Raw genomic sequence first — 422,729 nt, 5'->3', positions numbered from 1 at the left:
CACGCATGGCCCCTATTCCTCGCCCCCCGGGCGGTCGCGGGTTCCCCCTCCCCCCCCCCCCCCCCGGGGGGCCGGCCGCGGGCGGGGGGGGGGGCCCCGCGGGCCCCAGGCTGGGGGTGGGTCAGCCGCGCGAACGGCTGCGGGAACGGCTGCGCGAGCGCGACCGGCTACGGGACCGTCCGCCGTGGTGCAGGACCGGCTTGATCCGCGGGTTGTCGTGGCGAGTCATGGTGTTCACCTCCTTCCGCTGAGCGCGTGGTCGAGCGTGACGACCCGGTCGGCGATCGCCGCCAGGTCGCGATCGTGGGTGACCACGAGCACCGTGCGCTGCGCGGTGGTGGTCCGGATGGCTTCGATGACCGCGGCCGCCGAAACCGGGTCGAGTGAGGCGGTCGGCTCGTCGAGCAGCACCATCGGTGCCGACGACACCGCGGCCCGGGCCAGCGCGACCCGGCGCCGCTGACCACCGGACAGCCGTACGCCGCCTTCGCCAAGCGGGGTGTCGTAGCCGAACGGCAGACGGTCGGCGAACTCGTCGACCAGAGCGGCCCGGCCGGCCGCGACGACGCCCGCGCGGGTCGCGTTCTCGTTGCCGAACGCGATGTTCTCGGCAACGGTCGCGTCCAGCAGCCACGGGTCCTGCGGGACGAAGGCGAACCGGTCACGGAGGCTGCGCTGGTCGCAGTCCCGGAGGTCCACGCCGTCGATCAGGATGCGGCCGGCGTCGACGTCGTACAGGCGGAGCAGGAGGTGCAGCGCCGTACTCTTGCCGATGCCGCTCGGGCCGAGCAGACAGACGGTCTCACCGGCAGCGATATCGAGGTCGAAGTGGTCGAGGACCGGGCGGCCGGGCTCGTAACCGAAGGAGACGCGCTCGAAGCGGATCCCCGTGCGGAGATGCGGTGCTGGGCGGGCGTCTGTCCGGTCCTGGACTGCTTCGTCGCAGGCGAGCACGTCGCGGACGCGGACCGCGCTGGCACCGGCCTTGGCGAGTACGACGGACAGGCGGGTGAGGCCGCGGACGGGGGAGTAGAGGTCTCGGAGATAGGCCAGCACGACCAGGAGCCCGCCGACGCTCAGCGCTCCGGTGAGCACGTGCCGGCCGCCGACGACCAGGACGAGGGCGGCACCGATTGCCAGGACTACGTCGGCCATGGGGGTCCAGCGGGCGTCGACTTCGATGGCGCGGAGTTCGACGTCGAGGACGGCGCGGTTGCGGGTGCCGAAGATCGCGGCGGCACGGTCGAAGCGGCCGAACGCCTGGACGGCCCGGACGTTGCGGAGCAGATCGGTGGTTGCTCCCGCCAACCGCCCGGACTCGGTGCGGGCGTCTTGTTGCGCGGCGCGGATCAGGCGGCGCTGGCGGACCGCGAGGGCAGCGAGCACCGGAGCGACGGTGAGGCCGATCAGCGCCAGCTGCGGGTCGAAGGCAACGAGCAGGGCGATGACGCCGGCGAGCATGACTGCGTCGGGGAGGAAGGACGTGGTGACCGCGACTACTGCGTCGAGGAGGCGGCCGACGTCGGTGGTGAGTCTGGAGACGAGCTCGCCGCTGCGCATGCGGTCGTGCCAGCGCAGGGACCGGGTCATCGTGCGCTGGAACATCGTGGCGCGCAGGCCGGCGCCGATCCGCTCGGCGGCACCTTCGACCGAGCGCAGGACGGCCATGTCGAGCAGACCGACGATCGCCGAGAGCAGCACACTCGCAGCCGCCGCCAGAGCAAGCACAACCAGCGGATCCGCCACCCATCCGTGCCCGCCGGCCGACACCGCGGTGGCCGGGGCGGTGGCGGGGACCGCGGTGGAGGCGGCAGTGGGACCGGCAGCGGGGGACACGGTCAGGGCGGTGCTCTGGGCGGCCGGGCGGAGGGCGTGGTCTACGGCCAGGGCGAGGGGCCAGGGGCGGAGGAGGACCGCGCCGACTCGCAGGACGACGAGGCCGGCTGCGGCGGCGAGAGCGGGGAGCTCTGCTCGTGCGGCGGGCCCGGCGACGGCGAGTGACAGCGGAAGTCTCATGCCGACAACGCTCGCCGCCGGCTGGTCGGCTCCGGTAGTGCACGTTGGTACTACGACCGTTGTCGGGCTGCCGCCGGACGGCGCGCGCACCCTACGATCCCAGCCATGGGGAGACTTCGACGCGCCGACCGTGGCCCGATCTCGACGGTCGGGCTCCTGGTCCGCTTCACCGCGGCCGGCCTGATCGTGCTGCTCTCGCTCGCGGCCCTGATCGCGTTCGTCGCGCGCCAGGCGGGCGTCGAGCAGGCCACCGAGTCCGCGCGGCAGGTGACGTACGTGACCGCGCGCGGGGTGGTCGAGCCGCGTCTGGACGCCGCCGTCGTCGCAGGGCAGCCGGCCGCGCTGCGCTCGTTCGACGAGGCGATGCGCAGGTATGTGCTGCAGGGTTCGCTGGTCCGCGTCAAGGTGTGGAACGCCGACGGGACGATCGTGTACTCGGACGAGCCGCGACTGGTCGGCCGCCAGTTCCCGCTCGGCGCCGAGGAGCAGGCGGCCTTGCAGCGGCAGGGCAGCAGCGCGTCCGAGGTCAGCGACCTGAGCCGGCCCGAGAACCAGTTCGAGATCCCGTACCAGAAGCTGCTCGAGGTGTACGTCGGTGTTCGCGCGACCAACGGTCAGCCGATGCTGTTCGAGGCGTACTTCGAGTATCGGGCGGTCACCGAAGCGGGACAGGCGGCGTGGCAGCGGTTCGCGCCGCCGTCGCTCGGCGCGCTGTTGGTGCTGGAGCTGGTGCAGATCCCGTTCGCGTGGTCGCTGGCCCGACGGGTGCAGCGCCAGCAGCGGGATCGCGAGCGGTTGCTGCAGCACGCCGTGGACGCGTCGGACGCCGAACGCCGGCGGATCGCGGGCGAGTTGCACGACGGCGTCGTACAGGAGCTGACCGGGCTGAACTACGCGCTGGACGCGATGCGGCTGGGGAGTCCTTCCGAGGGGCAACGGGCGGAGCTGATCGCCGATGGCGCTTCGCGGTTGCGGGGCAGCATCGGGTCGCTGCGCTCGTTGCTGGTGGACATCTATCCGCCGAACCTGGCCGAGGAAGGGCTGGCGTCGGCGTTGGCCGAGCTGGCGGCCGGACTCGAGCGGACCGGCGTCGAGGTCCGGCTGGAGACCGACGGAGCGGAGTCGTTGCCGACCGCGGCGGCAGCCTTGCTGTTCCGGACGGCGCAGGAGGTCGTCCGGAATGTCGCCGCGCACAGCGGGGCACGGGAGGTGCTGATCAAGGCGGGCCGTGCGGACGGGCGTGGGGTGCTGGTGGTGGACGACGACGGTCGCGGGTTCGACGAGTCACGGCTCGGCGAACGGAGCAGCGACGGGCACCTCGGGCTACGCTCGATCGGCGACCTGCTCGCCGAGTCGGGTGGCACACTGACCGTCCGGGCCGCGCCCGGCCAGGGAACACGGGTGGAAGCCGAGGTGCCGGTGTGAGCCGGGTGATCAGGGTGCTGATTGTGGACGACCATGCGATCGTCCGCACCGGCCTGTCCCAGCTGCTCGGTACGGCGGACGACATCGAGCTCGTCGGCGCGGCCGGTGACGGTGCCGAGGCGGCCACGATGGCGGCCGACCTGAAGCCGGACGTCGTACTGATGGACCTGTCGATGCCCGGCACAGACGGGATCACGGCGACCGAGCGGATCGTCGCGGCGGATCCGGACGCGCACGTGCTCGTGCTGACCTCGTTCAGCGATCAGACGCGGATCCTGGACGCGTTGCAGGCCGGTGCCGAGGGATATCTGCTGAAGCACAGCGAGCCCGAGGTGATCCTGACCGGGATCCGCGAGATCGTGTCGGGCGGTTCGCCGCTGGATCCGAAGGCGGCGCGGGTGCTGCTGACCAACCGGCGGTCGCCCGGTCCGGACACGAAGCTGACCGACCGGGAGCAGCAGGTCCTCGACATGGTCGGGTCCGGGCTGCCGAACAAGACGATCGCCAGGCGGCTCGGGATCAGCGAGCGCACGGTGAAGGCGCATCTCACCAACATCTACCAGCGGCTCGGCGTCACCGACCGCACCCAGGCCGCGCTCTGGTCCCAGCGGCAGCGGCGGGACGAGTAGGTACTAGTACCAAGGTCCGATGGCCGCGGCCCCGCCGGTTCGGCGAGGATCGATCCATGGACGAGAACCCTGCAGACCCGCGCCGGCGCCCGGTCGTGCTGCGGTCGGCAGGCTCGGCCGACGAGCCGACACACCGATCGCGCCGCTACCTCGCGTGGGCCGGCACGGGCGTACTCGGTCTGGTTGCGGCCGCCGGCCTGGTTGCGGGCGGGACGGCTGTCTGGTCAGCCTTCGATCCCGGTACGCCGGGCAACTCGCCGGCACCGCTCTGGTTCCCACCACCTGAGACGATCACGCCGCAGAGCGAGAAAATCGCCCCGACTCCGACCCGCAGCACACCGGACGACCACGGCGGCGACCGCACGCGTACTCCGCGCGTGACCAGGACGTCCGAGCCGGGCGATGACAAGGGCGGCCATCGGACGACTGCACCGTCGACCACGAAGTCGACCTCGGGCAAGCACGGTACAGGCGGCGGGACGTCCGGGAAGTCCTCGGACGACGGGCCTAATCACCATTGACCGGCCGTACCGCCCGACCGAGGATGTGCGGGCTCGCCGGTGACGTCCGATCCGGTGGGAAGGCGAACCGATCCAGCTCCGCGATCTCGAACCCCGCCGCGGTGATCGCCCCCGCGGTGTCCCGATGGGTGTGACAGCCACCCACGAACCACGGCCACACGGTCGCATCCATCACCTTCTGCACCGTCGCCAGCCGAGTCCCGTCTTCAGCCGCGACGTGCTCGTAGAACCGCAGCTCACCACCCGGCCGGAGGACCCGCCTCGCCTCCGCCAGCGCGGCCGACTGGTCGGGGACCGAACAGAGGACGAGGGACGCCACCACGACGTCGGCTGACTCGTCAGCGACGGGCAAGCGGTCCGCCGTACCCTCGACGACTTCGACCGGGACCGGCGCGGTGGCGGCGGCGCGGTGGGCCGCGGTGCGGAGGAACGGCTCGGGCTCGACTGCGATCACCCGGGTGACCGCCGCGGGGTAGTGGGCGAAGTTGCCGCCGTCGCCCGCGCCGATCTCGACGACCTGCCCGGCGGTCCCGGCGAGCAGCCGCCGCCGGTGGCCGGCGGCACCGACCTCGTCCAGCGACGGGCGAACCCGTGCGTACATCCGGGCGAACACGGGTCGATTCATGCGCTCCAGTTTCCCAGACATGTCGGATCAGGGCGTCCGCCGATCGTCTCCACGGTGACAGCAGTTCGACCACCAAGGAGTGCGCACCGTGTCCACCACCGTGAAAGCCATCGACATCGTCGTGTCCGACCTCGGCGCAGCGATCGAGTTCTACCGCCGCCTCGGCCTGGAGTTCGTGCCGGACCCGTACATGCCGGACAACCACGCCGGCTGCGACCTGCCGAACGGCCTGCACCTGATGCTCGACACCGAGGACATGCGCCGCAAGACCACCGAGGGCTGGACGCCGCCGGCGCTCGGCCGGACGTTTCTCACCTTCGAGTACGACGGTCCCGCGGCGGTCGACGCGACGTACGCCGAGTTGGTGAGCGCCGGCGTACACGGTCTGCAGGAGCCGTTCGACGCGCCGTGGGGGATGCGGTACGCGACCGTCGCGGATCCGTCCGGGAACGGCGTCGATCTCTACGCCACCCAGCCCGCGTCCTGAGCCAGACTGAGCAAGACTGTCCGCAGGGAGGTATTCCGTGAAGTACGTGTTGATGTTCATCGAGACCGAGGAGTTCGCGGAGGAGTTCGCGGCGCTGGCGCCGGCCGAGAAGGAGACGGCGTACCGGCGGGTCTACCAGTGGTTCGAGGACCACAAGGACAAGATCACGAACCGCGGCAACAAGTTGCAGGGGCCGGAGACCGCGACGACGGTCCGGCTGGACGGCGGGGTGCTGGCCACCGACGGTCCGTTCATCGAGGGCAAGGAAGTGATCTCCGGGTTCACCGAGATCGACGTGGAGGATCTCGACGAGGCGCTCCGGATGGTGAAGACCTGGCCGGCCTGCCCGGTCGTCGAGATCCGGCCGGTCCAGGAGATGTGACGCGGGCGATGTGACGCAGGAGATGTGACCGCTGTGAGCACGCAGGACGAGCTGGCCCGGGTGGTGCGTGACCACGCGGGCCGGCTGGCCGGCGGCCTGGTCTCGCTGCTCGGCGACTTCTCCGCTGCCGAGGACCTCGTTCAGGACGCGGTCGAGGCCGCGCTCAGACGCTGGCCGGTCGAGGGCATCCCGGAGCGGCCGGACGCTTGGCTGTTCACGGTCGCCAAGCGCCGCGGTCTCGATGTACTGCGGCGGCAGCAGAACTACCGCGCCAAGCTGGCACTGCTCGAACCGCTGGAGCAGCCACCGGCAGACGACCGGCTTCGGCTGATCTTCACTTGCTGCCACCCGGCGCTCGCCCGCGAGGCCCAGGTCGCGCTCACCCTGCGGGTGGTCTGCGGACTGACGACCGCCCAGATCGCCGCGGCGTTCCTCGCGTCGGAGTCGGCGGTCGCGCAACGGATCACGCGGGCGAAGCGCAAGATCACCGACGCCGGCATCCCGTACCGGATCCCGCGCGACGACGAGCTGTCCGAGCGCCTCACCGAAGTACTGACGGTCATCTACCTGCTCTTCAACGAGGGCTACCTGTCCAGTACGGCGGACCGCGCGCACTCCCGCGACCTCGTCGACGACGCCGAATGGCTGACCGCGCTCCTGCACGGCCTGCTCCCGAACGAGCCCGAGGTCGCCGGCCTGCTCGCCCTGATCCGCCTGCACCGCGCCCGTACGGCGGCCCGCTTCACCCCGAACCTCGTGCTGCTCCAGGACCAGGACCGCACGTTGTGGGACCACGCCGCGATCGCCGACGCGACCGCACTGCTCACCCGGACGGCACATCGCTTCCGCGCGCCGGCGCCGTACCAGCTGCAGGCCGCGATCGCCGCCTGCCACAGCGAGGCGCCGACGTGGGACGACACCGACTGGCCGCAGATCCTCGTGCTCTACGACATGCTCCTGGCCGTGCAGCCGAGCTCGGTCACCTGTTTGCACCGGGCCGTCGCGCTGTCGTACGTACGAGGTTCGGCGACCGCGCTCGAGGAGCTCGACCGGTTGTCCGAAGAACTCCACGCCTACCCGCTGTTCCACGCCACCCGCGCACAGTTCCTCCGCGACCTCGGCCGCCACGCCGAAGCACGCGCCGCCGACGAGCGCGCCGCGGACCTCACCACCAACCCGGCCCAACTGCACCTGCTCCACGAACGCCTGGGCCAGAAAATCTAGGAGAACAACGACGGATCCGATCGTGACGAAGGTCCAGGTCGAGCGGACGGCGGACGAGGCGTTCGCCTGCTCACCGACCCGGACCACGCTCCTGGGCGGTCCGCGGCGGCACTGACTGCACCGCAACACCGACGGATAACCCCTCGTCTTGGGGGTTCTTCGCTCGCATACCAGCGGAGAACCCCCAAGGCGAGGGGAGGACCCTCACCATGAGAGTGAGCGCCGTGCGGGCAAACCCTCAGGTTGACGTTGAGGTGGTGTGCGGGCGTCGGGTGGCGAGCCGACGGCGCGGCGGGCTTGGCGCACTGCGATGCGGCGCCGCGTGTTCGTTGTCTCGGCCGGGACCTGGTGTGGTCAGACGCTGCGCAGGACCGAGACGACGATGCCGAGGACGGTGGCGTTGTCGCCGTCGATGATCTCGTACGCCGGGTTGCGTGGCTCGAGGTACACGTGGCCGTTGCGGCGGCGGTACACCTTCACGGTCGCCTCCTCGTCGATCATCGCGGCGACGATCTGACCCGAGTGCGCCTCGGACTGCTGCCGGACCACCACGATGTCGCCGTCGCAGATCGCCGCGTCGATCATCGACTCGCCGCGGACCCGCAGGCCGAAGACGTTGCCGCGACCGGTGAGACCGCGGGGGAGCTGCAGTACGTCGTCCACGTGCTCGACCGCGGAGATCGGCGTACCGGCCGCGATGTCGCCGACCACCGGGACCGGGACGTTCTCGTCGCTCGTGTCGCGGCTCGTCTCCTGCAGGAACATCCGGACGTCGATCGGGCGGGACACCGACGGGCTGCGGCGCAGAAAGCCCTTGTCCTCCAGGCTGGCCAGGTGCTTGGACACCGACGACGAGGAGCGCAGGCCGACCGCGTCGCCGATCTGCCGGCTGCTCGGCGGGTACCCGTGCCGGGTCACCCAGTCCCGGATCACCACCAGGATCCGCTGCTGCCGCTCCGGAAGAGCGGCGGTGTCGAGGTCGCCGAACAGGTCGAGATCAGTCACCGCGAAATCCTAGATCGCCACCTGCCGTTCGTCGTGCTCCGACCCGCCCGCGCCGACAGACCGTGGTTGGTCACGTAATGTCTCCGGCAGCCACAGCTCACCGGTGTCCGTGGGTTGTGGCTCGCGGCGTACGTGCTCGATGAGCGCGGCCAGATCCGGGCGCCTGTTCGACCGCAGCCAGATCAGCGACCACGGATAGACGGGTGTCGGATCGACGACCCGCAGCCGCCGCAGGTTGCGCGGCCATGGCCCGGCCTCGCGGGTCCGCTCGCCCCAGAACGTGATCAGCGACCGTGAGTCCGCGATCGTCGCGACCAGGTCCTCGAACCCGAAGTTCGGTCCCGTCGAGTCGATCGTCAGCCCGAACTCCGCGGAGAGCTCGCGGTAGAACGCACCCCACTCGCTACCGTCGACGATCCCCGGGATCCAGATCGTGTACGGGCGCAACTCGTCGATCGGAACCGTCGTACGGCCGGCGAGCGGATGCCGATCGCCGACGACGATCTCGTGCGGCTCGAGATACGCGACCATGCTCTCGATCCCCGGTGGCAACGGCTCGGGGGAGTACGCGAAGGTGGCGTCGATCTCGCCTGCTGTCAGCGCGGGCAGTGCCGTGCCGAGTCCGCGCAGGACCAGCGTCTTGAGCGCGATCTCGGGATGAGTCTGGTGGAAGTCGAGCATCAGCACCGCGGGCAGCGTTCGGCTGTTCAGGATGTCGACGCGTAGCGGCCGTACCTCGCTCTGCACGGACTCGACCGCATGCCGAGCCGCGATCAGTACGGCGTGCGCGTGCGGCAGGAAGGTCCGGCCCTGCGCGGTCAGCGTCGCGCCGGTCGGGACCCGGTCGAACAGCGTGACGCCGAGCGACGACTCCAGTGCCGCGACCCGTTTCGACACCGCCTGCTGACTCAGTCGCAACCGATCCGCGGCGTACCGGAACTGGCCTTCCTCGGCGACGGCCACGAACGCCCGCAGGCTGTCGAGATTCACGGGACCAGACAGTACAACCGCTGGTTGTCCAGGGCGGTCTCGGGTTGTTTGATCAGCCGGTGTGACCGGCTTTGGATGAGGGCTCCTGACAACTGATCGTTGTGGAGTTCGGGTGCCTTCGTTCACACATCTGCACGTCCATACGCAGTACTCGCTGCTCGACGGGGCCGCGCGGCTGAAGGATCTGTTCGCGGCCTGCAACGAGCAGGGGATGACACATCTGGCGATCTCCGACCACGGGAACCTGCACGGTGCCTACGACTTCTTCCACCAGGCGGGCAAGGCCGGCATCACGCCGATCATCGGCATCGAGGCGTACGTCGCGCCGGGATCCCGCCGGACCAAGGAGCGGGTCTTCTGGGGGCAGCCGCAGCAGAAGCGCGACGACGTCGCCGGGTCCGGTGGGTACACGCACAAGACGATCTGGGCGCGCGACGCGACCGGTCTGCACAACCTGTTCCGCCTCTCGTCCGACGCGTATCAGGTGGGCTGGCTGCAGAAGTGGCCGCGGATGGACAAGGAGAGCCTGGCGCAGTGGTCGGAGGGCTTGATCGCGTCCACCGGATGCCCGTCCGGCGAGGTGCAGACGCGGCTCCGGCTCGGTCAGTACGACGCGGCGGTCGAGGCAGCCGCGCAGTACCAGGACATCTTCGGCAAGGAGAACTACTTCCTGGAACTGATGGACCACGGCATCGACATCGAACGCCGGGTCCGCGACGGCTTGCTCGACGTCGCGCGCAAGCTGAAGATCCCGCCACTCGTCACGAACGACTCGCACTACACGTACGCCGCCGAAGCCGCGGCGCACGATGCGCTGCTGTGCATCCAGACCGGTAAGACGCTCACCGACGCGGAGCGCTTCCGGTTCGACGGGACCGGCTACCACCTGAAGCCGGCGGCCGAGATGTACGCGATCGACTCGTCCGACGCGTGGCAGGAGGGCTGCCGGAACACGCTGGTCGTTGCCGAGCGCATCGACACGGCCGGGATGTTCGAGAAGCGCGATCTGATGCCGCGCTTCGACGTACCCGAGGGATTCACGGAGGTGACGTGGTTCACCGACGAGGTACTGCGGGGGATGCGGCGGCGCTACCCGGACGGGTGGGACGAGCGGTATCAGAAGCAGGTCGAGTACGAGATCGACGTGATCGTCCAGATGGGGTTCCCCGGGTACTTCCTGGTGGTCGCCGACTTCATCATGTGGGCCAAGCGGAACGGCATCGCGGTCGGTCCGGGGCGTGGTTCGGCGGCCGGCTCGCTGGTCTCGTACGCGCTCGGCATCACCGACCTGGACCCGATCGAGCACGGCCTGATCTTCGAGCGGTTCCTGAACCCGGAGCGGGTCTCGATGCCGGACGTCGACATCGACTTCGACGAACGCCGCCGGGTCGAGGTGATCCGCTACGTCACCGAGAAGTACGGCGCCGACAAGGTCGCGATGATCGGCACCTACGGCACGATCAAGGCGAAGAACGCGATCAAGGACTCGGCCCGCGTGCTCGGCTTCCCGTACGCGACCGGCGACCGGATCACCAAGGCGATGCCGGCCGACGTCGGCGGTGCCGGGATCGACCTGACCGGCATCACCGACCCGGGCCACCCGCGGTACGACGAAGCGGCCGAGGTCCGGTCGATGTACGACAACGATGCCGACGTCCGGACCGTGATCGACACCGCGAAAGGTGTCGAGGGACTGGTCCGGCAGATGGGGGTGCACGCGGCCGGCGTGATCATGTCCAGCGAGTCGATCGTCGACCACGTGCCGGTCTGGGTCCGGCACAGCGACGGGGTCACGATCACGCAGTGGGACTACCCGAGCTGCGAGTCGCTCGGCCTGCTCAAGATGGACTTTCTCGGCCTGCGCAACCTGACGATCATCGACGACGCGGTGAAGATGGTGCACGCGACCAAGGGCCTGGAGATCGACCTGCTGCGGTTGCCGCTCGACGACGCCCGTACCTTCGAGCTGCTCGGCCGCGGCGACACCCTCGGCGTCTTCCAGTTCGACGGTACGGCGATGCGCGCGCTGCTCCGGCTGATGCGGCCGGACCAGTTCGAGGACATCACCGCCGTGACCGCGCTGTACCGGCCGGGGCCGATGGCGATGAACTCGCACACGAACTACGCGCTCCGGAAGAACGGGCAGCAGGAGATCACGCCGATCCACCCGGAGCTCGAGGAGCCGCTGCGGGAGGTTCTCGGGATCACGTACGGGCTCGTGGTCTATCAGGAGCAGGTGCAGAAGGCGGCACAGATCCTCGCCGGGTACAGCCTCGGGCAGGCGGATCTGTTGCGCCGGGCGATGGGCAAGAAGAAGAAGGAGGTACTCGACCAGGAGTTCGGGCCGTTCCGGGACGGTTGCCGCAAGCACGGGATCTCGGACGCCGCGACGCAGGCGGTGTGGGACGTGCTGGTGCCGTTCGCCGGGTACGCGTACAACAAGGCGCACGCTGCGGCGTACGCGCTGGTGTCGTACTGGACGGCGTACCTGAAGGCGAACCATCCGGCCGAGTACATGGCCGCTTTGCTGACCTCGGTGGAGGACGACAAGGACAAGTCCGCGGTGTACCTGAACGAGTGCCGGCGGATGGGGATCAAGGTGCTCCCGCCGGACGTCAACGAGTCGCTGGCGAACTTCGCGGCGCAGGGCGAGGACGTCGTACTCTTCGGGCTGTCCGCCGTCCGGAACGTCGGGTCCGGCGTGGTCGAGGCGATCATCCGGTCGCGGGAGGGTGGGCGGTACACGTCGTTCCCGGACTTCCTGGCGAAGGTCGAGGCCGTTGCCTGCAGCAAACGGGCGATCGAGTCGCTGATCCAGGCCGGCGCCTTCGACACCCTCGGGCACACCCGGAGGGGGCTGCTCGAGCGGCACGAGGAGCTGGTCGAGAACGCGGTCGCCGTGAAACGCAAGGAAGCCGAGGGCCAGTTCGATCTGTTCGGTACGGCGGACGCGCCGGTGTTCACGCCGGACGAGACCTTCGCGCCGGACGAGTGGGACAAGGCGACCCTGCTCGCTCGTGAGCGCGAGATGCTCGGGCTGTACGTGTCCGACCATCCGCTGTTCGGCCTCGAGAGCGTCCTCGCCGAGCGGGCCGGCCTCGGGATCTCGCAGCTCGCCGAGCGTCCCGACGGTGCGGTCGTGACGATCGGCGGGATCATCTCGGGACTGCAGCGCCGGGTGACGAAGAAGGGCGATCCGTGGGCCACGGCGACGGTCGAGGATCTCGCCGGGTCGGTGGAGTGTCTGTTCTTCCCGGCGACGTATCAGTTGGTGGGCGGGCGGCTGCGGCAGGATGCGGTCGTCTTCGTGACGGGGCGGTTGGACAAGCGGGACGACGTACCGCGGCTGATCGGGTCGGAGGTCGACGTTCCTGATCTGACGACGGTCGGGGTGGTCGAGTTGGAGATGACGCAGCACAACGTCGTACCTCGCACGGTGAACCTCTTGCGGGACGTGCTCGCGGCGCATCCGGGCCGGTCCGAGGTGCGGCTACGGGTGCGCGGTCCGGAGAAGACGACGGTCTATCGGCTGGCGTTTCGTGTCGACGCCGGACCAGAGTTCTGGTCGGACCTGAAGGCCGAGGTGGGCGCGGTTCGGGCGCGGCAGCCGGCCTGAGCCAGGATCTCCTCCGGATGAGAGAGTTGCAGCCATGGATGGTCCGCCGAGTCTGGTGCTGGAAGCGTTCGGGTTGAGGTCGGCTGCTGTGCGGTTGGAGGGTGGACAAGGGCAGACGTGGCGTTCTGGTGAGGTGGTCCTGAAGCGGGCCGACGGTGAGAGCGCGTGGCGTGCGGATGTGTTGAGCGTGCTGCCGGAGTCGACGGCGTTCAGAGTGCCGCGACCGGTGCGGGCACTCGATGGAGAGTGGGTCGCTCACGGGTGGGAAGCGAGTGAGTTGCTTGCCGGCGCGACGGACGTGCGGCGGCAGGACGACGTACTCACGGCTGCGGGCGCGTTTCACGAGGCGGTCGCCGGGCTGCCGCGGCCGGACTTCGTGGACGAACGGGACGATCCGTGGGCGGCCGGCGATCGGGTCTCCTGGCGGGAGCAGTCGATCGACGGGAGTACGGCGTACGTCGATCTGGTCCGGCCGCTGCTCGACGTGTGGCGACCGGTGGAACTCGCGGCGCAGGTCGTGCACGGCGACCTGCCGGGAAACGTGATGTTCGCCGACGGGTTGCCGCCGGCGATCATCGACTGGCCGGTCTACTGGCGCCCGCCGTCGTGGGCCGCGGCCGTCGCGGTAGCGGACGCCTTGTGCTGGTACGGCGCGGCGCCGGACCTCGCCGCGCGGTGGGCCCACCTCCCCGAGTGGGGCCAGATGCTGGTGCGGGCGCTGATCTACCGGATGACGACCGATGACCTCGCCGGTGGCGCCGAGACCTGGACCAGCGCCCGCCGAGCGGGCTACGCGCCGGTGATCGAGCTGGCGGTCTCGTACGCCGGCTGACCGGCCCGCGCCCGGGCCGCCGCGCGCAGGGCCGGCGGAATGGTGCCGAAGGCAAGGATCGCGAGACCGGCGCCGATCCAGCCGACCGAGGAGTACCCGGCCCCCGCGTCGAGGGCGAGACCACCCAGCCACGGACCGACCGTGATGCCGACGTTGAACGCCGAGATGTTGAACGCGGCGGCCAGCGTCGGCGCCGAACCCGCGACGCTGAACACCCGAGAGTTCACCGCCGGGTTGGTCGCGAAGCCGAACGTCCCGACACCGATGACCGCTGGTACTGCGAGCCACGCAGTGCCGGTCGCCAGCGCCAGCAACACCGCCGCGGCGACGACCCCGGTGAGGCTGAGAACGAGAGTGCGGAACGGCCGCCGGTCCGCGGTCCGTCCGCTGATCGTGATGCCGATCAGCGCGCCGACGCCGTACAGAGCCAGGATGACGGGCACCCACGCGTCGGACAGTCCGGTCGTTCCGGTGAGCAGGGGAGCGAGGTAGCTGAAGATCACCAGGATCGCGCCGGTCGACAGCGCTGTGGTCGCGTAGGCGAGCCAGAGTTGCGGGTTCGCCAGGTTCCGGAACTCCTGGCGCAACTGCGGGACGCTCGCACTGCGACCACGCGGGATCGTGGTGACGATGCCCGCGATCGAGATCACCGAGGCGATCGCGACCGCCCAGAACGCCGACCGCCAGCCGAGGTGCTGGCCGAGCAGCGTGCCCGCGGGCAGGCCGACGATGGTGGCGACCGTGAGACCGCCGGCGAGGACGCTCATCGCCTTCGCGCGCGCCTCGGGCCCGGCGAGCTCGATCGCGGTCACCGAGGCGACCGCCCAGAACCCGGCGTACACGAAGGCCCCCGCGACCCGCGTCGCGAGCAGGACGCCGTACGACGAGGTGAGCGCGGCGGCCACGTGGGTGAGCGCGAAGATCGTCAGGAACGCCAGCATCGCGGCCCGGCGGGACCAGCGCAGCGTGCTGACGGCGAGGACCGGGGCGCCCACGAGCATGCCGATCGCGAACGCGGAGATCAGCAGCCCGGCGGCCGGGATCGAGACGTTCAGGTCGGTGGAGATCTCGGGGAGCAGACCGGCGAGCATCAGCTCGGAGGTGCCCTGGGCGAAGATCGCCAGGCCGAGCAGATAGACGGCGCGAGGCATGAGGCCCTCTCATAGTGGATCGAGCGGTTCAAAATCTGGGCAGAACGAACCGCGGGTCGTGTGGAAGAGTTCAGAGACTGCGGAGGGTCGCTTCGACGACGGATCGCTGGGTGTCCGGATCCGCGCCGCGACGGGCAGCGACCCGCAGCCCGCCGAGAACGGTGAAGACGTACGTCGCGAGTCCGGCCGCATCCCGCTCCGGGTCGAGCTCACCGGTCGCCTGCGCCGCGCGGATCGCGGTGGTCAGCGCGACGCGCTTGAGCTCGTGGTCGCGGTCGAGGAGGTCGATGACCTCGGCGTCCTTCGGGCCGAGCTCGACGATCGTGTTGATCACGAAGCAGCCCGCCGGGTCGCCGGGGTCGGGCTCGACCGCGGTCCAGAGGATGCGGCGGATCCGCTCCTTGATCGGGACGGTGGCGTCCTGGATGACCTCGAGCTGGCCGGCGGTGGAGCTTTCGGTGTAGCGCCGCAGTGCGCGGTCGAACAGGTCGCGCTTACTCCTGAACGTGTTGTAGATGCTGCTCCGGCCGAGCCCGGTTGCGTCACAGAGATCCTGCGTCGAGGTCGCCTCGTAGCCGGAGGTCCAGAACACCCGCATCGCGGCGTCGATGGCGCGATCCTCGTCGAACGTCCGCGGTCTCGGCATGGCGCCGAGCGTAGCACGTTATGAACTGATCGATCCAAAATGGGGCGGCGGCCGGTCGGCCGCGGCCGCCGATAGCATCTGGGCATCGAGGCGAGTGCCGGAAGCTCTTCGACAGGGGCGCGGGCGCTCGCCTTCACTTGGGGGCACCGTCCAACGATGAACTGGGGAGCACTGTGAGGTTGTTCAGACCTGGGGGGCTCGCGCTCGCCCTCACGCTGGTAGCCGGCATCACCGCCGCCGGCCCAGCGGCCGCCGCCGAGACGAAGACCGTCTCGTACCGCGGGTACCAAGTAACCGTTCCGTCCGGCTGGCCGGTCGTCGACCTGGCGACGAACCCGAGCGCGTGCGTGCGCCTCGACCAGCCCGCGGTCTACCTGGGCCGCAGCACGACCCAGTCGAACTGCCCGGCCCACCTCGTCGGCCGCAGTTCCGGCCTGGTGCTCGAGCCGTTGACCACCGCCCAGCCGTCGACCGACGGCCTCCTGCGGCGCGCGATCACCGACGCCGGCGTACTCGCGACCGCGTACTACGCACCGGGCGGCGAGGCCGCGGCGAGTGACGTCCTCGCGACCGGTCGCGTGGTCACGAAAACCCCGTCCGCCCGTGTCGCCCAGCCGGCCGTGGCGGCCACCCCGACGGTAGTTGCGACCGGCAACTTCGCCGGCCAGGGGTTCGATGCCTGCGACGCGCCGCCGCAGTCGACGATGGATGCGTGGCGCCCCAAGTACCAGGGCATCGGCATCTACATCAGCGGCGGCGTGCGTACCTGTGCCACGCAACCCAACCTGACCGCGAACTGGGTGTCGGCGAACGCCGCGAAGGGATGGCAGTTCCTGCTGCTCGACGTCGGCCTGCAGGCGCCGTGCACGACCAGGTTCCCGGCTGCCAGCCGGATCTCGACCGTCGCATCGACCGCGGTGACGCAGGGCCGGAACGCCGCGATCAACGCCGTCGCCGCTGCCCAGGCGCTCGGTTTCGCACCGCGCAGCGCGATCTACAGCGACATCGAGGGCTACCCGTCGACGGCAGCGTGCAAGGTGTCGGTGCTCTCCTACCTGAGCGGCTGGACCCAGGAGCTGAACTCCCGTGGGTACCTCGGCGGCGCCTACGTCAGCGCCTCGTCGGGCGGCGCGGATCTGAACAGCGCCTACACCAGCACGGCGTACACGCGACCGGACAACATCTGGTTCGCGCAGTGGAGGTCCGGGTTGCCGCAGGGCACGAGCAACTACATCACCTCGACCTACTGGAACAACCACCAGCGCGTCCACCAGTACGACAACGTGACGGAGACCAACGGTGGGGTGACGCTGAACATCGACAAGAACTACCTGAACCTGACCGCTCCGCCGCCGCCTGTGACCAGCTTCAGTGTGACCGGTGGGCCGGGGGCCGCGACGTTGCGGTGGGGTAAGCCGGCGAACACGACGCTCGGGCAGATCATGGTGCGGAGTGCGGCCGGGTCGACGCCGCCGCCGCTGGTGACGTCCGGTACGGCGGTGTACGGGGGCACGGCCAGTCTGTTCACGCAGACCGGGCTGCCGAACTCGGCCAGCTACGCGTACCGCGTGTGGGTCAAGGACAGTAAGGGCAAGATCGGTCCCGGTGTCGACGCGCGCCTGGTCGGTACGAAGGCGACGATCGGCGCGAGCGCGGCATCGATCATGTACACGGGCGCGGTGACGCTCTCGACAGCCGTCTCCCGACTGGACGGTGCGGCGAAGATGGCCGGCGTACCGGCCGTGTTGTATTCGAAGGCCATCAACGCGAGCAAGTGGTCGACGGTCGGTTCGTTCACCACCGATGCGAACGGTGTGGCATCCACGTCGCAGAAGCCCGCGGTGTCGACGAACTACATGTGGGGCTACAACGGCGCGACCGGGCTGCTCGGGACGCGGAGCACGGCTGCGCTGGTCCAGGTGCACCCGGCGATGTCGGCGTACCTGACTCCGGGGGCGATCACGCTCGGCGCGTCGACGCTTCTCTACGGCTACCTGAACCCCGCGCACGCCGGTACGACGGCGTACCTGCAGCGCCGGTCCGGTACGTCGTGGGTCGCGGTGACGACCGGGAAATTGACCACCAACGGGAAGTACGCGTTCAGCATCAAGCCGACGGCGCGCGGGACGTACACGTACCGCGTGGTGTGGCTGGCCGACGCCGATCACCAGGGCACGCAGACGGCGTCGAAGGTGCTGACGGTCAGCTAACTGTTCTGTGCGGCGAGGTCGGCCGCCGCGTTTCGTGCGAGTTCGATCGTGTGCGTCGCGAGCGGTGAGTGGGTGCGGCCGGCCTCCCACAGCAGGAAGATCTCCCGCGGCGGGAGCCCAGGCGTGAGGTCGTGCAACGCCAGGCTCTCGTCGTCCCGGAGTACGGCGAGACGCGGCGCCAGTGCCGCACCGAGACCGGCGCGCACCATCGCCAGCAGCGCTTCGTTGCCCTCGGTGCGGAACACGAACTGCGGGCGGATGCCCCGGGCGCGCAGGAAGTCCTCGACGACCGCCTGATGACAGATCGGCGGATGGGCGACCAGCGGCAGACCGTCGAGCTTGTCGAGCGGGACCGGCCCGGCGGGGAAGGCGTCCGGTCGCGCGACGAGGACGTACGGATCGTCCAGCAGCTTGAGGTCCTCGATGCTGTCGCCGGTGCGGCCGTCGAAGAACATCAGGTCGAGCCCGGTGAGGTCGGGGTCGTCGGTCTCCTCCTCGAACAGCCGGATGTCGCAGCCCGGATGGGCGTCCCGGAGATCGCGGATCACACGCGGCAGCAACGTGTTCGAGACGGTCTGGAACGTGCCGATGTCGATCCGGCTGTCCCCGGCGCGGAACCGCTCGATCCCGTCGCTCATCTCGTCGGCCCGGCGCAGCAGGTCGCGGCCGTGCTGCAGGACGACCGCGCCGAGCGGTGTGATCCGGACCGGCCTCGGCCCGCCCGGCCGATCGAACAGCGGACCACCGGCGGTCTTCTCGAGAACGGCGATCTGCTGGCTCACGCTCGACTGTGTGTAGCCGAGCCGGTTCGCCGCCCGGCCGAACGATCCTTCGTCGGCCACGGCCGCCAGCGTCGCGAGATGACGCAACTCGTACATTCCCGCAGTCTATCGCCAGTGGCGATTGCTTTGATCAGAATCAATCGCTTTTCACGATCATCGACCGCTTCTACGGTCGAGACATGACCACCGAGAAGATCCACCCAGTCAACGGCATCGAGCTGTGCGCCCAGACCTACGGCGACCCCGCCGATCCTGCGATCCTGCTGATCCACGGCGCGACGGCGTCCATGCTCTGGTGGGACGCCGAGTTGTGCGCCGCTCTCGCCGCCCGCGGCCGCTACGTGATCCGCTACGACCAGCGCGACACCGGACGATCGACCTCGTTCCCGCTCGGCGCACCGGGGTACGCGATGAGCGACCTGGCCGCGGACGCCGCCGGCCTGCTCGATGCTCTCGGCGTCGAACGGGCGCACGTGGTGGCCCAGTCGATGTCCGGCGGTACGGCGCTGATCCTCGGCGTCGACCACCCGTCCCGCGTCGCCTCCCTGACCTTCGTGTCGAGCAGCACCGGCGACGACGGGCTCCCGCCGCCCTCGCCGGACTTCCCGCACTTGGGTACGCCGGACTTCAGCGATCCCGCCGGCGTCGAGGAGTACGTCGTACGCGCGATCGAGGCCGAGGCGGCGGGACGGTTCGACGAGGCGTCGGCGCGGGCGCTCGTCCAGCAGGACATGGCGCGGGCGCGGGACTACGAATCGGTGCTGACGAACCACTACGCGATGACGTTCGACGGGCCCCGGAACGGTGGGTTCCCGGGTCTCGCGGTGCCGGTGTTGGTGCTGCACGGCGATGCGGACCCGTTGCTTCCGTTGCCGCACGGCGAGGCGATTCGGGACGCGGTGCCTGGGGCCGAACTCGTCGTACTGCGCGGGATGGGGCACGGGTTGTCGGCGCCGTACTGGAGTGTGTTCGTGGACGAGCTGGTCAAACACACCGAGGAGCGCCGATGAAGTTCGCGATCTGGCTGCCGCTGTTCGACGAGTTGTCCGACCCGGTCGAGGTCGCGCGCCTGGCCGCGGCCGCCGAGGAGACCGGGTGGGACGGGTTCTTCGTGTGGGACCAGCTGTGGTGGCGGGCCCCGACCCGCGCGGTCTCGGATCCGTGGATCATGATGAGCGTCATGGCGGCGGCCACCGAACGCCTGCGGATCGGCCCGATGGTGACGCCGATCGCGCGCCGGCGGCCCACGAAACTGTTGCGTGAGACAACGACCTTGGACCGGCTCTCGAACGGCCGGCTGACGCTCGGCGTCGGGCTGGGGAGCGACCGGTTCGCGCAGGAGTACTCCAGGACCGGTGAGGAGCTGAACGACCGAGTCCGTGCGGAGCAGATGGACGAGACGCTGGACATCTTGCAAGCGGGCTGGACGGGGGAGCCGGTGCGTCATCATGGGCGGCACCACACGGTCGACGACGTGCGGTTCCTGCCACGCCCGGTGCACGGCCGCGTGCCGGTGTGGGTCGCGGGCTTCCCGGGCAACCCGAAGCCGTTGCGACGAGCAGCGAGGTACGACGGGTTCTTCCCGGTGAACCTGACGTCGGTGGATCAGATCGCCGAGGCCGCCGCCGTCCTCCGCGACCTGCGCGGCACCCTCGACGAGTACGACATCGTGGTGGAAGCGCTCCCGGCCGCCGATCCCCGCCCCTTCGCCGAGGCCGGTGCGACCTGGTGCCTCACCGACATCGCCCCGGCCACTGCCCGGCTCGCCGATGTGCGTGCCGTGATCGCGAGCGGTCCGCCGCGGTAGTGCGTGTGGTGGACCGCTCGTCGGGTACCGGCGGGGAGTCCCGACGCACGGAAGGAGAATCATGTCTGACCGCAAGATCGCATTCCTGGTCGCCGCCGAGGGGATCGAGCGGGTTGAGCTCACCGAGCCTTGGAAGGCTGTTTCGGAGGCCGGCTACCAGCCGGTACTGCTCAGTCCGAAACCCGGCGACGTGCAGACCTTCAACCATCTGACCGCCGCCGAGACGCTGCCGGTCGACCAGACGGTCGGCGAGGCCTCCGTCGACGACTTCGCCGCGCTGGTCCTGCCGGGCGGCGTCGCGAACCCGGACGCACTGCGAACGGACGCGGGTGCGGTCGCCTTCGTGAAGTCGTTCATGGAGTCCGGCAAGCCGGTGGCGGCGATCTGCCACGCGCCGTGGACGCTGATCGAGGCGGACGTCGTCCGTGGCCGCCGTCTGACCTCATGGCCCAGTCTGAAGACCGATCTGCGCAATGCCGGCGCCGAGTGGGTCGACGAGACCGTGACGACCGACGGCAACCTGATCACCAGCCGGAAGCCGGACGACCTGCCGGCCTTCAGCAAGACCCTGCTGGGTGCCCTGGGTTGACAGCCTGTTGCTGACGGGTGTTGCTGTCGCGGACCTAGGTGTCTAATCGAAGGGATGCGGTAGCAGGGGAGAGGTCGCATGGTCAGTGTTGGGCAAACTGGAGTAACCGAGCGCAGCGGCCCGGCTGCGGTTCGTCCGCGGCGACCGTTGGGCCGGCTGATCGGGCGGGTGCTCACCACGACCGATCACAAGATGATCGGGCACATGTACCTGATCACGTCGTTCGCGTTCTTCCTGATCGGCGGCGTGATGGCGCTCGTCATCCGCGCCGAGCTGGCGAAACCTGGTCTGCAGATCGTCGACGAAGAGGTGTACAACCAGCTCTTCACGATGCACGGCACGATCATGCTGCTGTTGTTCGCGACCCCCCTGTTCGTTGGCTTCGCCAATGTGATCATGCCGGTGCAGATCGGTGCTCCGGATGTGGCGTTCCCGCGGCTGAACATGTTCAGCTACTGGCTGTTCCTGTTCGGCGGACTGATCACGATCAGCGCGTTCCTGACTCCGGGTGGGGCGGCCGACTTCGGCTGGACGGCGTACTCGCCGTTGTCCAACGGTGAACGGTCACCCGGCGTCGGGGGAGACCTGTGGATCATGGGTCTGTGGATGGCCGGTCTGGGGACCATCCTCGGCGGCGTCAACTTCGTCACCACGATCATCACCCTGCGCGCCCCCGGGATGACGATGTTCCGGATGCCGATCTTCTGCTGGAACATCCTCGTCACCTCGATCCTGGTGCTGATCGCGTTCCCGATCCTCGCGGCGGCGCTGCTGGTCCTGGAGGCGGACCGAACACTCGGTGCACACGTCTTCGACGCGGCGAACGGTGGGCCGATCCTGTGGCAGCACCTGTTCTGGTTCTTCGGGCATCCCGAGGTCTACATCATCGCGCTGCCGTTCTTCGGCATCATCACCGAGATCCTGCCGGTCTTCAGCCGCAAACCGATCTTCGGGTACGTCGGTCTGGTGGCGGCAACGATGGGCATCGGGGCGCTGTCGATCGCGGTGTGGGCGCACCACATGTTCGTCACCGGCGCGGTGAACCTGCCGTTCTTCTCGTTCATGACGTTCCTGATCGCGGTGCCGACCGGGGTGAAGTTCTTCAACTGGATCGGCACGATGTGGGGCGGTCAGCTGTCCTTCGAGACGCCGATGCTCTGGTCGATCGGGTTCCTGGTGACGTTCCTGTTCGGTGGCCTGACCGGCGTCATCCTGGCCTCGCCGCCGCTGGACTTCCAACTGTCCGACACCTATTTCGTGGTCGCGCACTTCCACTACGTGGTGTTCGGCACGGTGGTGTTCGCGATGTTCGCGGGCTTCTATTTCTGGTGGCCGAAGATGACCGGGCGGATGCTGGACGAGCGGCTCGGCAAGCTGCATTTCTGGCTGCTCTTCATCGGGTTCCACACCACGTTCATGGTGCAGCACTGGCTGGGCGTCGAGGGGATGCCGCGGCGCTACGCCGACTACGCCCCGCACGACGGATTCACCACGCTGAACGAGGTGTCGAGTGTCGGCGCCTTCATCCTGGGCATTTCGATGCTGCCGTTCTTCTACAACGTCTACAAGTCACGCCGCGGCCCGCGCGTGAACGTGGACGATCCGTGGGGCTGGGGCCGCTCGCTGGAGTGGGCGACGAGTTGCCCGCCGCCACGCCACAACTTCAACAGCTTGCCGCGGATCCGTTCCGAGTCGCCGGCCTTCGACATGCATCACCCGGACCTTGCGATGGCGCACAACGGCGTGCGCGCTTCACGGAACAACCTCTTGGTGACAGACGAGGACGACCAGCGGGGCAACACCGAGTAGCAGTCAGCTCGGCAGGCGGTCGAGGAGACGGGTGAGTTCCTGCGCGGTCTGTTGGGGTGATGGGCTGGTGGACGCGAGCAGGTCCAGCGCCTGGGTGTAGGCCTCTACGTCGTCACGCTTGTCGAGATACAGCGCGCTGGTCAGATGCTCGAGGTAGACGACATCGGGCAGATCGCGTTGCGGGAAGCGGAGCAGGCTGAACGCGCCACCGGTGGCGGCGTGGCCTGGGCTCTCCAGCGGGATGATCTGGACGGTGACATTGGGCCGGGCGACGGCTTCGCGCAGCGCACCGAGCTGATCGCGCAGCACGGCCGGCCCGCCGATCGGACGATGCAGCACTGCCTCCTCGATCACGGCCCAGAGCTTCAGCGGCGGCTCCCGGTCGAGGACGCGTTGCCGGCGGGTCCGGAGCGCGACGATGCGGTCGACCTCGGCGGCGCTGCGCGCGCCGCTCTGGGTCAGCTGCGCGACCGCGCGGGCGTAGTCGGCGGTCTGCAGCAGGCCGGGCACGAACTGGATCTCGTACGTCCGGATCAGCTCGGCGGCCGCTTCGAGGCCGAGGTAGGCGTCGAACCAGTCCGGCGTGACATCGCCGTACCGATGCCACCAGCCTGGGTCGTTGGCTTCCCGGGCGAGTTGCAGAAGCCGGTCGCGCTCGCGGGCCTCGGTGACGCCGTACAGCGTGAGGAGGTCGGCGACGTCGCGCTCCTTGAAGCCGACGCGGCCGAGCTCGAGGCGGCTGATCTTCGACTCCGAGGACCGGATCGCCCAGCCGGCGTCCGTGCGGCTCACGCCGGCGCGCTCACGCAGCTCCCGCAGATGACCCCCCAGCATCATCCGCAAGGCCGTCGGCCCCACCACGTTTCGCCCCGACATACACCAAGCCTACATCATTATCGAACAAATGTTCCCATGCAATCTCACCTTCCAGCCCGAGCCCCGGCGAGACAGAGTGCGGGCGCTGCACACAGGTTGCGGGGTCTGAGCACAGGTAATTGCCTGTTCCCAGACCCCGTTGGGTGTGCCCATACCCGACAACAACCCAACCCGCGAGACGGCACGCAGCAGCCTCGGCAAACGACCTCGGCCGCAGCCTCCGGCGGCGCCGGCCGGATCCGCGGGCAGTTGCCAGAAACGCTCTAGTCGCGCAGGTACTCCGCGCGCCAGCGCAGGACGGAGGGGTCCGCGGGGCTGGGGGACTGGTCGAGCTGGATGAGGTGCAGGTCAGGGCCGGTGAATGACTGGATGGCGGCGCGGGTCAGCGGCCACGGCGGACCTTGGACCTGCTCGTCGGGTACGTCGTCGGCGCGGGCGGCGGCGATGACCAGGAGGGTCCCGCCGGGGGCGACGAGCTCGGTGACCTGCTTGATGGCCTGCGGCTGGAGCGCGATCGGCAGCGCCTGCACGGTGTAGATCTCGACGACCAGGTCGAACGCCCGGTGCCAATCGGCGGGTGGCGCGAAGAGATCGGCCACCAGATAGTGCGCCTTGGAGTCCGGGTGATTGCGGTGCGCGGTCTCGATGGCGCTCGGCGAGATGTCGAACCCGGTCGTGTCGTACCCGCGGTCGACGACCAGCTCGGCGTCCCAGCCGGTGCCGGCGCCGACGACGAGCGCGGTCTTCCCGGTCCCGTCGGGCTCCGCTTCGTTGATCCAGTCGGTCAGTAGCTGATGCGCCGTACCCCGGTCCCAGGGCACGACCGCGTCGCCGTCGGCGGCCGCGGCGTACAGGTTCTCGAACCAGCCGGTCGGGTCGTCGCGGTCGAGGGACTCGCGTGCGATCCGCCGGGACACGACATCCGGATCCTCAGTCATCGGGCAAACCTCTCACATCCGGGCCTTCGACATCAGGGCCGTCGTGGATCGCCCGCACCGCCTGCACGGTGTCGACGTCCGCGGGCGACTTGTCCTCGCGGTACCGGATCACGCGCGCGAACCGCAGCGCCATACCGGCCGGGTACCGCGGTGACGTCTGGACGCCGTCGAACGCGATCTCGACCACCACCTCCGGGCGGATGTGCACGACCCAGTCGTCCCGCTCGACGGCGAGTTCCTGGAAGCGCTCGGTCTGCCAGCGGAGCAGCTCGTCCGTCAGCCCCTTGAACGTCTTCCCGAGCATCACGAACTCGCCGGTCTCCTCGTCCCGCGCGCCCAGATGCAGGTTGGACAGCCAGCCCGTCCGGCGTCCGTGGCCCCACTCGGCCGCGAGCACCAGCAGGTCGAGCGTGTGGGTCTGTTTGACCTTCACCCACCCCGATCCACGCCGACCGGCCTCGTACGGCACGGTCAGCGCCTTCACCACGACGCCCTCGTGCCCGCGGCGCACCGCATCCGCGAAGAACTCCTGCCCGGCCTGGGCGTCGTCGGTCACCAAGCGCGGCACCCGCCGCTCCTCGGGCACGAGCTTCGCCAGCCGATCGTGCCGTGTGGCGCCGTCGAGCCCCAGCAGGTCCTCGCCGTCCTGGTGCAGGATGTCGAAGAAGTACGGCGTCAGCGGCACCGACTCGGGACCAGTCGCGGCCCGCGTGGCGGTTCGGGACCCGGTCACCTGGAACGGCTCGGGACGCCCGTCCGGGCGGAGCGCGATCAGCTCGCCGTCGAGCACCACCTGCTGCGCATCCAGCGCGAGCACGGCGCTCACGACCTCGGGAACCCGCGTCGTGATGTCGTCGAGCGTCCGCGTGTAGACGACGACCTTCTCGCCGTCGCGGTGCACCTGGATCCGGATCCCGTCGAGCTTCCACTCGAGCGCGGCCGGCGTACCCGTCTTCTCCAGCGCCTCCGCCACGGTCGTCGCCGACTGCGCCAGCATCGGCTGCACCCCGCGCCCGACCTCGAGCCCGAACCGCGCGAGCCCCGCCGCGCCCTCGGTCAGTACGGCGACCGCGACCGGCGCCGTCGCCCCGCGCAACATCGCCGCGGCCCGGATCTTCGCCAACGGAATGCCGGTCGCCCGCGCCACCGCGTCCGCCATCACGCCGTCGAGCGCACCTTGCCGCAGCTCACCGCCGACCAACTGGCGCAGGAACCGCTGCTCGTCCGCGGTCGCGCGGCCGAACAACGCATCCACCGCGGCCCGTCGCCGCGCCTGGACGCCGGTGCCCGACATCTCGGCCAGCTCCGCGAAGGCCTGATTCACCTCCGGCACCGTCAACGACGGCTCGGCAGCCGGCTCCGGGGCGTCCATCAGCGTCCGCCAGCCCACCCCGGTGCGCCGCTGGAGCAGCTCGCCGGACAGGTAGGTCACGACGATCTCGATCTCGGCGGTCTCGGTGGCCGTGGACAACAGATCCGCGATGAACTCGGCCTTCTTCAGCCGCGACCGGGTCCCGGCCAGCGCGGCCGACGTCTGGACCACCTCGGTGAGCAACATGCACCCAGTCTTGCTCATCCCACGGACAGAACTTTCGCCGTCGGAGCGGCATCGAGCTGTACGAGAGCTGTTAGTCCGTGGAACCACCCTGGGGGAGCGAAAATGCGACGTACGATCGTGGGTGCCGCCGGCCTCCTGCTGGCGCTGCCTGTCCTGACAACCATCAGCCCCGCCTCGGCTGCCCAGACGGCCCAGACGGCCCAGACGGCCCGGAATGCCAACGCCTGTTACGTCCAGGCCGGAGCACTGACGACCGGCAAGGACTCCGTCGACCGGTACGTGAACGCCACCTCGCCGATCTCGGTCAAGCCGGTCTCGACGATGGCCAAGGCGCCGATCGGCGACCGTGCGGTCTCGTTGAGCAGCGAGTGGACCTGGGACGACGACTTCGGTGACGAAATGTCGCTGAGCGGCAACATCGTCACCGGTGGCGCGCTGTACCAAGCCGGTCAGCTGGTCGAGAAGGGCACCGGAGGCAAGGTCGTCAGCAGCACGCTGAACCGCATCGGTGGCGGCTGGGGCGACTTCCGCACGCTGACCAGGTCCTGGTCTCTCGACCAGTCGACCTGGCGGACCTATGCGCTGCGCAACGATGGCGTCCTGCTGCGCTGGTCCGTCAGCCTGGACAAGACCGGCAAGGAGACCTGGCGCGCGAACGGGTCGTACGCCGGCTTTTCGGCGGTCAAGACCGTCGCGCTGATCAGCCGTACGTCGTCGTACGACACGCTGCTCGCGACGACGCAGGGCGGTGCGCTGTACACGATCCGGATCCCGCTGACCTCGCCGATGAAGCCGATCGTGAAGTCGGTGCGCAGCAGCACCTGGCAGGGGTTCGAGACGCTGCTGACCAGTCGTTGCGGCCAGTACGGCACGTTGCTGCTCGGCATCGACAAGGACACCGGCTCTGGCTACCTGTACGCCGTTGGGCACGCGAACGGGACCGCGACGGTGATCAACGGCCTCGGCAAGGTGCCCGCGACGTTCAGCGACCCGGTGAACTTCGGCTGGGCCAGTGTCGTGGACGCCCCGCTGTTCGGGGAGTAGATCTCAGGGCGCCGGCGGCAGGTCGTCCAGGAAGTCAGCGGTCGGCGTGAAGAACAGGCAGCCCGTGACCGCGGTCGAGAAGTCCAGCAGCCGGTCGTGGTTGCCTTCGGGTACGCCGATGAACATCCGCCGGAGCATCAGCTCGGTGACCGACGGTGTCTTGGCGTACCCGATGAAGTAAGTGCCGAACTCCTGCTCGCCGATGTTCCCGAACGGCATGTTGTCGCGCAGGATCTGCAGCTCGTTGCCGTCCTCGTCCTCGACGACGTTGAGCACGATGTGCGCGTTGGCCGGCTTCTTCGCGTCGTCGAGCTCGATGTCGTCGAGCTTGGTCCGGCCGACCGCGAGCTCCTGCTGCTCGACGCTCAGCGCGTTCCACGCCTTCAGGTTGTGCAGGTACTTCTGCACGATCACGTAGCTGCCGCCCTGGAAGTCCGGGTCCTCGTCACCGATCAGTACGGCGGCCTGCGCCTCGGAGCCGGTCGGGTTCTCGGTGCCGTCGACGAAACCGAGCAGGTCGCGCATCTCGAAGTACTTGAAGCCGTGCACCTCGTCGACGACCGTGGCGGCCCCGTCGAGGACCGTCATGATCTGGGTGGCCAGCTCGAAGCACTGGTCCTGGTGCGCGGCGCGGATGTGGAACAGCAGGTCGCCCGGTGTGGACGGCGCGTGGTGGGTCGCGCCCTGCAGCTCGACGAACGGGTGCAGCTCGGCGGGGCGAGGGCCGCTGAACAGCCGCTCCCAGACGTCCGAGCCGATGCTGGTGACGCAGGACAGGTTGCCGTCCGGGACGCGGAACCCTACCGAGCGGACGAGACCGCTCAGGCGCTCCAGCAGGTCGCGGGCCTGGGCCTCGCCGCCCTCCTCGATCCGCACGATCAGGAAGATCGCCGAACCGCTCAACGGCATCAGCACGGACTGTGGCAGCGCGCCCGTCGACCTGTCCGCCCCCGGCGCCGGTTCAGTACCCACCGTGTTCTCCCTCCGCTGTGTTGGCCCGATCTTCTAGAGTCCAGTCATGGACCCGCAACAGCCCGGGCCGTCTCCGCAACCGGGCCCATACTCCCAGCCGAGACAGCAGCCTCCGCCGCCGCCCCGCCCTGGCCCGTACCCACCGCCGGGTCCGTACCCGTATCCGCAGCAGCCGGGGCCTTATCCGCAGCCGTGGGGCGCGCCGTCGCCGTACCCCGCCCCGGACGCCTTCCGCGAGCCCCGCATCGTCCCGGCCCCACCGGGTACGCCGTTCCACCGCCTCGCGCGCACCCCGAAGAACACCTGGTGGCGCCCGCTGGCCGGCACGCTGCTGCTCGGCGCCTTCGTCTTCTTCCTGACCTCGGCCGTCGTGGTCGCCTGGGTGATCGCGCACCGGGTGCTGGCCGGCCCGTTCCCGACGCCCAAGGGAACGAACATCTTCCCGAGCGACACCGAGAACCTCGCGGTCACCCTGGTGATGCTCGGCATCCTCACACCGTGCGTCGGCCTGGCCGCGTGGCTCGTCCAGCGCAGGCCGTTCTGGAGCGTCGCGTCGGTGCTGAACCGCATTCGCTGGCGCTGGCTGTTGCTGTGCTGCGTACCGGCTCTCGGGTACCTCGCGCTCTCGTACGGGATGAGTGTGCTGGTCGACGCAGTGCTCCCAGCCGACGACGCCACCGGGTCGTCTGGTGGTTCGTGGGTCGGCTTCGGCGCGTTCGTCGTACCGGCGCTGGTGATTCTGTTGCTGGTGCCGTTCCAGTCCGCGGCGGAGGAGTTCCTGTTCCGCGGGTGGCTGATCCAGGCGGTCGGGGCCTACGGCCCGGACAGCCCGAACGGGCGGGCGCGGTGGCTGCGGGTGCTGTTCCGGTCGCCGTGGCCGGGGATCGTCGTGGGCGGCGCGGCGTTCGTGTCGGCGCACGGGTACACCGGCTGGGCGATGGCCGACATCTTCCTGTTCGCGGTGACGGTCGGCTGGCTGACCGTCAGGACCGGCGGACTGGAAGCCGGGATCGCGCTGCACGCGCTGAACAACCTGCTCGCGTTCATGTTGCCTGCGGCAACTGGTCAGCTGTCCGGCTGGGACCAGCAGGGTGGCGCCCCGTGGACATTGCTGGTGTCGGACATCCCGTGCCTGGCGTTCTACGCGTTCGCGATCACTTGGCTGGCGCGGCGGCGGCAGATCGCCCGCGTGAGCTAAAAACAGGCGAGAACTGTCGGCACGCTCTGGCAGTCTGTGCGGCGTGACGAACGCGAAGATCGAAGCCGTCCTCTTCGACTGGGGCGGCACCCTGGCCACCTGGCACGACATCTCCCTGCACGACACGTGGCGGGCGGTGACCACTGTGCTCCACACGGAGCAGCTCAACACCGAGCAGCTCAACACCGGGAACGCCCTTGACGTCGACGAGCTCGCGGCCCGGCTGGTCGCGGCCGAGGGATCGGTCTGGCGGCGGTCCCGGGACGAGCACCGGAGCAGCACGCTCGAGGAGGTGTGCGCGCTCGCCGGAGTCGTGCTGTCACCGGCGGCCCTCGCGGAGTACGAGCGCCAGTGGGACCCGCACACCGTGCTCGAGCCGGACGCGCTCGAGACGCTGGCCGCGCTGCGGTCCCGCGGACTGAAGGTCGGCGTACTGTCGAACACGATCTGGCCGCGCCGGCGCCACGAGGAGGTCTTCGCGCGAGACGGCGTACTGGAGCTGCTCGACGGCGCGGTGTACACCAGCGAGATCGCGCACACCAAGCCGCACCCGGAGGCGTTCCTGGCCGCGATGCGGGCGGTCGGGGTGGCGGAGCCGTCCCGGTGCCTGTTCGTCGGCGACCGGCTGTTCGACGACGTCTGGGGCGCTCAGAACGTCGGGATGCGCGCGGCGCACCTGCCGCACAGCGCCATCCCGACCGAGCAGATCGGCCACACGGAGGGTACGCCGGACGCGACCGTCCAGCGCCTCTCCGAGCTGATCGCCCTGGTCGACACCTGGAACGAGACAGCCGCCTAGCTGCACCTAGCTGCACCTGGCTGTACCTGGCGCGGCCACGCACGCCCCCCGCGACGTTTGAGGGGCCGACCCCCGAGCCGGTGGGGTGCGGACCCAGAGTTCGCCTCCGCACCCCACCGTTCGAGGGGCCGGCCCCTCAAACGGTCCGGGAGAGCAAACGGAAGGACCCCCGGGGCCAGATCGTGGCTCCAGGGGTCCTGAGGGGTTTCGGTCGGGGTGTTACGCGGCGAGGGTCGGGTCGGCCAGCAGGCGGAGGCGGCCCAGCGCCTCGCGCTCGATCTGGCGGACCCGCTCCGCCGAGATGCCGTGCACGGCGCCGATGTCGGCCAGCTTGGCCTGGCGGCCGTCGTGCAGGCCGTAGCGCCGCCGGATCACGTCCGCGGACCGCGGGTCGAGCTGGTCGACCAGGCTGAACAGGCCCGAGCGGTCCGACGCGTCCGCGACCAGCTGGTCCGGACCCGGCGCGGTCTCGGCCGCGATCAGGTCACCCAGCGAGGTCTCGCCCTCGTCGTCGACCGGACTGTTCAGGCTGATGTGGTCCCGGCCGATGCGGATCAGTTCGGTGACCCGCTCCTCGTCCAGGTTCAGCTCAGCTGCGATCTCGTCGATCTCCGGCTCCCGCCCGAGCTTGCGCTCCAGCGTGCGCCGCGCGGACCCGATCTGGTTCAGCTGCTCCACCACGTGGACCGGCAGCCGGACCACCCGGGCCTGCTGCGCGATACCGCGGGTGATGGCCTGCCGCACCCACCAGGTCGCGTACGTCGAGAACTTGAAACCCTTCCGGTAGTCGAATTTCTCCACCGCCCGGATCAGTCCCGTGTTGCCCTCCTGGACCAGGTCCAGCAGCGGCATCTGGGACCGCCCGTACCGGCGGGCGATCGACACCACGAGCCGGAGGTTGGCGGTCACGAACCGCTGCTGCGCGCGCCGGCCCTCTTCGGCCAGCCACTCCAGCTCCTCCTCCGTGGCATATTTGGGCGCTCCGCCCTTCTTGCGTCCAACCCGCCCCTCGGCCAGCAGTTGCTCCGCCAGGAGTCCTGCCTCGACCGTTTCAGCGAGCTCGACCTCTTCCTCTGCGGTCAGCAACGGCGTGCGCGCGATCTCTTCCAGGTAGAGACCTACACTGTCCTTGCCGTCGATACCGTCGTCCGTGCTGCGGATACGAGCCGTGCGAGCCACCGAAACTCCCTTCGTCGTTACATGGAGAGCAACGCTCGAGTAGGGTTCAAGATTCCAGGACGAGTGTGTAAACACCCTGAAGGTTCCCTGAGAGTTCCCGGCACGGTTTCCGCCGTGGAAAGCGATGTCCCGCGGCCTTGCTGCCAAATCCGGCGCAACACCCCGGCGACTACCTGAGAATCCGTCCAGAAATCAAACGTTCCGGTGTCCCCGGATGTGCTGCACAACACACATCCGGGGACAGAAATTCCGCTTTTCTAGCTCAGACCGAGAACGTCGAGCTCCCAGGCGAGCGTGAACGCGACCTCGCGCCAGGCGTCGTACCGCCCGCTGCGGCCGCCGTGGCCGGCTTCCATCTCGGTCTTCAGCAGGACGTCGGGATCGCCGGTCGCCGTCGCGCGGAGTTTCGCCACCCATTTCGCGGGTTCGACGAAGAACACCCGGGTGTCGTTCAGGCTGGTGATCGCCAGGATGCGCGGATAGTCCTGCGCGCTGACGTTCTCGTACGGCGAGTACGACTTCATGTACTCGTAGACCTTCTGGTCCGCGAGCGGATTGCCCCATTCCTCCCACTCGATCACGGTGAGCGGCAGTGACGGGTCCAGAATCGTGGTCAGCGCGTCCACGAACGGGACCTCCGCGACGATTCCGCCGAACGCCTGCGGGGCCAGGTTCGCGACCGCGCCCATCAGCAGGCCGCCGGCGCTGCCGCCCTGCGCGACGATCCGTTCCGGCCGTGTCCAGCCGGCCTCGACCAGGTGCTCGGCGGCCGCGACGAAGTCCGTGAAGGTGTTCCGCTTCGCGAGCATCTTGCCCTCGTCGTACCAGTGCCGGCCGAGCTCGCCGCCACCGCGGATGTGGGCGATCGCGAACACCACGCCGCGGTCGAGCAGCGACAGCCGCGGGATCGAGAACCATGGGTCCATCGAGCTCTCGTACGAGCCGTACCCGTAGAGCACGACCGGCGCGTTCCCGTCCTTCACGACGTCCTTGCGCGCGACCAGCGAGATCGGCACCTGGGTCCCGTCCGGAGCGGTCGCCCACTCGCGGTACTGCGTGTAGGCGGTCAGGTCGACGCCGCCGAGCACCGGCTGCTGCTTGAGCAGTCGCCGCTCGCCGGTCGCGACGTCCACGTCGTACGTCGACCCCGGCGTGACCAGGGAGGTGTAGCCGAAGCGGTACCGCGTCTCGTGCCACTCGTCGTTGCGGCCCGGGGAGACCGTGTGGATCGGTTCGTCGAACTCCAGCGTCTCGGGAACGCCGAAGCCGTCCGCCGTACGGCGCATGATCGCCAGCTCGGTGAGGGCGTTGCGGCGCCGGTACAGGATCACGTGGCCGGCGAACGCGTCCGTGCCGAGCAGCCGGCTGCTCTTGTCGCCCTCGATCAGCGAGGTCCACTCGCCAGGAGCGTCGAGCGGCGCGGTCGCCAGCGAGAAGTTGGCGGCGTCCGCGTTGTGGGTGATCAGTAGTTGGTCGCCGGCGTGCTCGACGTCGTACTCGACACCTTCACGCCGCGGAGCGACCACGACCGGCTCGCCGGCCGGGTCCTGGGCGTCGAGCAGCCAGACCTCGCTGGTGAGTTTGCTGCCGAGCGCGATCATGATCGCCTGCTGGTTGCGGGTCAGGTCCACGCCGACCCAGAACCGCTCGTCGGGCTCCTCCATCACCAGGACGTCGTCGCCGGCGCCGAGGGTGTGCCGCCAGACCTGGTACGGGCGCCAGGCGTCGTCGACCTTGGTGTAGAAGATCGTCGAGCCGTCCGCGGACCAGGCCGAGCCGTAGTGCACCTCGGGCAGCTCGTCCGGCAGCAGTTCGCCGGTGGCGAGGTCCTTGATCCGGAGGGTGAACCGCTCGTCGCCCTTGAGATCGACGGAGTACGCGAGCAGGCTGCCGTCGGGGGAGACGTCGACGGTGCCGAGCGAGAAGAACTCGGAGTCCCCGGCCACCTCGTTGCCGTCGAGCATCACCTCCTCGCCCGCGATCTCGCCGTCGGTGGCCGGCGGCTCGTCGCCGTCCACCTTCACCCGGCAGTGCAGCGAGTACTGGCGGCCCTCGATCGTCCGCGAGTAGTACCAGTAGTCGCCGCGCCGGGCCGGGACGCTCAGGTCGGTCTGCAGGGTCCGGTCGGAGATCTCCTTGAAGATTGCCTCCCGCAACGATTCCAGATGTGCGGTGCGCGCCTCGGTGTAGCTGTTCTCGGCCCGCAGGTACCCGAGCACCTCTTCGTCGGTCTTGTCCCGCAACCACTCGTAGTCGTCGACGAAGGTGTCCCCGTGATGGGTCCGCTCGACCGGCTTCCGCGCGGCAACCGGCGGCGTAAGAGAAGAAGACTCAGACATGCCCGCGAGACTACCCGGCGAGCCTCAGATCGCGTACGTCGCGACGACCGGTGCGTGGTCGCTCCAGCGTTCGGCGTACGTCGGCGCTCGGTGGACGACGCACGTGCTGGCTGCAGTGGCCAGCTCGGGGGAGGCGATCTGGTAGTCGATGCGCCAGCCGGCGTCGTTGTCGAAGGCCTTGCCGCGCCAGGACCACCACGAGTACGGACCCGGGCCCGCACCGCCGAAGTGGCGGCCGAGGTCGACCCAGCCGGACTCGAACAGGCGGTCCATCCAGGCGCGTTCCTCGGGCAGGAACCCGCTCTTCTTACGGTTCGCCTTCCACGCCTTCAGGTCCTCTTCGCGGTGCGCGATGTTCAGGTCGCCGCACATCAGCACATGCCGCCCGTCGGCGCGCAGCTCGGCCAGCCGCGCCGTGATCGCGTCGAGGAACGCGTACTTCTCCTCCTGGCGCGGCGGTGTCTCGAACTCGCCGGTGAACACGTACGTGCTCACCGCGGTCAGCGTCGCACCGTCGTCGAGAATCACATCGGCCTCGACCCAGCGCCCGGAGCCTTCGAAGCGCGCCGGCCCGATCGCCGCGCGCTCGTCCTTGATCGGCCGCCTGCTGGCCACCGCGACACCCGCGCGGCCCTTGTGCCCGTCGATCGTCGGCTCGGCGTGTGCGATGTTCCAGTCCGGTCCGAGAAGGTCCCGTAGTACGTCGTCCGACGCGCGCACTTCCTGCATCAGCAACAAGTCCGGATCCGTGCTCTCCAACCACGGCGCCATCCCTCGCCGGAAGGCGGCCCTGATCCCGTTCACATTCACCGTGGCAACCGTCAGCACGCCGGAACCCTACCCGTTGTGGTGCCCTGGCTTGACCACCATCAGCACCAGCACGACGAGCCAGAGCAGCGAGAAGATCCCGGTCGTCATCGACAGCATCTTCGCCCTGGACACCACCGCGGCACGCGCCTCCGCATCCCCGCCGGCGACCGCGAGCACACCGGACTGCGCCGGTACGACGAGGAACGCGAGCACCAGCGCCGCGGCCAGCGTCAGCACGATCGAGACGATCACCCAGGCCTCGCCCGTCACCTGCATGCCACCCGCGACCGCGAACCCGAACACCGGTACGGCGAGGCTCGCCCACGCGTACACCCGGGTGATCCGGTGCAGTATCTCCAGGCCGCCCGCGTCGGGCGTTTCCGCCGTCAGCATCCGGCGCGCGATCGGCGGGAACATGCCGGCCGCGATGGTGACCGGGCCGACGCAGAGGATGGCCGCGAGGATGTGGATCGTCAGGAAGAACTTGTTCATCAACGCTCACTCGGAGGTAGTCGTGAGGATCGCGTCCAGCGACTGCTCGCAGAGGTGTTCGAGAGCTTCCGGCGAAACGGTCGGGTTGTCGATCCACAGCAGGAGGGTCTGCTCGACGTAACCCTGCCAGCCGCGGCAGGCGAGCTCGACGACGGGGGTGACCTCGAGGCCACTGTCCGCGACCGCGTTGATCACCCACTGGCTGAAAACCTGCCGCAGATCCGAGTGCAGCGCCCGGATGCCGGGATCGCCGGCCGCGGACATCAGCAGCGTCGCGCGATACAGCTGCGGAGCCTCGAGGACGGCGCGGACGAAGGCGCGGATGCCGGCCCGGAGCTGCTCGTCCGGAGGCAGCGAGGGGTCCGGTGCGGTCCGCAGCATGACCTCGGCGGCGGCCTCCTCGATGACGGCGTACTGGAACTTCTTCTTGGAGCCGAAGTAGTGGAAGAGCAGTGCGGGGGAGACGCCGGCCTCGGCGGCGACCAGCTCGACCGTCAGCTCGCGGTGCGGGTCCGCGAGCAGCACCCGGCGGGCGGCCTCGAGGATCTGCGCCCGTCGCTGATCGGGCCGCAGCCGCGTACCGGGGGAGATCTGGCTCATGACGCCAGTCTATTGAGTATTCGGTCAACAAGCACTTACTGTTGAGTATCCACTCAACAAGCTGGAGGTCCAGATGCGTCCGTTGGCCGGTCAAGTCGTCCTCGTCACCGGAGCTTCCCGGGGGATCGGCGCCGCGGTGGCGCGGAAGCTGGCCCAGGACGGCGCGAAGCTCGCGCTGGTCGGGCTCGAGCCCGGCGAGTTGAAGAAGGTCGCCGAGGACTGCGGCCCGGACGCCGGCTGGTGGGAGGCCGACGTCACCGACACCGACTCGCTGCGCGTCGCGGTCGAGGGGATCGCCGAGCGCTACGGACGGATCGACGTGGTGATGGCGAACGCCGGGATCGCCGCGCCGGGCTTCAGCCGGAGCATGGACCCGAAGGCCTGGGAGCGCGTCATCGACGTCGACCTGCTCGGTGTCTGGCGGACCGTGCACCTGACGTTGCCGTACCTGCTGGAGAGCAAGGGCTACCTGCTGCTCGTCTCGTCCCTCGCCGCGATCGTGCACCTCCCGGGGCTGGCGTCGTACAACGTGGCCAAGGCCGGTGTCGAGGCGATGGGGGACACGCTGCGGCCGGAGCTCAAGCACCTCGGTGTCCGGGTCGGCGTCGCGCACATGACGTTCGTCGACACCGACATGGTGCGCGGCGTCGACGGGCACCCGGTGTTCGGCAAGGTGCGGACCGGGATCCCGCTGGCGAGCAAGACCTACCCGCTCGAGTTCGCCGTGGACAAGTTCGTCGAGGGCATCAAGAAGCGCTCCCGGACCGTGCACGTGCCGGGCTGGATCGGTGCGCTGAAGGTGATCCGCTGGGTGCTCCCGCACGTCATCGAGCTGGGCTCGCGGTTCAGCGTCCCGAAGTCCGACGCGGCCGCGCTCGCCGACATCCGGGCCCGCGGCGCCGAGGCGTCGTCGCGACCGAGCGGCGCCGGCGGCCTGGCCGACGCCGAGAAGGCAGCGCACAGGTGAGCCGCGCGTACGACGTCGTACTGCTCGGCGCGAGTGGTTTCACCGGCGCGCTGACCGCGGAATACCTGGAGAAGAACGCTCCGGAGGGGCTTCGCTGGGCCGTTGCCGGGCGCAACAAGGCCAAGCTGGAGCGGTTCGGCAAGGAGATCCTGCACGCCGACGTGACCGACCCGAAGTCCATGCGGGCGCTGGCCGAGTCGACCAAGGTGGTCGCCACCACGGTCGGCCCGTACATCCAGTACGGCGAACCGCTCGTCGCCGCCTGCGCCGAGGCCGGGACGGGGTACCTCGATCTCACCGGCGAGCCGGAGTTCGTGGACCGGATGTACGTGCGGTACCACGAGCGCGCGCGGCAGACCGGGGCGCGCATCATCCACGCGTGCGGCTTCGACTCGATCCCGTACGACCTCGGGGTGCAGTTCACCGTCGAGCAGTTGCCGGAGAATGTGCCGATCCAGGTCGACGGTCTGCTCCGGGCCGGCGGCCGTCCTTCGGGCGGCACGTTCCACACCGCGATCACCGCGTTCTCGCGGCCCAGGCAGAACCTCGACGCACACCGTGGCCGGCGGGCTGCCGAGCCGCGTCCGGCGGGGCGGCGAGCCCGGGCGGTTGCCGGCAGCATCCATCGCCAGGAAGGTTTCTGGGCGGTGCCGCTGCCGACGGTCGATCCACAGATCGTCGGGTACTCGTCGCGTCTGCTGGACCGCTACGGACCGGACTTCCGCTACTCGCACTACGCCGCGGTCAAGCGTTTGCCCACCGTCGCGGCCGGCGTCGGGGGAGTCGGCCTGCTGATCGCGGCGGCGCAGATCCCGCCGGCCCGCAAGGCGCTGCTGAACCGCCTGCAACCCGGTGACGGACCGAGCGCGGAGCAGCGGGCGAAGTCCTGGTTCAACGTCCGCTTCGTCGGCCGTGGCGGCGGCAAGCAGGTGATCACCGAGGTCGCGGGCCGCGACCCGGGGTACGACGAGACCGCCAAGATGCTCGGCGAGAGCGCACTGTGCCTGGCGCTCGACGACCTGCCGGAGACCGCCGGCCAGACCACGACGGCCGCTGCGATGGGACCCGCGCTGCGGGAGCGACTGGTGAAAGCGGGGATGACCTTTGCCACCCTCGGCGTCGACCACTACTAGCCCGGACGGCACTCGCGTCGCCGTCTACGACTACGGCAACTCCGGCGCACCCGTGCTGATCTGCGTCCACGGTTATCCCGACAACGCATCACTCTGGGAGCCGGTCGCCGAGCGTCTCGCCGAGGACTTCCACGTGATCACGTACGACGTTCGTGGCGCCGGCTCCTCGGATCAGCCGAGCGACACGGCGTCGTACCACCTCGATCGGTTGCAGGACGACTTCCGTGCGGTCATCGACTCGGTGTCGCCCGACCAGCCGGTCCATGTGCTGGCGCACGACTGGGGCTCGATCCAGTCCTGGCACTTCGTCACCGACCCGGCGTTGCAGCACCGGATCGCGTCGTTCGTGTCGATCTCCGGGCCGTCGCTGGATCACGCGGGGCACTTCCTGCGGCGGAGTGGTCGCGCCGCGCTCCGGCAGTTGGTGCACTCCTGGTACATCTTCTACTTCCACCTGCCGTGGCTGCCCGAGCTCGGCTGGCGGAAGGGCTGGGCGCACCGCGTCTTCAGCCGGCTGGAGCAGCAAGACGCTCAGGACAAACGATTGATGGGCGACTACCTGAACGGTCTGAAGCTGTACCGCGCAAACGTTCTGCCTCGGCTGATCCGGCCGGGTCAGCGGCGGACCGGCGTACCTGTGCTGGCGGTGTCGCCGGACGGTGACCCGTTCGTCACGACGCCGCTGCAGGTCGACGTGGCGCGATGGGCACCCAACCTCACGGTGGAGGTGGTCAGGGGTGGCCACTGGATGCCCCGGAACGATCCCGGACTTGTCGCCGAGCTGGTGCGGAAACACGCCGGTCAGGTGGCAGGCTGGGAGGTATGAGGACGCTTCTGAACCTGATCTGGCTGGTGCTGGCCGGCTTCTGGCTGGCGATCGGGTATGCCGTCGCCGGGATCATCTGCTGCATCTTGATCATCACGATCCCGTTCGGCATCGCGTCGTTCCGGATCGCCGGGTACACCCTGTGGCCGTTCGGGCGCACCATCGTCGACAAGCCGGGCTCCGGCGCGGGCGCGCTGCTCGGCAACCTGATCTGGATCATCTTCGCCGGCTGGTGGCTGGCGCTCGGCCACCTGACCACCGGGATCGCGTTGTGCCTGACGATCATCGGCATCCCGCTCGGCGTCGCGAACTTCAAGCTGATCCCGATCTCGCTGGTGCCGCTCGGCAAGGAGATCGTGCCGAGCGACCGGCCGTTCGCCGCCCGGTGAGGTCGCTGACCGTCCTCGGTTCCTGTGGGGCCTGGCCCGAGGCGGGCCGCGCGTGCGCCGGTTTCCTGGTCGAGTACGACGGTTTCCGGGTCGTGCTCGACCTCGGGTACGCCGCGCTGCCCCGCTTGCTCGCCCACTGCCCGAAGGGTGACGTCGACGCGGTCGTGGTGACGCACCAGCACCCGGACCACTGCGTCGACGTGAGTGGCCTGGCACGGGTCCGGTACTACGAGGCGCCGGACGCGCCGCCGGTCGCGCTGCACTGCGCTCCGGGCGTTCTCGACGTACTGCGGGCGCTCGAGCCGCACCCGGATCCGGCCGAGGTCTTCGACGTCCACGATCTGGCGTCGACGACTCGGATCGGGCCGTTCGAGGTGCTGACCGTGGAACTGCCGCACTACAAGACGAACCTCGGGGTCCGGCTCCGAGCGCCCGGGGTGTCGATCGCGTACACCGGTGACAGCGGGCCGTCGCCCGAGCTCGCGCGGCTGGCGGAGGGGACGGACCTGTTCATCTCGGACGCGACCTATCAGGGCTCGTCCCACGACAGCTACCTGATGACCGCGGCGGAGGCGGCCCGCGGCGCGCGCGGTGCGAAGCGGCTCCTCCTGACGCACTTCTGGCCTGGCTCCGACCGCACAGTGTCCGTGGCGGAGGCGCGCCGCGAGTTCGCCGGCGAAGTCGTCGCCGCCGACGAGGGCCTCCGGCTGGCCCTCTGAGCAAGATGCCCCAGGCAACTTAACTCTGCTCGGCCTCGACCACCTTGCGGACGTTCGCGATGTCACCGCAGCCGGAGCTGATCAGGCGGGCACGCTCCTTCGCGAACGCGTCGCCGAGGTCGTGGCGGACCGCCTCGGTGATGTCGGTGCGGGCCGGGTTGAGGACGTCGCGCTCCTCCTCGTCGAGGTGGTGGGTGAGCGCCTCGGACAGCTCGTGCAGCTTCTCGCTGAACTCCTCGCCGGCGGTGTCCTCGACCTCCATCAACGCGAGCAGCGCCTCGTTGCCCTCGGCATGCTCGTGCTCGGAGTGCTCCACCTCGTCGGCGTCGATCGCGTCCTTGCGGCGCAGCGTCGGGTAGACCTTCGATTCCTCCGCCTCGGCGTGCGCGATCAGGACGGTCGCCAGATCGGCGAGCACAGCCTCCCGATCGCTCCGGACGTCGCGCAGTTCACGCAGCGCCTCCTCGAACCACCGGTGGTCGGCCAGAATGATCTCGACCACGTCGCCGCCGGCCGGCGGCAAGATCTTCGGCATCCGTCAGCTCCTCTCTCTCGGGCCCTGCCGGTACCCGGATAATCTCCGGTCATGCCGTCTGCAGCGCTCGTCCGTCGCCCGAGTCCGCGTCTCGCCGAAGGTCTGGTCACCCACATCGAACGCCATCCGGTCGATCTCGAGCTCGCGAGCCGCCAGTGGCAGCAGTACGTCGATGCGCTGCACGAGACCGGCTGGGCCACGGTCGAGGTGCCGCCGATCGACGAGTGCCCGGACAGCGTGTTCGTCGAGGACACGATGGTCGTGTACGGCGACCTCGCCGTGATCGCCCGGGCCGGCGCGAACGAGCGCCGTGCGGAGGCCGCCGCGGCCGCGGAGACCGTCGCGGCCCAGGGCTACCGGGTCGAGCACATCACCGCACCGGGCACGCTGGACGGCGGCGACGTACTGAAGATCGACGACATGATCTATGTCGGTCAGGGTGGACGGACGAACGCGGCGGGCATCGAGCAGTTGCGGGCCGCGTTCACCCCGCTGGGTGCGGATGTCCGGGCGGTGCCGGTGCGGAAGGTGCTGCATCTCAAGTCGGCCGTTACCGCGCTGCCCGACGGGACGGTGATCGGGTACGAGCCGCTCGTCGACGACCCGGCCGCGTTCGACCGCTTCCTGTCCGTGCCGGAGGAGGCGGGCGCGCACGTCGTACTGCTGGGGAAGGACCGGCTGTTGATGGCCGCGTCCGCGCCGAGGTCGGCCGAGCTGTTCCACGGGCTGGGCTACGCGCCAGTGGTCGTCGACATCAGCGAGTTCGAGAAGCTAGAGGGTTGTGTCACGTGCTTGTCGGTGCGCCTGCGCCGCTGAGCATGCGGCGCGCGGCCCCGGCGAGGTGCTCCTCACGCTTCTTGCCGCGTCCCTCGGCGACCTCGCACGCCTCCACCAGTGCCGCGCGATAGACCGCCGAGTCCGGGTGGCGCGGTGGCGCGTGCCGGATGACTTCGCTGAGTGTCTCGAGGGCGGGCGCGATGTCGCCGCAGGCAAGCAACGCCTGTCCGAGCGCCGACCGGTCGCGGAGCAGTTGCGGGTCGTCGGCCGCGGCATCGGCCTCGTCCGCAGCCACGATGTCCGCCAGTAGGTCGGCCTCGGCGCGCGGGCCTCCGACCATCAACCGCGCCCCGGTCACCGCCTCGGCCGCCGTGTGGGTCAGCTCGTGGTGCGGCCCGAACACCTCGACCAGCTGTGGTGTCAGCAGCTCGAACCACGCGATCGCCCGCCCGTAGTTCGCCGTCGCCAGCAACCCCTGCGCCACGCGCAACCTGACCCGCAGCGTCGCCGGGTCGTCCGCGGGAAGATTCTGCTCCCGGGCGACCAGCGCCGACTGGTAGAACGGCAGCGCGCGACCCGGCTCGTTCTCGTCCCAGTACGCCTCGGCCTGCTGGTACTCCGGAGCGCCGTCGAGCTCTGGATGCGCCGCGATCGCCGACACCGGCTCCCGGCGTACGTCGGCGCGCACCGGCTGCTCGATCAGGCGCCGGCCGACGTAGCTGCGGCCGCCGGTCGGGATGACCCGGTACTGGCCGTGCTTCGACACCGGGACCCACAGCACGGTGGAGTACAGCGTCCGGATCGAGGACCCGCAGTTCTCGCAGACGTCACGGTGGCCGTAGAACCGGCTACCCATCGGGCCGGCGGTCTCGGCGGCACGCCAGGCCTCCGATGCCGCCGTACAGGGCGCACAGAACGGGTATACCCCACGCCGCTCCTCATTCATTCGGCCCATTGTGGTGAGTGACAGGTTCGCTGTCCTCATCCGTTGCGGTGATTCGTACCTTGGTCAGTGCCGGATCGTCCACGGCGAACGTCTTCACCGGCCCCGGCGGGGTGTCGGCGGTCTCGAACCGCACGGTCACCCGCCCGCGGCCCGAACCCCAGACCCAGCCGCGCCCGTGATCCGGATGCGCCACGTCCTGACCGGGGTGGAACCCGAGCTGGTCCCGCGGACGGGCCGGCAGCTCGACCACCTCGATCGGGTTGCCGGCGTGTTCCTCCTCGGTGAAGAGGTCGTCCTGGATCCAGTCGGCCAGTGACGAGACGCCTACGCCGAGCAACCGGATCCCGCCGCCGATCTCGCTCTCCTCGAGCAGCCGGCGCGCGACCCGCGCGATCACCCGGGCGTCGTCGGTCGGCCCCGCCAGCGTCGACGACCGGGTGTGCGTGGTGAAGTCGTGCATCCGCGTCTTCACCGTGACCGTGCGGCCGGACAGCTGCGCCTTCTGCAACCGCTCCGACACCCGCAGCGCCATCCGGTCGCTGATCGCCGACAGCAGTGCGCGGTCGATGATGTCGGTCTCGAACGTGTCCTCGACGCTGACCGACTTGGTCTCCCGGTCGCTGACCACCGGCCGGTCGTCGGCGGCGACCGCGAGGCGGTGCAGGCTGGTGCCGTGGGCGGAGCCGATCTGCCGGACCAGTTCGTCCTCGTCGAGCTGCTGCAGGTCGGCGACGGTCCGGACGCCGGCCATGCTCAGCCGCTGCGCCGTCGCCGGACCGACCCCGGGAATCACCGTGACCTGCATCGGCGCCAGGAAGTCCGCCTCGGTCCCGGCCGGTACGACGACCACGCCGTCGGGCTTGTCGAGATCACTGGCGATCTTCGCGATCAGCTTCGACGTCCCGGCGCCGACCGAGGCGGTGAGGCCGCCGCTGACCTTCCGGATCGCCTCCTTCAGGTCGTTGGCGATCGCCTCGACGTCGTCGACGGTCAGCCCGGACAGCCCGCTCGCGGCCAGGTCGATGAACGCCTCGTCCAGCGACAGCGGCTCGACCAGCGGCGACAGCGCTCGCATCTCCGCCATCACTGCCTGGCTGCTCTGCCGGTAGACCTCGAAGCGAGGACTCAGGTACGCCGCGTGTGGGCAGCGGGACCGTGCCTCCGCGGTCGACATCGCCGAGCGGACGCCGTACTTGCGCGCTTCGTACGACGCGGTGGACACGACTCCGCGCACGCCGATCCCGCCGACGACCACGGGTTTGCCCCGCAGCGACGGCTTGTCGCGCTGCTCGACGGCCGCGAAGAACGCGTCCAGGTCGACATGCAGCACCGAGGGATCGTCACGCACCTGTCCAGTGTCCCTGCCGGCGCCGACAATTGGGGTATGAGCTTCCCCGACCGCTGGGACGACGGCACCGACCCGGCCAGCGCCGCACACCAGGTCCACTGGTACGACGACCGTACGGCGATCGTCCGCCAGGCGCTGCGCACGAACTTCGAAGGCCCCTTCCTGTACCTCTTGCTCGGCACCGGGCGCGCCCTGTTGCTCGACACCGGGACCGGCCACGTCCCGCTCCGGCCGCTGATCGAGGAGCTGGTGGGGGAGCGCGAGCTGATCGTCGCGCACACCCACAGCCACGGTGACCACGTCGGCGGCGACGCGGAGTTCGGCAACGTGGTCGGCCCGGCGGCCGCGGACGTCGCGGCGTACTTCGGGCTGACCGACTGGCCGAACGGAGTGGCCGAGCTCGACCTCGGTGAGCGGGTGCTCGACATCCTGCCGATCCCGGGACACCACGCGTCGCACATCGCCGTCTACGACCGGGACACCCGGCTGCTGTTCAGCGGCGACTCGCTCTACCCGGGGCGGCTGTACGTCTTCGACTGGCCCGAGTTCCGGGCGAGCGTCGCGCGCCTGGGCGAGTTCGTTGCCGCGGGCAAGCCGGTGGAGTGGGTGCTGGGGGCACACATCGAGATGACGACCGAGCCGGCGCGGGACTACCCGATGGGCGCCGACCGGCATCCCGGCGAGCACGAGTTGCCGTTGCGTCCCGGCGTACTGACCGAGCTGGTGGACGTGATGGCGGCGGCCGGCCAGGAGCCGGTCCGGATCGAGACGGACCACTTCATCGTGTTCCCGGTGGCGCCACCACGCGAATGATCGGCCCACAGGTGGGCACCCTTCAGGCACACTGAGCGAAGGAGCCACCAGGGGAGGCGCAGATGGGTGAGGAAGTCGACCGGGTCGAGTTCACCCGGGCGGACCGGACCGCGTTCCGCGCTCAGGTCCATCGCAACCTGGACGCCTTCGCGCGGATGCTGCGCGAGGCCCGGTTCGCGCCGGACAAGCCGATGACCGGCATCGAGATCGAGCTGAACCTGGTCGACGAGCGGTGCGACCCGGCGATGAAGAACTCCGAGGTGCTGAGCGCGATCGAGGACGACGCGTTCCAGACCGAGCTCGGGCAGTTCAACATCGAGATCAACGTGCCGCCCGGGCAGATCGACGGTCTCGGCCTGGACACCATGGAGTCGAACATCCGCGACAGCCTGAACGCGGCCGAGGACAAGGCGGCCCGGACCGGCTCGTCGATGGTGACCATCGGGATCCTGCCGACGCTGCTGACCGAGCACATCCGCCGCGACGCGCTCAGCACGAACCCGCGGTACGCGCTGCTGAACGACCAGATCTTCGCCGCCCGCGGCGAGGACGTGGAGATCTCGATCGACGGCGTGGAGCGGCTGCAGGTGACCGCGGACAGCATCCTCCCCGAGGCCGCCTGCACGTCGACGCAGTTCCACCTCCAGGTCACGCCGGAGGCCTTCCCGCGGTACTGGAACGCGGCGCAGGCGATCTCCGGCGTCCAGCTCGCGGTCGGGGCGAACTCGCCGTTCCTGTTCGGCAAGGAGTTGTTGCGCGAGACCCGGATCGCGTTGTTCGAGCAGGCCGCCGACACCCGCACGCACGAGCTGAAGGCGCAGGGCGTCCGGCCGCGGGTGTGGTTCGGCGAGCGATGGATCACCTCGATCTTCGACCTCTTCGAGGAGAACGCGCGGTACTACCCGGCGCTGCTCCCGGTCACCTCCGACGAGGACCCGATCGCGGTGCTGGACCGCGGCGACACCCCGGCCCTTTCGGAATTACGCCTGCACAACGGGACGATCTATCGCTGGAACCGCCCGGTGTACGACGTTGTCCGGGAGAAGCCGCATCTTCGCGTCGAGAATCGTGTCCTGCCGGCCGGTCCGACGGTCGTCGACACGATTGCCAACGGCGCCTTCTATTTCGGACTGGTGCGTGCGCTGGCCGACGACGAACGGCCGATCTGGTCGCAGATGTCGTTCAGCGCGGCCGAGGAGAACTTCCACACCGCCGCCCGCAACGGCATCGACGCCGAGGTCTTCTGGCCCGGGGTCGGTACGGCGCGTGCGACCGAGCTCGTGCTCAGACGCCTGCTGCCGTTGGCGGTTCGCGGCCTGGACGCCTGGGGCGTGGACGTCGCGGTCCGCGACCGGCTGCTCGGGATCATCGAGCAACGATGCCTGACCGGCCGCAACGGCGCGTCGTGGCAGGCGGACGAGTTCCACCGCCTGTATACAAAGGGGTCACACGGTCGCCGGGACGCGTTGCGTGGAATGCTCCGCGGGTACCGCGACCACATGCACGCGAACACTCCCGTGCACGCGTGGCCGGTGGACTGAACCGGTTAGCTCCCTGCGACAACGTAGGACAATCAGAGGCGTTGCGTGCGGAACTCCGGTCCTTCTGACGGAACCGGTCGACCTTGCCCAGGGCAACGGCGTGAGTGGGTTCCGGTACGAGTTCGATAACGACCCGGACTACAGGGGTGGCGCTTTCGGTGACAGCCCTGCAAAGGTGTGCGCACCGGAAGGTTAGCGGGGCCCACCGGGGGTAGTAGTCGGGCACCGGCCGCCCTCCGTCACCGTTGCGACACAACAGGTGCAAATGCAGCGGATGCCGACCGCGGTCGGGAGCAGTATCGTTCGAGACGGGTCGACACACACCCGGAGGTGAGGCAGGGCGATGACGACCATCGTCGTGGGTTATGTGCCGAAGGCGGAAGGCCGTGCGGCCCTTCGGCGAGCAGCGGAGGAAGCGACGCTGCGAGACGCCAAGCTGGTGGTGGTGAACTCGCATCGGGGCGGGCGCGGCTTCGACAGCGACGAGGCGGCGGCCAGTGACGCCGCGCTGACGGAAGTACGGGAGCAGCTCGACTCGACCGGTGTGCCCTACGAGGTACGCCAGCTGGTGCGTGGCCTGGACCCGGCGGAGGACCTGGTGGCCGTCGCCGAGCAGGTGCATGCGGAGTTCATCGTGATCGGCCTGCGACGCCGGTCACCGGTCGGCAAGCTCATCCTCGGCAGCAACGCGCAGCGGGTGCTGCTCGATGCTCCGTGTCCGGTGCTGGCCGTGAAGGCCGAGCCTGAGTTGTCAGATGGGGAGGAGGACTGAGTTGACTTCGACACGCAGCAGGAAGCTGTGCCTCGCGCAGCAGCCGGACGCCGACGAGATGCTGAGCAGAGATCCGTTCGCCCTGCTGGTCGGGATGTTGCTCGACCAGCAGATCCCGATGGAGCGCGCGTTCGCGGGCCCGGTCGCGATCGCGCAGCGGATGATCGGTCCCTTCGACCCCGCCACCGTCGCGCACTACGACCCGGACGCCTTCGTCGAGGTGGTGGCCGGCCCGCCCGCGGTGCACCGGTTCCCGACCGCGATGGCCGCCCGGATCCAGACCCTGGCCAAACATCTGGACGAGCACTACTCCGGTAACGCCTCGGGCCTGTGGTCCGATGTGAAGTCCGGGGACGACCTGCTGGCCAGGCTGTCGGCCCTGCCGGGTTTCGGCGCGCAGAAGGCGAAGATCTTCGTCGCGCTGCTCGGCAAGCAGCTGAAGGTGCGGCCGCGTGGCTGGCGCGAGGCCTCCGAGCCGTACGGCGAGGACGGTGCGTACAAGTCCGTCGCGGACGTGATCGACGTTGCCTCCCTGGTCAAGGTGCGGCAGTTCAAGCAGGAGCAGCAACTGGTCCGCCAGCGGGTCGTGGCGCGGCCGTTGCGGAGGACCCGCAACGGGTGACGGCGACCGGTGACGAAGGCCCCCGAAACGCGCTGTCCGGGGGGTCGTGCGACGCCTGAGCTTGGTTCGCGGATTACAATGGACTGTTGCCGCCGCCTGACCAGCGAGCAGCCGCACACCGTAGTACCCAAAGACTCAGCAACACAACGTCGTACCGTCGTACAAACCCTGCGTCAGACGAGAGGTAATTCGTGTCGTCCAGCTCGTCCGAGAACCTTCCCGCCGAGCCGGCCCGGGCCGTGGCCGCCACCGCCCGCAGTACGGCTCAAAGGACCAGCGCCCGAGTCACCGAACCCGCTGCCAAGAAGGCCGCGGCGAAGAAGGCGGCGGTGAAGACCGCCGGCACCAAGGAGGACGGTATCCCCGCGAAGAAGGCCGCTGCCAAGAAGGCTACGGCGAAGAAGGCAGTGTCCGAAGCGGGTCTCGCGATCGACCCGAAGACCGGCAAGCCGCGCGCGCTCGACGACGTGGACGAGTCCGACTTCAGCCCGGAAGCGGTGAAGCCGCTGGAGAAGGAGCTCACCGAGGACCAGGGCTTCATCGTCTCCGAGGCCGACGAGACCGACGAGCCCGAGCAGCAGGTGATGGTCGCCGGCGCCACCGCGGACCCGGTCAAGGACTACCTGAAGCAGATCGGCAAGGTCCCGCTGCTGAACGCCGAGCAGGAGGTCGAGCTCGCGAAGCGGATCGAGGCCGGCCTGTTCGCCGAGGAGCAGATCGCCGACGAGGCGGCCAAGCTCAAGGAGAAGGTCCGCGACGAGTACGAGTGGATCTCCGAGGACGGCCGCCGCGCCAAGAACCACCTGCTCGAGGCCAACCTGCGCCTGGTGGTGTCGTTGGCCAAGCGCTACACCGGCCGCGGCATGCTGTTCCTCGACCTGATCCAGGAGGGCAACCTCGGTCTGATCCGCGCGGTCGAGAAGTTCGACTACACCAAGGGCTACAAGTTCTCGACGTACGCCACCTGGTGGATCCGGCAGGCGATCACCCGCGCGATGGCTGACCAGGCCCGCACCATCCGGATCCCGGTGCACATGGTCGAGGTCATCAACAAGCTGGCCCGGGTGCAGCGGCAGATGCTGCAGGACCTCGGCCGGGAGCCCACTCCGGAGGAGCTCGCCAAGGAGCTCGACATGACTCCGGAGAAGGTCATCGAGGTGCAGAAGTACGGCCGCGAGCCGATCTCGCTGCACACGCCGCTCGGTGAGGACGGCGATTCCGAGTTCGGAGACCTGATCGAGGACTCCGAGGCGATCGTGCCGGCCGAGGCGGTCTCGTTCACGCTGCTCCAGGAGCAGCTGCACGCGGTCCTGGACACGCTGTCCGAGCGCGAGGCCGGCGTTGTCTCGATGCGCTTCGGTCTGACCGACGGCCAGCCGAAGACCCTGGACGAGATCGGCAAGGTGTACGGCGTGACCCGCGAGCGGATCCGCCAGATCGAGTCCAAGACGATGTCAAAGCTCCGCCACCCCTCGCGTTCGCAGGTGCTTCGGGACTACCTGGACTGATGACATGACGCAGTGGATCGCTAGTGCGCTTGCGCTGGTGATTCCTGTCGTCGATACGGCTTCACTGGCCGCCGCCGTGCTCACGGCGGCGGCCTTGCTGTTGGCGCTGGTCGTCGTCGCGCGGTCGTCCGCGCCGACAGCCACGCCGCTGCTCGCCCGGGCCTCCTCGGTCCGGCGCCGCGCCGAGCAGACCGTCTTCCTCCGGCTGCGTGATCCCGACGCCGCCGGCCGGCCACGCCCACGAGCACCGGGACGGTAGCGCTCCACCTCGCTACCTGTTCCTACTCACTCGTGGAGTTCTGCTGTGCCTTCCTTCCTGGAGGCACCGGTCGCCGGTGCCTATCACGTGCTCACGTCCCTCGTGGACATCCTTCAACCGCTGACCGGCGCGTATGCCGCCGTGATCGCGATCGTCCTGTGCACCCTCGTCGTACGACTGTGTCTGGTTCCGCTGAGCGTGCGGGCGCAGCGTGGGCTCAAGGCCCGCGCGGCGTTGATGCCGCAGCTCAAGCAGCTGTCCGAGAAGCATCGCGGCGATCCCGAGCGCTTGCAGCGTGAGGTCGCGAAGCTGCAGGCCGAGTCCGGTACGTCGCTGTTCGCCGGGTTCCTGCCGATGCTCGCGCAACTGCCGTTCTTCTGGCTGATGTACACGCTGTTCTCCCGCACAGTGGTGGCGGGGGAGCCGAACCAGCTGATCAGCGGGAGCCTGCTCGGTGCGCCGCTCGGAGTGCACTGGCCGGTCGCCACCGGTACGCCGGCGTTCCTCGTGGTCGCCGTACTGCTGGCGGTGGTGGCGTGGTTCTCGGCGCGGCTGCAGGTGCGCCAGCTCGAGACGTCGGCGACGACGGGGGCGCCGGTGTCCACCTGGTCGCGGCGGATCGCTCAACTGCTGCCGTTCGGGACGCTGCTGACGGCTGCCTTCGTGCCCCTGGCCGCCGGCCTGTACCTGTTAACGACGACCACCTGGACAGTCGTCGAGCGCACGATCCTGCAGCGCTAGCCCCACCACCCTCCCGCACCCCCAGGCTCGCCGAGTCGTGAGAACCGGTTGCCGTTTCGTGGCCGATCGTCACGACTCGGCGCCGCGGGTTGTCGCCGATTGACACGACTCGGCGAATCGGGCGGCCTTGGGCGGATCCATTGCGGGCACGAATCGGGTTCTGTTACCGTCTTTAATAAAGCCGGTTCCTTAATAGGGCGGGGTCGATGGAGACTGCACGTGGCGCGGCGCAGGTGGAGCGCGCGGCCAACCAGGCCGCCTGCCTGCGGTTCCTCGCCGACGCCGACGAGCCGCGGACCGTCGGCGTGATCAGCGAGGGCACCGGTCTGTCGCGCCCCACCGTGCACGCGGTCCTCGACGACCTACTGGACGTCGGGCTGGTCGAACCCGCTAGCCCGGCAACGGCAGGGCCGGGCCGTCCTGCCCGCGCCTTCCGCTTCGCCCGCGAGTCCGGCATGGTGGCCGGCGTCGACCTGGGACCACGCGGCGCTCGCGCAATCATCTGCGACCTCTCGGGCCGCCGGGTCGCCTACGCCGAAGTACCGGCAAACGGCAAGGCGGACCTCGCTCTCATCTCCCGCGCCCTTGACGCGGCCGCCACGCAGCCGGCCACCCGCGGGGACGGCGCCACCGTCGACCTGGGGCGGTTGCGGGCGGTTGGGGTTGGAGTGCCTGGGGTCGTCGAGGGGGACGGGCGGTTGCGGGCGAGTCTTGCGATGCCTGATCTGGTGGGGCTGCCGGTCGGCGAGTTGCTGGTCAAGGAATTCGGACAGCCGGTCGTGGTGGACAACGACATCAAACTGGCCGCGCTCGCGGAGCAGCGCGGTGGTGCGGGACGCGGGTTCTCCGATGTCGTCTACCTGCAGATCGGCCACCGCCTCTCGATGTCGATCGTCCTGAACGGCGTGATCCGCCAAGGACGCCATCGCCTCGCAGGTGAACTCGGCGCCCAACGTGGCATGCGCTGGACGCGTAATGCCCAGCGCGGACAGCTCGTCTGGTCCGCGCGACCGACCGGCGCCCAAGTACTCACGGCGGCCGCCGCGGGTGACGCCGGCGCACAGGCAGAACTCGAGGACTTCTGCGCCCAGATCGCCCCGCGGATCGCGACAGTGCTACTCGTCGTCGACCCCGAGGTCGTCGTCGTCCGCGGTGGACCGACGGAGGACAGCGTCGCAATCCTGCGTCCGCTCGCCGCCGCGGTGGAGAACGAATTGGTCTTCCCCGAACGCCCACCCTTCGTCGCCGCCGCACTAGGCCGCGAGGCGGTGGTCCTCGGGGCGGTCGGCAACGCGTTCGACCGGTACAGCTCGGCGATTTACGGCATCCAGGACGTCTCGAGTCCCTGGAGCTACATCACTCACGAAGTGGAGAGGACCACGAAGTGAAGCTAGGAGTCAGCTCATACTGCTTCCGCCAGCTGATGGTGAGCGGCGAGATGGACCTGATCTCGGTTCTGGACTGGGTCGCGGCCTCGTCGGCCGGGCACATCGAGGTCGCCGCCATGGACGGGGAGTACTACCTGGACAACCCGGACGTCGTGAGTGCCGCCGCGAAGCACTCCGACGAGATCGGCGTACCGATCGTGAACTACCTGGTCAGCGGCGACCTGCGGACGGCCGACACGCACGAGATCGACCGGCTGCGCCGGCAGCTCGACATCGCGCAGGCGTTCGGCGCCGGGATCTTCCGGCACGACGTGGCGCCGTGGGCATGGCGTGAGGAGAACCCGGGAGAGTTCGAGTCGACGTTCGCGAAGGTCGTGGAGGGCTGCCGTGCGGTCGCCGACCACGCCGCCGGGCTCGGCATCGTGTCGACGATCGAGAACCACGGCTTCTTCATGAACGGCAGCGAGCGGCTGGCCCGTCTCGTGTACGAGGTCGACCGCCCGAACTTCCGGGTCACGCTCGACCTCGGCAACGGTCTGTGCGTCGGTGAGGTGCCGGGCAAGACCGCGGCCGGTCTGATCGACGTCGCGGCGTCGATCGGCGTGAAGGACTTCCACATCCGCCGCTCGGCCGGCGACGGCTGGCTGAAGACGCTGGCCGGCGACTATCTGCTGGGTACGGTCACGGGCCACGGTGACGTGGACGTGGCCGGTCTGCTCGCACTGGTCGCGACGAAGCCCGACGTACCGGTGAGCCTGGAGTTCGAGGGCATGGAGTCGCCACTGCCTGCCATCGAGCGCTCGCTCGCGAACATCCTCCGACTGACGGAAGGCAAGGCCTGACATGACGACGCGGATTGCGGTGATCGGGCTGGGCACGATCGCCGTCGAACACCTGAGCGCGTACCAGAGCAACCCGGGGGCCGAGCTGGTCGCCGTCTGTGACGTCGACCTGGAGCGTGCGAAGGCGCGCGGCGAGCAGTTCGGCGTCGAGCGGGTCACCGGCGACGTCGAGGAGATCTTCTCGGATCCGTCCATCGACGCGGTGAGCGTGTGTGTGCCGAACACCCTGCACGCGCCGATCGCCGAGGCGGCGCTGCGGGCCGGCAAGAACGTCCTGGTCGAGAAGCCGATGACCGTGACGGTGCCGGAGGCCGAGGCGCTGGTGAAGGCGGTCGAGGAGACCGGCAAGGCGCTGCAGATCGGGTACGTACGGCGGTACGCGCCGAACGCCCTCGTGACGAAGCGGTTCCTGGACGCCGGCGAGTTCGGCGACATCTACGCGGCGCGCGCCACGCTGCTGCGGACGGCCGGGAACCCAGGCGGCTGGTTCGGTGACGTGGAGCTGTCCGGCGGCGGTCCGCTGATCGACCTCGGGGTCCACATCATCGACCTGTGCTGGTACCTGATGGGGATGCCGAAGCCGGTGTCCGCCTCCGGCGCGACGTTCGCCCCGCTGGGCGCGCGCGACAACATCCAGAACCTGACCCGGTACAAGGCTGCGTCGGCGGCGCGGCCGAACACTGTCGAGGACTACGCGACCGCGCAGATCCGGTTCGAGGGCGGGGCGGTCCTCGACGTGGACACGTCGTACTCCTTGCACGCCCGGAACGAGATCAGTGTCCGGATCCACGGTGAGAAGGGCGGCGCGGAGATCGAGCCCGAGTTGCTGATGGTCACCGAGCGGCATGACACGCTGCTGCACATGCAGCCGCAGATCGACTCGCTCGGCTTCGACTTCCGGGTCGGCTTCGCGAACCAGATCGAGCACTTCCTGCAGATCTGCCGCGGCGAGATCCCCGCCGACGCGACGGCCGAGCAGGGCCTGCAGATGGCCCGGATGCTGACCGCGATCTACGAGTCGGCCAAGTCCGGCGCCGAGGTTCGCATCGAGCACTGATCGGCGGCAGCGGGTTGTAGAGCGGCTGGCGGGTTGCAGCGCGTTATCGGCGCAACAACCCGCCAGCCGTCCTGCTAGCTGGGCTCGATCTGGTGCAGGCGTGCCTCGAGGCCGTCCAAGGTCCGGGCTAGTCCGTAGCTGAAGTTGTCCTCGCTGCCTGCTTCCAGGTCGGCTCCGCTGTTGGCGGCGTACAAGGCCCGGAGGTGCGGGAACGGCTCGGCGGCGCGGACCGCGGCCGGCCAGACCTCGGCCTGCCAGGCGGCCATGTCCTTCCCGGTGCGCTTGAGCTTGCTGACGGTCGCGGCCTCCACCGAGGCCACGCCGATCACGAACCCGAGCACGGTGTTCGACGCCTGGTCGGCCTCCGCCAGCTCGAAGCCGGCCGCCAGATAGACCCCGAGCATGTCGTCGGAGACCCGCATCAGGTTCGGGCCGAGGTAGTTCATCCCGACGTCCGCGAGCGTCGGCGCGACCCACGGGTGCCGGACGATCATCGCGCGCACGCTCCGCGCCGCCGACTCGGCCGCCGCACGCCACTGTGCCGGATCCACAGCAGTCGGTACGTCGATCTCGCCGTACACCTCGTCGACGACGAGTTCGAGCAGTTCGTCCTTGTTCGCGACATGCCAGTAGACGGCGGTCGCGACCGCGCCGAGGGCCGCGCCGAGCTTGCGCATCGTCAGCGCCTCGAGCCCGTCGGCGTCCAAGAGCTTGATCGCCTCCGCGACGATCTGGTGCTGGGTCAGTGCGGGTTGCTCGCGACGCCGGCCGCGCTTGGGCCGGGTCCAGACGGACGTGTACTCCTCGGGCGCCATCGTCGTACCTCCTCGTCGGCTCTCACCCTAGCCGATTCCTGAACACCGTGCAGGACTTGACCATCGTTCAAGTCGAATTGCACACTGTTCAAATAGATGAACGGCGTTCAATTCAAGGAGGTGCGGGATGACCACGAGGCATCCGCGCAGGTGGCTGATCCTGATCGTGCTCTGCCTGAGCACGATGGTGCTCGTGCTGGACAACGGCGTCCTGAACGTCGCGATCCCGGTGCTGACCGAGGACCTCGGTGCGAGCGCGCAGGAGATCCAGTGGATCGTCGCCAGCTACATCCTGGTTTTCGCCGGCCTCCTGTTGACAGCGGGCAGCATGTCCGACCGGTACGGGCGCAAGAAGGTGATGATCGTCGGCCTGGCGATCTTCGGGGCGGCGTCCCTGGTGGCGACGTACGCCGGAACTCCGGAGATGCTGATCGCCGGACGGGTGCTGATGGGGATCGGCGGCGCGATCGTGATGCCGAGCACGCTGTCGGTCGTGATCACGGTCTTCGACGACGAGGAACGCCGCAAGGCGATGTCGATCTGGAGCTCGGTGCTGATGGTCGGGCTGATCGGCGGGCCGGTGCTCGGTGGGGCGTTGATCGCGAAGTTCTGGTGGGGATCGGTGTTCCTGATCAACGTGCCGGTGGTCGTGCTGGCGATCGTTGCCGCGGTGATCCTGATGCCGGAATCGAAGGGCCCATGGCGTAAGCCCGATCCGATCGGTGCGCTGCTGTCGATGGTCGGTCTGGTGGCGCTGGTGTGGGTGATCATCGAGCTGCCGGAGCACGGGGTCTCGTGGCCGATGCTGGCGCTCGCGGTGGTCGGGCTGTCGTTGTTCGTGATCTGGGAGCTGCGTACGCCGGTGCCGATGGTGCCGCTGCAGCTGTTCCGGGACCGGAACTTCAGCGGCGGGAGCCTGTCGCTCGTACTGCTGCAGATCGCGAACGGCGGATTGATCCTGGCGCTGACGCAATACCTGCAGTTCGTGCTCGGCTTCTCGCCTACGAAGGCCGGTCTGGCGATGGCTCCGATGGCGCTCGCGGTGATCCTGGTGAACGGTGTCGGCGCGACGCTCGGCCAGAAGATCGGGAACCGGCCGCTGACCGTCGTCGGTCTGGTGGTCCTGGCTGGTGGCTTCTGGGTGATGTCGACGCTGTCCGCGGATGACGGCTTCGGGATGGTCGCGGTAGCGCTAGGCGTGTTCGGCGTCGGCGCCGGCCTGGCGCAGCCGGCGGCGACGGCGGCCCTGATGAGTGCGGTGCCGCATGAGCACGCGGGTGTCGGTTCCGCCTTGAACGACACCGTCCAGCAGGCCGGCGCGGCACTCGGGATCGCGATCCTCGGCTCCACGCTGGCGAACAACTTCACCGCGAAGATGCCCGAGACGGCGCCCGCGGAAGCGCGCCGGTCGATCGGCGAGGCGCTCGTGGTGGCCGCGACGTCCGGGGACAACGCGCTGGCGCAGGTTGCCCGGACGGTGTTCGCTCAGGCGATGTCGGGGACGTTCGTCGTCAGCGCGGTCGCAGTGCTCGGATCCGCGGTCATCGCCCTCGCGCTCTTGCGCGACAAGAAGACCCCGGACCGGCAAGAGGTCGGCGTCAGCTGAAGAGTGCGCTGCGGAGGGTGTCGGCGTTGGCTTGCAGCCAGGTCTGGCGGGCGCGGATCTTGTCGCCGACGCCTTCGCTCCACATCCGGGCCCAGCCGCCGCCGAGGGTGTCCGCGCGGTACTTCATCGTGTGCCAGGCGCGCTCGTTCAGCGCGATGCACAGCCCGAGCACTCGGCCACGGTCCGCGGTCGACAGACCGTACTCGTCCGCCAGCAGTCGGCACCGGCGCGGCCGATCGAGGCCGCGGAACTCGGGGTCGAGGTCGGCGTCGGCACCGAGCGGGGCCCACCACAACATCAGGTTCACGAACTCACGAGCCCGGCTCACCGGCCGCGCCAGGTCGAAGTCGATCAGGGCGTACGCGCGGCCCTCGCGGAACACCACGTTCTCCGGCGTGACGTCCTGGTGCCCGACGAGCTCGGGCGGATCGTCGAGGTCCGGCAGCCCGGGCGGTTCGATCGGGGCCGGCAGGTTCACCGGAATCCCGAATCCCTCGACCGCGTCGTCGTACCCGCGCAGCAGCCGCGCGACCGACAGCATCCGGTCCTCGTCCGCGATCCACGACGGACGGGGCCGGCCCGCCACCTCTCCCTCGACGTACGTCAGCGCCTGACGACCGGCCGAGTCCACACCGAGGTACCGCGGAGCTCCCTCGAAACCCACCTTCTCGAGATGCAGCAGAACGTCTCGCACGAGTTCGGCGCGCTCGCCGGGTGGTCGCCGTACCGTGTCGCCGACCCGGACCAGCCCCTCGGTCACATCGCCGCCGAGCAGCGGGATCTCCTCGCCGTCCTCGATCACCAAAGCCCTCATTCCACTGGATGAAACGTTTGTCTGCACATGTGGCGACATACCGGTAAGTTGCGACGATCCGTCCCCAACGGAAGGCACAGAGTGACCGCCACCACTGTGAAAGCACCACCCGGAGCGAGCCGGACGAGGTACCTGATCCTAGGGCTGGCCTTCGTCGGACTCTCACTGAATTACCTGGACCGCGCGAATCTGAGCGTCGCGCTGCCCTTCATCCAGGACGACCTGCACCTGGAGCTGAGCAATGCCGAGAAGGGTCTGATCCTCGGCGCCTTCTTCTGGGCGTACGACGGGGCGATGCTGGCCGCCGGCTGGTTCGCGGACAAGGTCGGCTCGCGCAAGGCGTTCACGTTCGCCGCGGTGTGGTGGAGTGTGGTGACCGCGTTGACCCCGCTCGCCCGCGGGTTCTGGTCGCTGTTCGCGTTCCGGTTCGCGCTCGGCGCGGGCGAGGCACCGGCGTACCCGAGTGCTACCAAGGCGGCGTCGCGGTGGTTCCCGGCCCACGAGCGGGCGTTCGCGAGTGCGGTGATCGACTCGGGGTCGCGGGTCGGGACCGTGTTGTCGCTGCCGGTCGTCACCGGGCTGATCGCGCTGGTGAGCTGGCACTTCTCGTTCGTCGTACTCGGTGTGCTCGGGATCATGCTGGCGGCGGTTTGGTACTGGTACTACCGCGATCCGATGGAACACAAGCACGCGAACGCGGAGGAGCGCGAGTACATCGCGTCGAACGGCGCGCGCCTCGAGGACAACGACACCGAGGCGGCCGCGCAGGTGCGTTGGCGGGACCTGTTCCGGTACCGGACGGTGCGCGGGATGATGTTGGGCTTCTTCTGCCTGAACTTCGTCATCTACTTCTTCCTCACCTGGTTCCCGTCGTACCTGAAGGACGCCCGCGGTCTTGACCTGGCCGAGCTCGGGACGCTCGGCACACTGCCGGGCATCACCGCGATCGCCGGCGGCTGGATCGCGGGCATCGTCGCCGACCGCCGGATCCGGGCGGGGGCTGACGTGACGCGGGTCCGCAAGACGGTGATGGTCGGCGGCCTGCTCGGCGGCGCGGCGATCGTGTTCGCGGCGCCGGCCAAGTCGGTGTACGTCGCGCTGCTGTTCCTGGCGATCTCGTACGCGAGCCTGGCGATCGCGGCCACGGGAATCTGGTCCCTGCCGGGCGACGTGGCGCCCTCGTCCCGGCACGTCGCCTCGATCGGCGGAATCCAGAACTTCGCGTCGAACATCGCGGGCATCATCAGCCCGTACGTCTTCGGCCTCCTGCTCGACATGTACCACGGGTCGTACCTACCGTCGTTCGCGGTCGCCGGCGCGGTGGCGGTGGTCGGTGCGCTGACGTACGCGTTCGTCGTCGGGAAGGCAGAGCCGTTGCCTGTGCGAGATCGGTGATTTGCCGGACCAGCAAGGTTTCTTGCCCGATCGTCAACGATCGGCACATCATCGGGGCATGACGACAGAGCAGCTCTCCGAGGACTGGTGGAACTCCTTCTATGCCGAACACGACCAGATCTGGAGCGGCCGGCCGAACGTGGTCCTCGTGGACGAGGTGTCGGACCTGACCCCCGGCCGCGCACTCGACCTCGGCTGCGGCGAAGGCGCGGACGCGATCTGGCTCGCGCAGCAGGGCTGGACGGTGACAGCGGTCGACATCTCGTCGGTCGCGCTGGGCCGGGCGGCGCAGCACGCCAAAGACGCCGGGGTCGAGGATCGGATCGACTGGCAGCAGCACGAGCTCGGGCAGTCGTTCCCGGAGGGCTCGTTCGATCTGGTGTCGGTGCAGTTCCTGCACTCGAAGACGGAGCTGCCGCGGGACGCCATTCTGCGTCAGGCGGCCGACGTCGTGGCGCAGGACGGCGTACTGCTGATCGAAGGCCACATGGGGTTTCCGCCGGGGGAGCACAACCCGCACCCCGACGTCCACTTCCCGACGCCGGACGAGGTGATCGAGAGCCTCGCGCCGGCCGCCGGCGAGTGGGAAACTTTGGTCAGTCGCGTACACGACCGCGCGCAGGTGATGCGCGACGGTGAGTTGATCAACCGGCGCGACTGCACAGTCAAGCTCCGCCGGCGCTGACCTGTTCACCTCGACGTCACCATGGGAGCTGAGTCTTGGGCCTATGAACACCCCAGATCTGGTCCAGGAGCTCGGCTTCCGCGTGCTGGACGAAGAGGACGACGACCCGGTGCTGTTGCAGGCCGACGGTACGCCGGTCGACACCTGGCGTGAGGGCTATCCGTACGCCGAACGCCTGCCGCGCGAGATCTACGACCGGGAGAAGCGCCTGCTGCAGATCGAACTGCTGAAGCTGCAGTACTGGGTGAAGCGCTCGAAGCAACGCCTCGTGATCGTGTTCGAGGGCCGCGACGCGGCAGGTAAGGGCGGCACGATCAAGCGGTTCATGGAGCACCTGAACCCGCGCGGCGCGAGCATCGTCGCCCTCGAGAAGCCGACCGAGCGTGAGCAGACCCAGTGGTACTTCCAGCGGTACGTCGCCCACTTGCCGGCCGCCGGCGAGATGACGCTGTTCGACCGCTCCTGGTACAACCGGGCCTGCGTCGAGCACGTGATGGGGTACTGCACCCAGGACCAGTACGAGGAGTTCATGCGGCAGGCGCCCGACTTCGAGCGGATGCTGGTCCGCTCCGGGATCCTGCTGGTGAAGCTGTGGTTCTCGGTGTCCCAGGCCGAGCAGCAGACCCGCTTCACGATCCGTCAGATCGACCCGGTCCGGCAGTGGAAACTCTCACCGACCGACCTCGCCTCACTCGACAAGTGGCAGGCCTACACGGAGGCCAAGGAGGCGATGTTCCACTACACCGACACGTCGTACGCCCCCTGGACCGTGGTCAAGAGCAACGACAAGAAGCGCGCCCGTCTCGAGGCGATGCGCCATGTGCTCAGCCTCTACGACTACACCGACAAGGACGTGGAACTGGTCGGCCGGCCCGACCCCAAGATCCTCGGGCCGGCCGCCGAAGTCCTGGAACACGGCGAATCGGCGACCCGCTCGTTCCCCGAGTTCTAGTGTCTTGAGTCGGAAGTTCGACGGCGCTTTCGGCGCCCAGGCACGCACCTCACGGCACGTGCCCAGCGCCCACGATGCTCCGCATCGAGGCCACTGACCACGCACCGCGATGCACGCACCTGACCACCGAAATCTCTCGCCCAACTTCCGACTCAAGACACTAGCCGCCGTTATTCGGTCGCCGCGGCGCCGGGTGGCTGTTTCACTTGCGTCGTGGAGGACATCACCCGTCAGAACGGCGACTACTGGGAAGCCATGGCCGCACATCGTCGCGGCGTGACGGTCGAGTACCTGCAGTCGGGCGGCGAGGTCGTCAGTCCCGAGGAACTCGCGGTCATCGGTCCGGTGGACGGGCGAAGGTTTCTCCATGTCGCAGCGTCGGTGGGCGACGCCGCGCTGAGCCTGGCGCTGCAGGGAGCGAGGGCGGTCGCGGTCGACATCGCCCCCAGCCACGTCGAAACCGGCCGGGCGAAGGCCGCGGAACTCGGCATCGACGTCGAGTTCCAGGTGGGGGACATGACGGCTCTGCGCGCCGACCTGACCGGGTTCGACACGATCTACATCTCGTGGGGCGGGCTGTGTTGGGTGCCGGACCTGCGGGCGTGGGTCGCGGACATGGCGACCCGGCTCACTCCGGGAGGCCGCCTGGTCATCGCCGAGCACCATCCTGTATGGGAGGTGCTGTCGGTCACCGGACCCGACCAGCTGACGCTGTCCGCGAGCTATTTCGAGCAGGAGTGGATTGGCCCACGCGACCTCGCCAAGGAGCCACAGGTCGTCAAAGAACTCGGTCTGGAATGGCGCCCGCACAAAGCCTTCGTCTGGAACCTCGGCGACGTCATCTCCGCATTCCTCGAGGCAGGTCTCGTCGTGGTCGCTCTCCGGGAGTCCCAGGTTCCCCAGATGTACGCCGGGTTCACGCACGCCGGCCATCTACCCGCGACGTACGTCGCCGCCGCCGAACGCCCCTCCGGACACTAGTGCCGCACAAGTAACGTTCGGATCGTAACCGGCGCTGTCAGAACAGGACTTTCCGGGGCGAGCGTTTGAGTGGTTCACCCTCGGGGTGGCCCGTTGACATGCTGCATGCAGGTGGCAAACGGACCACCTTAGGGGTGAACCACTCAAACGATGACAACCTCGACGTTGGTTGACGCGGCACTAGCTCACAGGAACGGCCGCACTTCGATCTTCCGATCGCAGACCTTGGACGCCTCGGTCGCAAGCCGGACCGCCGTCTCCATATCCGGCGCCTCCCACACCCAGACGCCCGCAAGGTACTCCTTCGACTCCACGAACGGCCCGTCACTGAACAACGCCTGGTCACCCCGGTTGTCGACCACCGTGGCGGCGTCGGTATCGGCGAGCCCGCCCGCGAAAACCCAGTACCCGTCCGCGATCAGCCGCTCATTGAACTCACTGATCACCGGCTGCCGATCCATGCTCCCCGGATCGGCCTTGTCATCAATAACAGAAACCAAGAACCGCATCCGCACATCATCTCCCAGGGAATCCTGATCCAGGGAGGCGTGGGGAGGATCGTGTGCCCGATCGGGCAGGAAATCCTCCCCGGCTCTGCAGCGGGCGAGCGGGGAGCTAGGTGCTGAGGGGTAGGTGGACGGTGAACGTCGCACCGTGGGGTTCGGTGTCGCTGGTGGTTACACGGCCTTTGTGGGCGGCTACGAGGGCGGCGACGATGGACAGGCCGAGGCCGGAGCCGCCGGTGGAGCGGGTTCGGGCGGTGTCTACTCGGTAGAAGCGTTCGAAGACGCGGGCCTTCTGCTCGTCCGACAATCCCGGCCCGGTGTCGCTGACCTCGAGGATCGCCTCGGAGCCGCGCGTCCCCACCGACACCGTGATCGGCGCATCGACAGGCGTGTAGTGGAGCGCGTTGCTCACAAGATTCCCCAGCACCTGCCGCAGCCGCGCCTCGTCACCCGAAACGACCGGTGCCTGCGAGTCGGGCAGGATCGTCAGCGAGATATGACGCTCAGGCTGCACAGCCTGTGCATTGTGCAGAGCATCAGCCGCTATCGGCAGCAGGTCGACGGACTCCATCCGCAACGGACGCTGCTGGTCCAACCGCGCCAGCAGCAGCAGGTCGTCAACGAGCAGCCCCATCCGCTTCGCCTCGTCCTCGATCCGACGCATCGTGTCGGTGTCCGTGACGTCTCCGCGCTGACGAGCGAGCTCCGCAAACCCCCGGATCGACGTCAGCGGCGTCCGCAGTTCATGCGACGCGTCCGCCACGAAGCGCCGCATCCGGTCCTCGGACTGCAACGCCGCCTCCTCGGATCGCCGCGCCGCGTCCTCCGATCGACGCGCCGCGAACTCGGACGCGGTCCGCTGTTCGAAGGCGTTCTCGATCTGACCGAGCATCTGGTTCAGCGCCAGCGACAACCGCCCGACCTCGGTCCGTGGGTCGCGCTGCGGCACCCGCCGGCTCAGGTCCCCGCCGGCGATCGCGACGGCCGTGTGCTCGACGTCCTCGAGTCCGCGCAGACTTCGCCGTACGACGTAAGTCCCGACGCCGGCCAGTAGTACCAGCAGGATCACGCCGGCCGCGGCCTGGACACCGACCAGCCGTTGAATGGTGTGGTCAATGTCCTTGAGACTCTGCGCGACCATCACCGACCCGGCTTCGTCCTCGGTGGGCACCGCAAGCACCCGCCACGTCGCGCCGCCGGACTGCGCGTCGACGTTGAACGGCTGCCCGTTGAGCGCCCGCACCTGGTTGAGGTTCAGCGTCGGCAGCTTCGGGAGCGGCTCGGCCTCGGCGAGGCGTGACCCGACCGGACCGTTGTCGCTGGCTCCTTCGGAGTTGCTGAACTGCACCACGAACTCACTCGGCAGCTGCCGACGACCCGGCGGGCCGGAGTCGGGCGGCAGCGGGCGCCGGTCGGCGCGGATGTGGGTCAGCTGCATCGCGGCCTGCTGGAGTTGCTGGTCGACCCGGTCGATCAGATAGCCACGCATGATCGTGGTCGCGAGTACGCCGGACGCGGCCAGCGCGAGCGCGACGAGCGCCAGCAGGACCACGACGATCGTGACACGCAGCGGGTACCGGTCGGCGAACCGCCGGTGGCTCAGTTGCATCAGTTGGGCCCTCGCGGGGTGCGCAGGACGTAGCCGACCCCGCGGACGGTGTGGAGCAGCTTCTGGTCGCCGGTGTCGACCTTACGGCGCAGGTACGACATGTACGACTCCACCACGCCCGCGTCGCCGGCGAAGTCGTAGTTCCAGACGGCGGAGAGGATCTGCCCCTTCGACATCACCCGCTCCGCGTTCTCCAGCAGGCACCGCAGCAGCTTGAACTCGGTCAGCGACAGCTGCACCGCCTGACCGCCCTTGAACACCTCGTAGCTGTCCTCGTTGAGCTCCAGGTCCGCATAGCGCAGTACGGCGGCCTCGGTCTCGGCCTGCTCGCGGTGACCCGACCGGCGAAGCAGGGCGCGGACACGGGCCACCAACTCGTCCAGACTGAACGGCTTGGTGACGTAGTCGTCCCCACCGGTCTGCAGCCCGAGCACCTTGTCCTCGACCGCGTCCCGGGCGGTGAGGAACAGCACCGGCACATGCCGATCCTCACCGCGCAGCCGGCGTACCACCTCGAAACCGTCCAGTCCGGGCATCATCACGTCGAGGACCACCAGATCGGGCTCCACGTCCCGGGCCTTGCGCAGCGCCTCGGCGCCGTGGGTCGCCGTGGACACGTCGTACCCGGCGAAACGCAGACTCGCGGACAGCAGCTCGACGATGTTCGGCTCGTCGTCGACAACCAGCAGATGCGGACTCATGGTGACAGTGTGCCGAAGGATCCCCAGGGAACCCTGGAAGGTTCCTGGCAATCACCTGTGAGCCGGCCGCACCCCGGCTGGGTCAACCCGGGCTCAGCGCGGCCCGTGCTTGAAGCCCCACTTCTGGCCGGCCGCATCCCGGGCGGAGCCGTCGTTGATCGTCGTCGCGGTCGCCGTGTTGTCCGCCACCACCGCGCTGACCCTGACGGTACTGCCGTTCTTGATCGACGAGATGCCGTCGCGGGCCGAGTTCACCAGGGTCTCCGCCACGACCTTGTACGTCCGGCTGTACCCGTCGTCGCTCTGCACCGTGATCGAGTTCTTGCTGACCGCGGTCACCTTGCCACGCTGCGTCGCGACTGTCTGGTACCCACCGCCGTCCTTCGGTACGACGAACTCGCCGTGCAGCGCCCCGCCGAATCCGAACTCGCCCCGCGGCCCGAAGCCACCCCGGCCCGGCCCGTCCGGCTTCTGCTGCCCGGGCGTCGACGGGCTGGACGGCGAGGCCGACGGTGACGGCGTCGGGTCCGCGTTGGTCGCCGCCCACGCGACGCCGCCGGCGGTGGTCGTCGCCGCGACCGCGGCCAGCGTGCCGATCAGCCGCCAGCGCTTCTGTGAGAGCTTCATCCTGCTGCGCCTTCCGTACTGCGTGCCGGGAGGTGCCCCTGCACTCGGTGTTCCCACAGTGCCGTATGCAGCTGGCACGAAGCTTCGGTCCAGATAAGAACAAGCTGGCAATCACCTAAGAACGCGCACGCCACCGCAGGTGCGCGGAAATCGCCGGCAATCAGACGACGAACAGCACCGCACCCAGCCAGACGCCGGCGGCCAGTGACGTGCCGATCAGCTCGATCAGGATCGACACGCCGGTCTCGCGCAGCGCGTGCTTGGTCGACCTCCACGCGTCCGCGTGGGTCCGCAGCCGCTGCGCCTCGGACAGGTAGACACCGATCGGGAACCCGATGAACATGCCCACCACCGGGATCAGGAAGAACCCGGCGATCCCGAGCACGACCCCGGCGAACATCGACCGCCGGGGTACGCCGGCATCGCGCAGCCGCCGCTCCGGTACGACGTACTTCACCACCTGACTCGCACCGATCAGCACTCCGCAGATCGCGAACACGATCCAGCCGGACGCACTGTGCACCGCGATCGCCCAGACCAGGATCGCGGCGAGGCTGAGGATCGCCCCGGGCAGGATCGGCACGACGATCCCGATGATGCCGACGAAGATCGCCACGCCGGCGAGTACGGTCACTCCAGTCTCCACACCGACACTCTCTCGCACACCGGGACCTTTTAGGGTGGGGCTATGCCGCAATTGCACGAACTAGTCACTGCTCTCGCCGCCCCGTGGGTCGCTCTGTCGCCGCGCTCCGGTCAGCTCACCGGCTCCGGCGCCGAGGGGGTGTACGCGCGGGACCGCCGGATCCTGTCCCGGCTCGTCGTCACGGTCGACGGCCGCGAACCGGCCCCGGTCCACGTCGACGAGCGCGACGCGGCCACCCACCAGTACGTCGCGACGGTGGAGGGACTGGGCGACACCCGGCACGACCCGACCGTGATGCTGTACCGGACGCGCACGGTCGCCTCCGACGGCCTTACCGAGCAGATCACGCTGGTGAACCGGTCCCGGTCGGCGATCGAGTGCCGGCTGGAAGTTGCCCTGGGCACCGACCTCGCGGGGACCGCGGCGGTCCGCAGCGGCGCGGCGGCCGGCCTGCCGCAACTCGCGCCGCTCCCGGACGGTCCCGGCCGTACCCGGTGGGAGAGCGCCGGCACGCGGGTCGTGGTCACGGCGAACCCGGGCGTGTCGGCATCACCGCGGCTCGAGCCGGGGGAGGAGTTCACGCTGACGCTGCACGTGTCGGCTGAGTTCCCGGCGTCGACGACCGGCTTCGCGATCGAGCCGCCCGCCGAGCGCACGCCGTACGACGTCAGCGTGTCGTGCGACGACAAGCGGGTCGAGCGCTGGTTCGACCGTTCGCTCCAGGACGTTCTCGCTCTGCAACTCGCGGCCGGCGATGACCGGTACCTCGGCGCCGGACCGCCGTGGTACCTGACGCTCTTCGGCCGCGACTCGCTGATCTCGTCGGGCATGCTGATCCCGGTCGATCCGGGCCTGGCCGCGGGCACGCTGCGCGCGCTGGCCGCGTGGCAGGGCACGAAGGTCGACGGCGAGTCGGCCGAGCAGCCGGGCAAGATCCCGCACGAGTTGCGCGCCGAGGTCGCCGACCACGGTGGCGGTCTGGTCCTCCCGGCCGCGTACTACGGAACGCACGACGCGACCCAGCTCTGGATCACCACGTTGCACAAGGCCTGGCGCTGGGGCATGCCGGCCGACGAGGTGCGTGCGCTCCTCCCGAACCTGCAGCGCGCCCTGTCCTGGATGAAGGAGTACGCCGACCCGGACGGCGACGGCTTCCTCGAGTACGTCGACGAGTCGGGCCACGGCCTCGCCAACCAGGGCTGGAAGGACTCCAACGACGCCGTGCAATGGCCCGACGGCACGCTCGCGACGGCACCGATCGCGCTCTGCGAGGTGCAGGGCTACGCCTACGCGGCCGCCGTGCAGGGCGCCGAGTTGCTCGAGGCGCACGGTGAGTCCGGTGACGAGTGGCGGGAGTGGGCGGCCGCGCTGCAGGAGCGGTTCCGGAAGACGTTCTGGGTCGACGGCTACCCGGCGATCGCGCTGGACGGTGCGAAGAACCCGGTCGCCGGCCGCGCCTCGAACATGGGCCACCTGCTCGGCACCGGGTTGCTCGACGCCGACGAGGAGGAGACGGTCGCCGAGGTGCTGGCCGGCGCCGACCTGAACAGCGGCTTCGGCCTCCGAACGTTGTCCACGGCAATGACCCGCTTCAACCCGCTCGGCTACCACACCGGCAGCGTCTGGCCGCACGACACCGCGATGACGGTGCAGGGTCTGTTCGCGACCGGCGAGTCCGAGGTCGCCTCGTCGTACGTCGAGGGTCTGATCCGGGCCGCGGAGGCGTTCGGCTACCGGCTGCCCGAGCTGTACGGCGGTCGTGGGACGGGCGCGGAGAGTACGCCGACGCCGTACCCGCTGTCGTGCCGGCCGCAGGCGTGGGCCGCGGCGTCCGCTGTGGCGGTGCTGGTCGCGGCGCTCGGGATCGAGCCCGACGTACCCGGTGGGACGCTGGTGCTGAACCCGGCGGCGTCGGTGCCGTGGAAGATGCTCGAGATCCGCGGCCTGCAGGTTGGCGGCGAGACGCTGTCCGTGCGGCTGCAGGACGGCGAGCTGACCGTCCTGGAAGCGCCTCAGAGCGCGGTGACCAAGGCGAACGCGGACAACGCCAAGTAGATCGCCGCGACCACGACGGTGCGCCGGCGGTTCGTGGTCCGGAAGGAGCGGAAGCGGCGCCCGATCGCGTCGGCGCCGACGGCATAACAGAGGTCGAGAGTGAGGCCGATCAGCAGGGTGCCGGCGCCGAGGAGCAGCATCTCGGTACGGAGCTGGACCGGGCCGGCGCCGCGCGTGGTGAACTGCGGAAGGAAGGCCAGGAAGAACAGCGCGGCCTTCGGATTGAGCAGGTTCACCACGACGCCGTCGCGGAACACCCGGCCGAGGGGCGCGGCCTGGATCCCGTCGGACTGCTCGGCGGCCGGCGCCTTGAGGAGCTTGAGGCCGAGGTACAGGGCGCCTGCGACCGTGATGGCGGTGAACAGCGTCGGGGAGGTCTGGACGAGCGCTGCCAGACCGAGCGCGGTCACGACGATGTAGACGAGCGTGCCGGTCTCGACTGCCAGCGCGGACACCACGCCCGCGCGACGGCCCTGCGTGAGGCTGCGGAGCGAGATGTAGAGGTTGTTCGGCCCCGGCATCCCGACCAGCACCACCGTCGCGCCGGTGAACCCCAGTACCTGACCGATCCCCATACAGCACTCGCTTCTTCTCGAACTGGACTGCCTGCCGGTACTAGCCTGGCGGCGGCAGCAGCAGTCCACCCGAGCCAATAAGAGGAGAAGTGGACCGTTTTACGGACGCCGCGGGCCTGGCCGACCTGATCGGTCATCGGTTGAGCGGCCGCGGCGGCGGGCTGTACCGGCGCCTGGCCGACGAGATCGCCGCGCTGATCGGCTCCGCCGAGCTCCCGGTCGGCGCCCGGCTCCCGTCCGAGCGGCGGCTGGCCGAATCGCTGGCGATCAGTCGTTCCACGGTCGTCGCGGCGTACGACGAACTTCGCGCCCGCGGCCTGGTCGAGAGCCGCCGAGGCAGTGGTACGACGGTCGCGCGCGCCGCGGGCCGTGGACGTTCACGAGCGGACAAGCGCATGCCGGCCGGGTACGGCGAATCGCTGTTCCACCGCATCACGGTCGGCCCGGGCGAGGTCATCTCCCTCACGTACGCCGTCGATCCCGGCCTGCCCGAGCTCTCGGAGGAGCTGATCGGTCTCGCGACGAGCGATCTGCCGACCTTGCTCGGCGATGTCGGTTACCACCCGCGTGGTCTGCCGGTGCTGCGGGAGCGGATCGCCGAGCACTTCACCGAGTCCGGTCTGCCGACGTCCGCGGAGGAGATCGTGGTCACGACCGGTGCGCATCAGGCGATCGCGTTGGTGACACAGATGTACCTGCGCAACGGCGCGGCGGTCGCGATCGAGCAGCCGAGCTGGCCGGGGTGTTTCGATCTGTTCGGGGCGGCCGGCGGGCGAGTGGTCGGCGTACCGCTGGACGATGCCGGGATCCGGCCGGAGCTGCTGGAGGCCGCGTTCGCCGCGCATCAGCCGGCGATGTTGTTCGTGATGCCGACATTCCACAATCCGACCGGTCGGCTGATGTCGGCGAACCGGCGGCGGCAGGTCGCGGAGCTGGCGGCGCGGCACGGGGTTGTGGTGGTGGAGGACAACGCGTACTCGGCGTGGGATCCGTCCGGGCCGGAGATTCCGCCACCGCTGGCGGCGTACGCGCCGGACGATACTGAGGTCCTGACGATCGGATCCGTTTCCAAGGCAGTCTGGGGCGGACTGCGGATCGGCTGGATCCGGGCCTCGCGGCCGTTGGCGGAGCGGCTGGCGCGGCACAAGGCGCTGGCCGATCTCGGCAGTCCGGTGATCGATCAGGCACTGACCGCCCGGCTGCTGCCGCGGCTCGGCGAGCTGACGGCGGCGCGAGCCCGTTCCGCGACCACGCGCAAGGCGCTGATGGGGGAGTTGCTGTCGCAACGGCTGCCGGAGTGGGAGTGGTCGCCGCCGGTCGGCGGGTCCGCGCTGTGGATCCGGCTGCCGGACACGGACGCGCGGGTGTTCGCCCAGGTGGCGTTGCGGCACGGCGTCGAGGTGGTGGCGGGTCAGGCGATGGATCCGACCGGCGAGCACGACGACTACCTACGGGTGCCGTTCGCTTACTCGGAGCAAGTTCTTGACGATGCGGTCACCCGCTTGGCGCGGGCGTGGCGGGAGCTCCGCCGGCACGGTCCCGGGCCTGATGTACCTGTTGTGTAAGGAATCGGAGGCACGAAGGGACGGCGGTCCACTCTCCCGAGTGAACCGCCGTCGAAGCCTGCGATGACTTTGGCGCCGCCGTTGGCGCGTTTGGAACAGCCTGATGCTTTACCGCTCGTCTTCCGCGATCGTGGGGGTGGCTTCGAGCCGACCCGTCTCGTCGTGGATCGTGATCGCGATGTCGCGCAGCTTCTCCGAGTGCTCCCGGCCGTGGTGGGCGCAGAAGAGCAGCTCCCCACCGCTGGTCAGGGTGACCCGGACGTAGGCCTGCGCACCGCAGCGGTCACAACGATCCGCGGCCGACAGGGCCGAACTCGGGGCGAGTGCTGTAGTCATTGAGGCCTCATCTCATCTAGTTCCGTACTCACCAGATTGCAACATCCTGACATGCGGATCGCTTCCCGGTGGGGACAACGTGTCCGTATGTGAGACGAACCACCTGCATTGCTATGACGCTTGCTGACGCGGAATCGTTTCGTCGACGGGCGATTTTCTGGTGAGCCACGGAGGCGGGGTGCTTCTTCTCTCACTGTGCGCCATGGAACCGTCACCGTGTGCTCGGACCCGGAGTGTCGTACACCACTGCGAATCGAGTCCGGATCGATACCTGACGCGACACGTGTCTCCGGTACCCGCCCGGATGCGGCCGCCGGGCCTGCCTGCGGCGTTTTGGGGGTGCGGCCGCATACTCTGTCCGTAGTAAGTGCGTGAACCAGTGAAGGAGCCAAGTGGCCGCCCCGACGCCTCGCAGTACCGAGCTCGACCCGACGTACAACGCCCGCAACCTGCTCGTCCTCGAAGGTCTGGAGGCGGTCCGGAAGCGCCCCGGCATGTACATCGGGTCCACCGACAGCCGCGGCCTGATGCACTGCCTGTGGGAGATCATCGACAACGCCGTCGACGAGGCCCTGGCCGGCCACGGCGAGCGGATCGACGTCGTGCTCTACAAGGACGGCTCGGTCGAGGTGAAGGACCGCGCCCGCGGCATCCCGGTGGACATCGAGCCGAAGACGAAGCTCAGCGGTGTCGAGGTCGTCTTCACCAAGCTGCACGCCGGCGGCAAGTTCGGCGGCGGCTCCTACAACGCGTCCGGTGGTCTGCACGGCGTCGGCGCCTCGGTGGTGAACGCGCTGTCCGCGCGGCTGGACGTCGAGGTCGACCGTGGCGGCACGGTCTGGACCACTTCGTTCCGGCGTGGCGTGGCGGGCGAGTTCGACGGCGACGGCGCGAACGCGTCCTTCACGCCGTCGAAGGGGCTGCGCAAGGCCGGCCGGGCGAAGAAGGGTGTCACCGGCACCCGGATCCGCTACTGGGCCGACCGGCAGATCTTCACCAAGGACGCGACCTTCAACTACGACGAGCTGGTCACCCGGGCGCGGCAGACGTCGTTCCTGGTGCCGGGCCTCGAGCTGGTGATCCGCGACGAGCGCGGCGACGAGGTCACCGAGGAGACCTTCAAGCACGACGGCGGGATCAGCGAGTTCACCGAGTTCCTCGCCACCGACCAGAAGGTCACCGACGTCATCCGCCTGGCGGGCACCGGTCACTTCACCGAGACCGTTCCGATGCTCGACGACGCCGGCCACATGACGCCGACCGACGTCGAGCGCGACCTCGACGTCGACATCGCGGTCCGCTGGGGCGATGGGTACGAGACCGAGCTGCGTTCGTTCGTGAACATCGTGGCCACACCGAAGGGCGGCACGCATGTGGCCGGCTTCGAGCGCGCGCTGTCGAAGAGCTTCACCAACGCCCTCGACGGCACCCGGCTGCTGAAGAACGGCGAGGAGATCATCAAGGACGACGTCCTCGAGGGGATGACCGCGGTCGTCACGGTGCGGCTCGCGGAGCCGCAGTTCGACGGGCAGACCAAGGAGGTCCTCGGGACGCCGGCGGCCTCGCGAATCGTCGCGAAGGTCGTGCAGACCGAGCTTGAGTCGTTCCTGACCTCGACCAAGCGCGAGTTCAAGGCGCAGGCGCGGGCCGTGCTGGAGAAGGTGGTGGCCGCGTCCCGGACGCGGGTCGCCGCTCGTCAGCACCGCGAGCTGCAGCGCCGGAAGACCGCCCTGGAGTCATCGGCGCTGCCGTCCAAGCTGGCCGACTGCCGCAGCAACGACGTCGACCGCTCCGAACTGTTCATCGTCGAGGGTGATTCGGCTCTCGGTACGGCGAAGCTCGCGCGCAGCTCGGAGTTCCAGGCGCTGCTGCCGATCCGGGGCAAGATCCTGAACGTGCAGAAGGCGTCGGTCGGCGACATGCTGAAGAACGCCGAGTGCGCCTCGATCATCCAGGTGGTCGGCGCCGGCTCGGGCCGGACGTTCGACCTCGAGCAGGCGCGGTACGGCAAGATCATCTTCATGGCGGACGCCGACTCCGACGGCGCCCACATCCGCTGCCTGCTCGCCACGCTGTTCTTCCGGTACATGCGGCCGCTGGTGGAAGCGGGGCGGGTCTACACCGCCGTACCGCCGCTGCACCGGTTCGAGCTGACGAACCCGAAGAAGGGGCAGGACAAGTACCTGTACACCTACAGCGACGCGGAGTACCAGCGGAAGACGGCCGAGCTGATGAAGAAGGGCGTCCGCTGGAAGGAGCCCCCGCAGCGTTACAAGGGTCTCGGTGAGATGGACGCCGACCAGCTGGCCGAAACCACCATGGACCCGCGGCACCGGACGCTGCGCCGGATCACGGTCGACGACGGCGAGGCCGCGGCCCAGGTCTTCGACCTGCTGATGGGCAACGACGTCGCCCCGCGCAAGGAGTTCCTGGTCCAGGGCGCCTACGAACTGGACGAGAACCGCATCGACGTCTGACCTCCGTTGGCCCGGGCCTCGTGGCCCGGGCTACCGCAGGATGTTCCACAACACGATGTTGTGCGCGTGAACAGCCTTCTCGACCCCAAGAAACTGCACCTTGTAGCTCGCGGTCGTGGGCTTGTGTGAGGGTTGGGGACGTGACTGATCTTCCGCGGCTGGCGTGCTTCGATCTCGACAACACGTTGATCGATCGGGACGGGGCGTTTCTGAAGTGGGCTCGGTGGTGGGCGGACCTGAACGGGCTGGGGGAGCCCGGGGTCGAGTGGTTGGTTGCTCATGACAACGGTGGGTACCGGCCGCGGGCGGAGCTGTTCGAGCTGGCCCGGGAGCGGTTCGGGATCGCGACGCCGGCGGACGAGCTGGTGGCGTCGTACAACGAGGAACATCCGTTGTTCACCTGGGTCGAGCCGGACGTGATGGACGGGATCGCGTCGTTGCGTTCGGCTGGGTGGCGGGTCGCGGTCGTGACCAACGGGGACACCGTGCAGCAGGATCTGAAGCTCGAGTACACGCAGATCGGTGCGGCCGTGGACTACGCCTGCGTGTCAGGAACGGTCGGCGTCCGGAAGCCGGACCGGCGGATCTTCGAGGTGGCGGCGGCACGGACCGGGGCGACCCTCGACGGCGGGTGGATGGTGGGCGATCATCCGGCGTACGACATCGCGGGCGGGATCGCCGCCGGGTTGCGGACGATCCAGATCGGCCGGCACCTCGCGGCCGACTCGCCGGTCGCGGACCATTACGTCGACTCGGTCGTCGACGCGTTCCCGGTCGTCTTGGCGGGATGACCTGACCCGCCGGTACGACGTGGGTCGTACCGCCAGCGGCGGTCGCGATCCCCGGGGTGATCGGGACGTTGACTACCAGAGTGATCACCACCAACTACGGTGATCAGTAATGTGTTCATGGAGGTCCGGTCGAACTGCGACGGCATCATGGGCGGAGCTTCATGTCGAAGAGTCGACATTTACCCGTCCCCATCAACGCGTCGAGGGCGCTGGTCACCGGCCTCGCCGCGAACCGTTCCTTCGAGACCGGACTGCCGGCTGAGACCGTGGACGTGCTCAACCGCTGAAAGCGTTCAGAAAACTGATCATGACGCTGATCAGCTTTCTGATCAGTTGAGTGCGCTTCGGAGGATCGCGTGGGCGCCCGCGACGATCGCCTCGCGATTCGCCTCGTAGGTCGGGTCGGTGATCGCGGTCTTGTTGGTCAGGTCGAAGGACAGGACCGGAACGTGCAGGTGGCCGGCCGGCATCGACGGGTCGAGCAGGTCGCGCTGGAGAGTGTTGCGGTAGGCAACTTCATTGGAGAGGTAGCCGCCGCCGGTGCCTTCGGCGGCGATCGAGCCGGGCGTCGGGCCGTCAGGCTGCCGGACAGGGAGCGTCTGGCCGGCCGGGATCTCCAGGACGGAGGTGTTCACGCGCGTCCGGAACGGTGCCACGTCGGCCTGGGCCATGCGGGCCAGCGGAAGACTCGAAGTCAGCCACTCGGGCCCGGACGGCATGCTGGGAGAGACAACCGGAGCGCTGATCGTGCCGCCGCCCCACAGGTTGTTGTTGTCACCGATCGAACTGACCGAGCGGCGGCGTCCGTTGAAGACCTCGAGGTCGAAGATGCCGACGCGGCCCTGGCTGGCCGTCATCACGAGGTCCGCGTGCTGCGGGCCGGGGCGGTAGTGCGGGGCGAGCGCGTTCTCGACCATGTTCTCGTCGAAGTCGGTGTACCGGACCGGAAACACCACGGTCTGGATCTCGTACGTTGTTCCGTTCGCGGTCCACCGTTGGCCGTCCAGGGTGAGGGCGTTGGCGCCCGAGGGGTTGCCGATGCGGATGTCGGCGTCGAGCGTGAACGGGTCGAAGCCCGTCACCAGGACCTTCCGGACGCCCGGTGTGAAGCGGGTGCTGGTGATCCCGCGGGAGGCGTATTCGAACGAACGGATCAGCGTGGCGCGTTCCGTCGTACCGAGGCTGAAGGCCGGTTGCCATTGGCGGATGGTGAGGGCCATCGAGAGTCGAGCCCAGTACAAGCCGCGGTCGTCGGTGGAGGGCAGTGCGTCGGCGCCGCGCGGCGGGTGCTGGGCGCGGTGGGTCGCCGTACGCCAGAGGGCTTCGCCTTGGGTGCTCACCAGGGCGGCTGCGGCTTGGCGGTTCGGGACGCGGCACAGGAGCTGCCTGAAGAGCTCTACCTGGCGGTCGAACCCGGACCGGCGGAGGATCTCCGCCGGCACTGACGGTCCGCCCGCGATACCTCGGGACAGGCGTTGTTCCTCGACGGTGCCGATGACCGCCTGGTCCAGGCAGCCGGTGACCGGTCCACCGCGGAACGCCGGTGCGGTGTCAGGCGCTGCGTGGGCGATCGGAGCACCGGACAGTACTGCGGTCAGCGCCAGCGCGCCGGCGACCAGGGAACGGTGAAATGAGCTGGGGCGGAGTCTCATACACGGGTGTTTATCAGAAGTTCCTCGCCTTTGCAGGCTAGGGCGTGCGGCGGAGGTGCCGGGGTACGGCGGTCATGACGCGGCCGAGGTCGTCGGTGATGGCGGCGACGCGTTCGTTGCGGCCGTCGTCGTCGATGTAGATCATGACGGTGCGGACGTCGGCGTGGATAGTGAGTTCCTGGATGTCCTCGGCGGCCAGGCCGCGGCGTTTCTGGTCGGTGACGGCGGACGCGCGCAGGGAGTGTGGGGTGACCTTCTCCGGCCGGGGGATGCCGGCGGCGCGAGCCAGGCGGCGCAGCATGCGGGTGACGTCGTGGCGGTCCAACCGGTTGCCGGCGGCGTCAGCGATGAGCGGTGCCGGTCCGGAGCCGGTCCAGGGTGGGCGAACGGCGACGTACAGGTCGAGGAGCTCGGCGACCATCGTGTGCAGCGGGACGAGCTTCGTGCTGCCGCCTTTCACAGTGACCTCGAGCCAGGTACGGCGGCCTTGGTCGCGACGGTCGCCGTCGTTGGCCGCGCAGATGCCGGAAACCCGGAGTGCGTCGGTGAACAGCAGCCCGACGACCAGGGCGTCGCGGACGTCGTGCGCGGCGGCGAGCATGGTCGCGATCTGGTCGGCGTCGAGGACGCGGGCGGAGGTGGCCCGGCGGCCGCGTTCGATCTTGGGCCGGTGGTCGTCGACGGAGATGGGGGAGACCGCCGGCAGTCCCCAGCTGGCGGCGTAGCGGTAGAGGCTGGACAGGGTCGAGAGCCTGCGGGAGATCGACGTGTCCGCCGCGCCGGCGTCCTGCTGGCGGGTGAGCCACATGGTGACTTCGGCACGGTGCAGATCGAGCCCGAAGCGTTCCCTGCCGAGATCGTGGCGCGCCCAGTCGGCCCAGAGCAGCAGGTCGTCGGCATAGGCGATCCGGGTGTCACGGCTGCCGCGCCGGGTGCCGCCGAGCCACAACACGACCAGCGCTGTGAGCTCCGGGGTGAGCGCGGCGGCGAGCAGATCGAGCCGGTCGACGAGCGGCGCGGGCCCGTCCGTTGTCTCGCTCCCGAGCGGCCGTCGCTGTCCGAGCGTCCGGCGTACCGCGGCCTCCACTGCCGCATCCGGCCGGGGCAGCTCGACAGCGGCCTCGACCGGCCGGAAAACCAGCGGTCCCGCAGCAGGATTCGTCATCCATACAAACTAGCGCATAACCGGGATTATGCGCTACTTCAGTATGGTTGTGTTGGGTCAAGAATGACGAAACCAAATTGACGCAACGCAAAACTTTATAGACAGAAATCCGTTAGGATGCGGGAATGACGACGACCGAGACTGACCTGGGATCGACGACCCGGCCGGGGATGTGCGAGTTCCCAGGCGTGACCTGCCCGAACCCGAAGCAGGTCGACCCCGGTACGCCGGGCCGCCCAGCGAAGTACTGCGGCCTCGAGGAGGCGGGCGCCGATGGGAGGCCCGTCGTACACAACAAGGCGAACGCCTGGACCGCGAAGAACGCGGCGGCGAAGCGGTCCACCAGTGGCACCCAGCGGCTGAGAGGCAGCGCGGCGCCGGAAGCACCGAGTACGGCGGGGCCGGTCACCGCCGCACGGGTCACGCTGGAGCAGCTGATCAAGACGGACCTTCCGCGGCTGGTGGAAGGCCTCGAAGGGCAGCTCGCGCAGGTCGCGGTGGCGCTCGGCACGTACGGCGACGCGCAGGCAGTGGCCGCTGAGGTGGAACAGGTCCAGGCTGCGTCGCGGGCGCAACTCGCCGACGCCGAACAGCAGTTGGCGGAGGAACAGCATCGCCGGCGTCAGGCCGAGCAAGCCGCAGCCGAGGCCGAAGACGCCCGGGAGGAGGCCGAGGCCGCCGCTCAGCAGGCCGTCAGCGAATTGGTGACGGCCCGCGCCGAACTGCAGGCCGCTCTCGAGCACGCAGAAGACGCCCAGCGCGACCTGATCACGGCTCGGGAGGAGGCGGCCGAGCAGGTCAGCGTGGCGCGGAACGACGCCGAGCAGCAGATCCGTGAGATCCGGGCCGGTGCCGAGCAGCGGGTTCGCGAGATCCAGGCCGAAGCCGAGCAGCAGGTTCGCGAGGTTCAGGCTGACGCCGACCGGCAGATTCCCCAGGCCCGCGCCGAGGCCGAGGCCGCGCAAGCCGCCCAGGTCGCCGCCGAAGCCGACCGGCGCAGCGCACAACAGACCGCTGAGCAACTGCGTGCCGAGCTACGCCAGGACCGCGACCAGCATCGCGCGGAGCTCGACAATCTCCGCGCCGAACACCGCGCCGACCGCGAACAACTCCGTACCGATCACCAGGCCCAGCTCGCCGACCTCAAACAGTCGGCCGACCAGCGGGTCGCCGCGGTCACCACCGCACACCGCGCGGCCCAGCAACTCGTCGACGACCTCCGACGGCAACTCGCCGACCAGACCGCCACAAGGCCGGAGCCGCCGGCGGAACCCGAGCACCGCGTCGGCCGATCCGCCGGAAGTGGATCTCCGGCCTGACCTCAGGTCCCCGGGTTGATTCCTCCTGTGGTTGCGGAGGTGTAGAGGTTCTGGACCTGGCCCGCGGTGAGGGCGCCGGCGAAGATTGATACCTCGTCGACCGAGCCGGTCGTCGAGTCCTTCGGGGGGAAGCTGCCGATGGCGGCGCGTCCGAGGGGTGTGGAGGTGTTCATGGTGCCCACGACGGACCCGTTCGCATACACGGTGATGCGGCTGCCGTCGTCGACGTACGTCAGGTAGGTCCACGTCGACTTGGGTACGACGTAGTTGACCGTGTAGTCGGCGACGTTGCGGCGGGTCACTCCCACTTTGCCCGAGCTCGAGTTGATCTTGACGATCGATGTGTCGCTGTTGAGCAGCGCCATACTGCTCGAGCCACCGGTGATGTTGACCCACGCCCCGACGGACCAGGGGGCGGGAAGGTCGGGAGCCGCCGTGGTGACCGTTCCGGTGCCGCCGGTGAAGCGCAGGGCGCCGCCGACCTTGCCGGGTGCCACGGTGGCGTCGCCCAGCACGGTGCCGTTGTAGCCACCGCGGGCCGCATCCGTGACAGTCCCGTCGGTGTCCATCAGCCAGTGGTCGACGAGCGTCAGCCCGATCACGAACCGGACGGTTGTGGTGTAGGAGGACTCCTTCACGACGATGTCGTGCAGGCCGTCGGGCAGCGTGGCCGGCGAACACGACCACGTGTGGTCCGGCCGGACGGTGGCCGAGCACACGCTCGCGGCGTTCTCGGTGACGGTGACCGCACCGCCGGGGACGCCGAGACCCTCGATGACTCCTGGAGAGGTGGGCAGCCATCCGTTCGGACCGGGGTTCGTGACCACGAGCGGCGAGAGGGACAGCGCATCCGCGATCGCTGTGGCGGCGCTGACCGTGTCACCGGCCGGCGCGGTCGCGAACGTCGGCGCGGACGTGACGAAGGTGCTTGCGCGCGCGATCCAGTCGATGGGCGCCGGGGCCGTCCCGTCGCGCAGCGCCCTGGTCAGCGTGTCGAAGTACGCCTGCCAGTTCGGCTTGTAGTAGCCGCTGAGGAGGCCGCTGTACGTGTGATTGGCGTAGTTGTTCAGCGAGCCTGCCTTGTACCCGTCAGCGGGATCCACCCAGCTGGTCCACAGGTAGAGCAGTGACGTGGCGAGCTGGGATCGAGCAGTCGGGTCCGAGCCCGCAGCCGAGGTTGCGCTCGCGACGTAGCTGCCCATCATGAACCACGGCACCGTCGCCATCACGTCGTCGGTGAGGTCCATCAGCTCCAGCCATCGAGCGGTCAGGGCCTGGAACGCCGCGCTGTCCTTGGTCAGGTACGCCGTATTGATCTTCGGCAGCAGCGTCCTCGTCGTGTTCCCGGTGATGTTGGCCGCGACGTCGGCTAGGTCGAAGTCGTACGCGCCCTTCTGGACGACCGTCGGCGCGGCGAGAAGCAGCTGCGGCAACGCCGTGGCGAATCGTGCAGTGTCGTAGGGCTGCTGCTTCGGTGAGGCCGGGTCCGCGTTCATCGCAGTCAGGTTCGGCTGCGCGACGAACAGGGTCTCGGCAGGCTCCGCGTGCGTACCTGATGACGGACGCGGCAGGGTGTACGCCGTCGCTCCGATGATCTCCCACGCCTTGGCGGCCGCGGTCGTCCCGTACCGTCCGTACGCGAAGTCCTGCATCCACTCCGACAGGCTGAATGCCTCCGCGTGCCAAGGCAGTTCGCTGAGCAACTCGAACGCCGCCGGGTCCTCGAACCCCTCCGGCATCACGGCGATCCCGGTCATGTTGTTGCCCGCGGCATTCAACTGGCCGTAGTACCGGTCGATCCAGAGTTGTCCGGTCGCGCCCATGACGGTGTGTCCGCCGTACGCGTAGATGGATCCGAACAGGTACTTCGTGTTCGGCCAGGCGGCCTCCCGGCCCCACGAGGGCGAGGCGTCGGACAAGCCGTCACTCACGACGAACCGGCTCTTGTCGCTGATGCCGGCCAGTTGCGCGGTCGTGGGGTTGCCTTGCCAGCCGAGCTGCATCCAGGTGGCGCCGGCTTCGTTGTCCTGCAGCGCGGACATGATGCTCGCGGTGATGTCCTGCTGGGCGATGCCGCCGGACGAGCCGCCTTCCTGCAGCGGATTCATCCGGTAGATCGAGGTCTTGCCGAGGAGGTCGTCGGCGTGCCGGTAGTACGACGCGGCGACCTGAGCGAAGAACGGGTCGGTCGGAGCCAGCCAAGCGGGCCTGGGCTGGCCCGACCAGGTTCCCTGCGCGATCACCTTCGTGCCCACGGGAGCGTGGGCGGCGAAGTCGGTAGGCACGGTTCCGATGAACCCGGGCAGCACGGGGACCATCCCCAGTTCCCGGGCGCGATCGGCGATCCGGCGTCCCAGGGACGCTCGCTGATCGAGCAGTTCCTGCGAGATCGGTGCACCGTAGTTGGACACGTTCTGCATCGCCCACCACGGCTGCGTGGTCGGGAGCGGGATCCACGCGCGGGTCTGCTCCGCGGTGTAGCCGAAGTCCTGCAGCACTCGCTGATAGACCGCGTCGGTCCCCGGGAGAACGTAGACCTGGTTGATGCCGTGCAGGGCGTAGATGTCCAGCATCGACTGCCACTGGTCCCAGCCCATGTACGGATCGGTGTAGCCGTCGTGGGTGTCGTTGCCGAGATACCGGTTCGCCGCGTTGGCCGTCTGGGTGATCGGCTCCGACGGCGCCGGCATCGGTGTGGGTACGACGGGATGCGGGTTGCCCAGGTTCGCGGCCGCATGGACGACGTACTTGAGGTACCAGCCGGCGCCTTGGTTCGCCGCCGAGGCCGTGGTCGCGCTGATCGTGACATGGCCGGTCCGGCCCGAGATGGTGAACCGTTCGGCGCCGTCGGTGCTGGGCTTGATCTCGAAGCACACCTGGTGGGACGCCACCGTGCCGGCCACCCGGGAGAGCAGGGCCTGTTGTGCTTGGGTGGACCGCGCCGAGGCCCGGCAGTCAGGCGTGCCCGCGCCGGGTGGCGCGGGCACGGCGACCGCCCCCGTGGCCGGCACCATCAGCAGGCTGACGAGGGCACTGCAGAGAAGGACGAAGGATGCACGGGCGGATCGACGCATGACCTCACCTCACGACCACACAGGGGGACGACGCACTGTCCACCAGAGAATATTAATGAAGTGTGGCTATGTAAAGAGTGAGGTCAAACGCCGGAACGGGGTCCGTCCGGGTCAGTCGATCTGGGTGATCTTGCCGGTGTCGACGTCGTACATGAAGCCGCCGACCACGATGTCGTCGCCGATCAGCGGGTGTTCGCGGACCGCCTTGACGTCGTGGCGCAGGGCCTCGTGCTGGTCGGGGATCACCGAGATCGGCAGGTAACCGGCCGGCTTCCCGGCGGCCAGCTCGACCTTCGCACGCAGGTCGTCCTCGGACATCGAGGCCATCGCGCAGCGCGTGTGCGGGATGATCATGATCCGCTTGACGCCGAGCAACTGGACGCCGAGCACCAGCCCGGTCATCGTGACCTCGGTGACCCGGCCACCCGCCGAACGCAGCACCTTCGCGTCACCCGGCTTCAGGCCGAGCATCTCCAGCGGCGGGATCCGGGAGTCCATACAGGTCACCACACCGATGCCGGCGTGGGCGATCCCGTCGAAGCCGCCGTAGTGGAAGTCGGCGGCGTACTCCGCGTTGGCGGCGAGGATGTCGTCGAATCCGCCGCTCATCGGAGCGCACCTGACAGGGGGGTACCGGCTTGCAGGATCGACATCGCGAACGGCTCCTTTCCACACGAATCAGGACGGGGAGGCTCAGCAGTCACGCTGCTGACCGGGACGAACCACGAGCGACCGTCGACGTGCTGCACCGTCACGGTCTCCGGCCCTTCGGCCACGACCCGCAACGCGTCCAGCCCGAGCTCGCCGATGAGCTCACGGACGGCGACTTCCGCCACCTGACCGCGCTTGGTCCAGGTGGACCGACCGCGCAGCCCGGTCAGGATCGTCTCCCCTTGATCGGCCGCGGCGAGTACTTCCACCGCGGTCTCGACAGTCAGATGGCCGTGCATGGTGCCAGCCGGCAGGTACGTCGCGGTCGGCGCGAACCGATGCCCCCCGAGATGGTTCGCCTCCCACACGCGGCCCGGTGCTCGCTCGGCGAGCCCGGCCACCAACGGCCGGCCGAGCACCGCGCAGCACCCGTCACGCTTGCCGTTCGTGCACACGAGCACGATCGGCTCGTCGACCGGGAGCAGCGCGGGCAGCGACTCGAGCACCGCGGCGCGGTCGCCCCTGGCGACGGCGGCCAGATCGAGCTCGGCGAGCTCGGCAGGATCCGCGACCCGGCCACCGAGCAGCCAGGTCTGACCCGGCCTCGTTGACGCGACGAACACCTGGTGCGATCGCTCGACCTCATCGGCGTGCCGGCCGGGGGAGCGGATCAGACCGAAACGTACGTCGACCTTCTTGCACTCGTCGTCGAACGCCCCACCGAACTCCGGGTCCAGATGACTCTGCGTCGGTGCCTTCGCACCCCACGGCCCAGGCTGCTCCACGACGACCCACGCGGTCGCCACGACCGCGGTCCCCGGCAGCGGCTCACGCAGTACCCGACAGAATGTCGAGCACAGGCCGGGCCGGCCGGAAGGGTCGGGTGCAGGGGTCACACCCTCACGGTACGCGAGCCGAGACGGCTGTCCCTCATGATGATCATCATGTGTGCACAACGCCACGTCGGCCGAGGAGTACGACGGCTAGGACAGCGGCCAGGAAAGCGCTGACGGCCGCACCGGCGAAGATCGCGTGAACTTGTGAAACGGCGGCGTCGCGAAGTGCGTCCAGGAACGGGCGGCAGTTGCCGGGGGAGGACGGGCAGAGCTCGTTGGGAGATTTGATGCCGTCGGCAATGGCGTAGTACCGCCGAAGGCCGATGGCGGTCAGTGCGGAGACGCCGACGAGCATGCCGACCATGCGGGCGACGACCACGAGCGCGCTGACCAGGCCGTGGCTGTCCGCGGGCGTTGCGCCGAGGATGGCGGTGTTGAGCGGTGCCAGCGCGACGCCGAAGCCGAAACCGCAGACCAGCAGTACGACGGTCGCGGTCCAGTGATCGAGCGCCGTACGGCTCCAGAACGCCATCACCACGAACATCGCACCGGACAGCGCGAGACCGCCGCCCGCGATCAGCCCGAGCCCGTAGCGCCGCGTGAGCCACCCGCCGGCGACCGCACCGATCGGCAAGGCGATCAGGAATCGCACGAGGACCAGCGCCGCTTCGAGCTGACCACCGCCTTGGGTGGTGCGAGCGAACACCGGTACGTCGACCAGCGCCGCGATCAGTGCGCAGCCGATCAGAAAACTCACCAGCAACGAGCCCCAGGCCGGTCGCCCGCCGAGGAGTCCACGCGGGACGATCGCGGCCGCCGTACGACGCTGCCACAGTGCGAACGCCACGGCGAACACCGCGGCCGCAACGAGCAACCACGGGCCGGCGGGCGACATCAGCTCGCGCTCCGGATCCGCGGTCGCGAACGCGAGGACGACACCGGCCAGCGCGAGCGCGAGCAGGAACGCACCGACGAGATCGACCCGGGACAGTACGTCGGCCAAGCGGCCGCGGCTGCGCCACAGAACCAGCGCCAGCCAGACGATCGCGAGAACCAGCGTGCCGACACCGATCGGCGTGAGCAGTCGCGACGTACCGGTGAAGGGGACGAACGGCAGGCCGAGGGTCACGCCGGACGCCAGCCGGTCGGGTGCGGTCAGAGTGAGGCCGAGCGCTATACATGCGAGGACGCCGACGATCCCTGAGACTGATGGCCGTCTGCGTCCGCGGAGGAGCAGCGCCAGGACGACGGCGACGACGAGATTGAGCCAGAAGATGTACCGCCAGTCGGCGACGGCGAGCACCGCCGCGCCGAGCAGCGGGCCGAGGACCGAGCCCAGCTCCTGCACCGCGCCGACGATGCCCAGCGGCAGGCCGCGTCGGTCCGCCGGCCAGAGGTCGGCGACCAGTGCCAGCGTCGCGGGCACGAGCCCACCACCGCCGACGCCCTGAAGAAACCGACCGGTTACCACCAGGGGGAGGTCGTAGGCACCGGCCGTGATCAGCGAACCGACCGCGAACAGCAACAGCGCCCCGACGAGCACCGGCGTACGTCCGACGACGTCGGCGATCCGCCCGATCAGTGGCAGCACCGCGATGTACCCGAGCAGGAACCCGGAGATGATCGGCGCGGCCCGCTGCAGCTCGTCTGCCGACAACCCGACCCCGGCCATCATGTTCGGCAACGCCAGCACCACGACGTACGTGTCCGCCGCGGCGAACGCCACCGCAACCGAAGCCAGCGTCAACTGAGCCCGCGACCGCATGCCTACCTCCCCAGAGCCCGGCAGGTCACGGCTTGGTGATCTCGACCTTCTCGCCGTACTTGTCCAGGGTGATGTCGTAGCTGCTGGTGGCGCCGGCATAGAACGGGCCGGTGATGGTGGCGGACACGAGCTGCTTGGAGTCCTTGTCGATCTTGAAGGTGCTCGGGAAGTCCTGGTCGGCCGGCGCCTTCGGGAAGATGCCCTGCAGGCTCTTGCCCGGGATGGAGCCGGTGACCTCGGTGAGAACCTTCGCACCCTCGCGGGTCTCGCCCTTGATCTTCGGGTCCTTCAGCGCCGGCAGCACCGAGGTCAGGCCCTTGGACGGATCGAGCAGCACCGCCGGGTCGGGGGCGCCGAGACCGGCCAGCTGGGACGGCGGGAGCTCGATGTAGCTCGGCGTGAACGACAGCTTCGCGTACACCTTGCTTCCGATCGACACGACCTCCGCGTCGATCGGCGACCCGCCGGACTTCACCGTCAGCTTGCCCTTGAACGCCGGCGCGTGAGTCGCGACGCCGTCACCGCTGGCGAGCGTCTGCCCACTGTCGGGCAGATCGCGCCCGGTCAGCACGATGTGCACGCTCTCCGCGGTGTCGATCGTCTTCTTGGCGTCCGTCAGCAGCGAGACCGCGTCGCCACCGGACTGACCTCCACCGCCGGAGTCCTTCTTGTCGCTGCAGCCCGCCACTGCGAGAACCACGACCGCGCAGAGCGCGAGCATCCTCTTCACAACGTTCAGCCTGCCAGATCGGAAGCGCACGCAGCGATCGGCTGCGCAACCGGTACGCCGGACCCGTCCCGCCGCATGTCCACAGGAGGCAGGTCCACCGGTGCACCGCTACTCGCGCTGGCCTTCACCGGCGCCGTACCGATGAAGCCGAGCAGCAGCCCGTCCTCACCCTTCAGCAGCCGCTGGCAGCGCACGCCGCCCGTCCCGCGGCCCTTGCCCGGGTACTCGCTGAACGGCGTCACCTTCACCGCGCCGACCTCGGTCCCCGGCAGCGCCGACTGCGAGCCCGCGATCGTCACGACCTGCGACTCGCGGTTGCCGTCGACGGCACCGAAGAACACCACCTTGGCCTTGGCGGCGAGCCGCACACCGGCCATACCGCCCGCGGTCCGGCCCTGCGGCCGTACGGCCGACGCCGGGAAGTGCAGCAGTTGCGCGTCCGAGGTGATGAAGCACAGCTCCTCCTCACCCGTCGCGAGCTCGACCGCGCCAATCACCTCGTCGCCGTCCTTCAGGCTGATGATCTCCCACGAGTCCCGGTTGCTCAGGTGGTCCGGTACGACGCGCTTCACCACGCCACCCGTCGTCCCGAGGGCGACGCCGACGGACTCGGGGTCCATCGTCGTCAGCGCCAGCGCCTTCTCACCCGGCTCCAGCGACACGAACTCCGCGACCGGCGCGCCACCCTGCAGGTTCGGCGCGTTCGCGGTCGTCGGTACGGCGGGAAGGTCGAGCGACTCGAGCCGGATCAGGCGGCCGGCACTCGTCACCAGCCCGTACTGCCCGCGGGCCGTGCTCTGCACCGCGGACACGATCGCGTCGTGCTTGGCCCGCGACTCGGTGGCGCCGAACGGCTCGACCCCGTTGGTGCGCGCGAGCAGCCCGGTCGAGCTCATCAGGATCCAGCACGGGTCGTCGCTGACCTCGAGCGGTACGGCGGCCGTCTTGGTGGCACCGGACGACTCCAGCAGCACCGTGCGCCGCGGCGTCCCGTACGTCTTGGCGACCTCGGCGAGCTCGTCGGAGACCGTCTTCCGGAGCAGCTTCGGGTCCTCGATGATCGCGGTCAGCGCCTCGATCTCGCGCTCCAGCTCACCCTTCTCGGTCTCCAGCTCGAGCTTGGAGTACTTCGTCAGGCGGCGCAGCGGCATGTCCAGGATGTAGTTCGCCTGGATCTCGGACAGGTCGTAGATCTCGATCAGCCGGATTCGCGCCTCGGCGGAGTCCTCGCTGCTGCGGATCACCTGGATGACCTCGTCGATGTCCAGGATCGCGACCAGCAGACCCTCGACGATGTGCAGCCGGTCCTGCGCCTTCTTCCGGCGGAACTCGCTGCGCCGGCGCGTCACGTCGTACCGGTGCTCGAGGTAGACCTCGAGGAGCTGCTTCAGGCCGAGTGTGCGCGGCTGGCCCTCGACCAGGCAGACGTTGTTGACGTGGAACGCGTCCTCGAGCGGGGTCAGCTTGTAGAGCTGCTCGAGCAGTGCCTCCGGGACGAAGCCGTTCTTGACCTCGATCACCAGCTGGGTGCCGTGGGTGCGGTCGGTGAGGTCCTTGACGTCCGCGATGCCCTGCAGCTTCTTGCTCTGCACCAGGGTCTTGATCTTCTCGATCACCTTCTCCGGACCGACGGAGTACGGCAGTTCGGTGACCACGATGCCCTTGCGCCGCGGGGTGACGTTCTCGATCCGGGCGGTGGCGCGCATCTTGAAACTGCCGCGGCCGGTGGCGTAGGCGTCCTTGATGCCCTCCAGCCCGACGATCTTGCCGCCGGTCGGCAGGTCGGGGCCGGGGACGAACCGCATCAGGTCGTCGAGGTCCGCGCCCGGCGTCTTGATCAGGTGCCGGAGGGCCTGGATGACCTCGACCAGGTTGTGCGGCGCCATGTTGGTCGCCATCCCGACCGCGATCCCGGCGGCGCCGTTGACCAGCAGGTTCGGGAAGGCGGCCGGCAGGACGGCCGGCTCCTCCTCCTGACCGTCGTAGTTCGGCCGGAAGTCGACGACGTTCTCGTCCAGGCCGTTCGTCATCGCCATCGCCGACGGCGCCATCCGGCACTCGGTGTTGTGGTTGACGAACCCACCGGCGAGGAACGAGTGGTCGTCGCTGTCCACCCGGATCGAGTACACGGCCTCGGGCTCGCAGTCCTCGATCTCGGCGACCTCGACGAAGCGGTACCCGGAGTCCATGATCGGCGCGACCACGCCGAGGATCTCAGGGTCCTTGAACTTGCTGACCAGCAGGCTGCGATCGGTCTGCCACCGCTCGAAGCGGTCGAAGTTGTGGTTGAGCAGCCAGCTCTTGCCAGTACCCCGCCCGGCACCGAGCGACTCGCGCACGAAGTCCGCGACGTACGGAGCACGATCCTGGGTCAGCCGATGCGTGTACCGCGGGGCTCTGTGCAGCAGCTCCTGGAGCTTGTGCCGTTTGGCGGCCAGGAAACCGACCCGCTCGCTGAACGCGTGAATGTTGTGTTGGCCGGAAATCACCAACCGGTACTCGCCGCGCGAGTAGTGAGTCAGGTTGCTGTGCACGCCGAACTCGAGCAGGAGCTCCTGTAGTTCGCCCGCCAAGGTCGGGCTGTACGTCGAGTACTGGATCGTGACCGAGGCGTCGTTTGCTCGGCGGACTCCACCGTCACCTTCGTACAGTGCCATCAGGAACGCGCGCTTGAGGCCGACCGTGCCGTTCCAGACTGCTTCTGGGACGTGCTTCTCAGCGGCCTTGAATCCGATCAATTTCGCAAGCGGGCTCTCCCGGAACGCCGTCAGGTTCTGGATGTCGAGCTCGTGAATGGTGCGCTCCGACCGGCGTGTCTTCCGCGAGTACACGTACCGCGGGCCGCCGACGATGGCGTCGTACGCGGCGAGAACGTACTCGAAGTACTCGTGGTCGGTGTTGTTGAACCCAGCCCGTTCGGCGGAGGCGAAACCTTCCGACACCCAGGCCCCGAACAGTGTCCCGAGCATCATCTCGTGAGCCATCGGGACGTCCGTCGTCCACGCGTTGCGCGCGAGACAGACCACCGTGCCGGGCTTCACCTCGTCCAGCCGCAGCCACTGGAACATGGGCACGCCCAGGACCGGCACCAGGCACAGCACCGGGTGGTTGTGACTCCCGCGCAGGGCATGGCCGCTCGCCGTCACCAGTTTCTTCACCGGATGTACGCCGGAATTGAACAGCTTGGTGGCGCGGACCGGCTTGCCGTCCTTGTCGAGCACCTCGAGATCCACAAAGGCCTCGGAGTTGTCCGGCAGGTTCATCAGGTCGGCGATCCTGGGGGAGCTACCGTCCGCCATTCGAACCCGGGTATCACCGGTCAGGCAGTACCGCATGGCCGCCGGGCCGTCGTCGAGCGAGCCGAAGTTGCCGTGGCCGTCGATCAGGGGGACGCGCATCGACCACGGCTGCGCGGTCCGGACCAGGGCGTCGTAGATCGCGCCGTCACCGTGTGGGTGGTACTTACCCATCACCTCACCGACGACGCGCGCCGACTTCACGTGGCCGCGGTCGGGGCGGATGTTGTTCTCCGCCATCGAGAACAGGATCCGCCGCTGCACCGGCTTCAGCCCGTCCCGCGCGTCCGGCAGCGCCCGGGAGTAGATCACCGAGTACGCGTACTCCAGGTAGCTGGTGCGCATCTCGTCGGAGACGTCGACGTCGAGGATGTGCTCCTCGAAGTCCTCGGGTTCGGCAGTACTGGTACGGCGTGCCATGCGGTTCTACGAACTCCTCGATCAAGCGGTACGGCGCCTCGACGGTCCGGCGCCGCCCCTATTGTCCCTGGTCCAGGGCGTTTTGCCCGGTCACGACCCGCAGGATGTACGTCGTCGGGGCCAGAGCGGACCCTACCGCCAGCGTCAGACAAAGTCCGCAGATCCCCAGCAGTACGCCCCAGGGAACGGTCAGGGGTACGTCGGCCACGCCCGCGGTCATCGCGTGCCGGATCAGGATCCCGACCGTGACCGTGATTGCGGTACCGAGACTCAGCGCGACCGCCCCGACCAGCGACGACTCCCAGAGCACCATCCGCCGGATCTGCGCCGGCGTCGCTCCGAGTAGCCGTGAGGTGACGAACTCGTGTCTGCGCTGCAGGCTGCCCATGAGCAGCGTGTTGGCGATCGCGATGGCGCTGTAGAGCGCGGCAGGCCCGAGCAGCAGGATCAGCCCGAACTGGTTTCCCTTCCGTACGCCGTCCGCCTGGTCGGCCTCCCAGTCCGCAGCGAGCTGCGCGTTCGGCAAGCGGCGTACGAGGTCGGCCGGGTCGACGCCGTCGGCGGGGAGGACGAACTGGCGCTCGGGCTGCGCCCGCGGTGCGTGCTGACGGGCGAGGTCCAAGGGCAGGAGCAGCGACGGGGTCACGCCGAAGGCGTCCTTGACGACCGCGACAATCCGGAGCTTGGCCTGGACACGGTCGGTGAACGTCACCGGGATCTCGTCGCCGACCTCGTACCCCTCGAAGCCGGACAGTTCCTTGCTGACCGCGACTCCGTTCCCGGTGAGCTTCGTGAGGTCGCCCGACAGGGTGCTGAGGTCCCGGGTCCGGGAGGCGATCGCGGGATCGATTCCTTCGGCGTCCTCGAGTTCGGCGTCGTCGCGGTCGACGCGCACCAGTTTCACCGGCAGGCCGGCGTCGACGGTCGCGACGCCGGGATCGGACAGCTTGGCGGAACCCGTGACCACGACCGGCGCCCGGACGGCGTCGCGGATGGTCGCGGCCGCGCTGTCGGCGGCGAAGCTGAGACTCAGCACCATCGAGCCCGCGATCGCCGATATCGCCAGGATCGGCGCGGCCAGCGACGCACTCCGGCGCGGAGCGGCGACAACGTTGCTGCGGGCCAGCCGCCCGGACACCCGAGTCCACGCGACCAATGGGACGGCCCACAGCCGACCGAGGAGCGGAACGATCAGCGGTGCGAGCAGTGTCAGCGCGATGACCATCAGCATCGGCGTGAACATCGCCAGTGGTACGACGCCGTCGCCGCTCGAGGGCCGGATCAGCGCCAGCATCACGATCGACCCAGCCAGGAACAGCAGACCGGACACGATCCGCACCGGCCCGATCCGAGGCGGTTCGAGCGCCGCCTCCCGAAGTGCGTCGATCGGCGCGACCCGGCCGGCCCGGCGGGCGGCCGAGCGCGCACCGAGCAGCGCGACGACCAGCCCGACCACGACCGCGATCGACAACGGAATCCACGGCGCGGCCGGCTCCAGCTTCACCGGCGCGAGCTCCGTGTACGACGCCTTGCGCAGCAGCAGCGGGGTGGCCAGTTGAGCCAGCAACGCACCGGACAGTGCGGCCGCGATCGCGACGACGACTGCCTCGCCGAGGATCATCCGGCGGATCTGGCGTGGAGTCGCGCCGATCAGCCGGAGCAACCCGATGTCCCGCCGCCTGGACGCGACGGCGAACGCGAAGGTGCTGGCGATCACGAAGATCGTGATGAATCCGCAGATCGTGCCGACCATACTCAGCACCACCTGCAGACCGGACGGGTCCGCGTCCGTGATCGGCACCCGGACCTGCCGGGGCCCGTCGCCGTCACCGTTACTGCCGAGCGTGGTCACCACGATGCTCGCGAGCGCGGGACCGCGGTACGCGATCGTCGACGCGGTCGCGTTCGCCGCCAGTCCGAGCAGGAACACCCCGACGGCCAGTGCCACGAACGAACCGGCGTACAGCGATCGGTGGCTCCTGATGGTCTGACGGCTGAGGAAGAACATCAGCGCTCCAGGTCGCTCATCGCGGCGACGATCTGCGCCGGCGTGGCCCGGTCGAGGTGACCGCCGAGCAGGCCGTCGGACAGGAACAGGACGCGCTCGGCGTACGCCGCCGCGACCGGGTCGTGGGTGACCATCACGACGGTCTGGCCCGCGCGGTCGGTTGCCTCTCGCAACAGTCCGAGGACCTGCCGGCTGGTCCCGCTGTCCAGCGCGCCGGTCGGCTCGTCGGCGAAGAACACCGACGGCCGCGTGATCAGGGCCCGCGCGATCGCGACCCGCTGCTGCTGGCCGCCCGACAACTCGGCGGGCCGCCGCTTCGCCTTCCCGTCGAGTCCGACCTGGTCGAGCACCCGCAGAACGTTGCTCCGGCTCGGGCGGCGACCGGTCAGCCGCAGCGGCAGCGCGACATTGTCGTACACGGTCAGCGACGGCAGCAGGTTGTACGCCTGGAAGACGAACCCCATCTCGGACCGGCGCAGCTTGGTGAGCTCGACCTCGCTCAGCCCGCCCAGCGGTACGCCGTTGAGCACCACAGTGCCCTGGGACGGGTGGTCGAGCCCGGCCGCGCACTGCAGCAGCGTCGACTTGCCGGAGCCGGACGGGCCCATCACGGCGGTGAACGACCCGCGCGCGAAGCCGTACGTGACGCCGCGCAGCGCGTCCACCGATCCGGCCTTGGAGCGGTAGGTCTTGGTGATTCCGTCGAGCAGCAGCGCCGGCCCCTCGGTCGGCGCGACGGGCGGGTACGAAGGCGCGGTAGCGGTCATGGAACCAGCCAATCGCCCAGCACGCTCTCGGGCGCTGGCCCGGAGGAGACAGCTGGAGTAGCGCGCACGCTACCGCTCGACGAGCGATCCTCAACCTAGGGTTGAGCGTGTGGAGAGACCCAGCACGGTCTGGACGGCGCTCGCGTCGCCGCGGTACCTGATCTCGTCGTGGCCGTGGCGGAGCTATGCGTACCTCTTCACGTCGGTGCCGATGGGAGCCGCGTCGATCGTGGTGCTGGTGGGACTCGCGGCGCTGAGCGCGCTGCTGAGCCCGATTCTGATCGGGATCCTGATGCTGACCGCCTTCCCGCTGATCGGCGCGGGAATCGGGTGGGCGGAGCGGCGGCGCGCCGGGCTGATGCTGGTGGACGGCATCAGCAGCCCGCACGCGACGCTGCCGATCGCACTGCCGCTGCGGCAGCGCCTCGCGTTCCGCCGCCGCGAGCAGGCGTCGATGCGGGCGCTCGGGTACGGCTTCGTCCTCGGGGTGTTCGTCTGGCCGCTGAGTGCGTTGTTCGCAGGCATCAGCGCGACGGCCCTGCTGACGACGCTTGCGGCGCCGGTGATCGCCGACGGCGAGGAAATGGGGATGGGGCCGTGGACACTGAACACGGCGCGGGAGGGGTTCGTCTTCCTGATCCTGTTCGGGCCGGTGTTCTACGCGGTCAGTTCGTACCTGCTGGGCGTTCTCGCGGGCGCGGAGGCCTCGCTCGCGAAGGCGATGCTGGGACCGCGTCAGGAGGAACTGCAGCGCAACCTCGCGGACCTGCGACGGTCCCGCCTCGATCTGGTCGACGCGTTCGAGACGGAGCGGGCGCGGATCGAGCGGCACCTGCACGACGGCGTACAGCAGCGGCTGGTCGGGCTCACCATGACGCTCGGGCTGGCGGAGCTGGATCTGCCGGAGGGGGAGGGGCGGCGGATGGTGGTGAAGGCGCACGCCGAGGCCGAGGCGGCGCTGGCCGACCTACGGGCCGCGGTGCGCGGCATCCATCCACGTGTGCTGGTCGATCACGGGTTGGAGGCCGCCGTACGGGAGGTGGCTGACCGGATGCCGCTGCCGGTGACCGTGCAGCTGTCGGTTCCGGCGCGACTGCCGGCGCCGATCGAGGCGGCGGCGTACTTCGTGGTGAGTGAGGCGCTCGCGAACGTCGCGAAGCACGCGCAGGCGACACAGTGCGAGGTATCCGGGTGGGTCGATCGTGAACGGCTCGTCATCACGGTGCAGGACAACGGCGTCGGCGGCGCGAAACCCGGTGCCGGGACTGGTCTGACCGGGCTGGTGACGCGACTGGACGCGCTGGGAGGCACACTCGACGTCGACAGCCCACCCGGTGGGCCGACCCGACTGAGGATGGAGTGCCCGTGCCGACTCGGCGACTGAGCATCGTGCTCGCGGAGGACTCGCTGCTGCTGCGCGAGGGTCTGGCGAGCATCCTGGATCGCGCGGGGCACGACGTACGGGATTCCGTGGGAGACGCGGACACGCTGCTGGCGGTGGTCCGCAAGGAGCCGCCGGACGTGGTGATCACCGATGTCCGGATGCCGCCCGGGCACAGCGACGAGGGGCTCCGGGCCGCGGCCGCGATCCGCGCCGAGCTGCCGGCGATCGGGATCCTGGTGCTGTCCCAGTACGTCGCCGACGCCTACCTCTCGTCGTTGCTGGAGACAACGACCGGCGGGATCGGGTACCTGCTGAAGGACCGGGTCGGGCACGTGACCGAGTTCCTCGAGTCACTGGACCGGGTCGCCGACGGCGGCACGGTGGTCGACCCCGAGGTCGTGCGCCAGTTGCTGGCGCGGCGCCGGAACGACGGCCCGCTGGCGGGGCTCACGCCGCGCGAACTCGAGGTGCTCGCGCTGATGGCCGAGGGCCGGGTGAACGCGTCGATCGCGGAGCAGCTGGTGGTGAGCGAGGCGGCCGTCCGCAAGCACGTCGGCAACATCTTCGCGAAGCTGGAGCTGGACGACGGCCGGGACCGGCGCGTGTCCGCCGTACTGACGTATCTGAGAGGTTGATCATGGACGAGGCGATCCGGAAGATCCTGGCCGAGTGCGAGACGTGGGCCGTGGTCGGGTTGTCGAACAACTCCGACCGGGCGGCGTACGGCGTCGCGCGGTTCCTGCAGGGCCACGGGAAGCGGATCGTGCCGGTACACCCGTCGGCGGAGACCGTGCACGGCGAGCAGGGGTACGCCGCCCTCGCGGACATCCCGTTCGCGGTCGCCTGCGTGGACGTCTTCGTCCGCTCCGAACTGGCCGGCGACATCGCGGACCAGGCGGTGGGAATCAACGCGAAGGCGGTGTGGTTCCAGCTCGGTGTAGTGGATCAGGACGCCTACACGCGAACGACGGCCGCGGGTCTCACGATGGTGATGGACCACTGCCCGGCGATCGAGTGGAGCCGTCTCGGACCGACCTCCTGAGGACAGTGATGTTCAGCATCGACAGCTCGACCGGTTTCGGCCGGCGGATCGCCCGGCAACTCGACGACGAGACCGTGATCTGGCTGACCACGGTCGGTAGGTCCGGTACGCCGGCGCCGAATCCGGTCTGGTTCCTGTGGCACGACAACGAGATCCTGATCTGCAGCCAGCCGGACACGGCGAAGCTGCACAACATCGCGGCGCGCCCACGGGTCGCGCTCAACTTCAACGCGACCCACACCGGGGGAGACGTCGGCGTCTTCTCCGGTACGGCGGTCATCGACGGCACCCCGATCAGCGGCGCGGCGCTCGCGGCGTACAACACGAAGTACGCCGACGACATCGCCGGGCTCGGGATGACGACGGACGAGTTCCACGCGTCGTACTCCGTGCTTGTCCGGATCACTCCGGACAGGCTTCGCGGCTTCTAGTTCAGGTAGCCCTCGACCGTGTCGGCCGACCGGGGCTGCACGTCGTCCGGGTTCTCGCCGAACTCGCGCTTGGCACGGCGCTGCCGGAGCAGGTCCCAGCACTGGTCCAGCTCGACCTCGAGGGCCTTGAGCCGGGCCTGCTCGTCGGCGTCGTCGACCTGCCCCGCCGCGTGCTTGGTCCGGAGCTCGTGCTCCTCGGCAACCAGGTCGTCGATACGGCTGAAGATGCTCTTGTCGTCGCTCATGCGGTAACCGTACGCCCGTCCGGAAGCTTCGAGCGTGACAGGAGCTCGGTGAGGACCAGGATGGCGATCGCCTCCGCCGCGACCAGGCCGATCAGTACGACGAGTTGCAGCGCCGCCGCCTGGGTCGGGGAGGCGCCGCCGAGCACCATTCCGACGAACGCTCCGGGCAGCGTGACGAGCCCGACGGTGCGGGTCTGGTCGAGCGCGGGCAGCAGCGCGTCACCGGCGACCGGGCCGGCGACGAGCTTGAACGCGTCGGGCTGCAGCAGCCCGATCGACAGTCCGGCCTCGAACTCGCCGTACCGGGTCCGGTACTCGCTCAGCATCCGGCGGCCGGCCAGCGTGCAGGCGGTCATCGCGCCGCCGACGATGATGCCGCCCATCGGCAGGATGCTCGCCGGATTCCGCGGCACCACCCCGGGCAGGATCAGCAACAGCAGGACCGTGAACGCCCCGGTCCCGATCGCGGCTGCGCAGTACGCCCACTGTCCAGGGATCGCGGCGGTTTGCCGGATCCGTCGCGTGCTCGTCACGGTCGCGACCACGAACATCAGCAGGACGAAGGCGATCGCGCCCAGCGTGTACTGCAGCGCGATCCCGACGACGGCCCCGACAGCGGCCAGCTGTACGACGGCACGCAGCGCCGCGGTGACGATCCCCTTGTCGTGCTGGAGCCCGCCGTAACGCGAAGCCCCGACCCCGATCGCGATCAGCAACGGCAGGACGACGACAGCGGCCCAGCCGAGCCCGGTGTGGAACGACACTTACCTGAAGTCCGCCTCGTCGTACGTCAGCCCGCCGCCAGACCCGGTCTCCACCTTCGCGGCCTCGTCGGCGCGTAGCTCGACGCGGCGGATCTTCCCGGAGATCGTCTTCGGCAACTCGGCGAACTCGATCCGCCGGATCCGCTTGTACGGCGCCAGGTGCTCGCGGCAGAACGCCAGGATCTCCCCGGCGAGCTCCCGCGACGGCTCGTGACCGGCCGCGAGGACGACGTACGCCTTGGGTACGGCGAGCCGCACCGGGTCCGGCGACGGGACCACCGCTGCCTCGGCGACCGCCGGGTGCTCGATGAGGACCGACTCCAGTTCGAACGGGGAGATTCGGTAGTCGCTCGCCTTGAACACGTCGTCCGAGCGCCCGACGTACGTGATGTAGCCGTCCTTGTCACGGCTCGCGACGTCGCCCGTGTGGTAGTACCCGTTCCGCATCACCTCGTCGGTGAGCTCCTGGGCGTCGCGGTACCCGCGCATCAGCGGGACCGGCGGCGGGGCGAGCTCGATGCAGATCTCGCCGTCGTCGCCGATCTCGTCGGTCGACGGGTCGATCAGCGCGATGCTGTACCCGGGCAGCGGGCGGCCCATCGAGCCGAGCTTCACCGGCTGGCCCGGCGGGTTGCCGATCTGCGCGGTCGTCTCGGTCTGGCCGTACCCGTCGCGGATGGTGATGCCCCACGCGGTCCGGACCTGTTCGATCACCTCGGGGTTCAGCGGCTCGCCGGCCGAGATGCACTCGCGGATCCGCACCTCGACCGCGGACAGGTCGGCCTGGATCAGCATCCGCCACACCGTCGGCGGCGCGCAGAACGTGGTCACGCCGTACTCCTGGAGGACTCGGAGCATCTTCTCGGCGTTGAAGCGGGTGTAGTTGTACAGGAAGACGGTCGCGCCCGCGTTCCACGGCGCGAACACGTTGCTCCAGGAGTGCTTCGCCCAGCCGGGTGAGGACACGTTCAGGTGGACGTCGCCGGGCTGCAGGCCGATCCAGTACATCGTCGACAGGTGCCCCAGCGGGTAGCTGACCTGGGTGTGTTCGACGAGCTTCGGCTGACTGGTCGTCCCCGAGGTGAAGTAGAGCAGCAGCGAGTCGCCGGCGGCGGTGTCGACCTCCGGTACGGCGCCTTCGTACGACTCGGTGTCGGCGTAGTGCAGCCACCCCTCGGCCGGTTCGCCGACCGCGACGCGGATGCAGTCGTCCGCGATCCCGGCGTACCGGCCGGCGTCGGCGCCGCTGGTGATCACGGCGCGGACGTTGCCGCGGGTGATCCGGTCGGCGAGGTCGGCGTCGGTCAGCAGAGTGGTCGCCGGGATCATCACGGCGCCCGCCCGGATGCAGCCGAGCATCGTCTCCCACAGCTCGACCTGGTTGCCGAGCACGATCAGCACCCGGTCGCCCGGCTTCAGACCGGCCGTTGTGAGCCAGCCGGCCACCTTCCGGGACCGCTCGGCCATCTCGGCGTACGTCCGGGAGCTGACCTCACCGTCCTCCTCGACGATGGTCAGCGCGGCCACCTCGGGCTGCTCGACCGCGAGCGCGTCGAACCAGTCCCGCGCCCAGTTGAACCGCTCGAACGCGGGCCAACGGAAGTCCCGGTACGCCGTCTCGTAGTCGTCCCGGTGCGCGACCAGGAAGTCGCGCGCCGCCCGGAACTCCCGCGTGACGTCCGAGGTGCTCTGCTCCGTGCTGTCCGATGAGCTCATGCCCGCATCTTTGCCCAGCCACTACCCATCGGTAAACCGGCCACTCCGCGCACCTGGCCCGCACGCACTGTAAACACTGCCTATGACCGCTGTGCCACCCCAGCCGCCCGCACGCACGTTCGGCATCCGCCGCAGCAAACCCGCGATCGCGGCGCTGGGCTGCGTCGGCCTGGTCATCGTCGTCCTGGTCGGCGGGTCGATCGGCGTGCTGATCTGGGGACACCTCAAGACCGCCCGGGACATCCGGTACGAGGTGTCCGGCACCGTCGGTCACCCGACGATCTTCTACCAGGTCGACGGGGACGAGAAGAACGGTGAGCGGAGGGAACAGACCGCCGGAGCGACGCTGCCGTGGTCCATGCGTTTTCACACCAAGCTGATGATCAGCCGGGCCTTCGTGCAGGCGGTACGCCCGGCGACGAGTTCCACCGGGACCATGGCGTGCACGCTGTGGATCGACGGGAAGGTCGTGGCGCACGAGACGGCCGGTGCGGAGGATCCGATCGTCTCCTGCGCGGAGCCCGATCGTTGACCCCGAACCGTCACAGCTGGAGGGCGAGAACGGCGCCGGTGATGACCAGTGGGGTGAGGATCAGGCCTCGCCACAGGAAGGACCACCAGGAGATGTCGACGCGGGCGGCGTCGCAGCGGGCTCGCCAGAGGAGGGTGGCGAGCGAGCCCCAGAGCGTGAGCAGGCAGCCGCAGTTCACGCCGATCAGCAGGGCGAGCATGCGGTGCGGGGTGTTCTGGGCGACGGGCTCCATGGCGAGGTACGCCGGGAGGTTGTCGAACAGGTTCGCGCCGATCGCCGCGGTGAAGCTGAGCCGCAGGTCGGACGTCGTACCGGCGATCCGGCGGAGCAGGTCCTCCAGGCCGTGGGCGCTGAGGAACCCGACCACCGTGAACAACACGATGACAGTGATGACCAGCTTGTACGGGACCAGTGACCACCGCAGCGCGCTGCGGCGCCGGATCGCGAACAGGACGACGAGGACGATCGCGCCGATGCTCGCCGGAATCGCGACCTCGACACCCGACACGAAGGCCGGTCCGAGCAGCACGCAGACGCCCGCCGAGCCCCAGAACAGCACCTTGTCCTCGACCGCCGGCGTCGGCGGCACCTGATAGGTGCGGTTCAGGTCGCGCGCGAAGAGCGCCGCGAGAACGGCGACGGTGATCACGATCGCCGCGATCGCCGGTCGCCAGCTGACCGAGATGTAGCTGACGTCGAACTGGCGGAACGGGTGCTGGGCGAGCAGGTTCGTCAGGTTGGAGACCGGTAGCAGGAGCGACGCCGTACCGGCCAGCCACACCGTGGTGAACGCGAACAGCTTCGGCGGGATGTCCAGTTGCCGGGCCATCGACAGCACGACCGGAGTCAGCAGCACCGCACACGTGTCGAGGGAGAGCACGATCGTCAGGCCGGTGGCGAGCGCGACGACCAGGAGCCAGAGCCGCCACACCCGGCCGCGGGCGAGGTGCGCGGCCTCGCGGGCCGCGACGTCGAACACCTTCGCCTGGTCGGCCAGCTCGGCGATCACGGTGACTGCGATCAGGAACACCAGCACCGGGGCGATCCGCTCGAACATAATCACGACCTCCCGGGTGCCGATTTGAGTACGCTTGCCAGGTGCCGGACCAGTATGACCACGAGCTGCCGGAGACCTACCCGGCGGAGTACGAGGCGGACGTCGTCCTGCGGGACGGCGCGACCGCGCATCTGCGGCCGATCACACCGGCCGACGCCGACCTGCTGGTCGCGTTCTACGCCCGGGTGTCCGAACAATCGAAGTACTACCGCTTCTTCGCCCCGTACCCGCAATTGTCCGAGCGTGATGTGGCGAGGTTCACGCAGGTCGACTACCACGACCGCACCGCGCTGATCGTCACGGTCGGTGACGAGATGATCGGCGTCGGCCGCTACGAGCGCACCGGCCGCCGTACGGCGGAAGTCGCGTTCCTGATCGAGGACGCGCACCAGGGTCGTGGTCTGGGCCAGTTGCTGCTCGAGCACCTGGCGCAGGCGGCCCGGGAGAACGGCATCCACCGGTTCGTCGCCGAGGTGCTGCCGGACAACCGGAAGATGATCACGGTCTTCACCGAGGCCGGGTACAAGGTCGCCCGGGAGTTCGAGGACGGCGTGATCATGGTCGAGTTCGACATCGCGCCGACCGACACCTCGTTCGGTGTGATGCAGGCCCGCGAGCAGCGCTCCGAGGCGCTCTCGATCGCGCGGCTGCTGACCCCGGCGTCGGTCGCGGTGATCGGCGCCAGCCGCCGCCCGGGCACGATCGGCAACGCGCTGCTGCGCAACCTCCGCGACGGCGGGTTCCCGGGCCGGTTGTACGCCGTGAACACCGACACCAAGGCCATTCCCGGCACCGAGATCGAGGGCGTTGCGGCGTACCCGACGATCCGGGAGGTCGACGACACGGTCGACCTGGCCGTGGTCGCGGTGAAGGCGGACATGGTCGCGGACGTCGTCCTGGACTGTGCCGCGAAAGGCGTCCGCGGGCTGGTCGTGGTGTCCAGCGGGTTCGCCGAGATCGGCGACGAGGGCCGCAAACGGCAGCGGTACCTCGTGGGTCTCGCGCGTTCGTACGGGATGCGGGTGATCGGGCCGAACGCGCTCGGGGTGATCAACACCGCCCCCGGGGTCTCGCTGAACGCCACGCTGTCGCCGCTGATGCCGAGCAGAGGGCGGGTGGCGTTCTTCTGCCAGTCCGGCGCGCTCGGCGTACCGATCCTGGCGGACATGGTCGGTCGTGGCCTGGGCCTGTCGAGTTTCGTCTCGGCCGGCAACCGGGCGGACGTGTCCGGCAACGACCTGATGCAGTTCTGGTACTCCGACGAGGCCACCGAGGTCGTCCTGCTCTACCTGGAGTCGCTCGGCAACCCGCGGAAGTTCAGCCGGGTCTCCCGGCGGCTGGCCGGGCGCAAGCCGGTGATCGCGCTGAAGTCCGGGCGGGCCACCCAGGGTGTCCCGGTCGGGCAGCTGGTCCGGCGCAGCCAGTTGCCGCCCGCAACCATCGAGTCGATGTTCCGGCAGAGCGGCCTGATCGGGGTGGACACCACCGGCGAGCTGTTCGATGTCGCGCAGCTGCTGGCGCACCAGCCGCTGCCGAAGGGCCGCCGGGTGGCGATCGTCTCGAACTCGGACGCGCTGACGCTGCTCGCCCTGGACACGATGGCCGGCTGTGGTCTGGACGTGGCCGGCGAGCCGCGGAACCTGAGCGCGGACGCGAACGCGTCGGACTTCGGCCTCGCGCTGTCCGAGGTGTTCGCCGACGAGAAGGTGCACTCGGTCGTCGTGATCTACACACCGCCGGTCCAGTCCAGCGGCGGCGAGGTCGCCCAGGTGCTGGCCGCGGCGGCCGCCGGTTCGGACAAGCCGGTGGTCTCGACGTTCCTCGCCTCGCGCAGCGTCCCCGAGGAGCTGCGCGTCCCGGACGAGGACGGCGGCGCGGCCCGCGGTTCGATCCCGTCCTTCCTCAACCCGCAGTACGCCGTCGGCGCGCTCGCGAAGGCCACGCAGTACGCCGAATGGCGGCGCCGCTCGGACAGCCCGATCCCGGACCTCCCGAACGTCGACACCGCCGGGGGAGAGGACTTCGTCGCGGAGTTCCTGCAGCGGCACCCGGCCGGCGCGGACCTGGACGACGCGGACAAGCAGCGGCTGCTCAGCTTCTACGGCATCTCGGTGCTGCCGGCGTTCCCGGTGCTGAGCGCCGACGAGGCGGTGGACCGGGCCGCGGAGCTCGGGTTCGAGGTGATCCTCAAGGCGACCGCGGAGCAATGGCGGATGCGTCCGGACCTCGCCGACATCTGGCGGCACATCCACGACGAGGACGACATGCGGGCGGCCTGGGCGGAGATGACCCGGATGTTCGGCGTCGCGTCGGACCCGGGGCGCGCGCAGTTCGTCGTACAGAAGATGGCGCCGCCGGGAGTGCCGGTGGTGATCTCGACGATCGAGGACGTGTCGTTCGGGCCGGTGGTGACGTTCGGTCTGTCCGGCGTCGCGACGGACCTGCTGGGCGACCGGTCGTACCGGATGCCGCCGTTGACCACGCGGGACGCGGCCGAGATGGTGCGCGAGGTGAAGGCGGCGCCGCTGCTGTACGGCTACCGCGGGTCGGACCCGGTGGACATCTCCGCGATCGAGGACCTGCTGCACCGCGTCTCCCGGCTGACCCTCGACCTGGAGGAGGTCGTTCGTCTCGACCTCCGCTCGGTCCTGGTCGCCGCGGAGGGCGCGACCGTCCTCGACACCAGGGTGCGGATCGCCCCCAACGAGAAGCCCCGTCAGGACATGCCGGCCCGCCGTCTCACCTGACGCGCGTGTAGATGCTGTTCTCGCGCTGCAGCAGCCGGGCGTCGACCAACTCGCGGCGCAGGGCAGCGTGGTCCGCGTGCCAGCGGTTCAGGATCTCGTTGACCTCGGGCTCCGGATAGTCGCGGCCGACCTCGAAGCCCTGCACCAGGTACTCGAGCACGATCCGCAGCTTCTCCGGGAACGTCGGGAAGTGCGTCAGCCGGCCGTCCCGGATGAATCCCTTGAGTACGGCGTCCCGCGCCGGATCCGGATCGAGCGGCACCCACTCCGGCCGGCTCTCCCGTACGGCGTCCTTGAAGACGCCGTCGTCCGCGGTGAACCCGTCCCGGCTCGCCTCGATCAGTCCGCCCTTGGTGAGCCGCTGCAACGCTTTCACCACGACCGGCGCGGGCAGCCCGGTGCTCCCGGCAACCTGCTCGGGAGTGGTGGCGCCGAGGACGATCGCGGAGTACGTCCGCAACCTCGACGGTTCGGCCAGCAGACCACAGAGCTGATCGGCGTTCATGTGTTTCACGCTAACCCTCGCCGCAACCGGATTTCGGCGTGCAAGGATCGTCTCATGGAGCCTGGTCCGCACAACGCGATCACCGATGTCCCCGGAGTCCTGGTCGGTCAGGTCGAGCGCGTCGACCCGCCGTACCTGACCGGCACGACGGTGGTCCACGTGCCGGCGACCGCCGTCGCCGCGGTCGATGTCCGCGGTGGCGCGCCCGGGACGCGCGAGACCGATCTGCTCTCGCCGGTGAACTCCAACGGCGGGGTGAACGCGGTCGTCCTGACCGGCGGCAGCGCCTTCGGCCTCGACACCGCGGGCAGTGTGATGCGCTGGCTGGAGGAGCGTGGCGAGGGCGTCCGGGTCGGCCAGGGCGAGTACGACGTGGTGCCGATCGTCCCGACCGCGGTGATCTTCGACCTCGCCCGTGGCGGCGACTTCAAGGCCCGCCCGGAGCCGTCCTGGGGAGCCGAGGCGATCGCGGCCGCGGCCGACGGTCCGGTTGCCCAGGGCAACCATGGGGCCGGCGCCGGCGCCCGGGCCGGCACGCTGAAGGGCGGCGTCGGCACGGCCAGTGTCCGGCTCGACGACGGTACGACGGTCGGCGCGCTGGTGATAGTGAACGCGGCCGGCTCCACGGTCGACGCCGACGGCAATCTGTACGGCGCCCGTCTCGGCCTCGGCGACGAGTTCACCCATCTCCGGACGCCGACCGAGCCGCCGCCACCGGCCGCACCGGGCCGCAACCTCGTCCCGGGACCGTCGATGAACACAGTGATCGCCGTCATCGCCACCGACGTACCGCTGGACAAGGCGGCGACGAAGCGGATGGCGATGATCGCGCACGACGGGCTGGCACGGGCTATCGACCCGATCCACACGCTCGTCGACGGCGACAGCCTGTTCGCGCTCTCGACCCGGGTGCCTGACGACGACCGGCCCCGGTTGAGCGTCACGGATCCGACCGCGCTCGGCCGGCTGGAGACGGTGTACGCCGCCGGCGCCCGGACACTGACCCGCGCGATCGTGCACGCGATGCTGAACGCCGAGTCGGTCGAGACACCGAGCGGCACGATTCCGAGCTACCGCGACGCCTACCCGTCGGCCTTCCGGACCGACTGACGTACGACTCCAGTCGTACGCCGGATCGCCGAAGGGCGCCGGAAGACGACCTGAAGACCGGTCTGCGGGCCGACGCCCGCGGGCGCCGTCCGCGAAAGGCTCTGCGGTATGAACTTCCAGAGTCCCCAGTCGCAGATCGTGCTCAGCGGTCACGGTCTGGTCAAGAACTACGGCACCGTCGTCGGTCTCGCCGGGGTCGACGTCGCGGTGCGGTCCGGTGAGGCGCTCGCGGTGATGGGTCCGAGCGGCAACGGCAAGACGACGCTGCTGCACGTGCTGGCCGGCATCCTCACGCCCGACCAGGGTGAGGTCTGGCTGGGTGGTGAACGTGTCGACCAGCTGAACGACGCCGCCCGGACGGTACTGCGCCGGCGCCGCCTCGGTTTCGTCTTCCAGGACAACCAGTTGCTCGCCGAGCTGCCCGCGGACGAGAACGTGGCGCTGCCGCTGATGGTCGACGGTCTCAGCCGGCGCGACGCGATCGGCCGCGCCCGGACGACGCTCGCGCAGGTGGGGCTCGCGGCCGAGGCTGGTCGGCGTCCCGGCGAGCTGTCGGGTGGGCAGGCGCAGCGGGTCGCGATCGCACGGGCGCTGGTCGGCGAACCTCAGGTGGTGTTCGCCGACGAGCCGACCGGTGCACTCGACGCGGCGACCGGGTCCCAGGTGATCGACCTGCTGGTCGGCGCGGCGACGTACCGCGGGGCGGCAGTGGTAGTCGTGACTCACGACAACGCTGTCGCGGCCCGCTGCCACCGCGCCCTCCACATTGTCGACGGTCGGGTGAGCGATGCACCGGGCGCTGCACCGGGCGCCGTCCCGCTCGCCGGCGGTCAGCTCGGAAGCAGGGCTGTGCGATGAATCCGATGACAGACCTCGGGCTGCGGTTCGTCCGTCGGCCCGGACCCGGTGGTCGGGCCGCCAACCTTGCGGCGCTCGGTGCGACAGCCGTGGTCGCTTTGCTTGTGACATTTCTGATCGCGGGCTCGCTCGGTCTGTCGCACCGCTCGGAGCGGATCGGCTGGCGGAGTGCGGACAAGGCCGACCCGGCAACCGCGATCGGCGCGCTGCACCTGGACGACGACCAACGGGTCGACGGCCACCGGCTCACGGTCCTCGACCTCGCGACGCTCCGCCCGAACGAGCTCGCGCCGCCACCTGGACTCGACCGCTCCCCGAAGGCCGGTGAGGTCTTCGTGTCACCCGAGGTCGTCAAGCACTGGTCAAGCCTCAGCAAGCAGTACGGCGGCGCGCAGCCGACCGGCGTGATCAGTAACAAGGGCCTGTCGTCGCCGGAGGAGTTCATCATCATCCGGGGTGTCCGGACGATCCCGGCCGACGAGCACCCGCAGTACGTGAGTAGCTGGCACGAGAAGGTCTGGGACAGCCGCATGGTCGGTTTGCTGATCGCAGTGGCCTTCGGCATCACGCTGGTGCTGTTCCCGATCCTGAGTCTCGTCGGTCAGGCAGCAGGCGTCGCAGCGAAACGTCGCGAGCACAGACTCGCCGCGCTGCGACTTGCCGGTGCTACACGCACGCAGGTGCTCTGGCTGAGCGCTGTGGAGCAAGCTGTGCTCGGACTGATCGGTGCGGTAGTGGGTCTGGTCGGCTACACGCTTCTGAGTCCATTGATCGCACAGATCCCGCTGGGCGGAGGACGCTGGTACGTCAGCGACATCACCGTGCAGTGGTGGACTGTCCTGCTTGTACTGGTCGCCGTACCCGTTTTGTCCGTTGTCAGCGCACTGATCGGGCTCGGACGTGTCAGCATCACCCCGCTGGGCGTCGTACGCGGTCAGACGCGCAAGGGGGTCAGCGTCCTGCGTCTCGGGCTCTTGGTGATCGGTCCGGTGGTTCTGGCGTACTACGGGATGCAGGCTGCTGTCGTGCCGCTGATCATCGGGATCGGGTTCGCCGCGCTCGCCGTACGGATCATCGGGCCGTGGGCGGTCCAACTGGTCGGCAAGACGATGGCGAACCTGGCGAACGGGCCTGTTGCGTTGCTGGCCGGTCGACGGCTCGTGGACGACCCGAAGGGCGCGTTCCGTCCCGTTGCCGCGCTGGTGCTGTCCGGCTTCGTCACCGGGTTCATCTCGGTGTTCATGCCGCCAGGCGAGGACGACCCGACTTTCAGCGACATGCGGATCGGAGTGGCGCTGCTGCTGTCGCTCGTGTTCCTGACAGTCGCCGCGTCCACGGCCGCTGGAGCCGTCGGCACCGCACTGGATCAAGCGGCGCCGGCGAAGGCGTTGCGGCGGTCCGGCGTACCACTGCGGGTGATCGAGCGGTCCGCGCGGCTCGCAGCCGTCGTACCGGTGATCGGTGTCGGTCTGCCGGTCGTCGGGTTCGGCGCGCTGTGCGGGCTGGCGTTGAGTGGTGGAAAGGTGATCACGCAGGGGAGTTCCGGCGTACTGCTGCTCGTCGGGCAGGTCGTCGCCGGCCTGGTCCTCGTCGCGGTCGCCGGGGCGGCCGGAGCTCCGGTACTGCGGAAGGCCAGCGCCAACTGAGCGCGGTTGTCCACAAGGGTGAACCGTTCGGGCTCGCGGTCGTGCAAGGATGAGGGCATGCGTGACCTGAATACACCGGAGCTCGCGGACGCGTCGGCGGACCTGCGCGCGGCGATCGATCGGTGCGGCTACTACCCCGACGTGGTGACGGATTCGCTCGCGGTGGCGATCGCCGGCGAGCCGATCCGGGCCTACGTGCTGCAGCACGAGCCGACGTTCGACCGCGACGAGGTCCGGCGGCACATCACGATCCTGGCGCTCACCCCGAGCCGGCTGATCGTCGGCCACACCGACGAGCACGCGGCCGACGAGGTGATCCGGACGCCCTACGCGTCCACCTCCACCGAGGCGATCCCGCTGCACCGGGTGAACGCCGTGGTCGTGAACCGCGTCGTCCCGAACCCGGCCGGCTACGCCTCGGGCAAGGCCGACCCGGCGGTCGCGGGCGGCGGTGAGGTGGTGCTGACGATCGGCTGGGGCATGGTCAATCGGATCGACCTCGAGCCGGCCGTCTGCGCCGACCCGAACTGCGAGGCCGACCACGGGTACACCGGGTCGGTCGCGGCCGACGACATCTCACTGCGCATCAGTGCCGCGGCCGACGGCCCGGCGGGGATCCAGCAGGTGCTCGAGTTCGCCAAGGCGCTCTCGTTCGCGACCAGCAGGTAGCGCCGTGATCGTGCCGGTGTCGCCGCAGTACGGCGGCGGAGCGCTCGCCGACGTCCTGCCGTCGGTCGCCGGCGCGCTGTCGGTTCCGGGGGAGACCAACCTCCTCGGCCTCCCGACCGCACCGCGGTACGCCGTCCTGCTCCTCGACGGACTGGGGTGGAACCTGCTCCAGCGGTACGCCGACGCAGCGCCGTACCTGTCCTCGTTGATCCCGCAGAGCCGCCATCTGACAGCGGGCGTGCCGTCGACGACCGCAGTGAGCCTGACCAGCCTCGGGACCGGACTGCCGCCAGGCGCGCACGGGATCGTCGGCTACACGTCGATCGTTCCCGAGAGCGGCGCCCTGCTGAACGCGCTGGCCTGGGACGCGCCGGTCGATCCGCGCCGCTGGCAGCCGCACGGCACGGTCTTCGACCGGATGGCCGCCGCCGGTGTCGCCACGCGCAACGTGAGCAAGGCGCGGTTCGACTCGTCGGGGCTGACCATGGCGGCGTTCCGCGGCAGCAAGCACCGCGGCGCCGACACCGTCGAGGACCGCCTGGACGCGACCCGCTTCGCGAGCCGCGAGGGCCGCTCGTCGATGGTCTACGTGTACGACTCGCAACTCGACTACATCGGCCACCAGCAGGGCGCCGACTCGGCGCAGTGGCGCAAGGAGCTGTCGGCTGCCGACGCGTTCGCCCAACGCGTGCGGTCAGCTCTGCCGCGGGACGCCGTACTGCTCGTCGTCGCTGATCACGGCATGATCGACATCGCGCCCGAGCAGCGCGTCGACGTCGACGCCGAGCCGGCGCTGACCGACGGCGTGCGCGTCGTCGGTGGCGAGGCCCGCTTCCGGCACCTGTACTGCGTTCCGGGCGCGGAAGCCGACGTGATGGACGTCTACAGCGAACGCCTGGGGGACAAGGCGCTGGTGCTGTCCCGCGCGGAGGCGATCGCGCGCGGCTGGTTCGGTTCGGCCGTCGAGGATCGGGTGTCGCCGCGGCTCGGCGACGTCATCGTCGCGTCGCTCGGGCCGGTGGCCCTGATGGCAAGCCGCCGGCACCCGCAAGAGGCGACGCTGATCGGGCTGCACGGCTCACTGACTGCCGACGAGATGGAGATCCCCATGCTCGTCGACACCGGGAACTAGAAGCTCCAGACGTCCCAGTAGAAGCTTGTGGTCGCGGTCTTGGCCTCGCCGTCGCGTGCCGTGACGGTCACCTTGTAGCGCCCGGATCCGGGCGTCAGGACGCCGGTGATCCAGCCACGCTCGGTGTCGATCGTCAGACCCGGCGGCAGACCGGTCGCGGTGTAGCTGATGTCGCCGGTGCCCCCGGTGCCCTTGAGCAGCAGCGGGATCGCCGGCACACCGCCGACCCCGATCTGCTCCATCGGCTGGGTGACCGAGATGGCGCCCTGCGGCTGGGCGGATGCCGCGCCGACCGCCTCGGCCGCGTCGACGAGACCTTCGCCGTAGAACGAGTTGTTGGTCGCCGACCCGATGCACTGGCCGGAGGCGCCCGGGGGACAGGCGAGATCGTTGGCCTGCTGCGCGAGCTTCCCGCGAACCTGGGCGGCGGTCAGCTTCGGGTTGGCACTCCGGAGCAGGGCCGCGACACCGGCGACGTGCGGCGACGCCATCGACGTACCCTCGAGGACCTTGTAGCCACCGCCGGGGACGGTCGAGAAGACGGCCTCACCAGGAGCGGCCAGGTTGATCTTGTTCTCGCCGAAGTTGGAGAACTGCGACTTCGTGCTCGTCGGGTCGACCGAGGCGACGACCACCACGTTCGGCAGTTCGGTCGGCAGACTGATGCAGTCGTTGGTGACGGCACGCTCGGTCGCGGTCGAGTCGTCCGGGCTCGAGTTGTCGGAGGTCTTGTTCGCCAGGTCGTAGTCCTCGTTGCCGGCCGCGGCGACGTTCACCACACCCTTGCTGTCCGAGTACGCGACCGCCCGGCGGACGGCCTCGGCGATCGCGTCCTGGTCCTTGTCGCTCGGGCACAGGAACAGCCACGGGTCGACGTAGTAGCTGTTGTTGGTCACCGAGACGCCCTTGTCGGCCGCGAACATGAACGCGCAGACCGTGTTCTCCGGGAAGAACAGCTGGTTGCCGGGCTCGGCCACCCGGATCGACGACACCTTCACCCCGGGCGCCACGCCGATCATCCCGATGCCGTTCTTCGCGGCGGCGATCGTGCCGGCGACGTGCGTGCCGTGCTCGCCGACGGGCCGCCACGCGCCCGGCCGGGAGTCGACCTTGCCGTAGGCGCAGGACGCCGATCGGGTGGTGTCGAAGTTCGCCTTCAGGTCCGGGTGCTGGTCGTCGACGCCGGTGTCCAGGACGCCGACGGTGACGTTCTTCGCGCCCGGGTTCTTCTGCCAGGCGCGGTCGGCGCCGATCTGCGTCATGTCCGACCGGTCGGTCTCCGCCACGGTCGTCGCGGTCTCCGGCACCGCCGGCGGGATCGCCGGATTCGCGACGTCCGCGGGCAGGTCGGTGGTCCGCGTCGCGCCGGCCTTCTGGACGCCGTCCACACCGCGCATCTTGGTGACGAAGTCGGCGGCCGCCGAGTGCGCGACGATCACTCCGATCGCGTCGTACGTCGCGTAGACCGTCCCGCCGTTGCTCGTGATCGCGCCGGTGACCTTTCCGGTCTGGTTCGGTGCGGTGATCACGAAGTACGCACGCAACCCGGCCTCGGAACGGACCGGCGCCGCACTCGCCGGGAGGCCGGCCGGAAGGGTGGCGGTGAGGACCGTCAGACAGGCCGCGAGGGCGAGGAGCAGAGCTTTGCGCACGATCCATTCAAACCGTAGTGAGGCTCAGAACCCAAGCCACCCCCCACGACACACCCCGGCGTGCGGGACGGACCTCTGACTTGGCAGGATGTTCGCTCGTGGCGGAGCTCCTCTATTTCACCGGGACCATGGACTGCGGCAAGTCGACACTGGCCCTGCAGATGGATCACAACCACAAGGCCCGTGGCCGGCTGGGGCGGATCTTCACCAGTCACGACCGCGCCGGCGAGTCGGTGCTCTCGTCCCGGCTCGGGCTGTCCGCGGACGCCGTCGAGGTGCGCGGCGAGTTCGACTTCTGGGACTACGTGGTCGGTGAGCTCACGCACGGCGGACGGATCGACTACGTGGTGTGCGACGAGGCGCAGTTCTACAGCCCGTTGCAGATCGAGCAGCTCGCCCGGCTGGTCGACGAGCTGCAGATCGACGTGTTCTGCTTCGGGATCCTGACCGACTTCCGCGCGTCGCTGTTCCCGGGATCGGCGCGGTTGGTCGAGCTCGCGGACCGGATGGAACTGCTCCAGGTCGAGGCGTTGTGCTGGTGCGGTGAACGGGCCACGCACAACGCCCGTACGATCGGTGGGGAGATGGTGACCGAGGGCGAGCAGCTGGTGGTGGGTGACATCGAGACGCACGACCACGAGGTCGCGTACGAGGTCCTCTGCCGCCGCCATCACCGTCGCCGCCTCACCCAGGCCCGCGCCCGCGCCACCCTGTCACCCGAGGTCCTACCCTTCGGAGGAGCCGCTTCATGAACGAGCGCAGCGAGTTCGTCAAACGACACAGCGCGATTCGTGCCTCATTCGCGCCCGGAGCGAAGCGGGGACGTGGATGAGTGCGCTGATCACCGTCGCCGAGCTGCGCGCGCTGTCCGCCGTGCCGGTGCTGGCCGACGTCACCTGGAACCTCGCGGGACCGCCCGGCAAGGACGCGTACGACGCGGGCCACCTGCCCGGAGCGCACTTCGTCGACCTCGACACCGAACTCGCCGGTCCACCCGGCCCCGGCCGCCACCCGTTGCCCGACGCAACCACCGTCACCGCGACCTTCGCCCGCCTCGGCGTCACCTCCGCCGACACCCCGGTAGTCGTCTACGACGCCGCCAACTCGACGGCCGCTGCCCGGGCGTGGTGGGTCTTCCGCTACTTCGGTCTCACCAACGTAAAGGTCCTCAACGGCGGCCTAGCGGCTTGGAGAGCAGCCGGCGGAGAGCTCACCACGACTGCTCCCACAACGGGTAGCGTCGCTGACGGATTTGTCGCGACGCCCGGCCACCTGCCGGTGCTGGATGCGGAGGGTGCTGCCGCGGTGGCGGCGAAGGGGATTTTGCTCGACGCCCGCGCACCTGAGCGGTTCGCGGGGGAGGTGGAACCGATGGACCCGGTCGCCGGCCACATCCCCGGTGCCGTCAACGCCCCCACCACCGCGAACGTCGACGACACCGGCCACTTCCTGCCGCCCGCCGACCTCCGCACCCGCTTCGCCAACCTCGGCGCCACCGCCGACACCGAGGTAGCGGTCTACTGCGGCTCCGGCGTCACCGCCGCCCACGAAGCCCTCGCGCTCGAGTCAGCCGGCGTACCAGCCACCGTCTACATCGGCTCCTGGTCCGAGTGGATCACCGACCCAACCCGCCCGGTAGCCACCGGCTCAGACTGAGCCGAGTCGTGAGGTTCGGCTGTGGTCAAGGGGCCAGAACTCACGACTCGGCGTCCGGGGTCGCCACCAATTGCCACGACTCGGCGGGTTAGACCACCCTTGACTTCTTTGGCGTTTTTGCGGGACTCTGTGGCAGAAATCGATTTCCCATCAGTCCGCCCCTTGATGTCGGGAGTCACAGATGATGAAGCGATCCACGTTTTTGCGTGCGGCCGTTGGCGCTGGTGTGGTGGCCGCGGCGCCGGCTGGGCGCGCGTTCGCGAGCAGCCAGGCCGTAGCGACCAACAAGGTGGCCGATCTGACCGGCCCGGGACTGACCGACCGGTTCCGGATGGCTGCGACCGACCTCGGGATTCCCGCGCGTACGCCGGACGGGCGGTTGCTGTTCATGTTCGGCGACACGTTCGAGCAGCCGACCGTCGGTGGCGGCTGGTGGCGGTCGCCGGTCGCGTTGTGGTCGACGACCACGGATCTCAGCAGTGGCGTGAAGTGGTCCGGAGCCGTCGGTGGCGACGCGGCGCAGCAGCTGTGGGACTACCCGCACGACAACCCGACGTTCTCCACCGTGCTGCCGTCGGACGTGATCACGATCGGCGGGTCGATGTACCTGCACGCGATGGTCAACAAGGGTCTCGGAAACGTCGTCTGGACGGAGATCTGGCGGTCGGACAACTCGGGCGCGAGCTGGTACCACACCGGCGCGAAGTTCGACCCGAACATCGACGGGGGCCTGTTCCAGCTCCTGACCTGGGGTCTCGGGAACGACGGCTACGTGTACGTCTACTCGACCGGTTTCCAGCGTGACAAGCCGATCATCCTCAAGCGAGTCCGCCAGGAGCAGATCGCCAACCCAGGAGCCTACGAACCCTGGGGCTACCGCGACGGCGTGTGGGCGTGGGGCAATCCCGCGACCCCGATCCTCACGGGCAGCTTCGGCGAGATGAGCCTGCGTCCGCTCGGCGGCAAATGGGTGTTGACCTGGTTCAACGCGGGTGACTACCGCATCGACGGGATGATCATGGACACGCCGACGTCCAACCTCTACACGGCGTACCGGCAGACCCTCATCCACGGCGGCGCGTGGGGATCCGAGGACGACAACCACGTCGCCCAGCTGTACGGCGGTTATGTGATCCCCGGCTCGACGTTGTCCGACCTGCACCTGTCGGTCAGCCAGTGGAACACCGACAACGGCTGGCCGTACCGCGTCATGCAGTTCCGCGTCCGCGGCTTCGGTTAGACCTCACGCACCATCGTGTCGGACGTGCCGGCCACGCCGACCTTCGTGAACCCCAGCGATTCGTAGAGCGTCCGCGCCGGGTTGTCCGGATCCACGCTGAGCGAGATCCGCGCGTACGGCGTCCGCTCGATCAGCTCGGTCAGCAGGGCCCGTGCCACGCCGCGCCGGCGGAAGCCGGGGGAGACGCCAAGGGTCAGCTCGGGTACGTCGTCCGCGATGTACCCGTACCCAGGCCGGTCCTTGGTGAGCAGGCGGGCCCAGCTGGCGCCGGCGGGGGAGCCGTCGATCTCCGCGATCGCGCCGTAGTCGGTCTCGCGCTGCCATCCCTCGAGGTAGCGCCAGGCGTGATGGTCGGCACGCGCCTTCGCCTCGTCGTACCAGGGCGTCCCGTCCCAGTTGCAGGCCTCGAGCAGCATCGCGGTCAGGAACGGCAGGTCGGCGGCAACGGCCGGGCGCAGGTGCATGCCGCCATCCTCGCCCGCCGCGCCGGCCGGCTCCACCCGATTACCGCACGCCGGCGACCCCGATCAGGTTCCCCTCGGGATCGGTGAACTGCCCGACCACCAACTTCCCGGGGACGCCGTCGGGCCCGAACACGCGCGTCCCGCCGAGTTCCTCGGCCTGCACGAGAGCCGCCTCCACGTCGTCCACGCCGACGTAGAACAGCACCTTCGCCCGTAATGAGGGCCCGCCCCCGACACCTCCGTTCAGTCCGGCGACGACGACGCCGTACCGCCCTGGCTCCGACACCTGCGCGGAGACGGTGCCGCCGAGCTCGTAAGTCCACCCGAAGAGCTCCCGGTAGTAGTCCTGCAGCCGGGACGGATCGGTTCCGATGATCTCGAAGTGCACGACCGGATTGGTCATGGGTTCTCCTCTCGTCAGCCGGTACGTCGGACCGCCGGGCGGGAGATCGACATGTTGCGCAAGCGTTATCGCAGAAGTGGTGGTCGAGGTCTTGAGTAAGTAACACGCTTGGTTTAACTTACTCGGGACCTGGCCGGTGTGTGGCTCAGAGCACATCGGCGGCATCCGGAAACCTGAGGAGTTCCGATGACGAGAGTGAGCAGGTGGGGCCGGTTCAGCGCTGCCCTGGGGATCGCCGGGCTGGTGCTCGCGGCTGCCGGCTGCGCGAAGGGCACGACGCCGGGCGCGTCCGGCGGGTCGGGTGGAGGCGGTGGCGAGATCGACCAGAACGCCCCGGTCACCATCACGATCGGGGACCGCCCGACCCCCGACAAGCCGAACGACCTCAAGGCGTTCAACCAGAAGATCAAGGACTTCACCGCGAAGAACCCGAACATCACGGTGAAGTCGACCGAGACCAACTGGCAGGCGCAGACGTTCCAGGCGCAGGTGGCCGGCGGCACGCTGCCGACGGTGATGAGCATCAGCTTCACCGAGCCCGCCAACATGATCCCGAACAAGCAGCTGCCGGACATCACCGACGAGCTGAAGCTGGTCGACCTCACCAAGGACCTGAACCCGAACGTCCTGAAGATCGTCCAGGACGCGAACGGGCGGATCTACGGTGTCCCGATCGACGTGTTCTCCGTCGGCCTCGCGTACAACCGGAACCTGTTCAAGCAGGCCGGCCTGGACCCGGACAAGCCGCCGACGAGCTGGGACGAAGTGCGCCAGTACGCCAAGCAGATCTCCGAGAAGACCGGCAAGGCGGGGTACGCGCAGCTGACCACCAACAACACCGGTGGCTGGATGCTGACCACGATGACCTACAGCATGGGCGGCACGGTCGAGAGCGCGGACGGCAAGAAGAGCACGTTCAACGACGCGCCGACCAAGAAGGCGCTGCAGCTGCTCAAGGACATGCGCTGGACCGACAACTCGATGGGCAGCCGCTTCCTGTACAACCAGGAGGAGGTCCGCCAGGACTTCGCGGCCGGCAAGATCGGCATGGTCCTGCAGGCACCGGACGCCTACGACATGAGCGTCAAGCAGTTCGGCATGAAGCCCGCCGACTTCGGTGAGGCCGCGCTGCCGCAGGACGGCGGCCCGCACGGCACGCTGACCGGTGGCTCGCTGAAGATGATCAGCCCGAAGGCGACCAAGAACGAGATCGTCGCGGCGCTGAAGTGGATCAAGTTCGACCAGTTCGACAAGTACACGTCGCAGGACGTCGCGGTCCAGGACGCGAAGACCACGATCGCCGACAAGGGCTTCGTCGGCCGGCCGGGGATCAGCCCGCTGAGCCAGGAGACCTACGACCAGTACAACAAGTGGCGTGAGCCGTACGTGAACGTCCCGGTCAAGCAGTTCCAGAGCTACATCGACTCGACCACGTCGCTGAAGCTGCTGCCCGAGCCCTCGAACAAGGGCCAGGAGGTCTACTCGCTGCTCGACCCGGTGGTCCAGCAGGTGCTCACCAAGAAGGACGCGGACATCGACAAGCTGCTGAGCGATACCGCCTCGAAGATCGACGCACGCCTGGCGCGGTAGTCACATGTCCTTGCTACGCGCACCCAAGTCCGGCCGGAGCGTTGCCACCTGGTACCGCTCCGGCGGGCTGAGCGCCATCTTCTTCGCCCTGCCCCTGGTACTGATCTTCCTGTACTTCTCCTGGGGCCCGATCGTCCGCGGCCTGGTCCTCAGCTTCCAGAAGAACAACCTGGTCGCCCCGCCCGAGTGGGTCGGCTGGTCGAACTTCAGCTACGTCCTGACCGACCCGCAGCTCCCGCAGGCGGCACTGAACACGCTGTACTTCGCCTTCCTGGCCCTGATCTTCGGATTCCCGGTGCCGCTGTTCCTGGCCGTGTTCATCAGCGAACTGCGCAAGACCGGCTGGCTGTACAACGTGCTGTCCTACCTGCCGGCGGTCGTGCCGCCGGTGGCCGCGATCCTGTTGTGGACGTTCTTCTACGACCCGAGTGGTGCGGGCGTGTTCAACTCGATCCTCGGCTGGTTCGGGATCGGGCCGTTCGCCTGGCTGAACTCGCAGTCGCTGGCGATGCCCGCGATCGTGCTCGAGGCGACCTGGGCCGGCGCGGGCGCCACCTCGATCATCTACCTGGCGGCGCTGACCGGCGTACGCACGGAGTTGTACGAGGCGGCCGAACTCGACGGCGCGGGGATCTGGAGCCGGGTCTGGCACGTCACGCTGCCGCAGATCCGCGGAATCATCCTGATCATGATGCTGCTGCAGCTGATCGGGACCTTCCAGGTGTTCACCGAGCCGTTCCTGTTCACCGGTGGTGGCCCGAACAACGCCACGATGACGGTCCTGCTCCTGATCTACCGGTACGCGTTCGTCAACGGTGACTTCGGCGCGGCGACCGCGCTCAGCGTGCTGCTCGCCGCGGTCCTGTGCGCACTGTCGGTCGTCTACCACTTCGTCACTCGCCGCTGGAGCACCACATGAGCATGTCGGAACGCGGAATCATCTCCACAGCCGACCGGCAGCGCGGCGTGATCCGCTACGGCCTGCCGGCGATCCAGGTGCTGATCTTCATCGCCGTCGCGATCGCCGGTGTCGGCCCGCTGCTGTGGCTGCTCAAGTCCGGTGTCTCCACGAGCCAGGACATCCTCAGCGGCCCGATGCAGATGTGGCCGTCGGGCATCCAGCCGAAGAACATCCCCGACGCGTGGAACCGGGTGCAGATCGGTGCGTACCTGGGCAACACGGCGTTCATCGCGATCGGCTCGATGCTCTCGACCCTGTTCGTCTGTACGACGGGCGCGTTCGTGCTGAGCATCCTGCGCCCGAAGTGGGGCCCGATCGTCACCGGCGCGGTGCTGGCGACGCTGTTCCTGCCCGGCGTCATCTCGCTGGTCCCGCTCTACATGACCGTCCTGAAGATGCCGCTGCTCGGGATCAGCCTGCAGAACACGTTCTGGGCGGTCTGGCTGCCGTCGGCGGCCGGCGCGTTCAACGTGCTGGTGATGAAGCGGTACTTCGACGCGATCCCGCGCGAGCTGATCGAGGCGGCGCGGATCGACGGGGCGGGCAACCTGCGGCTGTTCACGGCGCTGATCCTGCCGCTGTCCAAGCCGATCGTCGGTGTGGTCGCGCTGCTCACGGTGATCGGGTCCTGGAAGGACTACCTCTGGCCGCTGCTGGTGCTGCCCGACCCGCGGCTGCAGCCGATCTCGGTCGCGCTGCCGCGCGTGCAGAAGACCACAGAGATCTCGCTGCAGATGAGCGCGCTCTTCCTCGCGGTTCTGATACCTGTGGTGCTGTTCTTGTTGTTCCAGAAACAGTTCCTGCGTGGTGTGGGGATGGCGGGGGGAATCAAAGAGTGAGGCGAGAGTGAGCGACCAGTGAGTGAACTGAACGGCCGACGGGTGCTGGTCACCGGGGCCGCGGGCCGGATCGGGCTGGTCACCGTCGAGCACCTGAACGCGCTCGGTGCCAAGGTGACCGCCCTGTCGAACGTCGAGCACCCGGACCTGAAGGCGGACCGGGTGCTGATCGGCGACACCCGGTCCGAGACCGACGTGGCCCGGGCGCTGGAAGGAGCGCAGTACGTCGTCCATCTGGCGGCGCTCGCGCACCCTTCGGCCGGTACGCCGTACGACGTCTACACGATCAACGTGGTGTCGACGTTCAACGTACTGGCGCAGGCCGGTGCCCTCGGCATCGATCGGGCGGTGATCGCGAGCAGCATCAACGCGACCGGTGTCCCGTTCAACCCGCACGAGATCCGCCCGGCGTACTTCCCGTGGGACGAGAAGGCGCCGAGCGACGTCGGCGACTGGTACTCGCTGTCGAAGCAGAACGACGAGAACACCGCCCGGATGGCGTGGCGCCGGTGGGGGATCGACGTGGCCGCGTTCCGGTTCCCGCACGTGAACTCGGCGGACGTCCTGGAGCAGATGGCCGAGAATGTCCGGGTGCAACCGGACAGCGGCATGCGGGAGGCGTGGAGCTACCTCGACACCCGCGACTCGGCGTACGCCGTGGAACTCGGGCTGACCGCTTCGATGTCCGGGGCGCAGACGTTCTTCGTCGCCGCGGGCAGCACGATCGCGCCGTACCGGACCGAGGACCTGCTGGACGCGTACATGCCCGAGGTGCCGCGGCTGCGGAGGTTCGTCGGCCGTGAGGTACCGCTGGACCTGACCGCGGTCCGGACCGTGCTGGGCTTCCAGGCCCGGCACGAACTCGACCTACCCACCCTTGACCTCCCGATCGACCTGGAGCACTGAATGCCCTCGAACTTCGACCAGCCGTGGCCCGCGCGGGACGACATCCGGATCCGCGAGGTGAAGGCGATCGTCACGGCACCGCAAGGCATCCCGTTGGTGGTCGTGAAGATCGACACCACCGAACCCGGTCTGTACGGGCTCGGGTGCGCAACGTTCACGCAGCGCTGGAAGGCGGTGCAGACGTTCGTCGACGAGCACGTGTCCCGGCTGCTCGTCGGCCGCTACCCGGGTGACATCGGCGACCTGACCCGGCTGTCCTCGTTCTCCGGCTACTGGCGCGGCGGACCGGTCACGAACAACGCGATCTCCGGCATCGACCAGGCGCTCTGGGACATCGCCGGCAAGCGCGCCGGGATGCCGGTGTACGAGCTGCTCGGCGGCAAGGTCCGGGCCGCGGCCGACACCTACATCCACGCGAGCGGCAAGACGATCGACGACACGATCGAGCACGCGAAGAAGCTGATCAGCCAGGGCTGGCGGCACATCCGGCTGCAGATGTCGACCCCGGGCGGCGGCGGGTACGGCGCTCCGCAGGTGCCGACGCTCTACCCGGACGCGCCGTACCGGAACGGCTGGTCGGCCCGCGACTACCTGCGGACCACGCCGGAGCTGTTCGCCGAGGCGCGGCACGCGCTGCCGGACAACATCGAGCTGCTGCACGACGTGCATTCGCGGCTGACGCCGAAGGAGGCCGTGATCCTGGCTCGGGCGCTCGAGCCGTACCGGCTGTTCTTCCTCGAGGACGTGCTGCCGCCGGAGCACTGGGACCGGCTGCCCGAGGTCCGGGCCGCCTCGCCGGTGCCGCTCGCGGTCGGCGAGCTGACCACGTCGATGACCGACGCGGTCCGGCTGATCCGCGAGCACGGCGTGGACTTCATCCGCTCGCACGTCTCGGACATCGGCGGTCTGACGGCCGGTCGCAAGCTGGCTGACCTCGCCGAGCTGTGCGGCGTCCGGACGGCCTGGCACGGTCCGGGTGACACCTCGCCGATCGGCGCCGCCGCGAACGTCGCGCTCGATGTCACTTCGGTTGCCTTTGGCATCCAAGAGGGCCACATCTACAACGACGCGACGTACGAGGTGTTCCCGGGCACGCTGCGGATCGAGGACGGCTGGCTGCGGCCGAACGACGCGCCGGGCTGGGGGATCGACGTCGATCTCGAGGCGGCCGCTCGTTATCCCGCGCAACTGTCCGGCCACGACGAGTGGGCGGCCGGCGTCCGGCGCCTCGACGGTGCGCTCGAGGCGCCGTGACCGGCGCTCACGCGCAGTACTATCGCGGCTAATCGGACGGCCAAAGGGACGGGGAGGTGGAGATGAGCGATTCGGCAGAGGGTTTGAAGGACCTGCGGCGCGCCGGTGCGAACCAGTACGACCTGGGCTCGTTCAACGAGGCCGTGATCATCGAGACGATCCGGCTGGCCGGCATCATCAGCCGGACCGAGATCTCCCGCCGGACCGGTCTCACCCAGCAGTCGGTGTCGCGGATCCTGCGCATCCTGCTCCAGCAAGGTCTGCTGGTGGAGGAGGCGCAGGAGCGCGCCGAACGGCTGGGCAAGCCGCGGACGCCCGTACGGCTGCGGTCGCGGGCGGCGCACGCAGTCGGCATCCACATCGACCCGGAGTTGCTGACCGTCGCCGTGGTCGACCTGGACGGCGCCATCGTGCGCCGGGAGACCGTGGATCTCGCCGAGGATCTGGAGGCGGGCAAGCTCGTCGATCTGACCGCGGCGACGGTGTCCGCGGCGCTGAGCATCAGCCAGGTCGATCCCGAGTCGATGCTCGGCGTCGGTGTCGCCGTACCGGGGCCGATCGATGCCGACGGGACACTGTTGGCGTTGCCGTTGCAGCCGGCCTGGCGCGGTCTGAAGATCCGTCAACTGCTGCAGCAGCGGCTGAACCACCCGGTGCTCGTGGAGAAGGACGGTACGGCGGCCGCGATCGGCGAACGCTGGATCGGGCGATCGGCACGGGCTCGCGACTTCGCCTATCTCTACCTCGGTACGGGCGTCGGCAGCGGCCTGATCCTGAACGGTTCGATCTACCGCGGCGGCTCGGCCAACGCGGGCGAGTTCGGGCAGATCGCCGCGCTGCGGATGGGGGAGTGGGACCCGGAGAACGGGCCTCGCCTGGTGCCGGAGTGCAACCCGACGGCATCGCTCCCGGTGATCGCGGCCGAGTACGGGTACGTCGAGACGGATGTGCACGCCACGGACGAGGCGCGACGCTACAAGGCGGTCTGCAAGGCGGCCGCCGCCGGTGACGAGGCCGCGGTGCAGGCCGTCCGCCAGGTCGCGCGGGTCATCGGTCAGGGTGCGGTCGGGCTGGTGGACCTGCTCGACATCGACCTGCTCGTACTCGGCGGGCCGGCGTTCTCGAAGGACATCTCGGAGATCTTCCTGGCCGAGATCGGGCGCGCGGTGAACGCCCATCCGCTGGCCCGCGAGACGCGTCCGGTGGCGGTCGAGGAGTCGATCCTGCAGACCGACGCGGCCGCGGTCGGGGCGGCGTCGACGATCTTCCACGACGCGTTCACGCCGCGGGTCTCGGGCTCCAGCCAGGCGCGTAGGCTGCCCAAGTGATCGAACCCCGCCCGCTGACGCCAGACGTTCAGCTCCGCATCGCCACCCTCGACGACGCTCCGGCGCTGGCCGACGCGCAGGTCCGCAGCCGCGAGCACCTGCGGCCGTGGGAGCCGGTCCGCGACGAGAAGTGGTTCACCACCGCCGGCCAGACCGAGCGGATGACCTATCAGCTCGAGCGCTACAAGAACGGTCTGGTTGTGCCGTGGGTGCTGGTCGAAGGTGATCGGATCGTCGGCGCGATCACGTTGAGCGACCTGGTTCCCGGCCCGTTCCGCAGCGCGGCCCTCGGGTACTGGCTGGCCGTCGACGTCGTCGGCCGCGGTCTCGCGACCCGCGCCGTGGAGACCGTGGCCGAGATCGCCGACACCGACCTGAAGCTGCACCGCATCGAGGCCAGCACGCTGACCGGGAACACCGCATCGCAGCGGGTCCTGGAGCGCACCGGGTTCAGCCAGATCGGCTTCGCTCCGACGTACCTGCACATCGACGGCTACTGGCAGGACTGCAACCTCTACCAGCGCATCCTCAACGATCGGGAGCCCGGCGCCTAACCGGGTGGCAGTCTGACACCACGCGACACGTCCACGTCGTCGTACCTGCCTTCCAGTACGTCGATGAACCTCACCGGGCGCTGCAACGTGGAAGCGATGTAGATCGCCCGGACCGTGGCGAGCGCGTCGATGGCGTCGTGGACGGTGATCGCCGGCGGGGTCCCGTTGGCGATCGCGGTCAGGATGTCGTCGTACTGCGCCCTGTGCCGGCCAGGCCCGCCGACGTCGACGGGAGCCTCGGCCTTCTCGCCGTCGAGATGCAGTCGGCGCAGGCGGTCGTTCTCCACCTCGGCGCCTCCTTCGGTGCCGTGGACCGAGACCCGGGTGCGACCGCCCGGGAACGCCGCGGTGGTCGCGTGCAGCGTGCCGACCGCGCCGCTCTCGAACGTGAGTGTCGCGACGACCGTGTCCTCGACCTCGATGGCGTGGTGGGCCGCGCGGAGCGCCTGCGCCTGGATGTGCACCGGGCGGCCCATGAACCACAGCATCAGGTCGACGGTGTGCACGCCCTGGTTCATCAGCGCGCCACCGCCGTCCTGTGCCCACGTCCCACGCCAGCCCGCGGAGGCGTAGTACTCGTCGCTCCGCCACCAGGCGACCGTCGCGACGGACGACGTCAGCTGACCGAACCGGCCGGCTTCGATCGCCTTCTTGACGGTCGCGCTGCCGGCGTCGAAGCGATGCTGGCTGATCACCGACGACAACACACCGTGGTTCGCGGCCCGGGTGGCCGCCGCGCCGAGGCGGCGGGCCCGGACCAGATCGACATCGAGCGGCTTCTCGATGACGACGTGCCGCTTGTCGCCGAGCGCCTGCTCGGCGAGGACCGCGTGCGAACCACTGGGCGTGCAGATCGCGACCAGGGACACGTCCCCGCGCAGCGCCGCGGTGAGGTCGTCGTACACCTTCGGCTCCGGCCGGCCGAGCTCGACGAGCTCTGCCCGCAGGGCCTCGCGCGCGGCGGCGTCACTGTCGACGAGCGCGGTGACGGTCGCGTCCGGCCGTTCCGCGACGGCCTGGGCGTGCGTGCGGCCGATGATGCCGCACCCGACGATCGCGACCTGGTGTTGTGTGTCAGCCATCTCGCTCCTACTTCGGGGTGAAGTTGGCGGTCAGAGCCTGGTCCGCGGTCACCGTGAAGGTGTACGACGGCGCTGTCGACACCACGGTCCCGTTCACGGTCCAGCTCTGGAAAACGCTATCCGACATCGGCGCCGCCGTCGCGGTGACCTGCGCGCCGACCTCGTACTTCCCCGGTTCGGATTCGTTGCCCACGAGTTTCACGATGCCGTTGCCGACGGCCTGGACGCTCACGCTGCGCTGCACGACGTTGATCACCATCACGTTGTGCAAGGTGGCCGGTCCGCTGAGCGTGGCGCCGTTGTAGCGAGCGAGGTTGGTGGCTTCGACCTCGCCGTTCACGACCTGCACGGTGTGCCCGTCGGTGCCGAGGTTGTCGGTGCCCAGGTTGAACGCGTCGACCTGGCCGGAGTTCACCACGAGCCCGTCGTGGAAGCCGTACGCGAACACGTTCAGCAGGGTGAGCCCGCGTGCACCGTCGACGGTGACGATCTTCGCGGTCTTGCGCATGTACTTGTCGATGACGAGCTCGAAGACGGTGCCCTCGTTCATCCAGTACGGCTGCTGGTACCCGACGCGGGTGACCGCGTTCCCGTTCGACAGCACACCCTCGACCCGCCCGTTGCGGCCGGCGCCGATCGCGATCGCGTGGTCGAAGAACGCGCCCGCGACCTTACGCACCACCACGTCGTCACCGCTCAGGTCGATCCCGTTCCAGGCGTTCGGGAAGCCGGCGTTGATCACGTAGTTCCCGCCGGCGGTCCCGCGGATCGCGTACGGGTACGGCACGACGCCGTTGGCGGGGTTGTTCTCCGGGTAGAACACCCGCAGCCCACGCACACCGGCGTTCTTGCCGAGGGTGATCAATGCCGTGTCCGTGTTCCGCTCGAAGGCCTGCAGAACGGTCCCGCCGCTCGCCCCACCCTGATCCCGGTTCGGTACGGCGGACGCACCCCGCAGCTCCACCTTCGCCGGAACATTCAGGTGCGTGCCGATCCGGTACCAACCCGCGGGCAGGTAGACGATCCCACCACCCTCACGCCCGGCGCGATCGAGCACCTTCTGTACGTCGCGCGTCGCATCCGCGGCCGGCAAGTACCCGACGCCGTGCGGCGCGTCCACGACGTACAGCTTCTGCACCGGCTTGGGCAGTGCCTTCTGCTCGTACGTCGGCGCGGTGCCGGACATGTGGTGGATGGTCCCGGACTGCGTGCCGACGACCTCCGTGCCGGTGATCTTCACGTAGCCGCGCGAGTTGTTCACGATGCCGCCGTCGATGTGACCGCCGGCGAGCGTCATGCCCCACCGGTCGTCCATCACGTCGACGAGGACGCCGGTACCGGTCCGGCGGACGTCGGGCTCGAGGAAGCTGCCGGTGAACTGAGCGCGCTGACCGGCGACGACCCGAATGCCCACGAGATAGTCCGCGAGCGAGACGCGGTAGAACTGGTCCCATTCGAGGTCGCCGAGGACGAGACCGGTGCCGTGCGCGCGGGTCCAGGTGTCGAGGGCCGCGCGGGCCGGCGGGTGGAAGGCGGCCGGGGCGGTCGACCAGTACGTGTTGCCGAAGTCGACGTTCTCCCAGGTGCCGACGTCGGCGCCGTTGTAGGCACGGGCACCTTCGAACAGCGCCGTACCGCGGATGTTGCGGATCGTCGTCGACTCGTGCACCTGGCCGGAGCTCGGGGCGTTGCCCTGGTCGTTCGGCATCGTGCTGACACCGATGCCGCGGTACGAGTTCAGCATCGTGACGTCGGAGACCGTCGCCATCATGTAGTTCTCGTTGCCGATCCAGGCGCCGCCGGGGATCTCGAACGTGTAGTTGTACGGCACCGGCCTGGTCGCGCTCTGGTTCGGGTAGTACGTCGTGACGCCGAGGACACCCGCACTGCCACCGATCCGGAACAGGCTCGGTCCGTCGTCACCGGAGGCCAGGTCGGCGATGATCACCGTGCCGGTGCCGAGCTTCTGACCGTGGTCGCCGCGGATCGTGCAGAACGCGCGGACCTCGATCGTGTCGGTGACCTTGTACTGACCGGCCGGCAGCCAGATCGTGCCGCCGCCCGCGTCCTGGCAGGCGTAGATCGCCTGCTGGATCGCCTTCGTCGAGTCACGTTTTCCGGTCCGGTCGGCGCCGTACTGCGTGGCGTCGAAGTCGGCGACGACGCCGTCCTCGGTCGGGTTGGTGGTCTGCACCAGCTGCGGCGCCGGCGTCACGACGGGCGCCGCGCGGAGCTGCAGTTCCTTGACGACGAACGAGTCGGCACCGGTCATCACGACGCGGACGTACCGCACTGTGGTGGTCGCGAACCGGGTCCGGCTGATCTGGTTGCCGCCGGGCGATCCGGTCCGGCCGACCGTCGTGAACCTGGCACCGTCGTTCGAGGTCTGGACGGTGTAGTCGGGGGAGTAGTTCTGCGCCCACTCGACCCGCACGTCGTTGACCGGCCGCGGCTTGCCGAGATCGATCTGCAGCCAGGAGTCCTTGCCGCCGGTCCAGGAGGTGTCGTGGTTGTTGTCGTTGACGTTCGCGGCACCGGCCCCGCCGCTCGCGGACGCCGTACCCTCGTCGGCGAAGTTGGTGTCGACGACCGACGCCGTCAACGCGTCGAGCTTGGCCTGCAGCGTCTTCAGCGCCTCCTTCACCTGTCCGTCGGTGACGCCCGGAGTGGACGCGATCGCCTGAGCGTTGTCGATCGCGTCCTGCAGGCCTGCCCGGCTCCCGGCCGGGTACTGCCCGTCCCGCGTCCCCTCGCGCGCGGCCTTCTCGACACGGGTCGCCTGACCGATGAGGTCGACGAGCCCTTCGGTGACGTCGAGTGTGGTCGCCACCTTGGCGACCCGGACCGCGGCGACCTTGAGGTCGACGGCACCGTCGCCGTTGTGGATCCGGAAGTCGCCGCCGTTCGAGCGGTTGGTCAGCACCGCGTCCGGCAGCGCGAACGTGTAGGTCTTCCAGGTCAAGGTGTCGCCGTAGCGCACCACCTCGGAGTTCTTGAACTTGTCCGGGATGGTCTCGCCGAGCGAGTCGTAGTGCAGCCCGAACTGCCCGTTGCCCTCGTCGAAGTAGTCGATGCTGACGAGCACCAGGCCGCGGTTGTCGTACAGATACGTGTCCGCGACGTTCATGTAGAAGAAGTTCGTGCCGGGTGACGGTGCCGTGTGGTCGGTCTGCCAGTACGGGCGTCCGTCCTGCACTCCCGTGACGAGATGCGAGGCGTCGTCGCCGGCCCGCGGGCTGATGCCGTTCTGGATCGGGGTCGCACCGAGCTGGACCGAGGCTCCCGCCGTACTGATCCGGAGACCGGCGATCGTGATGTCGGTGGAGTCACCGAAGACGCGGACGTCGGCGTCGCCGAGGCGGTTGGTGAACGCGATGCCGGACAGCGCGAAGACGCCCGTCTTCCACTGGCCGGTGCCGGTGAGCTGGACCGCGGTCGCTTCCTGCTGCGGGTCGGCCTTGGCGTCGTACTGCAGGTCGAGAGTGCCGGAACCGCTGTCGAGATAGGTCACCGTCACCAGGACGTCGTCGGTGCCGATCTCGTCGACGTAGTCGTGATCGACGTCGAACTCGAGGTAGCCGGTGCCGGCCGCTCGGTTCGTCTGCCAGTAGGTGCGGCCGTCTTGGGTGCCGGTGCGCAGCCCGGCCGGGTCGTCGCCGGCGGCGGGCTGCACGCCGAGGGTGGTTGGCGTCGGACCGAGATCGGCGCCGACACCACTGGGGTACATGGTCGCGGCGTGCGCCGGTACGGCGATCACGCTCGCGAGGAGGGCGGTCGTGAGGAACGTGGGGAGGACGCGCGAGAGCAGGCGTCTGGACATGCTGAAACCTCCAGGTGGCGGACCGGAAGTACACGCGACTGCAACTGCGCGGATAAGTTAAACCAAGCGTGTTACTTATTCAAGACCCTGATCCTCGGCCGGAAAAGCGCCGGTCGTCCGTCACTGGAAAGCCTGGATGTTCCGGCTGACCCAGTCGGCGAACGTCCGGGCCGGTCGACCGAGCACGTCGGTGATGTCGTTCTGGACTCGCTGCTCCTCGGCGGTGGGTGTGCCGAGTACGGCGAGGGTGGCCTCGACGACCGGCTCGGGCATGAAGTCGAGCATCCCGGCCCGCGCCTCGTCGCGGCTGAGTTCGACCAGGTGCACCGGTTCGCCGATCGCGGTCTCGATGGTCTGCGCCTGCTGGCGCGGTGAGATCGGCGCCGGTCCGGTCAGCGTGTAGATGGCGTTCGTGTGGCTCGGGTCGCGGAGCACCGCGGCTGCGACGTCGGCAATGTCTTGCGGGTCGACGGCGGGGAGGGAGACATCCACGAACGGCGCAGCCATCGTGCGCTGGGTACGGATCGACTCGGCCCACTGGTACGCGTTGCTGGCGAAGTTGCCGGGCCGGAGGATCGTCCAGTCGAGACCGGACTCCGTCACCGCGTCCTCGAGGTTCTTCGGGTGCCGGCCGGTGCCGACGCCTTGCGAGGAGAGCAGTACGACGCGCGGTACGCCGGCCGCGCGGACGACGTCGATCACGTCGGCGAGATTGCCGTTCGCGAGGAAGCCGGCGGCAGTGAGAAGGAAGACCGCCTTCGCGCCGTCGAGGGCGGGCTTGAGAGATTCGGGCCGGGAGAGGTCTGCCGGGTAGCTGTCGCTGGTGCGAGAGACAGCCCGGACCTCCTCGCCGGCGGCGGTCAGGGTCTGGACGAGCGGGCGGCCTACGTTGCCGGTTGCACCGGTGATCACGATCATGGCGATGACGCTACTTGTCGTGGGATAGTAGGTACCTAGAGGAAAGTATTGGCTGGAGGCCCTTTCGTGACCGAGACCACAGACCCCGTACAGGCCTGCCCGATCGCGCCTGTCGTCGATCTCGTGTTCAGCCGCTGGACGACCCCGATCCTGTGGACCCTGAACGAGTACGGACGTCAGCGGTTCATCGAACTGCAGCGGAAAATCGGGGTCATCACCCCGAAGGTCCTCACCCAGCGCCTGCGCCAGCTGGAACGCGACGGGCTGGTGCTCCGCACGTACCACGCCGAGGTCCCGCCCCGCGTCGAGTACGAGATCAGCGACCTCGGCCGCAGTCTCGCGCCGCTCTTCCACTCGCTCGCCGAATGGTCCCCCAACCTGGAGAAGGTCGAGGCAGCCCGCCACCACTTCGACACCACTGAACCCGCCCACCGCCGCCCTTAGCTCGGCGGATCGGGCCGGGGTAGGAAGGGGTACTCGAGACGGGAAACGGTGACTGGCGACAGGTAATACCAGGTCCCGGGGCCCCATTGCTTGTCTCAGCCCTCGATGGATGCTCGCCGGTACCGCGCCGGCGCCTGGTCAGGCGACGCCGACGAGGTCTCGGGTGCGGAGGGTTTCCAGCAGGGCGAAGAAGTGGTGCGTCGCGTCGGCGAGGCGGAGCAGGCCGGCCTCGTGGGCGTGCCAGCCGTAGTGGAGTTCGCCGTCGATGACGTGCTCTTCGAGCGGTACGGCGTACCCGCTCAGCGTCACGCGGGACGGGCCGGTCTGGGGATGGTGGTCGCCGCAGCCGCACTCGGCGGGGATGGTGACGGTGGTGAGCGCGTCGGGTGCGTAGCTGCGCAGCCGCAGCGTGGTCCCGCGGGCGGTGAACTGGACGATCGTGGCGTCAGGCAACTGGACGAGCAACTCGACCGGGACGGCGTACGAACCGGGGAGGAGCCGGAGACCACGAGACGCGAGCAGGTCGGCGAGAGCCGCGAGATTCATGCGATGTTCCTGTGAGTGCTGTGTCGGCGGGCGGGCCACGGAAAGGGTCAGGGCCTCGTGCGCCGGACTCGGCGCGCGTCAGCGACAACAGCAACAACACAGCATCTGCATGCCGACGATGATGGCAGCAGCCGGGGCGCACTGCCAAACACCGTCCGCGATGTGGGACGACTGTCCGTGATGCGTCAGCGAGTGCTGGACGCTCCGGTCGCCGGAGGGTCCAAGATGCTGACGTGCATCATTGTGAGACGACCGCGCTGGGCGTGCTGCTGCGGCACCAGGGGATCGAGCTGACCGAACCGATGATCTTCGGCCTCGGCTCCGGCCTCTCCTTCATCTACTGGGACAGCAAGCAGTTCGACTTCCCGTTCCTCGGCGGCCGAGTGAAGCCCTTCGAACTGACCCGGAACCTGGCCCGCGCCCTCGACCTGGAACTGACGGTCCAGGAGACCGCCTCACCAAGAAAGGCCTGGGAGAACGTGACGGCCGCGATCGATGCCGGTCACCCGATCGGCCTGCAGCTCGACAGCTACTACCTCGAGTACTTCACCTCGAAGGTCCACTTCGGCGGCCACGTCGTCGCCATGACCGGGTACGACGACCACAACGCACACCTGGTCGACACCGACCAGCAAGGCGGAGCGGTCACCACCAGCCTGACGAGTCTCGCCGAGGCACGCGCGGCGCGCGGCCCGATGACCGCCAAGCAGCGCTCCTTCACGCTGACCGCTCCCCAGGAACCGCCTCCGCTTCCGGAGCGGATCGTTCCGGCGATCACCACCTGCGCGGACGCGTTCCTCAACCCACCCATCGCCAACCTCGGCCACCGCGGTATCGCGAAGGCCGGCAAGCTCGTACGCACCTGGCTCCAGCGCACCGACGACCTGCCACAGGTCGCGCTCCTGATGGAGAAGGCAGGCACTGGCGGCGCACTGTTCCGCAACCTGTACCGCGACTTCCTCGGCGAATGCGCCAGACTGCTCGACAGCGACGATCTAAGCACCGGCCACAAGCTGTACGCCGAAGCCGCCACGCTCTGGACCGAAGTCGCATCCCTGATCGCGAGCGCCGGGAAGACAGGCGACCCGCAGGACCTGGAACAAGCAAGCGCCCACCTCAGCGACCTGGCCCGGATCGAGCGCGAAGCGATGCAAGCCCTCAGCCGGCTGAGCGCTTAAGCCCGCAGCTCAGCCATCCACGACTCGGCTTCCCGCAGGGCGGTAGGTCAGTCGGCCTTCTTGCCGAACATGATTTCGTCCCAGCTCGGGACGCTGGCGCGCTTGCCGCGGCGGGCCGGCTTCTTCTTCGGCTCGGCGGGTGTCTCTTCGGCGGCCGGTTGCTCGGCGCCTGCGGCTGCGGGTTCTTCCGCCGGTGCCTGCTCGCGGGCGGGCGCTGGGGTCGTGCTCGGGGCAGCGTCCGGCGAGCGCTGCTCGGCGGGCAGGCTCTCCGGGCGGGGTTGCGCCGGGCGCGGCTCGGTGGTGCGGGCCGGCTGGGTTTGCTGGGTGCGGGCCGTGGGTTGCTGACGGGGCTCGGGGGTGAGATCCCCGTCGTCGTCGGCGGGCGAGGCGAACGCCGGCGGATCGGCCGGGCGCTCGACTGCTCGAACGGCGGGGCGCGGCGCCGGTGGCTGGTCGACAGGTACGTCGATCAGCGTCGGCTCCTCGTCCGGGTCCGGCACCGAGTGCACCCGCCGCGGACCACGCTCCGCGGGCCGCCCGACCTCCCGCGGGAACTCGCGGTCCTGCCGAGCACCCTCCCGCGCCTCACGCGAGCCCTCGCCTGGGAACTCCCGCGAACCGTCACGCGAGAACTCTCGCGCACTCTCTCGCGGGAACTCGCGCGCTTCCCGCGAGCCCTCGCGGGAGAACTCACGCGCCTCGCGCGCACCTTCGTCGCGAACACCGTCGCGGGACTCCAGGCCGTACTCGCGCCCGTCTCGGGAAACTGGGTGGTTTCGCCGGCGGAGGCCGACCGTGTCCTCGAAGCCTGCTTCGTAGCTGTCGGCGCCATGGTCGGGGGCGATCAACGGGTCGATGTCGACGACCGCGGCCAGCCGCCGCTCACCAGGCTGCGGCTGGACCGGTGCCGGCATCACCTGCACCTGCTCGCCGACGAGCCACCGCGCCTCGTCGTCGTCCGGTACCGCGTACCGCCCGGGAGCGTCGTACGCGAACATGGCGATCTTCTCGTCCTTCGTCTCCGCCTCGTCCTCGGACTCGACGAAGTACGACACGCGCACCGCCCAGCGGCCGTCCTCGCGCCGCCACGCGTCCCAGTCGGCCGAGGCCGGGTCGACGTGGCGCAGGCGCAGGCGGTCGGTGACCCAGGCGCCCAGGTTCCGGGTCGGGGCGTCGCCGCCACCGCGACGGCGAACGGACGCACGCTGCGCGAGGCTGGCGATGTGGTCGCGCTCGGCCAGCACCGGGCCGGCGAAAGCCATCACGCGTTCCATCGGCATCTGGGCGACGGCTGCGACCGCCTCGGGACTTTCGCCGGCGCGAATACGAGCCTGGATGTCTCGTGGGCGCAGCGCGCTCTCCATTTGAATCTCCAGCTGGCCGAGTCGGGCACGGTCGCCGCGGAGGGCCGCACGCAACCGGTCGTCGACCGGAACGGCGAACTCCTCACCCGTCTCCGCCATCGCCAGGATGAGTTGCGTCCCATCCTGGCTCAGACCGACGAGCCTCGCCTCGCGCATTGACCTTGTTCTCCTGTGCGGTTCTCGACAGTCTCTCCCGGGACGTGCTGCCTGACCAAGACCGGCGCGCCGTGCCGCGCGGTCATTGTGGAGGTTACGTCACGAAAACACATCTTGCCTGGTCACCAGGGTCCTCCTGGTCACACCAGTCACATTAGTCACAACACGGTGTGACTGCTAACGACTTGCTCAGCCGGCGAAGGCGGAACGCACCGCAAGGGCTCGTTTCATGTCGTCGGCGAGGTCTCCGATCGATCGCCGGATGCCGGCCGCGACCGACTCGTCCGCGACCAGGTCGGCGGACCGGTCGACGACGCGCTGCTCGACGGCGTACCGCGGGTAGGCGAGCTTGGCGCTGGTCGCGACGACCCAGCCGGACCGGAACTTGCCGGTGCCCGCGATCTCGGCGAAGTACCGGTCGACGAACGGCGCCGTGAGCTCGACCTGGCTCGGGTGCCAGAAGCCCTCGGAGGCGGCGTACAGCTCGTAGTTCGCGATGTCGGCGTCGGTCATGATCCGCGCCCACGCCCGCTCCTTGGCCTCCGCCGTCGGCAGCGCCGACCGGCAGCGGGTGGCGTGCACGATGCCTTCGGACGAAGGGTCGCGCTCGAGTTCGGCGTCGATCTCTGCCTCCCCGGCACCACCGAACCGCACGGCACCCAGCAGCACGGTCCAGCGCAGATCGGCGTCCACGCTCAGCCCCTCGGGTACGTCGTCGCCCGCCAGCCACCGCGCCAGCGCCTGGCCGTCCTGGGTGAACCGCGCGTATGCCCGCGCCACCGCGAGCTGCAGGCTGCTGCCTGGCGGCGCGGTACGGAGTCGTTCCGCGAGCGCCTCGGCCAGACGGGTCCGGTAGGGCTCGTACGGCAGGCAGACGCCGAGCAGGCTGAGCGTCGCCCAGCCGCTCAGCGACGACACCGCGATGTCGCTGGTCTCCGTCGGCAGCATGGCGAGCAGCACCTCGAAGCCGAGCCTCGGGTCGAGCTCCGCGTCGGCGACGGCGTCGCGGATGCTGTTCAGTACGACGGCCCGCGTCACCCCGTCGTCGATCTTCGGCAGCACCTTCGCGAGGTTCGCGAGGCTCTGTTCGTCGAGCCGGATCTTCGCCCAGGTGTCGTCACCGGCGTCCGGGATCACCACGGCCACGGACGGGTCGAGGTCGACCGCGACCTCGTCGGCGTCGAGCAGTACGTCGACCGTCGTACCCCGCCCGTCGAGGTCGTACCCGGCGACGGTCAGCTTGTGCGGTCGTGAAGCCGGGACGGCGGCCGGTGCCTTGCGGTGCAGCGTGATCCCGGTGGCGGTCCGCGTCGCGCTGATCGTGTCGACGCCCGCGGTACGCAGCCAGTTCCGAGCCCAGTCGTCGATGCCGGCCGCGCCGGCCTCGGTCCACTTCGCGAGCAGGTCGGCGAACGTCGCGTTGCCGAACTGGTTCGCGGCGATGTGCGCGTTGACGCCGGCCAGGAAGACGTCGTCACCGAGGTACGCCGCCAGCTGTTTGAGGACCGCCGCGCCCTTCGCGTACGAGATCCCGTCGAAGTCGTCGAGCGAGGCGAGCGCGTCCTTGACCGCGTCGGCGGCAACCGGGTGCGTCGAGGACCGCTGGTCGGCCTGCAGGCCCCACCACTTGCGCACGTAGGCGAAGTCGATCCAGTTGTCGGTGTAGCGGGTCGCGTCGGTCGCCACCCGGTGCGCCATGTACTCGGCGAACGACTCGTTCAGCCAGAGGTCGTTCCACCACTTCATCGTCACCGTGTCGCCGAACCACTGGTGCGCCATCTCGTGCACGATGGTCCGCGCCCGCTGGCTGCGCTCGCCGTCGGTCGCCACCGACCGGAACACCATCTGGTCGCGGAAGGTCACGCAGCCCGGGTTCTCCATCGCGCCGGCGTTGAACTCGGGGACGAACGCCTGGTGGTACTCGCCGAACGGGTACCGGAAGCCGAACATCCGGTGGTACTCGTCGAAGGACTGCTTGGTCACCTCGAAGATGTCCGCGGCCTCACGGTCCAGCGCGTCCTTCAGCGACTGCCGCGACACCACGCTGAGGTTGATGCCGTCGTGCGCGTCGGTGACCTGGTGGTACGGCCCGGCGACCACCGTGACGAAGTACGTCGACAGCGGCTTGGTCTCGGCGAGCTCCCAGCGACCGGGGGAGACCTGCGTCGAGGCGCCGTTGCCGAGCACCAGCCAGTCCTCGGGTGCGGTGACCCGCATCCGGTACGGCGCCTTGAGATCGGGCTGGTCGAAACACGCGAAGATCCGCGGTCCGGCGTCCAGGAACGACATCGCGTAGGTGTAGGCCAGACCGTCGGCGGCGTCGACCGAGCGGTGCAGTCCCTCACCGTCGTGGGAGTACAGCATGGTCGCGACGACGACGAGTTCGTTGTCGGCCTGCAGGCCGGTGAGCTCGAGCCGGCCGTCGTTCAGGCCGGCCACGTCGACCGCCGTGCCGTTGAGCGTGACCGAGTGCAGTTCGTCGGGTTTCACGTCGAGCCAGGTCGACGGTTCGGAGGCGGTGAACCTGATCGTGGTGGTGGATCCGAACGTCCGCTCGCCTTGGGTGAGGTCGAGGTCGACGTCGTACGACTGGACGGAGAGGGCGGCGGCCCGAGTACGGGCGCCGTCGACGGTGAGACTCGGCATGAGGGCCACTGTATGCCGTGATTAGGCTGAGCACATGAGCGATATGGAGTACCGGCAGCTGGGTGACTCGGGCTTGACTGTGAGCGTCGTCGGGCTGGGGTGCAACAACTTCGGGCGGCGCCTGGACGCGGAGCGCACGGACGCGGTGGTGAACGCCGCGGTGGACGCCGGGATCACGCTGTTCGACACCGCGGACATCTACCGCGGCGAGCACGGGTTCAGCGAGGAGCTGCTCGGCAAGGCGCTCGGGTCGCGCCGCGACGACGTCGTGATCGCGACCAAGTTCGGCGGTGACATGGGCGGCGTGAACGGCCCCGACTGGGGGGTCCGCGGCTCCCGCCGGTACATCCGCAAGGCGGTCGAGTCGAGCCTGCGGCGGCTCGGCACCGACTGGATCGACCTCTACCAGCTGCACTTCCCGGACCCGGTGACCCCGATCGGCGAAACCCTGGCGGCGCTGTCCGAGCTCGTTGCCGAGGGCAAGGTGCGGTACGTCGGCAGCTCGCAGTTCGCGGCCTGGCAGCTCGTCGACGCCGACTGGACCGCGCGGACCGACGGCCTGGAGCGGTTCATCAGCGCGCAGAACCGGTACTCGCTGCTCGATCGCGAGGTCGAGGACGAACTGGTGCCCGCCTGCGAGCACCTCGGCCTCGGCATCCTGCCGTTCTTCCCGCTCTCGTCGGGTCTGCTCACCGGCAAGTACAAGCGTGGCGAGGCGGCCCCGGACGGCACCCGCCTGGCGGCCCGGCCGGAGGCGCTGGCGAACGCCGACTTCGACAAGATCGAGGCCCTCGACACGTTCGCGGCCGAGCGCGACCTGACCCTGATCGACGTGGCGATCGGCGGCCTCGCCGCGCAGCCCGCCGTCGCTTCGGTGATCGCAGGCGCGACCAGCCCCGAGCAGATCGCCCAGAACGTCGCCGCCGGCACCTGGCAACCCACCGCCGCCGACCTCGCCACGTTGGACGAACTCACGTGACGCTCATCCTGCTGCCGCCGTCCGAAGGCAAGACCGGACGGCAGCGGGGTCGTGCCGTCGACTTCTCGACGCTGTCGTTCCCGGAGCTGAACCCGGTTCGCGAGCAGGTGCTCGAGACGTTGGCGAAGGTCTCGGCGTCGGCTGACGCGTTCGGCGTACTGGATGTCGGGGCATCGCTGCGGCACGAGGTCGAGCGCAACACGCGCTGGCGCACCGAACCGTCCGTGCCGGTCTCCGAGCTGTACTCCGGTGTGCTGTACGACGCCCTCGGCTACTCGACGCTCTCCACGGGCAGCAAGCGCCGCGCCGCGAACCGGCTGCTGGTCATCTCCGCGGCCTGGGGCGCGCTCCGGCCGGCCGACCGCGTACCGCCGTACCGGCTCTCGATGGGTACGACGCTTCCGGGCCACGGACCGCTCGCCTCGGTATGGCGCGAACCGCTGGGCACCGCGCTGGCCGGCGTCGACGGCGTGATCGTTGACTGCCGTTCGTCGACGTACGTCGCGGCGTGGCGCCCGAGTGGCGCGCAGGCGGACAAGTGGGTGTCGGTGAACGTGGTGCGCGAGCGCGACGGAAAGCGATCGGTGGTCTCGCACAACGCCAAGCACACCCGCGGCCTGGTCGCGCGGCATCTGCTTGAGTCGGGCAAGGATCCCGGGACCGCGAAATCCCTGCACAAGCTGGTGAGTGAGCGGTGGAATGCCGAACTGGATCGCCCTGTGAACTCTTCGGCGGGCTGGACTCTCACCGTCGTGGAACACGACTGACGTTCATCCGACTGTAACTGGTGAGCGGTTTTCTACAGCGCGTGATCGGGGAAGGCTGAGGGGCAGCAACGTCAGGGGGGATTCCGCCCTACCTCGGAGGCCTGACCGATGCGACGTATTACTGCGTTCGCCACCACAGTGGCAGCGGCAGCGACTGCCTGGGCACTGAGCGCCGGACCGGTGCTCGCGACCCCGCCGACCCCGCCGTCGGCGAGCACCGCCGCCACCGAACTGGCGAGCCTGACCGTGAAGACGGAAGGCACGACCACCGGCTACAGCCGGGACAAGTTCCCGCACTGGATCAACCAGTCGGGTAGTTGTGACACCCGTGAAGAGGTGCTGAAGCGCGACGGCACCGGCGTGAAGGTCGACAGCAGTTGCCAGCCGACCAGCGGCAGCTGGACCAGCGTGTACGACGAGAAGACCTTCACCGACTCGTCCGACCTCGACATCGACCACATCGTGCCGCTGGCCGAGGCTTGGAAGTCCGGTGCGAACACCTGGACGCAGGCGAAGCGTCAGGAGTTCGCGAACAACCTGACGATCTCGCAGCTGATCGCGGTGTCGGCGTCCAGCAATCGCTCGAAGAGCGACAAGGACCCCTCGGAGTGGCAGCCGCCGAACGCCGCGGTGCACTGCCTCTACGCGCGGTACTGGATCTGGGTGAAGTACACCTACAAGCTGTCGCTGCAGTCGTCGGAGAAGACCGCGCTGCAGGACATGCTCGGCACCTGCTAGCTAGTCGGTCCCGTCCTCGAGCAGATGGCGGCGCTGGGCGTGGATACCGGCCTGGAACCGGGTCCGTGCCCCCAGCGTCTCCATCAGCTCGGCGACCCGGCGACCGACCGTCCGGCTGCTCAACGCCAACTGCCGGGCGATGGCGTCGTCCTTGAACCCCGCGGCCAGCAGCGTCATCAGCCGGGCATCCGTCGGATCGGTCTTCGCTGAAGGGACCACAGGCACGGCCTGGTCCCACAGCAGCCAGAACATCTCGATGAGCGCGTCGAGCAGCGCACACGGATGGACGACGAGCGCGCTGTCGACCAGCTGATCCACGGCCAGCGGCAGCAGCGCCATCTTCCGGTCGAACACGGCCAGCTTCATCGGCACCTGTGGGTGTACCCGCGAGGTCTCGCCGGCATCGGCCGCGCTGTACGCCTCGTCGACACCGCCCGGGATGTCCAGCGAGTCCGGCGAATAGATGCCGTGCACCACGACCCCCTCGCCGAGCAGGCCGCGCACCTTGCTGTCCGACTCGTCGGCCTGCGCCGCGTACGGCGGGCGGTCGAGCACCAGCAGCTGATGACTCGTCCCGTTCAGCAGCTGGGCGAACCGGGCGGCGATGGCTTCCTGACCGACGATCACCTCGACCAGGTTCTCCGGCCGGTGCTGCTCCTGGGCACGCAGCTCCGACAGCAGCACGCGGGCCTCCGCGCGCACCCGGTCGAGCTCGGCCCGGCGTACGGCGACCAGTGCGTCGACCGCGACGTCGGGACGGGTCGGGAGCAGTCGCACCGGGTCGTCGGAGGTGCTGGTCAGCAGACCGAGTTTCTCCAGCCGGCCGACCGTCGCGACGATGTCCTGCTCGTCCCGGCCGAGGTGCGTGGCGAGCTCGCGGATGTCGCAGCCGGGGATCGCGAGCAGCGCCCGGTACGCGTCCTCATCGGGCGGCTCGACCCCCACCGACTCCAGCATCCGATCAGGCTATCTCGTCCACCGGGACGGTTCGACCGGTTTGGCGACTTCACGCCATGTCCGGCATACGTCAGCGTTCAACCAGGTGCGGAGCGTGGTCCGGTGGGGTATGTCTGACGGTGCTGGGCGCGCGCGGACCGGACAGGGGACGCCCGGTCAAGCCTCAACGCGCGCGCCCGCCCTTCTCCGGACCCGCAGGTAGCTGCGCCAGATGAAGCGCTGCGCCATCAGGGTGAGCACTCCGGCCACGGTCATACCGGCCAGGTTGATCCCGAGTTGAGCCGCGGAGCCGCCGATCTGGTGTGGCGCCCAGAGCGCGAGCGACAGCGCCAGGTCACCAGCTGCCGGGACGGTCGTCACCGAGATGAACACCCCGACCAGCGCGTTGCCCCGTCCCGCTGTCTGCGAGAGCACCCCGGCACAGCCGGCGAGGACGGCGACCACCGCCGACCACTTGTCCGGTCGCCAGATGAACCCGGTCAGCGGCCGCGCGGCCGTCACGTCGCTCGCGTCGACCCACCCCGCCGCGCGAGCCAGCAACGCGGCGAGCGCGGTCAGCGCGATCGCGAGCAGGAAGCCCTTGACGAGCAGGGACAGCGACCGCCGCGTCAGACCCGCCTTGCGCAGGAACAGACCGACCGCCAGTGCGGCCACCACGCCGAACTCCGGTCCGACCACCATGGCGCCGACGACGAGGATCGCGGAGTCGGTGATGACCGCGATCGAGGCGATCATCGTCGCGAGCGTGAGGAACGCGTAGTACACCCAGGACCCGCCGGCCTCGTTGTAGGCCTGGTCGACCACGGCGTCCCAGATGACCGCGTCGTCGGGTGCGCCCGGAGCGGCCTTCTCCGCAGCCTGGGCGTTCCGCGACGGGGCGGCGTCGACGGTGGCGACCGCGACCGCGCCGTCGTCGTACAGGCCTTCGGACTTGAGCCAGCTGAGGATGTCCGAGGTCGCCTCGCGCGTCACGTCGCACTCGATCACGTCGCCGGCGGGCCGATGGGCCGCGCCGGGCAGGCGGACGATGCTGGTGACCCTGGGGTCGGCGACCAGGGTGTCCAGGACGTGCTCGCTGCCCACCGGCGGGACGATCAGACGGAGATGCATCACGGGCGACATGGTGCCAGTACCGCGGTCAGCCGGTGCGGTGCGACTCCCAACGCGCGTCAAACCTTCTCAGCCGGCTCTCAGATGCGACGATGGTGTGACGCACCGATGCCAGGGAGGCACGATGAGTGAGGCCGCTGCTGTCGCGCCGGGCACCGGCGAGCGCCCCGAACTGAAACGGGTGATGGGGCCCGGGCTGCTGCTGTTGTTCGTGGTCGGCGACATCCTCGGAACCGGCGTGTACGCGCTCACCGGGAAGGTCGCGGGGGAGGTCGGCGGCGCGGTGTGGCTGCCGTTCCTGTGTGCGTTCGTGGTCGCGATGCTGACCGCGACGAGTTACCTCGAACTGGTGACGAAGTACCCGAAGGCCGGTGGTGCGGCGGTCTACACGCACAAGGCGTTCGGGATCCACTTCCTCACGTTCCTGCTGACGTTCGCGGTGATGTGCTCCGGCCTGACCTCGGCATCCAGTGCGTCGAAGGCGTTCGCGGCGAACTTCTTCTCGGCCGTACACATCGACCCGGACCGTGGCGCGCTGCTGATGATCACCGCGCTCGGCTTCATGACCTTGATCGCGCTGGTGAACCTGCGCGGCGTCGGCGAGAGCGTGAAGGCGAACGTCGTCCTGACCTGCGTCGAGCTGAGCGGTCTGCTGATCGTGATCGGGATCGGTGCCTGGGCGCTGCTCAGCGGCGACGGCGACACCTCCCGGCTGACCGACTTCCATGTCCCGGAGGGCGAGTCGTCGTTCCATGCGGTGACGGCCGCGACCGCCCTGGCGTTCTTCGCGATGGTCGGGTTCGAGGACTCGGTGAACATGGCCGAGGAGACCAAGGACCCGGTGCGGATCTTCCCGCGGATGATGCTGATCGGCCTGAGCATCACCGGTGTCATCTACGTCGCGGTCGCGATCTCCGCGGTCGCGCTGGTCTCGCCCGACGACCTGAACGAGGGCGCCACGCCGTTGCTGAAGGTCGTGCAGGCCGGTGCGCCGGGGTTCCCGCTCGAGGTGTTCGCGTGGATCACGATGTTCGCGGTCGCCAACTCGGCGCTGATCAACATGCTGATGGCGAGCCGGCTGCTCTACGGGATGTCGCACGAGAAGGTGCTGCCCGGCCCGCTCGGCCGCGTGCTGCACAAGCGCAGGACGCCGTACGTCGCGATTCTGTTCACCACGCTGCTCGCCTTCTTCCTGATCGGGTACGCCGACCTCGCGGCCCTCGGTGGTACGACGGCGTTCCTGCTGCTGTGCGTCTTCGCGATCGTGAACGTCGCGGTGCTGGTGCTGCGCCGGGACCACGTCGAGCACAAGCACTTCCACGCCCCGACGGCGCTGCCGGTCCTCGGCATCGTGCTGTGCGTTTATCTGGCCAGCCCGTTGTCCGGGCGGGACTCGGCCGACTACAAGATCGCCGGGTGGCTGATGGTCGTCGGCGTCGTGCTCTGGGCGATCACGTGGCTGCTGAACAAGTACGTGTTCAAGCGGAAGGCCGACTTCGATCCGTCGCATCTCGATCCGCAGGGCCCGGTGAACTGACCGGCCAGAACGCCGCGAACAGGACGGTCGCGAGGGCCAGCGCTCCGATGACGACGGCGATCCAGCCGAGCGCCGGGTAGCCCGCGCCGGCGTCGATGGCCAGGCCACCGAGCCACGGACCGACCGTGATGCCGACGTTGAACGCCGAGAAGTTGGTCGCGGTGGCCAGCGTGGAGCGGTCGCCGGCCAGGCTGAACACGCGTGCGTTGAGCGCCGGGTTGGCCGCGAAACCGCAGCCGCCGAGCAGCACGATCACGCTGATCGCCACCACGGGGGTGGTCGCGGTCAGCGCCAGTACGGCCGAGAGCGCGATCAGGCCGGCGATGCTGACGAACAACGTGCGGAACGGCAGCGCATCGGCGTACCGGCCGCCGAGAGTGATCCCGATGAAGGACCCGAGTCCGTAGAGCGCGAGTACGCCGGGCACTGCGCCGACCGGCAGCTTCGTCGACTGGATCAGCAGCGGAGCGAGGTAACTGAACACCACCAGGATCGCCGCGGTCACCAGCGCCGTGGTGCCGAACGCGAGCCAGAGCCGGGCGTTGACCAGCGCCCGCAACTCACGGACGAGGTCGGGAGTGTTCTCCGGGCCCGGTCGCGCGCCAGGCACGGTCGCCAGTACGCCGACCATGGCGAGTAGGCACAGCCCGGCCACGGTCCAGAAGGCCGACTGCCATCCGAGGCGCTGCCCTAGCACGGTGCCGAGCGGGAGACCGACGATGGTCGCGATCGTCAGCCCGCCGGTGACGATGCTCATCGCCCGCGCGCGGCGGTCGGACCGGACCAGGGTCACGACCGTCACGGCCGCGACCGACCAGAACCCGGCGTACACGAAGGCGCCGACGATCCGGGTGGCCAGCAGTACGCCGTAGCTCGTGGTGAGGGCGCCCGCCACATGGGTCAGCGCGAAGATCGCGAGGAAGACGAGCAACGCCGTACGCCGGGACCAGGTGAGCGTGGCGACCGCGAGGACCGGTGCGCCGACGAGCATGCCTACCGCGAACGCCGAGATCAGCAGGCCGGCCTGGGGGATCGTGACATGCAGGTCCGCGGCCAGCTCGGGGAGCAGCCCGGCGAGCATCAGCTCGGAGGTGCCCTGGGCGAAGATACTCAGCCCCAGGACGTACACAGCGATCGGCATCGTTCCCCCTCACTCGACGAGTGCCACGCGCAGTATCTCAGAGATTACTTTCCGCTGCCGCCGCGCCCGTCACGGGCTGAGACTTGGGGGAGTGCGGCATGGTTGAGACATGAGCTCGGGGATGCCGGCGAAGCGGTCGGGGCGGAGTGTGGACACCGCCAAGATCAGCAGTGGGCTGAAGCTGCTCGTCGCGCTGGTCGGGCTGATGTGGCTGAGCGAGGTCATCGACACCGCGACGAACGGCGCGCTCGACCAGTACGGGATCATCTCGCGCGAGCCGCGCGGCCTGCTCGGCATCCTGACGGCGCCGTTCCTGCACCTCGGGTTCGGTCACCTGATCTCGAACACGTTGCCGCTGGTCACGCTCGGAGCGCTGATCGCCGTGAGCGGCGCGTCCCGCCTGTTCGCGGTGACCGCGATCGTCGTGGTGATCGGCGGCTTCGGGACCTGGCTGGTCTCACCACCGAACACCATCACGATCGGCGCCAGCGGCCTGGTCTTCGGGTACGCGTCGTACCTCGTCCTCCGCGGACTGTTCAACCGGCGACTCGGGCAGGTGCTGCTCGGGATCGTGGTGATCATGGTCTGGGGCAGTGCGCTGCTCGGCGGGCTGCTGCCGCAGGACGGGATCTCGTGGCAGGGTCACGTGTGCGGCGGCATCGCCGGCATCATCGCGGCCTGGGTGCTGGCCGACGACCGCCAGCAGCGCGTCAAACAGGCCGGCTAGGTCAGATGAGCGTGCTCGGGTCCGTGTTCGCCCCGCAGACGACCACGACGACCCGCTCACCGGCCGCCGGCCGATAGGCCCCCGAGAGCAACGCGGCGTACGCCGTCGCGCCACCGTGCTCGGCCGCGAGGTGATGATCGCGCCACAGCTCGGTGCGCGCGGCAACGATCGCCGGGTCGTCGACCAGCACACTCCGGACGCCGTACCGCTGAGCGGCCGCGAAGGCGAGCTCGCCGATCCGGCGGGCACCGAGCGAGTCGGCCGCCACGCCACTGACCGCGGCGTCGGTGGGTGCCCCGGTTTCGAGCGCGTGGTGCAGGGTCGGTGCGAGCGCCGGCTCGACGCTGACGACCTGGGCGTTGTCCCCGATCGCGGTCGCGATACCGGCGATCAGACCGCCACCACCGACCGCGACGAGCACGGTGTCGAACGTGCCGGCCTGCTCGAGCAGTTCGAGCCCGACAGTGCCCTGACCTGCGACGATCTCCGGCTGGTCGTAGGCGTGCACCAGCAGCGCGTCGGTCTCGTCCCGCGCCGCCAACGCTGCCTGGTACGCCTCGGCGTACTCGTTCCCGGCCTGGACGATGGTCGCGTCCAGCGTCCTCAGCTTGCCGAGCTTCGCGGCCGGCGTGGTGACCGGGACGAAGATCCGCGCCGGTACGCCGAGTTCGCGGGCAGCGTACGCCGCGGCGAGACCGTGATTGCCTCCGGACGCGGCGACGATGCCCTGTGCGGTCAGCTCGCCACGCTCCTTCGCGCCGAGCAGCCGGTTGAAGGCACCGCGTGGCTTGAACGAGCCCGTGTGCTGGAGCAGTTCCAGCTTGAACGTGAGCTCGGGCGCGACCTGGATGACCGGCGTACGCCGTACCCGGCCGGCGATCCGCTCCGCGGCGCGCTGCACGTCGTCGAGACTTACCGTCATGCCCCAACCCTGCCACGATGGGGGCAAGCGGACGGACGGGAGGCCTGACCATGGGCGCGTACGAGGACGGCTACCGGCGAAGCCTGGACGACCCGCACGGGTTCTGGCTCGAGGCGGCCGAGGCGATCTCCTGGAGCCGGCCGCCGGCACAGGCGCTGGACGCGACCGACGCCCCGATCTTCCACTGGTTCCCGGACGGGGTGCTGAACACGTCGTACAACGCCCTCGACCGGCACATCGAGGCGGGCGACGGCGACCGGGCCGCGCTGATCTACGACTCGCCGGTCACCGGAACGGGCCGGAGCTACACCTACGCGCAACTGCGCGACGAGGTGGCGACCTTCGCCGGGGCGCTCGCCTCACTGGGCGTCGGCAAGGGCGACCGCGTGATCGTCTACCTGCCGATGATCCCGGAAGCGGTTGTCGCGATGCTCGCCTGCGCGCGGCTCGGCGCGATCCACTCGGTCGTCTTCGGCGGCTTCGCGCCACGTGAGCTCGCGGCCCGGATCGACGACGCCGAGCCGAAGGTGATCGTGGCCGCGTCCTGCGGGATCGAGCCGACGCGGATCGTCGAGTACAAGCCGATCATCGACGAAGCGCTGACCATCGCACGTCATCAGCCCGAGCACACAGTCGTCCTGCAACGCGAACAGGCCGAGGCGCGGCTGGGTGAGCGCGACCTGGACTGGACCGCGCTGGTCGCCGACGCCGCGCCGGTCGAGCCGGTGCAGGTCGCCGCGACCGACCCGCTCTACATCCTCTACACCTCGGGTACGACGGGGAAGCCGAAGGGCGTCGTCCGCGACAACGGCGGTCACGCGGTCGCGCTGGCCTGGACCATGCGCAATGTGTACGACATCGGCCCGGGCGATGTGTGGTGGACGGCGTCGGACGTCGGCTGGGTCGTCGGCCACTCGTACATCGTCTACGCGCCGCTCCTGGTCGGTGCGACCACCGTGCTCTACGAAGGCAAGCCGGTCGGTACGCCGGACGCGGGCGCCTTCTGGCGGGTGATCTCGGAGCACGGTGTGAAGGCGTTGTTCACCGCGCCGACGGCGTTCCGGGCGATCAAGAAGGTCGATCCGGAGGCCGGCGAGCTGGCGAAGTACCCGATGGACACGTTCCGGACGTTGTTCCTGGCGGGGGAGCGGCTCGACCCGGAGACGTACCACTGGGCGCACGGGCATCTCGGCGTACCGGTGGTGGATCACTGGTGGCAGACCGAGACGGGCTGGCCGATCGCGGCGAACCCGCGCGGGCTGGAGCCGCTGCCGACCAAGCCGGGGTCGGCGACGGTACCGATGCCGGGGTGGGACGTGCAGATCCTGGACATGTACGGCAAGGAACTGCAGCCGCACGAGGAAGGTGCGATCACGATCAAGCTGCCGCTGCCGCCCGGCGCGCTGCCGACATTGTGGGGCGACGACCAGCGCTACATCGACAGCTACCTGAAGGAGTACGACGGCTACTACCTGACCGGGGACGGCGGGTTCATCGACGACGACGGCTACATCTTCGTGATGGGCCGCACCGACGACGTGATCAACGTGGCCGGGCACCGGTTGTCGACCGGTTCGATCGAGGCGGTCGTCGCGGCGAACCCGGCGGTCGCGGAGTGTGCGGTGATCGGCGTGCACGACCCGTTGAAGGGCCAGCTGCCGCGCGCGTTCGTCGTACTGAAGGCCGGCGCGACAGTCTCCGAGGAGACGCTCCAGGAGGAACTGGTGGCCGCGGTACGCCGGGAGATCGGTCCGGTCGCCGCCTTCCGGGACGTGTCGGTGGTGGACGCGTTGCCGAAGACCCGGTCGGGCAAGATCCTTCGCCGTACGATGCGCGGGATCGCCGACGGCCGCGACGAACCGGTGCCCTCGACCATCGAGGACGCCGGCGTGTTGGACGCCCTACGCCCGGTCCTGCGCGCCCAGGAAGGCTAGCGCCGCGGGGCTCGCCACCGACCGGAACTCGTGGAAGTAGGCGTGCCGGGCGCCCGCGATCACCTCGACCCGGGCTCCCGGGATCCGCTCGGCGAGCAACTGCGCGTTCGCGGCGGGGCTGAAGATGTCGTCGCCGCCGTGCAGGACGAGCGTCGGCGCCGTGATGCCTGGCAGTCCGTCCCACGCGTCGTGCCGGTTGCTCGCGACCAGATGCCGACCCTTCGCGTACGCCGGCATGCTCGCGTCACCGAGGACGTGGTACGGACCGGGGTTCCGGGCGAGCCAGTCGGGGGTGTACATCAGCTCGAGCAGCACCCGGTCGGTCTTGGCCGGGTCCGCCAGAGCCCTGCGGATCGCCTGGCTGCGTTCGTGCCCGTGCGCCGCGCCCGGTGAGGTGCAGCCCAGGATCAGCGCGCCGACCCGCTCGGGATGGTTGATCGCCAGCCATTGCGCGACCCGCCCGCCCATCGACGTGCCGTAGATGTGCGCCCGGTCCAGCCCGAGGTCGTCGAGGACGGCGACCACGTCGTCCGCGAAGCCGGCGGTCGTGTAGACCTCGTCCGGCTTGCCGCTGTCCCCGGTGCCGCGCCAGTCGAGCGTGATCGTGCGGTACGTCGCGGCGAAGTCTGCCCGGATCGGATCCCACCAGGTGTGGTTGTTCGACTGACCGGCGAGCAGCACGACTGGTTGCCCTTCGCCCCGAACCTGATAGGCGATTCTCGTTCCGTCGGATGCTGTCGCTTGGGGCATGGGGAAGAGTCTGCCTGCTGGCGTCCGGAGTTATGGTGCAGGTATGCGAGTCGTGATTGCTGGTGGACACGGAAAGATCGCGTTGCGGCTGACCAAGCTGCTGAGCGCCGACGGGCACGCAGTGGTCGGGCTGGTGCGCAACCCGGACCACGAGGCCGACATCGCGGCGGCTGGTGGCGAGGCGGCGGTGCTTGACCTGGAGAAGGCCGACGCCGCCGCGGTGGCCGCGGTACTCGCCGGCGCGGACGTCGCGATCTTCGCGGCCGGTGCCGGCCCGGGGAGCGGGAAGGCGCGCAAGGACACGGTCGATCGTGGCGCGGCCGTGCTGTTCGCCGACGCTGCCGAGCAGGCCGGCGTACGGCGGCACATCCAGGTCAGCTCGATGGGCGCGGACCGGGCCGACTCGCTCACCGACGACGAGACGTTCACGATCTACCTGAAGGCCAAGTGGGCCGCCGAGGAGGACCTGCGGGCTCGTGACCTGGACTGGACCGTCCTGCGGCCCGGCAGCCTGACCGACGACCCCGGGACCGGCAAGGTGTACCTCGCCGACAAGACCGGTAACGGCCGGATCAGCCGCGACGACGTCGCGCTGGTGCTGGCCGGCCTCTGCGACGCTCCGGCCGCGATCGGCCGGACCCTCGAACTCGTTGCCGGTGACACGCCGGTGGACGAGGCCATCGACAACCTCTGAAGTTGCCAAAAGCAACAGAATGTGACGGATAGCTGAACATGGCTGACACCCTCCGCCAGGTGACCTTCGAGCGCCTGGCCAACAGCAGCTACGAGGTACGGAACGCCCGTGGCGGCAGCATCCGGATCGGTTCCGGCGGCGCGGACACCGACTTCACCCCGGTCGAGCTGCTGCTGGCCGCGATCGGCACCTGCTCGGCGATCGACGTCGACATCGTCGTCAGCCGCCGCGCCGAGCCGTCCGAGTTCAGCGCCGTCGTGCGCGGCGACAAGGTCCGGGACGCCGAGGAGGGCAACCGGATGGAGAACCTGGCGGTCGAGTTCACCGTGCGGTTCCCCGAGGGCGAGGACGGCGACAAGGCCCGCGAGGCGCTGCCGCGAGCGGTCAAGATGTCCCACGACCGCCTCTGCACGGTCAGCCGCACCGTCGAGCTGGGCACCCCAGTCACGACGACCGTCAACGACGCCTGACTCCCTTCCCGCCATCGCGCTGACCGGGGAGTTCTGCCTGTCGATTCAGGGGCAGAAGCTTCCCCGGTCAGGGCTGGAGGAACTGGCTGGCGGGGCGAAGCCGGGTGGTCAGGACGGCCTGGGTTTCGCGGGTGTCGAGGCGGATGTCCGACGGCGTGCCCGGTGTGGAAGCAAGTCTGTCCGGGTCGAGGCCGTCGCGGATCGCGATCAGGCGGCCCAGCTCGAGGCGGCTGAGCGCTTCCGGGCCGGCGACGTGGGTGACACCGATGACGTCGGAGGCGAGGAGTTCGAGCAGCGCCGACGCCAGGTCCGTGACATGGATCGGGCAGCGGATGTTTGCGGTGTAGAACGCACCGGGTTCGCCGGCCGACAACCGGCGTACCCGCTGCTCTTCTTCCGAGCGGCCGTCGGAACCGATGATGAGTGACGTCCGCGCGATGACGGCGGCCGGCATGACAGCGCGGATGGCGGTCTCGGCCGCCGCCTTCGCCGCGCCGTACGGCGTGGTCGGACACGGTAGCTCGTGTTCGGTGTACGGCGTCTCGCGCGGACCGAAGACCGCGTCGGTCGACACGAACACCAGCCGCGCACCGTCGGCTTCCAGCGCGACGTTGACCGCACCCGAAGCGGTCGTCGCCCAATCGTCCTGCCGGTATGCCGTGTGGATGATGCCGTCCGGACGCACCGCGCGAATCAGGTCGCGCACCTGGTCTCGGCGCCGTACGTCGAGCCGTACGCCACCGGGGACCGCTTGCGAGTGGTACGCGGGCACGACGTCATGATCGGACAGGCGCAGGAGCTCGCGCCCCAGGAGTCCGGTGGCCCCAGTGACGAGCAACCTCACCCGACAACTTTATGGCGTTCGAGCCGCCACCCGGCAGTGCGCGTGGCGCGCTTCACCTCGGCGACCGTCCGCACCTTTCGCGGCGACTTCCACGACTGCGACGGCTTGTGGAACATCCACCCGCCTCCGATCGTCAACGCCGCATGCTCCACCTGACGCTCCAGGTTCCGCCAGACAAAGACAGTCCCCGGTACGTCGTCCCGCCCGCCGCGCCCGACCGGTTCAGTGTGGTCGGCGAGCCAGGCCTCGAACGGCTCCCGCACCATCCACACCGACTCGGCGCCCTCGACCCCGCACCCGGCCATCACCGTCCCGAAGCAGTTCGGCCCGCTCCCGTTCGCGAACGTGCCCGCGAGCTCCCGCACCCGCGGAAACCTGGCCGGCCACTCCAGCACCTCCGCGTGCCGACTCGGCCCCATGTCCACGCTCACGATCTGCGGAAGGATCAGCTCCGGCTGCTGGAGCAACGACTTCCACCACACGAACCGATGCCCGTCAGCCTGCTGCCGAATCTCCGACCCGACCACGCCGGACCACCGTCGCACCGTCGGCACCGATCCGCGCCCATGGTTCACCTGTGCCCGGACCAGCCCCGCCCGCGTCGCCCTGGGCAACTGCATGAAGTTGGCCTCGTTCAGCCAGACGGTCCGCGCGGCTTCGCTGTCGATCGCGTAGATCCAGTAGGTGTCGCGGTCCTCGCGCGTCGGCTCGCGCTCGTCGTCGGTCGGCAGGTCCCAGGTGGCGGCCTGCTTCTTCGTGACGAAGAACGGCTGCTCGTCCGGAGCCAGCCAATCCACCCAGCGGTCGAGTAGCTCGGGCCCGACGTCGATTCCCAGGACGGTCAGCATCGGGCCACGCTCTCATCCTCAGGCCCGATCGGTCACCGGCTTTTGCGGACCGCGGTACCGCTGCGTCTGTGAGTAGACCAGGTTGGTCGTCGTACTGCCGAAGTCGGTGAGCTCGTTGACGAGCTCCTCCAGGTGCGGCATCGACGCCGCGGCGACCTTCAGCGTGTAGCAGTCGTCGCCGGTCGTCCGGAGGCACTCGAGGATCTCGCGCCGTTCGGCGAGCAGCCGGTGCAGCGGCTCGTGCTTGTTGCCCGGGTACTTCAGCCGGACGACGGCCAGCACCGGGTAGCCGACCTTGGTCAGGTCGACCTCGGCGCGATACCCCGTGATCACGCCGATCGCCTCCAGCCGCCGGACCCGCTCGGTGGTCGCCGACGCGCTCAGGTTGACCCGCTTGCCGAGTTGCGTCAGCGACAGCCGGGCGTCGTCCTGGAGCTCGTTCAGGATGGCCCAGTCGGTCGAATCGAGAGTCTCGGTCATCTGGTCAATCTACCGGTGATTCCACGGCGCAGGGCGGCCTACGCCGGGAGGAATCTCTTCAACGGCCGGTGTTCGCCTGGATAGCCTGAGGCCATGGAACTTGGGGTGAACGTGCCGAACTTCGGCCCGGGGACGAATCCGGCGCGGCTGCGGGACTGGGCCCGCGTGGTCGAAGGACTCGGGTACGACCTGCTGATGGTCTCGGACCACGTGGTGATCACACCGGACGTCGCGGAGCAGTACCCGGCGCCGTTCTACGAGCCGTTCACGACGCTCAGCTGGCTGGCCGGCATCACCGAGCGGGTGCGGCTCGGAACGACGGTGCTGATCGCGCCGTACCGGCATCCGTTGCTGGTGGCACGGATGGCGGCGAACCTCGATCAGCTCAGCGGTGGCCGGCTGGTGCTCGGTGTCGCGGCCGGCTGGGCGCGGCGGGAGTTCGAGGCGCTCGGCCAGGATCATGCGCGACGCGGCCACCAGACGGACGAAGTACTCGCGGCGCTGCGAAACGCCTGGGCCGACACCGTGGACTACGGCGACGGGACGATCCCGATCTGGATCGGTGGGAGCAGCACGCCGGCGCTGCGCCGGACGGTCCGGTACGGCGACGCGTGGCATCCGCTGCGGCAGACTGTCACCCAGATGAGCGACGGTCTGGATCGGCTGCGGACGCTGGCGACCGAGCAGGGCCGGCCGGTGCCTGGGTTTGCGCCGCGGATCCTGCTGCGGCTGACCGATGACCCGCTGCCCGAGCAGGATCGCATCGCAGGGGAGGGGTCGGTCGAACAGGTGATCGCGGACCTCGACGTACTGCGGAAGCTCGGCGCGCAGAGCGTCGTACTCGATCCGTTCGCCGGCGACCCCGCCGAGACCGAACGGCCTGAAGTGGCCTGGCAGGCGCTGGCGACGATCGCCGCGCATCGAGGACTGGAGACGACGTGACACCTGAGGCAGAAGGATTCCTCCGCCGCGCGATCGCGCTGGCCGCGACCGCCCGGGCCGGCGGCAACCCGCCGTTCGGCTCCCTGCTGGTCGGGCCGGACGGGACCGTGCTGATCGAGGACCACAACACGACGCTGACCGAAGGCAACATCAGCTTCCACCCGGAGCTGAAGCTCGCCGTGTGGGCCGCCCAGCAGCTCTCCCCTGAGGTGGCGGCCGGCACGACCATGTACACCAGCTGCCAGCCGTGCGAGATGTGCACGGGCGCGCTGGCGAGGTCCGGCCTCGGGAAGGTCGTCTTCGCGCTGTCCGGCGAGCAGCTCGACGGGCTCAAGACCAGCGGCCACTTCGACGCCGTACCGCTGGAGGGACCGGCGCTGTACGACGAGGCGCGGGTGCCGGTGGACGGCTACTACAACTGATGTGCGGGGTCCCTCCGACGGGACCCCGCACTCGTCAGCGGACCGGGGTCAGGCAGAGCGTGTACTTCGTCGAACGGTGCTGATAGACGTACGAGGCCTCCGCGTCGTCACCGCACTGGCTGTCGTCGGTCGAGTCGTCGATCTTGTCGACGATCTTGTACTCGGCCTCCGACGACGTGCAGTCGACGACCTTCACGTCCGGGCTCGACGAGGTGCCCTTGTTCACGACACAGGCACCGATCTGGGCCTTGGACTCGGTCGAGTTCAGGTTGCCGATGACGAGCAGCGCGATGAACGCGATCGGCAGCAGCAGCATCAGGATCGCCGGGCGCTTGAACAGCGGCTTGCCCGGGTCCATCGGCCGGCCCGGACCCGGCTGCGGCTCGGGGAGGCTCTTGAACTTCTGCATCGGGCCGATGTTCATCAGCATCGTGATCGGGTTGATGATCGACGACCCGATACCCCACCAGCCCTGCCACAGGCTCTTCGACGTCATGTCCCGGACCGACGCCATGCCACAGGTACGGCAGAACGGACCCTGCAGCTTCAGGAAGCGCATCAGGATGATCAGCCCCTGGTGACCGCGGACCGTCGCCTCGACAGCCGGGTAGCCACCACAGAACCGGCAGACCATCTGGCCCTGCGGCGCGAAAGCCTGCTGACCGTGCGGCTGTCCCTGCGGGCCCTGGCCCGGGAACGTGGCGCCGTGCTGGTACTGGCCTTGAGCCTGCTGACCCGCGTACTGCGGAGCCTGCTGGTACTGGTCCTGGGGACGCTGCTGATACGACTGCTGACCGTACTGCTGACCGGGCTGCTCGGGCTGACCGTGCTGGCCGTGCTGACCGGGGTGCTGCTCACCGAACGGCTGCTGGTACGGCTGGCCGCCGTACTGCTGCTGACCGGGCTGACCCTGCTGGCTCGGCTGGTCCTGCTGGCCGGGCTGCTGGGTGTACTGCGGGAACGGCTGCTGCTGCGGGGGACCGTAGCCGGCCGGCTGACCGGAGTACGGGTTCTGCGGCGGCTGGGGAGGGGATGTGGTCACGAATATTTCCTGAGGCTTGATCGGGACTCGCTGAACCATCGCACCTTACTCACCCCGGTGGTCCATTCACGCGTAGCGGTCTGTCAATTCCCGGCCAAGACGCGCCAGCTCCGCCCGCACCGACGGCGGATCGACCACCTCGATCGAGCCACCCCATCCGGCCAGGTGCTGCGCGATCATCAACGGCGTCGGCGCGGTGACCTCGAGCCGGACCCGGTCGCCGTCGGTCCCGACGACCTCGCAGTTGCGGCCGAGCCGGTCCTGCATCACCCACACGAACCGCTCCTCCATCAGCACTGTTGCCGTCAGCCCCGATCGTCGCTGCTCCATCTCCGCGACGATCTCCGCCCACGCCGATGACAGATCGAAGCCGTCCGGTCGCTCGAAGGAATCACCGGTCCCGTCGGCCTCGACGACCCGGTCGATCCGGAACGTACGGCGGCCCTTCGTGGTCCAGGCCATCAGGTACCAGACCTCGTCCTTGTCCACGAGTCCGAGCGGATCGACGACGCGCTCCGAGGTCTCACGTCCCCGGCCCGAGTAGACCAATCGGACCCGTTCCCGGCGTACGACGGCGTCCTGAAGCCGACGTACCACCTCGGGGCGTTCCTGCACGTGCTCGCCCCAGCGGGCCGGGTCGATCACGACCGCCTCGGCCGCGGCCTCGGCGTCCTCGCGGAACGTGCCGGGCAGCGCGCGGACCAGCTTGCGGAGCGCGGCCTTCGCCTCGGGCGCGACCGCCGCGGCGGGTCCGACGAGCAGGAACAGCGCCTGCGCCTCGGTGGCCGTCAGACCGGTGAGATCGGTGCGGGCACCACCGACGAGCTGCCAGCCACCGTGGCGGCCGGGCTGTGGATAGACCGGGATACCGGCGGTCGACAACGCCTCGAGATCACGGCGCGCGGTGGCGACCGAGATCTCCAGCTCCGCCGCGACCTCGGCCGCGGTCACCCGGCCGCGGGCCTGCATCAGCAACAGCACCGCCACCAGTCGATCAGCCCGCATGCCTCGATCGTTCCAGACAAAGCGCTCACGGCGTGCGCACTTGGTTCTGCGCTACGCTCGGTTCCGGACGGGACCCTTCCGGAATGGTGAATCATGGCCTACGACGTGAGCCCGACCGCACGGACCCTGATGGTCCTGGAGCTGATCCAGAACAATCCCGGGATCACCGCGGACAAACTGGGCGGCAAACTCGGCGTCTCCGAACGCGCCGCCCGCCGGTACGTCGCGATCCTGCGCGAGGCCGACATCCCGATCGAGTCCGTGCGCGGACCGTACGGCGGTTACCGGGTCGGGCGTGGGCTGCGGTTGCCGCCGTTGATGTTCAGCACGACCGAGGCGCTCGGGCTCGTGATGGCCGTCCTCGAGGGGCCTCGGGGCGCGGCGGATCCGGTGGAGAACGCGCTCGGCAAGATCATCCGGGTGCTGCCGGAGCCGGTCGCCCGCTCGACGGACGCGATCCGGCGGGTCAGCGCGCGCGGTCCCGATCCGGGTGCGCGGACGCCGGACCCGGAGATCACCGCGGCACTCGTCTCGTACAGCACGGCCTGCCGGCGCGTGACGATCCACTACCGGCGGCACGCGGACGAGTGGCCGATGGACGTCGACCCGTGGGCGGTCGTCGTACGGCGCGGTCGCTGGTATCTGCTGTGTTGGTCGCACGGGAAGGACTCGCAGCGGGTGCTGCGGGTCGACAAGGTGACGAAGGTCGAACCGCAGGACGCCGAGTTCACCCCGCCCGCGGATCTCGAGCCGCTGGCTGCCGTCGAGGAGCACCTCGCGATGGGCTGGAAGTACCCGATCGAGGTCGAGATCGACGCACCCCGCGCGGACGCCGCCTGCTGGATCGCCCGCAGCATGGGCCGCCTCGAGTCAATCGACGACACCCACACGCGGCTGATCGCCAGCACCAGCGAGCCCGACTGGTACGCGGCCCAACTGACGGCCATCAGGGCCTCGTACCGAATCCTCGCCAGCCCCGAAGTCCAACAAGCCTCCCAGGCCCTGGGCCAACGCCTCCTGGCCGCCAGCAACCTCTCGTGATGCGGCGCTGGGACGTGCGCGATGCGCCGGCGTGGCAGCACGCTGCGCGGGCGCGGGGATGTGCGTGATGCTCGCATGGGGCAGTGGCGATCGGCTTGCCCTCCTCGTCCACGGCATGCTCGGCGCCGCCACGCAATACCACCAGGTCGGCCCAGCGCTCGCGGCCCGCGGTTATCGCGTGCTCGCCGTCGACCTCCCCGGCCACGGCGACGCTGACCCCTGCCCCAACGCAACCATGGACGACTTCGTCACCACCGTGCTCGGCCACGGCGACGTGCACCTCGCCATCGGCCACTCACTCGGCGCGATCGTGCTCCACGACGCCCTGCCCCGCCTCCAGCCACGCCGAGCCGTGTACGTCGACGTACCCCTCACCGCCGGCAGACCATCACCGCCAGCCGAGCAACTCCGCCGCCACTTCACCGCCGCCCGCGCCACCCGCACCGAGTCCCACCTGCGCGCGACCCGCACCACCTGGTCCCCGGAAGACTGCCGAGTCGAAGCCGACGCGGCAGCGCGGTTCGACGTCGAGACCGCAGTGGCTCTCGAACGCTCCTACGTCGGGAAGGACGCTGAGCCACCCACGCTGCCGTCCCTCGTCATCCGCGCCGACCCAAGTAGGTATGTCTCGGCCGAGCGTTCTCAGGAACTGGAGGAGATGGGATTCTGTGTGCGCTCGGTCGTGGGCGCTGGACACTGTGTTTGGTACGGCCGGGTCGACGAGTTCTTGGGGGTGCTGGACGAATGGCTGAGCTGAACGACATCGAGTTCGCCGGAGAGATCTGGTACTGGCGCGGGCCGGCGCCCTGGTACTTCATCACGGTGCCGGAGGACGAGTGCGGGTACTTCGAGGCGGAATCGAACTTCGTCACCTACGGCTGGGGGATGATCCCGGTGACCGCCGAGATCGGCGCCAGCGTCTGGGACACCTCGATGTTCCCGAAGGACGGCGGCTACGTGCTCCCGGTGAAGGCGTCCGTACGACGAGCCGAGGACCTGGACGACGGCGACGTACCGACCGTGCGGCTGCGGCTCCGCACGTGACGAAAACTGTCGGCGGTCGGGTCTAACGTTCGGCGTACCTGTTGGGGGACCGAAGGAGCTGAGATGTCCACGCTGTCCGATCGACCGAACGCGGCCCTGTTGGTGGTCGACGTCCAAACCGGTGTCGTCGCGGAGGCCCACGAGCGCGACCAGGTCGTCGCGAACATCGGCACTCTGGTCGGCAAGGCCCGCGCCGGGGGAGTGCCCGTCGTCTGGGTCCAGCACTCGTCCGAGAACCTCGTGAAGGACAGCGCCGAGTGGCAGCTCGTCCCGGAGCTCTCGCGAGACGACTCAGAGGCGCTCGTCCACAAGACATACCCCGACTCCTTCGAGGCTACCGACCTGGAAGACGTGCTGGCCGGAGCCGGCATCGGTCACCTGATCGTGAGCGGCGCCCAGACCGACGAATGCATCCGCTCCACGATCCACGGCGCCCTGGTCCGCGGGTACGACGTGACGCTGGTCGCCGACGCCCACACCACCGAAGACCTCAGCGAGTACGGGGCGCCCACCCCGGACAAGGTCATCGCGCACACCAACCTCTACTGGCAGTACCACCGAGCCCCCGGCCGCACCGCCACCGTCCAGACCACCGACGAGGTCACCTTCTGACCACGTCCAACACCTGAGTCAAAGCCTGGACCCGCAGTACGTCGACCCCGTCGTGCGCACCGCTGCGGTCTACCAGCACACCTTGGATGCCCACCGCCAACGCACCCCGCACGTCGTTCTCCAGCGAGTCGCCGACCATCACAACCTCGCCCGCCGCGAGGCCGAGCCGCTGAAGCGCATGCCGGAACGCGCGTGGATCCGGCTTGCCCATCGGGAGCGTGTCGCCGGTGATCAGATCGTCGATCTCGCCCGCCAGCCCCAAGCGGTCCAGCTTGAACCGCTGGTGATCTCCGTCCCCGTTCGTGAGCACGACCACGCCGAACCCGGCCGCCCGCGCGGCCCGCAGTCCCGGCGGCGCGTCTGCGAACACCGTCCAGCCTGCCTCGTAGCGCCGTACATAACCGGCGAACATCGTGTCAGCCTCGGCATCGCTCACGTCCACACCGAGAAACTCCCGCACCCGCAGCCGGCGCTGCTCGGGGAAGGTGAGCTCCCGGCGCTGATATCGCCGGTAGTGCTTGTCGGACACCACAGCCCAGTCCGTCGCGACAGTTGGTCCGACGACGCCGTACTCCGCGGCCCACTCGACGACCGCGGCGGCTGCTGCTGACTGCTGGTCGACGAGTGTCCCGTCGAGGTCGAACAGGATGGTGTTCAGCACGCCAGCCACGATTCGAGGGTCGGGAGGATCGCTCGCAGGTCGGGGCCGGTGTGGTTGACGTGGGCTTGCGCGCGGGCCTTCTCGGCGGCGTTGAAACCGACAGCCAGGCCGACCTCGGCGAACAGCGGAAGATCGGAGCGACTGTCACCCACCGCGGCGCAGCGGGACAACGGCAGCCCGCGCGCCGCCGCGAACTCCCGGGCGAAATCGCGCTTGCGGTACTCGTCGCTACCAGTGAGCGAGATCCCGGTGTACACACCGTCGCGTACTTCGAGCGTCGGCCCCGAAGCCTCCACGAACCCGAACCGGTCGCACAGGAACTCGCCAACCGGCCGCCACGCCAGCGTCGCGAGCGCCGGTACGACGTCATGCTCGGCGCACCACTCGACGACCTCCGCGATGCCGTCCACGAGCGGAAGGTCCTCGAGCCACTCGCGGATCTGCGTCTCAGTCGCCCCGGCCCACCCGCGCGCGTCGAGCTCCTCGACGTACCGCGCTGAAACCAAACCCGCGTCCCACGCCGCCTCCGCCTCGGCGACCACCTGCCGGCTGCCGAGATACCCAGCGAGGTGAACCGCCGACGAGGTCCCCGGCACCAACGTCCCGTCCACATCGAAGAACGCAACAGTCCGCACGCCCGCGATCCTAGGCGCCGGACGCCTCTCCCGACGGGCTCGTCGAACTGGTGTGGACGACAGCCCCGCCAAACGGCTGCCGCAGTGGCTCCCGCCGACGCCAACGGCCGCCTTCCCAGCGACGCGACCGCGTGGATCCGCTGACCTGACGCATCAGATGAGGACCTCGGACAAGCAATAGCTTGTCCAAGGTCCGCACACACTCAGCGCGGTGGGCGGGAGCGCCGCAGTGCGGTGGGCGGAAGCGCCGCAGTGCGCCGCTCCCGGGCGCCCGTCGCGTCAGTCGAGTAGTGCGTCGAGTGTGGCTAGGTCTTCGGGGGAGAGGACCAGCTCGCCTGCTCGCAGGTTTTCCTCGAGGTGCTGTCGGCTTGATGTGCCTGGGATGGCGAGGACATGGTCGCCGCGGCTCAGCGTCCATGCCAACCGGACCTGCGCCGACGTCGCGCCGAGCCGGTCCGCGATCTCCTGGACCACACCCGCCGCCGGCACCGCGGTCGGCACCCCGCCGGCCTCGCGTGACTCGGCGGTCAGCGCGAAGAACGGAATGAACGCGATCCCGAGCTCACCACACAACCGCAGGATCTCGTCGTTCGCCCGCCCGAACCCGACGCTGTACCGGTTCTGCACCGCGACCACCGGCGCGATCTCCCGCGCCTCCTGCAACAGCTCGACGCGCACGTTCGACACTCCCAACTGCCGAATCATCCCCTTCTCCTGGAGTTCGGCGAGCACACCGAAATGCTCCGCGATCGACGGCAGCCCCATCTGCCGCAAATAGACGAGATCGAGCGCGTCGACCCCGAGCGCGCGCAGATCGTCCTCCACCAGCCCTCGCAGCTCGTCCGGTCGCGCCATCCCGTGATCGGTCGGCCCGACCTTCGTCGCGATCAGAAGCTCGTCCGGGTACGGCGCCAGCGCGCGCCGGATCACCTCGTTCGCCCAGCCCAGACTCTCGAACCGCGTCTGCCCGGCCGCCCCGTGGCTCGGGTAGAACGCGGCCGTGTCGATGTGGTTCACCCCGAGCGCGACCACCTGGTGGAGCAGCTCGACGGCCCGGTCCCGGGAGCCGGCCCCGCCGTCACCGGACCCCGCGAGCCGCTTCGCGCCGAACCCGATCCGCCGGACCGAAACGTCTCCGAGTCGCCAGAATTCGCCGGACTTGCTTTCCGCAATTCCTGATGATAGGTTTAATGGTAGAGAGACATTTCCCTGTGAATTCTGCATTCGGCCAGGATAAATTATCCGGGGAAATTCGTCCAGCTTTCTCCATACATTTTGTGCGCTGGTCTTCGCGAGTGGGACGCACCCGACGTCAGCACTAGCTCCTCGATGCGTGGCTGCCGTCCGCCGAGGTCGTGAACGACCACAGCTGGGGTCTCGTCGGCACGCTCGTGCTGGAGCTCACGCACGACGGTCAGCGCTAGATCGCGAAGGCCGGCGACGATGCCGACCATCACCTCGTCCGCGAGCTCCGGGCCGACCGCGTCTGGCTACGGCCCTGGAGCACCAATCGACGCGCGCCCGAACTCGTGCACGCCGACGACGACGCGAAACTCCTTCTCGCCCGATTCCTGCCAGGCGAGCAGGTCGAAGGTACGCCGTACGAATGGACGCCGGAGACTTATCGCCAAGCCGGTGAGCTTCTAGTGCCGTGACAAGACGGCATTCGAGCGGTTCACCCCTGATGTTGTCCCTGTGCAGTTGGCATGCCGCGTGGGAACGGACCATTTCCGAGGTGAACCACCCAAACGGCGCCACGACGGCGCGTGCAGCGCCAACTGAGGTCATCAGCCGCGCCGAGCTGCGCCCGGCGTACACCGGCCTGGTCCGCCTCGCCGCACAGCAGTTCCGCGTTGGCCCCACACTCGAAACGGCGTTCGTCGACGGCTACGGCGGCGACCCGAGGGGGCCGGCTGCCTGGTACCGCGCCCGGGTTCGCGAGGCCGTGAACACCGCGGTCTGGGCGCATCACGTCGGCGACGAGGCGTTCGAGCAGCTCCCGGCCGCAGGTCTGTACGGAGTTGTCGCTTTGGCCCAGGCCTAGCAGGGCCACCGGATGATCGCGGAAGCGCTCGCCGAAAACCCGTTGTGGGCCGCCCCGCGCGCTGTCACCGTCGCACCATGTCCAACGAACTCCTGCGCGAAGCGCTCACTCTCGACCGGTATCCCCGCTCGAACACCTACGACCAGCAGTGGGTCGTCGACAACCTCATGGGCCCGCATCCACTCTGGAGCGCCGAAGGCCTGATGCAGGTGATGACGCTCGAGCCCGGAATGCGCGTCCTCGACCTCGGCTGCGGTACGGCGCTCACGTCGATCTTCCTCGCCCGCGAGTACGACGTCGAAGTCTGGGCCACCGATCTGTGGGTCGACCCGACCGAGAACTGGCGTCGCATCCAGGACGCCGGCGCCGCGGGACGTGTCCACCCGATCCAGTCGGACGCGCACAAGCTTCCGTTCGCGCACGGCTTCTTCGACGCTGTCGTCAGCATCGGCGCGTACAACTACTTCGGCACCGGGGTCGACTACCTGGCGTACCTGACCGAGTTCCTCCGCCCGAACGGTCTCCTCGGTGTCATCGCCCCGGGCATCCGCACCGCACCCGACTTCACACCACCGGCGTACCTCGCCGACCGGTGGGGACCGGACCTCTGCACCTGGCTACCGCCGGACTGGTGGCAGCGCCTGTGGGAACGCACCAACCTCGTCACCGTCGACACCGCCGACATGCTCCCGCACGGGTGGACCGACTGGCTCCACTGGCTACAGACCTGCGCCAAGGTCGACCGCGGCTACGAGCCCGACCAGCGCATGCTCGAAGCCGACGAGGGCAACCTCCTCGGTCTAACCCGCCTCGTCGCTCACCGCAACTAACCCCTTGAGCCTGTCGAGCAGCTCGACCGGATAGATCCCGAAGCTCTCCAGGTCCTCGGAGTCGGCCCACCGAACCTCGAAGTGATTCGTCGCGCTGTGCGCCGCCGCCTCGTCCCCGGACAACTCAGGTACGCCGTCCACGTCGCGCACCAGGAAGTAGTACGCCGGCCGCCCGTTATGCGACCCGGTCCACAGCAGCCGGTCGACGGCCCCGGTCAGCGTGGTCTCCTCCTGGAGCTCCCGCAGAGCGGCGCCCGCAGCCGACTCACCCGTCTCCACATGCCCACCGGGAAGCACGGCGTACCGATGCCCTTCACAGTCCGGCCCGGGCGCGTCGGCGTACTCGCACATGACGCACTCGGTCGCGCTCGCCTGGCGTAGGTACCGCTTGATCACCAGTACTCTGCCCGCGTCGACGACGACGGCCGCGCCACGAGGGATCTTCATGACTGTGAAGTGTGCCCGAGCCCACCGACAAATTCGGTCGCCGGAGTGGCCGCTTCGTGGTGTGGTCAGGGCTGACACAACCCCGCGGAAGGATCCATGTCATGCCGAGCGCGCAGATCGAAGTACGCCGTCAGTACTCCGAGGCGGACGAAATCGCCATCATCGATGCCGTGCACGACGCGCTCGTCGCGGCGTTCCGGATCCCGCCGCAGGACAAGGACGTCCGGCTCGTGGTCCACGCACCGCACCGTTTCGCCTGCTCACCGCGCCTCACGCAGCCCGAGTTCTTCACCCTGGTCACGATCGACTGCTTCGCCGGCCGCTCGATCGACGCCAAGCGCGCCCTCTACACGAACATCGTCACCAACCTGAAGCCCTTCGACATCCCCGCCGACCACGTCACCATCCTCGTCCGCGACGCCCCCACCGAGAACTGGGGCATCCGAGCCGGCCAAGCCGCCTGCGACGTCGACCTCGGCTTCACCGTCACCGTCTGAGCCCGATGCATTCGACGCGCCACCTTACGTCGGTCTTCCTCGTCCGAGAGGACAAGGTTCTGCTGCTCTACCGGCGAGGTTCCCGAGCAATCACCGACTCATGGGTTGGGATCGGCGGTCACATCGAGCCCGCGGAGATGACCGATCCGGCGGCTGCCGCGCTCAGGGAGCTGGAGGAGGAGGTCGGCATCACGGCGCATGACGTCAGCGACTTCGCCCTGCGGTACACGGCGATGCGCGACACCGGCGCGGAGATCCGCTTCACGTTCTACTTCACCGCGACCCTCAGGACGGACGCTCCCGTCCCCACGGAATGCACCGAAGGCGACCTTTGCTGGTTCGATCTGAGCGTGGATCCGGCAACGCTCGTGATGCCGCCGACCGCACGGGTCGCCTTCGCCCACTGGCTGGCGACGGGGCGGCACGACGAGAAGCTGCGTCTGATCACCATCGATGCCGACGGACGAACAACCGGACCCGGCCGATGATCACGCTGCAGTTTCAGCCTGATTGGCCTCATGGTGGGCGGATGGTGATCGAGTCGCTGGCGGCGGATGGAGTTTATCGGTCGCAGTTCTCGACCGGGATTTCCAATGGCGGGCTGACGGCGTTTCCGGGTGGGGATCGGTGGCGGTGGGAGAGCCGCCTCTTTGACGGCAGGTACGACGAGAAGTCCGCAGCGGATCGCCCCATGTACGGGGTGTGGAATCGCCGGCGTGATCCGTACGGCGGGGCGGTTCGCTTCGGGTCGTCGTACCTTCGGTTGAAGCCTGACGTGATCGACCGCGCGACCTTCTGCTTCCCGGACTCCGCGCTGAATCCGGAGCGGGTCGGCGACAAGACGACGCTCCCGCATTTCTGCCGGCTCGCCGACGAGTCAGGCGCCGACGACCTGGATGAGTACGTCGAGGCGCACGTCCACGGACCCGTGCGCCTCGCGACCGACGTCGACGCGGTGGTGCTGGATCCGTCGTTCGCCGGGACCGCGGTCGAAGCGGCAGCGCGACGGCTCGGGTGCGCCGTCGAGTACCACCCGGGTTTCCGCGCAGACCCGCGCGTCTTCGACCCGGAGTACCGCGGGGCGCAGATCGTGGAGCTGGCGTGCTCTCTCAGCGACGAGCTGACTCCGGAAGTGCTCGGTCACGCGGCCCGCTCCGGCGTTCACCCGGCGCAGTCAGTCAAGCGTGTCTGGCATTGCCTGGCCCGCTTCGGGAGAAGCTAGCGTCGCATCGCGCAAGGCGGTCAGCGCGTCGGTCCAATACGCCTCATAACGAGCGATCCACGGACCGAAAGCCGACTCGAGACCGTCACGATCGATGCGATACCGCTGATTCCGCCCCGCTTTCTCAGCGACCACCAACCCAGCGGCGCGCAGCGTCATCAAATGCTTCGAGATCCCCGAGGTCACCAACGAAGGAAACTCCCCGGCGAGTTCGCCGACCGTGAGACTGCCGCGGTCCATCAGCAGATCGAGAATGCGGCGCCGGGTCGGATCCGCGATTGCCCGGAACGGATCCGTCTCGTCAGCCAACGCCGGTCACCGCATCCGCGAGACACTGCAGCACCTGGTGCCGGTCGGAGCCACGCTCGTACGCATCCCGGGTCCGCTGCCACGTCGGCGTACCGATCCCGGCGAAGCCGTCGTGCGTGAGCGTCACCTCGGTGCCGTCGCTCGCTGCCTGCAGCGTGATCACCAGCCGCCCGGGGTGCTCCCAGCCGGCGTCCTCCTCCATCCACGACAGCACCAGCCGTCCCTCCGGAACGAGCTCCAGTACGACGCCGCTGATCCACGTCACGCCGTCGGCCCCGAGCATCCGGTACGGACCGCCTTCCCGCAGTTCGATCGTCAGCGTCGGCGCGATCCAGCGCCGTAGCGCGTCCTCCGAGACGAACTGCTGCCAGACGACGCTGGGCGTCCGGGGGATCGTGATCCGACGTGTCACCTGTGGCATGAACTCGCTCCTAACGCCTTACCATGTAGTAATGCATTACCTCATAGTAAGGCGTCCTGCGCAACCGTCAGCCGAGCTGATCGCGACGCCGGCTCAGATAGGCGACCTCAGCGGTGTTCTCCGCCAGCTCGATCGCCTTGTCGTACGCCGCACGCGACTGCTGACTCCGCCCGAGCCGCCGCAACAGCTCGGCCCGAGTCGCGTGGTACGGGTGGTACCCGGCCAACTTGTCCTCGAGACGATCGACCGCGGCCAGCGCGACATCGGGCCCGTCGAGCTCGGCGGCCGCGATCCAGCGGTTGAGCGCGACGATCGGCGAGGGGTCGATGCGAACCAGTTGGTCGTACAGCGCGACGACCTGCGACCAGTCCGTGTCGCGCACGTCCCGCGCCGACGTGTGCACGGCGTTGATCGCCGCCAGCACCTGGTACCGCCCCGGCGCCACCCCGGCCGCGAGCCGCTCGCGCACCAGTTGATGCCCCTCGGCGATCAGTACGACGTCCCACGCGCCGCGATCCTGATCGGTGAGCGTGACCAGTTCGCCGCTCGCCGAGACCCGCGCCGTACGGCGGGCCTCGGTCAGCAACATCAACGCCAGCAATCCCGCGACCTCGCCGTTCGCCGGCATCAGCGTCCGAATCAGTCGCGTCAGCCGAATGGCCTCGGCCGTCAGTTCGTGCCGCACCGGATCGGTGTCCGGACCGCTGGCGAGGTACCCCTCGTTGAACACCAGGAACAGCACCGCGAGTACGCCGGAGACGCGTCGCGGCAGATCCTCCGCGGCCGGTACCCGGTACGGGATCCGCGTCGCCTTGATCTTCGCCTTCGCCCGCGTGATCCGCTGACCGACCGTGGACTCCTGGACCAGGAACGCCCGGGCGATCTCGGGCACCGTCAGCCCACCGACCATCCGCAGCGTCAGCGCCACGCGGGCTTCCATGGCGAGCGCCGGGTGACAGCAGGTGAAGATCAGCCGGAGCCGCTCGTCGTCGATCACGCCGAGAGGCTCGGGCGGGCCGTCGTCGGACAAGATCCGAGCCTCCTTGTGCTTGTCGTCGCGCTTGGCCTCACGCCGGATCCGGTCGATGGCCTTGCGGTTCGCGGTCGTGGTCAGCCAGGCGCCGGGATTCGGCGGTACGCCGTCGTCGGGCCACCGCGTGACAGCGGTCGCGAAGGCCTCCGCGGCCGCCTCCTCCGCGATGTCCAGGTCACCGAAACGCTTGGTCAGGGACGCGACGATCCGCGCCCACTCCTCGTGGTGAGCACGGGTGATCGCCTCCTGGACAGCGCTGTCAGAACTCACAGGAACGGCCGCACCTCGAGCTTGCGGTTACAGGCCTTGGACGCCGCGGTGGCGAGCTTCAGCGCCACGTCGAGATCCGGCGCCTCGAAGATCCAGAAGCCGCCCAGGTACTCCTTGGACTCCAGGAACGGGCCGTCGCTGAAGTACGGCTCGGCACCCCGGCCGTCGATCACCGTGGAGGTCGCCGGCGCGTCGAGTCCGCCGGCGAACACCCAGTGCCCGTCGGTCTGCAGCTGCTCGTTGAAGGCGTCGACCGCGGTCAGCTCGTCCGGTGTCGCAGACCGCGTCTTGTCGTCGATCACCGAGATCAAGTACTGCATGCGTCATCTCCCGTGCTCCGTGCCGCCCGTCCTGGACGGCCACTTCACCCCTGCAACGAACACCGACAGCCCGATCCGACAACTGACCCGCCGCCAATTCTGCCTAGGCGACGTCCGGTCGCGTCATCAACGGCGCGCGCACATGCAACTCCAGGTTAGGACCAGTCAGGGGTACGACGTTCCACGTCGCCACCGCTGTGCCCGCAGCGGAGTCGAGCACGAGCCGGACCCGGTGTGGAGTGGTGATGACGAACAGGTCGGCGATGAAGGTGTCACCCTGCCAAGCGCCGGACGCGACGACCGGGCGGCCCAGTGGTGAGCTCTCCCGCCATTCTTGATGGCCGACCGCGACCTCGAGTGCGGCGCCGAGCCTGACGACCCAACTCCCTTCCGCCGGTTCGACCGCTACCGTGATTCCTGCAGGCAGTGCCGAGCCCTCAGGGGACGCGTCAAGGGTTGCCTTGACGGAACGCCCCGGGTCGGCCGAACCCGGCACGACGTCGAACGACAGCTGCCGCAGCCGCTCAGCGAGGATCTCGTCGTTCTGAGCGCTTGCCGGATCATTCAGGCCGGGCAACAGACACTCCCAGACAAGACCCGGCAGCGCGTCCGTCGGATCGACGGCACCCGTGATGGCCACCACGAGGTCGTGCTCCGGGACAACCACGCAGTACTGGCCGAAGGAACCGTGACCGTGGTAGCCGTGCCGCGACATCCAGAACTGGTAGCCGTACCCGCAGAGGAAGTCAGGGTTCTGCGACCAGCCCGGAAGCGGCACCGTGTCGACGTGCCGGCTGGTCGCGAGCTCGACCCACTCGCGCGGGACGAGCTGGCGGTGGCGCCAGACGCCTCCACGCAGCAGAAGCTCACCGAAGGCGGCAATGGCCTCAGTGGTCAGGTGCAGTCCGTGGAACCCGAACGCCACGCCGCTCGCCACCCGGTCCCACTCGGCGTGGTCGATGCCCATCGGCCCGAACAGCCGCTCGTCGAGGAACCCGGGGAGGTCACGACCGGTGACGCGCTCCACCATCCGCGCCAGGAGGAACGTGGTCGAGTTGTCGTAGGTATGCCGCGTCCCCTCCGGCTCGGCGAACGGAAGGCGCAGGAAGCCCTTCACCAGATCGCCAGGTTCCAGCTGCCAGGCCTGCTCGAGGCTGTCCACGCCGTGTCCGGCGGTCATCGACAGCAGATGATGAACGGTGACGCGGCGCCCCTGGTCCGAGACGTCGTCCGGCACATGGTCAGGCAGCACGTCCACCACCCGGTCGTCCAGGGACAGCAGCCCGTCGGAGATCGCGAGCCCGACGGCGATCGCGGTGAACGACTTCGTCAACGAGTACAGGAGGTGCGGGCGCTCGGCGGAGTACGGCGCCCACCAGCCTTCGGCGACGACCTGGCCGCGATACACGATCATCAGCGAGTGGCACTCGACGGATCGCGCCTCGAGCCGGTCCAGCAGCGCGGCGATCGCTGTGGAGGACACACCCGCGGCGGCCGGTGTCGAGCGGGGCAACAGTGGAGACGGCATTGGCGCACCATAAGTCGCACGGGATCCCGCGGCACGTGTTTTTCAGCAGGCGTGACTACCCGGGCCGATCTGTTTCGGCGTGCCAGGCCCGCCAGAGTTGCCCGTAGACGCGTCCCGCGCTGACGAGTTCGTTGTGGGTGCCGAGCTCGACGAGTTCGCCCGCTTCCATCACGGCGATGCGGTCCGCGTCATGCGCTGTCTGGAGTCGGTGGGCGATCGCGATCACCGTGCGACCCCGCAGTACCGCTGCCAGCGACTGTTCCGTTTGCCGGGCGGTCTTGGGGTCGAGCAGCGAGGTGGCCTCGTCGAGGATCAGCGTGTGGGGATCGGCGAGAACGACGCGGGCCAGCGAGAGTTGCTGGGCGCTGGCGTCGTCCAGTTTCGTGTCCAGCTCGGTGTCCAGCTCGCTTGGCAGGTCGTTCGACCAGCCGACGGCGGCGAGTGCGGCGTACAGCTCCTGATCGGTCGCGGTCGGCTTCGCGATCAGGAGGTTGTCGCGGAGGGTGTCGTGAAAGACGTGATGGTCCTGCGTGATCAGTACGACGTGTTCGCGGAGCTGGTCGGGCGGGAGGTCGGCGACCGGCGTACCACCGATGGTCACCGACCCGATGTGCGGGCGATCGAGACCTGCGAGCAGCCGTGCGAGGGTCGACTTCCCGGCTCCCGACGTACCGACGATCGCCAGGCGTTCGCCGGGCTGAACGAGCAGATCGATCCCGTGGAGTACGTCGCGAACGCCCGTGTAGCTGTAATGCGCATCGGTGACCCGGATCCGATCCCCGTCGACCCGCAGGGTACGGCGGGTCTCCGTCTGCGGGATGTCGGCGAGCCCCTCGACGCGCGCGTACGAGGCGCCGGCGCCTTGGAGCTGTTCGATCCAGAGCATCACGGTGTCGAGTGGGCCCACCAGCTGACGCAGATAGACCGTCGCGGTCACAACGACGCCGAGGCTGACGCGGTCGTTCGCGTACAGCGCGCCGCCGATCAGCAGTACGCCGACGACGGGCAGCGCCAGCGCGATCTCCGACCACGGGAACAGAACGGTCCGCAGCCACAACGCCTTCAGACGCGCGGACCGCGCCTGAGTGACGGCAGCCTCCGTGGCCTGCGTACGGCGATCTTCGAGCCCGAGCACCTCGATCGTACGGGCGCCTTTCGCAGTGCCCGCGACCACGTCGGCCAGTTCCGCGCCGGTCGCAGCCACTGCCAGGTACGCCGGCCGCGCGCGCCGTACGTACCAGCGAATGGCCGCGCCGACACCGATCAGGCTCAGCAACCCGCACAGGCCGAGGCGCACATCCAGGACCAGTACCGCGACGATGAGGAACAGCGCGTGGACGCCGGCGACCAGAACTTCGGGCACCGCGGACCGCAAGGTGGTGGCGACAAGTGACGAGTCGGTGCTGCCCCTGGCGATCAGATCGCCGGCCGGGAGATGATCGGCCACCCGCGGGGGCAGTGCCAAAGTCCGGAGGAGGAATCGCTCCCGAACGCGTGCGGCCGTTCGCTCGCCGAACCGGTAGCCGATCTTGAGCGCCCACCACGTGAGCACGGTCTGCACGACCGTGAACACGAGCGCGCCGAAGGCGAGCCGATCCACGGTGCCGAGCACATCGCCGGAGCCGGTCCGGATCGTGTCGATGATCCGGCCGAGCAGCCACGGCCCGATCAAACCTGCCGCGGACGCCAGCGCGTTCACCAGCACGAGCCCGATGACGGTACGGCGGTCCGCGCCGAGGTCACGGATCGCCGCAGCGCGGACTTCGGCAGGCCCCGCGATCGGCAACTGGTTAGTCATCGGCACCGTCCTGGGCGCGGGACACCAGTTCGCGATAGAAGGAGTCGCCGCGGAGTAGTTCCGTGTGCGTCCCGACCGCCGTCACCTTGCCGTCGGACAGCACGATGACCTCGTCGGCGCGGTCCAGCACGAGCGGCGACATGGTCGTGATCACCGTCGTCGTGTCGCGCCGCGCCTCACGGAGGCGGTCGATCATGGCGGACTCGGTGTTCGCGTCGACCGCCGAGGTCGGCTCGAGCGCCAGCAGGATGTCGGGCGCCGCGTACACCGCCCGAGCGAGCCGGATCCGCTGCCGTTGACCACCCGAGAGATCACTCCCACCGGCGGCGACGGTGGCGTCCAGGCCCCCGGGCAGCGCCTCGACGACGTCCTCGGCGACGGCTACCCGGAGCGCCGCCTGGATCAGGCTGTCGTCAGGCTCCAGCCGTCCCGCGACGATGTCGCGTACGGTGCCGGCGAACACCTCGGCATCGTTGTCGGCGACAACCAACCGGAGCCTGAACTCGTCTCGGGCGACATCGTCGACACGTACGCCCGCCCAGGTCACCGCAGCGTCCGTATCGGCGTCCAGCTGCCCAAGTCGCTCGATCACCGCGCGCGCCTCCGCCGGCCGCGGAGCGACCAGGGCCGTGAGTAGACCGGGACGAACGATCACGCCCGAGTCGGGGTCGGTCAACGGACCACAGCCGCGGGGGAGCGGCACCGGAGCGGGAACGTCGTGCCGAGCGACCGGCAGGTTGAGCAGGTCGATGATCCGTTGACCGGCCACCCGAGCACGGGCGATGTCACCACCGGCCTCGATGAAAGCCGCCACGGGTACGACGAGCACAGCGACGTACCCGTAGACGGCGACCACGTCGCCGATCGTGATGGCGCCGGTCGCAGCCATCCGGGCGGACAACCACACGACTGCGGCGAGGAAGAGTGCGGGCAGGCCGGTCGACATCGCGCCGACCCAACTCGCGGGCCCGGCGACGCGGTAGCCGTGTCCGACCAGGGTTTGCGACTGATCGGCGTACCGCTCCGCGACGAAGGTCTTGCCGCCGAGGCCGTTGAGGACGCGCAGGCCCGCCAGTACGTCGACCAGGCGGGTCGTCAACCTGCCTTGGTGCACGCGGTACTCGCCGCCGGTGCTTTCGATGCGCTGCAGGAACGGGCCGACGGCGATCCCGACGAGCGGGACCCCAGCGAGAACCACGGCGGCCAGCAGCGGTGAGATCGCGAACAGGAGGGCGGCGACCACGACGTACGCGACGACCGCACCGACGCCCGGACCGGCGACCGTGAGCGCCTGCGCGACCGTGTACACGTCGGCGATGCCGACCGTGACGACTTCGCCGGCACTCAGACGACGGCCCAATGACGCGCCCAGGCGGGACGTGTGCCACACGGTCGTCCGGACCGAGCGGAACGACGCGTCCATCCGGACCTTGGTCATCGTCCGGTGCCGTGCGATCGACAACAGCGCATTGAGCACGAAGGCCGCCAGCAGAACCAGCGACCAGCCGACGAGCGCGGAGGTGTCGCCGGCGACCAGTCCGTCGTCGACCGCGTGGGACAGCACCCACGGCGGCACTGCCAGTCCGACCGTCCAGCAGGTGCCCAGTACGGAACCCCAGGCGATCCGCCGCGCCTGCGATCGGGTCAGCCAGAAGAGGAAGCGGTACGGGTTCGCCAGATCCCGGGCTGCCGGCGGCGCCCACGTCTCGTTCGTCCTGTCCAGCCACTCACGAATCGGCACCATCGATCACATCGACTGCCGTGCGCAGTGGCTCGTCATGCGCAGATCGTAACCACTTGTGATTACGTTCACAAGATCGTTCTCGCCGTACCCGCGACGGTCTACTCGATCCATGCGCCGTCGTTCGCATCCCAGCCATCAGCCAGCGGCCGGGTCGCGTCATCGGTTCCTTCCCGCGCTGCGATCTGGAGTGAGCAGGTCGCGGTGTTCGAGAACCCAGACGATTTCCTCTCTGTCCCGGTCGAGGGCGCCGTCGAGGACCCAGGTGCGTTGCGGCTCTTGTCCGTCCTCCGCGAGTTGCCTCATCAGATCGGAAGTCGCCTGCATCCGAGCGGTGACCGCGTCGACAACATCGAAGACCGGGAGGTCGCCGTACGCTTCGAGGAACACGGCGATGCGATGACGACGGTCGGGGATCTGCGGGAAGTGATGCCAGTCGAGAGTGAACTCGTCGGAGCGCAACGGGACGAACCAATGGAGCGCGTACGCAATGTCGTCGACGCGCGGGCCGGGGTGGAGATAGTCCCAATCGATCAAGCCGACCGCGGTGTTGTCGTTCCAGACGAAGTTCCACGGACCGGGATCGCCGTGGCAGTAGACGATGTCGTCGCCGGGGACCTCGGGCGCACCCCAGACCGCGTCGGCCGGCGGCTGCCACGGCTTGCCGGCGTCGTGGATCCTTCGCAACAGCCGCGCGGCCGAGGCGAGCCCATCGTCTGTGTGCTGGTGGTACCAGCCGTCCCCGCCGCTCGCGCCAGGTAGGTATCGGAGGGACTCTGTGCCGCTTCCCAATTCCACGGGTTCGGGAACGCAATCGACGCCTTGGTCCCGGAGGAAGCGCAGGTAGTTCTGGATGGTCGCGGATGCTGTACTCGCGGGCCGCGTCACGAGGCCGTCGGCGATGTGGACCGGCCGCGTCTCGGCGTTGACTTCCGCGGCGCGAGCCGCCGCCTCGAATGCGTCGCTCATCCCGGCACCCTGCTCTGTCGTCGGGGGCTCCGCAACTCGATATCGCGTCGGGAGAGTTCGAAAACGGTGTGCGCTGTGGCGGACCGGTGGAGTTGAATCGGCTGCATGACGAGCTATCCGCTTCTTGACGTGCGGGTCACCACGCCGAGGCTGGAGTTGCGTGGGGCAACAGACGACCTGCTGGACGAGCTCGCCGATCTGGTCCGCGCTGGTAAGACGGCCGCCGAGCCTGCGCCGTACGACGACCCGATCTCGCTCTACGAGCCGGATCCCGACGAACGGGTAGCCAAATGGATGCGGGCGATCTGGCGTGGCCGGGGCCGGGTTGAGCCGGAGGCCTGGCGGCTGTACTTCGCGGTCGTTGTCGACGGTCGCGCCGTCGGGATGCAGGACCTCTGCGGCGTCAACTTCTCGACGCTCGGCACAGTCACCAGCTTCTCGTGGCTGGCCGACGACCAGCGCCGTCGCGGACTCGGCCGCGAGATGCGCGCGGCGATCCTGCACCTCGCGTTCGACGGGCTCGGTGCGAAGGAGGCGGGCAGCGACGCCTTCGTCGACAACCACGGCTCCAACTCGATCTCACGGGCTCTCGGGTACGAGCCGAACGGTTCGGACTGGGCCACCCGGCTGGGCGAACCAGGCCTGCTGAACCGGTGGCGGCTGACGCGAGACGTGTGGGAGCAACGACGCCGAGACGACATCGTGCTCCACAACGTCGAGGTTTGTCAGAAGTACTTGCCGCTCTCCTGATCGTCAGCCGGCGGGCCTGCCGAACCAGCGGGTCAGGTGATTGTCGAGGTCGTGCTGGTCGTCGCCGATCCAGGCGACATGACCGTCCGGGCGAAGGAGGAGGCACGGGACGTCCAGCGCCGCGGTGGGATCGGCGAGGTAGTCGACGCGCTCCGACCAGCCGCCGACGGTCAGTTGTCCGGTGCGGTCGAGCAGCAGGCCGCGGCCGCGGTGCAGCTGGTCGTAGAGGCTGCCTTGCTCGAGTTCGATATCGCGTTGGCGGCGGCCGAGCAGATCGGGGCCTTCGCCGAATTCGTAGCGGATGTCGATCGCGGTGATCTTCTTGATCAGGTAGCGGTTCACCTCGTCGAAGTCCATCAATTCGGTGAGCAGTCTGCGGACGGCCTTCGGGCCTGGCTCCGTGGATAGCAATTCCATTTGCGCGCGCGTGTTGTCCAGTACGTTCTCCGCAACTGGGTGACGTTCCGCGTGATAGGTGTCGAGCAATGGTTCCGGCGCCCAGCCGCAGAGCTGCGCCGCCAATTTCCAGCCCAGGTTGAATGCGTCCTGAATACCCAGATTCAGCCCTTGGCCGCCGGTCGGTGGGTGAATATGTGCTGCGTCGCCTGCCAGTATCACCCGGCCGACGCGATAACGTTCAGCCAGGCGGGTGGCATCGCCGAAACGCGACAACCAACGAGGGGAGTGCACTCCGAAGTCGGTGCCGGCGATGGCGCGCAATGCCTCCTGGAAGTCCTCAAGGGTCGGGCATCCCGAGCTTACTCCCGCAACCGGGATCACCACTCGGTAAACCCCGTCACCGAAGGGCCGCATACTGAACGTCTTGTGGTTCTCCTGGATTTCCGCCACTTTGGTGACGATCTCGTCCTGCGGTGCACCGACTTCCAGCTCGCCCATCAATGTTTCGTTCCGCGAGGGCACGCCGGGAAAGCCAACGCCGAGCACTTTCCGCACCGTACTGCGCGAGCCGTCACACCCGACGAGATAGCGACATCGCACTTCTTCCCCGTCAGACAATTCAACCGTGACACCGTCGTCGTCCTGCGCAAAATCGACTACTGCCGCGCCGCGTCGAACCTCCGCGCCGAGGCCGATCGCATGCTCTTCAAGCAAGCGAACAACAACCGGCTGCGGTATGCCCAGTAGATACGCCTGCGCAGACTCCAGATTGTTGGGCGCAGGCTTGTTGATAGCGGCAAAGAATCCGGCCACCGGACGCCGTCGACCGTTTTCGAGCAGACGATCCAGCAGCCCACGCATCGCCATCAACTCAAGGCTGCGAATATGCAGCCCAACGACACGTACAAACGAGGCGGGCTCGGTTTCTTTCTCGAGAACGAGTACTCCCACATCGTGCAACCGCAGTTCAGCAGCCAACATCGCGCCAACCGGTCCACAGCCCGCGACAATCACGTCGTACTCGCCGTGCAGCGATGAAGTATCCATAGGTATGACCTTCCAGGAGTGCCTTGATCATTTGGCGCTCCGGCGACACCTACGTCAATCGCCAACCGTGACAGACCGGGGGAGCGCCCACAGCAAATACCACCAACATGGGGCCCCACCTCCTCAACCAACGCCACGACCACCCGCAACCTACAACCCCCATCATCACCCCGTCGAACGCTTATCGCTGACCGCCGATTGGGTCTGGGGGAGATGCTCCTTCAGTACGCCGACTATGGTCTGTCTCGTGGCGATGTCAGACGACGTACAGGCAACTGGTTCGGACGGGCCGGGGGAGTCGAGCCGAGCGTGGCTGGAGCTTGCTCCGGACTACGAGCGGGCTCGCACCAAGGAAGACTCGCTGGATCGGCTCGTCGAGTGGCCGGCGCAGCGTGAACTGCTCGGCGACGTCACCGGACGGTCGGTGCTCGATCTCGGCTGCGGGAACGGCAGCAAGCTCGCCGAACTGGTCCGACACGGCGCGACCAATTCGGTCGGTATAGATGTCAGCGGCAACTTCCTCGAGGACCCGCCGTCCGGCCTGCAGCTCATCCGAGGCGATCTCTCCGAGCTGGATTCCCTGCCTGAGCTCGGCGGCGGCAAGTTCGACCGGATCCTGTTCCTGCAGTCCTTCGGTTACGCGAAAGATCCAGTCCGCGCCCTCAAGACAGCCCGCGCAATGCTCGCCGAGGACGGCTTCATCCTGCTCACCAGGACGCAACCCATCCGGTACGCCGTGGAGCGGGCCGAACAGAACGGAACGACATTGGGGGAGGAGTACTTCACCAGTGCGCCACACTCCTACGTCAGCGGCTGGAACGACCACATCACCCTGACCAAACGCCCGTACACGATGTCCGACCTGCTGAACACGTTCAGCGCCGCCGGCCTGTGGATCGAGACCACGCTAGAACCTCAGCTGTCCGAAGCGGCCCGAAGCCAGTACCCACACAAACAAGCCTGGATGAACAAGTACCTAGGCATCCTCATCTTCAAGCTCAGACCCCATTCCACGAGCTAAACCCAGCAGCCACCGGGATGACCAGCAAGGCCGGGTATTTTAACCACCATGATTCAGTTCTCTGGTGAGTACTAGGTGGTACGCCTCCTCGCGCTCGTCGCCGTCCTCACCCTGACTGCCTGCACCACGCAGCCCGACACGCCCGCACCCGTCCCAACCCTGACACCAACAGTCGTCCCACTGAGGGTCAACGAGGCGATGAAGGCGGCGCTCGTCGTGAGCGATTTGCCAAAGGGCTGGGACGGCGGGGTTGCGGTGGATCCCACGCCGACCCCCGGCGTTCGGGCTCAGTACGATCCGCCCGAGTGCCTGACGTTCCGGCATCCGACGGATATCTTGGGCAAGCCGGCGACGGCGGTCCGGGGCCAGTATTTCACCAGAGAACAACTGCAGTGGGTGACCGAATCGGTGTGGTCCTGGCCGACACAGTTGGACAAGTTCATATCCGATCTGACGAGCCAGTTCACGAAATGCTCGAAGTACACGATGGTGCCTCCGGGCCAGGAGACGTACTACTGGGTTGCAAAGCAGCTGCCTGTCCAAGGACTCACCAACGCATTCGCGGTCCGCTACGACACCTCGATATCCGAGGACGGGATCGACGCGATCAGCGACTACGTCGCCTTCGTCGTCCGAGGTGGCACCGTGGTCGAACTGGACGCCGAAGGTGACGAGATCACCGACACGGTCTTCATCCAACTCGTCCGAAAGGCCGCTGCGCGACTCGACGCGGCAGCCGGCTAGCAGAGCACCGGCAGAGACACATCCCGCACTGGAAAGTCGTCGGGTCGAGTCGTGGCCGCCCGATGGTGGAACCGTTGACCGGCGAGCAGGTCAACGGGGGGGTACTGGGGTGCTCACCCCAGGGCGCTACGCGACCGCGAGGGATCGGCGTGCTTTCGTGTACCTGCGCATCAGCACCGGGCGAAGCCAGCGCACGGGAGGCGGGAAGTTCGCCATCATGATGTCGTAGCCCTGGGCCTGGGACGGGTCGACCATCAGACCCAGAACCCACTCCGGGCCCGACTTCGGCGCGCCGGCGACGACTGCCTTGCGGAGGGCAACGATTTCTTCGGCAGAAAGGTCGGGAAACAGCCCCTTCAGCACCGGTTCCTCGGTATTCAGATGGCCGGCCAGTACATCGCGGACCTCGATCGCGGCTGGCAACAGCGCAACGGCACGGGCGGTGGTTTCGCCGGCCGCCGCATCGCGTAGCGAGGCGGCCTGGTCGAGAAGTCGCTCCAATGCCCTGTCGAGCTTGTCGTGATCGACCGACAGCGCGTCCAGTTGCGTCACGATGTCGGGGAAGCGGGTCCGCAGGACCGGCCAGAACAGCTCGTCCTCGCTCTCGTGGTGATGATGAATGAACGCTGATTGCCAGGTGATCAACCCGGTCAGCGTCGCGACCCGGGCCGGACGACCGTCGATCAGCGCCTGGAGCGCGTCGACCACCAGCGCGGTACTTCGTCGCATGATGGTGTGCACGGCGATCAGTTCGTCGTACAGCCGCAAACCCTCGGACTGGTCAAGCACAGGGGAACTCCAATTGAGGTGAAGGTGTTTCTAATGATTTCCTCAGCGTAGCCTAGGCCGCATGACACCTCGCTCGTACCACTCCCCGCGTCGGCGAGAAGAGGCCATCGATACCCGGCGCGACATCGTCGAGGCGGCTCGCCGCTTGTTTGCGGCGAAGGGGTACGCGCGGGTGCCGGTGACCGAGATCGCTGCGGCGGCCGGGGTTTCGGTGAAGACCGTCTATGCGAGCGTCGGGAGCAAGGCCACGATCTTGACGGAACTCATCAGCGTCAGCATCGTGCAATCCGACGCGGAGGCGGCACTCCAGCGGGTTCGGGAATGCCGGGATCTGGCTGGAGCGGTCGCCGAGGTGGCCGCCGGGACGAGGCGGGCGAACGAGGCGCTGCAGGACGTCGTCGACATTCTCTACTCCGCGCTCGGTGCGCACGAGGTCGCCGACAAAGCCTGGCAGGACAGTACGACGGACTACCGGGCTGCGCTGCAGGCTGCGGCCGATCACCTCGTCGCGCTCGCATTGGTCAGGGACGACGTGAGTGCATCGAAGGTTGGGGACGTACTGTGGCTGTCGTTCGGCTTCGCGGCATGGCGGACGCTGGTTCGCGACTGCGGGTGGTCGTGGGAGGCTGCGGAGGAGTGGTTGCGGGACCAGGCCGTCGTGGCGCTGAGCGTTGGAAATTCGAGTGGTCGGTGACCCGGCTCGCTCGAACATTTGGAGAAGCCGACCTGCATCTGCTCAGCGCGACTGAAGACCCACGGCTATATCGGCTCGCCGAGGCACGACGCCGGTCAGGTCGCCGGGGTGGTGTGTTCGACACGAACTTGTTGCCTTCATCAACGTCGCCTCGGGGGAGTGGCCACCAGGACGCGATGAGTTCTGGCTGTCCCTGCCTATCTGTCGTCGGAGAGGTGTGAGCGCATGTCCATGATCAGCAACTCAGAGGCGATCGCAGCATGGTCGGCGATGCCGGCTGACGCAATTGAGGCGTACGACGATCAGGGTGACTTTCCCAAGCGCCACTTGATGAATGGGAACCTGCTTCGAATGCTGGGGCCTGTCGATGGCCGGAGAGTCCTCGATGCAGGCAGCGGCGAAGGATATTTGAGCCGGCTGTTGGCCGCGGGCGGAGCTGAGGTCGTTGGTGTGGAGCCGGCCGCCGCGCTGCTGGCGCGCGCCCAGAAGCTCGAGCAGGAGCGGCGTCAGGGCATCAGGTTCGTGCAGGCTGATCTCTCGACGTTGCCTGAGGTTGGGCAGCCGTTCGATGCGGTGGTCTGCAGCATGGTGCTCCTCGCGATACCCGCCTGGCAGTCGGCGATGGCTGCGTGCGTCGGCGCGCTGAAGCCGGGCGGACGGTTCGTGTTCTCGATCACCCATCCGGCGTTCGAGAATCTCTACCCAACATGGCGGGACCACGGTCATTACCAGCTTGATCGATATCTGGACGAGTACGAGATGCCAGACGGCTACGCACCAGACTTCCACCGCCCGCTGTCGGCCTACATCAACGAACTCGTCGGTCTCGGGTGTCGCGTGACCGAACTCTGCGAACCGAGACTCGATCCACAGGTCGCACGGGACAGCGGAATCAGGGCGATCGAGTCCTACGTCGCACTACCGAACATCCTGATCGTCAGCGCCGACCGCGACAGATGAGCGCCAGACGGGGCAGTGGCTCCGCGGCTGGCCAGACGATTCATCTGAGGCACCACGCAGGCCACTAGTTGACATAATGTCCGTTATCGGCGCTCAACTTACGGGTGCAGAAGAGGCGCAGTAGCTGCCTTGAGGGTGAAGAAGAAAGGTCGGCGATCAGCGGGCCTGAACCACAGCCGGCGTCCAAGAATCCGGCGACGTCACCCAGCAGGCAAGCACCGTGGGCCGGGCGTATCAGCGGTTGAACAGGCCGTTCTCGTTGGCCCGCGCATACGCCTCGGCGAAGCTGTGGTCCGGCTTCTGCTCGGTGGGCTTGTGCCAGGCTCGATGCAGCTCAGGAGTCCGGTGTGGGCCAGTCCCCCCGATGCTGTTCATTGGACGGCTGGCGCGGCGGTTAGCGTGCCTGCTGTTGGGTTGATTGTTGCCAAGGTGCCGAGAGGGGTCGTGGCGGGTTGGGGGCCGTGGCCGATGGGTAGGCCGCCGAGGACGGGAACGTCGAGTTTCGCCAGCCGGTCGCGGAGTACGTCGAGGACGGTCCATCCGTTGCTGACGTCGTCCTCGAAGCCAGTGATCTGGCCTACGGCGACACCGCGCAGGCCGTCGAGCAGGCCTGATCGCAGCAGCTGGGTCAGTTGGCGGTCGACCATGCCGAGACCCGTGCCGTGGTTCACCTCGATGAGGAGGATGCCGCCGGCCAAGCTGGGCAGGTCTGCGCCGATGGCACAGCGAACGGTGTCGAGGTTGCCGCCCATCAGGAAGCCTGTTGCAGCTTCGCCTTCGGTCAGGGCGGCGCTCAGCTCGTTCGGATCCTGGTGTACGACGACCTCGGTGGTAGTCATCAATGCGCGGCGCAAGGCCTCAGCGCACTCCGGACCACAGTTCGGTTCGTACCAGCTCATGGAGGGTCCATGGATGCCGGCCAGGCCGACTTGGTTCCACAGCGCGAGGTGCAAGGCGGTGATGTCACTGAATCCGATCAGCGGCTTCGGATCGCGACGTACGGCGTCGAAGTCGAGACCGTCGGCGATGCGGTAGGCGCCTTTTCCGCCGCGGGTGGCGAAGATCGCCCGTACCCCGGGATCCCGAAAGGCGTCGTTGAGGTCAGCCAGTCTGTCGTCGTCCGCGCCGGCCAGATAACCGAAGCTGTCGAACACGTGCTCGCCAAGCTCAACCTGCAGCCCCCAGCCGGTCACAAGCTCCACGCCCTTCGCCACCAGCTCACGATCAGGCGTGCTGGCCGGCGAGACGAACCGAACTCGGTCCCCAGGGTTCAAGCGAGGCGAGACAAGCGCCGTACGAACGGCCGTGGACGTCATAGTGCGCAAGTGTGGCAGCAACCTCCGACAACTCCCCCGCACCCGCCCTTGGGCTACTCCCCCGGCGACACAAGCAAGCGTTCGGTGAACCATTCCGAGTAGCGTTCGACCGGTGACCGTGCCGCAGACCTACCAGATCGGAGTCTCCTACCATCAGTTCCACCTGACTCCGTTCGGTGTCAATCCCATCATCGACTCCAGCCTCCCTGCGGGCCCACTGCTGGCGTTCGACCCCCAGGTACCAGGCGCGCTCATCATCCTCACCGGCGGCACCGATGGCCCAGTCGACGTCACCGTCCATATCGGCCTCGAGCCGCTACCTGACCTCGCTGCCGCCGCAGACGGGTGGGACGTCGGACAGCAAGCCGCGATTCCGATCGAAGGCGACATGTATCTCGTGCCGTTGATGGGTTCCGGATCGACGCCGCTCGTCTACACACCCGCCGCGCCGGGCCTGCACCTCGTTCGTGTGCTTGCCCGAGGTCGCCGCGCGCACCACGAAGGCGTTGACGGCCCGAACGAGGACTATGACATCACCATCACACCCATCACCGCCGACCCCGGCAGGCAAGCCACAGCCGGCGACGGCCTCTACATCTACTGACGCGACCCGATGTACGGCGTCAGTAGCCGCGGGTGCCGTCCAGTTGTTCTCGGAGGATGTCGAGGTGGCCCAGGTGGCGGGCTGTTTCTTCGATCAGGTGCGTGAGGATCCAGCGCAGTGATACCGGGGTGAACTGCGGTGGGGTGAACTGCTGGATGGCGTCGAGGGTCAACTGGGCGACGATGCGCCTCGAGTGTGCGCACTCGGCCTCGTAGTCGCTCACGAGGTCGGCGATTGCGCGGCCGCCAGTTGGCCAGCCGCCGTCCTGGTCCCGCGCGAAGGTTGTGTCGGCGAATGACGGGAAGCTTCCGGCGAACCAGTCGTACTCGGTTTGCCGCAGGTGTGAGACGACGCCGGCGATCGTCATGCGTGGGGACGTGCTCAGGAGGGCGCGATCGGCCAGTTCGGGCGGCAGGCCGTCGACCTTTCGGCGTACGGTTGCTCGTTGCCAGTCGAGGAAACCGGTCAGCACCTCGCGCTCATCAGCGGCACCGGCAGGAAAGACACGCTCCACGTTCCTCAGCCTTGCACACTTGACCGAGTTGGCGGGCAGTTGCCGCGTAGCCTGGCGGGTGTGGAGGAGCTTCGTGGGCAACTGAAGGCCTGGGTGCAGAAATGGCGCTGGTACCAGCGGTATTCGTTGCCCTGGAATCGCGGGCGGATCCACTGGGAGCTGATGCGGCGCGGGGCGTTCGCGCGGTGGCCGTTGCACGGGAACGTGCTGGAGGCCTTGCAGGACGGGCGGCTCGAGGTCGGGGCCAACACGTTGTTCGAGCCCAACGTGTGGATCACCGTTGGCGACGAGGGGCGCGTGCGGATCGGGGACGGGACGTTCCTGAACATCGCGGTGATGGTCGCGGCGCTCGAGCTGGTCGAGATCGGCTCGCACTGCATGCTGGCGAACGGGTGCTTCGTGACGGATGCCAATCATCGGTTCGACGATCCGGATCGGCCGGTGCCGTGGCAGGGGTTCGACTCCAAGGGGCCGACGCGGATCGGCGACAACGTCTGGCTCGGCGCGAACGTGGTCGTCACGAGCGGCGTGACGATCGGCGAGAGGTGCGTGATCGGCGCCAACAGCGTGGTCACGCAGGACATCCCGCCGTACTCCGTGGCGGCCGGCGCACCGGCGAAGGTCCTACGCGCCGTCACCTACCCGAATGCTCAGCCCTGACAAAGTCAGTACTGCTACATCGTGGTGCAGGCGCTGGCTACGGTGTGGGCCCAGAGTTCGGGGTGGGTGAACCAGAAGTCGTGAGGGACTCCGGGGACTGTCGAGAACTTGCCTCGTGGGACGAGGGCGGCGAGCTGGGCGAGTGGCCAGGAAGGGCGGATGTCCTCGCCGGCCGCGATGAAGTGCATCGGTACGTCGCAGTCGGCCAGCCCTCGCCACAGATCCGGTTGGCGAATCCATTCGATGAACGATTCGCCGAGCGCGGCATGCACCTCCGGTACCCAGTCGATCGGCACAACAGGCTCCGTGTCCTTGCCTGCTTCGTAGGCTGCGGACCAGCTGCGATCGCGTTGTGGACCGCGGCCGGCGATACCGACGACACCTTCGACGGCTTCCGGATGCTGAAGCGCGTAGCGCACGCCCAGGTCACTCCCCCACGAGTGCCCCACCACGAGCCAGCTGCCGACACCGACAGCTGAGCGGATACCTTCGAGGTCAGCGATCGCTCGTTCCATGGTGTGCGGCTCGCCGCCCGAGCGGCCGACTCCCCGCGGTTCTGGATACCAGGCACGGTGATCGGGAGGTGAGATCTCGTCCCGTTCCAGATACTGCACGCAGCCCGGCCCACCGGTCAGCACGACCACATCGCGCCCCCGGCCCGTTACGCCGACATGCAATCCGACGCCATCCACCTCAACCATCCGCGAATCCATGACCCTGGACGCTAGCAACAGCGTCCGGCCAGAGAGGTTGAATTTCTTGGTGCGCTGTTTGTCGGATTCTGGGTGACTAGTTCGTGGAGAGGTCAAAGGAACCGAACAGCCACCACCCTCGAGGAGACCACGATGCCTGACCAGGCCCGGCGAGCACCCAGACCGTTCCGCTTCGGTGTGGTTGCGCCGATCACCGCTGATCTGCCGACGTGGCGGGATCGCGTACGCCGCATCGCCGACAATGGTTACTCAACGTTGCTGATGCCTGATGTTCCGACGTGGCAGCCGGCCCTTGGACCGACGCTGGCAACCGCGGCTGCGCTTGCTGACCTGAGGATCGGCTCCTGGGTGTACGCCGCGGCGCTGCACGAACCGTCGACCTTGGCCTGGGAAGCTCACTCACTCTCAGTACTCACCGAGGGCCGTTTCGAGATGGGCATCGGCGCCGGCCGACCGGGGATCGAGGTCGAGCTGGGGCGCGCTGCCGTCTCCCCCGCCGAGCGTCGCGCCAGGATGCGCGAGACCGTGGCCGCCCTCCGTACGTTCGACGGCCCGGATCTGCACACGCCGGTCGTCATGGCGGTGAGCGGACCGAAGTCGCAGGCGCTGGCGCTCGAGGTCGCTGACGCGGTCACGTTCGTACTCGCGGCGGACGACGAGCGGGTCGAGACCACGAAGCGGGTACGCGACTTCGCCGGCCGCCGCGACATCGAGCTCGCCCAACATGTCGCAGCCGTCGGCGACGGTCTCGCGCCGTTCATGGCGGCACCGGGCCTTGACACCGCGGCGCTGCGTGCGGCCGACTCGCTCGTCATCCTTCCGGGTGATCCCGGGGCGGCCGCCGAAGAAATCGAACGCCGGCGCGAGGAGATCGGCTTCTCATACTTCGTCATCGGCGCTGACTTCGCGGATACCTTCGCGCCGGTCGTCGCCAAGCTCGCCGGACAGTAGCCTTCGCGTTTCAACTCTCCCGTTCCTGCCTGTTCGCGGCTGGGAGTTGTGCGGGTCAGCCTGTCAGGGCCGACAGCAGGGTTCCGAGGAGCACGGCGGCGACGGCTATGCCGAGGGCGCAGAGTATTGGGAACGCGATCGGGTGCCGCCCGGCCCAGCTGACGGTGCCGGGGCGTTCGCGGGCGAGTTGCGCCGTAGTGATTGGGCCGCTCGGCCCACCGGTGGGCAGTCCGAGATGGGCGATCAGCCGGTCGAGATCTGCGCGCGCGTACAGGGCGCCGTTGATGCTCAAGAGCGCGTTTCCGCCGTTGTCGAGGACGACGATGGTCTCGGAGACAGCGCCGGGCTGCACCACCGTGGCCCGGATCACCGAGCCGGCGAGCGTGCGGTCGCGACGCCGGTGGAAGGTCAGGCCGCGCGCCGAGATGTCTGCCGGGGTGACGACGATGCGGGACCGCGACAGGTAGACGGCGATGGTGACGGCCAGCAGTACGACGAGGCCGAGGCAGGTGATCAGGGCGGGCATGCCGCCAGTCAGGACGCCGGCGACAACGAGGACCACGGCGACCACGGCGGCGATCGTGAGGACCTGGCGCCGCGGACCCGGAGCCGGCCGCAACACCAGTACGTCGGTTTCGGACACGACCCGAACCCTACGGCACCGGCGGCGCTGCGCTCGTGATTCGCGCGCACACGAGGCGCCGGTACGCCGTCTGGCGTCGCGACGTGCCGGCGTACACCGCGAGGGCGATGCGAGGGGCGGCGTACGCCGCGTGGGCGATGTCGGTGGGGGCGTTTAGAGTGCCGGGATGGTTGGTGGGATTCGTATTGCTGTTGCTGCGCTTGTGCGTGACGGCCTTGTGCTTCTGGTGCATCGGCATCCGTCGAGGCAGGCGTATCCCGACTGCTGGGATCTCGTCGGCGGGCATGTCGAGGCGGACGAGTTGCCTGAGCAGGCTGTTCGTCGGGAATGCCTCGAGGAGATCGGGGTCCAAGTCCACGACCCGGTGCCGATCGCGATGGCGGTCAGCGATCCGAATCTCGACGTACACGCGTTCCTCGTCACGCGGTGGGACGGAGAACCTGTGAACGCCGAACCGGACGAGCACGACGATCTTCGGTGGTTCCGGCCTGGGGATCTCGCTGAGTTGAAGTTGGCGCACTCGGGCAGCCTGTCGAGCATCCTGAACGCCGTCCAGGTCGCAACCAACTAGCGACTACGCCTGGATGAGTTGTTTGCGCATCAGGGTTATCTGGGTTTCATAGCGGACCGTGGATCCGTCCGCTGCTTCCTCGTCCCAGGAGCCGGACTCGCTGCCACTTACCACGTAGCCCAGGCGCTCGTACAAGGCACGTGGGCGGGACCGGTTGTCGTCCACGCCTAGCTCGACCCAGTCGAGGCCGCGGGCGCGGGCTCGTTGTTCCAGCGCGTCAATGAGGACTGAGCCGATCCCACAGGAGCGCAGCTCTTCCCGGACCGACAGTTGCCAGATCGTGGCCGCGCCGGGCGGTTTGCTGTAGTCGATCCCACCGACCGCAACTGGCATTCCGGAGGGCGGGCAGACGGCCAGGTAGTCGACCTCGCCACGCCGGACGCGGCAGATGGCGTCGGCTACGGCCCGGAGACCCGTCGCCGTTCCGTACCAACTGCAGGCGGGCAGGTCCGCTTCGGTGAGATCACGAACGGTCAGCGGGACTACGACCTCGGCCATATCCAGCACCCTGGCAGGCCCTCGACGACGAGTGCCAGTGAATTACTCCGAACGATGGCGGACGGAAACGGGTTCGTCGGGATCGGGATCGGGCGGTAGCCTCATGGTTATGTGCAACGTGCGGCGGATGATGAGCCCCTTCGAGGGGCTTGTGGTCTTGCGCTGAATTCAGCCGGTCGAGCCCTCGGTAGTGGGCTCGGTGCGTTGTGGGCTCCCTCCCGAGGCGACAGGGAAGGAACCCCATCGATGAACCCGTACTACATCACCACCGCGATCCCCTACGTGAACGCGGCGCCGCACCTCGGGCATGCGCTCGAGTTCGTGCAGGCTGACGTGCTCGCCCGCCACCGCAGGCTCCGCGGCCAACCGGTCCGGTTCCTGTCCGGCACCGACGATCACGCCCTGAAGAACGTCCTCGCCGCTCGCACCGCCGGCGAGCCGGTAGCCGACTTCGTCAACCACGCGGCCGACCGCTTCCAAGCGCTCCAGAGCGTTCTCGACCTGAGCTGCGACGACTACATCCGGACATCGTCCGACCCGCGCCATCGCCCCGGCGTCGACTACCTCTGGAAGCGCTGCGCCGACGCCGGCGACTTCTACCAGCACACCTATACAGGCCTGTACTGCGTCGGATGCGAGCAGTTCTACGAGCCCGACGCGTTGATCGACGGAGCCTGCCCCGAGCACGGTACGGCGCCGGAGCGGGTGACCGAGACCAACTGGTTCTTCCGCCTGACTCGTTATCGCGATCACATCAAGCACGCGATCACCACTGGCGCCCTCACGATCAACCCGCCTCAGAAGCGCAACGAAGTACTGGCGTTCCTCGACAAGGGTCTGCAGGACTTCAGCGTCTCTCGCCCGGCAGCTCGCGCGGGCGGATGGGGCATCCCGGTCCCCGGCGACCCCGACCAGGTGATCTACGTCTGGTGGGACGCGCTCACCAACTACATCACCGCGCTCGGCGTCGACCAGCCCGGCGAGGACTTCGAGTACTGGTGGGCCGGCGACGGCGAACGCGTCCACGTGATCGGCAAGGGCATCACTCGATTCCACGCCGTCTACTGGACAGGACTCCTGCTCTCGGCGGGCCAGCCGCTCCCGACCACCATCCACGTCCACGACTACGTCAACGTGGGTGGCGCCAAGCTGTCGAAGAGCACCGGCAACATCGTCGACCCCGTCGACCTCGCTGAGGCCTACGGTACGGACGCCCTTCGCTGGTGGATCACTCGCGAGGTACCGCTCCTCGGTGACACCGAGTTCACCACCGCACGCCTGATCCGGGCGTACAACACCGACCTCGCCAACGGACTCGGCAACCTCGCGAACCGCACCGTGACCTTGCTCCACAAGTACTACGACGGTCGGCTGCACAGTGACGACGTACCCGTGATCGGGCCGACGTGGGACAGCACCGCTCTGGACGCGGCCTGCGCCGCGCTTCCGGCAGACATCGACGCCGCCCTCAGGACCGCGGACTTCCGCTCGGCGACCGCACACTTGGTTGCCGCGGTCAACCTTGCCAATCAGCTCTTGAACGCGGCGGAACCGTGGAAGGCTCTGAAGAGCGCCACCGGCGATCTGCCCCTCGTTCACCGCCTCCTCAGCCGGGTCGCGCAGGCGTGCCGAACGCTCACCACCGAACTCGCGCCGTTCTGCCCAGGCGGAGCCGAGCGACTGTCTCGGCAACTAGGCGACGGTGAAGTGGTCGCGGCTCCCGAACCTGTGTTCGCCCGCGTGGTTTCGGAGGGTCGCTAGCAGGCCTCGAGGACGAAGAAGATGAAGCTGATGAACCGTGCGGGGTGCTCCATACCCTGCGGGCGGAGGTCGATCGGTGTGTCCTCGGCGATCGGCGGCTCGCTGATCACCGAGATGCGGAAACCTGCCTTCGTGAACGCGTCGCTCATTGCTTGGAGCGGCCGGTGCCAGATCGTGTACGTGACCGTGTGGCCGGCGTGCTCGGCGTCGAAGGAGAACTCTGCGACGTCGAAGTACTTCGCGTTGGGGTCGAGCGCCGTCTGGACGATCGGGTGGTTCAGCGACAGGATCAGCCGACCGCCGGGCTTCAGCACTCGGCGCAGCTCCGCGAGCGGATTGGTCCAGTCCTCCAGGTAGTGCAGGACGAGCGAGGCCATCACGTCATCGAAGGCGGCGTCGTCGTACGGGAGCGGCTTGGCCAAGTCGCCGACTCGGAGGTCTACGTCGTCGCCGAGCCTGCGGCGGGCCAGTTCGAGCATCGCCGCGCTCACGTCGAAGCCGGCGATGGTCGCGCCCCGGTCGCGGAGCGCCGCTGACAGCGGGCCGGAGCCGCAGCCGACGTCGAGAATGTGACGGCCGTCCACGTCACCCGCGAGATTTAGCATCGCCGGCCGTTCGTAGTGGCCGTTGAGCAGGTTGACCTCGTTGTCCGCGGAGTACGCCGCAGCGAACTCGTCGTAGTCGGTCTTCGGCACCAGCACTCCCTCTGTCGCATCCCAGCCCGCGAGCGCGAGCCTCGTCGGTACGACGGCACGCACGCCGATCTGGTTCGAAGCTAGACGCGCCCGTCCACGTGGACGACACGCAGCCGAGCCGGGTCGACGATCGCGACATCACAGTAGAAATCAGTACCGTCGTATGGCGCTTCGTCGGTCATGTCAGTCGCCTCTCGGCCAGGAGAACGTGGGACCGGGCCGGCGTTTAGGCGTCTGGTTGGTTTTGCAGGAGTTGGCGGGATGAGGTGAAGCCGAGGCGCTCGTAGACGGGGACGGCTTTGCGGCCGGAATGGACTGTGACTCGGTTGGCGCCCACGTGCAACGCGTGGTCGGATGCGGCTTGGACGAGTGCTGAGCCGATGCCTTTGCCTCGGTGTTCTGGTTCGACGAAGACGCTTTGGATGTCTGCCGAGCGGCGGTTGATCGCGTCGGGTCTCGGCGGGCGTGCGACGAGAGCTAGCCAGGCCATACCGATGAGGTCGTCGGTATCGGTTGAGCGGGCGACGAAGGCGAGGTGGGAGTCGGCGTGGGCGGACCACCAGGCGCCTAGGTCGGCCTCGAAGGACTCGATCGTCTGGTTGGCTCGCTGGTCCAGGGACGCGTTGAGCCAGAGCAGACGAGTCAGCTGGGGCAGGTCGGCTTGGTCTGCGAGGCGGATGTCCATGCGGTGAGTCTTTCGCAGACGCGATGGTCGAGCTATCGAGTTTCCACCTCTGCCGTTCCAGAGCTCGCGGCCCTGGGCCGACGCCGGCGCTCTGCAACATCCAGATCGGTGAGGCGGTGGGGAACAAAGATGCCACCCAGCGACCTTTTGTTTCCCAACCGGCCGCCGCGCCAGTCGTCGGCGATCAGGGCTGGTGGGCGGTGATCTCGTACTTGGTGAGGAGGGTGTGGAGGGTGGAGTGGCCTTCGGTGAAGGTCCATTGTTCGGCGGGGAGGCCGGCGGTGCGGGCGGCGTCGACGTTCTTCGCGGTGTCGTCGATGAACAGGATCGTGGACGGGTCGGCGCCGATGCGGTCGGCGGCGCGGGTGAAGAACGCCGGGTCGGGTTTCGCGACGCCGAGGTCGTACGAGTAGCAGCTGACGTCGAACAGGTCGTCGTACCCGAGCGCCGTGCGCATGTGCGCGCCGCGGTAGCTCTCCTGGTTCGTCCCGAGGTGTACGCCGTACCCGTTGCGCCGCAGCGCCCGGACCACCGCGAGGGACTCCTCGATCAGCACGATGTTCTTCCACACCGCGTCGTACACCTCGGCCACCGGTGCCGCCACGCCGTACTTGCGGAGCGTCGTGGCGAGCACCGGCAGATAGTCGCCCTGTCCGGCGAGCATCGGCAGCTCGTCCTTCCAGGTCTCGTGCAGAAAGTCCCGAGCCCGGTCACCGAGGTACGGCTCCATGGCCGCATACCAGCCACCAGGGATCTCCTGCAGTACGCCGTCCGCGTCGAACAGCACGTGCTGGACGGTGCTGTCCGGCCGGGGTACGCCGTACACGGCGGCGCGGATCTGCCTCGGGACATTGCACATGTGGCGGAACCCTTCTCAGGACGGGTCTTGGAGGATGCCGAGAACGTTGCCGTCGGGGTCGGTCAGCGTGGCGACCAGGCGGCCCCCGCCGACGTCCTTCGGCGCGTCCTTCAGGGCGCCGCCGGCCGCGGTGATGTCCTTGATCTTGGCTTCGATGTCGGTCACGTGCCAGTACGCGATCGGCGAGGTCATGTCGCTGTTCGGCACCAGGCCGATCTGCTGGCCCTCAGCGTCGTACCCGACGTAGTAGGGCGAGTCGGCCATCGGCTCGACACCGAGCAGCGCGGTGTAGACGGGCTTCGCCTTCTCGAGGTCGGTCACCGGGTGCAGGATCGTCTTGGCGCCTTGCGTGGTGGTCATTGCGTCACTCCAGGTTCGTGGGCCGCAGCCCCTGACGTTTACTGATTCCCACGCTATTTCGCGCCCCGCACCCGGTGCTTCTCGATTCCTGACCGGTTCCCGACTCAGGCCGTTGATTCAGGAGACGTACTCGGCGAGATGCTTCCCGGTCAGGGTCTTCGGCTTCTTGATCAGGTCGGCAGGTGTGCCCTCGAAGACGACCTTGCCGCCGTCGTGACCGGCGCCCGGGCCGAGGTCGATGATCCAGTCGGCGTGCGCCATCACGGCCTGGTGGTGCTCGATCACGATCACCGACTTGCCGGCGTCGACGAGCCGGTCCAGCAGCCCGAGCAGCTGCTCGACGTCGGCGAGGTGCAGACCGGTGGTGGGCTCGTCGAGGACGTAGATCCCGCCCTTCTCCCCCATGTGCGTGGCCAGCTTCAGCCGCTGCCGCTCACCGCCGGACAGGGTCGTCAGCGGTTGCCCGAGCGAGAGGTACCCGAGGCCGACGTCGGCGAGCCGCTCCAGGATCTTCTCCGCCGCGGGCGTCCGCGCGTCACCGTCGGCGAAGTACTCGAGCGCCTCGGACACCGGCATCGCGAGCACCTCGGCGATGTCCTTCCCGCCGAAGGTGTACTCGAGGACGGCGGCCTGGAACCGCTTGCCCTCGCACTCCTCGCACGGGGACTCGACGGTCGCCATCACACCGAGCTCGGTGTAGATCACGCCCGCGCCCTTGCACGCCGGGCACGCGCCTTCGGAGTTCGCGCTGAACAGCGCCGGCTTCACGCCGTTCGCCTTCGCGAACGCCTTCCGGATCGGGTCCAGCAGACCGGTGTACGTCGCCGGGTTGCTCCGCCGGGACCCACGGATCGCCCCTTGGTCGATCGCGACGACACCTTCCCGGTCGGCGATCGACCCGCGGATCAGCGAGCTCTTCCCGGACCCGGCGACTCCGGTCACCACGACCAGCACACCGAGCGGTACGTCGACATTCACGTTCTGCAGGTTGTTCGTCGAGGCCCCACGCACCTCCAGCGCACCCGTCGCGGACCGCACCGTGGGCTTCAGCGAGGCGCGGTCGTCCAGGTGCCGGCCGGTCAGTGTTCCACTGGACCGCAGCTTGTCGAGCGTGCCCTCGAACACCACCTGACCGCCACCGGATCCGGCGCCCGGACCGAGGTCGATGACGTGGTCGGCGATCGCGATCGTTTCCGGCTTGTGCTCCACGACCAGGACCGTGTTGCCCTTGTCGCGCAACTGCAGGAGCAGCTCGTTCATCCGCTGGATGTCGTGCGGGTGCAGACCGATCGTCGGCTCGTCGAACACGTAGGTCACGTCGGTCAGCGACGACCCGAGGTGGCGGATCATCTTGGTCCGCTGCGCCTCACCGCCGGACAGCGTGCCCGCGGGCCGGTCCAGCGAGAGGTACCCGAGGCCGATGTCGACGAACGAGTCGAGTGCCTCGCTCAGCGCCTTCAGCAGCGGTGCGACCGACGGCTCCTTCAGCGTGCGGATCCAGTCGGCCAGGTCGGTGATCTGCATCGCGGTCAGGTCGGCGATGTTCTTGCCGTTGATCTTCGACGACCGCGCTTCCGCGCCGAGCCGGGTGCCGCCGCAGTCCGGGCAGGTCGTGAACGTCACCGCCCGCTCGACGAAGGCGCGGATGTGCGGCTGCATCGCGTCCACGTCCTTGGACAGGAACGACCGCTGGATCGACGGGATCAGGCCGCTGTAGGTGAGGTTGATGCCCTCGACCTTGATCTTGGTCGGCTCCCGGTAGAGCAGGTCGTGCAGTTCCTTCTTGGTGTACTTCTTCAGCGGCTTGTCCGGGTTGAAGTATCCCGAGCCGCGGAAGATCCGCCCGTACCAGCCGTCCATGCTGTAGCCGGGGATCGTCAGCGCGCCCTCGTTCAGCGACTTCTCCGCGTCGTACAGCGCGGTCAGGTCGAAGTCGGTGACCGCGCCCATCCCCTCGCAGCGCGGGCACATGCCGCCGGCGTACACCTGTTCGCGGACGACCTTCTTCTCCCCCGCGCCCTTGTCGGCCGTCATCGAACCGGTCGCGGTCCGCTTCGGGACGTTGAACGAGTACGCCGTCGGCGGGCCGATGTGCGGCTTGGCGACCCGGCTGAACAGGATCCGGAGCATCGCGTTCGCGTCGGTCGCCGTACCGACGGTGGAGCGTGGGTTGGCGCCCATCCGCTCCTGGTCGACGATGATCGCGGTGGTCAGCCCGTCGAGTACGTCGACCTCGGGGCGGGCCAGGTTCGGCATGAAGCCCTGGACGAACGCGCTGTACGTCTCGTTGATGAGCCGCTGCGACTCGGCCGCGATGGTGCCGAACACCAGCGAGCTCTTCCCCGAACCGGACACCCCGGTGAACGCGGTCAGCCGGCGCTTCGGGATCTCGACGCTGACATCCTTCAGGTTGTTCACCCGGGCGCCGGTGACCCTGATCAGGTCGTGGCTGTCGGCAACATGGTCGTCACGGCTCATGTCTGTGTCTCTCTCCGAGGGTCGGTCAGATGGCCTGGTTGATCCGGACGTGGTTGCCGGCCGGGTCGCGGAACGCGCAGTCGCGCACGCCGTACGGCTGGTCCACCGGTTCCTGGATCACCTCGGCGTCGGTGGCCTGCAGGCGCTCGAACAGACCGTCCAGGTCGTCGGTCTGGAGCACGACGGTGGCGTAGGTTCCCTTGGCCATCATCTCGAGGATGGTCTTCCGCTCGTCGTCGGTCAGGCCGGGGTCGACGGCCGGCGGGGTGAGCACGATCGAGGTGTCCGGCTGCCCGGGCGGGCCGACCGTGATCCAGCGCATCCCCTCGTACCCGACGTCCATCCGGACCTCGAAGCCGAGCAGGTCGCGGTAGAACTTCAGAGACGCCTCGGGGTCGGTATGTGGCAGGAAACTGCTCAGGATCTTCAGGCTCATGGCGTCACGTTACGTGCCGGACGGCGTGGATGCTTCTCGATTCCTGATCGGTCGCGTGACCTGTTTCGCTACACACGACGGGATGCCGACCGTCGCGTCCGCGGCACGGTCCTTGTACTGGCTCGGCGGCATCCCGACCAGCTCGGTGAACCGGGTGCTGAACGTGCCGAGCGACTGGCAGCCGACCGCGAAGCAGACGTCGGTGACGCTCATCCCGCCGCGCCGCAGCAGCATCATCGCGCGCTCGATCCGGCGCGTCATCAGATACCCGTACGGCGACTCTCCGTAAGCGCGTTTGAACTCCCGGCTCAGGTGCCCGGCCGACATGTGCGCGCCGCGGGCGAGCGCCTCGACGTCGAGCGGCTGCGCGTACTCCCGGTCGATCCGGTCCTTCACACGCCGCAGCCGCGCCAGGTCCTCGAGGCGCTGCGCATCGGTCGTTCCACTACTCACGGTAGAAATCCTGCCATGCGACCGAACCGAAGTCATGCCTGCCGCGTCAGCTGCCGGTCGCCCGACCAAAAGTTTTCATCGGGCCGCCCAGTTGAGGTAGGCGACGTTGGCGAGGAGCCAGCCGAAGCCGATCGCCTGTTGGCCGTCGCGTTCCGGGGTTGGCTGGTACCGGTTGTAGAGGGCGAGGCAGTGGGCGTGCACCTGCGGGTCCCACGGGCTCGCCTGCATCCAGCGCGGGGCCTGGTGGGCGACCGAGGCCGCGCCGATCGCGCCGCCGGCGACAGTGGTGTGTACGGCGGGCAGTCCGTCGGCGTCCGTGGTGGCGACGTTCTGCGTGAACGTCCGCGCGATCCGTGCCATGTCGCGTCCGTCGAACGCGAGTCGCGCGCGGAACGCCCGGACGGCGAACTCGACGTCGATCGCCCCATGACTGATGTCCTCGAACTGCCGCGCCGGACCGCCGGAGGGCGTGAAGATCGACAGGTCCGTCGCCGGGTCGCCGGTCTTCGCGAACCCCTCGTAGATGTGCCCGCCCATCGGCCAGTAGTGCCACTGGTACGCGTCCCCGGCGTCGGCCACGAGCTGGCCGGCGAGCATCCGCCCCATCGCCGCGACCTTCTCCCGGTACCCGCGGTCCCCGGTGATCAGCGCGAGCTCGACCAAGGTCTGGCCAAGCCCCACCGACTGGTTGATCGGCTGCTCGCACCCGTCGTACGCGAGCGGCTGGCCCTTCGGCCAGATCAGGTAGCCGCCGTCGCGGTACTCCCAGTCGTGCACCGCGACAGCCTCGCGGCACGCGGTCAGGTACTCGGCCGCCTTGCTCTGATACCGGCGGCGCAGCGGCGGCGAGCCGAGGACGATCCGCACGAAGCTTGCGATCGGGTACGTGATCATGCCGGTGTGCACCGCAAAGATCACCGGCTCGCACTGCATGTCATACGCGCCGGGCCGCGGTACGTCGCCTGCGCGCGGAGCCGGCCGCCGGTCGGCGGCGGTGAGCTGGAGCGGCCCGGGAGCGGCCGTGTAGATCCGGGTCACCGCGTAATCCGGACTCGCTGGGTCGAGCGACAGATCGGTGAGCGTGACCGTCCGGTTGACGAAGGTGTTGACGAGCTTGAACGTGAAGGTGTCCGGACGGGTCCCGGCGGTGACGGTCACCGTGGTGTCCTCGGCGTACGAGAGCGCTTCGCGCAGGTCGAGCAGCGGCTGACCGTTGCTGTCGGCAAGGGTCGCGTAGCCGGTGGTGTACGGATGGTCGGCGCGCCAGGCCGGCTGCGACAGACCGCGGTAGTCCTTGACCCCACGGACGCTGTCGCGGACCGCGAGCACCTGGTCGATGTTGTCGACGAGGCGGTCCAGGTAGTACGTGTCGCGGTATCTCTCGTACATCCGGACCAGCCCGAGCAGTACATACGACTGGCTCCACGCGAGCATCCCGGAGCGGCCGTCGCGGTTGGTGTTGTCGTTCGGCTGGTCGGGTTGACCGGGACCGCCCTGCTGGAAGAGGCGGTCCCAGTCGTCGAAGGTCTGGCGAGCCGTGTAGTCGATGGCGTCGGCGTACGCCGGGAGCGCGGTCAGACCTCCCGCCGCCACGGCACCGGCGGCGGTGAGGCGGAGGACGTCACGGCGGGACGGGCGGAAGTCGGTCATGGCGGGGCGGCCTCCGGCTGAGAGTGGGCCCGAGAGTGGGCTAGGCCACCATTCTTCCGGAGGGAACCGATTTACGGCAGGTCGAGCGCCAGTGGCAAATCGCTGAGGAACTCGGCCGCGTCGAACATCGCGCCGGCCGACGCCACTCCGGACGACCGCGTCTGCCCGCCGAGGATCCGCCGTACGGCGCCGACGGCCAGCGGGGCCGAGATCGCGTAGATGTCCTGGCCCGCGGCGCTCGCCCGCAGGTCGCCGACGCGGACATCGACCACGAAGGTCTGGTCCGACCGCCCGTGCTCGTCGACGGCCGCCGGCGCCGGGGTGGACGCGTCCGCGAGATCACCGGCCGCCTCGAGCGTCATGTACGTGCGCACCTCGGGTACGGCGAGATGGCTCGGAATGGTCACGATGTCGGCCATGCTGAACTCGGCGATCACGCGACGCCGGCCGAGCGGCCCCGGGAACGTCCAGTCCTGCTGAACCGGCGGGTCGTCGTGATATCGCAGCCCACCCTCGGCGAACCGGACTCGCCGACCGCTGCGGCGGTCGTGTGAGACCTGCCCGGCTACGCGGGTCCCCGGTGTCGGGTGCCAGCTGCTGAGGCCGTAGGCGACGTGGACCGCGGGTGCGCTGGTCTCCTCCCCCAGGGCCGCCGTCGCCAGCAGGTCACCGAGTCCGCCGTAGAACGCCATCGCCGGGACGACCGGGGTCGTGCTGCTCCTCGCGAGCGTGGCGGCGTTCGCCTCGATCTCAGCCGCGACGTCGACGTATGGGATCCGCGCGCGGGCGGCCGCCTCGATGAGCGGTTCGGCGGTGAGCGCGAACGGCCCGGCGCAGTTGATCACGGCAGCGGCGTCCTTCAGCGCCTGGTCGAGGCCGCGTGGGTCATCGTCGGCGGCCGCCCGGATCTCGAGGTCGCTCCAGTGCTGTTCGAGGGTCGCGGCGTTCCGGCCGGACACGATGGTGGGGAGGTCCTGCCGGAGCAGCTCCTCGACGACGAACCGGCCGGTGTGACCGGTGGCTCCGTAGACCACGATGGCGTTCATAGGCTCGAGTCTGGGCCGCCGCGGGACGAGACCGTGAGAGTCCGGAACGACACCAGCCGTACACTTTCGGACATGCACACCGTCGCGCTGGCGACCGCCGGGCGCCTGCTGCACTTCGAGCTCGGGATCGCGTACGAGATCTTCGGCAACCCACCACTCGGGGTCGACGGGTGGTACGACGTACGACTGTGTGGACCGGGGCCGGTGCAGGTCGGGCCGTTCGTGGTGGAGCCGTCGGAGTCGCTGGCCTGGATCGCGGCCGCGGACACCGTGCTGGTGCCGGCTGTCGCGGATGTCGACGAGCCGCTGCCGGACGAACTGGTGGCGGCGGTGCGAGTCGCGGCCGACGCGGGCGCGCGGATCGCGTCGTTGTGTACCGGCGCGTTCGTGCTGGGCGCGGCCGGGTTGCTCGACGGGCGGCGGGCGACGACGCACTGGGCGCACACCGACGTACTGGCAGCTCGGTTTCCGGAGGCGGAGGTGGATCCGGACGTGCTGTACACCGACAACGGGAAGGTGCTGACAGCGGCCGGGAAGGCGGCGGCGGTCGATCTGTGTCTGCATCTGATCCATCTCGACCACGGGGCGACGGTCGCGAACACGGTCGCGCGGCGGCTCGTCGTACCGCCGCATCGGGCCGGCGGGCAGGCGCAGTTCGTGGCGACGCCGGTGCAGGTGAGTGGCGATCACGGACTCGCGCAGTTGCTCGCGTGGGCCGAGGAACGGTTGGACCAGCCGTTGACGGTGACGGATCTGGCGCGACGGGCGAACACGAGCCCGCGACACCTCGGGCGGCAGTTCCGTGCGGTGACCGGTCAGACGCCATTGCAGTGGTTGCTGACTCAGCGAGTGCGGCGAGCCCAGCAGTTGCTCGAAGCCACCGACGACGGGATCGAGGCAGTCGCCACGGCCGCGGGCCTGGGTACGGCGACCACGCTGCGGCGGCACTTCAAGCGCGTGGTCGGCGTACCTCCGGACACCTACCGGCGCTCGTTCCGCACCGCCTAGGGTGACGCTCATGGACAGTTACCCGCGACGGATGCACACAGCACTGGACACGACGGACGCGCGCGGGCTGGCCGAGTTCTACCGGGTGCTGTTGGGGCTGCGGTACCGGCCCGGAGACGAGCCACCGAGCGACGGTACGACGGATGACGCGGATTGGCTGGTGTTGGTCGACGACGACGGCCACCGGCAGCTCGCGATCCAGCGGGTCGACGTGCTCAAACGTTCCACCTGGCCATCGCCCGACGTACCGATGCAGCTGCACCTCGACTACGCCGTACCGTCCCTCGACGAACTCCGCCGCCATCGCGAACGCGCCGAGGAGCTCGGTGCGACCCTGTTGCTCGACCGGACCGGGGACGGGTCCGAACCGCTCTACGTCCTCGCCGACCCCGCAGGCCACCCGTTCTGCCTACTCGTGGAGCAGATCCCGCATGCCTAGACACGTCCGCGAGGCCGCCCCCGATGACCTCGCCGCGATCCGTCGCCTCTACGCACAACTGCACCCGAAGGATCCACAGCTCGCCGACACCGCGGCCGACGAGATCTTCGCGACGATCCTCAGCACACCCGGTCTCCAGCTGCACGTGCTCGAGGACGACGGTGAGGTGGTCGCGACGACCTACCTCAACCTCATCCCGAACCTCACCCGCGGCGGAGCGCCGTACGCCGTGATCGAGAACGTCGTGGTCGACGAGGGCCGTCGAGGATCTGGTCTTGGGAAGCAGCTGATGGCCGCGACGCTGGAGGCTGCGTGGGATGCCGGGTGCTACAAGGTGATGCTGATGACGGGCTCGCAGACTCCGGCGACGCATGCCTTCTATCGCCGTTGCGGATTCGATCCGGACGAGAAGCAGGCGTACGTGCAGCGACCGGCCTAGCCTGGGAGTTCTATGGACGAGTTGCGGGAGTTGATCGTGCGCGCCGCCGGACGTGAGGGGGTGATCGACGGGCTGCTGGTGTCGGTGGTGGATGCGCCGACGCCGCCGACGGCTGGGCTGGCTTCGCCGACGTTCGCGTTGGTGGCGCAGGGCCGGAAGCGGCTCGCGCTCGGCGAGCAGGTCTTCGAGTACGGCGCCGGCGACTACCTCGTGGTCTCGGTCGACCTCCCCGTGACAGGACATTTCGTCGAGGCCTCGCCGAGCACCCCGTGCCTCGGAGCCGGGCTCGAGCTACGGCCGGAGATGATCGCGTCACTGCTGCTCGATTCGGCGGAGAAACCTGGCGGTCCGGTCCGCGGCCTCGGCGTGAGCCGCGCCTCCGCCGAACTGATCGACGCAATGGTGCGTCTGCTCCGCCTCGTCGACACCCCGGACGACGCCGCCGTACTCGCGCCACTGGTCGAGCGGGAGATCCTCTGGCGCCTGCTCCGGAGCCCGCAAGGTGCCGCCGTCCGGGAGATCGGGCTCGCCGACAGCAGCCTCTCGCATGTCGCCCGGGTGATCCGCTGGATCCGCGACCACTACACCGAGCCGTTCCGCGTCGAGGACCTCGCGGCGATGGCCGGCATGAGTACGTCGGCCTTCCACCGGCATTTCCGCACGGTCACCGAGCTGACCCCGATCCAGTTCCAGAAGAAGATCCGGCTGCACGAGGCGCGGCTGCGCGTCGTCGGCCTGGGAGAGGACGTGACGAGCGCCGGGTACGCCGTCGGGTACGACAGCCCGTCGCAGTTCAGTCGCGAGTACCGGCGCGAGTTCGGCACCCCGCCGAGCCGCGATGTCGGCAGGATCGTGCAAGTCTGAGCGAGGATCGATCTACCACCTCGTCAACCTTCACACGTCTACTGGAGACGCACCCGTTACCCACCCAGTAGGAGTTGTGCACGATCATGCAAATCGCTGTGATCACCGGCGGAAGCTCCGGCATCGGCCAGAGCGCCGCCTTCGAGCTCGCCAAGCGCGGTACTGCCGTCGTCGTCACGTACCGCGGCGGCCGTGACCGCGCCCTCGAGACCGTCGAACGCATCGAGAAGGACGGCGGTACGGCGGTTGCGCTGCCGCTCGACGTCAGTCGCCCGGACACCTTCGGCGAGTTCCGCGCCGCGCTCACCGGCGTACTCGAGAACTGGGGCCGGACCTCGTTCGACTTCCTCGTCAGCAACGCCGGCGTCGGACAGCCGCCGGTGATGTTCGAGGACACGACCGAGGACCTGTTCGATCAGATGATCGCCGTCCACCTCAAAGGCCCGTACTTCCTCACCCAGACCCTCCTCCCCCTGCTCGCCGACAACGGCTCGATCGTCTACACCACCAGCACGTCCGCGCTGCCCACCGCGCGCCCGACCCCGGGGTACTCCGTCTACGCCAGCGTGAAGGGTGCGCAGATCGTGCTCACCCGCTACCTCGCGAAGGAGCTCAGCGCCCGCGGGATCCGCGTCAACGCGGTCGCACCCGGCGTCACCCGGACGCGGCTCGGCGACGACGCTTTCGCGCAGCACCCCGAGCTCATCCCACCGATCGCCGGCCGCACCGCCCTCGGCCGCATCGGCGAACCCGACGACCTCGGCACGGTGATCGCCTTCCTCGGCTCCCCCGACGCCGGCTGGATCACAGCCCAAACCGTCGAAGCCTCCGGCGGGTACGAACTCTGAGCGTCCATCCCGGCGAAACCGAGCGCTGAGCCGCGCGGCCTGATGCCTGTGGGGAATCAGCTTCGGAGTTGAGCGTTGAGGCGGGCGGCTTGTCTGGTGAGGTGGTCTCGTTCGGCGAGGTTGGGTGCTGCTTGAGCGGCCTCGGCGTACAACTGCGCCGCGCTGACGAGATCACCGTCCCGCTCATGCAGGTACGCCATGGCGGCAGCGCGGCGGGGCAGCGACGGATCCAGATCCGCCAGCGCGGCCAGGCCGGCCCGCGGACCATCCGCCTCGCCGACCGCGACAGCCCGGTTCAGCCGCGCGACCGGGCTGTCGGTGAGGCGCACCAACTCGTCGTACCACTCGACGATCTGCACCCAATCGGTCTCCTCAGCCGTTTGCGCGTCGTCGTGTAACGCGGCGATCGCGGCCTGCACCTGGAACTCGCCCAGCCGATCACGGGCGAGCGCCGTCTGCAGCACGTCGACGCCCTCGGCGATCAGCCGCGTGTCCCACAGACCGCGATCCTGTTCGACCAGCGGCACAAGCCTGCCGTCCGGCCCCGTCCGCGCGGGTCGCCGAGCATGGTGGAGCAGCATGAGCGCGAGCAGCCCCGCCACCTCTTCATGGCTGATCATCGCCGCCAGCTGACGAGTCAGCCGGATCGCCTCCGCGGCGAGGTCGACGTCACCGGAGTACCCCTCGTTGAAGACCAGATAGAGCACGCGCAGCACCGTCGCGACATCGCCCGGCTGATTGAACCGGACCTCCGCGACCGTCCGCTTCGCGCGACTGATCCGCTGCGCCATCGTCGACTCCGGGACGAGATAGGCCTGAGCGATCTGACGCGTGGTCAGACCGCCGACGGCGCGCAGCGTGAGCGCGACCGACGACGCCGGGGTCAACGACGGGTGCGCGCACAGGAAGTACAACTGCAACGTGTCGTCCGACGACTCGACCGGCCCAGGCCCGGGCTCGCTCTCGATGCGTTCCTCGCGGCGCCGCCTCGAGGTCTCGGAGCGGGTCGCGTCGACGAACTTGCGCCACGCCACGGTCACCAGCCAGCCCTTGGGATCCTGCGGCGGTTCGTCGCCCCACCCGCGGACGGCCTCGACCAACGCCTCCTGGACAGCGTCCTCGGCCGACGCGAAGTCTGCTCCGCGCCGGACGAGGACACCGATCACCGCGGGTACGAGGTCCCGCAGCAACGACTCGTTCACTCGGTGACCGTCGGCTGCTCGCTCCAGAACGGCCGGACCTCCAGCCACTCATGGAGCGGCTTGCCGCCAGGTCCGGGAGCTGCCGACAACTCCCCCGCCAGCTCGACCGCACGGTCCCATGACTCGACGTCGATGATGTACCACCCGGCGATCAGGTCCTTGGTCTCGACGAACGGCCCGTCGGTCACGGGCGGTCGCCCCTCGCCGTCGTACCGCACGAACGCGCCGTCCGGCATCAGCGCCTGCGCGTCCACGAACTCGCCGGACTTCTCCAGCCGAGCGCCGAAGTCACGCATGAACTGCAGGTGCGCCTCGACCTCCTCCGGCGTCCACTGGTCCATCGGCGCGCAGTTGACCGCGGGCGCCGGGCCACCGCGGTAGTGCTTGAGCAACAGATACTTCGCCATCAGATTCTCCCTGTCTGTCTCAGCTGAGCCGATCCAGGTCCAGACCGAGTTCGGTGAAGAACGCCACCGCGCCCTCCCTGTCCACCACGATGCCGACGTTGTCCATCCGTTGGATCGCCATTGCCGAGGTCCCCTTCGTTGTCGCGCGGCCCATTGTGCCGACTCGTACCCCTGGGACGGAGTCGCCGCGGCGTTCTCGACATCGCGCGCTGACATCTCGTTCCGGCCGCGCCGCCACACGAGAGCGGTTATCCCCCGGCGCAGGGGGTTCTTCCATCGTGTACCGACGAAGAACCCCTCGTGCGAGGGGATAACCGCTCGTAGTGGAAAGGTCAGGACGGTGGCGGCCAGGCGTCGCCCCAGGTGGTGTGGCGGGCGGCGCGGTAGGTTGCGGCTGACTTGGGGACGACGATCTGCTCCGCCGTACCGGCCGAGGTGCAGAGGTCGAGCACGATCCGGTTCTTCGGGTGGACAGGTCTACGGACCACGCGGGCCGGCGCCGGTCGTGCGGGGCAGCGCGTCGCGACCAGGTAGGCGAACTTCTCGTCCTCGAAGTTGCGGGTGCCGTTCTTCAATCCCCGATGGAGTTCGGTGCGCGGGAGTCGCGCGGCGAAGTGACACCAGTCGACCGGACACGGTCCCGCGTGCGGGCAGGGCGCCGCGATCCGGAAACCCTGCTCGATCAGGAGATCGCGAGCCGCGAGAGTACGACGGTGGCCGCACGGGGTTCCCGGTTCGACGAGGACGACCGTGGTGGCGGTGCGTGCCGCGGTCTGGATCAGGGCGCGGCGAGCGTCTTCGGTGAGCTCGTTCAGCACGTAGCCGATCGTGATCAGGTCGACCCGGTCGTGCGGGCTCCAGTCGCGAAGGTCTCCGGCTGTCCACTTGGCGCGTGGGCCGTCAATGGCCAACTGTCGGCCGAGGTGGATGGCGGCGCTTTGGCGTTCGATGATCTCGGTTCTGATGGCCGGCCAGAGAGCGGCCGCGGCCCAGGCGGCCGCGCCGGTGCCTCCACCGAGATCCAGATGCGTGGCGAAGGACGAGTCCACCCGGCGTTCAGCTTCCGTGAGGGCGGCGTGCAAGGCACGAAAGGTGGCGGGCATGCGAGTGACGGCGTACGCGAGGGCATCGAGTGGGTCGCTGATACCGGGCGTGGTGTCGGTGATCTGCTCGGTGCGATAGCGCTTCGAGAGTGCAGTGACGCGCCGGCGCAGTTCTTGGTGCGGTACGCCGCTCAGCGCCCGCGCGAGGGCAGCGTGCAGTTGGGTGTCCACGGAGGACATGGGGAATCTCCGGTTCGGTCGGCACGGAGTGCGCGCCTGAATCAGGGCGCACGTGATCCGCGGCCAGACGCCGCGACGCACCAACCGGTCCGGAAGAGAGAGCCGTCAGCCCGTCAGCGGGCAGCAGCAGAGGAGGGATTGGCGCGGAACCGGATAACCATGCAAGCCATCACGCACCTCCTCGGTCAGCACGACCGTAACAGAGCCCACCATCGATCGGCCTCTGCTTTATCGGCCCTCCGACGTGCAGAGACAGACCTTGTTGCCCTGCGGATCCGCGAGAACGATGAACGCCGGCGCCTCGTCGTCGTACACGACCGTCCCGCCCGCGGCGATCGCGGCCTTGATGCGCGACGGGACGATCTCGGGCGGGAGCCACAGATCGAGGTGGAAGCGCTGGCGTGGCGGCTCGTGCGGGTCGGTGCCCTGGAACCAGAGGTTGGCGACGCGGCCGGTCGGGTCGCAGACGTCGTTGCCCTGGAACGCGTCCGTGCTACCCGTGAGGACCGCCGCCCAGAACGGACCGATCGCTGCGCGATCAGGCGTGTCCAGCGCGATCTCCACCTGCGCAACGGCTCCCGGCTGTGCGATCAGGCCGTGCTCCACGGCGACGTCACTGACCTGCCGCGCCACCGCCTCGTCCGTGCTCCTCGCATCGACGTACGTCGGACCGAGCCGCAACTCGGGCACGACCGCGCTGGTCGCGAACGCCGCACCCACCGCCGCCACGAAACGCGCGCCCGCGGCGTACGAGTCGATCAGGAACCTCGCGTGCAGCGCCTGGGCCAGCTTGCGCCAGTCGGGCAACCCCGCATCCGTCACCATCTGTACCTCCTTGACCAGAGGCTACGATCCGGCACCGACAGTTCTCGCTTCGAGGCTGCGGACGAGGCGGTCCGCGCCGTGATAGATCTGCAGTCGGTGCGCCGCCCCGGACCATCACGTGCGCGCGTGCCGTCCGCCTACTCATCGAACGGAGCGGCATGTACCGCAGGCTCGTCCTCAAGCTCTCCGGCCAGGCGATCGCCGGGCCGAACGACTTCGGTTTCAGCAGCGACCGCCTCACCCATCTCGCGACCGAGGTGATCGCGCTGCGCGCCACCGGCGTACAGGTCGCGGTCGTGGTGGGCGGCGGGAACGTGTTCCGCGGGAACCGGTCCGCGGACTGGGGCATCGACCGGGTCGAGGCGGACAACATCGGGATGCTCGGCACGGTCATCAACGCGGTGCTGTTGCGCGGCCGGCTGGCGGCGCTCGGGGCGCACGGGGTGCGGCTGATGACGGCGATCCCGATCAACAACCTCGCCGAGCCGTATGTCCGTCTGCGCGCCCTGCGGCACCTCGAGAAGGGCGCGATCGTCTTACTTGCCTGCGGCAACGGACAACCCTTCACCACTACCGACTATCCGTCGGTCCAGCGCGCGGTCGAGCTCGGCGCGGATGCCTTGCTGGTGGCCAAGAACGGCACCGACGGCGTGTACGACGCCGACCCCAACCAGCACCCGGACGCCCGGCGCTTCGACCACCTCAGCTACGACGAGGTCATCGACCGCGGCCTCGGCGTGATGGACCAGTCCGCGTTCATCCTCGCCCGCGACCACCACCTCCCCCTCCACGTCTTCGACATCGACCGCCCCGGCGCCGCCGCATCCATCCTCAACGGCACCCAGCTCGGCACCGTCATCAGCTGAGGGCAGGAACCATCGTGTAGCCGTCGGCTAAATGGTTTGTCGGGTGTCGAAGGGAGTTGGTGTACTCGGGGTGTTCGGAACAGGTGTCACGTCAAAGGAGTTCGTCATGCGACCTCGCTTCAGGTCTGTCGCGGAAACCAATGGCACCTGTTCGAAGGACTTGAAGCTGCGTGGAAGTACTGAATCTTGGGATCCTGGCGCATGTCGACGCCGGTAAGACGAGCCTGACCGAGCGGCTGCTCTACGCCGCCGGCGTCATCGACGAGGTCGGGAGCGTCGACGACGGGAACACCCAGACCGACTCGCTGGCGCTGGAGCGGCGGCGCGGGATCACGATCAAGTCGGCGGTCGCGTCGTTCGCGCTCGCCGGTGACAACCCGGTCACCGTCAATCTGATCGACACCCCGGGGCACCCGGACTTCATCGCCGAGGTGGAGCGCGCGCTGAGCGTGCTCGACGGCGCGGTCCTGGTCGTCTCAGCGGTCGAGGGCGTCCAGGCGCAGACCCGCGTCCTGATGCGCACCCTCCAGCGCCTGCACATCCCCACCCTGATCTTCGTCAACAAGATCGACCGCCGCGGAGCGCAGTACGACGCCGTACTCCGCCAACTCGCCACCAAACTCACGCCGGCGATCATCCCGATGGGCGAGGCGACCCGCCTCGGCACCCCCGAGGCGACGTTCAAACCGATCGTCCAGGAGGACGCCCTCCTCGACACCCTCACCAGGAACGACGACCGCCTCCTCCAGCAGTACGTCGACAACGAGCCGCTGTCCCTCGACAACGCCCTCGTCGCGCAGACCCACCAGGCGATCGTCCACCCGGTGTACTTCGGATCCGCGATCACGGGCGCCGGCACCACGGACCTCGCTGACGGCATCCGCGACCTCCTCCCCCGCGCCCGCACGACCGACGCGCCGACCGAAGGCGCCGTCTTCAAGGTCGAACGCGGTCCGGCCGGCGAGAAGATCGCGTACGTACGGATGTTCGCCGGCGCCATCGCGGTCCGCGACCGGGTGCACTTCGGTACGAGCGACGCGAAGGTCACCGCGCTACAGGTGTTCGACGACCGTGGCCCCACCCCCGCACACGCCGCACACGCTGGTCAGATCGCGAAGGTCTGGGGTCTCAGCGACATCCAGATCGGCGACGCGGTAGGGACCAAAGACGCGGCGGGGAACAAAAGTGCCACCCAGCGACCACAAGTTTCCCAGCCGGCCGCGTTCGCCCCGCCGACACTGGAGACGGTGGTTTCCGCGCGGAAGCTGTCCGACAAAGGCAACCTCCGTGTCGCGCTCACCCAGCTCGCCGAGCAGGACCCGCTGATCAACCTGCGCCAGGACGACCTCCGCCAGGAAACCTACGTCTCCCTGTACGGCGAGGTGCAGAAGGAAGTCATCGAGGCCACGCTGGCGACCGACTTCGGGATCGCAGTCGACTTCCGCGAGACCACCACGATCCACATCGAGCGGATCGTCGGTACCGGCGCGGCCGTCGAGTTCAACAAGAAGGACGCGAACCCGTTCCTGGCCACCGTCGGCCTCCGCGTCGAGCCCGCGCCGGTCGACGCCGGGGTCAGCTTCCAGTTGGAGGTCGAGCTCGGTTCGATGCCGTACGCGTTCATCAAGGCCGTCGAAGAGACCGTCCGCGAGACGCTGCACGAGGGGCTGCACGGCTGGCAGATCCCCGACGCCCGGGTCTCCATGACGCACTCGGGGTACTCCGCCCGGCAGAGTCACGCGCACGCCGTCTTCGACAAGAGCATGTCGAGCACCGCCGGCGACTTCCGCAACCTCACCCCGCTGGTCCTGATGACCGCGCTCCAAGAGGCCGGTACGTCGGTGCACGAGCCGATGCACCGGTTCCGGCTGGCGATCCCGACCGACACGACCCGCGCCGTACTCGCGGCCCTCACGAAACTGCGGGCGATCCCGCAGGTCCCGGCCCTGGCCGCGGAAACCTCAACCCTGGAGGGTGAAATCCCCGCGGCCGCCGTCCACGACCTGGAGCAGCAACTGCCCGCACTCACCCGTGGCGAGGGCGTGCTGGAGTCGGCGTTCGAGCGCTACCACCCCGTGACCGGATCGATCCCGAACCGTCCGCGCACCGATCACGACCCGCTCAACCGCCGCGAGTACCTGCTGCACGTCCAGCGCCGGGTCTGATGCCGTGGACGACGGTGGCGCCGAGGTCGTCGTCCGTGACGATCTCGGCGTCCAACCCGCACTCGGTCATCACGGCGTGAGCGACGGGCGCCTGCCACTCACTCATCTCCACGAACAGGTGCCCACCCGGCGCCAGCCACTCAACAGCACCGGCCGCCACTCGCCGCAACGTCGCCAGTCCATCCGGGCCGCCGTCCAACGTCACATGCGGCTCGTACAACCGAGCTTCCGGCGGCAGCAACCGGATCTCGTCCGTCGGCACATAAGGAACGTTCGCCAGCAGTACGTCGACCGCGCCCCGCAACCGTGCCGGCAACGCCGCGAACAGATCGCCCCCGTACACGGTCCCGCCGTACGGCGCGAGATTCCGCCGCGCACACCGAACCGCGGCCGGCTCGATGTCGGCGGCGTACAACGACACCTCACGCTCGGCCGCGACCGCGGCTCCCAGCGCGCCCGATCCACACCCGAGGTCGACCACAACGTCCCGAGGCGCAGTCACCTTCACCGCCTCTGCCACCAGGAACTCGGTACGCCGTCGCGGAATGAACACCCCCGCATCGACGCCGATCCGCAACCCGCAGAACGACGCCCATCCGACGACGTACTCCAACGGCAGCCCGGCGACTCGTTGCTCGACCATCGCCGCGACCTCGGCCGCGTCCCGGGCGGTGCCGACGATCAACTCGGCCTCGTCCTCGGCGAACACGCACCCGGACGCGCGCAACCGCTCGACGAACACGCCGAGGTCAACAGCCGGAACAGGAGAAACAGACACAGAACCCCTTCGAACCACGAGGCTCCCGTGATCGAACGACGCCCAGCCTACCCGAACGCGTTCACCCCGGTGAGCTCCGCGGAAACCGTCCACAACCGGGCCGCCGACGCCGGATCGATCGCGTACGGCCGCACGCCCGGAGCGTCGTCGGTGGACACCTCCGTGACGTCGCAGTCCTCGCAGAACACGCCGCCCATGCCCTCCAACGAAGGCGACGTCGCGGCCCACACCGAAGTCGCCGCGCCCTGCTCCGGGCTCTTGAACGCACCGTGCGGAGTGCCGTCCTCGTCGATCCAGCCGTAGCCGACCATCTCCTCATGGGTCAGGTGCCGCTGCAGTGGCGTGAGGATCCCGCCCGGATGCAACGCGAACGCCCGTACCCCGGAGTCCTTGCCCAGGGCATCGAGCTGGACGGCGAACAGCACGTTGGCGGTCTTCGCCTGCCCGTACGCCGCCCACTTGTCGTACCCCTGCCGGAACTCCAGGTCGTCCCACCGGATGTCCGACCGCCGGTGCCCCGTCGACGACACCGACACCACCCGGGCGCCGCCGCCGGCGACGATCGCCGGCCACAGCCGGTTCACCAGCGCGAAGTGCCCCAGGTGGTTGGTCGCGAACTGTGCCTCCCACCCCGGCCCGACGCGCGTCTCGGGCGACGCCATGATCGCCGCGTTGCCGATCATGATGTCCACCGGCCGCCCGGACGCGAGGAACCGCTCGGCGAAGGCGCGAACGCTCTCCAGATCCCCCAGATCCAGCTCATCGACCTCCGCCACGTCGCCGAGCGCCTCGCGCGCGACCTCCGGGCGGCGCGCCGGTACGACGACGTGCGCGCCAGCCTTCGCCAGCGCCTTGGTGGTCTCCAGACCGAGACCGGAGTATCCACCGGTGACGATCGCCAGCTTGCCGGTCAGGTCGATCCCGGCGAGGACGTCGTCCGCGGTGCTGTCGTGCCCGAAACCCGAGCCGATCTTGTGTTGTGCGCTCATACCGTCGAGCGTACGAATGAGAGCTCGCTCTAGGTCAAGTGGCGAGATGCGGATCTTCCCGCAGCGACTCGGCCAGTCGCTGCAGCGCCGGGTTCGGGTTGTCGGGGCTCCAGCAGGCGTGCAGCGTCACCGAGTGTGCGTCGGCCGCATCCAGCTCGCGGTAGCGGACACCTTCGACCCGCATCGCCATGATCGAGCGCGGGATCAACGCGCAGCCCAGACCGGCCCGCACCAGGGCGAGCATCGTCGGCACCTGCGAGGCCAACTGGCTCACGGCGTACCGGTCCATCCCGATCATCGCCGCACAGATGTCGTGCAGGTACTGCGATCCCTCGGGGCTGTACCCGATGTAGTCGTCGGTCGCGTCGACCAGCGACACCGGCCCGTCGCCGTCAGCCAACGGATGCGCGGCCGGTACGGCGAGCACGAGATCCTCCGAATGCACGAGTAACGACTCGAACTGCGACGGGATCGGCGGTCGCACCAGGCCGAGGTCGATCTCGAGATTCGCCAGTGCCTCGAACTGCGCCGGACTGACCAGCTCGGTCAGCTCGGCGGTCACGCCCGGCGTCCGCTTCCCGACCATCGTGAGGAAGTCCGCGAGCACGGCGTACGCGCCGATCGCGGTGAAGGCGAGCCGCAGCGTCCCGGTGGTGCCGTCGGCGGCGCGGCGGGTCGCTTCGGGTGCGACGTCGAGCAGGGCGAGCACCCGGCGGGCGTGCTCGAGGAACACTCCGCCGGCCGCGGTCAGCCGGACGCCGCGGCCGGTGCGGTCGAAGAGGCGGACGTCGAGGGTTCGTTCGAGGCCCTGGATCTGCCGGGTCAGCGGCGGCTGGGTCAGGTTCAGGCGCTGCGCGGCCCGGCCGTAGTGCAGTTCCTCGGCGACAGCGACGAATCCACGCAGTTGCTGCAGCGACAGGTCCATGGCGGCAATACCACCACAGCATTGGTCGATACGAAAAGAGGCTTGGACCTGCATAACGGAAAGCGCCTACCGTCGGAGCACGCCGAACGACAAGGAGCCCACCCGGTGCCGAAACTCGCCGCCCTCATCTCCCCCGAACGCGCCGCCGACGTGGTCGACGCGGAGACCCGCCGACTGCTCGAGGACCGCTTCGACGTGGTGTGGGCAACCGCCGACCACTCCGCGGGCCCTGGCTCGCTCGCGAAACCTCCGGCACTCGACCCGGCCGCCGTACCGTCCCTGGCCGCCGGCGCCGACATCCTGCTGACCAGCTGGGGTACGCCGCGCCTCGGCAAGGAACTGTGGCCGGACGGCAACGGGCCGAAAGTCGTCGCGCACGCTGCAGGCACGGTCAAGAACCTCATCGACCCGGTGATCCTGGACCAGGGCGTCGGCGTCTTCTCGGCCGGCCCGCGGATCGCCTGGTCCGTCGGCGAGTACTGCCTCGCGTCGATGCTGACGCTGGCCCGGCGGCTGCCGCGCTTCGACGGTGCGATCCGTAGCGGCGGGTGGAAGCAGACGGAGTACCGCGGTCACGAGGTGGCCGGCGCGAAGGTCGGCATCATCGGCGCCAGCAGCACGGCCCGGGCGCTGATCACCCTGCTCAAGCCGTTCGGTTGCGACATCGCCGTCTACGACCCGTATCTGTCGGCCGAGCGCGCCGCGGAGCTGGGCGTCCGGACGACGACGCTCGAAGACGCCGCCGGCGCTCAGTTCCTCAGCATCCATGTCCCGAACGTTCCGGAGACCAAGGGCATGATCACCCGCGAGCTGATCGCGAACCTGCCCGACGGCGCGGTCGTGGTGAACTCGTCCCGGGGCCCGGCGATCGATCAGCAGGCGCTGCTCGACCACGCGCTCGACGGCCGGATCTACGCCGCTCTGGACGTCTACGACCCGGAGCCGCCGACGTTCGACGCCTCGACGCTGGCCTGCCCGAACCTGCTGCTCACCCCGCACGTCGCGGGCGACACCGCCGAGGGTCACCTCGCGCTGGCCGGTTACGTGCTCGAGGACGCGTTGCGGTGGCTCGAGGACGGGACCCGCGGACCGAGCTTCGTCGACCCGGCCGTCTGGTCGATCGCCGCCTGAAAGGACCGCCATGTCCCGCATCACACAGGTCGAGGTCTTCCCCGTCGCCGTCCCGTTCGCCCGCCGGTTCGTGCTGGGCAGCGGCGCGGTCGGCGCACCCGACGCAGCGCCCGACCAGGCCGGCGCGGTGATCTTCGTGAAGCTCACCACCGAGGACGGCGTCGTCGGATGGGGCGAGCAGCGCGCGCTGCCGAGCTGGAGCTACGAGACCGCCGAGACGATGGCGGTCGTCATCCGCCGGCACCTCGCACCGATCCTGCTCGAACTCACGCCGTTCGACGTCGAGCTGTTCCACCAGCGCGCCGCCAAGCGACTCAGCCCGGCGGTCTCGAACGGCTTCCCGTTCGCCCGTGCCGCGGTCGACGTCGCGATGCACGACGCGGCCGGCAAGCTCGCCGGCGTCCCGGTGCACGCACTGCTCGGCGGCAAGGTGTACGACGAGATTCCGCTCTGCTCCGCCATCGGGGTCGGCGACCCGGACGCCGTTCGTGAGCATGCGCTGCAGTCGTCGGACTATGCGGCGTACAAGGTCAAGATCGGCGGTGACCTGGACGCCGACACCACGGCGATCGAGACCGTCGCCGAAGTTGCCGGTGGCAAACCGCTGTGGCTCGACGCCAACCAGTCGTACCGCCCCGCGGCGCTCAAACAGCTCCGCGACCGTACGGCGCAGATCCGGACCGTGCATTGCATCGAGCAACCGGTGCCGAGCACCGACACGCTCGCCATGCAGCGGCTGCGCGAGCTGATCGACCTGCCGATCGCGATCGACGAGGGCAGCTTCTCGGCCCAGGACCTGGCCCGGGCGATCCGCCTCGACGCCGCCGACCTGGTCGTCGTCAAGATCTGCAAGTCCGGAGGCCTGCGCAACGCCCTGAAAACCGCCCAGACCGCGCTCGCCGGCGGTCTCGAGATCCTCGCCAGCGGCCTCACCGACTGCGGAGTCGCGTTCGCCGCCGCACTGCACGTGTTCAGTCAGCTCGAGCTCGCCCTGCCCGCCGAGCTCAACGGGCCGGAGCTGCTGACCGATCTGTACGTCGACGGGCTGAGCATCACCAAGGCCGTCGCGACGGTCCCCACCGCCCCTGGATTGGGCGTCGAGGTCGACGAGGAGCGGATCCGCGCCGAGTCGATCGACCTGCTCTACCGGTGAGGAGAACCATGCGCACCACCCTGCCCCGCCGCCGCTTCCTCGAGCTGACCGGACTGGCCGGTCTCGGGCTCGCCGCGGCCGGCTGTTCGTCCGGCCCGTCGTCGGGCACCGCCACCTGGTCCATGTGGTCGAGCAGCCCCGCCGAGAAGAAAGTCTGGGAAGACTTCGGCAAGTACGTCGAGCAGCAGCTCAAGGTCCGTTCGGTCTCCACGCTGACCCCGTCGAACGGCTACCCGACCAAACTCGACCTGCAACTCGTCAGCGGTACGGCGAGCCTGGTCACCGCACTCAACGGCACCCTGATCCCGACGTACGCCGCGCGCGGCGCCCACCGCCCGCTCGACGACCTGATCGCCGCGGACCCGGACTTCCGGCTCGACGACTTCTACGACACCAGCCGCCGGATCTCGACCTTCAACGGGAAGACCTACGCGGTCGGTTTCGACGTCGCACCGACTGTCATGTACTACAACAAGGACCTGCTGAAGAAGCAGGGCATCCCACTCCCGTCCAAGACCGAGCCGATGTCCTGGGCAACGTTCCGCGACCTCGCCAAGCAGCTCACCACGCCCGGTCAGTACGGCTTCACCTGCGCGCCCGCGATCGACGACCTGGTGTCGTGGATCTACTGCGCGGGCGGCAACGTGATGAGCGCGGACGCGAGCCGGAGCATCCTGGGCGAGCCCGAGGCGATGCAGGCGCTGCAATTCGTCATCGACCTGTTCGTGAAGGACAAGGTCACCCCGCCGATCAAGAACCTGGTCACCGAGAGCTCGCTGTCCAACTTCCTGCAGGGCAACGTCGCGTTCATGCAGAACGGGCCGTGGCAGGTGGTGAACGCGCGGAAGGCGAAGTTCGACTGGGACGTGATCCCGTTCCCGGCCGGCGCCGCCGGCAGCACGCCGCGGGTCTCGGGCTCCAGCTTCGCGATTCCATCGGGGGTGCGCGACGGTGCGCAGCTCGACCTCGCGTGGAAGCTGCTCAAGGCCCTGACCAGCACCGGCGCGCTGGACATCTACGCGAAGGCCGGTCGCAACAACCCGGCCCGGTTGAGTGCCGGGAGCGCGTTCCAGCCGCCGCCGGACAACCTCGGCATCGTCCAGCAGATCCTGGCCGGCAAGCTCGCCGGCGGGCACGCCTTCGACGTCACCACGAACTGGAACCAGGTCAAGCAACTACTCGGTCAGGATCTGCCGCGGACGTTCCTCGGCCAGGTCTCGGTGGCCGACGCGATCAACGGGCTCACCCCGCGTCTCGACGTACTGATGCGGCAGCACCAGGACACCATCCGCCAAGCCACCGCCAGGAAGGGGTGATCAGGTCATGGCTGTCGACACCGCATCCCCGGCGACCGCGCCAGTGGCCTCACGCGAGACTCGGACGCCGCGCCGGCGGAGCCGCGAGGCACTCACCGCATGGCTGTTCATCCTGCCGAGTCTGATCGGCTTCCTGATCTTCACCGCCGGACCGGTCATCGCCGCCGGCGTCATCTCGCTGCTGAACTGGAACCTGTTCAGCGCACCCACCTGGGCAGGTCTGCACAACTTCGCCCGGCTCGGTCCGGACCCGACGTTCTGGTCCGCGCTCGGCAACACGGCGTACTTCACGCTGCTGAGTGTGCCGCTGACGATCCTGGTCAGCCTGGCGCTGGCGTTGCTGCTCAATCAGGGACTCAGGCGGATCGCGGTCTTCCGGTCGCTGCTCCTGTTGCCGTACGCAACCATCACGGTGGCGGTGGCGTTCGTCTGGATCTGGCTCTACATCCCGCACGACGGCCTGGTGAACGCCGTGCTCGGGTGGTTCGGCATCGACGGTCCGGCCTGGCTGATCTCCGACAACTGGGCGATGCCGGCGCTGATCCTGATGAGCGTCTGGAAGAGCTTCGGCTTCGGCATGGTGGTCTTCCTCGCCGGCCTGCAGGCCATCCCGCAACAGCTCTACGAAGCCGGACGGGTGGACGGTACGTCGCCGTGGAACAGCTTCCGGCACATCACGCTCCCGATGCTCTCCCCCGCGCTGTTCTTCGTCATCGTCACCTCGGTGATCGGCTCGTTCCAGGTCTTCGACCAGGCGCTGATCATGACGAACGGCGGACCGGGCACCCGCACCACCACGCTGGTCATGTACATCTACCGCACCGGCTTCGAGAACTACGACCAGGGGTACGCCGCGGCGCAGTCGCTCGTGCTCTTCGCGTTCATCGTGATCATCACCGCGGCGCAGTTCCTCTTCCAGCGGAGGCTGGTGCACTATGACAACTGAGACAGCTGCAATCCGTCAGAAGCTGGTTGTCTTCACCTGCTTCCTGGTCACCGCGATCACCTTGGTCCCGGTCGTCATGATGGTGCTGGTCGCGTTCCAGTCCGACGCCGAATCGATGGCCGCGAAGCCGTCGTTCTGGCCGGGCAGCTGGCACCCCGAGAACCTGACCCGCGCGTTCGGCCTCGTCCCGCTCGGCAAGTACCTGCTGAACACCATCTACTTCGCCGCCGGTACTACGATCCTCGAGACGGTCACGGCGGCGCTGGCCGCGTACGCGTTCGCCCGGCTGAACTTCCCGGGTCGCACCTGGCTGTTCGGGATCTACCTCGCGACCTTGATGATTCCGTCCCAGGTGACGCTGATCCCGCAGTTCGTACTCGTCGCGAAGCTACACGGCATCGACACCTGGCCCGGGATGATCCTGCCGCACGCGTTCACCGCGATCGGGGTGTTCCTGCTCCGGCAGTTCTTCCTCGGCATCCCACGCGACTACGAAGAGGCCGCGCGACTCGACGGCGCGAACCGGTGGCAGGCGTTCGTCAGGGTGATCGTGCCGCTGGCCGTCCCGGCGATCGCGACGCTCGCGGTGTTCAAGTTCATCGGCCAGTGGAACAACCTGCTGTGGCCGCTGGTGATCTCCAACAGTGACGCGACCCGGACGGCGTCGGTCGGCCTGCAGGTGTTCCAGGACACCAACGGCACCCAGTGGAACCTGCTCCTGATGGCTGCCACCGTCACCACGATCCCGCTGATCGTCCTGTTCTTCCTCACGCAACGCTGGTTCGTCCGAGGTATCACCATGAGTGGGCTGGGAGGCCGCTGAACATGTCCTATCTGTGGTCCGTTTTCACCAAACCGTGGGCGGGACTCCCCGGCGCCGAACTCGGCCGGCTGATCGCCGGGATCGGGTTCGGCGGCGCCGAGGTGCCGGTCCGCGACACCGCCTACGTCACCCCGGTGAACGTCGAGGCCGAGCTGCCGAAGTTCACCGCACAGTTACGGGCCGAGGGCATCGAACCGATCAGCGTCGCGAGCGGCCTGTCCGAGCCGGTGTTCGCGGCGTGCGCGGAGTCCGGCGTACCGATGATCCGGATCATGGCAGAGCTCGGGCCCGACGGGTACGCCGGCTCGGTCCGGCGCAACCGCGAACTCCTCGAGCAGGCGGTCCCGCTGACCGAGCGGTACGACATACAGGTCGGTGTGCAGCCGCATCACGGGCGCTACGTGTCGTCGACGCTCGGCGTACTGCAACTCCTGGACGGTCTGCCGGAGCGTTTCAAGCTGGTGTGGGACGCGGCGCACGACGCGTTGGCCGGTGACCATCCCGCGGTGACGCTCGAACTCGGTGCGGAGCGGCTCGGCATCGTGAACCTGAAGAACGTGCACTACCTGCGCACCGAGAGGGGCTGGAAGACCAACTTCGTCGAGGCCGAGGACGGTCTGTCCGACTGGCCGGCCGTGTTCGCCACCCTGCAACAGTTGCAGTGGACCGGGCCGGTGTGCTTGACGGCGCAGTACTCCGATCTCGAAACACCCGTGGCGGAACGGCTCGGAAGAGATCTGCGATTCGCTGTCACATCGGCCGCGCAGCATCCGTCAAGGCAGTGAAGTCGACTGAAACCAAGACCTACCGACCTGATGGAGAAACTGCCATGCAAGCACGGATGACCAACCCCGCCGCGATTCTGCCGGACGCCACCAAGGGCATCCAGAACATCTACAAGGCGATCGGGCAGTCCGGCACGGACGGCAGGACGCTCGAGCTCGTGCACCTGCGGGCGAGCCAGATCAACGGCTGCTCGCCGTGCGTGTTCGGCGGAGTCAAGTCGGCGCTGAAGAACGGCGAGACCGACGAGCGCCTGCACCAGGTCGCCGCCTGGCGGGACTCCGACCTGTTCACCGACGCCGAGCGGGCCGCGCTCGCGATGACCGAGGCCGCGACCCGGCTGGCCGACAACCCGACCGCGGTCAGCGACGAGATCTGGGATGCCGCGGCCGACCACTTCGGCGAGAAGGAACTGTCGGCGATCATCTTGATGATCGGGCTCACCAACCTGTTCAACCGCCTCAACACCACGGTACGGGCGCCTGCGGGTGCCACCTGGTAGTCGATACCGTGAGCCCCTGACCGGGGCGGTGGGGTGGGGCCGATTTCGACACAGCTGTCGAGAAGATGTCCGGGGCTCCGACGTATCCGGGTGAATGGAGGCTGCCGATGAAGTACATGCTGCTGATCTACGGGAACGACGAGACCTGGGACACCTTGCACGCCGAAGGGATCGAGGGTGTCCTCGACCAGCACCGCGTCCTGTCCGACGAGCTGAAGGCCAACGGTGAGCTCGTCGACGGGATCGGACTGACCACCGCGAACGCGCGGGTGGTCACGGTCCACGACGGCGTACCGGCGGTGACCGACGGGCCGTTCACCGAGGCCAAGGAAGTCCTGGCCGGCTACTACATCGTGGACTGCAGTCTGGAGCGGGCGACGGAGATCGCGACCCGGCTGCCGGAAGCGCGGTACTCGCCGATCGAGATCCGCGAGTTCACCGATCCGATGCAGGACCAGTAGGCCCCGGAGGTCACTGCCGGGTGCGGTCGGCAGGGCATCGGGTCCAGGAACTTGCCGGCCTCAGCTGGGCGTTGACACCTGAGACCGGCGAGTCACTGACTCTGACTGTTGTCGTTGCTACGGGCTAGCTCAGGCGAGGATGACCCCACCTGAGGCGGGCTGATCACCCATGCCCCGGCCACCCTGAACGAAAACAGTCGCGCCACGCGCCGGTGCCTGGGCACCGTCGCCGAGTCGCAGCGTGGTCGTCATTCCGTTGCTCAACCTCAGCATCGCCACGCGACGCGGACGCACCGACGGGATCGACGAGCTCACCTCGTGGATGCCGGTGCACACCGCTGGCTGGACCGAAGCTCGGCCGAGTCCCTCGTTGCCGTGACTCCTCACATCACGGCACTGCTCGGCGAGCCTTTTCATCGCTGACACACTTCCCCCTTCTCATCGTGAACTGCCCCCGAGTGGCGGTGGACGCGGTCGTACGACCGCACACTCCCCCGTCCTCCCCGCACCCGGAAACGACGCGGAAGTGATCAGGCAACCCTCGCTGAGAGTGACCAGGTTTTCAAGGGATAGTAACCGGAATCCCGCGTAGCGAAACCGGTGTCCACACCTTGTTCCGGCCGGGTCATTGACCACCGAAGCCAGTGGTAGCAATTCCCTTGATGATCTGCCGCTGGAAGAACAGGAACACCACCACCAGCGGCAGCGCGGCCAGGATCGCCGACGCCATGTTCTGCGCGTACTGCAGGCCGTAGGCGCTCTTCACCGTCTGCAGGCCCACCGGCAGCGTCATCAGGTGCGCGTCGGTGGTCACGATGAACGGCCAGAGGAAGTTGTTCCACGCACCGATGAAGACGAAGATCGCCACCGCGGCGAGGATCGGCCGCGACAGCGGCAGCACGATCGACCAGAACACCCGCAGCCGGCTCGCGCCGTCCACCCGCGCGGCCTCCTCCAGTTCCACCGGGATCTGGTCGAAGAACCGCTTCAGGATCAGCACCATCGCGGGCGCGAACGCCTGCGGCAGGATGATGCCCCAGTAGGTGTCGACCAGGTTGAACGCCAGCATCTGACGGAACAGCGGGACGATCAGCAACTGCGGCGGGATGATGATCGCGGCGATGATCGCGGCGTACAGCCAGCGCTTGCCCCGGAAGTTCACCCGCGAGAACGCGTACCCCGCCAGCGCCGACGTCGCGACCGTGATCAGCGTGATCGCCACCGACGTGATCAGACTGTTCCACGCCCAGGACGGGATGTCACCCGCGGACAGTACCTTGCGGTAGGCATCGAAGCTGAACCCGTCCGGCGGGTTGATCGTGATCCCCGACGCGCCGGCGTCCGCCTCGCTCTTCAGCGAGGTCAGCACCGCCCAGGCGAACGGCACCAGCCACGTCACGGCGAGCACCGCGAGCACCAGCAGCGCGGCCATCCGGGAAACACTCCACGGGTTCTCGCCCGGCTTGTGCGTCTGCTTGATGTTCCGGACGTTCCGTACGTTCCGGGCCAGCGTGTAGGTGCTCATGGGGCGCTCCTGCGGTTGATCAGCTTGTACTGCGCCAGCGACACCAGGACGATCAGCGCGAAGAACAGGTACGAGATGGCCGACGAGTAACCGAACCGGTAACCGGTGAAGCCGGACTCGTAGATGTACTGCACGATCGACCGCGTCGACCCGGCCGGGCCGCCGTTGGTGAGCATGTAGATCTGGTCGAACACCTTCAGCGAGGCCAGCAGCTGCAACGTGAGCAGCAGGGCGGTGGTCGGCCCGAGTTGCGGGATCACGATCGAGAACAGCTGCCGCCACTTGCCGGCGCCGTCGATCGCGGCCGCCTCGAACTGCTCCTCCGGGATGTTCTGCAGCGCGGCCAGGTACAGCAGGAAGTTGAACCCGATCGTCCACCACAGCGTGGTGATCACGACCGAGATCATCGCCACCTTGGGATCCTGCAGCCACGCCACCGGCGCGGCTCCGAACTTCGCCAGTACGCCGTTGATCAACCCGAGCGTCGGGTTGTACATCCAGCTCCAGAACATCACCACGACGGTCGAGGCGAGCAGGTACGGCATGAAGAACGACAGCCGCCACAGCCAGCGGCCGGGCAGTCCGAGGTTCACCAGCAGCGCCAGCGCGAGCGACAGCACGATCAGCGGGACCGTGCTGAGCACCGTGAACCAGACCGTGTTACCCAGCGACTTCCACAGGTCCGGGTCGGTCAGCGCCTCGCCGTAGTTGGCGAAGCCGACGAGTCCGCTGCCCGCACCGGTCAGCGTCTCACCGGTGAAACTCAGGTACAGGCCGTACACCGCGGGAACCACGAGGAAGAGCACGAACAGTACGGCGAACGGCGCCGCGAACGCCCACCCGGTGAGCGTCTCCCCGCGCTTCGCCTTCGCCCTGCCCTGGGTGATGGTCTCTTCCGCCGCGGCGGCCGGAGTGTCGATGGCAGTCGACATCTGTGTCTCTCCTCTCACACCGGCTGCGGACGGTCGAGCAGCTTGTTCAGCCGCGCCACGAAACCGTCGAACCCGGCCGCTGGGTCACCACTGCCGAGGAACACGTTCTGCACGTTCTCGGCGAAGTAGTTCTGGAAGTCACTGCCCGCGCCGCTGAACCACACGTCCGGGTCGTAGTTCACGTAGGCCGGGATCCCCGCGTAGTTCGACTGCGGCTTCAGCGCCTGGTACTCGGCACCCGTCGCCACCGGCTGGTACGCCGGGATGTGCCCGCCACCGGCCCACTTCGCGGACCGCTTCAGGATCTCCGCGACCATCGTGTACACGTGCTTACGGCGTTCCGGCGACACCTTCGACTGCCGCGGCAGCACGAACGTGTGCGAGTCGGCGTACGCCGCCTGGGTCCCGAAGAGGGTCGGGATCGGCATCGCGTCGACCGGCAGCTTCGCGTCCTTCAGCACCGGGAGCTCCCAGACACCACCGAAGAACAGGCCGCTCTCACCGTGCAGGAATTCGCTGGTCGCCGTACCGCCGTCGCCGCTGCGCGAGGCGATCGTGTCGTTGAGCAACGACTGGACGAACTTCAGCGTCGTGACCGCGGCGTCCTTGTCAACCTCGGCCGGCTGACCGGGCACGAGCTTCATCTCGGCGCCGGTCTGCTTGTACAGCGTGTACCAGAGGCGCCACATCTGCGCGCCGTCGCCGAGGTACCCGTAGGACAGACCGTGCTTGCCGGTCACCTTCTGCAGCTTGGCCGCGACCTCGGTGAACTCCTCCGGGCTCTTCATCGAGCGCAGGGTGTCCGTGACACCGGCCTTCTCGGTGAGCTCGGTGTTGTAGTACAGCACGAAGGGGTGCGTGTCGAGGGCGATCGCGTACAGCTTCCCGTCGTACTGGCACTTCTCCCAGACCCGCGCCGGGAAGTCGCTCTCGTGCAGGCCCACCTCGGCCAGCAGGTCGAGGTCCCACGGCTCCAGCAGGCCGCCGGGCGCGTAGCCGGCGATCCGGGACGCGTGCATGATCGCGACGTCGGGAGCGCGGCCACCGGCCGAGGCCATCGCGAGTTTCGTGTAGTACGGCGGGCCCCACGCGAGCACCGTCTGGGTGGCGTGGAAGCCGAGGTTCGCGGCGTTGACGGCATCCACCAGGCCTGCCATCACCGTCCCGTCACCGCCGGTCATCAGATGCCAGTAGCTCAGGTCGGTCGTCGAGCGCGAGCCACCGGGCGCGCAGCCGACGAGCAGCCCGCCACCGGCGAGCGCAGCCGCTGCTTTCAGCAGGCCGCGCCGGGAGAGGTCAGTCATTCGGTCTCCTTCAAGGGGCGAACCGAAAATTACATCGTTAGAATGGTGCACACAAGAATCGTTTGTGTGATTTTGTTCAAACGTGACCGTTAACGTTCAGTGCTCGCGCGCTCGACGATCCGGTGCGGAATCATCACCCTGCGTGGCGGCGCGTCCTTGTCCGCCATCCGCTCGGCCAGCAGGTCGAGCGCGGCCGCGACGAACGCCCGGCGGTCGAAGTCGACCGTGGTCAGCGGCGGGATCATGAACTGGCTCTCGATGATGTTGTCGAACCCGGCCACCATCGTCTGCCGCGGTACGTCGATTCCCGCGCTCCACAGCGCCGCCAGTGCGCCGGAGGCGATCGAGTCGGTGAAGCAGAAGAACGCGTCGGGCAACTCGTGATCGGCCAGGTACTTCCCCACCACGATCGCCGCGCCTTCCGGACTCCAGCGATCCAGGCTGACCTCGAGTGCGGGATCGATCGGGAGACCGGCCGCCTCGAGGGCCTGGTGATATCCGATGGTCCGCAGGCGCGAGGCCGCCGTACCCGGTGATTCGGCTGTTCCGCCGAGGACGCCGGCGCCGCTGGAGCCGCGGGGAACTTCCGGCGTACCGACGGTGGCGATCCGGCGGCAGCCGCGGGCCAGCAGGTGCTCGGTCATCTCCCGCGCGGCCGCGACGTTGTCGATCGCGACCTGGCTGACGACGTCTTGGTCCACATCGCCGATCAGGACCACCGGCGGCAGCGGCCCGGCCGACATCACCGCGCTGTCGTCGAGGTTCACCGGGTTCAGGATCAAGCCGTCGACGAGATACGCGCGGGCCTTCGAGAGCAGCTCGAACTCACGGGTGGGCTCGGCCGCGGTCTGTTCGATCTGCACGCCCCAGCCGCGCTCGTGGGCCAGCTCGACGACGAGGTGCACCACCTCGGCGGAGTACGGCCGGAGCAGGTCGGGCAGCGCCAGCGCGATCATCCCCGAGCGGCCGTTGCGCAGTCCCCGAGCGCTCATGTTCGGCACGTAGTCGAGCTCGGCGAGGGCGCTCTCGACCCGCGCGCGCGTCTCGGGGCGGACGAAGACGACGCCGTTGATCACGTTCGACACCGTCTTCGGCGACACCCCGGCCAGCTTGGCGACATCTTTGACGGTCGGACGCATGTCGCCCATTGTCACATCTGGCCCACGTTGTCACGCATCAACGACCGGTCAGGGCGCCTCCGTTGACGTGCAGCACCTGACCGGTCAGGTGCCGGGCGGCCGGTGATGCGAGGAAGTGGATCGTGCCCGCGATGTCGCCGACCTCCCCCGCACGCTTGGTCAAAGTTGCCTGCAGCAACGTCTCGCGCCGCTCGTCGGTGAGGCGGCCCTGGAAGAACTCCGTGCCGGCCGTGAATCCGGGCGCGACGACATTCGAGGTGATTCCGCGCGGGCCGAGCTCGGCGGCGACATCGGCGTTCCAGAGCGCGAGCCCCGCCTTCGCGGCGCCGTACGAACCAGGCCCGCGGGCACCGGCGATCGAGCCGAGGTGCACCACGGCGGTGGTCAGACGAGGCGCGAGCGCGGTCGTCGTGAGCACGGCGTTGATCAGGTTGGCCTCGAGGTTGGCCAGCCAATTCGCCTTGAGTTGCGTGAGACCACCGTCCGGGCGGCCGAAGTCGGTGTTGCCGCCGGCATTGTTGACCAGGACGTCGACCTGCTCCGGCAGTGCATCCAGCAACCGCTCGACCTGCGCCGGGTCGGTCGCATCGCACACCACCGCCCGCGCGCCGAGCTCCGCCGCGGCCTTCTCCAGTACGTCGGTACGCCGCCCGGTGATCACCACGTTGTCACCGTCGGCCCGGAAACGCTCCGCGGTCGCCCGCCCGATCCCGGTCGCTCCCCCGGTCACCACGATCGTCCTCATCACGACATCCTCACGTTTAGCTCTAAATGTTTAGCCCTAAACGTACCATGGGTGCCGTGACCGACAACTACCCACTCGACGGCCCGAGTCCGTACCCCGCCGCGGAGATCGCCCGCGCCTGGGAGCGCGAGCGCCCCGGTACGCCGACCGACTCGATCGAGATCGTCACTCCGCTGTGGCGGCTGGCGAAGCTGTTCGCCGACGATCGGCGCCGGGTGCTGTCCGAGGCCGGTGTGGATCCGGCGACGCTGGACCTGCTCAGTGTCCTGCGGCGCGCGGGAGCGCCGTACGAGCTGAGCACGCGGGAGCTGGCGAGCCGGACCCTGGTGACCGCCGGCGCGATCTCGCAGCGGGTCGCCCGGGCCGAGGAGTCGGGTCTGGTCACTCGCCGGTCGGCCGATGACGGCACTCGCGCGGTACTGGTCACGCTCACCGATCTCGGGCACGACCTGATCGAGCGGACGGTCGATCAGGTGCTCACGCGGGAGTCCGAGCTGGTGGCCTCCCTGTCCCCCGCAGCGCGGAGCACGCTGGCCGGTCAGCTGCAGGAACTGCTCGACGAAGTCAGCAGGCTGGCCCGCAAACCTTCGCCACGACGTTGAGGCGCACCGCGCGGAGCACCTCCGCGCGCATGTCTCAGCGGGCTCAGCCTGCTAGCTCGGCGGCGAGGAACTCGATCGCGTCGTGCCACGGCGTGCGGTAGTCGGCGGCGGGGCCGGTCTGGGTGAGGACCAGGCGGGCTCCGCCGTTCCCGTCGCGCAAGGTCCACGTGACCTCGCCGCCGCTCCACGGGTAGACGAGTCGCAGCGGCTCTTCGACGGCCGTGACAGGGCCGGGCTCAATGCCCTTGGCAACGAATCCGGCCGGCGGCGGGGTCCCGACGGTCGCGGTCTGCGCACCCGCCAGCCGCTCCCACACGGCTTCCTTCGGCTGCACCAACTGCCGCTCGAACCGCAGCTCGCCGTCGGCCGCGACCTGCGCCTCGTCCAGCCCGAACACCTTGACGAAGTGCTCATGCAGTACGCGGTAGTCCCGCTCCGGCGCGGTGTCCCCCAGCAACCGCTCCAGTGCGTCGAAGCACAGCGTCCAACCGCCCGCGAAACTCGCCGATCCCGAGCGGTCGTCGTACGTCGCCGTGAGGTGCAACGTGCAGCCGTCGGCGGTCGGCGTCAGCTCCCAGCGAAGGACCTCGACGCCCCAGGTGTACTCGAGCACGCTCGGCGGCTCGTAGGCGCGGATCACGCCGTGCGACCGCAGGTCCACCGGGGCGCCCGGCTCCCCTTCGAACGTGAAGGTCACCGGACCGTCCACGCGCAGGTCGAGCTCGACCGCCGCCGGGAACCACCCGGCCAAGTGCTTCGGCTCGCTGATCGCCCGCCACACCTTCTCCACCGGGTGCCGCAGCTCACGGCGCATCCGCAGGACGGTGCGCCCGTTCTCGGAACTCAAGGTCTCGGTCATGACTCCATATATACCCGCTCAGGAATATACGATCAACCGGCGAACCGGACCAGGTCCGCCAACTCGGCGGCGAGGTCCACCGGGGCACCGAAGGCGTCCACCGACAGGTCGGCGTGCCGCCAGGTGCCGACCACCCGTCCGGAGTCGAGGACGGCGGGGCGGAGCATGCCGCCGCCCGGATAGATGGCGGCCGGCAGATCCTGATGACGGTCCTGGTAGCCGAGGAGGTAGCTGTCGAACTCCCCCACCATCCGGAGATCGCCGCATCCCGGCAGGTCGTCGACGGCCGCGAGCTGCTTGCCGTCGACGTCGAAGGTGTTCGTCGCCACCGCCTCGATACCGCGGCGAGCCAGCGGCACGGGCAGGCCCGACCAGGTGGCGAAATCACGCGCGGTCGCCGGTCCGTACGCGCTCAGATAGAGCCGGGCGAGCCCTTCCAGATCACCGTCCAGGGTCAAGGGTCGGCCCAGCCAGTCGCGGACGGCGACCCAGGACTCGGTGCGGTCGTGGCCGGGTCCGTAACAGAGCCGGCCGAGCAGTCCCGTATGCCGGATCAACGCATAGACCGCCTGGCCCTTCGGCTCGGCGATCAGACCTGCACGCACCAGAACGTCGGCCAGTTCGGCGCGGCCGCACGGGCCGTTCGCGAGCAGGTGGGCCTCCAGGACATCGGCACCCTTCGCGCGGATCGGCTCGGTCAGGCCCAGTTCGCCGTACCGCCGGGTCGTGTCCTTGATCAGCTTCGGACCGAGCAGACCGAGCAGCGAGCCGGCCTGCTCGGTCGCGACCAGCTGGATCGTCCCGCGCATGAACCAGCCGCGCACCACCGAGCGATCGGTCTCCTGGGCAACGGACACATCGGACAGGGTCGTCGCCGTAGATCGCGCGCGGACGCCGTACGCCGCGCCTCGCCAGGTCTGCGCCTGGAGTCCCCCCGTCCGGCGCACGACGTCGGCCACCCCTCCGGGGCCGGCCTCGTCCACCGGACGCGCGAGGCAGTTGGCCTGCATCCTGGCTCGCAGCAACCAGTCCACAGACCTCCGCGCCACCTCAGCATGACACCACGAACCGGCCCGTTCCGCATCTCCAACAGCCGACACCACCCGGCCCCCAGGACCGGGTGGTGTCGGGGAGGGGCCGGTCTCAGAGCGCCGGCTGGACCAGATCGGCGTACGCCGCCTGGCCGGTGACATTCGGGTGGTAGGACTCGCTGACCGGGTTCGAGAGGCCGTTGATCCACTCGGGGCTGCCGCAGACCGAGTGCCCGATGAACTTCGACGTCGGGTTCACGAACGCGAACCCGGCCGCGCTCGCGGCGGCGGAGATCTTCGAGTTCAGCAGGTCGGCGGTCGCGTTCAGCCTGGTCATCTCGTCGGGGCTGAAGAAGGTGCCGGCGTTGCAGTCGGTGCCGTTGAACAGCCGCGGGTACCCTACGACCACGACGTGCGCGGACGAGGCCCGGCTCTTGATCGAGCCGTAGAGGGTGTTCAGCCGGCCGGGCAGCGTGTTGTTGATGATCGACTGGGCACCCGCGACGGCGCTGGTGCAGTCGCCGAGCCAGGAGGGCTTGGCACACTCGGTGATCACCGACGAGAAGCCGGCGTCGTTACCGCCGACCTGGACCGAGACGATGTCCGCGGCACTGGTGACCGAGGGCAACTGGTTCGCGGTGACGTCCGCGACCTTCGCGCCGGAGCAGGCCACGAACGTCAGGTTGGCACCGATCCGGGCGGCGTCGAGGTACGAATAGGCCTTCGTGGAGCGCTGGCACGAGCCGCTGCTGGAGATGTAGGTGCGGGTGCCGACGCCGGAGGCGTACGAGTCACCGAGCGAGACGTAGTTCGGAGCCGCGGCGTGCGCGACACCGGGACTGAGGAGCAGCGCGGCACCGAGTGCCGCGGCGGTGAGCAAACTGGCGATGGACTTCATGGGCGGACCGCCTTGCCTGTGCGAGGAGTGGCGACTGAAGTACTCCATGTCACTTTCACCCGACTCGCCAGTAACACACAAGGGCCTGGTAACAAATTCACCGTGGATTCCCGGTGACGGTCACCAACTAGCCGTCCCAGGAAGACAGACCTGGCCCGGTCGGTAGCGGATAGCAACCATCGACCAGCTCGACCCGCCCGTCGGCCGGCAACAGCCCGCTCTCCACATAGATGGTGTTCGGCAGCGCAGCCAGCACATGGATATGCGCCCCACCGCCGTGCGACGCGTACGGCACCCCGAACCCGGCCGCCATCAGCCCGATCTCCAGGCAGTCCGTCAGCCCACCGGCCCGCCGCAGATCCGGCTGGACGACGCCGACGCCGCCGCGCTCGATCAGATCCCGGAACGCCGCCTGCCCGTACCGGTTCTCCCCCGTCGCGATCGGCAGATCCAGCTTCTCCGCCAGCCGCACATGCCCCTCGGTGTCCCCGGCCGGCAGCGGCTCCTCGAACCAGGTGCAGTCCATCGACTCGTACACACGCCCGCGCCGCAGCGCCTCGGCGTACCCGAAGGCCTGGTTGGCGTCGACCATCAGCGGGGCGTCCGGCCCGATGACGTTGCGGACCGCCTTGATCCGGCGCACGTCCTCGGTCAGCGGGCCGCCGCCGACCTTCATCTTCACGCCGCGGAAGCCCTGCTCCATCGCCTTCGCCGACACGCTCTCCAGACCCGCGACGTCCAGCTCGAGCCACCCGACCATCGCGTAGGCCGGGATCGCGGTCCGCTGCGCGCCGAGCAACCGCCAGACCGGGACGCCGAGGGACTTCCCGAGCAGGTCCCACAACGCCTGATCGATCGCCGAGATCCCGTACGACGACAGTCCGGCCGTCCCCTGGTAGTCGGTGAGCGTCCGCAGCCGCTGCCGGATCCCGCGGATCAGCGCCGGGTCCTCGCCGATGATCTCCGGGGCGAGTTGCTCGCTGACGATCTTCGCGAGTACCGCCGGCGAGCTCTCGACGCGGCCGAAGTACGTCGTACTCTCGCCGCTCACGCCCTCGTCGGTGTCGATCCGCACCCTGGTCACGCCGTTGCGGTCGAGCAACTGGATCGCGTCGCGGACCGGGTGGGCCTTCGGCTCGGACGTGGATTCGACGGTGACCTGCGTGATCTTCATGGGCGCTCCGGGCCGGTGACGGACAGGGGGTCGAATCCGTAGGGCAGCTCCAGCCGGTGCTCGGCCATCAGACGCGCGTCGCCGAGCAGGTCGCGGGTCTTGCCGTCCGCGACGATCCGGCCGTCGTCCATCAGCAGGCTCCGCTCGCACAGCTGCAGGGCGTACGGCAGGTCGTGCGTGATCATCAGCAGCGTCACGTCGAGTCCGGCGAGGATGTCCGCGAGCTCGCGCCGGGCGGCCGGGTCCAGGTTGCTGGACGGTTCGTCGAGGACGAGTACTTCGGGGCGCATCGCGAGGACCGTGGCGACCGCGACCCGGCGGCGCTGGCCGAAGGAGAGATGGTGCGGCGCCAGGTGGGCGTGGTCCTGCATCCCGACCTGGACCAGCGCTTCGTGGACGCGGTCGTCGAGCTCGGAGCCGCGGAGGCCGAGATTGGCGGGACCGAAGGCGACGTCGTCGCGGACGGTCGGCATGAACAGCTGGTCGTCCGGGTCCTGGAACACCAGCCCGACCTTGCGCCGGATCTCGGTCAGGTGATCCCGGTGCAGACCCGTGCCGCCGATCTGGATCCGCCCGCTCCCGGTGCCGCCGGCGACCGAGCCCAGGATGCCGTTGAGATGCAGGACCAAGGTGGTCTTACCGGCTCCGTTCGGACCGAGCAGCGCGACCCGCTCGCCCTTCTGGACAGTGAAATCGACGCCGAACAAGGCCTGCCGACCGTCGGGGTAGGCGAAGACCAGCCGCTCGACCTGAATCGCGGGACCGCTCACCAGGTCACCGCCCTGGCTGCGATCGCGACCACCACGGCGGCCAGCGAGATCGCCAGACCCTCGACCCACTGCGCACTGGACGCACCCTGCGCGCTGAGCAGCGGCATCCGGCCCGTATAGCCACGCGACCGCATCGCGAGGTGCACGCGCTCGCCGCGCTCGAAGCTCCGCACGAACAACGCGCCCACTCCTCCCGCGACTGCCTTCAGGTGTCCGGCCCGACCTCCGGTATACCCACGAGACTCGCGGGCAACCCGCATCCGGTGCAGATCGTCCGACACCACGCTGAGGTAGCGGACCATGAACGACAAGATGGCCACGAGTGTCGCCGGCAACCGCAGTCGCTCCAGCCCCGCCAGCAGGTCGCGCGGCGCGGTCGTGGCCGAGAGCAAGATCGCCGCGATCACACCGAGCGTCCCCTTGGCCAGCACGTTCCAGGCACCGAGCACGCCGGACTGGGACAGGTGCAGGCCGAGGACGGTGACCTGCGGGCCGGTCGCGACGAACGGCAGCAGCAGGGCGAACACGATGAACGGCGTCTCGACCGCGAGCCGCCGCGACACCACGGTCGCCGGGAGCTTCGCGACGACCACGGCCGCGATGAGCATCACGGCGTACAGGGCGAAGGCCCAGAAGACGGCGGCCGGGGTGGCGACGACAGCGAGCACGAAGACGAACAGCGCGACCAGCTTCACCTGCGCCGGGATGCGGTGGACCGGGCTGTCCACCGCGACCAGCAGGCCGTCCCCACTCATGAGGCCTTGGTGGCCCGCAGCGAGGCGAGCTTCGCGATCGCGAGGCCGACGGCGATCGTCACCAGGACGCCGATGATCCCGGCGAGCGCGCCGGACACCTGGGTGTTGCCGATGCCGTGTACGCCGTAATCGGCCAGCGGACTGCCCGCGACCGCCGAGTCCTTCGCCGCGCCGTCGAACCCGAGCCTGGCGCCCACGAACTCCAGTCCGTCCGGGTGCGCGCTAGCGAACAGACTCAAGCCTCCGGCCACGAGCAGCGTGACCGCGACACCCACACCGAGCGACCGTCCGGCCGGCCGGGCGGCGACCGGCTTGTCCGGGGACACCGTCGAGGTGTTGCCGTCGGCATCGACCAGGACGAGGTCCTGCTGCAAGTGCCGAGCGGCGTGGACGAGGTCGGGCCGGGTCGCGACGACTGCGCTCAGCACCGCAGCGGTGATCACGGCCTCGCCGATGCCGACCAGCACGTGCCAGCCGACCATCGCGGTCGCGAGTTTCCCGACCGGGATGGCGACTGCGCCGCCGATCGCGTACAGGCCGGTGAACGCCAGCGCCGCGACCGGCACCGACACCAGCGCTCCGACGGTCGCCGCCGGTACGACGCTGCCCACTCGCCGCGGCAGCACCGTCAGGAGCGCGCGCGTCAGGAAGTACCCGGCGAGCACCGTGATCAGGCCCATCAACGTGATGTTCGTACCCAGCGCGGTCAGCCCACCGTCGGCGAACAGCAGCCCCTGGACCAGCAGCACCGTCGACATCACGAGTACGGCGGTCCACGGCCCGACGAGTGCCGCCGCGAGCGCACCGCCCAGCAGGTGACCGCTCGTTCCGGCGCCGACCGGGAAGTTCACCATCTGCACCGCGAACACGAACGCCGCGGTCAGGCCGGCCAGCGCCGGCCCCGTCTCGCGGATCTCGCGGTTCGCCCGCTGCAGGCTGATGCCGACCGCCCCGGCCGCGATCAGGCCGGTGGCGACGGACGTGGGCGCGTCGAAGAAACCGTCAGGAACATGCACCCGCACATTCTTGATCCATCTGCGACTCATTCGCAACAAGCGGTCTCACAACTGCTTGAGCGCCTCCCCGATCGCGCGGTGGAACGTCGGGTACGCGAAGATCATCTGCCGCAGCGAGCTCACCGGTACGGCGGCATGCACCGCGACCGCCAGCGCGCTCAGCACCTCGCCACCGGTCGGGCCCGCGCTCGTCGCACCGACCAGCACGCCCCGGTCGGCGTCCATCACGACCTTGATGAACCCCTCGTTGCCGGCCTTGTGGATCCAGCCACGCGTCGACGCCGGGATCTCGGTGAGGCCGGTCCGCACGTTCAGGCCCGCGTCCCGGGCCTGCTTCTCGGTGAGCCCGACCGCGCCGATCTCCGGGTCGGTGAACGTCACCCGCGGCATCGCGTGGTAGCTCGCGATCGGCGCGTCCGGCTCCTGGAGGATGTCGCGGACCGCGACGTCGGCCTGATACATCGCGTTGTGCGTGAACACGCCGACGCCGGTCACGTCGCCGATCGCCCACACGCGGTCGCCGGCCCGGACGTGCTCGTCGACCTCGATCCGGCGCGCGGCCGGATCCAGGCCGAGCTTGTCGAGGCCGAGGTCCGCGGTCGCGATCCGCCGGCCGGTTGCCACCAGCAACTTCTCGCCGGTGGCCGTCGAACCGTCCGCGAGAGTGACGGTGAACGCGCCGTCGGCGTACCCGACCTGCTGGGCGTGCGAGCCGCGGCGGAAGCTGACGCCATCGCGCTCCAGGGCCTCGCGGGCCAGGACGCCGGACTCCGGCTCCTCCATCGCCAGCACCTCGGGAGCGCCTTCGAGAACCGTCACCCGCACCCCGAACCGGGCGAAGACCTGGGCGAGCTCCATCCCGATCGCGCCGCCGCCGAGGATCAGCAGCGAGGCCGGCAGCGTCTCGACCTCGATCGCCTCCCGGTTCGTCCAGTACGGCGTACCGGCGAGACCGTCGATCGGGGGCACGGCCGGGATCGTGCCGGTCGCGATCACGATGCCACGGGTCGCCTCGAACTCACGGTCGCCGGCCCGCACCGTGTTCGGCCCGGTGACGGTGGCGAAGTCCTTGATCACGGTCGCGCCCTTGTTCACCAGGCGATCGACGGCGACCTTGTCGTTCCAGGTGTCGGTGGCCTCCTCGCGGATCCGCTTCGCGACCGGAGCCCAGTCCGGCTCGACACTCGCCGTACCGGCGATGCCGTCGACGCGGCGGGTCTCGGCGATCAGGTTCGCGGCCCGGATCATCATCTTGCTCGGGATGCACCCGTAGTACGGGCACTCGCCACCGACCAGCCGCGACTCGATCCCCACGACCCGGAGCCCTGCCTGGGCCAAGCGCCCGGCCGTCTCCTCGCCGCCGACACCGAGCCCCACCACCACGACATCAACCTGTTCAGACATGCCGCCCAATCTCCCAGACCGGCCCGGACCGTCCAAGTCGCCACCCGGTGCGTCATCGCGCCGTAAGGAGGCGTTCACCCCCGGCGACCAGCGTGCTGCTCTCGTCGACGTGAAGGCCGAGCCAGGCGCGGCCGGAGCTGGAACTCGGCGGGCTGGTCCCATGCACCGATCTCCCGGCCGGGTTCTGTGGATAATCCCAGCGCGTCGCGACGCTTCGGCGGATGATTGCGGTCATGTATGTCATCGCGCATCTGAGTGACCCCCATCTCGACGGTTCCGACGAGGCTCGGGACCGGCTGCGGAAGATCACGTCGTACCTGCGTGAGTTCCGGCGGCCGGTCGACGTCGTACTGGTCAGCGGCGACCTCGCGGACCACGGGCTCGAGTCCGAGTACGCCGAGCTCGCCGCGGAGCTGAAGCTGGACGTGCCCGTGCTGGTGTTGCCGGGCAACCACGACGTCAGCGCGCCGCTTCGGTCCGGCCTGGCCGATTTCGTCGACTCGGCCGGCGAGGGACATCCCGTGCATCAGGTGCATGACGTCGGGGGCGCACGGTTCGTCCTGCTCGACACCTCTGTGCCGGGCGAGGACCACGGGCTGTTGTCGACGGAATCGCTTGCCTGGCTCGACGGCGTCCTGACCGAGCCGGTCGACGGTCTGTTGTTCGTGGCCTTCCACCACCCGCCGTTCGAGCTGAACCACCCCGTCCTCGACCAGTGGCTGCTCCGCTCCGGCCCGGAGCTCGAGGCCGTACTCCGGGGCAAGCCGATCACCGCGCTGCTCGCGGGCCACGTCCACAACGGTCTCGCGACCACCTTCGCCGGGCTGCCGTTCCTCGTCGCGCCGGGCGTCCGGTCGACGCCGCCGCTGCCCTTCGAGCCGCCGGCTCCTGGCGGCGGCCTCGTCGACAACACGACCGCGCATCCCGGCCTGGCGTTGCACATCGCCACCCCGGGCGCACCGCTGCAGACGCTCTTCCGGCACCCGGCCTGACCTGGACCAGCACGGTCGGGGCGGCATTAGTGTGCTGACATGTACGTGATCGCGCACCTCAGTGATCCGCATCTCGACGGCACGGACGCGGCGCGAGCCCGGCTGCGGCACATCACGTCGTACGTGCGGGCGATGGGGCGCTCGGTGGACGTCGTACTGGTGACCGGGGATCTCGCGGATCACGGACTGGAGTCCGAGTACGCCGAGATCGCGCGCGAGCTGACGTTCGACGTACCGGTGCTGGTGCTGCCCGGGAACCATGATGTGAGCGCGGCGCTGCGGGCGGGGCTGGTGGGGCTGGTCGAGTCGCCGGGGTCTGGGCATCCGGTGCATCAGATCCGCGACGTCGGTGCGGCTCGCTTCGTGCTCGTGGACACCACCGTGCCTGGGGCGAACCACGGCCTGCTGTCCGCCGACTCGCTGGCCTGGCTCGACGAGGTACTACGAGACGCGGTCGACGGACCGTTGTTCGTCGCGATGCATCACCCGCCGCTCGACCTGCACCACCCGGTGATGGATCAATGGAAACTCGAGGAACGCGACGAGTTGTCCGCGATCCTGACCGGGAAGCCGGTGACGGCGATCCTCACCGGGCACGTGCACAACGCCATCGTCACGTCGTTCGCCGGTCACCTCGTTCTCGGTGCGCCCGGCATCCGCTCGACCATCCCACTTCCCTTCGAGCCGCCCCCGCCGGCGGGCGCCGTCGTCGACCCCACCGCCCACCCTGGTCTGGCTCTGCACATCGTCCTCCCGGGAGAACCGATGCAAACCGTCTACAGGTACCCGCTATGACCGACGACCTGATCCTCCACCCGATCGCCCGAGTCGAATCCACCCTGCGCTCGCGGGACGACGCTCCACGCCAGGGCGACGAAGGTGCACCCGACGCCTGGCTCGTCTTCGACGAGTCCGTCCGTCCGGCTCTTGCCGACATCAAGGCCGGCGACGAACTCATCCTCATCACGTGGTTCGACCGCGCCGACCGCGACGTCCAGACCGTGCACCCCCGCGGCGACGCCTCCCGCCCACCGACCGGCGTCTTCAGCACCCGCTCCCCCGACCGCCCCAACCCCCTAGGACTCCACCGCGTCACAGTCCTGGCCGTCGACACCCTCCGCCTCCACGTCAACAACCTGGAAGCCCTCAACGGCACCCCCATCGTCGACATCAAGCCGGCCCTGGCCGACATCTCCGACCGCTGAAGCCCGCCCGCTGGCGGCTTGTTTGCGCGATAGCGTGCTGCAACCCGCCATCGACAACAAAACCCGCCAGTGGGACATCACCCGCCGGACAAGAGCTGGGAACGTGGAACGGCGGCAGACAGGTGGTGTCTGCCGCCGTTCACGGTGTTGATCAGAAGTTGATCATGTGGCCTTCGAGGCCGTGGAAGGCCTCTTGGAGGGCTTCGCTCAGGGTCGGGTGGGCGTGGACGTTGCGGGCCAGTTCCTTGGTGGTCAGGTCCCACTTCTGCGCGAGGGTGAGCTCTGGCAGCAGCTCGGTGACCTCCGGGCCGATCAGGTGCGCACCGAGCAGTTCGCCGTACTTCGCGTCGCTGATCACCTTGACGAAGCCGCTCGGGTCGCCGAGGCCGTGCGCCTTGCCGTTCGCGGTGAACGGGAACTTCGCGACCTTGACGTCGAAGCCTTCCAGCCGGGCCTCTTCCTCGGTCCAGCCGAAGCTCGCGATCTGCGGCTGGCAGAACGTCGCCCGCGGGATCATCTTGTAGTCGAGTTCCATCGTCTCGTGCCCGGCGATGGTCTCGGCGGCGATCACACCCATCGCCTCGGCCGCGTGCGCGAGCATCAGCTTCGCGGTCACGTCGCCGATCGCGAAGATGTTCGGCACGTTGGTCCGGCAGAAGCCGTCGATGCCGATCGCGCCGCGCTCGGTCAGCTGGACGCCGGCCTTGTCCAGGCCGTACCCGTCGACGCGCGGCTGGAAGCCGATGGCCTGCAGCACCTTGTCGGCCTCGATCGTCTGCTGTGCGCCGTCCTTGCCGGTCACCGTCACCTTGACCGAGGAACCGGAGTCGTCGATCGAGTCCACCCGGGTGCCGGTCAGCACGTCGACGCCGAGCTTCTTGTACGCCTTGGCGAGCTCCTTGGAGACCTCGATGTCCTCCAGCGGAACGACCCGGTCCAGGAACTCGACGATCGTCACCTTGACGCCGTAGTTCGCCAGCACGTACGCGAACTCGACACCGATCGCGCCGGCGCCGGCGATCACGATCGAGCCCGGCAGCTCCTCGGTGAGGATCTGCTCCTCGTAGGTCACCACGCGCTCACTCAGCTGGGTGCCCGGCAGCAGCTTGGTGGTGGCGCCGGTGGCCACGATGCAGGAGCCGAACGTGACGGTCTCCGAGGAGCCGTCGTTCAGCGTCACGTCCAGGGTGTTCGCGTCGGTGAACGAACCCCAGCCGTCGAACTCGGTGATGTTGTTCTTCTTCATCAGGAAGTGGACGCCCTTGACCCGGCCGTCGGCGACCTTCCGGCTGCGCTGCACCGCGGTCGGGAAGTCGAAGGTGACCTCGCCGCTGATGCCGAAGGTCTTCGCCTCCGTGCGGAAGATGTGCGACAGCTCGGCGTTCCGGAGCAGCGCCTTGGACGGGATACAGCCCACGTTCAGGCAGACACCGCCCCAGTACTTCTTCTCGATGATGGCGGTCTTCAGCCCGAGCTGGGCGGCGCGGATCGCCGCGACGTACCCACCGGGACCGGCGCCGAGGACAACAACGTCAAAGTGCGAGGCCATGCAGTGAACTTTAGTAGGTCGCACCAGCCGATCCGACACACGGTGGCACCCTGTGGCCGGAGTGTGGCGGGCCTCATGGTCACGCTGCGTGTACCGGGCTTCCGTCAGGACCGTACGGCGCTTACGCTGGCCTCGCGCGTGAGGCGAGTTCATGGGGGACGCATGGGTCTGGGGAAACGCCGGTGGCTGCGACTCGCGGCACTCGGCACGGTGTTGGCAGTCGCCGCGCTACCGGCGTACGCCGACGACCCGACCCCGTCGGCCAGTGAGCCACCGCCCGCCTCTGTCACCGACGTGAACCGGTCGCTCGAGCAGCTCCAGGCGGAGGCCGCGGCCGTCCAGGCCGACTTCGCCAAGGCCACCATCGCCTACACCAAGGCGCTGAAGGACGCCCAGACCGCGGAGGCCGCGGCGAAGAAGGCGGAGACCAGCGCGACCAAGTCGAAGGGCGTCGCCGACGAGCAGCGCCGGCGGCTCGGCGTGATCACCGCGCAGGCCTACCAGCTCGGTGTCCCGACCGTGATGGGGACCGAGTCGATGCTCTGGTCGCTGGCTCCGGTCGCGGAGAACCTCCAGGAGATCGCCGACCGGCAGACCGCGATCACGCAGCTCGGCAGCACCCAGGTCGCGCAGTACCGGACGGCGATGGCCGCCGAGGCGGAGTCCATCCGGCTCAAGGCGGAGGCGACCAGCAAGCGCGCCGCCGCGAACGAGGCCGCGACGAAGGCGCAGGAGCTCAGCAAGCAGGTGCAGCAGAAGGCGGCCGACGCCTCCGCGGCGATGGCCGACCAGACCGCGGACCTCGACGTCGCGTCCGCACTGTCGCAGCAGCTCCAGCAGACCCGCAACGCTCAGGCGCTCGCGCGCTGGAAGACCTACCTGACCGAGCTGGCCGCCACGAAGGTCACTCCCCCGGCGGCCGCCGTCCTGAAGAACCCCGCGAAGTTGCCGACCGGGCTCGCACCGCTGACCCGACGCGGTGCGGCCGTGCCCGGTGTCGCGTCGGTCGCCGTGGCGGGACGGACCGTACGGGTGCTTTCGGCAGAGACGATCCGCGCGGTGAATCAAGCATTCAGCCTGCTCGGCAAGCCCTACGGCGTCGCCGCTACCGGCCCGGACAAGTACGGCTGTCTCGGCGCCGCGCGCGTCGCATGGCAGCCGTACACGACCCTGCCGAACCTGATCGGCAAGGTCTACCCGGACTACCAGGCCGTCCCGAACGCCCAGATCGAGCCCGGCGACCTGCTCGTGATGGGCAGCAAATCGCTCGGCCTCGTGCACATCGGCATCGCCCTCGACAACGGCGAGATGATCGCCGCCGACGAGTCCAAGGGCTCGGTCGTCGTCACCACGGTTCCGGACAACCTGTACGCCGCGCTCCGCCCGACCCTCGGCGCGCCGGCCAAGCCCCAGGTCGCACCGGTCGCCACCTCCGAGGCGTACGCGTTCCGCTGCGGCAACACCGCCACGTCGTACGACGTCGGCTCGGGCGCCTGGACCTGGCCGCTCCCGGACGGGACCTACGAGATCGGTACGCCGTTCGGTCAGTCCGGCTCGGAGTGGTCCAGCGGCACCCACACGGGCCAGGACTTCCCCGCCCCGATCGGTACGCCGGTCCGCGCGGTGACCTCCGGGACGGTCCGGATCGAACACCCGGCCTGGGCCGGCAACCTGGTCCGCATCGACCACGGCAACGGCCTCGAGACGCTGTATGCGCACCTCAGCCGGGTCGACGTCACCGACGGCCAGCAGGTGCAGGCCGGACAGCAGATCGGCGCGGTCGGCAGCGAGGGCAACTCGACCGGGCCGCACCTGCACTTCGAGGTCCGGCTCGGCGGCGACCCGGTCAACCCGATGCCGTTCCTGGCCACCGGCTCCGCGAGCACCGGCTGGGGCGGCTACAGCAACGGCATGATCCCGGCGAGCAAACTGTGCGCCATCGGTGGCGGTCACCGGCTCCGGTGCGACGCGGCGACGGCGTACCTCGAGCTCGCCGCCGCCTACCACGCCGCGTTCGGCAGATCGCTGTGCATCACCGACTCGTACCGCTCGTACACGTCCCAGGTCGACCTGTACCAGCGCAAGCCGTCCCTGGCCGCCCTCCCGGGTACGTCGAACCACGGGTGGGGTCTCGCGGTCGACCTGTGTGGCGGGATCGAGAAGTACAGCACCCCGCAGTACCAATGGATGAAGAGCCACGCGGCGGCGTACGGCTGGCTGCATCCGGCCTGGGCCGAGCCGGGCGGGAACCGTGAGGAGCCTTGGCACTGGGAGTTCGGTAACCCGACCAGTTAGTAGCCGCCGGTAGGCTTGGCCCGTGGCCGAGAAAGACAGTCCCGACCGCACGGACGACAACATCACCCTGGACGCTCAGGACGACCGGTGGGAGTGGCGCCGGCGGATTCGTGAGAACCCGCGGAAGCTGATGTTCTACCGGATCGGTGTCGGCGTCGTCGGTGGGTTGCTGATCATCGCAGCGCCGTTGACCGGCTGGCTGCCGGGACCGGGTGGGATCCCGCTGTTCATCGCGGGTCTCGCCGTGCTGGCCAGCGAGTTCGAGTGGGCCCAACGGCTGCTGTACCGGGTGAAGGACTGGGTCAAGGCACTCACCCGGTGGACCGGTAAGCAGCCCGCCTGGCTGAAGGCACTCGGGACGCTCGCGCTGTTCCTCTGTGTACTCGTCGCGATCTGGCTCTACATGGTCGTGCTCGGTGTGCCGGGCTGGCTCCCCGACTCCTGGGAGTCATTCCTCGACAAGCTGCCCTGGCTGCCCTGAGTGCTGCAGACCTGAGTACGTCAGTCCGGTGTACTCCGGCAGCTCGATCAGCTCGCTCATGTTCTGCGCCATCTTCAGCATCTGGTTCAGGAAGAACGGCCGGTCGAGGATCCGGTTCCGCGCTGTGATCCCGAATCGGGTGGCCGGCGCCAGGAACGAGCCTGCGCGGCTGCCGTCCTGGGTGGTCGACACCGCCTTGCGCAGCCGCGCCTCGTACCGGTCGAACGCGGTCCGGAAGTCGTGCGCCTGGGCCAGCTCGCCCGCCAGGACATAGGCGCCGACAACCGCCGTCCCGGTACCGAGCGCACCGAACGTTGCGCCGTACCCCGCGTCTCCGAGCAGGACGATCCGGTTGGTGGACCAGCGGTCCACACGCACGCGACTGATCGAGTCGAAGTACAGCTCCGTTGCCGCCGGCAACGCCTCGAGCAGCTCCGGTACGTGCCAGCCCAGCCCGCTGAACTGGTCCCGCAGGATCGTCTTCTGCTGGTTCAGGTCCCGCCGGTTGTAGTCGAGCACCGGCGACTTGAACAAGAACAGCGTCTGCGCCAGCTCTGGATCACGCGTGTCCGCACCCACGCTCGCGAGCTTGCCGGGCACGTTGTACATCAGCGAGTCCCCACTGATCCCGCGCGTGTTCTGGACCTCCCAGCCACCGACGTAGTACCCGAGGTGCTTCTCCAGGACCTGCTCGGCGGGCCACGCCAACCGCCGTACGACGGAGTGCATCCCGTCCGCGCCGATCACCAGGTCGTACGTCTCCTCGATGCCGCTCTCGAAGCGCACGTCCACGCCGTCCGTGTGCTCCCGCAGACTCGCGATCGAGTCCCCGAAGCGGTACGTCGCCTGCTCGCGACTGTGCTCGTAGAGCACCCGGGACAGGTCGGCCCGCAGCACCTCGAGCTCACCGCCGGCGAACTCGGCCGGCAGCCGCATCAGCTGCCGGCCCGACGCGTCCACGAACCGCATCGCGTTCCCGCCGGTCTGCAGCGACCGCAGCTCCGCCAGCACGCCCATCCGCGCCAGCACGGTCGTGAACACCTGACCGCGGAAGTCCACGGCGTACCCGCCTTGCCGGAGTTTGGGCGCGATCTCGACCACCGTCACGTCGTGTCCCGCCCGGCCCAGCCAGAGCGCCGCCGACGGACCGGCCACGCTCGCACCCGACACCAGAACCTTCATCATCGCCTCCAGAGCAGTAACTGTGTCTGCCGGACACAGTAATGTGTATGGTAGACACAGTTCAAGTCGATTCACGAAAGGAACCCGGCATGTCCGACCTCCTCTGGGGCAGGCAGCCGCCGCCGAGCCGCGGCCCGAAGCCCGCCGTCACGCTGACCGAGATCGCCGAGGTGGGCATCCGGATCGCCGACGCCGAGGGGCTGGACGCGGTCTCGATGCAGCGCATCGCCGGCGAACTGCCGGTGACGAAGATGGCGCTCTACCGCCACGTCCCGGGCAAGACCGAGCTGGTCGCGGTGATGAGTGACCTCGCCATGGGCGCCCCGCCTGACCGCCCCGGCGACCTACCGTGGCGCGCGGCCCTACACACCTGGGCGATCGACCTGTACGACGGATTCACGCGGCACCCGTGGTTGCTTCAGTCGACGATCGGACGCCGCCCGCTCGGCCCGAACGAGCTCACCTGGATGGAGCGCGGCCTCACCGCGCTGGCGGAGAGCGGTCTCACCGGCGGCGAGCAGCTGGACGCGATCTTGGTGATCACCAGCCACGTCCGGAACATCGCGCAGCAGTCGACCACGTTCCCTGGTCACACCACCGGACTGACCGAGCAGGACTGGACGCGGTCACTCGCGGAGATCCTCGTCGCCGAAGCCGACCGCTTCCCGCATCTCACCGCCGCGATGCGCACCGCGGCCGGGAGTGAGAACCAGGGCCTCGAGTTCGGGCTGCAGCGCATCCTGGACGGCCTCGAGCTCCTGATCACTGGCCGGTCGGACTGATCCGCACCCCATTGAAACGTTGTCGGTAGGCCGACGCCGAGAGCCCGTAGTGCGAGCGGAAACGGCGCGCGAAGTAGTTCTGGTCGGGCCAGCCGACCGACTCGCCGATCCGGTTGATCGGGAGGTCGGTGTGCAGTAATCGGTCGGCGGCGAGTTCGGCCCGGTGCCGCGCGAGGTACGCCATCGGCGGCACCCCGGTGACGGACTTGAAGAGCCGAACGAGGTACCCCGGCGCGAGATGCAACTCGCCCGCGAGGTCGGTGAGCGTCCAGTGCCGGGCCGGATCGGCCTCCATCATCCGCATCGCGTCGACGACCGCGGGATGGGTGTGGTCACCCCGTTCGTCGCTGTCCGCCACGGTTCGCGCGACACAACTGAGGTACAGCGAGAGCCAGCCGACGATCTCGCCACGATGCCGGTTGGCCGGCAGGTTGCGCAGTTGCCGCAGGCCGTCGAGGTGCGCGACGGCCTCCTTGACGGTCCCGGGATCGAGGTGGGTCGCGAGCACTCCTCTGCGTTGCGCGGAGAACGGACCGGTCCACAACAGGTAACCCAGTAAGGGATCTTCGCGCGCCCAGGCGAGTTCACGCCGGACCAGGTCGGCGGAGAAACAGCAGTTGTAGACCTCGAGGGCATCGCAGTCGACGTACTCGTGCCAGACCCCTGGACGGAGCAGGATCGCGTCGCCGGCGGAGACGTGTTGCCGGTCGGCCAGGCTGTGGTGGACGCCTTCACCGCCGGTGACGAGCGCGACCTCGAAGAAGCTGTGCGTGTGCAACGGATGGGTCTGCTCGTGCAGGTGGGTGCCGGCGTGCACGACCGTCCCTTCGACGAAGTGCACCACCGTCCCGCGGGTCCTCACCGGCTCGTCGGCCATACCTCACGATACGAGCCGAGGTGCAGATCGTGCTAGACCGAGTGCAGTTCGGGCTACTCCCCGGCGGCTACCGGCCGCAGGATCGGTGCACAGGCGAAACGCCCCGCCGACCACAACCACCCAGACCACGGCGTTTCGTCGGAACACCCAATGAATCGTTTCACTGGTTGGAGTCTCATGACGCATCTCGCCGCACCCACCTCTCTCCGCTTCGAGCATCTGCTCGCTTCCCCCGAGTCCGGGGTCCTGGGGATCGGCACCGCGAGCCCCAGAATCTCCTGGCAGGTCCCGGCCGCGGACGCCGGCTACGCGCAGACGGCGTACGAGGTCGAGATCACCACCGGCAGCACCCAGGTCTTCGCCGTCCAGTCCCCCGACCAGCTCCTGGTGCCATGGCCGGCTGAGCCGCTGGCTTCCCGGGAGGTGGCGCAGGTCCGGGTCCGCGTCCGCGGCAACGACGACTGGAGCGCGTGGAGCGAGCCGGTGAGCGTAGAGGCCGGCCTGCTCGCCGTGGAGGACTGGAGCGCCAAGTTCGTCAGTCCGCGGGACAACCCGCACGGCTCCCCCGCTCCGCTGGTCGCCGGTGTCGCCGAGCTCCCGGACGGGATTGTCAAGGCTCGCCTGTACGCGACGGCGCACGGCATCTACCTGCCCGAACTCAACGGGCAGCGGGTCGGCACCGAGGAGCTCGCGCCCGGCTGGACGGCGTACCAGTATCGGCTGCGCTACCAGATCTACGACGTCACCGAGCTTGTTCACTCTGGTGAGAACACGCTCGAGTTCCTCCTCGGCAACGCCTGGTTCCGCGGCCGCATCGGCTTCCGCGACCAGAAGGAGCTGTACGGCGACCGGCTCGCGGTCCTCGCCCAGCTCGAGGTCACCACCGAGGACGGGCAGCTGCACACCTTCGGCAGCGACGGCAACTGGACCTCCCGGGAGAGCAACGTCCTGGCCGACGACCTGTACGACGGCCAGACCACCGACCTCCGCAGGCAACCCGGCGAGGCCACGCCGGTCGACGTCCTCGACGCCGACCTCGGCCTGCTCGTCGCGCCCGACGGACCGCCGGTCCGCATCACCGACGTGCTGCCCGCGCTCGAGATCACCACGTCGCCGTCGGGCAAGACGCTCATCGACTTCGGCCAGAACCTCGTCGGCCGCGTCCGGCTCACGGTCCGCGGGCACGCCGAGGGCGACGAGATCGTCCTGCGGCACGCCGAGGTCCTCGAGCACGGCGAACTCGGCGTCCGCCCACTGCGGACCGCGAAGGCCACCGATACCTACTACCTGGCCGGCCCCGACGAGGTCGTCCTCGAGTCCCCGCTGACCTTCCACGGCTTCCGGTACGCCGAGGTGACCGGCGTGAGCGACCTTCGCAAGGAGGACCTGCAGGCAGTCGTCATCGGCAGCGACCTGCAGCGCACCGGCTGGTTCGAGTCGTCGAACGAGCTGCTGAACCGGTTCCACGAGAACGTGGTCTGGGGTATGCGCGGCAACTTCGTCGACGTACCGACCGACTGCCCGCAGCGTGACGAGCGGCTCGGCTGGACCGGGGACATCCAGGTGTTCTCCCCCAGCGCGAACTTCCTCTTCGACGCCGCCGGGTTCCTGACGAACTGGCTGGCCGACCTCGCGGCGGAGCAGCAGAAGGACGGGTCGGTACCGTTCGTCGTACCGGATGTACTCCGCAACGAGTCGCCGGCGACCGCGGCATGGGGTGACGCGGCAACGATCGTGCCGTGGGTGGTCTACCAGCGCACCGGTGACGCCGGGCTGCTCGCCCGTCAACTGCCGAGCATGCGTGCCTGGGTGGACAAGATGGCCGACCTGGCCGGCGCGGACCTCCTGTGGTCGGGCGGTTTCCAGTTCGGCGACTGGCTCGACCCGACCGCGCCACCGGACAACGCAGCCGCCGCCAAGGCCGACCCGGACGTGGTGGCCACCGCTCACCTCGCCCGGTCCGCCGAGGTGTTCGCCAAGGCCGCGGCGGTCGTCGGTCAGACCGACCTGGCCAACGAGTACGCCGACCTCGCCGCGCGCGTCCGGCAGGCGTTCGCGGCCGAGTACGCGACCGAGGGCGGTCGGGTGCTGAGCGACGCACCGACGACGTACGCGCTCGCGCTGCAGTGGGCCTTGCTGCCGACCGAGGCGCAGCGCCGGCGGGCCGGCGAACGGCTGGCCGACCTGGTCCGCTCGGCGAGTTTCCGGATCAGTACCGGATTCGTCGGAACGCCGCTGATGACCGACGCGCTGGCCGATACCGGACATCCTGACCTGGCCTACCGGCTCCTGCTACAGACAGGCTGCCCCTCTTGGCTGTACTCAGTGACGATGGGAGCGACGACGGTCTGGGAGCGCTACGACAGCATGATGCCGGACGGCACCATCAACCCCGGTGAGATGACGTCGTTCAACCACTACGCCCTCGGCGCGGTCGCCGACTGGATGCACCGCCGCGTCGCCGGTCTCGCGGCGGCCGAACCGGCGTACCGAACGATCGACGTCCGTCCGCTCGTCACCGATCACCTGACCAGTGCGTCCGCGAAGCACCTCACGCCGTACGGCGAGGCCGCGGTGGCGTGGACCCGCTCCGACGGACAGGTCACGCTGACGGTCACCGTCCCGGTCGGGTCCCGCGCGAAGGTCGACGTACCGGGTCAGGACGGCACCGTCGAGGTCGGGCACGGGACCCACGAGTGGACCGTCGCCGACCCGTACGGCACGCCGGCCGAACTGCCGGCCGACGCCAGCATCCGGGCGCTGATCGACCATGAACCGACCTGGAACGCGCTCGCGGAGGCGGCCACCGAAGCCGGCCTCGTCACCGACGACGCCGACCTCGCCGCCCGCCTCAAGCGCTACCTCGACCAGCCGGCCGCCGGCGTCGTCGAGGCGCTTCGCCCACGCGCGGCCACCTCCGGCACCGAGGCGCTGAAGGCGGCGCTCGGCGCGCTCCTCAACCACTAGCCAACCCACCCGACCACCGCCCCGCTGCTTCGACACATCCCTTGGAGGTCAAGATGAGGTTCCGCCCAGGAGCGAGCGGGCTGGCACTGCTCGCCGCCGGTTCGCTCGTACTCACCGCGTGCAGCGCGGGCAGTCTCGGATCCAGCAGTGACTCCGGCGGCGGCTCGGTCGAGATCACGTATCTGATCGGCAACCAGGATCAGGACGTGAAGGACGCCGAGCAGCTCGTCAAGGACTTCACCGCGAAGAACCCGGGCATCACGATCAAGACCGAGACCCGGCCGGCCGGCACCGAAGGCGACAACATCGTCAAGACCCGGTTGTCCACCGGGGACATGCCGGACGTGTTCAACTACAACACCGGGTCGCTGTTCCAGGCGATCGCGCCGCAGAAGAACCTGGTGTCGCTGAACGACCAGCCGTACATCGGGAACCTGGACGACAACTTCAAGAAGACCGTGACCGCCGACGGCCAGGTGTACGGCGCGCCGCTCGGCGGCTTCATGGGCGGCGGCGTGCTCTACAGCATCCCCGTCTACACCAAGCTCGGGCTGAAGATCCCGAAGACCTGGGCCGAGTTCATGGCCAACAACGCCAAGATCAAGGCGGCCGGCGGCGTCGCGCCGGTGATCCAGACCTACGGCGAGACCTGGACCTCGCAGCTGTTCGTCCTCGGCGACTTCCACAACGTCTCCGCGGTCGAGCCCGACTTCGCCGACAAGTACACCAAGAACCAGGCGAAGTACGCGACCTCGCCGGCCGCGCTGAAGGGGTTCGAGCACACCGAGGCGGTGCACGACGCCGGCTACGAGAACAAGGACTTCGCCTCGGCCAAGCTGCCGGACGGGCTGAAGATGCTTGCCACCGGCAAGGGTGCGCACTACCCGAACCTGTCCGGCGTGGTGGCCAACATGGTCGCGACCTACCCGGACGCGGCCAAGAACGTCGGACTGTTCGCGTTGCCTGGTGACGACGCGAGCAAGAACGGCCTGACGCTGTGGACGCCGGGCGGTCTGTACATCCCGAAGACCACCACCGGCGACAAACTGGACGCGGCGAAGAAGTTCCTCGCGTTCGTCGCCAGCCCCGAAGGCTGCGCCTCGCAGACCAAGGCGGGCGCACCGACCGGCCCGTACGCCGTCAAGGGGTGCGCGCTCGGGGACGACGTACCGCAGGCGATCAAGGACATGCAGCCGTACCTCGACAAGCCGGGTGCGTCCAGCCTGGCGCTGGAGTTCCTGTCCCCGGTGAAGGGCCCGTCGCTGGAGCAGATCACCGTCGAGGTGGGCTCGGGTATCCGGAAGGCGAAGGACGGTGCGGCCAGGTACGACGAGGACGTGAAGAAGCAGGCACAGCAGCTCGGCCTGGCGGGCTGGTGAGGCCGCATGACCGCGACCTCGGTGTCACCACGTGAGCGCAGCAAGACCACCCCGGCCGCGTCGTCGGCCGGGAGCAAGGTCTACCGCCCGTACTCGAACTGGTTCTACCTGCCGACCGCCGTCATCTACGGGGTGCTGTTCCTGGTCCCGACGTTCGCCTCGCTGTACTTCAGCCTGACCCGCTGGAGCCTGTTCGAGTCCCGCTTCATCGGGCTGGACAACTTCAAGCTGTTCTTCCAGGAGCCCGCCCTGGTCAAGGGCTTCACCAACACGCTGATCTACGCGGTCGTCACGTCCGGGTCCAAGGTGGTGCTGGGACTGCTGCTCGCGGTCCTGCTCACCTCCCAGATCGTTGCCCGGGGCTACCTCCGCTCGGTGGTGTTCTTCCCGGTGCTGGTCTCCACGATCGGCGTCGGCCTGACCTTCACCGTCCTGATGAACCCCGACCAGGGGCTGATCAACAAGTCGCTCGCGCTGGTCGGGATCAGCGGCCCGGGCTGGCTGACCGACCCGAAGTGGGCGCTGCTGTCGGTGGCCGCGGTCGACGTCTGGAAGGGCGTCGGCCTGGCCACGCTGATCTACATCGCCGGCATCGTGTCGATCCCCCGCGAGTACATCGAGGCGGCCCGCGTCGACGGGGCCGGGTCGTGGCAGCAGTTCCGGCGGATCGTCCTGCCGCTGTCCCGGCCCGCGACGGTGACCGTCATCATCTTGTCGCTGATCGGCGGACTGCGATCCTTCGACCTGATCTGGGCGATGACCCGCGGTGGGCCAGGGTTCACCTCCGATGTCATCGCGTCGGTGATCTACAAGCAGTACCAGGCCGGCTTCTACGGCCTGTCGACCGCGGGCAACGTGGTGCTGTTCATCGTGGTGACGGCGATCATCCTGCCGCTGTCCTGGTTCCTGAACCGCAAGGAGGTCGACCTGTGAGTGCAGTGCACATGCCGCGACTCCGTCGCGGCGAGTCATGGGGCCGTACCTCCCGGTCTGCCCTCGTCGCTCCAGCCGCTCCGCTCCCTGCGCTCCTCAGCCCAGACCGGGAGGCACCATGACCGCGGAACTCGTCAACCACCGTCCCGGGCGCAGGTTGGCCCTGAGCGCGGTCGCGATCCTGGTCTCGATCGTGGTGTTCGTCATCCCGTTCGCGTTCATCGTGCTGACCGCGGTGAAGGACCGCACGCAGTCCGCGGACCTGAGCTTCTCCTGGCCGCACCAGTTCCGCTTCGTGCAGAACTTCATCGAGGTGGTCGAGGCCCGCGACTACATGCTGGTGATCGCGTTCATCAACAGCACGCTGCTGACCGTGGCCAGCGTCACCGGCATGGTCGTGCTGGCCGCGATGGCGGGGTTCGTGCTGCAACGCCGGAAGAGCCGGTGGAACGGGTTCATCAACTTCCTGGTCCTCGCGGGCCTGATCATCCCGCCGGCCGTCGTACCGACGATCTGGGTGCTGCAGAAGTTCGGTCTGTTCCGGACCATGCCCGGGTTGATCCTGATCGAGATCGCGTACGGGCTGTCGTTCTGCATCCTGCTGTTCCGGGCCTTCGTCGCGACGATCCCGCGGGAACTCGACGAGGCGGCGATCATCGACGGCGCGGGTCCACTGAAGTTGTTCTTCCGGGTCGTGTTCCCGCTGCTCAGATCCGTGATCGTCACCGTGGTCGTGGTCCAGTCGGTGAACGTCTTCAACGACTTCGTGAACCCGCTCTATTTCCTCCCCGGCGACAAGAACGCCACGGTCCAGCTCACCCTCTACAACTTCTCCAGCCAGTACTCCACGCAGTACAACCTGCTCTTCATGGACATCCTGCTGATCACGATCCCGCCCTTGATCATGTTCCTGTTCTTCAACCGCCAGATCGTCGCCGGCATGACCTCAGGCGCCATCAAGGGCTGACCAGCGGTGACTGGACACAGCAACAGGTGACCGGACACAGGAACAGGTGACCGGACACAGGTAATACCAGGTCCCCACCCACGAGTTCCTGTCTCCATTCACCACACCCGCCCCAGTCCGCCGCCCGCACGCGGCGCCGTACCGCGAGGCGCGAATGGCCGCAGCGGACGCCGATAGCAGCAGGCGGCGACCGCGGTGGTGGGGCTGGAGGTGGCGTCCGCGGTGGTGGGGCTGCAGGTGGCTACCGAGGTGGTGGGGCCGCAGGTGGCGACCCAGTAGGTGGCGACCGCGGTGGGTGGAGACCGGAACTGGTGGCTGGGGACAGGCAATAGCAGGTCTCAGCCCACCAGATCCTGTCTCCACCTGCTCCTGTCTCCCTCGGCTCCTGTGCCTATCCGGCAGTCTCCCTGCTGTCCGCACCCAGCGTCCCCCCCCCCGAGCTGGCCCCACCCGGCTGGCCCGGACCAGGTGCGGACTCGGTCCTGGCGGGGCTTGTGTTCAGCCTGGCGGGGCCTGGCTGGGGGTGCTGGGGTTACTTGGGTTTTTGGAGGAGGTGGGCGGCTTGGGCGGGGTCTTTTTCAGCGGGGAGGGCGGTTCGGGTGAGGGTGGCTACCTCGGTGAAGCCGGCGGTTTTGAGGAGGTCGGCGATCTCGGCGGGGTCCTGCATGTAGACCTCGAGGTCCAGGTCGTGACCGTAGGCCTGAGCCAGGTGGCGGCTGCCGTTACCTGCCTTGAACCCGTGGAGCAGGTGACCGCCCGGGCGCAGCACGCGGTAGAGCTCGGCGAACACCGCCGGGAGGTCCTCGCGTGGGGTGTGCACCAGCGAGTACCACGCGAGCGCCCCGGCCAGTTCTCCGTCCTTGATGTCCAGGTCGAACAGTGACCCGACCTCGAACCGCAGCGACGGGTACTCCCGGCGGGCCACCTCGATCATCCCCGGCGTCAGATCGACCCCGAACACGTCCAGCCCCTGTGAAGCCAGGTACGTCGTGATGCGCCCCGTCCCGCAGCCGAGGTCACCCACCGGACCGGGCTCGACGACGGCCACGAAGTAGTCCAGCGCGGACTTCTCGAACGGATCGCCCTGGTGGTAGTCCTTCAGGATCGCGTGGTAGTCGACGGCTGCGGTGTTGTAAGACCCCTGGATATCGTTCACCCGAGGACTCTAGGCAACCGCTCCGACAGTTTCTGGTAGTCGTCGAGCGAGTTGTACGCGTGCGCCGACAACCGGATGAACTTGCGCTCCTCGAACCCGGTGAAGGTGATCTCGGCGTTCAGCTCCCGCGAGATCCGCATCTTCAGCGCGTCACCGCCGGACAGGTCGACCGAGGACGGCAGCTCGACCAGCCGCATCGTCGCCGGCGGGTGCGCCACCTCGGCGATACCGGTCCCGAGCGCCTTCGCCAGGATCCGCGCGCCTTCCTCGACCAGCGACGTGAGCTGCGGTCGCCGGGTCGGCCAGTCCAGCTCGGCCAGCACCCGCAGCGACTCCGGCGCGGCGATCCACGGCACGTAGTCGTACGTGCCCTGCATGTCGAAGCGCTCCGGCATCCGCTCGTCGTACTCGGACCAGGACACGATCAGCGGCATCGACGCCGACCGCCAGCGCTCGGCGACCACCAGGCCCGCGGTCGCCCGCGGCGCGGCGGGCCACTTGTGGAAGTTGCCGGTCCAGAAGTCGGCGCCCGCCGCGGCCGGTGCGTCGATCAGCGCCGGCGCGTGCGCACCGTCGACCACCACGGGTACGCCGCGTTCGTGGGCGGCCGCGACCAGACCCTCGATCGGGAACACCTTCGCGGTCCCGGAGGTGATCTGGTCGACGATCAGGACCGAGGCGTTGTCCAGCTGGTCAGCGATCAACGCGACCACGGTGTCGTCGTCGGCCTCCAGCGGGATATGCACGTTCACCACCTCGGCGCCGCGCTCCCGGGCGTACCGCTCGGCGGCGTACCGCACCGCGCCGTACGCGTGGTCGGTGAGGACGATCCGGCTGCCGGCCGGGATCGGCAGGGTGGCGAGGGCGACCGTCACGCCGGCGCTGGCGTTCGGGACCAGGGCGAATCCGGCGGGGTCGACCTGCAGGTACGCCGCCAGCTCCCGCCGGCTCGCGGTGAGCCGGTCGGCGACGGTGCGGAACCAGACCATCGGGTTCGCGTCCATCTCCACCCGCAGGCCGGCCATCACCTCCTGCGTCCGGCGCGGCACGGCGCCGTACGAACCGTGGTTGAGGTGGAGGACGCCGCTGTCGAGGGTCCACAGGTCGGGGCGGGGGCTGAGTACCGTCACCACCCAAACGGTACATACTTCATGGCGTGTACCCCTACCTCACCCACGAAGGCCCGATCGCGATGGCGCATCGGGGCGGGGCCAAACACCCCGATATCGTCGGGTACGAGAACTCGCTGCGCGCCTTCCAGCACGCCGTCGACCTGGGGTACCGGTACGTCGAGACCGACCTGCACGCGACCAGCGACGGAGTCGTGGTCGCCTTCCACGACGACCGGCTGGAGCGGGTCACGGACCGGTCCGGGGTGATCGCCGAGCTGCCCTGGGCGGAGGTCTCGCAGGCGAGGATCAACGGGCAGGAGCCGATCCCCCGGCTGGACGAGCTGCTCGAGCAGTTCCCGGACATCCGCTTCAACCTGGACATCAAGGCCGAGGGCGGCCTGGAGCCCGCGGCGAAAGTCCTGCAGGCCGCGGACGCGCTCGACCGGGTCTGCGTCTCCTCGTTCTCCCAGTCCCGGGTACGCCGGATCCGCAAACTGCTCGGCCCGCGGCTGTGCACCGGGTACGGCGACCGTGAGACCGCGCTGCTCCGGTTCCTGCCGTTCGCGCTCCCGTCGAAGGGTGCTTGCCTGCAGATCCCCGAGCAGTACGGACCGTTCCGGGTGCTGACCCCCGGCCTGATCAAGCGCGCCCACTCCCGCAGCAAGCAGGTGCACGTGTGGACGGTCGACGACCCGGACACCATCCGCCAGATGCTCGATGCCGGCGTCGACGGCATCATCACGGACCGCACCGACATCCTGCGGGACGTTCTGATCGAGCGCGGGCAATGGCACTGATCGGGCCCTGATCGGGCACTGATCGGGGACTGAAGTGTTATCCGGCGGTACGCCGCGTCGTACTCAGGACCTGACACACTTCCGCGCATGGGACTTCTCTCCGCCCCGGACGGTGTGGACAAGCGTGAGTACTGGGGATTCAGCCTCTTCGACTGGGCGAACTCCGGATACGTCACCACGGTCGGGACGGTGCTGTTCGCGCCGTACCTGACTTCGGTCGCCGAGACCGCCGCCTGTGGCTACTCCGGCACCACCGACCACCCGTGCAACACCGACCTGCACGTCCTCGGGCTGGGGATCTCACCCGGCTCGCTGGCGTTCTACGTAGTGACGGTCGCGACGCTGGTGTCGGCGCTGTTCCTTCCCGTCGTCGGTGCGATCGCCGACCGGATGGCCCGCAAGAAGCTGCTGATGTGCGGGTTCGCCTGGGTCGGCTCGCTGGCCGCCTGCTCCATGGTGTTCGTCGGTGGCGGCCGCTGGGCACTCGGTGCGCTGCTGTTGTTCATCGGCAACCTGTGTCTCGGCTCCGCGCTGGTCGTCTACGACTCGATCCTGATCGACATCGCTCCTCCGGACCAACGCGACGCGGTCTCGTCGCGAGCCTGGGCGTTCGGGTACGCCGGTGGCTTCATCCTGCTCGCGATCAACCTGGGGGTGGTGACCGCCCACGACGCGCTCGGGATGAGCCAGGGCACCGCCGTCCGGCTCAGCCTGCTCAGCGCCGGGGTGTGGTGGGGCTTGTTCACGATCATCCCGTTCGTCCGGCTGCGGAACCGGCCGCCGGTCAGCGTCGAGCCGGTCCGTAGTACCGGACTGGTCCGGCAGAGCTTCGGGCAGCTCTCGGCGACCCTGAAGCACATCCGCACGTACCCGATGACGCTGCTGTTCCTCGTCGCGTACCTGTTCTTCAACGACGGCATCCAGACCGTGATCTCGGTGTCGTCGACGTACGGCGAGAAGCAGCTCGGCTTCCAGACCCAGGTGCTGATCGCGACCATCCTGATGGTCCAGTTCGTGGCGTTCTTCGGCGCGATCGTGTTCGGCCGGGTCGCCCAGCGGTACGGCGCCCATCGGACCATCACCGGCGGCCTGGTGATCTGGATGCTGATCGTGATCGCCGGCTTCCTGCTGCCCGCCCACCAGATCGCGCCGTTCCTGGCGATGGGTGTCGCGATCGGGATCGTGCTCGGCGGCACCCAGGCGCTGTCCCGGTCGGCGTTCAGCCAGCTGATCCCGAAGGGCCGCGAGGCCGAGTACTTCTCGCTCTACCAGGCCGGCGAACGCGGTACGTCGTGGCTCGGCACGCTGGTGTTCGGTCTGGTCCACCAGATCACCGGCTCGTACCGTCCCGCGATCGTCGCCCTCGGCATCTTCTTCGTGATCGGCCTCGCCCTCCTGACCCGCGTCGACATGCGCCGCGGTATCAGGGAGGCGGGCAACACTCAGCCGAGCGTCGTCTAGGCCGTGCCCGGGCCGACCTCGGTCGCGCTCAGCGGGTGCCGGACCGGCGCCGCGGTCGAGTACTCGTCAGCGCCGACGTCGTACGGCGCCGTCCGGGCCTGACCGTCGACGTCGTCGGTGACCTGGCTCGTGTGGTTCAGGGCCGCCGCGTTGATGGCGGCACTGCCCGCGCCGAGGCGGTAGACGCCATCGGTACCGGCCGTGAGTTCGGGGTCGGCGCGGGTGAAGCCGGACGACGGGATGTTGCCGTCGGTCGCGCCACCCCAGGTGACGTTGCCCGACCAGCTGATGCCGTCGAGGTACGGCATGTCGACGAGCTGACCGGAGTCGCCGACCAGCAGGTTGTCGGCGATCACGCAACCCAGCGGCGGGACGGTCCGCTGGCTCTCACCGGCTACTGCCTGGCCGTTGTTCCGGAGCGTGTTCAGCACGATCGTGACCCGGTCCGGGGCGTCGTTGCCCCGCCGCGAGTCCGACGGCTCGCCCTCGTAGTGGTCCCGCTCGGTGCCACTGCCGAGTACGACGCCCGCGCCGGCGACCCCGCCGACGTAGTTGTTCACGATCAGGTGGTCGTTGCCGTAGATCCGGATCCCGTTGCTGCCGGACAGCAGGTAGTTGCTCTCGACCCGGTTCGCGTTGCCGTGCCGGAGCACGATGCCGCCGAGCGACGAGCGCACGGTGTTGTACCGGATGGTGTTGCCGGACGACTTCACCGAGATCGCCTCGGGGTCGCCGTTGCAGCGCTCGAACAGGTTGTACTCCACGGTCGCGTCGGCGGTGCTGAGCGCACGGCTGCTGACTCCCAGGCGAATCGGTTCGCCGCCGTTCGAGCCGCCGTACGTGTGGTCGCGGAAGTAGTTCCGCAGGATGTACGTGCGCTGCGCCATCGCCTCCGAGCCCGGTCCGTCGATCACCAGGTAGACGCCCAGGGTGGATTTGTCGTGGAAGACGTTGCGGTCGACCTTGGCGTCGTCGCCGCGGACGACGACCCAGTGTTCGGCCGCCGACGCGAGCTGGAAGTCGTTGCGGGTGAGGCGGATCCGGGGGCAGTCCGCCGGGATCTCCAGCGTCGTACTCTGCCGGAACGCGAACCCGCTGATCGTGACGTCGGACGATCCCGAGAACACGAAGCTCTGCTCACCGGTCAGCGTCACCCCGCCGCGGCTGGCGGCGACGATCGTGATCGGTGCGGTGCTGCTGCCGTGCCGGTTGCCGATCGTGATCGGCGAGCCCGACGGTACGGCGTACGAGCCGTTGGCCAAAGTGATCGTGGTGCCGGCGGTGGCGCCGTTGATGGCCTGCTGAAGCTCCGCGAGCGAGCTCACGGTCGCCTGCGAAGCCGCCAGCGCCGGCCGGGCGCCGACCCACGTGAGCGCGACGGCCGCGCCGGTACCGGTCAGGAAGGTACGACGGTCCATGATGAGTCTCCTAGCTGTCGGGGCGGTACAACTTTCGGTACTCACTGGGTGTCACTGAACTCACCTGGCGGAAGACCTTGGAGAAGTACGACTGGTCCATGCCGACCGCGGCCGCGATCTCCTCCATCGGCCGGGCGGTCGTCGACAGTTCGCGCTGGGCCCATTCGATCTTGGCCCGCTTGATGTACTGCTTCGGCGACAGCCCGAACTCGGTGCGGAAGTGCCGCATGAAGCCCGCGAGGTCGTAGCCGAACTCGGCGGCGAGTTCCTCCACGCTCGGGAGCGTGGCGAGGTTCTGCTGGATGTACTGGACGATCCCGGACTCGCTCGTCTGCTGCGGTGACAACCGCACCGAGCCCGGTGGCGCGCTGTCCAGGTAGTGCGCGAACAGCGCGGTCAGCGCTGACCGCAACCGCAGCGGCGTCGCGAGCCCGGGCGGGTCGCGATCGGCCGCGCCGACCTGCTCGAACAGCGCGGCTGCCTCCTCCGGCGCCTTGCTCGGGACGATGTACGGCAGCGTCAACAGCTCGCCGATGTCCCGGTCGCCGATCAACGCGTTGAAGTGCAGCCAGTGCTTGCGGAACACGTTGTCGCTGATCGTCTGGTACGACACCGGCACGTCAGCAGGCAGGTAGACGAGTTCTCCCGGCTTCGGGAACAGCTCCGTCTCCCCCACCACGAGCCGGCCCTCACCCTCGAGGATCAGGTAGAGCCGCGAGAACTGATCGGGCATCAACGGTCGCGACCACTCCCGGTGCACCTTGGTGATCCGGGCGGCGACCACCAGATCGAGCCGGAGCCGGTCCAGGTACGTCCGGATCGTCTCCTGGTCGGCCTCGACGCGCTGCGCGGTCCTCATCGCGCGTGCGGCCCGACGTCGGTCGCGGTCAACGGGCGGAGCTTCACCCGCGCCGGCGAGTACTCGTCGGCCCCGACATCGGCCCGCCCCATCCGGTGGTGCCCGTCGAGATCGAGGTCCACCTCCGGGTACACCTGCGTCGCCGCGTTGATCGCCGGGCTCCCCGAGCTCAGCCGCCGTACGCCGTCCGCGCCGGCCGCGAGCCGCGGGTCGACGCGGGTGAACGCGGCGACCGGAGCGTTGCCGTCGAGAGACTGCCCCCAATGGATGTTGCCCGACCAGGTGATGCCGTCCTGGAACGGCATGTTCACCAACTGCCCGCTGTCCGCCATCAGGAGATTGTCCGTCACCGCGCACTCCAGCGGCGGGAGGGTCCGGTGACTCTCTCCGATGATCGCGGACTCGCAGTCGAGCACGGTGTTGAGCGCGATCCGGACCCGGTCGGGTGCGTCGTTGCCGGTGCGCGACTTGGACGGCTCACCGGGGTAGTGATCGCGGACGCTGCCGCTGCCCAGGACGACGCCGGCGCCGTTGATCCGCTCGAGGTAGTTGTTCACGATCAGGTGGTCGTTGCCGTAGATCCGGATGCCATTCTCGCCGGACAGCAGATAGTTGCCCTCGACCCGGGTCACGTTGCCGTGCCGGAGCACGATGCCGCCGAGGCTGTCGCGGATCGTGTTGCGCCGGATGATGTTGCCCGACGACTTCACCGAGATCGCCTCGGGGTCGCCGCTGCACCGCTCGAACAGGTTGAAGTCCACCACCGCACCCGCCGTCGACAGCGCCCGCGGACTGACACCGAGCCGGATCGGCTCCCCGCCGTTGTCGCCCGGGAACGTGTGGTCGCGGAAGTAGTTCCGGGTGATGTGCACCCCGCGCGCCATCTGGTCGGTTCCGGCGCCCTCGATCCCGAGGTAGATCCCGAGCTTCGACTTGTCGTGCCACTCGTTGTGGTCGAGCGTCGTGTCGTCGGCCCGCACCATCACCCAGTGCAGTCCGTCGAGATCGGCCAGCTGGAAGTCGTTGCGCGTCAGCCGGATCCGCCGGCAGTCCGGCGGTACGTCGAACGTCGTACGCTGCCGGAACGCGAAGCCGCTGAGGGTGATGTCGGACGACCCGCTCAGCACGAAACTCTGCTCACCCGTGAGCACGACGCCACCGACCGACTCGGCCCGGATCAGAATCGGTCCGCGCTTCCCGGCGACCGCGATCGGAGCCGGTACGTCGTACGTGCCGTTGGCAACTGTGATGACGGTGTCCGGCGTGGCCCGCTCGATCGCGGCGCGCAGCTCGTCCAGCGAGCGGACCAGCGTGCCGGCCGAAGCTCGGGTCGGAAGCGTGACGGTCAGGCCGAGGCCGGCGATGCCGGTGGCCGCGAGGAAAGTACGACGATCCATGTCTCACCCCTTGAGTGCGCCGGAGGTCAGGCCCCGGGCGAACGAACGTTGGAAGAAGAGGAACACCAGCACCGACGGGAGCAGCGCGAGCAGCGAGGCGGCCAGGACGACGCCGGGTGTGACCGCCTGGTCGATCCGCAGCGTCCGCAGCGCCAGCGGCAGCGTGTACGACTTCGAGTTCTGGGCCACGAGTAGCGGCAGTAAGTACTGGTCCCAGATCATCGTGAACCCGAACACCCCGATCACCCCGAGCGCCGGCTTGCACAGCGGCAGGACGATCTGCGCGAAGATCCGGAACTCGCCGGCGCCGTCGATCCGGGCCGCCTCCTCGAGCTCTCGCGGGACGTCCTTCATGAACTCGGTCATCACCAGGATCGAGAACGCCCACGCGCCGAGCGGCACGATCATCCCGGCGAGTGTCCCCATCAGGTCCAGGTGCAGCAACGGCAGATCGGCCAGCACCAGGGTCAGCGGCAGCGCGAGGATCTCCTCGGGCAGCATCATCGTGGCCAGGATCGCAACCATCACCAGGGTCATCAGCGGGAACACCTTGCGGGCCAGCGCGTACCCGGCCAGCACCGACACGGCGACCTGGAGCAGCAGGCCGAACCCGACCACGAAGAACGAGTTCAGCAGATACCGCAGGACGCCGTGGTCGAACGCGATCCGGAAGTTGCCGAGCGTCGGCCGGTTCGGCAGCACGCTCAACTGGGTCGGGTCCGACACGTGGCTGAAGGAGCCGACCAGCAGGGCCAGCAACGGCCCGGCGAAGACGACGAACAGCCCGGTGTAGACGACGAACTTCGCCAGCCGGGCGCCGACCCCTTTGCTCTCGGTCAGCCCCAGCGCGGTCTCGGTGGCGGCACTCATGCGGCCCTCCTTCGGCGCAGCAACTGGACGCACACCGTCAGCACGAGCGTCGCGGCGAACAACAGCACCGCACCGGCCGAGCCGACGCCGAGCCGGCTCTGCTCGAGCCCCAGCTTGTAGATGAGCGTCATGACGACCTCGGTCGAGCCGTTCGGCCCGCCGTTGGTCAGTAGGAACACCTCGGTGAAAGTCCGGAACCCGCGGACCGCGGCGAGCACGAACAGGATCGCGAACACCGGCCGCAGACCCGGCAGCGTGACGTGCAGGATCCGCTTCCAGGTCGAGGCCCCGTCCACCGTCGCGGCCTCGTACAGCCCGCGGTCGATCCCGGCCAGCCCGGCGAGGAAGATCATCATGTCGTACGGCGCCCCGCGCCAGATGCCCGTCACCGCGATCGAGGCGAGCGACGTGTGCGGGTCGTTGATGAACCCCGACGGACCGAGCCCGATCAGCCCGATCACCTGGTTCATCAGACCGTCACTCGTCGGGTGATACATGATCCGCCACAGCTCGGCCGTCACGGCCAGCGGCACGACGACCGGGAGGAACGCGGCGGACCGGATGACCGTCAGCTTGCGGGTCTGTCCCTCGACGAGCAGCGCCAGCCCGAACCCCAGAACCATCGAGCCGAACGTCTGCCCGACCGCGAGCACGATCGTGTTCCACGCCGCCGAGCGGAAGCCGTCCGACGACAGGATCTCGGCGTAGTTCGCGCTGCCGACCCAGGTGTTGCCGAGGTACGGGCGCACCTCCTGGACCGACATCGAGACGGCCTGCGCCATCGGGATGAACTTGAAGTAGAGGAACAGGATCAGCGCGGGCGCCAGGAACAGCCACGGCACCCACCACTGACCGGCCCGCTGCCGGCGCCGGTACGCCGGTCGCCGGGCGGTCGCCGGCGCGAGCTGCGCCGGCGCCGTCAACGGTTCTGCTTCGCGGACACTCACGACGCGCCGATGCCCTGCTGACCGAGCGCTTCGCCGAGCTTCGAGTCGAGCTTCTGCAGTTCCGCGTTCAGGTCCAGGCCGCAGTCCGCGATCAGGGCGTTCACGGTGTCCGCGGAGCTCTGCCGTACCACGGTCCAGTTCGGGATCGAGGGGGCATAGCGGCCGTGCTCGCGGTACATGTCGGCGTACAGCTTCCAGCGGGGGTCGGGGCGAACCGTGCTGATGTCGACGTTCTTGTTGACGGGCAGCTGGACGATGAAGGCCTTCTCACCCTCCATGCCGATCTTCTGGCCCTCGGCGGAGATGGCGTAGCCGGCGAACGCGTTCTGGCCCGCCTCGTTCTTCGAGCCGGCCATCAGGTAGACGCTGCCGCCCTCGGCGAGCACGGTCGAGTCCTTCGGGCCGGTGGGCATCGGCACGACCTCGTACTTGTCCTTGCCGAGCGAGCTGTCGAAGCGCGGCATCAGGTACGGGCCGACGACGTACATGCCGGTCTTGCCCGCCTCGAACGTCTCGTTGGTCGGCGGGGTGTCCATCGTCGCGGCGCCGGGCTGGATCACCTTCGACGTACACGCGAGGTCGCGGAACCACTTGGTGGCGGCGACCGACTCCGGCGTCGACATCGCGGGCTTGTACTTGCCGTCGGGCTGCTTGGCGATGAAGTCACCACCGGCGGCCCAGAGGAAGTTCGAGAAGTACCAGGAGGCGTAGCCGCGCTTGGTGGAGCCGGGGACCGCCAGGCCGTAGGTGTCGGCCTTGCCGTTGCCGTCCGGGTCCTGGGTGGTGAAGGCCTTCGCCAGGGCGGCCATCTGGTCCCAGGTCGCCGGGGCGGGCAGGCCGGCCTTCGCGCGCCAGTCCTTGCGGATCAGCAGCGCTGCCGCCTGCGCGGAGTACGGGACGCCGTACGTCTTGCCGTCAGCGGCGCGGGCGGCCGCGATGGCCGGCTCCAGCAGCTGGTCGCCACCCTTGATCTGGCTCAGGTCGACCTCGCGGACGATGCCCTGGCCGACCATCGTGCCGAGCTGCGACGAGTCGTTCATGACGATGTCCGGCAGGTCCTTCTGCGCGGCACGCTGGGACAGCTTGGTCTCGAAGTCGTCGAAGATCGCCGTGACCTCGACCTTCTGGCCGGTCGCCGCCTCGAAGGCCGCCGCGAGCTTCTTCATCCCCTTCTCCCCGTCACCACCGGGGGTGGTCCGCGCCCACAGCTCCAGCGGGGCGGACGAGTCCTGTGCGGTCTGACCGGCGCCGCCGGTCCCGCAGGCGGCCAGGGTCAGGACGGCTCCGAGCCCGAGGGCGAGCAGTCTGAACGGCCGGATCACGGACACACTCATGCCAGATTCCTGTCTACGAAGAGGCCAATTTGTACTTTTTGGGCCTCATTTCGTCGGAAGATAGCGCTTTCCAAGCTGAACCGTCAATGAGTCATCGGATCTCTCACCACCGGCCGACCGGCGCAGGCGGAGATCAGCCTGAGGTCAGGTGAGGGTCAGGAGAAGGTCAGGCGGGGACGACGGACGCGACGAACGACCGCACCTCGGCGACCGTCGGGCGGGTCCCGGTGCGGTCGGCGAACAGCAGGTGGGTGGACCCGATCAGGGTCAGACCCAGCGAGTGGAGATCCGCACCCGCCGGGATCCGGCCGAGCCCCTGTTCCGCCGTCAGGTACTCCAGCAGGATCCGGCCGGCATCGGTCAGGATCGGTACGCCGGTCGGCACCGCCGCGCGCAGCCGGGCCCGCAGCCCGTCGCGCGAGATCGTCAGGCTGACGATCGCCACCGCGACCGACCCGAACAGATCGGTCAGCATCGCGGTCAGGTTGTCGACGACCGTGCCGTGGCCGACCGAGTCCCGCAGTACGGCGGCCTGGTCGTCGAGGCGGCGAATGCGGTCGAGGACGAGTTCGGCGAGGAAGCCGTCGAAGTCGGTGAAGTGCTTGTGCAGAACACCTTTCGCGACACCGGCCTCCGTGGTCACGGCGCGGCTGGTGAGCGCTTCCGGCCCGTCGCGGAGCAGTACCCGCTCGGCGGCGTCGAACAGTTGCTCGCGCGCGTCCCGCATCGCCACGCCCGTCGGCATACGCACCTTCCTTGACGCGAGTGGGCAACCGCCCACTATCGTGGGCACATGCCCACTCTACCGTCACCGGACGTCTCGAAGCCGGGAGGCGCGGACCACGCACGCGCCTACTCCCGCCGCGACATGGCCGAGTCCTTCGGCACCGATCCCGCCCTCTACGACCGCGCCCGCCCCCAGTACCCCGAGGCTCTGATCGAGGCGGTCGCCGCCTCGGCGGTCGACGTCCTCGACGTGGGCTGCGGGACCGGCATCAGTTCCCGCCAGTTGCAGGCGGCCGGCTGCCGGGTGCTCGGCGTCGAGCTGGACGAGCGGATGGCGGCGTACGCGCGGACCACCGGTGTGGACGTCGAGGTCTCCCCCTTCGAGTCGTGGGATCCGGCCGGGCGCACCTTCGACCTCCTGACCGCGGGGATGGTGTGGCACTGGATCGAGCCGGCCGTCGGCGGCGCGAAGGCTGCCGAGGTCCTGCGGCCCGGTGGGCGATTCGCCGCCTTCTGGTACGTCCTGCAGCCGCCGGCCGAGCTCGGCGCTGCGTTCGCGGCGGTCCATCGTGAGGTGATCCCGGACAGCCCGGCCGCGTCCCGCGCCGCCGCTTCACCGCTCGGCGCGTACGAGCACTTCCTCGACCAGACGGCCGAGAGTCTCACTGCTACCGGTGCGTTCGCGAACGTCGAGCGGCCGACGTTCCCGTGGTCCCGCGACTACACCCGCGACGAATGGCTCGACCAGCTCAGGACGAGTGGTCTGGCGAAGCCACTCGCCGATGCCGGCAAACTCGACGCCGTCCTCGAGGGAACCGGCGCCGCGATCGACGCGGTCGGCGGGTCCTTCACGCTCGACTCCGTCGCCGTCGCCCTCACCGCGACCAGGACCTGAACGTGCGCCCGGCCGGGGCGCTGGCCGGGCGGCCGGAACGCGGCGGATCTGCAGGCCATCACAATCGGCGAATCGCACCCGCGGCACACTCCCACGGCCGGCGCGTTCGCGATGGTGATGGCCTGGGGCTCCTCAGCGCGAGGACGGGGACGCGCTCGGGTTGTTCGGGTTGCGGAAGCCGCCGCCGAAGGCGCCTTGGCGGACGGTGTTCGCGGTGATCGTGCCGTTCGCGTTCTGACCGGTGACGATCACCTGCTCCCCCGCCTTCAGGTCCGACGCGGTCCCCTTCGCGGTGATCTCGTACGTCGTGTCGCCGGTCAGCTTCACGGTGACGTTCCCGGACCGGGTCTTCACCACCAGCTCGGAGCCGTTCGCCGACACGACCGTACCGATCGTGCCACCGCCCTGACCGCCACCGGGCTGACCGGTGCCGTTCGGTCCACCGTTCTGACCGCGGAAGCCGCCGTACCCGCCGCCTCCGAACCCGCCCGCTCCGCGTCCACCGGCCTGTGGCTGGTTCGACGAGCTGTCCGAGGCGAACGCCGCGTGCAGCCCGGCACCGCCTCCGAGGCCGACGGCGAGCACGACGACACCAGCCAGGATCGCCGTCGCCAGCGGCAGGTTGAGGGTCTTCTTCGGCTTCAGTGCCGCCTGGACCTCCTCGTCGGACCCGATCTGGGCGAACTCGTCCGGCGTTTCGTTACTCATCGCAAACCCTCACTCGTGACGTAGTGCATCGATAGGACGGAGGCCGGCGGCTCGGTGCGCCGGCATGCTGCCGAAGAACAGCCCGACCGCCGCGGACACGCCGAGCGCGAGTCCGATCGACGACGGCACCACCGCAGGCGTCACGCCGGCGAGCTGGAAGCGGGTGACGATCAGCGCGGTCCCGACACCGACCGCGCCGCCGAGCAGGCTGAGCAGCGTCGCCTCGATCAGGAACTGGCCGAGGATCGTCCGCCGCCGCGCGCCGAGCGCCTTCCGGATCCCGATCTCCCGGGTGCGCTCGGTGACCGTGACGAGCATGATGTTGGTGACACCGATTCCGCCGACCACCAGGCTGATCGCGGCGACCGTCGCCAGCAGCGCGGTGAAGGTCGCGGCGGTGTCCTGGCTGGTCTGCAGGATCTGCGCCGAGTTCGTGATCCGGAACGGCGAGGTCTCGGTCGCCGGTACCTGGTGCCGGGCAGTCAGCAACTGCGTGACCTCGGCCTGCGCCGTGTCGACCCGATCCTTGTCCGCCGCCTGTACGACGATCTGGTTCAAGGCGCCGTACCCGGCCTGTGTCGCGCGGAGGGTGGTGATCGGGACGATCGCCGTCGCGTTCGGGTCGTTGAACCCGGTGCTGTCCTTGCTCGCCAGCACGCCGAGGACGGTGAAGTCGACGGCGCCGAGCTTGATCGTCTGCCCGACCGCGCTCGCCGGACGGGTGAAGAGCTCCGTCGCGGCGGTCTGTCCGAGCACGATGACCCGTTGCGAGGTGTCGACGTCCGCCTGGGTGAACGACCGGCCGATCTGCACGGGCGTGTTGGTGGCGGGCAGGTAGTCCGGGGTGGTGCCGATCACCTGGTTGACGGTGTAGCTGGTGTCGCCGTTGGTCGCCGTACCGGAGCTGGTCATCACCGGGGCGACCGAAGCCACGTCCGGGGCCAGCTTCTTGTCCGCGAGCGCGGCCGCGTCCTGGAGGGTCAGGCTGTACTGCTGGTTCGCCGGGCCTGCCTGGCCGCGGACGAAACCGCCACCGCCACCCGTCGTGGAGACCGTCAGCAGGTTCGTGCCCATCGCCTCCAGCCGGTCCTGCACCGCCTTGCCGGAGCCGTTGCCGACCGCAACCAGCACGATGACCGCGCCGACCCCGATCGACACGCCCAGGACGGTCAGCAGAGATCTGAGTTTGTTCGCCGTGAGGCCGCGGAGCGCGGCGCCCATCAGGTCGCGTGGTGAGACAGCGGGTCACCTCGTCGGAGACGATCCGGCCGTCGGACACCTGGACCAGCCGCCGGGCGCGGGCCGCGACCTCGTGCTCGTGAGTGATCACGACGATCGTCCGGCCGTTGGCGTGCAGGTCGTCGAACATGCCCAGCACCTCGTCGGTCGAGTGCGCGTCCAGGTTGCCGGTCGGCTCGTCGGCGAGCAGGATCCGTGGACCCGTCGCCAGCGCGCGGGCGATCGCCACCCGCTGCTGCTGACCGCCCGACAGCTGATTCGGCCGGTGACCGGTGCGATCCGCGAGGCCCACCAGTTCGAGTGCTCGGCTCGCGCGACGGCGGCGCTCGGCCCGGCGCAGGTGCGCGTAGGTGAGCGGCAGTTCGACGTTGGCGAGCGCGGTCGTGCGTGGGATCAGGTTGAACGACTGGAAGATGAACCCGATCTTCCGGCCGCGGACGAGGGCCTGCTGGTCCTCGGACAGTCGCGCCACGTTGCTGCCGTCGAGCCAGTACTCCCCGCGCGTCGGCACGTCGAGGCAGCCGAGGATGTTCATCAACGTCGACTTGCCGGACCCGGACGAGCCCATCACCGCGACGTACTCGCCGGCGTCGACCCGCAGCGACACGCCCTGGAGGGCATGCACCGTGGTCTCGCCGTGGCCGTAGGTCTTGGTGACGTCCCGGATCTCGATCAGGGACTCAGCGGCCACGGAAACCTCCGGCCCCCGCGCCGGCGCCCGCACCGCCGCCGATGCCGCCGCCGATGCCGCCGCCCGGGAACTGACCGCCCTGCTGCCCCTGCCGGTTCTGGCCGTTCTGGGTGCCGGTGCCGCCGATCGCGCCCTGCAGGAGCTCGATCTGGTCGCCTTCGTTCAGGCCCGAGGTGATCTGGGTGTAGCTGTCGCCCCGGACGCCGACCTTGACCTCCCGGGCGCCACTCCCGTCGGCCATCGTGACCGTGTACGTCGTACCGCTCGTGGCGATCGCCGTGCTCGGGACGTAGAGGGCGTTGGCGGCCTTCGCGGTCTGGACCGTGACGTTCGCGGTCTGGCCGATCCTGGCGTTGGCAGGGAGCTTGGCGAGGCTGAACGTCGCGGCGTACGAGACCACGCCGTTGGTGGTGGTCGGGGTCGGCGAGACGGTCGCCAGCGAGGCGGTCAGCGACGTACCGGGCTCGGCGTTCAGGGTGACGGTCGCGGACTGGCCGGCCTTGATCTTGATCGCGTCGGCCTCCGCGAAGGCAGCCACCACCTGGAGCGACTTCAGGTCGGCGATGTCGACAAAGCCGGTGCCCGACGTGGACGACGTACCTGAGCTGCTGGAGGATGAACCTTGACCTGAGGTCGAGCCTTGGCCGGTGCCGCCGCTGCTGCCTGAACCTGAACTGGACCCGCCGGCGACCGAGCCGACCGAGCCGTTGATCGCGGTGACGGTGCCGGCGATCGGCGCCTTCAGCGTGGTCGCGTCGACGGCGGCCTGGGCGGCGTCGACGTTCTGGTCGGCCTGTTCCTTGTCGGCCTTCGCCTTGGCCAGGCTCGCCTCGGCGTTGCTGACGGCAACTTCCGGACTCTGACTCTGACCTTGACCTTGAGACTGGGACTGCGACTGCTGCTGTTGACCGTTCGAGGAGGCGGGCGTCGGGGACGGTGACGCCGAGGCCTCCTCGGCCGCCTCGAGTGCGTCCTGGGCGTCGCCGAGCGTCTCCTCGGCGGCGGTCACCGAGTTCGCCGCGGCGATCTGGTTCTGGTCGGCGATCCGGAGCTGGCGCTCGGCCGCGGCCGGATCGATCTTCGCGATCGCGGCGCCCTTGGACACCACCTGGCCGACCTTCACCAGCACCTGGGTGACCGTGCCCGAGGTCTCGAACTGCGGGGACGCGGTCTGGGAGCTCTGCAGGGTGCCGCTGGAGCTCACGCTCGCGGTCACCGCACCCCGCTGCACCGCCACGGTCGGCCGGGTCGCGCTCGCGGCCGGCGGATCCTTCTTGAAGAACAGGAAGTAGGCGGTGACGGTGATCACCAGGACGATGGCTACCAGAGCCACGTTCACGAAGTTGAGGCCACGGATCTTGTGGCGGGGTAGCACCATGGGAGCAGACGGTAGGGACGGATACTGAGGAGGAGATCCTCACTTCCTGGCAACAACCTGTGAACCAGATATCGATTTGGGGCGTCGTACGTCGGGCGCCCGGCGACACACCGTGATCTGTGAACGAACCGTGACAGCAGGTCACGGCCGTGCCGTCTACGGGCTGTCAGGTGCGTACATATGGCTCGGACATGCCAAAATGGGAATGATCCGGGCCGGCCGACCGTTGGCACGGATGACGATCCCGGAGGTTTGACATGTCTAATCGCGTACTGCGTGGTTCGGGGCTGGGTGGGGTCAGCTTCGAGGATGACCGTGGTGTCGAGTTCGCGCCGCGCCAGATGATCACGTACGACTGCCCCCGCGGCCATGTGGTCGAGGTCACCATGGCGCACGACGCCGAGGTGCCCGCGGTCTGGGAATGCCCGCACTGCGGCAGCGAGGCCGCCCGGTCCACCGGTGAGAAGCCGGAGCCGAAGCAGGAGAAGCCGGCCCGTACGCACTGGGACATGCTGCGCGAGCGCCGCAGCATCTCCGAGCTGGAAGAGCTGCTGGCCGAGCGGGTCGAGTTGCTCCGCAAGGGCGAGATCGGCCCGGCGCACCTGCACCGGACCAAGCGCACGGCCTGAGCCGAACCACAGGAGCCCTCATCGCAACGGCGCGGTGAGGGTTTCTTCATGATCCGATTTGCCTAAAGGCTTTAGGTAAATTCATAATGAGGTATGGCAAGGGCGGGATTGAGCGGCGCGCGGCTGGCGCAGGCGGGAGCCGACCTGGCCGACGAGGTCGGCTTCGACCAGGTCACCGTGTCGGCGCTGGCCCGGCGGTTCGGCGTCCAGGTGGCGAGTCTCTACTCGCACGTGAAGAGCTCGCAGGACCTCAAGGCGCGGATCGCGACGGTCGCGCTCTCCGAGCTGGCCGACGCCGCCGGGGCCGCCCTGGCCGGCCGCGCCAGGCAGGACGCGCTCGCCGCCTTCGCGAACGTGTACCGCGACTACGCCCACGCGCACCCGGGGCGGTACGCCGCCGCGCGGTTCGTGCCCGCCACGCCGTCTCCGGAACACCTCGAGGCGGGCCGGCGGCACACCGAGCTGACCCGGGCCCTGCTGCGCGGGTACGACCTCGACGAACCCGCTCAGACCGACGCGATCCGGCTGCTCGGGAGCGTGTTCCACGGCTACGTCAGTCTCGAGCTGGCCGGCTCGTTCAGCCACAGCTCACCAAGCAGCCCGGACAGCACCGGCAGCTGGCACCGCATCCTCGACTCCCTCGACTCACTCCTCCGCACCTGGCCCGAGAGGCATACTCCGTGATCACCACCCCCATCACCACCGACCTGCTCCGCGGCAGCCAAGACCTCGAGAAGACCGAGCGCGGCCTCATGCCCCACCGCCTGCCGGCGTGGGCGCGGACGCAGTACGACGACAGTCAGATGTCCATGGTCGAGACCCAACCGTCCGGGATCCGGCTGGTGTTCCGCACCGCGGCGACCGTGGTCGAGCTCGACACGGTGCCGACGAAGCGCGACTACGTCGGCGCGCCGTCACGGCCGGACGGCGTGTACGACGTACTCGTCGACGGCGAGCTGGTCCGTCAGCTGACCGCACAGGGAGGTGACGTGATCAGCATCGACCTGACGACCGGTGCGAGCGAGCTGCGGGTGGGCGAGCCGGACACGCTGCGGGTCGGCGGGCTGAGCGGCGTACCGAAGACTGTCGAGATCTGGCTGCCGCACGCCGAAACGACCGAGCTAGTTGCCCTGCGCACCGATGCGCCCGTCGAGCCGGTGCCGTCGACGCGCCCGGTGTGGGTGCACCACGGCAGCTCGATCAGTCACGGCTCCAACGCGACGCATCCGACCGGCACGTGGCCGGCGCTGGCCGCTGCGCAAGCCGGGGTCGAGCTGGTGAACCTGGGATTCGGCGGCAGCGCGTACCTGCAGCCGTTCATCGCGCGCACCATCCGCGAGACGCCGGCCGATCTGATCAGCGTCAAGCTCGGGATCAACATCGTGAACGCCGACGCCATGCGCCTGCGGTCCTTCACCCCCGCCGTACACGGCTTCCTCGACAGCATCCGTGACGGCCACGCCGAGACGCCGTTGCTGGTGGTCTCCCCCATCCTCTGCCCCATCCACGAGGACACTCCCGGCCCGACCGGCTGGGACCTGTCCGCTCTGGCAGCAGGCGAGATCCGGTTCAGCGCGACCGGCGATCCCGACGACGTGCCCGCCGGCAAGTTGACCCTCTCGGTCATCCGCGCCGAACTCGCCCGCATCGTCGGCCAACGCGCCCTGTCCGACCCGAACCTGTTCTACCTCGACGGCCGCGACCTGTACGGCGAGGCCGACAACGCCACCCACCCGCTGACCGACGACCTGCACCCCGACGCCGACACCCACGAACTGATCGCGAACCGCATCACGCAGCACGCCTTCTTCCGGCGCTCAGTCCGATAGCCGGGCGCCCCGGGTGTCAGCACCTCGAGCGGCGGGCACCGCGAGGGCGGACCTGGGCTGAGGAAAGGCGTGCGGCATGATCACCGAAGCGTTGGGCTACGAGCGGAACGGGGAGGGTTCGGGGGAACGGCTCGACCGGCACTGGGCCGAACTGCTGCAGGAGTTGCGACTGGTGCAGACCGGCACGCAGATCCTGTTCGCGTTCCTGCTGGGAATCGCCTTCCAGACCCGGTTCCACCTCACCGACTCCTTCACGCATGTCGTCTACGCCTGCACGCTGGTCGCCTCGGCGCTCGCCGTCGCGTTGTTCCTCGCGCCGGTCCCCCTGCACCGGAAGCTGTACCAGCGCGGGCTGCGTGACCGCCTCATCACCATCACGGACGCGCTCGCCCGTGCCGGCTTGACGCTCCTCGTGGTGTCGGTGTGCGGCGGCATGCTGATCGCGCTGGACGTCGTACTGCGCCGGTCCCTCGCGATCGCTGTCGTCGCCGGCGTACTGATCTGGTTCGGGACGTTCTGGCTGGTGCTCCCGGCCTACGTCGGGAGCCGGCGGCGCGCCGGCTCCTGACGACGAAGAGCTACCCGTGGGGTCAGGTGAAGATGCTGACGCCGCCAGGGCCGACCAGGAGGCCGATGACGATCAGGGCCGCGCCCCACAGGATCTGGCCGCGGAACAGCGACACGATGCCGGAGATGACGAGGATCACCGCGATGATCCACAGGATGAATGCCATGTCTCTTCCCTTGTGACGGACCGGGCAGCTGCCCGGCGGACGGGTCCTTGCGGCTGCCAGGTGCCCGCGCGAACCACCGCCAAAACTCGAAGGGCCGGCCCATGATGCGACACCGGGCCGGGCTGCGCAGACATGCATCAAAAGGGCCTTGGTGGGCACCAGGAACGCATGGCGACCAGAGAACACCGGGTGCGGGCGACCGGCACGGATCGCTCGCCGCAGCTGAGGTACATCAAGACACTGGATTGTGACGCGGACCGGCTGTGGAAACTGATCACGAAACCGGAGCTTCTCAGCGAGTGGTTGGGGGCAACGATTCTCAGCGATACCCAGCACGGCGGTTTCACGGTGACGACCGGAGCCGGTACGCAGCGCACAGGGCTCGTGACGGCCTGCGTCCCATCGCATTACGTACAGCTTGCGTGGGACGATCCGCCGCATGCACCGAGCACGATCCTTGCGGACGTGGTTCCGGGCACCCGCGAGGCGCACCTGATCCTCACGCACGGCGGGCTCGCCCACGAACTCGTCACGGGCTACCGGCAGTTCTGGGAGGGTGCGCTGGAGCGACTCACGCAGTACGCCGCCGGTCGGCTGCCGCGGCGGCCACGGTCACTGTGGCAGCTCCCCGGAAGCGCCGGCGGGAGCTGAATTCTCCTTACGGTACGGCGCGTGCCGCGCTGGGCTCGGCGCTCGGGAGGGTGCGCCGCGCCGCCGGCCGCCGGGTTCACCGGTGACCGTGCGATGGGCCGCGGCCGCGAGGCCGGGTTGCAGGCGACGTACGACTTCCAGGTGATCGTTGGTCCACAAGATCCGGATGGCGGTCGGCGTCGCCTGACCGTCCACGTCGTACAGATCACGACGTACGGCCTCGACGAGGCGCGCCTTGGTCGCGTGATCGTGCTCCAGCGGCTCGGGGACGCGACCGCGACCCTCCAGCGCTCCTGCGAGATCGGAGTACCACTGCAGCAGCCGGTCCGCCGACGTGACCAGCGCTGCTTGCGCGGCAGCCCGGTCGTCGGTCGGCGCCTGCCCATCGCCGTACCGTTCCCACAGTTCGAGTACGGCGTCCGCCGCCAGCCGGATCCCGACGACGCCGGTGACGAGCGCCGTCATCTCGCTGAGCGGCACCGGCTTCGCGCCACGTTCGGCGAGATACGTACGGAACGTGTCGTCGAGTCGCCGGGCAGCGGCCGCCGCGCGACGCCCGTCCTGCGGAACCGTCGGCCCGGCCGCGCAGCAGGACACGGCGTACCCGACGACGTCGATGAGGTACCGCGCACTGTCCGCGTACGCCTCGGCCAGCGCCTTGCCGACCGCGTTCGCCGCGCCGCGTGGCCAGAACAGCAGGCCGACGAGCAGACTCACCGCGCACCCGAGCGCGATGTCCTCGATCCGGAACAGGATCAGCGACCAGCCCTCCGGCTGCGCGATGTTGAACAGGATCACCAGCGCCACCGTGAACGCCGCCTGCCCGGTCGCGAACGAGATCGCCGCCGGCACGATGCCGGCGATCAGGACCGCCACCGGGAGCAGGATCCACAGCGCCATCCGGTTCTCGCCGATCAGTGCCAGGAGCCCGGCACCGATGATCGAACCGACCACTGTCCCGCCGACCGCGCGATACGCGTTCTGACCGGTGTTCAGGGCGTTGGAACGCAGTACCGACAAGGTCCCGAGGATGACCCAGAAGCCGTGCTGGACGCCGGTCAGATTCGCGACCGCGACCGCGGCGGCGAGACCGGCCGCGCCGCGGATGCTGTTGTGCAGCCAGACCGAGTGCGGCTCGAGATGTGCCGTGGCGCGCTCGACCGCGCTGGCGACCGGCCCGCTGAGCGAACTCGGCTCGCGGCCGAGCAGGCGCTCGCCCCAGGTCCGTTGGTCCGCGGCCCGCGCGGCCTCGACGTTCTGCGCGACCAGCAGGACGGCGAACGCGATCTCCTGCGCCCGGAACGACAGGTTCAAGGTGCCGACCAGTTCGCCGATGTCGGAGTGCGATCCGGCCGGCAGCCGCGACACCGCGCTCTCCTCGAGAACGGTGACCGCGTCCCGCAGTGCCTTGGCGGCGGCGGTCAGCTCCTCGACGGGCCGCTTCGGGTTCTCCAGCAGGTCCGCGCACAGCTCCAGCACCTCGGCGGCCGCGACCTGAACCGTCGCGGATTCCACGTCACACGTCGGTCCCGGCTTGGCAGTCGGCCCCGCCTCGCCGAGGATCGCGCTCAGCCAGGTGAGTTCGTCCACCAAGCGCACGATCGACCTCGACCCGGTGGACAAGCCGGTCGGCCGGTACGGCGTCGCGGTGAACCTACGCCGCAACTCGTCGATCAGCCGCGCGGCGTGCTCCGTCCGTACGACGCACACCTCGGCCGAGTCCCGTGCCTCGGAACGCACCTGCGCGGCCGCTGCCCGGCACACCCGCGCCGCCGGTGCCCCGAGCGGATCAGCCATCGACCGCGGCCACAGCAGCCACGCGGCGAACACAGCCGCGACGCCGGCGATCGCCACCCCGGTCAGTCGATCGGGCACCGCCGATATCGGCGCCGGTGTCGCGACCGACAGGATGAACGCGAGCAAGAGCGACGTACTCGCGCCGGCGAGCACCGAGCTGACCACTCCGGAGAACAGCACAGCGAAGCCGACCACGGCGGTGGCGAGGATCGCCGACCACAGCGACTGTCCCGCGATCGTGCCCAGCGAGACCAGCGCGAGCCAGGCGAGCGCGAGCTGGACCTGCGCCCGGATCCGCTGCACCGCGGTGCCGGGGAAGTCGACCAGCAGCAGCATCGCGAAGGCGCCGAACGCCGCGAACGTCCCGATCGCCGGTGCCTGCAGGACCTCGGCACAGAACGCGAAGAGAATCGGCATCACGACCGCTGTTCGGGCCGCTCGACGGGTCGCGCCGAGACCAGGATCCCGCCGGCGCAGCCACGCGACGAGTCGGCCGCCGAGAGCCCTCACCCGCATCCCCGACCCTTCGCTCCCCGACCGCCCGACCCCGATCTGTGTCAGTGTCCTCCACTCGGCCGCTCCGGTCACGCGCCCCGGCTGATCAGATCGGGCTGATCAGTTCGGTCGTTCGGCGCACAGGCACCCGACCCCGCGCTCGATCCACTCCGGCAGCCGCCAGTCGGGGTGGCGCTCGATCATCAGCGCCCGTACCTCGGCCGCGGTGTCGTCCTCGGACAGGTTCGAGTCCCGGCGACGCCAGGTCTCGTCGCGCAGCTCTGTCAGGTAGTCGCGGACCTGCACGAGCAGACGCGCGTCACCGACCGCGCCGTGACCGGGTACGACGATCCCCGGTGCCTCCTCCGCGAGGCGCTCCATCACCGCGATCCACCGCAGGCCGGACACATCCACGTCGTACGGCGGGAACCACGGGAAAATCGCGAACTGACCGGCCTCGGCCAGATCGCCGGTGAACATCACGCCCGCGTCGGGGATCGTGATGACCTGGTCGCCCTTGCTGTGCGCGCGTCCCGTCGGCCGGAGTTCGACGGTGCGGCCGCCGAGGTCGAGCTCGTACAGGTCGTCGTACGTCAGGTCCGGGCTCGGGAGCTCCACGCCGTTCAGTTCCCGGGCGACGGGTTCGCCGAGCTGCCGGAACATCGCGAGATAACCCTCGCCCTTGCCGGCCAGGTCGTCTGCCTGCGCGGAGTTGACCAGGTACGTCGCCTGCTCGGCGAACACCTGGGCGCCGAAGGCGTGCTCGGGATGGAAATGCGTGGTGGTCAGGTAGAGGCGGCGCCCCTTCGCGTACTCGGTGGCGAACTTCAGCACCTGCTCGGCGTTGCGCGGGCCCAGCCCGGTGTCGATCACGAGCACCGAGTGGGTGCCTCCGATCAGGCCGATGTTCGGCACCAGGTCCACGTCCTGGTTCGGGATGACGACGAGGTCGCGCGCGACCTCCTGGATGTCGGTGAGGTCGACGATCGGGTCGGCGTACGGGTAGTCGGACATGGCTCCAGCTCAGCAGCCGCAGGACCGTGGTGTCCAAGATCGCTTCCGCATCGCCGATACCCGGCGGGTATCGTCACAGGTGATGGAACTACGGACCTTGCGGTACTTCGTGGCGGTCGCCGAGGAACTGCACTTCGGCCGGGCGGCGACCCGCCTGCACATGAGCCAGCCACCGCTGAGTCGCGCCATCCAGCAACTGGAGGCCGACCTCGGTGCCGCGCTGTTCCGACGGTCCGCGGGCGGTGTCAGTCTCACCCCGGCCGGTACCGCGCTGCTCGTGGAAGCCCGCAAGTTGCTCACTCAGGCAGACCAGGTCCGGACGCGGGTCGCCGCAGCGGCCGGTGCCGTCAGTCTGACCATCGGCATCCTCAGCGACAGCACCGATCCGGACATCTCGAGGCTCGCCGCCGAGTACCGGCGCAGGCACCCGAACGTGGAGATCCGCATCCGCGAGGCCGACCTCACCGACCCGACCTGCGGTCTGCGCGCCGGTCTGGTCGACATCGCGCTGACCCGCGGCCCGTTCGACCGGACCGGGTTGCGCGTCCAGGAACTCCGTACCGATCCCGTCGGTGCCGTGCTCCGCGCGGACGATCCGCTCGCGACCCGCGATCGCCTCCGGCTCGCGGATCTCGCCGACCGCCGTTGGTTCCAGTTCCCCGCCGGTACGGACCCGGAATGGCAGTCCTACTGGAACGGCGGCACCCCGCGCGAGGGTCCCGTCGTACGGGCCGTCCAGGAGTGCCTGCAGGCAGTGCTGTGGAACGGCACCATCGGCCTCACTCCCCTGGGCCATCACGAGCCCGGCGACGAGTTCGCCACCGTCCCGGTCCTCGACATGCCACCCAGCCCGGTCGTCGTCGCCTGGCTCGACGCGAACCCCCTCAACCTGTCCTTCGTCCACACCGCCCGCGCCGTCTACCGCCCCACGACACCCACTGGCGCTACTTCTTCTCTGGGTCGACAACCTCTCCCTGGATGACCTCACCCTGGATGACGTCGCCCTGGCGTGGCCGGGGCTCGTCGGTGCGTGGGACGAAGGGGCCGAAGCCGGCGGCCGGAGTGAGGTTGGTGACGCGGCGGTTCACGAAGCGGGTCAGGCCGCGGCGGGCCAGCGGGCGGGTGAACGGAAGGATGAAGAAGACACCGAAGAGATCGGTGATGAAGCCCGGGACGAGCAGCAGGGTGCCGCCGATCAGGATCAGCGCACTGTCGGTCAGCTCGCGGCCGGGAAGCTTGCCGGACTGCAGCGAGGTCTGCAGGGCGTTCCAGGCCCGGCGGCCCTCACGCTTCACCAGCCAGGCACCCAGGAAGCTCTCGAGGATCAGCAGCCCGACCGTCGGCCAGCCGCCGATCGCCTGGCCGACCTGGATGATCACGTAGATCTCCACGATCGGCACGGCCAGCACTGCCAGCCCGATCAACCACGGCATGTCCCTACCCCTTCCGGCGATTCCCCCCAGTGTTACAGGTCGGCGGTACAGGTCGGCGATACAGCTCGGCGGCACAGATCCCTGGGGGTCAGGCCGGAACTTTCTCGGGAGTCCGGGCCGGGCCGGAGGCCGGCGGCGAGGTGTCCTTCGAGCGGCTGCGACGGCGGTCGATCAGGGCCAGCACCACCCCGAGCAGGCCGAGGCCGGTGAGGATCCACTGCGGCCAGCCGCCGAGGATCGTGGCGAGCGTCCGGCCGTCCCGCACCGGCACTGTGGCGACGTACACGTCCGACACGAACTGCGCCGACTTGTGCTCGACCGTCCCGTCCGGACGGATCACCCCGGAGATCCCGCTCGTCGAGGCGATCAGCACGGTCCGCCCGGTCTCGATCGCGCGCATCCGGGTGATCGCGAACTGCTGCTCCGGCTGGCCGGTCCCGCCGTACGTCGCGTTGTTGGTCTGCACGATCAGCACCTGCGCACCGCCGTTCACCACGTCCTGGATGACGTTGTCATAGGCGAGCTCGAAGCAGATCACGTCGCCGTACGTGACGCCGCCGATCGGCATCACGCCGGGGCCGACGCCCGGAACGGTCTGCGCGCCGATCATCTCCAGCCGTTTGATATACGGCAGCAACTGGTCCCGGAACGGGATGTACTCACCGAACGGCACCGGATGCCGCTTCGCGTACCGCTGACCGGGGCCGCTCACCGGGTCCCACACGATGCCGGTGGTCTGCCGCTCGTTCGGCCCGGGGCCTTCGGTGACCGCGCCGACCAGGATCGGTACGCCGACGGCCTTCACGGCCTCCTCGATGTCGGCCCGGGTCTCGTCGTCCTTGTACGGGTCGATGTCGGTGGAGTTCTCCGGCCAGATCACCAGGTCCGGCTTCATCTCGCTGCCGGCCTGGACCCGCTTCTCCAGGTCCAGCGTCGCGTTCAGGTGGTTCCGGGTCACGGTCCGGGCGCGGCCGAGGAACTCCAGTCCCTTCCCCGGCACGTTGCCCTGCACGATCGCGGCCTTCACGGTGTTGCCGTCGCCTTCGGTGGACAGGTGGATCAGCGTCGGTCCGAACACGATCACCAGTCCGGCCACGAGCGCGACCGCTCGGAGCCGCAGTCCGCTGCCGCGGCGAAGTACGGCGTACACGAGGACGCCGACGAAGGCGACCAGGAAGCTCAGCCCCGCGATCCCGACGTACGCCGCCAGTTTGCCGAGCGAGACGGCGGAGAAGGCCCAGGCGAGCTTGCCCCACGGGAAGCCACCGAACGGCACCGACGCCGTGGCGAACTCGGTCGCCACCCACAGGCAGGGGATCCACAGCATCCACAGGCGGAGCTTCAGCACCTGCGTCGCGAACAGCCCGAAGACCGCGTAGAACAGTCCCTCGAGGATCGCCAGCGCGATCGCCGCGTCGCCGCCGATCACGCTGAGCCACGGGACCATGACTGCGTAGTACGCGATCCCGAAGCCGGCCCCGACGAGGAACCCGGCCTTCATCGAGATCCCGTTCAGCGCGGCGAGGAAGAGCGGTACGGCGACGATCGTCAGCCACGGGTGGTCATGCGGCTCGAACGCGAACCCGAGCAGTACGCCGGCCAGCACGGCCACCGCCACTCGTGGCAGGAGCCGCCCCAGCGCCTTCAACCGGTCCACGCGGTAACCCCTTGTCCTCACTCACCGGCGGACGCCGGTCGCACGACCGTACAACGTCCCGGACACGCCAATGTATCCGGTCAGTAGCCGGTAGGCGCCGAACGCGCACAGTGAGGTGGTCGCGCACAGAGCGTGCCGACCAGGGAGGAAAGAGGCCCGGCGCGCCTTCGGACCAACCGTCGACTGCGCTGGCTGCGAACCGGCCGGCTGTTGTCTACTGGCCGCCGGGCCTCTTCCACCTCTGCCCCGCGGGGGGCTAACCACCGGCGATCTCAGCCCCCGTCGACTCAAGCCTGGCATGGGCCTGGTCAGCGTCGCGGGATCATCCGGTGGCCGAACTTCGTGTAACCGTTGAACAAACGGGATATGACGACCCCCAAAACGATGCTCGCTGTGGGCGACGGTGTCAACCTCTCCCCCGCCTCCTTGAGCCCGTTGTAACACGATCGCCTGTGCCGCAAGGGAAAACGAGATTCCTTCACCCGAATCGCGTTACAGAGCGATGTCGGCACGCCACGTGATCGTTACCGAGGGCAACCATTCGTCACTGAACCGGTACAACGACCGTTCCGGTGGCTTTGGTGATCCGCAGCGGCTCGGAAAGTACCTCGGCGGCCGATTCCGATTGGTCCGGACGACCGCGGCAGACGACGTACGCGCTGAAGTCGAGCTCCCGGCTGCGGTTGCCGACCCGGGTGATCGTCGCCGTCACCTCCACCACGTCACCGGCCCGCAGCGGCTGCAGGAACTGGACGTCGGAGTACGACGCGAACAGGCCCTCGTCGCCGTCGGCCTGGATGCAGACCTCGGTCGCGACGTCACCGAAGAGGGCGAGCACGTACGCGCCGTCGACCAGGTTGCCGGCGTAGTGCGCGTGGCTGTAGGGGACGTACCGCCGATGCGTGACGGACAGTCCGATAGTTGCCTTTGACACCTATGCGCTCCTCTTGGCAGGTACTCGCTTGGTCACCAGCGCGTCGACGAGATAGCTGGCCACTTCGCCCGGCGTGGTGCCGCGCCCGAACACCCGGTCCACCCCGAGCTCGCCGGCCATCTGCTCGGTGAAACGGGGGCCACCGGCAACCAGTACCGGGCGGGCGTCCTCGGAGTACGCCTCCCGGAACGCCGCGGACATCTCCTTGGTGTTCAGGACGTGCGCCTCGCGCTGCGTCACAACCTGCGAGACCAGGATGGCATCCGCCTTCTCCGCCCGCGCCCGCCGGACCAGCTCCGGTACGGCGACCTGCGCGCCGAGGTTCACCACCTTGACCTCGCGGTAGTACTCCAGGCCCTTCTCGCCCGCGAACCCCTTGATGTTCAGGATCGCGTCGATGCCGACCGTGTGCGCGTCGGTGCCGATGCAGGCGCCGACGACGGTCAGCCGGCGTCGCAGGCCCTTGCGGATCGCGAGGTTGACTTCCTTTGGCGACAGCAACGGGTAGTCGCGCTCGAGCACCTCGACCTTGGAGGTGTCGACCAGATGGTTGACCGGTCCGTAGACCACGAAGAACGTGAAGTCCGGACCGATCGCCTTCGCGTGCACGACCAGCGCCGGGTCCATGCCCATTTTGTTCGCCAGCTGCACCGCGGCACCCTCGGCCCGCTTGTCGTGCGGCACCGGGAGCGTGAACGACAGCTGCACCATCCCGTCGCCGGTGGTGTCGCCGTACGGCCTGATGATGCTCATCGGGGCCCCTCCTCGAGCAGCTCGATCGCCGGGTTGTAATACTCCGGCGACTTCCGCGCGACGCCGTCCAGACCGCGGCCGGCGTCCTGTGGGCGCTTCATCAACCCGAACGTGCCGTCGCCGATCGCGTTCAGCAGCCCGTCGTCGACGATCTCCTCGAGCAACTCGACCGACTCGCCGAGCACCTGCCGCGCGCGCTGCGCGATGAAGCCGTTCGGCTCCGGCCGGAAGTCCTCGTGAAGGTTGCCCGCGGCACCCAACACGTAGCGGACGTTCTGCAGCGCCAGGTCCCGGTCGGAGATCCACGGCGTGACGACCGCCTCGGTCATCATCCCGACCAGCAAGATGCCCTGCCCGGTCATCGCGCCGACCAGGTTGAAGAACCCGTCCAGCAGGTACCCACGGAACACGTCGCCGGTCATGTGCCGGGTCGGCGGCATCCACTTCAGCGGCGCGTTCGGGAACAGCTGCCGGGCCAGCATCGCGTGCGCCAACTCGAGCCGGAACGAGTCCGGGAGGTCCGGGTTGATCTCGAACGCGTGCCCGAGCCCGAGCTGCCAGTCCTCGAGCCCGGCCTCCTTGGCGAAGTACTCGTTCAGCAGTTGCGACACCGTCACCGTGTGCGCGGCCTCGACCGCGTCGGCGGTGGTCAGGTAGTTGTCCTCGCCGGTGTTGATGATGATCCCGGCGCGGGCGTGGATCTGCCGGCTGAACCGCTGGTCGACGAACGTCCGGATCGGGTTGATGTCACGGAACAGGATCCCGTACATCGAGTCGTTCAGCATCATGTCCAGCCGCTCGAGCCCGGCCAGCGTGGCGATCTCCGGCATGCACAGACCGGATGCGTAGTTCGTCAGCCGGACGTAGCGGCCGAGCTCCTTCGAGGTGTCGTCCAGCGCCGCCCGCATCAGCCGGAAGTTCTCCTGCGTCGCGTACGTGCCGGCGAAGCCCTCCCGGGTCGCACCCTCGGGCACGTAGTCGAGCAGCGACTGGCCGGTCGAGCGGATCACCGCGATGATGTCGGCGCCCTCGCGGGCCGCCGCCTGCGCCTGCGGGATGTCCTCGTAGATGTCTCCGGTGGCGACGATCAGGTAGATCCACGGCCGTTGCTCGGGGTCACCGTGCCGCTTGATCAGCCGGTCGCGCTCCCGCCGCCGCCCGTCGATCCGTTTCATCCCGGCGGCCGCCGTCTTCCGCGCGGCCGACCGGGCCCGGACCGCGTCCCGGCCCTCGGGCATCCGGAACGTCACCGAACCGGACGCCGCCTTCTGCGCCAGCACGCTCAGGTCCTCGGCCTCGCCCCGGACCAGGGCGTCCCACACCGGCAGCGCGAGACCGTGCTCGAGCCCGACGTCGGCGCGCACGGTGTCGGCGAGCCGGTTCACCCACGGAATCCCTTCCGTGTCGGCGCCGGTCAGTCCCGCCAGGCGCAGTACTGCTCGCTCGACCGACACCGTGGTGTGCCGGCGCGCGAGGTTCACGATCGGTTTGCCGGCCTTGCGCGCCAGGCTGCGCGCCTTCCGGACGGTGACCGGATCGAGGTCAAGCTTCTTCGGCATCACAGTCCCTCGGATTCATAGATGACTCGGCCCCCGACCACGGTCCGCACACAGGTCGGCGTCCCGTCGCTCAGATCCGGCAGCACCGGTACGCCGGCTCGCGGGTCCGTCGACCAGGCGGCGACCCGCTCGTCCGGCGTCTGCACGACCAGGTCCGCGTCGCTCTGCCAGATCGCGTACGTCGCGGCCGTGGCCGGCGCGAGTACTCCGGCGTCGTCGATCCCGGCGGCCCGCCAGCCACCTCGCGTGTGCGCCTGGAACGCGGCCCGCACGGTGATCCGCTCGGACTTCTCGTGATGGAAGGCGGCGGCCCGAACGGCCTCCCAGCCACCGAGCTCGGTCACCGGCGCGTCCGACCCGAACGCGAGTACGACGCCCGCGCGGGCCAGCGACCCGAACGGGTTCATGCCCTGCCAACGGTCGCCGACCCGCTCGGCGTACATGCCGTCCGGGCCACCCCAGAGGCCGTCGAACATCGGCTGCACGCTCGCCACCACACCGCAGCGCGCGAGCGTCGCGATCGTTGCCTCGTCGACCATTTCGACGTGCTCGAGCCGGTGCCGCGCGGCGACCAGCGCCTGGACGCCGACCTTCTCGGCGGCGAGCTCGAAGCCGCGGGCGATGTTGTCCAGCGCCTGGTCGCCGATGCAGTGGAAACCGGCCTGCACGTTCCGCTCGGTGCAGGCGATCACGTGCTCGGCGATCTGCTCGGGCGTCAGGTAGGCGTGACCGCGGTGGTCGGCGCGGTCGGCGTACGGCTCCCTCAGAGCTGCTGTGCGCGAACCGAGCGCACCGTCGGCGTTGAGGTCGCCCGCGAGCCCGGCCAGGCCGTAGGTGCCGATGTGCTCGAAGGTTCCCGGCTCGCCCCAGTAGAGGGTCGCGGCCAGACCGAGTTCCTCGGCCACCTCGCGCACGATCGGCAGCTCCCACAGCGGACCGATGTGCGGCGCGGCCATCTCGTGGAACGCCCCGATCCCCTTCGCGGCCATCGCCGTCAACGCGGCCTCGATGTCCGTACGCCGCTGCTCGGGCCCGACCAGGTCGCTCAGCGCGTCGCGAACCTTGTGGTTGGCGTCGCGCTCGACGCGCCCGCTCTCGTCGAAGCCGTCGCCCTGGGCCACGTCGATCAGAGCCGAGGAGACCACGCCGGAGTGCCCGTCGACGCGCGACAGGTACACGCGGCGGCCGCCGGCCGCACGGTCCAGCTCCGCGGCCGTCGGCGGCCGGCCCTCGGGCCAGGTTGTCTCGTCCCAACCGCCGCTGTCGATCACCGCGTCCGCGGGCAGATCCGCCGCGTACGCCGCGAGACGGTCGAGTGCGTCGGCCAGCGAGGTGGTGCCGGCGAGATCGAGACCAGTCAGCACCGCACCGGTCTGCGCGCTGTGGACGTGGGCGTCGACGAAGGCAGGAGTCACCAGCTTGCCGTCCAGGTCGATGACCTCGTCCGCGCCGTCGGCGTACGGACCGGCGCCGGTGTCGTCGCCGAGCCAGGTCACCACCCCGTCGTCGAAGGCGATCGCAGTCGCGTGCGGGTCGGCGGGCGAGTAGACGGAACCGTTCGTCAGAAGTGTGCGCACGGGCTAATCCTCCGCCAGCCTGTTCTCGAACAGACCACGGACACCCGGCTCGGCCCGCAACAGTTCCAGTGCGTACTCCGCATGGCCGGGCACGTACCCGTTGCCGACCAGCATCGTCACGTCCGCCGCGAGACCTTCCGCGCCGAGTGCCGCCGCGGAGAACGATGTCGCCATCGAGAAGAAGATCACCGTGCCGCCGGCCGCTGTCGACAGCACGGCGCCGTGCTCACACCCCGGTACGTCGACGCAGACAACGGTGATGTCCGCGGGTCCCCCGGCCTGCTCGACCGCCTGCGCCAGCGCGACCGGATCGCGGGCGTCGGCCAGCCCGACCACGTCCGCGAGCCCGGCGTCGGTCAGCCGGTCGTGCTCGGCCTGGAACGGCACCACGCCGATCGTCCGCGCGGCGCCGGCGGCCCGCGCCGCGGCCAGTGACAGCGAGCCCGACTTCCCTGCGCCGCCAATTACTGACACGACAGGCTTTGTGCCTTTGTCGACATACGAACGCACCACGCGCGCGGTCAGCGCCGGCGCGCCGCACACGTCCATCACAGCCAGCGACAGCTCCGGCTTCAGGTCGTCCGGGAGCTTGGCGACGATCGACCGGGCGAACAGGATCGCGTGCCCCCGCGCCGGGACCTGCTCGCTCCGGCCGTCCCAGTCCTTCAAGCCGTCGGTGATCCGCAACGGGGTCAGCGTCAGCGACACCAGCGTCGCGACGCGGTCACCCTTGCGTACTCCGAGCGGTGACTCCGGACCCGCCTCGTCGACGACCCCGACGAGCATGCCGCCCGAGCCCGTCACCGGGTTCTGCATCTTGCCGCGGGTCTCGATGATCTCCAGGACCGCGCGGCGGATCGCCGCACCGTCGCCACCGTGCGTTTCCGCCAGCTGACGGTACGACGCGGCGTCCAGGTTCAGCCGCTCGACCGCGATGCGGACCTCGTCGGGCCAGATCTCGGGACGTGCGTCGAGTTTCTCCGCCGCCTGCGGCAGTACGCCGGACGGCGCGAGTACGCGGTGCAGTCCTACCGGGCTCGATGACACGGGGCCTCCTCTGTGCGGTCAGGCAAAATACTACTCAAACTGCGTCGGGACGAGAATTCTTTCGGCGTACTGTTGGATCTAGGGGAAGTTCTATCGCTATCCTCACATGAGACCGCATCACTTGAATCCCCCGCGGAGGACCTGTGACCGACCTGATCACCCCGGAGCTGGCTCGTTCCTCCGAGCCCGGCGACGGCCAGCCGTACCTGTACCGGCGCGCCGAACTGGCCGAACCGGACTGGACCCGGCTGCCCGGCTGGAAGGACGTGACGGCCGCGGAGTGGCGCTCGGTGCAGTGGCAGCGGTCGCACTGCGTGAAGAACGTGAAGCAGCTGCGGGACGTGATGGGCGACCTGCTCGAGGAGCGGTTCTACGAGGACCTCACCCGCGACCAGGCCGAGCGCGCGACGATGTCGATGCTGCTGCCGCCGCAGATGCTGAACACGATCGTTCCTTCGGGAGCGGCCGACTACACCGAGGCGTTCTACGCCGACCCGGTCCGGCGGTACATGCTGCCGGTGTTCAGCGACCGGCGTACCGACTGGCCGTCGCACCCGCACGCCACGCGGGACTCGCTGCACGAACACGAGATGTGGGCCACGGAGGGGTTGACCCACCGCTATCCGACCAAGGTGCTCGCGGAGATCCTGCCGACGTGTCCGCAGTACTGCGGGCACTGCACCCGGATGGACCTGGTCGGCAACTCGACGCCGGTGATCGACAAGCTGAAGTTCGTCGCGAAGCCGCAGACCCGGCTCGACGACATGCTCGACTACCTGCGCCGTACGCCGGGTGTCCGGGACGTCGTCGTGTCCGGCGGCGACGTGGCGAACATGCCGTGGCCGCGGCTCGAGGCGTTCCTGATGAGCCTGCTGGAGATCGAGAACATCCGCGACATCCGGCTCGCCACCAAGGCGCTGATGGGGATGCCGCAGCACTGGCTGTCCGCCGACGTCCTGTCCGGTGTGGAACGCGTCGCGTCGATCGCCCGCAGCCGCGGCGTGATGCTCGCGATGCACACTCACGTGAACGCCGCCCAGTCCGTCACCCCGCTGGTCGCCGAGGCCTCCAAGGCGATGCTCGAGGCCGGCCTCCGCGACGTCCGCAACCAGGGCGTGCTGATGCGCGGCGTCAACGACTCGATCCCGCAGCTCCTCGACCTGTGCTTCGCGTTGCTCGACGGGGCGAACATCACGCCGTACTACTTCTACATGTGCGACATGATCCCGTTCTCCGAGCACTGGCGGGTCTCGGTGAAGGACGCGCAGCATCTCCAGCACGGGATCCTCGGGTACCTCCCCGGGTTCGCCACGCCGCGGATCGTCTGCGACGTGCCGTACGTCGGCAAGCGCTGGGTGCACCAGTTGTCGGAGTACGACGAGGTTCGCGGCATCTCGTACTGGAAGAAGAACTACCGCACCGGGATCGAGCAGCAGGACCCGGAGGCGCTGAACCGCACGTACGAGTACTACGACCCGATCGACACCCTGCCGACCGAGGGCCAGGACTGGTGGCGCCGGCACGCCGGCACCACCCTCGCCGAGGCCGAGGCCCGCGCCGCCGCCTCCCGCGAAGCCGCCGAGGCCCAGAAACTCCTCGACATCAACTGACCGAACCGCCTTCGGTGCCACATCTGCAGGGGGTGGCACCGAAGGTTGCAACTTCCCGCAACCAACTCCCCGCCACCAGATAGATGCACGCGGCAACAGATACCACCCGTCTGGCCGCCGCTCCGCAAGCGGCCGCGACCAGCCTCGCGAAGTACCTCACCGCCGGAGCCAAGGCCCCGCAAGCCGCGTCGTTCACCCCGAACGCCGCGAAGAACTACGAGTACTGGTGGTCAGCCGCACCGAAGACCGCGTTCAGCCCCGCCACTGCGGTTACTGACACGGGTCGGTTGGGGAGGATCTCCTACCCGAATCGGGCAGGAATTCTCCCCAACCTCGTCGTCAGGGCGTTAAGAGGTCGCGGAGGTCGGCGTACGACCTGATGGAGGGTCCGGACCAGGCGGGGGCGCTGTTGGCGTGCTCGAGGGTCCGGATGGTGTGCATGCCGAGGGCGGCCGCGGCGGAGAGTTCGTTGTCGCGGCCGTCACCGACGTAGACGCAGTCGGTGGGGTGTGCGCCGAGCGCGGCGCAGGCGGTGAGGTAGATGGCGGGCTCGGGTTTCGCCGCGCCGACCTCGGCGGAGAAGGCCGTCGCGTCGAAGTACGGCGCCAGCGGGCTCTGCTGCCACTGGAGTTGCGTCTCGGCGGTGATGTTACTGACCAGACCGATCCGCCACCCGGCAGCCCGGAACGCGGCCAAGGTGCTGAGGGTCGTCGCCGGCGCCGCGGCGAGCAGACGCTGGGACAGCGTCCGGCGCAGACTCGTTGCCTCCTGCACCTGTTCGTCGGTCGGCGCTCCCCCGCAACTCTCCGCGATCAGCCGCAGCGTCGCCGGCAGGTCGCCGTACGCGCCGATGAAACGCTCGTACGCCGCCGCGTCGAAGGCCCGCTGGAACTCGACCGGATCGACCCCGAGCAGCTCGCCCATCCGCGAGTTCACCACGTCCCGCTCGGAGTCACCGCCCGGGATCAGCGTGCTGAACAGGTCGCTCAGCAGTACCTTCACAGCGCCGGGGGACGGCGCTCGTACGGCGTGCTCAGGACGATCGTGGTCGTCGTCGACACGTTCGCCCGGGCCCGGATCACGGCCAGCAGGTTCTCCAGCGCGGCCGGGGACGCGACCCGGACCACGAGGACGTAGCTGGAGTCGCCGGCCACCGAGTAGCAGGACTCGATCTCGCGGACGTCGCGGAGCCGCTCCGGTGAGTCGTCCGGTTGCGACGGGTCGATCGGCCGGATCGAGATCAGCGCGGTCAGCGGCAGCTCGAGCGCGGTGTGGTCGACGTTGGCGGCGTACCCCTGGATGATGCCGCGCTGCTCGAGGCGCTTCACCCGCTGGTGCACGGCCGACGTGGACAGGCCGGTCGCCTTGCCAAGGTCGGTGAAGCTCATCCTGCCGTCGGTCGCGAGCAGCCCGACGATCTTTCGGTCCAGGTCCTCCATCCTGAAGACCCTACTGCCGAGACGGCCGGGCATGAAAGCATCGCCCTATGGCTGAGACAGGACAGCGGCTGATGCTGCTCGACACGGCGTCCTTGTACTTCCGCGCGTTCTTCGGGGTGCCGGACACGATGAAGGCCGCCGACGGTACGCCGACCAACGCGATCCGCGGTCTGCTCGACTTCATCGCCCGGCTGGCCGAGAACCACCGGCCGACCCATCTGGTGGCGTGCTGGGACGACAACTGGCGCCCGTCCTGGCGGGTCGCGCTGATCCCGTCGTACAAGGCGCAGCGGGTCGAGTTCGTGACGCCCAAGGGTGAGCAGGTCGAGGACGTGCCGGACCGGCTCGAGGTGCAGGTGCCGTACATCCGCGCCTGCCTGGAGGCGCTCGGGATCGCCGTCGTCGGCGCGCCGGACCACGAGGCCGATGACGTGATCGGCACCCTCTCGCACCAGGCGACGATGCCGGTCGACGTCGTCACCGGCGACCGCGACCTGTTCCAGCTGATCGACGACAGCCGCGGCATCCGCGTCGTCTACACGGCGGCGCGCGGCGTCGGACGGGCGGACGTGTACGACGAGCAGGCGCTGCTCGCGAAGTACGAGATCCCCGCCCAGCGGTACGCCGACTTCGCCACGCTCCGCGGTGACGCCTCCGACGGCCTGCCCGGGGTGAAGGGCGTCGGCGAGAAGACGGCCGCTTCGCTGGTCACGGCGTACGGCGACCTGGACGCGATCCGCGCCGCGGCGGCCGACCCGAGTACGCCGATGGCGCCTGGGGTGAAGAAGAAGATCGTCGCCGCTTCCGACTACCTCGACGTCGCGCCGAAGGTGGTCGCGGTGGCGAAGGACGCCCCGGTCGGCACGTACGACGCCACGATCCCGCACGAGATCAAGGACCCGGAGCGCTGGCTGGACCTCGTCGAGCTGCTCGAGCTCGGCGGCAGCGCGCAACGGGTGATGTCCGCGCTGAACCTGGGACCGAAGGCATGAGCCGCACACGTGAGCTCGCGGAGCAGTTCCGCGACGAGGTGGTGACCCTGCGCAGGGCGTTGCATCAGGTGCCGGAGTACGACCTGGACCTGCCGAAGACGCAGCGGCTGATTCTCGACGCGCTGGACGGGCTGCCGCTGGAGATCACGCTCGGCAAGGAGCTGTCGTCGGTGACCGCGGTACTGCGGGGCGGGCGCCGGCCGGGTCCCGTCGTACTGCTGCGTGGTGACATGGACGCGCTGCCGGTGACCGAGCGGACCGACGTACCGTTCGCGTCGCGGCATCCGGGGATGATGCACGCCTGCGGACACGACCTGCACGTCGCGGGTCTCGTCGGTGCGGCCAAGGTTCTGTGTGCGCTGCGGGACGAGCTCGCCGGTGACGTGGTGTTCATGTTCCAGCCGGGCGAGGAGACCAGCGGCGGGGCGCCGATCATGATCCGCGAGGGGGTGCTCGACGCGGCGGGCCGGCGCGCGGATGCGGCGTACGGGCTGCATGTCGGGGCGTCGTCGCAGCCGCTCGGGATGTGGAGCAGCAGGCCGGGGTCGTTCATGGCGGCGGCCGACCAGCTGCACGTCCGGGTGATCGGCGAGGGGACCCACGGGTCGACGCCGTTCCGTGGCAAGGACCCGATCCCGGTGCTGTGCGAGATGGTGACCGCGCTGCAGACGATGATCACCCGGCAGTTCGACGTGTTCGACCCGGTCGTGCTGACCGTGGGGCGGATCGCCGGCGGCACGAAGGAGAACATCATCCCGGACGACGCGGTGTTCGACGCGACGGTGCGGACGTTCTCCGAGAAGACGCGGGCGAAGGTGCAGGAGTCGTCGATCCGGCTGGTCGAGTCGATGGCGGCCGCCCACGGGCTGGCGGTCGAGGCGGAGTACCAGATCGGGTATCCGGTGACGGTGAACGACGAGGCGGAGTACGAGTTCGCGCGGGAGACGATCGTCGATCTGTTCGGCGCCGACCGGTTCCGGCAACGCGCGAACCCGCGCTGTGGCGCCGAGGACTTCTCTTACATCCTGCAGGAGGTCCCCGGCGTGTATGTGAACCTGAGCGCCTGCGCGAGCCACGACCCGGACGCGGCCGCCGACAACCACTCACCGCTGGCCGACTTCGACGACTCCGTCCTCCCCGACGGCGCCGCTCTACTGGCCGAACTCGCGGTACGCCGCCTCGCCCGCTGACGGCCTGTTCGACGGCTGGCTGGTTGTAACCCGCCAGCCGTCGAACAACCTGCTAGTGGCGCCTCAGCTCAGGGCTTCGGTCAGCCAGCGCATGAAGGCGGTGTAATCGGCCGAGGTGGACATCGAGATCTCGGTGCCGTCGGCAGCCAGGCTCATCCGCGCGATGTCGTCGAGCACGACGTTCTCGCGGTCGAACCGCACACCTGGCCAGAGCATCGCCGCCGCCAGTGTCAGCGAGTCGTGCTGCATCGAGGGGTACTTCGCCATCCACCGGTCGAAGTGTTCGCGCAGTACCCGCTCCCACGGATGGGCGTCCGGGCGGCCCCAGCGCTGGTAGAGCGCGGATTCGCGGGTGATCTCCATCGCCGGGTTGAAGGTCACGTCCGACAGCACGAACGTCGGACTCCACAGCCCGAGCTCCGGCACCATCCGGATCGCGGCCTCGGGATCCACCCGGAAGTTGTGCTCGGCCCGCGACGGGTCCCGATAGTTGATCGCCCCACCCATCTGCGTGACCACGAACCGTGGGATCAGCAACGGCTCCTCCCGCTGCACGTGCGCGAGATTCGACAACGGCCCCAGGCCGACCCACCGGATCCGCCCCTCGATCCCCGCGCACACCTCCTCGATCACACCCACCACGTCAGGGTCCTGCCGCGGTACGTCCGCCGGGCACATCCCGCCGACGACAAACCCCCGCCGGTTCCCCACATCGGACCCCGCGACCACCCGGACATCCGGTCGCCCCGCCAGATCGAGCAGCCACCGCACGAACCGTGCACGCTCGCCGTCGTACTCGTCGCTCGTCACCACCAACGCCAGCTCAGGCACCGTCCGCGCCGCCACCACCAACGCCACCGCATCGTCAGGATCCCCACCGGCATCGGTGTCAATGATCATCGGCGCCCTCGCGATCGCCGGCGGCCCGAGGGGCGGCGGCGGTCCACCGATGATCAGCGGTCCCTCGGCGTCGTCGAGATCCTCAAAGCTCGCGGCCGTCCCGGCGAGTGCCATCCACTCGTCCATGGGATCCATCTCGTCGTCCTCGCCCATCGCCACCTGAACCCCTCCGCATCGCGTTGAACACATTCTCGACGAACACACGCTTGTCGCCGTCGCTCCCACACTGCTCGTACGCGGCCCAGATCGGTGGGCGGTCCCGTTCCGGCACCCGCGCCCGGTCCAACGTGTTCTGCAGCGCCTCCACCTGCCGGTTGTCGGACCGGTACACGAACGAGTCGAGGAACTCGGCCAGCCGTGGATCGGTCGGTCCGCCACTGATCCAGGCACGGATCTCGCCGCGATACCGGGCCGCTCCGTCGTCCAGCCGCCCGCGGTAGTTGCCTCCGGCATCACGCAGTACGGCGACATCGTGCGCGAGGTCCCGTACTGCCCTCAGGTTCATCACCTTCACACCCTCCCGCACCCGGGGCTCCCGCAGCCGCGCCGACAACCGCCCCCTGCTCACCCCGCGCAGAAGCTCTGGATCGTGCCGTTGGCCGGACTGCTCAGGCCCACGAGCGCCGATCTCTCCCCTGCTGCGTCTCCGACGAGCGCCCGTTGAAGTTGTCCACAGGCAGTGGAACGGGGACGCCGTGGTGGCGTCCCCGTTCTCCGGTGGTGCGGTCAGCGGGCCATCGGGCGGCCGGCTGGGGTGGGTGTCGGGGGTGCCATGGCGGCGGCCTCCTCGTCGATGTCTACCACCGCGCCGCTGAACTGGGCGTTGTAGAGGCGGGCATACGCACCGTCGACGGCCAGGAGCTCGTTGTGGTTGCCCTGTTCGACGATCGCGCCGTTCTCCATGACCAGGATCAGATCGGCGTCGCGGATGGTGGACAGGCGGTGGGCGATCACGAAGCTCGTACGGTCGGAGCGCAGGGCGGCCATGGCGCGCTGCACCAGGACCTCCGTGCGCGTGTCGACCGAGCTCGTCGCCTCGTCCAGGATCAGCAACTGCGGGTCGGCGAGGAACGCGCGGGCGATGGTGAGCAGCTGCTTCTCACCGGCGCTGACGTTGCTGCCTTCCTCGTCGATGACCGTGTCGTAGCCGTCCGGCAGGCTGTGCACGAAGCGGTCGACGTACGTCGCCTTCGCCGCGGCCAGCATGTCCTCCTCGGTGGCGTCCAGGTTGCCGTAGAGGAGGTTGTCCCGGATCGTGCCGCCGAACAGCCAGGTGTCCTGCAGCACCATCCCGATCCGCGACCGGAGGTCGTGCCGGGTCAGCTCGGTGATGTCCACACCGTCGAGCGTGATCCGGCCGCCGTTCAGCTCGTAGAACCGCATGATCAGGTTGACCAGCGTGGTCTTCCCGGCACCGGTCGGACCGACGATCGCGACCGTCTGACCGGGCTCGGCGACCAGGCTGAGGTCGGTGATCAGCGGCTTGTCCGGGTCGTACGAGAACGACACGTGCTCGAACTCGACCCGGCCCCGCGCGTTGGTCACCTTCTCCGGCGTCGCGTCGTCCGGCACCTGCTCCTGGGCGTCCAGCACTTCGAACACGCGCTCGGCCGACGCCACACCCGACTGCAACAGGTTCGCCATCGAGGCGACCTGGGTCAGCGGCTGGGTGAACTGCCGCGAGTACTGGATGAAGGCCTGGACGTCGCCCAGCGACATCGTGCCGGACGCGACCTTCAACCCACCGATGACCGCGATCACGACGTAGTTGACGTTCCCGATGAACATCATCAGCGGCATGATCAGACCGGAGATGAACTGTGCCCCGAACGCGGCCTTGTACAGCTCGTCGTTCTTCGCGGCGAAGCTCGCCTCGATCTCCTTCTGCCGGCCGAAGACCTTCACCAGCTCGTGCCCGGTGAACGCCTCCTCGATCTGGCCGTTCAGCGCCCCGGTGTGCCGCCACTGGGCTACGAACCGGACCTGCGACCGTTTCGCGATCACGGCCGTCAGCACCATCGAGATCGGGATGGTGACGAGCGCGATCAGCGCCAGCAGTGGCGAGATCACGAACATCATCGTGATCACGCCGATCACCGTCAGCAGTGAGGTGAGCAGCTGACTCAGCGTCTGCTGCAGGCTGGTGGAGATGTTGTCGATGTCGTTCGTCACCCGGCTGAGCAGCTCTCCGCGGGGTGCACCGTCGAAGTAGCTCAACGGCAGCCGGTTCAGCTTGTCCTCGACATCGGCCCGCAGCGCCATGATGGTCCGCTGTACGACGCCGTTCAGGATGTACCCCTGCGCCCAGGAGAGGAAGAACGCGCCGGCGTACAGCGCCAGCACCCCGAGCAGAACGTTGCGCAGGGCATCGAAATCGATGCCGACGCCCGGGATCAGGTCGATCCCCTGGAGCAGGTCCGCGAGCCGGCCGTTGCCGGACGCCCGGGTCTGCTCGATGACCTGTGCCTTGGACATGCCGCCCGGCAGGTGCTTGCCGATCGCGCCGGCGAAGATGATGTCGGTCGCGCGACCGAGGATCTTCGGACCGAGCACCGACAGTCCGACGCTGCCGATCGCGAGCAGAACGACGACGGCGACCTGCGCGCGGTGCGGCCGCAGCCGGCCGAGCAGGCGCTTCGCCGACGGCAGGAAGTTCAGCGACTTGTCCCCCGGAATACCTCCGGGCGGGCCGAACCCACGACCGGTCGTCGGCCGCTCCGTCGCCTTGACCGTCTTCGCGGCCTGACCGTCCGCAGCCGCCTGACCGTTCACCGGCGCCTGACCATTCACCGGCGTCTGGCCGTCACCAGGACCCTGACCGTTCGGGGACGGCTTCTGTTCGTCGCTCATGCCGCCTCCTCCGCGGATCGCTGGGACTCGACGATCTCGAGGTACGTCGGGCACGTGTCGAGCAACTCGTCATGGGTGCCCTTGCCGACGATCGCGCCGTCCTCGATCACGATGATCTGGTCGGCGTCGATGATCGTCGACACACGTTGCGCGACGACCACCATGCACGCGTCCCGGGTGACCGGGCGCAGCGCGGCCCGCAGCCGGGCGTCGGTCGAGAGGTCGAGTGCCGAGAACGAGTCGTCGAACAGGTAGATCTCCGGCTTCCGGACCAGCGCCCGCGCGATCGCGAGCCGCTGCCGCTGGCCGCCGGAGACGTTCGTGCCGCCTTGCGCGATCGGCGCGTTCAGCCCTTCCGGCATCGCCTCGACGAAGTCCCTGCCCTGGGCGATCTCCAGCGCCGTCCACAGCTCTTCGTCGGTCGCGTCCGGGTTGCCGTACCGCAGGTTGCTCGCGACCGTCCCGGAGAACAGGTACGGGCGTTGCGGTACCAGCCCGATGCGCTCCCACAAGGCCTCGGGCTCGATCTCGCGGACGTCGATCCCGTCCACCAGCACCCGTCCCTCGGTCGCGTCGAACAGCCGCGGTACCAGCGAGAGCAGCGTCGTCTTACCGGCGCCGGTGCTCCCGATGATCGCGGTCGTCTGGCCCGGCGAGGCGACGAAGCTGATGTCCCGCAGTACCGGCTCGGCGGCGCCCGGGTACTGGAACGAGGCGTGCTCGAAGACGAGCTGCCCGCGCCCGGTGAAGGTGGTGATCGGCGTGGCCGGCGGCCGCACCGACGAGTCGGTGTCCAGCACCTCGGAGATCCGGTCCGCGCAGACCGAGGCCCGCGGCACCATGATCATCACGAACACGCCCATCATCACCGAGAACAGGATCTGGATCAGGTAGCTCAGGAACGCGGTCAGCGCGCCGACTTCCATCGTCCCGTTCTCGATCCTGGAGGCGCCGAACCACAGCACCGCCACGCTGGACACGTTCAGGATCAGCATCACGGTCGGGAACACCAGCGCCATCAGCCGGCCGGCCCGGATCGCGGTGTCGGTCAGGTTCTGGTTGGCCTCGCCGAAGCGCTCGACCTCATGCGGCTCGCGGACGAACGCCCGGACCACCCGGATCCCGGAGATCTGCTCGCGCAGCACCCGGTTCACCCCGTCGATGTTCTTCTGCATCTTCCGGAACTGCGGCACCATCCGGCTGGCGATGAAGCCGACACAGCCGGCCAGCAGCGGTACGGCGACCGCGACGAGCCAGGACAGTCCGACGTCCTCGCGGATCGCCATGATCACGCCGCCGACCATCGTGATCGGCGCGGCGACCAGCATCGTCGTGGTCATCACGACCAGCATCTGGATCTGCTGTACGTCGTTGGTGCTGCGCGAGATCAGCGTCGGTGCGCCGAACTGGTTCACCTCACGGGCGGAGAACTCCCCGACCCGGTGGAAGACCGCGGCACGGACGTCGCGCCCGAACAGGGCGGCCGTCTTCGCACCGAAGTACACCGCCGTCACCGTGCAGGCGATCTGCAGCAGGCTGACCGCCAGCATCCAGCCGCCGGTGCTCATGATGTAGCCGGTATCGCCCTTGGCCACACCGTTGTCGATGATGTCGGCGTTCAGGCTCGGCAGGTAGAGGGAAGCGATCGTCCCGATCAGTTGCAGGACGACCACCAGGGACAGGTTGCCTGCGTACGGACGCAGGTGCGTACGCAAGACGCGAAGTAACATCAATCATCCCCAGAGTTGTGACGGTGGGTCCCGCCGAGCGCGTACTCGGCAGGCCCTCCGGTGGCCGGGTGCTCGTGCGCGCGGACACCGTCGAGGGCGAAGTCGACGATCTCCTCCGCGGTCAGCACCTGACCGCCGGAAATCAGTGGGTGAGTGGCGGAGAACGTGATCATCGCGATCCGGCGGACGACCTGCTCGGGGGTGAACCGCAATTGATCGGCGTCCGGGCGGATCAGGTCGGCGAACAGCTTCTCCGCGGCCTCGATGTCGGCCTTCCGCCGGGCCTCGTCCTCGGGTGACGGCTTCCAGGACGGCGGGCGCGCCATCCGGAGCGCGAACATCAGCTTGAAGACACCGCGCAGCCGGCTCTGCTGCGCGTCGACCGCGGCGACCATCCGGTCCCGCAGCTCCAGCTCCGGGTGGATCCGCCGGAGCATCTCGGTCAGCGGTGCGGAGTCGAACGCGGTTCGTAGCGCGGCCTCGATCAGCGCGTCCTTGCTCCCGAACGCCCGGAAGATGGTGCCCTCGGCGATACCGGCGGCCTCGGCGATCTGCTTGGTGCTGACCTCCGGACCGAACTCCTCCAGCAACGGCAGCGCGGCCTCGACGATCGCGGCGCGCCGCTCCTCGGGGGGCAATGGGGTTGCTCGTGGACTCACGAGATCAAAGGTAACTGAGTGAGTACTCACTCACAACTGCATTCAGCTCTCCGGCGTAGACCGGTTCGCGACCAGCGCGAACACGCCGTCCAGGACCCGCTGCAGACCATATTCGAACGCGTGATCGGGATCGTACGGGGCGTCGAACTCATTCCCGACGGTGGTCCCGACCCGGGCCGCGAGCGGGAACTTCGCCAGGTCGGAGATCTGATCCAGGTGCGGGACGTGCGCCAGCCACCACTCCTTGTCGGTCATCCCGGACCGCTGGATCACCTGCCGCGCTTCCACGTCCGTCCGCACCGCGCCGTGCACGAAGCCGTTGACGAGCGCGACCGTCGCGTCCATCTCCACATCCGTCAGCCCGATCCCCTCGACCGCGGACAGTTCCCACTCGTACTTCGCCATCACGTTCGGCCCGAGCGGTGGCCGGCTGGTCGCCACCTGGAGCAGCCACGGGTGACGCAGGTACAGCTCCCGGTTCTCCCGCGCGACCTCTTCGAGCGCTGCGCGCCAGTCCCCCGGTACGGCGCGCCGCGGCAGCTCGCCGTACACGGTGTCGAGCATGACGTCGAGGAGCTCACCCTTGCCCGGGACGTAGCGGTACAGCGTCATCGCGCCGACGCCGAGCTCGTCGGCGACCCGGCGCATCGACATCGCGGCCAGCCCCTCGGCGTCAGCCACTCGCAGCGCCGCCTCGACGATCTGGTCGACGTTCAGGGCCGGCCGCGGCCCGCGGGTCGACTGCGGCCGGCGGCGCCAGAGCAACTCGAGACTCTTGGCCGGGTCGCCGCTGCCGCTGTGCTCCTGATTCATGTGCGTGATCCTGATCGATCGGCTATTCTTCGTACAGTGTACGCAGTTGACCTCGAGTTAAGTAGAGGTTCTAGCTTCAGGATTTGTCGGTGGTGTCCGGAATCATCGACGACCCCAGCCGATCGAATCAGCGGAGCACTGCCGTGAGTATGGAAATGACCGCGTGGAACTCGCTCTATCACGCGATGCACGCCCAGGACGACAAACGCCCCTTCTCCCGGGCGACGCTCCGGCGGATCCTCGCCTTCGCGCGCCCACACCGGACCCAGCTGATCTGGTTCCTGTTCCTGAGCATCGGCGCGGCCGTGCTCGCGGTCGCGACACCGATCCTGGCCGGCAACGTCGTCAACGCCATCGTCGGCGGCAAGGCCTTCGAGGTCGTACTGCGGCTCTCCCTGCTGATCGCGGTGATCGCGATCGCCGAGGCCGGGCTGAGCATGCTCACGCGCTGGCTGTCGGCGCAGATCGGTGAGGGCCTGATCCTCGATCTGCGGACCGCGGTGTTCGACCACATCCAGCGGATGCCGATCGCCTTCTTCACCCGGACCCGGACCGGCGCGCTCGTCTCCCGGCTCAACAACGACGTGATCGGCGCGCAGCGAGCGTTCAGCGACACCTTGTCGGGCGTGGTCAGCAACCTGGTGATGCTCGTCCTCACGCTCGTGGTGATGCTGCGGGTCTCGTGGCAGATCACGCTGCTCGCGCTGATCCTGCTGCCGATCTTCGTCATCCCGGCGCGACGGATCGGCGCACGACTCGCCGGTCTGCAGCGGGAGGCGGCGAACTACAACGCGACGATGAGCACCCAGATGACCGAGCGGTTCTCCGCGCCGGGCGCGACGCTGGTGAAGCTGTTCGGGCGGCCGGCGCGGGAGTCGACGGAGTTCGCGGTGCGGGCGCGGCGGGTGCGCGACATCGGCGTACGGACCGCGATGGTGCAGTGGATCTTCGTCACCGCGCTGACGCTCGTATCGGCCTTGGCCCTGGCTGTCGTCTACGGGCTCGGCGGGTTCCTGGCGCTGCGGGATCAGCTCGACGCCGGCGCGGTCGTGTCGATGGCGCTGCTGCTGACCCGATTGTACTCACCCCTGACGGCCCTGGCGAGTGCGCGGCTCGAGGTGATGACGGCGCTGGTGAGCTTCGAGCGCGTCTTCGAGGTGCTCGACCTCGAGCCGCTGATCAAGGACAAGCCGGACGCGGGACGGGTGCCCGAGGGGCCGGTGGCAGTCGAGTTCGCCGACGTCAGCTTCGCGTACCCGTCGGCCGACAAGGTCTCGCTGGCGTCGCTCGAAGAGGTCGCGAAGCTGGACACCCGCGGCGGTGTCGAGGTGCTCCACGAGGTCTCGTTCCGGGCCGAGCCCGGCCAGATGGTCGCGCTCGTCGGCTCGTCCGGCGCCGGAAAATCGACGATCGCGCAACTCATCCCCCGGCTGTACGACGTGGACTCGGGCGCGGTGAAGCTCGCGGGGGTCGACGTCCGCGACGTGTCGGCGGAGTCGTTGCGGGAGACCCTCGGGATGGTCACCCAGGACGGGCACCTGTTCCACGACTCGATCCGGGAGAACCTGCTGCTCGCGCGTCCCGAGGCCTCGGAGGACGACCTCTGGGACGCCCTCGAGCGGGCGCGGCTCGGTGAGCTGATCCGATCGCTGCCGGATGAACTGGACACCGTGGTCGGCGAGCGCGGGTACCGCTTGTCGGGTGGCGAGCGGCAGCGGTTGACGATCGCCCGGTTGCTGCTCGCGCAGCCCCGAGTGGTGATCCTCGACGAGGCGACCGCGGCACTCGACTCCACCAACGAAGCGGCGGTCCAGGCGGCGCTCACCGAAGCCTTGGCGGGCCGGACCGCAGTCGTCATCGCGCACCGGTTGTCGACGATCCGGGCCGCCGATCAGATCCTGGTCATCGAGGCCGGGCGGATCGTGGAGCGCGGCCGGCACGCGGAGCTGCTCGCGGCGAGCGGGCGGTACGAGGAGCTCTACCGGACGCAGTTCGAACAACCCGGGACCGAGACCGTTCCGGTCTGATGCCGGTCTGACGTTTCATTCATCGAGTAGGAGGTTGCCGGGTTGGTGGGCACGGGGCACGAGCTGGCTGGATACGCGGTGGTCTTCCAGCCGGCCGATCCACCACGAACAGGCCAGATCGCCTTCTGGGATCCCTCGGGTGACCCGCTCCCCCTGGGTGTGGGAGAGCAGGTGGACCTGCACCTGGTCGTCGACGGTCGGCTCCAGCAGGTGCCGGCGATCCAGTTGCCGGTCGCTGATGCCGTGCCCGTCCTCGGGCGGATGCGGCGTGCGCCAGGGTCGCATCCGTCGGCAGCCTTCTGGGGCGGGGCGTCGCTCGTCGCTCTTCAGCTGGTTGCCCGGGGCAAGCTCCTCCCCGGCGTCTCCCCCACCGGCCACGACGCCTGGCGCGTCGGCCCACTGGACCCGGCCGACATCACGCGTGTCCTCACCCTCGCCGAGTCGATGCCCGCCTCGGCCCGCGCGCTTCCGCTTCCAGGAGACGAGGTACGACTTCCCGTAGCCGAGGATGTCGTGCGGGAGTTCCTGGATGCGGTGGCCGACGGGATGCCCCGATCGCCGGCCGCCGCGAAGGCACACCGGACGAACCTGTTCACCGCGACCGCGCCGCAACGCGCCGACCGGCTCCGGACCTGGGCGGACGAGGTCTCTGCCGGTCTCGACACCGGAGTGCGGATCTCGCTGCGGATCGACATGACCGAGGCGCTGGCGTTCAGCGCCGCCGTCCAGCTGCACAGCCTCAAGGACCCGACGCTCGTGCGCGACGCCGACGACGTCTGGGCCGAGGACGTTCCCGGTTTCGGACCGCGTGCCCGGATCGACGCCACCCTGGCGATCCGGCGTGCGGCGCGGGTCTGGGCGCCACTCGGTCGCCTGCTCGACTCCGCCGTACCGGATCGGATGGACTTGGCGGACGAAGAGGTCGCGGACCTGCTCGCCGGGTCGGCGCAGCGGTTGACGGCGGCCGGCGTGGACCTGCATTGGCCGCGCAGCCTCGGCCGCGCGCTCAAGGCCCGTGCGGCGATCACCTCGGCGGACGGGCCACCTAGTGACCTGCCCGGATTCTTCGCCGGCACGAAGACGCTCGACTTCAGCTGGCAGGTTGCCCTCGGCGACGATCCGCTGACCGAGGCCGAGCTCGACCAGCTCGCCGAAGCCACCCGTCCGGTTGTCCGCCTTCGCGACCAGTGGATGCTCATCGACCCCGAGCTGGCCCGCAAGGCCCGCGAACGCATCCTCAAACCTGTCACGGCCATCGACGCCCTGGGCGCCGCGCTCACCGGCACCGCCGACGTCGACGGCCGGCAGATCACCGTCACGCCGACGAAGTGGCTCGACGATCTCCGCGCCCGGATCGCCGACCCCGACCGCGCCGACGAACCGATCGAAGCACCGGCGGGCCTCAAGGCGACCCTGCGCGACTACCAGCTCCGTGGACTCCGCTGGCTGTCCCGGATGACGTCGCTCGGCCTCGGCGGCTGCCTCGCGGACGACATGGGCCTCGGCAAGACGATCACCCTGATCTCCCTCCACCTGCACCGCCAAGAGTCCACAGACACCGCCGGCCCGACGCTCGTGGTCTGTCCGGCCTCACTCCTCGGCAACTGGGAGCGCGAGGTCCAACGGTTCGCGCCCGGCACTCCGGTACGGCGCTTCCACGGCACGTCCCGCTCGCTCGACGAGGCACACGACGGGTTCGTGCTGACGACGTACGGCACGCTGCGGCGCGACGCGGTACGGCTGGCCGATCATCGGTGGGGCCTCGTCGTGGCCGACGAGGCGCAACACGTGAAGAACCCGACGTCCGGTACGGCGAAGGCGCTGCGGACCGTCCCGGCACCGGCGCGGGTCGCCCTGACCGGTACTCCGGTGGAGAACAACCTCTCCGAGTTGTGGGCGATTCTCGACTGGACGACGCCTGGCCTGCTCGGGCGGCTCGGCAGCTTCCGGAACCAGTGGGCGACGCCGATCGAGGCGGACAAGGACGAAGAGGTCGCGGCCCGGCTGGCAAAGCTCGTGCGCCCGTTCCTGCTCCGCCGCCGCAAGTCGGATCCCGGCATCGCGCCGGAGCTGCCGCCGAAGACCGAGACCGACCAACCCGTGTCGCTGACGCGGGAGCAGGTCGCGTTGTACGAGGCAACGGTTCGCGAGCTGATGGACGAGGTGCGCGCGAGCGATCGGATGGCGCGCCGCGGGCTGATCGTGAAGCTCCTGACCGGGCTCAAACAGATCTGCAACCATCCGGCGCAGTACCTGAAGGAGCCCGGCGACGCCCGCCTCGCCGGCCGCTCCGGCAAACTCGAGCTCCTCGACGAACTCCTCGAGACCATCGTCGCCGAGGACGGAGCGGTGCTCGTCTTCACGCAGTACGTCGCGATGGCGCGCCTGCTCGAGCGGCACCTGGCCGACCGCGGCATCCCGACCCAACTGCTGCACGGCGGCACACCGGTGCCGCGGCGCGAGGAGATGGTGGATCGCTTCCAGGCTGGTGAGGTGCGAGTGTTCCTGCTGTCGTTGAAGGCGGCGGGCACCGGGCTGAACCTGACCCGCGCCGACCATGTCGTGCACTTCGACCGCTGGTGGAACCCTGCCGTCGAGGACCAGGCGACCGACCGGGCGTACCGGATCGGCCAGACCCGGCCCGTCCAGGTGCACCGATTGATTGCCGAGGGCACCATCGAGGACCGGATCGCCGGCATGCTCGCGACGAAGCGAGAGCTGGCCGAGGCCGTGCTGTCCGGTGGTGAGGCGGCGCTGACCGAGCTTTCCGACACCGAGCTCGCCGACCTCGTCCAGCTGCGGGCAGGTGCGCGATGAGCGACGTCCAAGGCTTTCCCGCGTTCGCGGCACAACGACGCAGCACCCGAGGGCGGTCCTGGTGGGCTCGCGCGTGGGTTCAGGCGTTGGAGGACACCTCGCTGGACAACGGGCAGCTCCGCAAGGGCCGCCAGTACGCGAACTCGGGCCAGGTCGGCACCATCACGATCAGCCCGGGCCGGATCGCGGCCACCGTCTACTCCCCCGAGGACACCTACGAGTCCGTCGTGCAGGTCGACGTGCTCAGCGACGACGACTGGCGCCGGTTCCAGGAGCAGGTCGCCGCGCGTGCCGGTCATATCGCCGCGTTGCTCGACGGCGAGATGCCGCACAACCTGGTCGAGGCCGCATCCGACGCCGGCGTCACACTGCTGCCGGGCATCGGCGATCTCGACCCGAGCTGTACGTGCGACGCCTGGGAACTCCCCTGCCAGCATGCGGCCGCCCTCTGCTACCAGGTCGCCTGGCTCCTCGACGCCGACCCGTTCGTCCTGCTGTTGGTCCGCGGCCGCACCCGTGAGACCCTCCTCGACGATCTGCAGGCCGCGTCCACCCATCCTGTCGAGGAAGCCGGCGTCTCGGTCGCCGACGTTCTGTCCGAGACTCCCGCTGAGCTGCCCGAACCGCCAGAGCTCCCGGCGAAGGTCGCTCCGGACGATCTCGCGGTCTCGGGGATCGAACCACCCGACGGCTTCGGTCCGCAGGTTCTGCAGTTGCTGGTGCTCGACGCCGCCCGCCGAGCGCGCTCGATCCTGAACGCGCTCCTGCACGGCACCGCCGAGCCGCAGCCGCTCGACGAATGGCAGGACTCGGTCCGCCTCGCGACCGACTTCCCCGAACTGGTCGCCGCACTGACCGAGTCCACCGGCCGGAACCTTGCCCCCGGCATCGAAGCCTGGCGGTACGGCGGCGCGCCCGGTCTCGACGTACTGGAACACACCTGGACGCCCGAGGCGGCCGAGCTGAACCGCGCGCGGACCGAGCTGCTCGCCGCGGACGACGACCTGACCATCAGTACGTCAGCCAACCAACTGACGCTCGGCTCCGACACTCAGCTCAGGCTCGACCGCCACGGCCGCTGGCACCCGTACCGGATCGTCGACGGCACCTGGTCGCCGGCGGGCCCGCCGTCCAAGGACCCGCTCGTCATCGACTGGTAGTGGCCTGAGCTGGAGGCTCGTCGAACTCAGGCCACACATCAGAAGTCGGTGATGGGACGCATCGCCATGCCCTCGGTGCCGGCCCAGGAGCTGACGCGCTGGCCGTCGTCGGCCTCGAACGAGGTGACGGGCATCTTCACCCGCACGGGCTTCGGCGCCGGGGCCTCACCGCCGGGGCTGCCGAGGCCGACCGCGATGAACTTCACGGTGTAGGTGTCCTGCTTGCCGCCGAAGGTGCGCACCCCGGCGTACGCCTTCTCCCCAGGAGCGAGGGTGACCACCTCGCCGGAGTCGGCCCCCGCCTTGACCGGCGCCGGACCCTGGGCGTTCCCGAGCGTGACCTCCGGGTAGTTCGCGACCTCGCACTTCGTGGCGCTGGTGTTGGTGGCCACGAGCATCAGGTGCTGGACCGCTTCGCCCGGTGCGTCGTAGTCGGTGACGGTGAACCTCAGATCCGCCATGCCGCACAGTTCGACGCTCGAGTCGGCGGGCTTCTTCGACTCGGTCGCCTTCGTCACGGTCGTCGGCTTGCTGGGGCGCGCCGAGGCAGTCGTGCTCGTCGTGCTCGCCGATGGTGTTGCGATCGATGACGGCGCCGTGCTCGCCGAGGTCGTGGTGCTCTGCAGCTCGGACGGCTTACGCCCCTCCGACGCATCGGCCGCTCCGCACGCGGCAGTCGTCAGCAGCGCGGCGACCGCGCCCGCCCCCACGGCGTATCGTCTCCACTTGCCGAGACCGTTGCTGTTCCCCGAGCCAACGTTCACTGGAATCCCCTCGTCCAGCCGCCCTCGGCGGCGAATTGTGATGACCGTTGCGCTGGGATAGACGCGTCACCCTGCGTTAAAGTTGGTCACGAATTCGGAGGAGGTGAGTTGATGACCGCGCGATCGCGCGCTGCGGCATGTCCGGCAGCGCCCTGTGTCCTGCAGTTCATCCACTCGTCTTCCGGAAGGAAACTCCGTTGTCCCAGTTCTCCTGGAACACTCGTGTCGAGACTCAGTCCGACATCGAAACGCTGCGTGCACTGACCCGCGACGCCTTCGGCCGCCAGTTCGAAGTCGACTTCCTCGATGCGCATCGTGCGTCGTCCGTCGCATGGATCCCCGGTCTCTCGCTGGTCGCGACGGTCGATGATCGGCCGGTCGCCTATGCGCTCCTCACCCGCTGTCACGTCGACGACGTACCGGTGCTGTCCCTCGGACCGGTCGCCGTGCTCCCGAAGTACCAACGGCAAGGGGCCGGTACGGCGGCCGTCGAGGCCGCGTTGGCGACAGCGCGTACTCGTGGTGAGCGCGCGGTCGTGGTGCTCGGTCACGATACGTATTACCCGCGGTTCGGATTCCGGCAGGCTACTGAGTTCGGTATCCACCATCCGGAGTACGACGGCCCCAACCTGATGGCCGTCGCGCTCGGCGACCACGACGTACCGGCCGGGGACCTGCGGTACCCGGTGACTCTGACCCCCGGGTCGTAACAGGTGTCGTAAAAGGTTCAGTCAAACTCGCCGAATCACTTGCGCACCTGGGTTGTATACATGAAACAGTCGACTGCATCCGCCTACTCAGGAGCACGCGATGACTCGTCGACCTGCACTGAACCGCCTCACCACCAGGAGTCTGGTCGGGACCGGCGCGGCCGTTGTCGCGCTGGCCCTGACCGGCACCGCCTGCTCACCCGTCGAGCCCGCCGGCGGCGACAGCCCGTCCACCGGTGGTCAGTCCACCGGCGAGCAGGACGTCTTCGGGGAGCCCGCCGACGCGGCGCAGGTCAAGCAGGGCGGGACGCTGACGGTCGCGCTCTCCGCCGACCCCGACAAGCTCGACCCGACGCTGTCCCGCAGCCTGTACTCGCGCTACGTCTTCCACACCATGTGCGAGAAGCTGTACGACCTCGGCTCCGACGCCAAGGTGGTTCCGCAGCTCGCCACCGCGCTGCCGACCGTCTCCGGCGACGGGCTCAGCCTGACCATCCCGCTGAAGGAGGGCGTGAAGTTCGCCGACGGCACCGCCTTCGACTCCACCGCGGTCAAGGTCTCCCTGAACCGGCACCTGACGCTGGCCGGTTCCGCGCGCAAGAGCGAACTCGGCCCGATCACCTCGATCGACACACCGGATCCGAAGACCGTCGTCATCAAGCTGTCCAAGCCGTTCGCACCGCTGACCGCCGCGCTCGCCGACCGCGCCGGGATGGTGCTCAGCCCGGCCGCGGTCACCAAGCTCGGCGCGAACTTCTCCACCGCGCCGGTCTGCGTCGGCCCGTTCAAGTTCGCCAGCCGGGTCGCGCAGAACTCGATCAAGGTGGTCAAGGACCCGCAGTACTACGACGCCGCGAAGGTGCACCTGGACGGGATCGAGTACCGGATCATCACCGACTCGAGCATCCGGTCTGCCAACCTGAAGTCCGGCGACGCGCAGGTCGCGGACTCCCTCTCGACACAGGACGCGCCGCAACTACAGAAGGACGACAGCGTCAGCGTGCTGCAGTCCCAGTCGCTCGGGTACCAGGGTCTGACGATCAACGTCGCCAACGCGAACGGGATCGGAAACCCGCTGAAGCCGCTCGACACCCCGATCGCGAAGGACCCGCGGGTCCGGCAGGCACTCGCGCTGTCGATCGACCGCGAGGCGCTGGTCAAGTCGATCTTCAACGGCCTGAACACCGTGGCCTGCTCGCCGGTCTCGCCGAAGAGCGAGTTCACGTCCGACGCAGCGCAGACCTGTCCGCCCCACGACCCCGCGAAGGCCAAGCAGTTGCTCGCGGACGCCGGCGTACAGACGCCGTACAAGGTCGAGATGATCACGTCGAACAACCCGGACAGTCTGCGGCTCGCGCAGGCCCTGCAGGGCATGGTGAAGGAGGGCGGCTTCGACCTGGTCATCAAGCCGGTCGAGTACGCCGCTCTGCTGGACCAGCAGGATCGCGGTGACTTCGAACTCCTGCAGCTCGGCTGGTCGGGCCGGGTCGACCCGGACGCCAACATCTACAGCTTCGTCGCGACGACCGGTAGCCAGAACGTCGCCGGGTACAGCAACCCCGAGGTCGACAAACTGCTCACCGACGCCCGCCAGGCGACCAACCAGGCCGACCGCGTCAAGCTCTACGGCGATGTCGTCACCAAGCTCCAGGCCGACGACCCGATCATCTACATGTACCGCCAGCGCAACCTCACCGGCGTCTCCAAGAAGCTGCTCGGCATCCAGGTCTACCCCGACGGCGTCATCCGCACAGCCTTCGCAGGATTCGCCAAGTGAGGCGGTACCTCCTCAACCGGTTGTGGCAGTCGGCGGTGACGCTGGTGCTCGCGACGATCGTGGTGTTCGTCGGAGTGCGGGCGTTGCCGGGCGATCCCGCACTGGCGCTGGCCGGTGAGGACCGGGATCCGGAGTCACTGCGCGCGATCCGTCAGCAGTACGGACTGGATCAGTCCTGGCTGGTGCAGTTCTGGCAGTTCGTCAGCCACGCGGCGCGCGGGGATCTCGGCGAGTCGATCAGGACCGGCGACTCCGTGCGTTCGATGATCGTGAGCGCGCTGCCGGTGACGATCGAACTCTCGGCGCTGGCGATCGTGATCGCGAGTGTGATCGGGGTCGGCGCCGGCGTGGTGGCCGCCGTACGGCGTGGGCGTCCGGCCGAGTGGGCGGCGAACGCGCTCGCGCTGCTCGGTCTGTCGGTGCCGCACTTCTGGCTCGGGCTGATGGCGATCCTCTACCTGTCCGTTGCCCTCGGCCTCTTTCCCGCCTCCGGCTTCGTACCGTTCTTCAGCAACCCGGTGGCGAACCTGCATCATCTGATCCTGCCGGCCCTGATCCTCGGGACCGGACTGGCCGCGGTGATCATGCGCCAGACCCGTTCCTCGATGCTCGACGCGCTCTCCGCCGACTACATCCGGACCGCGGAGGCGAAGGGGCTGCCACCGAAGGCCGTGATCGGAAAGCATGCCCTGCGCAACAGTCTGATCGTGGTCGTGACGATCGTCGGCCTGCAGCTCGGCGCACTCATCTCCGGCGCCGTGGTGACCGAGCGGATCTTCGCGCTGCCCGGCTTCGGCAAGCTCACCGTCGACGCCGTGTTCCAGCGCGACTACCCGGTGATCCAGGCTGTCGTGCTGGTCACCGCGACGGCCTACATCGTGATCAATCTGCTCGTCGACCTGTTGTACTCCGTGATCGATCCGCGGATCCGCGTGCGAGGTGAGGCGTGATGGCGGTAGCCGAAGCCGTGACGGGGACACCAGGGGCGCCACTGCGCAGTACCCGGAGCCGAGTGGTACGCCGGGTCCTCCACAACCCGCTGGCTCTCACCGGGCTCGCCGTCCTCGCGATCGCGATCGTGCTCGCCGTGTTCGCGAACTGGCTGGCGCCGCACGAGCCCACGCAGAACCATCTCAGCAACGCGTTCTCGCCGCCGGGGACGGCCGGGTACCTACTCGGCACCGACGACCTCGGCCGGGACGTGCTGTCCCGGATCATGTTCGGGCTCCGTGCGTCCCTGCACGTCGGCATCCTCGCCGTCGCGTTCTCGCTCGTCATCGGCGTACCGCTCGGCCTGGTCGCCGGGTACTTCCGGACGATCGACGCGCTGATCTCGCGGTTCACCGACCTCGTGCTGGCGTTCCCGTTCCTGATCCTCGCGGTCGGGCTGGCCGCGATCCGCGGCGCGAGTCTCGGGAACGCCGCGATCGCGATCGGCATCGCCCAGATCCCGGGCATGATCCGGATCGTCCGCTCCGAGACGCTCCGGCTGAAGTCGCTGGACTTCGTCGCCGCCGCGATCGTCGAGGGTGCGAGCGACGCCTGGGTGCTCGGCCGGCACATCCTGCCGAACGCCGGGTCCGCGATCATCGTCCAGGCCACCGTCGGCATCCCGGCGGCGATCCTCGGCGAGGCGGTGCTGTCGTTCCTCGGCCTCGGCATCCAGCCGCCGGCCCCGAGCCTCGGCACGATGCTCGCCGACGCGCAGCAGTTCGCGTCCCGGGCACCGTGGGCCGCGGTGATGCCGGGTGTCGCGATCATGCTGCTCACGCTGGCGTTCAACGTCGTCGGCGACAGTCTCCGCGACGCCCTCGATCCGAAGGCGAGCCGCCGATGAAGCCCGTACTGCAGGTGCAGGACCTGACCGTCACGTTCCGGACCGAGGACGGCCCGTTGTCGGCCGTGGACCGGGTGAGCCTCGAGGTCGGCGACGGCGAAGTACTCGCGGTCGTCGGCGAGTCCGGATGCGGCAAGAGCGTGACCGCGATGAGCATCGCGGGCCTGCTCCCCCGGACCGCGACCGTCGGCGGCTCCGTTCGGCTGGACGGCACCGAACTGATCGGCGCCGACAAGCGCACCCTCCGGTCGATCCGCGGTCGCGAGGTGGCGTACATCTTCCAGGAGCCGATGACCTCGCTCAACCCGGTCTTCACGGTCGGCCACCAGATCAGCGAAGTACTGCGGACGCACATCGGCCTCGCCCGCCAGGCGGCGCACGCCCGCGCGATCGAACTGCTGAAGCTCGTCGGCATCCCGTCCGCGGAACGCCGGGTCAGCGACTACCCGCATCAACTGTCCGGCGGGATGCGGCAGCGGGTGATGATCGCGATGGCGGTCGCCTGCGATCCGAAGGTGCTGATCGCCGACGAGCCGACGACGGCCCTCGACGTCACGATCCAGGCCGGCATCCTCGACGTACTGCGGGGTCTGCGGGAACGTCTCGGGACGAGCATCGTCCTGATCACCCACGACCTCGGTGTCGTCGCCGACCTCGCCGACCGGGTCGCGGTGATGTACGCCGGACGCGTCGTCGAGACCGCCGAGGTCCACGACCTGTTCGCGCGCCCGCAACACCCCTACACCGTGGGCCTGCTCGGCGCCTCCCCCGCCGCCGGACGGCACGCGGAATCGCAGCGCCTCAACGAGATTCCCGGCCTCGTCCCGGTGCTCACCGAACAGCCCGACGCCTGCACGTTCGCCGACCGCTGCACCCGGTCCGTCGACACCTGTACGTCGTCCCAGCCGCGACTGACCGACGGCCCGCACCGCGTCGCGTGCTGGAACCCGGTCCGCGAACCAGTGGAGGTCTGATGGACGCACTCGCTGTCGAAGACCTGGTCATGCACTTCGGACCGGTGCGCGCCGTCGACGGTGTGACGCTGCGGATCCGGCCCGGCTCCGTCGTCGCACTGGTCGGCGAGAGCGGCTCCGGCAAGTCCACGGTCGGCCGCTGCATCGTCCGACTGCTCGAGCCGACAGGTGGAACCGTCCAGTTGGCCGGCGCCGACATCACCCATCTGACCCGCAGACAGCTCCGCCCGCATCGCCGTGACGTCTCGATCGTCTTCCAGGATCCCGCGGGCTCGCTCGACCCACGGCTGTCGGTCGGAGACATCGTCGGCGAGCCGCTTCGGCTGATGCGCCGTAAGGACATCGCGGCGAAGGTCGCCGACGCGCTCCGCCGGGTCGGCCTGCGTCCCGAGGTCGCGCAGCGTGCACCGCACGAGCTGTCCGGTGGTCAGCGTCAGCGGGTCAGCATCGCTCGCGCATTGATCTCCGAGCCGCGGCTACTCGTGGCCGACGAGCCGACGAGCGCGCTGGACGTGTCGGTGCAGGCCGCCGTACTCAATCTGCTGGCGGACCTGCAGCGTGACCTCGGGTTCGCGTGCTTGTTCATCACGCACGACCTGTCCGCGGTCGAGTACCTCGCCGACGAGGTCGCGGTGATGTACCTCGGTCAGCTCGTCGAGCAAGGTCCGCGCCGGCGGATCTTCGGCACGCCGGCCCACCCGTACACCCAGGCGCTGCTGTCCGCGGCGCCCGTTCCCGATCCCGCCGAGCAGCGCGCCCGTCGTCCCGTGCTGCTCGGTGACGATCTGCCGTCCGCGATCGACCCACCCCCCGGCTGCCGGTTCCACACCAGGTGCCCGGTCGCGGTGGACAAATGCCGGACAGTCGTCCCGGAACAACGCACGATCGGCGAAGGTGGACACCAAGTGGCTTGTCACCTCGTGAACGACGACGGCACCGGCCCCGACGTCCGCCCAACTGAAGGAGTGTCTCGATGACCTTCACCACCCGGCCCACGCTGCGCGGTACGTTCGGGATGGTTTCGTCCACGCACTGGCTCGCGTCGCAGTCGGCGATGCGGATTCTCGAGCTCGGCGGTAACGCGTTCGACGCGGGCGCCGCGGCCGGATTCGTGCTGCACGTGGTCGAGCCGCACCTCAACGGGCCCGGTGGTGAGGTCCCGGCGATCATCGCGACCGCCGACGACCCGTCGCCGCGGGTGCTCTGTGGTCAGGGTGTCGCTCCGGCCGGGGCGACGATCGAGCACTACCGGTCGCTCGGTCTGACGCTCGTCCCTGGCTCGGGTCCGCTCGCGGCGACTGTCCCCGGCGCGGTCGACGCGTGGCTGCTCCTGCTCCGCGACCACGGCACGCTGCCGCTGAGCGTCGTACTCGAGCCGGCCATCGAGTACGCGCGCAACGGGCATCCGCTGGTGCCGCGGGTCGCGGACACGATCAGCACCGTCCAGGACCTGTTCGAGAAGCACTGGCAGACCTCGGCCGCGTTGTGGTTGCAGGGCGGCCGGCCGGTGACCGGCCGGTTCAGCAACCCGGCGTACGCCGCCACGCTGGAGAAGATCGTCGCGGAGGGCGAGGCGGCCGGCGCCGACCGGCAGGCGCAGATCGAGCGCGCGCGGGCGACCTGGCGCCAGGGTTTCGTCGCCGAGGCGATCGACAAGTTCTCCAGGATCCCGCACCGCGACTCCAGCGGCGACGACCATGCCGGCCTGATCACCGGCGACGACGTGGCCGCGTTCGAGGCGAGCTGGGAAGACCCGGCGACGTACGAGTGGAACGGCTACACCGTCGCGAAGACCGGCCCGTGGGGCCAAGGACCCGGTCTGCTCCAGTCCCTCGCGGTTCTCGCGGCGCTCGGTGACGTCGATCTGGACAGCGCCGACGGCGTGCACGCCACGGTCGAGGCGATGAAGCTGTCGTACGCCGACCGCGAGGCCTGGTACGGCGACGGCGCCGACGTACCGCTCGACACACTCCTCTCCCCTGCGTACGCCGCCGAGCGCGCGAAGCTGATCGGACTGGACGCCTCGCTCGAGCTCCGCCCGGGCAGCCCGGACGGCCGCGAACCGGTACTCCCGTCGGTTGCGACGAGCAACGAGCCGGGCGATGCCACGACCGGTGAGCCGACCGTCTCGTCCGCCGGTGTGACCCGCGGCGACACCTGTCACGTCGACGTCGTCGATCGGTGGGGCAACATGATCTCCGCGACGCCGAGCGGCGGCTGGCTGCAGTCGTCGCCGACGATTCCCGAGCTCGGCTTCTGTCTCGGCAGCCGCGCGCAGATGTTCTGGCTCGAGGAGGGCCTGCCGGCCTCGCTCGCCCCCGGCAAGCGGCCGCGCACCACGCTGACGCCGACGCTCGTACTCCGCGACGGCGAACCGGTGATGGCGTGCGGCTCACCCGGTGGCGACCAGCAGGACCAGTGGCAACTGCTGTTCCTGCTGCGGCACCTCGGCGCCGGGATGGATCTGCAGGAGGCGATCGACGCGCCGGCCTGGCACACTACGGGCTTCCCGTCGTCGTTCTACCCGCGCGCAACCGAGCCCGGTGGCCTTGTCATGGAGACCCGCGTCGGCAAGGACGTGCGGGACGAGCTCGTCCGGCGCGGGCACGTCGTCACGGAGTCCGACGCGTGGAGCCTCGGCCGGCTGTGCGCCGTACGCAAGGAGGCCGACGGGGTGCTCGCGGCCGCGGCGAACCCGCGCGGCATGCAGGGCTACGCGGTCGGTCGCTGACCGAGTGCCGCCCGCGCGGCGGCCTCGACGTGCAGGCGGGCGGCGGTACTCGCTGCCTCGGCGTCGCCCGCCTCGATCGCGTCGACCAGCCGGACGTGTTCCTCGGACGAGTGCGGTGCCCGCTGGGCCGCCCCGACCCGGAACACCCAGTGCACGTGGTGGTACATCGCGGCCGAGATCGAGTGCAGCCAGCGATTCCCGCTGACCTCGATCACGGCTCGGTGGAACGCGCTGTTCAGCTCCGCGACCCGGTCGAAGTCCTGCGCCGCGGTCGCTTCGTTGGCCTGGTCAATCAACTGCCGGAGCGTCGCGATCCCCTTGGCCGTCGCGCGCTCCGCGGCCAGCCCGGCCGCGAGCGTCTCGAGCTGCTGCCGTACGCCGAACAGGTCTCGCACCGCCAGCTCGTCGAGAGTCGCCACCACCGCACCGCGGCGCGGCAGGATCTGCACGAAGCCCTCGGCCTCGACCACCCGGAGCGCTTCCCGGACCGGATTCCGTGACACCCCGAAGTCGTCCGCGAGCCGGGTTTCGGTCAACCGCTCCCCCTGGCCGTACTCGCCGTCGACGATCCGCCGCCGCAGTTCCGCGAGGACCTGCTCGCGCAGTGCGACATGATCGGCACCGATCGTACGTACTGCCATCCCGCCGCGAGCCGCACCGTCCAGCTGGTCCACCCCTGGCTCCTCTCCCCGTTCGCCGCACCCCGTTGTGACCTGCGCGCCACGGTAACCGATCGGGGACCCGGCGGCACCTGATCCAGGACCGCGTTATCTTGACCACTTGAGCATCCGACTGATTCCCCTGACAGATCCCGACTACCGCCCGCTCAGCCGCCGGCTCGCCTGGCTGGCCACGGAGGCCGACGGTACGCCGGTGGGCTCCGCGTTCCTCAGGCTCAACAGCCGGCGCCACCAGGCGCACCTGGCCGAGCTCGAGCTCACCGTGCACCCGGCCGAGCGCCGCCGCGGCATCGGCTCGCGACTGCTCGACGCGGTCGTCACCAGCGGCCGCGAGCACGAGGTCCGGACACTGCTCGCCGACGCCGACGTCGACTCCGTCGGCGACCGCTTCCTCGAACACCACGGCTTCGCGATCGGGCTGACGCTGATCTACACGCGTCTCGACCTGACCGATCCGATTCCCGACGTGCCGGAGGTCCCCGGGTATCGGCTCGTCTCCTGGGAGGGCGTCGTACCCGACGAGCTGGTGCAGACGTTCACCGACGCGCGGACAGCGATGGACGACGCGCCGTCGGGCACGATCCGGACCGGTGTGGACGTGTGGGACGTCGAGCGGACCCGGTACGCCGCTCAGGTCATCGAGCAGCGCGGTGAGCATCTGTCGGTCGTCGCGGCGATCGACCCCTCGGAGCGGATCGCCGGCTTCACCGAGGTCGTCGTACCAGGTGACGGGAAGGGCGACGGGCAGCACTACGGCACCGCCGTCCTCCCCAAGCACCGCGGCCGCGGTCTGGCGCTGTGGATGAAAGCCGCGCAGATCCGGGAGACCCGGCGGCGCTTCCCCGACCTCGACGGCCTGCTCACCGACACCGTCGACACCAACACGCCGATGCGCCGTACGAACGACCGCCTCGGCTACCGCCCCCAGTCCGAGGTGCGCCGCCGCAAACTCGACCTCTAGTGTCCCGGCTACTGGCCCAGGATCTTCTGCACTGCCGCGGTCGTGATGGGGTGGTAGCCCGGGCGGGCCTTGGCGAAGACCTCGGCGGCGAAGGCGCGGTCGGTGCCGGCCAGGGCCTGGTAGACCGGCAGGATCAGCTTCATCCGCCCGACCTTGGTGAGGAACTCGGCCATCTCGGCGTACGCCGCCTCGTAGCTGCTGGCGGCAACGATCTGGTACCAGCGCCTGGCGATCTCACCGTTCGCGGTCCCGGTCAGGCCGAACGCGCGGTCCAGCTGCTGCAGCAGCACCGGGCTCAGTACGTCGGGAGCCGCGTCCAGGAACCGCAGCCACTCCTGCGTGGTCCACCGCTCCGCGCCGTGCGGCAGCTCGCCCGTGGTCAGCCAGTTGGCGCGGGCCTCGTCCACGACCTGGAACCGCATCGACGCCGCGCGTTCGGCGAACGCCGGGATCCCCGGCTCGTACAGCCAGGCCGCCAGCTCGTCGTCGGTCACCACGCCCGGATGCGGCGCGATCAGCTGCTCGCGGAGGTGCTCGACGAAGTTGTCGGTGTTGATGCTCTGGAACGCGAACCGGTCGAAGTACCCGCGCAGGAACGGGTCGAAGATCTCCCGCGTGAACCGCTGCTCCAGCCAGGACAGGAACCACGACCCCTTGAGCGGCCCGGTCGAGGTCGTCCCGTGGTACTCCGAGCGGTGGTGCAGGCCCGGCAGTTCGACCGCGAGCTCGGCCGGCGTCAGCGGATCCAGCTTCACCACGGTCGCGTGCTGCTTGATCGCGGTCTCCATCAGCGCGAACTCGGACCCGTAGACCGCCTCGACGATCCGGTTCTCCACGTACGACGTGAAGCCCTCGTTCAGCCAGATGTCGTCCCAGCTGTCCTGGGTGACCAGGTTGCCGGACCAGCTGTGCGCGAGTTCGTGCGCGATCACGCTGACCAGCGACTTGTCGCCGATCACCACCGTCGGGGTCGCGAACGTCATCCGCGGGTTCTCCATCCCGCCGTACGGGAAGGAGGGCGGGAGGACGAGCAGGTCGTAGCGGCCCCAGCGGTACGGACCGAAGAGCTCCTCGGTGACTCGCATCATCTCCTCGGTGTCGGCGAACTCGGTCGCCGCCTTCCGCACCGTGGCAGGCTCGGCCCACACACCGGAACGCTCACCGAGCGGCTCGAACACGAGGTCGCCCGCGGCGATGGCCAGCAGGTACGACGGGATCGGCTCGGGCATCACCACGTCGTACGAGCCGGTCCGGCGCGACGTCGTACCGTTGTCGGCGCTCATCAGCACCATCAGCTCCGGCGGCGCGGTGACGTGCGCGGCGTAGCTGAACCGGACACTCGGGGTGTCCTGCAGCGGCACCCAGCTGCGCGCGTGGATCGCCTGCGACTGGCTGAACATGAACGGCATCACGCCACCGGCCGTCATCGCCGGCTCGAGCCACTGCAGCCCGCTCGCGGTCGGCGCGGTCCGGTAGCTGACCTTCACCCGCGGATGGCCGGCCGTCCGGATCGTGAGCGCGGACCCGAGCTCCTTGTCCGGGATACCCACGCCGTACTCGAGCGGTTCCCAGCCGTCGGCCGTCTGTCCCTCGACGCCGAGCACCGTGAGGTCGCGGGTATCGAGGACGAGGCGGTCGCCCTGGCCGGTCCACGCGAGCGTGTGCGTGGCACTGCCGGCCAGCACGTTCTCGGTGAAATCGAGCGCGAGGTCCAGCTCGAGGTGGGTGGTCCGAACCAGCTGTGGCTCGGCGTAGGAGTGGCGATCGTGCGTCAAGGGAGCTCCAGGGTGAGGCGTCCGGGGAACAGTACCCACGTCCTGGCCGGTTCGGACGACCAATCTGGGTCATCCGCACCACCGTGCCAAAACCCCGGTTCGGTCCTGACACCGGTTGCGCGCCCGGGGGTGCCTACCAGCAGACTGTCACCATGACGAGCCACGGCAGTCCGGAGCTGGTACTGAGACGGCGGCCGTTCGGATCGTGGCTGCTCGGTCCCGTCGACCAGAGTCCCCGGCGGCTCCGGGCCCGGCTGCAGGTCCTGATGACCACCTTCTCGATCGGCACCAACCTGATCGGCGCCGTGGTCGTCTTCGTGCTCGCGGTCTTCGTCCTGCCCGGCCCGTCGCTGGTCGACCGGCTGCAGCTCGTCGACGCGATCATCATCCCGCTGTACTTCGTGTTCGCGATGGCGATCGGCTGCGTCTGGAGCATCCGCCTGACCCGCCGCGTGACCCGGTGGATCGACCTGGACCGACCGGCCACCCGCCGGGAGCAGATCGCCACGCTGCAACTGCCGCTCCGGCTCACGCTGATCGAGGTGGTGCTCTGGCTGGTCGCCGCGGTCTTCTTCACCGTCATGACCGTGGTTCTGCAGCCCGAGAACGCGCTGCGCGTCGCGCTGACCGTGATCGACGGCACGATCATCACCTGTGCGGTCTCCTACCTGCTGACCGAGTTCGCGCTCCGGCCGGTCGCGGCCCGGGCCCTCGTCGACTCACCGCCGCCGCGACGGCTGCTCGCGGCCGGGCTGAAGGCACGGACGATCTTCTTCTGGGCCGTCGGGTCCGCCGTCCCGGTGGCCGGCCTGATGCTGGCCGCCGTCCTGTCGCTGATCGAGCGCGACGTCACCGCCACGCGGCTGTCGATCGTGATCCTTGCGCTCGGCATCGTGGCGCTCGGCAACGGTGCCCTCCTGACCTGGCTCTCGGCGAAGTCGGTCGTGGCTCCGGTCCGGTCGGTGCGGGACGCGCTGACGCTGATCGGCGAGGGGCGGCTGGACGTGAGCATCCCGGTCTTCGACGGTACCGAGCTCGGGTCGCTCCAGGCGGGCTTCAACCGGATGACCGAAGGGCTGCGGGAACGGGAACGGATCCGCGACGTCTTCGGGCGGTACGTCGGGCCGGGCGTGGTCCAGGAGGCGCTGACGCGCGAGCGGCTCGGCGGCGAGGAGCGGTTCGCGGCGGTGCTGTTCATCGACCTGGTCGGATCGACCGAGCTGGCGACGCAGCGGCCGCCGACCGAGGTCGTCCAACTGCTGAACCGGTTCTTCGCGATCGTTGTCGACGAGGTGGACCGGCAGGGCGGGTTCGTGAACAAGTTCGCGGGCGACGCGGCACTGGCCGTCTTCGGGGCGCCGGCCGAACTGCCCGATCCGGCGGGCAGCGCGCTGAGTGCCGGCCGGGAGCTGGCGCGGCGGCTGTCCGAGGAGTTGCCGGAAGCAACCGCGGGGATCGGCGTCACGGCCGGGATCGTGGTCGCCGGCACGGTCGGCGACGTACGGCGGCACGAATACACCGTGATCGGGGATCCGGTGAACGAGGCGGCGCGGCTGAGCGAGCTCGCCAAGACGTCACCCGGGCGGCTGATCGCGTCGATGGCGGCCGTCGACGAGTGCGAGCCGGCCGAGGCGGATCAGTGGCGGACGAGCGAGTTGGTCACTGTGCGAGGCCGGTCGGTGCCGACGCGGCTTGCTGTTCCCCAGTGACCAGTTGAGCGACCAGTTGAGTGATCAGCTGGTGGAGCAGCGCAGCGCCGTACAACATCGCCTTGGTCTGGCGGTCGTGGGCGGCGCGGCGCTCGGCGATCGCGGCCCGCAGCGCTTCGGTGCTACCGGTCCTACGCAACCCGTCGAGCACCGGCCTGATCTGCTCGAAGTAGTAGTGGCCTTTGCGGAGCATGTGGATGATCCGGGCGTCGCGGATCTCCTCGGGCCCGTAGCGGCGGTACTTCGTCCCCGGCTCACGCGAGGGTGCGAGCAGACCCGCGGCCTCCCAGACGCGCAGTGCCGACGGCCGGATGCCGAGACGATGAGCGAGCTCGCCGACCAGGAGTGACGGGCCGGTGTGCTCGTCGACCTGTTCCGCGGCGAGCGCGGCCAGGGCGTCGCTGGCGGCGTCGGTCGCGAGGCGCTGCTCGTGGAGTGCCGCGTGGGCTGCGTCCACCAGCCGGTACGCGAGCGCTTCGTCGCCGTGGTGGACGGCTCGCATGATCTCGGTCGCGGTCTCGGCGCCGAAGCCTGGCGCGAGTGCGCGGTACGTCAGCAGTGCCGACAGGTGCTCCGGACCGTACTGCCGGTACCCGGTGTCCGACCGCGGCGCCGGCGGCAGAATCCCGGCCGCCTCGTAGTTGCGGACGAGCTGGGTCGACACCCCGGCCCGGCGCGCCAGATCTACTGGCCGCAAGCCCACTAGCGCCCTCCGGAGACGTCGACGCTCGTCCCGGTCATGTACGAGGAACGGTCCGACGCGAGGAAGGCGATCACCTCCGCGACCTCCTCGACCCGTCCCGGCCGGGCCAGCGGCGGCGTCGTACCGAGGCGGTCCAGGCGGCCCGGCTCGTGGATGTCGGTCTCGATCAGGCCCGGGCGGACGCCGAGGACGCGGACACCTTCCTTCGCGACCTCGTTCGCCAGGCCGGTGGTGAGCGCGTCGACCGCGGCCTTGCTCGCCGCGTAGTCGACGTACTCGCCGGCCGATCCGAGCACCGCGGCACGGGAGGAGACGTTGACCAGGACGCCCCCGCTGCCGCCGTACGCCGTCGACATCCGGCGGACCGCGGCGCCGGCGACCAGGAAGGCGCTGATCGTGTTGATCCGGAACACCCGGTCGAGGCGCGCGGCGTCGTACTCCGCCACGCGACCGGCCGGCGAGACGACGCCGGCATTGTTGATCACGGCACCGATCGGGCCGAGCTCGGCGGTCACGGTGTCGAAGAGGCGCTCGATCTGGTCCGCCTCGACGACGTCGGCCTGGACGGCGACCGCCCGCCGGCCGAGCTCCTCGCACGCCTTGACGACCCGAGCCGCCTCGTCGGCCTGCGTCCGGTAGTTGACGCCGACGTCCCACCCGTCCTTCGCCAGCGCCACCGACGCGGCCGCTCCGATCCCACGACTGCCACCGGTCACCAGCACAACCCCACGTCCAGTCATGCGCCCTACTGTGTCACGCAGGTGGCAGCACCAACTGGAGCTGGGTCTCCGAGTCCGCGAACCCGAGCGCGCGATAGATCCGGATCGCCAGATAATCCGGATCGGCGACCATCACCAGCGTCTTCGCGCCGCCCTCGTGCAGCCCGTACGTCGACGCGCGGTGGACCAGCGTGCTGGCCAGACCACGACCCCGGTCCTCGGGCGACGTCTGCACGTTCTGGAACCGAGCCAGTCCCTTACCGTCGAACATCAGCCCGAGCGAACTCTGCAACCGCTCCCCCTCGAACGCACCGAACCACAGCCCGTGCCCCGCCTCGACCAGCTGCCGCTTCGCCGCCAGCTTCCGCCGCGCGAAGTCCTCGTACGCCGCGTCGACCGTCATGTCCGCGGTAGCGAGATTCTGCTCGAACAACTGCTGCCAGTCACCGTCGCTGCTCAGCAGCCGGTACGTCGAGTCCTCGTTCGGCCGCTGCGGCGCGACGACACGATCCGTGGTCATCACCACGTTGCGCTCGATCGTGAACCCGGCCGCGGCGAGCTCGCCCTCCGCGCCGATCTCGCCGTCCACGCTGTCGATGCCGAGCGCGACATGCTGCGCCGCCGGGAACTCGCGGTGGAAGTCGTCCACGCGGATCTTGGCGTCGTCGGGTGCGAACGGCGTCCGGTAGAGCAGGAAGTTGCCCCACCAGAAGCCGGGGTTGTCCGGTGTCCGCACCACGACGTACCCGCCCCGGTCGTAGAACTGGCTGCCGCTCAGTTCGAGCAGCAACAAGTCGGTCCGGTAGCCCAGGCTGGTGATCTGCACGGCACCATCCTCACCCGGGCGTCAACCAGATTCGGGTTGACATGCAGCCTTCCGGCTGCCTATTTTGAACAGGCAGCCGGCTGACTGCATGACTGATCGGAGCCTGATGGACGACGAGGTGTTCCGGGCCCTCGCGGACCCCAGCCGCCGGCGGCTGCTCGACCTGCTGAACGCGCGCAACGGGCAGACCCTGCGCGAGCTGTGCGCGGAGCTCGACATGGCCCGGCAGTCGGTGAGCAAACACCTCGCCGTCCTGGAGAGCGCGAATCTCGTCACGACCCGGTGGCGCGGGCGGGAGAAGCTGCACCACCTCAACGCCGAGCCGATCAACGCCATCGCCGACCGCTGGATCCATCAGTACGACCGGCGCCGGGTCCAGTTGTTCGCCGACCTCAAGACCACTTTGGAGGCTCAGAGCACCATGAACGACTTCGTGTACACGACCTACATCCGGACGACACCCGAGCAGCTGTGGCGGGCACTCACCGAGCCGGCCTTCACCGAGCAGTACTGGGGGCTGCACCACGAGACCGACTGGAAGGTCGGCTCCGAGATGATCTGGCACCAGCGCGACGGCAAGGTGACGATCACCGGCTCCGACCAGGTCGTTGTTGAACACGACCCGTACCGGCGGCTCGCCTACACGTGGCACCACATCACGCCGGAGTTCGCGACCGCGGTCGGCTTCGACGACGAGCTGCGCGACAAGATCAGCCCGGAGCCGCTCTCGACCGCGATCTTCGAACTCGAACCCGTCGACGACGGGCAGGTGAAGCTCACCGTCGTGCACACCGGCTTCGAGCCCGGCAGCACCATCCGGACCATGATCCAGGACGGCTGGCCGCGGGTGTTCGCCGACCTGAAGTCCCTCCTGGAGACGTCGCCGATCCCGGCATGAAAACGTTCACACGACGGATCTCACTCCACATTCCGCCGTAAAACAGTTCTCCTTTGACCCTTGTCATGGCAACGTTTTCATCCTACCGTCGGGCGGCAGGAAACGGTGCGGGGGTCGAAGGAGATGTCGATGAGACGAAACATGCTCGCCCTGACCGCCGGGCTGCTGGCCGTCCCGCTGGCGCTGGCCGGCTGCGGTGGCTCCGGGAACGACGACTCGGCCGGCGGCGTCGTCCGGCTGACGTTCCGGCAGTTCGATCCGCCGAGTGAGATCGGTGGCCTGCAGGCGGTGGTCCAGACCTGGAACGCCAAGCATCCCGACATCCAGGTGAAGCTCGAGACACTGAGCGGACCGGACAGCGCCCAGCAGTTCGCCCGCGAGGCGAACTCGGGTTCCGGACCGGATGTCGTCCAGATCGCCAACGTGAACGTGAAGGACCTCGCCAAGCCGAAGATCCTGAAGCCGATCGACGACCTGGCGAAGAAGTCCGCCCCGGAGACCCCCGTCGACCACTTCCTGGCGCTCGACCTGGCGAAGTTCCAGGACAAGACGTGGGCCCTCCCCTGGACCGTCGACACCTACGCCCTGGCGTACCGTCCGGATCTGCTGAAGGCCGCCGGTCTGAAGCCGCCGACGACCTGGGACGAGCTCGCGTCCGACGCGGTCAAGCTCAGTGACCCGAAGGCCAAGCGTTCCGGTTTCTGCTTCACCGGTGCGAGCGGCCCCGGGTCCGGTCAGTGGTTCCCGATCAACTACTACCTCTGGTCGCACGGCCAGACGCTGGTCAAGCAGGACGGCGACAACTGGAAGGTCGGCGTCGGCCAGGACGAGCTGCAGTCGGCGATCGACTACTTCAACAAGCTCTTCACCTCGGGCGCGACCGCCAAGTCGATGATCGCGGTCGAGCAGCTGACCGACCCGCAGCTCGTCGGCGGGCTGTCCCGCGGGACCTGCGCGATGACGATGATGGCGCCGCAGACCTTCCGCCAGGCCAAGAAGGCGAACCCGGCCGTGCAGACCGCGCCGATGCCCGACGGGCTCAAGGACGGCGCCACCCACCTCGGCGGCCGGATGCTCGGGATCAGCGCCGCGTCCAAGCACCCCGAACAGGCGTGGGAGTTCCTGAAGTACCTGAACAGCTCCGAGGCATTCACCAAGATCTCGCAGTACCCGGCGGCGACCACCGTGCTGACCAAGATGAAGGTCCCGGCGGGCGAAGAGGGCTACCAGCAACAGCTCCCGCACGCGCAGACGTTCGGCCGCTACATCAGCGGGCCGGTGCCGGTGAACACGCTGAGCAAGATCACCAACGCCCAGTTCGGCGCCGTGTACTCCGGCCAGACCGACAGTCATGCGGCGGCGGCGAACATCATCAGCCAGATCGAGGGTGAGCTGAAGTCGCGATGAGCGCCGGCCGTCTCCCGCGGCGACGCGGTCCCTCCGGCGCGCTGACGCCGTACGGACTGATTGCCCCGGGCCTGATCATCCTGCTGTTGCTGTTCGCGGTCCCGGCCGCCTACAACCTCTGGCTCTCGGTCCACGACGTCACGCCGTACGACGCGCTCGGTGACGGCGTGTCCGTCGGACTCGGGAACTTCCGCTCGGTGCTGAAGAACCCGTTGACGCTGAGCAGCCTGAAGAACACCGTGGTCTGGCTGACGCTGGCGACCGTTGCGATCCGGCTGGTCCTCGGCCTCGGGATCGCACTGTTGCTGCAGGCCCCGGTACTGCGCCGGCTCCGGCTCGTCGGGCTGACGCGGACGCTGGTGCTGATCCCGTGGATGATCCCGCCGACCGTTGCGGTCGCTGCCTGGCGGTGGCTCCTCGACGGGCAGGCCGGTCTGCTCAACCAAGTGCTGATGCGGTTCGGCCTGATCGACCAGGGGATCCCGTTCCTCGGCCAGACCAGCACCGTGTGGTGGTGCGTGATCGCGATCATCTCGTGGCGCGAGCTGCCGTTCGTGATCATCGTGCTGATGGCCGGGCTGCAGGCGATTCCGCACGACCAGTACGAGGCGGCGGCCATCGACGGCGCCGGGCGCTTCGGGACGCTCTGGTACGTCACGCTGCCGAACCTCCGGCCGGTGCTCGGCGTCGTCGGGCTGATGATCACGATCAACTCGTTCAACAACTTCGTCTACGTCTGGCTGACGACCGGCGGCGGCCCCGGCACCTACACCCAGGTCCTCGCGACGCAGCTGTTCACCACGGCCTTCGTCGACAACAAGCTCGGCTCGGGTGCGGCGATCGGGCTGCTGATGTCGTTCTGCATGGTCCTGTTCACGATCTTCTACCTGGGGGTCCTGCAGCGGAGGTCGAAGGCATGACGGCTACGACGTACGCCCGAACGAGCGCCTCGGCGACCCGCGAGCTGCGGCGGCGCAAGGCCCGGTCGCGGACCGGCGACGCGATCGTGCTGGCCACGGTCGCCGTCGTACTCGCCGCGATGGTCTTCCCGTTCGCGTGGATGGTGATGACCGCCTTCCGGCCCGCCGACGAGATGTTCGACCTGAACCGGATCCTGCCCGACCACTTCACCGTGCACGGCTTCCAGCAGCTGTTCGCGGGCTCGTCGTTCGGCCGCTACGTGCTGAACAGCGCGATCGTCGCGCTGGCGGCGATGATCATCGCGGTCTTCATCTCCTGCCTCACCGGCTACGCGTTCTCGCGGTTCGAGTTCCGCGGGAAGCGGGTGCTGATGGTGGTCTTCATCGCGGTCCAGCTCTTCCCGTTCGTCATCCTGATCACGCCGCTGTACCTGTTCTTCTCCGAGCTGCACCTGCTGAACACGTACCAGGGCCTGATCCTCGCGTACGTCGGGTTGGTGCTGCCGTTCGCGACGTACCTGATGATGGGGTACTTCAACACCGTCCCGAAGGGTCTCGACGAGGCAGCCCGGATCGACGGCTGCTCGACGCTCGGGGTGCTGTTCCGGGTGATCTTCCCGATCGCCTGGCCGGGCGTCGCGACCGTCGCGATCAACACGTTCGTGATGGCCTGGGAGGAGTACCTGTTCGCCAAGGTGCTGATGACCGACAACCAGCTGAAGACCGTGCAGGTCGGGTTGTCCGATTTCTTCGGCGAGTTCACGACACAATGGGACCTCGTCATGTGCGCATCGGTGGTGGCGTCGGTTCCCACCGTCATCCTCTTCGCGATCGCTCAGCGACGGCTGGTATCCGGTCTGGCGACCGGGAGCGTGAAGGAGTGACGATGAACAGTCAGCCCAGGCCGCCGACGATCAAGGACGTCGCCACCCTGGCCGGGGTCAGCATGTCCACTGTGTCGCGGGTGCTGAACGGGTCCGCGGCCGTCCAGAGCGAAACCGCCGAGCGGGTACGACGCGCCGTCACCCAGCTCGACTTCGTGCTCAGCGCTTCGGCACGCTCGCTGCGTCCCGGTGTCCGGTCCATGACCTGGGGCCTGCTCGTGGACGCCGTCGAGTCGCACTACTTCAGCACGCTGATCGCCGAACTCGACCGGGCGGCTCAGGACCACGGTTCCACGCTGCTCGTCTCCGTGACGCAGAAGGAATGGGCGCGCGAGAAGCATCTGATCAAGGAGATGTCGAGCCGGCGCGTCGACGGGTTGTTCGTCGTACCGGCCAACGGTGACGTGCTCGGCGAGCGGTCCCGGCTGGCGAGCGTGCCGATCGTGTACGTCGACCGGATCCCGAGCGGGGTCGTCGCGGACGTGGTGACCTTCGACTACTACAAGGCGATGGCCGAGCTCGTCGAACAGCTGTGGGCGCAGGGTCATCGCCGGATGGCGTTCATCGGTGGCGAGGTCGACACCGACCCCGGATCTCGGCGGTACGCGGCCTGGAACGACATTCTCCGCCGGCACGGCAGCACACCCGACCCGGACCTGGTGAGCGTCGGCCACCTGGTCGCCGACACCGCGACCGAGGCCGTCGTCGGGATGCTGCGTTCCGATCAGCCACCGACCGCTGTGGTCACCACGACCGGTCTGCTGCTGCTCGGCGTACTGCATGCGATCGCACTGGAAGGTGCCGGCATCGAGGCGGCCTGCACCGAGGAGATCGACTCGGCCTTCCTCTCCCCCGTGCCGCTGACCTTGGTGGCGGCGGACTTCAAGCTCCTGGTGAGCAACGCCGTCGAACTGCTCACCGCCCGGGTCGAGAACCACAACGAGCCGCCGACCACCCGGCTGCTGCCGACTGGCCGGGTGCGGCTCGAACCGCTCCGATCCTCGACCTCCTGACGACTCCTGAAAGCGAGCTATCCGGTGACCCGACCGAACATCGTGATCGTCTACACCGACGACCTGGGGTGGGGAGACCTCGGCTGCTACGGCAGCCCGGAGATCCGCACGCCAAATATCGACGCGCTGGCCGATCGCGGCGTCCGGATGACCGACTGGTACTCGAATTCGCCGGTCTGCTCGCCGTCCCGCGCGTCGCTGCTGACCGGCCGGCACCCGGCGCACGCCGGCGTCGAGTCGATCCTCGGCGCCCGCCGCGACACCCACGGCCTGCCCCCGCAGTCCACGCTCGCCTCGACACTGGCGGAGGCCGGCTGGAAGACCGCGATCTTCGGGAAGTGGCACCTCGGCGTCGAGCCCGGGTCGGCCCCGCTCCGGCACGGCTTCCAGCACCACGTCGGCTTCCGCGCAGGCTGCGTCGACTACTACTCGCACATCATGTACTGGGGTGTCCGGTACCCGATCCACGACCTGTGGTCGGACGACACCGAGATCTGGAACAACGGCGAGTACCTGACCGACCTGATCACCGACCGGGCCGTCGAGTTCATCGAGGACTCGACCGAGCCGTTCCTCTGCTACGTCGCCTACAACGCGCCGCACTATCCGATGCACGCGCCGGCCGACGCGATGGCGAAGTACGCCCATCTGCCCTGGGAGCAGCAGGTGATGGCCGCGATGGTCAGCCGGGTGGACGACGGGGTCGGGCGGATCGTCGAGGCACTGCGTCAGACCGGGCGGCTCGACGACACGATCATCTTCTTCTCGTCCGACAACGGCCCGTCGGCCGAGGAGCGGAACTGGCTGGGCGGCGAGGAGATCGCGTACGCCGGCGGCTCGACCGGTGGCTTGCGTGGCCACAAGGGATCCGTGTTCGAGGGCGGCATCCGGGTGCCCGGCATCTGGTCCTGGCCGGCCGGACTGCCCGCGGGACAGACCTGTGACGTGCCGTCGATGATGATGGACGTCACGCCCACGATCCTCGCAGCGGCCGGTCTCACGCCGGACGCCGACCTCGACGGACATGACCTGCTGCCGGCCATGGCGGAGGGTGCGTCGGATCCGGATCGGGTGTTGTCGTGGGAGTACGAGGGCCAGCTCGCCGTACGCCGTGGCAGCTGGAAGCTCGTCGTCGATCCGAGCGAGCGCCTCGGCGCGCCGAAGGAACCCGGCCGACTGCTGTTCGACCTCGCCGCGGACCCGCACGAGACCACCGACCTGGCCACGAGCGAGCCCGACATGCTCGCCGACCTCGAGAAACAGGTCAGCGTCTGGTCCGAGTCCCTCGACGGCTGGCGGGCTTCGCGGGTCTAGGTCGTGTCTGGCAATTCCGCGCCGTAGCGAGCAGGTGCTCGGTGCGGTGGCTCGGTGCGCGGGAGCGAAGGTCTCGATGCGGAGCATCGTGGCCTTTGCTCACGTGCAGCGAGGTGCCGTGCCGAGTGCCGCGCAGTAGGCGGGGAATTGCCAGACACGACCTAAGGGCGCTTGTGAATCACCAGCGGCAGCACCGCGGCGGCGCCGGCTTCGCGGAGCTTGGCGGCCGCCACGGTGACCGGCCACTGCGACGACGTGGCGTCGACCAGCAGGAGGACGGTGCGTGCGGTGACGGCCTGCGCGGTGGAGTCGTCCACCTGCAGGCCGTCCCGCCAGACCTTCGCCTCCTCGGCGGATGACAGGTCGTCGGTGTAGCCGGTGCGGTCGATCGTGAGCTCGGCGCGCTCCAACCGGCCGACGCCCGCGACGTGATCGGCGATCACCGACGTCAGCTCCGGATGTCCACCGGCAGCCAGCGGTACGACGACCTCGGGGCGAGCCGACCACGATCCGCGCCACCGGGACAACGCGGCGACCGCACCGGTCTTCAGGGCCTCGACGGCGTCCGGGACCGGCGAGCCGCTGAACGCTCCGGCCAGCGCATCGCGCCACTCGGGAGCATCGGCGTACACGACGATGCGGCCCGGCTCGGCCGAGAGCGCCGGCGGGATCTTGCCGCGGGCACCGAACGCCCCACCGGGCCACATCTTGCGCGGCTCCAGCACGTGCACCTCGCCGCGCAGCGAGCGGGTGATCGCAGCGACCGTCTCCGGATCGGGGCGCGCGACCAACGGCTCCGGCAGCGCGCCGATGCACACCGAGCACCGGCCGCACGGCTCCGCCGACGGGTCGTCGAGGGACTCCTGCAGCAGTTGCATCAGGCAACGGTCGCCGCGGGTGTACGCGCGCATGATGTCGGCCTCGCGCCGGCGTACCGACACGATCCCGTCGTAGTGCTCCGCGTCGAACGTCCACTCCACGCCGGTCCGCAGCCAGCCGCGCTCGACCCGGTCCACCACGCCGTCGACCGCGAGCTGCTTCAGCATCAGCTCGACGCGCGTGCGCCGCAGACCGGTCTCGGCCTCCAGCCCCGGCACGGTCGCGGGTGCGTCCGGGCCGTAGCTCTCCAGCGCCCGCAACAGCCGCTGCACGTTCTCCGGCACCGGGATCGTCGCGGTCGCGAAGTAGTCCCACACCCCGGCATCCGCCTCCGAGGGCAGCAAGGCCACGACCGCGTGGTCGATCCCGCGACCCGCACGACCAACCTGCTGGTAATACGACACGGGCGACGGCGGCGAGCCGACGTGCACGACGAACCCGAGGTCCGGCTTGTCGTACCCCATCCCCAGCGCCGACGTCGCGATCAACGCCTTCAGCCGGTTGTCGCGCAGCGCGTCCTCGAGGCTCTCCCGCTCCCCCGCGTCGAGCTGCCCGGTGTACGCCGCGACCGGCACGTCCCGCCCATGCACCTCCTGGATCACCGTTGCCAGGCGCTGAGCATCCGCGACCGTCAACGCGTACACGATCCCCGAGCCCGGGAGCTGCGGCAGCACGTCCACCACCCACGCGTACCGGTCCAGAGGCGAGAGCGCATCGACCACCGCGAGTTGCAGACTCGCCCGAGCGAGCGGACCACGCAGTACGAGAGTCGACTCCCCCAGTTGCTTCGCGACGTCCTCGGTCACGCGTGCGTTGGCGGTGGCTGTCGTCGCGAGCACGGGAGTGTCGGGGTTCAGCTGCTGCAGCACCTCGGATACCCGCCGATAGTCCGGCCGGAAGTCGTGGCCCCAGTCGGACACTGCATGCGCCTCGTCGATCACCAGCAGACCGACCTGCCCGGCCAGTCCGTCGAGGACCCGCCGCCCGAACCCTGGATTCGCCAACCGCTCCGGCGACACCAGCAGTACGTCGATCGCGCCCGACCGCAGGTCGTGCTCGATACTCGACCATTCGTCGATGTTGTTCGAGTTCAGCGTCGCGGCCCGCAGCCCCGCCCGACTCGCGGCCGCGACCTGGTCACGCATCAACGAGAGCAGCGGCGACACGACGAGCGTCGGACCGAACCCCTCGGCCCGCCGGATCGCGGTCGCCGCCCAGTACACCGCGGACTTGCCCCACCCCGTCGCCTGCACGACCAGCACCCGCGCCGCCGCCTCGGACAGCGCCGCGACCGCGGTCTCCTGGTCCGCACGGAGCCGGGCGTCATCACCCGCGATCGCACGGATCACGTCACCGGCGACCTTCGCGCGATCGTCGGTCAAGGTCAGCGTCGAGTCAGTCATCGAGTCAGTCCCAGCCATGCCGAAACCCTAGACGCCCCCACCCCCACCCCGCCGACCGCAACCCCACTCCTGTGGATAACCCCCAGACCCCACCCCCGCCCCAAGGAACCCAGGGAGCCCAAGCAGCCCGAGCACGCCAAGGAGTCCAAGGAGCCCACAAGCCCCCTCCCCTCGCCCCCCGCCCGCGCACGCCCCCGCCCTCGCCGCCCTTGCGCCGACTGGGCGGCTGGCCGGTCAAATGCCGACTGACGCACTGCAACCAGCCAGCCCGACAACAACCCACCACCGACAATCAGCCAGCAGGCCGCACCGCTGCCACCCTCGGCCCGATCTGCCGGCCGGCGCCGCCGCCGCCACCCTCGGCCTAATCTGTCGGCCGGCGTGCCGCCGCCCCGCCCGTCGGCAGCCACCAGTCCGCCGACACCTGCCACCCGCGCTCAGCCAACCAGGCCAAGCCGCAGAACCCGGCGCGCGCCAGGCAGGCGTGACGCTGACAGCGGTGCCCGACGAAACCGGGGGGACGGGACAAGTACTGGGGGGTGCGGACATGTTATTGCCTGTGCAAGGCCCCGGCTTCCTGTCGGCAGGTGCAGGACAGAGGCCCTCGGCGGACGTGACGCGGCTGCGCGCCGGAACAGGAGACCGGAACCGAAGACACACACAGGAACCCGACCCGGGATGCCAGCACAGGAGCCCGGCGCGGGAGGCTAGGACAGGTACTGGGGGGTGGGGACCTGTTATTGCCTGTGCAAGGCCACGGGTTCCTGTCGGCAGGTGCAGGGCGCGGGCCTCGGCGGACGTGACGCGGCTGCGCGCCGGAACAGGAGACCGGAACCGACGGCACACACAGGAACCCGACACGGGAGGCAAGCACAGGAGCCCGACACGGGAGGCCAGCACAGGTACTGGCGGGCGGGGACTTGTTATTGCCTGTGCAAGGCCACGGGTTCCTGTCGGCAGGTGCAGGACGCGGGCCTCGGCGGACGTGCCGCGGCTGCGCGCCGGAACAGGAGACCGGAACCGAAGGCACACACAGGAACCCGACCCGGGATGCCAGCACAGGAACTGGGGGCGGGATCTGTTATTGCCTATGCAAGGGCACGGGTTCCTGTCGGCAGGTGCAGGACGCGGGCCTCGGCGGAGGTGCCGCGGCTGTGGACTGGAACAGGAAGCTGGAACCGAAGGCACGCACAGGAGCCCGGCACGGGAGGCCAGCACAGGTACTCGGGGGTGCGGACCTGTTATTGCCTGTGCAACGCCACGGCTTCCTGTCCGCAGGTGCAGGACGCGGGCCTTCGGCGGACGTGCTGCGGCTGCGGGCCGGAACAGGAGCCCGGCACGGGTGGCCAGGACAGGTACTGGGGGGCGGGGACCTGTTATTGCCTGTGCGAGGCCACGGGTTCCTGTCGGCGGGTGCTGGACGCGGGCCCTCGGCGAAGGTGCCGCGGCTGCGGGCCGGAACAGGAGACTGGAACCGAAGGCACGCACAGGGGCCGGCACGGGAGGCCGGTACGGGAGGCCGGTACGGGAGGCCGGTACGGGAGGCCGGTACGGGAGGCCAGTACGGGAGGCCAGTACGGGAGGCCAGGACAGGTACTGGGGGGTGGGGACCTGTTATTGCCTGTGCGGGGCACCGGTTGCTGTGTGCAGGTGCTGGTGGCGGAGCCGGGCTGGGCGCGGCGGGGGCTTCGGGGACTGCGGGGCGCGTTGGGACTGGCGGGGACTGGCGGGTGGGTGGCGGGTGGGCGGGTGGGGTGGGGGTTAGGCGCAGCGGTTGGGGTGGGAGGGGGTGCCGGTGGGGGTGGTTAGGCGGCGGGGGCCGGGGCCGGTTGCGGCGAGGGTGTCGAGGGGGTTGGCCAGGGCGCAGCGGTCGAGGGACAGGCAGCCGCAGCCGATGCAGTCCTTGAAGTCGTCGCGGAGCTGTTCCAGGTGCAGGATCCGGCGGTCCAGCTCGGCCTGCCAGCACTCGGAGATCCGCTCCCAGTCCGCCCGGGTCGGTGTGCGGTTCTCGGGTAGCAGCTTGAGGATCGCGGCCACCTCGCTCAACGGGATGCCGACCCGCTGCGCGATCCGGATCAGCGCCACCCGCCGCAACGTGTCCCGCTTGTACCGGCGCTGGTTGCCCGACGTACGGCGACTCAGCACCAGCCCCTGGCGTTCGTAGAAATGCAGAGCCGAGATCGCGACGCCACTGCGCTGCGACAGCTGTCCGACCGTCAACTCACCCGGCTCGATGTCCATCGCCCACTCCTCCGACCTCAACTTAAGTCGAGGCTAGCGGACGAACTCAGGCAGTTTCGAGCCGCCGCCCGATACTCGCCGACATCAACGCCGCCGCGGCGCACAGGCCACCGGCCAGGTACCACGCGAGGTTGTAACTGCCCTGCGCGTCCCGGATCGCACCGGCCCCGGTCGCGGCCAGCGCTGCACCGACCTGGTGCGACGCGAACACCCAGCCGAACACGATCGGCCCGTCCTGACCGAACCACTCCCGGCACAGCGCCACGGTCGGCGGAACGGTCGCGACCCAGTCCAGCCCGTAGAAGATGATGAACACCCAGGTGCTCGGCGCGGCAGTCGGACCGAGCAGCGACGGCAGCACCAGCAACGACAGGCCGCGCAGTGAGTAGTAGGCGATCAGCAGGTACCGCGGATCCCACCGGTCGGTCAGATAGCCGGAGAAGATCGTCCCGCCGACGTCGAACACCCCGACCAGCGCCAACAGTGAAGCAGCCGTCGTCGCCGGCATCCCGTGGTCGTGCGCCGCGGTCACGAAGTGCGTCCCGACCAGTCCGTTCGTCGACGCACCGCAGATCGCGAACCCACCCGCCAACAGCCAGAACGCCGGCCGCCGCGCTGCCATCCGCAGCGCATTGATCGCCCGCAGCGCACTGCTACCCGTCGTTTCCACACGCTGTCCGGCGGTGCTCCCCTCCGGAGCGCCGTACGCCCGCAGCCCCACGTCACTCGGGTAGTCCCGCAGGAACAACAGCACCAGCGGTACGACGGCCAGCGCGGCACCGGCAGCCACCAACGCGGGCACACGCCACCCGTAGCGGCCGGCGAGCGATGCGATCAGCGGCAAGAAGATGAGCTGCCCGGTCGCACCGGCCGCCGTCAGGATCCCGGTGACCAGACCACGCCGATGGACGAACCAGCGCCCGGTGATGGTCGCCACGAACGTCATCGACATCGAGCCGGTGCCGATCCCGACGAGCAGGCCCCAACAGAGCAGCAGCTGCCAGGACTGCGTCATGAAAACGGTCAGGCCACTGCCCAGTGCGATCAGCACCAGCGCTCCGCTGACCACCTTCCGCAGTCCCAGCCTGTCCATCAGTGCCGCGGCGAATGGCGAGATGCCACCGAACAGCAACAGGTTGATCGACACCGCCGCCGAGATCGTCGCATGCGACCAGCCGAACTCCTCGTGCAGCGGGTCCAGCAGCACACTCGGAACCGACCGGAACCCGGCCGCCCCGATCAGGGTCACGAAACCGACGACCGCGACTGCCCAGGCCAGGTGCACCCGGGGAGCCCGCTTCGTCTCCAGAATCTGCGTCACCCGACCAAGAGTGCCGGTTCGATGATCATCGAACAAGTGGCCAGATTGCCACGATGTGTCAAGATATGGCCATGAGTTCCCGGAGCGCACGCCGGCACCTGACGCCGGTCGGCCCGCACGTGATCGCGGTGCTGGCCCTCGAGCCGGTGGTCGGGTTCGACCTGACCATTCCGCCGACGGTCTTCGGCGCCGCGACCAAGGCCGATGGCACGAAGCTGTACGACGTACGCATCTGTGGACTCGGTGGATCGGTGCGGGCCGGCGCCGGATTCAGCCTCGTCCCAGATTACGGCCCGGAGGCGCTGGCCGAGGCGGACACCGTGATCATCCCGGGCACCTACATCGCCAAACCGCGGTACGAAGGCACCCTGCCCGACGACCTGGCCGCCGCGTTGGCGACCATCCGTCCAGGCACCCGGATCGCCTCGATCTGTACAGGCGCCTTCGTCCTGGGCGCCGCCGGTTACCTCGACGACCGTCCGGCGACCACGCACTGGGAGCGGGCCGAGTTGTTCCGCAGCGTGTATCCGCAGGTGAAGCTCGACGAGGACCGGCTGTTCGTCGACGACGGCGACGTCCTGACCTCGGCCGGGCTGGCCGCGGGCATCGACCTCTGCCTGCACCTGATCCGCCGCGACTTCGGCAGCGAGGTCGCGAACCGGGCGGCACGGCACTGCGTGGTCGCACCGTGGCGTGACGGTGGCCAGTCGCAGTTCATCGAGCGCGCCGTACCCGAAGAAGGCAGCGAGGGTACGTCGCCGACGCGGGCCTGGGCACTCGGACGGCTCGATCAGGAGATCAGCCTCGCGGGCATGGCAGCGCATGCACGGATGAGCGTCCGCACGTTCAGCCGCCGCTTCAAGGCCGAGACGGGTCAGTCGCCCGGCACCTGGTTGCTGCAACAGCGGGTGCGCCACGCGTGCCACCTGCTCGAGACGACCGACCTGTCCGTCGACCGGGTCGCCGAGGAGGCCGGCCTGGGTACGGCGGCCTCCCTGCGGCACCACCTGCGGTCCGAGCTCGGAGTCTCCCCACTCGCCTACCGCAAAACGTTCCGCGCGGGCTAGACGACGACCAGGTCGTGCGGCTGGTTGTTCATCGACTCGCCGCCGTCCGCGGTGACCACGACGATGTCCTCGATCCGCGCACCCCAGCGCCCCGGCTGGTAGATCCCCGGCTCGACGCTGAACGCCATACCCGCTTCCAGCGGCAGACTGTTACCCGCCACGATGTACGGCTCCTCGTGCACGTCCAGCCCGATCCCGTGACCGGTGCGGTGGATGAAGTACTCCCCGAACCCGGCGTCGGCGATCACATCCCGCGCCGCCGCATCGATCGACTCGGCCGTCGCACCAGGCCGGACCGCATCCACCGCAGCCTGCTGAGCCCGTTGCAGTACGGCGTACGTCGCGGCCACGTCGGCGTCCCGCGGCGTACCGACGGAGTACGTGCGGGTCGAGTCGGAGTTGTAGCCCTCGGCCACCGGTCCGCCGATGTCGACGACGACCACGTCACCCGCCTCGATCACCCGGTCGGACAGCGCGTGGTGCGGGCTCGCGCCGTTCGGGCCGCTACCGACGATCACGAAGTCCGCCTCGGTGTGGCCCTCCTCGACGATCGCGGCCGCGATGTCGGCACCTACCTCGGCCTCGGTCCGCCCCGGACGCAGCCACTCGCCGACCCGCGCTTGCACGCGGTCGATCGCAGCGCCCGCCTTGCGCAGTGCCTCGATCTCGGCGGCGTCCTTGCGCATCCGCAGCTCCCGCACGATCGGACCGGCGAGAACCTGCTCGGCCTTCGGCAACGCGTCCCGGATCCCCAGCACGTGCAGCGCCGGCGTGAAGTCGCTGACCGCAACACGCTCGGCGCCCCGCAGCCGATCGGCCGCCAGCCTGTACGGGTCGACACCGTCGACCCACGTCACAACCTCGACACCGAGCTCGTCCAGCGGCAGCCCGTCGAACCCCGGCGCCTCCAGCTTCGGTACGACGAGCGCGGGCGCACCGTCGGCCGGGATGAGCAGCGCAGTGAGGCGCTCGAACGAACCGCCCGGCCGGCCGAGCAGGTAGCGAAGGTCGGAGCCCGGCGCGATGACCAGGCCGGTGCCGGCCGCGGCCGCACGGGCGCGGTCCAGACGGGCACGCAGTACGGCGGCCTCGGGAGTGGGAGGGAGTGCTGATCGACGAGCCATGGTGCGACTCTAGAACTGTCGGGACCGATTGCTACAACTGCTCCCATGACTCTGCACCATGTGTCGATCGGCGAGGGCCTACCGGTGCTCGCGATCCACGGCTGGACACCCGACCACCGCCTGATGACCGGCTGCCTCGAGCCGATCTTCACCCAGCTCCCCGGCTACCGCAGGCTGTATCCCGATCTTCCCGGCATGGGCCAGAGCCCCGCCGGCGACATCGACAGCTCCGACGGCATCATGGCCGCGCTCCGCGCCTTTGTCGACGAGCAGATCGGCGACCAGCCGTTCCTCCTGCTCGGCGAGTCGTACGGCGGCTATCTCGCCCGCGGTCTCGTCGCGGAGCGCCCTGACCAGGTCCTCGGGCTCGGACTGATCTGCCCGACCGGCAGGCTGTGGCACAAGGACCGGCAGGTGCCCGAGCATGTCGTGCTGCGGACCGAGCCCGGCGTGCTCGAGTCACTGGCCGAGGGCGAGGACTTCACCGAGATCGCCGTCGTGCAGACAGCCGCCGCGCTGGCGGCGTACCGGTCGGATGTCGCGCCAGGTCTGGCGATCGCCGATCTCGAGGCGATGGACCGGATCCAGCAGAAGTGGGCGCTGACGACGGCGCCGGAGAGCGGCCCGGTGTACGAGCGGCCGTCGCTGATCATGTGCGGCCGGCAGGACTCGGTGACCGGGTACGCCGATCTGTACGAGCTGCTCCCCCACTACCCGCGGGCGACGTACGCGGTGCTGGATGTTGCGGGCCACAACCTGCAGCTCGAGCAGCCGGAGCTGTTCGGCGCGCTCGTCCGGGAGTGGTTGCAAAGAGTCGGTTGAGGGCTCCCGCCCGTGGCTACCAGCGGGTAATGTCGGCCGCATGGTGACTGGGAAGCGACCGATCGGGTGGCCGTTGCTTGTCGCGTTGACCAACGGCCGGACCAAGATCCCCGACGAGCGGCTTGCCGCGGCGGTCCGCGGCAAGGTGATCCTGGTGACCGGTTCGTCGTACGGCATCGGCGAGGCGACCGCCCGGCGGCTCGCCGCTGCCGGTGCGACGGTGCTGCTCGTCGCCCGGACCGAGGACCAGTTACAGCTCGTTGCCGATGACATCCGGTCGGCCGGCGGGTCGGCGTACGTCTATCCGGCGAACCTCGCCGACCCGGCCGCGGTCGAGGACCTCGTGCGGACAGTGCTGGCCGAGCACGAGCGGGTGGACGTACTGGTGAACAACGCCGGCAAGTCGATCCGTCGGTCGGTCGCGGACACCTACCAGCGGTTCCACGACATCGAGCGCACCAACGCGGTGAACTATCTGGGCCCGGCGAAGCTCGTGCTCGAACTGCTCCCGTCGATGCGAGAGCGCCGCTCCGGCCACATCGTGAACGTGTCGACGGCCGGCGTCCGGACTCCTCCGATGGCGCGCTGGTCGGCGTACCTCGCGTCGAAGAGCGCGTTCGACGTCTGGCTGCGTTGCGTGGCGCAGGAGGTGCGCGGCGACGGAGTCACCACCTCGACCGTCTACATGGGGTTGGTGCACACGCGGATGAGCGAGCCGACGCCGCTGCTGAACAAGATGCCCGGGCTGTCGCCGGAGCAGGCTGCCGACCAGGTGTGCACGGCGGTGGCGGAGCGGCCGCACAACATCACGCCGCCGTTCGTCCGGCCGGCTGATGCGCTGGGCAATCTGCTGCGCGTCCCGACGGACCGCTTGCTCGAGCAGTACTTCCGGCGTACCGGAGGTGGGAAGAAGCGATGAGGACGATCCGCCCGATCGGGCCGATCCGGCCGCCCGAGTGGTTGGTGCAGGGCGCGGCCGAGGTCGGTGAGTTGTCGGTCGCGCTGATCAAATCCGGGGTCTGGCGGTCGGCGAGCCCGGCCCAACTGATCCGCATCGAACGCGCGTTGCGCACGTGGGGCCAGTCGATGGCCGCGCTGGGCGCGATCGCCGCGATCCGGTACCCGGAACGCGCGGCCGTCATCACCGGCGAGGATTCGATCACGTACGGCGAACTCGACCGCCGGTGCGAGCGGATCGCGGCCGGGATGCGGGAACGCCACGAGATCGTTGCCGGGAGCAAGGTCGCGGTGCTGTGCCGGAACCACCGCGGGTTCCTGGAGGCGACCCTCGCCGCGTCGCGGATCGGCGCGGACGTGTTGTTCGTGAACACCGAGTTCGCCGCGCCACAGCTGCAGGCCGTCCTGGAACGGCATCGTCCCGACCTGCTGATCCACGACACCGAGTTCACGCCGCCGACCGGTCTCCCCGCGATCGGCTCCGACCTCGAAGAACTCGCCGCGTCGAAGGGTCCGGCCGCACCACCGCCTGAGTCGACCGGGCACATCACGATCCTCACGTCCGGGACCACTGGTACGCCCAAGGCCGCGCCGCGGGCGCCGACCGCGCTCGGGCTGGCGGGGCTGACCGGAAGCGCGCTCAGCCGGTTCGGGCTGCGGTCGGGTGAGCCGATGATCATCGGCCCGCCGCTGTTCCACGGGCTCGGGCTGCTCACCTCGATGCTCGCGCTGTTCCTCGGCTCACCGCTCGTACTGCGTCCGCGGTTCGACCCGGCCACGGTGCTCGCGGATGTCGAGGCGACGCGCGCGGGCGCGATCGTCGCCGTACCGGTGATGTTGCGGCGGATGCTCGATCTCGGTCCGGCCGCGATCGCGCAGTACGACCTGCGCTCGCTGCGGGCGGTCATCTCCGGGGCCTCCCAGCTCGGAGCGCCGCTGGCCGAGCGGTTCATCGAGCGCTTCGGCCCCGTGCTGGCCGACGCGTACGGGTCGAGCGAGGTCGGGATCGCGACGATCGCGACGTCCGCCGACCTGCTCGCCGCGCCCGGGACCGTCGGGCGGCCGTGCCTCGGCAGCTCGATCCGGATCCTGGACGACCAGGACCGCCCGGTGCCGACCGGATCCACCGGCCGGATCTTCGCCGGCGGCGGGCTGGTGTTCGGCGGGTACTCCGACGGCTCCAGCAAGACCGTGGTCGACGGCCGGATGAGCACCGGCGACCTCGGCCATCTGGACGCGGCCGGTCGTCTGTTCGTCGACGGTCGCGAGGACGACATGATCGTCTCCGGTGGCGAGAACGTGTACCCGGTCGAGGTCGAGCAGTGCCTGGCCGCGCATCCGGCCGTCGGCGAGGCGGTCGTCACCGGCGTACCCGATGAGGAGTTCGGTCAACGGCTGGTCGCGTACGTCGTGCTGCACGAGCCGGCGTCCGAGGACGAGTTGATCGAGTACGTGAGGGCGAATCTGGCCCGCTACAAGACGCCGCGGCAGATCGTGATCCTTGACGAGTTCCCGCGGAACGCGACCGGCAAGGTGCTGCGCGGCAAACTCACCCCGCCGTGAACAACCCGTGGAACCGCGTCATTCGCTCCAACGCATCGCGCTCGTCCCCGAACGACACTGCGACGGTCTCAGCACCGGCCGCGGCGAGTTGGTGAGCCATCGCCACCACCGGTTCGGGATCTCCGGCTGACCAGTCGAGTCTGGTCCCGACCTTCACCGGCCGATCGCCGTACGACCGCAGCTTGGCTACCGCCGCGGCGAACCCGGCACCGTCGAGACCCAGGCCCTGCCACTCGTCCCCGAACCGAGCCGCCCGGCGCAGCGCGGGAACCGTCGTACCGCCGACCATGATCGGCAGCGGCGCCCGCGGCCGCGGCTCGAACACCCCACCGCGGTCCCGGCCCTCGAACAGGTCGCGGATGATCGCGAGCGACTCGTCCGTACGCCGCCCACGCTCCTCGAACACCGCACCGACCGCGGCGAACTCGGCGGCCGCCCATCCGGCTCCGACGCCGAGGACGAGGCGTTCACCCGACAGCCGATGCAGTGTCGCGGCTTGTTTGGCCACGACGTACGGGCTCCGCATCGGGAGCACGAGAACCGACGTACCGAACCTGATCCGGGTGGTGCGCGCGGCCAGGTAGCCGATCGTCACGAGCGGCTCGTAGACACCGCCGTACGTCGGGCCGAAGTCACCCGGCGGCAACAGGTGATCGGGCAACCACGCCGTACCGTAGCCCAGCTCCTCGGCGGCGATCGCCAGCTCGACCAGTCGCTCGGGCGGCATCGACGCCGACTCGTCCGGGAGGACAACCTGCAGCTCCACCATGCACTCGACCCTAACCGGTCAGAGCGAGCGCGGCGGATGACCGGTGTACGTCGGGATCACGGACTTGGGCAGCGGACCCTTGATCCGGGTCGGCTCCTGCTGTTGCTCGTGGGCGTGCGCGAGCAGGCCGACCGAACGGGACAGGATGAACAGGCCGCGCGCGAGTTCGGCGGGCAGGCCGAGCTCGGCGTAAATGGTGGCGGTCGCGCCGTCGACGTTCATCGGGATCGGAGCCAGCGCTGCCTCGAGGGCGAGCGCGACTTCGAGGTGCCTCCCCTGAATGGTGCCGTCGGCAACCGCCTGCTGGGCCGCGGAGATCAGCGGGTCCCGTCGCGGATCACGCGGATGGAACCGGTGACCGAAGCCGGGCACATACGCCTTGCGAGCCTTGTACGACGCGACGAGGTCGCGCGCGGCGGTCTCCGGATCGCTTCCCGCGTCGACCAGCTGGTACAGCACCTCCAGGCACTGCTGGCCCGCGCCACCGTGCACGTCACCGAGTAGGTTGACGCCGGTCGCGATCGCGTTGTTCAGCGCGAGGCCGCAAGAGGCCGCCATCCGCGCCGCGGCGATCGACGGAGCCTGCGGGCCGTGATCGACCGCGGCGACCAGGGTCTGTTCGAGCAGTTGCGCCTCCCCCGGCGTCGGCAGTTCGCCGCGGATCATCAGCCAGATCATCTGCGGGAAGCTGACCGCTCCGATCAGTTCCTCGATCGGGTAACCGTGGAACCGGATCACCCCGGGCTCGATGTCGGAGATCCCGGTGGCCCACCAGTCCGCCGCCGTGTCCGCCCCTGTGCCCGCCCTGTCCGTCGTCACGTCCCGCCCTCCCGCCATAGCGTGTCGATCTCGTCCTGGGTGTAGCCGAGCTCGGTGAGGATCTCGTCCGTGTGCTCACCGAGCCGCGGCGGTCGCGACGACGGACCGACCGAACGGCCGTCCACATGCACGCTGCTCCCGAGCACCCGGAGCTCGCGGTCCCGCCCGTCCGGCATCTCGACCGTGTGCAACAGCTCCCGCTCCGCGAGCTGAGGCATCATCAGCGCCTGCTCGACCGTCAGCACCGGAGCCACAGGTACGCCGGAATTCGCCAGCAGCTCGTCCCAGTGCGCGGCCGGCTGCTGCTCGAGGGTCTTCTCCAGCTCGGCCTTCAACTCCGAACGGTTCGCCTTCCGCGCCTCCCGCGTGACGAAGCGCTCGTCCACGATCAGCTCGGGCCGCTCCAGTCGCCGGCACAGCTCGACGTACTGCTCCTGTTTGTTGGCCGCGATGTTCAGTCCACCGTCCGCGGTGCGGAACGTGCCAGACGGGGCCGACGTCGCGTTCTCGTTGCCGATAGCACCTGGTTTGCGGCCGCCGACCAGGTAGTCCGAGACCACCCAGCCCATCGCCGCGACGGCTGTCTCCAGCATCGAGACGTCAAGGAAGCTCCCCGCCCCCGTGCGGGCCCGCTTCACCAGCGCGGCCGAGATCGCGAACGCCGCGGCGTACCCACCGAGCGTGTCCGCGATCGGGAACCCGGTCCGGATCGGCGCGGTCTCCGGCGTACCGGTCACGCTCATGATTCCCGACAGCCCCTGGATGATCTGGTCGTACGCCGGCCGGCCGCGCATCGGACCGGTCTGGCCGAAGCCTGAGACCGCGCAGTACACCAGACCCGGATTGAGCGACCGCAGGACGTCGACCGGGAACCCGAGCCGCTCGAGCACCCCCGGCCGGAAGTTCTCCAGCAGGACGTCGGCCTCGCGGACCAGGCGCTCGAACACCTCGCGTCCGCGGTCGTTCTTGAGATCCAGCGTGATCGAACGCTTCCCGCTGTTCTGCGCCAGGAACGAGATCCCCAGACCGTCCTTCGACAGTTCCGGATCACCGCCGAGGTTCCGCGCCAGGTCGCCCGACCCGGGCACCTCGACCTTGATCACGTCAGCGCCCATCAACGCCAGCTGATAGCCGGCGAACGGGCCCGCGAGCACATTGGTCAGGTCCAGCACCCGCACGCCGGCGAGCAGATCCGCGTCAGGACGCACTGAACCCGCTCCACCCTGTCCGGACGATCGTCTCCGCGCACCGGCGTACGGCGGTGATGTACGACGGCAGCCGGTCGTCACTGAACCGCGTCGTCGGACCGCCGATCGCGATCGCCGCCACGACCCGCCCGTCGGTACGCCGTACCGGGGCCGCCACACCCGAAGCACCGAGTTCGCGCTCACCATGACTGACCGAGAACCCGCGCGCGGCGGCATCGGCCACCGCGGCGCGCAGCGCCTTGGCGTACCCCGGCTGGCGCGGCGCCTCCAGCGCGAGCTCCTCGATCAGCGACGGGTCGGCGTCGACGACCGGAGGGTCTGTGAGCAGCACCTTCGACGCGGCACCGCCCCACAGCGGCATCGACGACCCGACGACCACCATGTGCCGGACGCTCAGCGAGCCGGGCGCCTGCGCGAGACAGACCCGCGTGCGGCCGACGCGGATGTACAGGTTGGCGGTCTCGCCGGTGTCGGCGGCGAGCTTGCCCATCGACGCCCGGACGGCCGGCGGGATCTCCATCGTGGCGCTGCTCAGCCGCGACCAGCGCAGGAAGCCCGGACCGATCGCATACTTGCCCGGACCGATCGCCGCGACCAGACCGCGCTGCTCGAGGGTCGTGACGAGCCGGAGGACCGTCGTCTTGGGCAGGCCGCTCGCGTTCGTCAGCTCGGCCAGCGTCCAGGTCGGATGCTCGTCGTCGAACCGCTCGAGCAGGTCCAGCGCCCGGTGCACACTCCGTACTCCGTCACCTTCACTCATGCCCCGACTCTAGCCGCGCGTGCCACAGAACGGAATCTCTGTACCTCCTGGTGGAATGCTGCTACGGTCGCCGGAATTGCTCCTCGCCCACAGGAGGTAGTGCTCATGTCGCGACCCCGCTCGGCGCTGGTCGCCGCGGGACTCGCCGGCAGTCTGCTGCTCAGCGGCTGCTCGGTACTGGAGAAGACCCTCGACGGCGGCAGCGTCGCCGGCGACTTCCCGAGTCGCAACGTCGAGATCATGGTGCCCGCCGCGCCCGGTGGCGGCTGGGACCTGACCGCCCGGCAGTTCCAGCACGTGATCCAGGAGAAGAATCTGCTCGGCGACCGAGCGGTCTCGGTGGTGAACGTGACCGGCGCCGGCGGTGCCGTCGGCATCTCCAAGCTCGCCACCAAGAACCGCAAGGACCCGCACACGCTGATGATCACCGGCCTGGTGATGGTCGGCGCGCTGACCCTGAACCAGTCCCAGGTCACGGTCTCCGACACCACCCCGATCGCGACCATCACCGCCGAGCAGGAGGTGCTGGTGGTGAAGGCGGACTCGCCGATCAAGTCCCTGAAGGACCTGGTCGAGATGTACAAGTCCGATCCGTCGAAGGTCAGTTGGGGCGGCGGCACGATCGGCGGCACCGACCACATCACCGCGGGCACGCTGGCCAAGGCGGCCGGTTCGGACCCGTCGAAGGTGAAGTACATCAGCTACTCCGGCGGCGGCGAGGCGACCGCGGCGATCCTGTCCGGTGACGTGACCGTCGGCATCTCGGGACTCAGCGAGTTCGAGGAGCAGATCACCGCCGGCAAGATGCGCGTCCTCGCGACCTCCGGCACCGAGCCGATCACGCTGAACGGCAAACAGCTCCCGACGATGAAGTCCGAGGGGTACGACGCCGAGGTCCAGAACTGGCGAGCGATCGTGGCACCGCCCGACATCCCGCCCGCCGACCGGCAGCGCCTGATCGACTTCGTCACCCAGGTGAACAAGTCCCCGGAGTGGGCCGGGATCCGCACGAAGAACGGCTGGACCGAGTTCTTCAAGACCGGGGACGACGCGACCAAGTTCATCGCCGAGGAAACCACCCGAGTCCAGGCCCTCGAGAAGGAACTGGGGATCATATGAGTGCCACGGAACAAGAGGCCGGTGAGGTCAAGGCTTCGGATGTCGAAGTTGAGGCGTCGCGGCTCGTGCGGATCATCGCCGCGGTCGTCCTGGTCGTGTTGAGTGCGACGTTCCTGGTCGGGGTGTTCGACATCCGGAGTCCGAAGGGGCTGGACCCGGCGGGTCCGCGATTCTTCCCGCTGCTGGTGACGGCGGCGTGGCTCGTGCTCTCGATCGCCTACCTGATCGAAGGGCTGCGATCGCCTCGCGCCGCCCCGAGCAGCGATCGCAGCTGGTTCGAACCAGTGGCCGTGTCCGCGCTACTCGTCCTGTACGCGCTCCTGGTCGTACCGCTCGGGTACGTGCTCTCGACCGCGCTGCTGTTCTTCGCGGCCGCGCGGGTGCTCGGTAGCCGGCAACTGGTGCGGGACATCGTCGTCGCCGTGGTCCTCGCGGTCGTCGTCTACGTCGCGTTCACGCAGTTCCTCGACATCTCGCTGCCGGGAGGGGTGCTGGGCCTGTGATCAGTCTGAGCGTCTTCGGCGAACTGCTGCACGGGTTCGGCACCGTCCTCGACCCGATGAATCTGCTCTGGGCGATCCTCGGTGTCACGCTCGGCATGCTCGTCGGCATCCTGCCCGGCATCGGGCCCGCGCTGACCATCGCGCTGCTGCTGCCGATCACCTTCAACTTCTCCGACCCGATCGGCGCGTTCATCATGTTCGCCGGCATCTACTACGGCGCGATGTACGGCGGCTCGACCACGTCGATCCTGATCAACACCCCCGGTGAGTCGGCGTCGGTCGCGACCGCGATCGAGGGACACAAGATGGCGCTGAACGGGCGCGCCCGGGCGGCCCTGGCGACCGCCGCGATCGGCTCGTTCGTCGCCGGCACCATCTCGACCGTGCTGCTGACCTTCGTCGCGAAACCGATCGGCGACCTGGCCGGCCACTTCCAGGCCACCGACTACTTCGCGATCACGCTGCTCGCGATGGTCGCGGTCACCGCGATCGTCGGGCACTCGATGGTGCGCGGCCTGTTGTCACTGACCGTCGGCCTGTTCATCGGGCTGATCGGGTTGGACAGCCTGTCCGGTGCGCCGCGGTACACGTTCGGCACGCTCCGGCTGCTGGACGGGATCGACGTGGTGATCGTCATCGTCGGGCTGTTCGCGATCGGCGAGACGTTGCACGTGGCATCCAAACTCCGGTCGACGCCGGAGCGTCCCGCCGTACTGGAGAAGGGGCGGCTGCGGACCGGGTACCTGAACAAGTCCGACTGGCGGCGGTCGTGGGCGCCGTGGCTGCGGGGTACGGCACTCGGGTTCCCGTTCGGGGCGATCCCGTCGGGCGGGGCCGAAGTACCGACGTTCCTGTCGTACTCGATCGAGCGGCGACAGGCACGCAAGAAGGGCCGGGACGAGTTCGGCGACGGCGCGATCGAAGGCGTCGCCGGGCCCGAGGCGGCGAACAACGCATCGTTCTCCGGCGTTCTCGTGCCGCTGCTGACGCTCGGCCTGCCGACGTCCGCGACCGCGGCGGTGATGCTGGCGGCCTTCCAGATCTTCAACGTGCAGCCCGGACCGCAGCTGTTCGAGGAGCAGAGCACGCTGGTCTGGACGCTGATCGCGTCGCTGTACATCGGCAACCTGATCCTGCTGATCATGAACCTGCCGCTGATCCAGATCTGGGTCCAGGTCCTCAAGGTCCCGCGTCCCCTCCTGTACGCCGGGATTCTGGTCTTCGCGTGCCTCGGGGTGTACTCGCTGTCCGGCTCCGGGTACGAGGTGCTGATGGCGCTGGTCATCGGATTGGCCGGCTTCTTCATGCGGAAGCTGGACTTCCCGATCGCGCCGGTGATCCTCGGCGTGATCCTCGGGCCGACGATGGAGGAGCAGTTCCGCCGGTCGCTGGTGATCTCGAACGGGGACGCGAGCGTGTTCGTCACCCGGCCGCTCAGCCTGGTGATCATCGTGCTGACCGTGCTCGCGCTGTTCGTGCCGTACCTGCCGCGCATCGTCGCCCGGATCCGGGGTACCGAGCCGGCCAGGGAACGACTCAGCTTCGGCGAGGACGACTGACGCGGACCTGCACCACCCACCAAGCGGCCTTTCGCGCCACGCCCGGCGGTCACCCAAGCGGGGAGCGGGCGGGAACGGGCGGGGCCCGCGTGGTTGGTGAGTGGTGCACGTCCGCCCATGGGAGAGTGAAGCCGTGAAGATTCTCGTCGGATACGTACCAACGCCCGAAGGTGAGGCGGCGCTGACCGCGGCGGCGGCCGAGGCCGAGTTGCGCGGGGCCACGGTGCTGCTGCTGAACACCAGTCGCGGCGACGCCTACATCGACGCCCGCTACGCCAACGCCGACGAGTTGGCGGCCGCCGAGGCCAAGCTGCGCGAGCACGGTGTCGACGTCGTGGTGCAGCAGGCCGTCTCCGAGGGTGATGTGGCCGGCGCGCTCCTGAAGGCGGCCGCGGCCGAGGACGTCGTACTGATCGTCCTCGGCCTGCGCCGTCGCAGCCCGGTCGGCAAACTCATCCTCGGCAGCACCGCCCAGCGCGTGCTGCTCGAGTCCCCGGTGCCGGTCCTCGCGGTGAAGGTGCCGTCGGCGCACGACTGACGTAATCCGGGTGAGTGGCTGGGGTGGGCCGCCTAAACTGGTCGGGTTATGCCTGATGCCCGGACCGAGTCCCCGAGTCCATCCCCAGCCCCCACCCAGAACCCGTCGACCCCGACGACGTCGAACCCGGCCAACCGCCGGCGCCGGCGGCGCGGCGGGAAGGGGCAGCGGCCCGCCTCCCCCGAGACGGCCGCCGCCGGCGCGTCGTCCGACGGTGAGCGCACCGAGGGTGGGCCGAGTCTGAGTGATGTCGTCGCGCGGCTGGACGACCTGACGGTCTACGACCGGGAGCAGCTCGGCAAGCGGCTCGAGCGGGTGCGGGCGACCAAGGAAGCCCGCAAGCGCGAGCAGGCGCTGCAGGGCGTGGTCGGCGCGATCGAGCAGGCCGAGCGGCGGGTCGAGGTACGCCGGAACGCCGTACCGGAGATCACCTACCCCGAAGAGCTGCCGGTCAGCCAGCTCAAGGACGAGATCGCGGACGCGATCCGCGCGCACCAGGTGGTGGTCGTCGCGGGTGAGACCGGGTCCGGCAAGACCACGCAGATCCCGAAGATCTGTCTCGAGCTCGGTCGCGGGGTCCACGGCATGATCGGCCACACCCAGCCCCGCCGGCTCGCGGCGCGCACCGTCGCGGAGCGGATCGCGGAGGAGCTCGGCACCGAGCTGGGCGAGACCATCGGGTTCGCGGTCCGGTTCACCGACAAGGTCAGCGAGCGGTCCCTGGTCAAGCTGATGACCGACGGCATCCTGCTCAACGAACTGCAGCGCGACCGCGACCTGACCCGGTACGACACCCTGATCATCGACGAGGCGCACGAGCGCAGCCTGAACATCGACTTCATCCTCGGCTACCTCAAGCGCCTGCTCCCCCGCCGCCCCGACCTCAAGGTGATCATCACCTCGGCCACCATCGACCCGGAGCGGTTCGCGGCGCACTTCGCCGCCGCCGACGGCACCCCGGCGCCGATCGTCGAGGTCTCCGGCCGCACCTACCCGGTCGAGGTCCGGTACCGCCCGGTCAACGACCCCGAGGACCCGTCGACGATCGACCGCGACCAGACCCAGGCGATCCTCGACGCCGTCGACGAACTCGAGTACGAGGCGTCCGGCGACGTACTGGTCTTCCTCAGCGGCGAGCGGGAGATCCGCGACACCGCCGATGCACTCAACGACAAGTACGCCGCCCAGCGCGGCAAGCCCGGCGCCGTCGAGATCCTCCCGCTGTACGCCCGGCTCTCGAACGCCGAACAGCACCGCGTCTTCCAGTCACACTCGAACCGCCGCATCGTGCTCGCCACCAACGTCGCCGAGACCTCACTGACGGTCCCCGGCATCAAATACGTCATCGACCCCGGTACGGCGCGCATCTCGCGGTACTCGCATCGCACCAAGGTCCAGCACCTGCCGATCGAGCCGGTCTCGCAGGCCAGCGCCAACCAGCGCAAGGGCCGCAGCGGCCGGACGAGTGACGGCATCTGCATCCGGCTCTACTCCGAGGAGGACTTCGAGAACCGCCCGGAGTTCACCGACCCCGAGATCCTGCGCACCAACCTCGCCTCGGTCATCCTGCAGATGACCGCGATCGGGCTCGGCGACATCGCCGCGTTCCCGTTCATCGACGAGCCGGACAAACGCAGCATCACCGACGGCCTGCAACTGCTGACCGAGCTCGGCGCGATCGAGACCCCGAAGGGCGGCCGGTTGACCCCGGTCGGGCGGCAGCTCGCGCAGATCCCGCTCGACCCGCGGCTGGCCCGGATGGTCGTCGAGGCGGACAAGCACGGCTGCGTCCGCGAGGTCATGGTGATCGCGGCCGCCCTGTCGATCCAGGACCCGCGTGAACGCCCGACGGATGCCGAGGCGCAGGCCCAGCAGGCGCACGCCCGGTTCCGCGACCCGAACAGCGACTTCCTCGGCTACCTGAACCTGTGGAGCTACCTGAAGAAGCAGCAGAAGGAGCTGTCCGGGAACCAGTTCCGCCGGATGTGCCGCAGCGAGTACCTGAACTACCTCCGGGTCCGCGAGTGGCAGGACATCTACGCGCAACTGCGGCAGATCGCGACGCAGATCGGCGTCCGGCTGAACAGTGGTGAGCCGGCCGACCCGCAGACCGTCCACATCTCGCTGATGTCCGGCCTGCTCAGTCATCTCGGCATGAAGGACCCGTCGAACCAGCACCAGTACCTCGGGGCGCGCGGGACCAAGTTCGCGATCTTCCCAGGCTCCGGGCTGTTCAAGAAGCCGCCGCAGTTCGTGATGGCCGCCGAGCTGGTCGAGACGTCCAAGCTGTGGGCGCGGGTGAACGCGAAGATCGAACCGGAATGGGCCGAGGACCTCGCGCCGCACCTGATCAAGCGGTCGTACTCCGAGCCGCACTGGGAACGCAAGGCCGGTGCCGTGATGGCGTACGAGAAGGTCACGCTGTACGGCGTACCGATCGTCGCGCGGCGCAAGGTGAACTACGGAAAGGTCGACCCGGAGGTGTCGCGCGAGCTGTTCATCCGGCACGCGCTGGTCGAGGGCGACTGGGACACGCACCACAAGTTCTTCCACGAGAACCGGAAGCTGATCGAGGAAGTCGAAGAGCTCGAGGAACGCACCCGGCGGCGCGACCTGCTGGTCGACGACGAGACGCTGTTCGCGTTCTACGACGAGCGGATCGGCGCCGAGGTCGTCACCGGGCGGCACTTCGACACCTGGTGGAAGACGGCCCGGCAACGAGACCACGACCTGCTCGACTTCGAGCGTTCGCTGGTGGTTCGCGAGGGCGCCGAGGTCAAGGAGGAGGAGTTCCCGCTGCACTGGGTGCAGAACGGGATGACGTTCGGCCTCACGTACGCCTTCGAGCCGGGGACGGACGCGGACGGTGTCACCGTGCACATCCCGTTGCTGGTGCTCAACCAAGTGTCGGCGGACGGCTTCGAATGGACCGTGCCGGGCTTCCGCGAGGAACTCGTGACGACGCTGATCAAGTCCCTGCCGAAGCAGATCCGGCGGAACATCGTGCCGGCGCCCGACCACGCGCGGCAGATCCTCCCCCAGCTCGACCCGGCGTCGGGTCCGCTGACCGACGCGATGGCCCGCGCGCTGCGCGAGCTCCGCGGCGTCGTGATCGAGCCGGGCGACTGGGACTGGAGCCGGGTGCCCGAGCACCTGCGGATGACGTTCCGGGTCGAGGACGACAAGCGCAAGACGGTGGCCGAGGGCAAGGATCTGGCGAAGCTCAAGGAGAAGCTGAAGCCGAAGACGACGGCCGCGATCTCACAGGTCGCGTCGAAGGCGGTCAGTGGACTGGAGAAGTCCGGCCTCACCGATTGGACCTTCGGTGACCTGCCGAGGAGCTTCTACGAGCACCGCAACGGCCTGACCGTCGCCGGCTACCCGGCCCTCGTCGACGAGGGCAAGACCGTGGCGATCCGGCTCCAGGAGACCGAGCGCGACCAGGCCGCGGCCATGTGGAGCGGCACCCGACGCCTGCTGTTGCTGACCATGCCGTCGGTGATCGACGTCGTACAACGACAACTCAGCAGTGCGCAGAAGCTGACGCTGCTGGCCGGGCCGCATCGCAACGTCGGCGAACTCCTGGACGACGCGATCTCGGCCGCCGTTGACCAACTGATGGCGAGTGCGGGTGGGCCGGCGTGGAATCTGACCGCGTTCTCGATCCTGCGCGACGCCGTACGGTCGGAGCTCGCGGACACGGTGCTGACGATTCTGCGACAGGTCGAGCAGGTCCTCGCGAACGTCCGGACGGTCGACAAGCAGATCTCCCGGGCGTCGAGCCCAACCCTGCTCGCCGCGCTGTCGGACGTCCGCGGTCAGCTCGAAGCGCTCGTCCACCCCGGTTTCATCACCGAGACCGGCGCCAAGCGGCTGCCCGACCTCGTCCGGTATCTGCGGGGCATGGAACAGCGCCTGGACAAGCTCGGCGCCAACGCGGCCCGCGACCGGTCCGGGATGGCGATCGTGCAGACGCTCACCGACGAGTACCAGAAACGCCTACGCGCCGTCCCGACCGGCAAGTACCCGAGCCCCGAACTCCTCGAGGTCCGCTGGATGCTCGAAGAGCTCCGCGTCAGCCTCTTCGCGCAGACCCTTGGCACGCCGTACCCGATCTCGGACAAGCGCATCCGGAAGGCGCTCCAGGACGCGTGATGGCCCGGGTCACCGGCGCAGAAGGCCGGTCTTGTAGGCGGTCGCGACCGCGGCGGCCCGGTCCTTCACCTCGAGCTTCGCGTAGATGTGGATCAGGTGGGTCTTCACCGTGGCTTCGGTGATGAACAGCCGGGTGGCGACGTCGCGGTTGGTCGCGCCGCCGGCGATCAGGGCGAGAACTTCCAGCTCGCGAGGGCTCAGGGTGTCGCGGCGATCGGGTCGCTTGGTCACCACAGCTGCCACTGCCGGCGACAGCACGGACTCCCCTCGTGCCGTGGCCCGCACGGCCTTCCGCAGCTCGGCCCGCGGCGTGTCCTTCAGCAGATAACCGGTCGCGCCCTGCTCGAGCGCCGGCAGTACGTCGGCATCGTCGCCGAACGTGGTCAGGACGAGGACCTTGATACCCGGCTGCTGTTCGCGCAATCGCCGGATGACCTCGGCCCCGGACAGCTTCGGCATCCGGAGATCCATCAGCACGACATCCGGCTCGGTCCGCCGCGCCAGCGCGAGCGCCTCCGGGCCGTCGCCTGCCTCCCCCACGACCTCGAACGCCTCGTCGTCCGCGAAGATCCCGAGCAGCCCGTCCCGGACTACCGGGTGGTCGTCAACGACGATCAGCCGAACCGGCATCAGCCCTCCCGGTCTTCCGCGACCAGATCTTTCCGGGCCTGATCTTCCGGGGCCCGATCTTCTGGGGCCTGATGTTCCGGGGCAGGTATCGCCGGGACCGTTGCCGAGATCCCGGTGCCGGCGCCCGGCGCGGCCTCGACCGCGAACGATCCCGCCAACCGCGTCACCCGCTGCCGCATCGCGATCAGCCCGAAGCCTTCCGTCGTACCCGGGGTGAACCCCGTGCCGTCGTCGCGGACGTCGAGAGCGACCACGTCGTCCAGGTACGACAGGGTGACGCCCACCCGCGTCGCATCGGCGTGCTTGGTGATGTTGTGCAGTGCCTCCTGGGCCACCCGGAGCAGCGTGTCCTCGACCTCGGGATGCAGGGGCCGAGGGTCACCGGTGATCGACACCGTCGTCACGACCGCGGTCCGCGCCGACCACTCGCGGACCTGCTGCTCCAGGGCGACGGACAAGGCTGCGCTCAGGCCGGCGGTCAGCGGTTCCGGCCGGAGCGCGTTGATCGAGCGGCGGGCCTCCTCCAGGCTGTCGCGGGCGAGTGTACGGATCGTGTCGAGACGCTCGGCGGGCCGGTTCTCCTGGGCGGCTTCCACCTGCATGAGGATTCCGGTCAGGCCTTGGGCGATCGTGTCGTGGATCTCCCGCGCCATCCGCTGCCGTTCCTCCAGTACACCGGCCAGCCGGGCGCTCCCGAGCAGATCCGCCTGCAACTGGGCGTTCTCGTCGGTCAGCCGGCGCAACCGCTCGATGAGCTGCCGGCGCTCCTCGCTCTGCCGGGAGATGGCGGCGAACAGCAGGCCGGTGACCGATGCGATCAGAACCGCGACGAAGAAGGAGGCCAGCAGGTCCCGCACGCTGTCGGTCCCCCGCGGTCGCGCCAGCACGATGACGGCCGCGGTCGCCGCGACGCCGGCGTAGGCCTTCCAGCCGTGCAGCATCGCGAACATCTGCACGAACAGCCCGACGCCGGTGATGGAGAACAAGGGGTCCTGATGGACGAGGGCAGCGAGGAACGCGAGCATCCCTGCCAGGTAGAGCCAGGTGCTCCATGTGGACAGGGCGACCGTCCAAAGCAAGGTCGCGACGACGAGACCGAGGAGGAACGGACGCCAGTCCGCGATCAGGGCGAAGGTGGCCGGCAGCAGCAGGAAGAGATAAGGAAGGGCGGGCAGGATCCGGTCCGACCGGCCGGGGTTCATGCGCGGAAGACCCTCGCCGCGGCCGCCGTGGCGAGGACGGTGATGAGCGCCATGACGGCAAGGGTAGTGGTGGACTGCTCGTCCCCGGACCAGGCCGCGCGCAAGGTCGAGACCGCCGGCGCCATCGGGGTCAGGTCCCCGACCGTCCGCATCACGCCGGACGTGAGCTCGCGCGGGACCATCGCGCCGGACACGAAGACCATCGGGAAGAACACCGAGAGGCCGACGAGCGTCGCGCTCCGGCTGTTCGGCACGAGCGCGCCGATCAGCATCCCGAGCGCCCCCAGACTCAGCGCACCGAGCAGCCATGCGACCGCGACCCTCAGCACGTTCGCGGGCGCGCCGAGTCCGAACCCGGCCGCGCCGGCGACCACGACGACCGCCGTACCCGACAACGCCAGCAGGAGATGGGCCACCAGTTGGGCACCGAGCAGCATGCCCGGAGCGGCCGGCGTCGCGAGGAGCCGCTTGAGGATCCGGCGCTCGCGGTACTGCGCCAGTGTCGCCGGTAACACGACGAGCGCTGCCAGACCGATCACGAACACGCTCAGCATCGGCACGGTGGCGTCGATCTCCCGGGTACCACTCGGCAGATCGTCGCCGCCGCGCATCTTCACCCAGAGCAGTACGACAGGGAACGCCAGCGCGAAGAACGCCGACATCGGATCCCGCACGATCAGCCTCAGTTCGGTCCTGACGACCTGCGACAAGCCCTTCATGACAGGTCTCTTCCGGTGAGTGCGAGGTACGCGCTGTCCAGCGAATCGGTCTGTGTCCAGGTGATCAGCTCACGCGGGCTGCCGGAGGCGATCACCCGGCCGGCGTCCACGATCGCCACCCGGTCGCATACCGCCTGGGCCTCGTCCATCGAGTGCGTGACCAGGACGACGGTCAGCCCAGTGGCACGCAGACGCTCGATCAGGCCCCACGTCGTACGCCGGGCCATCGGGTCGAGGCCGGTCGTCAGTTCGTCGAGGAACACCACCTCGGGGTTGCCGATGAGCGCGAGCGCGATGAACACGCGCTGCTTCCATCCACCGGACAGGCTCCCGAACCGGGACTTCCGCCGGTCCGTCAAACCCCACTCGTCCATCAACGCGCGCCAGTCGACGGGATCGTCGTACAAGGCGGCATAGAGCCGGAAGGCCTCGCCCACCCGGAGCGCGTCCGGCAGCGCCGACTCCTGCAACTGCACCCCGATCCGCTGCTGCAAGGCCCGGCGGTCGGTCTGCGGGTCGAGTCCGAGGACACGCAGTACGCCGCTGTCGCGCCGCCGGAGGCCCGACGCGCATTCGACGAGGGTGGTCTTGCCGGCTCCGTTGGTCCCGGCGATGCCGAGGATCTCGTCGCGGTTCACCGTCAATGAGATGCCGTCGAGCGCTGTCCTCGACTTGTAGGTCTTGCGGAGGTTCTCGATCTCGATCACTGTCATGGTTCGAGAATCCCGGCGCGGCCCGGGCGCTACATCAACCGATCGGTCGATGCGACGAACGCAGGAGCAGTCGACGACTCCTTGCGACGGCCGGGATGTACTTCGCGGCGGTCTCGGCCGGAGCCTGGACGCGAAGCCGGGCGACCAGGTCCCACGGTGCGACACCGGTGCCTTGGCAACTAGTGCGACCGGGTCCGGATGGCAGCCGCTTCGCGCAGACGCTCGGCACGCCGTACCCGATCTCGGACAAGCGCATCCGGAAGGCCCTGGCCGACAGCTAGGTCTTCAGGATCGCGCACGCGACCCGCTCGGTGAGCCAGCGGGTCGCGCGTTCGACACCCCAGCCGAAGTCGTCCGCGGCGAGCGCGAACTGCGCGTACCGGAAGTGGAAGAAGATGACCTGCACGGCCTCCTCCACAGTGATCCCGTTGGCCAGGCCGGCGTCCCGCATATCTGTGACGATCTCCCGGAGCGCGTTCTGCTGACGCTCGTCGGCGACCTTCAGAAACGCCTCCGCCGCGGGCGCGCCGGCCGCGGCCCGGGTCACGATCTGGATGATGTCCCCGGACTCCGCATAGACCGCGACGTACCCCCTGGCCAGCGCATCCAGCTTGGCGCGCGCCGACTCAGCGGCCGCGCACTCGGCGATGATGTTCCGCACGAGGCTGCTGGTGGTCCACAGGTCCATCAATGCCTGGAGAAGGCCCTCTTTGCCGCCGCACTGCGCGTACACCGTCGCCGGTGACACCCCTGCATCCCGGGCGATGCGCTCCACGGTGGTCTGCGCGTACCCGTACCGGCCGAACAATTTCCGCGCCGAGCTCACCACCTCGTGACGGGTCATCTCCGCATACAGGTGGCGTCGGCTCCGGGGCTGCTCTTGCTCCGTCACCGACACCCACCTTCGCTCTCCGACGATCCCGTCACCGCGCGGCGCGGGCGGTTCCGCGAAATCTATCGGAATGCGTCCGGCGGCGACGCCTCAGGATTTGATGAACTCGAGGATATCCGCGTTGATCACGTCGGCGTTCGTGGTCGGGATGCCGTGCGGCCAGCCGGGGTAGGTCTTGAGGGTGGCGTTCGCGAGGATCTCGACGGCCCGCGGCGCGGTACTGCGGTAGGGAACGATCTGGTCGTCGTCGCCTTGCATGACCAGGACCGGCACGCTGATCTTCTTCAGGTCGTCGGTGTAGTCCTCCTGGGCGAACGCGTCGACGCAGTCGTACTGAGCCTTCGCCGAGCCCATCATGCCTTGGCGCCACCAGTTCTGGATGATCGCCTCGGACGGTTCGGCACCTGGCCGGTTGTACCCGTAGAACGGCCCGGCGGCCACCGCGCGGAAGAACTCCGACCGGTTCGCCGCGATGCCCTGCTTGAGACCCGCGAAGGCCTCCGGCGGCTGGCCGTCAGGGTTCGCGTCGGTGAGCTGCTGGGACGGTACGACGGAGCTGATCAGCACCGCCTTCGCCACGCGGGTCTCGCCGTGGCGCCCGAGGTAGCGCACCACTTCGCCACCGCCGGCCGAGTGACCGACGTGCACGGCGTCGCGGAGATCGAGGTGGGTGACCAGCGCCGCGAGATCGTCGGCGTAGTGGTTCATGTCGTGGCCTTCGGAGACCTGGGCCGACCTCCCGTGTCCGCGGCGGTCGTGCGCGATGACCCGGAAGCCCTGACCGAGGAAGAACAGCATCTGGTTGTCCCAGTCGTCGGCCGACAGCGGCCAGCCGTGACTGAACACGATCGGGCGCCCGGACCCCCAGTCCTTGTAGAACAGCTCAACTCCGTCGGAGGTCGTCATCGTTGCCATGGTGTTCTCGCCTTCTCGATCGACGTGGTCCGCGGGCAGTCGCTCCGGAGGCGAGAGCGTGCACGCCGCGTCCGACGGTACGGAGCCGCAGTTGACGGCCACTGGATTTGCAGTTGATCGCTGGCTGGAGCACGACTCCAGCCCCTAGAGTTCGACTTGACCGAAGCGCGTGACGGCGGCTGCCACGGGGGACGGACGATCGGCGAGGGGGCCGGACATGACGGAGACGCTCGTACCTCGAAGCGTCGACGGGAAGCCTTGGGGCGTGGTCGGCTCGCTGAAGCTGCAGGTCCTGGGTCCGCTGCGGGTCTGGCACGGTTCTGTCGAGGTCGACCCCGGTCCACACCAGCAGGCCTGTCTGCTCGCGCTGTTGCTGGCTCGCGCCGGGAGACCGATCGGCCCCGGCGAGCTGATCAACCTGATCTGGGGCGAGAACGAACCGGCCAGCGCGTTGAACGCCATCCACAAGTACGTCGGATCGCTCCGCCGGCTCCTCGAACCCGCCCTGCAAGCGCGGCAACCGAGCGCGTACGTCGCGCGGACCACCAACGGGTATCTGTGTACCGCCGGTGCTGACGTCCTGGACCTCGCGCGCTTCCGGCAACTCGTCACCGCGGCGCGAACGGCCCTCGACAAGTCTCAGACAGCAGCCGCGCTCGACCAGTACGCTGCCGCGCTGGAGCTGTGGAGCGGACCGGCCGGAGGAGGCGCCGCGCACAGCCCTGCCGCTGTCGCGGTCTTCGCCGGACTCGACGACGAGTTCCTCGGCGCCTGTGTTGACGCGGCGGAGCTCGCGATCTCCTTGAACCAGCCGCACCGGGTGCTGCCGGCACTCCACCTCGCCTCGACCATGTCTCCCCTCCACGAACCGGTACACGCCGGCCTGGTCCGCTCGCTGTGCGCCGCCGGGCAGCAGGCTGAGGCGCTGACGGCGTACGACGTGATCCGCCACCGGCTCGCGGACGACCTCGGGATCGACCCCGGCGCGGCGTTGCGTTCCGCCCAGCGGCAGGTACTCGAGCAGACTTCCCTGCCCACCCCGCCTTCCGTCCGGACTGCGACGGCCGCCACCGTCGACGGTGAGCTGGTCGGCCGGGCGCAGGAGGTCAACCTGCTCCGCAGCGCGGTCGAGCCGGCGCTCGCGGCTGGGACGGCTGTCGTCCTGCTCGAGGGCGAGCCCGGCATCGGCAAGACCCGCCTCCTCCAGCAGATCGCCCAGCACGCCCAGGATCGGGCCGCGCGTGTGGTCTGGGGGCATGGCCTGCAGGGTGGCGGCGCTCCCGCGCTGTGGCCGTGGGTCGAGGTCGTCCGGAGCCTCCTCGAGAGCCGGTCGACGACTCGTCGCGCGGAGTGGCTCACTGGTGATCTCAGCCGCCTCACCGAGACTCGTGAAGTCGCCGGACCAGCACCGGCCGTCCCGGATGACGGCGCCAGGTTCCGGCTGTTCGAAGAGGTCGTCGGGGTGATCTCCGAATCGGCGGCCGAGCGCCCCCTGCTGATCGTCCTCGACGACCTGCACTGGGCGGATCCCGCCTCGTTGCACCTGTTCAACCATGTCGTCGCCCGGCTCCCCGCCCGCACCGCCGTGGTCGCGGCACTGCGGAACCGGGACCCGTCGCTCGGCGTCGAGCTGGCCAGGGCCCTCGCCGCCGCGAGCCGGATCCGGGGCCATCGCCGCCTTCTCGTCGGACCGCTCGCCGAGCTGGGTGTTGCCGAACTGATGCGACGCGAGACGGGCGATCTGCCCGCGGCGGAGGTCTCCCGTGCGGTGCACGCGCGAACCGCCGGCAACCCGTTCTTCGTACAGGAGGTGGCGCGGCTCCTTAGCGACGGCAAGACCCTCACCGAGGAGTCCGTGCTGCGCAGTGGTGTCCCGCTGACCGTCCGGGACGTAGTTCGCAACCGCATGGACGCGCTGGACCCCGGCACTCGGGAGCTTCTGCAGGCGGCCGCGCTCGCAGGCCGGACTGTCGACCTGGTGCTGCTCGCACGGATCGCGGTCGCCGACGTTGCGACCTGTCTCGAGCAGCTGGAACCGGTCCGCGACCTCGGTCTCGCCGGTCCCGTGCCGGGAGATCCCTTCGGTTACTGCTTCGCCCACGATCTCGTCCGCGAAGCGGTCTGCGAGACCGTTCCGCCCGCCCGCGCCGCGTCGCTGCACCAAGCGATCGCCGACGCGATCGAGGCCGTGCGGACGAACGACGACTCGCTCGCCGAGCGAGCGGCGCACCATCTCTGGGAGGCTGGTCCGCTCGTCGACCCGGCGCGCACCGTCGCAGCCCTGCTCCGGGCGGGGGCGCGGGCGACCGCGAAGACCGCGCTCCGCGATGCCGAGCGGCACCTCGTCCGGGCCGTCGAGCGAGCACGCGGAGCGGCCCTGCCCGAGCTCGAACTGGAGGCGCTTTCCCGCTTGATCGCGGTAGCCGGGATGCGATCCATGTACGGCGCCGCGTCCGTCGACCTCCTGGAACGAGCGGAATCAGTGGCCAAGACACTCGGCCACGAGCGCCAGGCCGCGAGCTTCCTCTTCTCCCGGTGGACCGCGCACGTGCAGGGCCTCGAGCACGGAAGAAGCGGCATCCTGGCGGACCGCCTGCTGGAGCAGGGATCGAGCTCCAGCGATCCGGTCGTCCGCGGCTATGGGGACGCCGCGTGGGGAATTCAGCAGTGGCACCTCGGACATGTCGGAGCGTCGTATCGCCACCTGACAGCGACGGCGTCTCCCGCGCAGCCTGACGACCAGCGCCCTGATCCGGTCTGGGACGGACTCCGGCTGCTGATCGCGGCGACGTTGGCCGAGATCGGCGCTTACCACGGGAAGTCCGCTCGTGCCCGGGAGGTTTTGGACGGGCTCGTCGCGGGCGCGGGGGACGATGCCTACGCGACCGCCGTCGCGACGTGCATGGCTGCCCGCGTCGCCTCCGTCGTCGGCGACCCGGAGTGGGCGCTGCAGGTCGCGGACCGTGGGATCGCGGCGGATCCGCAGTTCTCGTTCGGCTTTCTCGGCACCTACCTCCGCCTGGCGCGATGCTGGGCGCTGGCGGTGAGCGGTCGCGACCCTGGTGCGGCCGCGGACGCCGCCGAGCGGCTGATCGTCGCCAACCTGACGAACCCGATCCGGTCCTGCGTCTCCACTTGGTATGCGCTCCTCGCGCAGATGCGCCTGGCAGCCGGTACTCCGGACGCCGCGGCCGTTGCGCTCGACCAGGCCGGCACCCTCCGGGACCGCTACGGGCAGCGGTCCGCTGACGGTCTGCTCCTGCTCGTCCGAGCCCAGTTGGCGGACAGGCTCGGCGACCCAGGCACCGCCGTACGTCTGGCCGAGCGGGCACGCGCCGTAGCCGCGCGACAGGAGGCATACCTGTTCGTGCAACGCGCCGACCTGCTTCTCGGCGATCTCGCACGCTCCTAGGTCGGTGGCGGCGAAGCGGACCTCGCTGGTGGTTCCGGACCGAACCTGCGGACCGATTCTGTCCGCAGGTCGTTCTACGGTGCAGACATGACGACGCTCACGCAGAACCTCCTGGACCTCTCCGATTTCGCCTGGCAGCGTCTGCGGCAGCGCATGCAGGGCCTGACCGACGAGGAGTACTTCTGGGAACCGTTCGACGGCTGCTGGACCGTCCGCAAGAACGCCAACGGGTACGTCGCCGACTCGTCGCCCATCCCGCCCGCGCCGGCACCGTTCACCACGCTGGCCTGGCGGATCACCCACATCATCGACATCCTGCAGGCCGAGCGCACCGCGACCTGGTTCGGTCACGAAGCGACGGGCGACGCTCCCGGCGTACCAGGCTCCGCCGCAGCCGCCGTGGACGCCCTTGACCACGCGTACGACGTCTGGCGGCAACGCCTCGCCGCCCTCTCCCAGGACGACCTCGACCGCCCGATGGGCGACGTCGCCGGCCCGTACGCCGACGACGACGGCACGTCCTTCGCCCTCCACATCCTCGACGAACTCATCCACCACGGCGCGGAGGTGGGCACCGTCCGCGACTTCTACCGAGGCACCCACGCCGAGGACCCCTTCGCGGACGCACTGGCCGGCGAACTCCCGCCGGCTTCGCGCCCAGGACTCCTGGCCGAGGCCGCGGCGGCTCAGCGCTGGGACCTGGTGCCGCAACTCGCCAACCTCGGCTTCGCCGTCGACGCCCGCACCCCCGACGGCTTCACCGCCGCCCACCTGGCCGCAGGCAACGGCGAGCTGGACACCTTGAAGCTCTTGGTGGAACGCGGCGCGGATCTCTCACTGACCGATCCGCGGTTCAACGCCGACGTCGGCGGCTGGGCGGCCTGGTTCAATCAGGCGGAGGTTACCGAGTACCTTGAGACGATCTGATCGAGCGAAGGTGACAGCCGGGTTCTAGAGTCTGGTGGCGTGGACAACTCCGGGCTGCACAGGGCGAGCGTCAGGAATGTCGCTGCTGCGATGCGACTCTTCACCAGTCATGCCGGCGGCACCGCCACGATCTCCGAGAGTCAGGCTGTCCTGCTGGTCGCCGCGGCCGGGCCTTTTCCGGGCGCGTTCCACAACGCTTCGATCCGTCTCGACCCAACTGCCGGCCCAAACGCAGTACTGGAGTCGGTGCTGTCGTTCGCGGACCGTCGATGTCGCGAGATGATCCTCTGGGCATCGAGCGACTACGACAGAGATCTCGTGCGCGCCGCGGCGCGCGCCGGTCTGCGGCTTCGGTCGAGCACGGTCGGGATGGCGACCGAGAAGCCACCCGACATGGCTGTCATCCCCAAGGGCCTCGAGGTCGTCCGGGTCACCAATGCCGAGGAAGCTGCCCAGTTCGCCGCGGTTCATGAAGGGTTGTTCCGCGAGACCGGCCGGCCGGTCGAGGCCGTCGCCCACTTCGCCTCGCCCGGAGTACTGCTCGCGCCGAACACCGCGGCCTTCGTCGCACGAGTCGGCGGGCGTCCCGTGGCCGGCGCCATGGCCGTCATTACCGGCGCTGAGGCAGGTGTGTACTGGGTGGCGACTCGGACGGACGCCCGCCGCCAGGGCTTCGGCGAGTCGGTGACGCGAGCGGCGGTCCGGGCCGCGTTCGAGCACGGTGCCCGCGTCGTGCTCCTGCAGTCGACCGAGCTGGGCGTGCGGTTGTACCGGCGGCTCGGATTCGCCCCATTGACCGACTACCAGCGATACCTGATCCCGCAGAGTCAACCCATCCGCGACGGGTGACAACACCTTCTCACGGTACGAAGGCGCGCTGCGATCGGTGCCGGAACTCGGTCGGGGTGAGGGCGTGCGCAGTGGTGAAGCGGCGGGTGAAGTAGGACTGACTGGTGAAGCCGCACCGGGTGGCGATGGTGGCTATCGGGGCGTTGGTTGCTGCCAGCAAGGATGCGGCGTGTTCGAGGCGAAGGTCCGTGACGAAGGCGGTGGGAGTGACGCCGTACGCGGCGCGCATCGATCGGGACAGGTGCGCGGCGCTGACGCCGGCGAGTTCGACAAGACGCGGTACACCGCCGCGGAGGTTCTCCTCGGCGCGCATCGACGTACAGGCCTTCGCAAGCCAATCGGGTACGCCGGGTGCGCCTGGCTCCCCCGGTGCGAGTAGGTCGAGGAGATCGGTCCAGAAGCGCAGCAGGTCATAGGTGCTGGGGTGGGTCTGGAAACGGTCCAGGGCGTGCTCGAAGACGGGGACGGCCGCGGGTTGGTGGAAGCCGACCGGCCCGCGGGAGGTCCAGCCGGCGGTGCGCGTCAGGTCGAGGAAGCCCTGCCACAACGAGCTCGGGAATGCGACGTTGACGAACTCCAGACCATCCGGCGCCGAACCGCGGACGGCATGGCGGTCGCTCGGGCGGACGAGCACCACATCGCCGGGACGCAGTACCTCGACGCCGCTCGTCAGCAGGTGCTCGCCGGCGCCGGAGACGACACCCATGAACTCGTGGAAGTCCGCGTGCGTGTGCAACTCGGTGTCGCGAGCGCGCGCCGGGATCCGCACGCGGGCCGCGTGGTACGGGCGGCCGAACGCGTGCGCCTCGAATCGCAGGACCTGATGCACATCAACACAGTACAAATTCTCGTCGCACCGCTGCTAGTCCGCCGAGGTGCCGGACCCGCACGCTGAAGGCATGTATGAGACCGACGGTTATGTCATCTTCCGGGACGTCATCGACCAGGACCTGATCAAGGAAGTGAACGACCATGTCGAGTGGCTGCAGGCTCGGCATCCCGACGTACGGCCCGAGCAGCTCGGGCACGTCTATCTGCGCGACGACCCGTTCTGGGTCCGGCTGGTGAGTGACGAGCGGCTCGTCGACATCGCCGAGAAGTTCGTCGGACCCGACATCGCGCTGTTCGCCTCGCACTACATCTCGAAGCCACCGTACTCAGGTCAGCCGGTGCTGTGGCACCAGGACGCGGCGTTCTGGCCGCTCGACCCGATGGAGGTCGTGACGCTCTGGCTGGCGGTCGACCACTCGACACCGGAGAACGGCTGCGTCCGGGTGGTGCCGGGCAGTCATCGCGGCGAGGTGGCCGGGATGCGCGACAATACCGACGTCGAGAGCGTGCTCGGCAAGGAGATCGCGGTGCAGGTGGACGAGGCGCAGGCGGTCGACATGGTGCTCGCGCCGGGCGACGTCGAGGTGCACCACCCGCACATCGTGCACGGCAGCAACGCGAACACGTCCCCGAACCGGCGCTGCGGGCTGACCATCCGGTACATCCCGACGTTGACGCGGATCACCGATGCGGAGTCGCCGTACCCGAGCGCCTTCCACCTGCGCGGCGAGCCGGGGGTGAACAGCTACCAGCCACGGCCGGCGTACGTCGAGGGCCGGCACTTCCCGTTCCGCGGCAGCAGTGCCTGGGCCTGACATGCGAAGAGCCCGTCCCGGCCGAACCGGGACGGGCTCTCCAACCGCTCACTCGAGGCAGATCCGGAACGGGTGCCCCGCGGGGTCGGCGTAGATTCGCCAGCCGCGCGCGTTCTCGGCCGGCGGCGGGTCCAGCGGGTCGAGCGGCTCGGCTCCGAGGGCGACCACGGTGGCGTGGCCGCTCGAGAGGTCCTCGACGATCAGGTCGAGGTGGAGATCCTGCGCGTCGGTGCCGGGCCAGGTGGCCGGCACGTACTCCTCCGAACGCCGGAAGGCCAGCGTCGAGAACCCCAGCGACGAACCGGGGCCGGTCAGGCTCCGCCAGTCGTTGTCTCCGTTCTCGTCGATCTCCAGCCCCAGCAGCGCCGAGTAGAACTGGGCGAGCTCGAGTGGGTCCTGGCAATCCAGAACCACCGAGCCGAGCCGCCCGGCAGTACTGCCCGGCTGCTCTGCCACCTGCGTCATCTATCCTCCACTTTCCGTTGCGTCAGCCTGCTCCTTGTTCGGGGCAGGACAGGCCAGGCCCGTCTGGTCGGAAGGCCCGGCCGCCTACGATGACAGGTCGGGGGGACAGTTCGCACCTTTCGACACGCATTCTCGGCCCGTGAGCCGATCGCTGACAGTGAAGGTTCGGCTGCGCTACCACTAAAAGGCGGGTACGGCGGTAGCCCGGCGACGCTCGCCGAGCCTGCGGATCTTGACGCGCGTCCCGCAGTCCTCCATCGCGCACCAGCGGCGCGACCCGTTTCGGCTGCGGTCCAGGAACAGCCATCCGCAGCCGCCTTCGTCGACCGGGCAGGCCTTCAGCTGGCGCAGATCGACGGTCCGCACCAGATCGACGGCAGCCACCACCAGGCGGTCCGGGACGAGCTGCGCCGGCGACGTACCGACCAGTAGCTCAGCGATCCCCTGCTCGCGGTCGGTGTCGGGGATCAGCATCGACCGCGCGGCAGCCGCGGACCACCGCAACATCAGCCGTTCGAACGCGGATCGCTCGCCCTGAAAGGCAGTGTCCGACGCGGCACCGTCGGTCACGACGACCGCCCCGACTGCCCCGTCCGCGCGCGGTGCGAGTACGTCGTACGTCGCCTCGCGGATCTCGAGCGTCGCCCGGAGGGCCTTCTCGGCGAGCTCCGGGGCATGCCCCCAGATGCCCTCGATCGCGGTGCGGTCCGCGTCGTCGACGAGCTCGATCCGGCGGCTCCAGGCGAGCAGGTCGGCCGGCGAGGCGAGGTAGTCGTGCTCAGGTTCGCCGGCGGGCAACCGCGGGCTGACCGTGTTCACCAGATCGAGGGCCGGGTGGCCGCCCACGATGCGGAACTCCGCGTGAGAACTGTCGGTCATAGGTGAGACGCTACCAGCATCAGACTTTTGACCGGGATCAGGTGAATCATGTCCCTCTCGTCCCGCCGGGCCAACGCCGCACTGGTGTTCCTCGGCGTCTCCACCTTCACGTTCGTCACCATCGAGGTGCTGCCGATCGGTCTGCTGACCGTGATGGCCGACGACCTCGGGCGGTCACGTTCGCAGGTCGGCCTTCTCGTCACCGGGTACGCCGCCGTTGTCGTGCTCGCCTCTCTCCCGCTCGCGCGGCTCACCCACCATCTCCCCCGCCGCCTCGTCCTGGGCGGCACGCTCGGGGTCCTGACCGTGGCCACCGCGCTGTCGGCCGCCGCCCCGTCGTACGAGGTGCTGTTCGCCGGGCGGCTGGTCATCGCGCTCTCGCAGGCGCTGTTCTGGTCGATCGCGCCGCCGATCGCGACGAGCCTGTTCCCGCCTGACCTTCGCGGCCGCGTCGTTGCTCGGCTCGCGATCGGCACGGCGCTGGCGCCGATCCTGGGCATCCCACTGGGCACGTGGCTCGGTGAGCAGGCCGGCTGGCGAGTGCCCTTCGTACTGATGGCGGGCCTCGGCGCCGCGGCCTGCGCCGGCATCGTGCTGCTGCTCCCGCGCACCGAGGTCCAGGACAACCCGTCCCGCCGCGGCTCCTCCCCGGACCTGCGCCGGTACGTTGTTCTGCTGGTCGCCTCGGCGATCGGCGTGACCGGGTTCCTGACGTTCAACACCTATGTCACGCCGTTCCTGCTCGACATCACCGGCTTCTCCTCCGACGCTCTCGGCCCGATGCTGCTGGCCAGCGGCGCGGGCGGGTTCGCCGGCACGCTGATCGCCGGCCGGCTCCTTGACCGGTTCCCGTGGGGCGCGGTCGCCGTACCACTCGGCGTCATCACCGTTGGCCTGCTCGGCCTGTATGCGCTGGGCACCGTGCCGGTAGCGACAGTCGCTCTGATCGCACTGATCGGGATGTCCTTCAGCGGGTTGGCGGTCGCCGTCCAGAGCCGCACGCTGCAGATCGCGCCGGGCAGCACCGACATCGCCTCGGCCGGGACCAGTTCCGCGTTCAATGTCGGCATCGCCGCCGGAGCGTTCGTCGGCGGCGCCCTGATCGACACCACGACCGTGCGAGCCGTAGCACTCGTCGGCGGCCTACTCACCGCCGCGGCAGCCCTGGTCATGCTGAGCGAACCCTTCCTGGGCCGACGCCGGGCAGTGCTGGAAGACCGCCAGGCGTCACACGTTTGCGAAGAGCCCGCTCGCTGACATCACCGGCCTTGACCGGCGCCAACCGCTTGAGCGGGTTCCGGCGCCGCGACGGCAGGCTTTGGCCTGGATAGCCAGAGGCCGGTGAAGGCGGCGGTGGCGAGGGTGATGGCGCCGGCGGCGAGGAAGGCTGTGTTGAGGCCGGCCTCGAACGAGGCGCCGCTGGACTGCCGGGTGCGGACGATGGCGCCGAGGACCGCTACGCCGAGCACCGCGCCGATCTGCCGGGTGGTGCTGCTGACGCCTGATGCGAGGCCGCCCTCCCGGGGGTCGACGGCTTGGATCGCGGCCCCTGTGAGTGGCGACATCGTCAGGGCGAAACCGATGCCGACGACGCCCAGCCGCCACCACACGTTCCCGTAGCCGGTGGCGGCGTGCACCGTACCGAGCGCCAGCAGCCCGAGGCCGGCCAGGACCAGTCCGGCGGTCACCACGATCCGGAACCCGTACCGCGCGGCGAGCCGGCCCGCGTACGGGCTGACGATCACCATCGCGAGGGATACCGGCAGGGTCTGCAGACCGGCGCGCAGGATCGAACTGCCCTGGACGTAGACGAAGAACTGGGAGAAGAAGAACGACGACCCCATCAGCGCGAACCCCACCACGACCATGGCGGCGTTGGACACGGTGAACAGGCGCTGCCGGAAGAGCCGCAGCGGCAGCATCGGAGCGGTACGACGCGCTTCGACGGCAAGGAATGCGCCGAGCAGGATCACCGCGGCGGCGAAGCTGCCGAGGATCACCGGCGACGTCCAGCCACGGGCACCACCCTCGATCAGACCGTAGGTCAGCACTCCCACTCCCAGAACGGACAGCATCGTCCCGGGGACGTCGATCGCGGGGGCGCTCGGATTGCGGGACTCCTCGAGACTCCGCAGACCCACCGCGAGAAGCACCACGCCGATCGGCAGATTGACCAGGAAGATCGCCGGCCAGCCGAAGGCCTCCGTCAGGACGCCACCCGCCACGGGTCCGGCGGCCAGACCGATTCCGCTGAATCCGGCCCAGAGCCCGATCGCCTTGATGCGTTGCTTCGGCTCCGGAAAAGCGGCGGCCAGCAGAGCGAGCGAGGCAGGGCTCAGCGCGGCCGCCCCGACGCCCTGCAGCACGCGGCCGACCTCCAGCCAGCCGAGCGTGGGCGCGAGGCTGCACACCACCGACGCGGCGGTGAACACGGCCACGCCGGTCAGATACACCCGCTTGCGGCCGAACCGGTCGGCGAAGACGCCGCCGGACAGCAGCAGCATGGCGACCAGCAGAACGTACGCGTCGACGATCCACTGCAGGCCGGTCAGCCCGGTGTTCAGCCGGTGCTGCATATCGGGCAGCGCTGCTCCGACGATCGTGTTGTCGAGCAGGACCATGAATTGACCTAGGCAGGTCACGGTGAGCAGTACGGCCCGACCGGGTCGACTGCCGACAGCCGCAGGCGATGCCGCCATGGGCGATTCCTCTCAAGTTCGGCACACTAACGCAGTCGATGACTGCGTTAGGGACTATAGGGAACGGCGCATCGCAAACGCAAGTGATAACTGCGTTAAGGTGGTGAGCGTGAACGACCAGAAGCCGGCCCGACGGCCCGGCGGGCGCAGCGCCCGCGTCGGCGCACAGGTACACAAAGCCGTCACCGACCTGATCAGTGAGCGCGGTTACGGCAACTTCACCGTCGGCGAGGTCGCGGCCCGCGCCGGGGTGGCCGACAGCAGCATCTACCGCCGGTGGGGCAGCCTGGAGGCCCTGCTCGCCGACGCGGCGCTCAGCCACCTCAACGCCCGGTCGCCGATGCCCGACACCGGCAGCCTCGCCGGCGACCTGCGCACGTACGCGGCCGCCGTGCTCCGCGAGATCACCGGTCCCGACGGGCTGCTGCTGGTGCGCCTGGCGGTCGCGCTGTCGACCACCGGGCCCGACGGCCTGCGGGCGGGTCACCAGCTACGCGTCGAGCGCACCGAGCAACTGCAGGCCATGCTCGATCGCGCCCGCGACCGCGGCGAAGAGGCACTCGACGCGCTCGACGTGCTGGACCACATCCTGGCCCCGATGTACATCCGCGTCCTGTTCGGCATCGAGATCACCCCGGAGTATGTCGACGGGCTGATCGACCGGCTGCTGTGACTGCGGATGGCAGACTGCGGGAATGGCCGCAGCGCAGCGCAGGTTCGTCAAGCGGCGGCCTGACGCACCAGAGGGCTTCTTCGAGGTCGAGGCGGCCGGGCTGCGGTGGCTCGGCGTACGTGGTGGGGTGCCGGTGGCTGAGCCGCTCGACGTCTCCTCTGACCAGCTGACGACGACCAGACTGGACGCTGCCGAGCCGACACGGGATGCCGCCGAGGAGTTCGGCCGGCGGTTGGCTGTCACGCATGACGCCGGCGCGCGGTACTTCGGCGTGCCGCCGGACGGGTGGGACGGGGACGGATACATCGGGACGCTCCCGCTGCCGCGTGCCGTGGACCCGGTGAAGTCGTGGGGCGAGTTCTACGCCAACCTGCGCCTCCGTCCGTACCTGCGCGCCGCGCACGACCAGGGCATCCACCTGGACGGCTTCGACGGAGTGATCGCCCGCCTCCAGTCCGGCGCGTACGACGACCCGTCCGACGTACCGTCCCGGATCCACGGCGACCTGTGGTCCGGAAACGTGCTGTGGACCCCGAACGGCGTGCACCTCATCGACCCCGCCGCGCACGGCGGCCATCGAGAAACCGACCTCGCCATGCTCAGTCTCTTCGGACTCCCACACCTCGACCGCGTGCTCCGCGCGTACGACGAGACGCACCCACTCGAGAACGGCTGGCGCGACCGCATCGGGCTGCACCAACTGCATCCGCTCCTGGTGCACGTCGTGCTGTTCGGTGGCGGCTACGTCTCCCAGGTAACGGCCCTGGTCAAGAAATATTGAACCCTCTTGACGTAAAGAGCACGGTCCGCGAACACTCCGATCATGATCCCGCAGCCCACCGCGCAGCAGGCGCTCCCCGACGAAACCTTCACGCTGCCGACCGACGCCACCATCGGCGTCGACGACCCCTCGGCACGACCGATCGCCGACCGGCTCGCCGCTCAGCTCCGGACGTCCACCGGGTTCGCCCTGCCGGTCCAGGAGGGCGCCGGCACGATCACGCTGTCCACCAAGGGTCCGGCGGCACTCGGCACCGAGGGCTACGAGCTGCGCGCCGACGGGTCGGGCGTGACCATCACCGCCGCCACTGACGAGGGTCTGTTCCGCGGCGTGACCTCGCTGCGCCAGTTGCTGCCCGCCAAGGCCGAGTCCTCCACGCAGCAGGACGGCCCATGGGAGATCGCAGGTACGACGATCTCCGATGCGCCTCGCTACGGGTACCGCGGTGTGATGCTCGACGTCACGCGGCACTTCTTCACCGTCGACCAGGTGAAGCACTTCATCGACCTGGTGTCGCTCTACAAGATCAACCGCCTGCACCTCCACCTGTCCGACGACCAGGGCTGGCGTATCCAGGTCGACTCCTGGCCGCGCCTGACGGAGTACGGCGGCAGTCTGCAGGTCGGCGGCGGTAGGGGTGGTTCGTACAGCAAGGCGGAGTACGCCGAGATCGTGCGGTACGCCGCGGAGCGGTTCATCACCGTCGTACCGGAGATCGACACTCCGGGGCACACCAACGCCGCGCTGGCGTCGTACCCGGAGCTGAACCCGGACGGGGTGGCGCCGAAGCTGTACACCGAGACCGAGGTCGGGTTCAGCTCGCTGACGGTAGCGCTGGACCGTACGTACGAGTTCCTGGACGACGTGTTCCGCGAAGTCGCCGAGCAGACGCCGGGTGACGTCGTACACCTGGGTGGGGACGAGGCACACTCGACGCCGCACTCGGACTACCTGACCTTCGTGCCGAAGGCGGCCGAGCTCGTCGTGAAGCAGGGCAAGACGGTGATGGGCTGGCACGAGATCGCGGACGGACCGCTACCGGCCGGGACCGTCGTGCAGTACTGGGGTACGGAGGACGAGAAGGCGCAGGCGCTGGCGGTCAAGGCCGTGGAGCAGGGCGCGACATTGGTGCTCTCCCCCGCGAACCGCGCGTACCTCGACATGAAGTACCACGCGGAGACGCCGCTCGGTCTCGACTGGGCCGGCCTGGTCAGTGTGGAACAGGCGTACGACTGGAACCCGGCGACGCTGATTCCGGGTGTGCCGTCGAGCGCGATCCGGGGCGTCGAGGCGCCACTGTGGACGGAGACACTGGACGATCTGGAGAAGGTCGAGTTCATGGTGTTCCCCCGGCTGCCGGGGATCGCGGAACTCGGATGGTCGCCGGAGTCCGCGCTCGACTGGACGACGTACAAGGACCGGCTGGCCGAGCAAGGGCCGCGCTGGGAGGTGCTCGGCGTCAACTTCTACCGGGCGCCGGAGATCGACTGGCGCTAGTGTCCAGCTCAGGACACTACCGACTCAGGACGCGGTCGAGTAGCCAGGCGGTGGTCGCGTCCACGTCCTGTTCGGCGACTGTGTGTTGCGTGGCGTCCGCGTCGCGGGCGTCACGCACCTCGAGCCGGTAGACGTACCGATCGGGCTGCGGGCGGCCGGTGCCGAGGTCCTTCGCGGTCAGCGCGTGCACCGCGGCCTCCAGCCGGTCGGCGTCGGGCTGGTCGCTGGTGTCCAGTTCGCCCTGCTTGGTCAGCCCGGCGAAACCGCCGCTGCGGGTCACTGTCAGGATCACGTCGCCCTCCTCCGGTTGCGTTCCACGCAATTGTCCACAGCCGCGCGACACGCCGGGAACTCTGCTCAGAATTTTGCGCCCATCACCCGGCGTACCGGGTGCTGTCCTACGTTGCCATCGTGCCGGACCGGCCGGACCGCCGCGAACCAGCAGGTCGGCGCCCGATTTCGGGCGCTCGAGCGCGCCACGGGACGCCGCCGCCAGGCGGGTACGGAGAGTAGCGAGCCGCGACAATCAGCGACACGTGTTTGCGGTCACCCCTACCATCAAGCCGCAGAACGGCTACAGTTATGGCGTTGCAGTTTTGGACTCCCTGACTTTGCTGTGCTGCATGGCCGGTCTGTCGTCTGGGGCCTTTCGGCGACGCGTGACTCATGAGGTGTGGGTCACGGATTGTTAATAGCCATCGAGGAGATAGACAAATGGCTGTCGGTACTGTCAAGTGGTTCAACGCTGACAAGGGCTTCGGCTTCATCACCCCGGATGACGGTGGCGCGGACGTGTTCGCGCACTACTCGGCCATCCAGATGTCGGGCTTCCGCTCGCTGGACGAGAACCAGCGGGTCGAGTTCGAGATCACCCAGGGCCAGAAGGGCCTGCAGGCGGAGAACATCCGCGCGATCTGATCTTCTTCGGATCACCCTTCTAGAACCACCGAAGGGGCCGCACACCATCCCTGGTGAGCGGCCCCTTCGCCGTTGTCCCGGCCTAACCTGAGGACGTGGCCGACAGTCCGCGGTACAGCCGGCCGGGCGAGGAGCCCGGCGATCGGCTCGATCGCCAGTTGAACGAACTGCTCCAAGAGCTCCGGCTCGCCCAGGGCGGAACGCAGATCCTCTTCGCCTTCCTGCTGGGAATCGCCTTCCAGACCCGCTTCCAGGAAGCCGACACCTTCATCCACACCGTGTACGCCGCCACGCTGATCGCCGCCGCGCTCTCGGTCGGCCTGTTCGTGGCGCCGGTGTCCTTCCACCGCATCATCTACCGCCGCCAGCTCCGGCACCGGATGCTCCCGATCGCCAGCCGGATGGCGATCGCCGGCCTGCTGCTCGCGGTCCTCGCGGTCGCCGGCGGCCTGCTGATCGCCCTCGACGTGATCCTTCCCCGCACCGCCGCGATCCTGACCGTCGCCGCCATCCTGTTCTGGTTCGGCATCTTCTGGTTCGGCATCCCCGCCTGGGTCCGCCGCACTAGCGGAGGCGAGGAATGACTTCGGTGGCGATCTTCTCCAGGGTGGATTCGGAGCCGGCGTACACGCCTTCGGCGCGGGGCCAGTGGGTGATCAGGTCGGTGAAGCCGAGGGCGGCGGCGCGGCCGGCGACGTCCTCGAAGACGGCAGGGCTGGAGAGCGCGAAGACCGCGGAGTCCAGGGACAGGTAGCGGTCGAGGTGCTTGCCCTCGAGGAGGTCGTCGAGGCGGTGGCTGAGGTCGGCGACCGAGGTGAACCAGGTGTCCAGGTCCGGGGCCGCTCCCCCGGTCGTCATCCAGCCGTCGCCGTGCCGGGCGGCGAACCGCAGCGAGCGCGGCCCGTTGCCGGCCAGGATGAACGGGACGCGTGGCTTCTGGATGCAGCCGGGCAGCGTGCGCCCGTTGCGCGTCTCGAAGTACTCCCCCTTGAAGTCCACGCCGTCGGTCGTCAGCAGGGTGTCCAGGAGCTTCACGAACTCCTGGTAGCGGTCCTGCTTCTGCCGCGCGGTCAGGTCCGGACCACCTTGGATGGTCGCGTCCAGGCTGCCGCCGGCGCCGATCCCGGCCAGGAACCGGCCGTCGGAGACGTCGTCGATCGCCAGGATGTCGCGGGTCAGCGCCAGCGGGTGACGGAAGTTCGGCGACGTCACGAACGTGCCGAGCTTGATCGTCGACGTGACCAGTGCGGCCGCGGTCAGCGTGGGCGTCGTCCCGTACCACGGTGAGTCCTGGAGACCGCTCCAGGTCAGGTGGTCGTAGGTCCACGCATGGTCGAACCCGTACTCCTCGGCCCGCCGCCACCGTGGCGCGGCGTCCGCCCAGCGGTACTCCGGCAGAATCGCGATCCCGAAACGCATGACCGCACCCTATCGAGTGTGGCCGAAACCACGATTGTTGCGTTTTGCCACGATCTCCGACACGGTCGGAAGGCACTTTCCCCGGACAAGAGAACGGAGGCGCGCCCCAAGCGAGGCGTGACATCACCTGTGGCGATCGATATCGACAGCCAGGCAGAGACTCCCGACCACGCACCACATCCCGCGATTGCGACACCACCACCTCCCGGTAGCCGAAGTCACGGTTCCGGACTCGACCGCGTCACCTTCGGTGTCACCGCGGTCATCGCCCTGGCCTTCGTGGCCTGGGGCATCGTCGACGCCACCGGCCTCGGTACGGCGTCCACCTCGGCCCTCGGATGGGTCGAACAGAACACCGGCTGGCTGTTCGTGCTGCTGGCCTCCGGCTTCGTCGTCTACGTGATCTGGCTGGCCGCCGGCCGGTACGGGCGGATCCCGCTCGGTCGCGACGACGAGAAACCCGAGTTCAAGACCGTGTCCTGGGTGGCGATGATGTTCAGCGCCGGCATGGGCATCGGCCTGATGTTCTTCGGCGTGAGCGAGCCGCTCTCACACTTCACCAGTCCCCCACCCGGAACCGTCGAGGGCGGGTCGTCCGAGGCTCTCGAGACCGCGATGGCGACGACGCTGTTCCACTGGACGCTGCACCCGTGGGCGATCTACGCCGTCGTCGGGATCGCGATCGCGTACGGCACGTTCCGGCGCGGGCGGTCGCAGCTGATCAGCGCGGCGTTCGCCCCGCTGCTCGGACGCCGTACCGAAGGTCCGGTCGGCAAGGTGATCGACGGGCTCGCGATCTTCGCGACGCTGTTCGGGTCCGCCGCGTCGCTCGGGCTCGGGGCGTTGCAGATCGGATCCGGCGTCCGGATCCTCGGCTGGCTGGACAAGACCGGCAACGGCGTCATGATCGGCGTCATCACGATCCTGACCGCGGCGTTCGTCGCGTCGGCGGTGTCCGGCGTCGCCAAGGGCATCCAGTGGCTCTCGAACATCAACATGGTGCTGGCCGTCGTGCTGGCCGTGTTCGTGTTCGTGGTCGGCCCGACCGTGCTGATCCTCAACCTGGTGCCGACCGCGATCGGCGACTACTTCCGCGACTTGGCCGACATGGCCGCCCGGACCGAGGCCAGCGGCGGCGACGCGATGGCCAAGTGGCTGTCCGGCTGGACGGTCTTCTACTGGGCCTGGTGGATCTCGTGGACGCCGTTCGTCGGCATGTTCATCGCCCGGATCAGCCGCGGCCGGACGATCCGCCAGTTCGTCACCGGCGTCCTGCTGGTGCCGTCACTGGTCAGCCTGCTGTGGTTCTGCATCTTCGGCGGTACGGCGATCGACATCCAGCGTGGTGGCGCCGACATCGCCGGTGAGTCGACCACCGAAGGGCAGTTGTTCGGCATGCTCGACCACATCCCGCTCACGGCGGTGACCACGATCCTGGTCGTGATGCTGGTCGCGATCTTCTTCGTGTCCGGAGCGGACGCGGCGTCGATCGTGATGGGCACGCTGTCCGAACGGGGTGCCATCGAGCCGAAGAAGCCGCTGGTCATCTTCTGGGGTGTGCTGACCGGGGCGGTCGCCGCGGTCATGCTGCTCGCCGGCGGAGGCGGTGCGGACGCCTTGCAAGGCCTGCAGAACCTCACGATCGTCGCGGCGTTGCCGTTCGCGATCGTGATGGTCGGACTGGCGGTCGCGCTGGCCAAGGACCTGCGCACCGATCCCCTGATGCTGCGCAGCGAGATCGGCTCGGAGGCGGTCGAGGCCGCGGTCATCGAAGGGGTCAGCAACCACGGCGCGGACTTCACGCTCGTGGTCACCGGCAACGGTGAGACGCAGGACGAAGTAGCTCAGAAGGAAGTCTCTACGAAGTAGGCGTCGGGAACGTGGCTAGGGAGCTGGTACCGATGCTTCCTAGCCACACCTTCCCGTCGCGTTCGCGGACGCCGGTCGGCATGTGGAAGTCCGGGTGCTTGGCCCGCAGGTCGTGCACCAGCGCGCCGCTCTCGTCGTACGCCTGGATCTCGATGATGTCCGCGGCCTTCGGCTTGAGCGCGTCCGGCAGCGCCCAGACGAGCTTGCGGAACACCGGCTGCTTGGGCAGCAGGAAGTCGAGTACGGCGTTCCGCGGCGACCCGACCGCGACCCAGATCAACCCGTCCGAGCCGCGGGCGATGTTGTCCGGCAACCCCGGGATCGCGGCGATCTGCACTGGCTCGGCACCCTCGGTCGTCACGTCGAGCTTGTAGAGCCCGTACGTCGCCGTCTCGGCCCAGAACACCGTCCGCTGGTCCGCGCTCAGCGCCACGCCGTTCGGGAAGCCCCGTCCGGTCGCCAACCGCGTCACCTGGCCGTCCGGCGTACGGCGGTACACGCTGCCGGTCGTGGTGTGTTCGAGCAGGTCGGCCATCCAGTCGTCGATGCCGAACCGGGTCGAGGAGTCGGTGAAGTAGATCGTGCCGTCCTCGGTGACGTCCGCGTTGTTGCAGAACCGCATCGGGCGACCGTCGATCTCGGACAGCAGGGTCGCGACCCGGTTGTCCTTGTCGAGCGTCAGCAGGCCGCGGTTCGCGTCGCAGATCAGCACCTTGCCGTCCGGCAACCACTCCAGGCCGAGCGGCCGGCCGCCGGTGTCGGCGAGGGTGGAGATGGTCTTGCCGTCCGCGCTGACGCGCAGGATCCGGCCGTCGTACAGGCCGGTCAGCACGCTGCCGTCGCTGTCGATCAGCGTGTCCTCGGGACCGGCGCCGGGCAACGCGACGACGTCCACGTCGACGTTCACCGGGTACCGGGTCGGCGGCGCGGGCGGCGGGGTCCAGCGGACGGGCGCGATCGACGACTTCATGCCGCAGACCTTAGCGCGCTGCGCCGACCCGGTCACCCACGGCCACAACAGCACGCGAGGGGATAACCCCACGAAGCGGGGGTTCTCTCCTGGTACACCGACAGATATCCCCCACCGCCGACGGATATCCGTCGGTGGTGGGGGCCATGGGCCAGCTCGCGCGAGGGAACCTCCAGCCCACCCAGCCACCGAGCAACGGAGGTGGCGCGGTGCGTCTGCACGTGGCGCGGTGCGTCCGCACGTGGCGCGGTGCGTCCGCACGTGGCGCGGTGCGTCTGCACGTGGCGCGGTGCGCCCTCAGGTGGTTGGCTGCGCGTGCGGGTGGTGTCGGTGTGTTGCAGGTCGACAGGTGCTGGACTCGCGAGACGCCGTACGCGATGACCAGGTCACGCTGATCTGCACGAGCCGGTGTGCGACTCTCCTGTCGGGCCGCGGCTCCTCTGACGACCCCGCTCACCTCGCGTACTCCGGCGTGCCGACGGACGAGCCGGGTGCGACAAGAGTCGGGGTGTAGGACGGGAACCGGTGGCCGTGGACAGGAAATACCAGGCCACCAGCCCCCAGTTCCTGTGCCAGCCCACCGCGAGCCCTGCGCACGTCGCCCCACCGCACCGCGGACGCCCCACCGCCGGTCCGCGGACGCCCCACCGCGGACGCCGCACCGCCGGACCGCGGACGCCGGACCGCGGACGACCTACCGCCCCACCCGCCGTGCCTGCGCTGTCGCGCCCGCGCTGTCGCAGCCGCACGGTCGCCGCGCCGCGGACGCCGGACCGCGGACGACCCACCGCCGTACCGCGGACGCCGCACCGCGGACGACCTACGGCCCCACCCGCCGTGCCTGCGCTGTCGTGCCCGCGCTGTCGTGCTCGCGCTGTCGCAGCCGCACGGTCGCCGCGCCGCGGTCGCCTCTGTGGGCGGCGGGAATGACTTCAGCCCGGACCGATCACGGTCCGGGCTGGTCGTCGTGCTGCTAGAAGATGATCTCGCCGCGGGCGCGGCGGGCGCGCAGCTTCTCGAGAGCCTCGTCGAGGATCTCCTGGGCCTCCTGCTCGGAGCGGCGCTCCTTCACATAGGCCAGGTGGGTCTTGTAGGGCTCGATCTTCGGCGGCGGAGGCGGGTTGTTCACATCGGTGCTGGTCGGCAGACCGCACCGTGGACAGTCCCACTCCTCCGGGATGGCCGCCTCGACCGCGAACCAGGTCGCGGTCTCGTGCCCGTTCGCACAGAAGAACACGATGCGCTGCCGGGGCGCGGTGTCGCCGCGCTCCGCCTCGCCCATCGGCCCGGCACCGACCCGGCTGCCACGAATCGCACTGCCACCACCAGCCACGGGAACCGACTCCCCCTCAGCCGAGCTTGTACAGCAGGCCGAGCGCGACGATGGCAGCGAACCAGATCAGACCGACGCCGATCGTGATCCGGTCCAGGTTCCGCTCGGCGACCGACGAGCCGCCCAGGCTGGACGACACACCGCCACCGAACAGGTCCGAGAGGCCGCCACCGCGGCCTTTGTGCAGCAGCACCAGCAGCGTCAGGAACAGGCTGCAGACGATCACGACGATCGAGAAAGCGAGAATCACGAGGAGTAGCCTAACTGAAGGTCCAGGTAACGGCAGATGCCGGCGAACTCGTCCACCTGGAGGCTCGCACCTCCGACCAGGCAGCCGTCGACATCCGGTTGGGCCATGATGCCACCTGCACTGGCCATCTTCACCGATCCGCCGTAAAGAATCCGTACCGAGTCGGCGACCGAGGGTGAAATCGTCTCCTCGAGCCGGCCACGGATGGCCGAGATGACCTCCTGCGCGTCCTCCGGGGTGGCGACCTCGCCGGTGCCGATCGCCCAGACCGGCTCGTAGGCGATCACGAGCTTGCGGACGTCGTCCTGCTTCAGCCCGGCCAGCGCCGCGTCGATCTGCCCGAGGCAGTGGTCGACGTGCGCGTCGGCCTTCCGGACCTCCAGGCCCTCACCCACACAGACGATCGGGGTCAGCCCGGCCTCGAGGGCCTTCGCGGTCTTCGCGTTGACGACCGCGTCGGTCTCGTTGTGGTACTGCCGGCGCTCGGAGTGACCGGTGAGCACGTAGGTGCAGCCGAGCTTGGTCAGCATCGACGCAGCGATCTCGCCGGTGTACGCGCCGGAGTCGTGCGTCGACACGTCCTGGGCGCCGTACTTGATCTTCATCCGGTCACCGTCGATCAGCGTCTGCACGCTGCGGATGTCGGTGAACGGCGGCAGCACCGCCACCTCGACCCGGTCGAAGTCGTGCTTCTTGTCCTGCAGCGTCCAGCTCAGCTTCTGCAGCAGGTGCACGGCCTCGACGTGGTTGAGGTTCATCTTCCAGTTGCCCGCCATCAACGGCGTGCGGGCAGCTGCGGTGTCGGCCATCGGTGTCAGTCCTCTTCCAGTACGGCGAGACCCGGGAGCTCCTTGCCCTCCAGGTATTCGAGCGACGCGCCACCACCGGTGGAGATGTGGCCGAACGCGTCGTCGGCGAAGCCTAGCTGCCGTACGGCGGCCGCGGAGTCACCGCCACCGACGACACTCAGCCCGTCCACCTCGGTCAACGCCTGCGCGACCGCCTTCGTTCCGCCGGCGAACGCGGCCATCTCGAAGACACCCATCGGACCGTTCCAGAACACGGTCTTCGCGGCCGCGATCTCGGCGGCGAACGCCTTGCCGGACTCCGGGCCGATGTCCAGGCCGAGCTGGTCGGCCGGCATCGCGTCCGCGGCGACGACCGTCGCGGGCGAGTCGGCCTTGAACTCGGGCGCGACCACGATGTCGGTCGGCAGGACGATCTCGACACCCTTGGACTTCGCGGTCTCGAGGTAGCCCTTGACGACGTCCAGCTGGTCGTCCTCGAGCAGGCTCTTGCCGACCTCGTGGCCCTGCGCCTTGAGGAACGTGAAGACCATGCCGCCACCGATCAGCAGCTTGTCGGCCTTGGCGATCAGGTTGTCGATCACGGCGAGCTTGTCCGACACCTTCGCGCCGCCGAGCACCACGACGTACGGCCGGGCCGGGTCCTCGGTGAGCTTCTTCAGCACCTCGACCTCGGCGAGCACCAGGCCGCCGGCCGCGTGCGGGAGCTTGCGCGCCACGTCGTACACACTGGCCTGCTTGCGGTGCACGACACCGAAGCCGTCGCTGACGAACACGTCGGCCAGCGCGGCGAGCTCCTCGGCGAGCGCGGCCCGCTGCGTCTCGTCCTTGCTCTCCTCGCGCGGGTCGTAGCGCACGTTCTCCAGCAGGAGAACCTCGCCCTCGTCCAGATCCTGTACGGCGGACTGCGCCGCGTCACCCGTGACGTCGCCGGCGAAGTGCACCGTGATGCCCTCGGGTTGCAGCAGCTCGCCGAGCCGCTTGGCCACCGGGGCCAGCGTGTAGGCCGGGTTCGGCTCGCCCTTGGGGCGGCCGAGGTGCGCGGTCACGATCACCTTCGCGCCGGCCTTGGCCAGCTTGATCAGCGTCGGCAGCGAGGCGCGGATGCGGCCGTCGTCACCGATCACCTCGTCCTTGATCGGCACGTTCAGGTCGGACCGGACCAGCACCCGCAGGCCCGCCAGGTCACCCAGATCGTCGATGGTCTTCACAGTTCAGCTTTCCTCGAGATAGCGATGAGCCTGCGTCCGGTGGACACCAGGTCGGCCGGACGCAGGCTGCGATACGTGAAGCTACGGGCAGGATCAGAGCGAGGCGCCGACGTGGTTGACCAGGTCGACCAGGCGGTTCGAGTAGCCCCACTCGTTGTCGTACCAGCCGACGACCTTGACCTGGTTGCCGATCACCTTGGTCAGACCGGCGTCGAAGATGCAGGAGGCCGGGTCGGTGACGATGTCGGTGGAGACGATCTCGTCCTCGGTGTAGGTCAGGTAGCCCTTCAGCGAGCCCTCGGCCGCGGCGACCTTGTAGGCCTCCTTGACCTCGTCGACGGTGACCTCACGGCCGACGGTGACGGTCAGGTCGGTGGCCGAGCCGGTCGGGACCGGGACGCGCAGCGCGTAGCCGTCGAGCTTGCCCTTCAGCTCCGGCAGCACCAGGCCGATGGCCTTCGCGGCGCCGGTGGAGGTCGGCACGATGTTCAGGGCCGCGGCGCGGGCGCGACGCAGGTCCTTGTGCGGGCCGTCCTGCAGGTTCTGGTCCTGGGTGTACGCGTGGATCGTGGTCATCAGACCCTTCTCGATCGTGAACGCGTCGTTGAGGACCTTGGCCAGCGGGGCGATGCAGTTGGTGGTGCAGGACGCGTTCGAGATCACGGTGTGCTTCTCGGCGTCGTACAGCTCGTGGTTCACGCCCATCACCACGGTGAGGTCCTCGTTCTTCGCCGGGGCGGAGATGATGACCTTCTTGGCGCCGTTGTCGGCGTGCGTCTTGGCCTTGGTGGCGTCGGTGAAGAAGCCGGTCGACTCGATCACCACGTCGGCGCCGACGTCGGACCACTTCAGGTTCGCGGGGTCGCGCTCGGCGAAGGCCTTGAAGCTCTTGCCGGCGACGGTGATGTCGTCGTCGGTCGCGGACACCTCGCCGGGGAAACGGCCCAGGATCGAGTCGTACTTCAGCAGGTGAGCGAGAGTCTGGTTGTCGGTCAAGTCATTGACGGCGACGACCTCGATGTCGGCACCGGACGCCTGCACGGCGCGGAAGAAGTTACGGCCGATGCGGCCGAAGCCGTTGATACCTACGCGTACGGTCACGGGACTACGTCTCCTCAAACTAGCTGTCGAGCACTGCCGCTACAGCCCGAAGACTAGCCCAACAGCCCACTCGACCAACTGGTAGCGTCCAGATGAGACCAGCCGTCACTTTTCGTTGCTTCAGACCAGACCACTTGCTGGTACGACGAACGGCGATTTCCGGAACGTCTCTCCAGAAACCGCCGTCTCGCCCACCCGCAACACCAAGTTCACGTGATCGGGCCGGTCTGTTCACCAAGCACGCCGTCGATCCGGCACGTCAACGCCCGAAGGCCTGCGCCGTTCCCGCATGGATACGACGGCGCCCGGCCGGGCGTCCGCGGCCGGCTCGGTCTTCTTTCTCGGCGACCGCGCCGGTCAGGCCGGGTCGAGCATGTCGGGGGTGAGGTTGGCTTCGGTGTTCGGGACCCCGAGGTCGGCGGCACGCTTGTCTGCCATCGCGAGCAGCCGGCGGATCCGGCCGGCCACCGCGTCCTTGGTGAGCGCCGGTTCGTGCAGCTGACCGAGCTCCTCGAGGCTCGCCTGCTTGTGCTCCAGCCGCAGCTTGCCCGCCACCTGCAGGTGATCCGGTACGTCGTCGCCGAGGATCTCCAACGCCCGCTCGACGCGGGCACCGGCCGCGACCGCCGCGCGCGCCGACCGCCGCAGGTTCGCGTCGTCGAAGTTCGCCAGCCGGTTCGCGGTCGCGCGAACCTCGCGACGCATCCGGCGCTCCTCCCACGCCAGCACGGACTCGTGCGCACCGAGGCGGGTCAGCAGCGCACCGATCGCGTCACCGTCGCGGATCACCACGCGGTCCACGTTCCGCACCTCGCGCGCCTTCGAACCGATCCCGAGCCGCCGAGCCGCACCGACCAGCGCGAGCGCCGCCTCCGGACCGGGACATGTCACCTCGAGCGAGGACGAACGCCCTGGCTCGGTCAGCGAACCGTGCGCGAGGAAGGCACCGCGCCAAGCCGCCACCGCATCACACGACGCACCCGAGACGACCGCCGGCGGCAGGCCCCGGACGGGACGGCCGCGGTTGTCGACCAGGCCGGTCTGCCGCGCCAGCGCGTCACCGTCACGGACGACGCGGACGACGTACTTCGTCTGCTTGCGAATGCCGGACGGGGAGATCACCACGACGTCCGACGGGTGCCCGAAGATCTCGGCGATGTCCTTACGCAGCCGCCGCGCCGCGGCGCCGCTGTCCAGCTCGGCCTCGACGACGATCCGCCCGGACACCAGATGCAGCCCGCCCGCGAACCGCAGGATCGACGACACCTCGGCCTTGCGGCAACACGGTTTCGTCACCTGAATACTGGTCAGCTCGGACTTCACCTGTGCTGTCATCGCCATAGAAAGCATCCTCCCACCCATGTCAAAGACCGTTGCCTGCTGATGTAGCAGATGACGTGTATCTGTTCCATCAGGCAGCCCCACCTTGCGATGAGGCAGTCCCCGGCTGATCCAGCAACTGCTGGAGCGGGGTTGACGCTTCACAGCCTGCCGCGTCGCCCACCGTCGCGGGTTCGGTCTCCTGCACGGCTCCACGTCCTGCCACCGGGCCACTCCCGGAGGAACTCAGTTCACTCAGCGGTCGAGTCTCGCCGAGTCGAGCGAGGTTGATGGCGGCATTCAGATCTCGGTCGAGACCAATGCCGCAGTTGTCGCACTGATAGCTGCGCTCGGCAAGCGGCAGCCTTGGCTTTCGGCTGCCGCACGCCGAACATGTCTTGCTGGACGGATACCAGCGGTCGGCTTCGACCAGTCGCGACCCGTACCAGATGGTCTTGTAGGCGAGCATGCGCCGCACCCGCGCGAGCGCGGCATCCGCCAATGCTCGGTTCAGGCCACGTTTGCGTCGGCCGCCACGGGCCCGCATACCTGAGACGTTCAGTGTTTCCACAGTGATCGTCCGGTGCTGCTGGGCGAGCTTAGTGGTGGCCTTGTGCAACGCGTCTCGCCTGACGTTGGCGGCTCGGGCGTGAGTTCTACCGATCCGAGCCTGCGTACGTTGCCATCGGTTCGATGGTTGTCGCTTCTGCTGCGACTCGCGATCGTACGGGCCCTGCTGGCGATCGGCCTTGTGTTGCAACGCCCGGAGGCGGGCCTGGGCACCGGCGAGGCTCCGCGGCGCAGGCACCCGCGCAACCGCAGTACCGTCCGGGGCAGCGACCACCAGCAAGTCCCTCACGCCGATGTCCACACCCACCACCTCATGCCGTACGCCGACGTGCGCAGGGCGAGCAGCGGCGCGTCGCACCAGAACCTGGAAGGCGACGAACCAACGGCCCGCGCTGTCGCTTGTCACCGTCGCGGAGAGTGTCCGCGCGGTCCCCGCTTCTAGGCGGTGCGCCAGTTTCCGTGTGGACTCGTGTGTGCGGATGGAGCCCAGCCTGGGGAGCGTCACATGGTGCCGGTCGGGCGCGACGCGGATTGCGCCGGTGGTGAACCGCACGCTCCCTCGACGCCGCTTGGCATGGAAGCGAGGAAACCCGACCGGCCGCCCGACACGTCCACCGTTCCGAGACTTCGACCATCCCTCCAGCGACCTTGCGAGCGAGTCAAGACCAGTGTTGTACGCCTCCTTGGAGTTCTCGCGCCACCAAGGCGCCGCCGCGCCTTTGCGCGCGTTCCATACTCGCCGCAGCGCCGGTAGGGACCATCCCATACCGGGAGTCAATTCGGATTCGGCCAAATCGTACGACCGCTCGGCATCCCGCTGATCGAGCACCGCCTTCACCAGCCGCAGCATGTAGTTCCTCGCAAATCGTGCCGCTCCGATGTGCGACGCGAGGCTGCGCTCCTGCGCAGGCGTGGGGTCAAGGGCATACCGGTACGCCTGCGCTACCCAGCCGTCTGGGATCTCGAACCTCGCCACGCTCACCACCCTTCCACCGGCCTCCGACAACGATCGGCGATTGCCATGCTGGTCGGTTTCCGGGGTCGACCACTCCAACGCTGTGGATGAAGATCCGTTACGTGGTCTGCAACCTTCTGGGATCGTGCACCCGTTACCTCGGTGACAACTCGAGAGGAGGGGCATGAAGGCAGCTGAGGAAGCCGAGTTCACCGAGTTCGCGAGCGGCATGATCCGGCGGTTGCGCAGGACGGCGTACCTGATGTGCGGCGACTGGCACCGGGCCGAGGATGCGGCACAGGACGCGCTGGTCAAGGTGTACCGGCGCTGGCACCGGATCGACCGCACGCAAGGTCTGAACAGCTACACGCATCAGTGTCTGGTCACAGCGGTCTTCGACCAGGCGCGCAGGCCGTGGCGCCGCGAGCGGCTGGTCGACACCGACGATCCGATCGTCCCGCTCGATCCGATCGGCACGGTCGACGACCGGATGCTCGTCGTCCAGGCTCTCGCCGCACTGCCACCGAGCCAGCGAGCGTGCGTCGTCCTCCGGTACTACGCCGATCTCAGCCTCGAACAGACCGCTGACGTCCTCGGCGTGGGCGTCGGCGGCGTGAAGAGTCAGACCTCCCGCGGCCTCACCCGCCTCCGCGAGATTCTCGGCGAAAGGACACCATCATGACCACCGATCTCGAACGCCGCCTCGCCGAAGCCGCTGACGACACCGACCGGCCGCTGCACCTCTCGGTCGACGACCTCGTCCACCGTGGACGCAGGTCCGTACGGCGTCGTCGCATCGCAGCGATCGCGTCCGCAACCGGCGCCGCGGTGGCTGTCGTCGCCACGGTCAACGCCTGGCCGACCCACCAGGCCGACCCGGCCCCGGTGGCGGGCACTCCGACCAGCACGGTGACCATCGACGTCAAGACGGGCAAGGAACTGCAGCCCGCGCCGCCGGTCAGCCCGCTGACCGACGACGCCATCCGCGAACGGTGCGCGACCGCGGACCATTCGGTCGCCTCCTGGGACAAGTCCGGTCCGATCGACAGCGCCTGGGACGTCGTCCTCAAGACGGGCGTCGGCGAGCGCTTCTACGCCGTACTCCTGTCCCCGGACCACAGTGTCGCCGCTGGCTGCGAACAAGAAGGCGGCGGCCACGTGTCGGCGGCGCGGCACTACATGGAGAATCAGCGCGGTAACGAGACGCTCCCCCGGTGGACTGACTCGAGCCGCGGGCCGGCGAGCCTGGTGACCGTTGTCGCCGACACCCCGGACGGCAAGGTGCGCGCCGGACTGGTCGGCCGTGAAGGCTTCTTCGCGTTCGGCAGGCAGGGCTACGACCCGAGCGCCCCCAAGTCACTGGTCCGCGGGTACGACGCCGCGGGCCGGCAGGTGCTGGAACGCCGGCTCGTCCTGCCGGCTAGTTGAGGATCTCGCGGTAGACCTTCGCCAGTTTGTCCGGGGCGTGGTGCAGATCGCGTTCGTCGTCGGCGATGTCGGCGATCACCAGCTCGGCCCCGAGGGACTGCGCCGTACGGCGGAGTGACTCGGGGTCGGGCACGTGACCGGTATCGGCGAGAACGACGTCGATCCGGAGGGCCGGCGCGTGTGCGGCCAGCACCTCCAGATGGGTCTCCGGCGAGAAGCCGTCGGTCTCGCCCTTCTGCTCCCCCAGGTTCAACGTGAGCAGCCGGCGGGCGCTGGTCCGCTCGAGGCCGCGGCTGAGCGCGGGGACCAACAGATTCGGGATCACTGACGTGAACCACGACCCCGGACCGACCACGACCCAGTCGGCTTCCGCGATGGCCACCAGCGCCTCGGGACAAGCCGGCGGATCGGCCGGGTCGAGCGCGACGTCGACGACATGGCCCTCGGTCGTCGCCACCTCGGCCTGGCCCCGGATCTCGGTGATCGCCTCCGGGTGCGCGGGATCCAGCCCGAGCACCCGAGCGGTGATGTCCAGCGGTACGGCGGACATCGGCAGCACCCGGCCCTGTGCGCCGAGCAACCGCGCGACCCAGTCCAGACCGTCGACCGCCTCGCCGAGCAGCTCCCACAACGCGACGATCAACAGGTTGCCGACCGCGTGGTCGTGCAGTTCACCGTTGCTGCGGAAGCGATGTTGCAGGACGTCGGCCCACGTCCGCCCCCACTCGTCGTCACGGCAGAGCGCGGCGAGGGCCATCCGCAGGTCGCCCGGCGGCAGTACGCCGAGTTCCTGGCGCAACCGCCCCGACGAGCCGCCGTTGTCGGCGACCGTCACGACCGCGGTCAGCTGATCGGTCACATGACGCAGCGCGGACAGGGACGCGGCCAGACCGTGTCCCCCACCCAACGCGACGACGCGTGGAGCCCTCGTCACTCGCGTCCCAGGTCCCGGTGTACCACCAACGTCGGTGAGCCCTTCTCGCGCAGCCTCCGGGCGATCTCCTCGGCCATCGCGACGCTGCGGTGCTTACCCCCGGTGCAGCCGATCGCGACGGTGACGAAGCGCTTGCCCTCGTTCAGGTAGCCGGTCCGCAGGGTGTCCAGCACGTCCACGTAGTTCTGCAGGAACTGCTGGGCCAGCGGATGGCCGAGCACGAAGTCTGACACAGGCTTGTCCTGCCCGGTCATCGGGCGCAGGTCGGGCTGCCAGTACGGGTTCGGGATGAAGCGCATGTCGGCCACCACGTCGGCGTCGACCGGGATGCCGTACTTGAACCCGAACGACACCACGGTCGCCCGGAGCTCGGCGTTCTCCTCGTCGCCGAAGGCGTTCACGATCTTCGCGGCGAGCTGGTGGATGTTCAGGCTCGAGGTGTCGATCACCAGGTCGGCGCCGGCCCGGATGTCGCCGAGCAGCTCACGCTCGCGCTGGATGCCGTCCAGCAGCCGGCCTTCGCCCTGCAGCGGGTGCGGCCGGCGGACGCTCTCCTGCCGGCGCACGATCACGTCGTCGGAGGCCTCCAGGAACAGCGTCAGCGGGCGGAAGCCCTTCAGCCGCAGGTCGTGGATCGCCGAACTCAGCTCGTCGAAGAACAGGCCGGTCCGGACGTCGACGACGACCGCGAGCCGCGGTGCCGCACCGGTCCCGACGACCTGCTCGACGATGGTGGTCAGGAACATCGGTGGCAGGTTGTCGACGACGAACCAGCCGAGGTCCTCCAGTACGTCGGCGACGGAGCTCCGTCCCGCGCCGGACATCCCGGACACGATGATCAGGTTGCCGTCCGTGTCGTCCATCAGTTCTCAGTTCTCCCTGGGTCCCCGTCGGGCGTCTCGGCCGGCGCCGGGACGTCATCGCCCAGTATCTCGCCCGTGGCGGTGTTCACCGACGGCGCCCGGCCGGATTCCGCCTTCGTTGCGGCGACGTTCACCGCCAGTACGACGGACTCCGCCGTCCGCCGCCCGAATCCGGGCAACGCCTCGACCTCGTCGATGGTGGCCGCGCGCAACTTCCGCAGCGAACCGAAGTGCCGCAGCAGCGTCTTGCGGCGGACCTCGCCGAGCCCGGGCACCTCGTCGAGGACGCTCTCCACCATCGACTTCGACCGCCGGTTGCGGTGGTGGGTGATCGCGAACCGGTGTGCCTCGTCGCGGAGCCGCTGCAGCAGGTACAGCCCCTCGGAGGTGCGGGAGAAGATCACCGGGTCCTCCTCGTCCGGCAGCCACACCTCCTCCAGCCGCTTGGCCAGACCGCACACCGGGATGTCACCGAGGCCGAGCTCGTCCATCGCCTGCCGCGCCGCCGCGACCTGCGGCGGGCCACCGTCGACGACGACCAGGCCGGGCGCGTACGAGAACTTCTTCGCCCGCCCGGTCTCGGGGTCGACCAGGGCGGCGGCCGGGTCGTCCTCGTCCAGCCCGTCGCCCGGGCCACTCGCCTGGATCGCGGCCCGCTCGTCGAGCAGCCGCTTGAACCGCCGGGTCAGCACCTCGGCGATCGAGGCGACGTCGTTCTGTCCCTCGACCCCCTTGATCACGAACCGCCGGTACTCGCTCTTGCGCGGCAGGCCGTCCTCGAAGACCACCATCGAGGCGACCACCTCGGTGCCCTGCAGGTTCGAGACGTCATAGCACTCCAGCCGCAGCGGCGCCTCGGGCAGGTCGAGCGCGGCCTGGATCTCCTCCAGCGCCTGGTTGCGGGTGGTCAGGTCGCTGGCCCGCTTGGTCTTGTGCATCGTCAGCGTCTGCAGCGCGTTGCGCTCCACAGTCTCCATCAGCGCCTTCTTGTCGCCACGCTGCGGGACCCGGATCGCCACCCGCGAGCCGCGGATGCCCTCCAGCCACTCGGTCAGCGCGTCGGCGTCCTCGGGCATCGTCGGGACCAGGATCTCCCGCGGGATCGCGTCGCCCGAGTCGCCGGCGTACGTCTGCTGGATGAACTGCGAGACGAGATCGGCGGTGGTCGCCGTACCGTCGGCTTTGTCGGCGATCCAGCCGCGCTCACCGCGGATCCGGCCGCCGCGGACGTAGAAGATCTGGACGGCGACCTCGAGCGGGTCCTCGCTGAGCGCGATCACGTCGGTGTCGGTGCCGTCGCCGAGCACGACCGCGTTCTTGGCCAGCGCCTTCTCCAGGGCGGCCAGGTCGTCGCGGATCTTCGCGGCCCGCTCGTACTCCAGCTCGGCGGCCGCGGCCTTCATCTCCTTCTCCAGCCGGCGCACGTACGTCGCGGTCTGGCCGGACAGGAACGCCACGAAGTCGTCGACGATCTGGCGGTGCTCCTCCTGGGTCACCTGACCGGTGCACGGCGCGGCGCACTTCCCGATGTACCCGAGCAGGCAGGGACGGCCGATCTGGCGGTGCCGGTTGAACACGCCTTTGCTGCACGACCGCATCGGGAACACCCGCAGCAGCAGGTCGACGGTCTCCCGGATCGCCCAGGCGTGACTGTACGGACCGAAGTACCGCACGCCCTTCTTCTTCTGGCCGCGGCCGACCATCACCCGCGGGTACTCCTCGTTGAGGGTGATCGCGAGCCACGGGTACGACTTGTCGTCGCGGTACTTCACGTTGAAGCGCGGGTCGTACTCCTTGATCCAGGAGTACTCCAGCTGCAGCGACTCGACCTCGCTGCCGACCACGGTCCACTCGACCTTCGACGCGGTCGTCACCATCGCCTGCGTCCGGGGATGCAGGTTCACCAGGTCCTGGAAGTACGACGACAGCCGGGCGCGCAGGTTCTTCGCCTTGCCGACGTAGATCACCCGGCCCGCCGAGTCGCTGAAGCGGTAGACGCCGGGCGAGTCCGGGATCGACCCCGGAGCGGGACGGTAGGAGGACGGATCAGCCACACAACCACCCTAGTTCGGGCCGCCGACAATCCGGAATTCGGCCGAAGTCTCTACTGCAGTTTCAATGACAGACTTGAAGGTATGACCATCGAAGAACTGGATCGGAAGTTCCGCTCGTACGACGGCGTCCGGGTGCTGGAGAGTCAGGGCGACCTCTTCTACCTCTACGACCCGGCGGCCGATCTCCCACCGGAGCGGCAGCAGCCGTTCGCCACCATCGTCACCGGGGACCACTACGAGAAGGTGTCCCGGCTCGACGAGCCCGGTGCCTTCCGGCTGAACCTCGGCCTCACCAAGGCGACGTACGCCGGCCTCTTCGGCACTCCCCCGACCGAGCGCGACGCGGACTGGGTGCTCGACTCCGGCCACGACTACGCGGCGCGCGACACGTTGATGCCGCACCCGTTCTACGGCGCTCAGCACTGGGTCGCGATCGTGAACCCCACCGGTCTGGACCAGCTACTGCCGTTGATCGAGGAGTCGTACGCGTTCGCCGCCCGGAAGTTGACCAACCAGCAGACCCGGCAAACCCGCTGAACATTGCGGTCCTGTTGCGGGTTGGCTCATAAGTCTGGGTTGACCCCCGGCTGGGATGGGCGCGCTCCCTAGCGTGTGAACCAGGGTAGATGTGCAGGTCCTTTGCGTGAGGCAACAAGGCCTTGCGCTGACTCGAGGGAGTTCCGCCCATGTCCCCATCCCTTCGTCGGCCCCGCGCCGTACTCGGTGCATTAGCCGCGTCCGCGCTCGCCGTCACCGGTGCGGTCGCCACCGCGGCCGGCAGCGACGCGGCCGAACCGGCACCGGTCTCGATCCGCGGCGCCGGCACCCCGAACGCGATCCCCGGCAGCTACATCGTCGTCCTCAAGGAGCAGCGCTCGCAGGCCCAGACGCGGGTCACCACGCAGAGCCTCGCGACCAGCTACGACGTCAAGGTCAAGGACCAGTACGACTCCTCGATCAAGGGCTTCTCGGCCGGCATGAGCGAGGACCAGGCGAAGAAGCTGGCCGGTGACTCCCGGGTCGCGTACGTGCAGCAGAACCAGAAGATCACCGTCAGCCAGGACAACCCGCCGTGGGGGCTGGACCGGGCCGACCAGCGCGACCTGCCGCTGGACAAGAAGTACGAGCCGTCGTCGGACGCGAAGAACGTCAACGTCTACGTGATCGACACCGGCATCTACGCCAAGCACAAGGACTTCGGTGACCGCGCCTCGGTCGGCACCGACACGGTCGGCGACGGCCAGAACGGTGTCGACTGCATGGGCCACGGCAGCCACGTGGCGGGCACCATCGCGGGTACGACGTACGGACTCGCGAAGGGTGCGCACGTCGTCGCGGTCCGGGTGCTCGACTGCCAGGGCTCCGGTTCGACCGAGTCGGTGGTCGCCGGGATCGACTGGGTGACCAAGAACGCCAAGAAGCCCGCGGTGGCGAACATGAGCCTGGGCGGCGGCGCGGACGACGCGCTGGACGCGGCGGTGAAGGCCTCGGTCGGCGCCGGCGTCACCTACGCCGTTGCTGCAGGCAACGAGAGCGCGGACGCCTGCCAGAGCTCACCGGCCCGGGAGCCCTCGGCCATCACCGTCGGCGCGACCGACGACCAGGACAAGCGCGCGGAGTTCTCGAACTTCGGCAAGTGCGTGGACCTGTTCGCACCGGGTGTGGACATCACCTCGGTCGGGATCACCGACCCGGACTCGACGGCCAAGATGAGCGGTACGTCGATGGCGACGCCGCACGTCGCGGGGGGCATCGCGCTGTACCTCGCCGACCACCCGGACGCCACGCCGGCCGACGTCGCGAAGGCGCTGGTCACCAACGGGACGCCGGACAAGGTCGGCGACCCGGGCACCGGCTCGCCGAACAAGCTGCTGTTCGTGGGAAAGGTCGACCCGGCCCAGTCATGACCCAGGTCTGAGACTCACCCTACGCGAAAGGGCCTGGCCACCTGACCGGGCCCTTTCGCTTGCCCGCTAGGCGGACTGAACGATGTTGCTGCCCTGGACCGCCACGTTGACGGACGGCAACGGCGTCTGCGCCGGGCCGCTGACCGGGCTGCCGTCGGTGATGCTGAAGTGGCTGTTGTGGAACGGGCAGACGATCTGGCCACCCTCCACCGAGCCGACCGGGTTGCCCTGGTGCGTGCAGATCGCGGAGAAACCCTTGTACTGACCGGCTGTGGGCTGGGTCACCACGACCTTCGCGTCGGTGAACACCTTCCCGCCACCGACGGGTACGTCGGACGTCGGGCCGAGGACCGTGCCGCCACCGGCCGGCGCGCTGCTGGACGGCGCAGTGCTGGACGGCGAAGGCGTGGTGCCGCCCGGCGTGGAACTCGAACCGCTCGCCGAGGGCGACGTACCGCCGCCGGAGGCGTTGTCACTGCTGCCGCAGGCCGCGAGGATCGGCGCGCCGGCACCGACCAGGGCGGCCATCGCGGCGCAGCGGAGCACGGTCCGCCGGTCGCGCAGACCGTCCTCCCCCGCGCTGGTCTGCTGCGGGGTGGTGTTCGGTGCCATCGTGTCATCGCTCATGAATCTGGACCTCCAAGAGCCTGCTGGTCGAAGTAGTTGAACGCTGTCTACCGAGTCGAACGACCGGATGAGCCGAACGGTTCAACCAGATCGAGATTGCACCCCGGTTTGAAGGTTCCTGGGAATCAGCTGGGAGTGCGGGTGACGGTCTCGACCACGCGGGCAGCGAGCTCGAGCAGCGCTTGGCGGGTCTCGGACTGCAGTTGCTCGGTCTGCAGCGGCCAGGCGGTCGCGATGTGGGCGTCGTACGGCAGCACGACCGGCTCCAGACCGCGGCGCTGGAACTGCTCGACCAGCCAGTTCACGGAGCCGGGGTGCACGTTCTGGACCACGCTGATCACGATCACCCCGCGGTTGAGCAGGATGTCCTGGCCTTCCGCGGGCAGCTGGTCGAGCTGCGTCAGGCAGTACTCCGCGACGTGCTGCGGCGACGGAACGACAAGTACCGCGCAGTGTCCGGACGAGGCCATCTCCGACCCGATCTCGTCGAACATGCTGCCCGGACAGTCGACGACAGCCAGGCCTACGTCGCGCGCACCCTGACCCTGTGCCTCGGCGAGGGTCGCACGGAGCGCTGCGGCGGTGCCTTCGCTGCGGACCAGCGAGACGCCCTCGATCGGGCCGGCGCCGAGGCTGGGCTCGAGTCGGCGCGAGAGCTCGGCTCCGCCCGGATCCGCGTCGACCGCGACGACACGGTCGGAGCGCTGGACGCTGAGGATCGTCGAGAGCAGTGCGGTGACTGTCGACGTACCGGCGTTGGTGACCGGGCTGAGTACGCCGATGCGGCGCATGATCGCGATCGGCCGGCGGATGCTCGCGATGCTGTCGACGTCGCGGCGCAGACGGCCGGAGCCACCGACGAGGTACGCGGCCTCGGAGGCGATGCGACGGAAACGGCGGAAGACCGAGTCACCGCCCGGCTCCTGCAGCGGCGTACCGATCTGGTCGGACTGCGGCGTCGGCGGGGTCGACCAGCTGCCACCGGCAGGTTGCTGCGGTGGCTGGTCGTAGAAGTCCTGGTGCGGCAGCTGGCCGGGGTTGTGCTGACCCTGCGGCGGATACTGCTCGTCCAACGGCGGCTGCTGGTAGGGCGGCGGCTGCTGGTACGGCGGCGGCTGCTGGTACGGCGGCGGCTGCTGGTACGGCGGCGGCGCGTACTGCTCCTGGTATCCCTGCTGCTGATACGGCTGGTACGGCGGCTGCTGCGGATACTGCTCCGGCGGATGCGGCGGCTGCTGGTACGGGTACTGCTCCTGGTACTGCTGCGGCGGGTAGTACTGCTGCTGCTGTCCCTGATACGGCGGCTGCCCTTGATACGGCGGCTGCTGGTACCCCTGCTGCTCATACGGCTGCTGCTGATAGCCCTGCTGTGGATAGGGCTGCTGATACGGCTGCTCTTGGTAGGGCTGCTGTTGATAGCCCTGGTACGGCTGCTGGGGGTGCGGCGGCTGCTCGTACCCCTGCTGTCCTGGTGGCGCCTGCTGTTGTGGAGGCACCACAGCGTCGCCCTGCCCTCCCGGTGCCGGGGGCGGCACCGGCTGGGTCTCGGGCCGGTCGGTCTGTTCGGCCGGTGACTGCTCCGCCATCTGGCGCAGCATGTCACCCTGCCAGTTCGATTCAGTCATTCCATCCGAACGTCAGAACGCGTGCAGCAACTTGGAGTAGACGCCGAACACACCCAGCGCCAGCGGGACCGTCGCGATGATGGCCCCGACCTCAAGATAGTCGAGCAGCTGCGTGAGCCGCGCACGGACGTGCTCGGCCGGTGCGAAACTGAGACCGATCGCGCTGAACATCGCGACGAACACCAGCAGTCCGAGCGCGATGAACGCGCCGCCCTGCCCGTTCACCGCGGCGATCAGCACGCACCCGGAGACGATCGTGAACGCCGAGGCGAACAGCACCGCGACCTCGCTGACCAGCGGGTACATCCGGGACCGCGACGCCAGCAGGAACGCCAGGACGAGCGCCAGCGCCACCGCCCATGGACCGCCTGCCTGCAGCAGCATGATTCCGGCCACCGCCGTCGACACCGCGATCGGCACGGTCGCCAGCGCGAGCCCGAGGTGCGCCGCGTTCAGCGCGCTCTGTACGTCGCCGCGCATGATCTCCCCGCCCGACGCGCGCTTGTCGTCGAGACCGGACAGCCCCGACAACGCCAGCGCCATCCGCGGCAGCAGCCCGAGCAGGAGCACCGCCAACAGTCCCGCGAGCGCACCGGTCCGATCCATCGGTAGGTCGGTCCCGGCACCGATCATCCACACCGCGACGAACAGCACCGCCGTCGCGCTCGCGACCACTCCGCCGCCGGCGACCCCGGCAGCCGCATAGAACATGGGCCCGAACGCCAGGCAGAGCGCACCGATCGTGATGACCAGCCCGATCTCCCAGTCCGCCGTCAATCCCCAGAAACCGACCGCCAGCGCGAGCAGCACCGTCGCCACCGTGACCAGCGGGACCGCGACGAGCTTGTTGCCACTGCGGCCGAGCGCGATGCCGATGAAGCCGGCGATCACCGCGACCATCAGCAGGATCGCCGAGGTGACGCCGTGCGGAGCGGCCACCAGCAGGGAGATCGCGCCGGCGATGAGCGAGAACACCAGACCGGCCCCGGCCAGGATCTGGCGGTGCTTCGGCTTGAACGCCGACCCGCGGCGCTTCAGGTCCTCGACGGCCTCCTCGGTCACGTCGTACACGGTCGGCGGCGGCGGCAGTTCGCCTTCCGCCGCGAGACGCAGTACCGCGCCGTCGATGATCTGCGCCGACGAGAGCGTGCCTTCCGGGGGCACCAGGACGCCGGTCGCGGTGGTCAGGAACCGTCGCTGCGGGGTCTGCTGCATCGGCTCGTCCAGCATCCGCAACAGGTCCGGGAGCAGTACGCCGAGCGGCTCGTCCGCCGGCAACACCGCGTCCAGGCGCCGGCGCTCGCCGATCACCGTCACCCGGCTGTAGGTGCTCATCCCTGACTTCTCCCGTTCTCGTCGTTCGTCATCTCTTGGCCACCGACGCAGCGTCGGCGGGGATGAGGCTCTTCATCAGCTCGGTGTAGATGTCCCAGTCCCGCGGGTTCCGGCCGTCACCGATCGGGTACCAGATCGCGGGTGTGTGCGCCGGCCCGATCGCCAGCGCACGCTCGCCGCCCTTCAGGCTGAGCATCTTGTCGAGGGTGTTGGCCTGGACGGCCTCGTTCCCGGCCGCCATCCCGATCGGGCAGCTCATGCCGACGAAGCGCGGCCGGTAGGTCCCATCCGCCTCGCCGAACGCACCGACGACCATCGCCGACACCAGCTCGAGGTGATCGGCGATGTCGTCGATCCATTCGCCGACCAGGTTCAGGTTCGGGAACTCCATGCCGGACTGGGCGACGGACAGCGTGAGCGTCTCGTCGACGCCGGACTTCACCCGGCGTACCTCCAGCGTGCCGACCGCCGGCGCGAACTCGGCACCCGGCTGACCGGACACGACCAGCCAGGTCGGGCTCGGCGCCCGGTCCCGGCAGTACTCCGTCAGCGCTTCGCGGCTCCATGGCTGGGTGACCGGCTCCGACGTCGACCAGCCGGCCGGACCGCTGCCGGTGGTCTTGGTGAACAGTCGGTCGGCCACCTCACCGAGCAGCAGGTTGTCGACCGGCTTGTGCCGGACCCGCACGGTGAACTGCAGGTGGCCGAAGAGCTCTTCCTCGACGACGTAGTCCGGGTGCATGTCCGACGTCGGCTGATCGGGTACCGCCGGCGCCGCGGCGAGGAACTGGTCACCGTTCCACCTCAGCCGGATGCCGTTCAGCCCGTCGTAGTACTCGCCGTCGTCGCCGGTCACGACCCATCGCGAGAGGGCGCCCCGGAACAGTCCCGACCGCACCGGCCAGGTGAGCCGGGAGTGCTTCGGCGTGACCAGCTGGACGTCCCGGTTCTCCACCCGCGCCGACGTCAGCGCGTCGCTGAGCCAGGCCGACATGCCGATCACCGGGCGGTCCTGCATCACCACCGCGACGCGGTCGGTGATCAGATCGACGCCCGGGCTGAAGATCAGTTCGTTCGGCATGTCAGTTGGTTCCCTCGTTCGTGCCCATCGGTAGCTCGTCCTCGGCGGTCCGGACACCTTCGGAGGTCCAGACCTTGCCGCCGAGCCGCTTGATCAACGTCGCCGCGTATTTCTCGGCGAGCTCACGGGCACCGTCCCGCGCCGTCGCGCGGATCTCCACCCACCACGCCGGTGTCTCCACCGCGCCGACCGACGTACCGAGCATCCGCTCGACCTCGCCCGGCACCTGGATCAGCAACGGGAGCTCGATCGACACCAGCGGCAGGTTGTCGTCGCCGCACAGCTGGACGACCGCACCGCCGCTGACCGCGCGGACGCCGAGTGACTCCCCCGCGGCGGCCAGACCGGCCAGTACGTCGTCACTCGACGGCCGCCCGTCGACGAGTGCCACCAGGTCGTAGGTCATAACGCTCCTCCACTGCTCTGCTCCGCGGCCGGGACCGGGTTTGCCTGTACCGGATTCGCCGGATCCGCCATTGCCGTCTGGACCAGCACCGGTCCGTCGCCTCGCCGTACGAACAGGCCGCGTCCGGGCGGGTAGTCGCCCGGATACGCGCCGGTGAACAGCTGCCCCTCGCTGCGGTCGCCGGACAGCACCAGACCGGCCGCTCCGGACTCCATCACCGCGGACAGGAACGGCTCGTACATCTGCCGCGACGCACCCGAGGCACGCCGGGTCACGATGAAGTGCAGCTTGATGTCCCGGCCCGCCGCGACGTACGGCAGGAACGCGTCCATCGGCGACTGCCCACCGGACGTCAGCAGATCGTAGTCATCGGCCAGTACGACGATCCGCGGACCGCCCTGCCCCGCCTCCGGGATCTGGCCGGTGTCGTCCGGCATCCGCTTCGCCAGCTCCTGCGACACCCCGTTGGCCAGGCCGGCGGCCATCCGCCCGGTCGGCGCGTAACCGCCGGTGTATGACTCTGGCACGAACTCCCGCAGGCCGCGCCGCGGGTCCATCACCGCGAACACGAGCTGATCGGAGGTGTGCCGCTCGATCAGCTGCTGGGCCACCAGCCGGACGATGTTGGTCTTGCCCGAGCCACTGTCGCCGAACACCACGAGGTTCGTGTCCCGGCCCTCGAGGTCGAGGTACACCGGCGCCAGCGCCCGCTCGTCCACACCGATCGGTACGACGGCCGGCCGCCGTACGTCGTCGCCGACCTGGACCCGCGGCAGCTGCAGCGGCAGGATCCGGACCTGCGGCGCGCGCGGCCCCTGCCAGGTGGACCGGACAGTCAGCGCCTGCGCCTCGAGGACCTCGGACAGGTTCTCGTCGTCCAGTACGCCGTCGACCCGCGGCAGCGCGAACTGCCCGTACAGCTTGCTCCCCGGGACCAGCATCCGGCCCGGACCCGCCTTCCGCAGTACCTCCTGCAGGCGCCGGTCGATGTTGGAGTCCGACGGGTCGTTCAGCCGCAGCTCGAGCATCGTGCCGAACATCGACTGGTTCTGCATCCGGACGTCGTTCCAGCGCATCATCGACGCCACCACGTGCACGCCGTAGCTGCTGCCCCGCTGCAGGATGTCGGTGAGCGGCTCGTCCAGTTCGTCGAACGTGGTCCGGATCGCGCCGTAGTTGTCGATCACCAGGACGACGTCGGCCGTCGGGAGCTCCGGGATCGCGCCCGCCGCGTGGTCCTTGCGGAGCGCCTCCATGGTGTCGATCGCGTGGTTGCGGAAGATCCGCTCACGCTGGTCGATCATCCCCCGGATCTCCTCGACCGTCCGCCGGATCCGCTCCCGGTCGGTGCGGAGCGCGACGCCACCGACGTGCGGCAGCTCGGACAGCGCCTGCATACCGCCACCGGCCAGGTCGAGCGCGTAGATCGCGACCTCCCGCGGCGTGTGCGTGTGCGCCAGCGAGGTCACCAGCGTCCGCAGCGCAGTCGTCTTTCCGGAGGCCGGACCGCCGACGATCGCAGCGTGACCGCCCGCCCGGGTCAGGTCGAGCCGGAACACTTCCTGGCGCTGGTTCGCGGGATCGTCCACAACACCCACGGGCGGCATCATCTGCGGCGACCTGACCGCCAGCTGCAGGCCACGGCCGTTCACGAAGTCCGCTCGTCCGCCCAGACCGTCCAGGGTGCAGGCAGTCGGTAGCGGCGGCAGCCAGATCTTCAGGACCTGCTGAGCGGCCTTGCGGACCTGGTCGACGAACACGTTCAGCTCGGTCGGCCCCGTCGTACGCTCCGTCGCCTTCATCTCGACCGGCTTGGCGGCGTCCAGTTCCGTCTGGGACAGCTGGTACGGCGGTAGCTCGTGCGGCCGGACGTCTTCGTGGTCCTCCTCCAGGACCGCGTCGTTCGGCGGCACGTACGCACCGGACACGTACGCGGCGCGGAACCGCTGGTACACGCTGGTGTCGACCTTCAGGAACCCGAAGCCCGGCAGCGGCGGCAAGTGGAACGCGTCGGTGGTGTCCAGCACAGTGCGGCTCTCCTCCTCGGAGAACGTCCGCAGACCGAGCCGGTACGACAGGTAGGTCTCCAAACCGCGCAGCTTGCCCGACTCGACCCGCTGACTCGACAGCAACAGGTGCACACCGATCGACCGGCCGATCCGGCCGATCGACAGGAACAGGTCGATGAAGTCCGGCCGCTCGTTCAGCAGCTCACCGAACTCGTCGATGATCACGAACAAGTGCGGCAGCGGCGCCATCTCCGGCCGCTGCTGACGGAGCAGCCGGTAGTCGGTGATGTTCGCGATGTTGCCGGCGTCCTTCAGTGCCTGCTGGCGGCGCAGCACCTCACCCTCGAGGCTCTTGTACGCCCGCTCGATCAGGCTGGCGTCGTCACGCAGGTTGGTGATGATGCCCGCGACGTGCGGCACCCGCTCGAACGGCGCGAACGACGCGCCACCCTTGAAGTCGACCAGCACGAACGACAGGTCCTCGGGACTGTGGGTGGCCATCAACGCCATCACCATCGTCCGCAGTACTTCGGACTTACCGGAACCGGTCGCACCGACGCAGAGCCCGTGCGGCCCCATACCGAGCTGCGCGGACTCCTTCAGGTCGACCAGTACGACCTCCCCGGTGTCGTCCACGCCGAGTGGGACACGCAGGAACGTCCGCTCCGAGCGCGGCTGCCACAGGTGGTTGAAGTCCAGCCGGGCGACGTCGTTGATGCCGATCAGACCCATGAAGTCGACGTCGTCGGTCTGGCCGTCCTCCTCCAGCGACTCCGCGGACAGCCGCACCGGCGCGAGCTCCCGGGCGATGCCCTCGGCGGTCGCGGCCTCGGTCTTGTCCACCTGACCGCTGGCGACCATCGGGTACGCCCCGCGCAGGTCCTCGATCCGGACCTGGTCACCGAAGACCGTGATCCGCATCGTCACCGAGCTCGGCTCCTGCAGCCGGTCGGCGACCAGGTGCAGCACGGTCACCCCGAGTTCACCCGGGACGAGCGAGTCGTCGGCCTGCGGGCGGACCTCGGCGGAGACATCGCCGTACGTGTCGTGCAGCACGAGCAGGCGGCGGGTCAGCTTGCGGCGGTCCTCGAAGTCCACGGACCCGCGGCGCGACTCGGTCGCCCACTGGACGCGCTCGCCCAGATCGTCGGCGAGCAGCTGCGACAGCTCCCCCGGCGTCTCCGCGATCCGCCGGAACGGTATCGGGCCCTGCCGGCGCTCGGTGTCCTGGACGTGCGGGAGCCAGTTCATCCACTGCCAGTCCGACATCGCCTGCGGCGGGAAGGCCGCGGCGATCGAGACGTCCTCCGGCGCGTGGAACACCGCCGTCTGGAGGAGCAGCGAGCGGGCCACCCGGACCACACCCTCGCGATCGCCCACGATGCTGACGTTGCCGACGTGATCCAGCGGGACGGTCAGCGGCATCTCGGGCATCTCGGTGAAACGTCGTACCAGCGCGTTCGCCTCGGCCATCATGAACTGGTCCGGCGGTTCCATCGCCGAGCCGCCCTGACCGACCATCGCCGGGACGACCGGGACCCGTCCGCTGCCACACCGCGGCTGCAGGAAGTCACTGTCCGTACGGCGCCGCTCCCAGAGCCGGGACACGTCCGCGACGCAGTCCAGCAGCGCGTCCGGCGGCGGATTCAGCTCGAGCGCCTGCGCGCGCGCCGTACGCTCGGACTTCACGAAGTCGTCGCGCATCCGCTCCAGGTAGTCGAGGTACCGGGTGCGCTGGTTCTTCCGATCCTTGCCACCCCTGCCGCGGGAGGTGATCATGCCGCCGATCGAGCCGAGCAGCGTCAGCGCGAGCAGGCCGACGCCGACCATCACCATCGGGCCGGAGCGGCCCATCGTCATCATCGCGACCGATCCGAGGCTGCCCACCATCGGCAGCAGCATCTGCATCGCACCGCCGCCACCTCCGCCGCCACTGCCACCGAGGCTCGGTGCCGGCTCGATCACGCGCTGCTGCTGGACGCCCGGGGCTGGGGTGCGCCGCGCCGGGCGGTGCACGATCCGGCTTGCCACTAAGGTTTTCCTCCGCTGGGCCAGCCCGCGTTCGCGCGGGGGACTTCGTACTTCTTACCGACGGATGTGCGAGACACTGTAATGGTGGGTGAGGTCATCGGATGACAAGGACAGACGATTCCACCGTGGTCGAAATGATTGCGGACATGGCGCCGATCTGGTTGCCGGGCTGCGTTGTGGACGTCGCACAACGCACGGTCGAAGTGGGCTGGGGACGCGGCGCGCTGCAGATGTCCGCGGTGGTGGGGGTCGGTGAGATCGTTGATCGTTGCCTCCAGCTACCAACGGCCCGCTGGCCGGAACAGATCGAGGCCTGGCTGCACGCGGTCGTCGCCGAGGGCGAGCTCGCCACCGAGGAACACCGCTTCGGCGACGTCGCGGAACGGCAACGCGCCGTGCTCGTCCAGCGCGGCTGGTCGGCCCGTACCGCCGGACCGGTCGCCGACGCGCTCATCCCCTTCGGCGACCACTTCGAGGTCGTGGTGTTCGTGGGCACCGGCAACGAGTTCCGCCGGCTGACCGTGGTCCGCCGATCGATGCTCGGGCTCGGCGATCCCGGCGTACCGTCGCCGGTCCAGCTGAGTCTCGCCGACATCTCCACGCTGGTGCCGCGCGAGCAGGACGGTATCTCGGTCCTCGCCCGAGCGGACGATCCGCTGGTCTCGATGGCCGTCGTCGACCGGGAGAACTTGTTGCCGCAGGCATCGACGGGAGCCGGCGTGCTGATCGGCGTACCGCGGCTGAGCATGGTTGCCTACTGCCCCGCCGACGCCGGCCAGGAACGCGCCGACACGCTGGCCCGCTGGATCGCCGACAGCTACCGTGACGCACCGGACCAGTGCTCGCCGGACCTGTACTGGCTGCAGGGCGACCAGATGGTGCAGGTGCCCGTCACCCTCAGCACTCCGCCGACCGCTCTGTTGCCCGCGGCACTCAAACCCCAGCCTCGCCGGACCTGGCTGCGGTACCTGTTCGGTCGCCAGTCCGGTGACCTCGGTCGCTCGCACTGAACTACTTCTTCGGAGAAGGGCTGACCGGACCGGACGTCGTCGTGGTGGGAGCCGGCTGCTGCTCCTTCTCCTTCGCCTGCGACGACTTGAAGTACGACACCCCGGCGCAGCCCGCACAGGCCAGCGCCGCGATCATCACACTCGCCAGCACCCGCCCGGTCGCCTCGTTCAGGGTGTTCTTCGCGCGCTCCGCGCCGAACAGCCACGCCTCGCGCAGGCGCCGACGCCGTACCGCGACCGACTCGATGACCTGCGTTCCGTACGTCCCGGACACTCAGACCTCCTGACCCGCGACGACCCACGGGCGCCATTGCTCGGCGTCCGGCGCGTCAACCGTCGTACCCGCCGGGAACTCGTGCACGCCCCGCCCCGGCCGGTACGCCGCGACGAGGACATCCAGGTCGTGGCACAACAGCATCGGTACGTCGGGGCGCGCAGCAACCAGCCGGTCGAACACCAACCGGGCCTCGTGCCGCTGGACGGCTTCGTCGCGCCCGAGCCAGATCTCGATCTCGATCGGGTAGTGGTCGGTCGCCTGGGCGCCCTCCTCCACCACCAGGTCGTTCGGCTGCACGATGTAGCCGAGGACGCCGTCGACCGTCGCGGCCGGGCCGCGCAGTCCGAACTCGTCCGGCCCGGCACCCGAGGTGTCCGGGATCGGCTCCAGCCCGAGGAGCTCCTGGAGCCTGGCCGCTTCCTCTTCAGCCGTCGCGGACGACTGCAGGAAGATGTTCTCCTGCTCGGACATCAGCCCCTCCTCTCGTAGGTGATCATCCGGCCGTCGGCCAGGATCACGTGCAGTTTCGCAGGCCGGCGGTCGTTCAGCCGCTCGTGACTCGCGTACGCCCGGTCGACCATCTCCTCGGTCAACCCCACGTTGCGGCCGTCGATCACCGCCTCGCCGTCGGCCTCCGGGACCTGCTTCGCGGCCTTCTTGATGTTCCGCCGGATCGCGCTCGGCTCGCCGCTCTCCAGCGTCTTGAACTCGGTGATCAGACCGTCGTCGACAGGACTCTTCCGCACCATCGACTCCGGGTTGCGCATCTTCTGCTTCGAGTCGTCCTGCTTGCGGGCGTCCACCCGCCAGCCCTCCTCCTCGAGCCGATCCGCGATCTCCCGCTCCTTCGGCTGGAACTGCCCGTCCGGATCATGCACGCTGGGCGCCCACTCGTCCCCGAGCGCCTTGTGATGAAAGGCCGGATCGAACCCAGCCTTCCCACTGACCCCGAACTGCGGATCACTGGCCCGCCACTCCTGCCCCGCACCTGCCGCGCCACTAGCTCCCGGCCCGTCGGTCGCGCGCGGTCCGCCGGTCGTGCCGGTGCCCTCGGTCGTGCCGGTGCTCGGCCCATCACCCGCCGCGCCCTGCGACTCCGACTGCCCAGGACCCCGGTCCTCCGGAGCCCCGCCGTACCGCGGCTCGCCCTGACCCGCATCTCCACGGGCCGGCTCACCCGCATGCGGCGCCCCGCCGTACGGTTCGCCGGCGTGAGGTGCACCGCCGTACGGTGCCTCGCCACCCGGCCGCTGACCGCCGTACGGCGACTCGTTCGGCGTATGACGTCCCGTCGGACCAAAGCCCCGCGGGTCGTACGCCTGCCGCGGATCGTAACCAGGCTGCCCCGGCTGCTGGAACGGCTGCTGATGCGGCTGATACGGATCCGGCTGCCGCGGGTCGTACCCAGGCTGCTGGCGCGGATCGTAACCAGGCCGCTGGCGCGGGTCGTAATCAGGCTGCTGGCGCGGGTCATGCCCCGGCTGCTGCACCTGCCGCGGATCGGACCCGGGCTGCTGCCGCGCCTCATAACCTGGCTGCTGCGGCTGCCGCGGGTCATACCCCGGCTGATGCGCACCCGGCGTACGCGGATCCCACCCAGGCGCCTGCCCCGGCTGCTGATGCTGCCCCGGAGGCCCGTAATCCGGCTCCGGATGATGCCCAGTAGGCCCAAACCCTGGCTGCTGCGGCTGCCGCGGGTCGTAACCGGACTGCTGCGGCCGCTGGTCGTAGCCCGGCTGCTGGCGCGGATCGTAACCAGGCTGCTGGCGCGGGTCGTAGGCCGCCTGCCGCGGCTGACGCGGGTCATGGTTCGGCGGCCCGAACTGACCAGGCTGCTGCGCCGGGTAACCACCCGGCTGCTGACCGCCCCGCGGACCGACCTGTCCCTCCGCCTGCCGACTACCCGGCCCGAAGTCGCTCTCCGGGTGATACCCCGGATGCTGCGGCCCGAACGACCCCTGCCCCGGCCCATACGGCTGCCGCGGCTGCCGCGGGTCATACTCCGGCTGATGCGCACCCGGCCCATAGGCCTGATTCGGCTGCCCAGGCTGCCCAGGCTGCCCCGGCCCATACGGCCGACCTGACGTGTGCGGCTGACCCGGCCGCCCCGGTCCGAACGGCTCGCCTGGCTGACCCGGACCGTACTGCTGAGGCTGACCCGGCGCGTGCGGCTGCCCCGGCTGCCCCGGACCAAACGGTTGGTTCGGCTGACCGGGACCGTACGGCTGCTGCGGCTGACCCGGCGAATGCGGCTGACCCGGCGAGTGCGGCTGACCCGGTCCGAACGGTTGGTTCGGCTGACCGGGACCGTACGGCTGCTGCGGCTGACCCGGCGAATGCGCCTGACCCGGCGAGTACGGCTGACCCGGCTGGCTCGGCTGACCCGGTCCGAACGGCTGGTTCGGCTGACCGGGACCGTACGGCTGCTGCGGCTGACCAGGCGAATGCGGCTGACCCGGGCCGTACTGCTGCGGCTGACCCGGTGCGTGCGGCTGGCCTGGCTGACCCGGGCCGTAGGACTGGTTCGGCTGTCCCGGGCTGTAGGGCTGGTGGGGCTGATTCGGGGTGTGCGGCTGCTGGGGCTGGCCTGGGCCGAACGGGGTCTCGGGCGGCTGGCCAGGCGTGCGCGGTTGTCCCGGGCCGTATGGCGGCTGGCTCGGGCTATGCGTCGGCTGACCGGGACCGTACGACGGCTGCGGCTCGGCTGCACTGTGTTGCGGGCGCGGCATCGGCGGTGGGGCCGGCGTGTGGGGCTGCGGCGGGGTCCACGGTTGTGGACTCCGGTCGAACGGGTTGTACGGGCTCTGCGGCGACGGGGTCCGCGTCGGCCGCTCGAGGACGATCGGGTCGGGGAAGTCGGGTGACACCTCGCTCGGACCACCGTGGTCGCGGACGTGGATGTGCCAGATGCCGGTCTCCTCGTCCTTCACCATGCGGGTCGGGTAGAACGGCGTGTGGGGCCCGTGGACCACTTCGTCGATCCCGACCGCAGGGTCCCGCATGAACGACAGGTCCTTGCCGTGGCGTGAGTCGATGTGCAGTACGACCCGACCGGCGGAGTACTTCCCGCCACTGAAGTCTTCCGCGCCCTCCGCACCCTTCGCGGAGTGCGTGAACGCGGGCTCCTTCGCGGTCTGCCCCGGCCGGTACCGGTTCAGGAACGCCTCGAACTCGTCCACCGAATCGAAACTCAACCCACGCTGGATCTCGCCGTGGAAATCGGGCAGCTTGTTCAGCGTGGACGCCGCCACGCGGGCGACCGGGTTCTGCTCGACCGACCGATCGCCGGCCCGGAACGCGTCGTTGATGTCCTGATGGTCGTGACCGATCAGCATCCGCTCGAGCGAGGTCACCTCGGTCTCGGTGAGCGCGTTCGGATCCCCGACCTGCCGGCCGAGGCGCTCGCGAATCTCCGCGAGCTTCCCGGCGTGCATTCCACCCTTCTGCGCCAGCGCCCGGTGGTCCGCCTCCGAAGCCCGGAACCCCCGATCCGCCAACTCCGACCCCGAGAACGGATCCTCCCCGTTCCCGTGATGCCCGCCGTACTCCCCACCATCACGCCCACGAGGCGCGTGCGTCTCGGGCGCGTGCGAGCCCGGGGTGTGCGCCTCCGGAGCGTGCGAATCCGGGGTATGTGACTCGGGAGCATGCGTCCCGGGGCCGTTCGCCTCCGGTGCGTGCGTCTCGGGCGTGTGCGAGCCGGGGGTGCGCGAGTCGGGAGCATGCGTGCCCGGAGTGTGCGCCTCCGGTGCATGCGTCTCGGGCGTGTGCGAGTCGGGGGTGCGCGAGTCCGGAGCATGCGTCCCCGGAGTGTGCGCCTCCGGCGTATGCGATCCCGGGGTGTTTGCCTCGGGGGTATGCGAGCCAGGCGTGCGCGAGTCGGGAGCATGCGTCCCCGGAGTGTGCGCCTCCGGCGTATGCGAGCCCGGGGTGTTTGCCTCGGGAGTATGCGAGCCAGGCGTGCGCGAGTCGGGAGCATGCGTGCCCGGAGTGTGCGTCTCCGGCGTGTGCGAGCCCGGGGTATGTGACTCGGGAGCATGCGTGCCCCGGATGCTCGACTCCGGCGTCTGCGTCCCCGGGGTGTGCGAGTCAGCGTGTGTGCCCGGCGTAGCCGTCACTGGCTCGTGGGAGTCCGGCGTGTGCGTGCTCGGGGTCTGCGACTCCGGCGTGTGCGTGCTCGGGGTCTGCGACTCCGGCGTGTGCGAGCTCGGTGTGTGTGACTCGGGGGCGTGCGTCTCCGGCGTACGTGAGCCCGGAGTATGCGACTCCGGGGCGTGCGTGCCCGGCGTGCCCGTCCCCGGCGTCTGCGTGCCTGGCGTGTGCGTCCCCGGCGTACCCGTCCCCGGCGTGCTTGAGCCCGGTGTGTGCGAGCTCGGCGTAGCGGGCTCTGGGGAGTGCGTGGGGGCGTCGCCGGCGTGGGTGCCTGGGGTGGCCGAGTCTGGGTTGGGAGTGTGGGAGGGGTTGGGGAGGTCCTTGGGGGGTGGGACGTAGTGGGGTGGGGTGTGGGGGTCGGCGGGGACGCCTTCCCAGTGGCCGCCGCGTTCGCGGACGGCGAACTGCATCTCGGTGATGTGGACGTCGCGGCTGTTGCCGTTCGCGTCGACGTACTTGTACGGGTTGTCGAACGACCCGTCGCCGTGGAACGGCTGGTGCACCAGCCCACCCGGCGGCTGACTGTCGACGATCCGTACGACGCCGGCGTCGTCGACGAACGCGTTCAGTACGTGCCCACCGCCCGGGATGTTCGGGTTCCCCGAGTGCCAGCGGACGAACAGGTTCGCGTGCGTGCCCGGCGGCCGCCCGTCCAGCGCGTCGTGGACGGTGCGGAACGCGTTCTCGGTGAACTCGCTCGGGTTCAGGTTCGAGCGTTCGATCGCCAGCTTGTGGCCCGGCTTGAAGTCCTTCAGGCCCATCCATTCCAGCGTCGGCTCGCGCATCTCGCCGGCCGCGAGGCGCCGCCCGTTGGCCAGCTCCGGTACGTCGCCGTTCAGGATCGCCGCCGTCTTGCGCGAACAGTCCGCGCAGTTCATCCGGAACTCGGGTCCCCGGTCGTGGTCCGGGTTCACATGCCGTACCCAGTCCCGAATGCTGCCCTCGGGCGGTGGGTCGATCGTCGAGCGCAAGATCTGGCGACGGGGATCGTGCGGGTCGCGCGGCAGGAAGTTCTGCCCGTCGACCTGGGTGTCGTTCGGGTTGGCGTTCGGGTCCTGCGGGCGGTTCGGGTCCGAGTGCGGCGGGTACGGACGCTCGGCCGGCGCCTGCTCGCGCAGGTACTCCGGCTTCATCCGGTCGATCTCTTCCTGCCGCACCTTCGGGTCGTCGTACTTCGGGTCGTTCGCGTCGTCGTGCGGGCGCCGCGGCTCGTCGGGACGCGACTCGTGCCCCGGACGGTTCGGCTGGTTCGGCTCGCGCGGTACGTCGCGATGCCCGCCCGGCGTGGCATGACCAGGCACCCCAGGGTGCACCGCCGGCGGCGCGACGACATCCGGCGTGCGAGTACCCGGCGTGGTGTCCGGCGCATGCGTCGAGTCCGGTGCGTGCGTGGACTCCGGGGTATGCGTCGACTCCGGCGTGTGCGTTCCGGGCTCCGGCGTGCGCGTGGTGCCTGGAGTGTGCGGCTCAGACGTGCGAGTCGTACCCGGCGTATGCGTCTCCGCCTCAGGCGTGTGCGTCGACTCTGGTGTGCGGGTCGACTCGGGCGTACGTGTACCCGGCTCAGGCGTGTGCGTCGAGTTCGGCGTGTGCGTCGACTCTGGCGTGTGCGTGGAGCTCGGTGTGTGCGTCGGCTCAGGCGTGTGCGTGGTGCCCGGGGTACGCGTGCCCGGCTCAGGCGTGTGCGTGGAGTTCGGCGTGTGCGTCGGCTCAGGCGTGTGCGTGGTGCCAGGGGTACGCGTGCCCGGCTCAGGCGTGTGCGTGGTGCTCGGGGTGTGCGTGCCCGGCTCAGGCGTGTGCGTCGTACCCGGGGTGTGCGTCCCCGCCTCGGGCGCGTGCGTCATGGACTCGGGCGTGTGGGTGCCCGGCTCAGGCGTGTGCGTCGAGCTCGGCGTGTGGGTCGACTCGGGCGTGTGCGTGCCCGCTCCAGGCGTATGCGTCGACTCCGGCGTGTGCGTCGCACCGGGAGTGTGCGTGCTCTCCGGTGTGTGCGTCGCGGCCGGCGTGTGCGACTCCGGGGTGTGCGACTCGGGGGTGTGCGTGGGCGTCTCGGGCGTGTGCGTCGTGCCCGGCGAATGCGTCGTCGGCTGACCAGGCGTGTGCGAGCTCGGCGTCCCCGTCCCCGGATCAGCGTGCGACGCAGGCGACGAAGTACCAGGCTCGGCGTGCGACACCGGAGATGTCGGCCCAGGATCCGCATGCGAACCAGGCGACGCAGTCCCCGGATCGGCGTGCGACACCGGCGACGTCGTACCAGGGTCTGCGTGCGATGCGGGAGACGACGTACCAGGATCAGCATGCGACGCAGGAGACGACGTACCAGGATCCGCATGCGACACCGGCGACGTCGTGCCGGGATCCGCGTGGGAGACCGATGGGGTCTCGACCGACGGCGTGTGAACCGACGGGGTCTCGACCGTTGGCGTGTGCGTGCTCGCCGCCGGCACGTGCGGCGTGTCAGGCGTGCTGTGCGACGGTACGTCGACATGCGCGCCCTCGACCGACGGTACGTCGACGCCGACCTTCGGCACGCCCTGCATCTTGAAGGTCTCGCCGACGATCGGGATCTTCGACATCCCGTTGACGACGCTGCCGACCTTCGGGATCTTCGACACCGCGCCGAGCGCCGCGTCGTGCATCGCCGCGCGGGTGACCTGCAGTTTCTCGGCGACTCCGGCGACCTTCGCCACCGTCATGCTGGCCGCACCGAACTTGCCGGCCATCGCCGCGGTCTTGACCGCGCCCGCGCTACCGCCGCTGGCGACCGTCGCGACGATGTTGGTGAGCGCCATCCCGAAGGCCTTGCCCGGGTTCTTGCTCCACTCGTCCCAGGCGACGAACCCCTTGAGCATCTCCTTGCCCATGGTCAGGCCCTGCTTGCCGAACTCCTTCACGGCGTCCGGCCGGGTGTCCAGACCTGTCACGGAGTCGAACGCCGCCCAGGCCAACTGGTACGGGGCGGTCACCACTTGGGCGACCATCATCCCGAGGCCCTTCCAGGAATCCCCCGCCTGCTGCCAGGTCGGCATGTCCCAGCCGAAGGTGCTCTTCATGAAGTCCCGGAGCGGGCCGATCGAGCCCAGCGCCGGCAGTACCGGGATCAGCGTGAGGATGCTCTGCACCGTCTCGCCGACCACCGTCAGCACACCGACGACCGCGTTCACCGGGAACTCGAGGCAGTCCTGCCACCACGGCTTGTCCCGCTCCTCCTCGGTCCCCCACGCGGGCGGATCCGGCTCCTTGTCCTCGTCCGGCTTCGGCGGCGGCGGGTCGCCCTCGCGCTGGCCGGTCTTCACGTCCCAGGGCTTGCCGCCGTACAACCGCGCGATCGCGTTCGCCGCGTTGAAGCAGATGGTCGGCATCTCCTCCTGCATGATGCGCGTGACGTCTTTGACCATCCGGTTGTTGTCATCGATCATCGCCTGATCGTTCTGCCACTCCGGATTGCCGTCCTTGCGGCGGTGCCAGGCGTAGGCCTCGGTGCGGATGTTGGTCAGCTGGGTGATCTTCTCCTGCACCGCGCCGGCCAGGTTCCGCAGGTGGTTCGCGACCTGCGGCAGCGTCGGCCCGAACTCGGTCAACTTGGTCTCGATGATCTGCGTCGAGCCGATCAGGCGATACTTCTCGGGCGCCTGATAGTTGCCGTCCAGGCCCTTGAACGTGCTATTCACGGACTGGCCGAGCTGGGTGAACTTCGGCCCGAGGTCCCGCAGCGCCTGGTCGTGAGCATCGATCGTCTGGACCATCCTGGTCAGATCGGCGATCGGGATGCCTTCGGGTTTGATCATGGCAGCTCAGTCCTCAGTCACACGGGGGTCAACAGGTGCGTCAGGTACGGCGTAGGGCGGCGACGAGCAGCGTCAGGACTGCGCCCGGGCCGCGATCATCGCCTGGTCAAGCGACTGCAGGCTCGGTTGGAACGAACTGATGCCGTGGTCGGCGACCAGGAACATCAGGTTCGAGTAGCCCGGCGGCACGAACACCAGGAACTCCTCGGCCTGGTACGCCGCCCACTCGGCAAGGTCCTCGGGACTCGTGGCGTTGCCAGGCTCCGAGGACTCGGCCGTCAGCCACTCGGCGAGCCGTACCCGCCCTGCCTGGGCGACGTCGTCCGGCACCGTCGATGCCGGGTCCTGGTCCGTCATACGGCCCTGTTCCTTCCTCCTGCGTTGCCGCCGCCCGGCGGATCCGGGATCACGCCGTTCTGTGCGGCCTGCTGCGCACGCAGCGCCATCTCTTCCTGGCCGCCCATGTAGGCCTTCACAGCGTTCTGCGCGCCGGTCACCGAGGCGCCGACCTGCTTCGCCGCGGCCTCGAGGTTCGGGGCCCAGTGCTGGGCGTACTCCCCCAGCGAGGCGGCGACCACCGAGAACATCTGCCAGTTGAGACCCTCCGCGAGCCCCTGCAGCGACGTGCCGTACGTCTTCGCGTAGCCGTCGAACGGCTCAGCGGCCGTCACCGTCTTCTGGAGTACGTCGTTCACGCCCGCGACGTTGATGTCCCAGTCCACTGTCATTCCCTCCGATCAGCCGGATCCGGCCCACAACGAGCCCGGACGCGCCCCGTCAGGGGAACGTCCGGGACGGTGACGCTGGACTCGGCGGTCAGCCGCCGATGTTGTCGACCGCCGCGCCTGCCTTCTTCAAGGTCGCGGCAGCGGTGGCGTCGTTCTGCGCCAGGGTGTCCTTCAGCGACTTGATGATCGCCAGGGTCTGGTCGGCCGCCTTGTTGAAGCGGTCCTCGACACCGCGGTAGTTCTCGGTCACGCCGCTCGCCGACGCGTCCGCCAGCGCGGCGGTCACGTTCTGCTTGTGGGCCGCGATCAGAGCCGAGATCTGGCCGGAGAGGTTGTTGATCGTCGTCTGGACCTCGCCCGAGGCCGCGGTGTCGTAGCTGTTGCGGTTCGCCATTGCGGTTTCCTCTCTCAGCGCTTGCCGAACTTGGCGGCGTTGAAGTCGGCCGCACCCTGGTTCTTCTTCGCGGTGTCCGCCATGTCGCTGTCACCGGTGCGGAAGGCCGTGTCCATGCCGGACTGGCCCTGGTTGATGGCCGCCAGGCCGGCGTTCAGGTCGGCGGCGATCCCGTCGACGTTGCCCTTGAAGGCGTCGAACATCGCCTTGCCGGCGCCGTTCATCTTGCCTTCGAGCGGCTGTGCGGCGGCAACGAGTTGCTTCACCAAGCCGCCGAGGTCCTGGGTTCCGGTCGAGGTCTTCTTGGCCAATTGGCTCAGGGTGTCCTGACCCATGTCCCAGCGTCCGGTCACGATTTCTCCTTCGACAGTGTGGTTGCGCCGCAGCGCAACGATAGTCGGAGAAACAGGTCAATACCTGAATGCCGGCACGGTCCTGGGACCCTTTCGATCACGATCGAAAGGCCCGCGTGACGCGACTGTGAAGTACGCCACGCGGACCTGTCAGAGAGATTGCTTCGAGCAACAACAATTGCCCGATCAGGCAACGATCCCGCGACTAGCCGGCCGTGCGCTTCCGCGCGGTCGCGGTGGTTTTCTTGGCCGCGGTCTTGCGCGCGGGAGCCTTCTTCGCCGCGGCGGCCTTCTTCACTGCTGCCTTCTTCGCCACCGTCTTCTTCGCCGCGGCCTTCTTGGCCGGCAGCGCCTTCGGCGCCGCTTGCCTGGCGCTCGGCTTCGCGGCCCGCCCCTCGAGGATCTCCGCGAGGAACTGACCCGTGTACGACGACGGGTTCGCCGCGACCTCCTCCGGCGTACCTTCCGCGACCAGGGTGCCGCCGCGTCGGCCGCCGTCCGGGCCGAGGTCGATCAGCCAGTCGGCGGTCTTGATGACGTCGAGGTTGTGCTCGATCACCAGCACCGAGTTGCCCTTGTCCACCAGACCGCTCAGGACGCCCAGCAGCTTCCGGATGTCCTCGAAGTGCAGACCGGTGGTCGGCTCGTCCAGCACGTATACCGTGCGGCCGGTCGAGCGTCGCTGCAGCTCGGAGGCCAGCTTGACCCGCTGCGCCTCACCACCGGACAGCGTCGGCGCCGGCTGCCCGAGCCGGACGTACCCCAGACCGACCTCGACCAGCGTCTTCAGGTGCCGCGAGATCGCCGGGATCGCCGCGAAGAACTCGGACGCCTCCTCGATCGGCATGTCCAGCACGTCCGCGACCGTCTTGCCCTTGTAGTGCACCTCGAGCGTCTCGCGGTTGTACCGCGCGCCGTGGCACACCTCGCACGGGACGTAGACGTCCGGGAGGAAGTTCATCTCGATCTTCAGCGTGCCGTCGCCCGAGCAGGCCTCGCAGCGGCCGCCCTTCACGTTGAACGAGAAGCGACCCTGCTGATACCCGCGGACCTTCGCCTCGGGCGTCTCCGCGAACAGCTTGCGGATGTGGTCCCACACCCCGGTGTACGTCGCCGGGTTGGACCGCGGCGTACGGCCGATCGGCGACTGGTCGACGTGGATCACCTTGTCCACGAGGTCCATCCCGGAGATCTTCGTGTGCCGTCCCGGGACCGCGCGGGCGCCGTAGATCTGCCGCGCGAGCGACGTGTAGAGGATGTCGTTGACCAGCGTCGACTTGCCCGAGCCGGACACCCCGGTGACCGCGACGAACACCCCGAGCGGGATGGTCACGTCGATGTCCTTCAGGTTGTTCTGCCGGGCGCCGTACACCGTGAGCTCGCGGCCCTCGGTGAGCGGACGGCGTACCTCCGGGATCGGGATCTCGCGGCGACCGGAGACATAGGCACCGGTGATCGAATCGGGGTGGTTGCGCAGGTCGTCGACCGTGCCGGACACGACCACCTGACCACCGTGCTCACCGGCACCCGGGCCGATGTCGACGACCCAGTCGGCGTGGTCGATGGTGTCCTCGTCGTGCTCGACCACGATCAGCGTGTTGCCGAGCTCCTTCAGCCGGACCAGTGTGTCGATCAGCCGCCGGTTGTCGCGCTGGTGCAGACCGATCGACGGCTCGTCCAGCACATACAGCACGCCGACCAGGCCGGAACCGATCTGCGTCGCCAACCGGATCCGCTGCGCCTCGCCACCGGACAGCGAACCCGCCGGCCGGCTCAGCGCCAGGTAGTCCAGACCGACGTCGAGCAGGAATCGCAACCGCTCGCCGATCTCCTTGACCACCCGCTCCGCGATCTGCTTCTCCCGCGGGGTCAGCTCCATCCGCACGAGGAAGTCGTGCACCTCGTCGATCGACATCGCGCTGATCTCCGCGATGTTCTTCCCGCCGAGGGTGACCGCCAGGGAGATCGGCTTCAGCCGCGCGCCGTTGCAGGCCAGGCACGGCACCTCGCGCATGTACTCCTCGAAGCGCTCCCGCCCGGTGTCGCTGGACGCCTCCGCGTGCCGGCGCTCGACATACGGGATCACGCCTTCGAAGGTCGTGTAGTACGAGCGCTCGCGGCCGTAGCGGTTCTGGTAGGAGACGTGGACCTGCTTGTCGTGGCCGGTGAGCAGCGCCTTCTTGGCCTTCGCCGGCAGCTCACCGAACGGCGTGCTGGTCCGGAACTTCAGGTCCTTTGCCAGCGCCTCGAGCAGCCGCTCGAAGTACTGCGAGACGTTCTGCCCGGCCCACGGCTGGATGGCGCCCTCGTCGAGCGACTTCGACGGGTCCGGGACCAGGAGCTCCGGGTCGACCTCCATCCGCGTGCCCAGACCGGTGCACACCGGGCAGGCGCCGTACGGCGAGTTGAACGAGAACGACCGCGGCTCCAGCTCGTCGATGGCGAGCGGGTGATCGTTCGGGCAGGCGAGCTTCTCGGAGAAGCGGCGCTCGCGGTGCGGATCGTTCTCCGGGAGGTCGACGAAGTCGAGCACGACCAGACCGCTGGCCAGGCCGAGCGCGGTCTCCACCGAGTCGGTCAGCCGCTGCTTCGCGGAGCTCTTCACCGCGAGCCGGTCGACGACGACGTCGATGCTGTGCTTCTTCTGCTTGTCGAGCTTCGGCGGCTCGGTGAGCTGGATCGTCTCGCCGTCGACGCGGGCCCGGGAGAACCCCTGACCGGTCAGCTGGCGGAACAGGTCGACGTACTCCCCCTTGCGGCCGCGGACCACCGGGGCGAGCACCTGGAACCGGGTGCCCTCCTCGAGCTCGAGGACCCGGTCGACGATCTGCTGCGGTGTCTGCCGGGCGATCGGCTCGCCGCACTCGGGGCAGTGCGGCCGCCCGGCGCGGGCGAACAACAGCCGGAGGTAGTCGTAGACCTCGGTGATCGTGCCGACGGTCGAGCGCGGGTTGCGTGAGGTGGACTTCTGGTCGATCGAGACGGCCGGTGACAGCCCCTCGATGAAGTCGACGTCGGGCTTGTCCATCTGCCCGAGGAACTGCCGTGCGTACGCCGAGAGTGACTCGACGTACCGCCGTTGGCCTTCGGCGAAGATCGTGTCGAAGGCCAGGCTGGACTTCCCGGACCCGGACAGGCCGGTGAAGACGATCATGGCGTCCCGCGGCAGGTCGACCGAGACGTCCTTCAGGTTGTGCTCACGCGCTCCGCGCACGATCAGACGGTCAGACACAAGCTCACTCTCAGCCGTTCTCGAGGGGTATCCGGGTGGTTCTCTCACTGGCCCCGTCATGCTAACGAGGCCCACCGACAAAAACTTCCGCCGCCGGAATCGGCGCCTGATCCCGGGGATCGTTTCGAAAGTATATTCGATCAACGAAGGCGGGTGCCGCAGGCTACGGGTACCCAGCGACCCGACATGACGCACGGCGCCGCAGGTGCGAGGATCGGCGGTGTCACCGAGATCCAGGGAGAAGGCAGATGCCTGAGTACCACGGGAACGTCAAGGTCGGCGGACCGGCACAGACACACGAGCTGGCCCGGTTGATGATCACCAAGGTCGCGGTCGGGCCGATGGACAACAACGCCTACCTGCTGCGCTGCCGGCAGACCGACGAGCAGGTCCTGATCGACGCCGCGAACGAGGCCGGCACGCTGCTCCGGCTGATCGGCGACGGCGGCCTCGCGCGGGTCGTCACCACGCACCGTCATCAGGATCACTGGGAGGCGCTGGCGGAGGTCGTCGCCCGCACCGGCGCCACCACGGTCGCCGGCCGGTACGACGCCGAAGGCATCCCGGTCCCGACCGACCAGCTCGTCGACGACGGGGACCACATCGCCGTCGGGGACTGCAGCCTGCGCGTCATCCACCTCGTCGGCCACACCCCCGGCTCGATCGCCCTCCTGTACGACGACCCGGACGGCGCACCGCACCTGTTCACCGGCGACTCGCTGTTCCCCGGCGGCGTCGGCAACACCCAGGGCGACCCGGAGCGCTTCACGTCCCTCGTCAACGACGTCGAGACCAAGCTCTTCGACCAGCTCCCCGACGAAACCTGGGTCTACCCCGGCCACGGTGCCGACACCACTCTCGGCGCCGATCGCCCGAACATCGCCGAATGGCGCAAGCGCGGCTGGTGACCACGCCGCCGGCCGACGCGCCGCACCACCACGGCTCCGTCACCCGCGTGGGGTGATGAGGCGGTAGAGCCGCGGCCGGATGCTGGCCGCAATGATTCATCTGCGGGTCGTCAGTCCACCCGACATCACCGCGGCGATGCTGCCCGCGCTGCGCGCGGAACCCACGGTGATGAACCTGACCGTGTTCCGGTCCGCGGCGAGCAAGCCGGACGGGGACGCGGTCCAGTTCGACGTCCAGCAGGGCGCAGCCGACCAGGTCATCGAGCGGCTGCGCCGGCTGGGCTTGGAGCAGCGTGGGGCGATCGTGCTCGAGAACGTCGACGCCTCGGTCTCCGCCCTGACGGACGGTGTCCCGGCGCCTCGCCTGCGGTTCCAGCAGTTCGCGCCGGTGTGGGCCGAGGTCGAGGCCCGGATCCGGCGCGGAGGGAGCTACCCGCCGAGCTGGTTCGGGTTGCTCGTGATCGCGAGCCTGATCGGGACCGTCGGGATCCTGACGAACTCGGAGATCCTCATCGTCGGAGCGATGGTCGTCGGGCCGGAGTACGGCGCCATTCTCAGCCTCGCCTTCGGCGTGACCCGCCACGACCCCACCCGCGTCCGGCACGCCGTGACCGCGCTGGTCGTCGGGTTCACCCTGGCGGTGCTCGGCGCGCTCGTGCTGTCGGCGGTGATCCGATGGGCGGACCTGCAGCCGAAGGCCTACGCGCTGGGAATCCGGCCGGTGTCCACGCTGATCGACACCCCCAACTGGTTCTCCCTGATCGTCGCCTTGCTGGCCGGCGTCGTGGGGGTCGTCTCGGTCACCGAGGCACGATCGAGCACGCTGATCGGGGTCTTCATCTCGGTCACGACCATTCCCGCGGCGTCCGACATCGGGGTGTCGCTCGCCTTCGGCAGCGGCAGGGAGGCCTGGGGCGCCACGCTCCAGCTCCTCCTGAACGTCACGGTTCTGGCTGCTGTGGCGATCGCCGGACTGCCCGCACAGCGAGCCGTCTGGCGACGGGCCACCCGCCGGCGTACACGAGTTGGAGGTTGACGACATGACCGGCACGAGACATACGGGAACCGAGCCTGCGGGCCGGCAGCTGACCCAGGACGAGTTCCGTTCGCTGTACCGGCGGCTGCGGGACGACCGGCCGTGGGGTCCTGACGACCGACGCGGAGCATTGAACTACCTCACCCCCGGCGAGACGCTGGCTGCCGCCCGCGAGGTGGGGCTCGGCCGTGCGGTGTCGCTGGCCGCACCGATCGAGGGGCGGGTGACGGCGGACAACCCCGACCCCGCGCGGCACCGCATGAAGGGGTTGCCGGCGGCCGCAGCCGGGCGCGGCCTCGCGTTCGGCCTGGATCGGATCGAGATGAACATCCACGGCAACGCCGACAGCCACCTCGACGCCCTGTGTCACGTGATCTTCGACGGCGAGATGTACAACGGCGTGCCGGCGGACACCCTCACAGAGGCCGGCGCATCCGAGCTGTCCGTCGCCACGGCAGCCGACGGAATCGTCGGTCGCGGCGTGCTGCTCGACGTACCCGGGTCTCGCGGGGTGGATTGGCTGGAGCCCGGAGACCAGGTCACCGTCGACGACCTGCTCGCCGCGGAGCGGCGCGAGGGGGTTCGGGTCGGACGCGGTGACATCGTGCTCGTCCGGGTCGGCCATCGGCTGCGGCGCCGCGAGCGCGGGCCTTGGGACGTCGCGGCGGCCCGCGCCGGGCTGCACCCGGACGTCATGCCGTTGCTGGCCGAGCGGGAGATCTCGGCGCTGGGCAGCGACGGCAACAACGACACCGCGCCGAGCGTGGCCGACGGAGTGGACTTCCCGATCCACGTCCTTGCCATCGACGCGCTCGGGGTGATGCTGATGGACTACCTCGAGTTCGACGAACTCGTGCCGATGTGCGAGGAAGCCGCACGCTGGTCGTTCCTCTGTGTCATCGCGCCGCTCCGGCTACCGACCGCGACAGGCTCACCGATCAACCCGATCGCCGTGTTCTGACGACGCTGGTCCTAGGCTGCCGGGGTGAGCGGATTCGCGGAGTATCGGCCAGGGATCTCGCGGCAAGCTGCCGACGCTGCGATCGTCGTGCGGCCGGCGGAGGTCGGCGATCTCGACGCCTGCGCCGACCTGATCGTGTCGCGGACCGGTGGGTCCGCGGGCGATCGGCGTGAGCGGTTGGCGGCGGACCTGCAGGATCCACAGAAGTATGTGGCGGTCGCCGTCGTCGACGACGAGGTGGTCGCGTACGGCGGAGTGATCCGCCACGACCGCTCCCCCGCGGATCCGCCGACGACCGCCCCGTCCGGCTTCTACCTCATCGGCCTGATCGTCGCGCCCGAGTGGCGGCGATACGGGATCGGCGATCTGCTGACACAGGACCGGATGCGTTGGACCGCCGAACGCGCCGACGAGCTCTACACGTTCGTCAACCTCGCGAACGGCGCGATCCTGGACCTCCACCAGAGGTTCAGGTTCACCGAAGTGACCCGCGACTTCACCTTCCCCAACGCTCCACTCGAGCCTGGGACCTGCGTCCTCCTGCGGGCCGAGATCTGACATGGCGACCTGGCGCGACATCTGCGGACTGGCGGAGCGGCTGCCCGACGCGCGCCTCGGCGAAGCACACGAAGGCTCCCCCGCCTGGTACGCCGGACGGCACCAGTTCGCTCGCCTCCGATGGGACGACGACGAGCGCGAACTGCTCCAGGTGTGGACCGGCGACATGAACGCCGGTGCCGAGTTCGCCGGCCGCCCGCAGGTGTTCCCGTTCGTGCAGACCTTCGAGTACCGGGTCACCTGCTGGGGCTACCTCGATCAGCTCGACCTGCGCGAGGCGGCCGAGCTGATCCTCGACTCGTACGGCATCCGCGGCGGACCCAGACGGCGCGCCGCGGTGGTCCCGGAAGAGTTCCTGCCCTAGCGGTCGGTGAGTTCCGCCGGATAGGCGATGACGTCGACGAGGGCGTTGTTGCGGATCGCCGTGATTTCGGTGCGGCGGGCGATGGCGTCCTCGAAGAGCTGACGCTGGAGGGACTGGGCGTCGCGGAGGGGTACGCCGTTCACGGCCAGGACGAGGTCGCCTTGGCGCAGACCCGAGGCCGCCGCTGGGCTGGCCGGGATGACCTCGACGACGCGCAGCGCCGAGCGCTGGTCGAAGCGTTGCGCCAGCGTGGGATGCAACGGAGCGGGAGTGCTGACCAGACCCAGGTACGCACGACGCACCCGGCCGTCGTGCAGTAGCGAGTAGATGATCCGGCGGGTCGTCGGGTTGATCGGTACGGCGAGGCCGAGGCCGATCCCGGCGACCGCGGTGTTGATGCCGATCACCCGGCCGTTGCCGTCGGCAAGCGCACCGCCGGAGTTGCCCGGGTTGAGCGCCGCATCGGTCTGGATGACGTCCTCGATGATCCGGTTCGCCGACCCGCTGCGCACCGGCAGCGACCGGCCGAGCGCACTCACCACGCCGGCGGTCACACTGCCCGCGAGGCCGAGCGGGTTGCCGACCGCAACGACCAGGTTCCCGACCCTCAGGTGGTCCGCGTCCCCGTACTCGGGCGGGTCGGGAATCTCCCGGTCGGCCCGCAGTACGGCGAGATCGGACAACCGGTCGACCCCGACCACCCGCGCCTGCGCCGTCGTACCATCGGCGAACTCGGCGGACGCCTCGGAGCCGTCGCCGACCACGTGCGCGTTGGTGAGCAGATGCCCGTCGCCGGTCAGCACCACGCCGGAGCCGGACGAGTCGCCGCGCCGGCTGTGGATCCGCAGGCTCGCGACCCGCGGGATCAAGTGTTCGGCCACGCCCGAGACCACTCGGGAGTAGGCATCCAGAACGTCGTCCCCAGCCATCTCATCAGCCATCTCGCGCCTCCTGAATTACATCATTACACCGCAAGCAAGACCTGACCACGGCGTGAACCGGACCACAATCCTGACCGATCGGTTGAAAACTGGCCGATCGGTCAGTCAAGATGCTGACATGGCAGTCACCACGCCCGCCCGGGAGCGGACCAGGCGCGAGATCGTCCGCCAGGCGATGGACCTGTTCCAGGCCGCCGGATACAACGCGACGTCGCTGCAGGACATCGCGACCGCGGCCGGTTGCTCCAAGGCGACGGTGCTCTACCACTTCAGCGGCAAGCCGGCCGTGCTCGCCGCCGTCCTCGACCCGGCCGCCGCCGACCTGGCCGAACTGATCGCGGCCGCCGCCGAGCTGCCCCGGGCCGCGGCCCAGGACCTCGCCATCCAGCGCTTCATCGACCTCGCGGTCGAGCACCGCGGCGTTGTCGACGTCCTGCAGGACATCATCCCGGTGATCGAGGAGATGCCCGAGGTCGCGTCGCTGGTGGCCGACGGTCTGCGACTCACCGAGTACATGGCCGGCTCCGACGACCCGCTCGAACACGACCTGGCGAAGTTCGCGATCAACGGCCTGCTCGGCGAGTGCCGGCACTCCGGCGAACGTACCGACGACGACCTGCGAAGACTCTGCGACATCGCCCTGCGGAGACTGCTCCGCCGCGCCTGAGCCGAGCCCGAACCCGCCGCGCCGACGGGCGCTGCCGCCTGCTTGAACCCGCCGTACCTGACACCGAAACGGACCCCGATGGCCAACTTCCTGTACCGGCTCGGCCGGTTCTCCTACCAGCGCCGGCGGCTCGTCGCCGCGGTGTGGGCGCTGTTCCTCGTCCTGCTCGGAGTCGGCGCGCTCACGCTGGGCGGCAAGACCGCGAACACGTTCTCGATCCCGGGCACCGAGTCGCAGCGCGCCCTCGACGCGCTCAAGCAGGAGCTGCCGGCCGCCAGCGGCGCATCCGCCACAGTCGTCGTGAAGGCACCGGATGGCAAGACGCTCGCCGACCCGGCCGTGAAGGCCGCGGTCGGCGCGACCGTCGCCAAGGTCGCGAAGGTGCCGGAGGTGATCGCGGCCGTCGACCCGTTCAGCACCAAGGCGATCAGCCCGGACGGCACGACCGGACTCATCAGCGTCCAGTTCGACAAGCCGGCCGACGAACTCTCCGCCGAGAGCGCCGACGGGTACGACGCCCTGAGCGGGCTCAGCTCGGGTGATCTCAAGGTCGTCCCGGGCGGCCAGATCAAGGCCGGGATCCCGGAGATCGGGGCGACCGAGGTGATCGGTGTCGCGGTCGCGGGCGTCGTACTCGTCGTCACGTTCGGATCGCTGGTCGCCGCCGGGATGACGCTGGTGACCGCGTTGCTTGGCGTCCTGGCCGGGATGGCCGGTCTGTTCATCGTGACGGCGTTCACCGATGTGTCGTCGACGGCGCCGATCCTGGCGTTGATGCTCGGCCTCGCGGTGGGCATCGACTACTCGTTGTTCATCAGCTCGCGGCATCGTTCGCAGCTCGCCGAGGGGATGGATCCCGAGGAGTCGGTGGCGCGGGCTACGGCGACGGCCGGGTCGGCGGTGTTGTTCGCCGGAGCGACCGTGGTGATCGCGCTGGCGGGGCTGTCGGTGGTTGGTGTGCCGTTCCTGACCGCGATGGGGCTGGCCGCCGCGGCGACCGTACTGACCGCCGTACTGGTGGCGTTGACGTTGCTGCCGGCGCTGCTCGGCTTCGTCGGGAACCGGGTGCTGCCACGGAAGATCCGGAAGGCGCCGACGACACACCATCACGCCCGCGGCTTCGGGTTCCGCTGGGGCCGGCTCGTGACGAAGCTCCGGGTCCCGATCGTTGCCGTCGGCATCATCGGGCTCGGGTTGCTGGCGATCCCGGCGAAGGACATGCAGCTCGCGCTGCCCGACGGAGCCTCGGCGGCGGCCGGTAGCAACCAGCGGGTCGCGTACGACCTGACGGCGGCCGCGTTCGGGCCGGGGGCGAACGGGCCGCTCGTGGTTGTTGTGAAGAGCAACGACGCGGCCACGTCGGAGGCGATCGTCCAGCAGGTCCTGGGCAAGGCGCAGGGGCTGCCCGATGTCGTCGCCGCGCAACCGGCGGCGGCAAGCGCGGACCACACGACCCGGCTGCTGCAAGTGATCCCGAAGAGCGGGCCGGCCAGCGAGCAGACGGCTGATCTGGTGAAGAACCTGCGCTCTGCGGTACAGCCACTCGCGACGGGTGACTCGAGTATCTCGGTGACCGGCAACACGGCGGTCGGGGTCGACGTGTCGAACAAGCTGTCCGACGCGCTGCCGACGTACCTGTTCGTCGTGATCGGGTTGTCGTTCCTGCTGTTGCTGCTGGCGTTCCGGTCGGTGCTGGTGCCGTTGAAGGCGACGCTCGGGTTCGTGCTGACGATCGGCGCGACATTCGGGATCACGGTCGCGGTGTTCCAGGAAGGACATCTGGCGAGCTGGGTCGGGCTGGACTCCCCCGGTCCGCTGGTCAGCTTCCTGCCGATCATCATGATGGGGATCCTGTTCGGGCTCGCGATGGACTACGAGGTGTTCATCGTGTCGCGGGTCCGCGAGGAGTTCGTGCACGGCAGGCACGCCAACGACGCGACCATCCAGGGCCTCGGCCACGGCGCCCGCGTCGTCACCGCCGCGGCGCTGATCATGGCGTCGGTGTTCGCCGGGTTCATCCTGGTCGAGGACCCGATCATCAAGGCGATCGGCTTCGGCCTCACCATCGGCGTCCTGATCGACGCGTTCGTGGTCCGCATGACCCTGGTCCCCGCCATCCTCAGCCTGCTCGGCGACCGCGCCTGGTGGTTCCCGAAGTGGCTAGACCGCCTGACTCCCCGAGTAGACATCGAAGGCGAAACCCTTCGGATCGACCAGGAACCGCGAACCGACGAACTCCTGAACGTACCCTGATGCCCGCCGAGGGGCGTCAGGCACCACTGCCGCCCCACCCAGCAGGCTAGACGCATCACCCACGCGGTACGCCGTGTAGTTTTCTGCGGACATACCCACACGGCCTGCCAGCACTGAGCTCGGGATCACGTAAATGCTGCCGTCGCCAAGGACGATGAAGAATAGATCGATCGATTCCGGATCGTAGGGCATTTTGCTTGCGGACTTGTCGAGAACGTAGGGGCGCCGGCCGATGCCGACGTGCCAGTAGCCGCGCTTGTCCCGAGTGGCGCAGGACTTGACCTGAACACGTTGAATGCCTTGGGAAGTCGTCACCAGCAGGTCGTACGTCTGCGGCTCGATCGGCAGCGCCACGGCACATCCGCGCAGAGTGAACCATGCCATCGCGAGGGCTGCTGCCGAGTACCGGAGCATCTCCGGCCTGACCGGCTGGACGAACACCCCAGTAGGTGTCGGCTGAGCAATCGGCGACTTCAAATGCGAATAGTCCACACCCAGTCGAACCGCGTGGCCCTTGACCCGAGCTCGATTCGCGCCGTCGTCCGTGGCACCGAGGCCGGCCAGTACCTCCGCCCAGGAACTCGCGCCAGGAACGACCTCGCGTAGCCGCTGATCAGACCAGCGCCGCTGCCCGGTGAAATGCGATGTGTCGAGTTCGAGACGGGCGGCATGCCGCTTGATCACGCGGATCGTTCCCGCGGAGGTGCCCTTCAGGCCCAGCGCGCGAGCGACCGCACGCCACGACGGGTTGCTCTCCACCGCCTGCCGCAGTTGGTCGTCGGTCCAGGTCCGTCGATCCCCAGGTGTGCTCATGGGAGAAACGTAAAGAGGGGCACCGACACTTTCGGTGCCCCTCTTGAAGGTCGGGCTGACAGGATTTGAACCTGCGGTCTTCTGGCCCCCAGCCAGACGCGTTACCAAACTACGCCACAGCCCGCCGAACGCTCCGAAGAACGAACCGGGGTAAACCATACCCCATCCCTCGAAGCGTTTTGACCAGGGTCCGGTCAGCGTTTCTTGTTCTTCTGGCGGGCTCGGATCTGGACGTGGACCGGGCTGCCGACGAAGCCGAAGTCCTCGCGGAGGCGGCGTTCGATGAAGCGCTGGTACGACGGCTCGATCTGGCCGGACGTGAAGATCGCGAAGGTCGGGGGCATCGTGGTGGCCTGCGTGCCGAACAGGATCTTCGGCTGCTTGCCGGAGCGCACCGGGTGCGGATGCGCGGCCACCAGACGGCCCAGGAACGCGTTCAGCTGGCCGGTCGGGACGCGGGTCTGCCATCCCTCGAGCGCCGCCTCGATCGCCGGCACCAGCTTCTCCATGTGCCAGCCGGTGAGGGCGCTGATGTTCACCCGCGGCGCCCAGCGGAACTGCACCAGGTCGCGGTCGATCTCCCGCTCCAGGTAGTAGCGCCGCTCGTCGTCCATCAGGTCCCACTTGTTGTACGCGATCACCAGCGCCTTGCCGGCTTCCTCGACCGCGTTCATGATCCGCAGGTCCTGCTCGGTGATCGACTGCGAGGAGTCGATCACGACCACCACGACCTCGGCGCGCTCGATGGCCGCGTTGGTCCGCAGCGAGGCGTAGTACTCGTGGCCCTGGGAGTTCTTCACCTTGCGCCGGATGCCGGCGGTGTCGATGAACCGCCACTCCTGGCCGCCGAGCGTGATCAGCTCGTCGACCGGGTCGACCGTGGTGCCGGCGACGTCGCTGACGACGACCCGGTCCTCCTTGGCGACCTTGTTCAGCAGCGAGGACTTCCCCACGTTCGGCTTGCCGACGATCGCGACCCGGCGCGGTCCGCCGAGCTCACCGTCACGCTCGGCCGGGGCCTCCGGCAGCGCCTCGAGTACGGCGTCCAGCATGTCGCCGGTGCCGCGCCCGTGCATCGCCGAGACCGGGAACGGTTCACCGATCCCCAGGCTCCACAGGTTCATCGCCTCGGACTCGATCCGCTGGTCGTCGACCTTGTTCGCCGCGAGCACCACCGGCTTGCCCGACTTCCGCAGTACCCGCACGACGGCCTCGTCGGCGTCGGTGATGCCGACCACGGCGTCGACCACGAACAGCACCGCGTCGGCGGCGTTGATCGCGACCTCGGCCTGGGCGGCGACCAGCGCCGCCATGCCGACCGCGTCCGGGTCCCAGCCGCCGGTGTCGACGACGGTGAACTCCCGGCCGGCCCAGTTCGCGTCGTACGAGACGCGGTCGCGGGTGACGCCCGGGGTGTCCTCGACGACGGCCTCGCGGCGGCCGATGATCCGGTTGACCAGCGTGGACTTCCCCACGTTCGGCCGGCCGACGATCGCGAGCACGGGCAACGGGCCCGCGTCTTCCCGGTCGTGCGTCGGTAGTTCGGTGGGCAGGTCAGTCATCAGGGTCCCTCTGGTCTCGCCAGCCCGGAAGCGGGTGGCCGGTAGCGTCCACGGCCGCCCTCACGTGGGCGCGCAGAACGTCGCCAATGTGGTCGGCGACCGCTTGTACGTCGGAATGTCTCCTGGGAAAGGGTACGCGGTCGACGGCGAAAGCCTCGCCGTACACCACGTCGATCCGGCTCCCGGCCGGCGGATGACCCTCCACGCCGGCCCCCGGCAACCGCGTTCCCATCAGCGCGACCGGCAGGATCGGCGCGCCGGTGACCATCGCGAGGTACGCGATCCCGACCTTGATCCGGCTGAAGTCGCCCGGTCCGCGGGTGCCCTCGGGGTAGATGTTCAGCACCCGCCCGTCACGGAGCACCTGGATCGAGCGCCGGACCGCGAGCATGTCGTACGACGACCGGTCGACCGGGATCTGACCGATCCGGCGCAAGAACGTGCCCTGGAACCCCCCGAACACCTCGATCTTGCCGAGCTGGTGCAGCATCCGCGGCGCGACCGCGCCGAGCAGCGGGGCATCCAGCAGACTCAGGTGGTTCGGCGCCATCAGCAACGGGCCGGTGAGCGGGAACCGCTCTTCGTGGTGGATGGTCAGGTCGTACTTGCGGAAGAAGTACGGTTTGGCGACCTTCCGCATCGGGAGCGCCAGGCGGTACGGCAGTGCGGACAGATCGTCCGTACGGGGAGGTTCCTTGTGCAGATCCTTGTCTCCGGTGATCTCGGCCGTCATGAATCCCGGCCCCGGGGAACTGTCTCGGCCTCCTTAGCCAGTCGGCAGATCACGTCGACGACCTCCTCCAGGGTCATGTACGTCGAGTCGATGGTGACCGCCCCGTCGGAGGCGACCTGGAACTCCGAGACGGTCGAGTCGTCGGCGTCGCGCCGGACGATCTGGTCGCGGAGCTCCTCCGCGGTCACCGAACCGGCCGCCAGCTCGGCGCCGCGGCGGGCCATCCGGGCCTCCTGGTCGGCGGTCAGCAGGACCTTGAGCTCGGCGTCGGTCGCGACCACGGTGGCGATGTCGCGGCCCTCGACGACGATCCCGCCGCTCGGCTGCGCGTCGTCGATGATCGCCCGCTGGCGGCGGATCAGTTCCTTGCGGACGTCCAGATTGGTGGCGATCTTCGAGACCACCTCACTGATCCTGGGCTCCCGGATCGCGGCCGTGACGTCGGTCCCGTCGGCGATCACGAACTGGTTGCCCGGGTCGGTGCTGATCTCCAGCCGCAGCTCGCGGGCGCGCTGCGCCACCGCCGCCGTGTCGTCCAGATCCAGCCCGCGCTGCACGGCCGACCAGGTCACCGCGCGGTACGTCGCTCCGGTGTCCAGGAACCGCAGTCCGAGGCGCGTGGCCACTCCGCGGGCGGTGCTCGATTTACCGGAACCGCTCGGCCCGTCGACAGCGATGATCATGTCCCGAAGATTACCGTCGAGTGGGGACAAACTTAGCGGTGGACCACCCATCCACGCTCGGTGAGGACGTCGACGAGTTGGTCGACGGAGGCGGGCTTGACGGCGAGCTCGACCTCACCGACGGGACGGCCCGGGCTGTGGTCGATCCGCAGGTCCTCGACGTTGGCGCCGGACTCGGCCGCGTCCGCGAACAGCCGGGCGAGTTGGCCGGGGCGGTCGGGGATCGTGACCAGGACGGTGACCAGGTCGATGTGCGGCGTACCGTGCTTGCCCGGCACCCGGACCGCGCCGGAGACACCCTGGCCGAGGATGGCGGTCAGTTCGTCGCCGGCCTCTTCCTTGCCGAGAGCAACGAGAAGCCGGTCGAGCTCGCCGCGGATCTGCTCCAGCAGGCCGCTGAGCGCGGTCGAGTTCGCGGACACGATCTGGGTCCACAGCGCCGGGTCGCCGGCGGCGATCCGGGTGACGTCGCGGACGCCCTGACCGGACAGCTCCAGGTGGGACAACGGCGCGTCCGCGAGGGTGCCGGCGGCGAGCGCGGACATCAGGTGCGGCAGGTGTGACACCCGGGCGACGCCGAGGTCGTGGTCCTCGACGGACATCTCGACGGTCCGAGCGCCCGCTGCTTCGGCCAGTCGCCGCACCAGGTCGACGGCCTCGGGGTCGCTGGTCTCGTGCGGTGTGATCGCCCAGGTGGCTCCGTCGAACAGGTCGGCGCGGCCGGCCAGCGGGCCGTTCCGTTCGGAGCCTGCCATCGGGTGACTGCCGACGTACCGGCTGAGGTCACCGGTCAGGCGGCGGGCGTCAGCGAGTGGCTTGGACTTCACGCTGGCCGCATCGGTGACGACCGCGCTCTCGGTCTGCGCGAGCTGCTCGGCGATCACCGCGCCGACGTGATCCGGCGGTACGGCGACCACGACCAGCTGCGGCGCGATATCGACCCGGCGCGCGCCGGCCCCGATCCGCTCGGCCATCAGCGCGTTGTCCGCGTTCCCGTCGACGAGTTCGACGACCACCCCGAGCCGCGCCAGCGCGAGACCGATCGACGTACCGATCAACCCGGTGCCGACGATCCGGACCGGGCCGCGGAGCTCGGTCATGGGGCCTCCCGGCCTGGACTGAGGAGCGCAGGGAGCCCGGTCGCGGGGTCCCCGGTCTGGACTGAGAAGCGCAGGGAGCGCAGCGACTGGAGCGACGAGGGAAGACCGGGAACCAGACCCCGCGACCTGCCGCGCGCCAGCGCGGCATCAAGCACCGCGACTGGAGCGACGAGGGAAGGCCGGGAGTCACAGCCCCATGACCGCGCCGGCGCCGGAGGCCCGGCCAAGAGCACTGTCACTGGGCGCCGGTCAGGTCGGGACGGAGGGCGACGGCGCCGTGCAGGTAGACGTGCTGGATCTTGTCGCGCGACCGCGACGTCTCGGTGTGCACCATCAGGCGGACGACCCGCGGCAGCGCGTGCGGGACCGGGATCTCCTGCATGCACATCAGCGGTACGTCGGTCAGCCCGATCTGGCGGCCCGCGACGGCGGGAAACTCCGAGCGCAGGTCCGACGTGACGGTGAACAGGATGCTGATCAGATCCTCGTTCTCCAGATCGTTCGCCTCCAGGACCGCCTTCACCAGCTCCGCGGACCGTTCGAGCAGATGCTCACGCTCGTCCACGTCCAGCTGGGTGGCCCCCCGGATCGCCCGTACCGCCACGTCTCGCCTCCTTGGTCGTCTCCCCCAAACCTTAGGCCAATGTAGTCAAAGAGCGGACAGCCGTCTCAGCAGCGTCGACCGTCTGCTCCAGCAGCAGCGCGATCGTCATCGGCCCGACGCCGCCCGGAACCGGGGTGATCAGCCGGGCGACCGCCGCGGCCTCCTCGAAATGCACGTCCCCGACATTGCCCTCGTTGTAGCCCGCGTCGACCACCACGACGCCCGGCTTCAGCCAGTCACCGCGGACGAAGTTCGGCTTCCCGACCGCGGCGATCAGTACGTCCGCGGTCCGCACCAGGTCGGGCAGGTCCCGGGTCCGGGAGTGCGCGTAGGTCACGGTCGCGTTCGATGCCAGCAGCAACATGCCGGCCGGCTTACCGAGGATCGGGCTGCGGCCGATCACCACCGCGTGCGCACCTTCGAGCGGTACGTCGTACGCCTCGAGCAACCGGAGGATCCCGCCGGGCGTCGCCGAGCGGAACCCGGGATCCCCGAAGGCCATCGCGGCGAACGACCGCATCGTCACGCCGTCGACGTCCTTCGCCGGGTCGATCGCCTCGAACGCGGCCCGCTCGTCGATCTGCGCCGGCACCGGGTGCTGCAGCAGGATCCCGTGCACCGCCGGGTCCGTGGAGAGCTTCGTGATCTCGCCGACCAGTTCCTCGGTCGTGGTCTCGGCGGGCAGCACGATGCTCCGGGACGCGATCCCGGCCTTCTTCGACCGGTTCTGCTTCATCCGCACGTACGTCGCCGACGCGGGATCGTCACCGACCAGCACGGTCGCCAGACACGGCTGGACGCCGTACTGCGCCTGCACCGCCTGCGCGCGCTCGGCCGCCTTGGCCACCATCTCGGCGGCCAACTCGGTCCCGGTCATCAACTCGGCTGTCATCTGTGCACTCCTCGGAAGACGAAGGTGCCCAGGCGCGCGGCGAAGCCGGATGGCAGACCGTTCCCCGGTGGTCGTCCACCTCAGCGCCAGTCGCGGTCCGCCCTCAGGATACCGACCCTTCGGGCGGGCCCAGACCTCACGGCGTCCGGCTGAGCTCCAGCACCGGAATCGTGCGAACGCCCGCGGTACGCCGTTCGTACTCGGCGAAACCCGGATAGCGGCGGGCCTGCTCGGCGTAGATGCGGTCGCGATCAGCGCCAGTGACGTCGGTGACCTTGACCTGGTACGTCTCGATGCCGACCTCGACGGTGGCCTCGCCGGCCGCGGTCAGGTTGCGGTACCAGTCCGGGTTCGCCGGGGCGCCGCCCTTGCTCGCGAACACGTAGATCACGTCCGGGTCGGTCTCGCTTCGCAGGTACATCGTCGGGGCGACGTACTCCGCACCGCTCTTGCGGCCGCGGTGATGCAGCAGAACCATCGGCGCGCCCTCGAACTGCCCGCCGACCCTGCCTTCATTGGCGCGGAACTCCGCGATGATGCCCGCGTTCCAGTCGCTCATAAGGCTCCTTTCAGAGAAGTCCCGCATGGTCCAACGCCAGATACGCGGCATCGATTCCGGTCATCGCACCGGGAGTCCGCAGTTCGGCACGGAACGCGTCCACCGACAGCTCGACCGGCACACAGTCCTCAGCCTCGTCCAGTTGCTGCTTCCCGTCCGGACGGCAGCCGCGCGCGATCGCGACGTACTTGCGGAACGTCGACGACGAGCCGGACCACTGCCAGCCGACCACGTCGAGCGTCTCGCAGGTGTAGCCGGTCTCCTCCTCGAGCTCACGGGCACCGGCGACCGCCACCTCCTCGCCGGGCTCCACCAGGCCGCCGGGCAGGTTCGTGACGACGCTGTCCGGGCCGGCGCGGAACATCCGGATCGTGACGATCCGTCCCTCCGGCGTCAGCGGCAGCACGGTGACCCCGGAGGCCACCCCGGCCTCGGGACCGAGCACGTCCCACTCGACCTCGCGACCGTCCGGCATCCGGTACGTGCGCAGGCGCACGCTCAAGAACCGCTGGAAGCCCTGCTCCTCCCCCAGCAACTCCCACGGCGCCGGATCGGCGGGCCGAGACGACTCAGCCGCCACGGTGTCCGTGACGGCTGAGCTCTCGTGCTGATCCGTCACAGCGGACGGTCGTCGTCGGGATTCTCCGGCGGAGCCACCGGTACGTCGTCCGACGGCGGCGCGACCGCGGTGTCGTCGGCCGACGCGGACGTGGTGTCCTCGGCCTTCGCGGAACCAGAGTCCTCGGCGTCCTCGGAGCCGGTCGGTTCCTCGGCAGGCCGGGACTCGGACAGGATCCGCTCCAGCGTCTCCTCGGTCATCCGCTTGAACTTCCGTACCTGGGACCTGGTCCGGTCCAGGACGGCGACCTCGAGCTGGTCCGGGGTCAGCGCCCGGACGTCGGTGCCGTCGTGGCCGAGCGCGTCCACCGCGAGCCGGAGCGCGCCGGCCAGCGAGATGCCGTCGGTGTAGTGCTCGCCGACGTAGTCCGCGACCTGCTCGGCCGGGCCACCCATCACGGCGTACCCGCGGACGTCCGCGATCGAGCCGTCGTAGGTGAGCCGGTAGATCTGGTCCTCGGCCGACGAGGACCCGACCTCGGCGACCAGGATCTCCACCTCGAGCGGCTTCTCACCGCCGGAGGAGAAGATCGCTCCGAGGGTCTGCGCGTACGCGTTGGCCAGTGCCCGGCCGGTGACGTCGCGCCGGTCGTAGGAGTACCCACGCATGTCGGCCAGCCGGACGCCGGCGATCCGCAGGTTCTCGAACTCGTTGTACCGGCCGACGGCCGCGAAGGCCATCCGGTCGTAGATCTCGGCCACCTTGTGCAGGGCGGGCGAGCGGTTCTCCGCGACGAACAGGATGCCGTCGGCATATTGCAGCGCGATCGCGCTGCGGCCCTTGGCGATGCCTTTCCGGGCGAAGTCCGCCCGGTCCCGCATCAGCTGCTCGGGCGAGACGTAGAAGGGAACGCTCATCGAATCCTCTGTCAGTTCGGTCGGGGGGACAAGACAGCGTCAGATCAGGGATGCCGAGGCCGGACCGTCGGGCCGCTGGTGCCGCTGGCTCCAGGCCGCGTCGACGAGCCCCGCGACCTCGTCCTCCGGCAGTCGCCGGTAGCCGTCCGCGGTGACCACGCCGACCACCGGGAAGATCCGCCGGAGCATGTCCGGGCCACCGGTCGCCGAATCGTCGTCGGCCGCGTCGATCAGGGACTGGATCGTCACCGTCACGCAGTCGATCTCGGACAGGTCCTCGCGGTACAGCTTCTTCAGCGCGCCGCGGGCGAACAGCGAACCCGAGCCGACGCTGTGGAAGTGGTGCTCCTCGTAGCGGCCGCCGGTGGCGTCGTACGAGAAGATCCGCCCGCCCTTCAGGTCGTCGTCGTAGCCCGCGAACAGCGGCACCACGGCCAGACCCTGCATCGCCATCGCCAGGTTGCCCCGGATCAGCGCGCTCAGCCGGTTGGACTTGCCGTCCAGGCTGAGGGTGGCGCCCTCGAGCTTCTCGTAGTGCTCCAGCTCGACCTGGAACAGCCGGACCATCTCGATCCCGAAACCGGCCGAGCCGGCGAAGGCGACGACCGAGTACTCGTCGGCCGGGAACACCTTCTCGATGTCACGCTGGGCGATGATGTTGCCCATCGTGGCCCGCCGGTCGCCGGCCATCACCACGCCACCGGGGAAGGTGGCGGCGACGATCGTCGTCCCGTGCGGGACCTCACTGGACAGGTCACCCGCCCCCGGGGACCGCCGTCCGGGCAACAGGTCGGGCGCGTGCCCGGCCAGGAAGTCCATGAACGACGAGCCCCCTGGGGTCAGGAAGGCTTCCGGCAACCGGCCGGAGGCATCGAATGTCATCGAGCGGTTCACTCCCCACCCTTTTGCACGAATCCGCGAACGAACTCCTCGGCGTTCTCCTCGAGGACCTCGTCGATCTCGTCCAGGATCGAGTCCACGTCCTCGTCGAGCCGTTCCTTGCGCTCGGCGACGTCTTCGGACGTCTCGACCTGCTCGACCTCTTCCTCGGTCGAGGAACGCTTCGGCTGCTTGTGCTGCTGACCGCCGTCCTTCGCCATGGCCACCTCCTAGAACCGCTGGGAAGGCCGCCCAAATCGGCCTTCACTAGCGACCCTACCCGGCGCCGCCCCCAGTAATGGTGCGAACCAGGTCACTCGCGGTGTCGCATTGGTCAAGAAGTGCCCCGACGTGCGCCTTGGTGCCCCGCAGCGGGTCCAGCGTCGGGATCCGCTGGAGCGATTCCTTGCCCGGCAGATCGAAGATCACCGAGTCCCAGGAAGCGGCCGCGACCTGCGGCGCGTACTGCTGCATACAGCGGCCGCGGAAGTAGGCCCGGGTGTCGGTCGGCGGGTGCGCGACGGCCATCCGGATCTCCTCGTCGGTGACGATCCGCTGCATCCGGCCGGACTTCACCAACTTGTAATACAGACCCTTGTCCGGGCGCAGGTCGGCGTACTGCAGGTCGACCAGGTGCAGCTTCGGGTCGTCCCACTCCAGGCCGTCGCGGTCCCGGTAGGACTGCAGCAGTTTGTACTTCGCGACCCAGTCCAGCTGGTCCGACAGCTTCATCGGGTCGGTGGCGAGCTGGTCGAGGATCTGCTCCCAGCGGTGCAGCACGTCCTTGGTCTGCCGGTCCGCGTCGTCGCCGTACTTGTCCTCGACGTACTTGCGGGCCTGCTCCAGGTACTCCGTCTGCAACTGGACCGCGGTGATCTTGCGGCCGTCCTTGAGGGTCAGCAGGTGCGTGCAGGACGGGTCGTGACTGACCTCGTGCAGCGCGGTCACCGGGCGGTCCACGGACAGGTCGTCGGTCAGCCAGCCGTCCTCGATCATCGCCAGCACCAGCGAGGTCGTGCCGACCTTCAGGTACGACGAGATCTCGGACAGGTTGGCGTCGCCGATGATCACGTGCAGCCGGCGGTAGCGGTCCGGGTTCGCGTGCGGCTCGTCGCGGGTGTTGATGATCGGCCGCTTCAGCGTCGTCTCCAGGCCGACCTCGACCTCGAAGTAGTCCGCGCGCTGGCTGATCTGAAACCCGTGCGCGGCGCCGTCCTGGCCGATGCCGACCCGGCCCGCGCCGGTGACCACCTGACGGCTCACGAAGAACGGCGTCAGGTGCCGCACGATCGACGCGAACGGCGTCGACCGGCGCATCAGGTAGTTCTCGTGGGAGCCGTAGGACGCGCCCTTGTTGTCGGTGTTGTTCTTGTAGAGGTTCAGCTGTGGCGCACCGGGGATCAGCCGGGCCTGGCGGGCGCCCTCCATGATCACCAGCTCGCCGGCCTTGTCCCAGACCACGGCGTCGCGCGGATTGGTGGTCTCGGGGGCGGAGTACTCCGGGTGGGCGTGGTCGACGTACAGCCGGGCGCCGTTGGTGAGGATCACGTTCGCCAGGCCGGTTTCCTCGTCGGTGAGCTGGCTGGAGTCCGCCACCTCCCGACTCAGGTCGAAACCTCGCGCGTCCCGCAGCGGGTGCTCCTCGTCGAAGTCCCATCGGGTCTTGCGCGCGAGCGGCTGCGTCTGCGCGTAGCCGTTCACCACCTGGCTCGAGGTCAGCATCGGGTTCGCCCCGGGCTGGCCCGGTACCGAGATGCCGAACTCGGTCTCGGTACCCATGATCCGCCGAACACTCATGGAGTTGAGCCTACGCGGTACCGACGACCAAAGGGGTTGCCGTGTCCACAGGGTTACCTGTGAAAATGCACCGGTGGACGAACTCGTGGCGATTCTGGACGCCGGCAACCGGGTCACCGGGACGGCGCCACGATCGGTGATGCGGCGCGACAACCTGCGGCACGCGGCCACCGGAGTACTCGTCCGGAATCCGGCCGGTGACATCTACGTGCACCGCCGGACACCGATCAAGGACGTGTACCCGGGCCGGTACGACTTCGCCGCGGGCGGGGTCGTGGCGGCCGGCGAGGACCCGTTCCACGCCGTCGTACGCGAGCTGGACGAGGAGCTCGGGATCTCCGGGGTGGAGCTGTCGCGGTTGCCCGAGGGCGACTACGCCGACGAGCACACGACGTACCACGCGTATCTGTACACGTGCGTCTGGGACGGCGAGATCAAGCACCAGCCGGAAGAAGTCGAGTGGGGTGCGTGGCTCTCCCCCGCCGAGCTCGTCGCCAAGCTGGACGGCTCGGAGTGGTCGTTCATGCCCGACACGGCCGCGCTGCTCGGCCCGTACGTCCGCAGCTTGCTGTGAGCCTCCCGTGATCCGCGTCGAGGGCTGGGACAGCCACGCCTGGATCGACGGCCCCTGGATCCACCGGTCGCCGCGGCGTCCCGAGGTACGTCCGCGGTTGCTCGCCGAGACCACGCTCCTCCCCTGGCTGGCACCACAGCTGCCCCTACCTGTCCCGACACCTGAACTGACGGAGGACGGCGTACGGCATCTGCTGTTGCCTGGGGAACCGTTGTCTGCAGGTGACGTCGAGACCGGGCGGCAGCTGGGCGTGTTCCTGAAGGCTCTGCACGCCGTCGACACTGCGGAGGCGGTGGCTCAAGGTGCACTTGAGGGTGAGACCGCAGCCGCTCTGAAGGCCGCCGAACTGGAGGAGTTCCGGACGCGGATCGTGCCGCTGCTGCCGGCCGACGTACGGGCCGCTGCCGGCGCGCTGCTGGACCGGGTCGCGCAGGTCCGGACAAACCTGATCCACTGCGACTTCGGGCCGGACCACATCCTGATGACCGACGGACAGGTCACCGGGATCATCGACTGGACCGACGCCGTCATCGGGGACCCGGCCCTCGACCTGTGCTGGACCCTCAACGGCGCCCCGGAAGCCGTCGCCGCCGGCGTCCGTGAGGTCTACCGGCCAACCCGCGTACTGATCGAACGTTCGAGAGACTGGGCGCGCCTGTCCCCCTGGTACGGCGTCCACCGCGGACTGCTGCTCGACGTGCCCGGCGACGTCGAGACGGGACTGCCGCAGATCATCGCCGCGCTCTGATGCAACCAGTTGGCCGGCGAGCGGTCATTAGGTGATGTGAAGATCATCCTGACTGAGGATACGGAGCCGTCGATGGGATCCGCAGGCGCCGGTTCAGCGAGCGACCCTGCGCCCGTCGACGGCTCGGACCAGGAGCTGTGGGAGCGGCTGCGCGCCGGCGACCACTTCGCGCTGGGCGAACTCTTCGACCGGTATGCCGATGACGTCCGCGCGTTCGCGTTCCGCCGTACCGCCTCCTGGAGCACCGCGGACGACGTGGTGCAGGCGACGTTCCTGAACACCTGGCGGCGGTTCGAGCGGCACCCACCGGGGCCACTGACCGCGCCGAGCGCTCGCGGTTGGCTGCTCGTGGTGGCGGGCAACGAATGCCGGACGCTGGCCCGGACGGCGAACCGCATGCGGAACCTGGTGGATCGCCTGCCCGGTCCCGTGCCCGGTGACGACCACGCGCCGGACGTCGCCCGCCGGCTCGACGACGAACTCCGGATGTCCGCGATCCGCCGCGCGGTGGCGAAACTCCCCCGGCACGAGCGCGAGACGCTCGAGCTCGTCGTCTGGTCCGGACTGACCACCTCCGAGGCCGCGGAAGCCCTCGGCGTACCGGTCGGGACCGTCAAGGCCCGGCTGCACCGCACCCGTCAGCGTTTCCCCGACCTGCTCACCCGGGTCGACCTCACCGAGGAGCTCTCATGAACACCGAACTCGAACCGCCGCGCGTCCCACCGCTGACCGCCGCCGAGCGCTCCCGGATGCGCAACCAGCTGATGGAGCGGACCCGGCCCGGCACCCGTCGTCCGGCCCGGCACTGGGTCGCCCCGCTGGTCGGCGTCGCCGCCGTCGGAGCCGTGGTCGCCGGAACGCTGGTCGTCACGCACAAGTCACCCGATCACGCTGGGGTCGCCGGCACCTCGACGCCGGCCCCGACCCTGGCGTACGGCGCGGCCAAGCCGCAGGCTCGCGTCGGCGTCGATCTCGGCGCCGTCCCGCAGGCCCAGTTGGCGAAGGTCGTCACCGAGTGCCAGTTCCCCACTGAGCCCGGCCCTGCCGAGCTCGTCTGGAGCCGTCACGTCCGGGGCATCTCCAAGGACAGCACCGCGCTGGTCGGGCTGGCCCGGGACACGAAGGGTGCGACCCCGAAGACCGTGCCCGGCGACGGCGGTCGCAGGCCGGGGGCCGGGTCGGGAGGGTTGCCCTCCAGCGCCAGTCTCGGGTACCGGTACTGCCTGACGCGGACACCACCGCTCGGCAAGCTCGGCTCGATCGGGACGGTGGGCAGAGTCGACGACAAGGCGTGGAGGACCGACCCGACCGTGAAGCGCGGTCTGGTGGCGCTGGGCGGGTCGGACGGCGACTTCACGAATGACCTCCACACTCTGCAGGCGTGGCGGATCTACCGAGCGCTGCCCGGCATCGCGAAGGTCGAGGCCCGCTACGTCCTGGACGGTAAGCCCGGCCCGTGGACCAGCGGTGTCGTCGACGGCGGCTTCGCCTACACCGAGGTCCAGGCCAGCGGGACGTTCACCTCCGGCCAGCACCTCAAGACCGAGGTCCGCGCGTTCGACGCCCACGGCCGCCAACTGCTCCTCACCTGATCCCGGCCCGTCCCTGGAGCCACCACTCGGGGAGGATCTCGTCCCGTTTCGGGCAGGAGATCCTCCCCAACCCGTGTGTGGGGCGCTAGCTGTGGCGACGGGCCATGGTGCGGGCGTAGTTGATGCCGACCAGGCCGGCCCAGCAGATCAGGACGCCGACCTTGCCCATCATGTCGGCCGCGATCGCGGTGATCGGGATCGCGGCGACGATCGACACGATCGCCAGCGCGAGACCGCCCGGGTCGGTCTCGCGGCTCGGCTGCCGGCGGGCCGGCGCCCGCTCCGGGAGCAGACCGGCGTTGCGGTGCCGGTCCCGCGCGTCGAGCTTCTCCAGGAAACCGTCGATGATCTCGGCCTCGTACTCCGGACCGAGCTCCTGTCGCGCCGCCACCGCCGCCCGCAGGTCCTTACGCACATCGTCCATCCCCATACGAGCACGCTAAGCCCCCACGCCCGCCCCACCAATCAGGAAAACCCCCCGATCGACCCGGGTGCTAGCCCTACCCTCCCGCCGCCGAGTCGTGGAAATTGGCGCGGTTTTCCGCGCCAGAACTCACGACTCGGCGAGCGGGGTGCCAACCGATCGCCACGACTCGGCGAAGCGGCCTGGGGACGGGCGAACGCCCGGACGACGGGTGGTGTCGGCCGGGCGTTCGTGTTGGTTGATTACAGGTACTGACCGGTGTTGGTCGCGGTGTCGATCGACCGGCCCGGCTCGGTGCCCTGCTTGCCGGAGATGAGCGTCCGGATGTAGACGATCCGCTCGCCCTTCTTGCCGGAGATCCGGGCCCAGTCGTCCGGGTTGGTGGTGTTCGGCAGGTCCTCGTTCTCCTTGAACTCGTCCACGCAGGCCTGCAGCAGGTGCTGCACCCGCAGGCCCTTCTGGTTCTCGTCCAGGAACGCCTTGGTCGCCATCTTCTTCGCCCGGTCGACGATGTTCTGGATCATCGCGCCCGAGTTGAAGTCCTTGAAGTACAGGACCTCCTTGTCACCGTTCGCGTAGGTGACCTCGAGGAACCGGTTCTCGTCGGCCTCGGTGTACATCCGCTCGACGGTGCGCTGGATCATCCCGTCCACGCACGCCTGCCGGTCGCCGCCGAACTCGCTCAGGTCGTCGGTGTGCAGCGGCAGTCCGCTGGTCAGGTACTTCGAGAAGATGTCCCGGGCCGCCTCGGCGTCCGGGCGCTCGATCTTGATCTTCACGTCCAGCCGGCCGGGCCGCAGGATCGCCGGGTCGATCATGTCCTCACGGTTCGAGGCACCGATGACGATGACGTTCTCCAGGCCCTCGACGCCGTCGATCTCGCTCAGCAGCTGCGGGACGATGGTGTTCTCGACGTCGGAGGAGACACCGGAACCGCGGGTGCGGAACAGCGAGTCCATCTCGTCGAAGAACACGATCACCGGCATGCCCTCGGAGGCCTTCTCCCGGGCCCGCTGGAAGACCAGGCGGATGTGCCGCTCGGTCTCACCGACGTACTTGTTCAGCAGCTCCGGACCCTTGATGTTCAGGAAGAACGACTTCTGCCCGGCGGCACCGGTCTTCTCCGCCACCTTCTTGGCCAGCGAGTTCGCCACTGCCTTCGCGATCAGCGTCTTGCCGCAACCGGGCGGGCCGTAGAGCAGAACACCCTTCGGCGGCTTGAGCTCGTGCTCGAGGAACAGGTCCTTGTGCAGGTACGGCAGCTCGACGGCGTCCCGGATCTGGTCGATCTGACCGCCCAGGCCACCGATGTGCGTGTAGTCGATGTCCGGGACCTCTTCGAGGATCAGCTCCTCGACCTCGGACTTCGGGATCTTCTCGTAGACATACCCGGAGCGGGGCTCGAGCAGCAGCGAGTCGCCGGCCCGCAGTGGGACGTCGAGCAGCGGCGACGCGAGCCGCACCACCCGCTCCTCGTCCGCCTGCGCGATGACCAGCGCCCGCTCGCCGTCGGCGAGCAGCTCCTTCAGCATCACCACGTCGCCGACGACCTCGAACTCGCAGGCCTCGACCACGTTGAGTGCTTCGTTCAGCATCAGTTCCTGGCCGAGCCGGAGCTCGTCCAGGTCCACCGACGGGCTCGCCGCGACCCGGAGCTTCCGGCCGCCGGTGAACACGTCCAGCGTGTCGTCGTCATTGCGTCCGAGGAAGGTGCCGAATCCGGACGGCGGTTGCGCCAGCCGGTCGACCTCCTCCTTCAGGGCGATGATCTTCTCTCGCGCCTCCCGCAGCGTGTCCGCCAGCCGCTCGTTCTGAGCGGTGACACTCGCCAAGGAGGCCTGGGTTTCGGACAGCCTGCTCTCGAGCGACCGGCTGTCCGCCGGGTGCTCGAGCAGCCGACGTCGCAACGCCGCGACCTCGGCTTCCAGGTACCGGACCTGGTTGCGCAGTTCTGCCGCGGTAGGGCTCTCGTCTCCAGCCACGATCATCACCTCACCATGTGGGGCTCGACCCTATGGACCTTACCCAGAAAACCTCGCTGGGCAAGCTGAATCCCATCACGTGTCGGTTGCGGATGAACCAGTTGCCTTCGGCATGTCGCCCGGCGAATCCGCAGGAGCTTCCGCACGACGGGGCCCGAGGTAATCGTCGCCGTACGCACCAGGCGCGGGGCGCCGCTTCTTCCGGGGTGCCTGCACCCCGTGCGCCATCCGTCGCGCGGTGACCAGAAAGGCGGTGTGACCCTGCATCCGGTGTCCCGGACGAACTGCAAGGCCTTCTACGTGCCAGTCTCGCACGAGCGACTCCCAGGCGCGCGGCTCGGTGAACTCGCCGTGTGCCCTGAGCGTCTCCACGACCCGGCTCAGCTGGGTCGTGGTGGCCACGTAGGCGCAGAACACCCCACCGGGCGACAGCGCCTCGGCGCACACGTCGATGCACTCCCAGGGCGCCAGCATGTCCAGGACGACACGGTCCACGTCCTGCTCGTTCAGCTTCTCGACCAGGTCACCGACCTCGAGCCGCCAGGCCGGGTGCTCGGCGCCGAAGAAACCGGTCACGTTCTTCCGCGCGACCTCGGCGAAGTCCTCGCGGCGCTCGAACGAGATCACCTGCCCGTGGATCCCGACCGCGCGCAGCAGTGCGGTGGTCAGCGCACCGGAGCCGGCGCCGGCCTCGACCACCTTCGCACCCGGGAAGATGTCGGCCATCGTCACGATCTGC

At 69.1% G+C, this 422,729-nt stretch carries 399 protein-coding genes, 1 tRNA gene, 4 pseudogenes and 1 riboswitch (1 of these 405 only partly in view); of the genes and pseudogenes, 188 read left to right on the top strand and 216 right to left on the bottom strand.

What is annotated here, in order from left to right; genetic code table 11:
- Nucleotides 1-234 precede the first annotated feature (234 nt).
- Nucleotides 235-2,016: an ABC transporter ATP-binding protein gene (locus ACFYRH_RS26420; protein WP_387780648.1), complete on the bottom strand. Its 1,782-nt coding sequence runs from the start codon at nucleotides 2,014-2,016 to the stop codon at nucleotides 235-237.
- Nucleotides 2,017-2,121: 105 nt separating this feature from the next.
- Between ACFYRH_RS26420 and ACFYRH_RS26415 the strand changes: the two genes are divergently transcribed.
- From ACFYRH_RS26415 to ACFYRH_RS26405, 3 genes are read left to right on the top strand one after another with little or no spacing between them, the layout of a single operon-like run.
- A complete protein-coding gene (locus tag ACFYRH_RS26415) occupies nucleotides 2,122-3,441 on the top strand; it encodes a sensor histidine kinase (protein WP_387780645.1) in 1,320 nt (439 codons plus the stop codon).
- Nucleotides 3,438-4,070: a response regulator gene (locus ACFYRH_RS26410; RefSeq protein WP_387780642.1), complete on the top strand. Its 633-nt coding sequence runs from the start codon at nucleotides 3,438-3,440 to the stop codon at nucleotides 4,068-4,070. The genes ACFYRH_RS26415 and ACFYRH_RS26410 overlap by 4 nt, the downstream gene beginning before the upstream one ends.
- Nucleotides 4,071-4,126: 56 nt before the next feature.
- Complete coding sequence (locus ACFYRH_RS26405; RefSeq protein WP_387780639.1) at nucleotides 4,127-4,591, top strand: hypothetical protein; 465 nt, start codon at nucleotides 4,127-4,129, stop codon at nucleotides 4,589-4,591.
- On the opposite strand, the gene ACFYRH_RS26400 is transcribed toward ACFYRH_RS26405, so the two are convergent.
- Entirely contained in the window at nucleotides 4,578-5,216 is a 639-nt protein-coding gene (locus ACFYRH_RS26400) for a class I SAM-dependent methyltransferase (protein WP_387780636.1), read from the bottom strand. The two genes, ACFYRH_RS26405 and ACFYRH_RS26400, sit on opposite strands and share 14 nt — an antisense overlap.
- 88 nt (nucleotides 5,217-5,304) lie before the next feature.
- Here ACFYRH_RS26400 and ACFYRH_RS26395 point away from each other — a divergent pair, with 88 nt between their 5' ends.
- The 3 genes from ACFYRH_RS26395 to ACFYRH_RS26385 are packed head-to-tail and all read left to right on the top strand — an operon-like array spanning nucleotide 5,305 to nucleotide 7,309.
- Nucleotides 5,305-5,703: a VOC family protein gene (locus ACFYRH_RS26395; protein ID WP_387780634.1), complete on the top strand. Its 399-nt coding sequence runs from the start codon at nucleotides 5,305-5,307 to the stop codon at nucleotides 5,701-5,703.
- A 37-nt stretch (nucleotides 5,704-5,740) separates the two neighbouring features.
- Nucleotides 5,741-6,085, top strand: coding sequence for a YciI family protein (locus ACFYRH_RS26390; RefSeq protein WP_387780631.1), 345 nt, complete (start codon nucleotides 5,741-5,743; stop codon nucleotides 6,083-6,085).
- Nucleotides 6,086-6,118: 33 nt separating this feature from the next.
- Nucleotides 6,119-7,309 carry an RNA polymerase sigma factor gene (locus tag ACFYRH_RS26385; protein ID WP_387780628.1) on the top strand — a complete coding sequence of 397 codons (1,191 nt, stop codon included), beginning with the start codon at nucleotides 6,119-6,121 and terminating at the stop codon, nucleotides 7,307-7,309.
- Nucleotides 7,310-7,663: 354 nt separating this feature from the next.
- Here ACFYRH_RS26385 and lexA read toward each other — a convergent pair whose 3' ends face one another.
- Nucleotides 7,664-8,314 (bottom strand): transcriptional repressor LexA, encoded by a 651-nt coding sequence (lexA, locus tag ACFYRH_RS26380; protein WP_387780625.1) that lies wholly within the window; start codon nucleotides 8,312-8,314, stop codon nucleotides 7,664-7,666.
- Between the two features lie 9 nt (nucleotides 8,315-8,323).
- Nucleotides 8,324-9,304, bottom strand: a complete 981-nt coding sequence (locus ACFYRH_RS26375; RefSeq protein ID WP_387780622.1) for a LysR family transcriptional regulator — start codon at nucleotides 9,302-9,304, stop codon at nucleotides 8,324-8,326.
- Between the two features lie 112 nt (nucleotides 9,305-9,416).
- On the opposite strand from ACFYRH_RS26375, the gene dnaE reads away from it, so the two are divergent.
- Nucleotides 9,417-12,920 (top strand): DNA polymerase III subunit alpha, encoded by a 3,504-nt coding sequence (gene dnaE, locus ACFYRH_RS26370; RefSeq protein WP_387780619.1) that lies wholly within the window; start codon nucleotides 9,417-9,419, stop codon nucleotides 12,918-12,920.
- A 34-nt stretch (nucleotides 12,921-12,954) separates the two neighbouring features.
- Entirely contained in the window at nucleotides 12,955-13,752 is a 798-nt protein-coding gene (locus ACFYRH_RS26365; RefSeq protein WP_387780616.1) for a TIGR02569 family protein, read from the top strand.
- Here ACFYRH_RS26365 and ACFYRH_RS26360 read toward each other — a convergent pair.
- Both ACFYRH_RS26360 and ACFYRH_RS26355 read right to left on the bottom strand, forming a co-directional pair.
- Nucleotides 13,710-14,903, bottom strand: a complete 1,194-nt coding sequence (locus ACFYRH_RS26360) for a Cmx/CmrA family chloramphenicol efflux MFS transporter (RefSeq protein ID WP_387780613.1) — start codon at nucleotides 14,901-14,903, stop codon at nucleotides 13,710-13,712. The genes ACFYRH_RS26365 and ACFYRH_RS26360 overlap by 43 nt on opposite strands.
- Before the next feature lie 70 nt (nucleotides 14,904-14,973).
- Complete coding sequence (locus ACFYRH_RS26355) at nucleotides 14,974-15,549, bottom strand: TetR/AcrR family transcriptional regulator (RefSeq protein ID WP_387780610.1); 576 nt, start codon at nucleotides 15,547-15,549, stop codon at nucleotides 14,974-14,976.
- 179 nt (nucleotides 15,550-15,728) lie between these two features.
- On the opposite strand from ACFYRH_RS26355, the gene ACFYRH_RS26350 reads away from it, so the two are divergent.
- Nucleotides 15,729-17,759 carry a glycoside hydrolase domain-containing protein gene (locus ACFYRH_RS26350; protein WP_387780607.1) on the top strand — a complete coding sequence of 677 codons (2,031 nt, stop codon included), beginning with the start codon at nucleotides 15,729-15,731 and terminating at the stop codon, nucleotides 17,757-17,759.
- On the opposite strand, the gene ACFYRH_RS26345 is transcribed toward ACFYRH_RS26350, so the two are convergent.
- The gene (locus ACFYRH_RS26345; RefSeq protein WP_387780604.1) at nucleotides 17,756-18,637 is read right to left on the bottom strand and encodes a LysR family transcriptional regulator; all 882 of its coding nucleotides are present in this window, start codon (nucleotides 18,635-18,637) and stop codon (nucleotides 17,756-17,758) included. The two genes, ACFYRH_RS26350 and ACFYRH_RS26345, sit on opposite strands and share 4 nt — an antisense overlap.
- A gap of 83 nt (nucleotides 18,638-18,720) precedes the next feature.
- Between ACFYRH_RS26345 and ACFYRH_RS26340 the strand changes: the two genes are divergently transcribed.
- The 4 genes from ACFYRH_RS26340 (at nucleotide 18,721) to ctaD (ending at nucleotide 22,746) form a co-directional block, all read left to right on the top strand.
- Nucleotides 18,721-19,551, top strand: coding sequence for an alpha/beta fold hydrolase (locus ACFYRH_RS26340; protein WP_387780601.1), 831 nt, complete (start codon nucleotides 18,721-18,723; stop codon nucleotides 19,549-19,551).
- On the top strand, nucleotides 19,548-20,348 hold the full coding sequence (locus ACFYRH_RS26335) for an LLM class flavin-dependent oxidoreductase (protein WP_387780599.1): 801 nt from the start codon (nucleotides 19,548-19,550) through the stop codon (nucleotides 20,346-20,348). Before ACFYRH_RS26340 ends, ACFYRH_RS26335 begins: the two co-directional genes overlap by 4 nt.
- 61 nt (nucleotides 20,349-20,409) lie before the next feature.
- Nucleotides 20,410-20,937: a type 1 glutamine amidotransferase domain-containing protein gene (locus ACFYRH_RS26330; RefSeq protein ID WP_387780597.1), complete on the top strand. Its 528-nt coding sequence runs from the start codon at nucleotides 20,410-20,412 to the stop codon at nucleotides 20,935-20,937.
- A 78-nt stretch (nucleotides 20,938-21,015) separates the two neighbouring features.
- Nucleotides 21,016-22,746 (top strand): cytochrome c oxidase subunit I, encoded by a 1,731-nt coding sequence (gene ctaD, locus ACFYRH_RS26325; RefSeq protein ID WP_387780595.1) that lies wholly within the window; start codon nucleotides 21,016-21,018, stop codon nucleotides 22,744-22,746.
- 3 nt (nucleotides 22,747-22,749) lie between these two features.
- On the opposite strand, the gene ACFYRH_RS26320 is transcribed toward ctaD, so the two are convergent.
- The 3 genes from ACFYRH_RS26320 to ACFYRH_RS26310 form a co-directional block, all read right to left on the bottom strand.
- Entirely contained in the window at nucleotides 22,750-23,622 is an 873-nt protein-coding gene (locus ACFYRH_RS26320; protein WP_387780592.1) for a helix-turn-helix domain-containing protein, read from the bottom strand.
- A 263-nt stretch (nucleotides 23,623-23,885) separates the two neighbouring features.
- A complete protein-coding gene (locus ACFYRH_RS26315) occupies nucleotides 23,886-24,560 on the bottom strand; it encodes a class I SAM-dependent methyltransferase (protein WP_387780589.1) in 675 nt (224 codons plus the stop codon).
- Nucleotides 24,553-26,136 (bottom strand): ATP-dependent DNA ligase, encoded by a 1,584-nt coding sequence (locus ACFYRH_RS26310; RefSeq protein WP_387780586.1) that lies wholly within the window; start codon nucleotides 26,134-26,136, stop codon nucleotides 24,553-24,555. Before ACFYRH_RS26310 ends, ACFYRH_RS26315 begins: the two co-directional genes overlap by 8 nt.
- A gap of 84 nt (nucleotides 26,137-26,220) precedes the next feature.
- Here ACFYRH_RS26310 and ACFYRH_RS26305 point away from each other — a divergent pair, with 84 nt between their 5' ends.
- Entirely contained in the window at nucleotides 26,221-27,162 is a 942-nt protein-coding gene (locus ACFYRH_RS26305) for a hypothetical protein (protein ID WP_387780583.1), read from the top strand.
- Nucleotides 27,163-27,165: 3 nt separating this feature from the next.
- On the opposite strand, the gene ACFYRH_RS26300 is transcribed toward ACFYRH_RS26305, so the two are convergent.
- Complete coding sequence (locus tag ACFYRH_RS26300; protein WP_387780580.1) at nucleotides 27,166-28,134, bottom strand: Dyp-type peroxidase; 969 nt, start codon at nucleotides 28,132-28,134, stop codon at nucleotides 27,166-27,168.
- A 46-nt stretch (nucleotides 28,135-28,180) separates the two neighbouring features.
- Here ACFYRH_RS26300 and ACFYRH_RS26295 point away from each other — a divergent pair, with 46 nt between their 5' ends.
- Both ACFYRH_RS26295 and ACFYRH_RS26290 read left to right on the top strand, forming a co-directional pair.
- A complete protein-coding gene (locus ACFYRH_RS26295) occupies nucleotides 28,181-29,332 on the top strand; it encodes a CPBP family intramembrane glutamic endopeptidase (protein ID WP_387780577.1) in 1,152 nt (383 codons plus the stop codon).
- A 43-nt stretch (nucleotides 29,333-29,375) separates the two neighbouring features.
- The gene (locus tag ACFYRH_RS26290; RefSeq protein ID WP_387780574.1) at nucleotides 29,376-30,131 is read left to right on the top strand and encodes an HAD family hydrolase; all 756 of its coding nucleotides are present in this window, start codon (nucleotides 29,376-29,378) and stop codon (nucleotides 30,129-30,131) included.
- Nucleotides 30,132-30,350: 219 nt separating this feature from the next.
- Here the strand turns inward: ACFYRH_RS26290 and ACFYRH_RS26285 are convergent, their stop codons facing one another.
- From ACFYRH_RS26285 to ACFYRH_RS26265, 5 genes are all read right to left on the bottom strand, one after another.
- Nucleotides 30,351-31,310, bottom strand: coding sequence for an RNA polymerase sigma factor RpoD/SigA (locus ACFYRH_RS26285; protein ID WP_387780571.1), 960 nt, complete (start codon nucleotides 31,308-31,310; stop codon nucleotides 30,351-30,353).
- 257 nt (nucleotides 31,311-31,567) lie between these two features.
- Nucleotides 31,568-33,649: a S9 family peptidase gene (locus ACFYRH_RS26280; protein WP_387780568.1), complete on the bottom strand. Its 2,082-nt coding sequence runs from the start codon at nucleotides 33,647-33,649 to the stop codon at nucleotides 31,568-31,570.
- A 24-nt stretch (nucleotides 33,650-33,673) separates the two neighbouring features.
- On the bottom strand, nucleotides 33,674-34,477 hold the full coding sequence (gene xth, locus ACFYRH_RS26275) for an exodeoxyribonuclease III (RefSeq protein WP_387780565.1): 804 nt from the start codon (nucleotides 34,475-34,477) through the stop codon (nucleotides 33,674-33,676).
- Between the two features lie 9 nt (nucleotides 34,478-34,486).
- A complete protein-coding gene (locus ACFYRH_RS26270; protein ID WP_387780562.1) occupies nucleotides 34,487-34,951 on the bottom strand; it encodes a hypothetical protein in 465 nt (154 codons plus the stop codon).
- Between the two features lie 6 nt (nucleotides 34,952-34,957).
- Nucleotides 34,958-35,551 (bottom strand): TetR/AcrR family transcriptional regulator, encoded by a 594-nt coding sequence (locus ACFYRH_RS26265; protein ID WP_387780560.1) that lies wholly within the window; start codon nucleotides 35,549-35,551, stop codon nucleotides 34,958-34,960.
- A 73-nt stretch (nucleotides 35,552-35,624) separates the two neighbouring features.
- Between ACFYRH_RS26265 and ACFYRH_RS26260 the strand changes: the two genes are divergently transcribed.
- The 5 genes from ACFYRH_RS26260 to ACFYRH_RS26240 are packed head-to-tail and all read left to right on the top strand — an operon-like array spanning nucleotide 35,625 to nucleotide 39,585.
- Complete coding sequence (locus ACFYRH_RS26260; protein ID WP_387780557.1) at nucleotides 35,625-36,518, top strand: SDR family oxidoreductase; 894 nt, start codon at nucleotides 35,625-35,627, stop codon at nucleotides 36,516-36,518.
- On the top strand, nucleotides 36,515-37,651 hold the full coding sequence (locus tag ACFYRH_RS26255) for a saccharopine dehydrogenase family protein (RefSeq protein WP_387780554.1): 1,137 nt from the start codon (nucleotides 36,515-36,517) through the stop codon (nucleotides 37,649-37,651). The genes ACFYRH_RS26260 and ACFYRH_RS26255 overlap by 4 nt, the downstream gene beginning before the upstream one ends.
- Complete coding sequence (locus ACFYRH_RS26250) at nucleotides 37,623-38,477, top strand: alpha/beta fold hydrolase (RefSeq protein ID WP_387780551.1); 855 nt, start codon at nucleotides 37,623-37,625, stop codon at nucleotides 38,475-38,477. Before ACFYRH_RS26255 ends, ACFYRH_RS26250 begins: the two co-directional genes overlap by 29 nt.
- Nucleotides 38,474-38,866, top strand: coding sequence for a YccF domain-containing protein (locus tag ACFYRH_RS26245; protein ID WP_387780548.1), 393 nt, complete (start codon nucleotides 38,474-38,476; stop codon nucleotides 38,864-38,866). Before ACFYRH_RS26250 ends, ACFYRH_RS26245 begins: the two co-directional genes overlap by 4 nt.
- On the top strand, nucleotides 38,863-39,585 hold the full coding sequence (locus ACFYRH_RS26240; RefSeq protein ID WP_387780545.1) for an MBL fold metallo-hydrolase: 723 nt from the start codon (nucleotides 38,863-38,865) through the stop codon (nucleotides 39,583-39,585). The genes ACFYRH_RS26245 and ACFYRH_RS26240 overlap by 4 nt, the downstream gene beginning before the upstream one ends.
- 19 nt (nucleotides 39,586-39,604) lie before the next feature.
- Here ACFYRH_RS26240 and ACFYRH_RS26235 read toward each other — a convergent pair whose 3' ends face one another.
- Complete coding sequence (locus ACFYRH_RS26235; RefSeq protein WP_387780542.1) at nucleotides 39,605-40,120, bottom strand: hemerythrin domain-containing protein; 516 nt, start codon at nucleotides 40,118-40,120, stop codon at nucleotides 39,605-39,607.
- Between the two features lie 51 nt (nucleotides 40,121-40,171).
- On the opposite strand from ACFYRH_RS26235, the gene ddaH reads away from it, so the two are divergent.
- Nucleotides 40,172-40,936 carry a dimethylargininase gene (ddaH, locus tag ACFYRH_RS26230; protein WP_387780539.1) on the top strand — a complete coding sequence of 255 codons (765 nt, stop codon included), beginning with the start codon at nucleotides 40,172-40,174 and terminating at the stop codon, nucleotides 40,934-40,936.
- Here the strand turns inward: ddaH and ACFYRH_RS26225 are convergent.
- A complete protein-coding gene (locus ACFYRH_RS26225; RefSeq protein WP_387780536.1) occupies nucleotides 40,905-41,843 on the bottom strand; it encodes a tetratricopeptide repeat protein in 939 nt (312 codons plus the stop codon). The two genes, ddaH and ACFYRH_RS26225, sit on opposite strands and share 32 nt — an antisense overlap.
- On the bottom strand, nucleotides 41,836-43,191 hold the full coding sequence (locus ACFYRH_RS26220; RefSeq protein WP_387780533.1) for a DNA polymerase IV: 1,356 nt from the start codon (nucleotides 43,189-43,191) through the stop codon (nucleotides 41,836-41,838). Before ACFYRH_RS26220 ends, ACFYRH_RS26225 begins: the two co-directional genes overlap by 8 nt.
- 36 nt (nucleotides 43,192-43,227) lie before the next feature.
- Here ACFYRH_RS26220 and ACFYRH_RS26215 point away from each other — a divergent pair, with 36 nt between their 5' ends.
- From ACFYRH_RS26215 to ACFYRH_RS26170, 10 genes are all read left to right on the top strand, one after another.
- Nucleotides 43,228-44,004: an MBL fold metallo-hydrolase gene (locus tag ACFYRH_RS26215; protein WP_387780530.1), complete on the top strand. Its 777-nt coding sequence runs from the start codon at nucleotides 43,228-43,230 to the stop codon at nucleotides 44,002-44,004.
- Between the two features lie 62 nt (nucleotides 44,005-44,066).
- Complete coding sequence (locus ACFYRH_RS26210; protein ID WP_387780527.1) at nucleotides 44,067-45,545, top strand: glutamate--cysteine ligase; 1,479 nt, start codon at nucleotides 44,067-44,069, stop codon at nucleotides 45,543-45,545.
- A gap of 343 nt (nucleotides 45,546-45,888) precedes the next feature.
- Nucleotides 45,889-46,317 carry a universal stress protein gene (locus ACFYRH_RS26205; RefSeq protein ID WP_134100013.1) on the top strand — a complete coding sequence of 143 codons (429 nt, stop codon included), beginning with the start codon at nucleotides 45,889-45,891 and terminating at the stop codon, nucleotides 46,315-46,317.
- 1 nt (nucleotide 46,318) lies between these two features.
- Nucleotides 46,319-46,939, top strand: a complete 621-nt coding sequence (locus ACFYRH_RS26200; protein ID WP_387780523.1) for an HhH-GPD-type base excision DNA repair protein — start codon at nucleotides 46,319-46,321, stop codon at nucleotides 46,937-46,939.
- Between the two features lie 191 nt (nucleotides 46,940-47,130).
- The gene (locus ACFYRH_RS26195) at nucleotides 47,131-48,447 is read left to right on the top strand and encodes an RNA polymerase sigma factor (protein WP_387780520.1); all 1,317 of its coding nucleotides are present in this window, start codon (nucleotides 47,131-47,133) and stop codon (nucleotides 48,445-48,447) included.
- A 4-nt stretch (nucleotides 48,448-48,451) separates the two neighbouring features.
- Entirely contained in the window at nucleotides 48,452-48,706 is a 255-nt protein-coding gene (locus ACFYRH_RS26190) for a DUF6412 domain-containing protein (protein WP_387780518.1), read from the top strand.
- 45 nt (nucleotides 48,707-48,751) lie between these two features.
- On the top strand, nucleotides 48,752-49,447 hold the full coding sequence (locus ACFYRH_RS26185; RefSeq protein ID WP_387780515.1) for a YidC/Oxa1 family membrane protein insertase: 696 nt from the start codon (nucleotides 48,752-48,754) through the stop codon (nucleotides 49,445-49,447).
- 206 nt (nucleotides 49,448-49,653) lie between these two features.
- Nucleotides 49,654-50,835: an ROK family protein gene (locus ACFYRH_RS26180; protein ID WP_387780512.1), complete on the top strand. Its 1,182-nt coding sequence runs from the start codon at nucleotides 49,654-49,656 to the stop codon at nucleotides 50,833-50,835.
- Nucleotides 50,832-51,677 (top strand): sugar phosphate isomerase/epimerase family protein, encoded by an 846-nt coding sequence (locus tag ACFYRH_RS26175; RefSeq protein ID WP_387780509.1) that lies wholly within the window; start codon nucleotides 50,832-50,834, stop codon nucleotides 51,675-51,677. Before ACFYRH_RS26180 ends, ACFYRH_RS26175 begins: the two co-directional genes overlap by 4 nt.
- Nucleotide 51,678: 1 nt before the next feature.
- On the top strand, nucleotides 51,679-52,734 hold the full coding sequence (locus ACFYRH_RS26170; RefSeq protein ID WP_387780506.1) for a Gfo/Idh/MocA family protein: 1,056 nt from the start codon (nucleotides 51,679-51,681) through the stop codon (nucleotides 52,732-52,734).
- Between the two features lie 74 nt (nucleotides 52,735-52,808).
- On the opposite strand, the gene ACFYRH_RS26165 is transcribed toward ACFYRH_RS26170, so the two are convergent.
- Complete coding sequence (locus tag ACFYRH_RS26165) at nucleotides 52,809-53,549, bottom strand: TetR/AcrR family transcriptional regulator (protein ID WP_387780503.1); 741 nt, start codon at nucleotides 53,547-53,549, stop codon at nucleotides 52,809-52,811.
- A 127-nt stretch (nucleotides 53,550-53,676) separates the two neighbouring features.
- On the opposite strand from ACFYRH_RS26165, the gene ACFYRH_RS26160 reads away from it, so the two are divergent.
- On the top strand, nucleotides 53,677-55,155 hold the full coding sequence (locus ACFYRH_RS26160; protein ID WP_387780500.1) for an MFS transporter: 1,479 nt from the start codon (nucleotides 53,677-53,679) through the stop codon (nucleotides 55,153-55,155).
- Here the strand turns inward: ACFYRH_RS26160 and ACFYRH_RS26155 are convergent.
- Complete coding sequence (locus ACFYRH_RS26155; RefSeq protein ID WP_387780497.1) at nucleotides 55,148-55,969, bottom strand: phosphotransferase; 822 nt, start codon at nucleotides 55,967-55,969, stop codon at nucleotides 55,148-55,150. The two genes, ACFYRH_RS26160 and ACFYRH_RS26155, sit on opposite strands and share 8 nt — an antisense overlap.
- A gap of 81 nt (nucleotides 55,970-56,050) precedes the next feature.
- Here ACFYRH_RS26155 and ACFYRH_RS26150 point away from each other — a divergent pair, with 81 nt between their 5' ends.
- From ACFYRH_RS26150 to ACFYRH_RS26135, 4 genes are all read left to right on the top strand, one after another.
- A complete protein-coding gene (locus tag ACFYRH_RS26150; RefSeq protein ID WP_387780494.1) occupies nucleotides 56,051-57,364 on the top strand; it encodes an MFS transporter in 1,314 nt (437 codons plus the stop codon).
- 58 nt (nucleotides 57,365-57,422) lie between these two features.
- On the top strand, nucleotides 57,423-58,049 hold the full coding sequence (locus ACFYRH_RS26145) for a class I SAM-dependent methyltransferase (protein ID WP_387780491.1): 627 nt from the start codon (nucleotides 57,423-57,425) through the stop codon (nucleotides 58,047-58,049).
- Between the two features lie 43 nt (nucleotides 58,050-58,092).
- Nucleotides 58,093-59,001 carry a polyphosphate kinase 2 gene (gene ppk2, locus ACFYRH_RS26140; protein ID WP_387780488.1) on the top strand — a complete coding sequence of 303 codons (909 nt, stop codon included), beginning with the start codon at nucleotides 58,093-58,095 and terminating at the stop codon, nucleotides 58,999-59,001.
- A gap of 213 nt (nucleotides 59,002-59,214) precedes the next feature.
- On the top strand, nucleotides 59,215-59,982 hold the full coding sequence (locus ACFYRH_RS26135) for a class I SAM-dependent methyltransferase (RefSeq protein WP_387780485.1): 768 nt from the start codon (nucleotides 59,215-59,217) through the stop codon (nucleotides 59,980-59,982).
- Between the two features lie 185 nt (nucleotides 59,983-60,167).
- Here the strand turns inward: ACFYRH_RS26135 and ACFYRH_RS26130 are convergent, their stop codons facing one another.
- From ACFYRH_RS26130 to ACFYRH_RS26110, 5 genes are all read right to left on the bottom strand, one after another.
- Nucleotides 60,168-60,491 (bottom strand): YciI family protein, encoded by a 324-nt coding sequence (locus tag ACFYRH_RS26130; protein WP_387780684.1) that lies wholly within the window; start codon nucleotides 60,489-60,491, stop codon nucleotides 60,168-60,170.
- A gap of 106 nt (nucleotides 60,492-60,597) precedes the next feature.
- Nucleotides 60,598-62,097 (bottom strand): sensor histidine kinase, encoded by a 1,500-nt coding sequence (locus ACFYRH_RS26125; protein WP_387780483.1) that lies wholly within the window; start codon nucleotides 62,095-62,097, stop codon nucleotides 60,598-60,600.
- Entirely contained in the window at nucleotides 62,097-62,798 is a 702-nt protein-coding gene (locus ACFYRH_RS26120) for a response regulator transcription factor (RefSeq protein WP_387780480.1), read from the bottom strand. Before ACFYRH_RS26120 ends, ACFYRH_RS26125 begins: the two co-directional genes overlap by 1 nt.
- 93 nt (nucleotides 62,799-62,891) lie before the next feature.
- Complete coding sequence (locus ACFYRH_RS26115) at nucleotides 62,892-63,425, bottom strand: hypothetical protein (protein WP_387780477.1); 534 nt, start codon at nucleotides 63,423-63,425, stop codon at nucleotides 62,892-62,894.
- A gap of 160 nt (nucleotides 63,426-63,585) precedes the next feature.
- A complete protein-coding gene (locus ACFYRH_RS26110) occupies nucleotides 63,586-64,071 on the bottom strand; it encodes a DUF456 domain-containing protein (RefSeq protein ID WP_387780474.1) in 486 nt (161 codons plus the stop codon).
- Between the two features lie 42 nt (nucleotides 64,072-64,113).
- On the opposite strand from ACFYRH_RS26110, the gene ACFYRH_RS26105 reads away from it, so the two are divergent.
- Nucleotides 64,114-66,126, top strand: a complete 2,013-nt coding sequence (locus tag ACFYRH_RS26105; protein ID WP_387780471.1) for a glycogen debranching N-terminal domain-containing protein — start codon at nucleotides 64,114-64,116, stop codon at nucleotides 66,124-66,126.
- Here ACFYRH_RS26105 and ACFYRH_RS26100 read toward each other — a convergent pair.
- Nucleotides 66,084-66,701, bottom strand: coding sequence for a LysE family translocator (locus tag ACFYRH_RS26100; RefSeq protein ID WP_387780468.1), 618 nt, complete (start codon nucleotides 66,699-66,701; stop codon nucleotides 66,084-66,086). The genes ACFYRH_RS26105 and ACFYRH_RS26100 overlap by 43 nt on opposite strands.
- 89 nt (nucleotides 66,702-66,790) lie before the next feature.
- Between ACFYRH_RS26100 and ACFYRH_RS26095 the strand changes: the two genes are divergently transcribed.
- Nucleotides 66,791-68,266 (top strand): PLP-dependent aminotransferase family protein, encoded by a 1,476-nt coding sequence (locus ACFYRH_RS26095; protein WP_387780465.1) that lies wholly within the window; start codon nucleotides 66,791-66,793, stop codon nucleotides 68,264-68,266.
- A gap of 108 nt (nucleotides 68,267-68,374) precedes the next feature.
- Here ACFYRH_RS26095 and ACFYRH_RS26090 read toward each other — a convergent pair whose 3' ends face one another.
- A complete protein-coding gene (locus ACFYRH_RS26090; protein WP_387780462.1) occupies nucleotides 68,375-68,602 on the bottom strand; it encodes a hypothetical protein in 228 nt (75 codons plus the stop codon).
- A 392-nt stretch (nucleotides 68,603-68,994) separates the two neighbouring features.
- Between ACFYRH_RS26090 and ACFYRH_RS26085 the strand changes: the two genes are divergently transcribed.
- The 3 genes from ACFYRH_RS26085 (at nucleotide 68,995) to ACFYRH_RS26075 (ending at nucleotide 72,157) form a co-directional block, all read left to right on the top strand.
- Nucleotides 68,995-71,079 (top strand): type IIA DNA topoisomerase subunit B, encoded by a 2,085-nt coding sequence (locus ACFYRH_RS26085; protein WP_387780459.1) that lies wholly within the window; start codon nucleotides 68,995-68,997, stop codon nucleotides 71,077-71,079.
- A gap of 140 nt (nucleotides 71,080-71,219) precedes the next feature.
- Nucleotides 71,220-71,870, top strand: coding sequence for an HAD family hydrolase (locus tag ACFYRH_RS26080; RefSeq protein WP_387780456.1), 651 nt, complete (start codon nucleotides 71,220-71,222; stop codon nucleotides 71,868-71,870).
- Nucleotides 71,871-72,031: 161 nt separating this feature from the next.
- Nucleotides 72,032-72,157, top strand: coding sequence for a hypothetical protein (locus tag ACFYRH_RS26075; RefSeq protein ID WP_387780453.1), 126 nt, complete (start codon nucleotides 72,032-72,034; stop codon nucleotides 72,155-72,157).
- A 42-nt stretch (nucleotides 72,158-72,199) separates the two neighbouring features.
- Here the strand turns inward: ACFYRH_RS26075 and ACFYRH_RS26070 are convergent, their stop codons facing one another.
- Complete coding sequence (locus tag ACFYRH_RS26070; protein WP_387780450.1) at nucleotides 72,200-73,522, bottom strand: hypothetical protein; 1,323 nt, start codon at nucleotides 73,520-73,522, stop codon at nucleotides 72,200-72,202.
- Nucleotides 73,523-73,559: 37 nt separating this feature from the next.
- Complete coding sequence (locus tag ACFYRH_RS26065) at nucleotides 73,560-74,687, bottom strand: tyrosine-type recombinase/integrase (RefSeq protein ID WP_387780447.1); 1,128 nt, start codon at nucleotides 74,685-74,687, stop codon at nucleotides 73,560-73,562.
- Between the two features lie 125 nt (nucleotides 74,688-74,812).
- On the opposite strand from ACFYRH_RS26065, the gene ACFYRH_RS26060 reads away from it, so the two are divergent.
- Nucleotides 74,813-76,006: a hypothetical protein gene (locus ACFYRH_RS26060; protein ID WP_387780444.1), complete on the top strand. Its 1,194-nt coding sequence runs from the start codon at nucleotides 74,813-74,815 to the stop codon at nucleotides 76,004-76,006.
- 2 nt (nucleotides 76,007-76,008) lie between these two features.
- Here ACFYRH_RS26060 and ACFYRH_RS26055 read toward each other — a convergent pair whose 3' ends face one another.
- The 10 genes and pseudogenes from ACFYRH_RS26055 to ACFYRH_RS26010 all read right to left on the bottom strand — a co-directional run bounded on the left by ACFYRH_RS26055 (nucleotide 76,009) and on the right by ACFYRH_RS26010 (nucleotide 89,553).
- On the bottom strand, nucleotides 76,009-79,080 hold the full coding sequence (locus tag ACFYRH_RS26055) for an alpha-N-acetylglucosaminidase TIM-barrel domain-containing protein (protein ID WP_387780441.1): 3,072 nt from the start codon (nucleotides 79,078-79,080) through the stop codon (nucleotides 76,009-76,011).
- Nucleotides 79,081-79,191: 111 nt separating this feature from the next.
- On the bottom strand, nucleotides 79,192-79,689 hold the full coding sequence (locus ACFYRH_RS26050; RefSeq protein ID WP_387780438.1) for a beta-class carbonic anhydrase: 498 nt from the start codon (nucleotides 79,687-79,689) through the stop codon (nucleotides 79,192-79,194).
- Complete coding sequence (locus ACFYRH_RS26045) at nucleotides 79,686-80,627, bottom strand: sucrase ferredoxin (RefSeq protein WP_387780435.1); 942 nt, start codon at nucleotides 80,625-80,627, stop codon at nucleotides 79,686-79,688. Before ACFYRH_RS26045 ends, ACFYRH_RS26050 begins: the two co-directional genes overlap by 4 nt.
- 46 nt (nucleotides 80,628-80,673) lie before the next feature.
- Entirely contained in the window at nucleotides 80,674-82,332 is a 1,659-nt protein-coding gene (locus ACFYRH_RS26040) for an MFS transporter (RefSeq protein ID WP_387780432.1), read from the bottom strand.
- 25 nt (nucleotides 82,333-82,357) lie between these two features.
- A complete protein-coding gene (locus ACFYRH_RS26035; protein ID WP_387780681.1) occupies nucleotides 82,358-83,053 on the bottom strand; it encodes an LppX_LprAFG lipoprotein in 696 nt (231 codons plus the stop codon).
- Between the two features lie 14 nt (nucleotides 83,054-83,067).
- Nucleotides 83,068-85,278, bottom strand: a pseudogene (locus tag ACFYRH_RS26030) (DNA gyrase subunit A); the annotation flags it as partial.
- Nucleotides 85,279-85,515: 237 nt separating this feature from the next.
- Nucleotides 85,516-85,722 (bottom strand): annotated as a pseudogene (locus ACFYRH_RS26025) (LAGLIDADG family homing endonuclease); the annotation flags it as partial.
- A gap of 417 nt (nucleotides 85,723-86,139) precedes the next feature.
- Nucleotides 86,140-86,778 (bottom strand): annotated as a pseudogene (locus tag ACFYRH_RS26020) (DNA gyrase subunit A); the annotation flags it as partial.
- Between the two features lie 58 nt (nucleotides 86,779-86,836).
- A complete protein-coding gene (locus ACFYRH_RS26015) occupies nucleotides 86,837-88,786 on the bottom strand; it encodes an FtsX-like permease family protein (RefSeq protein ID WP_387780429.1) in 1,950 nt (649 codons plus the stop codon).
- Nucleotides 88,786-89,553, bottom strand: a complete 768-nt coding sequence (locus ACFYRH_RS26010; protein WP_387780426.1) for an ABC transporter ATP-binding protein — start codon at nucleotides 89,551-89,553, stop codon at nucleotides 88,786-88,788. The genes ACFYRH_RS26015 and ACFYRH_RS26010 overlap by 1 nt, the downstream gene beginning before the upstream one ends.
- 109 nt (nucleotides 89,554-89,662) lie before the next feature.
- Here ACFYRH_RS26010 and ACFYRH_RS26005 point away from each other — a divergent pair, with 109 nt between their 5' ends.
- The 4 genes from ACFYRH_RS26005 to ACFYRH_RS25990 are packed head-to-tail and all read left to right on the top strand — an operon-like array spanning nucleotide 89,663 to nucleotide 92,410.
- Nucleotides 89,663-90,937: a sensor histidine kinase gene (locus ACFYRH_RS26005; RefSeq protein WP_387780423.1), complete on the top strand. Its 1,275-nt coding sequence runs from the start codon at nucleotides 89,663-89,665 to the stop codon at nucleotides 90,935-90,937.
- The gene (locus ACFYRH_RS26000; RefSeq protein WP_387780420.1) at nucleotides 90,919-91,572 is read left to right on the top strand and encodes a LuxR C-terminal-related transcriptional regulator; all 654 of its coding nucleotides are present in this window, start codon (nucleotides 90,919-90,921) and stop codon (nucleotides 91,570-91,572) included. Before ACFYRH_RS26005 ends, ACFYRH_RS26000 begins: the two co-directional genes overlap by 19 nt.
- Before the next feature lie 2 nt (nucleotides 91,573-91,574).
- On the top strand, nucleotides 91,575-91,979 hold the full coding sequence (locus ACFYRH_RS25995; RefSeq protein WP_387780417.1) for a CoA-binding protein: 405 nt from the start codon (nucleotides 91,575-91,577) through the stop codon (nucleotides 91,977-91,979).
- An 8-nt stretch (nucleotides 91,980-91,987) separates the two neighbouring features.
- On the top strand, nucleotides 91,988-92,410 hold the full coding sequence (locus ACFYRH_RS25990) for a TIGR03667 family PPOX class F420-dependent oxidoreductase (RefSeq protein ID WP_387780414.1): 423 nt from the start codon (nucleotides 91,988-91,990) through the stop codon (nucleotides 92,408-92,410).
- On the opposite strand, the gene ACFYRH_RS25985 is transcribed toward ACFYRH_RS25990, so the two are convergent.
- Genes ACFYRH_RS25985 through ACFYRH_RS25975 form a run of 3 tightly spaced genes read right to left on the bottom strand, consistent with a single transcriptional unit; the run spans nucleotide 92,407 to nucleotide 95,135 of the window.
- Entirely contained in the window at nucleotides 92,407-92,655 is a 249-nt protein-coding gene (locus ACFYRH_RS25985) for a DUF2630 family protein (RefSeq protein WP_387780412.1), read from the bottom strand. The two genes, ACFYRH_RS25990 and ACFYRH_RS25985, sit on opposite strands and share 4 nt — an antisense overlap.
- A complete protein-coding gene (locus tag ACFYRH_RS25980) occupies nucleotides 92,652-93,419 on the bottom strand; it encodes an ABC transporter permease (protein ID WP_387780409.1) in 768 nt (255 codons plus the stop codon). The genes ACFYRH_RS25985 and ACFYRH_RS25980 overlap by 4 nt, the downstream gene beginning before the upstream one ends.
- On the bottom strand, nucleotides 93,420-95,135 hold the full coding sequence (locus ACFYRH_RS25975) for an AMP-binding protein (RefSeq protein WP_387780406.1): 1,716 nt from the start codon (nucleotides 95,133-95,135) through the stop codon (nucleotides 93,420-93,422). It abuts the gene before it with no gap.
- 82 nt (nucleotides 95,136-95,217) lie between these two features.
- Here ACFYRH_RS25975 and ACFYRH_RS25970 point away from each other — a divergent pair, with 82 nt between their 5' ends.
- A complete protein-coding gene (locus tag ACFYRH_RS25970; RefSeq protein WP_387780403.1) occupies nucleotides 95,218-95,667 on the top strand; it encodes an MmpS family transport accessory protein in 450 nt (149 codons plus the stop codon).
- A gap of 10 nt (nucleotides 95,668-95,677) precedes the next feature.
- Here ACFYRH_RS25970 and ACFYRH_RS25965 read toward each other — a convergent pair whose 3' ends face one another.
- The gene (locus tag ACFYRH_RS25965) at nucleotides 95,678-96,724 is read right to left on the bottom strand and encodes an SLC13 family permease (protein WP_387780400.1); all 1,047 of its coding nucleotides are present in this window, start codon (nucleotides 96,722-96,724) and stop codon (nucleotides 95,678-95,680) included.
- Nucleotides 96,725-96,765: 41 nt separating this feature from the next.
- Between ACFYRH_RS25965 and ACFYRH_RS25960 the strand changes: the two genes are divergently transcribed.
- The gene (locus tag ACFYRH_RS25960; protein WP_387780397.1) at nucleotides 96,766-99,471 is read left to right on the top strand and encodes a GNAT family N-acetyltransferase; all 2,706 of its coding nucleotides are present in this window, start codon (nucleotides 96,766-96,768) and stop codon (nucleotides 99,469-99,471) included.
- Here ACFYRH_RS25960 and ACFYRH_RS25955 read toward each other — a convergent pair.
- The gene (locus tag ACFYRH_RS25955; RefSeq protein ID WP_387780394.1) at nucleotides 99,464-99,976 is read right to left on the bottom strand and encodes a DUF2087 domain-containing protein; all 513 of its coding nucleotides are present in this window, start codon (nucleotides 99,974-99,976) and stop codon (nucleotides 99,464-99,466) included. The genes ACFYRH_RS25960 and ACFYRH_RS25955 overlap by 8 nt on opposite strands.
- Before the next feature lie 54 nt (nucleotides 99,977-100,030).
- Here ACFYRH_RS25955 and ACFYRH_RS25950 point away from each other — a divergent pair, with 54 nt between their 5' ends.
- From ACFYRH_RS25950 to ACFYRH_RS25930, 5 genes are all read left to right on the top strand, one after another.
- Entirely contained in the window at nucleotides 100,031-101,086 is a 1,056-nt protein-coding gene (locus tag ACFYRH_RS25950; RefSeq protein ID WP_387780391.1) for a P1 family peptidase, read from the top strand.
- 108 nt (nucleotides 101,087-101,194) lie between these two features.
- Complete coding sequence (locus ACFYRH_RS25945) at nucleotides 101,195-101,944, top strand: ABC transporter ATP-binding protein (protein WP_387780388.1); 750 nt, start codon at nucleotides 101,195-101,197, stop codon at nucleotides 101,942-101,944.
- Nucleotides 101,941-103,590: an FtsX-like permease family protein gene (locus ACFYRH_RS25940; RefSeq protein WP_387780385.1), complete on the top strand. Its 1,650-nt coding sequence runs from the start codon at nucleotides 101,941-101,943 to the stop codon at nucleotides 103,588-103,590. The genes ACFYRH_RS25945 and ACFYRH_RS25940 overlap by 4 nt, the downstream gene beginning before the upstream one ends.
- A 57-nt stretch (nucleotides 103,591-103,647) precedes the next feature.
- Complete coding sequence (locus ACFYRH_RS25935) at nucleotides 103,648-104,259, top strand: DUF5998 family protein (protein ID WP_387780382.1); 612 nt, start codon at nucleotides 103,648-103,650, stop codon at nucleotides 104,257-104,259.
- A gap of 4 nt (nucleotides 104,260-104,263) precedes the next feature.
- The gene (locus ACFYRH_RS25930) at nucleotides 104,264-105,391 is read left to right on the top strand and encodes an alkaline phosphatase family protein (protein WP_387780379.1); all 1,128 of its coding nucleotides are present in this window, start codon (nucleotides 104,264-104,266) and stop codon (nucleotides 105,389-105,391) included.
- Here ACFYRH_RS25930 and ACFYRH_RS25925 read toward each other — a convergent pair.
- Nucleotides 105,388-107,043, bottom strand: coding sequence for a S8 family serine peptidase (locus ACFYRH_RS25925; protein ID WP_387780376.1), 1,656 nt, complete (start codon nucleotides 107,041-107,043; stop codon nucleotides 105,388-105,390). The genes ACFYRH_RS25930 and ACFYRH_RS25925 overlap by 4 nt on opposite strands.
- Before the next feature lie 98 nt (nucleotides 107,044-107,141).
- Here ACFYRH_RS25925 and ACFYRH_RS25920 point away from each other — a divergent pair, with 98 nt between their 5' ends.
- From ACFYRH_RS25920 to ACFYRH_RS25910, 3 genes are all read left to right on the top strand, one after another.
- Nucleotides 107,142-107,795 carry a thymidine kinase gene (locus tag ACFYRH_RS25920; protein ID WP_387780373.1) on the top strand — a complete coding sequence of 218 codons (654 nt, stop codon included), beginning with the start codon at nucleotides 107,142-107,144 and terminating at the stop codon, nucleotides 107,793-107,795.
- 76 nt (nucleotides 107,796-107,871) lie between these two features.
- Nucleotides 107,872-108,699, top strand: a complete 828-nt coding sequence (locus ACFYRH_RS25915) for a sulfurtransferase (RefSeq protein ID WP_387780370.1) — start codon at nucleotides 107,872-107,874, stop codon at nucleotides 108,697-108,699.
- Nucleotides 108,700-108,880: 181 nt separating this feature from the next.
- Complete coding sequence (locus tag ACFYRH_RS25910; protein WP_387780367.1) at nucleotides 108,881-109,939, top strand: DUF4185 domain-containing protein; 1,059 nt, start codon at nucleotides 108,881-108,883, stop codon at nucleotides 109,937-109,939.
- On the opposite strand, the gene ACFYRH_RS25905 is transcribed toward ACFYRH_RS25910, so the two are convergent.
- On the bottom strand, nucleotides 109,936-110,403 hold the full coding sequence (locus tag ACFYRH_RS25905; RefSeq protein WP_387780364.1) for a GNAT family N-acetyltransferase: 468 nt from the start codon (nucleotides 110,401-110,403) through the stop codon (nucleotides 109,936-109,938). The two genes, ACFYRH_RS25910 and ACFYRH_RS25905, sit on opposite strands and share 4 nt — an antisense overlap.
- Nucleotides 110,404-110,443: 40 nt before the next feature.
- Nucleotides 110,444-110,806 (bottom strand): VOC family protein, encoded by a 363-nt coding sequence (locus ACFYRH_RS25900; RefSeq protein ID WP_387780361.1) that lies wholly within the window; start codon nucleotides 110,804-110,806, stop codon nucleotides 110,444-110,446.
- Nucleotides 110,807-110,992: 186 nt separating this feature from the next.
- On the opposite strand from ACFYRH_RS25900, the gene ACFYRH_RS25895 reads away from it, so the two are divergent.
- The 7 genes from ACFYRH_RS25895 (at nucleotide 110,993) to ACFYRH_RS25865 (ending at nucleotide 118,238) form a co-directional block, all read left to right on the top strand.
- Nucleotides 110,993-112,396: an ABC transporter substrate-binding protein gene (locus ACFYRH_RS25895; RefSeq protein ID WP_387780358.1), complete on the top strand. Its 1,404-nt coding sequence runs from the start codon at nucleotides 110,993-110,995 to the stop codon at nucleotides 112,394-112,396.
- A gap of 4 nt (nucleotides 112,397-112,400) precedes the next feature.
- Nucleotides 112,401-113,315 (top strand): carbohydrate ABC transporter permease, encoded by a 915-nt coding sequence (locus ACFYRH_RS25890; protein ID WP_387780355.1) that lies wholly within the window; start codon nucleotides 112,401-112,403, stop codon nucleotides 113,313-113,315.
- Complete coding sequence (locus tag ACFYRH_RS25885) at nucleotides 113,312-114,196, top strand: carbohydrate ABC transporter permease (RefSeq protein ID WP_387780352.1); 885 nt, start codon at nucleotides 113,312-113,314, stop codon at nucleotides 114,194-114,196. Before ACFYRH_RS25890 ends, ACFYRH_RS25885 begins: the two co-directional genes overlap by 4 nt.
- A gap of 18 nt (nucleotides 114,197-114,214) precedes the next feature.
- Nucleotides 114,215-115,102: an NAD-dependent epimerase/dehydratase family protein gene (locus tag ACFYRH_RS25880; protein ID WP_387780349.1), complete on the top strand. Its 888-nt coding sequence runs from the start codon at nucleotides 114,215-114,217 to the stop codon at nucleotides 115,100-115,102.
- Nucleotides 115,103-116,356 (top strand): enolase C-terminal domain-like protein, encoded by a 1,254-nt coding sequence (locus ACFYRH_RS25875; RefSeq protein ID WP_387780346.1) that lies wholly within the window; start codon nucleotides 115,103-115,105, stop codon nucleotides 116,354-116,356. It begins immediately after the preceding gene.
- Nucleotides 116,357-116,418: 62 nt separating this feature from the next.
- Complete coding sequence (locus ACFYRH_RS25870; protein WP_387780343.1) at nucleotides 116,419-117,684, top strand: ROK family transcriptional regulator; 1,266 nt, start codon at nucleotides 116,419-116,421, stop codon at nucleotides 117,682-117,684.
- Nucleotides 117,681-118,238, top strand: a complete 558-nt coding sequence (locus tag ACFYRH_RS25865; RefSeq protein ID WP_387780340.1) for a GNAT family N-acetyltransferase — start codon at nucleotides 117,681-117,683, stop codon at nucleotides 118,236-118,238. Before ACFYRH_RS25870 ends, ACFYRH_RS25865 begins: the two co-directional genes overlap by 4 nt.
- Here ACFYRH_RS25865 and ACFYRH_RS25860 read toward each other — a convergent pair.
- The 3 genes from ACFYRH_RS25860 to ACFYRH_RS25850 form a co-directional block, all read right to left on the bottom strand.
- The gene (locus ACFYRH_RS25860) at nucleotides 118,235-119,320 is read right to left on the bottom strand and encodes a Gfo/Idh/MocA family protein (protein WP_387780337.1); all 1,086 of its coding nucleotides are present in this window, start codon (nucleotides 119,318-119,320) and stop codon (nucleotides 118,235-118,237) included. The two genes, ACFYRH_RS25865 and ACFYRH_RS25860, sit on opposite strands and share 4 nt — an antisense overlap.
- Nucleotides 119,321-119,327: 7 nt before the next feature.
- Complete coding sequence (locus ACFYRH_RS25855; protein WP_387780334.1) at nucleotides 119,328-123,140, bottom strand: discoidin domain-containing protein; 3,813 nt, start codon at nucleotides 123,138-123,140, stop codon at nucleotides 119,328-119,330.
- A gap of 120 nt (nucleotides 123,141-123,260) precedes the next feature.
- On the bottom strand, nucleotides 123,261-124,058 hold the full coding sequence (locus ACFYRH_RS25850) for an SDR family oxidoreductase (protein WP_387780331.1): 798 nt from the start codon (nucleotides 124,056-124,058) through the stop codon (nucleotides 123,261-123,263).
- 66 nt (nucleotides 124,059-124,124) lie between these two features.
- Here ACFYRH_RS25850 and ACFYRH_RS25845 point away from each other — a divergent pair, with 66 nt between their 5' ends.
- The gene (locus ACFYRH_RS25845) at nucleotides 124,125-124,502 is read left to right on the top strand and encodes a winged helix-turn-helix transcriptional regulator (protein WP_387780328.1); all 378 of its coding nucleotides are present in this window, start codon (nucleotides 124,125-124,127) and stop codon (nucleotides 124,500-124,502) included.
- A gap of 138 nt (nucleotides 124,503-124,640) precedes the next feature.
- Here the strand turns inward: ACFYRH_RS25845 and ACFYRH_RS25840 are convergent, their stop codons facing one another.
- Nucleotides 124,641-125,048 (bottom strand): hypothetical protein, encoded by a 408-nt coding sequence (locus ACFYRH_RS25840; protein ID WP_387780325.1) that lies wholly within the window; start codon nucleotides 125,046-125,048, stop codon nucleotides 124,641-124,643.
- Between the two features lie 233 nt (nucleotides 125,049-125,281).
- Here ACFYRH_RS25840 and ACFYRH_RS25835 point away from each other — a divergent pair, with 233 nt between their 5' ends.
- Nucleotides 125,282-126,226: a BtrH N-terminal domain-containing protein gene (locus ACFYRH_RS25835; RefSeq protein WP_387780322.1), complete on the top strand. Its 945-nt coding sequence runs from the start codon at nucleotides 125,282-125,284 to the stop codon at nucleotides 126,224-126,226.
- Between the two features lie 47 nt (nucleotides 126,227-126,273).
- Here ACFYRH_RS25835 and sepH read toward each other — a convergent pair whose 3' ends face one another.
- Together sepH and pepN are read right to left on the bottom strand one after the other, a co-directional pair.
- Nucleotides 126,274-127,746, bottom strand: a complete 1,473-nt coding sequence (sepH, locus tag ACFYRH_RS25830) for a septation protein SepH (protein WP_387780319.1) — start codon at nucleotides 127,744-127,746, stop codon at nucleotides 126,274-126,276.
- A 189-nt stretch (nucleotides 127,747-127,935) separates the two neighbouring features.
- Nucleotides 127,936-130,392 carry an aminopeptidase N gene (gene pepN, locus ACFYRH_RS25825; RefSeq protein ID WP_387780316.1) on the bottom strand — a complete coding sequence of 819 codons (2,457 nt, stop codon included), beginning with the start codon at nucleotides 130,390-130,392 and terminating at the stop codon, nucleotides 127,936-127,938.
- Nucleotides 130,393-130,426: 34 nt separating this feature from the next.
- On the opposite strand from pepN, the gene ACFYRH_RS25820 reads away from it, so the two are divergent.
- From ACFYRH_RS25820 to ACFYRH_RS25810, 3 genes are all read left to right on the top strand, one after another.
- Nucleotides 130,427-131,371 carry an aldo/keto reductase gene (locus ACFYRH_RS25820; protein ID WP_387780313.1) on the top strand — a complete coding sequence of 315 codons (945 nt, stop codon included), beginning with the start codon at nucleotides 130,427-130,429 and terminating at the stop codon, nucleotides 131,369-131,371.
- Nucleotides 131,368-132,138 (top strand): YaaA family protein, encoded by a 771-nt coding sequence (locus tag ACFYRH_RS25815; protein ID WP_387780310.1) that lies wholly within the window; start codon nucleotides 131,368-131,370, stop codon nucleotides 132,136-132,138. Before ACFYRH_RS25820 ends, ACFYRH_RS25815 begins: the two co-directional genes overlap by 4 nt.
- A gap of 108 nt (nucleotides 132,139-132,246) precedes the next feature.
- Nucleotides 132,247-132,876: a DUF1524 domain-containing protein gene (locus ACFYRH_RS25810; RefSeq protein ID WP_387780307.1), complete on the top strand. Its 630-nt coding sequence runs from the start codon at nucleotides 132,247-132,249 to the stop codon at nucleotides 132,874-132,876.
- On the opposite strand, the gene ACFYRH_RS25805 is transcribed toward ACFYRH_RS25810, so the two are convergent.
- Together ACFYRH_RS25805 and ACFYRH_RS25800 are read right to left on the bottom strand one after the other, a co-directional pair.
- Nucleotides 132,877-133,833 (bottom strand): transcriptional regulator TrmB, encoded by a 957-nt coding sequence (locus ACFYRH_RS25805; RefSeq protein WP_387780304.1) that lies wholly within the window; start codon nucleotides 133,831-133,833, stop codon nucleotides 132,877-132,879.
- Nucleotides 133,834-133,989: 156 nt separating this feature from the next.
- Complete coding sequence (locus tag ACFYRH_RS25800; RefSeq protein WP_387780678.1) at nucleotides 133,990-134,943, bottom strand: DUF389 domain-containing protein; 954 nt, start codon at nucleotides 134,941-134,943, stop codon at nucleotides 133,990-133,992.
- Nucleotides 134,944-135,067: 124 nt separating this feature from the next.
- Here ACFYRH_RS25800 and ACFYRH_RS25795 point away from each other — a divergent pair, with 124 nt between their 5' ends.
- Nucleotides 135,068-136,480: an APC family permease gene (locus ACFYRH_RS25795; RefSeq protein WP_387780301.1), complete on the top strand. Its 1,413-nt coding sequence runs from the start codon at nucleotides 135,068-135,070 to the stop codon at nucleotides 136,478-136,480.
- Here ACFYRH_RS25795 and ACFYRH_RS25790 read toward each other — a convergent pair.
- A complete protein-coding gene (locus tag ACFYRH_RS25790) occupies nucleotides 136,422-137,621 on the bottom strand; it encodes a Cmx/CmrA family chloramphenicol efflux MFS transporter (RefSeq protein WP_387780298.1) in 1,200 nt (399 codons plus the stop codon). The genes ACFYRH_RS25795 and ACFYRH_RS25790 overlap by 59 nt on opposite strands.
- 109 nt (nucleotides 137,622-137,730) lie before the next feature.
- Between ACFYRH_RS25790 and ACFYRH_RS25785 the strand changes: the two genes are divergently transcribed.
- Nucleotides 137,731-138,348 carry a rhomboid family intramembrane serine protease gene (locus tag ACFYRH_RS25785; protein WP_387780295.1) on the top strand — a complete coding sequence of 206 codons (618 nt, stop codon included), beginning with the start codon at nucleotides 137,731-137,733 and terminating at the stop codon, nucleotides 138,346-138,348.
- A gap of 1 nt (nucleotide 138,349) precedes the next feature.
- On the opposite strand, the gene ACFYRH_RS25780 is transcribed toward ACFYRH_RS25785, so the two are convergent.
- Nucleotides 138,350-139,270, bottom strand: a complete 921-nt coding sequence (locus ACFYRH_RS25780; protein ID WP_387780292.1) for a threonine/serine dehydratase — start codon at nucleotides 139,268-139,270, stop codon at nucleotides 138,350-138,352.
- A 50-nt stretch (nucleotides 139,271-139,320) separates the two neighbouring features.
- Between ACFYRH_RS25780 and ACFYRH_RS25775 the strand changes: the two genes are divergently transcribed.
- Nucleotides 139,321-141,204, top strand: coding sequence for a propionyl-CoA synthetase (locus ACFYRH_RS25775; RefSeq protein ID WP_387780289.1), 1,884 nt, complete (start codon nucleotides 139,321-139,323; stop codon nucleotides 141,202-141,204).
- Here ACFYRH_RS25775 and ACFYRH_RS25770 read toward each other — a convergent pair.
- On the bottom strand, nucleotides 141,172-141,954 hold the full coding sequence (locus tag ACFYRH_RS25770; RefSeq protein WP_387780286.1) for an alpha/beta fold hydrolase: 783 nt from the start codon (nucleotides 141,952-141,954) through the stop codon (nucleotides 141,172-141,174). The two genes, ACFYRH_RS25775 and ACFYRH_RS25770, sit on opposite strands and share 33 nt — an antisense overlap.
- A 43-nt stretch (nucleotides 141,955-141,997) precedes the next feature.
- Between ACFYRH_RS25770 and ACFYRH_RS25765 the strand changes: the two genes are divergently transcribed.
- Nucleotides 141,998-142,648, top strand: a complete 651-nt coding sequence (locus tag ACFYRH_RS25765) for an SDR family oxidoreductase (RefSeq protein ID WP_387780283.1) — start codon at nucleotides 141,998-142,000, stop codon at nucleotides 142,646-142,648.
- Nucleotides 142,649-142,686: 38 nt separating this feature from the next.
- A complete protein-coding gene (locus tag ACFYRH_RS25760) occupies nucleotides 142,687-143,118 on the top strand; it encodes an OsmC family protein (protein ID WP_387780280.1) in 432 nt (143 codons plus the stop codon).
- A 67-nt stretch (nucleotides 143,119-143,185) separates the two neighbouring features.
- Here ACFYRH_RS25760 and ACFYRH_RS25755 read toward each other — a convergent pair whose 3' ends face one another.
- From ACFYRH_RS25755 to ACFYRH_RS25745, 3 genes are read right to left on the bottom strand one after another with little or no spacing between them, the layout of a single operon-like run.
- Nucleotides 143,186-143,962 (bottom strand): sugar nucleotide-binding protein, encoded by a 777-nt coding sequence (locus ACFYRH_RS25755; RefSeq protein ID WP_387780277.1) that lies wholly within the window; start codon nucleotides 143,960-143,962, stop codon nucleotides 143,186-143,188.
- Complete coding sequence (locus tag ACFYRH_RS25750; protein ID WP_387780274.1) at nucleotides 143,959-144,810, bottom strand: hypothetical protein; 852 nt, start codon at nucleotides 144,808-144,810, stop codon at nucleotides 143,959-143,961. Before ACFYRH_RS25750 ends, ACFYRH_RS25755 begins: the two co-directional genes overlap by 4 nt.
- 18 nt (nucleotides 144,811-144,828) lie before the next feature.
- Nucleotides 144,829-145,290, bottom strand: a complete 462-nt coding sequence (locus ACFYRH_RS25745) for an Lrp/AsnC family transcriptional regulator (RefSeq protein WP_387780271.1) — start codon at nucleotides 145,288-145,290, stop codon at nucleotides 144,829-144,831.
- Nucleotides 145,291-145,383: 93 nt separating this feature from the next.
- Between ACFYRH_RS25745 and ACFYRH_RS25740 the strand changes: the two genes are divergently transcribed.
- Nucleotides 145,384-146,232 (top strand): LLM class flavin-dependent oxidoreductase, encoded by an 849-nt coding sequence (locus ACFYRH_RS25740; RefSeq protein ID WP_387780268.1) that lies wholly within the window; start codon nucleotides 145,384-145,386, stop codon nucleotides 146,230-146,232.
- Nucleotides 146,229-146,654 carry a nucleoside deaminase gene (locus tag ACFYRH_RS25735; RefSeq protein ID WP_387780265.1) on the top strand — a complete coding sequence of 142 codons (426 nt, stop codon included), beginning with the start codon at nucleotides 146,229-146,231 and terminating at the stop codon, nucleotides 146,652-146,654. The genes ACFYRH_RS25740 and ACFYRH_RS25735 overlap by 4 nt, the downstream gene beginning before the upstream one ends.
- A 34-nt stretch (nucleotides 146,655-146,688) precedes the next feature.
- Here ACFYRH_RS25735 and ACFYRH_RS25730 read toward each other — a convergent pair whose 3' ends face one another.
- Together ACFYRH_RS25730 and ACFYRH_RS25725 are read right to left on the bottom strand one after the other, a co-directional pair.
- Nucleotides 146,689-147,696, bottom strand: a complete 1,008-nt coding sequence (locus ACFYRH_RS25730; protein WP_387780262.1) for a toxin-antitoxin system, toxin component — start codon at nucleotides 147,694-147,696, stop codon at nucleotides 146,689-146,691.
- A gap of 66 nt (nucleotides 147,697-147,762) precedes the next feature.
- Complete coding sequence (locus ACFYRH_RS25725) at nucleotides 147,763-148,701, bottom strand: helix-turn-helix transcriptional regulator (protein ID WP_387780259.1); 939 nt, start codon at nucleotides 148,699-148,701, stop codon at nucleotides 147,763-147,765.
- 93 nt (nucleotides 148,702-148,794) lie between these two features.
- Between ACFYRH_RS25725 and ACFYRH_RS25720 the strand changes: the two genes are divergently transcribed.
- From ACFYRH_RS25720 to ACFYRH_RS25705, 4 genes are all read left to right on the top strand, one after another.
- Complete coding sequence (locus ACFYRH_RS25720) at nucleotides 148,795-149,742, top strand: helix-turn-helix transcriptional regulator (protein ID WP_387780256.1); 948 nt, start codon at nucleotides 148,795-148,797, stop codon at nucleotides 149,740-149,742.
- Between the two features lie 31 nt (nucleotides 149,743-149,773).
- Nucleotides 149,774-150,499, top strand: a complete 726-nt coding sequence (locus tag ACFYRH_RS25715; protein ID WP_387780253.1) for an alpha/beta fold hydrolase — start codon at nucleotides 149,774-149,776, stop codon at nucleotides 150,497-150,499.
- On the top strand, nucleotides 150,487-150,786 hold the full coding sequence (locus ACFYRH_RS25710; protein WP_387780250.1) for a DUF1905 domain-containing protein: 300 nt from the start codon (nucleotides 150,487-150,489) through the stop codon (nucleotides 150,784-150,786). The genes ACFYRH_RS25715 and ACFYRH_RS25710 overlap by 13 nt, the downstream gene beginning before the upstream one ends.
- Before the next feature lie 63 nt (nucleotides 150,787-150,849).
- Nucleotides 150,850-151,398 carry an isochorismatase family protein gene (locus ACFYRH_RS25705; protein ID WP_387780247.1) on the top strand — a complete coding sequence of 183 codons (549 nt, stop codon included), beginning with the start codon at nucleotides 150,850-150,852 and terminating at the stop codon, nucleotides 151,396-151,398.
- Here ACFYRH_RS25705 and ACFYRH_RS25700 read toward each other — a convergent pair.
- From ACFYRH_RS25700 to ACFYRH_RS25690, 3 genes are all read right to left on the bottom strand, one after another.
- A complete protein-coding gene (locus ACFYRH_RS25700) occupies nucleotides 151,388-152,068 on the bottom strand; it encodes an HAD family hydrolase (protein ID WP_387780244.1) in 681 nt (226 codons plus the stop codon). The two genes, ACFYRH_RS25705 and ACFYRH_RS25700, sit on opposite strands and share 11 nt — an antisense overlap.
- Nucleotides 152,053-152,694 (bottom strand): HAD family hydrolase, encoded by a 642-nt coding sequence (locus tag ACFYRH_RS25695; RefSeq protein ID WP_387780241.1) that lies wholly within the window; start codon nucleotides 152,692-152,694, stop codon nucleotides 152,053-152,055. The genes ACFYRH_RS25700 and ACFYRH_RS25695 overlap by 16 nt, the downstream gene beginning before the upstream one ends.
- 279 nt (nucleotides 152,695-152,973) lie before the next feature.
- Nucleotides 152,974-153,918: an aldo/keto reductase gene (locus ACFYRH_RS25690; protein ID WP_387780238.1), complete on the bottom strand. Its 945-nt coding sequence runs from the start codon at nucleotides 153,916-153,918 to the stop codon at nucleotides 152,974-152,976.
- Between the two features lie 511 nt (nucleotides 153,919-154,429).
- Here ACFYRH_RS25690 and ACFYRH_RS25685 point away from each other — a divergent pair.
- Together ACFYRH_RS25685 and ACFYRH_RS25680 are read left to right on the top strand one after the other, a co-directional pair.
- A complete protein-coding gene (locus tag ACFYRH_RS25685) occupies nucleotides 154,430-154,738 on the top strand; it encodes a hypothetical protein (RefSeq protein WP_387780235.1) in 309 nt (102 codons plus the stop codon).
- Between the two features lie 77 nt (nucleotides 154,739-154,815).
- On the top strand, nucleotides 154,816-155,568 hold the full coding sequence (locus tag ACFYRH_RS25680; RefSeq protein WP_387780232.1) for an SAM-dependent methyltransferase: 753 nt from the start codon (nucleotides 154,816-154,818) through the stop codon (nucleotides 155,566-155,568).
- On the opposite strand, the gene ACFYRH_RS25675 is transcribed toward ACFYRH_RS25680, so the two are convergent.
- Nucleotides 155,539-156,015 carry an NUDIX domain-containing protein gene (locus tag ACFYRH_RS25675; protein ID WP_387780229.1) on the bottom strand — a complete coding sequence of 159 codons (477 nt, stop codon included), beginning with the start codon at nucleotides 156,013-156,015 and terminating at the stop codon, nucleotides 155,539-155,541. The genes ACFYRH_RS25680 and ACFYRH_RS25675 overlap by 30 nt on opposite strands.
- 101 nt (nucleotides 156,016-156,116) lie before the next feature.
- Between ACFYRH_RS25675 and ACFYRH_RS25670 the strand changes: the two genes are divergently transcribed.
- From ACFYRH_RS25670 to ACFYRH_RS25660, 3 genes are read left to right on the top strand one after another with little or no spacing between them, the layout of a single operon-like run.
- Nucleotides 156,117-156,512, top strand: a complete 396-nt coding sequence (locus tag ACFYRH_RS25670) for a tautomerase family protein (RefSeq protein ID WP_387780227.1) — start codon at nucleotides 156,117-156,119, stop codon at nucleotides 156,510-156,512.
- A gap of 5 nt (nucleotides 156,513-156,517) precedes the next feature.
- The gene (locus tag ACFYRH_RS25665; protein WP_387780224.1) at nucleotides 156,518-157,000 is read left to right on the top strand and encodes an NUDIX domain-containing protein; all 483 of its coding nucleotides are present in this window, start codon (nucleotides 156,518-156,520) and stop codon (nucleotides 156,998-157,000) included.
- Nucleotides 156,997-157,734: a DUF3626 domain-containing protein gene (locus ACFYRH_RS25660; RefSeq protein ID WP_387780221.1), complete on the top strand. Its 738-nt coding sequence runs from the start codon at nucleotides 156,997-156,999 to the stop codon at nucleotides 157,732-157,734. The genes ACFYRH_RS25665 and ACFYRH_RS25660 overlap by 4 nt, the downstream gene beginning before the upstream one ends.
- On the opposite strand, the gene ACFYRH_RS25655 is transcribed toward ACFYRH_RS25660, so the two are convergent.
- From ACFYRH_RS25655 to ACFYRH_RS25620, 8 genes are all read right to left on the bottom strand, one after another.
- Nucleotides 157,687-158,043: an ArsR/SmtB family transcription factor gene (locus ACFYRH_RS25655; RefSeq protein ID WP_387780218.1), complete on the bottom strand. Its 357-nt coding sequence runs from the start codon at nucleotides 158,041-158,043 to the stop codon at nucleotides 157,687-157,689. The two genes, ACFYRH_RS25660 and ACFYRH_RS25655, sit on opposite strands and share 48 nt — an antisense overlap.
- A complete protein-coding gene (locus ACFYRH_RS25650; RefSeq protein ID WP_387780215.1) occupies nucleotides 158,036-158,464 on the bottom strand; it encodes an SRPBCC domain-containing protein in 429 nt (142 codons plus the stop codon). The genes ACFYRH_RS25655 and ACFYRH_RS25650 overlap by 8 nt, the downstream gene beginning before the upstream one ends.
- A gap of 67 nt (nucleotides 158,465-158,531) precedes the next feature.
- Nucleotides 158,532-159,767: an RNA polymerase sigma factor gene (locus tag ACFYRH_RS25645; protein WP_387780212.1), complete on the bottom strand. Its 1,236-nt coding sequence runs from the start codon at nucleotides 159,765-159,767 to the stop codon at nucleotides 158,532-158,534.
- A complete protein-coding gene (locus ACFYRH_RS25640) occupies nucleotides 159,764-160,087 on the bottom strand; it encodes a YciI family protein (protein WP_387780209.1) in 324 nt (107 codons plus the stop codon). The genes ACFYRH_RS25645 and ACFYRH_RS25640 overlap by 4 nt, the downstream gene beginning before the upstream one ends.
- Nucleotides 160,088-160,190: 103 nt before the next feature.
- Nucleotides 160,191-161,615, bottom strand: a complete 1,425-nt coding sequence (locus ACFYRH_RS25635) for a serine hydrolase domain-containing protein (protein WP_387780206.1) — start codon at nucleotides 161,613-161,615, stop codon at nucleotides 160,191-160,193.
- 55 nt (nucleotides 161,616-161,670) lie between these two features.
- Entirely contained in the window at nucleotides 161,671-163,413 is a 1,743-nt protein-coding gene (locus ACFYRH_RS25630; RefSeq protein ID WP_387780203.1) for an ABC transporter ATP-binding protein, read from the bottom strand.
- A complete protein-coding gene (locus ACFYRH_RS25625) occupies nucleotides 163,406-165,154 on the bottom strand; it encodes an ABC transporter ATP-binding protein (RefSeq protein WP_387780200.1) in 1,749 nt (582 codons plus the stop codon). The genes ACFYRH_RS25630 and ACFYRH_RS25625 overlap by 8 nt, the downstream gene beginning before the upstream one ends.
- A 159-nt stretch (nucleotides 165,155-165,313) precedes the next feature.
- A complete protein-coding gene (locus ACFYRH_RS25620) occupies nucleotides 165,314-166,123 on the bottom strand; it encodes a phosphotransferase (RefSeq protein ID WP_387780197.1) in 810 nt (269 codons plus the stop codon).
- Nucleotides 166,124-166,228: 105 nt separating this feature from the next.
- Between ACFYRH_RS25620 and ACFYRH_RS25615 the strand changes: the two genes are divergently transcribed.
- Nucleotides 166,229-166,873 carry a GNAT family N-acetyltransferase gene (locus tag ACFYRH_RS25615; protein ID WP_387780194.1) on the top strand — a complete coding sequence of 215 codons (645 nt, stop codon included), beginning with the start codon at nucleotides 166,229-166,231 and terminating at the stop codon, nucleotides 166,871-166,873.
- A 3-nt stretch (nucleotides 166,874-166,876) separates the two neighbouring features.
- On the opposite strand, the gene ACFYRH_RS25610 is transcribed toward ACFYRH_RS25615, so the two are convergent.
- Entirely contained in the window at nucleotides 166,877-168,319 is a 1,443-nt protein-coding gene (locus tag ACFYRH_RS25610) for an FAD-dependent monooxygenase (protein WP_387780191.1), read from the bottom strand.
- A gap of 253 nt (nucleotides 168,320-168,572) precedes the next feature.
- On the opposite strand from ACFYRH_RS25610, the gene ACFYRH_RS25605 reads away from it, so the two are divergent.
- Nucleotides 168,573-169,340: a class I SAM-dependent methyltransferase gene (locus tag ACFYRH_RS25605; RefSeq protein ID WP_387780675.1), complete on the top strand. Its 768-nt coding sequence runs from the start codon at nucleotides 168,573-168,575 to the stop codon at nucleotides 169,338-169,340.
- Nucleotides 169,341-169,415: 75 nt separating this feature from the next.
- The gene (locus ACFYRH_RS25600) at nucleotides 169,416-170,084 is read left to right on the top strand and encodes a hypothetical protein (protein WP_387780189.1); all 669 of its coding nucleotides are present in this window, start codon (nucleotides 169,416-169,418) and stop codon (nucleotides 170,082-170,084) included.
- A gap of 126 nt (nucleotides 170,085-170,210) precedes the next feature.
- On the opposite strand, the gene ACFYRH_RS25595 is transcribed toward ACFYRH_RS25600, so the two are convergent.
- Nucleotides 170,211-170,873, bottom strand: a complete 663-nt coding sequence (locus tag ACFYRH_RS25595) for a hemerythrin domain-containing protein (RefSeq protein ID WP_387780186.1) — start codon at nucleotides 170,871-170,873, stop codon at nucleotides 170,211-170,213.
- 61 nt (nucleotides 170,874-170,934) lie between these two features.
- Here ACFYRH_RS25595 and ACFYRH_RS25590 point away from each other — a divergent pair, with 61 nt between their 5' ends.
- A complete protein-coding gene (locus ACFYRH_RS25590; RefSeq protein ID WP_387780183.1) occupies nucleotides 170,935-171,567 on the top strand; it encodes a TetR/AcrR family transcriptional regulator in 633 nt (210 codons plus the stop codon).
- A 225-nt stretch (nucleotides 171,568-171,792) separates the two neighbouring features.
- On the top strand, nucleotides 171,793-172,527 hold the full coding sequence (locus ACFYRH_RS25585; RefSeq protein WP_387780180.1) for a class I SAM-dependent methyltransferase: 735 nt from the start codon (nucleotides 171,793-171,795) through the stop codon (nucleotides 172,525-172,527).
- A gap of 234 nt (nucleotides 172,528-172,761) precedes the next feature.
- On the opposite strand, the gene ACFYRH_RS25580 is transcribed toward ACFYRH_RS25585, so the two are convergent.
- Nucleotides 172,762-172,902, bottom strand: a complete 141-nt coding sequence (locus tag ACFYRH_RS25580; RefSeq protein WP_387780177.1) for a hypothetical protein — start codon at nucleotides 172,900-172,902, stop codon at nucleotides 172,762-172,764.
- Entirely contained in the window at nucleotides 172,899-173,843 is a 945-nt protein-coding gene (locus ACFYRH_RS25575; RefSeq protein ID WP_387780174.1) for an LD-carboxypeptidase, read from the bottom strand. Before ACFYRH_RS25575 ends, ACFYRH_RS25580 begins: the two co-directional genes overlap by 4 nt.
- Nucleotides 173,844-173,955: 112 nt before the next feature.
- On the opposite strand from ACFYRH_RS25575, the gene ACFYRH_RS25570 reads away from it, so the two are divergent.
- Nucleotides 173,956-174,447 (top strand): hypothetical protein, encoded by a 492-nt coding sequence (locus ACFYRH_RS25570; RefSeq protein WP_387780171.1) that lies wholly within the window; start codon nucleotides 173,956-173,958, stop codon nucleotides 174,445-174,447.
- Between the two features lie 19 nt (nucleotides 174,448-174,466).
- On the opposite strand, the gene ACFYRH_RS25565 is transcribed toward ACFYRH_RS25570, so the two are convergent.
- Entirely contained in the window at nucleotides 174,467-174,961 is a 495-nt protein-coding gene (locus ACFYRH_RS25565; RefSeq protein WP_387780168.1) for a DinB family protein, read from the bottom strand.
- 60 nt (nucleotides 174,962-175,021) lie between these two features.
- Between ACFYRH_RS25565 and ACFYRH_RS25560 the strand changes: the two genes are divergently transcribed.
- The gene (locus tag ACFYRH_RS25560) at nucleotides 175,022-175,621 is read left to right on the top strand and encodes an acyltransferase (RefSeq protein ID WP_387780165.1); all 600 of its coding nucleotides are present in this window, start codon (nucleotides 175,022-175,024) and stop codon (nucleotides 175,619-175,621) included.
- 14 nt (nucleotides 175,622-175,635) lie between these two features.
- Here the strand turns inward: ACFYRH_RS25560 and ACFYRH_RS25555 are convergent, their stop codons facing one another.
- Nucleotides 175,636-176,334 carry an alpha/beta fold hydrolase gene (locus tag ACFYRH_RS25555; RefSeq protein WP_387780162.1) on the bottom strand — a complete coding sequence of 233 codons (699 nt, stop codon included), beginning with the start codon at nucleotides 176,332-176,334 and terminating at the stop codon, nucleotides 175,636-175,638.
- Between the two features lie 132 nt (nucleotides 176,335-176,466).
- On the opposite strand from ACFYRH_RS25555, the gene ACFYRH_RS25550 reads away from it, so the two are divergent.
- The gene (locus tag ACFYRH_RS25550) at nucleotides 176,467-177,285 is read left to right on the top strand and encodes an LLM class flavin-dependent oxidoreductase (protein ID WP_387780159.1); all 819 of its coding nucleotides are present in this window, start codon (nucleotides 176,467-176,469) and stop codon (nucleotides 177,283-177,285) included.
- Nucleotides 177,286-177,340: 55 nt separating this feature from the next.
- Here the strand turns inward: ACFYRH_RS25550 and ACFYRH_RS25545 are convergent, their stop codons facing one another.
- Nucleotides 177,341-177,928, bottom strand: coding sequence for a hypothetical protein (locus tag ACFYRH_RS25545; RefSeq protein ID WP_387780156.1), 588 nt, complete (start codon nucleotides 177,926-177,928; stop codon nucleotides 177,341-177,343).
- Between the two features lie 166 nt (nucleotides 177,929-178,094).
- Between ACFYRH_RS25545 and ACFYRH_RS25540 the strand changes: the two genes are divergently transcribed.
- The gene (locus tag ACFYRH_RS25540) at nucleotides 178,095-178,499 is read left to right on the top strand and encodes an NUDIX hydrolase (protein WP_387780153.1); all 405 of its coding nucleotides are present in this window, start codon (nucleotides 178,095-178,097) and stop codon (nucleotides 178,497-178,499) included.
- Nucleotides 178,500-178,502: 3 nt separating this feature from the next.
- On the opposite strand, the gene ACFYRH_RS25535 is transcribed toward ACFYRH_RS25540, so the two are convergent.
- Complete coding sequence (locus ACFYRH_RS25535) at nucleotides 178,503-178,997, bottom strand: GNAT family N-acetyltransferase (protein ID WP_387780150.1); 495 nt, start codon at nucleotides 178,995-178,997, stop codon at nucleotides 178,503-178,505.
- A 246-nt stretch (nucleotides 178,998-179,243) separates the two neighbouring features.
- On the opposite strand from ACFYRH_RS25535, the gene metG reads away from it, so the two are divergent.
- A complete protein-coding gene (metG, locus tag ACFYRH_RS25530) occupies nucleotides 179,244-180,758 on the top strand; it encodes a methionine--tRNA ligase (RefSeq protein WP_387780147.1) in 1,515 nt (504 codons plus the stop codon).
- Here metG and ACFYRH_RS25525 read toward each other — a convergent pair.
- The 9 genes from ACFYRH_RS25525 to ACFYRH_RS25485 all read right to left on the bottom strand — a co-directional run bounded on the left by ACFYRH_RS25525 (nucleotide 180,755) and on the right by ACFYRH_RS25485 (nucleotide 189,420).
- Nucleotides 180,755-181,453: a class I SAM-dependent methyltransferase gene (locus ACFYRH_RS25525; protein WP_387780144.1), complete on the bottom strand. Its 699-nt coding sequence runs from the start codon at nucleotides 181,451-181,453 to the stop codon at nucleotides 180,755-180,757. The two genes, metG and ACFYRH_RS25525, sit on opposite strands and share 4 nt — an antisense overlap.
- Nucleotides 181,454-181,679: 226 nt before the next feature.
- Complete coding sequence (locus tag ACFYRH_RS25520) at nucleotides 181,680-182,138, bottom strand: GNAT family N-acetyltransferase (RefSeq protein WP_387780141.1); 459 nt, start codon at nucleotides 182,136-182,138, stop codon at nucleotides 181,680-181,682.
- 184 nt (nucleotides 182,139-182,322) lie between these two features.
- Complete coding sequence (locus tag ACFYRH_RS25515) at nucleotides 182,323-182,997, bottom strand: HAD family hydrolase (protein WP_387780138.1); 675 nt, start codon at nucleotides 182,995-182,997, stop codon at nucleotides 182,323-182,325.
- Between the two features lie 15 nt (nucleotides 182,998-183,012).
- Nucleotides 183,013-183,357: a VOC family protein gene (locus tag ACFYRH_RS25510; RefSeq protein ID WP_387780135.1), complete on the bottom strand. Its 345-nt coding sequence runs from the start codon at nucleotides 183,355-183,357 to the stop codon at nucleotides 183,013-183,015.
- 117 nt (nucleotides 183,358-183,474) lie between these two features.
- Nucleotides 183,475-185,835, bottom strand: coding sequence for an ATP-binding cassette domain-containing protein (locus ACFYRH_RS25505; protein WP_387780132.1), 2,361 nt, complete (start codon nucleotides 185,833-185,835; stop codon nucleotides 183,475-183,477).
- Nucleotides 185,836-185,860: 25 nt separating this feature from the next.
- Complete coding sequence (locus ACFYRH_RS25500) at nucleotides 185,861-186,271, bottom strand: VOC family protein (RefSeq protein WP_387780129.1); 411 nt, start codon at nucleotides 186,269-186,271, stop codon at nucleotides 185,861-185,863.
- Between the two features lie 9 nt (nucleotides 186,272-186,280).
- Nucleotides 186,281-186,760 carry a helix-turn-helix transcriptional regulator gene (locus ACFYRH_RS25495; protein WP_387780126.1) on the bottom strand — a complete coding sequence of 160 codons (480 nt, stop codon included), beginning with the start codon at nucleotides 186,758-186,760 and terminating at the stop codon, nucleotides 186,281-186,283.
- Between the two features lie 39 nt (nucleotides 186,761-186,799).
- Complete coding sequence (locus tag ACFYRH_RS25490) at nucleotides 186,800-188,374, bottom strand: hypothetical protein (RefSeq protein ID WP_387780123.1); 1,575 nt, start codon at nucleotides 188,372-188,374, stop codon at nucleotides 186,800-186,802.
- A 71-nt stretch (nucleotides 188,375-188,445) separates the two neighbouring features.
- The gene (locus ACFYRH_RS25485; RefSeq protein WP_387780120.1) at nucleotides 188,446-189,420 is read right to left on the bottom strand and encodes a saccharopine dehydrogenase NADP-binding domain-containing protein; all 975 of its coding nucleotides are present in this window, start codon (nucleotides 189,418-189,420) and stop codon (nucleotides 188,446-188,448) included.
- Between the two features lie 72 nt (nucleotides 189,421-189,492).
- Here ACFYRH_RS25485 and ACFYRH_RS25480 point away from each other — a divergent pair, with 72 nt between their 5' ends.
- The 5 genes from ACFYRH_RS25480 to ACFYRH_RS25460 all read left to right on the top strand — a co-directional run bounded on the left by ACFYRH_RS25480 (nucleotide 189,493) and on the right by ACFYRH_RS25460 (nucleotide 193,018).
- Nucleotides 189,493-190,428 carry a helix-turn-helix domain-containing protein gene (locus ACFYRH_RS25480; protein ID WP_387780118.1) on the top strand — a complete coding sequence of 312 codons (936 nt, stop codon included), beginning with the start codon at nucleotides 189,493-189,495 and terminating at the stop codon, nucleotides 190,426-190,428.
- Between the two features lie 10 nt (nucleotides 190,429-190,438).
- The gene (locus ACFYRH_RS25475) at nucleotides 190,439-190,867 is read left to right on the top strand and encodes a VOC family protein (protein ID WP_387780115.1); all 429 of its coding nucleotides are present in this window, start codon (nucleotides 190,439-190,441) and stop codon (nucleotides 190,865-190,867) included.
- The gene (locus ACFYRH_RS25470; protein ID WP_387780112.1) at nucleotides 190,860-191,306 is read left to right on the top strand and encodes a GNAT family N-acetyltransferase; all 447 of its coding nucleotides are present in this window, start codon (nucleotides 190,860-190,862) and stop codon (nucleotides 191,304-191,306) included. Before ACFYRH_RS25475 ends, ACFYRH_RS25470 begins: the two co-directional genes overlap by 8 nt.
- 12 nt (nucleotides 191,307-191,318) lie before the next feature.
- Nucleotides 191,319-192,170 (top strand): AraC family transcriptional regulator N-terminal domain-containing protein, encoded by an 852-nt coding sequence (locus ACFYRH_RS25465; protein WP_387780109.1) that lies wholly within the window; start codon nucleotides 191,319-191,321, stop codon nucleotides 192,168-192,170.
- 86 nt (nucleotides 192,171-192,256) lie between these two features.
- Nucleotides 192,257-193,018 (top strand): SDR family NAD(P)-dependent oxidoreductase, encoded by a 762-nt coding sequence (locus ACFYRH_RS25460; protein ID WP_387780107.1) that lies wholly within the window; start codon nucleotides 192,257-192,259, stop codon nucleotides 193,016-193,018.
- 56 nt (nucleotides 193,019-193,074) lie between these two features.
- Here ACFYRH_RS25460 and ACFYRH_RS25455 read toward each other — a convergent pair whose 3' ends face one another.
- The 4 genes from ACFYRH_RS25455 to ACFYRH_RS25440 form a co-directional block, all read right to left on the bottom strand.
- The gene (locus ACFYRH_RS25455; protein ID WP_387780104.1) at nucleotides 193,075-194,220 is read right to left on the bottom strand and encodes an RNA polymerase sigma factor; all 1,146 of its coding nucleotides are present in this window, start codon (nucleotides 194,218-194,220) and stop codon (nucleotides 193,075-193,077) included.
- Nucleotides 194,217-194,627: a YciI family protein gene (locus ACFYRH_RS25450; protein ID WP_387780101.1), complete on the bottom strand. Its 411-nt coding sequence runs from the start codon at nucleotides 194,625-194,627 to the stop codon at nucleotides 194,217-194,219. The genes ACFYRH_RS25455 and ACFYRH_RS25450 overlap by 4 nt, the downstream gene beginning before the upstream one ends.
- Before the next feature lie 332 nt (nucleotides 194,628-194,959).
- A complete protein-coding gene (locus tag ACFYRH_RS25445; RefSeq protein WP_387780098.1) occupies nucleotides 194,960-195,910 on the bottom strand; it encodes a small ribosomal subunit Rsm22 family protein in 951 nt (316 codons plus the stop codon).
- Nucleotides 195,911-196,138: 228 nt separating this feature from the next.
- Complete coding sequence (locus tag ACFYRH_RS25440) at nucleotides 196,139-196,735, bottom strand: VOC family protein (RefSeq protein ID WP_387780095.1); 597 nt, start codon at nucleotides 196,733-196,735, stop codon at nucleotides 196,139-196,141.
- Nucleotides 196,736-196,893: 158 nt separating this feature from the next.
- On the opposite strand from ACFYRH_RS25440, the gene pyrH reads away from it, so the two are divergent.
- The gene (gene pyrH / locus ACFYRH_RS25435) at nucleotides 196,894-197,601 is read left to right on the top strand and encodes a UMP kinase (RefSeq protein ID WP_387780092.1); all 708 of its coding nucleotides are present in this window, start codon (nucleotides 196,894-196,896) and stop codon (nucleotides 197,599-197,601) included.
- Between the two features lie 170 nt (nucleotides 197,602-197,771).
- A complete protein-coding gene (locus tag ACFYRH_RS25430) occupies nucleotides 197,772-199,766 on the top strand; it encodes a GTP-binding protein (RefSeq protein ID WP_387780089.1) in 1,995 nt (664 codons plus the stop codon).
- Here ACFYRH_RS25430 and ACFYRH_RS25425 read toward each other — a convergent pair.
- The 3 genes from ACFYRH_RS25425 to ACFYRH_RS25415 are packed head-to-tail and all read right to left on the bottom strand — an operon-like array spanning nucleotide 199,723 to nucleotide 202,458.
- The gene (locus tag ACFYRH_RS25425) at nucleotides 199,723-200,544 is read right to left on the bottom strand and encodes a putative protein N(5)-glutamine methyltransferase (protein ID WP_387780086.1); all 822 of its coding nucleotides are present in this window, start codon (nucleotides 200,542-200,544) and stop codon (nucleotides 199,723-199,725) included. The genes ACFYRH_RS25430 and ACFYRH_RS25425 overlap by 44 nt on opposite strands.
- 47 nt (nucleotides 200,545-200,591) lie before the next feature.
- Complete coding sequence (locus ACFYRH_RS25420; protein ID WP_387780083.1) at nucleotides 200,592-201,533, bottom strand: SDR family NAD(P)-dependent oxidoreductase; 942 nt, start codon at nucleotides 201,531-201,533, stop codon at nucleotides 200,592-200,594.
- Nucleotides 201,534-201,567: 34 nt separating this feature from the next.
- The gene (locus ACFYRH_RS25415; RefSeq protein ID WP_387780080.1) at nucleotides 201,568-202,458 is read right to left on the bottom strand and encodes a LysR family transcriptional regulator; all 891 of its coding nucleotides are present in this window, start codon (nucleotides 202,456-202,458) and stop codon (nucleotides 201,568-201,570) included.
- 105 nt (nucleotides 202,459-202,563) lie between these two features.
- Here ACFYRH_RS25415 and ACFYRH_RS25410 point away from each other — a divergent pair, with 105 nt between their 5' ends.
- The 8 genes from ACFYRH_RS25410 (at nucleotide 202,564) to ACFYRH_RS25375 (ending at nucleotide 209,573) form a co-directional block, all read left to right on the top strand.
- Nucleotides 202,564-203,589 (top strand): hydroxyacid dehydrogenase, encoded by a 1,026-nt coding sequence (locus tag ACFYRH_RS25410; protein WP_387780077.1) that lies wholly within the window; start codon nucleotides 202,564-202,566, stop codon nucleotides 203,587-203,589.
- 10 nt (nucleotides 203,590-203,599) lie between these two features.
- Nucleotides 203,600-204,742, top strand: a complete 1,143-nt coding sequence (locus ACFYRH_RS25405) for a mandelate racemase/muconate lactonizing enzyme family protein (protein ID WP_387780075.1) — start codon at nucleotides 203,600-203,602, stop codon at nucleotides 204,740-204,742.
- 8 nt (nucleotides 204,743-204,750) lie between these two features.
- Nucleotides 204,751-206,058, top strand: a complete 1,308-nt coding sequence (locus ACFYRH_RS25400; protein ID WP_387780072.1) for an ABC transporter substrate-binding protein — start codon at nucleotides 204,751-204,753, stop codon at nucleotides 206,056-206,058.
- Between the two features lie 7 nt (nucleotides 206,059-206,065).
- A complete protein-coding gene (locus tag ACFYRH_RS25395; RefSeq protein ID WP_387780069.1) occupies nucleotides 206,066-207,004 on the top strand; it encodes a carbohydrate ABC transporter permease in 939 nt (312 codons plus the stop codon).
- Nucleotides 206,994-207,827 (top strand): carbohydrate ABC transporter permease, encoded by an 834-nt coding sequence (locus ACFYRH_RS25390; RefSeq protein ID WP_387780066.1) that lies wholly within the window; start codon nucleotides 206,994-206,996, stop codon nucleotides 207,825-207,827. Before ACFYRH_RS25395 ends, ACFYRH_RS25390 begins: the two co-directional genes overlap by 11 nt.
- A 2-nt stretch (nucleotides 207,828-207,829) precedes the next feature.
- Nucleotides 207,830-208,612 carry a sugar phosphate isomerase/epimerase family protein gene (locus ACFYRH_RS25385; RefSeq protein WP_387780063.1) on the top strand — a complete coding sequence of 261 codons (783 nt, stop codon included), beginning with the start codon at nucleotides 207,830-207,832 and terminating at the stop codon, nucleotides 208,610-208,612.
- Nucleotides 208,613-208,656: 44 nt separating this feature from the next.
- A complete protein-coding gene (locus tag ACFYRH_RS25380) occupies nucleotides 208,657-209,112 on the top strand; it encodes a carboxymuconolactone decarboxylase family protein (RefSeq protein WP_387780060.1) in 456 nt (151 codons plus the stop codon).
- Between the two features lie 107 nt (nucleotides 209,113-209,219).
- Entirely contained in the window at nucleotides 209,220-209,573 is a 354-nt protein-coding gene (locus ACFYRH_RS25375) for a YciI family protein (RefSeq protein ID WP_387780057.1), read from the top strand.
- Nucleotides 209,574-210,198: 625 nt separating this feature from the next.
- Here the strand turns inward: ACFYRH_RS25375 and ACFYRH_RS25370 are convergent.
- The 5 genes from ACFYRH_RS25370 to ACFYRH_RS25350 form a co-directional block, all read right to left on the bottom strand.
- Complete coding sequence (locus tag ACFYRH_RS25370; RefSeq protein WP_387780055.1) at nucleotides 210,199-211,098, bottom strand: carbohydrate ABC transporter permease; 900 nt, start codon at nucleotides 211,096-211,098, stop codon at nucleotides 210,199-210,201.
- Nucleotides 211,095-212,030 (bottom strand): carbohydrate ABC transporter permease, encoded by a 936-nt coding sequence (locus ACFYRH_RS25365; RefSeq protein WP_387780052.1) that lies wholly within the window; start codon nucleotides 212,028-212,030, stop codon nucleotides 211,095-211,097. Before ACFYRH_RS25365 ends, ACFYRH_RS25370 begins: the two co-directional genes overlap by 4 nt.
- A gap of 14 nt (nucleotides 212,031-212,044) precedes the next feature.
- Nucleotides 212,045-213,334: an extracellular solute-binding protein gene (locus ACFYRH_RS25360; protein ID WP_387780049.1), complete on the bottom strand. Its 1,290-nt coding sequence runs from the start codon at nucleotides 213,332-213,334 to the stop codon at nucleotides 212,045-212,047.
- A gap of 89 nt (nucleotides 213,335-213,423) precedes the next feature.
- The gene (locus ACFYRH_RS25355; RefSeq protein WP_387780046.1) at nucleotides 213,424-214,473 is read right to left on the bottom strand and encodes a LacI family DNA-binding transcriptional regulator; all 1,050 of its coding nucleotides are present in this window, start codon (nucleotides 214,471-214,473) and stop codon (nucleotides 213,424-213,426) included.
- Between the two features lie 37 nt (nucleotides 214,474-214,510).
- Nucleotides 214,511-215,218 (bottom strand): SDR family NAD(P)-dependent oxidoreductase, encoded by a 708-nt coding sequence (locus ACFYRH_RS25350; RefSeq protein WP_387780043.1) that lies wholly within the window; start codon nucleotides 215,216-215,218, stop codon nucleotides 214,511-214,513.
- 56 nt (nucleotides 215,219-215,274) lie between these two features.
- Between ACFYRH_RS25350 and ACFYRH_RS25345 the strand changes: the two genes are divergently transcribed.
- Nucleotides 215,275-215,820 (top strand): MarR family winged helix-turn-helix transcriptional regulator, encoded by a 546-nt coding sequence (locus ACFYRH_RS25345; RefSeq protein ID WP_387780041.1) that lies wholly within the window; start codon nucleotides 215,275-215,277, stop codon nucleotides 215,818-215,820.
- A gap of 43 nt (nucleotides 215,821-215,863) precedes the next feature.
- Here ACFYRH_RS25345 and ACFYRH_RS25340 read toward each other — a convergent pair whose 3' ends face one another.
- The 8 genes from ACFYRH_RS25340 to ACFYRH_RS25305 all read right to left on the bottom strand — a co-directional run bounded on the left by ACFYRH_RS25340 (nucleotide 215,864) and on the right by ACFYRH_RS25305 (nucleotide 223,727).
- Nucleotides 215,864-216,679 carry an SRPBCC family protein gene (locus ACFYRH_RS25340; protein WP_387780038.1) on the bottom strand — a complete coding sequence of 272 codons (816 nt, stop codon included), beginning with the start codon at nucleotides 216,677-216,679 and terminating at the stop codon, nucleotides 215,864-215,866.
- A gap of 32 nt (nucleotides 216,680-216,711) precedes the next feature.
- Nucleotides 216,712-217,689 (bottom strand): winged helix DNA-binding domain-containing protein, encoded by a 978-nt coding sequence (locus ACFYRH_RS25335; RefSeq protein WP_387780035.1) that lies wholly within the window; start codon nucleotides 217,687-217,689, stop codon nucleotides 216,712-216,714.
- A 133-nt stretch (nucleotides 217,690-217,822) separates the two neighbouring features.
- Nucleotides 217,823-218,608, bottom strand: coding sequence for an SGNH/GDSL hydrolase family protein (locus ACFYRH_RS25330; protein WP_387780032.1), 786 nt, complete (start codon nucleotides 218,606-218,608; stop codon nucleotides 217,823-217,825).
- Nucleotides 218,609-218,735: 127 nt separating this feature from the next.
- Nucleotides 218,736-219,782, bottom strand: coding sequence for a mandelate racemase/muconate lactonizing enzyme family protein (locus ACFYRH_RS25325; protein ID WP_387780029.1), 1,047 nt, complete (start codon nucleotides 219,780-219,782; stop codon nucleotides 218,736-218,738).
- Nucleotides 219,779-220,552 (bottom strand): energy-coupling factor ABC transporter ATP-binding protein, encoded by a 774-nt coding sequence (locus ACFYRH_RS25320; RefSeq protein ID WP_387780026.1) that lies wholly within the window; start codon nucleotides 220,550-220,552, stop codon nucleotides 219,779-219,781. The genes ACFYRH_RS25325 and ACFYRH_RS25320 overlap by 4 nt, the downstream gene beginning before the upstream one ends.
- On the bottom strand, nucleotides 220,549-221,307 hold the full coding sequence (cbiQ, locus tag ACFYRH_RS25315; RefSeq protein WP_387780023.1) for a cobalt ECF transporter T component CbiQ: 759 nt from the start codon (nucleotides 221,305-221,307) through the stop codon (nucleotides 220,549-220,551). Before cbiQ ends, ACFYRH_RS25320 begins: the two co-directional genes overlap by 4 nt.
- Nucleotides 221,304-222,323 (bottom strand): energy-coupling factor ABC transporter permease, encoded by a 1,020-nt coding sequence (locus ACFYRH_RS25310; RefSeq protein WP_387780020.1) that lies wholly within the window; start codon nucleotides 222,321-222,323, stop codon nucleotides 221,304-221,306. The genes cbiQ and ACFYRH_RS25310 overlap by 4 nt, the downstream gene beginning before the upstream one ends.
- 45 nt (nucleotides 222,324-222,368) lie before the next feature.
- Entirely contained in the window at nucleotides 222,369-223,727 is a 1,359-nt protein-coding gene (locus ACFYRH_RS25305; RefSeq protein WP_387780017.1) for a dihydrolipoyl dehydrogenase family protein, read from the bottom strand.
- 221 nt (nucleotides 223,728-223,948) lie between these two features.
- Here ACFYRH_RS25305 and ACFYRH_RS25300 point away from each other — a divergent pair, with 221 nt between their 5' ends.
- The 3 genes from ACFYRH_RS25300 to tsaA are packed head-to-tail and all read left to right on the top strand — an operon-like array spanning nucleotide 223,949 to nucleotide 225,924.
- Complete coding sequence (locus tag ACFYRH_RS25300; protein WP_387780014.1) at nucleotides 223,949-224,719, top strand: metallophosphoesterase; 771 nt, start codon at nucleotides 223,949-223,951, stop codon at nucleotides 224,717-224,719.
- 39 nt (nucleotides 224,720-224,758) lie between these two features.
- On the top strand, nucleotides 224,759-225,514 hold the full coding sequence (locus ACFYRH_RS25295; protein WP_387780011.1) for a metallophosphoesterase: 756 nt from the start codon (nucleotides 224,759-224,761) through the stop codon (nucleotides 225,512-225,514).
- Nucleotides 225,511-225,924, top strand: coding sequence for a tRNA (N6-threonylcarbamoyladenosine(37)-N6)-methyltransferase TrmO (tsaA, locus tag ACFYRH_RS25290; protein WP_387780008.1), 414 nt, complete (start codon nucleotides 225,511-225,513; stop codon nucleotides 225,922-225,924). Before ACFYRH_RS25295 ends, tsaA begins: the two co-directional genes overlap by 4 nt.
- 151 nt (nucleotides 225,925-226,075) lie before the next feature.
- Here tsaA and lpdA read toward each other — a convergent pair whose 3' ends face one another.
- Nucleotides 226,076-227,473, bottom strand: a complete 1,398-nt coding sequence (gene lpdA / locus ACFYRH_RS25285) for a dihydrolipoyl dehydrogenase (protein WP_387780005.1) — start codon at nucleotides 227,471-227,473, stop codon at nucleotides 226,076-226,078.
- A gap of 162 nt (nucleotides 227,474-227,635) precedes the next feature.
- Between lpdA and ACFYRH_RS25280 the strand changes: the two genes are divergently transcribed.
- Together ACFYRH_RS25280 and ACFYRH_RS25275 are read left to right on the top strand one after the other, a co-directional pair.
- Entirely contained in the window at nucleotides 227,636-229,768 is a 2,133-nt protein-coding gene (locus ACFYRH_RS25280) for a peptidoglycan DD-metalloendopeptidase family protein (RefSeq protein ID WP_387780002.1), read from the top strand.
- Nucleotides 229,769-229,790: 22 nt separating this feature from the next.
- Nucleotides 229,791-230,249, top strand: coding sequence for a PGPGW domain-containing protein (locus ACFYRH_RS25275; protein WP_387779999.1), 459 nt, complete (start codon nucleotides 229,791-229,793; stop codon nucleotides 230,247-230,249).
- Here ACFYRH_RS25275 and ACFYRH_RS25270 read toward each other — a convergent pair.
- On the bottom strand, nucleotides 230,217-231,434 hold the full coding sequence (locus tag ACFYRH_RS25270) for an FAD-dependent monooxygenase (protein ID WP_387779996.1): 1,218 nt from the start codon (nucleotides 231,432-231,434) through the stop codon (nucleotides 230,217-230,219). The two genes, ACFYRH_RS25275 and ACFYRH_RS25270, sit on opposite strands and share 33 nt — an antisense overlap.
- A gap of 86 nt (nucleotides 231,435-231,520) precedes the next feature.
- Here ACFYRH_RS25270 and ACFYRH_RS25265 point away from each other — a divergent pair, with 86 nt between their 5' ends.
- Entirely contained in the window at nucleotides 231,521-232,213 is a 693-nt protein-coding gene (locus ACFYRH_RS25265; protein WP_387779993.1) for a TetR/AcrR family transcriptional regulator, read from the top strand.
- Here the strand turns inward: ACFYRH_RS25265 and ACFYRH_RS25260 are convergent.
- Complete coding sequence (locus ACFYRH_RS25260) at nucleotides 232,194-233,090, bottom strand: AraC family transcriptional regulator (RefSeq protein WP_387779990.1); 897 nt, start codon at nucleotides 233,088-233,090, stop codon at nucleotides 232,194-232,196. The two genes, ACFYRH_RS25265 and ACFYRH_RS25260, sit on opposite strands and share 20 nt — an antisense overlap.
- A 177-nt stretch (nucleotides 233,091-233,267) precedes the next feature.
- On the opposite strand from ACFYRH_RS25260, the gene ACFYRH_RS25255 reads away from it, so the two are divergent.
- The 4 genes from ACFYRH_RS25255 (at nucleotide 233,268) to ACFYRH_RS25240 (ending at nucleotide 239,336) form a co-directional block, all read left to right on the top strand.
- The gene (locus tag ACFYRH_RS25255; RefSeq protein WP_387779987.1) at nucleotides 233,268-236,057 is read left to right on the top strand and encodes a family 78 glycoside hydrolase catalytic domain; all 2,790 of its coding nucleotides are present in this window, start codon (nucleotides 233,268-233,270) and stop codon (nucleotides 236,055-236,057) included.
- A gap of 53 nt (nucleotides 236,058-236,110) precedes the next feature.
- Entirely contained in the window at nucleotides 236,111-237,436 is a 1,326-nt protein-coding gene (locus ACFYRH_RS25250; protein WP_387779984.1) for an ABC transporter substrate-binding protein, read from the top strand.
- Nucleotides 237,437-237,442: 6 nt separating this feature from the next.
- Nucleotides 237,443-238,369 (top strand): carbohydrate ABC transporter permease, encoded by a 927-nt coding sequence (locus ACFYRH_RS25245; RefSeq protein ID WP_387779981.1) that lies wholly within the window; start codon nucleotides 237,443-237,445, stop codon nucleotides 238,367-238,369.
- A 118-nt stretch (nucleotides 238,370-238,487) separates the two neighbouring features.
- Nucleotides 238,488-239,336 (top strand): carbohydrate ABC transporter permease, encoded by an 849-nt coding sequence (locus ACFYRH_RS25240; protein WP_387779978.1) that lies wholly within the window; start codon nucleotides 238,488-238,490, stop codon nucleotides 239,334-239,336.
- A gap of 532 nt (nucleotides 239,337-239,868) precedes the next feature.
- Here the strand turns inward: ACFYRH_RS25240 and ACFYRH_RS25235 are convergent.
- Together ACFYRH_RS25235 and ACFYRH_RS25230 are read right to left on the bottom strand one after the other, a co-directional pair.
- Entirely contained in the window at nucleotides 239,869-240,492 is a 624-nt protein-coding gene (locus ACFYRH_RS25235; RefSeq protein ID WP_387779975.1) for a methyltransferase domain-containing protein, read from the bottom strand.
- Nucleotides 240,489-241,622: an aminotransferase class V-fold PLP-dependent enzyme gene (locus ACFYRH_RS25230; protein ID WP_387779972.1), complete on the bottom strand. Its 1,134-nt coding sequence runs from the start codon at nucleotides 241,620-241,622 to the stop codon at nucleotides 240,489-240,491. The genes ACFYRH_RS25235 and ACFYRH_RS25230 overlap by 4 nt, the downstream gene beginning before the upstream one ends.
- Before the next feature lie 26 nt (nucleotides 241,623-241,648).
- Here ACFYRH_RS25230 and ACFYRH_RS25225 point away from each other — a divergent pair, with 26 nt between their 5' ends.
- Together ACFYRH_RS25225 and ACFYRH_RS25220 are read left to right on the top strand one after the other, a co-directional pair.
- On the top strand, nucleotides 241,649-242,401 hold the full coding sequence (locus ACFYRH_RS25225) for a glycerophosphodiester phosphodiesterase (RefSeq protein WP_387779969.1): 753 nt from the start codon (nucleotides 241,649-241,651) through the stop codon (nucleotides 242,399-242,401).
- 87 nt (nucleotides 242,402-242,488) lie between these two features.
- Nucleotides 242,489-243,862, top strand: a complete 1,374-nt coding sequence (locus tag ACFYRH_RS25220; protein WP_387779966.1) for an MFS transporter — start codon at nucleotides 242,489-242,491, stop codon at nucleotides 243,860-243,862.
- Here ACFYRH_RS25220 and ACFYRH_RS25215 read toward each other — a convergent pair.
- The 7 genes from ACFYRH_RS25215 to ACFYRH_RS25185 all read right to left on the bottom strand — a co-directional run bounded on the left by ACFYRH_RS25215 (nucleotide 243,859) and on the right by ACFYRH_RS25185 (nucleotide 251,432).
- Nucleotides 243,859-245,280: a chondroitinase-B domain-containing protein gene (locus ACFYRH_RS25215; protein WP_387779963.1), complete on the bottom strand. Its 1,422-nt coding sequence runs from the start codon at nucleotides 245,278-245,280 to the stop codon at nucleotides 243,859-243,861. The two genes, ACFYRH_RS25220 and ACFYRH_RS25215, sit on opposite strands and share 4 nt — an antisense overlap.
- Before the next feature lie 10 nt (nucleotides 245,281-245,290).
- On the bottom strand, nucleotides 245,291-246,139 hold the full coding sequence (locus ACFYRH_RS25210) for a helix-turn-helix domain-containing protein (protein ID WP_387779960.1): 849 nt from the start codon (nucleotides 246,137-246,139) through the stop codon (nucleotides 245,291-245,293).
- A complete protein-coding gene (locus ACFYRH_RS25205) occupies nucleotides 246,136-247,536 on the bottom strand; it encodes a polysaccharide lyase 6 family protein (RefSeq protein WP_387779957.1) in 1,401 nt (466 codons plus the stop codon). Before ACFYRH_RS25205 ends, ACFYRH_RS25210 begins: the two co-directional genes overlap by 4 nt.
- Nucleotides 247,537-247,539: 3 nt before the next feature.
- The gene (locus tag ACFYRH_RS25200; RefSeq protein WP_387779954.1) at nucleotides 247,540-248,406 is read right to left on the bottom strand and encodes a carbohydrate ABC transporter permease; all 867 of its coding nucleotides are present in this window, start codon (nucleotides 248,404-248,406) and stop codon (nucleotides 247,540-247,542) included.
- Complete coding sequence (locus tag ACFYRH_RS25195; protein ID WP_387779951.1) at nucleotides 248,403-249,329, bottom strand: carbohydrate ABC transporter permease; 927 nt, start codon at nucleotides 249,327-249,329, stop codon at nucleotides 248,403-248,405. The genes ACFYRH_RS25200 and ACFYRH_RS25195 overlap by 4 nt, the downstream gene beginning before the upstream one ends.
- Nucleotides 249,330-249,349: 20 nt before the next feature.
- Nucleotides 249,350-250,687 (bottom strand): ABC transporter substrate-binding protein, encoded by a 1,338-nt coding sequence (locus tag ACFYRH_RS25190; RefSeq protein WP_387779948.1) that lies wholly within the window; start codon nucleotides 250,685-250,687, stop codon nucleotides 249,350-249,352.
- Between the two features lie 166 nt (nucleotides 250,688-250,853).
- Nucleotides 250,854-251,432, bottom strand: coding sequence for a TetR family transcriptional regulator (locus ACFYRH_RS25185; protein WP_387779945.1), 579 nt, complete (start codon nucleotides 251,430-251,432; stop codon nucleotides 250,854-250,856).
- Between the two features lie 48 nt (nucleotides 251,433-251,480).
- Here ACFYRH_RS25185 and ACFYRH_RS25180 point away from each other — a divergent pair, with 48 nt between their 5' ends.
- Nucleotides 251,481-252,308, top strand: a complete 828-nt coding sequence (locus ACFYRH_RS25180) for a class I SAM-dependent methyltransferase (RefSeq protein ID WP_387779942.1) — start codon at nucleotides 251,481-251,483, stop codon at nucleotides 252,306-252,308.
- Nucleotides 252,309-252,440: 132 nt separating this feature from the next.
- Here ACFYRH_RS25180 and ACFYRH_RS25175 read toward each other — a convergent pair whose 3' ends face one another.
- From ACFYRH_RS25175 to ACFYRH_RS25160, 4 genes and pseudogenes are all read right to left on the bottom strand, one after another.
- Complete coding sequence (locus ACFYRH_RS25175; RefSeq protein WP_387779939.1) at nucleotides 252,441-253,016, bottom strand: hypothetical protein; 576 nt, start codon at nucleotides 253,014-253,016, stop codon at nucleotides 252,441-252,443.
- A 9-nt stretch (nucleotides 253,017-253,025) separates the two neighbouring features.
- Nucleotides 253,026-254,237 (bottom strand): ABC transporter permease, encoded by a 1,212-nt coding sequence (locus ACFYRH_RS25170; RefSeq protein ID WP_387779936.1) that lies wholly within the window; start codon nucleotides 254,235-254,237, stop codon nucleotides 253,026-253,028.
- 247 nt (nucleotides 254,238-254,484) lie between these two features.
- A pseudogene (locus ACFYRH_RS25165) lies at nucleotides 254,485-254,823 on the bottom strand (ABC transporter ATP-binding protein); the annotation flags it as partial.
- 112 nt (nucleotides 254,824-254,935) lie between these two features.
- On the bottom strand, nucleotides 254,936-256,324 hold the full coding sequence (locus ACFYRH_RS25160; RefSeq protein WP_387779934.1) for an efflux RND transporter periplasmic adaptor subunit: 1,389 nt from the start codon (nucleotides 256,322-256,324) through the stop codon (nucleotides 254,936-254,938).
- Between the two features lie 257 nt (nucleotides 256,325-256,581).
- On the opposite strand from ACFYRH_RS25160, the gene ACFYRH_RS25155 reads away from it, so the two are divergent.
- The 4 genes from ACFYRH_RS25155 to ACFYRH_RS25140 all read left to right on the top strand — a co-directional run bounded on the left by ACFYRH_RS25155 (nucleotide 256,582) and on the right by ACFYRH_RS25140 (nucleotide 259,350).
- Nucleotides 256,582-256,953: an RNA polymerase-binding protein RbpA gene (locus tag ACFYRH_RS25155; RefSeq protein WP_130448290.1), complete on the top strand. Its 372-nt coding sequence runs from the start codon at nucleotides 256,582-256,584 to the stop codon at nucleotides 256,951-256,953.
- Nucleotides 256,954-257,046: 93 nt separating this feature from the next.
- A complete protein-coding gene (locus ACFYRH_RS25150; protein ID WP_387779932.1) occupies nucleotides 257,047-257,637 on the top strand; it encodes a TetR/AcrR family transcriptional regulator in 591 nt (196 codons plus the stop codon).
- Nucleotides 257,634-258,782 (top strand): GDSL-type esterase/lipase family protein, encoded by a 1,149-nt coding sequence (locus ACFYRH_RS25145; protein ID WP_387779930.1) that lies wholly within the window; start codon nucleotides 257,634-257,636, stop codon nucleotides 258,780-258,782. Before ACFYRH_RS25150 ends, ACFYRH_RS25145 begins: the two co-directional genes overlap by 4 nt.
- A 76-nt stretch (nucleotides 258,783-258,858) precedes the next feature.
- The gene (locus ACFYRH_RS25140; protein WP_387779927.1) at nucleotides 258,859-259,350 is read left to right on the top strand and encodes a DUF6328 family protein; all 492 of its coding nucleotides are present in this window, start codon (nucleotides 258,859-258,861) and stop codon (nucleotides 259,348-259,350) included.
- A 22-nt stretch (nucleotides 259,351-259,372) separates the two neighbouring features.
- On the opposite strand, the gene ACFYRH_RS25135 is transcribed toward ACFYRH_RS25140, so the two are convergent.
- A complete protein-coding gene (locus ACFYRH_RS25135) occupies nucleotides 259,373-259,516 on the bottom strand; it encodes a GPGG-motif small membrane protein (RefSeq protein WP_387779924.1) in 144 nt (47 codons plus the stop codon).
- Between the two features lie 168 nt (nucleotides 259,517-259,684).
- On the opposite strand from ACFYRH_RS25135, the gene ACFYRH_RS25130 reads away from it, so the two are divergent.
- Entirely contained in the window at nucleotides 259,685-260,167 is a 483-nt protein-coding gene (locus ACFYRH_RS25130; protein WP_387779921.1) for an SRPBCC domain-containing protein, read from the top strand.
- On the opposite strand, the gene ACFYRH_RS25125 is transcribed toward ACFYRH_RS25130, so the two are convergent.
- On the bottom strand, nucleotides 260,129-262,480 hold the full coding sequence (locus tag ACFYRH_RS25125) for an FUSC family protein (protein ID WP_387779918.1): 2,352 nt from the start codon (nucleotides 262,478-262,480) through the stop codon (nucleotides 260,129-260,131). The genes ACFYRH_RS25130 and ACFYRH_RS25125 overlap by 39 nt on opposite strands.
- 99 nt (nucleotides 262,481-262,579) lie before the next feature.
- Nucleotides 262,580-263,473: an MBL fold metallo-hydrolase gene (locus ACFYRH_RS25120; protein ID WP_387779915.1), complete on the bottom strand. Its 894-nt coding sequence runs from the start codon at nucleotides 263,471-263,473 to the stop codon at nucleotides 262,580-262,582.
- Between the two features lie 82 nt (nucleotides 263,474-263,555).
- Here ACFYRH_RS25120 and ACFYRH_RS25115 point away from each other — a divergent pair, with 82 nt between their 5' ends.
- Nucleotides 263,556-264,455: a LysR substrate-binding domain-containing protein gene (locus ACFYRH_RS25115; RefSeq protein WP_387779912.1), complete on the top strand. Its 900-nt coding sequence runs from the start codon at nucleotides 263,556-263,558 to the stop codon at nucleotides 264,453-264,455.
- On the opposite strand, the gene ACFYRH_RS25110 is transcribed toward ACFYRH_RS25115, so the two are convergent.
- The 7 genes from ACFYRH_RS25110 to ACFYRH_RS25080 all read right to left on the bottom strand — a co-directional run bounded on the left by ACFYRH_RS25110 (nucleotide 264,418) and on the right by ACFYRH_RS25080 (nucleotide 272,433).
- Nucleotides 264,418-264,906 carry an FxsA family protein gene (locus ACFYRH_RS25110; RefSeq protein ID WP_387779909.1) on the bottom strand — a complete coding sequence of 163 codons (489 nt, stop codon included), beginning with the start codon at nucleotides 264,904-264,906 and terminating at the stop codon, nucleotides 264,418-264,420. The genes ACFYRH_RS25115 and ACFYRH_RS25110 overlap by 38 nt on opposite strands.
- An 88-nt stretch (nucleotides 264,907-264,994) precedes the next feature.
- Complete coding sequence (lnt, locus tag ACFYRH_RS25105; RefSeq protein WP_387779906.1) at nucleotides 264,995-266,563, bottom strand: apolipoprotein N-acyltransferase; 1,569 nt, start codon at nucleotides 266,561-266,563, stop codon at nucleotides 264,995-264,997.
- A 544-nt stretch (nucleotides 266,564-267,107) separates the two neighbouring features.
- Nucleotides 267,108-267,497, bottom strand: coding sequence for a hotdog domain-containing protein (locus ACFYRH_RS25100; protein ID WP_387779903.1), 390 nt, complete (start codon nucleotides 267,495-267,497; stop codon nucleotides 267,108-267,110).
- Nucleotides 267,498-268,250 (bottom strand): OAM dimerization domain-containing protein, encoded by a 753-nt coding sequence (locus ACFYRH_RS25095; RefSeq protein WP_387779900.1) that lies wholly within the window; start codon nucleotides 268,248-268,250, stop codon nucleotides 267,498-267,500. It abuts the gene before it with no gap.
- Entirely contained in the window at nucleotides 268,247-269,809 is a 1,563-nt protein-coding gene (locus ACFYRH_RS25090; protein ID WP_387779897.1) for a lysine 5,6-aminomutase subunit alpha, read from the bottom strand. The genes ACFYRH_RS25095 and ACFYRH_RS25090 overlap by 4 nt, the downstream gene beginning before the upstream one ends.
- On the bottom strand, nucleotides 269,809-271,386 hold the full coding sequence (locus ACFYRH_RS25085) for an amidohydrolase (protein ID WP_387779894.1): 1,578 nt from the start codon (nucleotides 271,384-271,386) through the stop codon (nucleotides 269,809-269,811). Before ACFYRH_RS25085 ends, ACFYRH_RS25090 begins: the two co-directional genes overlap by 1 nt.
- A gap of 3 nt (nucleotides 271,387-271,389) precedes the next feature.
- Complete coding sequence (locus ACFYRH_RS25080; protein ID WP_387779892.1) at nucleotides 271,390-272,433, bottom strand: L-erythro-3,5-diaminohexanoate dehydrogenase; 1,044 nt, start codon at nucleotides 272,431-272,433, stop codon at nucleotides 271,390-271,392.
- 143 nt (nucleotides 272,434-272,576) lie between these two features.
- Between ACFYRH_RS25080 and ACFYRH_RS25075 the strand changes: the two genes are divergently transcribed.
- Nucleotides 272,577-274,043 carry a KamA family radical SAM protein gene (locus tag ACFYRH_RS25075; protein WP_387779889.1) on the top strand — a complete coding sequence of 489 codons (1,467 nt, stop codon included), beginning with the start codon at nucleotides 272,577-272,579 and terminating at the stop codon, nucleotides 274,041-274,043.
- 339 nt (nucleotides 274,044-274,382) lie between these two features.
- Here the strand turns inward: ACFYRH_RS25075 and ACFYRH_RS25070 are convergent, their stop codons facing one another.
- Together ACFYRH_RS25070 and ACFYRH_RS25065 are read right to left on the bottom strand one after the other, a co-directional pair.
- Nucleotides 274,383-275,045: an HAD family hydrolase gene (locus tag ACFYRH_RS25070; protein ID WP_387779886.1), complete on the bottom strand. Its 663-nt coding sequence runs from the start codon at nucleotides 275,043-275,045 to the stop codon at nucleotides 274,383-274,385.
- Nucleotides 275,042-275,482: an Lrp/AsnC family transcriptional regulator gene (locus ACFYRH_RS25065; RefSeq protein ID WP_387779883.1), complete on the bottom strand. Its 441-nt coding sequence runs from the start codon at nucleotides 275,480-275,482 to the stop codon at nucleotides 275,042-275,044. Before ACFYRH_RS25065 ends, ACFYRH_RS25070 begins: the two co-directional genes overlap by 4 nt.
- A gap of 71 nt (nucleotides 275,483-275,553) precedes the next feature.
- On the opposite strand from ACFYRH_RS25065, the gene ACFYRH_RS25060 reads away from it, so the two are divergent.
- Both ACFYRH_RS25060 and ACFYRH_RS25055 read left to right on the top strand, forming a co-directional pair.
- A complete protein-coding gene (locus ACFYRH_RS25060) occupies nucleotides 275,554-276,474 on the top strand; it encodes a 5'-3' exonuclease H3TH domain-containing protein (protein ID WP_387780672.1) in 921 nt (306 codons plus the stop codon).
- Nucleotides 276,471-277,664 carry a M20 family metallopeptidase gene (locus tag ACFYRH_RS25055; RefSeq protein WP_387779880.1) on the top strand — a complete coding sequence of 398 codons (1,194 nt, stop codon included), beginning with the start codon at nucleotides 276,471-276,473 and terminating at the stop codon, nucleotides 277,662-277,664. Before ACFYRH_RS25060 ends, ACFYRH_RS25055 begins: the two co-directional genes overlap by 4 nt.
- Before the next feature lie 63 nt (nucleotides 277,665-277,727).
- Here the strand turns inward: ACFYRH_RS25055 and ACFYRH_RS25050 are convergent, their stop codons facing one another.
- The 6 genes from ACFYRH_RS25050 to ACFYRH_RS25025 all read right to left on the bottom strand — a co-directional run bounded on the left by ACFYRH_RS25050 (nucleotide 277,728) and on the right by ACFYRH_RS25025 (nucleotide 284,616).
- On the bottom strand, nucleotides 277,728-278,690 hold the full coding sequence (locus tag ACFYRH_RS25050) for a nucleoside hydrolase (protein ID WP_387779877.1): 963 nt from the start codon (nucleotides 278,688-278,690) through the stop codon (nucleotides 277,728-277,730).
- Nucleotides 278,647-279,069, bottom strand: a complete 423-nt coding sequence (locus ACFYRH_RS25045; protein WP_387779874.1) for a hypothetical protein — start codon at nucleotides 279,067-279,069, stop codon at nucleotides 278,647-278,649. The genes ACFYRH_RS25050 and ACFYRH_RS25045 overlap by 44 nt, the downstream gene beginning before the upstream one ends.
- Before the next feature lie 221 nt (nucleotides 279,070-279,290).
- Entirely contained in the window at nucleotides 279,291-281,414 is a 2,124-nt protein-coding gene (locus tag ACFYRH_RS25040; RefSeq protein ID WP_387779871.1) for an ABC transporter ATP-binding protein, read from the bottom strand.
- On the bottom strand, nucleotides 281,411-283,144 hold the full coding sequence (locus ACFYRH_RS25035; protein WP_387779868.1) for an ABC transporter ATP-binding protein: 1,734 nt from the start codon (nucleotides 283,142-283,144) through the stop codon (nucleotides 281,411-281,413). Before ACFYRH_RS25035 ends, ACFYRH_RS25040 begins: the two co-directional genes overlap by 4 nt.
- Nucleotides 283,144-283,803, bottom strand: a complete 660-nt coding sequence (locus ACFYRH_RS25030; RefSeq protein WP_387779865.1) for a TetR/AcrR family transcriptional regulator — start codon at nucleotides 283,801-283,803, stop codon at nucleotides 283,144-283,146. Before ACFYRH_RS25030 ends, ACFYRH_RS25035 begins: the two co-directional genes overlap by 1 nt.
- A gap of 42 nt (nucleotides 283,804-283,845) precedes the next feature.
- The gene (locus ACFYRH_RS25025) at nucleotides 283,846-284,616 is read right to left on the bottom strand and encodes a TetR/AcrR family transcriptional regulator (RefSeq protein ID WP_387779862.1); all 771 of its coding nucleotides are present in this window, start codon (nucleotides 284,614-284,616) and stop codon (nucleotides 283,846-283,848) included.
- Between the two features lie 149 nt (nucleotides 284,617-284,765).
- On the opposite strand from ACFYRH_RS25025, the gene ACFYRH_RS25020 reads away from it, so the two are divergent.
- The 3 genes from ACFYRH_RS25020 to ACFYRH_RS25010 all read left to right on the top strand — a co-directional run bounded on the left by ACFYRH_RS25020 (nucleotide 284,766) and on the right by ACFYRH_RS25010 (nucleotide 290,620).
- The gene (locus ACFYRH_RS25020; RefSeq protein WP_387780669.1) at nucleotides 284,766-286,643 is read left to right on the top strand and encodes an ABC transporter ATP-binding protein; all 1,878 of its coding nucleotides are present in this window, start codon (nucleotides 284,766-284,768) and stop codon (nucleotides 286,641-286,643) included.
- Nucleotides 286,644-286,814: 171 nt separating this feature from the next.
- Nucleotides 286,815-289,460 (top strand): DEAD/DEAH box helicase, encoded by a 2,646-nt coding sequence (locus tag ACFYRH_RS25015; protein WP_387779859.1) that lies wholly within the window; start codon nucleotides 286,815-286,817, stop codon nucleotides 289,458-289,460.
- Complete coding sequence (locus tag ACFYRH_RS25010) at nucleotides 289,457-290,620, top strand: SWIM zinc finger family protein (RefSeq protein ID WP_387779856.1); 1,164 nt, start codon at nucleotides 289,457-289,459, stop codon at nucleotides 290,618-290,620. Before ACFYRH_RS25015 ends, ACFYRH_RS25010 begins: the two co-directional genes overlap by 4 nt.
- A 38-nt stretch (nucleotides 290,621-290,658) precedes the next feature.
- Here ACFYRH_RS25010 and ACFYRH_RS25005 read toward each other — a convergent pair whose 3' ends face one another.
- Complete coding sequence (locus ACFYRH_RS25005; protein WP_387779853.1) at nucleotides 290,659-291,384, bottom strand: DUF4232 domain-containing protein; 726 nt, start codon at nucleotides 291,382-291,384, stop codon at nucleotides 290,659-290,661.
- Nucleotides 291,385-291,581: 197 nt separating this feature from the next.
- On the opposite strand from ACFYRH_RS25005, the gene ACFYRH_RS25000 reads away from it, so the two are divergent.
- The 7 genes from ACFYRH_RS25000 to ACFYRH_RS24970 all read left to right on the top strand — a co-directional run bounded on the left by ACFYRH_RS25000 (nucleotide 291,582) and on the right by ACFYRH_RS24970 (nucleotide 299,413).
- On the top strand, nucleotides 291,582-292,094 hold the full coding sequence (locus tag ACFYRH_RS25000) for a GNAT family N-acetyltransferase (protein WP_387779850.1): 513 nt from the start codon (nucleotides 291,582-291,584) through the stop codon (nucleotides 292,092-292,094).
- A 100-nt stretch (nucleotides 292,095-292,194) separates the two neighbouring features.
- On the top strand, nucleotides 292,195-293,871 hold the full coding sequence (locus ACFYRH_RS24995) for an ABC transporter substrate-binding protein (protein WP_387779847.1): 1,677 nt from the start codon (nucleotides 292,195-292,197) through the stop codon (nucleotides 293,869-293,871).
- On the top strand, nucleotides 293,868-294,821 hold the full coding sequence (locus ACFYRH_RS24990) for an ABC transporter permease (protein ID WP_387779845.1): 954 nt from the start codon (nucleotides 293,868-293,870) through the stop codon (nucleotides 294,819-294,821). Before ACFYRH_RS24995 ends, ACFYRH_RS24990 begins: the two co-directional genes overlap by 4 nt.
- On the top strand, nucleotides 294,821-295,708 hold the full coding sequence (locus ACFYRH_RS24985; protein ID WP_387779842.1) for an ABC transporter permease: 888 nt from the start codon (nucleotides 294,821-294,823) through the stop codon (nucleotides 295,706-295,708). Before ACFYRH_RS24990 ends, ACFYRH_RS24985 begins: the two co-directional genes overlap by 1 nt.
- Nucleotides 295,705-296,682 carry an ABC transporter ATP-binding protein gene (locus tag ACFYRH_RS24980; RefSeq protein WP_387779839.1) on the top strand — a complete coding sequence of 326 codons (978 nt, stop codon included), beginning with the start codon at nucleotides 295,705-295,707 and terminating at the stop codon, nucleotides 296,680-296,682. The genes ACFYRH_RS24985 and ACFYRH_RS24980 overlap by 4 nt, the downstream gene beginning before the upstream one ends.
- Nucleotides 296,682-297,659: an ABC transporter ATP-binding protein gene (locus tag ACFYRH_RS24975; RefSeq protein WP_387779836.1), complete on the top strand. Its 978-nt coding sequence runs from the start codon at nucleotides 296,682-296,684 to the stop codon at nucleotides 297,657-297,659. The genes ACFYRH_RS24980 and ACFYRH_RS24975 overlap by 1 nt, the downstream gene beginning before the upstream one ends.
- Nucleotides 297,656-299,413: a gamma-glutamyltransferase family protein gene (locus ACFYRH_RS24970; protein WP_387779833.1), complete on the top strand. Its 1,758-nt coding sequence runs from the start codon at nucleotides 297,656-297,658 to the stop codon at nucleotides 299,411-299,413. The genes ACFYRH_RS24975 and ACFYRH_RS24970 overlap by 4 nt, the downstream gene beginning before the upstream one ends.
- On the opposite strand, the gene ACFYRH_RS24965 is transcribed toward ACFYRH_RS24970, so the two are convergent.
- Nucleotides 299,395-300,087, bottom strand: coding sequence for a GntR family transcriptional regulator (locus ACFYRH_RS24965; RefSeq protein ID WP_387779831.1), 693 nt, complete (start codon nucleotides 300,085-300,087; stop codon nucleotides 299,395-299,397). The two genes, ACFYRH_RS24970 and ACFYRH_RS24965, sit on opposite strands and share 19 nt — an antisense overlap.
- A 106-nt stretch (nucleotides 300,088-300,193) precedes the next feature.
- Between ACFYRH_RS24965 and ACFYRH_RS24960 the strand changes: the two genes are divergently transcribed.
- A complete protein-coding gene (locus ACFYRH_RS24960) occupies nucleotides 300,194-301,054 on the top strand; it encodes a GNAT family N-acetyltransferase (protein ID WP_387779828.1) in 861 nt (286 codons plus the stop codon).
- An 8-nt stretch (nucleotides 301,055-301,062) separates the two neighbouring features.
- Here the strand turns inward: ACFYRH_RS24960 and ACFYRH_RS24955 are convergent, their stop codons facing one another.
- Nucleotides 301,063-302,829 (bottom strand): M1 family metallopeptidase, encoded by a 1,767-nt coding sequence (locus ACFYRH_RS24955; RefSeq protein ID WP_387779825.1) that lies wholly within the window; start codon nucleotides 302,827-302,829, stop codon nucleotides 301,063-301,065.
- A gap of 152 nt (nucleotides 302,830-302,981) precedes the next feature.
- On the opposite strand from ACFYRH_RS24955, the gene ACFYRH_RS24950 reads away from it, so the two are divergent.
- The gene (locus ACFYRH_RS24950; RefSeq protein WP_387779822.1) at nucleotides 302,982-304,538 is read left to right on the top strand and encodes an adenylate/guanylate cyclase domain-containing protein; all 1,557 of its coding nucleotides are present in this window, start codon (nucleotides 302,982-302,984) and stop codon (nucleotides 304,536-304,538) included.
- Here the strand turns inward: ACFYRH_RS24950 and ACFYRH_RS24945 are convergent.
- From ACFYRH_RS24945 to ACFYRH_RS24935, 3 genes are read right to left on the bottom strand one after another with little or no spacing between them, the layout of a single operon-like run.
- Nucleotides 304,489-305,241, bottom strand: a complete 753-nt coding sequence (locus ACFYRH_RS24945; RefSeq protein ID WP_387779819.1) for a MerR family transcriptional regulator — start codon at nucleotides 305,239-305,241, stop codon at nucleotides 304,489-304,491. The genes ACFYRH_RS24950 and ACFYRH_RS24945 overlap by 50 nt on opposite strands.
- Entirely contained in the window at nucleotides 305,241-305,981 is a 741-nt protein-coding gene (locus ACFYRH_RS24940; protein ID WP_387779816.1) for an SDR family oxidoreductase, read from the bottom strand. The genes ACFYRH_RS24945 and ACFYRH_RS24940 overlap by 1 nt, the downstream gene beginning before the upstream one ends.
- Before the next feature lie 13 nt (nucleotides 305,982-305,994).
- The gene (locus ACFYRH_RS24935; RefSeq protein ID WP_387779813.1) at nucleotides 305,995-306,786 is read right to left on the bottom strand and encodes a GNAT family N-acetyltransferase; all 792 of its coding nucleotides are present in this window, start codon (nucleotides 306,784-306,786) and stop codon (nucleotides 305,995-305,997) included.
- Nucleotides 306,787-306,874: 88 nt separating this feature from the next.
- On the opposite strand from ACFYRH_RS24935, the gene ACFYRH_RS24930 reads away from it, so the two are divergent.
- From ACFYRH_RS24930 to ACFYRH_RS24905, 6 genes are all read left to right on the top strand, one after another.
- Nucleotides 306,875-307,684 carry an ArsR/SmtB family transcription factor gene (locus ACFYRH_RS24930; RefSeq protein ID WP_387779810.1) on the top strand — a complete coding sequence of 270 codons (810 nt, stop codon included), beginning with the start codon at nucleotides 306,875-306,877 and terminating at the stop codon, nucleotides 307,682-307,684.
- Nucleotides 307,685-307,813: 129 nt separating this feature from the next.
- Nucleotides 307,814-309,091 (top strand): ABC transporter substrate-binding protein, encoded by a 1,278-nt coding sequence (locus tag ACFYRH_RS24925; protein WP_387779807.1) that lies wholly within the window; start codon nucleotides 307,814-307,816, stop codon nucleotides 309,089-309,091.
- Nucleotides 309,088-310,011, top strand: coding sequence for a carbohydrate ABC transporter permease (locus ACFYRH_RS24920; protein WP_387779804.1), 924 nt, complete (start codon nucleotides 309,088-309,090; stop codon nucleotides 310,009-310,011). The genes ACFYRH_RS24925 and ACFYRH_RS24920 overlap by 4 nt, the downstream gene beginning before the upstream one ends.
- Entirely contained in the window at nucleotides 310,008-310,895 is an 888-nt protein-coding gene (locus tag ACFYRH_RS24915) for a carbohydrate ABC transporter permease (RefSeq protein ID WP_387779801.1), read from the top strand. The genes ACFYRH_RS24920 and ACFYRH_RS24915 overlap by 4 nt, the downstream gene beginning before the upstream one ends.
- A gap of 2 nt (nucleotides 310,896-310,897) precedes the next feature.
- Nucleotides 310,898-311,908, top strand: a complete 1,011-nt coding sequence (locus ACFYRH_RS24910) for a LacI family DNA-binding transcriptional regulator (RefSeq protein ID WP_387779798.1) — start codon at nucleotides 310,898-310,900, stop codon at nucleotides 311,906-311,908.
- 24 nt (nucleotides 311,909-311,932) lie between these two features.
- A complete protein-coding gene (locus ACFYRH_RS24905; protein WP_387779795.1) occupies nucleotides 311,933-313,222 on the top strand; it encodes a sulfatase in 1,290 nt (429 codons plus the stop codon).
- A gap of 161 nt (nucleotides 313,223-313,383) precedes the next feature.
- Here ACFYRH_RS24905 and ACFYRH_RS24900 read toward each other — a convergent pair whose 3' ends face one another.
- From ACFYRH_RS24900 to ACFYRH_RS24890, 3 genes are all read right to left on the bottom strand, one after another.
- The gene (locus ACFYRH_RS24900; protein ID WP_387779792.1) at nucleotides 313,384-315,522 is read right to left on the bottom strand and encodes a RecQ family ATP-dependent DNA helicase; all 2,139 of its coding nucleotides are present in this window, start codon (nucleotides 315,520-315,522) and stop codon (nucleotides 313,384-313,386) included.
- Between the two features lie 1,743 nt (nucleotides 315,523-317,265).
- The gene (gene soxR, locus ACFYRH_RS24895; protein WP_387779789.1) at nucleotides 317,266-317,745 is read right to left on the bottom strand and encodes a redox-sensitive transcriptional activator SoxR; all 480 of its coding nucleotides are present in this window, start codon (nucleotides 317,743-317,745) and stop codon (nucleotides 317,266-317,268) included.
- A 46-nt stretch (nucleotides 317,746-317,791) separates the two neighbouring features.
- Complete coding sequence (locus tag ACFYRH_RS24890; protein WP_387779786.1) at nucleotides 317,792-319,066, bottom strand: MFS transporter; 1,275 nt, start codon at nucleotides 319,064-319,066, stop codon at nucleotides 317,792-317,794.
- 71 nt (nucleotides 319,067-319,137) lie between these two features.
- On the opposite strand from ACFYRH_RS24890, the gene ACFYRH_RS24885 reads away from it, so the two are divergent.
- Nucleotides 319,138-320,133, top strand: coding sequence for a GlxA family transcriptional regulator (locus tag ACFYRH_RS24885; RefSeq protein ID WP_387779783.1), 996 nt, complete (start codon nucleotides 319,138-319,140; stop codon nucleotides 320,131-320,133).
- On the opposite strand, the gene ACFYRH_RS24880 is transcribed toward ACFYRH_RS24885, so the two are convergent.
- A complete protein-coding gene (locus ACFYRH_RS24880) occupies nucleotides 320,130-321,257 on the bottom strand; it encodes a M24 family metallopeptidase (protein WP_387779780.1) in 1,128 nt (375 codons plus the stop codon). The genes ACFYRH_RS24885 and ACFYRH_RS24880 overlap by 4 nt on opposite strands.
- Before the next feature lie 45 nt (nucleotides 321,258-321,302).
- Here ACFYRH_RS24880 and ACFYRH_RS24875 point away from each other — a divergent pair, with 45 nt between their 5' ends.
- From ACFYRH_RS24875 to ACFYRH_RS24865, 3 genes are read left to right on the top strand one after another with little or no spacing between them, the layout of a single operon-like run.
- Nucleotides 321,303-322,079, top strand: coding sequence for an alpha/beta fold hydrolase (locus ACFYRH_RS24875; RefSeq protein WP_387779777.1), 777 nt, complete (start codon nucleotides 321,303-321,305; stop codon nucleotides 322,077-322,079).
- Nucleotides 322,080-322,119: 40 nt separating this feature from the next.
- Complete coding sequence (locus ACFYRH_RS24870) at nucleotides 322,120-322,998, top strand: SDR family NAD(P)-dependent oxidoreductase (protein WP_387779774.1); 879 nt, start codon at nucleotides 322,120-322,122, stop codon at nucleotides 322,996-322,998.
- Nucleotides 322,995-324,599 (top strand): AMP-binding protein, encoded by a 1,605-nt coding sequence (locus tag ACFYRH_RS24865; protein ID WP_387779770.1) that lies wholly within the window; start codon nucleotides 322,995-322,997, stop codon nucleotides 324,597-324,599. The genes ACFYRH_RS24870 and ACFYRH_RS24865 overlap by 4 nt, the downstream gene beginning before the upstream one ends.
- On the opposite strand, the gene ACFYRH_RS24860 is transcribed toward ACFYRH_RS24865, so the two are convergent.
- The 4 genes from ACFYRH_RS24860 to ACFYRH_RS24845 are packed head-to-tail and all read right to left on the bottom strand — an operon-like array spanning nucleotide 324,586 to nucleotide 328,155.
- Nucleotides 324,586-325,368, bottom strand: coding sequence for an LLM class flavin-dependent oxidoreductase (locus ACFYRH_RS24860; RefSeq protein WP_387779767.1), 783 nt, complete (start codon nucleotides 325,366-325,368; stop codon nucleotides 324,586-324,588). The two genes, ACFYRH_RS24865 and ACFYRH_RS24860, sit on opposite strands and share 14 nt — an antisense overlap.
- Nucleotides 325,369-325,386: 18 nt before the next feature.
- Complete coding sequence (locus tag ACFYRH_RS24855) at nucleotides 325,387-326,187, bottom strand: citryl-CoA lyase (protein WP_387779764.1); 801 nt, start codon at nucleotides 326,185-326,187, stop codon at nucleotides 325,387-325,389.
- Nucleotides 326,184-327,395 carry a CaiB/BaiF CoA transferase family protein gene (locus ACFYRH_RS24850; protein WP_387779761.1) on the bottom strand — a complete coding sequence of 404 codons (1,212 nt, stop codon included), beginning with the start codon at nucleotides 327,393-327,395 and terminating at the stop codon, nucleotides 326,184-326,186. The genes ACFYRH_RS24855 and ACFYRH_RS24850 overlap by 4 nt, the downstream gene beginning before the upstream one ends.
- Nucleotides 327,385-328,155, bottom strand: a complete 771-nt coding sequence (locus tag ACFYRH_RS24845; RefSeq protein WP_387779758.1) for an IclR family transcriptional regulator — start codon at nucleotides 328,153-328,155, stop codon at nucleotides 327,385-327,387. The genes ACFYRH_RS24850 and ACFYRH_RS24845 overlap by 11 nt, the downstream gene beginning before the upstream one ends.
- A gap of 105 nt (nucleotides 328,156-328,260) precedes the next feature.
- On the opposite strand from ACFYRH_RS24845, the gene ACFYRH_RS24840 reads away from it, so the two are divergent.
- From ACFYRH_RS24840 to hrpA, 5 genes are all read left to right on the top strand, one after another.
- Nucleotides 328,261-329,274: a Bug family tripartite tricarboxylate transporter substrate binding protein gene (locus ACFYRH_RS24840; RefSeq protein WP_387779755.1), complete on the top strand. Its 1,014-nt coding sequence runs from the start codon at nucleotides 328,261-328,263 to the stop codon at nucleotides 329,272-329,274.
- A complete protein-coding gene (locus ACFYRH_RS24835) occupies nucleotides 329,271-329,777 on the top strand; it encodes a tripartite tricarboxylate transporter TctB family protein (protein ID WP_387779752.1) in 507 nt (168 codons plus the stop codon). The genes ACFYRH_RS24840 and ACFYRH_RS24835 overlap by 4 nt, the downstream gene beginning before the upstream one ends.
- Nucleotides 329,774-331,336, top strand: coding sequence for a tripartite tricarboxylate transporter permease (locus ACFYRH_RS24830; protein WP_387779749.1), 1,563 nt, complete (start codon nucleotides 329,774-329,776; stop codon nucleotides 331,334-331,336). The genes ACFYRH_RS24835 and ACFYRH_RS24830 overlap by 4 nt, the downstream gene beginning before the upstream one ends.
- A gap of 133 nt (nucleotides 331,337-331,469) precedes the next feature.
- Nucleotides 331,470-331,874, top strand: a complete 405-nt coding sequence (locus tag ACFYRH_RS24825; protein ID WP_387779746.1) for a universal stress protein — start codon at nucleotides 331,470-331,472, stop codon at nucleotides 331,872-331,874.
- Nucleotides 331,875-331,922: 48 nt separating this feature from the next.
- Entirely contained in the window at nucleotides 331,923-336,029 is a 4,107-nt protein-coding gene (hrpA, locus tag ACFYRH_RS24820; RefSeq protein WP_387779743.1) for an ATP-dependent RNA helicase HrpA, read from the top strand.
- Nucleotides 336,030-336,038: 9 nt separating this feature from the next.
- Here the strand turns inward: hrpA and ACFYRH_RS24815 are convergent, their stop codons facing one another.
- From ACFYRH_RS24815 to ACFYRH_RS24800, 4 genes are read right to left on the bottom strand one after another with little or no spacing between them, the layout of a single operon-like run.
- Nucleotides 336,039-336,659, bottom strand: a complete 621-nt coding sequence (locus ACFYRH_RS24815) for a response regulator (RefSeq protein WP_387779740.1) — start codon at nucleotides 336,657-336,659, stop codon at nucleotides 336,039-336,041.
- On the bottom strand, nucleotides 336,659-337,861 hold the full coding sequence (locus ACFYRH_RS24810) for a sensor histidine kinase (protein WP_387779737.1): 1,203 nt from the start codon (nucleotides 337,859-337,861) through the stop codon (nucleotides 336,659-336,661). The genes ACFYRH_RS24815 and ACFYRH_RS24810 overlap by 1 nt, the downstream gene beginning before the upstream one ends.
- Entirely contained in the window at nucleotides 337,858-338,580 is a 723-nt protein-coding gene (locus tag ACFYRH_RS24805) for an ABC transporter permease (protein WP_387779733.1), read from the bottom strand. The genes ACFYRH_RS24810 and ACFYRH_RS24805 overlap by 4 nt, the downstream gene beginning before the upstream one ends.
- Complete coding sequence (locus ACFYRH_RS24800) at nucleotides 338,577-339,293, bottom strand: ABC transporter ATP-binding protein (RefSeq protein WP_387779730.1); 717 nt, start codon at nucleotides 339,291-339,293, stop codon at nucleotides 338,577-338,579. The genes ACFYRH_RS24805 and ACFYRH_RS24800 overlap by 4 nt, the downstream gene beginning before the upstream one ends.
- 167 nt (nucleotides 339,294-339,460) lie before the next feature.
- Here ACFYRH_RS24800 and ACFYRH_RS24795 point away from each other — a divergent pair, with 167 nt between their 5' ends.
- Complete coding sequence (locus tag ACFYRH_RS24795) at nucleotides 339,461-339,574, top strand: DUF3418 domain-containing protein (RefSeq protein ID WP_387779727.1); 114 nt, start codon at nucleotides 339,461-339,463, stop codon at nucleotides 339,572-339,574.
- Here the strand turns inward: ACFYRH_RS24795 and ACFYRH_RS24790 are convergent.
- Nucleotides 339,571-340,185 carry a TetR/AcrR family transcriptional regulator gene (locus tag ACFYRH_RS24790; protein WP_387779724.1) on the bottom strand — a complete coding sequence of 205 codons (615 nt, stop codon included), beginning with the start codon at nucleotides 340,183-340,185 and terminating at the stop codon, nucleotides 339,571-339,573. The two genes, ACFYRH_RS24795 and ACFYRH_RS24790, sit on opposite strands and share 4 nt — an antisense overlap.
- A gap of 90 nt (nucleotides 340,186-340,275) precedes the next feature.
- Nucleotides 340,276-341,091 (bottom strand): alpha/beta fold hydrolase, encoded by an 816-nt coding sequence (locus ACFYRH_RS24785; protein ID WP_387779721.1) that lies wholly within the window; start codon nucleotides 341,089-341,091, stop codon nucleotides 340,276-340,278.
- A 226-nt stretch (nucleotides 341,092-341,317) separates the two neighbouring features.
- On the opposite strand from ACFYRH_RS24785, the gene ACFYRH_RS24780 reads away from it, so the two are divergent.
- From ACFYRH_RS24780 to ACFYRH_RS24770, 3 genes are all read left to right on the top strand, one after another.
- The gene (locus tag ACFYRH_RS24780) at nucleotides 341,318-344,512 is read left to right on the top strand and encodes an ATP-binding protein (protein WP_387779718.1); all 3,195 of its coding nucleotides are present in this window, start codon (nucleotides 341,318-341,320) and stop codon (nucleotides 344,510-344,512) included.
- A gap of 87 nt (nucleotides 344,513-344,599) precedes the next feature.
- Complete coding sequence (locus ACFYRH_RS24775; protein ID WP_387779715.1) at nucleotides 344,600-345,439, top strand: DinB family protein; 840 nt, start codon at nucleotides 344,600-344,602, stop codon at nucleotides 345,437-345,439.
- A gap of 90 nt (nucleotides 345,440-345,529) precedes the next feature.
- Entirely contained in the window at nucleotides 345,530-346,288 is a 759-nt protein-coding gene (locus ACFYRH_RS24770; protein ID WP_387779712.1) for a GNAT family N-acetyltransferase, read from the top strand.
- A gap of 10 nt (nucleotides 346,289-346,298) precedes the next feature.
- Here ACFYRH_RS24770 and ACFYRH_RS24765 read toward each other — a convergent pair whose 3' ends face one another.
- Complete coding sequence (locus ACFYRH_RS24765) at nucleotides 346,299-347,117, bottom strand: AraC family transcriptional regulator (protein ID WP_387779709.1); 819 nt, start codon at nucleotides 347,115-347,117, stop codon at nucleotides 346,299-346,301.
- A gap of 70 nt (nucleotides 347,118-347,187) precedes the next feature.
- On the opposite strand from ACFYRH_RS24765, the gene ACFYRH_RS24760 reads away from it, so the two are divergent.
- Nucleotides 347,188-347,934, top strand: coding sequence for a phytanoyl-CoA dioxygenase family protein (locus ACFYRH_RS24760; protein WP_387779706.1), 747 nt, complete (start codon nucleotides 347,188-347,190; stop codon nucleotides 347,932-347,934).
- 48 nt (nucleotides 347,935-347,982) lie between these two features.
- Here the strand turns inward: ACFYRH_RS24760 and ACFYRH_RS24755 are convergent, their stop codons facing one another.
- Together ACFYRH_RS24755 and ACFYRH_RS24750 are read right to left on the bottom strand one after the other, a co-directional pair.
- Entirely contained in the window at nucleotides 347,983-348,399 is a 417-nt protein-coding gene (locus ACFYRH_RS24755) for a VOC family protein (protein ID WP_387779703.1), read from the bottom strand.
- Nucleotides 348,400-348,579: 180 nt separating this feature from the next.
- Nucleotides 348,580-349,278: a CGNR zinc finger domain-containing protein gene (locus tag ACFYRH_RS24750; protein ID WP_387779700.1), complete on the bottom strand. Its 699-nt coding sequence runs from the start codon at nucleotides 349,276-349,278 to the stop codon at nucleotides 348,580-348,582.
- Nucleotides 349,279-349,326: 48 nt separating this feature from the next.
- On the opposite strand from ACFYRH_RS24750, the gene ACFYRH_RS24745 reads away from it, so the two are divergent.
- Nucleotides 349,327-350,535: an MFS transporter gene (locus ACFYRH_RS24745; RefSeq protein ID WP_387779697.1), complete on the top strand. Its 1,209-nt coding sequence runs from the start codon at nucleotides 349,327-349,329 to the stop codon at nucleotides 350,533-350,535.
- A 2-nt stretch (nucleotides 350,536-350,537) separates the two neighbouring features.
- On the opposite strand, the gene ACFYRH_RS24740 is transcribed toward ACFYRH_RS24745, so the two are convergent.
- Nucleotides 350,538-351,977, bottom strand: coding sequence for an MFS transporter (locus tag ACFYRH_RS24740; protein WP_387779694.1), 1,440 nt, complete (start codon nucleotides 351,975-351,977; stop codon nucleotides 350,538-350,540).
- Nucleotides 351,978-352,086: 109 nt separating this feature from the next.
- Between ACFYRH_RS24740 and ACFYRH_RS24735 the strand changes: the two genes are divergently transcribed.
- Genes ACFYRH_RS24735 through ACFYRH_RS24725 form a run of 3 tightly spaced genes read left to right on the top strand, consistent with a single transcriptional unit; the run spans nucleotide 352,087 to nucleotide 354,928 of the window.
- The gene (locus ACFYRH_RS24735; protein WP_387779691.1) at nucleotides 352,087-352,650 is read left to right on the top strand and encodes a TetR/AcrR family transcriptional regulator; all 564 of its coding nucleotides are present in this window, start codon (nucleotides 352,087-352,089) and stop codon (nucleotides 352,648-352,650) included.
- 22 nt (nucleotides 352,651-352,672) lie between these two features.
- Nucleotides 352,673-353,431, top strand: coding sequence for a fructosamine kinase family protein (locus tag ACFYRH_RS24730; protein WP_387779688.1), 759 nt, complete (start codon nucleotides 352,673-352,675; stop codon nucleotides 353,429-353,431).
- Between the two features lie 42 nt (nucleotides 353,432-353,473).
- Nucleotides 353,474-354,928, top strand: coding sequence for a beta-N-acetylhexosaminidase (locus ACFYRH_RS24725; RefSeq protein WP_387779686.1), 1,455 nt, complete (start codon nucleotides 353,474-353,476; stop codon nucleotides 354,926-354,928).
- Between the two features lie 16 nt (nucleotides 354,929-354,944).
- On the opposite strand, the gene ACFYRH_RS24720 is transcribed toward ACFYRH_RS24725, so the two are convergent.
- A complete protein-coding gene (locus ACFYRH_RS24720; RefSeq protein WP_387779683.1) occupies nucleotides 354,945-355,220 on the bottom strand; it encodes a protealysin inhibitor emfourin in 276 nt (91 codons plus the stop codon).
- Nucleotides 355,221-355,642: 422 nt separating this feature from the next.
- On the opposite strand from ACFYRH_RS24720, the gene ACFYRH_RS24715 reads away from it, so the two are divergent.
- Together ACFYRH_RS24715 and ACFYRH_RS24710 are read left to right on the top strand one after the other, a co-directional pair.
- Nucleotides 355,643-355,846: a cold-shock protein gene (locus tag ACFYRH_RS24715; protein WP_134100749.1), complete on the top strand. Its 204-nt coding sequence runs from the start codon at nucleotides 355,643-355,645 to the stop codon at nucleotides 355,844-355,846.
- Between the two features lie 95 nt (nucleotides 355,847-355,941).
- Nucleotides 355,942-356,430, top strand: a complete 489-nt coding sequence (locus ACFYRH_RS24710) for a DUF6328 family protein (RefSeq protein ID WP_387779679.1) — start codon at nucleotides 355,942-355,944, stop codon at nucleotides 356,428-356,430.
- Here ACFYRH_RS24710 and ACFYRH_RS24705 read toward each other — a convergent pair.
- Complete coding sequence (locus ACFYRH_RS24705; RefSeq protein WP_387779676.1) at nucleotides 356,411-357,265, bottom strand: LLM class flavin-dependent oxidoreductase; 855 nt, start codon at nucleotides 357,263-357,265, stop codon at nucleotides 356,411-356,413. The two genes, ACFYRH_RS24710 and ACFYRH_RS24705, sit on opposite strands and share 20 nt — an antisense overlap.
- Before the next feature lie 117 nt (nucleotides 357,266-357,382).
- Between ACFYRH_RS24705 and ACFYRH_RS24700 the strand changes: the two genes are divergently transcribed.
- A complete protein-coding gene (locus ACFYRH_RS24700) occupies nucleotides 357,383-359,134 on the top strand; it encodes a BCCT family transporter (RefSeq protein WP_387779673.1) in 1,752 nt (583 codons plus the stop codon).
- Here the strand turns inward: ACFYRH_RS24700 and ACFYRH_RS24695 are convergent.
- From ACFYRH_RS24695 to tnpB, 8 genes are all read right to left on the bottom strand, one after another.
- The gene (locus ACFYRH_RS24695) at nucleotides 359,124-360,104 is read right to left on the bottom strand and encodes an SMP-30/gluconolactonase/LRE family protein (protein WP_387779670.1); all 981 of its coding nucleotides are present in this window, start codon (nucleotides 360,102-360,104) and stop codon (nucleotides 359,124-359,126) included. The genes ACFYRH_RS24700 and ACFYRH_RS24695 overlap by 11 nt on opposite strands.
- Before the next feature lie 973 nt (nucleotides 360,105-361,077).
- On the bottom strand, nucleotides 361,078-361,437 hold the full coding sequence (locus tag ACFYRH_RS24690; protein ID WP_387779667.1) for an RNA polymerase-binding protein RbpA: 360 nt from the start codon (nucleotides 361,435-361,437) through the stop codon (nucleotides 361,078-361,080).
- A gap of 16 nt (nucleotides 361,438-361,453) precedes the next feature.
- Nucleotides 361,454-361,687, bottom strand: a complete 234-nt coding sequence (gene secG, locus ACFYRH_RS24685) for a preprotein translocase subunit SecG (RefSeq protein WP_130385521.1) — start codon at nucleotides 361,685-361,687, stop codon at nucleotides 361,454-361,456.
- Nucleotides 361,684-362,496 (bottom strand): triose-phosphate isomerase, encoded by an 813-nt coding sequence (gene tpiA / locus ACFYRH_RS24680; RefSeq protein WP_387779664.1) that lies wholly within the window; start codon nucleotides 362,494-362,496, stop codon nucleotides 361,684-361,686. The genes secG and tpiA overlap by 4 nt, the downstream gene beginning before the upstream one ends.
- Nucleotides 362,497-362,501: 5 nt before the next feature.
- A complete protein-coding gene (locus ACFYRH_RS24675; protein ID WP_387779661.1) occupies nucleotides 362,502-363,704 on the bottom strand; it encodes a phosphoglycerate kinase in 1,203 nt (400 codons plus the stop codon).
- 93 nt (nucleotides 363,705-363,797) lie between these two features.
- The gene (gene gap / locus ACFYRH_RS24670) at nucleotides 363,798-364,805 is read right to left on the bottom strand and encodes a type I glyceraldehyde-3-phosphate dehydrogenase (protein ID WP_387779658.1); all 1,008 of its coding nucleotides are present in this window, start codon (nucleotides 364,803-364,805) and stop codon (nucleotides 363,798-363,800) included.
- Between the two features lie 357 nt (nucleotides 364,806-365,162).
- On the bottom strand, nucleotides 365,163-366,146 hold the full coding sequence (gene whiA, locus ACFYRH_RS24665) for a DNA-binding protein WhiA (RefSeq protein WP_387779655.1): 984 nt from the start codon (nucleotides 366,144-366,146) through the stop codon (nucleotides 365,163-365,165).
- Nucleotides 366,147-366,216: 70 nt separating this feature from the next.
- Nucleotides 366,217-367,671 carry an IS607 family element RNA-guided endonuclease TnpB gene (gene tnpB / locus ACFYRH_RS24660; protein ID WP_387779652.1) on the bottom strand — a complete coding sequence of 485 codons (1,455 nt, stop codon included), beginning with the start codon at nucleotides 367,669-367,671 and terminating at the stop codon, nucleotides 366,217-366,219.
- A 163-nt stretch (nucleotides 367,672-367,834) separates the two neighbouring features.
- Between tnpB and ACFYRH_RS24655 the strand changes: the two genes are divergently transcribed.
- Nucleotides 367,835-368,332, top strand: coding sequence for a SigE family RNA polymerase sigma factor (locus ACFYRH_RS24655; protein ID WP_387779649.1), 498 nt, complete (start codon nucleotides 367,835-367,837; stop codon nucleotides 368,330-368,332).
- A complete protein-coding gene (locus ACFYRH_RS24650) occupies nucleotides 368,329-369,078 on the top strand; it encodes a hypothetical protein (RefSeq protein WP_387779646.1) in 750 nt (249 codons plus the stop codon). The genes ACFYRH_RS24655 and ACFYRH_RS24650 overlap by 4 nt, the downstream gene beginning before the upstream one ends.
- Here ACFYRH_RS24650 and yvcK read toward each other — a convergent pair.
- Genes yvcK through uvrC form a run of 3 tightly spaced genes read right to left on the bottom strand, consistent with a single transcriptional unit; the run spans nucleotide 369,071 to nucleotide 372,929 of the window.
- Entirely contained in the window at nucleotides 369,071-370,012 is a 942-nt protein-coding gene (yvcK, locus tag ACFYRH_RS24645) for a uridine diphosphate-N-acetylglucosamine-binding protein YvcK (RefSeq protein ID WP_387779643.1), read from the bottom strand. The genes ACFYRH_RS24650 and yvcK overlap by 8 nt on opposite strands.
- On the bottom strand, nucleotides 370,009-370,875 hold the full coding sequence (rapZ, locus tag ACFYRH_RS24640; protein WP_387779640.1) for an RNase adapter RapZ: 867 nt from the start codon (nucleotides 370,873-370,875) through the stop codon (nucleotides 370,009-370,011). The genes yvcK and rapZ overlap by 4 nt, the downstream gene beginning before the upstream one ends.
- Nucleotides 370,875-372,929 (bottom strand): excinuclease ABC subunit UvrC, encoded by a 2,055-nt coding sequence (gene uvrC, locus ACFYRH_RS24635; protein ID WP_387779637.1) that lies wholly within the window; start codon nucleotides 372,927-372,929, stop codon nucleotides 370,875-370,877. The genes rapZ and uvrC overlap by 1 nt, the downstream gene beginning before the upstream one ends.
- 81 nt (nucleotides 372,930-373,010) lie before the next feature.
- Here uvrC and ACFYRH_RS24630 point away from each other — a divergent pair, with 81 nt between their 5' ends.
- Together ACFYRH_RS24630 and ACFYRH_RS24625 are read left to right on the top strand one after the other, a co-directional pair.
- Entirely contained in the window at nucleotides 373,011-373,466 is a 456-nt protein-coding gene (locus ACFYRH_RS24630; protein ID WP_387779634.1) for a DUF6194 family protein, read from the top strand.
- 149 nt (nucleotides 373,467-373,615) lie between these two features.
- On the top strand, nucleotides 373,616-374,836 hold the full coding sequence (locus tag ACFYRH_RS24625) for a S8 family peptidase (RefSeq protein ID WP_387779631.1): 1,221 nt from the start codon (nucleotides 373,616-373,618) through the stop codon (nucleotides 374,834-374,836).
- Nucleotides 374,837-374,902: 66 nt separating this feature from the next.
- Here ACFYRH_RS24625 and ACFYRH_RS24620 read toward each other — a convergent pair whose 3' ends face one another.
- From ACFYRH_RS24620 to eccCa, 6 genes are all read right to left on the bottom strand, one after another.
- Nucleotides 374,903-375,463, bottom strand: a complete 561-nt coding sequence (locus ACFYRH_RS24620; protein ID WP_387779628.1) for a Rieske (2Fe-2S) protein — start codon at nucleotides 375,461-375,463, stop codon at nucleotides 374,903-374,905.
- Between the two features lie 125 nt (nucleotides 375,464-375,588).
- Nucleotides 375,589-377,088 carry a MinD/ParA family protein gene (locus ACFYRH_RS24615; RefSeq protein WP_387779625.1) on the bottom strand — a complete coding sequence of 500 codons (1,500 nt, stop codon included), beginning with the start codon at nucleotides 377,086-377,088 and terminating at the stop codon, nucleotides 375,589-375,591.
- A gap of 12 nt (nucleotides 377,089-377,100) precedes the next feature.
- Entirely contained in the window at nucleotides 377,101-378,423 is a 1,323-nt protein-coding gene (eccD, locus tag ACFYRH_RS24610) for a type VII secretion integral membrane protein EccD (RefSeq protein WP_387779622.1), read from the bottom strand.
- Between the two features lie 28 nt (nucleotides 378,424-378,451).
- Nucleotides 378,452-379,504, bottom strand: a complete 1,053-nt coding sequence (locus tag ACFYRH_RS24605; RefSeq protein WP_387779619.1) for a DUF6177 family protein — start codon at nucleotides 379,502-379,504, stop codon at nucleotides 378,452-378,454.
- Between the two features lies 1 nt (nucleotide 379,505).
- Complete coding sequence (locus ACFYRH_RS24600) at nucleotides 379,506-379,910, bottom strand: hypothetical protein (RefSeq protein ID WP_387779616.1); 405 nt, start codon at nucleotides 379,908-379,910, stop codon at nucleotides 379,506-379,508.
- Entirely contained in the window at nucleotides 379,907-383,950 is a 4,044-nt protein-coding gene (eccCa, locus tag ACFYRH_RS24595) for a type VII secretion protein EccCa (protein WP_387779613.1), read from the bottom strand. Before eccCa ends, ACFYRH_RS24600 begins: the two co-directional genes overlap by 4 nt.
- Before the next feature lie 125 nt (nucleotides 383,951-384,075).
- On the opposite strand from eccCa, the gene ACFYRH_RS24590 reads away from it, so the two are divergent.
- Nucleotides 384,076-384,960, top strand: coding sequence for a hypothetical protein (locus ACFYRH_RS24590; protein WP_387779610.1), 885 nt, complete (start codon nucleotides 384,076-384,078; stop codon nucleotides 384,958-384,960).
- A 1-nt stretch (nucleotide 384,961) separates the two neighbouring features.
- On the opposite strand, the gene ACFYRH_RS24585 is transcribed toward ACFYRH_RS24590, so the two are convergent.
- The 8 genes from ACFYRH_RS24585 to uvrA form a co-directional block, all read right to left on the bottom strand.
- Complete coding sequence (locus tag ACFYRH_RS24585) at nucleotides 384,962-385,234, bottom strand: hypothetical protein (protein WP_387779607.1); 273 nt, start codon at nucleotides 385,232-385,234, stop codon at nucleotides 384,962-384,964.
- The gene (locus ACFYRH_RS24580) at nucleotides 385,235-385,708 is read right to left on the bottom strand and encodes a hypothetical protein (protein WP_387779604.1); all 474 of its coding nucleotides are present in this window, start codon (nucleotides 385,706-385,708) and stop codon (nucleotides 385,235-385,237) included.
- Nucleotides 385,708-393,177, bottom strand: coding sequence for a toxin glutamine deamidase domain-containing protein (locus tag ACFYRH_RS24575; protein ID WP_387779601.1), 7,470 nt, complete (start codon nucleotides 393,175-393,177; stop codon nucleotides 385,708-385,710). The genes ACFYRH_RS24580 and ACFYRH_RS24575 overlap by 1 nt, the downstream gene beginning before the upstream one ends.
- Before the next feature lie 72 nt (nucleotides 393,178-393,249).
- On the bottom strand, nucleotides 393,250-393,534 hold the full coding sequence (locus ACFYRH_RS24570) for a hypothetical protein (protein WP_387779598.1): 285 nt from the start codon (nucleotides 393,532-393,534) through the stop codon (nucleotides 393,250-393,252).
- Complete coding sequence (locus tag ACFYRH_RS24565) at nucleotides 393,531-393,899, bottom strand: DUF6507 family protein (protein ID WP_387779595.1); 369 nt, start codon at nucleotides 393,897-393,899, stop codon at nucleotides 393,531-393,533. Before ACFYRH_RS24565 ends, ACFYRH_RS24570 begins: the two co-directional genes overlap by 4 nt.
- Nucleotides 393,900-393,993: 94 nt before the next feature.
- Entirely contained in the window at nucleotides 393,994-394,299 is a 306-nt protein-coding gene (locus ACFYRH_RS24560; protein ID WP_387779592.1) for a hypothetical protein, read from the bottom strand.
- Nucleotides 394,300-394,313: 14 nt separating this feature from the next.
- Nucleotides 394,314-394,652: a hypothetical protein gene (locus ACFYRH_RS24555; protein ID WP_387779589.1), complete on the bottom strand. Its 339-nt coding sequence runs from the start codon at nucleotides 394,650-394,652 to the stop codon at nucleotides 394,314-394,316.
- Nucleotides 394,653-394,857: 205 nt separating this feature from the next.
- Nucleotides 394,858-397,884: an excinuclease ABC subunit UvrA gene (gene uvrA / locus ACFYRH_RS24550; protein WP_387779586.1), complete on the bottom strand. Its 3,027-nt coding sequence runs from the start codon at nucleotides 397,882-397,884 to the stop codon at nucleotides 394,858-394,860.
- Between the two features lie 248 nt (nucleotides 397,885-398,132).
- On the opposite strand from uvrA, the gene ACFYRH_RS24545 reads away from it, so the two are divergent.
- The 5 genes from ACFYRH_RS24545 (at nucleotide 398,133) to ACFYRH_RS24525 (ending at nucleotide 401,711) form a co-directional block, all read left to right on the top strand.
- Nucleotides 398,133-398,792, top strand: coding sequence for an MBL fold metallo-hydrolase (locus ACFYRH_RS24545; protein WP_387779583.1), 660 nt, complete (start codon nucleotides 398,133-398,135; stop codon nucleotides 398,790-398,792).
- A 91-nt stretch (nucleotides 398,793-398,883) separates the two neighbouring features.
- Complete coding sequence (locus tag ACFYRH_RS24540) at nucleotides 398,884-399,828, top strand: DUF389 domain-containing protein (RefSeq protein ID WP_387779580.1); 945 nt, start codon at nucleotides 398,884-398,886, stop codon at nucleotides 399,826-399,828.
- A gap of 4 nt (nucleotides 399,829-399,832) precedes the next feature.
- Nucleotides 399,833-400,789, top strand: a complete 957-nt coding sequence (locus tag ACFYRH_RS24535) for a cyclase family protein (RefSeq protein WP_387779577.1) — start codon at nucleotides 399,833-399,835, stop codon at nucleotides 400,787-400,789.
- A gap of 24 nt (nucleotides 400,790-400,813) precedes the next feature.
- Nucleotides 400,814-401,347: a GNAT family N-acetyltransferase gene (locus ACFYRH_RS24530; RefSeq protein WP_387779574.1), complete on the top strand. Its 534-nt coding sequence runs from the start codon at nucleotides 400,814-400,816 to the stop codon at nucleotides 401,345-401,347.
- A 1-nt stretch (nucleotide 401,348) separates the two neighbouring features.
- Nucleotides 401,349-401,711: a hypothetical protein gene (locus ACFYRH_RS24525; RefSeq protein WP_387779571.1), complete on the top strand. Its 363-nt coding sequence runs from the start codon at nucleotides 401,349-401,351 to the stop codon at nucleotides 401,709-401,711.
- Here ACFYRH_RS24525 and ACFYRH_RS24520 read toward each other — a convergent pair.
- The gene (locus ACFYRH_RS24520; protein ID WP_387779568.1) at nucleotides 401,708-402,652 is read right to left on the bottom strand and encodes a S1C family serine protease; all 945 of its coding nucleotides are present in this window, start codon (nucleotides 402,650-402,652) and stop codon (nucleotides 401,708-401,710) included. The genes ACFYRH_RS24525 and ACFYRH_RS24520 overlap by 4 nt on opposite strands.
- A gap of 118 nt (nucleotides 402,653-402,770) precedes the next feature.
- On the opposite strand from ACFYRH_RS24520, the gene ACFYRH_RS24515 reads away from it, so the two are divergent.
- Complete coding sequence (locus ACFYRH_RS24515) at nucleotides 402,771-403,319, top strand: TetR/AcrR family transcriptional regulator (RefSeq protein ID WP_387779565.1); 549 nt, start codon at nucleotides 402,771-402,773, stop codon at nucleotides 403,317-403,319.
- 78 nt (nucleotides 403,320-403,397) lie between these two features.
- Nucleotides 403,398-405,572 (top strand): MMPL family transporter, encoded by a 2,175-nt coding sequence (locus ACFYRH_RS24510; RefSeq protein WP_387779562.1) that lies wholly within the window; start codon nucleotides 403,398-403,400, stop codon nucleotides 405,570-405,572.
- On the opposite strand, the gene ACFYRH_RS24505 is transcribed toward ACFYRH_RS24510, so the two are convergent.
- The 14 genes from ACFYRH_RS24505 to dop form a co-directional block, all read right to left on the bottom strand.
- Nucleotides 405,480-406,385, bottom strand: a complete 906-nt coding sequence (locus ACFYRH_RS24505) for a group I intron-associated PD-(D/E)XK endonuclease (RefSeq protein ID WP_387779559.1) — start codon at nucleotides 406,383-406,385, stop codon at nucleotides 405,480-405,482. The genes ACFYRH_RS24510 and ACFYRH_RS24505 overlap by 93 nt on opposite strands.
- A 50-nt stretch (nucleotides 406,386-406,435) precedes the next feature.
- Nucleotides 406,436-406,509 (bottom strand) — tRNA-Pro (locus tag ACFYRH_RS24500).
- 70 nt (nucleotides 406,510-406,579) lie between these two features.
- Nucleotides 406,580-407,947: a ribosome biogenesis GTPase Der gene (gene der, locus ACFYRH_RS24495; protein ID WP_387779556.1), complete on the bottom strand. Its 1,368-nt coding sequence runs from the start codon at nucleotides 407,945-407,947 to the stop codon at nucleotides 406,580-406,582.
- Nucleotides 407,940-408,680 (bottom strand): lysophospholipid acyltransferase family protein, encoded by a 741-nt coding sequence (locus ACFYRH_RS24490; protein ID WP_387779553.1) that lies wholly within the window; start codon nucleotides 408,678-408,680, stop codon nucleotides 407,940-407,942. The genes der and ACFYRH_RS24490 overlap by 8 nt, the downstream gene beginning before the upstream one ends.
- On the bottom strand, nucleotides 408,677-409,363 hold the full coding sequence (gene cmk, locus ACFYRH_RS24485) for a (d)CMP kinase (protein ID WP_387779550.1): 687 nt from the start codon (nucleotides 409,361-409,363) through the stop codon (nucleotides 408,677-408,679). Before cmk ends, ACFYRH_RS24490 begins: the two co-directional genes overlap by 4 nt.
- Nucleotides 409,364-409,395: 32 nt before the next feature.
- Nucleotides 409,396-410,463, bottom strand: a complete 1,068-nt coding sequence (locus ACFYRH_RS24480) for a prephenate dehydrogenase (RefSeq protein ID WP_387779547.1) — start codon at nucleotides 410,461-410,463, stop codon at nucleotides 409,396-409,398.
- Nucleotides 410,464-410,698: 235 nt separating this feature from the next.
- A complete protein-coding gene (gene aroH / locus ACFYRH_RS24475; protein ID WP_134100823.1) occupies nucleotides 410,699-411,067 on the bottom strand; it encodes a chorismate mutase in 369 nt (122 codons plus the stop codon).
- A gap of 31 nt (nucleotides 411,068-411,098) precedes the next feature.
- Entirely contained in the window at nucleotides 411,099-411,959 is an 861-nt protein-coding gene (locus tag ACFYRH_RS24470) for a bifunctional 5,10-methylenetetrahydrofolate dehydrogenase/5,10-methenyltetrahydrofolate cyclohydrolase (protein ID WP_387779543.1), read from the bottom strand.
- 19 nt (nucleotides 411,960-411,978) lie between these two features.
- Nucleotides 411,979-412,063: riboswitch (ZMP/ZTP riboswitch) on the bottom strand.
- A gap of 32 nt (nucleotides 412,064-412,095) precedes the next feature.
- Nucleotides 412,096-412,518, bottom strand: coding sequence for a nitroreductase family deazaflavin-dependent oxidoreductase (locus ACFYRH_RS24465; protein WP_387779540.1), 423 nt, complete (start codon nucleotides 412,516-412,518; stop codon nucleotides 412,096-412,098).
- A 10-nt stretch (nucleotides 412,519-412,528) separates the two neighbouring features.
- Nucleotides 412,529-413,137 carry an NUDIX hydrolase gene (locus ACFYRH_RS24460; protein WP_387779537.1) on the bottom strand — a complete coding sequence of 203 codons (609 nt, stop codon included), beginning with the start codon at nucleotides 413,135-413,137 and terminating at the stop codon, nucleotides 412,529-412,531.
- On the bottom strand, nucleotides 413,134-413,994 hold the full coding sequence (gene prcA / locus ACFYRH_RS24455; RefSeq protein ID WP_387779534.1) for a proteasome subunit alpha: 861 nt from the start codon (nucleotides 413,992-413,994) through the stop codon (nucleotides 413,134-413,136). Before prcA ends, ACFYRH_RS24460 begins: the two co-directional genes overlap by 4 nt.
- Nucleotides 413,995-414,033: 39 nt before the next feature.
- Nucleotides 414,034-414,876, bottom strand: coding sequence for a proteasome subunit beta (gene prcB, locus ACFYRH_RS24450; RefSeq protein ID WP_387779531.1), 843 nt, complete (start codon nucleotides 414,874-414,876; stop codon nucleotides 414,034-414,036).
- An 8-nt stretch (nucleotides 414,877-414,884) separates the two neighbouring features.
- Nucleotides 414,885-415,094, bottom strand: a complete 210-nt coding sequence (locus tag ACFYRH_RS24445) for a ubiquitin-like protein Pup (protein WP_387779528.1) — start codon at nucleotides 415,092-415,094, stop codon at nucleotides 414,885-414,887.
- A gap of 55 nt (nucleotides 415,095-415,149) precedes the next feature.
- Nucleotides 415,150-416,670, bottom strand: coding sequence for a depupylase/deamidase Dop (gene dop / locus ACFYRH_RS24440; protein ID WP_387779525.1), 1,521 nt, complete (start codon nucleotides 416,668-416,670; stop codon nucleotides 415,150-415,152).
- 73 nt (nucleotides 416,671-416,743) lie between these two features.
- On the opposite strand from dop, the gene ACFYRH_RS24435 reads away from it, so the two are divergent.
- The 4 genes from ACFYRH_RS24435 (at nucleotide 416,744) to ACFYRH_RS24420 (ending at nucleotide 419,584) form a co-directional block, all read left to right on the top strand.
- Complete coding sequence (locus ACFYRH_RS24435) at nucleotides 416,744-417,244, top strand: NUDIX hydrolase (protein WP_387779522.1); 501 nt, start codon at nucleotides 416,744-416,746, stop codon at nucleotides 417,242-417,244.
- A 7-nt stretch (nucleotides 417,245-417,251) separates the two neighbouring features.
- Complete coding sequence (locus ACFYRH_RS24430) at nucleotides 417,252-417,992, top strand: phosphotransferase (protein WP_387779519.1); 741 nt, start codon at nucleotides 417,252-417,254, stop codon at nucleotides 417,990-417,992.
- Between the two features lie 72 nt (nucleotides 417,993-418,064).
- Nucleotides 418,065-418,685 (top strand): RNA polymerase sigma factor, encoded by a 621-nt coding sequence (locus ACFYRH_RS24425; protein ID WP_387779516.1) that lies wholly within the window; start codon nucleotides 418,065-418,067, stop codon nucleotides 418,683-418,685.
- Nucleotides 418,682-419,584 carry a hypothetical protein gene (locus tag ACFYRH_RS24420; RefSeq protein ID WP_387779513.1) on the top strand — a complete coding sequence of 301 codons (903 nt, stop codon included), beginning with the start codon at nucleotides 418,682-418,684 and terminating at the stop codon, nucleotides 419,582-419,584. Before ACFYRH_RS24425 ends, ACFYRH_RS24420 begins: the two co-directional genes overlap by 4 nt.
- A gap of 85 nt (nucleotides 419,585-419,669) precedes the next feature.
- On the opposite strand, the gene ACFYRH_RS24415 is transcribed toward ACFYRH_RS24420, so the two are convergent.
- The 3 genes from ACFYRH_RS24415 to ACFYRH_RS24405 form a co-directional block, all read right to left on the bottom strand.
- Complete coding sequence (locus ACFYRH_RS24415) at nucleotides 419,670-420,014, bottom strand: hypothetical protein (protein ID WP_387779510.1); 345 nt, start codon at nucleotides 420,012-420,014, stop codon at nucleotides 419,670-419,672.
- Nucleotides 420,015-420,250: 236 nt separating this feature from the next.
- Nucleotides 420,251-421,996, bottom strand: a complete 1,746-nt coding sequence (gene arc, locus ACFYRH_RS24410) for a proteasome ATPase (protein ID WP_387779507.1) — start codon at nucleotides 421,994-421,996, stop codon at nucleotides 420,251-420,253.
- Nucleotides 421,997-422,065: 69 nt separating this feature from the next.
- Nucleotides 422,066-422,729, bottom strand: partial view of a tRNA (adenine-N1)-methyltransferase gene (locus ACFYRH_RS24405; RefSeq protein WP_387779504.1) — the 3' portion only. It continues 305 nt past the right edge of the window; 664 of the gene's 969 nt are visible here — the last part of the coding sequence; its start codon lies beyond the right edge, outside the window; the stop codon is at nucleotides 422,066-422,068.

The organism is Kribbella sp. NPDC004875 (genome assembly GCF_042873375.1).
Taxonomy (GTDB): domain Bacteria; phylum Actinomycetota; class Actinomycetes; order Propionibacteriales; family Kribbellaceae; genus Kribbella.
The sequence above is the reverse complement of the archived record's forward strand: the minus strand, read 5'-3'. Positions and strand labels throughout refer to the sequence as shown.

Bases quoted from the DNA above. Each gene is read 5' to 3' on its own strand.
- ACFYRH_RS26280 (WP_387780568.1), bottom strand. From the start codon at position 33,649: ATGTCTGAGTCTTCTTCTCTTACGCCGCCGGTTGCCGCGCGGAAGCCG.
- ACFYRH_RS26365 (WP_387780616.1), top strand. From the start codon at position 12,955: ATGGATGGTCCGCCGAGTCTGGTGCTGGAAGCGTTCGGGTTGAGGTCG.
- ACFYRH_RS26155 (WP_387780497.1), bottom strand. From the start codon at position 55,969: ATGAGGGCTTTGGTGATCGAGGACGGCGAGGAGATCCCGCTGCTCGGC.
- ACFYRH_RS25495 (WP_387780126.1), bottom strand. From the start codon at position 186,760: ATGACTTCGGTTCGGTCGCATGGCAGGATTTCTACCGTGAGTAGTGGA.
- ACFYRH_RS24860 (WP_387779767.1), bottom strand. From the start codon at position 325,368: ATGGTGGAGCTGCAGGTTGTCCTCCCGGACGAGTCGGCGTCGATGCCG.
- ACFYRH_RS25620 (WP_387780197.1), bottom strand. From the start codon at position 166,123: ATGAGCGACGCATTCGAGGCGGCGGCTCGCGCCGCGGAAGTCAACGCC.
- ACFYRH_RS25205 (WP_387779957.1), bottom strand. From the start codon at position 247,536: ATGGATCGTCGTACTTTCCTCGCGGCCACCGGCATCGCCGGCCTCGGC.
- ACFYRH_RS24545 (WP_387779583.1), top strand. From the start codon at position 398,133: ATGCCTGAGTACCACGGGAACGTCAAGGTCGGCGGACCGGCACAGACA.
- ACFYRH_RS26180 (WP_387780512.1), top strand. From the start codon at position 49,654: ATGGAGACTGCACGTGGCGCGGCGCAGGTGGAGCGCGCGGCCAACCAG.
- ACFYRH_RS24570 (WP_387779598.1), bottom strand. From the start codon at position 393,534: ATGACGGACCAGGACCCGGCATCGACGGTGCCGGACGACGTCGCCCAG.
- ACFYRH_RS24415 (WP_387779510.1), bottom strand. From the start codon at position 420,014: ATGGGGATGGACGATGTGCGTAAGGACCTGCGGGCGGCGGTGGCGGCG.
- ACFYRH_RS24780 (WP_387779718.1), top strand. From the start codon at position 341,318: ATGACGGAGACGCTCGTACCTCGAAGCGTCGACGGGAAGCCTTGGGGC.
- ACFYRH_RS25820 (WP_387780313.1), top strand. From the start codon at position 130,427: ATGAGCGATATGGAGTACCGGCAGCTGGGTGACTCGGGCTTGACTGTG.
- ACFYRH_RS26130 (WP_387780684.1), bottom strand. From the start codon at position 60,491: ATGCGGTTCTTGGTTTCTGTTATTGATGACAAGGCCGATCCGGGGAGC.
- ACFYRH_RS26225 (WP_387780536.1), bottom strand. From the start codon at position 41,843: ATGAATGAGGAGCGGCGTGGGGTATACCCGTTCTGTGCGCCCTGTACG.
- tsaA (WP_387780008.1), top strand. From the start codon at position 225,511: ATGACCGACGACCTGATCCTCCACCCGATCGCCCGAGTCGAATCCACC.
- ACFYRH_RS24970 (WP_387779833.1), top strand. From the start codon at position 297,656: ATGACCTTCACCACCCGGCCCACGCTGCGCGGTACGTTCGGGATGGTT.
- ACFYRH_RS25515 (WP_387780138.1), bottom strand. From the start codon at position 182,997: ATGTGCAATGTCCCGAGGCAGATCCGCGCCGCCGTGTACGGCGTACCC.
- ACFYRH_RS25810 (WP_387780307.1), top strand. From the start codon at position 132,247: ATGCGACGTATTACTGCGTTCGCCACCACAGTGGCAGCGGCAGCGACT.
- ACFYRH_RS25775 (WP_387780289.1), top strand. From the start codon at position 139,321: ATGGGCGCGTACGAGGACGGCTACCGGCGAAGCCTGGACGACCCGCAC.
- ACFYRH_RS26060 (WP_387780444.1), top strand. From the start codon at position 74,813: ATGACGACGACCGAGACTGACCTGGGATCGACGACCCGGCCGGGGATG.
- ACFYRH_RS24715 (WP_134100749.1), top strand. From the start codon at position 355,643: ATGGCTGTCGGTACTGTCAAGTGGTTCAACGCTGACAAGGGCTTCGGC.
- ACFYRH_RS25475 (WP_387780115.1), top strand. From the start codon at position 190,439: ATGGACAGTTACCCGCGACGGATGCACACAGCACTGGACACGACGGAC.
- ACFYRH_RS25065 (WP_387779883.1), bottom strand. From the start codon at position 275,482: ATGGAGGACCTGGACCGAAAGATCGTCGGGCTGCTCGCGACCGACGGC.
- ACFYRH_RS26415 (WP_387780645.1), top strand. From the start codon at position 2,122: ATGGGGAGACTTCGACGCGCCGACCGTGGCCCGATCTCGACGGTCGGG.
- ACFYRH_RS25935 (WP_387780382.1), top strand. From the start codon at position 103,648: ATGCGTGACCTGAATACACCGGAGCTCGCGGACGCGTCGGCGGACCTG.
- ACFYRH_RS24750 (WP_387779700.1), bottom strand. From the start codon at position 349,278: ATGACCGACAGTTCTCACGCGGAGTTCCGCATCGTGGGCGGCCACCCG.
- ACFYRH_RS25270 (WP_387779996.1), bottom strand. From the start codon at position 231,434: ATGATGAAGGTTCTGGTGTCGGGTGCGAGCGTGGCCGGTCCGTCGGCG.
- ACFYRH_RS25955 (WP_387780394.1), bottom strand. From the start codon at position 99,976: ATGAACGCCGATCAGCTCTGTGGTCTGCTGGCCGAACCGTCGAGGTTG.
- ACFYRH_RS25575 (WP_387780174.1), bottom strand. From the start codon at position 173,843: ATGACGTCCACGGCCGTTCGTACGGCGCTTGTCTCGCCTCGCTTGAAC.
- ACFYRH_RS25190 (WP_387779948.1), bottom strand. From the start codon at position 250,687: ATGAGTGTGTCCGTGATCCGGCCGTTCAGACTGCTCGCCCTCGGGCTC.
- ACFYRH_RS25750 (WP_387780274.1), bottom strand. From the start codon at position 144,810: ATGCTGACCGTCCTGGGAATCGACGTCGGGCCCGAGCTACTCGACCGC.
- ACFYRH_RS25390 (WP_387780066.1), top strand. From the start codon at position 206,994: ATGACAACTGAGACAGCTGCAATCCGTCAGAAGCTGGTTGTCTTCACC.
- ACFYRH_RS26075 (WP_387780453.1), top strand. From the start codon at position 72,032: ATGTCGAAGAGTCGACATTTACCCGTCCCCATCAACGCGTCGAGGGCG.
- ACFYRH_RS24625 (WP_387779631.1), top strand. From the start codon at position 373,616: ATGTCCCCATCCCTTCGTCGGCCCCGCGCCGTACTCGGTGCATTAGCC.
- ACFYRH_RS25420 (WP_387780083.1), bottom strand. From the start codon at position 201,533: ATGAGCGCACAACACAAGATCGGCTCGGGTTTCGGGCACGACAGCACC.
- ACFYRH_RS25605 (WP_387780675.1), top strand. From the start codon at position 168,573: ATGTCAGACGACGTACAGGCAACTGGTTCGGACGGGCCGGGGGAGTCG.
- pepN (WP_387780316.1), bottom strand. From the start codon at position 130,392: ATGCCGAGTCTCACCGTCGACGGCGCCCGTACTCGGGCCGCCGCCCTC.
- ACFYRH_RS24815 (WP_387779740.1), bottom strand. From the start codon at position 336,659: ATGCCGGTTCGGCTGATCGTCGTTGACGACCACCCGGTAGTCCGGGAC.
- ACFYRH_RS26315 (WP_387780589.1), bottom strand. From the start codon at position 24,560: ATGACTGAGGATCCGGATGTCGTGTCCCGGCGGATCGCACGCGAGTCC.
- ACFYRH_RS25795 (WP_387780301.1), top strand. From the start codon at position 135,068: ATGAGTGAGGCCGCTGCTGTCGCGCCGGGCACCGGCGAGCGCCCCGAA.
- ctaD (WP_387780595.1), top strand. From the start codon at position 21,016: ATGGTCAGTGTTGGGCAAACTGGAGTAACCGAGCGCAGCGGCCCGGCT.
- ACFYRH_RS25175 (WP_387779939.1), bottom strand. From the start codon at position 253,016: ATGAGTAACGAAACGCCGGACGAGTTCGCCCAGATCGGGTCCGACGAG.
- ACFYRH_RS25670 (WP_387780227.1), top strand. From the start codon at position 156,117: ATGCCGAGCGCGCAGATCGAAGTACGCCGTCAGTACTCCGAGGCGGAC.
- pyrH (WP_387780092.1), top strand. From the start codon at position 196,894: ATGTACCGCAGGCTCGTCCTCAAGCTCTCCGGCCAGGCGATCGCCGGG.
- ACFYRH_RS26360 (WP_387780613.1), bottom strand. From the start codon at position 14,903: ATGCCTCGCGCCGTCTATCTGCTCGGCCTGGCGATCTTCGCCCAGGGC.
- ACFYRH_RS25255 (WP_387779987.1), top strand. From the start codon at position 233,268: ATGACGCATCTCGCCGCACCCACCTCTCTCCGCTTCGAGCATCTGCTC.
- ACFYRH_RS26205 (WP_134100013.1), top strand. From the start codon at position 45,889: ATGACGACCATCGTCGTGGGTTATGTGCCGAAGGCGGAAGGCCGTGCG.
- ACFYRH_RS25350 (WP_387780043.1), bottom strand. From the start codon at position 215,218: ATGAGGACGATCGTGGTGACCGGGGGAGCGACCGGGATCGGGCGGGCG.
- ACFYRH_RS24655 (WP_387779649.1), top strand. From the start codon at position 367,835: ATGAAGGCAGCTGAGGAAGCCGAGTTCACCGAGTTCGCGAGCGGCATG.
- ACFYRH_RS24785 (WP_387779721.1), bottom strand. From the start codon at position 341,091: ATGACGACCTCCGACGGAGTTGAGCTGTTCTACAAGGACTGGGGGTCC.
- ACFYRH_RS25300 (WP_387780014.1), top strand. From the start codon at position 223,949: ATGATTGCGGTCATGTATGTCATCGCGCATCTGAGTGACCCCCATCTC.
- ACFYRH_RS25770 (WP_387780286.1), bottom strand. From the start codon at position 141,954: ATGCCCCAAGCGACAGCATCCGACGGAACGAGAATCGCCTATCAGGTT.
- ACFYRH_RS26270 (WP_387780562.1), bottom strand. From the start codon at position 34,951: ATGAACAAGTTCTTCCTGACGATCCACATCCTCGCGGCCATCCTCTGC.
- ACFYRH_RS25690 (WP_387780238.1), bottom strand. From the start codon at position 153,918: ATGCAGAATTCACAGGGAAATGTCTCTCTACCATTAAACCTATCATCA.
- ACFYRH_RS26420 (WP_387780648.1), bottom strand. From the start codon at position 2,016: ATGAGACTTCCGCTGTCACTCGCCGTCGCCGGGCCCGCCGCACGAGCA.
- ACFYRH_RS24950 (WP_387779822.1), top strand. From the start codon at position 302,982: ATGACGAGCCACGGCAGTCCGGAGCTGGTACTGAGACGGCGGCCGTTC.
- ACFYRH_RS25125 (WP_387779918.1), bottom strand. From the start codon at position 262,480: ATGCGGGTGAGGGCTCTCGGCGGCCGACTCGTCGCGTGGCTGCGCCGG.
- ACFYRH_RS24470 (WP_387779543.1), bottom strand. From the start codon at position 411,959: ATGACAGCCGAGTTGATGACCGGGACCGAGTTGGCCGCCGAGATGGTG.
- ACFYRH_RS25675 (WP_387780229.1), bottom strand. From the start codon at position 156,015: ATGAAGATCCCTCGTGGCGCGGCCGTCGTCGTCGACGCGGGCAGAGTA.
- ACFYRH_RS25970 (WP_387780403.1), top strand. From the start codon at position 95,218: ATGACCGCTGTGCCACCCCAGCCGCCCGCACGCACGTTCGGCATCCGC.
- ACFYRH_RS25640 (WP_387780209.1), bottom strand. From the start codon at position 160,087: ATGCAGTACTTGATCTCGGTGATCGACGACAAGACGCGGTCTGCGACA.
- ACFYRH_RS25245 (WP_387779981.1), top strand. From the start codon at position 237,443: ATGACCGCGACCTCGGTGTCACCACGTGAGCGCAGCAAGACCACCCCG.
- ACFYRH_RS25265 (WP_387779993.1), top strand. From the start codon at position 231,521: ATGTCCGACCTCCTCTGGGGCAGGCAGCCGCCGCCGAGCCGCGGCCCG.
- ACFYRH_RS24650 (WP_387779646.1), top strand. From the start codon at position 368,329: ATGACCACCGATCTCGAACGCCGCCTCGCCGAAGCCGCTGACGACACC.
- ACFYRH_RS26215 (WP_387780530.1), top strand. From the start codon at position 43,228: ATGAGCTTCCCCGACCGCTGGGACGACGGCACCGACCCGGCCAGCGCC.
- ACFYRH_RS24985 (WP_387779842.1), top strand. From the start codon at position 294,821: ATGGCGGTAGCCGAAGCCGTGACGGGGACACCAGGGGCGCCACTGCGC.
- ACFYRH_RS24695 (WP_387779670.1), bottom strand. From the start codon at position 360,104: ATGAAGTCGTCGATCGCGCCCGTCCGCTGGACCCCGCCGCCCGCGCCG.
- ACFYRH_RS25885 (WP_387780352.1), top strand. From the start codon at position 113,312: ATGAGCATGTCGGAACGCGGAATCATCTCCACAGCCGACCGGCAGCGC.
- ACFYRH_RS24885 (WP_387779783.1), top strand. From the start codon at position 319,138: ATGAGTTCCCGGAGCGCACGCCGGCACCTGACGCCGGTCGGCCCGCAC.
- ACFYRH_RS26010 (WP_387780426.1), bottom strand. From the start codon at position 89,553: ATGACCGCTACCGCGCCTTCGTACCCGCCCGTCGCGCCGACCGAGGGG.
- ACFYRH_RS25510 (WP_387780135.1), bottom strand. From the start codon at position 183,357: ATGACCACCACGCAAGGCGCCAAGACGATCCTGCACCCGGTGACCGAC.
- ACFYRH_RS25360 (WP_387780049.1), bottom strand. From the start codon at position 213,334: ATGACTGACCTCTCCCGGCGCGGCCTGCTGAAAGCAGCGGCTGCGCTC.
- dop (WP_387779525.1), bottom strand. From the start codon at position 416,670: ATGAGTGTTCGGCGGATCATGGGTACCGAGACCGAGTTCGGCATCTCG.
- ACFYRH_RS25550 (WP_387780159.1), top strand. From the start codon at position 176,467: ATGCCTGACCAGGCCCGGCGAGCACCCAGACCGTTCCGCTTCGGTGTG.
- ACFYRH_RS26320 (WP_387780592.1), bottom strand. From the start codon at position 23,622: ATGTCGGGGCGAAACGTGGTGGGGCCGACGGCCTTGCGGATGATGCTG.
- ACFYRH_RS25135 (WP_387779924.1), bottom strand. From the start codon at position 259,516: ATGGCATTCATCCTGTGGATCATCGCGGTGATCCTCGTCATCTCCGGC.
- ACFYRH_RS25095 (WP_387779900.1), bottom strand. From the start codon at position 268,250: ATGAGCATCATCAGGCCGTACGGCGACACCACCGGCGACGGGATGGTG.
- ACFYRH_RS25450 (WP_387780101.1), bottom strand. From the start codon at position 194,627: ATGGCGAAGTATCTGTTGCTCAAGCACTACCGCGGTGGCCCGGCGCCC.
- ACFYRH_RS24835 (WP_387779752.1), top strand. From the start codon at position 329,271: ATGAGTGCCACGGAACAAGAGGCCGGTGAGGTCAAGGCTTCGGATGTC.
- ACFYRH_RS25780 (WP_387780292.1), bottom strand. From the start codon at position 139,270: ATGACGGTAAGTCTCGACGACGTGCAGCGCGCCGCGGAGCGGATCGCC.
- ACFYRH_RS26335 (WP_387780599.1), top strand. From the start codon at position 19,548: ATGAAGTTCGCGATCTGGCTGCCGCTGTTCGACGAGTTGTCCGACCCG.
- ACFYRH_RS24920 (WP_387779804.1), top strand. From the start codon at position 309,088: ATGAGCGCCGGCCGTCTCCCGCGGCGACGCGGTCCCTCCGGCGCGCTG.
- sepH (WP_387780319.1), bottom strand. From the start codon at position 127,746: ATGCGCGAGGCGAGGCTCGTCGGTCTGAGCCAGGATGGGACGCAACTC.
- ACFYRH_RS26145 (WP_387780491.1), top strand. From the start codon at position 57,423: ATGACGACAGAGCAGCTCTCCGAGGACTGGTGGAACTCCTTCTATGCC.
- ACFYRH_RS25110 (WP_387779909.1), bottom strand. From the start codon at position 264,906: ATGCCGTGGTTGATCGGGCTGGCAGTGCTGGCCGTGCCGATCGTGGAG.
- ACFYRH_RS24535 (WP_387779577.1), top strand. From the start codon at position 399,833: ATGACCGGCACGAGACATACGGGAACCGAGCCTGCGGGCCGGCAGCTG.
- cmk (WP_387779550.1), bottom strand. From the start codon at position 409,363: ATGATCATCGCTGTCGACGGGCCGAGCGGTTCCGGTAAATCGAGCACC.
- ACFYRH_RS24915 (WP_387779801.1), top strand. From the start codon at position 310,008: ATGACGGCTACGACGTACGCCCGAACGAGCGCCTCGGCGACCCGCGAG.
- ACFYRH_RS25220 (WP_387779966.1), top strand. From the start codon at position 242,489: ATGGGACTTCTCTCCGCCCCGGACGGTGTGGACAAGCGTGAGTACTGG.
- eccD (WP_387779622.1), bottom strand. From the start codon at position 378,423: ATGAGCACCTACAGCCGGGTGACGGTGATCGGCGAGCGCCGGCGCCTG.
- ACFYRH_RS24445 (WP_387779528.1), bottom strand. From the start codon at position 415,094: ATGGCGAAGGACGGCGGTCAGCAGCACAAGCAGCCGAAGCGTTCCTCG.
- ACFYRH_RS25785 (WP_387780295.1), top strand. From the start codon at position 137,731: ATGAGCTCGGGGATGCCGGCGAAGCGGTCGGGGCGGAGTGTGGACACC.
- ACFYRH_RS25215 (WP_387779963.1), bottom strand. From the start codon at position 245,280: ATGGACCGTCGTACCTTCCTGACCGGTACCGGCGCGGCCGTCGCGCTC.
- ACFYRH_RS25585 (WP_387780180.1), top strand. From the start codon at position 171,793: ATGTCCATGATCAGCAACTCAGAGGCGATCGCAGCATGGTCGGCGATG.
- ACFYRH_RS25140 (WP_387779927.1), top strand. From the start codon at position 258,859: ATGATCACCGAAGCGTTGGGCTACGAGCGGAACGGGGAGGGTTCGGGG.
- ACFYRH_RS26245 (WP_387780548.1), top strand. From the start codon at position 38,474: ATGAGGACGCTTCTGAACCTGATCTGGCTGGTGCTGGCCGGCTTCTGG.
- ACFYRH_RS25380 (WP_387780060.1), top strand. From the start codon at position 208,657: ATGCAAGCACGGATGACCAACCCCGCCGCGATTCTGCCGGACGCCACC.
- ACFYRH_RS25375 (WP_387780057.1), top strand. From the start codon at position 209,220: ATGAAGTACATGCTGCTGATCTACGGGAACGACGAGACCTGGGACACC.
- ACFYRH_RS24510 (WP_387779562.1), top strand. From the start codon at position 403,398: ATGGCCAACTTCCTGTACCGGCTCGGCCGGTTCTCCTACCAGCGCCGG.
- ACFYRH_RS25995 (WP_387780417.1), top strand. From the start codon at position 91,575: ATGGACGAGGCGATCCGGAAGATCCTGGCCGAGTGCGAGACGTGGGCC.
- ACFYRH_RS25915 (WP_387780370.1), top strand. From the start codon at position 107,872: ATGAGTGCGCTGATCACCGTCGCCGAGCTGCGCGCGCTGTCCGCCGTG.
- ACFYRH_RS26090 (WP_387780462.1), bottom strand. From the start codon at position 68,602: ATGACTACAGCACTCGCCCCGAGTTCGGCCCTGTCGGCCGCGGATCGT.
- ACFYRH_RS25900 (WP_387780361.1), bottom strand. From the start codon at position 110,806: ATGACCAATCCGGTCGTGCACTTCGAGATCATCGGAACCGATCCGTCC.
- ACFYRH_RS25020 (WP_387780669.1), top strand. From the start codon at position 284,766: ATGGAAATGACCGCGTGGAACTCGCTCTATCACGCGATGCACGCCCAG.
- ACFYRH_RS25490 (WP_387780123.1), bottom strand. From the start codon at position 188,374: ATGACCGACTTCCGCCCGTCCCGCCGTGACGTCCTCCGCCTCACCGCC.
- ACFYRH_RS26235 (WP_387780542.1), bottom strand. From the start codon at position 40,120: ATGCCGAAGATCTTGCCGCCGGCCGGCGGCGACGTGGTCGAGATCATT.
- ACFYRH_RS24975 (WP_387779836.1), top strand. From the start codon at position 296,682: ATGGACGCACTCGCTGTCGAAGACCTGGTCATGCACTTCGGACCGGTG.
- ACFYRH_RS25860 (WP_387780337.1), bottom strand. From the start codon at position 119,320: ATGGCTGACACACAACACCAGGTCGCGATCGTCGGGTGCGGCATCATC.
- tpiA (WP_387779664.1), bottom strand. From the start codon at position 362,496: ATGGCCGACACCGCAGCTGCCCGCACGCCGTTGATGGCGGGCAACTGG.
- ACFYRH_RS26165 (WP_387780503.1), bottom strand. From the start codon at position 53,549: ATGGCGCCCGAGGAGTACACGTCCGTCTGGACCCGGCCCAAGCGCGGC.
- ACFYRH_RS26105 (WP_387780471.1), top strand. From the start codon at position 64,114: ATGCCGCAATTGCACGAACTAGTCACTGCTCTCGCCGCCCCGTGGGTC.
- ACFYRH_RS24630 (WP_387779634.1), top strand. From the start codon at position 373,011: ATGACCATCGAAGAACTGGATCGGAAGTTCCGCTCGTACGACGGCGTC.
- ACFYRH_RS24540 (WP_387779580.1), top strand. From the start codon at position 398,884: ATGATTCATCTGCGGGTCGTCAGTCCACCCGACATCACCGCGGCGATG.
- ppk2 (WP_387780488.1), top strand. From the start codon at position 58,093: ATGAACACCCCAGATCTGGTCCAGGAGCTCGGCTTCCGCGTGCTGGAC.
- ACFYRH_RS25325 (WP_387780029.1), bottom strand. From the start codon at position 219,782: ATGAAGATCACGCAGGTCACCGTCGAATCCACGTCCGAGCCGAAGGCC.
- whiA (WP_387779655.1), bottom strand. From the start codon at position 366,146: ATGGCGATGACAGCACAGGTGAAGTCCGAGCTGACCAGTATTCAGGTG.
- ACFYRH_RS25460 (WP_387780107.1), top strand. From the start codon at position 192,257: ATGCAAATCGCTGTGATCACCGGCGGAAGCTCCGGCATCGGCCAGAGC.
- ACFYRH_RS25745 (WP_387780271.1), bottom strand. From the start codon at position 145,290: ATGACCGAGACTCTCGATTCGACCGACTGGGCCATCCTGAACGAGCTC.
- ACFYRH_RS24605 (WP_387779619.1), bottom strand. From the start codon at position 379,504: ATGCCGAACGAACTGATCTTCAGCCCGGGCGTCGATCTGATCACCGAC.
- ACFYRH_RS26035 (WP_387780681.1), bottom strand. From the start codon at position 83,053: ATGCTCGCGCTCTGCGCGGTCGTGGTTCTCGCAGTGGCGGGCTGCAGC.
- ACFYRH_RS24875 (WP_387779777.1), top strand. From the start codon at position 321,303: ATGACTCTGCACCATGTGTCGATCGGCGAGGGCCTACCGGTGCTCGCG.
- ACFYRH_RS26305 (WP_387780583.1), top strand. From the start codon at position 26,221: ATGCGACGTACGATCGTGGGTGCCGCCGGCCTCCTGCTGGCGCTGCCT.
- ACFYRH_RS26310 (WP_387780586.1), bottom strand. From the start codon at position 26,136: ATGAGCAAGACTGGGTGCATGTTGCTCACCGAGGTGGTCCAGACGTCG.
- ACFYRH_RS25305 (WP_387780017.1), bottom strand. From the start codon at position 223,727: ATGTCTGAACAGGTTGATGTCGTGGTGGTGGGGCTCGGTGTCGGCGGC.
- ACFYRH_RS25385 (WP_387780063.1), top strand. From the start codon at position 207,830: ATGTCCTATCTGTGGTCCGTTTTCACCAAACCGTGGGCGGGACTCCCC.
- ACFYRH_RS25040 (WP_387779871.1), bottom strand. From the start codon at position 281,414: ATGAGCGACGAACAGAAGCCGTCCCCGAACGGTCAGGGTCCTGGTGAC.
- ACFYRH_RS24880 (WP_387779780.1), bottom strand. From the start codon at position 321,257: ATGGCTCGTCGATCAGCACTCCCTCCCACTCCCGAGGCCGCCGTACTG.
- ACFYRH_RS25630 (WP_387780203.1), bottom strand. From the start codon at position 163,413: ATGACTAACCAGTTGCCGATCGCGGGGCCTGCCGAAGTCCGCGCTGCG.
- ACFYRH_RS26055 (WP_387780441.1), bottom strand. From the start codon at position 79,080: ATGCGTCGATCCGCCCGTGCATCCTTCGTCCTTCTCTGCAGTGCCCTC.
- ACFYRH_RS26120 (WP_387780480.1), bottom strand. From the start codon at position 62,798: ATGAGTCCGCATCTGCTGGTTGTCGACGACGAGCCGAACATCGTCGAG.
- ACFYRH_RS26050 (WP_387780438.1), bottom strand. From the start codon at position 79,689: ATGAGCGGCGGATTCGACGACATCCTCGCCGCCAACGCGGAGTACGCC.
- ACFYRH_RS26015 (WP_387780429.1), bottom strand. From the start codon at position 88,786: ATGTTCTTCCTCAGCCGTCAGACCATCAGGAGCCACCGATCGCTGTAC.
- ACFYRH_RS25180 (WP_387779942.1), top strand. From the start codon at position 251,481: ATGCCCACTCTACCGTCACCGGACGTCTCGAAGCCGGGAGGCGCGGAC.
- ACFYRH_RS25555 (WP_387780162.1), bottom strand. From the start codon at position 176,334: ATGGATTCGCGGATGGTTGAGGTGGATGGCGTCGGATTGCATGTCGGC.
- ACFYRH_RS24925 (WP_387779807.1), top strand. From the start codon at position 307,814: ATGAGACGAAACATGCTCGCCCTGACCGCCGGGCTGCTGGCCGTCCCG.
- ACFYRH_RS26170 (WP_387780506.1), top strand. From the start codon at position 51,679: ATGACGACGCGGATTGCGGTGATCGGGCTGGGCACGATCGCCGTCGAA.
- ACFYRH_RS24490 (WP_387779553.1), bottom strand. From the start codon at position 408,680: ATGACGGCCGAGATCACCGGAGACAAGGATCTGCACAAGGAACCTCCC.
- ACFYRH_RS25280 (WP_387780002.1), top strand. From the start codon at position 227,636: ATGGGTCTGGGGAAACGCCGGTGGCTGCGACTCGCGGCACTCGGCACG.
- ACFYRH_RS25650 (WP_387780215.1), bottom strand. From the start codon at position 158,464: ATGCCACAGGTGACACGTCGGATCACGATCCCCCGGACGCCCAGCGTC.
- ACFYRH_RS24760 (WP_387779706.1), top strand. From the start codon at position 347,188: ATGTATGAGACCGACGGTTATGTCATCTTCCGGGACGTCATCGACCAG.
- ACFYRH_RS24560 (WP_387779592.1), bottom strand. From the start codon at position 394,299: ATGGCGAACCGCAACAGCTACGACACCGCGGCCTCGGGCGAGGTCCAG.
- arc (WP_387779507.1), bottom strand. From the start codon at position 421,996: ATGATCGTGGCTGGAGACGAGAGCCCTACCGCGGCAGAACTGCGCAAC.
- ACFYRH_RS26330 (WP_387780597.1), top strand. From the start codon at position 20,410: ATGTCTGACCGCAAGATCGCATTCCTGGTCGCCGCCGAGGGGATCGAG.
- ACFYRH_RS25330 (WP_387780032.1), bottom strand. From the start codon at position 218,608: ATGAAGTCCATCGCCAGTTTGCTCACCGCCGCGGCACTCGGTGCCGCG.
- ACFYRH_RS25415 (WP_387780080.1), bottom strand. From the start codon at position 202,458: ATGGACCTGTCGCTGCAGCAACTGCGTGGATTCGTCGCTGTCGCCGAG.
- ACFYRH_RS25035 (WP_387779868.1), bottom strand. From the start codon at position 283,144: ATGTTACTTCGCGTCTTGCGTACGCACCTGCGTCCGTACGCAGGCAAC.
- ACFYRH_RS24840 (WP_387779755.1), top strand. From the start codon at position 328,261: ATGTCGCGACCCCGCTCGGCGCTGGTCGCCGCGGGACTCGCCGGCAGT.
- ACFYRH_RS25535 (WP_387780150.1), bottom strand. From the start codon at position 178,997: ATGGCCGAGGTCGTAGTCCCGCTGACCGTTCGTGATCTCACCGAAGCG.
- ACFYRH_RS25485 (WP_387780120.1), bottom strand. From the start codon at position 189,420: ATGAACGCCATCGTGGTCTACGGAGCCACCGGTCACACCGGCCGGTTC.
- ACFYRH_RS25855 (WP_387780334.1), bottom strand. From the start codon at position 123,140: ATGTCCAGACGCCTGCTCTCGCGCGTCCTCCCCACGTTCCTCACGACC.
- ACFYRH_RS24870 (WP_387779774.1), top strand. From the start codon at position 322,120: ATGGTGACTGGGAAGCGACCGATCGGGTGGCCGTTGCTTGTCGCGTTG.
- der (WP_387779556.1), bottom strand. From the start codon at position 407,947: ATGACTGACCTGCCCACCGAACTACCGACGCACGACCGGGAAGACGCG.
- ACFYRH_RS24465 (WP_387779540.1), bottom strand. From the start codon at position 412,518: ATGAGCGACTGGAACGCGGGCATCATCGCGGAGTTCCGCGCCAATGAA.
- ACFYRH_RS25940 (WP_387780385.1), top strand. From the start codon at position 101,941: ATGAATCCGATGACAGACCTCGGGCTGCGGTTCGTCCGTCGGCCCGGA.
- ACFYRH_RS25170 (WP_387779936.1), bottom strand. From the start codon at position 254,237: ATGGGCGCCGCGCTCCGCGGCCTCACGGCGAACAAACTCAGATCTCTG.
- ACFYRH_RS24940 (WP_387779816.1), bottom strand. From the start codon at position 305,981: ATGACTGGACGTGGGGTTGTGCTGGTGACCGGTGGCAGTCGTGGGATC.
- ACFYRH_RS25985 (WP_387780412.1), bottom strand. From the start codon at position 92,655: ATGAGCGACGACAAGAGCATCTTCAGCCGTATCGACGACCTGGTTGCC.
- ACFYRH_RS24620 (WP_387779628.1), bottom strand. From the start codon at position 375,463: ATGAGCGATGACACGATGGCACCGAACACCACCCCGCAGCAGACCAGC.
- ACFYRH_RS25740 (WP_387780268.1), top strand. From the start codon at position 145,384: ATGGAACTTGGGGTGAACGTGCCGAACTTCGGCCCGGGGACGAATCCG.
- ACFYRH_RS25850 (WP_387780331.1), bottom strand. From the start codon at position 124,058: ATGATCGTGATCACCGGTGCAACCGGCAACGTAGGCCGCCCGCTCGTC.
- ACFYRH_RS25610 (WP_387780191.1), bottom strand. From the start codon at position 168,319: ATGGATACTTCATCGCTGCACGGCGAGTACGACGTGATTGTCGCGGGC.
- ACFYRH_RS25010 (WP_387779856.1), top strand. From the start codon at position 289,457: ATGAGCGACGTCCAAGGCTTTCCCGCGTTCGCGGCACAACGACGCAGC.
- ACFYRH_RS25395 (WP_387780069.1), top strand. From the start codon at position 206,066: ATGGCTGTCGACACCGCATCCCCGGCGACCGCGCCAGTGGCCTCACGC.
- ddaH (WP_387780539.1), top strand. From the start codon at position 40,172: ATGCCGTCTGCAGCGCTCGTCCGTCGCCCGAGTCCGCGTCTCGCCGAA.
- ACFYRH_RS25705 (WP_387780247.1), top strand. From the start codon at position 150,850: ATGTCCACGCTGTCCGATCGACCGAACGCGGCCCTGTTGGTGGTCGAC.
- ACFYRH_RS24520 (WP_387779568.1), bottom strand. From the start codon at position 402,652: ATGGCTGATGAGATGGCTGGGGACGACGTTCTGGATGCCTACTCCCGA.
- ACFYRH_RS25895 (WP_387780358.1), top strand. From the start codon at position 110,993: ATGACGAGAGTGAGCAGGTGGGGCCGGTTCAGCGCTGCCCTGGGGATC.
- ACFYRH_RS25025 (WP_387779862.1), bottom strand. From the start codon at position 284,616: ATGAATCAGGAGCACAGCGGCAGCGGCGACCCGGCCAAGAGTCTCGAG.
- ACFYRH_RS25965 (WP_387780400.1), bottom strand. From the start codon at position 96,724: ATGTTCGAGCGGATCGCCCCGGTGCTGGTGTTCCTGATCGCAGTCACC.
- ACFYRH_RS24740 (WP_387779694.1), bottom strand. From the start codon at position 351,977: ATGGCGGCATCGCCTGCGGCTGTCGGCAGTCGACCCGGTCGGGCCGTA.
- ACFYRH_RS25910 (WP_387780367.1), top strand. From the start codon at position 108,881: ATGATGAAGCGATCCACGTTTTTGCGTGCGGCCGTTGGCGCTGGTGTG.
- ACFYRH_RS26125 (WP_387780483.1), bottom strand. From the start codon at position 62,097: ATGCAACTGAGCCACCGGCGGTTCGCCGACCGGTACCCGCTGCGTGTC.
- ACFYRH_RS25295 (WP_387780011.1), top strand. From the start codon at position 224,759: ATGTACGTGATCGCGCACCTCAGTGATCCGCATCTCGACGGCACGGAC.
- ACFYRH_RS24505 (WP_387779559.1), bottom strand. From the start codon at position 406,385: ATGAGCACACCTGGGGATCGACGGACCTGGACCGACGACCAACTGCGG.
- ACFYRH_RS26405 (WP_387780639.1), top strand. From the start codon at position 4,127: ATGGACGAGAACCCTGCAGACCCGCGCCGGCGCCCGGTCGTGCTGCGG.
- lpdA (WP_387780005.1), bottom strand. From the start codon at position 227,473: ATGGCCTCGCACTTTGACGTTGTTGTCCTCGGCGCCGGTCCCGGTGGG.
- ACFYRH_RS25465 (WP_387780109.1), top strand. From the start codon at position 191,319: ATGGACGAGTTGCGGGAGTTGATCGTGCGCGCCGCCGGACGTGAGGGG.
- ACFYRH_RS25130 (WP_387779921.1), top strand. From the start codon at position 259,685: ATGGCGACCAGAGAACACCGGGTGCGGGCGACCGGCACGGATCGCTCG.
- ACFYRH_RS26260 (WP_387780557.1), top strand. From the start codon at position 35,625: ATGCGTCCGTTGGCCGGTCAAGTCGTCCTCGTCACCGGAGCTTCCCGG.
- ACFYRH_RS24995 (WP_387779847.1), top strand. From the start codon at position 292,195: ATGACTCGTCGACCTGCACTGAACCGCCTCACCACCAGGAGTCTGGTC.
- ACFYRH_RS26160 (WP_387780500.1), top strand. From the start codon at position 53,677: ATGACCACGAGGCATCCGCGCAGGTGGCTGATCCTGATCGTGCTCTGC.
- ACFYRH_RS25520 (WP_387780141.1), bottom strand. From the start codon at position 182,138: ATGGACATCCGCCTCGCAGACCAAGCCGACCTGCCCCAGCTGACTCGT.
- ACFYRH_RS25365 (WP_387780052.1), bottom strand. From the start codon at position 212,030: ATGTCGACTGCCATCGACACTCCGGCCGCCGCGGCGGAAGAGACCATC.
- ACFYRH_RS25090 (WP_387779897.1), bottom strand. From the start codon at position 269,809: ATGCCGAAGAAGCTTGACCTCGATCCGGTCACCGTCCGGAAGGCGCGC.
- ACFYRH_RS24810 (WP_387779737.1), bottom strand. From the start codon at position 337,861: ATGAACCCCGGCCGGTCGGACCGGATCCTGCCCGCCCTTCCTTATCTC.
- ACFYRH_RS26295 (WP_387780577.1), top strand. From the start codon at position 28,181: ATGGACCCGCAACAGCCCGGGCCGTCTCCGCAACCGGGCCCATACTCC.
- ACFYRH_RS25890 (WP_387780355.1), top strand. From the start codon at position 112,401: ATGTCCTTGCTACGCGCACCCAAGTCCGGCCGGAGCGTTGCCACCTGG.
- ACFYRH_RS24420 (WP_387779513.1), top strand. From the start codon at position 418,682: ATGAACACCGAACTCGAACCGCCGCGCGTCCCACCGCTGACCGCCGCC.
- ACFYRH_RS25805 (WP_387780304.1), bottom strand. From the start codon at position 133,833: ATGCTGGAGTCGGTGGGGGTCGAGCCGCCCGATGAGGACGCGTACCGG.
- ACFYRH_RS25240 (WP_387779978.1), top strand. From the start codon at position 238,488: ATGACCGCGGAACTCGTCAACCACCGTCCCGGGCGCAGGTTGGCCCTG.
- ACFYRH_RS25635 (WP_387780206.1), bottom strand. From the start codon at position 161,615: ATGCCGTCTCCACTGTTGCCCCGCTCGACACCGGCCGCCGCGGGTGTG.
- ACFYRH_RS24600 (WP_387779616.1), bottom strand. From the start codon at position 379,910: ATGACCTACGACCTGGTGGCACTCGTCGACGGGCGGCCGTCGAGTGAC.
- ACFYRH_RS25680 (WP_387780232.1), top strand. From the start codon at position 154,816: ATGTCCAACGAACTCCTGCGCGAAGCGCTCACTCTCGACCGGTATCCC.
- ACFYRH_RS24980 (WP_387779839.1), top strand. From the start codon at position 295,705: ATGAAGCCCGTACTGCAGGTGCAGGACCTGACCGTCACGTTCCGGACC.
- ACFYRH_RS25045 (WP_387779874.1), bottom strand. From the start codon at position 279,069: ATGAACCTGAGGGCAGTACGGGACCTCGCGCACGATGTCGCCGTACTG.
- soxR (WP_387779789.1), bottom strand. From the start codon at position 317,745: ATGGACATCGAGCCGGGTGAGTTGACGGTCGGACAGCTGTCGCAGCGC.
- ACFYRH_RS26115 (WP_387780477.1), bottom strand. From the start codon at position 63,425: ATGAAGCTCTCACAGAAGCGCTGGCGGCTGATCGGCACGCTGGCCGCG.
- ACFYRH_RS26340 (WP_387780601.1), top strand. From the start codon at position 18,721: ATGACCACCGAGAAGATCCACCCAGTCAACGGCATCGAGCTGTGCGCC.
- ACFYRH_RS25200 (WP_387779954.1), bottom strand. From the start codon at position 248,406: ATGAGTGCCGCCACCGAGACCGCGCTGGGGCTGACCGAGAGCAAAGGG.
- ACFYRH_RS24775 (WP_387779715.1), top strand. From the start codon at position 344,600: ATGACGACGCTCACGCAGAACCTCCTGGACCTCTCCGATTTCGCCTGG.
- ACFYRH_RS24910 (WP_387779798.1), top strand. From the start codon at position 310,898: ATGAACAGTCAGCCCAGGCCGCCGACGATCAAGGACGTCGCCACCCTG.
- ACFYRH_RS25905 (WP_387780364.1), bottom strand. From the start codon at position 110,403: ATGCACCTGCGCCCGGCCGTTGCCGCCGACCTGCCGTTCCTGACCGCG.
- ACFYRH_RS25720 (WP_387780256.1), top strand. From the start codon at position 148,795: ATGGCCTACGACGTGAGCCCGACCGCACGGACCCTGATGGTCCTGGAG.
- ACFYRH_RS25370 (WP_387780055.1), bottom strand. From the start codon at position 211,098: ATGAGCACCTACACGCTGGCCCGGAACGTACGGAACGTCCGGAACATC.
- ACFYRH_RS24730 (WP_387779688.1), top strand. From the start codon at position 352,673: ATGGCCGCAGCGCAGCGCAGGTTCGTCAAGCGGCGGCCTGACGCACCA.
- ACFYRH_RS25355 (WP_387780046.1), bottom strand. From the start codon at position 214,473: ATGCGTCCGACCGTCAAAGATGTCGCCAAGCTGGCCGGGGTGTCGCCG.
- ACFYRH_RS26100 (WP_387780468.1), bottom strand. From the start codon at position 66,701: ATGGGGATCGGTCAGGTACTGGGGTTCACCGGCGCGACGGTGGTGCTG.
- ACFYRH_RS25870 (WP_387780343.1), top strand. From the start codon at position 116,419: ATGAGCGATTCGGCAGAGGGTTTGAAGGACCTGCGGCGCGCCGGTGCG.
- ACFYRH_RS24845 (WP_387779758.1), bottom strand. From the start codon at position 328,155: ATGAGTGAAGGTGACGGAGTACGGAGTGTGCACCGGGCGCTGGACCTG.
- ACFYRH_RS25665 (WP_387780224.1), top strand. From the start codon at position 156,518: ATGCATTCGACGCGCCACCTTACGTCGGTCTTCCTCGTCCGAGAGGAC.
- ACFYRH_RS25055 (WP_387779880.1), top strand. From the start codon at position 276,471: ATGAGCCGCACACGTGAGCTCGCGGAGCAGTTCCGCGACGAGGTGGTG.
- ACFYRH_RS25440 (WP_387780095.1), bottom strand. From the start codon at position 196,735: ATGGTGACGGATGCGGGGTTGCCCGACTGGCGCAAGCTGGCCCAGGCG.
- ACFYRH_RS24930 (WP_387779810.1), top strand. From the start codon at position 306,875: ATGACTGATCGGAGCCTGATGGACGACGAGGTGTTCCGGGCCCTCGCG.
- ACFYRH_RS25765 (WP_387780283.1), top strand. From the start codon at position 141,998: ATGCGAGTCGTGATTGCTGGTGGACACGGAAAGATCGCGTTGCGGCTG.
- ACFYRH_RS25540 (WP_387780153.1), top strand. From the start codon at position 178,095: ATGGTTGGTGGGATTCGTATTGCTGTTGCTGCGCTTGTGCGTGACGGC.
- ACFYRH_RS25335 (WP_387780035.1), bottom strand. From the start codon at position 217,689: ATGCAGGCCAACTGCCTCGCGCGTCCGGTGGACGAGGCCGGCCCCGGA.
- ACFYRH_RS25875 (WP_387780346.1), top strand. From the start codon at position 115,103: ATGCCCTCGAACTTCGACCAGCCGTGGCCCGCGCGGGACGACATCCGG.
- ACFYRH_RS24770 (WP_387779712.1), top strand. From the start codon at position 345,530: ATGCGACTCTTCACCAGTCATGCCGGCGGCACCGCCACGATCTCCGAG.
- ACFYRH_RS26040 (WP_387780432.1), bottom strand. From the start codon at position 82,332: ATGCGGTCGCGGGCTCAGTTGACGCTGGCTTCGGTTGCGGTGGCGTTC.
- rapZ (WP_387779640.1), bottom strand. From the start codon at position 370,875: ATGGACGACACGGACGGCAACCTGATCATCGTGTCCGGGATGTCCGGC.
- ACFYRH_RS25590 (WP_387780183.1), top strand. From the start codon at position 170,935: ATGACACCTCGCTCGTACCACTCCCCGCGTCGGCGAGAAGAGGCCATC.
- ACFYRH_RS25945 (WP_387780388.1), top strand. From the start codon at position 101,195: ATGAACTTCCAGAGTCCCCAGTCGCAGATCGTGCTCAGCGGTCACGGT.
- ACFYRH_RS25975 (WP_387780406.1), bottom strand. From the start codon at position 95,135: ATGAGCTCATCGGACAGCACGGAGCAGAGCACCTCGGACGTCACGCGG.
- ACFYRH_RS25210 (WP_387779960.1), bottom strand. From the start codon at position 246,139: ATGAGGACCGCGCAGCGCGTCGAGGCCGACCAGGAGACGATCCGGACG.
- ACFYRH_RS25580 (WP_387780177.1), bottom strand. From the start codon at position 172,902: ATGAACAGCATCGGGGGGACTGGCCCACACCGGACTCCTGAGCTGCAT.
- ACFYRH_RS25150 (WP_387779932.1), top strand. From the start codon at position 257,047: ATGGCAAGGGCGGGATTGAGCGGCGCGCGGCTGGCGCAGGCGGGAGCC.
- ACFYRH_RS25155 (WP_130448290.1), top strand. From the start codon at position 256,582: ATGTCTAATCGCGTACTGCGTGGTTCGGGGCTGGGTGGGGTCAGCTTC.
- ACFYRH_RS26065 (WP_387780447.1), bottom strand. From the start codon at position 74,687: ATGACGAATCCTGCTGCGGGACCGCTGGTTTTCCGGCCGGTCGAGGCC.
- ACFYRH_RS24725 (WP_387779686.1), top strand. From the start codon at position 353,474: ATGATCCCGCAGCCCACCGCGCAGCAGGCGCTCCCCGACGAAACCTTC.
- ACFYRH_RS24480 (WP_387779547.1), bottom strand. From the start codon at position 410,463: ATGACCGAGCTCCGCGGCCCGGTCCGGATCGTCGGCACCGGGTTGATC.
- ACFYRH_RS25445 (WP_387780098.1), bottom strand. From the start codon at position 195,910: ATGTCCTCCGTGGACACCCAACTGCACGCTGCCCTCGCGCGGGCGCTG.
- prcA (WP_387779534.1), bottom strand. From the start codon at position 413,994: ATGAGCGTTCCCTTCTACGTCTCGCCCGAGCAGCTGATGCGGGACCGG.
- ACFYRH_RS24705 (WP_387779676.1), bottom strand. From the start codon at position 357,265: ATGCGTTTCGGGATCGCGATTCTGCCGGAGTACCGCTGGGCGGACGCC.
- hrpA (WP_387779743.1), top strand. From the start codon at position 331,923: ATGCCTGATGCCCGGACCGAGTCCCCGAGTCCATCCCCAGCCCCCACC.
- ACFYRH_RS25250 (WP_387779984.1), top strand. From the start codon at position 236,111: ATGAGGTTCCGCCCAGGAGCGAGCGGGCTGGCACTGCTCGCCGCCGGT.
- ACFYRH_RS25185 (WP_387779945.1), bottom strand. From the start codon at position 251,432: ATGCCGACGGGCGTGGCGATGCGGGACGCGCGCGAGCAACTGTTCGAC.
- ACFYRH_RS25800 (WP_387780678.1), bottom strand. From the start codon at position 134,943: ATGCATCTCCGTCTGATCGTCCCGCCGGTGGGCAGCGAGCACGTCCTG.
- ACFYRH_RS25500 (WP_387780129.1), bottom strand. From the start codon at position 186,271: ATGAGCCTGAAGATCCTGAGCAGTTTCCTGCCACATACCGACCCCGAG.
- ACFYRH_RS24865 (WP_387779770.1), top strand. From the start codon at position 322,995: ATGAGGACGATCCGCCCGATCGGGCCGATCCGGCCGCCCGAGTGGTTG.
- cbiQ (WP_387780023.1), bottom strand. From the start codon at position 221,307: ATGAGTGGGGACGGCCTGCTGGTCGCGGTGGACAGCCCGGTCCACCGC.
- ACFYRH_RS25115 (WP_387779912.1), top strand. From the start codon at position 263,556: ATGGAACTACGGACCTTGCGGTACTTCGTGGCGGTCGCCGAGGAACTG.
- ACFYRH_RS25340 (WP_387780038.1), bottom strand. From the start codon at position 216,679: ATGACCGAGACCTTGAGTTCCGAGAACGGGCGCACCGTCCTGCGGATG.
- prcB (WP_387779531.1), bottom strand. From the start codon at position 414,876: ATGACATTCGATGCCTCCGGCCGGTTGCCGGAAGCCTTCCTGACCCCA.
- ACFYRH_RS24745 (WP_387779697.1), top strand. From the start codon at position 349,327: ATGTCCCTCTCGTCCCGCCGGGCCAACGCCGCACTGGTGTTCCTCGGC.
- ACFYRH_RS24425 (WP_387779516.1), top strand. From the start codon at position 418,065: ATGGGATCCGCAGGCGCCGGTTCAGCGAGCGACCCTGCGCCCGTCGAC.
- ACFYRH_RS25615 (WP_387780194.1), top strand. From the start codon at position 166,229: ATGACGAGCTATCCGCTTCTTGACGTGCGGGTCACCACGCCGAGGCTG.
- ACFYRH_RS24515 (WP_387779565.1), top strand. From the start codon at position 402,771: ATGGCAGTCACCACGCCCGCCCGGGAGCGGACCAGGCGCGAGATCGTC.
- ACFYRH_RS24575 (WP_387779601.1), bottom strand. From the start codon at position 393,177: ATGATCAAACCCGAAGGCATCCCGATCGCCGATCTGACCAGGATGGTC.
- ACFYRH_RS24525 (WP_387779571.1), top strand. From the start codon at position 401,349: ATGGCGACCTGGCGCGACATCTGCGGACTGGCGGAGCGGCTGCCCGAC.
- ACFYRH_RS25160 (WP_387779934.1), bottom strand. From the start codon at position 256,324: ATGGTGCTACCCCGCCACAAGATCCGTGGCCTCAACTTCGTGAACGTG.
- ACFYRH_RS24805 (WP_387779733.1), bottom strand. From the start codon at position 338,580: ATGAAGGGCTTGTCGCAGGTCGTCAGGACCGAACTGAGGCTGATCGTG.
- ACFYRH_RS26070 (WP_387780450.1), bottom strand. From the start codon at position 73,522: ATGAGACTCCGCCCCAGCTCATTTCACCGTTCCCTGGTCGCCGGCGCG.
- ACFYRH_RS25120 (WP_387779915.1), bottom strand. From the start codon at position 263,473: ATGTCCGACTACCCGTACGCCGACCCGATCGTCGACCTCACCGACATC.
- ACFYRH_RS24900 (WP_387779792.1), bottom strand. From the start codon at position 315,522: ATGGCTGGGACTGACTCGATGACTGACTCGACGCTGACCTTGACCGAC.
- ACFYRH_RS25840 (WP_387780325.1), bottom strand. From the start codon at position 125,048: ATGAATCTCGCGGCTCTCGCCGACCTGCTCGCGTCTCGTGGTCTCCGG.
- ACFYRH_RS25050 (WP_387779877.1), bottom strand. From the start codon at position 278,690: ATGGACGAGTGGATGGCACTCGCCGGGACGGCCGCGAGCTTTGAGGAT.
- ACFYRH_RS24615 (WP_387779625.1), bottom strand. From the start codon at position 377,088: ATGACTGAATCGAACTGGCAGGGTGACATGCTGCGCCAGATGGCGGAG.
- ACFYRH_RS26355 (WP_387780610.1), bottom strand. From the start codon at position 15,549: ATGCCGAGACCGCGGACGTTCGACGAGGATCGCGCCATCGACGCCGCG.
- ACFYRH_RS25710 (WP_387780250.1), top strand. From the start codon at position 150,487: ATGGCTGAGCTGAACGACATCGAGTTCGCCGGAGAGATCTGGTACTGG.
- ACFYRH_RS25060 (WP_387780672.1), top strand. From the start codon at position 275,554: ATGCTGCTCGACACGGCGTCCTTGTACTTCCGCGCGTTCTTCGGGGTG.
- ACFYRH_RS25470 (WP_387780112.1), top strand. From the start codon at position 190,860: ATGCCTAGACACGTCCGCGAGGCCGCCCCCGATGACCTCGCCGCGATC.
- ACFYRH_RS26265 (WP_387780560.1), bottom strand. From the start codon at position 35,551: ATGAGCCAGATCTCCCCCGGTACGCGGCTGCGGCCCGATCAGCGACGG.
- ACFYRH_RS25505 (WP_387780132.1), bottom strand. From the start codon at position 185,835: ATGAGCCGTGACGACCATGTTGCCGACAGCCACGACCTGATCAGGGTC.
- ACFYRH_RS24800 (WP_387779730.1), bottom strand. From the start codon at position 339,293: ATGACAGTGATCGAGATCGAGAACCTCCGCAAGACCTACAAGTCGAGG.
- ACFYRH_RS25725 (WP_387780259.1), bottom strand. From the start codon at position 148,701: ATGCGGGCTGATCGACTGGTGGCGGTGCTGTTGCTGATGCAGGCCCGC.
- ACFYRH_RS25480 (WP_387780118.1), top strand. From the start codon at position 189,493: ATGCACACCGTCGCGCTGGCGACCGCCGGGCGCCTGCTGCACTTCGAG.
- ACFYRH_RS26210 (WP_387780527.1), top strand. From the start codon at position 44,067: ATGGGTGAGGAAGTCGACCGGGTCGAGTTCACCCGGGCGGACCGGACC.
- ACFYRH_RS25760 (WP_387780280.1), top strand. From the start codon at position 142,687: ATGGCTGACACCCTCCGCCAGGTGACCTTCGAGCGCCTGGCCAACAGC.
- ACFYRH_RS24580 (WP_387779604.1), bottom strand. From the start codon at position 385,708: ATGTCCGAGCAGGAGAACATCTTCCTGCAGTCGTCCGCGACGGCTGAA.
- ACFYRH_RS25660 (WP_387780221.1), top strand. From the start codon at position 156,997: ATGATCACGCTGCAGTTTCAGCCTGATTGGCCTCATGGTGGGCGGATG.
- ACFYRH_RS25990 (WP_387780414.1), top strand. From the start codon at position 91,988: ATGTTCAGCATCGACAGCTCGACCGGTTTCGGCCGGCGGATCGCCCGG.
- ACFYRH_RS25260 (WP_387779990.1), bottom strand. From the start codon at position 233,090: ATGGCCGACGAGCCGGTGAGGACCCGCGGGACGGTGGTGCACTTCGTC.
- ACFYRH_RS25400 (WP_387780072.1), top strand. From the start codon at position 204,751: ATGCGCACCACCCTGCCCCGCCGCCGCTTCCTCGAGCTGACCGGACTG.
- ACFYRH_RS24755 (WP_387779703.1), bottom strand. From the start codon at position 348,399: ATGACGCAGGTGGCAGAGCAGCCGGGCAGTACTGCCGGGCGGCTCGGC.
- ACFYRH_RS25405 (WP_387780075.1), top strand. From the start codon at position 203,600: ATGTCCCGCATCACACAGGTCGAGGTCTTCCCCGTCGCCGTCCCGTTC.
- ACFYRH_RS26345 (WP_387780604.1), bottom strand. From the start codon at position 18,637: ATGTACGAGTTGCGTCATCTCGCGACGCTGGCGGCCGTGGCCGACGAA.
- ACFYRH_RS25950 (WP_387780391.1), top strand. From the start codon at position 100,031: ATGGAGCCTGGTCCGCACAACGCGATCACCGATGTCCCCGGAGTCCTG.
- ACFYRH_RS25790 (WP_387780298.1), bottom strand. From the start codon at position 137,621: ATGCCGATCGCTGTGTACGTCCTGGGGCTGAGTATCTTCGCCCAGGGC.
- ACFYRH_RS26400 (WP_387780636.1), bottom strand. From the start codon at position 5,216: ATGAATCGACCCGTGTTCGCCCGGATGTACGCACGGGTTCGCCCGTCG.
- ACFYRH_RS26190 (WP_387780518.1), top strand. From the start codon at position 48,452: ATGACGCAGTGGATCGCTAGTGCGCTTGCGCTGGTGATTCCTGTCGTC.
- metG (WP_387780147.1), top strand. From the start codon at position 179,244: ATGAACCCGTACTACATCACCACCGCGATCCCCTACGTGAACGCGGCG.